Origin of the sequence: Luteimonas sp. 3794 (assembly GCF_031456825.1) — a bacterium.
Classification (GTDB): domain Bacteria; phylum Pseudomonadota; class Gammaproteobacteria; order Xanthomonadales; family Xanthomonadaceae; genus Luteimonas.
This window is the reverse complement of the sequence record NZ_JAVDVJ010000001.1, coordinates 397,927-838,474: the sequence shown is the minus strand read 5'-3', so window position 1 is coordinate 838,474 and position 440,548 is coordinate 397,927. Positions and strand designations below refer to the sequence as shown.

General features: G+C 68.0%; 365 protein-coding genes, 2 pseudogenes and 1 riboswitch. Of the genes and pseudogenes, 180 read left to right on the top strand and 187 right to left on the bottom strand.

Going from position 1 to position 440,548, the window contains the following annotated elements; all coding sequences use genetic code 11:
* Positions 1–175: 175 nt before the first annotated feature.
* The 5 genes from J2X52_RS03635 to J2X52_RS03615 all read left to right on the top strand — a co-directional run bounded on the left by J2X52_RS03635 (position 176) and on the right by J2X52_RS03615 (position 5,281).
* Positions 176–457: a hypothetical protein gene (locus tag J2X52_RS03635; protein WP_310148752.1), complete on the top strand. Its 282-nt coding sequence runs from the start codon at positions 176–178 to the stop codon at positions 455–457.
* Positions 458–543: 86 nt separating this feature from the next.
* On the top strand, positions 544–1,542 hold the full coding sequence (locus J2X52_RS03630) for a hypothetical protein (protein ID WP_310148750.1): 999 nt from the start codon (positions 544–546) through the stop codon (positions 1,540–1,542).
* A gap of 1,202 nt (positions 1,543–2,744) precedes the next feature.
* The gene (locus J2X52_RS03625; protein WP_310148748.1) at positions 2,745–3,752 is read left to right on the top strand and encodes a dienelactone hydrolase family protein; all 1,008 of its coding nucleotides are present in this window, start codon (positions 2,745–2,747) and stop codon (positions 3,750–3,752) included.
* A 227-nt stretch (positions 3,753–3,979) separates the two neighbouring features.
* Positions 3,980–4,189 carry a hypothetical protein gene (locus J2X52_RS03620; protein WP_310148747.1) on the top strand — a complete coding sequence of 70 codons (210 nt, stop codon included), beginning with the start codon at positions 3,980–3,982 and terminating at the stop codon, positions 4,187–4,189.
* Between the two features lie 108 nt (positions 4,190–4,297).
* The gene (locus J2X52_RS03615) at positions 4,298–5,281 is read left to right on the top strand and encodes a hypothetical protein (protein ID WP_310148746.1); all 984 of its coding nucleotides are present in this window, start codon (positions 4,298–4,300) and stop codon (positions 5,279–5,281) included.
* A gap of 488 nt (positions 5,282–5,769) precedes the next feature.
* Here the strand turns inward: J2X52_RS03615 and J2X52_RS03610 are convergent, their stop codons facing one another.
* From J2X52_RS03610 to J2X52_RS03600, 3 genes are all read right to left on the bottom strand, one after another.
* Positions 5,770–6,183 (bottom strand): hypothetical protein, encoded by a 414-nt coding sequence (locus tag J2X52_RS03610; RefSeq protein ID WP_310148745.1) that lies wholly within the window; start codon positions 6,181–6,183, stop codon positions 5,770–5,772.
* A gap of 73 nt (positions 6,184–6,256) precedes the next feature.
* A complete protein-coding gene (locus J2X52_RS03605; protein WP_310148743.1) occupies positions 6,257–7,585 on the bottom strand; it encodes a hypothetical protein in 1,329 nt (442 codons plus the stop codon).
* Between the two features lie 166 nt (positions 7,586–7,751).
* Positions 7,752–9,236 carry a peptidoglycan-binding protein gene (locus J2X52_RS03600; RefSeq protein ID WP_310148740.1) on the bottom strand — a complete coding sequence of 495 codons (1,485 nt, stop codon included), beginning with the start codon at positions 9,234–9,236 and terminating at the stop codon, positions 7,752–7,754.
* Between the two features lie 420 nt (positions 9,237–9,656).
* On the opposite strand from J2X52_RS03600, the pseudogene J2X52_RS03595 reads away from it, so the two are divergent.
* Positions 9,657–10,019 (top strand): annotated as a pseudogene (locus J2X52_RS03595) (MATE family efflux transporter); the annotation flags it as partial.
* A 657-nt stretch (positions 10,020–10,676) separates the two neighbouring features.
* On the opposite strand, the gene J2X52_RS03590 reads toward J2X52_RS03595, so the two are convergent.
* The gene (locus tag J2X52_RS03590; protein WP_310148738.1) at positions 10,677–10,928 is read right to left on the bottom strand and encodes a hypothetical protein; all 252 of its coding nucleotides are present in this window, start codon (positions 10,926–10,928) and stop codon (positions 10,677–10,679) included.
* A gap of 225 nt (positions 10,929–11,153) precedes the next feature.
* On the opposite strand from J2X52_RS03590, the gene J2X52_RS03585 reads away from it, so the two are divergent.
* Both J2X52_RS03585 and J2X52_RS03580 read left to right on the top strand, forming a co-directional pair.
* Entirely contained in the window at positions 11,154–12,656 is a 1,503-nt protein-coding gene (locus J2X52_RS03585) for an MATE family efflux transporter (RefSeq protein ID WP_310148735.1), read from the top strand.
* A gap of 115 nt (positions 12,657–12,771) precedes the next feature.
* The gene (locus tag J2X52_RS03580; RefSeq protein ID WP_310148732.1) at positions 12,772–13,191 is read left to right on the top strand and encodes a hypothetical protein; all 420 of its coding nucleotides are present in this window, start codon (positions 12,772–12,774) and stop codon (positions 13,189–13,191) included.
* A gap of 1 nt (position 13,192) precedes the next feature.
* Here J2X52_RS03580 and J2X52_RS03575 read toward each other — a convergent pair whose 3' ends face one another.
* From J2X52_RS03575 to ubiE, 5 genes are all read right to left on the bottom strand, one after another.
* The gene (locus J2X52_RS03575; RefSeq protein WP_310148730.1) at positions 13,193–13,813 is read right to left on the bottom strand and encodes a DUF998 domain-containing protein; all 621 of its coding nucleotides are present in this window, start codon (positions 13,811–13,813) and stop codon (positions 13,193–13,195) included.
* Positions 13,814–14,180: 367 nt separating this feature from the next.
* On the bottom strand, positions 14,181–14,912 hold the full coding sequence (locus J2X52_RS03570) for a hypothetical protein (RefSeq protein ID WP_310148727.1): 732 nt from the start codon (positions 14,910–14,912) through the stop codon (positions 14,181–14,183).
* Positions 14,909–15,883, bottom strand: coding sequence for an alpha/beta hydrolase (locus J2X52_RS03565; protein ID WP_310148724.1), 975 nt, complete (start codon positions 15,881–15,883; stop codon positions 14,909–14,911). Before J2X52_RS03565 ends, J2X52_RS03570 begins: the two co-directional genes overlap by 4 nt.
* A gap of 13 nt (positions 15,884–15,896) precedes the next feature.
* Positions 15,897–17,876 (bottom strand): M1 family metallopeptidase, encoded by a 1,980-nt coding sequence (locus tag J2X52_RS03560; protein ID WP_310148721.1) that lies wholly within the window; start codon positions 17,874–17,876, stop codon positions 15,897–15,899.
* A gap of 94 nt (positions 17,877–17,970) precedes the next feature.
* Positions 17,971–18,732: a bifunctional demethylmenaquinone methyltransferase/2-methoxy-6-polyprenyl-1,4-benzoquinol methylase UbiE gene (ubiE, locus tag J2X52_RS03555; RefSeq protein WP_310148719.1), complete on the bottom strand. Its 762-nt coding sequence runs from the start codon at positions 18,730–18,732 to the stop codon at positions 17,971–17,973.
* 103 nt (positions 18,733–18,835) lie between these two features.
* Here ubiE and J2X52_RS03550 point away from each other — a divergent pair, with 103 nt between their 5' ends.
* The 3 genes from J2X52_RS03550 to J2X52_RS03540 all read left to right on the top strand — a co-directional run bounded on the left by J2X52_RS03550 (position 18,836) and on the right by J2X52_RS03540 (position 22,016).
* On the top strand, positions 18,836–19,291 hold the full coding sequence (locus tag J2X52_RS03550; protein WP_310148716.1) for a nucleoside deaminase: 456 nt from the start codon (positions 18,836–18,838) through the stop codon (positions 19,289–19,291).
* Between the two features lie 211 nt (positions 19,292–19,502).
* Entirely contained in the window at positions 19,503–21,125 is a 1,623-nt protein-coding gene (locus tag J2X52_RS03545) for a SulP family inorganic anion transporter (RefSeq protein ID WP_310148867.1), read from the top strand.
* A 12-nt stretch (positions 21,126–21,137) separates the two neighbouring features.
* Positions 21,138–22,016: a universal stress protein gene (locus J2X52_RS03540; RefSeq protein ID WP_310148713.1), complete on the top strand. Its 879-nt coding sequence runs from the start codon at positions 21,138–21,140 to the stop codon at positions 22,014–22,016.
* A gap of 42 nt (positions 22,017–22,058) precedes the next feature.
* On the opposite strand, the gene J2X52_RS03535 is transcribed toward J2X52_RS03540, so the two are convergent.
* The 10 genes from J2X52_RS03535 to J2X52_RS03490 all read right to left on the bottom strand — a co-directional run bounded on the left by J2X52_RS03535 (position 22,059) and on the right by J2X52_RS03490 (position 30,236).
* Positions 22,059–22,691, bottom strand: coding sequence for an AAA family ATPase (locus J2X52_RS03535; protein WP_310148709.1), 633 nt, complete (start codon positions 22,689–22,691; stop codon positions 22,059–22,061).
* 2 nt (positions 22,692–22,693) lie between these two features.
* On the bottom strand, positions 22,694–23,050 hold the full coding sequence (locus tag J2X52_RS03530; RefSeq protein WP_310148705.1) for a type II toxin-antitoxin system prevent-host-death family antitoxin: 357 nt from the start codon (positions 23,048–23,050) through the stop codon (positions 22,694–22,696).
* Positions 23,051–23,136: 86 nt separating this feature from the next.
* Positions 23,137–23,571, bottom strand: coding sequence for a hypothetical protein (locus J2X52_RS03525; RefSeq protein ID WP_310148702.1), 435 nt, complete (start codon positions 23,569–23,571; stop codon positions 23,137–23,139).
* Positions 23,572–23,753: 182 nt separating this feature from the next.
* On the bottom strand, positions 23,754–25,139 hold the full coding sequence (gene hslU / locus J2X52_RS03520; protein ID WP_310148699.1) for an ATP-dependent protease ATPase subunit HslU: 1,386 nt from the start codon (positions 25,137–25,139) through the stop codon (positions 23,754–23,756).
* 123 nt (positions 25,140–25,262) lie between these two features.
* Entirely contained in the window at positions 25,263–25,817 is a 555-nt protein-coding gene (gene hslV / locus J2X52_RS03515) for an ATP-dependent protease subunit HslV (RefSeq protein ID WP_310148696.1), read from the bottom strand.
* A gap of 496 nt (positions 25,818–26,313) precedes the next feature.
* Entirely contained in the window at positions 26,314–27,465 is a 1,152-nt protein-coding gene (locus tag J2X52_RS03510; RefSeq protein ID WP_310148692.1) for a hypothetical protein, read from the bottom strand.
* Between the two features lie 28 nt (positions 27,466–27,493).
* Entirely contained in the window at positions 27,494–28,378 is an 885-nt protein-coding gene (xerC, locus tag J2X52_RS03505) for a tyrosine recombinase XerC (protein WP_310148689.1), read from the bottom strand.
* Between the two features lie 10 nt (positions 28,379–28,388).
* Positions 28,389–29,066, bottom strand: a complete 678-nt coding sequence (locus tag J2X52_RS03500) for a DUF484 family protein (protein ID WP_310148687.1) — start codon at positions 29,064–29,066, stop codon at positions 28,389–28,391.
* Positions 29,066–29,905 carry a diaminopimelate epimerase gene (dapF, locus tag J2X52_RS03495; protein ID WP_310148684.1) on the bottom strand — a complete coding sequence of 280 codons (840 nt, stop codon included), beginning with the start codon at positions 29,903–29,905 and terminating at the stop codon, positions 29,066–29,068. The genes J2X52_RS03500 and dapF overlap by 1 nt, the downstream gene beginning before the upstream one ends.
* Positions 29,906–29,942: 37 nt before the next feature.
* Complete coding sequence (locus J2X52_RS03490; RefSeq protein WP_310148681.1) at positions 29,943–30,236, bottom strand: hypothetical protein; 294 nt, start codon at positions 30,234–30,236, stop codon at positions 29,943–29,945.
* A gap of 154 nt (positions 30,237–30,390) precedes the next feature.
* Between J2X52_RS03490 and J2X52_RS03485 the strand changes: the two genes are divergently transcribed.
* Positions 30,391–31,488: a DNA/RNA non-specific endonuclease gene (locus J2X52_RS03485; RefSeq protein WP_310148676.1), complete on the top strand. Its 1,098-nt coding sequence runs from the start codon at positions 30,391–30,393 to the stop codon at positions 31,486–31,488.
* Positions 31,489–31,500: 12 nt separating this feature from the next.
* Positions 31,501–31,935, top strand: coding sequence for a hypothetical protein (locus J2X52_RS03480; protein ID WP_310148673.1), 435 nt, complete (start codon positions 31,501–31,503; stop codon positions 31,933–31,935).
* A gap of 80 nt (positions 31,936–32,015) precedes the next feature.
* Here J2X52_RS03480 and J2X52_RS03475 read toward each other — a convergent pair whose 3' ends face one another.
* The 9 genes from J2X52_RS03475 to J2X52_RS03435 form a co-directional block, all read right to left on the bottom strand.
* Positions 32,016–32,411, bottom strand: coding sequence for a YbaN family protein (locus J2X52_RS03475; protein WP_310148668.1), 396 nt, complete (start codon positions 32,409–32,411; stop codon positions 32,016–32,018).
* 57 nt (positions 32,412–32,468) lie between these two features.
* The gene (locus J2X52_RS03470) at positions 32,469–32,999 is read right to left on the bottom strand and encodes a lipocalin family protein (RefSeq protein ID WP_310148864.1); all 531 of its coding nucleotides are present in this window, start codon (positions 32,997–32,999) and stop codon (positions 32,469–32,471) included.
* Between the two features lie 98 nt (positions 33,000–33,097).
* On the bottom strand, positions 33,098–34,180 hold the full coding sequence (locus J2X52_RS03465; protein ID WP_310148665.1) for a cyclopropane-fatty-acyl-phospholipid synthase family protein: 1,083 nt from the start codon (positions 34,178–34,180) through the stop codon (positions 33,098–33,100).
* Complete coding sequence (locus J2X52_RS03460) at positions 34,177–34,932, bottom strand: DUF1295 domain-containing protein (protein WP_310148862.1); 756 nt, start codon at positions 34,930–34,932, stop codon at positions 34,177–34,179. Before J2X52_RS03460 ends, J2X52_RS03465 begins: the two co-directional genes overlap by 4 nt.
* A 47-nt stretch (positions 34,933–34,979) precedes the next feature.
* Positions 34,980–36,224, bottom strand: coding sequence for a cyclopropane-fatty-acyl-phospholipid synthase family protein (locus tag J2X52_RS03455; protein WP_310148662.1), 1,245 nt, complete (start codon positions 36,222–36,224; stop codon positions 34,980–34,982).
* Positions 36,221–37,036, bottom strand: a complete 816-nt coding sequence (locus J2X52_RS03450) for a DUF1365 domain-containing protein (protein ID WP_310148659.1) — start codon at positions 37,034–37,036, stop codon at positions 36,221–36,223. The genes J2X52_RS03455 and J2X52_RS03450 overlap by 4 nt, the downstream gene beginning before the upstream one ends.
* Positions 37,033–38,334: an FAD-dependent oxidoreductase gene (locus J2X52_RS03445; RefSeq protein ID WP_310148656.1), complete on the bottom strand. Its 1,302-nt coding sequence runs from the start codon at positions 38,332–38,334 to the stop codon at positions 37,033–37,035. The genes J2X52_RS03450 and J2X52_RS03445 overlap by 4 nt, the downstream gene beginning before the upstream one ends.
* The gene (locus J2X52_RS03440) at positions 38,331–39,284 is read right to left on the bottom strand and encodes a fatty acid desaturase (protein WP_310148653.1); all 954 of its coding nucleotides are present in this window, start codon (positions 39,282–39,284) and stop codon (positions 38,331–38,333) included. The genes J2X52_RS03445 and J2X52_RS03440 overlap by 4 nt, the downstream gene beginning before the upstream one ends.
* A 180-nt stretch (positions 39,285–39,464) precedes the next feature.
* A complete protein-coding gene (locus J2X52_RS03435) occupies positions 39,465–40,562 on the bottom strand; it encodes a glycerophosphodiester phosphodiesterase family protein (RefSeq protein ID WP_310148649.1) in 1,098 nt (365 codons plus the stop codon).
* A 99-nt stretch (positions 40,563–40,661) separates the two neighbouring features.
* On the opposite strand from J2X52_RS03435, the gene queD reads away from it, so the two are divergent.
* Positions 40,662–41,018 (top strand): 6-carboxytetrahydropterin synthase QueD, encoded by a 357-nt coding sequence (queD, locus tag J2X52_RS03430; protein WP_310148646.1) that lies wholly within the window; start codon positions 40,662–40,664, stop codon positions 41,016–41,018.
* A gap of 158 nt (positions 41,019–41,176) precedes the next feature.
* Positions 41,177–41,578, top strand: coding sequence for a phasin family protein (locus tag J2X52_RS03425; RefSeq protein ID WP_310148644.1), 402 nt, complete (start codon positions 41,177–41,179; stop codon positions 41,576–41,578).
* 94 nt (positions 41,579–41,672) lie between these two features.
* Here J2X52_RS03425 and J2X52_RS03420 read toward each other — a convergent pair whose 3' ends face one another.
* From J2X52_RS03420 to rhlB, 7 genes are all read right to left on the bottom strand, one after another.
* Positions 41,673–42,074, bottom strand: coding sequence for a DUF3037 domain-containing protein (locus tag J2X52_RS03420; protein ID WP_310148859.1), 402 nt, complete (start codon positions 42,072–42,074; stop codon positions 41,673–41,675).
* The gene (locus J2X52_RS03415; RefSeq protein WP_310148857.1) at positions 42,058–42,834 is read right to left on the bottom strand and encodes a HipA family kinase; all 777 of its coding nucleotides are present in this window, start codon (positions 42,832–42,834) and stop codon (positions 42,058–42,060) included. The genes J2X52_RS03420 and J2X52_RS03415 overlap by 17 nt, the downstream gene beginning before the upstream one ends.
* On the bottom strand, positions 42,834–43,532 hold the full coding sequence (ung, locus tag J2X52_RS03410) for a uracil-DNA glycosylase (protein WP_310148641.1): 699 nt from the start codon (positions 43,530–43,532) through the stop codon (positions 42,834–42,836). Before ung ends, J2X52_RS03415 begins: the two co-directional genes overlap by 1 nt.
* A 122-nt stretch (positions 43,533–43,654) precedes the next feature.
* Positions 43,655–44,488 (bottom strand): response regulator, encoded by an 834-nt coding sequence (locus J2X52_RS03405; RefSeq protein ID WP_310148637.1) that lies wholly within the window; start codon positions 44,486–44,488, stop codon positions 43,655–43,657.
* 3 nt (positions 44,489–44,491) lie between these two features.
* Positions 44,492–45,442 (bottom strand): permease-like cell division protein FtsX, encoded by a 951-nt coding sequence (gene ftsX / locus J2X52_RS03400; protein ID WP_310148634.1) that lies wholly within the window; start codon positions 45,440–45,442, stop codon positions 44,492–44,494.
* Positions 45,435–46,124, bottom strand: a complete 690-nt coding sequence (ftsE, locus tag J2X52_RS03395; protein ID WP_310148631.1) for a cell division ATP-binding protein FtsE — start codon at positions 46,122–46,124, stop codon at positions 45,435–45,437. Before ftsE ends, ftsX begins: the two co-directional genes overlap by 8 nt.
* A gap of 295 nt (positions 46,125–46,419) precedes the next feature.
* Complete coding sequence (gene rhlB, locus J2X52_RS03390; protein WP_310148628.1) at positions 46,420–48,180, bottom strand: ATP-dependent RNA helicase RhlB; 1,761 nt, start codon at positions 48,178–48,180, stop codon at positions 46,420–46,422.
* Positions 48,181–48,383: 203 nt separating this feature from the next.
* Between rhlB and trxA the strand changes: the two genes are divergently transcribed.
* Both trxA and rho read left to right on the top strand, forming a co-directional pair.
* A complete protein-coding gene (gene trxA / locus J2X52_RS03385) occupies positions 48,384–48,710 on the top strand; it encodes a thioredoxin (RefSeq protein WP_310148625.1) in 327 nt (108 codons plus the stop codon).
* A 213-nt stretch (positions 48,711–48,923) separates the two neighbouring features.
* The gene (gene rho / locus J2X52_RS03380) at positions 48,924–50,720 is read left to right on the top strand and encodes a transcription termination factor Rho (RefSeq protein WP_310148622.1); all 1,797 of its coding nucleotides are present in this window, start codon (positions 48,924–48,926) and stop codon (positions 50,718–50,720) included.
* 68 nt (positions 50,721–50,788) lie between these two features.
* Here the strand turns inward: rho and J2X52_RS03375 are convergent, their stop codons facing one another.
* The 5 genes from J2X52_RS03375 to J2X52_RS03355 all read right to left on the bottom strand — a co-directional run bounded on the left by J2X52_RS03375 (position 50,789) and on the right by J2X52_RS03355 (position 57,821).
* Positions 50,789–51,658, bottom strand: a complete 870-nt coding sequence (locus J2X52_RS03375; protein WP_310148620.1) for a protein tonB — start codon at positions 51,656–51,658, stop codon at positions 50,789–50,791.
* 80 nt (positions 51,659–51,738) lie between these two features.
* Complete coding sequence (locus tag J2X52_RS03370) at positions 51,739–55,041, bottom strand: ankyrin repeat domain-containing protein (protein ID WP_310148617.1); 3,303 nt, start codon at positions 55,039–55,041, stop codon at positions 51,739–51,741.
* Complete coding sequence (locus J2X52_RS03365; protein WP_310148614.1) at positions 55,034–55,306, bottom strand: YcgL domain-containing protein; 273 nt, start codon at positions 55,304–55,306, stop codon at positions 55,034–55,036. The genes J2X52_RS03370 and J2X52_RS03365 overlap by 8 nt, the downstream gene beginning before the upstream one ends.
* A gap of 98 nt (positions 55,307–55,404) precedes the next feature.
* Entirely contained in the window at positions 55,405–56,418 is a 1,014-nt protein-coding gene (cydB, locus tag J2X52_RS03360) for a cytochrome d ubiquinol oxidase subunit II (protein ID WP_310148854.1), read from the bottom strand.
* A 5-nt stretch (positions 56,419–56,423) separates the two neighbouring features.
* Complete coding sequence (locus J2X52_RS03355; protein ID WP_310148612.1) at positions 56,424–57,821, bottom strand: cytochrome ubiquinol oxidase subunit I; 1,398 nt, start codon at positions 57,819–57,821, stop codon at positions 56,424–56,426.
* Between the two features lie 173 nt (positions 57,822–57,994).
* On the opposite strand from J2X52_RS03355, the gene J2X52_RS03350 reads away from it, so the two are divergent.
* The 4 genes from J2X52_RS03350 (at position 57,995) to J2X52_RS03335 (ending at position 62,523) form a co-directional block, all read left to right on the top strand.
* Entirely contained in the window at positions 57,995–60,364 is a 2,370-nt protein-coding gene (locus J2X52_RS03350; RefSeq protein WP_310148609.1) for a S9 family peptidase, read from the top strand.
* Positions 60,361–60,837 carry a PH domain-containing protein gene (locus J2X52_RS03345; RefSeq protein WP_310148607.1) on the top strand — a complete coding sequence of 159 codons (477 nt, stop codon included), beginning with the start codon at positions 60,361–60,363 and terminating at the stop codon, positions 60,835–60,837. Before J2X52_RS03350 ends, J2X52_RS03345 begins: the two co-directional genes overlap by 4 nt.
* A 61-nt stretch (positions 60,838–60,898) precedes the next feature.
* Positions 60,899–61,810: an oxygen-dependent coproporphyrinogen oxidase gene (gene hemF / locus J2X52_RS03340; RefSeq protein WP_310148605.1), complete on the top strand. Its 912-nt coding sequence runs from the start codon at positions 60,899–60,901 to the stop codon at positions 61,808–61,810.
* A gap of 32 nt (positions 61,811–61,842) precedes the next feature.
* Positions 61,843–62,523, top strand: coding sequence for an RluA family pseudouridine synthase (locus tag J2X52_RS03335; protein WP_343226781.1), 681 nt, complete (start codon positions 61,843–61,845; stop codon positions 62,521–62,523).
* A gap of 371 nt (positions 62,524–62,894) precedes the next feature.
* Here the strand turns inward: J2X52_RS03335 and polA are convergent, their stop codons facing one another.
* Complete coding sequence (gene polA, locus J2X52_RS03330; RefSeq protein WP_310148602.1) at positions 62,895–65,633, bottom strand: DNA polymerase I; 2,739 nt, start codon at positions 65,631–65,633, stop codon at positions 62,895–62,897.
* A gap of 105 nt (positions 65,634–65,738) precedes the next feature.
* Between polA and J2X52_RS03325 the strand changes: the two genes are divergently transcribed.
* A complete protein-coding gene (locus J2X52_RS03325) occupies positions 65,739–66,035 on the top strand; it encodes a DUF2782 domain-containing protein (protein ID WP_310148599.1) in 297 nt (98 codons plus the stop codon).
* 4 nt (positions 66,036–66,039) lie between these two features.
* Positions 66,040–67,089: an oxidoreductase gene (locus J2X52_RS03320; protein ID WP_310148596.1), complete on the top strand. Its 1,050-nt coding sequence runs from the start codon at positions 66,040–66,042 to the stop codon at positions 67,087–67,089.
* Positions 67,090–67,367: 278 nt separating this feature from the next.
* On the opposite strand, the gene J2X52_RS03315 is transcribed toward J2X52_RS03320, so the two are convergent.
* Positions 67,368–69,470 (bottom strand): S46 family peptidase, encoded by a 2,103-nt coding sequence (locus J2X52_RS03315; RefSeq protein ID WP_310148593.1) that lies wholly within the window; start codon positions 69,468–69,470, stop codon positions 67,368–67,370.
* A 180-nt stretch (positions 69,471–69,650) separates the two neighbouring features.
* On the opposite strand from J2X52_RS03315, the gene J2X52_RS03310 reads away from it, so the two are divergent.
* Complete coding sequence (locus J2X52_RS03310) at positions 69,651–69,896, top strand: hypothetical protein (RefSeq protein WP_310148591.1); 246 nt, start codon at positions 69,651–69,653, stop codon at positions 69,894–69,896.
* A 98-nt stretch (positions 69,897–69,994) separates the two neighbouring features.
* A complete protein-coding gene (locus J2X52_RS03305) occupies positions 69,995–70,174 on the top strand; it encodes a hypothetical protein (RefSeq protein ID WP_310148588.1) in 180 nt (59 codons plus the stop codon).
* A gap of 19 nt (positions 70,175–70,193) precedes the next feature.
* Here the strand turns inward: J2X52_RS03305 and uvrD are convergent, their stop codons facing one another.
* The 3 genes from uvrD to J2X52_RS03290 form a co-directional block, all read right to left on the bottom strand.
* Positions 70,194–72,371, bottom strand: a complete 2,178-nt coding sequence (gene uvrD / locus J2X52_RS03300; protein ID WP_310148585.1) for a DNA helicase II — start codon at positions 72,369–72,371, stop codon at positions 70,194–70,196.
* Positions 72,372–72,413: 42 nt separating this feature from the next.
* Positions 72,414–75,725 carry an EAL domain-containing protein gene (locus J2X52_RS03295; RefSeq protein WP_310148582.1) on the bottom strand — a complete coding sequence of 1,104 codons (3,312 nt, stop codon included), beginning with the start codon at positions 75,723–75,725 and terminating at the stop codon, positions 72,414–72,416.
* Between the two features lie 165 nt (positions 75,726–75,890).
* On the bottom strand, positions 75,891–76,172 hold the full coding sequence (locus J2X52_RS03290; RefSeq protein ID WP_310148579.1) for a hypothetical protein: 282 nt from the start codon (positions 76,170–76,172) through the stop codon (positions 75,891–75,893).
* Between the two features lie 461 nt (positions 76,173–76,633).
* On the opposite strand from J2X52_RS03290, the gene J2X52_RS03285 reads away from it, so the two are divergent.
* From J2X52_RS03285 to J2X52_RS03260, 6 genes are all read left to right on the top strand, one after another.
* The gene (locus tag J2X52_RS03285; RefSeq protein WP_310148576.1) at positions 76,634–77,944 is read left to right on the top strand and encodes a sugar MFS transporter; all 1,311 of its coding nucleotides are present in this window, start codon (positions 76,634–76,636) and stop codon (positions 77,942–77,944) included.
* A gap of 349 nt (positions 77,945–78,293) precedes the next feature.
* Positions 78,294–81,341, top strand: a complete 3,048-nt coding sequence (locus J2X52_RS03280) for a TonB-dependent receptor (protein WP_310148573.1) — start codon at positions 78,294–78,296, stop codon at positions 81,339–81,341.
* Between the two features lie 79 nt (positions 81,342–81,420).
* Positions 81,421–82,977 carry a tryptophan 7-halogenase gene (locus J2X52_RS03275; protein WP_310148569.1) on the top strand — a complete coding sequence of 519 codons (1,557 nt, stop codon included), beginning with the start codon at positions 81,421–81,423 and terminating at the stop codon, positions 82,975–82,977.
* 9 nt (positions 82,978–82,986) lie between these two features.
* Positions 82,987–83,694, top strand: coding sequence for a SapC family protein (locus tag J2X52_RS03270; protein WP_310148567.1), 708 nt, complete (start codon positions 82,987–82,989; stop codon positions 83,692–83,694).
* Positions 83,681–84,700: a cupin-like domain-containing protein gene (locus J2X52_RS03265; protein ID WP_310148847.1), complete on the top strand. Its 1,020-nt coding sequence runs from the start codon at positions 83,681–83,683 to the stop codon at positions 84,698–84,700. The genes J2X52_RS03270 and J2X52_RS03265 overlap by 14 nt, the downstream gene beginning before the upstream one ends.
* A 10-nt stretch (positions 84,701–84,710) precedes the next feature.
* On the top strand, positions 84,711–86,219 hold the full coding sequence (locus J2X52_RS03260) for a tryptophan 7-halogenase (protein ID WP_310148563.1): 1,509 nt from the start codon (positions 84,711–84,713) through the stop codon (positions 86,217–86,219).
* A gap of 42 nt (positions 86,220–86,261) precedes the next feature.
* Here the strand turns inward: J2X52_RS03260 and J2X52_RS03255 are convergent, their stop codons facing one another.
* The gene (locus J2X52_RS03255) at positions 86,262–87,287 is read right to left on the bottom strand and encodes a LacI family DNA-binding transcriptional regulator (RefSeq protein ID WP_310148560.1); all 1,026 of its coding nucleotides are present in this window, start codon (positions 87,285–87,287) and stop codon (positions 86,262–86,264) included.
* Positions 87,288–87,484: 197 nt separating this feature from the next.
* On the opposite strand from J2X52_RS03255, the gene J2X52_RS03250 reads away from it, so the two are divergent.
* The 8 genes from J2X52_RS03250 (at position 87,485) to J2X52_RS03215 (ending at position 98,574) form a co-directional block, all read left to right on the top strand.
* Entirely contained in the window at positions 87,485–90,082 is a 2,598-nt protein-coding gene (locus tag J2X52_RS03250; RefSeq protein WP_310148557.1) for an exo 1,3/1,4-beta-D-glucan glucohydrolase, read from the top strand.
* A 346-nt stretch (positions 90,083–90,428) separates the two neighbouring features.
* On the top strand, positions 90,429–91,124 hold the full coding sequence (locus tag J2X52_RS03245) for a glutathione binding-like protein (RefSeq protein ID WP_310148554.1): 696 nt from the start codon (positions 90,429–90,431) through the stop codon (positions 91,122–91,124).
* A gap of 82 nt (positions 91,125–91,206) precedes the next feature.
* Positions 91,207–91,554, top strand: a complete 348-nt coding sequence (locus J2X52_RS03240; RefSeq protein ID WP_310148550.1) for a hypothetical protein — start codon at positions 91,207–91,209, stop codon at positions 91,552–91,554.
* Between the two features lie 363 nt (positions 91,555–91,917).
* Entirely contained in the window at positions 91,918–93,045 is a 1,128-nt protein-coding gene (locus tag J2X52_RS03235) for a Cache 3/Cache 2 fusion domain-containing protein (RefSeq protein ID WP_310148844.1), read from the top strand.
* Positions 93,046–93,090: 45 nt separating this feature from the next.
* On the top strand, positions 93,091–93,678 hold the full coding sequence (locus J2X52_RS03230) for a hypothetical protein (RefSeq protein ID WP_310148547.1): 588 nt from the start codon (positions 93,091–93,093) through the stop codon (positions 93,676–93,678).
* A gap of 239 nt (positions 93,679–93,917) precedes the next feature.
* Entirely contained in the window at positions 93,918–96,188 is a 2,271-nt protein-coding gene (locus J2X52_RS03225) for a S9 family peptidase (RefSeq protein ID WP_310148544.1), read from the top strand.
* A 23-nt stretch (positions 96,189–96,211) separates the two neighbouring features.
* On the top strand, positions 96,212–96,709 hold the full coding sequence (locus J2X52_RS03220; RefSeq protein ID WP_310148541.1) for a cytochrome c oxidase assembly factor Coa1 family protein: 498 nt from the start codon (positions 96,212–96,214) through the stop codon (positions 96,707–96,709).
* Between the two features lie 68 nt (positions 96,710–96,777).
* Positions 96,778–98,574 (top strand): DUF885 domain-containing protein, encoded by a 1,797-nt coding sequence (locus J2X52_RS03215; RefSeq protein ID WP_310148538.1) that lies wholly within the window; start codon positions 96,778–96,780, stop codon positions 98,572–98,574.
* Positions 98,575–98,592: 18 nt separating this feature from the next.
* Here J2X52_RS03215 and J2X52_RS03210 read toward each other — a convergent pair whose 3' ends face one another.
* Together J2X52_RS03210 and J2X52_RS03205 are read right to left on the bottom strand one after the other, a co-directional pair.
* A complete protein-coding gene (locus J2X52_RS03210; protein WP_310148535.1) occupies positions 98,593–104,325 on the bottom strand; it encodes an alpha-2-macroglobulin family protein in 5,733 nt (1,910 codons plus the stop codon).
* Positions 104,326–104,395: 70 nt separating this feature from the next.
* Positions 104,396–105,100, bottom strand: a complete 705-nt coding sequence (locus J2X52_RS03205) for a YdcF family protein (RefSeq protein WP_310148532.1) — start codon at positions 105,098–105,100, stop codon at positions 104,396–104,398.
* A gap of 132 nt (positions 105,101–105,232) precedes the next feature.
* Here J2X52_RS03205 and J2X52_RS03200 point away from each other — a divergent pair, with 132 nt between their 5' ends.
* Genes J2X52_RS03200 through J2X52_RS03185 form a run of 4 tightly spaced genes read left to right on the top strand, consistent with a single transcriptional unit; the run spans position 105,233 to position 109,722 of the window.
* Positions 105,233–106,432, top strand: a complete 1,200-nt coding sequence (locus J2X52_RS03200) for a beta-ketoacyl-[acyl-carrier-protein] synthase family protein (RefSeq protein WP_310148841.1) — start codon at positions 105,233–105,235, stop codon at positions 106,430–106,432.
* Positions 106,429–107,247 carry a beta-ketoacyl synthase chain length factor gene (locus J2X52_RS03195; protein WP_310148529.1) on the top strand — a complete coding sequence of 273 codons (819 nt, stop codon included), beginning with the start codon at positions 106,429–106,431 and terminating at the stop codon, positions 107,245–107,247. Before J2X52_RS03200 ends, J2X52_RS03195 begins: the two co-directional genes overlap by 4 nt.
* Complete coding sequence (locus J2X52_RS03190; protein ID WP_310148526.1) at positions 107,240–108,067, top strand: glycosyltransferase family 2 protein; 828 nt, start codon at positions 107,240–107,242, stop codon at positions 108,065–108,067. The genes J2X52_RS03195 and J2X52_RS03190 overlap by 8 nt, the downstream gene beginning before the upstream one ends.
* A complete protein-coding gene (locus J2X52_RS03185; RefSeq protein ID WP_310148523.1) occupies positions 108,067–109,722 on the top strand; it encodes a tryptophan 7-halogenase in 1,656 nt (551 codons plus the stop codon). The genes J2X52_RS03190 and J2X52_RS03185 overlap by 1 nt, the downstream gene beginning before the upstream one ends.
* A gap of 118 nt (positions 109,723–109,840) precedes the next feature.
* Here J2X52_RS03185 and J2X52_RS03180 read toward each other — a convergent pair whose 3' ends face one another.
* The 10 genes from J2X52_RS03180 to J2X52_RS03135 all read right to left on the bottom strand — a co-directional run bounded on the left by J2X52_RS03180 (position 109,841) and on the right by J2X52_RS03135 (position 117,911).
* Positions 109,841–110,317 (bottom strand): hypothetical protein, encoded by a 477-nt coding sequence (locus tag J2X52_RS03180; protein ID WP_310148520.1) that lies wholly within the window; start codon positions 110,315–110,317, stop codon positions 109,841–109,843.
* Between the two features lie 96 nt (positions 110,318–110,413).
* Entirely contained in the window at positions 110,414–111,160 is a 747-nt protein-coding gene (gene fabG / locus J2X52_RS03175) for a 3-oxoacyl-ACP reductase FabG (RefSeq protein WP_310148517.1), read from the bottom strand.
* Positions 111,161–111,332: 172 nt separating this feature from the next.
* Positions 111,333–111,782 (bottom strand): phosphotransferase, encoded by a 450-nt coding sequence (locus tag J2X52_RS03170; RefSeq protein WP_310148514.1) that lies wholly within the window; start codon positions 111,780–111,782, stop codon positions 111,333–111,335.
* Positions 111,779–114,184, bottom strand: a complete 2,406-nt coding sequence (locus J2X52_RS03165) for an MMPL family transporter (RefSeq protein ID WP_310148511.1) — start codon at positions 114,182–114,184, stop codon at positions 111,779–111,781. Before J2X52_RS03165 ends, J2X52_RS03170 begins: the two co-directional genes overlap by 4 nt.
* Positions 114,181–114,912 (bottom strand): LolA-related protein, encoded by a 732-nt coding sequence (locus tag J2X52_RS03160; protein ID WP_310148508.1) that lies wholly within the window; start codon positions 114,910–114,912, stop codon positions 114,181–114,183. The genes J2X52_RS03165 and J2X52_RS03160 overlap by 4 nt, the downstream gene beginning before the upstream one ends.
* Positions 114,815–115,810: an acyltransferase gene (locus J2X52_RS03155; RefSeq protein ID WP_310148507.1), complete on the bottom strand. Its 996-nt coding sequence runs from the start codon at positions 115,808–115,810 to the stop codon at positions 114,815–114,817. The genes J2X52_RS03160 and J2X52_RS03155 overlap by 98 nt, the downstream gene beginning before the upstream one ends.
* Positions 115,807–116,121, bottom strand: coding sequence for a hypothetical protein (locus J2X52_RS03150; protein WP_310148504.1), 315 nt, complete (start codon positions 116,119–116,121; stop codon positions 115,807–115,809). The genes J2X52_RS03155 and J2X52_RS03150 overlap by 4 nt, the downstream gene beginning before the upstream one ends.
* A 2-nt stretch (positions 116,122–116,123) precedes the next feature.
* On the bottom strand, positions 116,124–116,894 hold the full coding sequence (locus J2X52_RS03145) for a lysophospholipid acyltransferase family protein (RefSeq protein ID WP_310148501.1): 771 nt from the start codon (positions 116,892–116,894) through the stop codon (positions 116,124–116,126).
* 64 nt (positions 116,895–116,958) lie between these two features.
* Positions 116,959–117,642 carry a ketosynthase gene (locus tag J2X52_RS03140; RefSeq protein ID WP_310148839.1) on the bottom strand — a complete coding sequence of 228 codons (684 nt, stop codon included), beginning with the start codon at positions 117,640–117,642 and terminating at the stop codon, positions 116,959–116,961.
* Entirely contained in the window at positions 117,642–117,911 is a 270-nt protein-coding gene (locus J2X52_RS03135; RefSeq protein WP_159680767.1) for a phosphopantetheine-binding protein, read from the bottom strand. Before J2X52_RS03135 ends, J2X52_RS03140 begins: the two co-directional genes overlap by 1 nt.
* A 124-nt stretch (positions 117,912–118,035) precedes the next feature.
* Here J2X52_RS03135 and J2X52_RS03130 point away from each other — a divergent pair, with 124 nt between their 5' ends.
* From J2X52_RS03130 to hemB, 3 genes are all read left to right on the top strand, one after another.
* Positions 118,036–119,418, top strand: coding sequence for an NAD(P)/FAD-dependent oxidoreductase (locus J2X52_RS03130; protein WP_310148497.1), 1,383 nt, complete (start codon positions 118,036–118,038; stop codon positions 119,416–119,418).
* A complete protein-coding gene (locus J2X52_RS03125) occupies positions 119,415–120,446 on the top strand; it encodes a pteridine-dependent deoxygenase (protein ID WP_310148494.1) in 1,032 nt (343 codons plus the stop codon). The genes J2X52_RS03130 and J2X52_RS03125 overlap by 4 nt, the downstream gene beginning before the upstream one ends.
* Before the next feature lie 189 nt (positions 120,447–120,635).
* The gene (hemB, locus tag J2X52_RS03120; RefSeq protein ID WP_310148491.1) at positions 120,636–121,625 is read left to right on the top strand and encodes a porphobilinogen synthase; all 990 of its coding nucleotides are present in this window, start codon (positions 120,636–120,638) and stop codon (positions 121,623–121,625) included.
* 196 nt (positions 121,626–121,821) lie between these two features.
* Here hemB and J2X52_RS03115 read toward each other — a convergent pair whose 3' ends face one another.
* The gene (locus J2X52_RS03115) at positions 121,822–125,181 is read right to left on the bottom strand and encodes a S8 family serine peptidase (RefSeq protein ID WP_310148488.1); all 3,360 of its coding nucleotides are present in this window, start codon (positions 125,179–125,181) and stop codon (positions 121,822–121,824) included.
* A 268-nt stretch (positions 125,182–125,449) separates the two neighbouring features.
* Here J2X52_RS03115 and aroE point away from each other — a divergent pair, with 268 nt between their 5' ends.
* The 3 genes from aroE to J2X52_RS03100 are packed head-to-tail and all read left to right on the top strand — an operon-like array spanning position 125,450 to position 126,901.
* Positions 125,450–126,295, top strand: a complete 846-nt coding sequence (aroE, locus tag J2X52_RS03110; RefSeq protein WP_310148486.1) for a shikimate dehydrogenase — start codon at positions 125,450–125,452, stop codon at positions 126,293–126,295.
* A gap of 9 nt (positions 126,296–126,304) precedes the next feature.
* Positions 126,305–126,640 (top strand): hypothetical protein, encoded by a 336-nt coding sequence (locus J2X52_RS03105; RefSeq protein WP_310148483.1) that lies wholly within the window; start codon positions 126,305–126,307, stop codon positions 126,638–126,640.
* A gap of 6 nt (positions 126,641–126,646) precedes the next feature.
* Positions 126,647–126,901, top strand: coding sequence for a YkgJ family cysteine cluster protein (locus J2X52_RS03100; protein ID WP_310148481.1), 255 nt, complete (start codon positions 126,647–126,649; stop codon positions 126,899–126,901).
* Between the two features lie 114 nt (positions 126,902–127,015).
* Here J2X52_RS03100 and J2X52_RS03095 read toward each other — a convergent pair whose 3' ends face one another.
* Together J2X52_RS03095 and J2X52_RS03090 are read right to left on the bottom strand one after the other, a co-directional pair.
* On the bottom strand, positions 127,016–127,192 hold the full coding sequence (locus J2X52_RS03095) for a CsbD family protein (RefSeq protein ID WP_310148479.1): 177 nt from the start codon (positions 127,190–127,192) through the stop codon (positions 127,016–127,018).
* Positions 127,193–127,306: 114 nt separating this feature from the next.
* Positions 127,307–128,146: an SDR family oxidoreductase gene (locus J2X52_RS03090; protein WP_310148477.1), complete on the bottom strand. Its 840-nt coding sequence runs from the start codon at positions 128,144–128,146 to the stop codon at positions 127,307–127,309.
* A gap of 350 nt (positions 128,147–128,496) precedes the next feature.
* On the opposite strand from J2X52_RS03090, the gene J2X52_RS03085 reads away from it, so the two are divergent.
* Positions 128,497–131,211, top strand: a complete 2,715-nt coding sequence (locus J2X52_RS03085; RefSeq protein ID WP_310148474.1) for a TonB-dependent receptor — start codon at positions 128,497–128,499, stop codon at positions 131,209–131,211.
* A 48-nt stretch (positions 131,212–131,259) separates the two neighbouring features.
* Here the strand turns inward: J2X52_RS03085 and J2X52_RS03080 are convergent, their stop codons facing one another.
* Positions 131,260–132,480 carry a GAF domain-containing protein gene (locus tag J2X52_RS03080; RefSeq protein ID WP_310148470.1) on the bottom strand — a complete coding sequence of 407 codons (1,221 nt, stop codon included), beginning with the start codon at positions 132,478–132,480 and terminating at the stop codon, positions 131,260–131,262.
* A gap of 117 nt (positions 132,481–132,597) precedes the next feature.
* Between J2X52_RS03080 and J2X52_RS03075 the strand changes: the two genes are divergently transcribed.
* Together J2X52_RS03075 and J2X52_RS03070 are read left to right on the top strand one after the other, a co-directional pair.
* Positions 132,598–133,380, top strand: a complete 783-nt coding sequence (locus tag J2X52_RS03075; protein WP_310148467.1) for a transglutaminase family protein — start codon at positions 132,598–132,600, stop codon at positions 133,378–133,380.
* A 165-nt stretch (positions 133,381–133,545) separates the two neighbouring features.
* A complete protein-coding gene (locus J2X52_RS03070) occupies positions 133,546–134,265 on the top strand; it encodes an alpha/beta fold hydrolase (protein ID WP_310148466.1) in 720 nt (239 codons plus the stop codon).
* 43 nt (positions 134,266–134,308) lie between these two features.
* On the opposite strand, the gene J2X52_RS03065 is transcribed toward J2X52_RS03070, so the two are convergent.
* A complete protein-coding gene (locus tag J2X52_RS03065) occupies positions 134,309–135,403 on the bottom strand; it encodes a crosslink repair DNA glycosylase YcaQ family protein (RefSeq protein WP_310148463.1) in 1,095 nt (364 codons plus the stop codon).
* A gap of 153 nt (positions 135,404–135,556) precedes the next feature.
* Between J2X52_RS03065 and J2X52_RS03060 the strand changes: the two genes are divergently transcribed.
* Positions 135,557–135,910 carry an RcnB family protein gene (locus J2X52_RS03060; RefSeq protein WP_310148459.1) on the top strand — a complete coding sequence of 118 codons (354 nt, stop codon included), beginning with the start codon at positions 135,557–135,559 and terminating at the stop codon, positions 135,908–135,910.
* Positions 135,911–136,320: 410 nt separating this feature from the next.
* Here the strand turns inward: J2X52_RS03060 and J2X52_RS03055 are convergent, their stop codons facing one another.
* Both J2X52_RS03055 and J2X52_RS03050 read right to left on the bottom strand, forming a co-directional pair.
* Positions 136,321–137,031 (bottom strand): outer membrane beta-barrel protein, encoded by a 711-nt coding sequence (locus J2X52_RS03055; RefSeq protein WP_310148457.1) that lies wholly within the window; start codon positions 137,029–137,031, stop codon positions 136,321–136,323.
* Between the two features lie 264 nt (positions 137,032–137,295).
* Positions 137,296–138,390: an ABC transporter substrate-binding protein gene (locus tag J2X52_RS03050; RefSeq protein WP_310148455.1), complete on the bottom strand. Its 1,095-nt coding sequence runs from the start codon at positions 138,388–138,390 to the stop codon at positions 137,296–137,298.
* A gap of 125 nt (positions 138,391–138,515) precedes the next feature.
* Between J2X52_RS03050 and J2X52_RS03045 the strand changes: the two genes are divergently transcribed.
* Positions 138,516–139,358 carry an SAM-dependent methyltransferase gene (locus tag J2X52_RS03045; RefSeq protein ID WP_310148452.1) on the top strand — a complete coding sequence of 281 codons (843 nt, stop codon included), beginning with the start codon at positions 138,516–138,518 and terminating at the stop codon, positions 139,356–139,358.
* Between the two features lie 123 nt (positions 139,359–139,481).
* Here the strand turns inward: J2X52_RS03045 and J2X52_RS03040 are convergent, their stop codons facing one another.
* The 3 genes from J2X52_RS03040 to J2X52_RS03030 form a co-directional block, all read right to left on the bottom strand.
* The gene (locus J2X52_RS03040; protein ID WP_310148449.1) at positions 139,482–142,148 is read right to left on the bottom strand and encodes a TonB-dependent receptor; all 2,667 of its coding nucleotides are present in this window, start codon (positions 142,146–142,148) and stop codon (positions 139,482–139,484) included.
* Positions 142,149–142,346: 198 nt separating this feature from the next.
* Positions 142,347–142,670 carry a DUF3817 domain-containing protein gene (locus J2X52_RS03035; RefSeq protein WP_310148448.1) on the bottom strand — a complete coding sequence of 108 codons (324 nt, stop codon included), beginning with the start codon at positions 142,668–142,670 and terminating at the stop codon, positions 142,347–142,349.
* A gap of 79 nt (positions 142,671–142,749) precedes the next feature.
* Positions 142,750–143,859, bottom strand: a complete 1,110-nt coding sequence (locus J2X52_RS03030) for an aldo/keto reductase (protein WP_310148444.1) — start codon at positions 143,857–143,859, stop codon at positions 142,750–142,752.
* 111 nt (positions 143,860–143,970) lie between these two features.
* Here J2X52_RS03030 and J2X52_RS03025 point away from each other — a divergent pair, with 111 nt between their 5' ends.
* Positions 143,971–144,864, top strand: a complete 894-nt coding sequence (locus J2X52_RS03025) for a LysR family transcriptional regulator (RefSeq protein WP_310148441.1) — start codon at positions 143,971–143,973, stop codon at positions 144,862–144,864.
* A gap of 137 nt (positions 144,865–145,001) precedes the next feature.
* Positions 145,002–145,232, top strand: a complete 231-nt coding sequence (locus J2X52_RS03020) for a hypothetical protein (RefSeq protein WP_310148438.1) — start codon at positions 145,002–145,004, stop codon at positions 145,230–145,232.
* A gap of 25 nt (positions 145,233–145,257) precedes the next feature.
* Here J2X52_RS03020 and J2X52_RS03015 read toward each other — a convergent pair whose 3' ends face one another.
* The 4 genes from J2X52_RS03015 to J2X52_RS03000 all read right to left on the bottom strand — a co-directional run bounded on the left by J2X52_RS03015 (position 145,258) and on the right by J2X52_RS03000 (position 148,843).
* Positions 145,258–145,758: a hypothetical protein gene (locus J2X52_RS03015; protein WP_310148437.1), complete on the bottom strand. Its 501-nt coding sequence runs from the start codon at positions 145,756–145,758 to the stop codon at positions 145,258–145,260.
* Between the two features lie 140 nt (positions 145,759–145,898).
* Positions 145,899–146,996 (bottom strand): peptidoglycan-binding protein, encoded by a 1,098-nt coding sequence (locus J2X52_RS03010; RefSeq protein ID WP_310148435.1) that lies wholly within the window; start codon positions 146,994–146,996, stop codon positions 145,899–145,901.
* A 62-nt stretch (positions 146,997–147,058) separates the two neighbouring features.
* Positions 147,059–147,559, bottom strand: a complete 501-nt coding sequence (locus J2X52_RS03005; protein WP_310148433.1) for a hypothetical protein — start codon at positions 147,557–147,559, stop codon at positions 147,059–147,061.
* Between the two features lie 135 nt (positions 147,560–147,694).
* Positions 147,695–148,843 (bottom strand): MBL fold metallo-hydrolase, encoded by a 1,149-nt coding sequence (locus J2X52_RS03000; protein WP_310148431.1) that lies wholly within the window; start codon positions 148,841–148,843, stop codon positions 147,695–147,697.
* Positions 148,844–148,925: 82 nt separating this feature from the next.
* On the opposite strand from J2X52_RS03000, the gene J2X52_RS02995 reads away from it, so the two are divergent.
* Positions 148,926–149,543 (top strand): TetR/AcrR family transcriptional regulator, encoded by a 618-nt coding sequence (locus J2X52_RS02995; protein WP_310148426.1) that lies wholly within the window; start codon positions 148,926–148,928, stop codon positions 149,541–149,543.
* Between the two features lie 45 nt (positions 149,544–149,588).
* On the opposite strand, the gene J2X52_RS02990 is transcribed toward J2X52_RS02995, so the two are convergent.
* Together J2X52_RS02990 and J2X52_RS02985 are read right to left on the bottom strand one after the other, a co-directional pair.
* Positions 149,589–150,032: a hypothetical protein gene (locus J2X52_RS02990; protein WP_310148423.1), complete on the bottom strand. Its 444-nt coding sequence runs from the start codon at positions 150,030–150,032 to the stop codon at positions 149,589–149,591.
* A gap of 246 nt (positions 150,033–150,278) precedes the next feature.
* Positions 150,279–152,183 (bottom strand): prolyl oligopeptidase family serine peptidase, encoded by a 1,905-nt coding sequence (locus tag J2X52_RS02985; protein ID WP_310148836.1) that lies wholly within the window; start codon positions 152,181–152,183, stop codon positions 150,279–150,281.
* 311 nt (positions 152,184–152,494) lie between these two features.
* On the opposite strand from J2X52_RS02985, the gene J2X52_RS02980 reads away from it, so the two are divergent.
* From J2X52_RS02980 to J2X52_RS02970, 3 genes are all read left to right on the top strand, one after another.
* On the top strand, positions 152,495–152,695 hold the full coding sequence (locus tag J2X52_RS02980) for a hypothetical protein (RefSeq protein ID WP_310148420.1): 201 nt from the start codon (positions 152,495–152,497) through the stop codon (positions 152,693–152,695).
* A 62-nt stretch (positions 152,696–152,757) separates the two neighbouring features.
* Entirely contained in the window at positions 152,758–153,297 is a 540-nt protein-coding gene (locus J2X52_RS02975) for a pyridoxamine 5'-phosphate oxidase family protein (protein ID WP_310148418.1), read from the top strand.
* A gap of 156 nt (positions 153,298–153,453) precedes the next feature.
* Entirely contained in the window at positions 153,454–154,650 is a 1,197-nt protein-coding gene (locus tag J2X52_RS02970; RefSeq protein ID WP_310148416.1) for a PHB depolymerase family esterase, read from the top strand.
* 58 nt (positions 154,651–154,708) lie between these two features.
* Here J2X52_RS02970 and J2X52_RS02965 read toward each other — a convergent pair whose 3' ends face one another.
* On the bottom strand, positions 154,709–155,317 hold the full coding sequence (locus tag J2X52_RS02965; RefSeq protein ID WP_310148413.1) for a hypothetical protein: 609 nt from the start codon (positions 155,315–155,317) through the stop codon (positions 154,709–154,711).
* A gap of 166 nt (positions 155,318–155,483) precedes the next feature.
* On the opposite strand from J2X52_RS02965, the gene J2X52_RS02960 reads away from it, so the two are divergent.
* On the top strand, positions 155,484–155,819 hold the full coding sequence (locus tag J2X52_RS02960; protein ID WP_310148411.1) for a hypothetical protein: 336 nt from the start codon (positions 155,484–155,486) through the stop codon (positions 155,817–155,819).
* A 25-nt stretch (positions 155,820–155,844) separates the two neighbouring features.
* On the opposite strand, the gene J2X52_RS02955 is transcribed toward J2X52_RS02960, so the two are convergent.
* The 3 genes from J2X52_RS02955 to J2X52_RS02945 form a co-directional block, all read right to left on the bottom strand.
* On the bottom strand, positions 155,845–157,047 hold the full coding sequence (locus J2X52_RS02955) for a serine hydrolase domain-containing protein (protein WP_310148408.1): 1,203 nt from the start codon (positions 157,045–157,047) through the stop codon (positions 155,845–155,847).
* Positions 157,048–157,258: 211 nt separating this feature from the next.
* A complete protein-coding gene (locus J2X52_RS02950) occupies positions 157,259–157,771 on the bottom strand; it encodes a CIA30 family protein (protein ID WP_310148406.1) in 513 nt (170 codons plus the stop codon).
* 346 nt (positions 157,772–158,117) lie between these two features.
* Positions 158,118–159,116: an ATP-binding protein gene (locus tag J2X52_RS02945; RefSeq protein WP_310148404.1), complete on the bottom strand. Its 999-nt coding sequence runs from the start codon at positions 159,114–159,116 to the stop codon at positions 158,118–158,120.
* Positions 159,117–159,137: 21 nt separating this feature from the next.
* Between J2X52_RS02945 and J2X52_RS02940 the strand changes: the two genes are divergently transcribed.
* The gene (locus tag J2X52_RS02940) at positions 159,138–161,477 is read left to right on the top strand and encodes a diguanylate cyclase (RefSeq protein ID WP_310148401.1); all 2,340 of its coding nucleotides are present in this window, start codon (positions 159,138–159,140) and stop codon (positions 161,475–161,477) included.
* A gap of 166 nt (positions 161,478–161,643) precedes the next feature.
* On the opposite strand, the gene J2X52_RS02935 is transcribed toward J2X52_RS02940, so the two are convergent.
* Entirely contained in the window at positions 161,644–162,624 is a 981-nt protein-coding gene (locus tag J2X52_RS02935; RefSeq protein WP_310148398.1) for an NAD(P)H-quinone oxidoreductase, read from the bottom strand.
* A 244-nt stretch (positions 162,625–162,868) separates the two neighbouring features.
* On the opposite strand from J2X52_RS02935, the gene J2X52_RS02930 reads away from it, so the two are divergent.
* On the top strand, positions 162,869–163,987 hold the full coding sequence (locus J2X52_RS02930; protein WP_310148395.1) for a sensor histidine kinase: 1,119 nt from the start codon (positions 162,869–162,871) through the stop codon (positions 163,985–163,987).
* 63 nt (positions 163,988–164,050) lie between these two features.
* Here J2X52_RS02930 and J2X52_RS02925 read toward each other — a convergent pair whose 3' ends face one another.
* The 8 genes from J2X52_RS02925 to J2X52_RS02890 all read right to left on the bottom strand — a co-directional run bounded on the left by J2X52_RS02925 (position 164,051) and on the right by J2X52_RS02890 (position 181,984).
* Entirely contained in the window at positions 164,051–165,973 is a 1,923-nt protein-coding gene (locus J2X52_RS02925) for a sensor domain-containing phosphodiesterase (RefSeq protein WP_310148392.1), read from the bottom strand.
* A 289-nt stretch (positions 165,974–166,262) separates the two neighbouring features.
* The gene (locus J2X52_RS02920; RefSeq protein WP_310148390.1) at positions 166,263–166,610 is read right to left on the bottom strand and encodes a hypothetical protein; all 348 of its coding nucleotides are present in this window, start codon (positions 166,608–166,610) and stop codon (positions 166,263–166,265) included.
* Positions 166,611–166,873: 263 nt separating this feature from the next.
* Positions 166,874–170,551 (bottom strand): hypothetical protein, encoded by a 3,678-nt coding sequence (locus J2X52_RS02915; RefSeq protein ID WP_310148387.1) that lies wholly within the window; start codon positions 170,549–170,551, stop codon positions 166,874–166,876.
* Positions 170,552–170,565: 14 nt separating this feature from the next.
* Entirely contained in the window at positions 170,566–177,963 is a 7,398-nt protein-coding gene (locus tag J2X52_RS02910) for an Ig-like domain-containing protein (RefSeq protein ID WP_310148833.1), read from the bottom strand.
* 413 nt (positions 177,964–178,376) lie between these two features.
* Positions 178,377–179,039 carry a response regulator transcription factor gene (locus tag J2X52_RS02905; RefSeq protein WP_310148384.1) on the bottom strand — a complete coding sequence of 221 codons (663 nt, stop codon included), beginning with the start codon at positions 179,037–179,039 and terminating at the stop codon, positions 178,377–178,379.
* Positions 179,040–179,280: 241 nt separating this feature from the next.
* Positions 179,281–180,669, bottom strand: coding sequence for a serine hydrolase domain-containing protein (locus J2X52_RS02900; protein WP_310148381.1), 1,389 nt, complete (start codon positions 180,667–180,669; stop codon positions 179,281–179,283).
* Positions 180,670–180,723: 54 nt separating this feature from the next.
* Positions 180,724–180,858, bottom strand: coding sequence for a hypothetical protein (locus J2X52_RS02895; RefSeq protein ID WP_310148379.1), 135 nt, complete (start codon positions 180,856–180,858; stop codon positions 180,724–180,726).
* Between the two features lie 19 nt (positions 180,859–180,877).
* Positions 180,878–181,984 (bottom strand): hypothetical protein, encoded by a 1,107-nt coding sequence (locus tag J2X52_RS02890; RefSeq protein WP_310148376.1) that lies wholly within the window; start codon positions 181,982–181,984, stop codon positions 180,878–180,880.
* A 236-nt stretch (positions 181,985–182,220) separates the two neighbouring features.
* Here J2X52_RS02890 and gntA point away from each other — a divergent pair, with 236 nt between their 5' ends.
* Together gntA and J2X52_RS02880 are read left to right on the top strand one after the other, a co-directional pair.
* Complete coding sequence (gene gntA / locus J2X52_RS02885) at positions 182,221–182,952, top strand: guanitoxin biosynthesis heme-dependent pre-guanitoxin N-hydroxylase GntA (protein WP_310148374.1); 732 nt, start codon at positions 182,221–182,223, stop codon at positions 182,950–182,952.
* The gene (locus J2X52_RS02880; protein WP_310148372.1) at positions 182,949–183,581 is read left to right on the top strand and encodes an urea carboxylase-associated family protein; all 633 of its coding nucleotides are present in this window, start codon (positions 182,949–182,951) and stop codon (positions 183,579–183,581) included. Before gntA ends, J2X52_RS02880 begins: the two co-directional genes overlap by 4 nt.
* A 323-nt stretch (positions 183,582–183,904) precedes the next feature.
* On the opposite strand, the gene J2X52_RS02875 is transcribed toward J2X52_RS02880, so the two are convergent.
* Complete coding sequence (locus tag J2X52_RS02875) at positions 183,905–184,066, bottom strand: hypothetical protein (RefSeq protein WP_310148369.1); 162 nt, start codon at positions 184,064–184,066, stop codon at positions 183,905–183,907.
* Between the two features lie 339 nt (positions 184,067–184,405).
* Entirely contained in the window at positions 184,406–184,816 is a 411-nt protein-coding gene (locus tag J2X52_RS02870; protein ID WP_310148366.1) for a hypothetical protein, read from the bottom strand.
* Positions 184,817–185,614: 798 nt separating this feature from the next.
* Between J2X52_RS02870 and J2X52_RS02865 the strand changes: the two genes are divergently transcribed.
* The gene (locus J2X52_RS02865) at positions 185,615–186,922 is read left to right on the top strand and encodes an EAL domain-containing protein (protein ID WP_310148363.1); all 1,308 of its coding nucleotides are present in this window, start codon (positions 185,615–185,617) and stop codon (positions 186,920–186,922) included.
* A gap of 144 nt (positions 186,923–187,066) precedes the next feature.
* Here J2X52_RS02865 and J2X52_RS02860 read toward each other — a convergent pair whose 3' ends face one another.
* Entirely contained in the window at positions 187,067–187,717 is a 651-nt protein-coding gene (locus tag J2X52_RS02860) for a glutathione S-transferase family protein (RefSeq protein ID WP_310148359.1), read from the bottom strand.
* Positions 187,718–187,792: 75 nt separating this feature from the next.
* Here J2X52_RS02860 and J2X52_RS02855 point away from each other — a divergent pair, with 75 nt between their 5' ends.
* Positions 187,793–188,845, top strand: coding sequence for a WYL domain-containing protein (locus J2X52_RS02855; RefSeq protein WP_310148356.1), 1,053 nt, complete (start codon positions 187,793–187,795; stop codon positions 188,843–188,845).
* 666 nt (positions 188,846–189,511) lie between these two features.
* Here the strand turns inward: J2X52_RS02855 and J2X52_RS02850 are convergent.
* Positions 189,512–190,249 carry a PIN domain-containing protein gene (locus J2X52_RS02850; protein ID WP_310148353.1) on the bottom strand — a complete coding sequence of 246 codons (738 nt, stop codon included), beginning with the start codon at positions 190,247–190,249 and terminating at the stop codon, positions 189,512–189,514.
* A 13-nt stretch (positions 190,250–190,262) separates the two neighbouring features.
* Here J2X52_RS02850 and J2X52_RS02845 point away from each other — a divergent pair, with 13 nt between their 5' ends.
* On the top strand, positions 190,263–191,252 hold the full coding sequence (locus tag J2X52_RS02845) for a DUF3883 domain-containing protein (RefSeq protein WP_310148350.1): 990 nt from the start codon (positions 190,263–190,265) through the stop codon (positions 191,250–191,252).
* 36 nt (positions 191,253–191,288) lie between these two features.
* Positions 191,289–191,912, top strand: coding sequence for a hypothetical protein (locus J2X52_RS02840; RefSeq protein WP_310148347.1), 624 nt, complete (start codon positions 191,289–191,291; stop codon positions 191,910–191,912).
* A gap of 167 nt (positions 191,913–192,079) precedes the next feature.
* Here J2X52_RS02840 and J2X52_RS02835 read toward each other — a convergent pair whose 3' ends face one another.
* The 3 genes from J2X52_RS02835 to aceE are packed head-to-tail and all read right to left on the bottom strand — an operon-like array spanning position 192,080 to position 199,373.
* On the bottom strand, positions 192,080–195,553 hold the full coding sequence (locus J2X52_RS02835) for a DUF4062 domain-containing protein (RefSeq protein WP_310148344.1): 3,474 nt from the start codon (positions 195,551–195,553) through the stop codon (positions 192,080–192,082).
* The gene (locus J2X52_RS02830) at positions 195,546–196,637 is read right to left on the bottom strand and encodes a hypothetical protein (RefSeq protein WP_310148342.1); all 1,092 of its coding nucleotides are present in this window, start codon (positions 196,635–196,637) and stop codon (positions 195,546–195,548) included. The genes J2X52_RS02835 and J2X52_RS02830 overlap by 8 nt, the downstream gene beginning before the upstream one ends.
* Positions 196,638–196,682: 45 nt before the next feature.
* On the bottom strand, positions 196,683–199,373 hold the full coding sequence (aceE, locus tag J2X52_RS02825; RefSeq protein WP_310148340.1) for a pyruvate dehydrogenase (acetyl-transferring), homodimeric type: 2,691 nt from the start codon (positions 199,371–199,373) through the stop codon (positions 196,683–196,685).
* A gap of 201 nt (positions 199,374–199,574) precedes the next feature.
* On the opposite strand from aceE, the gene J2X52_RS02820 reads away from it, so the two are divergent.
* From J2X52_RS02820 to J2X52_RS02810, 3 genes are read left to right on the top strand one after another with little or no spacing between them, the layout of a single operon-like run.
* Positions 199,575–201,398: an ATP-binding protein gene (locus J2X52_RS02820; protein WP_310148337.1), complete on the top strand. Its 1,824-nt coding sequence runs from the start codon at positions 199,575–199,577 to the stop codon at positions 201,396–201,398.
* Entirely contained in the window at positions 201,395–201,835 is a 441-nt protein-coding gene (locus J2X52_RS02815) for a response regulator (RefSeq protein ID WP_310148335.1), read from the top strand. The genes J2X52_RS02820 and J2X52_RS02815 overlap by 4 nt, the downstream gene beginning before the upstream one ends.
* Positions 201,835–202,206 (top strand): response regulator, encoded by a 372-nt coding sequence (locus J2X52_RS02810; RefSeq protein ID WP_310148332.1) that lies wholly within the window; start codon positions 201,835–201,837, stop codon positions 202,204–202,206. The genes J2X52_RS02815 and J2X52_RS02810 overlap by 1 nt, the downstream gene beginning before the upstream one ends.
* A 365-nt stretch (positions 202,207–202,571) precedes the next feature.
* Here the strand turns inward: J2X52_RS02810 and J2X52_RS02805 are convergent, their stop codons facing one another.
* Both J2X52_RS02805 and J2X52_RS02800 read right to left on the bottom strand, forming a co-directional pair.
* Positions 202,572–204,863, bottom strand: a complete 2,292-nt coding sequence (locus J2X52_RS02805; RefSeq protein ID WP_310148329.1) for an NADP-dependent malic enzyme — start codon at positions 204,861–204,863, stop codon at positions 202,572–202,574.
* Positions 204,864–204,963: 100 nt separating this feature from the next.
* Entirely contained in the window at positions 204,964–206,319 is a 1,356-nt protein-coding gene (locus tag J2X52_RS02800; protein ID WP_310148326.1) for a dicarboxylate/amino acid:cation symporter, read from the bottom strand.
* A 235-nt stretch (positions 206,320–206,554) separates the two neighbouring features.
* On the opposite strand from J2X52_RS02800, the gene J2X52_RS02795 reads away from it, so the two are divergent.
* From J2X52_RS02795 to J2X52_RS02775, 5 genes are all read left to right on the top strand, one after another.
* The gene (locus J2X52_RS02795) at positions 206,555–207,727 is read left to right on the top strand and encodes a porin (protein WP_310148322.1); all 1,173 of its coding nucleotides are present in this window, start codon (positions 206,555–206,557) and stop codon (positions 207,725–207,727) included.
* Positions 207,728–207,948: 221 nt separating this feature from the next.
* A complete protein-coding gene (locus J2X52_RS02790; RefSeq protein WP_310148320.1) occupies positions 207,949–210,087 on the top strand; it encodes a methyl-accepting chemotaxis protein in 2,139 nt (712 codons plus the stop codon).
* A gap of 32 nt (positions 210,088–210,119) precedes the next feature.
* The gene (locus J2X52_RS02785; protein WP_310148317.1) at positions 210,120–211,283 is read left to right on the top strand and encodes a porin; all 1,164 of its coding nucleotides are present in this window, start codon (positions 210,120–210,122) and stop codon (positions 211,281–211,283) included.
* Between the two features lie 34 nt (positions 211,284–211,317).
* Positions 211,318–213,951, top strand: a complete 2,634-nt coding sequence (locus J2X52_RS02780) for a PAS-domain containing protein (RefSeq protein ID WP_310148313.1) — start codon at positions 211,318–211,320, stop codon at positions 213,949–213,951.
* A gap of 126 nt (positions 213,952–214,077) precedes the next feature.
* Positions 214,078–214,962, top strand: a complete 885-nt coding sequence (locus tag J2X52_RS02775) for a hypothetical protein (protein WP_310148311.1) — start codon at positions 214,078–214,080, stop codon at positions 214,960–214,962.
* A 128-nt stretch (positions 214,963–215,090) separates the two neighbouring features.
* Here the strand turns inward: J2X52_RS02775 and J2X52_RS02770 are convergent, their stop codons facing one another.
* Entirely contained in the window at positions 215,091–215,732 is a 642-nt protein-coding gene (locus tag J2X52_RS02770; protein WP_310148308.1) for a response regulator transcription factor, read from the bottom strand.
* 86 nt (positions 215,733–215,818) lie between these two features.
* On the opposite strand from J2X52_RS02770, the gene J2X52_RS02765 reads away from it, so the two are divergent.
* Positions 215,819–219,004 (top strand): diguanylate cyclase, encoded by a 3,186-nt coding sequence (locus tag J2X52_RS02765; RefSeq protein WP_310148305.1) that lies wholly within the window; start codon positions 215,819–215,821, stop codon positions 219,002–219,004.
* A 134-nt stretch (positions 219,005–219,138) separates the two neighbouring features.
* Here J2X52_RS02765 and J2X52_RS02760 read toward each other — a convergent pair whose 3' ends face one another.
* Complete coding sequence (locus tag J2X52_RS02760; RefSeq protein ID WP_310148303.1) at positions 219,139–220,365, bottom strand: flavohemoglobin expression-modulating QEGLA motif protein; 1,227 nt, start codon at positions 220,363–220,365, stop codon at positions 219,139–219,141.
* A 273-nt stretch (positions 220,366–220,638) separates the two neighbouring features.
* Entirely contained in the window at positions 220,639–221,793 is a 1,155-nt protein-coding gene (gene rsgA / locus J2X52_RS02755) for a ribosome small subunit-dependent GTPase A (RefSeq protein ID WP_310148301.1), read from the bottom strand.
* A gap of 150 nt (positions 221,794–221,943) precedes the next feature.
* Between rsgA and J2X52_RS02750 the strand changes: the two genes are divergently transcribed.
* Genes J2X52_RS02750 through J2X52_RS02735 form a run of 4 tightly spaced genes read left to right on the top strand, consistent with a single transcriptional unit; the run spans position 221,944 to position 225,075 of the window.
* On the top strand, positions 221,944–223,212 hold the full coding sequence (locus J2X52_RS02750) for an aminotransferase class I/II-fold pyridoxal phosphate-dependent enzyme (RefSeq protein WP_310148299.1): 1,269 nt from the start codon (positions 221,944–221,946) through the stop codon (positions 223,210–223,212).
* Positions 223,209–223,829: an SGNH/GDSL hydrolase family protein gene (locus tag J2X52_RS02745; protein WP_310148296.1), complete on the top strand. Its 621-nt coding sequence runs from the start codon at positions 223,209–223,211 to the stop codon at positions 223,827–223,829. Before J2X52_RS02750 ends, J2X52_RS02745 begins: the two co-directional genes overlap by 4 nt.
* The gene (locus J2X52_RS02740; RefSeq protein WP_310148294.1) at positions 223,826–224,542 is read left to right on the top strand and encodes a class I SAM-dependent methyltransferase; all 717 of its coding nucleotides are present in this window, start codon (positions 223,826–223,828) and stop codon (positions 224,540–224,542) included. Before J2X52_RS02745 ends, J2X52_RS02740 begins: the two co-directional genes overlap by 4 nt.
* Positions 224,539–225,075, top strand: coding sequence for a hypothetical protein (locus J2X52_RS02735; protein ID WP_310148290.1), 537 nt, complete (start codon positions 224,539–224,541; stop codon positions 225,073–225,075). The genes J2X52_RS02740 and J2X52_RS02735 overlap by 4 nt, the downstream gene beginning before the upstream one ends.
* Positions 225,076–225,313: 238 nt before the next feature.
* On the opposite strand, the gene J2X52_RS02730 is transcribed toward J2X52_RS02735, so the two are convergent.
* Positions 225,314–226,090, bottom strand: a complete 777-nt coding sequence (locus tag J2X52_RS02730; protein WP_310148287.1) for a polysaccharide deacetylase family protein — start codon at positions 226,088–226,090, stop codon at positions 225,314–225,316.
* A 117-nt stretch (positions 226,091–226,207) separates the two neighbouring features.
* Here J2X52_RS02730 and grxD point away from each other — a divergent pair, with 117 nt between their 5' ends.
* From grxD to J2X52_RS02695, 7 genes are all read left to right on the top strand, one after another.
* Positions 226,208–227,137, top strand: a complete 930-nt coding sequence (grxD, locus tag J2X52_RS02725) for a Grx4 family monothiol glutaredoxin (protein WP_310148284.1) — start codon at positions 226,208–226,210, stop codon at positions 227,135–227,137.
* 148 nt (positions 227,138–227,285) lie between these two features.
* Entirely contained in the window at positions 227,286–228,755 is a 1,470-nt protein-coding gene (locus J2X52_RS02720) for a GGDEF domain-containing protein (RefSeq protein ID WP_310148281.1), read from the top strand.
* Between the two features lie 85 nt (positions 228,756–228,840).
* A complete protein-coding gene (locus tag J2X52_RS02715; protein WP_310148278.1) occupies positions 228,841–232,299 on the top strand; it encodes a PAS domain-containing hybrid sensor histidine kinase/response regulator in 3,459 nt (1,152 codons plus the stop codon).
* 156 nt (positions 232,300–232,455) lie between these two features.
* Positions 232,456–233,394 carry a DegV family protein gene (locus tag J2X52_RS02710; protein WP_310148275.1) on the top strand — a complete coding sequence of 313 codons (939 nt, stop codon included), beginning with the start codon at positions 232,456–232,458 and terminating at the stop codon, positions 233,392–233,394.
* Between the two features lie 59 nt (positions 233,395–233,453).
* Positions 233,454–233,795: a hypothetical protein gene (locus J2X52_RS02705; protein WP_310148272.1), complete on the top strand. Its 342-nt coding sequence runs from the start codon at positions 233,454–233,456 to the stop codon at positions 233,793–233,795.
* Positions 233,796–233,802: 7 nt separating this feature from the next.
* A complete protein-coding gene (locus J2X52_RS02700) occupies positions 233,803–234,528 on the top strand; it encodes an ATP-binding protein (protein WP_310148269.1) in 726 nt (241 codons plus the stop codon).
* A gap of 12 nt (positions 234,529–234,540) precedes the next feature.
* Positions 234,541–235,338 (top strand): endonuclease NucS domain-containing protein, encoded by a 798-nt coding sequence (locus J2X52_RS02695; RefSeq protein ID WP_310148267.1) that lies wholly within the window; start codon positions 234,541–234,543, stop codon positions 235,336–235,338.
* 221 nt (positions 235,339–235,559) lie between these two features.
* Here the strand turns inward: J2X52_RS02695 and fghA are convergent, their stop codons facing one another.
* The 9 genes from fghA to ppc form a co-directional block, all read right to left on the bottom strand.
* Complete coding sequence (gene fghA, locus J2X52_RS02690; RefSeq protein WP_310148265.1) at positions 235,560–236,396, bottom strand: S-formylglutathione hydrolase; 837 nt, start codon at positions 236,394–236,396, stop codon at positions 235,560–235,562.
* A gap of 1 nt (position 236,397) precedes the next feature.
* Positions 236,398–236,724, bottom strand: coding sequence for a DUF3658 domain-containing protein (locus J2X52_RS02685; protein ID WP_310148261.1), 327 nt, complete (start codon positions 236,722–236,724; stop codon positions 236,398–236,400).
* An 11-nt stretch (positions 236,725–236,735) separates the two neighbouring features.
* Positions 236,736–237,845: an S-(hydroxymethyl)glutathione dehydrogenase/class III alcohol dehydrogenase gene (locus J2X52_RS02680; RefSeq protein WP_310148258.1), complete on the bottom strand. Its 1,110-nt coding sequence runs from the start codon at positions 237,843–237,845 to the stop codon at positions 236,736–236,738.
* A gap of 22 nt (positions 237,846–237,867) precedes the next feature.
* Complete coding sequence (gene frmR / locus J2X52_RS02675; protein WP_159680884.1) at positions 237,868–238,143, bottom strand: formaldehyde-responsive transcriptional repressor FrmR; 276 nt, start codon at positions 238,141–238,143, stop codon at positions 237,868–237,870.
* A gap of 68 nt (positions 238,144–238,211) precedes the next feature.
* On the bottom strand, positions 238,212–238,436 hold the full coding sequence (locus tag J2X52_RS02670; protein ID WP_310148250.1) for a hypothetical protein: 225 nt from the start codon (positions 238,434–238,436) through the stop codon (positions 238,212–238,214).
* 86 nt (positions 238,437–238,522) lie between these two features.
* Positions 238,523–240,295, bottom strand: a complete 1,773-nt coding sequence (locus J2X52_RS02665; RefSeq protein WP_310148248.1) for a GGDEF domain-containing protein — start codon at positions 240,293–240,295, stop codon at positions 238,523–238,525.
* A 140-nt stretch (positions 240,296–240,435) separates the two neighbouring features.
* Positions 240,436–241,068 (bottom strand): glutathione S-transferase family protein, encoded by a 633-nt coding sequence (locus J2X52_RS02660; RefSeq protein WP_310148245.1) that lies wholly within the window; start codon positions 241,066–241,068, stop codon positions 240,436–240,438.
* Between the two features lie 59 nt (positions 241,069–241,127).
* Entirely contained in the window at positions 241,128–241,676 is a 549-nt protein-coding gene (locus J2X52_RS02655; RefSeq protein ID WP_310148243.1) for an NUDIX domain-containing protein, read from the bottom strand.
* Positions 241,677–241,755: 79 nt separating this feature from the next.
* Positions 241,756–244,476: a phosphoenolpyruvate carboxylase gene (ppc, locus tag J2X52_RS02650; RefSeq protein WP_310148240.1), complete on the bottom strand. Its 2,721-nt coding sequence runs from the start codon at positions 244,474–244,476 to the stop codon at positions 241,756–241,758.
* A 168-nt stretch (positions 244,477–244,644) separates the two neighbouring features.
* On the opposite strand from ppc, the gene J2X52_RS02645 reads away from it, so the two are divergent.
* Positions 244,645–245,100, top strand: a complete 456-nt coding sequence (locus J2X52_RS02645) for a hypothetical protein (protein WP_310148238.1) — start codon at positions 244,645–244,647, stop codon at positions 245,098–245,100.
* Between the two features lie 45 nt (positions 245,101–245,145).
* On the opposite strand, the gene J2X52_RS02640 is transcribed toward J2X52_RS02645, so the two are convergent.
* Both J2X52_RS02640 and yihA read right to left on the bottom strand, forming a co-directional pair.
* Positions 245,146–246,510: a glutamate--cysteine ligase gene (locus J2X52_RS02640; protein ID WP_310148235.1), complete on the bottom strand. Its 1,365-nt coding sequence runs from the start codon at positions 246,508–246,510 to the stop codon at positions 245,146–245,148.
* A 129-nt stretch (positions 246,511–246,639) separates the two neighbouring features.
* Entirely contained in the window at positions 246,640–247,272 is a 633-nt protein-coding gene (gene yihA / locus J2X52_RS02635; protein ID WP_310148233.1) for a ribosome biogenesis GTP-binding protein YihA/YsxC, read from the bottom strand.
* A gap of 131 nt (positions 247,273–247,403) precedes the next feature.
* Between yihA and J2X52_RS02630 the strand changes: the two genes are divergently transcribed.
* The 4 genes from J2X52_RS02630 (at position 247,404) to J2X52_RS02615 (ending at position 250,767) form a co-directional block, all read left to right on the top strand.
* Complete coding sequence (locus J2X52_RS02630; protein WP_310148231.1) at positions 247,404–248,336, top strand: c-type cytochrome; 933 nt, start codon at positions 247,404–247,406, stop codon at positions 248,334–248,336.
* Positions 248,337–248,479: 143 nt separating this feature from the next.
* Positions 248,480–249,133: a thiol:disulfide interchange protein DsbA/DsbL gene (locus J2X52_RS02625; RefSeq protein WP_310148228.1), complete on the top strand. Its 654-nt coding sequence runs from the start codon at positions 248,480–248,482 to the stop codon at positions 249,131–249,133.
* A 41-nt stretch (positions 249,134–249,174) separates the two neighbouring features.
* A complete protein-coding gene (locus J2X52_RS02620; RefSeq protein WP_310148223.1) occupies positions 249,175–249,969 on the top strand; it encodes a thiol:disulfide interchange protein DsbA/DsbL in 795 nt (264 codons plus the stop codon).
* Positions 249,970–249,981: 12 nt separating this feature from the next.
* Entirely contained in the window at positions 249,982–250,767 is a 786-nt protein-coding gene (locus tag J2X52_RS02615) for an endonuclease/exonuclease/phosphatase family protein (RefSeq protein WP_310148220.1), read from the top strand.
* A 347-nt stretch (positions 250,768–251,114) separates the two neighbouring features.
* Here J2X52_RS02615 and J2X52_RS02610 read toward each other — a convergent pair whose 3' ends face one another.
* From J2X52_RS02610 to purT, 5 genes are all read right to left on the bottom strand, one after another.
* Positions 251,115–253,991 carry a TonB-dependent receptor gene (locus J2X52_RS02610; RefSeq protein ID WP_310148217.1) on the bottom strand — a complete coding sequence of 959 codons (2,877 nt, stop codon included), beginning with the start codon at positions 253,989–253,991 and terminating at the stop codon, positions 251,115–251,117.
* 116 nt (positions 253,992–254,107) lie between these two features.
* Positions 254,108–255,223 carry a PLP-dependent cysteine synthase family protein gene (locus tag J2X52_RS02605; protein WP_310148213.1) on the bottom strand — a complete coding sequence of 372 codons (1,116 nt, stop codon included), beginning with the start codon at positions 255,221–255,223 and terminating at the stop codon, positions 254,108–254,110.
* Between the two features lie 345 nt (positions 255,224–255,568).
* Complete coding sequence (locus J2X52_RS02600) at positions 255,569–256,747, bottom strand: amidohydrolase (protein WP_310148210.1); 1,179 nt, start codon at positions 256,745–256,747, stop codon at positions 255,569–255,571.
* Between the two features lie 28 nt (positions 256,748–256,775).
* Positions 256,776–257,573: a sulfite exporter TauE/SafE family protein gene (locus J2X52_RS02595; protein ID WP_310148207.1), complete on the bottom strand. Its 798-nt coding sequence runs from the start codon at positions 257,571–257,573 to the stop codon at positions 256,776–256,778.
* A gap of 331 nt (positions 257,574–257,904) precedes the next feature.
* Positions 257,905–259,098: a formate-dependent phosphoribosylglycinamide formyltransferase gene (gene purT / locus J2X52_RS02590; protein ID WP_310148204.1), complete on the bottom strand. Its 1,194-nt coding sequence runs from the start codon at positions 259,096–259,098 to the stop codon at positions 257,905–257,907.
* Between the two features lie 222 nt (positions 259,099–259,320).
* Here purT and J2X52_RS02585 point away from each other — a divergent pair, with 222 nt between their 5' ends.
* Together J2X52_RS02585 and J2X52_RS02580 are read left to right on the top strand one after the other, a co-directional pair.
* Positions 259,321–261,252: a transglycosylase SLT domain-containing protein gene (locus J2X52_RS02585; protein ID WP_310148830.1), complete on the top strand. Its 1,932-nt coding sequence runs from the start codon at positions 259,321–259,323 to the stop codon at positions 261,250–261,252.
* An 80-nt stretch (positions 261,253–261,332) separates the two neighbouring features.
* Positions 261,333–262,916 carry a hypothetical protein gene (locus tag J2X52_RS02580; protein WP_310148200.1) on the top strand — a complete coding sequence of 528 codons (1,584 nt, stop codon included), beginning with the start codon at positions 261,333–261,335 and terminating at the stop codon, positions 262,914–262,916.
* 21 nt (positions 262,917–262,937) lie between these two features.
* On the opposite strand, the gene J2X52_RS02575 is transcribed toward J2X52_RS02580, so the two are convergent.
* Positions 262,938–264,128 (bottom strand): hemolysin family protein, encoded by a 1,191-nt coding sequence (locus J2X52_RS02575; protein WP_310148198.1) that lies wholly within the window; start codon positions 264,126–264,128, stop codon positions 262,938–262,940.
* Between the two features lie 215 nt (positions 264,129–264,343).
* Between J2X52_RS02575 and J2X52_RS02570 the strand changes: the two genes are divergently transcribed.
* Complete coding sequence (locus tag J2X52_RS02570) at positions 264,344–266,041, top strand: hypothetical protein (protein ID WP_310148195.1); 1,698 nt, start codon at positions 264,344–264,346, stop codon at positions 266,039–266,041.
* Between the two features lie 48 nt (positions 266,042–266,089).
* The gene (locus J2X52_RS02565; RefSeq protein ID WP_310148827.1) at positions 266,090–267,313 is read left to right on the top strand and encodes a multifunctional CCA addition/repair protein; all 1,224 of its coding nucleotides are present in this window, start codon (positions 266,090–266,092) and stop codon (positions 267,311–267,313) included.
* Positions 267,314–267,344: 31 nt separating this feature from the next.
* Here J2X52_RS02565 and J2X52_RS02560 read toward each other — a convergent pair whose 3' ends face one another.
* From J2X52_RS02560 to J2X52_RS02535, 6 genes are read right to left on the bottom strand one after another with little or no spacing between them, the layout of a single operon-like run.
* Positions 267,345–268,181 (bottom strand): DUF72 domain-containing protein, encoded by an 837-nt coding sequence (locus tag J2X52_RS02560; RefSeq protein WP_310148192.1) that lies wholly within the window; start codon positions 268,179–268,181, stop codon positions 267,345–267,347.
* A 26-nt stretch (positions 268,182–268,207) separates the two neighbouring features.
* Positions 268,208–268,561: a VOC family protein gene (locus J2X52_RS02555; RefSeq protein WP_310148189.1), complete on the bottom strand. Its 354-nt coding sequence runs from the start codon at positions 268,559–268,561 to the stop codon at positions 268,208–268,210.
* An 18-nt stretch (positions 268,562–268,579) separates the two neighbouring features.
* Complete coding sequence (locus J2X52_RS02550; RefSeq protein WP_310148187.1) at positions 268,580–269,608, bottom strand: phosphotransferase; 1,029 nt, start codon at positions 269,606–269,608, stop codon at positions 268,580–268,582.
* Between the two features lie 44 nt (positions 269,609–269,652).
* Entirely contained in the window at positions 269,653–270,075 is a 423-nt protein-coding gene (locus tag J2X52_RS02545; RefSeq protein ID WP_310148184.1) for a VanZ family protein, read from the bottom strand.
* A complete protein-coding gene (locus J2X52_RS02540) occupies positions 270,072–271,256 on the bottom strand; it encodes an SAM-dependent methyltransferase (RefSeq protein WP_310148182.1) in 1,185 nt (394 codons plus the stop codon). The genes J2X52_RS02545 and J2X52_RS02540 overlap by 4 nt, the downstream gene beginning before the upstream one ends.
* A gap of 58 nt (positions 271,257–271,314) precedes the next feature.
* Positions 271,315–271,521, bottom strand: coding sequence for a hypothetical protein (locus J2X52_RS02535; RefSeq protein ID WP_310148179.1), 207 nt, complete (start codon positions 271,519–271,521; stop codon positions 271,315–271,317).
* A gap of 205 nt (positions 271,522–271,726) precedes the next feature.
* On the opposite strand from J2X52_RS02535, the gene J2X52_RS02530 reads away from it, so the two are divergent.
* Positions 271,727–272,464, top strand: coding sequence for a pteridine reductase (locus tag J2X52_RS02530; protein ID WP_310148176.1), 738 nt, complete (start codon positions 271,727–271,729; stop codon positions 272,462–272,464).
* Between the two features lie 117 nt (positions 272,465–272,581).
* Here the strand turns inward: J2X52_RS02530 and J2X52_RS02525 are convergent, their stop codons facing one another.
* The 11 genes from J2X52_RS02525 to tsaD all read right to left on the bottom strand — a co-directional run bounded on the left by J2X52_RS02525 (position 272,582) and on the right by tsaD (position 282,725).
* Positions 272,582–273,415 (bottom strand): DUF6159 family protein, encoded by an 834-nt coding sequence (locus tag J2X52_RS02525; protein ID WP_310148172.1) that lies wholly within the window; start codon positions 273,413–273,415, stop codon positions 272,582–272,584.
* Positions 273,416–273,523: 108 nt separating this feature from the next.
* Positions 273,524–274,786 carry a glycosyltransferase gene (locus J2X52_RS02520; RefSeq protein WP_310148170.1) on the bottom strand — a complete coding sequence of 421 codons (1,263 nt, stop codon included), beginning with the start codon at positions 274,784–274,786 and terminating at the stop codon, positions 273,524–273,526.
* Complete coding sequence (locus tag J2X52_RS02515) at positions 274,771–275,352, bottom strand: hypothetical protein (RefSeq protein ID WP_310148168.1); 582 nt, start codon at positions 275,350–275,352, stop codon at positions 274,771–274,773. The genes J2X52_RS02520 and J2X52_RS02515 overlap by 16 nt, the downstream gene beginning before the upstream one ends.
* Positions 275,342–276,520: a glycosyltransferase gene (locus J2X52_RS02510; protein ID WP_310148166.1), complete on the bottom strand. Its 1,179-nt coding sequence runs from the start codon at positions 276,518–276,520 to the stop codon at positions 275,342–275,344. The genes J2X52_RS02515 and J2X52_RS02510 overlap by 11 nt, the downstream gene beginning before the upstream one ends.
* Positions 276,493–277,449 (bottom strand): NAD(P)-dependent oxidoreductase, encoded by a 957-nt coding sequence (locus J2X52_RS02505; RefSeq protein ID WP_310148163.1) that lies wholly within the window; start codon positions 277,447–277,449, stop codon positions 276,493–276,495. Before J2X52_RS02505 ends, J2X52_RS02510 begins: the two co-directional genes overlap by 28 nt.
* Positions 277,434–278,300 (bottom strand): MBL fold metallo-hydrolase, encoded by an 867-nt coding sequence (locus J2X52_RS02500; RefSeq protein WP_310148160.1) that lies wholly within the window; start codon positions 278,298–278,300, stop codon positions 277,434–277,436. Before J2X52_RS02500 ends, J2X52_RS02505 begins: the two co-directional genes overlap by 16 nt.
* 1 nt (position 278,301) lies before the next feature.
* Positions 278,302–279,306 (bottom strand): 3-oxoacyl-[acyl-carrier-protein] synthase III C-terminal domain-containing protein, encoded by a 1,005-nt coding sequence (locus J2X52_RS02495; protein ID WP_310148157.1) that lies wholly within the window; start codon positions 279,304–279,306, stop codon positions 278,302–278,304.
* On the bottom strand, positions 279,306–279,833 hold the full coding sequence (gene folK / locus J2X52_RS02490) for a 2-amino-4-hydroxy-6-hydroxymethyldihydropteridine diphosphokinase (protein WP_310148154.1): 528 nt from the start codon (positions 279,831–279,833) through the stop codon (positions 279,306–279,308). The genes J2X52_RS02495 and folK overlap by 1 nt, the downstream gene beginning before the upstream one ends.
* Before the next feature lie 67 nt (positions 279,834–279,900).
* Positions 279,901–281,223, bottom strand: a complete 1,323-nt coding sequence (locus J2X52_RS02485; protein ID WP_310148151.1) for a mechanosensitive ion channel family protein — start codon at positions 281,221–281,223, stop codon at positions 279,901–279,903.
* Between the two features lie 42 nt (positions 281,224–281,265).
* A complete protein-coding gene (gene folB, locus J2X52_RS02480; protein WP_310148148.1) occupies positions 281,266–281,622 on the bottom strand; it encodes a dihydroneopterin aldolase in 357 nt (118 codons plus the stop codon).
* 68 nt (positions 281,623–281,690) lie between these two features.
* Positions 281,691–282,725, bottom strand: a complete 1,035-nt coding sequence (gene tsaD / locus J2X52_RS02475) for a tRNA (adenosine(37)-N6)-threonylcarbamoyltransferase complex transferase subunit TsaD (protein ID WP_310148145.1) — start codon at positions 282,723–282,725, stop codon at positions 281,691–281,693.
* A 182-nt stretch (positions 282,726–282,907) separates the two neighbouring features.
* On the opposite strand from tsaD, the gene rpsU reads away from it, so the two are divergent.
* The 6 genes from rpsU to J2X52_RS02445 all read left to right on the top strand — a co-directional run bounded on the left by rpsU (position 282,908) and on the right by J2X52_RS02445 (position 288,024).
* Positions 282,908–283,123 carry a 30S ribosomal protein S21 gene (gene rpsU, locus J2X52_RS02470; protein WP_101926061.1) on the top strand — a complete coding sequence of 72 codons (216 nt, stop codon included), beginning with the start codon at positions 282,908–282,910 and terminating at the stop codon, positions 283,121–283,123.
* A 144-nt stretch (positions 283,124–283,267) separates the two neighbouring features.
* Positions 283,268–283,714: a GatB/YqeY domain-containing protein gene (locus J2X52_RS02465; RefSeq protein WP_310148139.1), complete on the top strand. Its 447-nt coding sequence runs from the start codon at positions 283,268–283,270 to the stop codon at positions 283,712–283,714.
* Positions 283,714–284,214 carry a GNAT family N-acetyltransferase gene (locus J2X52_RS02460; protein WP_310148137.1) on the top strand — a complete coding sequence of 167 codons (501 nt, stop codon included), beginning with the start codon at positions 283,714–283,716 and terminating at the stop codon, positions 284,212–284,214. Before J2X52_RS02465 ends, J2X52_RS02460 begins: the two co-directional genes overlap by 1 nt.
* Before the next feature lie 105 nt (positions 284,215–284,319).
* The gene (locus J2X52_RS02455) at positions 284,320–285,303 is read left to right on the top strand and encodes a YihY/virulence factor BrkB family protein (RefSeq protein WP_310148134.1); all 984 of its coding nucleotides are present in this window, start codon (positions 284,320–284,322) and stop codon (positions 285,301–285,303) included.
* A 134-nt stretch (positions 285,304–285,437) separates the two neighbouring features.
* The gene (dnaG, locus tag J2X52_RS02450) at positions 285,438–287,171 is read left to right on the top strand and encodes a DNA primase (RefSeq protein WP_310148824.1); all 1,734 of its coding nucleotides are present in this window, start codon (positions 285,438–285,440) and stop codon (positions 287,169–287,171) included.
* A gap of 217 nt (positions 287,172–287,388) precedes the next feature.
* On the top strand, positions 287,389–288,024 hold the full coding sequence (locus tag J2X52_RS02445) for a hypothetical protein (protein WP_310148132.1): 636 nt from the start codon (positions 287,389–287,391) through the stop codon (positions 288,022–288,024).
* A gap of 131 nt (positions 288,025–288,155) precedes the next feature.
* Here J2X52_RS02445 and J2X52_RS02440 read toward each other — a convergent pair whose 3' ends face one another.
* The 5 genes from J2X52_RS02440 to J2X52_RS02420 form a co-directional block, all read right to left on the bottom strand.
* Positions 288,156–288,974: a hypothetical protein gene (locus J2X52_RS02440; RefSeq protein ID WP_310148129.1), complete on the bottom strand. Its 819-nt coding sequence runs from the start codon at positions 288,972–288,974 to the stop codon at positions 288,156–288,158.
* Between the two features lie 463 nt (positions 288,975–289,437).
* On the bottom strand, positions 289,438–290,370 hold the full coding sequence (gene cyoE, locus J2X52_RS02435; RefSeq protein WP_310148127.1) for a heme o synthase: 933 nt from the start codon (positions 290,368–290,370) through the stop codon (positions 289,438–289,440).
* Between the two features lies 1 nt (position 290,371).
* Positions 290,372–291,571 carry a COX15/CtaA family protein gene (locus tag J2X52_RS02430; protein WP_310148124.1) on the bottom strand — a complete coding sequence of 400 codons (1,200 nt, stop codon included), beginning with the start codon at positions 291,569–291,571 and terminating at the stop codon, positions 290,372–290,374.
* Entirely contained in the window at positions 291,571–292,167 is a 597-nt protein-coding gene (locus J2X52_RS02425) for a hypothetical protein (RefSeq protein WP_310148122.1), read from the bottom strand. The genes J2X52_RS02430 and J2X52_RS02425 overlap by 1 nt, the downstream gene beginning before the upstream one ends.
* Positions 292,164–292,898: an SURF1 family protein gene (locus J2X52_RS02420; RefSeq protein WP_310148119.1), complete on the bottom strand. Its 735-nt coding sequence runs from the start codon at positions 292,896–292,898 to the stop codon at positions 292,164–292,166. Before J2X52_RS02420 ends, J2X52_RS02425 begins: the two co-directional genes overlap by 4 nt.
* Before the next feature lie 65 nt (positions 292,899–292,963).
* On the opposite strand from J2X52_RS02420, the gene J2X52_RS02415 reads away from it, so the two are divergent.
* On the top strand, positions 292,964–293,182 hold the full coding sequence (locus tag J2X52_RS02415; protein ID WP_232136828.1) for a twin transmembrane helix small protein: 219 nt from the start codon (positions 292,964–292,966) through the stop codon (positions 293,180–293,182).
* Between the two features lie 133 nt (positions 293,183–293,315).
* On the opposite strand, the gene J2X52_RS02410 is transcribed toward J2X52_RS02415, so the two are convergent.
* The 5 genes from J2X52_RS02410 to coxB are packed head-to-tail and all read right to left on the bottom strand — an operon-like array spanning position 293,316 to position 297,589.
* Positions 293,316–294,197: a cytochrome c oxidase subunit 3 gene (locus tag J2X52_RS02410; protein ID WP_310148117.1), complete on the bottom strand. Its 882-nt coding sequence runs from the start codon at positions 294,195–294,197 to the stop codon at positions 293,316–293,318.
* Between the two features lie 50 nt (positions 294,198–294,247).
* Positions 294,248–294,874 (bottom strand): cytochrome c oxidase assembly protein, encoded by a 627-nt coding sequence (locus J2X52_RS02405; protein WP_310148114.1) that lies wholly within the window; start codon positions 294,872–294,874, stop codon positions 294,248–294,250.
* Positions 294,871–295,014 carry a hypothetical protein gene (locus J2X52_RS02400; RefSeq protein ID WP_310148870.1) on the bottom strand — a complete coding sequence of 48 codons (144 nt, stop codon included), beginning with the start codon at positions 295,012–295,014 and terminating at the stop codon, positions 294,871–294,873. The genes J2X52_RS02405 and J2X52_RS02400 overlap by 4 nt, the downstream gene beginning before the upstream one ends.
* On the bottom strand, positions 295,014–296,636 hold the full coding sequence (gene ctaD, locus J2X52_RS02395) for a cytochrome c oxidase subunit I (RefSeq protein ID WP_310148111.1): 1,623 nt from the start codon (positions 296,634–296,636) through the stop codon (positions 295,014–295,016). The genes J2X52_RS02400 and ctaD overlap by 1 nt, the downstream gene beginning before the upstream one ends.
* A gap of 20 nt (positions 296,637–296,656) precedes the next feature.
* Complete coding sequence (coxB, locus tag J2X52_RS02390; protein WP_310148108.1) at positions 296,657–297,589, bottom strand: cytochrome c oxidase subunit II; 933 nt, start codon at positions 297,587–297,589, stop codon at positions 296,657–296,659.
* A gap of 428 nt (positions 297,590–298,017) precedes the next feature.
* Between coxB and putA the strand changes: the two genes are divergently transcribed.
* From putA to J2X52_RS02365, 5 genes are all read left to right on the top strand, one after another.
* A complete protein-coding gene (gene putA / locus J2X52_RS02385; protein ID WP_310148105.1) occupies positions 298,018–301,197 on the top strand; it encodes a bifunctional proline dehydrogenase/L-glutamate gamma-semialdehyde dehydrogenase PutA in 3,180 nt (1,059 codons plus the stop codon).
* A gap of 119 nt (positions 301,198–301,316) precedes the next feature.
* Positions 301,317–302,237: an AEC family transporter gene (locus J2X52_RS02380; protein ID WP_310148102.1), complete on the top strand. Its 921-nt coding sequence runs from the start codon at positions 301,317–301,319 to the stop codon at positions 302,235–302,237.
* 157 nt (positions 302,238–302,394) lie between these two features.
* Positions 302,395–304,335, top strand: coding sequence for a TonB-dependent receptor (locus J2X52_RS02375; RefSeq protein WP_310148100.1), 1,941 nt, complete (start codon positions 302,395–302,397; stop codon positions 304,333–304,335).
* Positions 304,335–304,853, top strand: coding sequence for a YfiR family protein (locus J2X52_RS02370; RefSeq protein WP_310148097.1), 519 nt, complete (start codon positions 304,335–304,337; stop codon positions 304,851–304,853). The genes J2X52_RS02375 and J2X52_RS02370 overlap by 1 nt, the downstream gene beginning before the upstream one ends.
* A complete protein-coding gene (locus J2X52_RS02365) occupies positions 304,850–306,703 on the top strand; it encodes an EAL domain-containing protein (RefSeq protein WP_310148093.1) in 1,854 nt (617 codons plus the stop codon). Before J2X52_RS02370 ends, J2X52_RS02365 begins: the two co-directional genes overlap by 4 nt.
* Before the next feature lie 66 nt (positions 306,704–306,769).
* On the opposite strand, the gene J2X52_RS02360 is transcribed toward J2X52_RS02365, so the two are convergent.
* On the bottom strand, positions 306,770–308,098 hold the full coding sequence (locus tag J2X52_RS02360; RefSeq protein ID WP_310148090.1) for an outer membrane protein transport protein: 1,329 nt from the start codon (positions 308,096–308,098) through the stop codon (positions 306,770–306,772).
* A gap of 213 nt (positions 308,099–308,311) precedes the next feature.
* Between J2X52_RS02360 and J2X52_RS02355 the strand changes: the two genes are divergently transcribed.
* The 11 genes from J2X52_RS02355 (at position 308,312) to J2X52_RS02305 (ending at position 325,685) form a co-directional block, all read left to right on the top strand.
* On the top strand, positions 308,312–309,010 hold the full coding sequence (locus J2X52_RS02355) for a rhomboid family intramembrane serine protease (protein ID WP_310148087.1): 699 nt from the start codon (positions 308,312–308,314) through the stop codon (positions 309,008–309,010).
* Positions 309,011–309,107: 97 nt separating this feature from the next.
* Entirely contained in the window at positions 309,108–309,431 is a 324-nt protein-coding gene (locus tag J2X52_RS02350) for a DUF1820 family protein (protein ID WP_310148084.1), read from the top strand.
* Between the two features lie 158 nt (positions 309,432–309,589).
* Entirely contained in the window at positions 309,590–311,275 is a 1,686-nt protein-coding gene (locus tag J2X52_RS02345) for an electron transfer flavoprotein-ubiquinone oxidoreductase (RefSeq protein WP_310148082.1), read from the top strand.
* Positions 311,276–311,375: 100 nt separating this feature from the next.
* Positions 311,376–311,891, top strand: a complete 516-nt coding sequence (locus J2X52_RS02340; RefSeq protein ID WP_310148079.1) for a c-type cytochrome — start codon at positions 311,376–311,378, stop codon at positions 311,889–311,891.
* 87 nt (positions 311,892–311,978) lie between these two features.
* Positions 311,979–313,721 carry an ExeM/NucH family extracellular endonuclease gene (locus J2X52_RS02335; protein ID WP_310148076.1) on the top strand — a complete coding sequence of 581 codons (1,743 nt, stop codon included), beginning with the start codon at positions 311,979–311,981 and terminating at the stop codon, positions 313,719–313,721.
* 230 nt (positions 313,722–313,951) lie between these two features.
* Positions 313,952–314,620, top strand: a complete 669-nt coding sequence (locus tag J2X52_RS02330) for an alpha/beta fold hydrolase (RefSeq protein ID WP_310148074.1) — start codon at positions 313,952–313,954, stop codon at positions 314,618–314,620.
* 67 nt (positions 314,621–314,687) lie between these two features.
* Complete coding sequence (gene zapE / locus J2X52_RS02325) at positions 314,688–315,971, top strand: cell division protein ZapE (RefSeq protein WP_310148071.1); 1,284 nt, start codon at positions 314,688–314,690, stop codon at positions 315,969–315,971.
* Between the two features lie 289 nt (positions 315,972–316,260).
* Entirely contained in the window at positions 316,261–318,891 is a 2,631-nt protein-coding gene (locus J2X52_RS02320) for a TonB-dependent receptor (RefSeq protein WP_310148068.1), read from the top strand.
* 268 nt (positions 318,892–319,159) lie between these two features.
* A complete protein-coding gene (locus J2X52_RS02315) occupies positions 319,160–321,739 on the top strand; it encodes a M14 family zinc carboxypeptidase (RefSeq protein ID WP_310148065.1) in 2,580 nt (859 codons plus the stop codon).
* 378 nt (positions 321,740–322,117) lie between these two features.
* Positions 322,118–323,137: a LysR substrate-binding domain-containing protein gene (locus J2X52_RS02310; RefSeq protein ID WP_310148062.1), complete on the top strand. Its 1,020-nt coding sequence runs from the start codon at positions 322,118–322,120 to the stop codon at positions 323,135–323,137.
* Positions 323,138–323,204: 67 nt separating this feature from the next.
* Complete coding sequence (locus J2X52_RS02305; RefSeq protein ID WP_310148059.1) at positions 323,205–325,685, top strand: mechanosensitive ion channel domain-containing protein; 2,481 nt, start codon at positions 323,205–323,207, stop codon at positions 325,683–325,685.
* A gap of 13 nt (positions 325,686–325,698) precedes the next feature.
* Here the strand turns inward: J2X52_RS02305 and J2X52_RS02300 are convergent, their stop codons facing one another.
* Positions 325,699–326,490 carry a hypothetical protein gene (locus tag J2X52_RS02300; protein ID WP_310148056.1) on the bottom strand — a complete coding sequence of 264 codons (792 nt, stop codon included), beginning with the start codon at positions 326,488–326,490 and terminating at the stop codon, positions 325,699–325,701.
* Between the two features lie 606 nt (positions 326,491–327,096).
* A riboswitch (cobalamin riboswitch) is annotated at positions 327,097–327,312 on the top strand.
* Positions 327,313–327,499: 187 nt separating this feature from the next.
* Between J2X52_RS02300 and J2X52_RS02295 the strand changes: the two genes are divergently transcribed.
* The 7 genes from J2X52_RS02295 (at position 327,500) to J2X52_RS02265 (ending at position 334,533) form a co-directional block, all read left to right on the top strand.
* Positions 327,500–330,004 carry a ribonucleoside-diphosphate reductase subunit alpha gene (locus tag J2X52_RS02295; RefSeq protein WP_310148054.1) on the top strand — a complete coding sequence of 835 codons (2,505 nt, stop codon included), beginning with the start codon at positions 327,500–327,502 and terminating at the stop codon, positions 330,002–330,004.
* Positions 330,005–330,190: 186 nt separating this feature from the next.
* Entirely contained in the window at positions 330,191–331,240 is a 1,050-nt protein-coding gene (locus tag J2X52_RS02290) for a ribonucleotide-diphosphate reductase subunit beta (protein ID WP_310148052.1), read from the top strand.
* Positions 331,241–332,103: 863 nt separating this feature from the next.
* Entirely contained in the window at positions 332,104–332,598 is a 495-nt protein-coding gene (locus tag J2X52_RS02285; protein ID WP_310148049.1) for a flavodoxin, read from the top strand.
* Complete coding sequence (locus J2X52_RS02280; RefSeq protein WP_310148045.1) at positions 332,570–332,914, top strand: thioredoxin family protein; 345 nt, start codon at positions 332,570–332,572, stop codon at positions 332,912–332,914. Before J2X52_RS02285 ends, J2X52_RS02280 begins: the two co-directional genes overlap by 29 nt.
* Entirely contained in the window at positions 332,914–333,333 is a 420-nt protein-coding gene (locus tag J2X52_RS02275; RefSeq protein WP_310148042.1) for an acyl-CoA thioesterase, read from the top strand. The genes J2X52_RS02280 and J2X52_RS02275 overlap by 1 nt, the downstream gene beginning before the upstream one ends.
* A gap of 213 nt (positions 333,334–333,546) precedes the next feature.
* Positions 333,547–334,029 carry a manganese-binding transcriptional regulator MntR gene (mntR, locus tag J2X52_RS02270; RefSeq protein ID WP_310148039.1) on the top strand — a complete coding sequence of 161 codons (483 nt, stop codon included), beginning with the start codon at positions 333,547–333,549 and terminating at the stop codon, positions 334,027–334,029.
* Positions 334,030–334,137: 108 nt separating this feature from the next.
* A complete protein-coding gene (locus J2X52_RS02265) occupies positions 334,138–334,533 on the top strand; it encodes a hypothetical protein (protein ID WP_310148036.1) in 396 nt (131 codons plus the stop codon).
* A gap of 754 nt (positions 334,534–335,287) precedes the next feature.
* Here the strand turns inward: J2X52_RS02265 and J2X52_RS02260 are convergent.
* The 4 genes from J2X52_RS02260 to J2X52_RS02245 form a co-directional block, all read right to left on the bottom strand.
* Positions 335,288–335,464: a hypothetical protein gene (locus J2X52_RS02260; protein ID WP_310148034.1), complete on the bottom strand. Its 177-nt coding sequence runs from the start codon at positions 335,462–335,464 to the stop codon at positions 335,288–335,290.
* A 425-nt stretch (positions 335,465–335,889) separates the two neighbouring features.
* Complete coding sequence (locus tag J2X52_RS02255; protein WP_310148032.1) at positions 335,890–336,783, bottom strand: fructose bisphosphate aldolase; 894 nt, start codon at positions 336,781–336,783, stop codon at positions 335,890–335,892.
* 83 nt (positions 336,784–336,866) lie between these two features.
* Complete coding sequence (locus J2X52_RS02250) at positions 336,867–337,577, bottom strand: superoxide dismutase (RefSeq protein WP_310148029.1); 711 nt, start codon at positions 337,575–337,577, stop codon at positions 336,867–336,869.
* Positions 337,578–337,857: 280 nt separating this feature from the next.
* A complete protein-coding gene (locus J2X52_RS02245) occupies positions 337,858–338,838 on the bottom strand; it encodes a pepsin/retropepsin-like aspartic protease family protein (RefSeq protein ID WP_310148026.1) in 981 nt (326 codons plus the stop codon).
* A 124-nt stretch (positions 338,839–338,962) separates the two neighbouring features.
* Here J2X52_RS02245 and J2X52_RS02240 point away from each other — a divergent pair, with 124 nt between their 5' ends.
* The gene (locus J2X52_RS02240) at positions 338,963–339,682 is read left to right on the top strand and encodes a response regulator (protein WP_310148023.1); all 720 of its coding nucleotides are present in this window, start codon (positions 338,963–338,965) and stop codon (positions 339,680–339,682) included.
* Positions 339,679–341,019, top strand: coding sequence for an ATP-binding protein (locus J2X52_RS02235; protein WP_310148020.1), 1,341 nt, complete (start codon positions 339,679–339,681; stop codon positions 341,017–341,019). The genes J2X52_RS02240 and J2X52_RS02235 overlap by 4 nt, the downstream gene beginning before the upstream one ends.
* Positions 341,020–341,196: 177 nt before the next feature.
* Here the strand turns inward: J2X52_RS02235 and J2X52_RS02230 are convergent, their stop codons facing one another.
* Genes J2X52_RS02230 through J2X52_RS02215 form a run of 4 tightly spaced genes read right to left on the bottom strand, consistent with a single transcriptional unit; the run spans position 341,197 to position 343,395 of the window.
* Positions 341,197–341,370, bottom strand: a complete 174-nt coding sequence (locus J2X52_RS02230; protein WP_310148017.1) for an oxidoreductase-like domain-containing protein — start codon at positions 341,368–341,370, stop codon at positions 341,197–341,199.
* Between the two features lies 1 nt (position 341,371).
* Entirely contained in the window at positions 341,372–342,214 is an 843-nt protein-coding gene (locus J2X52_RS02225; protein WP_310148014.1) for a phosphatase PAP2 family protein, read from the bottom strand.
* 25 nt (positions 342,215–342,239) lie between these two features.
* Positions 342,240–343,214 (bottom strand): transaldolase, encoded by a 975-nt coding sequence (locus J2X52_RS02220; RefSeq protein WP_310148011.1) that lies wholly within the window; start codon positions 343,212–343,214, stop codon positions 342,240–342,242.
* A gap of 31 nt (positions 343,215–343,245) precedes the next feature.
* Positions 343,246–343,395, bottom strand: a complete 150-nt coding sequence (locus tag J2X52_RS02215; RefSeq protein WP_310148009.1) for a hypothetical protein — start codon at positions 343,393–343,395, stop codon at positions 343,246–343,248.
* 197 nt (positions 343,396–343,592) lie between these two features.
* On the opposite strand from J2X52_RS02215, the gene J2X52_RS02210 reads away from it, so the two are divergent.
* Positions 343,593–344,609 (top strand): 3-oxoacyl-ACP synthase III, encoded by a 1,017-nt coding sequence (locus tag J2X52_RS02210; RefSeq protein WP_310148006.1) that lies wholly within the window; start codon positions 343,593–343,595, stop codon positions 344,607–344,609.
* A gap of 581 nt (positions 344,610–345,190) precedes the next feature.
* On the opposite strand, the gene J2X52_RS02205 is transcribed toward J2X52_RS02210, so the two are convergent.
* Together J2X52_RS02205 and J2X52_RS02200 are read right to left on the bottom strand one after the other, a co-directional pair.
* Positions 345,191–346,915: a GAF domain-containing protein gene (locus tag J2X52_RS02205; protein ID WP_310148003.1), complete on the bottom strand. Its 1,725-nt coding sequence runs from the start codon at positions 346,913–346,915 to the stop codon at positions 345,191–345,193.
* Positions 346,912–347,499, bottom strand: a complete 588-nt coding sequence (locus J2X52_RS02200) for a biliverdin-producing heme oxygenase (protein WP_310148000.1) — start codon at positions 347,497–347,499, stop codon at positions 346,912–346,914. The genes J2X52_RS02205 and J2X52_RS02200 overlap by 4 nt, the downstream gene beginning before the upstream one ends.
* Positions 347,500–347,658: 159 nt before the next feature.
* Here J2X52_RS02200 and J2X52_RS02195 point away from each other — a divergent pair, with 159 nt between their 5' ends.
* Positions 347,659–348,561, top strand: coding sequence for an alpha/beta fold hydrolase (locus J2X52_RS02195; protein ID WP_310147997.1), 903 nt, complete (start codon positions 347,659–347,661; stop codon positions 348,559–348,561).
* A gap of 111 nt (positions 348,562–348,672) precedes the next feature.
* On the opposite strand, the gene J2X52_RS02190 is transcribed toward J2X52_RS02195, so the two are convergent.
* Together J2X52_RS02190 and J2X52_RS02185 are read right to left on the bottom strand one after the other, a co-directional pair.
* Positions 348,673–349,101: a YkgJ family cysteine cluster protein gene (locus J2X52_RS02190; protein WP_310147994.1), complete on the bottom strand. Its 429-nt coding sequence runs from the start codon at positions 349,099–349,101 to the stop codon at positions 348,673–348,675.
* A 258-nt stretch (positions 349,102–349,359) separates the two neighbouring features.
* A complete protein-coding gene (locus J2X52_RS02185; protein ID WP_310147991.1) occupies positions 349,360–349,833 on the bottom strand; it encodes a YiiD C-terminal domain-containing protein in 474 nt (157 codons plus the stop codon).
* A 66-nt stretch (positions 349,834–349,899) separates the two neighbouring features.
* Here J2X52_RS02185 and J2X52_RS02180 point away from each other — a divergent pair, with 66 nt between their 5' ends.
* Both J2X52_RS02180 and J2X52_RS02175 read left to right on the top strand, forming a co-directional pair.
* Entirely contained in the window at positions 349,900–350,676 is a 777-nt protein-coding gene (locus J2X52_RS02180) for a uroporphyrinogen-III synthase (RefSeq protein ID WP_310147986.1), read from the top strand.
* Positions 350,677–350,760: 84 nt separating this feature from the next.
* Complete coding sequence (locus tag J2X52_RS02175; protein ID WP_310147983.1) at positions 350,761–352,044, top strand: heme biosynthesis HemY N-terminal domain-containing protein; 1,284 nt, start codon at positions 350,761–350,763, stop codon at positions 352,042–352,044.
* Positions 352,045–352,278: 234 nt separating this feature from the next.
* Here the strand turns inward: J2X52_RS02175 and J2X52_RS02170 are convergent, their stop codons facing one another.
* Together J2X52_RS02170 and J2X52_RS02165 are read right to left on the bottom strand one after the other, a co-directional pair.
* Entirely contained in the window at positions 352,279–352,854 is a 576-nt protein-coding gene (locus J2X52_RS02170; protein WP_310147981.1) for a hypothetical protein, read from the bottom strand.
* A 17-nt stretch (positions 352,855–352,871) separates the two neighbouring features.
* Positions 352,872–354,149 (bottom strand): acetyl-CoA C-acetyltransferase, encoded by a 1,278-nt coding sequence (locus J2X52_RS02165; protein ID WP_310147978.1) that lies wholly within the window; start codon positions 354,147–354,149, stop codon positions 352,872–352,874.
* A gap of 92 nt (positions 354,150–354,241) precedes the next feature.
* Here J2X52_RS02165 and J2X52_RS02160 point away from each other — a divergent pair, with 92 nt between their 5' ends.
* A complete protein-coding gene (locus tag J2X52_RS02160) occupies positions 354,242–355,141 on the top strand; it encodes a hypothetical protein (protein WP_310147975.1) in 900 nt (299 codons plus the stop codon).
* A 449-nt stretch (positions 355,142–355,590) separates the two neighbouring features.
* Here J2X52_RS02160 and J2X52_RS02155 read toward each other — a convergent pair whose 3' ends face one another.
* From J2X52_RS02155 to J2X52_RS02135, 5 genes are all read right to left on the bottom strand, one after another.
* A complete protein-coding gene (locus tag J2X52_RS02155) occupies positions 355,591–356,214 on the bottom strand; it encodes a superoxide dismutase family protein (RefSeq protein ID WP_310147972.1) in 624 nt (207 codons plus the stop codon).
* Positions 356,215–356,314: 100 nt separating this feature from the next.
* Entirely contained in the window at positions 356,315–356,869 is a 555-nt protein-coding gene (locus J2X52_RS02150; protein WP_310147969.1) for a superoxide dismutase family protein, read from the bottom strand.
* 45 nt (positions 356,870–356,914) lie between these two features.
* The gene (ntrC, locus tag J2X52_RS02145; protein WP_310147966.1) at positions 356,915–358,336 is read right to left on the bottom strand and encodes a nitrogen regulation protein NR(I); all 1,422 of its coding nucleotides are present in this window, start codon (positions 358,334–358,336) and stop codon (positions 356,915–356,917) included.
* The gene (locus J2X52_RS02140) at positions 358,333–359,406 is read right to left on the bottom strand and encodes an ATP-binding protein (RefSeq protein WP_310148818.1); all 1,074 of its coding nucleotides are present in this window, start codon (positions 359,404–359,406) and stop codon (positions 358,333–358,335) included. Before J2X52_RS02140 ends, ntrC begins: the two co-directional genes overlap by 4 nt.
* Positions 359,407–359,518: 112 nt before the next feature.
* The gene (locus J2X52_RS02135; RefSeq protein WP_310147964.1) at positions 359,519–360,316 is read right to left on the bottom strand and encodes a rhomboid family intramembrane serine protease; all 798 of its coding nucleotides are present in this window, start codon (positions 360,314–360,316) and stop codon (positions 359,519–359,521) included.
* A gap of 154 nt (positions 360,317–360,470) precedes the next feature.
* Here J2X52_RS02135 and J2X52_RS02130 point away from each other — a divergent pair, with 154 nt between their 5' ends.
* Positions 360,471–361,667: a GGDEF domain-containing protein gene (locus J2X52_RS02130; RefSeq protein ID WP_310147961.1), complete on the top strand. Its 1,197-nt coding sequence runs from the start codon at positions 360,471–360,473 to the stop codon at positions 361,665–361,667.
* Between the two features lie 6 nt (positions 361,668–361,673).
* Here J2X52_RS02130 and J2X52_RS02125 read toward each other — a convergent pair whose 3' ends face one another.
* Positions 361,674–362,633 carry a TerC family protein gene (locus tag J2X52_RS02125; RefSeq protein ID WP_310147958.1) on the bottom strand — a complete coding sequence of 320 codons (960 nt, stop codon included), beginning with the start codon at positions 362,631–362,633 and terminating at the stop codon, positions 361,674–361,676.
* Between the two features lie 241 nt (positions 362,634–362,874).
* Here J2X52_RS02125 and J2X52_RS02120 point away from each other — a divergent pair, with 241 nt between their 5' ends.
* The 3 genes from J2X52_RS02120 (at position 362,875) to J2X52_RS02110 (ending at position 368,255) form a co-directional block, all read left to right on the top strand.
* Positions 362,875–364,044, top strand: a complete 1,170-nt coding sequence (locus J2X52_RS02120; RefSeq protein ID WP_310147957.1) for a class I SAM-dependent rRNA methyltransferase — start codon at positions 362,875–362,877, stop codon at positions 364,042–364,044.
* Positions 364,045–364,162: 118 nt separating this feature from the next.
* On the top strand, positions 364,163–366,082 hold the full coding sequence (locus tag J2X52_RS02115; RefSeq protein ID WP_310147954.1) for an ATP-binding protein: 1,920 nt from the start codon (positions 364,163–364,165) through the stop codon (positions 366,080–366,082).
* 70 nt (positions 366,083–366,152) lie between these two features.
* Positions 366,153–368,255 carry a gluconolaconase gene (locus J2X52_RS02110; protein ID WP_310147952.1) on the top strand — a complete coding sequence of 701 codons (2,103 nt, stop codon included), beginning with the start codon at positions 366,153–366,155 and terminating at the stop codon, positions 368,253–368,255.
* Positions 368,256–368,277: 22 nt separating this feature from the next.
* Here the strand turns inward: J2X52_RS02110 and J2X52_RS02105 are convergent, their stop codons facing one another.
* Positions 368,278–368,754, bottom strand: a complete 477-nt coding sequence (locus J2X52_RS02105; protein ID WP_310147949.1) for an Lrp/AsnC family transcriptional regulator — start codon at positions 368,752–368,754, stop codon at positions 368,278–368,280.
* Positions 368,755–369,057: 303 nt separating this feature from the next.
* Between J2X52_RS02105 and J2X52_RS02100 the strand changes: the two genes are divergently transcribed.
* The 5 genes from J2X52_RS02100 to J2X52_RS02080 all read left to right on the top strand — a co-directional run bounded on the left by J2X52_RS02100 (position 369,058) and on the right by J2X52_RS02080 (position 376,429).
* On the top strand, positions 369,058–371,310 hold the full coding sequence (locus tag J2X52_RS02100; RefSeq protein ID WP_310147947.1) for a TonB-dependent receptor: 2,253 nt from the start codon (positions 369,058–369,060) through the stop codon (positions 371,308–371,310).
* A 76-nt stretch (positions 371,311–371,386) separates the two neighbouring features.
* On the top strand, positions 371,387–372,847 hold the full coding sequence (locus tag J2X52_RS02095) for an amidase family protein (RefSeq protein ID WP_310147944.1): 1,461 nt from the start codon (positions 371,387–371,389) through the stop codon (positions 372,845–372,847).
* Positions 372,847–373,479 (top strand): FMN-binding negative transcriptional regulator, encoded by a 633-nt coding sequence (locus J2X52_RS02090; RefSeq protein WP_310147942.1) that lies wholly within the window; start codon positions 372,847–372,849, stop codon positions 373,477–373,479. Before J2X52_RS02095 ends, J2X52_RS02090 begins: the two co-directional genes overlap by 1 nt.
* On the top strand, positions 373,476–374,459 hold the full coding sequence (locus J2X52_RS02085; protein WP_310147940.1) for an alpha/beta hydrolase: 984 nt from the start codon (positions 373,476–373,478) through the stop codon (positions 374,457–374,459). Before J2X52_RS02090 ends, J2X52_RS02085 begins: the two co-directional genes overlap by 4 nt.
* Entirely contained in the window at positions 374,456–376,429 is a 1,974-nt protein-coding gene (locus tag J2X52_RS02080; protein WP_310147938.1) for a S9 family peptidase, read from the top strand. The genes J2X52_RS02085 and J2X52_RS02080 overlap by 4 nt, the downstream gene beginning before the upstream one ends.
* Before the next feature lie 203 nt (positions 376,430–376,632).
* Here the strand turns inward: J2X52_RS02080 and J2X52_RS02075 are convergent, their stop codons facing one another.
* Positions 376,633–377,310: a LysE family transporter gene (locus J2X52_RS02075; protein WP_310147936.1), complete on the bottom strand. Its 678-nt coding sequence runs from the start codon at positions 377,308–377,310 to the stop codon at positions 376,633–376,635.
* 133 nt (positions 377,311–377,443) lie between these two features.
* Between J2X52_RS02075 and J2X52_RS02070 the strand changes: the two genes are divergently transcribed.
* Both J2X52_RS02070 and J2X52_RS02065 read left to right on the top strand, forming a co-directional pair.
* Positions 377,444–378,592: an aldo/keto reductase gene (locus J2X52_RS02070; RefSeq protein WP_310147933.1), complete on the top strand. Its 1,149-nt coding sequence runs from the start codon at positions 377,444–377,446 to the stop codon at positions 378,590–378,592.
* A gap of 366 nt (positions 378,593–378,958) precedes the next feature.
* Positions 378,959–379,741 (top strand): autotransporter outer membrane beta-barrel domain-containing protein, encoded by a 783-nt coding sequence (locus J2X52_RS02065; RefSeq protein ID WP_310147930.1) that lies wholly within the window; start codon positions 378,959–378,961, stop codon positions 379,739–379,741.
* Between the two features lie 619 nt (positions 379,742–380,360).
* Here the strand turns inward: J2X52_RS02065 and J2X52_RS02060 are convergent.
* Positions 380,361–380,609: a DUF1653 domain-containing protein gene (locus J2X52_RS02060; protein ID WP_310147928.1), complete on the bottom strand. Its 249-nt coding sequence runs from the start codon at positions 380,607–380,609 to the stop codon at positions 380,361–380,363.
* A gap of 24 nt (positions 380,610–380,633) precedes the next feature.
* On the bottom strand, positions 380,634–380,900 hold the full coding sequence (locus J2X52_RS02055; RefSeq protein WP_310147926.1) for a hypothetical protein: 267 nt from the start codon (positions 380,898–380,900) through the stop codon (positions 380,634–380,636).
* Positions 380,901–380,961: 61 nt separating this feature from the next.
* Here J2X52_RS02055 and rmuC point away from each other — a divergent pair, with 61 nt between their 5' ends.
* Together rmuC and J2X52_RS02045 are read left to right on the top strand one after the other, a co-directional pair.
* Positions 380,962–382,413, top strand: coding sequence for a DNA recombination protein RmuC (gene rmuC / locus J2X52_RS02050; RefSeq protein ID WP_310147924.1), 1,452 nt, complete (start codon positions 380,962–380,964; stop codon positions 382,411–382,413).
* A gap of 156 nt (positions 382,414–382,569) precedes the next feature.
* Positions 382,570–383,115 carry a glutathione peroxidase gene (locus J2X52_RS02045; protein WP_310147921.1) on the top strand — a complete coding sequence of 182 codons (546 nt, stop codon included), beginning with the start codon at positions 382,570–382,572 and terminating at the stop codon, positions 383,113–383,115.
* Between the two features lie 368 nt (positions 383,116–383,483).
* Here the strand turns inward: J2X52_RS02045 and J2X52_RS02040 are convergent, their stop codons facing one another.
* The 6 genes from J2X52_RS02040 to J2X52_RS02015 all read right to left on the bottom strand — a co-directional run bounded on the left by J2X52_RS02040 (position 383,484) and on the right by J2X52_RS02015 (position 387,722).
* Positions 383,484–384,566: a VacJ family lipoprotein gene (locus J2X52_RS02040; RefSeq protein ID WP_310147918.1), complete on the bottom strand. Its 1,083-nt coding sequence runs from the start codon at positions 384,564–384,566 to the stop codon at positions 383,484–383,486.
* A gap of 38 nt (positions 384,567–384,604) precedes the next feature.
* Positions 384,605–384,892 (bottom strand): STAS domain-containing protein, encoded by a 288-nt coding sequence (locus J2X52_RS02035; RefSeq protein ID WP_310147916.1) that lies wholly within the window; start codon positions 384,890–384,892, stop codon positions 384,605–384,607.
* On the bottom strand, positions 384,892–385,554 hold the full coding sequence (locus J2X52_RS02030; protein ID WP_310148815.1) for an ABC transporter substrate-binding protein: 663 nt from the start codon (positions 385,552–385,554) through the stop codon (positions 384,892–384,894). Before J2X52_RS02030 ends, J2X52_RS02035 begins: the two co-directional genes overlap by 1 nt.
* 5 nt (positions 385,555–385,559) lie before the next feature.
* Positions 385,560–386,114: an outer membrane lipid asymmetry maintenance protein MlaD gene (mlaD, locus tag J2X52_RS02025; RefSeq protein ID WP_310147913.1), complete on the bottom strand. Its 555-nt coding sequence runs from the start codon at positions 386,112–386,114 to the stop codon at positions 385,560–385,562.
* Between the two features lie 70 nt (positions 386,115–386,184).
* On the bottom strand, positions 386,185–386,928 hold the full coding sequence (locus tag J2X52_RS02020) for an MlaE family lipid ABC transporter permease subunit (RefSeq protein ID WP_310147910.1): 744 nt from the start codon (positions 386,926–386,928) through the stop codon (positions 386,185–386,187).
* Entirely contained in the window at positions 386,925–387,722 is a 798-nt protein-coding gene (locus J2X52_RS02015) for an ATP-binding cassette domain-containing protein (protein WP_310147907.1), read from the bottom strand. The genes J2X52_RS02020 and J2X52_RS02015 overlap by 4 nt, the downstream gene beginning before the upstream one ends.
* 512 nt (positions 387,723–388,234) lie before the next feature.
* Between J2X52_RS02015 and J2X52_RS02010 the strand changes: the two genes are divergently transcribed.
* The 13 genes and pseudogenes from J2X52_RS02010 to J2X52_RS01950 all read left to right on the top strand — a co-directional run bounded on the left by J2X52_RS02010 (position 388,235) and on the right by J2X52_RS01950 (position 408,118).
* Positions 388,235–390,988, top strand: a complete 2,754-nt coding sequence (locus tag J2X52_RS02010; RefSeq protein ID WP_310147905.1) for an HAD-IC family P-type ATPase — start codon at positions 388,235–388,237, stop codon at positions 390,986–390,988.
* Positions 390,989–391,017: 29 nt separating this feature from the next.
* Positions 391,018–391,869, top strand: a complete 852-nt coding sequence (locus J2X52_RS02005; protein ID WP_310147902.1) for a universal stress protein — start codon at positions 391,018–391,020, stop codon at positions 391,867–391,869.
* A gap of 14 nt (positions 391,870–391,883) precedes the next feature.
* Positions 391,884–392,813, top strand: a pseudogene (locus J2X52_RS02000) (bifunctional enoyl-CoA hydratase/phosphate acetyltransferase); the annotation flags it as partial.
* Positions 392,810–394,057 (top strand): acetate/propionate family kinase, encoded by a 1,248-nt coding sequence (locus J2X52_RS01995; protein WP_310147899.1) that lies wholly within the window; start codon positions 392,810–392,812, stop codon positions 394,055–394,057. The pseudogene J2X52_RS02000 and the gene J2X52_RS01995, both read left to right, overlap by 4 nt.
* A gap of 65 nt (positions 394,058–394,122) precedes the next feature.
* The gene (locus J2X52_RS01990) at positions 394,123–396,510 is read left to right on the top strand and encodes a xylulose 5-phosphate 3-epimerase (protein WP_310147896.1); all 2,388 of its coding nucleotides are present in this window, start codon (positions 394,123–394,125) and stop codon (positions 396,508–396,510) included.
* An 83-nt stretch (positions 396,511–396,593) separates the two neighbouring features.
* Positions 396,594–400,013 carry an exodeoxyribonuclease V subunit gamma gene (gene recC / locus J2X52_RS01985; RefSeq protein WP_310147893.1) on the top strand — a complete coding sequence of 1,140 codons (3,420 nt, stop codon included), beginning with the start codon at positions 396,594–396,596 and terminating at the stop codon, positions 400,011–400,013.
* A complete protein-coding gene (locus J2X52_RS01980; RefSeq protein ID WP_310148812.1) occupies positions 400,004–403,627 on the top strand; it encodes an exodeoxyribonuclease V subunit beta in 3,624 nt (1,207 codons plus the stop codon). Before recC ends, J2X52_RS01980 begins: the two co-directional genes overlap by 10 nt.
* A gap of 238 nt (positions 403,628–403,865) precedes the next feature.
* Positions 403,866–405,959 carry an exodeoxyribonuclease V subunit alpha gene (gene recD, locus J2X52_RS01975; RefSeq protein WP_310147890.1) on the top strand — a complete coding sequence of 698 codons (2,094 nt, stop codon included), beginning with the start codon at positions 403,866–403,868 and terminating at the stop codon, positions 405,957–405,959.
* 35 nt (positions 405,960–405,994) lie between these two features.
* Entirely contained in the window at positions 405,995–406,246 is a 252-nt protein-coding gene (locus J2X52_RS01970; RefSeq protein ID WP_310147887.1) for a hypothetical protein, read from the top strand.
* Between the two features lie 76 nt (positions 406,247–406,322).
* Positions 406,323–406,535, top strand: coding sequence for a hypothetical protein (locus J2X52_RS01965; protein WP_310147884.1), 213 nt, complete (start codon positions 406,323–406,325; stop codon positions 406,533–406,535).
* Entirely contained in the window at positions 406,532–406,861 is a 330-nt protein-coding gene (locus tag J2X52_RS01960; RefSeq protein ID WP_310147879.1) for a hypothetical protein, read from the top strand. Before J2X52_RS01965 ends, J2X52_RS01960 begins: the two co-directional genes overlap by 4 nt.
* 134 nt (positions 406,862–406,995) lie before the next feature.
* Entirely contained in the window at positions 406,996–407,712 is a 717-nt protein-coding gene (locus J2X52_RS01955) for a DUF4329 domain-containing protein (RefSeq protein WP_310147876.1), read from the top strand.
* Between the two features lie 76 nt (positions 407,713–407,788).
* Positions 407,789–408,118 carry a hypothetical protein gene (locus J2X52_RS01950; protein WP_310147873.1) on the top strand — a complete coding sequence of 110 codons (330 nt, stop codon included), beginning with the start codon at positions 407,789–407,791 and terminating at the stop codon, positions 408,116–408,118.
* A 322-nt stretch (positions 408,119–408,440) separates the two neighbouring features.
* Here the strand turns inward: J2X52_RS01950 and J2X52_RS01945 are convergent, their stop codons facing one another.
* Complete coding sequence (locus tag J2X52_RS01945; protein ID WP_310147870.1) at positions 408,441–408,695, bottom strand: hypothetical protein; 255 nt, start codon at positions 408,693–408,695, stop codon at positions 408,441–408,443.
* Between the two features lie 318 nt (positions 408,696–409,013).
* Between J2X52_RS01945 and J2X52_RS01940 the strand changes: the two genes are divergently transcribed.
* From J2X52_RS01940 to J2X52_RS01890, 11 genes are all read left to right on the top strand, one after another.
* Complete coding sequence (locus tag J2X52_RS01940; protein ID WP_310147867.1) at positions 409,014–409,652, top strand: hypothetical protein; 639 nt, start codon at positions 409,014–409,016, stop codon at positions 409,650–409,652.
* 90 nt (positions 409,653–409,742) lie between these two features.
* The gene (locus tag J2X52_RS01935) at positions 409,743–410,576 is read left to right on the top strand and encodes a restriction endonuclease (RefSeq protein WP_310147864.1); all 834 of its coding nucleotides are present in this window, start codon (positions 409,743–409,745) and stop codon (positions 410,574–410,576) included.
* A gap of 52 nt (positions 410,577–410,628) precedes the next feature.
* Positions 410,629–410,913, top strand: a complete 285-nt coding sequence (locus J2X52_RS01930) for an excalibur calcium-binding domain-containing protein (RefSeq protein WP_310147863.1) — start codon at positions 410,629–410,631, stop codon at positions 410,911–410,913.
* 82 nt (positions 410,914–410,995) lie between these two features.
* A complete protein-coding gene (locus J2X52_RS01925; RefSeq protein WP_310147860.1) occupies positions 410,996–413,275 on the top strand; it encodes an ATP-dependent endonuclease in 2,280 nt (759 codons plus the stop codon).
* Positions 413,272–415,188, top strand: coding sequence for a UvrD-helicase domain-containing protein (locus J2X52_RS01920; RefSeq protein ID WP_310147857.1), 1,917 nt, complete (start codon positions 413,272–413,274; stop codon positions 415,186–415,188). The genes J2X52_RS01925 and J2X52_RS01920 overlap by 4 nt, the downstream gene beginning before the upstream one ends.
* Positions 415,189–415,874: 686 nt before the next feature.
* Positions 415,875–416,513 (top strand): hypothetical protein, encoded by a 639-nt coding sequence (locus J2X52_RS01915; RefSeq protein WP_310147854.1) that lies wholly within the window; start codon positions 415,875–415,877, stop codon positions 416,511–416,513.
* 187 nt (positions 416,514–416,700) lie between these two features.
* Positions 416,701–417,075: a hypothetical protein gene (locus J2X52_RS01910; protein WP_310147851.1), complete on the top strand. Its 375-nt coding sequence runs from the start codon at positions 416,701–416,703 to the stop codon at positions 417,073–417,075.
* A 235-nt stretch (positions 417,076–417,310) separates the two neighbouring features.
* Positions 417,311–418,144: an isocitrate lyase/phosphoenolpyruvate mutase family protein gene (locus tag J2X52_RS01905; protein WP_310147849.1), complete on the top strand. Its 834-nt coding sequence runs from the start codon at positions 417,311–417,313 to the stop codon at positions 418,142–418,144.
* Between the two features lie 133 nt (positions 418,145–418,277).
* Positions 418,278–420,860 carry a TonB-dependent receptor gene (locus J2X52_RS01900; protein WP_310147846.1) on the top strand — a complete coding sequence of 861 codons (2,583 nt, stop codon included), beginning with the start codon at positions 418,278–418,280 and terminating at the stop codon, positions 420,858–420,860.
* A 42-nt stretch (positions 420,861–420,902) separates the two neighbouring features.
* Entirely contained in the window at positions 420,903–421,580 is a 678-nt protein-coding gene (locus J2X52_RS01895; protein WP_310148808.1) for a response regulator transcription factor, read from the top strand.
* A 116-nt stretch (positions 421,581–421,696) separates the two neighbouring features.
* Entirely contained in the window at positions 421,697–422,812 is a 1,116-nt protein-coding gene (locus J2X52_RS01890; protein WP_310147843.1) for a HAMP domain-containing sensor histidine kinase, read from the top strand.
* Between the two features lie 561 nt (positions 422,813–423,373).
* Here the strand turns inward: J2X52_RS01890 and J2X52_RS01885 are convergent.
* A complete protein-coding gene (locus J2X52_RS01885; protein WP_310147840.1) occupies positions 423,374–423,820 on the bottom strand; it encodes a hypothetical protein in 447 nt (148 codons plus the stop codon).
* Entirely contained in the window at positions 423,817–424,305 is a 489-nt protein-coding gene (locus J2X52_RS01880) for a MarR family winged helix-turn-helix transcriptional regulator (RefSeq protein WP_310147837.1), read from the bottom strand. The genes J2X52_RS01885 and J2X52_RS01880 overlap by 4 nt, the downstream gene beginning before the upstream one ends.
* An 81-nt stretch (positions 424,306–424,386) precedes the next feature.
* Between J2X52_RS01880 and J2X52_RS01875 the strand changes: the two genes are divergently transcribed.
* The 3 genes from J2X52_RS01875 (at position 424,387) to J2X52_RS01865 (ending at position 426,456) form a co-directional block, all read left to right on the top strand.
* Positions 424,387–424,755, top strand: a complete 369-nt coding sequence (locus tag J2X52_RS01875) for an antibiotic biosynthesis monooxygenase family protein (RefSeq protein ID WP_310147835.1) — start codon at positions 424,387–424,389, stop codon at positions 424,753–424,755.
* 87 nt (positions 424,756–424,842) lie between these two features.
* Entirely contained in the window at positions 424,843–425,475 is a 633-nt protein-coding gene (locus J2X52_RS01870) for a hypothetical protein (RefSeq protein ID WP_310147832.1), read from the top strand.
* Positions 425,476–425,700: 225 nt separating this feature from the next.
* Positions 425,701–426,456, top strand: coding sequence for a hypothetical protein (locus J2X52_RS01865; RefSeq protein WP_310147830.1), 756 nt, complete (start codon positions 425,701–425,703; stop codon positions 426,454–426,456).
* A gap of 493 nt (positions 426,457–426,949) precedes the next feature.
* Here the strand turns inward: J2X52_RS01865 and J2X52_RS01860 are convergent, their stop codons facing one another.
* From J2X52_RS01860 to J2X52_RS01850, 3 genes are all read right to left on the bottom strand, one after another.
* The gene (locus J2X52_RS01860) at positions 426,950–427,663 is read right to left on the bottom strand and encodes a hypothetical protein (RefSeq protein WP_310147827.1); all 714 of its coding nucleotides are present in this window, start codon (positions 427,661–427,663) and stop codon (positions 426,950–426,952) included.
* 39 nt (positions 427,664–427,702) lie between these two features.
* Positions 427,703–428,008, bottom strand: coding sequence for a hypothetical protein (locus tag J2X52_RS01855; protein WP_310147824.1), 306 nt, complete (start codon positions 428,006–428,008; stop codon positions 427,703–427,705).
* Between the two features lie 315 nt (positions 428,009–428,323).
* A complete protein-coding gene (locus J2X52_RS01850) occupies positions 428,324–429,244 on the bottom strand; it encodes an AraC family transcriptional regulator (protein ID WP_310147822.1) in 921 nt (306 codons plus the stop codon).
* 96 nt (positions 429,245–429,340) lie between these two features.
* On the opposite strand from J2X52_RS01850, the gene J2X52_RS01845 reads away from it, so the two are divergent.
* Positions 429,341–430,078 carry an SDR family oxidoreductase gene (locus J2X52_RS01845; RefSeq protein WP_310147818.1) on the top strand — a complete coding sequence of 246 codons (738 nt, stop codon included), beginning with the start codon at positions 429,341–429,343 and terminating at the stop codon, positions 430,076–430,078.
* Positions 430,079–430,272: 194 nt separating this feature from the next.
* Here J2X52_RS01845 and J2X52_RS01840 read toward each other — a convergent pair whose 3' ends face one another.
* The 4 genes from J2X52_RS01840 to J2X52_RS01825 all read right to left on the bottom strand — a co-directional run bounded on the left by J2X52_RS01840 (position 430,273) and on the right by J2X52_RS01825 (position 435,593).
* Positions 430,273–430,779: a gluconokinase, GntK/IdnK-type gene (locus tag J2X52_RS01840; protein WP_310147816.1), complete on the bottom strand. Its 507-nt coding sequence runs from the start codon at positions 430,777–430,779 to the stop codon at positions 430,273–430,275.
* Positions 430,776–433,082, bottom strand: coding sequence for an NdvB protein (locus J2X52_RS01835; RefSeq protein WP_310148805.1), 2,307 nt, complete (start codon positions 433,080–433,082; stop codon positions 430,776–430,778). Before J2X52_RS01835 ends, J2X52_RS01840 begins: the two co-directional genes overlap by 4 nt.
* 62 nt (positions 433,083–433,144) lie before the next feature.
* The gene (locus J2X52_RS01830; RefSeq protein ID WP_310147813.1) at positions 433,145–434,521 is read right to left on the bottom strand and encodes an MFS transporter; all 1,377 of its coding nucleotides are present in this window, start codon (positions 434,519–434,521) and stop codon (positions 433,145–433,147) included.
* Positions 434,522–434,966: 445 nt separating this feature from the next.
* Positions 434,967–435,593 (bottom strand): TetR/AcrR family transcriptional regulator, encoded by a 627-nt coding sequence (locus tag J2X52_RS01825; protein WP_310147811.1) that lies wholly within the window; start codon positions 435,591–435,593, stop codon positions 434,967–434,969.
* Between the two features lie 120 nt (positions 435,594–435,713).
* On the opposite strand from J2X52_RS01825, the gene J2X52_RS01820 reads away from it, so the two are divergent.
* The 3 genes from J2X52_RS01820 (at position 435,714) to J2X52_RS01810 (ending at position 438,190) form a co-directional block, all read left to right on the top strand.
* Positions 435,714–436,646: an NmrA family NAD(P)-binding protein gene (locus tag J2X52_RS01820; RefSeq protein ID WP_310147808.1), complete on the top strand. Its 933-nt coding sequence runs from the start codon at positions 435,714–435,716 to the stop codon at positions 436,644–436,646.
* Entirely contained in the window at positions 436,643–437,797 is a 1,155-nt protein-coding gene (locus tag J2X52_RS01815) for an epoxide hydrolase (RefSeq protein WP_310147805.1), read from the top strand. The genes J2X52_RS01820 and J2X52_RS01815 overlap by 4 nt, the downstream gene beginning before the upstream one ends.
* A 201-nt stretch (positions 437,798–437,998) precedes the next feature.
* Positions 437,999–438,190, top strand: coding sequence for a hypothetical protein (locus J2X52_RS01810; RefSeq protein WP_310147801.1), 192 nt, complete (start codon positions 437,999–438,001; stop codon positions 438,188–438,190).
* On the opposite strand, the gene J2X52_RS01805 is transcribed toward J2X52_RS01810, so the two are convergent.
* Entirely contained in the window at positions 438,171–440,480 is a 2,310-nt protein-coding gene (locus tag J2X52_RS01805; RefSeq protein ID WP_310148802.1) for a TonB-dependent receptor, read from the bottom strand. The genes J2X52_RS01810 and J2X52_RS01805 overlap by 20 nt on opposite strands.
* Between the last annotated feature and the right edge of the window lie 68 nt (positions 440,481–440,548).

The window sequence follows — 440,548 nt, the reverse complement described above, 5'->3', positions numbered from 1 at the left end:
ATTTGATTGTTCGTCGAAACACAATCATGGCACTCGATGCCGAGCGGCTTGCCGCTGAAGTGGGAAGTCTCCTTTTTACTCATTCAAGCCGATGCCGCTTCGCGGCACGGCTTAACTCAGGTGTTAGCAGGCGCTATCAGCATTGTGAGAGCCGACAAAATTTCCAGAGGCCACCATGTCCCATAATTTCAATGAGCTAGACAACCTCACGCTTGAGCAAAAACAGCAGTTGTTAACGCTTATCGCGGCGCTCGTAGAATCCGCGGAGACTAAGCAAAGTCAAGCATATGATTCTGGAGATAAGGCTCAGAAGCTTGCAGTCATGCAGGACGCGCTTGGCCTCGTCAAACTGCGCCACGAGATCAAGGACATGCGAGATGCGCTGCAGAAGTCTCCATCAATTCGTACAACCTCGTTGATTGATCCGGTTCTCCGCTACATCGAGAACGCGGCATAGAGGCGCCTGCTAACAATTCATTCAAGCCGAACCCGCTTCGCGGGTCGGCTTAATTCAGGTGTTAGCACCTACTTGAAGTACTGGCGATGGCCAAAAAGAAGCATTACCTATCAGAGTTCTCGGTAAATCTGTTCACCAGCAACTGGCTTCTCATCCCCGCCGATCAGGTCACATCGGGCGGAGAGATGAGACCAGAAGAGAAGGTTATCGCGGACAACTCACACATCTATCTCATCTGTCGTCGTCCGGCACTCCGGATGGACGCAGGAACGTTCGAATACCAAGATGGTATCGCCAGCGGTGACCTTGTCTACTCCATCAACGGCGCAGAGCACAGAGCTCCATTCCACATTCGGTTCCCGCTCCTTGATGACGCAAAGCGCGCTGCGCTTTCACCTTATCCGCACCGAGAGATAAGGTCGTACAACGCGGACGACCAGATCGTGCGGTACTTGCCAGCAAGTGCACTGAGTATCAGCGAAGGCATGCACATCAGCCGGCCCGAGCTTGCGAATCTGGAGGTCCTATATGTCGGACAGGCATTCGCGGGAGGCAATCGATCGGCATTCGAAAGGCTCCAGAGCCATTCAACGCTACAGAAAATCTTGGCCGAGGTGGCTTATGAGAGTCCCGAGTCGGAGATATTCGTAGCGACCTTCCAGTACGAACCGTATCGTGTAATGACCATGTTTGACGGCAGGGCCAAGGAGGTCATTGCTGATGAGCGTGATATGGGTCGCTTCTACAGCATCCTGGATAAGCCCTTGAAGAAGTCGCAGCAAGTGTCCCTTGCTGAGGCAGCTTTAATTAGATACTTCGAGCCGCGATACAACACGATCTACAAAACAAAGTTTCCGTCCAACAAGCACAAGGTGCTGGCGTCCTGCTACGAGCTTGACTTCTCTGGCCTGACAGTTGAGATCAACACGGATGAGCTTGCATTCCGGCTGCACTCAGAGCGTGTCAAACCTTCGATGCACCACATCAGCAATATCGAACTTCTCGGAAAGTCGGACCGAGCCGGATTCTTCTTTTTCACCGACAACGCAGGCGGCGTGCGTCAGTCGGTGCCTACCATCGGGTAGGTGCTAACAATTCATTCAAGCCGATGCCGCTTCGCGGCACGGCTTAATTCTGGCGTTAGGCCCTGGAAAAGCACTATGGCATCTCCTGACAGCGAATACTTCCACGAGCTTCCCCCACTCACGTCAGACATCGTTGCCGAGCTTGGCGCTGGCCAAGAACTTACGCTGCTCCTCTTGGAGTACGTTCCTTCAGGCGGCGGTGTCATCTTCCAGTTCAGTACATTCACCGGGAGCTTGTGTACCGCACTCCCGGTCAGAAAGATGCAGTCGCACTTGGTACTGCAAGGCTCATTGACGGCGGAGAATTCCGGGACGCACGTATTCTGTTCTCCCGCCCGAACCAGACTGCAACTCTCCGCGGTCTTACTCTAGAGGGGCAGGTCAAGGTTGCTCGGCCGGGGGGTGAATTAACACGCGAAGTGCACCGCGCCGAGTAGTTCTCATCTTCGTTAGATCGGTGATTTGAACCAGAGACATCACGTGGAAGGCCCAACCAACAAACTCCTTGTGGTGGGTGGCGCACTGAGTGGCCTTGCCGCTCTGATGCATCTGGCGTGCCTAGTAGTGGGAGCGCCGCTCTTCCGCCTTTTGGGCGCCGGAGAGCAGATGGCGCAGCTTCACTCTGCAGGCCACTGGTACCCCACAGTAGTCACGCTCGCGATCGCCACCGTTCTCGCTGTCTGCGGTGCGTATGCACTCTCGGCCGCTGGCGTACTCCGGCCGCTTCCGCTGCGTCGAACGGTTCTTACTGCGGTCACAGCTGTTTACATCGTTCGCGGTGTGGCGTTCGTCCCGGTCATGGCCTACTTCCCCGGCAACAGCATCACGTTCTGGGTGGTGAGCTCGTCGATCTGTCTCGCCATTGGTCTGGTGCACCTCGTGGGGCTTCGCCAGTCGTGGAGCAGACTCCGACGGCATGCGGCCTGACAATTCGCTCAAGCCGACGCCGCCTCGCGGCGCGCTCAATTCAGCAGATTCTCTGGCTTCTCGTGCTTCTCGGGCACACAAAGGCGCCTTTGGATCCGGGACGACTCGGCCACCACTTCTCCCGCTCCACGCGTCTTGCTCCTGGCCACGCGTCGACTGGCGAACGCAATGCACAGCGTGCTGGCAGGGGCATATGCGCCGCCGTGACTGACGGCAGGTTCCGTGCGTAGCCAGCGAGGGCATGCTGTCCTGACCTGGAGACCTGGAGATCTGGCGTGCGGCGATGCATACAGAACGTCACGCTGCTGGTGACGTGCGGGCTGGCGAGCGTGGCGGGGGCGCAAATGCCCGTGGGCCTGATGGCGGTGAACACCCGTGAGCCGGTCACCGATACCGCAGTGCCGGCCGCGGTGTTCTATCCCGCGCTCGCTTCAGGCGAGCAGGCGGGATCCGTGATGGCAGGCCCGTATCGGGTGGAGGCCACACCGGGCGCTGCGCCGGCGCCTGGCCGACACCCCTTGCTGGTGTTGTCGCATGGCAATGGCGGCACTCGTTACGGACATCATGATCTGGCGGTCGCGCTGGCCCGCCAAGGCTATGTCGTGGTCGCGCCCGAACATGCCGGCAACCACCACGGCGACCAGAGCGGATTCGGGACCGATCGGGTATTGCTGGGTCGCGCATGGCAGGCCAGTCGTGCGCTCGACGCGGTGCTGTCCGACGACCGACTGGGCCCGCACGTCGACGCAGCTCGCATCGGTGCCGTGGGCTTCTCTGCCGGCGGTTACACCACGTTGCTGCTCGCCGGCGCGGTACCCGACTTCGCGCGCTTCGACCGATTCTGCGAGGCGCATCCGGGTACACCGGAACTGTGCGACCCGCCGCCTGCAGGCGGCATGCACACGCTGTCGAACCCGCCGCCAACCGCGGACCGTCGCGTGCGCGCGGCCTTCGTCATGGCGCCGCTGGCGCTGGTGTTCGACAGCGCCGGCGTGTCCGATATGCACGCGCCGGTCTTTCTGCTGACCGCCGAACACGACGAGGTGCTGATGCCATCTGCCAACGGCGATCACCTGCGGTCGTTGTTGCCCGATCTTGCAGGGTCGCGCGAGATCGCCGGCGCCGGCCATTTCGTGTTCCTCGCGCCATGCCCGCCACCACTTGTAGACGCGCTCCCCCAGCTGTGCGTGGATCCCCACGGGATCGATCGCGAGGCCGAGCACGCCCGGATCGCAGCCGATGCGTTGGCGTTCTTCGACCGCTATTTGCCGGGGGAAGGGTAAATTGATGGGCCTGCGGTGCCGGATCCGCTCACGGCAATACGAATGCGAGCAAGACATTGGTGGGCGGCTATTGAAGACGCGTCCCGTCTGACAAGCGCGTGCCCACCTGCCTTCAGGCCGCTCATCGCTTGGTGGCCCGGGATGCGGCAAGCATCAGGTGGTGAATGTTCCATCGAAACAGAACCCGAAAGAAAGGCTTGAGTGCCGCGTGGGCAGCTGGATATGTCTTGCTCGCTGCGCTCGGCGTCTATTCGCTCTACATTGGCGGCGCTGCCATCGCATCGCTTGAGGTCGCGACTTTCACGCGCTTCAACCGGGACGTCATCGTGTACGCCGTGCAGCCCGTCACGTTCTGCCTGAACGTCATGCTTTGGTTGGCCGGCGGGCTTTTCCTGATCGGGCTTGCCGTGTTTGGCTGGCGTACGGCGAGCACCTGAAGATGTTTCCAAGCGGTGCCATCGCGCAGCGCAGGAACCGCCGCCGTTTGCAGGGCGCGCAGGTTTCGGCGCCCCAGGCTGTGACGGCGCCACGCTTACACTAGCGGCATGCAGTGCATCTCCAGCCCTCTTGACGACACGGATCGGGCAACGCTTCACGTCGTTCTCAGGCGCGAGCGCCATTACGCTTTCATGCACCTGCTCGGTGCCTTCGGCGCAGCGGCGCCGGCGATCGTGGTGGCATTTCTGGATACCGGTCTGCCTTTGGCGCTTACCGTCGCTGCGGTTGCGACCGGCGTGTGCGCGTGGCAGCTGCGGCGTTTTTTTCATTGGCGCACGACGTCGGCGCGCTTGCGTCGCGCCTTGGCGATGGGCATGAAATCCACCACGCAAGGCGCGCTGTCTGGCGTCGAGGTCGTGCAGCCCGGGCACCTGCGGTATCGCGTCGACGGCGATGTCCTGATCCTGCGGCCGCTCGCCGCCCCGCTCGAGCAGGCCGACACCGCGGCGCATATGCATGTCACCCGCTTCGAGCATGTACCGGCCACCGACGTGGTGCTGCACTGGGTGCCGCTGACTGCCAGACGCGGCGCGCTGCTGGGTGTCGAGTATTCCGCGCTTCCGGCGCCGGAGCGCGTCGAGGTGACGATGGACGCCGCCGCCGTCGAGCGCAGTGGCTGGCAAGTGCGTCAGCTGGCCATCCTGCTGAGCGTGGGATTGCTGGTCGTGATCCTGATCAGCATCACGAACTATGGCTTCGGCTTGCACCAGCTCTTGCAGACCCTCGGGATTGCCGCGGGCGCTGGCGCCGTGATCTTCGCGTGCAATCGCGTGCGCGTCCGACGTCTGCTTCGGGGCGGCACGCAGATGACCGTTGTGCGCGGGGTGGTCAGCGAAGTCCTCAGTGCCCGCGTCCGGGCGGGGAGGCGAACGCTGCACCACACCTGGTATCGCGTCGGCAACATGCTGGTGTGCCCTCCAACCTCCATGCGTGGCGCGATCGGTGTCGGCAGCCCGGTCACGCTGGAATACATCGCCAGCGACGCCCCAGGACTTGCAGGCACGCTGGTCTCACTGTCGGCACGTGCCTGACGGAGAACGGCGGCCAGCGGCGCCAGACTCACTTTCGACTTCTATTAACCAGTCCAAAGAGTGATTTCCGGAAGGCGATTACGACCCCCTGCCTCCGTCCTTCTCTCCTGCTATGTTTGTTGCCCATCGAGTTTTTATTCGCTTGGACGTGATTCCACTTGATCGCGAAGAACATGCCCACGCCCAGCATGACGACCTTGAGAACGATGACGATGATGCGGAACCAGACCTTTGGATTATTTCCCGGCCTTTAACCGATGCGACCTGTCATAAAGCCCGCTTGTTGCCTCACAGCGCGGCGGGGCCCGCGACGAGCAGCAAGACTGGCAGAAAGAGCGCCATTCCCTCCTCAAGGCTGGGCACCTCATTGACAGCCGCCGCCGTCTCCAATCTTCAGCTAGGCAGCGATACGGTTCGTGATCTGCGCAGATGCAGACAGGGCGCCTTTCGACGCCCTCTCTGCTTGGGCAATGCCGGATACCCCCGACTCAGAAACCGGACAGAAACACCGTCAGCACGGGCTGGCTATCGGGCGGGATCGGCGCCTGCCAAGCGATCGCGACGATGCGGTCGCCTTCCCGCCATGCTGCGCTTCGGTAGCCGGCAGCGGCGCCGTCGTACTCGACCTGGACTTCCCAAACGGTGCCCAGTGTGTCGGCGTAGTGTTGCCGGACCTGCTCCCAGGCCATGGAAGCCTCCGCGCTGTAACGCGAAATGTCCCACTTGCGGTCCGGATAGGAGGCTTTGAGGCGCAGGCGCAAATCGGTCATTGCTAACTGAGCGGCAGTCGTCGACGCATCACCCCGATAGGCTGATGCACCGGCGGGCGGCGTCGGCGGCGTAGCCGACTGGCCTGAATCGCATCCAGAGATGGTCAAAGCAGCCATCGCGACGATCAGCATCCAAGTCCTCATTCGTGGTCCACGGGCGAGCGCATCACTCAGGGCCGCACGATGGCCCGCTCCTCAGCCCAGGTCAATCATTGACCTGAGCGATCGCCGCATAGGAGGCATTAAAGGCGTCGTAGCCCGTACCGCTCATGTTCACGCTGCCACCCGCGTCCCGAGGGATCGCCAGTTCGTAGAGCGCCTGTTTAAGATCCTTGTTCCCATCGCTCACCCGGTCGACGATGCCGTCGATGACAGTCGAGGTGATGCCGTTGCCGACCGAGGCGATCACGCCGGCAGCAGGATTCGCTGCGCCACTTACACCGAAGGCGGTACCGAAGATGTTCTTGAGCATGTTGCCCTGCGCTTCTGCGTCATCGGTGGTCGAGTTGATGGCCGCCGCGATCGAGCCGCTCAGGAAGCCGAGATTGCGTGCGAAGGCGGGATCACTGAAGTTCTCGAAGGCGTTGCCTGCACCATCGTTGCCCTGCTGCATCTGTACGACCAGATTACGCAGATCCTCCTCCCGTCCGGATTCGAGCATCTCCTTGGTGTAGGCGGTCAGCGATTCACCGGTGAGGTCTGTTCGCGCCTGCAGCTCGTTCACCAGACCACTGGGGTCGCTCTCCACCAGGCCGCTGATCGCATCCAGATAGCTGCTGTCGAGCGCCTGACCATCCACGGTGTTGAAGTGTGCGGTGGCTGCCTCGAAGACCGCCCCCTTCACCTGCAGATCAGTGCTGTTGGTCGCTGCACTCAAAATGCCGAGGGACGCGGAGGGATCGAAGGAGTAGAAACCGGTATTGCCTGCCGGATAGTAGTTCCGCCCCAAGCCGACTGCCAGCACGTCTTCGAGCTGGCCTTCGGACAATGACTTGATGGCGGTATCAAAGGCGGCCTGGTCGCCGGACAGGCTTGCCAGGACCTTGGCGATAGCGAGCGTTTCAGGATTGCCGTCCTGTCCCTGCATCGCGCTGTAGGCGCCGTCGATTGAGCCCTTGGTTGCTTCGATAAACGCGAGTTTGGCTTCCGGCGTGGCATGCGACGCGACTGCATCGGCGAAGTCAACGCGTCCGATACGGTCACTGCCGCCAAAGGTCGTGGCCAGACGCGCGATCTGCGCACCATCCAAACCATCGACCAGATTCTCATAAACGTCCTGGCGCTCGTTCGCGCTCAGCTCCTCTGCATTCCCCGTCAGGCGCTCCAGTGCCTTGTCGTCGAGTTGGGAGACGACTTCGTTGCGCTCCGAGGGCGTCAGCTCGGCCAGCGCGGCCATGCTGTCACGCACGTCCTGGTCGCTGATGACCCAGTCGGTGAATCCATAGGACATGCGATCCTGGATCGTATCGACGGCGCCGCTGACATCTCCCATTGGGATGCTCCTGAAGTCGAGAATGCGGTAGAAGAATTTCACCCAACGGTATGGGGCTGCCTAAACACCGACAAGCCAGGGCTTTACGCACCTAGGGATTTCCATAGGGTCGCGATCCTTTGCGCATGTCAGGCACACCAGCGCCCGCCCGCCCGTTTGATCGGAACGATTAAGGCGCCGTATCCGTGTGCAAGTTCAGAGCAGTGCATCAACGCAGATTGACGAACCCGTCCGCGTCGACGTTGCCGGCCGCGACGCGATTCCGCATATCCGCGGTGCTCAGGCCGCTGTCGAGCTGGAAGTGCGGGCGGTCGACGAAGGTGGTCCAGTTGCCGCCCCACTCCAGACCCATGTCGGTGCCGACGCGGCCGATGGCCTGCCAGTCGGGGCTCCAGTTGATGCTGCCGTCCGGGCGCACTTCGACCACGTCGAAGGCGGTGCCGAAGTTGTGGTTGCTGTAGCCCGCGGGCACCTGGGTGACGATGCCGCCAGGTGCGGTACGGCCCTGGGCGTAAAGCGCGTCCTGCTCGGCATAGGTACGCATGCCCGACGTCACGCGCAGGGTAATGCCGAGTTCCTGTTCGACGCGGTTGACGAACTCGGCCGCCTGGCCGCGCAGTTCGGGATGCAGGGTGGCGATGCGGGCGTTGCTCGGGCCGTCGGTGACCTGGGCGACTTCACCCGGCGCGACCGGTTCGGCTGCCGGCGGCGTTTCGACCGCAGGCGCGCCGTTGAGCTGTGCCCAGGTGTTCGGGCCGACCACGCCGTCGACCTCGATACCGCGGCTGGCCTGGTAACTGCGCACGGCGCTCTCGGTACGGGCGCCGAAGATGCCGTCGGCCGTGCCCGGACTGAAACCCGCGGCCGCCAGGCGGGTCTGCAGATCGGCCACGGCCGGGCCGCGATCGTCGCGTTCCAGCGTCGGTGTGGCCGATGCCGGCGCGCTTTGCTGCACCGGCGCCGCGCCCTCGGTTCGGGCGCCGCCATTGAACGGCGTGCCCAGCAGGCCCTGCGCCTGCGCGTCGGCCACGGCAGCGCGCGCTGCCGGCACATCGGTGTTGTAGGTATTCGCCAGCCCCCTGTACGCGCCCCACGGCGAGAGGTCGGTGCCGTTATTGGACAGTTCGAAGGCGACGCGCGCATTGGTCTGCGGGTCGAACAGCTGCTCGTTCGAGGTCAGGCCGAAGGCTTCGCGGCGCTCGGGGCCCATGCCGCCGAGCATGTTGATCTGGGTCAGGCCGTAGGACTGGTCACCGGTGGCGCGGTTGCCGTTGAACGCGGCCGGATCGCCGGTGGATTCGCGCATCGCGATGGCGACCATGCTCACCAGGTTCTCGCCGCGGAAGCCGGCTTCGTGGAACAGCTGGGCCAGCTGGGTACGATCCAGCGAGCCGCCGGTGTAAGTGCCCTGGGTCGCGTTCGCCGGCGCGGCGCCATTGACCGGCGCCGCGTCACCGCCGAGCGCCCTGGTGCCTGCGGGCAGTGCGATGGACTGGTCGGGATAGATGACATCGGGATTGTTCACCTGCGGATTCGCGGCCAGCAGGCCTTCCAGGCTGACGCCGTGGGCCTTGGCGATCTCCGACAACGTGTCGCCGCGCTGCGCGATGTAGGACTCCTTCGCGTCGCTCGGCGGCGGCAGGTCCTGTAGACGGCTGCTGGTTTCGGATGACGAGACGGCGTTGAGGCTCACGGCAGGCTCCTGGATCGGTCGGGCACGAACTTCCCGGACAGCTTCAGTCTCCCGACCCAGGCGCCAGCGCGACAGATGGGGGGTGCCCCAGCGTGCAAGGGTCACAGTTTGGCTTTCGATGCCCGCGTCCTACGCGCGGAGGCCTGGGTGGAGACAACCGTCGGCCGCGCCTGCGCTGATCTTTCACCCTCCGTGAGATGCTCGCGGGCGGCAGCGGGCGCTTCTGGCAATGGGGCTTCGATGCCCAACCCTCACCCGAAGCGCTGCGCGCTTCGACCCCGGATCAAGTCCGGGGCAGGCTCTCTCCCTGAGGGAGAGGTGTTCAAAAACCTTGCGCGCCCGCTCTGCAGGGTCCGCTTCGAAACACGTCCAACCCACACCCTCACCGCACCGCGATCCGCTTCCCGATTGAATGCGCGGATGCCGAAACGCCGATCTGCCGCCACCCCTGCCCGCCCGCGCGATCTGACCCGCGGCGCGATCGGTGCCACGTTGTTCGCATTCGCACTGCCGATCCTCGGTGGCAACGTCATGCAGTCGCTCAACGGCTCGGTCAACGCGGTCTGGATCGGGCGCTTCCTCGGCGAGGGCGCACTGGCGGCGATCGCAAACGCCAACAACATCCTGTTCCTGCTGCTGGACGCGGTGTTCGGTGTGGGCATGGCGGCGACGATCCTGGTCGCGCAGGCGATTGGCCGCGACGATCTGCCGGGCGCCAAGCGCGTGATCGGCACCAGCGCGACGTTCTTTCTGACCGCCTCGGTGCTGGTCGCGCGCGCGGGCCATCGCACGCGCCGGGCGATAAACTTCAACGCGTATGTTGATCCTCGACGCCTTCATGGTGGGTGCCGGCCTCGGGCTGTTTCTCCAAGCCACTCTGCTGGCCCTGCTGGGGTTCGTGCCCGCGCTCCCGGGGACGCCGGGGCATTGGCGCATGCGCGTGGGCCTGGCGGTCCTGAGCCTGTTCGCGGCATGTGTGGCATGGGGGCATGGGCACAGGGTCATCTACGCCGCTGAGGCGACGACGGACGTGCTCGCGCGCTTCCTCGCGATAGCGATACCGACGGGCCTGATCGCGTTCGTCGTGCCGCCCGCCCTGTTCTTCTGGCGCCGGGCTCGAGGCCGGCGTCGCCTCGCCCGCGAGGCGCAGCTCCAGCGCGACACCTGGGCCCGTCAACGTGCGGACGCGGGCGTACGTGCGCGCGCCCATCGCGAGAACCTGCCGCGCCCCAAACGGCGCCGGAATGGCCGTCGTCGCCATCGTCGATAGCGCGGATTCGAGGTCGGCGACGCGGCGACGAATCGTCGAGTGGAGACATTCTTCTTCAGGTCGCCGCGGTCATGTTCCAGCCGCGGCGCCCACCGTGTCGTGCTGCCACGACGCCTCCGATCGGGGCCCGCCCGCCTGGGCTCCATCGACGTGCGACGCTGCGGGGTCGACTAAGCGTGGTCCACCTCGGCCAGCGGAATGCGGATGCCGCGCGGCCCTTCGGAATACGGCGCCGAGGACCCGCAGACATGGCGAGCATGCGCCAGGCGCTTCGCGTCATGGGCTTGCTCCTGCAGCGCGTGGACGCCGCCGCTGACCGACAAACGGCACCGAGACTCGTCGCACGCGCCGCCCGGCGTCGGCAGCGCACGCGGGCTCGGCGCGATGCACGCCCGGGGCCGTGTCACGATCGTGACGGCCACGACCGCTCCTTCCAGCGTGCGCCCTGCGTCGGAATCGCGACGATCGGAAGCGCATGTGCGCAACGTGGTGCCGACAGCGCCGTGGCGCGATCGAGCCGCAAAGCGTTCCCCGCCGCAGCGAACCGTCGCGCGGTGCAACGGCACCACGAGCCCGCCAGGGCGGTTGCGCGGCCTGCACGGCCCGCCCTCACCGTGCCGCGATCCGCCTCCCGATTGAATGCGCTGATGCCGAAACGCCGATCTTCCACCAAGCCCGCCCGTCCACGCGACCTGACCCGCGGCGCGATCGGTCCCACGTTGTTCGCGTTCGCGCTGCCGATCCTGGGTGGCAACGTCATGCAGTCGCTCAACGGCTCGGTCAACGCGGTCTGGATCGGGCGCTTCCTCGGCGAGGGCGCGCTGGCGGCGATCGCCAATGCCAACAACATTCTGTTCCTGCTGCTGGGCGCAGTGTTCGGCGTGGGCATGGCGGCGACGATCCTGGTGGCGCAGGCGATCGGCCGCGACGATCTGCCGGGCGCCAAGCGCGTGATCGGCACCAGCGCGACGTTCTTTCTGACCGCCTCGGTACTCGTCGCGCTGGTTGGTCTGCCGCTGTCGCGCCACGTGCTGCTGTGGATGGGCACGCCGGCCGATGCGCTGCCGCATGCGGATGCCTATCTGAAACTGATCTTCCTCGCGGTGCCGTTCCTGTACGCGTTCGCGTTCCTGTCGGCGATCCTGCGCGGCGCGGGCGACGCGCGCACGCCGTTCCTGTTCCTGCTGCTGGTGGTCGCGCTCGACATCGTGCTGGTGCCGATGCTGATGCTCGGCGTCGGGCCGCTGCCGGCGATGGGCATGGCCGGCGCGGCACTGGCGAGCCTGATCGCGAATGCGCTTGGGCTGACCGCCCTGCTCGCCTGGCTGCGGCATCGTCGGCACCGCTTGTGGATCCACCGCACCGAGCGGCATCTCTACAGGCCCGACTGGACCATCGTGCGTGCGCTGCTGGCCAAGGGGCTGCCGATGGGCCTGCAGATGGTGATGCTGTCGGCGGCAATGATCGCAATGATCTCGATGGTCAACGCACACGGCGTCGACACCACCGCGGGTTATGGCGCCGCACTGCAGCTGTGGACCTATGTGCAGATGCCGGCGATGGCGATCGGCGCGGCGTGTTCGACGATGGCGGCGCAGAACGTCGGCGCCGGCCACTGGGACCGCGTGTCACGGATCGCCGCCACCGGCGTGGGTTTCAACGTGCTGATGACGGGCGCGCTGATCGGCCTGTTGCTGCTGCTCGACCGCGCCGCGCTGTCGCTGTTCCTCGGCGATGCCGGCGTCGCGCTGGAAACCGCGCGCCATCTCAACCGCATCGCGATCTGGTCGTTCCTGTTCTTCGGCGTGACTTTCGTGCTGTTCGGCGTGGTGCGCTCGACCGGCGCGGTCATGCCGCCGCTGGTGATTCTCGCGGTCACGCTGTGGGGCGTACGCGTGCCGTTCGCGACGCTGCTGCAGCCGACGCTCGGCGTGGATGCAATCTGGTGGAGTTTCCCGGCCAGTGCGCTGCTGGCGATGCTGCTGTCGATCGGCTACTACCGCTGGGGAGGCTGGCGGCGTGCACGCATGCTCGATGGGGCGTCGCGCGAACCGGTGGCGATGCCTGCCGAAGTGCCCGCACAACCGCCGGCGCCGCTGGCGAGTCTCGATCCGAATGACACACAGGACCGACGTCACCGCGCGCATTGATGGTGTGGCAGCCGGCCGGCGCCTGAACCCGTGGACCGCGCTGCATTGACCTGCCTGCATGGCGACGGCATCTAGGACGTTCGAACGCGAAACCCGCGTGCATCCGGACCGTTCCATGCGCACTCCACTTCTGCTGACGCTGCTGATTGCCACCGCGATTGCGCCCGCGTTCGCGCAGCAGCTGCGCAATCCGGCCGATCCGCCGCCGCGTGCCGCCCCGGCGCTGCGTCAGGTGGAGCCCTCGCCGCGTCTGCCCACGCATGTCGGCGCGAATGCCGCACGAGATGCCGCGCATGACCGCTGCGTGCAGGCCGCGTCGCGCACGATCCAGCCGACCAGTGATGCACGCGTCGCCAGTGCGCAGCGCCGCGCCGCGGCCATCGAAACCCAGCGCGCCGCGCGCGGCGGTGATGCGCGCGATCCGACCGATCAAAGTGGCCTGCGCGCGCAGCGCGATGCGCAACAACGTGCTGCGACGCGCGAGCGCAATGCGGCGAGCCAGCGACTGGCCATCGCGCAGGCCAACTGCCGCTGAGTCAGCGGCGCGGCAGTGCGCGCCACGCGAGCGTCAACAGCGTGCTGTAGAGCATCGCTTCGCCCGTTCGCTGCAACACACCGCGTATGGGTTCGAACGGCGGCAGGACCATCGCGAAGAACAGCAGCAGCCACAGCATCGCCACAACCAGCAGCACAGCGCGCGTGCTCGATCGCAGCCCGGTGCCGCAAGCCAGCAGCACGACGCCCACGCATGTTCCGAGATACGTCAGCAGGCCGAGCAGGTTGTGCAGCTGCTGGCTCAGTGATCCGTCCGCTGGACAGCCGGCATCGCAGGGTGCGAATGCCGACCCGATGTAGGCGACGGCTTCGAGCAACAGGATCCAGTAGCCCACGCGGGCGATGCCGCGGATCGGCAGCAGCGGCGCCGCGACAATCAGCACGGCCGCCAGCATCAGTCCGAACGGCACAAAGCCCAGCAGCCCGATCTGCCAGGCGTGGGGCGTGCCGATGGCGTTGAGTTCGCTGATGTACTGGGAGACGTGCGAGTAGCCGGGTTTGAAGGCACTGCTGCCAAACAGCATCAGCAGCCAGGCTGGCACGACGGCGAGGATGGCGATGCGGGTCAGGCGGATGCGGGTTGCGCTGTACGTTGCGGGCATCGGTGGCGGGTGCATGCGTGCCTTCCGGGATGGCTTGGGGTGAGGCTAGGCTTCCTTCGAACCTGCGGCGTGTGCCATTGGGCATGTGGGAATGGGGGCTCGATCGGCGCCCTTCCATCGTCATAGCTACCCCTCTGCCCGTCAACCCGGCGGCTTTCAACAGCCGAATGGCTGATCAGACCGGGCCCCAGTGCATTTGCTTCATGTCGAAGTGCGCGCCGAATCCGCTCATGCGGTACTGCGCGAAGAATCAAGGCGCTGGATTCCGGCATTCGCCGGAATGACGGGGATTGGATTTCCGGCGACTTGTCAGGTCGACTTTCTGATCAGCCTCGCCGACGTCGCGCCTATGCAGTCAGGTTCAGCCTCAGCCCCACTTCGGCAGCTTCGCCCGGTCCAGCCCCGCCACCTCGAAAACCGCGGTCCGCGTACCACCCGCCTTCACCGGGAATTCGATCGACACCGTCTTCGCGCCGTCGAGCAGACGCCACAGCGCGCGCTCGTCGTCGATGAACATGGCGATGGCTTCGTCGGTCTGCGGACGGTTGGCGGCCATGCGGCGTGGTGCACCGTCGTCGACGCGCACGTTCACGCGGCAGCTGGGATAGCAGTCGAAATCGCCGGCCTGCAGCACGAGGTAACTGCTGCGGCCCCAGGACGGGTGGTCGCGAAAGATCAGTTGCACGCGCTTCGCGCCGGTGCCGTCAACGTCGATGGTGTCCTTGGCGTAGATCGCCGCCGACAGTTGCTCGCCGCCCTCGACGTTGGCGGTGTTGTAGCTCCACAGCGCCTGCGTGCGCGCGTCCTCGCGCACGGCGTCGCCCTTGGCCGCAACGTCATCGAACTTCGCGCGGACGCGCTCCGCGGCCTCGGTGTCGGGATAGCGCGCGAGCAGCACGTCGGCCTGCGCTTTCGCCAGTGCCCAGTTCTCGCTTGCGACGGCGGCTTCGAAATCGCGCTCGCCGGCTTCGGCCTGCGCTTCGGCCGCGGCGGCCTGGGCCTGCGCCTGGGCGGCGGCCTGGGCCTCGCGGTCCTGGCAGGCAGTCAACGGCAGCAGCGCGGCGAGCAAAGCGGTGGCGAGCAGGTGTCGGGATGTCATGCGGGCGTTCCTCGTTCGATCAGCCAGTGCACCGCGTCGGCGACCTCGCGCGGTTGCTCCATCAAAGTCATGTGGCCGCTGCGGTCGAGCAGGACCTGACGCGCCTGCGGCATGCGCGCAGCGTACAGGGCCATCGCGCTCGGATCGATCACCGCATCGTGTGCGCCCCAGATGAGGACGACGGGCTGGCGGATGTCACCCGCCGCGTCACCGGGTGCGAACCGCTCATCGCTGCGACCGATGCGGTCGAGCACGGCCTGTTCGAACGCGGCCTCGTTGCGGCGATGGCGTACGAACGCGATCGCGCCGGGCCATGGCAACGGCGGCCGCGCACTGCGCTCGTGGAACAGCACGGACATGTACTGCTCCATCGACGCGGTGTTCTCGATACCGAAGGGATTGCGACCGTCGAGCACGGCGAGACCGAAGGCGTTGTCCTCGAAGTGCACGCCGGCCGCATCGAGCAGACCGACGCGCGCGACGAGCTCCGGATGTTTCGCCGCGACCAGCGCGGCAATGCCACCACCCATCGAATGTCCCAGCAGGACGACCGGGCCTGCATCGAGATGGCGCAGGAACGCGGCGACGTGCGCGGCTTCGGCGACGAAGCCGTGGTCGGCATCGGCAATGCGTTCGCTGTCGCCCCAGCCCGGCAGGTCCGGCATGACCAGGCGATAGCGTGCATCGAGTTCGGGCACCAGCCTGTACCAGTTCTCCTTGCTGCCGGTGTAGCCGTGCAGCATCACGAGCGTTGGCGCGGATGCGTCTGTGCCCGTGCGTTCGGTCCAGCACCAGCGCAGACCGTCGATGCGCGCGCGGTGCACGGCCAGCCGCAAGCTTCGACGCTGGCGTCCGTACTCGGCGCGGATCAGTTGCCGCGGCTGGCGCAGCAACACCCACACGAATACGGCGACACCGATGACCACAACGCACGCGGCCGCCACGTGGGCGGCCGCGAACGGTTGGCTCAATGCCTGCATCGCCTCAGTTGGCGGGTGCAGGCGCCGCCGCATCGGCCGCCGGCGTTTCAGCCGGTGCCGGAGCGGGTGCCGGCTTGGCCTCGTTGATCAGCGTCTCCACCGAGCCGGTCGTGATCGGGTGATACCCCGGACGCGCGGTTTCGAAGATCTGCTTGGCCAGCGCGAGGCCGGCTTCCGTCTGCACCAGTGCGGTGTAGATCGGCATGATCAGCTTGCGACGACCGACGCGCGTGGTGAACTCGGCCAGTGCCTCGTTCGCCTGCGTGTATCCGCTGCGCACGGCCAGCGGATACCAGCGCATCGCGATCTCGCCGTTGTCGGTGCCGGTGAAGGTGTAGGCCTCATCGAGCTGGGCCAGCTGTTCGACGGTCAGCGTCGGCGGCAGGCTTTCGAGGAAGTGCAGCCACTCCTGCGTCGACCACGCGTCGGTGATCTGACGCGGCGGCAGCTGCGCGCTGCCCAGCCACGCCAGACGCGCGGAATCGACGATGCCGAAGTTGCGCGACATCACCTGCGGCGCGTAACCCGGAATGCCCGGCGCATAGACCCATTCCTGGATCTCGGCATCGGTCACGGTGTCGGGGAACTTGTCGAACAGGTTTTCTTTCGCGTAGGCGAGGAACTGCTCGGTGGTGATGCTCTGGAACGCGAAGTGGTCGAAGTAGCCACGCAGGAACGTATCGAAATTCTCGCGGCCGAACCGCTGCTCGAGGAACTGCAGGAACCACGCGCCCTTGTCGTAGGACACCGCGCTCAGCGCGTCGTCGGCATCCAGCGCGACGTCGGGCTTCACTGCCAGCGCCTGCGTGCCTTCGGGCATGGACGCGATGTTCTCGCGCAGCGAATTGCGCGCGATCACGTACTCCATGTCGCTGACTTCCTTGCCGTACAGCGATTCGACGATGCGGTTCTCGACGTAACTGGTGAAGCCCTCGTTGAGCCAGCCGTGCTTGGCGCTGGAGAAGGTCACCAGGTTGCCCGACCAGCTGTGCGCAAGCTCGTGCGCGATCAGCGAGACCAGCGACTTGTCGCCGACGATGACGGTCGGGGTGATGAATGACAGGCGCGGATTCTCCATGCCGCCATACGGGAACGACGGCGGCAGGATCAGCAGGTCGTAACGCTCCCAGCGGTAGGGGCCGTAGAGCTGCTCGGTGACCTCGATCATCTTCTCGGTGTCGGCGAACTCCGCCACCGCGCGATCGATCATCGCCGGCTCGGCCCACACGCCGGCGCGGCCCGAGATCTCCTGGAAGACCAGGTCGCCGGCGGCGATCGCCATCAGGTACGACGGGATCTTCTGCGGCATCTTGAAGCTGTAGTCACCGTCACGCTGGGCGGCCGGATCGTTGTCGGCGCTCATCAGCACCATCACGTCCGGACGCGCGGTGACATGCGCGGTGTAGGTGTAGCGGATCGCCGGCGTGTCCTGCAGCGGCACCCACGAACGCGCATGGATCTGCTGCGATTGGCTGAACATGAAGGGCAGTTGCTTGCCTTCGGTCATCTCCGGCGTGAGCCACTGCAGGCCCGAGGCGTCCGGCGAGGTCACGTAGGTCACGCGGACCTTGGCGTTGCGCTCGGGCGTTTCGATGGTGAGCTTGCTGCCGAGCGTCGCGTCGGCATCGGCCAGCGCGTACTGCAGCGGCTGCCACTGGCCGCCGGCGGCTTCGCCTTCGACTTTCGAGATCGTCAGGTCGCGCGTGTCGAGCACCAGCTGCGTCGCCGCCTGGTCTGTCCACTGCAGCGTGTAGGTCGCGGTACCGGCGATGGTCTTCGCATCGAAGTCGAGCGCGATATCGAGCGCCAGGTCTTCGGTGACCACCTTGTCGGGCTCGGCGTAGGAATGCTCGTCGCGGTCGACGGCGGCAGCCTGGGCAGGCGGCGCGGCCGGCTCGGCGGCAGGCGCTGCATCGCGGTTACATGCGGTCAGCGCAAGGACGGCCAGTGCCAGCAGGCCGGCGGCGGAACGGAGTGGGCGCATCAGGAAATCCACGCGGGGGACAAGCCGCCGATTCTACCGTGCGCCCTGCCCTGCCCTGCCGTCGCAGCGCCGCGTCAGCGACGCGAGGTCGTATTCAGGCCTTGTACCCGTCGTGGATCGCGACGATGCCGCCGCTGAGATTGCGGTACTTGCAACGCGCGAAACCGGCCGCTTCCATCATGCCCTTGAGCGCGTCCTGCGGCGGATGCTTGCGGATCGATTCCGACAGGTACTGGTAGCTGTCGCTGTCGCGCGCGAACAGCTTGCCCAGCCGCGGCATGATCTGGAAGGAATGAAAGTCGTAGATCGGCTTGAACCACTCGGCCTTCACTTCCGAGAATTCCAGCACGCGCGCCTGACCACCGACTTTCAGCACGCGCAGCATTTCGCGCAGCGCGGCGTCCTTGTCGGTCACGTTGCGCAGGCCGAAGGCGATCGTCACCAGGTCGAAGCTGGCGTCCGGGAACGGCAGCGTCTCGGCGTTGCATTGCACGTACTCGAAGCCGCGCACGTTGCCGCGATCGGTCATGCGGTCGCGGCCGACGCGCAGCATCGAGGCGTTGATGTCGCCGAGCACCAGTTCACCGGACTCGCCGACGCGGGATTTGAGCAGCGCGGCGATGTCGCCGGTGCCGCCAGCCAGATCGAGTACACGGTCGCCGGTGCGCACCTGCGCGGTCGCGGCGAAGTAGCGCTTCCACACCCGGTGGATGCCCAGGCTCATCAGATCGTTCATCAGGTCGTAGCTGCCTGCGACCGAGGAGAACACCTCGCCGACCAGCTTCTGCTTCTCGCCGGTGGGCACGTCGCGGAAACCGAAGTGGGTGGTGCCGGGCTTGCTGGAGTCGTCGTTCATACGTTGATTATCCCTCATCCGCCGGCGCGCGCCCGTGTATGCCGGCTCGACCCCGCGGGCCGCTGCGGTCAGACTCATGCGCCATTCGCCGACGATGTGCCCGATGATCGCCACACCCGACTACCGCGCCCTGCTCGACACCGCCATCGCCGAAGCCCGCCAGGGCCTGGCCGAAGGCGGCATCCCGATCGGCGCCGCGCTGTATCACCAGGACGGCCGACTGCTCGGCTGCGGCCACAACCGCCGCGTGCAGGAAAGCGACCCGTCGATCCACGGCGAGACCGACGCCTTCCGCAAGGCCGGACGCCAGCGCTCGTATCGCGACACGATCATGGTCACGACGCTCGCGCCGTGCTGGTACTGCAGCGGCCTGGTGCGCCAGTTCGGTATCGGCACCGTGGTCGTCGGCGAATCGGTGACCTTCCAGGGCGGGATCGACTGGCTGCGCGAGAACGGTGTCGAGGTCATCGACCTACAGAGCCAGGAATGCGTGGACCTGCTCGGCGGTTTCATCGCCGCGCATCCCGAGGTCTGGAACGAGGACATCGGCGAGGACTGAGCGCCCGCCGCGCGACGACGCGCGGGCCTTCGATTACACTGCGCGCCTCGACGATGCCTGCGTGGCATCGGCCCGCCGCTCCGAATCCCTGCCTTGATGACGATCACGCCGCCATAGCACCCGACGCCTGCCGCTGACGCGGCCGTCTCCTGCTGGCTGCATTTCGATCTCACATCCCGGACCCGTGTCCGGGCGTTACCAGGGCATTCCATTGAATTTTTCCCCCACGCTGCGCCAGGAATGGTTCGGCAACGTCCGCGGCGATCTGCTCTCCGGACTCGTCGTCGCGCTCGCGCTGATTCCCGAAGCCATCGCGTTCTCGATCATCGCCGGCGTCGATCCCAGCGTCGGCCTGTACGCCTCGTTCTGCATCGCGGTGGTGATCGCCTTCACCGGTGGCCGGCCGGGCATGATCTCGGCCGCGACCGGCGCGATGGCGCTGGTGATGGTCACGCTGGTGCGCGACCACGGCCTGCAGTACCTGCTGGCGGCCACACTGCTGACCGGTGTGCTGCAGATCGTCGCCGGCGCACTGAAGCTGGGCGCGCTGATGCGCTTCGTCTCACGCTCGGTGATCACCGGCTTCGTCAATGCGCTGGCGATCCTGATCTTCATGGCGCAGATCCCCGAACTCATCGGTGTGCCGGCGCTGGTGTATCCGATGGTCGCGCTGGGCCTGGCGATCATCTACGGCCTGCCATGGCTGGGACGGCTGACGTTCCCCGGCGTGGGGTTGTTGCTGCTGGTGATCGGTTTCGCGCTGACCTTCGGCAGCATGGAGCCGCGGCTTCTGTACGTCGTCGCGGTGCTCGGCCTCGCCGCCGTGGCGCTGCTGTTCCGCTGGACCCGCAACCTCGTGGTGCCCGCGCCGCTGGTGGCGATCGTGCTGCTGACCGGGCTGGCGCTGTACTTCGGACTGGTGGTGCCGACCGTCGGTGACAAGGGCGCGCTGCCCGACAGCCTGCCGGTGTTCCTGTTCCCCGATGTACCGCTGACCCTCGAAACGCTGTGGATCATCCTGCCGGTCTCGCTGACGCTGACCGTCGTCGGGCTGCTGGAATCATTGCTGACGGCGCAGATCGTCGACGATCTCACCGACACGCCCAGCAACAAGAACCGCGAGTGCGCCGGTCAGGGCGTGGCCAACATCGCGGCGGGCTTTCTCGGCGGCATGGCCGGCTGCGCGATGATCGGCCAGTCGGTGATCAACGTGAAATCCGGTGGCCGCGGACGGCTGTCGTGCCTGGTCGCCGGCGTGGTGCTGCTGATGCTGGTGGTGTTCGCCGGGCCGTGGGTCGCGACGATTCCGATGGCGGCGCTGGTCGCGGTGATGGTCATGGTGTCGATCGGCACCTTCAGCTGGAGCTCGATCAAACAGCTGCGCACGCATCCGGGCACGTCGAGCATCGTGATGCTCGGCACCGTGATCGTCACCGTGGCCACCCACGACCTGGCCAAGGGCGTGCTGACCGGGGTGCTGCTGTCGGCGCTGTTCTTCGCGCGCAAGGTCAGCCGGGTGCTGCACATCGGCTCCACCGCCGACGGCGCGGCGCGCACCTATGTCGTCACCGGCCAGGTGTTCTTCGCCTCGTCCGAGCGTTTCGTATCGGCCTTCGATTTCCGCGAAGTGCTCGAGCGTGTGACCATCGATGTCTCCGCCGCGCACTTCTGGGACCTCAGCGCGGTCGGCGCGCTGGACAAGGTGGTGCTGAAGTTCCGCCGCGAAGGCACGCACGTGGACATCGTCGGCCTCGACGCGGCCAGCGCCACCATCGTCGACCGCCTCGGCGTGCACGACAAACCCGACGCCGAACGCCTGATGGGCGGCCACTGAGGACCGATGCAGATGACCGACACACCGTTGATCCCCACCGGCGGCCGCGTGCTGGCCGCCATCGACGCCTCCGCCCACGCACGCGGCGTCGCCGACCTCGCTGCCTGGGCCGCGCAGCGTCTCGACGTGCCGCTCGATCTGCTGCATGCGATCGAGCGTGATCCGGCATCGACCCCGCCGGCCGACTTCAGCGGCAGCCTGTCGCTGGGCAGCCAGGAAGCGCTGCTGGCCGAGCTGGCCGCGCACGACGAACAGCGGGGCCAGCTGGCGCAGCGCCACGGCCGCGCGCTGCTCGACCAGATCCGCGCCCACCTGCGCGACACGGCCGGACTGGAGGCCGAACCGCGCCTGCGTCACGGCGCGCTGGTGGACGCGTTGACGGATGTCGAAGCGGACGTGCGCCTGTTCGTGCTCGGGCGCCGCGGCGCCCATGCCGATGGCGCCAGCGGCCATCTCGGCCGCAACCTGGAGCGGGCAGTCCGTGCGGTGCATCGCCCGGTGCTGGTCGCCACGCGTGCGATGCAGCCGATCACGCGCTTCGCGATCGCCTTCGACGGCAGTGCCACCGCGCGCCGCTGCGTGGCGATGGTGGCCGCCAGTCCGCTGCTGCGTGGACTCGACTGCCACCTGATCACCGCAGGCCGCGAGGATGCCTACGCCGCCGAACGCGCGGACGCGGTGGCGGAACTGGCCGCGGCCGGTTTCCAGGCGCAGAACCATTGCGTCGATGGCGACGCCGAGTCGGTGCTGCCCGCGTTTCTCGACAGCCACGCGATCGACCTGCTGGTCATGGGCGCCTACGGGCATTCGCGCATCCGCAGCTTCATCGTCGGCAGCACCACGACGCGGGTGCTGCTGACGAGCGCAGTGCCGGTGCTGCTGCTGCGCTGACCGACTGTCCAGCGGGGCGGGCGAACATAGTCCGCGTTGAATTCAGGGCCCCAACGCCGCTTCAAGCACCGGCTTCGCCCACTCCGGCGTCGCCGCCAGCGCCTCCAGGTCACCCGCGTCCGGCACCACCAGCGCACCATCGATCATCTCCAGCAGCAGCACCGGATCCGGCACCGCTTTGCCGCGCGCGACGTCGACGCTGTTGTCGTAGACCTGCAGCTGCGCGAGCGCCGGCATCAGCGCGATCAGGTTTTCGCGGGCGCGGGTCCAGCGTGCGCGGATGCTGGCTTCGGGAATGTCGTGGCCGCCGACCGCGACCCGCGCCTGCACGCGCGCGATGTGCTGCTCGGCCGAGGACAGGCCACAGAACCACATCAGCACATCGTGCGTGCGTGCGGCCTCGGCGATGCGCGCCGGCACGGTGTTGCCGCCGAGCGTGGTTTCGAATGCATGGCTGTGGCCGTTCGCCAGCGCGACATCGAGCCGGCGCATGCCTTCCTGCCAGGCTTCCGCATTCGCTTCGGTCATCGTGCAGGTGGTCGCCGCGGCCAGTTCGCGCGCGAAGGTGTCCGGGTTGAACCACGTCATGCCGGCCCGTTCGAGCAGATGGCCGCCGACCGAGCTCTTGCCAGCGCCGTTGACGCCGGCCAGCACGTAGAGGACCGGACGCGCCACGCTCAGCAGGTCGCGCCGGCCTTGACCTTGCCGCGCAACCGCGCGGGGCCGCGCATCGCGCCACGTAGACGCTTACTGGCGTCATCGGCCTGCAGCGCCGAGAGGCGTGCGTCGAAACGTGTGCGCAGGGTGTCGAGCGCCGAACGCTGGCTTGCGCCGGCGGCGTCGAGCGCCTGCAGGATCGCGCCGTATTCCTCGGCAGAAAGAATCACCGCCTCGGGCGTGTTGTGATTGGTCACGACAACCTTGCCGCCGCGGGCGATGGTCTTCATCACGCCGCGCCAGCCGAGTTTCTTGACGTCGGATGCCGGCGTGCGCGGCAGCGCATCGAGGGCGTCGAGCTTGAGGGACATCGTCATGGCGGTCGCTCCTGCAGCGGGTATGGGAAATATACCCCAATTGGACCATTTGGCCCTTCATGTCATGCCAGGCGTTCCGGTCCAACTCAGCGGCGGGCGAAGCGCATCACCAGCCACAACCCCAGGGCGAGCAGGTTCACACCCAGGATCGCGGTCGACGGACCGGCGAGCGCCAGCCGGAACGCTTCCGAGGGCACCGACCAGTCGAGGTCGAGCACCACGTGGCGCCCGAACCGGAACTGCAGCGGCACGGTCGCGCCGGCGTGCCAGGCGTAGCTCAGCCACGGCGTGGCGATGACCGGAATCTGCAGCGCCAGCGCGATCCGCGACAGGCGTTCGCCGAGCGCGTCGCCTTCGAGCAGCAGCACACCCGCAATCATCGCGAACGTCGACAGCAGCAGGCCGATCACCAGCACCAGTACCGCGCCGCCACCGGCGCCGCCGGAAGCCAGCGTGCTGGCGAGGCCGTAGAAACCACCGGCGATCTGCAGGATCGCGACGAGTCGAAGCAAAACGGACATGGGCGGCGCACCGGACAGGGCGGGCGATTGTGGCAACGTCGCCCGACGGGCTCAAGGCACGTCGGCAGGTTTGGCCACGCGCCACAGCATCCTGCGCGCCGTGTCCGGACTCACGGCGGTTCCAAACGAAAGGGCCCGCAATGATGCGGGCCCAATGGTCGAACGTGATGAATCCCGCCGCGTCAAAGGATGTAGCGGCTCAGGTCTTGGTCCTGCACCAAATCGCCCAACTGCTGGTCGACATACGCGCGGTCGATGCGCACCGTGCCGCCCTTGTCGGGCGCCTCGAAGCTCAGCGAATCGAGCAGGCGCTCGAGCACGGTGTGCAGACGGCGCGCACCGATGTTCTCCTGGCGCTCGTTGACGTGCGCGGCGATCTCGGCGAGTCGCTCCACCGCGTCCGGCGCGAACGTCAGTCCGACGCCCTCGGTCTTGAGCAGCTCCACGTACTGCGTGGTCAGCGCGGCCTTGGGCTCGGTGAGGATGCGGACGAAATCGTCTTTGGTCAGCGCGGTCAGTTCGACCCGGATCGGGAAGCGGCCCTGCATTTCCGGAATCAGGTCGCTAGGCTTGGCGAGGTGGAACGCGCCCGACGCGATGAACAGGATGTGGTCGGTCTTCACCGAGCCGTACTTGGTGCTGACCGTGCTGCCTTCGACCAGCGGCAGCAGATCGCGCTGCACGCCTTCGCGGCTGACATCCGCGCCGCTCGCCCCGCCTTCGCTGCGCTTGGCGACCTTGTCGATCTCGTCGATGAACACGATGCCGTGCTGCTCGCAGGCTTCGATCGCGGCCTCGCGCACGTCGTCCTCGTTGACCAGCTTGCCGGCCTCGTCCTCGATCAGCTGCGGACGCGCGGCGCGGATCGTCAGCTTGCGCTTGTGGGTCTTGCCGCCGCCGAGGTTGGCGAACATCTGCCGCAGCTGCTGGCCCATTTCTTCCATGCCCGGCGGGGTCATGATGTCCATGCCCTGCCCCGCGCTGAGTTCGAGTTCGATCTCGCGATCGTCGAGCTCACCTGCGCGCAGCTGGCGGCGCAGCTTCTGCCGCGTCTCGGATTCCTTCGACGACGGTTCGGCGCCGATGTCGACGGTCGCGCTTTGCGCGCCGAAACCGAACGCCGGCTGCGGCGTCTCGCGCTTCGGCAACAGCGCATCGAGAATGCGGTCTTCGGCGCGCTCCTCGGCCTGCGTGCGCACGCGCACCTTGGCCTGTTCGCGGTAGAGCTTGACCGCGGTGTCGGCGAGGTCGCGGATGATCTGCTCGACGTCCTTGCCGACGTAGCCCACTTCCGTGAAGCGCGTCGCCTCGACCTTGACGAATGGTGCGTTGGCGAGCGTCGCCAGACGGCGCGCGATCTCGGTCTTGCCGACGCCGGTCGGGCCGATCATCAGGATGTTCTTGGGCATGACCTCGTTGCGCAGATCGTCGTCGAGCTGCGCGCGGCGCCAGCGGTTGCGCAGCGCGATCGCGACCGCACGCTTGGCGGCGTTCTGGCCGACGATGTGGCGGTCGAGTTCCTGCACGATCTCGCGCGGGGTCATGGAGGAAGAGCTGGAATTGAACATAAGGATTCTGGTTTCGTAAGGGCGGAGGGTCGCGCGACTCGGGATCCGCGGACGGGATCGGCGGTTGCGAATCCCCGCTCCCGGTTTTTAACGGACGAATGTCCGGTAATCCCCAATCCCGCCTCAGAGTTCTTCGACCACCACGTTGCGATTGGTGTAGATGCAGATGTCGCCGGCGATGTTGAGCGACTCGATGGCGACGGTGCGGGCATCGAGTTCGGTATGCGCGAGCAGCGCGCGCGCGGCCGACAGCGCGTACGAGCCGCCGGAACCGATCGCGATGATGCCGTCGTCGGGTTCGATGATGTCGCCGTTGCCGCTGATGATCAGCGAGGTCTCGGCGTCGGCGACCGCGAGCAGCGCCTCGAGCTTTCCGTAGCGGCGGTCGGTGCGCCAGTCCTTGACCAGCTCGACCGCGGCGCGCACCAGTTGGCCGCCGTGCTGCTGCAACTTGCCTTCGAACAGTTCGAACAGGGTGAACGCATCGGCCGCGGCGCCAGCGAATCCGGCGAGCACCTTGCCGCCCTCGCCCAGCCGACGCACCTTGCGTGCGTTGCCTTTCATGATGGTGTGGCCGAGCGTGACCTGGCCGTCGCCGGCGACGACCACCTTGCCGCCCTTGCGGATCGACACGATCGTCGTGGCGTGGAATACGTTGGGATTCTGGCTGGGGTCCATGCGGCCTCCAAGGGTCGAATCCACTGGATGGGGCCGCAGCTGCGCGGATCAAGGCATCCGGGGCTGCGTCATTGCGTCGCGTCGGCCGCTGGCCCGCATACGCGGCGGTCGCGCCGGGGCCCCGCGCACGCCCAGCACGGTTGTGATGCCTGGAATGACGATCGCCATCGCGTTCGCACTCGTAGGTGAACTTGCCCGCCAACGAGGCGCTGCACCACGAGCACGCTCGACACCCCGCGCATCACCCACCGCGCCAGCGCCGCTTGCATGAACCGCTGCCCCGCGGCAAACACACCACACGTTCCACACCCGCAATGCGGTCACCCCCGCTTGCAGCGCGGTCGACACCGGCGCCACACCGGAGGGCAGCGGCGGAAGACGCGGCCAGCATGCCGAGCATGCTTCTAGAAACAGACCGACACCGCGAGGCCCATCACAATGCGCAGGTTCATGGGACGGCTCAGATAGATGTACAGGCGGCGTACCCCACGCCGAATCAGCCGCCGACGGGAGACAGACAGGATTGAGCGGCGCCCCCGGGCACTACCGTGTAGCCGAGTGTCTGTCGACCGTCGAGGTGCTCACGTTCGATGCGATAGCGGCCGGGCGTCAGCCACAGCAACGCCGCGCGGGCCCCCTTCGGAACGCGCACCTGGTCGCGCGCGATCGCAAGTGCTGGATCGCCCGGCGAGAACGCGCGCAACAGAGTTTCAGTCTTCGTCGGCGCGATGCAGATCGGCGTCGGCGCGCCCAGTACCGACTTCGCGTCGTCGACTGCTGCGGGTGGATGCAAGACCATCAGATCGGCATGTCCCGAACCGCGCATCGGCACGCCAGCGCGGAACGCAACTAGAGCAGATGCCGACTGGACAGGCCATTCGCCCGCAGTCTCCGGACAGGCCGTCGCGGACTGCTGGATCGTCAGCGGGTCGATGCCCGTGTCCGCGATGAAGCGCGCGGCCATCCAGCCGTCGTCGGCCACTTTGGAGATGTGGGAGCCACCGGCGTACACCAGCAGGCGGCGTCCGGGATTGCGTGTGAGCCAGTCGGCGAGATTGCGCGCCTGCCCCGCCTCGCGCGCGGCGCGACCGTTGCCGTGCATGGCCTCGTAGTGGACGAAGTCCCAGCCCAGCCCCTGGGCGCGACGCAGTGCAGCGGCGAACACGGGGTCCGGCGTGTAGAAGCCGGTGTCCACATCCACCGGGCCGTTCCGGAGTTGCGAAGGCGCCCCGCTGTTCAAGGTCTCGGCGGCCAGCGCATCGAAACCCAGCGCATGCAGGCGCTCGATCACACGCAGCAGAAAAGCGCGATGCACCGTGCGGAAATGCGATTCGTTGAGCATCACCACCCGGCGCCCGGATGCGGCCTCCGTGATGGTGTCGAGTGCATCGCGATACTCGGCGTCTTCGGGAAGCGCAAGCCCGCCGAACAGGGTGCAGCCCCCTGTCTCGTCACCGACGAACACGCCGAGCTGCGCCGCCACCTGATCCATCTCCGGCATCTGCCGCACGCCGTGCATCGCGGCAAGCGGGCGATTCTCCTGCAGACGCTTGTACCAGTCGGACGGCGGTTCGGCTGCTGTCGCAGTTGCGCATGCGACGATCATCAAAAACGCGACCAGCAGCGCTGCGGTTGGGGATATCGGCATTTCGGCTTCCTCCGTGAAGCGTGAGCGATCAGGCCTTGCGTCGTTTCGCCCGCGGATGCGCGGCGTCGTAGACCTTGGCCAGATGCTGGAAATCGAGATGGGTATAGATCTGCGTGGTTGCGATGTCGGCGTGGCCCAGCAGTTCCTGCACGCCGCGCAGATCGCCGGACGATTCCAGCACATGGCTCGCGAACGAATGCCGCAGCAGATGCGGATGCACGCGCTTGAACAGGCCCTGGCGCTGCGCGAGCAGGCGCAGGCGCAGCTGCACCGCTCGCGGGGTGATCGGCGCGCCGCCGCGGCCGGGGAACACCGGTGTCGCCGACGTGCCGCCACTCTCGGTGCGCCACTCGGTCAACGCGCGCAGCGCATGACTGCCGACCGGCACGCTGCGCTGGCGGCTGCCCTTGCCGAGCACGGTCACCAGGCCGCTGTCGAAATCCAGATCGCGCCAGCGCAAGCCGACCAGTTCCGACAGGCGCAGACCCGAGGAATAAAAGAGTTCCAGCAACGCACGATCACGCAGGCCCAGCGGCGCGTCGACCGGCACCTCGACCAGCTGCGTGGCTTCGTCGACATCCAATACCTGCGGCAGCTTCCGCGGCGCCTTGGGGCCACGCACGCCGGCAGCAGGATTGGCGCTGACGTGACCGTGCTTGAGCAGCCATTGATAGAAGCTCCGGCAGGCCGACAAGCGCCGCTGCAGACTCTTGGGCGACAGCCCGCCGCGATGGCCGGCAGCGACAAAGGCGCGGATGTCCTCGCCCTGCAGGCCGCGCAGATCGCCGCGCGCCTGCGCGCCGGTCCAGTCGACAAGCGCGGTCAGATCGCGGCGATAGGCGTCGAGCGTGTGTACCGACATCCGCCGTTCGATCTGCAGATGGTCGAGGAACGCGTCGACGTCGGCGTGCATGCGGGTGCGCTCAGGCGGCGGTGTCGAACCGGCGCATCGCGGTGGCGAACGCCTCGCCCATCATGCGCAGGAACAGCGTGCCCATGCCGGGATAGAAGCGGTTGGCGTCGCGGCTGCCGACCGCGACCAGGCCGATGTCGGCCAGCGGCAGCAGCGCGCTAGACTGCACTTCGTCGACGCGCGGGCCATACAGCAGCGACTGCTTGTCCGGATGGAGGCGGCCGCACAGCGGCTCTTCGTCCTTCAGGCAATCGGCGAAGGGCTGCAGCGCACGGTCATCGCGCGCGACGACCTGCACCCAGTCTTCCTCCAGTCCCGGCACCGGCGCGAACAGCACGATTCGCACCAGATCGCCGTTGAAGTCCTCGGCCAGCGTCGCGGCGAGCGCGCGCACCGTGGATGCCGGATCGGACTGGCGCATCAACGCCAGCGTGAGCTGGTGCGTGCGCACGGCGAGGCGCTCGTTTTCCTGGGAGATCGCGAAGAGATCGCGCAGACGCTTGGACAATTCGCGGTTCTTGTCGCGCAGCACTTCGAGCTGGTAGCTCGCCAGCGATGCGGCCGGGCCGTCCTCGCGTGGCACCACAAGGGTGAGTGCCAGATCAGGGAACTGCTGCAGGAAGCTCGGGTGACGACGCAGCCACATGGCGACTTCGTGTGCGCCGAGTTTCTCGGTCGTTTCGCTCATCACAATTCCCCTTCAAAAACGAATGCGGCCGGCCCGGCCATCGACAGGGCGACGTCGTCGGCCGGCCAGTCGATATGCAGCGTGCCGCCGGGCAACGATACGGCGACGCTGCGCCCGGTGCGACCACGGCGCGCGAGCACCGCGACCGCCGCGCAGGCACCACTGCCGCAGGCCAGCGTTTCGCCGACGCCGCGCTCGAACACGCGCAGGCGGATGCGGTCATCGGCGACGACCTGGGCGAAGCCGACATTGACCGACTCGGGAAACCACGGCGACGCCTGCAGCGCGCGCCCGATGCGCGCCACATCCGCGGCGTCGACATCGTCGACTTCGATCACCGCGTGCGGATTGCCCATCGACGCCGCGCCCAACGTGAGCGTGCCGACGCCGTCGACCGGCAGCGTATACAGCGGTTGCGCTGCATCGACACCGGCCATCGGAATGCGCGCCGGCAGAAACTCGGGAACGCCCATCGCGATCCGATAGCCATCGCCTTCGCGGGTCACCCGATGCAGACCGGCCGGACTTTCGAGCACGAAGTCGTCTCCGCCCACGCCGTCGCGCACCAACCACGCCGCCACGCAGCGCGCGCCGTTGCCGCATTGCTGCGAGGCCGAGCCGTCGGCGTTCCAGATGCGGTAACGCGCGAGCACGCCGGCAACGCGCGGGGTCTCGACGGTGAGGATCTGGTCGCAGCCGACGCCGGTGTGGCGATCGGCCAGCGCGCGGCACAGGGCGGCATCGGGCGGCGGCACCTCGCCGCGCAAGTCCAGCACGACGAAGTCGTTGCCGGCGCCATGCATCTTGGTGAAGCGCAGCGGGGGGGCGGTCCGGGACATCAGATAAGACAGCGGTGCAAACGGATGTCGCGACGGATCACGGCGTTCCGGTGGCCGGCGGGACGTCGAGGATCAGCGGCACCGGCTGCGCAGGCGGCGTGTCGGTCGCATCGTCGCTCATGCCGTCGTCCGAGGTCTCGTCGTCGGCGTCGTCTTCCCACGCGGCGTCCTCCGCGGCGTCGAGCTGCTCCTGGGTCGGAATCGACGACTTGAAGATGTAGCGGCCACGGTCTTCCGGCGGCACCTGGCGGGGCGACAGGAGGTCGGCCTTGTTGCCGCAGGCGGACAACAACAGCGTGGCGGCGAGGATCGGCAGGAGACGGATGTGCATGCGCGGAAGTGTAGCCCGCCGCGTGGCGGGCGACATCACCGGCGTTGTCGTTCAGATGACAGCACGATGACCGCGCACCAAGGGTCGGCCCCAGATTGTCCGGGCCCGCCGGCCCGCCCAGACTTTGCCCAATCCGCGCCGACAGGACCGCACGATGAGCATTCTCGATGGGCTGGGCAACGCCGCATCCCAGGTGGGCGGCGTCTTCAAGGGCGCCGGCGAAGTGCTTTGGGAAACCGGTGAAGGCGTGGTTACCCTCGGCGGCAACGCACTGAAGGCCAGCTACGACCTGAGCCCCGCCGGTCTGGCCGTGGACGGCGTCACCGGCCTGTACGAACACGCCACGGGCGACACCCTTGACGCGCCGGACTGGCTGCCGTCGGCCGCACGCGGCGGCGAGCGCATGGAAGCCGCTGCCGAGGTCGTGTCCACCCTCGCCCGCAATCCGGGACTGCTGGTCGACGCGGTGGTCGATCCGATCCAGGCCGACTGGCAGGCCGGCAACTACGGCGAAGCGATCGGCCGCGGTGCAACCGAACTGGCGCTGGCCGTGGTCGGCACCAAGGGCGCCGACAAGGCGGCCAAGGGCGCGAAGGCGGCCGATGCTGCCGACACGGTGGCCGATGCCGCGCGCGTCGCCGAGCGCACGGATGATCTGGGCGACGCGGGCCGCACCACCGCAGCGCGTGCCGACCAGGCGGATCTGGCCGACATCCTCGCCGACGCCGAGACCGGCCGCACCATCGGCGGGCGTCCGGTGCTGGCCTTCGAGTCGATGGACGACTTCAACCTCGCCGCCAACGCCGCGCGTCCCGACGCTGTCTACGAATTCGGCAACTACCGCTGGACCACCGACGACCAGGCGCGCGTGATCCGCGCCGAAGGCCGCGTGGATCTGGAACCCGTCGGCCGCAACGATGCCGGTCTGCAGCGCGACATCGGCAATGAAGGCCGGGACACCGACGTCGGCTTCCACATCATCGCCGACCGTCTCGCCGGGCCGACCAACCGGCTGAACGTTGTGCCGGGGAACGGCAAGCCGATCGGCGATGGCCTGCCCAACCTCAACAACGGCGAATACAAGCGATTCGAGAACGAGCTCGCGCGGCTCGCTGGCGACGGGCACGAGGTGGATATGCGGGTATCGCCCCAATACAATCCGGGCAACACCAGCAACCGTCCCGACACCTTCGTTGCGGAATACCGCGTGGATGGCGGCGACTGGATCGACCAGACCTTCCCCAACAAGTGATGCGACCACGCCATGGATGATCTCAATGCCGCCTATGCCGACACCGTGCGTGCCGTCGCGGCGAGCGTCCGGGATGTGAACGACGGCGAATGGGGCGCGCGCGACTGGCTGCGCCTCGTGGTCGATTTCGAATCGCTGTCCGAAGACGGCGGCGCGCCGCGTACCAGCAGCATCTCGTTCGCGATCGCACGCGAGGGCGACGGTCCGCTGGAAAAGGTCGGGTTCCGACTGTCGCCCGAAGCCAAGGCCGGCTTCGCGCAGATCGGCAGGATCATGCACGCGCAGAAGGGCCAGGACTGGACCACGAGCACGCTGGTGGTCGAACGCGACGGTCAGTACGACTTCCAGTTCGCCTACACCGCGCCGTATCGCCTGTCGGGCAACCTCAACGACACGCGCTACCGCGATTATCTCGAGCGTTACAAGGCCGAGACCGGCACGCCGTAGAGCCGTGTAGGAGCGCGCTTGCGCGCGATGGGGCGTTGCCGCGAGGGGCACATCGCGCGCAAGCGCGCTCCTACCGCAGTTCAGGCCGCCGGCGGCTCCGGCCGCAGCCACAGCCAGGTCGCGACCGCAGCCATGCATGCGATCGGCAAGGCGGTCATCCACCAGCGGTGCGCCGGAATCCACAGCATCAGCGCGAGCAGGATCACCGCGCAGACGGTCATGGTGCCGGTCGCCAGCCATTTCGCGCGGCGGCTGACCGCGCCGTGTGCCTGCCAGTCGCGGATCGACGGGCCGAAGCGCGGATGCGCTAGCAGCCAGCGGTGCAGACGCTCGGATCCGCGCGACGCGGCCCAGGCTGCGATCAGCACGAACACCGTCGTCGGCAGGCCGGGTACGAACACGCCCACGATGCCGAGGCCGAGACTGGCGTAAGCCAGCAGCCACCAGGCCCAGCGAAAGCGCGTGCGTCGTTGCATGACGCGCATTCTATGCGCAGCGCCTGTGATCGCCGGGCGCCGCTCGGTTTGCGCCGGTTATTCGAGGCGGCTTGCGTCGGGCACGCGCGCCGGATCGGCGGCCGACTGGGGCACGCGGCGAATCTTCGAGATGTCGTACCCCAGCGCGGTGATGCGCTCCATGTGCGCCGCATAGTCGGATTCCGAGATCGCCGGCGTACGCGCCATCAGCCACACGTAGTCACGCTTGCTGCGCCCGACGATGGTCTGCTGGTAGTCGTCGTCGACATAGACGATCACGTACTCAGCCTTGATCGGCCAGACGAACTGCATGCCCCAGATCGCATTGCCGGTCCCTTCGCGCACGGTGCCGGTGGGGTGCAGCGTTTTGATCTTCTCGTCGAAGCCGCCATCGCGATACCGGAACGTCGTATCGACCTTGCCGTCCTCACGCAGCGTATAGGTCTCGACCGAATCGAAGGCCTCTCGCTCCAGACGCGTCGGGATCTGCGCGATCACGTACCAGTCGCCCATGAAGCGGGGGACGTCGACATGCGCGACCGGGGGAATCTGTTCCTTCACGTTGTCGCCTCCACAGGCCGCGAGCATGCCGGTGGCGATGCCCGCGAAGATCAGGCCGGCGGCAAACCGCCGGTTCGTAGTCGTCATGAAAAGCTCTCCTGCCGCGAGTACGGCCTCGGACGCGGTCAGCCCGCGCGTGCAAACCGGTAATGCGCGACCAGCCACTGCTGGCCATGTTCGTAGCCGAACAGCTCGGCGCAGGACATCCAGAACATGCGCCAGCGCTGGAACCACAGCTTCGCGCCCTCGTGGCCGTAGGCCTGCTCCAGCACAGCCATCACTGCCTCGCGGTTGCGGTCCTGGTTGGCGAGCCAGTGGTTGGACGTCTTCTCGTAATGCGTGCCGTCGAGCAGCCAGCGCTGCTCGATGCCGAGATCCCCCTGCTGGAAATGCAGCAGCGTGTCCGCCGCCGGCATCAGGCCGCCAGTGAAGAAATGCCGACCCATCCAGTTGTCTTCGCCCGCGGTCTCGTAGGGATACATCAGCGTGCGGTGGGCGAAGATGTGCACGAATAGCTTGCCGCCCGGCCGCAGCCACGTGCCGATGCGCGTCATCAGGATCTGGTAGTTGCGCATGTGCTCGAACATCTCGATCGACACCACGCGGTCGAATGCTTCGGCGTCGAGCTCCAGCTGGTTCACATCGCAGGTGATCACCCGCACGTTGCCCAGCCCGCGCGCCGCGCACTGCGCTTCGATGTGCTCGCGCTGCGGGCGCGAGTTCGACACCGCGGTGATGCGCGCGCCGGGGAAGTGCTCGGCCATCCACAGGGTCAGCGAGCCCCACCCGCAGCCGAGCTCCAGGATGTCCTGGCCGTCGGCGAGTTCGGCGCGCGCGCCGTACAACGCCAGCATCGCGTCCTCAGCCTCGTCGAGCGTCTCCTTGCCGGTCGGGTAGTAGCAGCTGCTGTACTTGAAACGACGCCCGAGGCACAGCGCGAAAAATTCCGGCGGCAGCTCGTAGTGCTGGGTGTTCGCCGCATCGGTATGGATGGCGACCGGGCTGGTGCGCAGCGCCTGCAGCAAGGTATCGAAGCGCGTCGACTGCGCCTCCATGCTGCCTTCGGTCTCCTCGGCCAGGCGCTGTGCACACAAACGACGGATGCCGAGGCGCAGCGCGGCGTCCGGCACCAGCCCCCGTTCGGCCATGCCGATCAGGCCGGGCGCAGCGGTGTCGCGTTCGAGTTCGGGGCGGGCCACGGCATTCATGCGGAAGGTCCTTCGGAATCGGAGCGGGCGGGTTCGGATCGGGGAAACCACGGAAACAGCATCGGCGTGGTGCGCTGGTAGTCGCGGTAGTCATCGCCGCGCGAGCGCAGTGCCTGCTGCTCGGTGTAGGGAATGCCGCTGACATACCGCAGGAACAGGTACATCAGCACCGGCCCCACCAGCGCCAGCCACCACAGCGGCGAGCCTGCTGCGAGCACCACGTAGGTCAGCCAGTGGAGCCACTCGAAGAAATAGTTCGGATGCCGCGAGTAACGCCACAGCCCATCGCGACAGGTCTTGCCGCGGTTGGTCGGATCGGCGCGGAAATCGGCGAGCTGCCGGTCGGCGACCGCTTCGCCGCCGACGCTGATCAACCACACCGCGATTGCGGCCAGCAGACCGAGCGAGGACACCGGATTCGTGGCCACCGCGAGGAACGGCAGCGCGAACAGCACGATCAGCAGCGCCTGCGCCTGGAAGAACAGGAAGAACTTGCGCTGGTCGCCATGCCAGTGCTTGCGTAGATAGGCGTAGCGACCGTCTTCATCCTCCCTGCGGACGCGCTTCCACAGATGCGCGGCCAGCCGCAGGCCCCACAGTCCACCGAGCACCGCGAGCAGGATCCGCGGCAGCGGCGCGCCGTCGCCGAGCAGCGCGACAACGACCGCCGCGCCGCCGACCCCACTGGCCCAGACGACGTCGACGATGCCGGCGTTGTCGCGTGCTTTCTGCCAGCGCCAGGCGGCGGTCATCGCGATCGCCGCAAGTACCCAGACCAGCAGCAACGTCCATGGCGGGCTCACGACGCGAACCTCCGGATGTGGTCAGGCTTGCCGAACAGCAGATGCGAGACGCCGATCGATCGTTCGCGGAAGCCGCCCTCGCAGTAGGCGAGATAGAACGTCCACATGCGCTCGAAACGGGTGTCGAAGCCCAGCTTGCGCACATCGGGCAGGCGCGACAGGAAGCGCTCGCGCCAGAGCTGCAGCGTGCGCGCGTACGAGGGACCGAAGTCGTCCTGCTGCAGCAGCTGCAGATCACTGGCGGCAGTCTTGGCCTGCAGCATCGCCGAGATCGACGGGATGAAGCTGCCGGGAAAGATGAAGCGCTTGATGAAGTCCACCGAGTCGCGCGCCTGCACGTAGCGGTGGTCCTCGATGGTGATCGCCTGCACCAGCGCCGCGCCGTGGGGCTTGAGCAGGCTGCCGAGCCTGCCGAAGTAGGTCTCCAGGTACTGGGCGCCGATCGCTTCGATCATTTCGATCGAGACCAGCCTGTCGTAGCTGCCCTCGAGGTCCCGATAGTCCTGCAACAACAGCGTGACCCGGCCCTGCAATCCGGCTTCGGCAATACGCGCGCTGGCCAACGCGTGCTGCTCGCGCGAGATCGTGGTCGTGGTGACGTGGCAGCCGTAGCGTTGCGCGGCGTGCAGGGCGAAGCCGCCCCAGCCGGTACCGATCTCGAGCACCCGGTCACCCGGGCGCAACGCCAGCCGCTCGCAGATGCGATCGAGCTTGCGCGTGGATGCGACTTCGAGTGTGTCGTCTTCGCGCTCGAACAGCGCGGACGAATACATCAGGTCGGACGAGAGGAACAGCGAGAAGAAATCGTTGCCGAGATCGTAATGCGCGGCGATGTTGCGCCGGCTGCCGTCGCGTGTGTTCCGACGCAATGCATTCCAGCCGCGCATCGCCAGTCCACCCAGACGCGCGATACCGGTTTCCATGCCGTCGAGCAGATCGCGGTTGCGCACCAGCAGGCGCACCAGGCCGACGAGATCGTCGCAGTCCCAATGCCCGTCCATATAGGATTCGCCCGCACCGACGCTGCCGGTGGCGGCGACCAGACGGTAGAACGCGGGGTCGTGCACGCGCACCTGCACCGGGCGCAGCTGCGTGTCGCCGAAGGTCTCGCTGCCGAGGGCGTCGTCGAGTTGCAGCGCCCCGCCCTGCAGTTGCGCGAACTGCGCGACAAGCCGCGCACGCAGCGCACGTTCGAGCGCGCCGAACGCACGCGGCGTCACATGGGCGGCGATCTGGTTCATCGAAAAGGCTCCTGTTCGGCGCCCGGCAGGCGCGGATGGTCGTGCACCGGGTTGCGCTTGAGCCATAACCGCAGCGCCTGCCAGTGGATCGCGGCGACGACCTGCACGGTCATCAGCGGGTAGCGCCACAGCACGCGCGCCAGCGCGGACGCATCCAAAGGTCGCCGCTGCAGCGTCATGGTGGCGTCGAATTCGCGCACGTCGTCGCGCAATACATCCATGTGGATGTGCAGATCCTCCACCGGCGGCGTCAGGCGCCAGCGATACCCGTGGTCCATCGCCATGAACGGCGAGACGTGGAACGCCTTGGCGAAGTCCCACTGCAATGCGCGACCATGACGTTCGGCGTCAGCAGCTGGCAGCACGTAGGCGTGACGCTCCTTCCACGGCGTATTGGTGATCTCGGCGACGATACAGTCCAGCGTCGTGCCGTCGGCGCGATAGCAGTAGTAGAAGCTGACCGGATTGAAGACGAATCCGAAGTAGCGCAAGTGCGTCAGCAGGCGGATCGGCCCGTCAGGCCTGCGCCCCAGCGTGGCTTCGACGCGCATGCGCACGGCTTCGGCGAGCGGCACGTCGGTCGGGCCGAGGTAATCGGCGCGGCGGAACCTGGCCAGCGCCGGGCGCCGGGTCGACCACAGCCAACGGCTGTCGAACACGCGATCGAGCTCGTCGAGATCCAGCCACAGCTGCGCGACGCGATACGAGAATGCGTGCGGCACCGGACGGTAGCGGCGATGCCGCACCACGCCTTCGTACACCGCGCTCTGCAGCGGTGCGACGCAGGGCGTGCGAGCGCCGTCGCCACTCATGCGACAGCGCTCACCGGCATCGGCATCGCTTGCGCGCGACCGGCGGCGGCCAGCGGGCCGAGTCCGAACGCGCGCGCGACCTGCGCCGCGCTGCGGATGCCGTCTTCGTGGAAGCCCCAGCCCCAGTACGCACCGGCGTACCAGGTGCGTCGCTGGCCCTGGATCTCGTCGCGCCTGCCCTGCGCGGCCACCATCGCCGCGTCATAGACCGGGTGGGCGTAGCGCATGCGCGCGATGACCTTCGCCGGATCGATCGCATCACTGCGGTTGAGCGTGACCACCAGCGGTTCTGGCGTGTCGAGGGACTGCAACTGATGCATGCAATAGCTCACCGTGCACGCGGCGTCGGGCGTTGCCGGCACGTGCGCGTTCCACGCGGCCCAGGCCTTGCGGTCGCGCGGCAACAGCCGCGCATCGGTGTGAAGCACGGTCTCGTTGGTCTGGTAGCGGATCGCGCCGAGGATGTCGCGCTCGGCCGCGTCGGCATCGTCGAGCAGCGCCAGCGCCTGGTCGCTGTGGCAGGTCAGCACGATCTGATCGAAACGCTCGCTGCCCGCCGCGGACGCCACATGCACGCCCGCCGCATCCCGGCGCACCGCATCAACCGGGCAGCCGACGCGCGCGGTCACCGACCAGCGTGCGCGCAAGGCATCGATGTAACGCGACGAACCGCCGCGCACCACGCGCCATTCCGGTCGCCCGGTCAGCTGCAGCATGTGGTGGTTGGCCATGAACTGCACGAGATACCGCGCCGGAAATTCGAGAATGCTCGCGCTCGGCGACGACCACAGCGCCGACGCCATCGGCACCAGATGCAGATCGCGGAACGCGGCGCCGTAGCGGTTGGCCTGCAGGTAAGCGCCGAGCGTCGGCCCGGCATCGTCGCCGTCCAGCAGCGCAGGCGCTTCGCGATAGAAGCGCTTGAGGTCGCGCAACATGCCCCAGAACCGCGGCGACAGCAGATTGCGGCGCTGGCAGAACAAGGTGTCGAGTGAGGTCGCGTTGTATTCAAGACCGTCGACCTCGTTGTGCACCGAGAAGCTCATCGTCGTCGGCTGCGAGGCCACGTCCAGCGATTCGAACAGACCGCTCAGCAGCGGGTAGTGCTGCGGATTGAACACGATGAAACCGGTGTCGACCGCGTACTCGCGGCCGCCCATCTGCACGGCATGCGTGTGCGTGTGACCGCCCAGGCGCGTATCGGCTTCGAACAGCGTCACCGCGTGGCGCTGCGACAGCCACCACGCAGTGGCGAGCCCGGCGATGCCCGAACCGACGACGGCGATGCGCTGACTCATCCGCGCGCCTTTCCATGCACCCAGGCGGGCACCGGCTTGAGATCGCGCACCAGCCCCAACCAGGACATGAGCTTGAGCCCGTACCAGGTCAGATCGATCTCCCACCAGCGGAAGCCCTGACGCACGGTGCCGGGGAAGAAGTGGTGGTTGTTGTGCCAGCCTTCGCCAAAGGTCAGCAGCGCCAGCCAGAGGTTGTTGCGGCTGTCGTCGCCGGTCTCGAACCGCTGGCTGCCGAAGCGGTGCGACAGCGAGTTGATCGTCACCGTGGCGTGGAACAGCACGGTGGTCGAGATGAAGAACCCCCACACCAGCATCTGTCCGCCGCTCGTGCCCAGGCCCGGCGCGACGCGTTCAAGCAGCGCACCCAGGCCGAACAGCGCGGCCGCGAGCAGCACCGGGACCAGCGTGTCGAACCGGTCCAGCCAGCGCAGTTCCGGGAACTTCGCCAGATCCGGAATCCGCGACCAGTCGGTGCGGAAGCCTTCCCGGGTCAGGAACCAGCCCATGTGGCTCCACCAGAAGCCGTGCACGCGCGGCGAATGCGGGTCGAGTGCGGTCTCGGTGTGGCGATGGTGATTGCGGTGATGCGCCGCCCACCACAGCGGGCCGCGCTGCACGCAGGACGCCCCGATCAGCGCGAACACGAACTGCACCACGCGCGAGGTGCGGAAGGTGCGGTGCGAGAAATAGCGGTGATAGAAACCGGTCAACGCGAACATGCGGATCGCGTACAGCGCAACCGCCACGCCCACCGCGATCGGCGACACGCCCACCCAGAACGCCAGCAGGCAGGCCAGATGCATGGCGACGAACGGCGCCGCGCGCAGCCAGTCGATCCGGTCGTCACCCTCGCGCAGTTCGTGCGTCTGCGCGCCGGTATCGAACCAGCGGCTCAGACTGGCGCGCAAACTGCGGGGACCGGTCGCATTGCGGCCGGGGGCGCTCGACATGGAAACTCCTGCGGTTGTGGCCTACCCGGGGCATACGCGCAGGCGTAAAGAACGGATGCATGGCGCGCGCGTGCGTTCACGTGCGGACGCGCAACGCAGCAGCGTACAGCGAGGGCCGCCGCCAGGGCGCGAACCACCTCGCGAGGCGGCGCCCGGCACGGCGTCAGGCGGCAGTCGCGATCAGCGCGCGTCCACGGCCCGGCGCGCGAGCGCGGGGTCGTCGGCGAACAAGCCATCGACGCCGGCATCGAGATACATGCGCATCTCCGCGATGGCGCCCGTCTCGTTGCGCGCATGGCCGCCGCCGCTGCGCAGCGCGCTGGGCAGATACGGATTCTCCGGCCGGAACGTGTACGGCATCACCTGCAGACCGGCGGCGTGCGCATCGGCGATCAGCGTGGTGGCTTCGAAGCGGCCGCCGCGCCCGACCTCGCCGACTTGCGACTTGTGTGGCCCCAGCATCGACGCGTATTCGGCGATCGCGCGCAGGCCATCCGCGGTGAGCATGTCGCGATAGCGCAGATCGCCGCCTGCGGCATCCACGTCCGCCGGGCGCGCGCGCGGGTCGCCGATCAGCTGCAACAGGCGCAGGTCGGGCAGCACCGGCGCTGTAAGGCCGCCCAAGGTGCGCAGGCTGGTCGGCTCGAACGACTGCACGACCAGCGGCACGCGCGTGGCGATCTCGTGCGTCGCGAGCACGTCGAGCAGCGCCTGCTCCATCGGCAAGCCGATCTCGCGGAAGTACGTCGGATGCTTGATCTCCGGGATCAGTCCGACCGGGCGGCCGGACTCGCGCACCAGATCGTCGAGCAGCACCATGATCTCGTGCAGGGTGGGCACCGCGAACTGGCGATCGAACCAGATGCCGCGCAGGGCAGGCAGCGGTTCGCGCGCGCGCAGCGTCTTGAGCTCGGCGAGCGTGAAGTCCTCGGTGAACCAGCCGGTGACGTCGACACCGTCGATCCGCTGGGTGCGCTTGCGGTCGGCGAACTGCGGATACAACGCGACATCGGTGGTGCCGCCGATCTCGTTCTCGTGGCGCGCGACCAGCACGCCGTCGCGGGTCATCACGAGGTCAGGCTCGATGAAGTCCGCGCCGTCCTCGACCGCGCGGCGATAGGCCGCCAGCGTGTGCTCGGGCATGCGCGCACTGGCGCCGCGATGCGCGATCACGCGCGGCGCGTCAGCAGTGGGCGCGGCAGCGGAGGCAACGCGATCGGGCAGGGTCATGGCGGCAGTGGCGAGCAGCAGCGGGATCAGGAAAGACGTTCGGGACATCGGAGATCGACCTGGGAGCGAAGGCCGGCGAGCGTGGCAGCCGTACATGTCAGCGCCGCGACGATTGCCGCGCGGGCAGGCACCCCCGAGAATGCACGCATGGACATCTTCAAGGTTTTCACCCTCGAGGCCGCGCACCGGCTGCCGAACGTGCCGCCGGGCCACAAATGCGCGCGTCTGCATGGACATTCGTTCCAGGTCGAGGTGCACGTGTCCGGCGAGCCCGGCCCGGAAACCGGCTGGATCATGGACTTCGGCGATCTGAAGGCCGCATTCGCCCCGCTCTACGCCCAGCTCGACCACCACTATCTCAACGACATCCCCGGGCTCGAGAACCCGACCAGCGAACGTCTGGCGATCTGGATCTGGGAACGCCTCAAGCCGACGCTGCCGGCGCTGAGTGCGATCGTGATCCGCGAAACCTGCACCTCGGGCTGCCGCTACACCGGCCCCTGAATCGCCCTCGCCCGCTGGAACCGGTTTCAAGTCATTGATCCATATACGAAACTGAATGCGTGACGACCGCCTGTCGGGATTTTGTTGCAATGCAACATAGCTGCGATATGCTGCATCGCACAAACCCGGCAGACCGCCGGCTCACGCAGGTAACCGCCATGTCTTATCAGTTCAACGAGCAGTTCACCGCCGCGTCGCGCCAGTTCGCCGATGCAGCCGCCCAGTTCAACCGTCTGACCCTCGAGAACGCCGAGACCCTGTTCGGTCTCCACCTCTCGACGTTCAACGACAACACCCATGCCACGTTCGCGTTCATCAACGAAGCGATCGAAGTGCGTGACATGGATGGCTTCAAGGCCCTGCTGCCGAAAGGCGCGCAGGTTGCCCGCGAGAACGTCGAGCGTCTCGTCAGTGCCGGCCAGGAAACCCTGGGCCGCACGGTGAAGACCAACGAAGCCATCGCAGGCCTGGCCAAGTCGCACGTCGAATCGGCCACCGCCGATGTCCGCGCCGAAGCCGAGAAGGTCGCCAAGGCGACCGCGAAGGCCACCAAGCGCTGAGACGCGCTGCGGCGCCCTGGCGCCACGACCTGAACTCCGGGCGATCCCTCCCTCGCCCGTAGCCGACCCGGCAGCCCCCACGCTGCCGGGTTTTTTATGCGCCGCGCACCGGGCCGGCTGGCAGCACCATGCGCGCCAGCAGGCGGGCGCACAGCCCGTCGGGATCATCGGTACGGCCGGTGTGCACCGGCGAGACCTGGATCACCGAGCTGCGCCGCGCAGTGAGCCAGTGAAACCGCGCGCGCGCGGGCAACGCGGCGATCGGCCCGCCATCGGCATCGCCGCGACAGATGCGCACGATCGCATCGAGATGCCGCTGCAGCGTGGCGACATCGGCATGCGGATCGAGCGCGTGCAGCCGTGCCGGATCCAGCGCGACCGCTGCGGCCAGCGTGCGCGCGCCCTGGCAGGACACGATCACGCCCACGTTGATGAACTCTTCGCGTTCGACCCGGGGCACGACCCGGATCACCGCGTAGTCATAGACCCGCTGCATACGCACGCTGCGCCTCCCCGACGAACGCCGACCGGTGCGCCAGGCGCGTGCAGAAGAACTCGACGTAGGCTGCGCGCTGCACGTCCGCATCGGCGAACCGCGAGTCGCCGGCCAGCCACGCGTCGGGCACCAGCGACACGATGCGGCGGATTTCGGCCTCGGTGATGCGTGCCGACAGGGCCGCATCGGCGGCGTCGAGGGCAGTCGCAAACGGCAGCAGCACGTGATCGGCGATCCGCGCGAACGGGCCGGTCGCGATGCGCGCAGCGCTGTCCCAGTCGTGGTGGAAGTACAGCGCCGCGCCGTGATCGATCAAAGTCAGCCGGCGGTGCCAGACCAGCAGATTGGTATTGCGCGCGGTGCGGTCGACATTGCAGACGAAGGCATCGAACCAGACGATCCGCGATGCGAGATCGGCATCGGGCGGCTCGACCGCGGGATCGAAGTTGATCGCACCGGGCAGGTAGTCCAGCGCGAGGTTGCAACCCGCGCTGGCGCGGATCAGATGCTGGATCTCGGAATCCGGTTCGGTCGCGGCCAGGTCCGGATCGAGATCGATGAACACGATCTCCGGCATCGGCAGGCCCAGCAGGCGCGCGAATTCACCGCCGATCAGCTCGGCGACCAGCGCCTTCGGTCCCTGCCCCGCGCCGCGGAACTTCATGACGTACATGCCGTCGTCGTCGGCTTCCACGACGGCCGGCAGCGAGCCACCTTCACGCAACGGCGTGACATAGCGCGTGGCCTCGACGCTGCGGATCATGCGTCGAGCGCCGAGCGCATCGGCAGCGACCAGTCGATCTGGGCGATGCCGCGTTTGCGCAGGAAATTGTTGGTCTTGGAGAAATGCCCGCTGCCGAGAAATCCGCGATAGGCAGACAGCGGCGACGGGTGGGTGGTGCGCAGCACGCAATGGCGCTGGGTGTCGATGACCTTGCCCTTGGCCTGGGCGTAGCTGCCCCACAGCAGGAAGACCAGATCCTCGCGCTCGCGGTTGAGCACGTCGACAACATGATCGGTGAAGCCTTCCCAGCCCTTGCCCTGGTGCGCGCCGGCCTTGCCCTCTTCCACGGTCAGCACCGCATTGAGCAGCAGCACGCCGCGCTTGGCCCAGGGCATCAGCCAGCCGTGGTCGGGCCGCGGCAGGCCGAGATCGCGTTCGAGTTCCTTGTACATGTTGTCCAGCGACGGCGGCACCCGCTGGTCCGGACGTACCGAGAAACACAGGCCATGCGCCTGACAGGGCCCGTGATACGGGTCCTGGCCGAGGATGACCACTTTCACCGCGTCGAATGGCGTGGCATCGAACGCCGCGAAGATCTCGGGGCCAGGCGGATAGATCCGCGCACCGGCGGCTTTCCGCTGACGCAGGAATGCGGAGAGCGCCTGCATATCGTCGCGACGCAGCCAGTCGCCGACGTGGGCTTTCCAGGAAGGTTCGAGGCGGATATCGGACATGGGTCAACCGTGGATGGACACCCCTGCCAGCGTAGCGGCACAGCGGTGCGTGAGGTTGTGGGAGTGCACATGCGGCGCGAGACGGCTGCATCGGCAACGCCGCATCGCGCGTAAGCGCGCGCCTACAGAGTGATGTGCGGCTGCATCGCGGACAGGCGCAACTGGAACAGCGCCTTGGTCGCCAGCACCCGTTCCTCGGCCGGCTTGACGACCAGATCGTTGGCACCGGCGCGCAGCAGCGCGATCTGGTTGTCGTGGTTGCCGTCGCCGGTCATCACCAGCACCGGCAGGCGCCGCTTGCCGTAACCGAAATCGCGACGGACCGCGCGCAGCAGGTCGTGCCCGCTGAGCTCGCCCTTCAGATACACGTCGGTAAGCAGCAGGTCGGCGCCGGGAGCCCCCGGGCCGTCGCGATAGGCGTCGAGATAGGCCAACGCGTCCTCCGCGCTGAGCACATGGGTCACGCGCATCTGCTGCGCTTCGAGGATGCGCCTGGTCGCGAGCGCGACCGTGCGGCTGTCCTCGACGTAGAGCACGTGCGCGTCTGGAATCGCTTTCGGCTGCACGTAGCCGCGGATGAATTCCGCCAGCGCGCGGTGTCCGAGCGCCTTGTCGAAATGGTCGGTGACGTCTTCGGTGAAGCGACGGGCCTCCAGATGCGACTGCGCATCGCCCGAGACCACGATCACCGGCACGTAGCGCTGGCCCGTGGCTTCACGGACGCGGCGTGCGAGCTGTAGGCCGTCGCCATCGGGGAGTGACAGCGCGGTGCTGACCAGATCGACCGGCGCCGCATCGAGGGCGACCGCCGCATCCACCAGACCCGTGCATTCGATCACTTCGACATCGGCGAGCGCCTGCCGCAGCACGTCACCGATCAGCCGGCGCACCAGCTTCGAGCCGTCGACGACCATCACCCGGGGCGCGTCGCCGGCCAAATGGCGAAGGTCGTGCATGGATCAGGTGTCGGTGGGCCGCGTCTGGCGCAGGAAGTGCCCGGTGACGATGCCGCCGCCACACCAGCCCAGCGCAGTCGCGCCGGCCAGTACCGCCAGCACACCCATCGGGCCGAACCCGCGCAACGCGAACGCCGCGCCATAACTCGCCGCGAGTTCCGCCAGCGGCGGCTGCAGGGCGAGACCGGCCAGAGCAAGCAGACCGAGCGCGACCGCGCCGGCAGCCAGCCCGTACCAGGCGCCCAGATACAGGAACGGCCGGCGGATGAAGCCGTCGGTCGCGCCGAGCAGTTGCAGCACGCCGAGTTCGTCGCGGCGCGACTGGATGTCGAGGCGCACCGTATTGCCGACCACCAGCAGCGCGCCGATGCCGAGCAGCGCCGCGAGCACCCAGACCACGCGGCCGCCGAAACGCAGCCAGCCATCGAGGCGCTCGCGCCATTGCGCATCGTGCTGGACGAGTTCCGATTCCGGCAGCGTGCGCAGCGATTCGGCCAGCAGCATCTCGTCGCCGCCGGGCGTCACGATCAGCACATGCGGGAGCGGGTTCTCGCCGAGCACGTCGATCGCATCGCCGAATTCGCCGCGCTCGCGCAATTCGGCCAGACCTTCATCCGGCGAGCGATGCACCACGCTGCCGACGTCACTGCGACCACGCAGTTCGCCGGCCAGCGCTTCGGCGCGCGGACCGTCGACGTCCTGCTTGAGGAACACGCTGATCTCGCGCGAGGCGTCGATGCTGCCGCCCAGACGGCCGACGTTGTCGAGCACCAGCCACAGGCCGAGCGGCAGCGCGAGTGCGACTGCCATGACGCCGATCGTCAGCGCCGCCGACCACGGCTTCTTGAACAGCCGGCCGAGGCTGGCGAGCACGCTGTAGACATGGTGATCGACCCAGGTGCCGACCGGCGACGTGCCGCGGCGCGCGGGCTGGTTGCGGGGCGCCTCAGGCATCGGCGAGATCCTCCGGCGCAATATCGTCGGCCAGCGTGCCGTGGTCGAGCACCAGCGTGCGCTTCTTCATGCGCTTGACCAGACCGAGGTCGTGACTGGCGATCAGCACACTGGTGCCGCGCTCGGGCAGCTCGGCGAACAGCGCCATGATTTCGGCCGACAGCGTGGGGTCGAGGTTGCCGGTGGGCTCGTCGGCGACCAGCAGCATCGGCTCACCGACGATTGCGCGGGCGATGCCGATGCGCTGCTGTTCGCCGGCCGAGAGCTGCGTGGGCAACGCACGTTCGCGCGCGCCCAGCGCCAAACGCTCCAGCACGCTGCGCACGCGCTTGCCGATCTCCGGCCGGCGCATGCCGCGCAGGATCAGCGGCAACGCGATGTTGTCGAACACGGTGCGGTCGGGCAGCAGGCGGTGATCCTGGAACACGACGCCGATGTCGCGACGGTGCATCGCGACCCTGCGACCGCGCACCTTGAGCAGATTGCGCTCGCCGAACACCACCGCGCCGCGGCTCGGCCGCTCGGCCAGATGGATGAGTTTCAGCAGCGTGCTCTTGCCCGCGCCGGAGTGGCCGGTGACGAACAGCATCTCGCCGGCCGCCACATCGAAACTCACTTCCGACAGCGCCACATGGCCGCCCGGATACTGCTTGCTGACGTTGTCGAATCGCAGAACACTCATGCGCGGCAGTATCGCAGGGAATGTGCACAACAGCGTCATAAGGAAGTGGAAGGTTGGGGATGGGGGCGAAGGATCAGGGTCGGTCACCATGGAGATCGGAAGGGCTTACAGCGCTTGGCTTTGTGTTCGTAGCGGCGTCAGATGTGGAAGCGCTTTAGGGCCGCCCCCACCCAACCCTCCACCCGTAAAGGGCGCAATGCCCCGCGAGCGGGGAAGGCTCAAGCGCCAGAGGCGCACCCACAAAAAAACCCAGCCGAAGCTGGGCTTTTTTGCGCTCGCGCACTGAAGCGTGCGATCAGCGCTTGTCGTCACCCGACACGAGGCGACGCAGGCCCCGACCGATGCGGCTCAGCAGCGAAGGCGCATTGTCCGACTTGGCGGCCGGCGCCGGACGCTGGGTCGGGCGCACTTCGCGCGGCCCCTTGCCACCGTTGCCCTGCGGCTTCTTCGACGCATCGGCTGCCGTCGTCTCGCCGGCCTGCGGCGCCGCGCCTTCGGCACCTTCGATCTTCTTGCCTGCGCGACGGCGACGACGCTTGCGCGGCGGACGCGACTCGTCCGGCATCGCCTGCGCGACCGTGCCGGCGGCATCGATCACCGACTGCGGCGCGGCAGCGACCGGCGCAACCGCAGCTTCTTCGCCTTCGACACGCGGCGGACGCGGCTTGCGCGGTCCACGCTCGCCACGGGCTTCGCCGCTGCCCGCCGGACGCGGACCGCGCGAACCGGGCGCACCCCGACCACCGGCACCCGCACCACGGCCGCCGCCACGCTTGGCGTCTTCGACCGCGCGTGCTTCGCGCACTTCCTTGAAGATCTCGTGGATGCTCTCGCCGTCCTCGTCATCGAGCTCCACGCCTTCGCGCGGCTTGCGCGGCAGCGCGGTCAGCAGCTCGGACGTCACCGGCTCCACCGGGATCTTCTGCTCGATGTAGGCCTCGATCTCCGGCAGGCTCTGCGCGTAGCGCTCGCAGGCGAAGCTGATCGCATCGCCCTCGGCGCCGAGGCGCGCGGTGCGGCCGATGCGGTGGACGTAGTCCTCGGCATCGAACGGGAGATCGTAGTTGTAGACATGGCTGACGCCGTCGATGTGCAGGCCGCGCGCGGCCACGTCGGTCGCCACCAGCAGTTCGAGCTGGCCGGCCTGGAACTTCTTCAGCAGGCTCTCGCGCTTCTTCTGCGGGACGTCGCCCGACAGCACGCCGACCCGGTAGCCGGCCTTCTCGAGCGCACGTGCCACCCGCTCGATGAACGCCTTGGTGTTGACGAACACCATCGTGCGCGCGCCTTCGCTGCGCGACAGCAGGCCCAGCAGCAGCTGCAGCTTTTCGTCATCGGCCGGGAAGTACATCACCTGCCGGACCTTGGCGTTGGTGATGAACTCGGTCTCGACGACCAGCTTCTCCGGCTCGTTCATGTGCTCGTAGGCGAGCTCGAGCACGCGATGGCTCAGCGTCGCCGAGAACAGCAGCGTCTGGCGCTCGGTGCGGATCGGCATGCGCCGCAGCAGGAAGCGGATGTCCTTGATGAAGCCCAGGTCGAACATGCGGTCGGCTTCGTCGAGCACGCACATCTCGCAGGCGTGCAGGCTGACGACCTTGTGCTGCTTGACGTAGTCGATCAGGCGGCCGGGGGTCGCGATGATCACGTCCGCGCCCTCGGTGAGGATCTGCCGCTGCTTGTCGTAGTCGACGCCGCCGTAGACCAGGGCGAACTTCAGCCCCAGTTGGCTGCCGAACTTCACCGCATCCTTGTGGATCTGGATCGCGAGTTCGCGGGTCGGCGCGAGGATCAGCGCGCGCGGATCCTCCGGCTTGCGGTCGGCCAGCGCCGGCTTCGAGAGCAGACGGTTGATCACCGCCACCAGGAAGGCCAGGGTCTTGCCGGTGCCGGTCTGGGCCTGGCCGGCGACGTCGCGGCCTGCGAGGGCCAGCGGCAGCGTCAGCGCCTGGATCGGCGTGCAGCGGGTGAACCCGGCCTCTTCCAGCCCGGCGAGCAACGCCGGATGCAGGTCGAAGGACGAGAAGGTGATGTCGGTAAGAGGCTTGTCGCTCATGCGTAGGAAGGTGTCCGGGCGTCGCCGACTTGGAGGGCGCCGCGTGCTTGCGTGGGAGGCAGTCGCGACGGCAGACTGCCTGGGCGCAGGACGCGTGGGTCGTCCCGCAGGAGCGCCACCTTGATTCCGGGCGGCGATTCCCCATTTTACATCCATCCCGGCGCCGCTGCTTCGAAGCGCGCCCCAGCCCCCCGGAGCCCCCCGTGACCGATGCCGTCATCCATGCCAGCGATTCCGATTTCGACTCCACCGTGCTGCAGTCCGATGTCCCGGTGCTGGTCGACTTCTGGGCCCCCTGGTGCGGCCCCTGCAAGATGATCGCCCCGGCGCTCGACGAACTGGCGGGCGACTACTCCGGCCGCGCCAAGATCGTGAAGATCGACGTCGACCAGAACCAGGCCACGGCGCTGAAGTACCACGTGCGATCGATCCCGATGCTGCTGCTGTTCAAGGACGGTCAGGTGCAGGGCACCCAGATCGGTGCCGTGGGCAAGCCGCAGTTGGCCCAGCTGATCGACAAGGCCCTCTGAGGCCCCGTCCAGCACCGCGACAGTGCGCCGCTGGGCGCCCTGTCGCCTGAACCGACCGCGCGGGTAACGCTTGCCGCCGGTCGGACGCAGTGCTAGGTTTGCGCTGCTCCGGCGTGTTTTCAGCGCGCCGCACCCATCTGGCGTCACTCCCGACTGTCCGTTTCCCTGCCGCCGCCCGTCCCGGGCGCTCGCAACCGAGCGAGGATTTTCCGCTTGTCCGACAACACATCCGATCCCGGCACGCCCGAGGGCGACACCGCCGTGAAGCGCGTGCGCAAGCCGCGCGTGGCCAAGAAAGCCACCGACTCCGCGCCTCCCGATTCCCAGTCCCAGTTGCCGTTGGCGACCCAGGACACCGCCGCGCCAAAGGCCCCGCCCGCCAGCGCACCGCCGCCGCAGGCGTCTGCACCGCAGTCCGATCCGCAGCGTGCGCCCAGCGAGTCGGGCCAGGGCGATGCCCAGCGCGGCAACCAGGGCAACCAGGGCGGCAACAACGGGCAGCCGAATGGCGGCCAGCACCACCCCCAGCAGGGCGGCGAGCCGCGCCAGCACGGTGGCGGGCAGCCGAACCAGAACCGCGGCAACCCCGGCAACAACAACAATGACCAGGGCGGCAACAACCGCCGCGACCGGTTCAAGAACCGGCGTGATCGTCCGCGTGGCGGTGGCCGCGACGACGGCCTGCCGCAGGACGGCGGCAACGACCACGTCCAGCGTCTGCCCCCGCCGAACATCCCCGAGGGCTTCCCGCAGTACACGCTGAGCGACCTCAAGCGGATGCCGGCGCACAAGCTGCTCGACATCGCCGACCAGCTGGCGATCGAAGGCGTGGCCCGCGCGCGCAAGCAGGACGTGATCTTCGGCCTGCTCAAAGTGCTGACCCGCCACGGCGAGGGCGTCGTCGCCGACGGCGTGCTCGAGATCCTGCCCGACGGCTACGGCTTCCTGCGCGCGGCCGAGGCGAGCTATCTCGCCGGCCCGGACGATGTCTACATCTCGCCCAGCCAGATCCGCCGCTTCAACCTGCGCACCGGCGACCACCTGCTCGGCCGCATCCGCTGGCCCAAGGATGGCGAACGCTACTTCGCGCTGTCGGTCGTCGACACGATCAACGGCGAACCGCCGGAAGCCAGCAAGGGCAAGGTGCTGTTCGAGAACCTCACCCCGCTGTTCCCGCGCAAGCGCTTCAAGCTCGAGCGCGGCGACGGTTCCAGCGAAGACATCGCCGGCCGCATCCTCGATCTGATGGCGCCGCAGGGCAAGGGTCAGCGCGCCCTGATCGTCTCGCCGCCGAAGGCCGGCAAGACGATGATGATGCAGCAGATCGCCAGCGCGATTACCTACAACCATCCCGACGTGCACATGATCGTGCTGCTGATCGACGAGCGTCCGGAAGAAGTGACCGAGATGCAGCGCACCGTGCGCGGCGAAGTCATCTCCTCGACGTTCGACGAGCCGGCCGCCCGCCACGTGCAGGTGGCCGAAATGGTCATCGAGCGCGCCAAGCGCCTGGTCGAGCACAAGAAGGATGTCGTCATCCTGCTCGACTCGATCACCCGCCTCGCCCGCGCCTACAACAACGTCGTGCCGAGCTCGGGCAAGGTGCTGACCGGTGGTGTCGATGCCAACGCCATGCATCGCCCGAAGCGCTTCTTCGGCGCGGCGCGCAACGTCGAGGAAGGCGGTTCGCTGACCATCATCGCCACCGCCCTCGTCGACACCGGCAGCGCGATGGACAAGGTGATCTACGAAGAGTTCAAGGGCACTGGTAACTCCGAAGTGCACCTGGATCGCCGCATCACCGAGAAGCGCGTCTACCCGGCGATCAACGTCAACCAGTCGGGCACCCGCCGCGAGGACTACCTCATCGAGCCGGACCTGCTGCAGCGCATCTGGATCCTGCGCAAGCTGCTCCACCCGATGGACGAGATCGCCGCGATGGAGTTCCTGCTCGACAAGATGAAGAGCACGAAGTCCAACGACGAGTTCTTCTCGTCGATGAAGCGCTGATCCAAAGGGTCTCGCTCACGAAAAAGCCCCGCTTCCGCGGGGCTTTTTTTGGCTTCGATCCAGCTGTGTCAGCCTTCGAGCGGCGTGAGCAGGCGGAAGCGTGACTGTCCCTGATGCAGCGCGCCGGCGACCTGCGCGTCGGGGCTGAAGCCGGGCGGGTCCGGCATCGCCCAGGTCGGACGGGTCTGCGCGCCGGGCACGTATCCGAGCCATTGTCCGTAGGCCGGACCTTGCGGAGGCCGGGGGCCATCGTAGAGCGAGAAGTCCACCGGCACACGAACGACCCAATGCTCGCTGGAAACGGCGTCTCCCGTGGTCGGTGGCGAGAACGTCCACTCCCGGGCCTTGTCGGTCGCCGCTTTCTCCAGACCGCGGCGGATCATTTCCATCTGTCGCGCTGTGCCCAGCGCCGCCAGATTGGTCTGCTCGGCTGCGACGTCTTCCACACGACCATCGCGGCCGACCTTGACCAGCAAGTAGACCGTGCCCTTGCCGCCCATCTGCGCAATGTTCATCGGATACCGCGGCGGCGTCATCTCGATCGAGCGGACGCTTCCGGTGTCGTCCGGATCGTATTCCTCGCCGAAACTCGCGCTCTTGATCGCGATGTCCATATTGCCGTCGCTCGCCGGCGTCGCGACGAGTCGGATGCTCATCTTCGCGCGGGCCAACACAGGCGCACCGTCGAGGAGCACCGGCTCGAAACGCAGCGCAGGGACCGCGCGTTCGATCAGACGCACGACGTAGTCAGGGAGCTTGTCCGGTTGATCCAGCGTGTGCGCGCTGACGCTGCCATCGCGCTCGATGTCGACATGGCCGGTCACCAGCATGCTGGCCTCCACCTGTCGGCGCATTTCGCGCGCACTCTGCGCTGCCGTCACCGACGGGACGAGACACGCCAGCGCGAGCAGCACACCCAGCAGTCTTTGAAGTGTCATCACGGCTCCATCCTTGAGTGAAGACCCCGACGTTACTCTCGGGCCCCGGCGTGGACAAGCGGGACTAAACCCTCGCGCCGTCAGCGCTGCTCGCGCAGAAACCTGGCCATCGACACGCCGTCGCCGCTCTGCACGGGCGCAAACTCCGCGGCGACGTCGATGAAGCCGCGCATGATGGCGATCTCGCGCGGGGTCCGGTTGAGCGTGTCGCGCAGGTCGGGGTCAGCGCCGGCGCGCAGCAGGCGTCGGGCCAGACGCAGTTGGCCGTGCAGGCCTGACAGGTGCAGCGGGCCGAAGCCGCGCTGGTCCTGCGCATCGAGCGAGACACCCTCGTCGAGCAGATGTTCCATCGCCGCCAGCACCACGTCCTCGTCGCATGCCGTGCCGGGCTCGGCGCGCGCGCCCAGCAACAGCAGCAACGGCGTCACGCCGCCAGCGGCGGGCGCATCGACCTCGGCCCCAGCCAACAGCAGGGTGTCGAACAACGCGAGCAGTCGCGGTCGCTCGCGCGAGGTGAAGCCGTAGAGCGCGGCGCAGTGCAGCGGCGTCAGGCCCTGGGCGTCGGTCGCGTGGATGTCGGCCCCGGCGGTCAGCAGGCGCGCGGCGAGGTCCGGCAGGCCCAGGGCCGCGGCGAGCATCAGCACGCTGACCTCGCCCGGCAGGCGCTGGTCGAGCGACACACCGGCGGCGAGCAGGCGATCGACCACGCCCGCGTGCCGCATGCTCACTGCCGCCGACAACGGCGTCGCGCCCGACTGGGCTGCAAGCGCCGCATCGGCGCCGCGTGCGAGCAGCAGCTCGACGACATCGCGATGGCCCCCACCGGCGGCGCGGAGCAAGGCGGTGCAGCCCTGCGCGTCCACGGCATCGACGGAAAACCCGAGATCCAGCAGGCGACGCACGGCCTCGGCATCGCCTGCGCTCGCGGCGGCCGGCAAGTCGGTGGCCTCCAGCGCGCGCCCCGGCAGCGCCCAGCCGCGCCAGTCGAGCCAGTCGGCGAGATCGCGCCGGCCGGCCGACAGGGCGACGCCCAGCGGTGTCTGCCCGTCCGCCGCGCACGCCGCAGGTGAGGCGCCGTGACGCACGAGCACCTTCAGCGCGCCCTCGCGGCCGAGCGCGGCGGCGAGATGCAGCGCGGTCATGCCGCGGGTATCACGCGCATCGAGATCGACGCCGTGACCGACCAGGCGTTCGATCAGCCGCAGCCAGCCCAGCCGGACCGCGAGCGACAACGGCGGATCTCCGCCGGGCGCGGCAGCGAACGGATCGGCGCCGCGCGCCAGCAGATCGAGCGCGAAGGTTTCGAACGCGCGCGCCGCCTGGTCGTCGCCGTTACAGGCCGCGAGATACCGCGCCAGCGTGCCGGCGCCGCCGGGCGACGCACCATGGCGCAGCAGGGCCTGCAGGATCGGCAGGTGTTGTGGCGCCGAGGCCAACAACGCGCACAGCGGCGGCGCGCCGGCGGCGTCGGCCACTTCGACATCCGCGCCCTGCGCGAGCAGCCACTCGATGCGCTCCAGCGACGGCGGCATTTCGGGATCGAGCAGCAGGCCGCCGAGATCGCGTGCACCGAGCAGGCGCAACAGCGGCCCTTGGTTATCGAAGCGGCCCTCGCGCAGGCTGGCGCGTAGCAGCAGGACGGGGGTGCGGTCCGCGGACGGGGCGCCGTCCTCGTCGTCATCGATGCCGAGATTGACCGGCAGCGGGTAGTCGGGATCGAGCAGGCGCACCAGCGTCCAGCGCCCGGTTTCAGCGGCGCGGTCGACCGGCTTGCGGCCGTCTGCGTCGGCGATATCGGCGGGTACACCAAGTTCGAGCAGGCGCTGCAGCAGCGCGGCCGACGGCAGTTCCGCGCCACAGGCCAGCATCACCGCATTGCGACCGGCGACATCGACCGCGGCGACATCGGCATTCGCCGCCAGCAGCGCTTCGAGTGCGGACAGACGTCCGCCGCGCGCGGCTTCGAGCAGGGGCGTACGGCCGTCGTTGTCGCGGCCGCGCACGTCGGCGCCAGCGCCGAGCAGCGCGGCGAGGATCTCGTCGTGGCCCTGGAACGCGGCGACATGCAATGCGCTTCGACGCAAAGCATCGCGCGCATCGACGCGCGCCTTGTGTTTGAGCAGCAACTGCACGCCGGCGGCGTCGTCCTCGTCGCCGCCTGCCGCGGCCAGCAGCGCCGGCGTGCCACCGTCGACCTCGGCGCGGGCGCCACGTTCAAGCAGGAACTTCGCCAGACGCCAGTTGCCGACAGCGCAGGCCATGCCCAGCGGCGTCAGGCCATCGTGGTTGCGCGCTTCGAGTTCGGCGGCGGCATCGCGCAGCAACGCGGCGACGCCGGGGTCGGAACTGCGCGCGGCCAGATGCAGCGGCGTATTGCCTTCGTGGTCGGTGATCCGCGGATCGGCGCCGTTGGCCAGCAACGTCATCACCGCATCGGGACGACCGTGCCAGCTGTCGCGGGTCGCGGCCAGCAGCGGGGTCATGCCCGCGTGCGCAGCATTGACGTCCACGCCCCGGGCGATCAGTTCGCGCAGTAGGCGCAGGTCCGGCAGCACCGCAGCCAAGACCGGCAGGCTGCGCTGATCACGGTCTTCGGCGGCGGGCAGTGCGCGCACGTCGGCCCCGCCTTCGATCAGCGCGAGGGCGCGATCGACACGACCGACGCGCGCAGCGGTGTACAGGGCAACGTCCGGCGCCGCGTCGAGCGGCTCTTCCGAGAGCGCAATTGCCGGATCACCCCGCATCTCGACGATCTGGATCGGCAATGCGGCAGGGGGCGCAATACGCTGCAGGACCCCATGCAGGCCGAGCGAAGCGAGCACGGCCAGGAGGGCGAGCCCAGTGCGCGGGCCGATGCCGCCGGGCGGCAGCCAGGCCGGCAGCAGCACCAGCGCGACGATCGCAGCCACGCACAACGCGGCGCCCACACCGCGCCAGTTACCGGTTTCGCGCTCCGACAGCGCGCGCCAGTGCGTGCGCAGATCGCCGCCGTCGCGCTCGAGCGCATGCCACAGCGGCCACGTGCGCCAGAAGCCGATGACCGCAAGACCAATGGCGACGCTCAGCGCCAGTGCTGCGCCAAGCTCACCGCCCTGCCGCAACGCCGACAGCGGCCAGGCGACGAGCACGGCGGTCGCGACCGTGGCACCACTCCAGGCGCCGGCCAGAGACAGCAGATCGGTCCGCAGCGTGGCCCCCGCGGGCACGGTGCGCGTGCGCCAGCCGCGGATGACCAGCGCGAACACGGGCTGCGCGAGCGCGCCGGCAATCGCGGCGAGCGGGCCGCCGACGAGCGTCAGCGCCGCCAGCGCGATGCCGGCCAGGAGCACGAAGATCAGGGATCGGGCGAACGCGGACGACGGCCGCTGCGCGGACTCAGGCATCGGTGCCCCAGTCCTCCGTCAGGGGATCGTGGACCAGGCGCGGCGGCATCTGCAGATGGAACTTCTGCGTGCGCAGCTTCTCGCGGACGGTCGCGACATCCTCGCGTGCGAGCTTTCTGTCGGGCGTCAGCGCTACGTCCAGCACGAAGATCAATTCGCCCAGCTGCGCACGCACCGGATCGGGCAGGACGTCGAACGCGTCGCGCTCGGCGAGGTACACATAAGTGTCCGCCTTGCGCTGGCTTTTGTAGACGTAGGCGTGCATGGCCGAAGAACCGCGGAAACACGCTCGATTGTGCGGCAAAAGCCCCGGCTTGGGTATCGCGCGCGGCCATGCATCGAGTGTGCGCGTCGACACCGCGTTCAGTGATAGCCGGCGTCGACGGCCACCTTGCCGCGGAACACACGGTACGACCAGGCGGTGTAACCGAGGATCAGTGGCAACAGCACCACCAGCCCGGCGAGCACGAAGCCCTGCGACGACGGTGGCGACGCAGCCTCCCAGATACTCAGCGAAGGCGGCACGATATTCGGCCACATCCCCAGTACCAGACCGAGAAATCCGAGCCCGAAGAAACTCAGCGTCAGCAGGAACGGACGCGCATCGCGCCCCTCGCGCATCGCCGCGCGCCACAGCCAGATCGCGTTGATCAGGGCCAGCACCGGCACCGGCGACAGCCACCAGAAATTCCCGTCCTCGAACCAGCGCGCCATGATCTGCGAATCGAGGAACGGTAGCCACGCGCTGACCACACCCATGCACGCGGCGACCACCAGCACCAGCGGCCGGGTCGCCTTGCGCGCCAGCTGCTGCAGCCGGCCCTCGGTCTTGAGAATCAGCCAGCCGCTGCCGAGCAGCGCGTAACCGGCCACCACCGCTGCGCCGGTCAGCATCGAGAACGGGCTGAACCAGTCCAGCGCGCCGCCGGCGTACTTGCCTTCCTGGAGCGGCATGCCCTCGACCAGTGCACCCAGAATCACACCTTGGGAGAACGCCGCCAGCAGCGAGCCCACCGCGAAGGCCGCGCCCCAGAAGCGCTTGCCGCGCTGCGCCTTGAAGCGGAATTCGAACGCCACACCGCGGAACACCAGCGCGATCAGCATCAACAGCACCGGCAGATACAGCGCCGACAGCACGATCGCGTAGGCGCGCGGAAACGCGGCCAGCAGGCCGGCGCCGCCGAGCACCAGCCAGGTCTCGTTGCCGTCCCAGATCGGCGCGGCGGTGGTCATCATGTGGTCGAGCTGCTCGCCGTCTTCGGCGAACGGCGCCAGCACGCCCAGGCCCAGCACGAAGCCGTCGAGCAGCACGTACATCAGCACGCCGAAGCCGATGACGCCGAACCAGATCACCGGCAGCGCGGTCTGCAGGTCGATGTCCATCAGTCGTCTCCCACCGGGCCGTCCGCCGCGGAGATCGGCCGCATCGGCGTGCGTTCGCCCTCGTCGTGGTCGGGGCCGTCGTCGAAGGGTTGCGGGCCTTTGCGGATCATCTTGAGGATGTAGCCGCCGCCGGCGCCGAACACCACCGCATAGGCGATGACGAACGCGGTCAGCGAGATGATCACGCTGGTGCGGTCGATGTCGCTGACTGCGTCCGCGGTGCGCAGCAGCCCCTGGATCGCCCACGGCTGGCGGCCGATCTCGACGACGAACCAGCCCGCCAGCACCGCGATGAAGCCGCTCGGCGCCATCAACCGCCAGGTGTTGAGCAGCCAGGTCGATTCAAACAGCCAGCGACGCCGCCATGCCCACAGCGAGACCACCGTGAGCAGCAGCATCGCCATGCCGATGCCGACCATGACCCGGAACGCATAGAACACCGGCGCGACCGGTGGCCGTTCGTCGCGCGGCACCGCGGTCAACGGCGCGATCGTGCCGTCCCAGCTGTGGGTCAGGATCACGCTGCCGAGCCGCGGAATCGCGATCTCGTAGTCATTGCGCTCTGCGTCCACGTTCGGCACCGCGAACAGCACCAGCGGCACGCCCTCACCCGGCTCGCTTTCGTGCCAGTGCGCTTCCATCGCCGCGAGCTTCACCGGCTGCATCTCGCCGGTCTTCAGACCATGCAGATCGCCGACGAAGATCTGCACGGGCACGGTGATCGCCGCGAATGCGACCGAGAGCTTGAGCATCCGCGTCGCCGCATCCACGTGCACGCCGCGGCGCAGATACCACGCCGCCACGCCGCCGATGACGAAACATGTGGTGATGAACGCCGCCAGCACCATGTGCCCCAGCCGGTACGGGAACGAGGGATTGAAGATGATCGCCATCCAGTCGGCAGGGTGGAACACGCCGTCGATCAACTCATAGCCGGCCGGCGTATGCAGCCAGCTGTTGGCCGACAGGATCCAGAACGTCGAGATCAGCGTGCCCACCGCGACCAGGCAGGTGGACAGGAAATGCAGCTTCTCCGATACCCGCCCCCAGCCGAACAGCATTACGCCGAGGAAACTCGCCTCGAGGAAGAACGCGGTCAGCACCTCGTAGCTCAATAGCGGCCCGAGAATATTGCCGGCCGCGATGCTCAGCGCCGACCAGTTGGTGCCGAACTGGAAACTCATGACGATACCCGACACCACGCCCATGCCGAACGACACGGCGAAGATCCGCATCCAGAAGAAGTACAGCTCGCGCCACACCGGATCGCGCGTGCGCAGCCAGCGGAACTCCAGAAACGCCAGCCAGCTCGACAGGCCGATCGTGAAGGCGGGAAACAGCACGTGGAAGGAGATCACGAATCCGAACTGGATCCGCGACAGCAGCAGGGCGTCCAAGCGGAGCTCCATTGGGGCGGCGCACGGTGAGTCTGCGGGCGGCGACGTGAAAGCACGATGCGGCAGGACGTCGCACGACCGGGCGCCGTAGCCCGACCATGACCTTCGCCAGAGCGGCCCGGGCGGCCTTGCCCGTTACACTTCGGCCTCCTTTCGTGTCATGGAACCGTCGAATGCGTCGACTGCCGTTGAGCTGGGTGCTCGCCTGCGCCCTCGTGTCTCCCGCCGCTCTGGCGCAACCGGCACAGCCGCTGACGATGGAGCGGATCATGGCCGATCCGGACTGGATCGGCGCCCCGGTCGAAGGCGCGTGGTGGCGCTGGGACGGCCAGGCCGCGTACTACACGCTCAAGCGCGAAGGCAGCAGTGTCCGCGAGACCTGGAGCCAACCGCTGGCCGGCGGGGCGTCGACGCGCGTGGAAGACGGCGCGCGTGCCGATCTCGATGCGCAGAACCCGATCACCGATGCCACCGGCACGCGCATGGCATTCCTGCGCAATGGCGATCTGTTCGTGCGGGATCTGCGTACCGGCGCGCTGACCCAGGTCACCCGCACCGAAGCCCAGGAAGCGCAGCCACAGTGGTCGACAACCGGCGGTCTGGTCTGGCGCGCGGGCAACGACTGGTTCGGCTGGGACACCCAGCGCGGCACCACGCAGCTGGCGAGCCTCAAGGCCGAAGACGATCCTGCCAAGCCGCCGAAGGACGATGACCTGCGCGACCGCCAGCTGCGCATGATCGAAACCCTGCGCGTCGAGCGCGAACGCCGCGACGGCCTGCGCACGCAGAACGAGACCTGGCGCCGCAGCGATGCCACGCGCGCGCCGGGCCCGGTGTTCCTGGGCAAGGACGTCACGATCGCCGGCAGCGCGTTGTCGCCGGCCGGCGATCGCCTGATCGTCGCCACCACCGCCAAGAGCGGCGATGCGGGACAGGCCGGCAAGATGCCGCGCTACGTGACCGAATCGGGCTACGAGGAATTCGAGGACGTGCGCACGCGCGTCGGCCGCAACGATCCGCTGCCACACACGCTGTGGCTGGTGGACGTGGCCAGCGGCCAGGCGCGTGAACTCAAGACCGACACCCTGCCCGGCATCGGCACCGATCCGCTGGCCGATCTGCGTCGCGCGGCCGGCAAGGACGCGCTCAAGGGCAACCGTCCGGTGCGTCTGGAACTCGACGGACGCGGCGGTGGCGGCGGTGCGATCCGCTGGAGCGACGATGGGCGCAGCGTCGCGCTGTCGATCCATTCGGTCGACAACAAGGATCGCTGGCTCGCCACGGTCGATCTGGCCGGCGCCACGCTGCAGAGCCGCGACCGCCTGACCGACAACGCCTGGATCAACTGGGATTTCAACGAGTTCGGCTGGCTGCCCGACAACCGCACGCTGTGGTTCCTGTCGGAGACCTCCGGCTACTCGCATCTGTATCTCAACGACGGCGGCCGCTCGCGTGCGCTGACTTCGGGCAACTGGGAAGTCTCCGCGCCGGTGATGTCGCGCGATGGCGGCCGCTTCTTCTTCCTGTGCAACCAGCAGTGGCCGGGACGTTACGAGGTCTGCAGCGCGAATGGCGGCCCGGTCAGCGAACTCACGAAGACCGGCGGCATCGAGGACTTCGCGCTGTCGCCCGACGAGACCCGCCTGCTGCTGCGCACCTCCAGCAGCTATACGCCGCCGCAGCTCGCGGTCGCCGATGTCGCCGGCGGCGAGGTGCGCGTGCTCACCGACACCCGCACCGCCGAGTTCAAGGCGCACGACTGGCTGCAGCCCGAGTACGTGCAGATTCCGTCCAAGCACGGCGCCGGCACGGTCTGGGGCAAGTTCTACGCGCCTGAGAACTATGAGCCGGGCCGCAAGTATCCCGTCGTGCTGTTCGTGCACGGCGCCGGCTACCTGCAGAACGTCAGCGACCGCTATCCGAACTACTTCCGCGAGCAGATGTTCCACAACCTGCTGGTGCAGCAGGGCTACATCGTGCTGGACCTCGATTTCCGCGCCTCCGCCGGCTACGGCCGCGACTGGCGCACGGCGATCTACCGGCAGATGGGCCACCCGGAACTCGAGGATTACCTCGACGGCATCGACTGGCTGGTCGACAACCACCAGGCCGATCGCGACCGCGTCGGCATCTATGGCGGCAGCTACGGCGGCTTCATGACCTTCATGGCGCTGTTCCGCGAGCCCGGCGTGTTCAAGGCCGGCGCCGCACTGCGCCCGGTCACCGACTGGTCGCAGTACAACCACGCCTACACCGCCAACATCCTCAACACGCCGGACATCGATCCCGAGGCGTATCTGAAGTCCTCGCCGATGGAATACGCCGACCGCCTGCAGGACAACCTGCTGATCGCGCACGGCATGATCGACGACAACGTGTTCTACAAGGACTCGGTGATGATGGCCCAGCGCCTGATCGAACTGCGCAAGGACAAGTGGGAACTGGCGAGCTATCCGCTTGAGCGCCACGCCTACCAGCACCCGGCCTCATGGTACGACCAGTACCGCCGCATCTACGAGCTCTTCGAGCGCACGCTGAAATGACCGCGCCCGGCCCGTTGCCGGTGAGCGAGCTGCTGCGGCCTTCGCCGTGGAAGATGCTCGCGCTGCTGGCGATCTCGGCCGGGTTCGTGTGGATGGCGCTCGTCATCGGCGAACGCCATCTGCTGATCGCATGGCTGTGCGGTGGATTCTTCGGCCTCTGCGCGCTGGTCGCGCTGGTGTCGCTGCTGCCCGGCGCGAACCATCTGCGCCTCGATGCCGATGGCATCGAGCTGCGCTCGCTGTTCCGGGTCACCCGCTGGGGCTGGCGTGATGTCGTGCGTTTCGGCCCCACACGCGTGGGCCTGCACACGATGGTCGGCATCGACTTCGCCGATCACGTGGAGGCCGCGGCGCGCCTGCGCCGCGTCAACCGCGGCCTGACCGGCTTCGATGGCGCCCTGCCCGACACCTACGGACACAGGGCCGCCGCACTCGCGGCAAAGCTGGAAATCTGGCGCCAGGCGCACGCCTGAGCACCTCGCGGCATTGACCAGAATCAATGTCGCCACACGGGCGCCGCCTACAATGCGGGCCATGAACGATTTCGACACCGTCCGCGACTATCTGACCGGCCTGCAGGACCGGATCTGCCATGCGATCGAAGGCGCCGATGGCCAAGCCCGCTTCGTCGAAGACCTGTGGCAACGCCCTGAAGGCGGCGGCGGCCGCACCCGCGTACTGCGTGACGGCGCGGTGTTCGAGCAGGCCGGCATCGGCTTCTCCGATGTGTCCGGCACCGCCCTGCCGCCCTCGGCCAGCGCCAACCGGCCCGAACTCACCGGCGCCTCGTGGCGCGCCTGCGGCGTGTCGCTGGTGTTCCATCCGCACAATCCGCACCTGCCGACCACGCATGCCAACGTGCGCCACTTCCGCGCGATGCGCGACGGCGAGACCGTGGCCTGGTGGTTCGGCGGCGGGTTCGACCTGACGCCGTTCTACCCGGTCGACGAAGACGTGCTGCACTGGCACCGAACAGCGCGCGCGCTGTGCGAACCCTTCGGCGGGCAGGCGCGCTACGACGCCCACAAGCAATGGTGCGACGAGTATTTCTTCCTCAAGCACCGCAACGAGACGCGCGGCGTCGGCGGCCTGTTCTTCGACGATCTGCACGGCGATTTCGATGCAGACTTCGCCTATATGCGCGCGGTCGGCGACGGCTTTCTCGATGCCTACCTGCCGATCGTCGAACGCCGCAAAGACACGCCCTGCAGCGAGCGCGAGCGCGAGTTCCAGTTGTATCGTCGCGGGCGCTACGTCGAGTTCAACCTGGTCTACGACCGCGGCACGCTGTTCGGCCTGCAATCGGGCGGCCGCGCCGAATCGATCCTGATGAGCCTGCCGCCGCGCGTGCGCTGGGAGTACGGCTTCACCCCGGAGGCCGGCAGCGAGGAGTCGCGACTGGCCGCATACCTGCATCCGCGCGACTGGCTCGGCGAGCTGGTCTGAGCGAACTGGCCTGGACGCGTAGGACTGAAGCGGTGATCGCATCCGAGGACGCCACCCATCCGGATGTCGCGCCGGACTGCCTGCGCGTGCTGCACGAAGACGCGCATGTGCTTGCCTTCGACAAGCCCAGCGGCCTACTGTCGGTGCCCGGCCGTGGCGCCGACAAACAGGACTGCATCGCGACCCGTGCCCTGGCGCAGTGGCCGGACGCACGCGTGGTGCATCGACTGGACCAGCCGACCTCGGGAGTGATCGTGCTGGCCCGGGGAGCCAGGATGCAGCGCGCACTGGGCGACGCCTTCGCCGAACGCAGGGTCGACAAGCGTTATGTCGCCATCGTCGACGGCTGGCCCGACACGGATGACGGCGTGATCGACCTGCCGCTGCAGGCGGACTGGCCCAACCGGCCGCGTCAGCAGGTCGACCCTGCCAGCGGCAAGTCCGCACTGACCCGCTGGCAGGCCCTGTCGCGCACGCAGACGGCCGATGGCGCGCCGTGCGCCCGGCTGGCCCTGATACCTGAGACCGGTCGTACGCACCAGTTGCGCGTGCACCTGCAGGCGATCGGTCATCCGATCCTCGGTGATGCGCTTTACGCCCCGTCCGAGGTGCAAGCGCGCGCGCCACGGCTGCTGCTGCATGCGGAATTGCTGACGTTCGAGCACCCTGCAACCGGTGCACGGCTACAAATCGAGTGTCCGGTGCCGTTCTAGACGCCTCTGTAGGAGCGCGCTTGCGCGCGAACGCCCTGGCCGGTAAAGCACCATCGCGCGCAAGCGCGCTCCTACAGCACACACGGATTGGCAAATTCCGGACATAAAAAAGCCCCGCAGGCAGGGGGGGCCTACGGGGCTCAGGGAACCGGGCGCGGGGAGACGCCTGATGGTTCCGGTCGATCACTCCAGGGGAAGGAAGCGATCTGCGACAGACCTTGCATCTGTCGAGGGACATAAGACCATTCTGCGGATGGATGGATCGTGAAGATTATGGTTAATTTTCTGTTGGATTCAGGCCGCATTTACCCATAATCCGCGCATTACCCCGAGGCGCCAGAAGCGGCACATTCAGGGGTGGTGGGCAGCCCTCAATGAGCCTCGTCCCAGTTGTCGCCCACGCCACTGTCGACGACCAACGGCACCCGCAATTCGGCGGCGCTGGTCATGCGGGTCACGACCTCGGGCAGCAGCGTGTCGACAAAATCCAGATCCGCTTCGAACACCAGTTCATCGTGCACCTGCAGGATCATCTTGGCGAGGTCCGCGTGGTCGGCGATCCAGCCGTCGATCGTGATCATCGCGCGCTTGATGATATCGGCCGCGGTGCCCTGCATCGGCGCGTTGATTGCTGCGCGCTCGGCGCCGGCGCGTTGCGAGGCGTTGCCCTTCTGGATGAAGTCCAGGGTCAGGCGTCGGCCGAAGACCGTCTCGACATGGCCCGTCGCCCTCGCCTGCTCGCGCGTGCGATCCATGAAGTCGCGCACGCCTGGATACCGCGAGAAGTACAGCGCGATGTAGTCCTGCGCTTCGCCGCGACCGATGCCGAGGTTGCGTGCCAGGCCGAAGGCGCTCATGCCGTACATCAGGCCGAAGTTGATTGCCTTGGCCGCCCGGCGCTCGTTGCCGGTGACCTCGTCCAGCGGCCGACCGAAGACTTCGGCGGCGGTCGCCCGGTGGATGTCGACGCCGGATTCGAACGCGCGTACCAGGCCCGGATCCTCGGACAGGTGGGCCATGATCCGCAACTCGATCTGCGAGTAGTCGCAGGCGATCAGCTTGCGGCCCGGCGGCGCGACGAAGGCGCGGCGGATGCGGCGGCCATCGTCGGTGCGGATCGGAATGTTCTGCAGGTTGGGATCCGACGACGACAGGCGCCCGGTCGCCGCGCCCGCCTGGTGGTAGCTGGTGTGCACCCGGCCGGTGTCGGCGTTGATCATCTCCGGCAGCTTGTCGGTGTAGGTGCTACGCAGCTTGTTCAGCCCGCGGTATTCGAGGATCACGCGCGGCAGCTCGTGCTGGTCGGCGATCGCCTCCAGCGCCTCCTCGTTGGTGCTGGGCTGGCCCTTTGGCGTCTTGACCAGCGCCGGCAACTTCAATTCGTCGAACAGCAGCGCGCACAACTGCTTGGGCGAATCGAGATTGAACGTGCGTCCGGCGAGCTCGGTCGCTTTCTGCTGCGCGGCGAGCATGCGCTTGGACAGGTCCGCGCTCTGCCGGCGCAGTTCCTCAGCGTCGACACGCACGCCATTGGCCTCGATCCGCGCAAGCACTGGCACCAGCGGCATCTCGATGTCGGTGTAGACCCGCGCCAGCCCCGCATCGGCCTCGATGCGCGGCTTCATGACCCGGTGCAGCCGCAGGGTGATGTCGGCATCTTCAGCCGCGTACTTCGACGCATCGTCGATCGCGACCTGCGAGAACGAGATCTGCTTGGCGCCCTTGCCGGCGACATCCTCGAACTTGATCGTGTCCATGCCCAGATGGCGCTTGGCCAGCGAGTCGAGATCGTGGCGGGCGATGCCGGCGTCGAGCACGAAACTCTCCAGCAGCGTGTCGTCGGCGTAGCCGCGGACCTCGACGCCGTGCCGGCGCAACACGTGAATATCGTACTTGCCGTGCTGGCCGAGCTTGCGCTTCGCGGGATCTTCCAGCACGCCGCGCAGCGCATCGAGCACCAGTGCGCGGTCGAGCTGCGGCGGTGCGCCGGGATAGTCGTGACCGACGGGAATGTAGGCCGCGCGGCCAGGCTCGATCGCGAAGCTCAGGCCGACCAGGCCCGAACGCATCGAGTCCAGCGCATCGGTCTCGGTGTCGAACGCGAACTCGTCTGCGGCCTGCAACTGCGCGACCCACGCATCGAGCTGCTCGCGCGTCATCACCGTCTCGTACTCGCCCGGCACCGACAGCGCGGGGTCGAGTGTCGACGGCGCTGCGGGTATCGCGATCGCAGCCGCTCCTGCCGGTGCAGCGCGCGTATCGCCGGCGGCGTCGAGATCCTTCAGCGCCTGGCCAAAGCCGTAACGCGCGTACAGCACGCGCAGGGCATCGACCGCACGCGGTCGCAGGATCAGCGTTTCCGGCCCGCCATCGAGCACGACGTCGGTCTTGATCGTCGCCAGCTCGCGGCTGAGCGGCAGCTGGTGCAGCGCCTCGCGCAGGTTCTCGCCGATCTTGCCCTTGATGTTGCCGGCATTCGCGATCACGCCATCGAGCGATTCGTATTCCGTCAGCCACTTGGCCGCGGTCTTCGGCCCGCACTTGGGCACACCGGGAATGTTGTCGATGCTGTCGCCCATCAGCGCGAGCAGGTCGACGATCTGGTCGGCGCGCACGCCGAACTTGTCGCGCACGGCGTCGTCGCTGTCCATGCGGCTGCCGCTCATGGTGTTGACGAGGGTGACGCGGGGGCGCACCAGCTGGGCGAAATCCTTGTCGCCGGTGGAGATCGTCACCTCGATACCGGCGTCGGCCGCCTGCAGCGCCAGCGTGCCGATGACGTCGTCGGCCTCGACTCCGGCCACGCGCAGGATCGGGAAACCCAGCGCCTCGACGATTCCGCACATCGGCTCGACCTGCGCCCGCAGTTCGTCGGGCATCGGCGGGCGGTTGGCCTTGTACTGGTCGTAGAGATCGTCGCGGAAAGTCCTGCCGGGCGCATCGACGACGAACGCTGCGAAATCCGGCGCTTCCTTCAGTGTCGCGCGCAGCATGTTGACGATGCCGAACAGCGCGCCGGTGGGTTCACCGTCGGCATTGGTCAGCGGGGGAAGCGCGTGGAACGCGCGATACAGGTACGAGGACCCGTCGATCAGGATGAGGCGTTTCATCCTGCGATTCTACCGCCGCGCCTCGCGCGGCCCGTGAGACGCGTCACCCCGGCGCGATGCCCGCCGACGCATACTGGCGCTCCTTGGCCCGCGCCGGAGAACACCATGCACAGGTTCCGCACCGCTCTGCTCGCCACCGCCCTGCTGGGCCTGTCCGCCTGCGCGACCACCGGCGGCAACGGCATGCCGGACGGCATCCCCGCCGATGCCGAGCAGGTGACCCGCACCGAATCCAACGGCGACCAGATCACCGAGTACCGCGTCGCCGGCCAGCTGCGCGCGGTGCAGGTGGTGCCCTCGCGCGGTCCGGCGTATTTCCTCTATGACCGCGACGGCGACGGCAGCATCGATGGCGACCGCGACAACGTGCCGCAGACCTACTTCAAGCTGTTCAGCTGGTAAGTCCGTGGGTGAGGGCTTGCGGGTCGCGCTGGTCGGCTACGGTCTCGCCGGCCGCGTATTCCACGCGCCACTGATCAAAGCGACGCCGGGGCTGACGCTGCACACGGTGGTGTCGAGCGATGCGGGCAAGGTCCATGCGGATCTGCCCGAAGTCCGCGTTGTCGGTGATCCGCAAGCCGCGTTCGACGATCCGGCCGTCGATCTGATCGTCATTGCCTCGCCCAACGCCACGCATGCGCCGCTGGCGATCGCGGCGCTGCAGGCCGGCAAGCATGTGATCGTGGACAAGCCCTTCGCGCTCGATCTCGCCGAGACGCGGACCGTCGCTGCGGCGGCAGCTGACAGCGGGCGCATGCTCAGCGTGTTCCACAACCGTCGCTGGGATGCCGATTTCCTGGCGCTGCGTGCGTTGATCGAGGCCGGCACGCTTGGCGAGATCACCGAGGTCCATTCGCATTTCGACCGGTTCCGTCCGCGCGTGCCCGACCGCTGGCGCGAACGCGCGGGTCCAGGCGCCGGGCTGTGGCTGGACCTGGGTCCGCATCTGGTCGACCAGGCACTGCAGTTGTTCGGGCTGCCGGATGCGGTGCAGGCCGATATCGCGATCCAGCGCGCAGGCGCCGAGGTCAACGATTTCTTCCACGTCGTGTTGCGCTATCCGCGGCTGCGCGTCGTGCTGCATGCCGGCGCGCTGGTGCCGGGCGCGGATTTGCGGTTCGCCGTGCACGGCGCGCGTGGCAGCTGGTTCAAGCATGGCCTGGATCCGCAAGAGGCAGCGTTGCGCGCGGGCGGCATTCCGGGGGCGACAGGTTGGGGCGTGGATCCCGCGCCCGGCCAGCTGCTGCGTGTGGCGGCAGACGGCATGGTGCGTGAAGCGCCCTCACCGTCGCCGGCCGGCGATTACCGCACGTTCTACGCTGGCATCCGCGATGCGATCCGCGACGGTGCGCCGCTGCCCGTCACGGCCGATGAGGCACTCGATGTGATGCGCGTGCTGCAGGCCGGGATCGACAGCGCCGCGAGTGGCAGCCTCGTGGTGCCGGAACGTTTGTAAGCGGCTGGCTGCGCAGCCGAACAAGGCTGGTTGCGCGCGACTCCTGATCGCTCCGTTCGGCAGCAATAGGCTGCGCTCGGCCAGTATCAGGCGGGGGCCCACGGTTGATCGATCGACGACGCAAAACCAACTGCGTAGGAGCGCACTTGCGCGCGATCGGATCTAGTCGGTAGCGCTACTTCGCGCGCAAGCGCGCTCCTACAGAAGTCACTGGCGGCAGACACGAACGGCGCACCGAATCCGGGGCGCCGTTCGTGTGACGCATCCACCAAACGCGTTTACTTCTGCAGCAATTCACCCACCAGCGCATCGGCGCCGTAGACCGACTTCAACGATTCGATGATCGCCGCGCTGTGCACCGACACCGTGCGATTGAGCGTCGGGTCGTACCAGAAGCTGCCGCCCAGCGAGTGGATGTTGCCGTCGAACGCGAGGCCGATCACCTGCGCGTCGCGGTTGATCACCGGGCTGCCGGAATTGCCGCCGATGATGTCGTTGGTGCTGACGAAGTTGAAGCGCGTGTCCTGTGCGATGCGGCCTTGCGCATCAAGCCAGCGCTTCGGCAAGTCATACGGTTCGGCGCCGGTATTGCGTGCGAACACGCCGCCCATCGTCGTGAACGGTTCGATCGCCTTGCCGTTTTCCTCCCAGCCGGCGACATCGCCGTAGGACAGGCGCAGGGTGAACGTCGCATCCGGGTAGACCGTGGTGCCGAGCTTTTCGAAGCGCACCCTGGCGATCTGCGTGGCTGCGCGCGACTCGATCGACGCGACCTCCGATTCCTGCCGCTGACGTACCGCGCGCGCCGGTGCATCCACCGCACGGGCCAGACGGATGAAGGGATCGTCCGAGGCCTCAATGGCCGCTGCGCCGCCGTTCCACAAACGCTCACGCTCGGCGACATCGGCAAGCGCCGAGCCTTCGACCAGCGACTTGGCGACCTGCGCCGGCGACTGGGTGCCAAGCACCGACTTCACCAGCGGATCGTCGGTGCCCAGCAGCTCGCGGAACTTGGTCAGCGACCAGGTCAGCTTGGCGATCTCGTACTCCGGGTACACCGGCGCGCTGCTGAGCAGGGTCTGGCGCAGGCGGCCCTGGCCGGCGTCCTGGAACTCCGGCAGGCGGGCGTCGTTGGGCTTCGCGCGTTCGGCGCCGCCACGCACCAGCGTGCGGGCGATGCCGAACAGGCGTGAGTCGAAGCCACGCCCCTGCTCGAGCAGCATGTAGGGCACGGCCAGCTGGCGCGCGGTGACCTGCGCCGCTTCGACCTCGTTCCACGGCGCGGCGTCCACGCCGTCGCGCAGACGGGCTTCCTCGGCGCGCTTGCCGGCAAACACCTGCGGGTCGAGCAGCGCCTGCAACTGTCCGCGGAACACCTTGTAGCTATTGTCGGTGAACGTGAGATCCGACTGCGCCTGACGCGCGGCTTCCTCGTTGCTGCGGCCGTACTGGCCGAGCATCGCGCGGCGCTCGGCCAGCCACAGCAGGCCGTTGATCAGGCTGACGTCACGCACGGTTTCCAGCTGCGCGACCGTGAGCTGGCGCTGGGTGCGGCCGGGATGTCCGGTGACCATGACCAGTTCGCCAGCCTCCGCCCCTTCGGGCTTCAGCGTGAAGTGGTGTTCGACGTTCGCCGGCCTGCCGTCCTCGTAAGCGCGCAGCAGCGCGGCGTCGAGGTTGTAGCGCGGGAAATTGAAATTGTCGGGATCGCCGCCGAAGAAGCCGACCGAATATTCGGGCGTGAACACCAGGCGCACATCGGAGTAGCGGTGGTAGCGGTACAGATGCTGCTGGCCGCCGTTGTAGAGCTCGACGACATCACAACGTGTCTTCGCCTCGTCGTCACCGACGCATTCGGATTCGATGCGGCTCTTCTCGGCATTGCGCGCATCCACATAGGCCTGACCCTGCTTGCCATCAGCCGCACTGGCCAGTCGGCCACTGACATCGGTGATCTCCCGCAGCACGTTGAGTTCTTCGGCCGGGCACTGCAGCTCTTCACCGCGCGCATCAGCGACGAAGCCGTCGTTCTGCAGGTCGCGCTGCGGTGAGGACAGGCCCTGCACGCAACCCACCACGCAATGCGCATTGGTCAGCACCAGGCCATCGGGGGAGACGAACGAACCCGAGCAGCCGCCGGCGAGGCGCACCGAGGACTGCATCGCGTGGTCCACCCAGGCCTGGTCCGGCGAGAACTGGTACTGCGACTGCAGCTGGGCCTTGGGCAGATTGTCGAGCGTCCACATGCCTTCGGCGGCGAACGCGGCCGGCGCAAGTGAAACGACCAGCAGCCCGCCCACGCACGTGGCGAGGCGGGTATGGGCACCGGCCACAGAGCGCGCGGCAGGCGGTAACACGAACATGGGAGCGGCGGCGGCCATGGAATCTCCAGTCGAGCGGCCGGGTCCCGGCCGAAGGCCGCCCAGCGTACGCCGCCCGGCCGGCGAAGGCGTGGCCGGAAGGTCATGGTCGCGGCGCCTGGTTTGGCCCGCACCATCCCTTCACGTACGATTGTGCGGTGTGCGACACAGGACAGTCTGTCGCCAGGCTTCGAGACACCGATGGACCCCAACGACCGCCGCAGGCCCGATCATCCGGATGCCGTCGCCCTCCGCGCCGGGCTGACACCGGCACAGATCAACGCGATCACCACGCTGGAGCAGTTCGGCTGGACGCTGCGTTTCGTCCGCCGCCCTCTGTTCCGCGATCCGGTGCCGGTGCTGTTCGAGAAGAACGGCCCCCGCTGGATCGTCGTCGATGGCGATGGTGCCCTCGACGAAAATCCGGGCTTCAACATCCGCGATTGAATCTGTACCCGGGGCGATGCCAACGGTTCAGCTGAATGCGGATGATCGTCACGGGCACACCGCTAGCATCCGGCCGTCTTCAATGCCAGGAGCAGCCGATGTCTTCGTTCTCCATCTATCTTGTGGGCATGGTGGTGCTGATCGGCGGTCTCGCCTACGGCGCCCATCTCGCCGGTCTTGCGCCGCAGTGGATCGCGGTCGGTGTCGTGGTGCTGCTTGGCCTGGGCATCGTGAAAGCGGTCTCGCGCACGCGTCGTCCGGATCCGCCCTCGGCCTGATCACCTCGACGGGCGGGCGCTAGGCCGGCTGCAGGTTGGCGTAGGCCAGCACCAGCCATTTGCTGCCGGCCTCGTCGAAATTGACCTGCACCCGCGCGTGGGCGCCGTCGCCTTCGATGTCGGTCACCGTGCCGGTGCCGAATTTCACGTGGCTCACGTTCTGGCCCAGACGCACACCGACTGAAGGCGCCAGACTCGCGTGGCCGAAATCACGCTGGCGCTGCGGGAATGAGGCGCGCGCGACCTGCGCTTTCGGACGCACTTCGTGCAGCAGCGCCGGCGGAATCTCGCGCAAAAAGCGCGAGGGCACACCGAACATGTCCTGCCCGTGCAGGCGCCGCGCTTCGGCGTAGGTCAGCACCAGCTTCTGCCGCGCGCGGGTGATGCCCACGTACGCAAGCCGGCGCTCCTCTTCCAGGCGCCCGCTTTCTTCGGCGGTACGCGCGCTCGGGAACAGGCCTTCTTCCAGACCGACCAGGAACACCAGCGGAAATTCGAGCCCCTTGGCGCTGTGCAGGGTCATCAGCTGCACACCGTCTTCGCCGGCCTGGGCCTGGCTTTCGCCGGCTTCCAGCGAGGCGTAGGCGAGGAAGGCGACCATCTCGGTCAGCTGCGCGCTTTCTTCGTCGTCACCGCGCACGAAGCGCGAGGCCACCGACACCAGTTCGTCCAGATTCTCGACCCGCGAGTCCGCGCTGCCCTTCGATTCGTTGGCGTAGTGCACGCGCAGGTTCGAGCGCGCCAGCACGTGGTCGATCTTGTCCTTCAATGACAGCTCGGCCAGTTCGGCCGACAGCTGGTCGATCAACTGCGCGAAACCGGCCAGCGCATTGCGCGCGCGACCGGCCAGCACGTTGCCCTGGGCGCAGCGCAGCGCGGATTCCCACAACGGAATGCCCTGCATGCGCGCCTGCTGGCGCACTTCATCGAGCGTGCGCTCACCGATGCCACGCGGCGGCGTGTTGACCGCACGTTCGAACGCCGCGTCGTCGTCGCGGTTGGCGACCAGGCGCAGATAGGCCAGCGTGTCCTTGATCTCGGCACGTTCGAAGAAGCGCACGCCGCCGTAGACGCGGTAAGGCACCTGCTCGGCGACGAGCTGCTCTTCCATCGCGCGCGATTGCGCATTGCTGCGGTAGAGGATCGCGATGTCGCCGTGCGAGCCGCCATCGCGGACCCACTGCAGCGCGCGCTCGACGACGTAACGCGCTTCGTCGATCTCGTTGTAGGCCGAGTACAGGTCGATCGGGTCGCCCTCGCCGCTGTCGGTCCACAACTGCTTGCCGAGGCGCTCTGGGTTGTGCGCGATCACCGCATTGGCGGCGCCCAGGATGTTCGCGCTCGAGCGGTAGTTCTGCTCGAGCCGGATCGTCTCCGCGCCCGGATAGTCGCGCAGGAAGCGCTGCACGTTCTCGACCTGCGCGCCGCGCCAGCCGTAGATGGCCTGGTCGTCGTCGCCGACCACGAACACCTTGCCGGTCTCACCCGCCAGCACGCGCACGAAGGCGTACTGGATCGCGTTGGTGTCCTGGAATTCGTCGACCAGCAGATGGCCGAAACGCTGGCGGTAATGCGCGAGCAGCGCCGGCGTGTCGCGCAGCAGTTCGTGCGCGCGCAGCAGGATTTCGGCGAAGTCGACCAAGCCCGCGCGGTCGCAGCGCTCCTGATACAGCGCGTAGGCCTTGCGCATGACGTCCGACCATTCGTCTGCGCCATCCTGTATATGCTGCGGGCGCCGGCCTTCGTCCTTCTGCGCGTTGATCCACCAGGCGATCTGCCGCGGCGGGAAACGCGCATCGTCGAGCTCGAGCTGCTGCACCACGCGCTTGACCAGCCGCAGCTGGTCGTCGCTGTCGAGGATCTGGAAACTCTCGGGCAGCTTCGCGTCCTGCCAGTGCAGGCGCAGCAGTCGATGGGCCAAGCCGTGGAAGGTGCCGATCCACATGCCGCGTGCGCCGCTGCGCAGCTGCGCGTCGACGCGGTGGCGCATCTCGGCCGCGGCCTTGTTGGTGAAGGTGACGGCGAAGATCCCGTGCGCAGGCACGCCGACGACCTCGTTCAGCCACGCGATGCGGTGCGTGAGCACGCGGGTCTTGCCGCTGCCGGCGCCGGCGAGGACCAGATAATGGGCATCGGGCGCGGAAACCGCCTGACGCTGGGCGGCATTGAGGCCGTCGATAAGGTGTGACACATCCATCGCGGCATTCTACGCGGTCGCCGTCGCTCGCCCTGCGACGGGTCAGGGCGTCTCGGGTCGGCCGAGCAGCGCCAGCACATCCTCAAAGGGCGCCGGGCGCGCAAACAGATAGCCCTGCAGTTCCTCGCAGCCGTGCGCGGCAAGCCATTGCCATTGCAGGTCGGTTTCCACGCCTTCTGCCGTCGTGCCCAGTCCGAGGCGCTGCGCCATGCGGATGATCGCATCGCAGATCGCCTCGTCGTCGGGGTCGCGGCCCAGCTCCTGCACGAACGAGCGGTCCAGCTTCACCCGATGCAGGGGCAACCGCTTGAGGTAGGCGAGGCTGGAGTAACCGGTGCCGAAGTCGTCGATCGCGATGCACACACCGGCGTCGCGCAGCGCGACCATGTCGCGGATCACGTTGTCGGGGCTCGCCATGACCACGCTTTCGGTGAGCTCGAGCTCGAGGATGTCGGCCGGCAGCGCGAAGGCCTGCATCACCGACAGCACGTCTTCGACCAGGCCCTGCTGGAACTGCGCGGCCGACACGTTGACGGCGAGCCGCAGATGGCCCCAGCCGTGCGCGGCGAGGATCTGGTGGTGGCGCGCGGCCTCGCGCAGGACCCAGCGCCCGATCGGCACGATCAGCCCGCTGTCTTCGCATACGCCGATAAAGGCATCCGGCGCCAGCAGGCCCCGTTCGGGATGCTGCCAGCGCAGCAGCGCCTCCATGCCGACCGGGCGGCGCTGTTGATCGAACTGCAGCTGGAATACCAGCGCGAACTGTCCGGCCTGCAAGGCCTCGCGCAGTTGCGAGACCAGGGCGAGACGTGCGCTGGCCTGGGCACCGAACTCGGCCCGATAGGCCACGACGCAGTTTCGCCCCTGCTGCTTGGCCTGGTACATCGCCTGGTCCGCATGCCGCAGCAGCATCGCGGGATCGTCGCCGTCGCCCGGGTGGCAGCAGTAGCCGATGCTGGGGGTGATCTGCAGCGATGCCGCGCCGACCCCCATCGGCTGCGACAGCGCGTCGAACACCGCACTGGTCGCGCGCGCCACCGCGTCGCGGTCGGCCGCGTTCACCACCAGCACGAACTCGTCGCCGCCGAAACGGCCGACCGTGTCGCCCGGCTGCAGCGCCGCCGGCAGGCGTCCAGCGACGGTCCGCAGCACGGCGTCGCCGCTGGCGTGGCCGAGGCTGTCGTTGATGAGCTTGAAGTCGTCGAGATCGACGAACACCAGGCCGACGCAGGTGTTGTGCGCATCGGCGCGGGCCACGGCCTCGGCCAGACGGTCCATCACCAGTTCGCGGTTGGGCAGCCCGGTGAGTTCATCGTGCGTCGCGCGGTGCGCGAGCGCGTCCTCGGCGCGCCGGCGCTCGGTGACGTCGTTGAGAATGCCGACGAAATGCGTGAGCTCACCGTTCTGGTCGCGCACCGGCGCCATGCGCAATTCATTCCAGAACGGCGAGCCGTCGCGCCGGTAATTACGCAGTTGCACGCGGACCTCTCGCGCCTGGGCAATCGCATCGCGGATCGCCGGCAACGCAGGCTGGTCACGCTCCGTTGCCTGCAGAAAACGGCAGTTGCGGCCGAGGCTTTCTTCGACCGAATACCCGGTGATGCGCGAGAACGCCGGATTCACGTAGACGATCGGCTGATCGGCCCCGCAGGCCTCGGTGATGACGACGCCGTTCTCGGTGGCCTCCACCGCCCGGCGCAGCAGGCGCAGATCGGCTTCATCGCGGCGGCGGCGGGTCACGTCGAGCATGCCGCCGACCGCGCGCACGCCCTTGCCCTCGGCATCGCGCAGGATCATGCCGCGATCCTCGACAGATGCGTAATGCCCGTCGCTGCATCGCAGGCGGTATTGTGCATACCACTCGCTTGCGCCCCCCGCGATTGCTTCAAGCAGATGCCCCGCGACACGCGCCTCGTCATCGGGGTGCAGCAGCGCCGACCATTGTTCGATCGTGGAGGCGTGCGTGCGCCAGTCCCAGCCGTACTGCACGGTGAACTCCTCGCTCCACCACAGGCGCCCGGCGACGATGTCCCAGTCCCATATCGCATCGCTGGTGGCACGCGCCACCATCTGGAACCGCGCCTCGCTGCGCTCCCGCTCTGCCTCGATGCGCTCGCGGTCGCTCATGTCCAGCACCAGCACCAGCCGCGCGGGACGACCGAAGAAATCGAGATTGCTCGAGTACACCGTCACCGCGAACGTGCTGCCATCGCGGCGCCGGTGGCGGAAGCGCCGCCCGATGTGCGGTGGAGGCTGGCGGGCGATCTCCTGCCGGACTTCGTCACCATCCATGTCGACGACGAGCGCATCGGCATCGAGCGCCAGAAAGGCCTCGCGCGGATGGCCGTACTCGGCGATGGCGGCGTCGTTGACGGCGAGAATCCGCAGCGAATCGCGGTCGTAGACGATCGCCGGCAGCGGGTGGCCTTCGTAGAGATACCGGTAATGCGCTTCGACGTCGCGGACCCGGGTCGTCAGATCGACAATGGTCTCCACCGAACGTGCGATGTCCGCGCTCAAGGCGCGTTCGCGGCGCGCACCGACCACCAGCATGCGCACGCCCGCGAGCCAGGCGGCCAGCAACAGCAGTCCGCCGGTCGACAGGGCGGCGACGAATACCCACCAGCCCGCCAGCAGATCGTCCCGGCCAATACCGAATGTCGCAATCAGCGGGTAGTGCTCCAGCGCCTGGAATCCCGTCAGCCGCCGCGTGCGGTCGAGATCGCTCGCACCTTCCACCAGTCCGGCCTCCGCCTGCAGCAGCCCGTCGGTGAACAACACCGACTGGCTGATGTCGACGCCGGCATAGCGATCGTCTGCGTCGGCGCGCGTGATGACGCGCCCGTCCCGGTGGACGAAACTCGCAGTGCCGTGGCGGCCGAAATCGAGATCCCGCAGCAGCGCACGCAGCGATGCCACATGCAGATGCCCCACCAGCCAGCGCGGCGGGTGGCCCGATACCGTGGGAACCGCCATCGCCAGCGGTAGAACCCAGCCCGCCTGTCCCGCCGCAGGCTGTGGACTACCCGCCTGCATTCGGGCGCTCGCCGGCCCGGTCGCCGTCACGAAGTCCGGGCGTACGTCCGTGAGAGCCAGATCCTGCAGATCCCGGTGGCGGGACAGCACACCTTCGGCCGCCTCGTCGGCGAACAGGTCGGCGGCGCCGGGGGCGCGTTGTTCGATCGCCACCAGATCCGCCACCAGGCCGGTGAACGTGCGCTCGAGATTGGCCAGACTCAGTTCGAGATTGCGCGCGAGCCCCGCCGAGACCTCGCGGACGTAGCGCTCGCCGGCGTCCTGCCGCACTCGCAGATCGTTCCAGGCGACCACCGCGGCTGCCGCGCACAGGCTCACGACCAGCAGCCCGCCGATCAGCAGCGCCCGGTTGCGCCGGCGACGCGCGGGCGCACCATGGGATCGCTCTCTCTCGCGTGCCGCCCCGTCCCCCATCGCAGCCCGACTCCCCTGTCACCGCGCGTCGATGCTGCCACATTTGGCCGCCTCGGGGCGGGACGAGGCTCAGTGCGCGGCCTGCGCGCGCTTGGCAGTGCTGCTGGTCATCAACCGGTCGGTGTAGGCGATGCCGATCGCCGAGAGAATGAACCGCCGGGGATGATGGTCTGCCACATCACCCCGGCTCGGGTGAACCGGCGCGGCCAGCGACACACCGGCGGAAAGCGCCTGCGCGTGGGCGGTAACCGCAGTGATGCAGTCAGCGGTGCCGCAAACCGGCAGGCTCACTTCGCCGGCGGCGACGAACGTCTTGAGCAGGTGGATCGACGAGATGCCGATGATCGCCATAGTCAGCTTGACCTAGAGCACGCTCGCATTCACGTGGCTCAGCCATTCCGGCTGATCGGGCGTGAATCTGCAGGCCCAGCCGCGAGACCAAGGTTTCGTGGCCGCTAACGGGACGCCGGCTTCGCCGCCCCTGATTGACAGCGTTGTCAGCCAGTCTGTACAAACGCAGCCGCGGGCTGTCCGGGTCCGTGTCCGAGATTTGGGAGGGTCACGGATGCTGTCGATGCGCACTGCGCCTGGCAAGCCCTGCGGTGGCGGGGCCTGCCCGGCACGACGTCGCGATGCGCGGGGCCACGTCCACTGCGGCATCCACCGCATCGCTTGCCTGCCGACACCGCCTCCCTGTGATTCGCGCGCGCGCCGTTGATCCGGCCTGCGCAGTCCGCATGCGCGTCCGGACGTTTTCGCCAGACGCATGTGCATTCCACTCCATCGCCCGTTCGGGCTCGAGGTAGCGCCGCATGAATCCGTCCCGTCGCACGATGTCCAACCCCGCCGCGATCGCGGTGGTCAGCCTGATCTTCTTCACCTGGGGCGGCCTGACCAGTCTCAACGACGTACTGATCCCGCATCTCAAAGCCGTGTTCTCGATGAACTACACGCAGACGATGCTGATCCAGTTCACGTTCTTCGGCGCGTACTTCCTGATGTCGATGCCGGCCGGCGCCGTCGTCGCCCGCGTGGGCTACAAGGCGGGCATCGTGATCGGCCTGGTGATCGCGGCGATTGGCGCGGCGTTGTTCTATCCGGCCGCGCGCCTGCCCTCGTATCCGGTGTTCCTGACCGCGTTGTTCGTGCTCGCCAGCGGCATCACGCTGCTGCAGGTCGCGGCCAATCCGTACATCAGCCTGCTCGGACGACCGGAAACCTCGCACAGCCGCCTCAATCTGGCGCAGGCGCTTAACTCGCTGGGCACCACGGTCTTTCCGCTGCTGATCGGCCCGCTGATCCTGGTCGGCGCGGTGCTCGGCGCCGACGAGATCGCAGCGATGGGCGCGGCCGAACAGATCGCCTATCGCGCCGCTGAGGCACGTTCGGTCGAAATGCCCTATCTCCTGCTCGCGGGCGCGCTGCTGCTGTTGGCGGTCTTCGTGCTGCTGATGCGCATTCCGTCGCTGCGCGATTCGACCGAGGCCAGCCCGGCCGTGCACCACACCTACCTCGAAGCCCTGCGCACGCCGCACCTGCGCTGGGGCGTGCTCGGCATCTTCTGCTACGTGGGCGCGGAGGTCGCGATCGGCAGCTTCCTGATCAACTACATGGCCGAACCCGAAATCGGCGGCCTGACCGAAGCACGGGCCTCGCAGTTCCTCGCGTTCTACTGGGGTGGTGCGATGGTCGGCCGTTTCCTCGGCGCGGCGCTGATGACCTTCATCGACGCGCGCAAGCTGCTCGGCTTCGCCGCTGGCATGGTCTGCGTGCTGCTGGTGGTGACGATGAGCACCACCGGTCACGTGGCGATGTGGAGCGCATTGGCGATCGGCCTGTTCAACTCCATCATGTTCCCGACCATCTTCACCACCGCGATCGAGCGCCTCGGCACCCTGACCAGCAAGGCCTCGAGCCTGCTGGTGATGGCGATCGTCGGCGGCGCGCTGATTCCGCTCGCGCAAGGTGTACTGGCGGATCGCATCGGCATCCAGCACGCATTCGTCGTTCCGCTCGTCTGCTACGTCTACATCATCTGGTACGGGCTGCGGGGCTCACGCCTGACGGGCGCGGCAGCAGCAGCGGCCGGCACACCGGCGCCACGTCCGGGCGCGATGCACTGACCGGGACACGCGCATCTGAGGGGCTTCGGATGGCACATGCAGACACGTGCGGCCGCGGGTTCGAGATCTCCGGCGCACCGTTGCGATCGCGTGCCTGCGTGATCGCGACGCGCGCGTTCGACTCGGCAGGGGGCTAAGCAGGCACGCCTCGTGCAGCGCAGAAAACTGTTGCGCCGCAGCACGAAGCGCTGCCTTTTCCTGCCTGTGCAATCCGATTTCGCAATTCGCATGTCAGTCCGTTGACAACGCTGTCAGCCTGACATCCAATTCGCGCGACGCACATCGCCCGCATCCTAAGAGGCGCGGGCACACAACCAGACCGCATGCGAATCCTTGGGAGGGGAGACACATGAAGCGATTGCACGCCGCGCCAAAGAAGCGACTGCTCACGTCCGCACTGTTGTTGGCACTTGCGCCGCCGCTGGCCGCCCAGGTGGCGGACCAGTCCACGCCGCAGACGCCCTACACCACCTCAACCACCGGTGACGACGCCACCGAGCTCGACCGGGTCACCGTGACCGGTATCCGTGGCAGCCTCGAATCGTCGATGAACCTCAAGCGCGATGCCCGCGGCATCGTCGACGGCATCATCGCCGAGGACATCGGCAAGTTCCCCGACACCAATCTGGCCGAGTCGCTGCAGCGCATCTCCGGCGTGTCGATCGACCGGAGCGCGATCGGCGAAGGCTCGCGCGTGACCGTGCGCGGCGTCGGCCCGGACTTCAACCTGGTGCTGCTCAACGGCCGACAGATGCCCGCGTCGAGCAACGGCGACGGCAGCACCGTCTCCAACTCGCGCGCATACGACTTCGCCAACATCGCCTCCGAAGCGATCTCCGCGGTCGAGGTTTACAAGAGCGGCCGGGCGGAGACCCCGACCGGCGGCATCGGCGCGACGATCAACATCAAGACCGCGCGTCCGCTCGACAATCCGGGCTTCCGGGCCAATGTCGGCCTCAAGGGCGTGCACGACACCTCGCTCGACAACCTGCCCGACCAGTTCAAGGGCAGCTCGGTCACGCCGGAAGTCTCCGGCATCTTCAGCACCACCAGCGCCGACGGTCGCTTCGGTATCGCGGTGACCGGCAGCTACCAGGAGCGTGACCTCGGCTACAACCAGGTTTCGGTGCCCGGCGGCTGGCGCGGCTTCCGCGGCGACGAGGAAAACTGGGGCGCGATCCCGCAGCCCGGCGCGCCCGGTTCGGAGAACATCGTCAACCGGCCCGGTCCGGACGACGTGTATTCGGTGCCGCAGAACCTCAACTACGCCGTCACCGGCGTGCAGCGCCAGCGCACCAATGGCCAGGTCGTGCTGCAGTGGGCGCCGACCGACACCATCACCACGACGCTCGACTACACCTACTCCGAGAACAAGATCCAGCAGCAGCGCAACGACATGTCGGTCTGGTTCAACTACGGGCCGTCGAGTTCGTCGTGGACCGATGGCCCGGTGGCCGCGCCGCTGCTCTACACCGAAATCCTGCCCTTCACCTGCGACGCCGACAGCGTGTGCCGCGGCGCGGACCTCGCCATGGGCGGCGCGGACATCGCCAACCGCAACGAGAACAAGTCGATCGGCTTCAACGTCGAGTGGGAAGCCACGGACAATCTCGGGTTCGAGCTCGACGTGCACAAGTCGACCGCCGAAACCAGCCCGGACAGCCCCTACGGCTCCGGCGGCACGCTCGGCACGGCCGCTTTCATCCGCGGCAACACCACGGCCGATTTCAGCGGCGACTTCCCGATCCTGACCGTGCAGTACCCGCCGGGTTACACCGGCCCGCGCGCGTCCGACATGCTGGTCACCGGCTCGGTGTTCCACCGCAGCTACATGAAGTCGGAAATCGAGCAGGTCCAGGCGCGTGGGCACTTCAAGTTCGGCGACTACTCGCGCCTCGACTTCGGCGTGGCAGCGACCGAAGCCAACAACCGCACCGCCTACGGCAACGTGCAGCGCGACAACACATGGGGCGGCGCGGAAGGCAGCGCCGAGGACTATCCGGACAACATCTGGATCCCCGGCAACATGGCGGACTACTTCGATGCGTTCGCGGGCAGCGGCAATCCGGCGTTCACCGATGGCTTCTACATGTTCGACTTCAGGACCGTGCGCGATCTCGCGGCGCAATTCGCCGGCGACGAATCGCTGTATCTGGCGCCTGCGACCTACAACACCGACCGCCGCGTCACCGAGAAGTCGAAGAGCGCGTATTTCCAGATCAGTTCGACCTGGGACATCGGCATCCAGTTGAACGCCGCAGCAGGCGTGCGCTACGAGAAGACCGATGTCACCTCCTCGGCGCTTGTGCCGGTCGCCACCGCGCTGTTGTGGGAATCCAACAACGAGATCGGCATCCAGCGCGAGGGGTCCGACTTCACCACGCTCTATGGCGACTACGCGCACTGGCTGCCCAGCATCGACCTCAGCGCGGAACTGACCGACGGGCTGGTCCTGCGCAGCAGCTACAGCCGCACGATCGGCCGTCCGGGCTGGGGCGACATCCAGGGCGGGCAGACACTCAACGAACCTGTCCGCGTCGACGGCGGTACCGGCCAGCAGGGCAATCCCGGCCTGGAACCGCTCAAGGCCGACAACTTCGACCTGTCGCTGGAGTGGTACTACGCAGAGGCGAGCTACCTGTCGGTCGGCTATTTCCAGAAGAACATCGACAACTACATCGGCACGACGATCATCCAGGCGACCCCGTTCGACCTGACGACGCCGATCGGCGGCGCGTACTGGAACGCAGCGGTCGCCAATGCGTGCCCGACGACCGACCTGACCTGCATCCGCAACTACATCTTCACCAATTTCGACGGCCAGCCGGGCGTGACCCGGACCGGATCGGACGCGGGCGGCAATGCGATCGGCACGATCACCGGCCAGCCCGGCGATCCGATTGCGAACTTCCGCATCACGACCCCCGCGAACACCGGATCGTCAAAACTCGATGGTCTCGAGCTCAACCTGCAGCATGTCTTCGGCGACAGCGGCTTCGGTATCGCGGCGAACTACACCTACGTCGACAGTCCCAACCTCAACTACGACAACTACAACCTCGGCGGCCAGTTCGCGCTGCTTGGGCTGAGCGACTCCGCCAACCTGGTGGCGTTCTATGACAAGGGCGCCTGGCAGGCGCGCGCGGCCTACAACTGGCGCGACAAGTTCTTGTCCAGCGGCTTCGACAGCGAACGGCCCAACCCGGTGTATGTCGAAGAGTACGGCCAGCTCGACGTCAGCGTGGGCTACAAGGTCACCGACAACCTCACGGTGCAGGCCGAGGCGATCAACGTGACCGACGAAACCCAGCGCACGCACGGCCGCAACGCACGCCAGCTGCTGTACGGCACCCAGACCGGTCCGCGCTACATGTTCGGCGTCAGGTACACGTTCTGATCTCCGTCTCCACCCCGGCGCCGCGGCTCAATGCCGCGGCGCCTTCTGTTCATGGGCATGCCGCTGGTAGGGACACGCCGTGTTGAACCGTCCGCTGCGCCACGTGGTCATCCTGGGCGGCGGGTCCGCCGGCTGGCTGACCGCGGCATTGCTGGCCGCCGATCACGACAGCGCATCGCCCACCGGCCTGCGCGTGACCCTGATCGAATCGCCGGACGTGCCGACCATCGGCGTCGGCGAAGGCACTTGGCCGACCATGCGCGATACCTTGCGCCGCATCGGCGTGTCGGAAACCGCATTCGTACGGGCCTGCGACGCGACCTTCAAGCAGGGCTCGAAGTTCGTGCGCTGGACCCGGGACCACGCGGACGACCACTACCACCATCCGTTCGTGCTGCCGCAGGGTTATCACGATGCGGATCTCGTCGCCGGCTGGCTGCGCCGCGGTGACACGCCCTTCGACCGGCTGGTGAGCTTCCAGCCGCAGTTGTGCGATGCCGGGCGCGCACCCAAGCAGTTCGGCACACCCGAGTACGCCGCGGTCGCCAACTACGCATACCACATGGACGCGGCGAAGCTCGGCCTGTTCCTGCGCGCGCATTGCACGGAGCGGCTCGGGGTCCGGCTGGTCTCCGACCATGTCGACGGCATCGACGTCCATGACAACGGCGACATCGCCGCCCTGCGCACGCGCGCGCATGGCGCGATCGACGGCGATCTGTTCGTCGACTGCACCGGCATGCGTGCGCTGCTGATCGGCCAGCACTACGGCATCGACAAGACGCCCTGCGGCGACGTGCTGTTCAACGACCGCGCGCTGGCGCTGCAGGTCCGCTATCCGGATGCCGACACGCCGATCGCCTGCCAGACCGTGTCGATTGCGCAGGCCAACGGCTGGATCTGGGACATCGGTCTGTCGGCGCGACGCGGCGTGGGCCATGTCTATTCCAGCGCGCATACCGATGCCGACGCGGTCGAGGCCACGCTGCAGCGCTACATCGGTGAGACCGGCGGCGCGGACTGCGAGGTCATCGCCCGCCAGTCGCTGTCGTTCGAGCCCGGCTACCGGCGGCGCAGCTGGCACCGCAACTGCGTGGCGATCGGCCTGTCGAGCGGCTTCGTCGAACCGCTGGAGGCCTCCTCGCTGGTGCTGGTGGAACTGGCCGCGACGATGCTCAGCGACCAGCTGCCGGCCACGCGCGAGACGATGGACGTCGTGGCCGCACGCTTCAACGACACGTTCGCCTATCGCTGGGAACGCGTGATCGAATTCCTCAAGCTGCATTACGTGCTGTCCCACCGCGACGACAGCGCGTACTGGCGCGACCATCGCGATGCCGCGTCCATGCCCGCCCGACTCGGCGAGCTGCTGGCGCTGTGGCGCCACCAGTCGCCGTCGCGCTACGACCTGCCCCGGGTGGACGAGGTGTTTCCCTCGGCCAGCTGGCAGTACATTCTCTACGGCATGGGATTCCGACCGGACACACGCGCCACCACGCGGCGCGCATCTGATGCGGGTCGCGCCGAAGCGGCATTCCGCGAAGCATCCGATCTCGCGCGCAGGATGATTCCGGCGCTGCCCAGCCACCGCGAACTGATCGACCACATCCACACCCGGGGCCTGTCCCCCGTCTAGGCGAGCCCGATGTCCAGGACTGTGCAACTCAACAACGTCGACCACAGGGATCTGCGCGTCGACACCCGCCGCAGTGCGGCGCTCGGCGACGACGTGATGTGGGCGATCACGTTTCCCGCCGAGTTCCGCAACGTGCAGGCGCACTATCCGATCGTCTTCGGAAAATCGGCCGACGGCGAGTTCCAGCCGCTGGCGCTGTTCGGCTTCACCGACAGGCAGAACCTGTTCCTCGACGGCGAGCGCTGGGACGCGACCTATATTCCGCTGACGATCGAGCGCCAGCCGTTCCTGATCGGCCGGTCCGCCGACGAGATGCTGATGCACATCGATCTCGATCATCCGCGCGTCGGCACCACGCACGGTGAGGCCCTGTTTCTGCCGCACGGCGGCACGAGCGCGTATGTCGAACACGCGAGCTCACTGCTCAACACCATCCACCAGGGCCTGCAGGGCACCGCGCCGTTCGTGGCCGCGTTGCTGCAGCACGACCTGCTCGAACCCTTCGTGCTCGACATCCGGCTCGACGACGGTTCCGACAATCGCCTGTCCGGCTATTACACAATCAACGAGGACCGCCTGCGCCAACTCGACGGCGACGCCTTCGCGGCATTGGGCCGCGCCGGCCATCTGGAAGCCATCTACATGATGCTGGCGTCCGTCGTGCGATTCCGCGACCTCATCGAGCGGGTGAACCGTGCCGGCGCTGCAGGTCGATAAGCGCATTCCGGAATTGACGGGGATCGATCCCCGGGCGATTCCGGAGACCGTGCTGCGCTCGGAGACCCCGCTGGTGCTGCGCGGGCTGCTGTCCGGGTGGCCCGTGGTGCAGGCGGCGCGGATCTCGTCCGACGCGGCCGCGCAGTATCTGCAGCGTTTCGAGCGCGTGGATGGCCCGCCCGTGGTCGCGACGGTCGGCCCGCCGGAGATCGACGGCCGCTTCTTCTACGACGACACCCTGCAGGGCTTCAACTTCCGCCGCGAACACGTGCCGCTCGGTGTCGCGCTGAAGACGCTGCTCAAGTACGCACCTGATCCCGCGCCGCCGGCGATCTACATCGGCTCGACCACCATCGACACCTGGCTGCCGGGCTTCCGCGCCGAGAACGATCTGCCGCTCGGCAGGCGCGATGCATTGGCCAGCATCTGGATCGGCAACCGCACGCGGATCGCCGCGCACCAGGATCTGCCCGACAACCTCGCCTGCGTGGTCGCGGGCACGCGGCGCGCGACGCTGTTTCCGCCGCAGCAGCTCGAGAACCTCTACATCGGCCCGCTCGATGTCACCCCGGCCGGCCAGGCCGTGAGCCTGGTCGATTTCGCCGACGTCGACCATGCGCGCTTTCCGCGTTTCGCACAGGCGCAGGCGCAGGCCCAGTGCGCCGATCTCGAAGCAGGGGACGCGCTGTTCATTCCCAGCATGTGGTGGCACCACATGGAAGCGCAGACGCCGTTCAACGTGCTGGTGAACTACTGGTGGCGGCAGGCGCCCGCGTGGGCGACCACACCGATGGACGCGTTGATGCACGCGATCGTGAGCATCCGCGACCTGCCGGACGCCGAGCGCGCGATCTGGCACGACGTGTTCCGCCATTACGTCTTCGACTATGACGAGGACACCGTCGCCGGCCACGTGCCGGCCCCGGCGCGCGGCGCATTGGCCCCGCTCGACGAGGCGCGCGCAAGCGCCATCCGCGCCCGCCTGCGCAAGCGCCTGGACCGCTAGGAGACACGCCATGCACGTTGCATCGACCGATCAGGGCCAAGCGCCCATCCGCCGCGTCGTCATCGCCGGCGGCGGCACCGCGGGCTGGATGGCCGCGGCCGCCCTGTCGCGCACGCTGGGCAAGGTACTCGAGATCACGCTGGTCGAATCGGACGAAATCGGCACGATCGGTGTCGGTGAAGCGACGATTCCGACGTTGATGACGTTCCATCGCCTGCTCGGCATCGGCGAGCAGGAGTTCATGGCGCAGACCCAGGCCACGATCAAACTCGGCATCAACTTCGAGAACTGGCGCGACGTCGGTCAGGACTACTTCCACTCCTTCGGCCTGACCGGCACCGACCACTGGACCGCCGGCTTCCAGCATTTCTGGATGCGCGGCCGCGAGCGTGGCCTGGCGAGCGCCTACGACGACTACTGCCTGGAACTGAAGGCGGCGCTCGACGGAAGATTCGCCCATCTGCCCAAGCGCAAGCTCAACTACGCCTACCACCTCGACGCGACGCTGTATGCGCGTTACTTGCGGCGCTTCAGTGAGGCCAACGGCGCGCGTCGCGTCGAGGGCAAAATCTCGGACGTGGCCACCGATCCCGATTCGGGCTGCATCACCGCGCTGCAGCTCGAGAACGGCACGCGCGTCGAAGGCGATTTCTTCATCGACTGCACTGGCTTTCGTGCGCTGCTGATCGAGAAGACGCTCGGCGTCGGGTTCGACGACTGGTCGCACTGGCTGTTCAACGACCGCGCGTTCGCGGTGCCCACGGCCACCGTGCGCGACGCGGTGCCCTACACGCGTGCCATCGCCGGTCCCGCGGGCTGGCAGTGGCGCATTCCGCTGCAGCATCGCGTCGGCAACGGCATCGTCTATTCGAGCCGCTACATGGACGACGACCAGGCCCGCGACACGCTGCTGTCGAGCATCGACGGCGCGCCACTGCGCGATCCGTTCCCGGTGCGCTTCCGCCCCGGCCAGCGCATGCGCTGCTGGGAGAAGAACTGCGTGGCGCTGGGCCTGTCGGCCAGCTTCATCGAACCGCTGGAATCCACGACGATCCACCTGATCCAGCGCGGCATCATCCACCTGATGCAGACCTTCCCGCGCACGCTGTGCCAGCCGGACATCGACCAGTACAACATGCGCATGGCCGACGAGCTGCAGCATGCGCGCGACTTCGTGATCCTGCACTTCAACATCACCGACCGTCAGGACACGCCGTACTGGCGTGACTGTAAGGCGATGCCGATCCCCGATTCGCTTCGGCACCGCATCGAACTGTTCCGCGAAACCGGACGGGTGTTCCACGTTCCGACCGAGCTGTTTGCGGAGAACTCGTGGATTCAGGTGATGATGGGCCAGGGCATCTATCCCAGGGAATACCACCGGTCTGCGGACCTGATGGGCGATGCCGAACTCAAGGGGTTTCTCGACGGCATCCGCCAGGACGTCGAGCGCACGCTACGCCAGCTGCCGCCACACATGGAGTACGTGCGCAGTTACGCGCCTGCCACACCGGCCTGATCCATCACAGGGAAGGTCGTAGACGCGTCAGCGGCGCAACGCTCAGACGGGCGCAGGCCCCGTCGACTTGCGCACCTGCAGCGCATACGGGAGCTCCAGTGTTTCGCCGGCACTGCTGTCGCGGATCGCCTTGAGCAGTTCGAGTCCGGCCAGACGCCCCATCTCGCGACTGGGTTGGCGCACCGTGGTCAGTGAGGGATAGATATGGCGCGCGATCGGCATGTCGTCGAAGCCGCAGACGGATACATCCCGCGGCACGGCCATGCCGCGCTCGCAGATCGCGCAGATCGCGCCGGCCGCCATGTCGTCGTTGGCGGCGAAGACCGCCGTCGGCGGGTCCGGCAGATCGAGCAGGGTATTGGTCGCATCGAAGCCGGATTCGTAGAAGAACTTGCCGGCCACGACCAGCGAGGCGTCGTAGGCCAGTCCAGCCTGCTTGAGACCATCTCGATAGCCGGCCAGGCGCCAGCGGCTCGCGCCGTGCGCGGGATGGCCCTTGATGTGGGCGATGCGACGGTGGCCGAGGCCTGCCAGATGCAAGACGACATCGCGCGCGGCGCTGCGTTCATCGACGACCGCGCCGATGCGCCGGTTCTGTTCCTGCGCCGAGACGCTCGCGAACGGGATGCCCATCTCGTCGAGCCGGGCGATCAGTTTCGCGTCGTCGGTGATCGGCGGCGTCAGCACCACGCCATCGAGCTGCGACTGCACGATCATCGATTCGACCTTGGCGACGATGTCCTTGGCGGTGTAGTCGACCGGCGCCAGCATGAGGTTGTAATGCTGCGACTGGCAGGCGTCGAGCACACCGAGCTCGACCTCCATGAGGTAATTGCTCGACGGATTGTCATAGAGCATCGCCACCAGATACGAGCGGCGGCCGGCGAGCAGGCGCGCCGAGGCCAGCGGCCGATACTGCAGCTTCTCCACGGCGGCTTCCACCGCCAGACGCGTGCGCTCCGACACGTTCGGCTCGTGGTTGAGCACGCGCGAAACGGTCTTCATCGACACGCCCGCCGCTTCCGCGACATCCTCGATCCGCACACGCATGTTGTTCAATCCGACCATGGCCGTCCCGGTGGCGCATTCTGCCAGACCCACAATGCACGACGCGGCGCGCATGTCGATGATGCTGTGCAGCAAGCCTGCGCGCCTGCTGGCGGCTATGCTATCGGCCGTCTGACAACGCTGTCATCGCTGTTTCGCAGCATGGCGTCCGTCCCATCCGCGACCCAGGTCGCACTCTCCTGCTCCGGAGCCCTTCGATGATCCAGTCGCATCGCCCCGCACACCGCCCCTTCCGCCGCGCACTGCTGCCCGCAATGCTCGCCGTACTCGTCCTCGGTGCCTGCGCGCGCGACGACGCGCCCGCCGCTGCCGCCACGCCAGAAGCTGCGGCAACGAGCGCAGCCGACGCCGGTGCGATCGATGCCGCCAATTGGCCCGAGACGGCGTGGCCCCTTGCCGAGGACCCCGCGCTCGAGCAGCGCATCACCGACCTGATGGCCACCATGACCGTCGAGGAAAAGGTCGGCCAGATCGTGCAGGGCGACATTGCCGACATCACCCCCGAGGACGTGCGCAAGTACCGCCTGGGCTCGATCCTCGCCGGCGGCAATTCCGATCCGGGTGGTCGTTACGACGCGACGCCCGCCGAATGGCTGGCACTGTCGGATGCCTACTGGGAAGCGTCGATGGACACCGCCGGCGGCGGCAAGGCGATCCCGGTGATCTTCGGCATCGACGCCGTGCACGGCCAGAGCAACATCGTCGGCGCGACCTTGTTCCCGCACAACATCGGCCTGGGCGCCACGCGTAACGCCGAGCTGATGCGTGAGATCGGCCGCGTCACCGCGATCGAAACCCGCACCACCGGCATGGAATGGGCGTTCGCGCCGACCGTCGCCGTGCCGCAGGACGATCGCTGGGGCCGCACCTACGAGGGCTATTCCGAATCGCCCGACATCGTCGCCGCGTTCGCACCGGCCGTGGTCGAGGGCATGCAGGGCAAGGCCGGCTCGCCGGACTTCCTCGACGACCACCACGTGATGGTCTCGGTCAAGCACTACCTCGGCGACGGCGGCACCGCCGGCGGCAAGGACCAGGGCGAAACCGCAGTGACCGAAGCGCAGCTGCGCGACATCCATGGCGCGGGCTACCCGCCGGCGATCGCGGCCGGTGCGCAGGCGGTCATGGCCTCGTTCAACAGCGTGCACGGCCAGCGCATGCACGGGCACAAGGCGCTGCTGACCGACGTGCTCAAGGACCGCATGAACTTCGGCGGCTTCGTCGTCGGCGACTGGAACGGCCACGGCCAGCTGCCGGGCTGCACCACCACCGACTGCGCGGCGACGTTCAACGCCGGCCTCGACATGGCGATGGCGCCGGACAGCTGGCGCGGCCTGTACGAGAGCACGGTCAAGCACGTGCAGTCGGGTGAGCTTCCGATGGCGCGCCTCGACGATGCGGTGCGCCGCATCCTGCGGGTCAAGTTCCGCATGGGCCTGTTCGACGCACCCAAGCCGTCCGAGCGTGCGCTCGGCGGCAAGTTCGAACTGCTCGGCGCGCCGGAACACCGTGAGGTCGCGCGCCGCGCGGTGCGCGAATCGCTGGTGCTGCTGAAGAACCAGGACGGCATCCTGCCGCTGGCGGCGAATCAGAACGTGCTGGTGGCCGGCGACGGCGCCGACGATATGGGCAAGCAGTCCGGCGGCTGGACGCTGAACTGGCAGGGCACGGGCACCAAGCGCGCGGACTATCCCAACGGCGACACCATCTGGGACGGCATCCGCACGCAGGTCACCGCCGCCGGCGGCAGCGCGCAGCTCGCGGTCGACGGCGCGTACCGGCAGAAGCCGGACGTGGCGATCGTCGTGTTCGGCGAGGATCCGTATGCCGAATTCCTCGGCGACCTGCCGAACCTGCTGTACAAGCCCGGCGACGATGCCGACCTGGCACTCGTCAAGCGCCTGCGCGCCGACGGCATTCCGGTGATCTCGGTCTTCATCAGCGGCCGTCCGCTGTGGATGAACCGCGAGATCAACGCGTCCAACGCCTTCGTCGCCGCCTGGCTGCCGGGCTCGGAAGGTGCGGGCATCGCCGACGTGCTGCTGCGCGGCGCCGATGGCCAGCCGCAGCACGACTTCAAGGGCAAGCTCAGCTTCTCGTGGCCGCGCCGCGCTGACCAGTACGTCAACAACGTCGGCATGGAAGGCTATGACCCGCTGTTCGCCTTCGGTCACGGCCTGACCTACGCCGATGCCGGCAACCTCGACGCTTTGCCGGAAGACGCCGGCGTCAGTGCCGAAGACGGCAAGGACGCAGGCTACTTCGCCAAGGGCGTGCCCGGCCCCGGCATCCGTCTGGTGGTCACCGGCGCGGACGGCCGCGGCGCCGATGTCCTGCACCCGCGCGTCGCCACGCCGGATGGCACGCTCACCCTCGCCGCGGTCGATTACCAGACCCAGGAAGGCGCGCGCCTGCTGACATGGACCGGCAATGCGACCGCCGAGCTGCTGTCCCACTCGCCATTCGACCTGAGCCGCGAGACCAATGGCGATTCCCTGCTGCTGGTGACGATGCGCGTCGATGCCCTGCCGGCCTCTGGCGATACCGTGCTGTACGCGAGCTGCGGCGACGACTGCAAGGCCGAACTGCCGATCGGTCCGTGGCTTGGCACCGTGCCGCGCGGCGAATGGATCACCGCCGGCGTGCCGCTCAAGTGCCTGACCACGGCCGGCCTCGACGCCGCCCGCGTCAGCACGCCGTTCGCAATCCGCGCACCCGCTGGACTGACGCTGGGCCTGGCCGACATCCGCGTCGGCACCGAAGCGACGCACAGGCTCGACTGCAAAACGCAGTAAGCGCTGGAGCCCTCCCCCGCAGGCGGGGGAGGGTTGGGTGGGGGCGAACTCGACACTCGCGAGATGTCAGCCTCCCGTCGCCTGGGGCATCCACGGATGGATTTCGCTTCGCGCTACCCATCCTCCGCATGCTCCGCTTGCAGTCCCTCTCTCCCAGGTAGAAGAGAGGCTGGGGTGCATGCAGATGCCCGCAGATCAGACGACCGACGCCGCCCCTCCAGGCGGCGTCGTCATATCCGCGTCCCAAGCCCCATCACCGCAACGCAACGCAGCGTGCGCCCCGTATCCACGCCGCTCTACGAACGCGCGCCTAGACTCGGCGCACCTGTCACGCGGAGCGCCCCCCATGATCGACCTGTACTACTGGCCCACCCCCAACGGCCACAAGGTCACCCTGTTCCTCGAAGAAGCCGGCCTGGACTACACGATCCACCCGGTCAACATCGGCAAGGGCGACCAGTTCAAGCCGGAGTTCCTCGCGTTCTCGCCGAACAACAAGATGCCAGCGATCGTCGACCGCTCGCCGGCCGATGGCGGCGAGCCGCAGACCGTGTTCGAGTCCGGCGCGATCCTGCTGTATCTGGCGGAGAAGTCAGGCCAGTTCCTGTCGACCGACCCGCGCGTTCGCATCGGAACGCTGGAATGGCTGTTCTGGCAGATGGCCGGCCTCGGCCCGATGACCGGCCAGTACGGCCACTTCAACGTCTACGCGCCCGAGAAGATCCCCTACGCGATCGAGCGCTACACCAACGAGGCCAACCGTCTGCTGCAGGTGCTCGACACGCACCTCAAGGGCCGCGATTTCATCGCCGGCGATGCGTATTCGATCGCAGACATGGCGACGTATCCGTGGATCGGCGTCTACGACAAGGCGCCGATCGACATGACGCCCTACCCGGAAGTCCAGCGCTGGCATGCCGCGATCCAGGCACGCCCCGCCACCGCGCGTGCGTATGCGAAGGCAAAAGAGGTCAATCCCGATGCGGGCAAGACCATGAGCGACGAGGAAAAGAAGCTGCTGTTCGGGCAGGGGCGTCGCTGACGGCTCATCGCGCGTGGCGGTCTGCACCGCCACGCGTGGTTACGTAGGATCGGAGGCCTCCCGGACTCAAGGACGACCTCGGATGCAAAAGTTCGCCACACTGACCGCCGCCTGCCTGCTCACCGCCTGCGCGTCGCTCCCTGCACCCATGACTGCCGATCCCGACCGCTGCGATGCACTGGCCGGTGAAGACTGGCGACGCACCGCAGCACCTGACGTGGCTGCGGAACTGCTCACGCTGGCCCACGTCGAAACGCCGCCAGATCGCGCGGTGTGGTACATCGCCGCCGACGGGGCGCAGGCCGCGTGCCTGCCTTCAACGCCGCGTGAAGCCTGCGAACATGTGCTGCATATCTTCCAGCCGCAGATCCATCGCATGTGGAGCTGGTCCGAAGGTGCAGTTCGGCGCGAGGCGTGTGACGTCGATTGATCCTCCGCCGCCGCTCCACCCCGAACGCAGATCGGACGCTCTGCCCCCCCCCAACGGCCTTGAGCACGACTGAAGCGGCTGCCGGTACATCGCCGATGCGTACGCGGTCACGCATGCGGTCGCCGCATCGGGCCAGGACTCGGCCTGCCCTGCTTGCCAGTCTGGAGCCGTCTTCGCAAGCTGGCACCACGGCGCGCTGACAGACGGCGCACGCCTGCGGCCGGACGCCGGCCCGAGGCCGCCTGAGTTCAAAATCCTAAAGCCTGGGCGCCAGCGGCCGCTACCGGCTGCAGGGCTGGTGCACTCCCCATGGAGGCGCCTTGCGGTTCTCTCTTCATCTCATGCCTCACCGGGAGTGATGCAATGCTTCGACACTCGTTACGGGTGCGCCTGCTGCTGCCGGTGCTGGGCCTCGTGGTCGTCATCGTGGTCGCGCTGACGCTGGCCTTGGCCAGTGTCGAAGCGGACCGGGTGCAGGCCGAGGCCGATGAGGCTATCCGGCAGCAGTCGACCGCGGTGCAGAGCCTGTTCTCGGTCACGCGTTCGGTCATGCTGGAACGCGTGCACGGCGCCATGAACCTGCTCCGCCAGGAGAGTGATGCGCTGGGCCGGGCCTCGAGTGGCGCCCCGGTCGGCATTGGCGGGCGCACTGCCACCGACCTGCTGTTCGGCGCCGAGTCACAGAGCGGCAACTATGCGCTCGTCGACGGCGTGACTTCAGTCCTGGACGGCACCGCAACCGTGTTCTCGCGCACGGGCGATGAGTTCGTGCGCGTGGCGACCAATGTCAGAAGCGCCGACGGCAATCGCGCGGTGGGTACGGTGCTGAACCCGGACGGACAGGTCATCGAGCAGATCCGCAAGTCGCAGGGCTTCTACGGCGTGGTGGACATTCTCGGTACGCCGTACGTCACCGGCTACGAGCCGATCGTGGCGGGCGACGCCATCGCCCCGATCGGCATCTGGTACGTGGGCTACCGGACGGATCTGGACGCGCTCGAGGCGGTCATCACCCAGGCGCGTGTCCTGGAATCTGGATTCGTCGCGATCTTCGACAGTACCGGCCAGCTGCGCTTCCAATCCCGCACCGGCAATACCACCGACCCTGTGCAGATCGAGCAGATCGCCCGCGAACGGCCGGACACCTGGGTGGTGACCAGCGAGGAGATTCCGGATTGGGGCTTCACCCTGGTATCGGCCTTCCCGAAACGCGACATCAATCGCGTGATCCTGGCGCAGTCGCTCTGGATCGGCGGCATCGGCCTGTTCGTCTGCATCCTGCTGTTCGGCCTGCTGTCGATGCTGATCTTCCGCCGCGTGCTGCGCCCGATTCAGCGCCTCACCGCCGTCGCTGAAGAGCTGAGCGTGGGCAAATGGAACCACACCATCGGGGAGGTGGAGCTCAAGGACGAGATCGGTAGCCTGGCACGTGCCATTTCGCGGCTGTCCAACAGCGTGCGCCTGGCCATGGAGCGTCTGAGCAAGCGATGAGGCGGATAATGCCCGCCTGCCAGACACCACCCGGGAGATCCCAGCATGGCCAATGAATTCAGTCCGCTGATCGACGTGCTGCGCGAGCTGAAGGCGCTGGTCGCAAAGAAATCGTCCGGGCTCTTCTTCGTGGTGACCGAGGACAACCACTCCTGCATCGTCCGCCTCCATGGCGGCCAGATCGAGGATGTCGCCTTCCGCATGTCACGCGGGGACGAAGCCGTCCAGCGGCTGTCCATGGTGACCGCCGCGCGGGCCCGGTTTCAGGTCAATCCCGCGAGCCGGCTGGGCAGCAACCCGCTGAGCGAGGACTCGCTGCAGTGGCTGCTCGGCGGTTTCGAGCAGGCCCTGGCCCAGCCACCGCGCGCGCCGGTCGATCGCGGAGCCGCGTCGCCCGTCTCCAACCCGCAAGCGGCGGGAGGCGAGCTTACGGCCGCGCACCACACTGCAATCCGTGACGTCGCCCTGCAGCACTTCGGCCCCATCGCCGGCATGCTCTGCGATGAAGCGTTCGACCCGCCGGCGTCGCTCCAGGCCACCTTGGAGAAGCTGGCCGGCAATGCCGCCTCGCCCGAGGAAGGCCAGCGCTTCCTGCGCGATGTGCGCGCCGCGCTCGCCCGACTGCCAAGCTGATCGATACGCCCCGACTGCAGGCGGAGGCCTGACGTGCCCGCACGCCTGCGCCATCGACCCGGCGCCAGAAACATGCTCTCAAGGCCCACAAGGGCCAGGGCGGATGCACGCCGCGTGCTCGCCTGGGCATGCACCCGATGCGCCGCATCGGCGCCCCCGCGTCGCTGACGGTCCGACAGGCACCCGCGGCAGACGCGCCACGCCCGATACACTGGCGCCCTCGCTCCACTGGACCCGCCATGCGCTCCGTACTTGCCGCTGCCGCCCTGATGATCGCCACCACGTCCACCCTCGCCGCCACGCCGCCGACCACCGGCCGCCTCACGCTCGAAGCCATCACCGGCGATGCGCCGCTGTCGGGGCCGACGCTGATGAAACCGCAGGTCGCGCCGGATGGTTCGCGTGTGACCTTCCTGCGCGGCAAGGACGAGAACCGCAACCAGCTCGACCTCTGGGAATACGACATCGCCAGCGGGCAGACCCGGATGCTGGTCGATTCCAAGGTCGTACTGCCGGGCGAGGAGACGCTCAGCGACGCGGAGAAGGCGCGCCGCGAACGCCAGCGCATCGCCGGGCAGTCGGGCATCGTCAACTACCAGTGGGCACCGGACGCGCAGCGGCTGCTGTTTCCGCTCGGCGGCGAGCTGTATCTCTACGACCTGTCGAAGTCCGGTTCCGAGGCGGTGCGCCAGCTCACCGACGGCGGCGGCTTCGCGACCGATCCGAAAGTCTCGCCGCGTGGCGGCTTCGTCAGCTTCGTGCGCGCGCGCAACCTGTGGGTCATCGATCTCGCCAGCGGCGCCGAGCGCCAGCTGACGAATGACGGCAGCGACGTGATCGGCAACGGCGTCGCCGAATTCGTCGCCGACGAGGAAATGAACCGCCACACCGGTTACTGGTGGGCGCCCGACGACAGCGGCATCGCCTACGCGCGTATCGACGAATCGCCGGTACCGGTGCAGAAGCGCTACGAGGTCTATCCCGATCGCACCGAGGTCGTCGAGCAGCGCTATCCCGCTGCCGGCGACGACAACGTGCGCGTGACCCTGCATGTCGTCGCGCCCCAAGGCGGCGCGGTGACCGATGTCGATCTGGGCGCCAACCCCGATATCTACCTCGCCCGCGTGCACTGGCGCGACCCGCAGCGCCTGACCTTCCAGCGCCAGTCGCGCGACCAGCAGACGCTCGAACTGATCGAAACCACGCTCGCCACCGACGCGCAGCGCACATTGGTCACCGAGCGCGGCCGCACCTGGGTGCCGCTGCACGACAGCCTGCGCTTCCTCGATGACGGCCGCTTCGTGTGGTCGTCGGAGCGCGACGGCTTCCAGCATCTGTATCTCGCGTCCGAAGACGGCCGTCGTCTGACCCAGCTCACGCAGGGCGACTGGCCGGTCGACGAGCTGCTGGCAGTCGATGCCACCGCGGGCCTAGCCTACTTCCGCGCCGGCATGGCGCTCGAAGACGGCAAGGCGCTGCCGCGCGCGACCGAATCGCGGATCTACAGCGTCGGCCTCGACGGCACGCGCGCCTACACCGCGCTGTCGACCGAACCCGGCATGCATGGCGCCAGCTTCGCGCGCAACGCCTCGGTCTACGTCGACAGCTGGTCGAACACCACCACGCCGCCCCAGATCGCGCTGCACCGCGCCGACGGCACGCGGCTCGCGACGCTGGTCGAGAACGATCTCGCCGCCGCCGACCATCCCTATGCGCCGTTCCTCGCCGCGCACCGCCCGACCGAGTTCGGCACGCTCACCGCCGCCGACGGCCGCACGCCGCTGCACTACTCGCTGATCAAGCCGGCGGATTTCGATGACACCAAGCCGCATCCGGTCGTGGTCTTCGTCTACGGCGGCCCGGCCGCACAGACCGTGCTCAATGCCTGGCCCGGCCGCGCCGATGCGAGCTTCCACCAGTACCTCGCGCAGCAGGGCTATGTGGTGTTCTCGCTCGACAACCGCGGCACGCCGCGCCGCGGCCGCGATTTCGTCGGCACGCTGTACGAGCGTCAGGGCACGGTCGAGGTCGAGGACCAGCTGCGCGGCGTCGAATGGCTGAAATCACAGCCTTGGGTCGACGGCAAGCGCATCGCGGTCAACGGCTGGTCCAACGGCGGCTACATGACGCTGATGCTGCTGGCCAAAGCGCCGGACGCCTACGCCTGCGGTATCGCCGGCGCGCCCGTCGCCGACTGGGCGCTCTACGACACGCACTACACCGAGCGCTACATGAACCTGCCGAAGGCCAATGTCGACGGCTACCGCGAGGCCAGCGTGTTCACCCACGCGGACAACATCCGGCCGAACGCGCTGCTGCTGATCCACGGCATGGCTGACGACAACGTGCTGTTCACCAATGCCACGCAGCTGATGAGCCAGCTGCAGCAGGCCGGCACGCCGTTCGAGCTGATGACCTATCCCGGCGCCAAGCATGGCCTGCGTGGCAAGGACGCACTGCATCGCTACCGCACCAGCGAGGCGTTCCTCGCGCGTTGCCTGGCCCCCTGACCGCACACAACGACACCACGCGCATGTCCACGATCCCGCCACCGCTGCCGCCGCGCCCCGCATCCGTGCCACCACCGCCGCGTGGCTGGTGGCAACGCAACTGGAAATGGGCGCTACCAGTCACCGGGCTGACTTTCGTCGCGCTGGTCGTGGCGTGCATCGCGATCGTGCTGTTCGCGGTCCGCGGTTCGATAACTCACTCGGACGTCTACGCCGATGCGCTGGCGCGTGCCCGCACGCATCCGCAGCTCGTAGCGACCCTCGGTACGCCGATCGAACCCGGCTTGATGCCGATGGGATCGATCAGCACATCGAGCGACAACGGCGGCGAAGGCCGGGCGGACCTGGTGATCGGCATCGAAGGTCCACTCGGCGAAGGTCGCCTCATCGCCGCTGCCGACCGCCGGCTGGGCGCCTGGACCTGGGAATCGCTGCTGTACGTGCCCGGGGACAACGACCCCGAGCACATCATCACCCTCGCCGAGGCGGACACGCCGGTCGAACACCACGCAGCGCCGTGACCTCCGACCATTGCCGGCAACGGCGCGAGCGCCTACGGTCGGCGTTCGTCCTTGCCGCTGGTGCTGCCATGAAACCGCTTGTCCTCGCGATTGCTCTATCCCTTGCTGCGCCGCTCTCGGCATTTGCCCACACCGATGACGCCAAGGCCGTCGTCGGCGCATCGCAGACCGCATCGCCAGCCTGGGTCACGCGCAGCAACGAACTGTCGCAGATCCTCATCGATGCGCAGGCGCCGTTCCAGCCCGAATCCGCAGGCTTTTTCGGCGTGCCCGGCTACGACGACCAGGTTGCGGACTTCGGCCCCGACAACGCTCGGCGCTACCGCGACGCGATGACCGCAGCGCGTGCCAGGCTGCAGACGCAGCTCGAACTCGAGCGCGACGCCAATGTCCGTCAGGACCTGCAGATTCTGCTGACCAGCATCGACCAGAGCATCGAGGGCAGCACGCTCGGCGAGCGCTACCTGCTGCCGTGGACCGACGCACCGCAGTTGATCTTCGGCGGCATCAACGGCCTGCTGTCGGCGCAGACCCCACCCGAGCGCCGCGTGCATGCACTCGCCCGCCTGCAGCGTTACGCCGGCCTCGCCGAAGGCAGCACACCCATCACCACCCTCGCCCGCCAGCGCTATGAAGAGCGCCTGTCGAATCCGGACCTGCTGCAGCCGACGAAACTCGAGGTGCAGCGCGCACTCGACAGCGCCGACACCTACATCGCCGGCATCCGCAAACTGTTCGAGGAATACGAAGTCGAGAACGCGGAGCCCGCGCTCGAGGCGATCGCGAAGGAGATCACCGCCTACGCCGACTGGACCCGCAGCACCGTGCTGCCACAGGCGCGCGACGACACGCGGCTGCCGCCCGAGCTGTATGCGTTCGGGCTCAAGCAGTACGGCACCGATGTCGATCCGCAGTTGCTGATGCAGCGCGCGCAGCTGGCCTTCATGGAAATCCGCGCGCAGATGCAGCAGCTCGCGCCCTTGGTCGCGAAGGAAAAGGGCATCGCGGCGACCGACTATCGCGGCGTGATCGCCGCGCTCAAGCGCAACACGATTCCCAACGACCGCCTCGAAGCAAGCTATCGCGACGTCCTCGACGCGATCGATCCGATCATCGAACGCGAAAACATCGTCGACGTGCCGCAGCGGCAGATGCAGATGCGCCTGGGCTCGGAGGCCGAATCCGCTGCTTCGCCCGCGCCGCACTTCCGCCCTGCGCCGTTGGTCGGCAACACCGGTCAGCAGGGCACGTTCGTGCTGCCGGTCGGCAATCCGGGCGGTGGCGGCGAAGACGACGCCTACGACGACTTCAACTTCGACGCCGTGCGCTGGACACTGTCCGCCCACGAAGGCCGGCCCGGCCACGAGCTGCAATTCACCGCGATGGTCGAGCGCGGCGTGTCGCTGGCGCGCTCGATGTTCGCGTTCAATTCGGTCAACGTCGAAGGCTGGGCGCTGTACGCCGAAGCCGAGCTCGTGCCGTACGAACCCCTCGACGGCCAGCTGATCGCGCTGCAGTTCCGCCTGCTGCGCGCCGCCCGCGCGATGCTCGACCCGATGCTCAATCTCGGCATGATCGACCGCGAACGCGCCGGCCGCGTGCTGACCGAGGAGGTGATGCTCTCACCGGCGATGGCGCGCCAGGAACTCGACCGCTACACCTTCAACGCACCGGGCCAGGCGACGAGCTACTTCTACGGCTACACGCGGATCCTCGAACTGCGCATGCGCACCGAGCTCGCACTGGGCGCCAAGTTCGACCGGCGCGCGTTCAACAACTTCCTGCTCGACCAGGGCCTGCTGCCGCCCGACCAACTAGCCGAAGCGGTGGAAACGACGTTCATCCCGGCGCAGCAACGCCGCTGAGTGGGCGCGGCGCGGGGCTCAAGGCCCCGCGTCGACGACCACGCGCTGCGCCGCAGTGCGTGCGTTGCTGGCGCCGCCGTACATCAGTTCGGCAGTGGCCGGCGCGGCGAGGTAGTCGCCACCGTTGCCGGCGCGCAGGAAGTAGTGCAGTGCATGCGTCCCCGCCGGCAGACGCTCGGCATAGAAGCGGGGCGACCGCGGATCGAGCCGGCGCGTGGCAAACCAGCTGCTGCCCTCGTCCGATACCTGCTCCAGATCCAGGCCCGCGATCGCGCCCAGCGCCAGATCGGTGGGCCGCAGTCCGCCCGGCACCGCATCGGTGACCGCGACGAACCAACGCGTCGCACTCGTGCGCACGGTCAGCGTGACGCGCAACCAGTCGCCTTCGCGCACCTGCGCGCCATCGATCGGTGCCCACGCCCCGTCGCGCAGCACCGCGTACGTACGCTCGATCGAGAAGCCGACCGCCGATGCACGCGCCTGCCGGGCGTCTTCGTCGAACGCGATCTCGGCGATATAGCCGGCCGGCGCATCGCCCGAGGAGCGGTTGGCGATCGCAAGCCGTCCATCGGTGGGCAGCGCCTGCTGGTGCTCGATCTGCACGTCACCGGGCGTGACGGTCAGCACGCGCTCGGCCAAGGTGCCGGGCTGCAGTGCAGCGGACACCGTGCCGCTGCCCGCGCGCGCAACGTCGCGCAAGGCCAGCAGGCACATCGCCCCGCTCTGCGTATCGACCGACGGCGTACCGCCGGCATACAGATCGCCGAGGCCGGCGATCAGTGCCCGACGTTCGCCGGCATGCGCCGCATCGCCATGCAGCAGATCGATCAGCGCGCACTGTTCACGCAGCGGCGAGCCCATCCAGCGTGTGGCATCGCCGGCTGCACGCAAGGTCCGCACCGCGCCCTGCGCCGGCGCCTGCTGCAGCAGGCGTGCAAGCGCCTCATCGGCCGACGGGTGGCGCGCATGCCGCAGGCCCGTTGCCAGTGCGATGCGCGCAGGCATTGCCAGCTGCTCCCAGCGCGCGAACGTGTCGTCGAGCAGATCCGCTGGCGTGTCATGGAATGTGCCGACTGCGAATGCACGTTCGTTGGCGGCGACGGCGTCGGCATGCGTGGGCAGTGGCATACGCGCGCGGCCGGCCAGGAAATCACGGGCACGCTGGTCGATGCCGGCGTCGACCGGATGACCCAGCCGGCGCAGTGCGCCGAACGCGCGAACGGTCCACGCGGTCAGTGCGATCTGGGCGCGTGCGCCGTCGTACATCGCGCCTTCGCTATCGGCGAAGAAGCGGAAATCGCCGCTCTCGTTCTGGAACACGGCGGCATTGTCCAGCGCTTCGCGCACGGCCGCGTCGGCATCGGGCCAATCGCCGGTGCCGCCGCGTTCGATCGCGAGTGCTGCGGCGACGGCGCGGCTGAGGATCTGCTCCCAGCAGCGATGACGGTAGTCGCGCATGTCGTCGGTCCAGCGCGAAACGAGACCGGCGACGCCATGCTGCAGGGTGACGTGCAGATGCGCGTTGCTGGCGCTGTCAGGCAACTGCGGCATGGCCAGCGACACGGGCGTCTCGCCGAGCCATCCGGCCTGCAGGCGACGACCGCGGATCGTCGGCGGTGCGACTTCGATCGTCGCGGCGACGGCGTCGCGACCGGCGTCGGCGTCTGCCATCGCGAGCACCTGCAGCGCGCCGGGCGCGACAGGTTCGATGGAGGTCGCGATGCTCGCCTGACCGCGCGCAGCCAGAGTGACCGCCTGCGTGTCGCGCACCGGCGGATCTAGGCCTTCGACCTGCAGGCTGCCCCGCACCGCCGTTGGCACGTCGCCGGTCTGGCGCAGGTTTGCAGCCAGACGTGAGCGGTCGCCGGGATACAGGCGCACCGGTGTCTGCAGACGCACCTCGATCGGCAGCCCCGTTTCCAGCGTCGCTTCGGCAACTTGAAAGTCGTCGTCGGCATCGCTGCTCCATGCGATCGCGCGCCAGCGGGTCAGGTTGTCGGGCAGCGTCAGTGCCACCTCGCGGGTTTCCCCTGGCGCGAGCCGCACGCGCGGCAGCCACAGCGCCGTATCGGCGAAATGCGAACGGACGCGCGCGCTTGCCTGCAGTGCGCGGTCCATGTCGCTGCCCCGCGGCTCGTCGATATCGAGTTCGCGCCGGCCGTTGCCGGCGTCGTCAACCAGATCGGACAGGCGGCTGCCGGTGACCTCGATCCGGTCGAGACTGCTTGAAAACGAATCGACGCTGGCGCCGATGTCGGCAGCAGGGGCTGGGGCGGGCGGGCTGGGCGGTGCCGGCGGTGGCGCCGGCGCGTCCATCGGGCTCGGATCGTCGAAGACCACCGGCGGTGACTCGGGTGGCGCGGGCATACCGGCTACCGCACCTGTCCCACTCACGTCCGTAGCCCACGGCAGGCGCATCGCCCAAGGCCCGGCGCGCCGCCACTGCGAGAAGCCCGCCGTTGCCGGCATCGCGTTGTACTGGCGAGCCCCCAGCCATGCATGGCCCGCGGGATCCGAATAGGCAAGGAACGGAGCCGCGAGCGCGCGGAGTGCATCGTCGACGACAGTCAGCGTGACCTCGCGGAAACCAGCGCTGGCGTTGTGCAGTCGCAAAACGTGCCGCCCACCAGGCGCGGCCTGGCTGGCGTCGAATGCGACCGTGACCGGCACCTCCGGCTCCGCCGTCGACGGCATCGGTACCTCGGCGCGCAGCGAGGTCACCGCCGGCGCGTTGCGGATGCCGCCGACGACATCCGGCGGCGACGCATCACGCACGAACGCATGCAGTACCGGCGTGCCCCGCCAGCCGCGCGACGTCGGCAGGCTGAGCTGCGCGCTGGTGCCGTCGAGCGTCTCGACCCGATGGGCGAGCAGGGTGTCGTCGCCGGTGGTGAACACCAGCAGGGCGCGGGCACGTGCATACGGCTGGCGGAGTACGAATCGGGCCGCACCGCCGGCGGTGTTCACTGGCTCCAGGAGTTCCAGCGCGGACCGTTGCCGCGTCGCCGAGGCGGTCCAGCCGCTCCAGACATGGCGCACCAGCGTCGCCGGCGCGGCGTCGCCACTGCGCGCGATGAACCGGTAGCGACCTGCCGCCGTGCGCGGCACGTCGCAGGTCACCGCTTCGCGCGTCGGCACGCTGCAGCGCGCGACCACGTTGGACGCCGCATCCGCCGCGACATCATGCGGCTGGTACTCCACCACCACATCCACCGGCGCGTCGACCACGTCGCCTTCGGCATCAATGACCAGCCCCCGCAATGTCACCGGCGTGCGGCCATCGAAGGCGCGCGGCTCGACCTGCAGGCCGACGAAACGGGCGTAGCGGCTGTAACGCGCGGTGGCCGCATTGCTCGCGGTCGCCTCGCGATCGCCCGGCCGCAGCTCGGCGACAACCCGCACATCACCGAACGGCACAGGATTCGCGTCCCGCGCGCGCATCGTGACCGGCTGGGCGATACGCGCGCCGCCATCGGCGTCCGTCACCGGCGCGGGATCGACGGCGTCGACCAGCCGCACCGGTCCACGACCGGCGAAGGATTCGATGAAGGTGTAGGCCGCGTGCTGCGGGTATGCCGATGCGATGCCGCGCGGCGTCACCGTCGCGGTCACGCCCGACAGCGCGATGCCTGCCGCCGGCCCGCCCGAGTAGTAGCCGGCCGAGACGTCGACATCGAAGCGTTCGCCGTCGCGCAAGACACGCGGCGCCTCGCCCTTGGCTTCGACCCAGAGATCCTGCGCGCGGTGGGTACCGACGAAGAAACAGGTCCCGCGCACGTCGTGGTCATCGCCGATGCCGATGCAGTAGGTGCCATCGGTCAGATGCACCGGCAGCGCGAGTTCCCCTTCGATGCCGCCAGCGGCATCGGGCGTCGCATCCCAGCGCAGGATTGTCCGTTGCTGTTCCTTGTCGAACAGCTGCAGCGCCTGCGCGGGTGGCGTGTCGATGCGCAGCAATCTGCCGCCGCTGCGCTGGCGCTGCCACAGCCGGTAGCGCACGGTGTCGCCACTGCGATACATCGGCCGGTCGGATACGCCCCAGGTCTGCAGCGGCGCGGCCTGGCCGAGGTGCAGGTTGTAGGCGGCCGGCTGCCAGGCCGGCAGCACCGCGCGACGCGCGCGATCACCGCGGCCCTGGCTCGCGCGCAGCAGCCACATCGGAAAGCCGTTGGCGGCTTGCGCGCTGTCGGCGATGGCGTCGGGTACCCGCAGGCGTGCGACGCCGTCCCGATCGGTCTTGGCAGTGGCGACCACGCGCGGCGTCGCGTCGGCGCGGTCCATCCACAGCAGTTCGACCTGCGCCCCTGTCACCGGCGCATCCACGTCCCAGGCGTTGGCCCAGGCCAGCACTTCGCGACGTCCGGCGACCGCGAACAGGTCGAAATCCGGCGCGGCGAATTCCAGCGTTGAAGGATTCGCGCCGACCTCCGGCCGCCAGCGCGCCCAGCCGCCTTCTGCCAGCACACGCGTGGTGACATCGGAGTCGACCGGCTGCGGCTGGGCGAGCGCAGGCGCCTCCGCGACGACGCGGCCGGTATGCAGCGTGCGCCCGATGCCGGTCACGTCGATGTCGACGCCCGCGGTGTTGACCGCTTCGGCCAGCACGGCCGGCATCCGGTCGCCGTCCGCGATCAGGCGGCGTTGCCCGGGCGCGCGCAGCCCCGGGCGGAACGGCCCGATCCGCAGATCGATCCGCGCCGGTTCGATCGGCGTTGATGTGCCGGACGCACGCAAGCCGGCATCCACGTTGATCGTCACGGCGTCGCCGGGCGACTCGAAGACCATGCGCGCCGAGCGGCCCGGTGCCGCTGCGATCGATCGGCCATCGTCGGCGTACACGCCGGACTGGTCGGACCAGTTGAGCACGCGCACCCCTGCCGGCAGTGCGGCGACCCAGCGCGCCTCGTCGGCGGGTTCGAGCGGACGCGAGAACCAGATCTCGACCGGTTCGCCGGCCAGGCAGGTCAGGGCGACCACGCCATTGCGATTGCGCGCATGGGCCGGCCGCGCTGGCGCCGCGCAGTGGCCGCCGCGAATGCGGAACGACTCCCGCGCGAGCACACGCACCAGCGACGCGTCCTGGGTGCCGGGCAGTGGGCCGGCGGTGCTGCGCAGGCCGGGCGCGACGGACAGCTCGACGATGCGGTCCGGCCCGTCCGGCAGGCCCAGCGCGGCGGTGTCGAGATCGAAGGAGACAGCGTTGTTCCGGCCCGGGCTGGAAACGGGCGTCAGCGCCGCCACCGGCAGAGTCACCGCACTGCCATCGACACGTACGCGCAGGGCCGCAGCAACGGCCTCGCGCGCCGCCGGCAGCGACGACGTGATGCGGATCATCGGCAGGCCATCGCGCCAGCGGCCGGCGAACGCCGAGAGCGTGGGGCGTTGCGTTTCCGCATGCAGCATGCGCGGCGCCACGGTGACGCCCTGCTGGGTGGTCAGGCCTGCGTTGACCTGGATGCGATAGCGCGTGGCGGGCGCCGGCTGCAGATCGCCGAAATCGCAGTGCAACAGCAGGTCGCTGCTCCAGCTGCAAGTTGCGGGCAGTTCGGGCTGCAGACGCACAAGACCATCATTGCGCGGGTTGTCCCAGACCTGCATCGGCTCGGAGAAGCGCAACTGCAACCAGCGCCCCTCAAAGCCGGCGTCGATGCGTGTGGCGTGCGCCGCCGCGGGGGCGCACCCGCAGGCCAGAGCCAGTGCCAACCCGCCCAGACGGCGCATCCACGCGCCTGCCACGTCCGCTGTCTGCATCGTCCTGCCGCTCCCTGCCGAAGACCGGCCCAGCCTACACGTCGCGCAGTCGCGCGCATGCCGGCATGTCTCAACTGATGCGTTCGATCAGCCGTCGATGTCCGATCAACCGCGCCCAGCGCACGCCGATGTCGAGCCAGCAGACGTAGGCGGCCTCGCCTGCGATCCGCCACAGCGTGCCGGGGTGCCAGGACAGCGCGGGTTCGGCCGCGCACAGTTCCCAATGCAGGCCGAGACCGCGGGCGAACAGCGCGCAGCGGGCGAGGTGGTAGCGGCTGCTGAGCAGGGTGACGCGGCGCGATGGCGCCTGGGGATCGACGATCGTGGCGGCGAGCAGGCTGCGCGCATTGCGCAGGTTCTGCAGGGTGTCGCGCGACGCATCTTCGAGCACCAGCGGGGCGTCTTCGGGCACGCCGAGAGCATAGAGGGCGTCGCGCGCCAGTGCGGCTTCCGTGGGGCCGCCCACCGGGCCTCCGCCCAGCAACAGCACGCTGCCCGGCGCATGCGAGGTCCACAGGATCGCCGCGCGTGACAGCCGCGCTTGGAAATCAGCGTCCAGCCGGCCCTGCGGCGCGTGCTTGCCGAAGACCAGCACGCATTCGCCGCGCACCGGCACGCACGGCGCGTTGCGCGCGACCCGCCACACGTGCACCACATACCCCACGTACACCAGCCCCAGACTCAGCACACAGGCCGCCGCGGCGACCACGAGCGTGTGCAGTGCATCGCGGTCGGCCAGGCGGTTCAGACGGTGCAGCAGGCGGGTTCGGGCCATCGTGGAGCAGGTACTCGAAGCCTGCGGAACTGGGGCTGACCCGGAAGTCTAGCCTCACGATGCGCTCGCTATACTCGGCCGTTCGCTCGTCCCCGGATTCACTGCGTGCCTGAATCGCTGTCCCCGCCGCCGATGCCGGCGCTCGCCATCCGCGCGTATACCGCGACCACCGCGCTTGGACGTGGCACTGCCGCGCAGGCTTCGGCCCTGCGCGAACGCCGCGGCGGACTGCGCCGCAACGATTTCGGGCCGACGCCGTTGCCGACCTGGATCGGCCGCGTCGAGGGCGTGGAAGACGCACCGTTGCCGTCCGCGCTGTCGCGCTGGGAATGCCGCAACAACCGGCTTGCCTGGCTGGCGCTGCAGCAGGACGGCGTGCTGGCCGCGCTCGAGGGCCTGGTTGCGACCTACGGCGCGGAGCGCATCGCACTGGTCGTCGGCACCTCAACGTCGAGCATCGGCGCGAGCGAGGAAGCCTATGCGCGCGCAGGCACCGACGCCGACGGCGCGCGCCAGATGCCCGACGACCTCGCCCGCCCGATCGTCCACACGCCCCATTCGCTGGGCGATTTCCTGCAGCACGCCACCGGCCTGCGCGGCCCCTGCATCACCGTGGCCACCGCCTGCTCGTCGAGCGCCAAGGTCTTCGCGCAGGCGGCGCGGATGATCGAGGCGGGCCTGGTCGACGCGGCCCTGGTCGGCGGCGTCGACACGCTGTGCGGCAGCGTGCTGTTCGGCTTCAATGCGCTGGGCCTGGTCTCGACCGAGCGCTGCCGTCCGTTCGACGCGACGCGCGACGGCCTGTCGCTGGGCGAAGCCGGCGGATTCGCAGTGCTCGAACGCGCCGCCGCCGGCGAGGCCGGCCTGCAGCTGCGCGGCTATGGCGAATCCAGCGACGCCCACCACATGTCGGCGCCGCATCCCGAAGGGCTCGGCGCGACGCTGGCGATGCGCGGCGCGCTGAACCGCGCCGGGCTCGATCCCGCCGACATCGGCTATCTCAACCTGCATGGCACCTCCACGCCGGCCAACGACTCGGTCGAGGCGCGGGCGGTGGATGCGCTGTTTCCGGCCACGCTGCACGCCAGTTCGACCAAGGGCTGGACCGGCCACACGCTGGGCGCGGCCGGCATTGTCGAGTCGGTGTTCGCCCTGCTCGCGCTGGAGTCCGGCCTGATGCCCGGCATTCTCGACAGCAGCGTGCGCGATCCCGCCTGCGGCCCGCAGATCCGCTTCGACAATGCCGAGGCCGACATCCGCTTTGCGATGAACAATTCCTTCGGGTTCGGTGGCAACAACTGCTCGCTGGTGTTCGGCAAGGTGGCGGCATGAGCGCCCCGCACGCGTTGACCGCGACGATCGCCGGCGTCGGATTCTGGGCCGACGGCCTGCCGGACTGGGACGCTGCACGTGCGTTCGCGCGCGATGGCGTGCGTCCGGAGGCCGCACCGTCGCGTCCGTCGCCGCAACTGCTGGCGCCGAACGAACGCCGGCGCGCGCCGGGCTCGGTCGCGGTCGCACTCGAAGTCGCGATGGCGGCGTGTCGCGATGCCGGCATCACGCCGGAGACATTGCCTTCGGTGTTCGCGTCCACGCACGGCGACCTCGGCATCACCGACTACATGTGCGACACGCTGGCGACCGACCCGACCGCGATCTCGCCGACGAAGTTCCACAACTCCGTGCACAACGCGGCCGCGGGCTACTGGACGATCGGCGCCGGCTGCACCGAAGCCACGACGGCGATCAGCGCCTACGACGCCACCTTCGCCCAGGGCCTGCTGGAAGCGATGATGCAGCTCGCAACGGGCAGCCCCGCCGTGCTGCTGGTCGCCTACGACACCGCATCCACCGGCCTGCTCGGCACGGTGACCCACAGCGAGGGCCTGCTCGGCGCCGCCCTGGTGCTGGTGCGCGATGGCGATGGCCCGCACGTGCGGGCGACGCTGCGTGACGGCGCGGACCTCGAATCGCCCGGCCCGCTCGGCATCCACGCGGAACGCAACGCGATGTCACAGATGCTGCCGCTGTTCGACGCCCTCGCCACGGGCGGCGTACGCGCACTGCTGCGCGCCGGCCCGCACCGCGCACTGGCACTGGAGATCACCCACGGCCCGCAGGCACAGGGAGCGTCGGCGCATGGCTGAGCATCCACATCTGCACCGCGGCAATGTCGCCGTGCTGATTCCGGCCCTCAACGAAGCCCTGCGCATCGAGGGCGTGGTCAGCGACGCGCTGTCCTACTGCGAACACGTGATCGTCGTCGACGACGGTTCCGACGACGCGACGCCCGACATCGTTGCCGCGCTGCCGGTCACGCTGCTGCGGCATTCGCGGCGCATGGGCAAGGGCCAGGCCCTGCGCGAAGGCTTCGCCGAAGCGCGCCGACGCGGCTTCGCCGCCGTGGTCACCATGGACGGCGACGGCCAGCACTGCGCGAGCGACATCCCGCGCATGATCGAAGCGGCAAACCGCTACCCGGACTGCATCGTCAACGGCGCCCGGCTGAAGAAGCGCGGCACCCAGCCTTGGTACCGGCGGATCGGCAACGATTTCGGTGATTGGGGTATCGCCTGGGGCTGCGGCTTCCGCATGGTCGATACGCAAAGCGGGCAGCGGCTCTACCCCGCTGCGGTGCTCGCGCTCGACGACGTGCCGGGCGAGGGCTTCGTGTTCGAAGCGCAGATCCTGATCAGTGCCGCGCGCCGGCTCGGCTGCGGCGTGGTGTCGGTGCCGGTGGAGACGCGCTATCACTGCGCCGATTCCGACGAACAGTTCCGCAAGAGCCATTTCCGCCTCTACCGCGACCTGAAGCTCATCACCCTGCACGTGCTGCGGCAGGTGTTGGCGCGCGGGAACCTGCTGCGCACCTGGCGCGAAACCCGCGCGCATCCGCCGGTGATCTTCGACCCGGGCACCGCGCCTGACGCGATGCTCGCCAACGAACCCATGCAAGGCGCCCGATGATGTCCGAGCAGGCCCTACCCCAGGCACCCACGACCGCCGCCCACACCGATGTCGCGATTCTCGGCGGCGGTCTCGCCGGGCTCACGCTCGCATTGCAGCTGCGCCAGCGCGATCCCGCATGCGCGGTCACGGTCATCGAACGCCGCGCGCATCCGGTGCGCGAAGCCGCGCACAAGGTCGGCGAATCCACGGTGGAGATCGGCGCGCACTACCTCGCCGATGTGTTGGGGCTGCAGGACCATCTCGATGCCGAACAGATCCGCAAGTTCGGCTTCCGCTTCTTCTTCTCCGATCGGCGCCCGGACATCGACCAGTGCACCGAGCTCGGCGTCAGCCAGTTGTTGCCGACGCCGTCCTGGCAGATCGACCGCGGCCGCTTCGAGAACTTCCTCGGCCAGCGTGCGCGCGAACTGGGCGTGCGCTTCGAGGACGCCGCGGTGGTACGTGCGCTGGACATGGCCGGCGCCACCGACGGCGACCACGTCGTCGCCTTCGAGCGCGATGGCGCGACGCACACGCTGCGCAGCCGCTGGCTGATCGATGCCAGCGGGCGCGCCGGCCTGCTCAAGCGCAAGCTCGACCTCGCCCAGCCCAACGACCACGACGCCAACGCGGTGTGGTGGCGGGTCGACGGGATCGTCGACCCCAACGTCTGGTCACAGGATGCCGGCTGGCTGCAGCGCTGCGATCCGCCCGATCGCTGGCGCTCGACCAACCACATGTGCGGCCCTGGCTACTGGTTCTGGCTGATTCCACTGTCGTCAGGCGCGCATTCGCTGGGCATCGTCTGCGACGCGAAGATGCATCCGCTCGAGACGATGAACACCCACGCCAAGGCGATGGACTGGTTGCGCACGCACCAGCCGCAGGTCGCCGCGACGCTCGACCGCAGCGAGCACACGCTGCAGGACTTCATGTTCCTGCGGCACTTCTCCTACGGCTGCAAACAGGTGTTCTCGCGCGAGCGCTGGGCGCTGACCGGCGAGGCGGGCCTGTTCCTGGACCCGTTCTATTCGCCGGGCACCGATTTCATTGCGATCGCCAACACCTATATCTGCGACTTGATCGGCAAGGACCGCGCGGCCACGGATTTCCGCCCCTATGTCGCCATGTACCAGCAGCTGTACTTCTCGTTCTACGAGAACACGCTGACCCTCTACCAGGACCAGTACCCGCTGTTCGGCGACGAGCAGGTCATGCCGGTCAAGGTGATCTGGGACTACACGTATTACTGGTCGCTGCTGGCGCCGCTGTTCTTCGCCGATCGCCTGACCAGCCTGCCGGTGCTCGGTCGCCTGCGCCCGATGTTCACCCAGGCCGGCGCCCTGAACCTCGCGATACAGGCGCTGCTGGGCGAATGGGGTCGCCTCAACCAGGCGGGCGCCGCGCAGGACGCGCGGATGCTGGACCAGTCCGGGATCGAGTGGTTCCGCGAGATGAACGGCGCGCTCAACGACACGCTCGACGACGACGCGCTGGTGGCGAGGATCGGCGACAACGTCGCGCGGATGCAGTGGCTGGCCGCCGAGATCCTGCAGCACGCGCGGGCCACGCATCCGGCCATCGCCGAGTTCGGCCTGGAAGCGCTGTTGGCCGGGTCCGGTCCGCAGCCGCAGGCATCCCTGTCGAGCACCTGGTATGCCGACGCCGCCTGACCCCGGCGGCGGGAGACGGGCGCAGAGACGAACCCGCCGCATGCAGTCCGCGACTGCCGCCACATACGACAACGCCGGCCGCATCTGCGACCGGCGTCCTCATGGTCGGACCGCCCGCTCAGCGCGCCGGCGGCGCCTCGGGCGCAGCGGCTGGTTCGACGGGCGGCGGATTCGCCACCCAGATCGCGACGCCACTGGCGTACTTCTGCTGCGGACTGATGTCGACGCCCACGCCGGCCGAGGAGAACGAGCGGCCACCGCCGCGTCCCAGCCCGCCACCGACGCTGACGCCGCCACTGCGCTGGCCATCCGCAGTGCCCTGGAACAGCACGCCATTGGCGCCGAGCTTCGCCGCCTCGTTGCGCAGCTTCTGCAGCACCGAGTCGACCTTGTTCTGCTCGCCGTAAGTCAGCGCACCGCTGCTGGTGTTGAGGATGGCGATCTCCTCGTACTGGCCCGGCGGCGGGCCGTGGTAGATGCGCACCTGCGCCGGATCGATGGGCGCACGCGGCGTGCCGGTCAGGACATGGGAACTGGCGCAGCCAGCCAGCAGGCCGACGCCGAGCAACAACGGGAGCAGACGGGAAACGCGCATCGGGGCATCCTCGTGGCGGGTGCGGCCATCATGCGACGGCCGGCGTGAATCGGGATTCATGGCGCTGAAGGACGGCGTTCCGCAGTCCGCGACCGCTCAGCCCATGCCGCCATTGATGCCGATGACCTGGCCGTTGATGTAGCCGGCCGACTCCGAACACAGGAACGCGACCAGGGCCGCCACTTCATCTGGCGTGCCCGCGCGCGCAGCCGGCACGATCTGCTTGATCATCTCGTCCGGAAACGCGTCGTCGGCCATGCTGCCGGCGATCACGCCGGGCGCCACCACGTTGACGCTGATGCCGCGGCTCGCCATCTCGCGCGCCAGCGATTTCGACGCCCCGTGCAGCGCGGCCTTCGCCGCTGCGTAATTGGTCTGGCCGCGATTTCCGGTCACGGCAGCCACCGACGACACGCTGACGATGCGGCCCCAGCGTTTGCGCGCCATCGGCAGCAGCAGCGGCTGGGTCACATGGAAGAAGCCGTGCAGCGACACATCGATGACGCGTTTCCACTGCGCCTCCGACATGCCGGCCATCGGCGCGTCGTCATGGATGCCGGCGTTGTTGACGATGACCTGGATCGGCCCGGCTTCGAGCAGTGCATCGAGCGCGCGGCGCGTGACCGCACCGTCGGCGACATCGAACGCCACCGCCTCGGCGTTGCCGCCCTTGGCCACGATGTCGGCAACCACGGCTTCGGCACGCGCAAGGTTGCCGTTGGCGTGGACGATCACATGCAGACCGTCAGCCGCGAGACGGCGACAGATCGCGCCGCCGATGTCGCCGCTACCGCCGGTGACGAGCGCGCGACGCGCGGGTGTGCTGGATACGGGATGTGTCATGTGGAGATTGTAGCGGGGCACGCGCGGCGGTCACGCCGGGAGCGGGTCCACGGATTTCGCTGCGCGCTCACCATCCTGCGGCCAGGTGCGGGATGCGCAGCGCTTTGCAGACGGGCGAGCGCGCAGCGAAACCCGTCGCGGTCCACCCACGCACAGGACAGACAGCGTCAGCTCACGCGGCGTCCCGCGCCGGGCCCAGCATCACCGCCGCGCGCCCTTCCGCGAGCAGCACGCCGTCGCTTGTGATCCGGAAGGCGTACTGCTGGCTGTCTTCCGATTCGACCAGTACCTCGGCGACACATTCGAGCTCACCGGCGAGATCGTCGATGCGCGCGACATGCAGCTGCACGCCGCGCAGCGCGACCAGCATGCCGGGCCGCACAGGTGCGCCGCTGTCGCGGGCACGCAGGCCCCCATGCACTGCCATCGCCTGCGCCCCGTACTCGCACAGATGCAGCGCGCGCAGCTGGCCGTCGCTGCGCAGCGGACTGGCCGGATCACGATGGCTCGTGCTGCGCAGGGTCACGCGCGCGTCGTCCCAGGCGGTGACCGCATCCCACAGGCACATCGCGCCCTGGTGCGGAATCATCGAGAGGATCGTGTCGCGATCGACGTGGCTCATACGAGAGGTTCCGGTTCGGCGCGTGCCGCCTCGATCGCCGCACGTTGGCGCGCGACCAGCAGCGACAGCACGAAATTGAACACCACGCCGAGCGCCACCGTGCTGCCGATCGCGCGCAGCACCGGAATCGACGACAGCGCGAGCAGGCTGAACACCAGCAACGTCATCAGGCTGCAGACGAGGATCGCGTGCAGGGTGCGGATCTGGTCCTGGCGGCTGTCGCCGGCGTGTTCGAAGAACAGCGCGTAATCGAGCCCGAGACCGGCGGCGAGGATCAGCGCGACCAGATGGAACAGCGTCAATTCGACGCCCATCAGACGCAGCACCGCGACGACGACCAGCAAGGTCAGCAGCGTCGGCAGCAGCACGCGCCAGACCCGGCGTGGACTACGCAGCGCGATCCACACCGTGGCGATCAGCAGTACCAGCGCAACCGCCATCGCCGCGAGCACGCGGCCGCGGTACTCGATGACCAGCGATTCGGACGCGTCCTTCATGTCGAGCAGGCGCACGTCGACATCGGGCGTGCTGGCCTGCGACGCGAGCGCGACGACATCGGCCGGATCGTCGAGACCGCTGAGCGACACGAGTGCGGTTGATCGGGCCTCGCTTTCGAGCAGCAGGCCGGCCACCGCGGTCGCCAGCGGCGAGCCTTCGAGATCGGCGCGCGTCAAAGGCGCAGCGGCCTTGGCGCGTGCGACGTCCTCGACGAAGGGCTCGAACACGTCGTCGTTGAACGCGGAGTCCGTCAACGCATCGGCGAGCATCGCGCGCAGCGCCACGCTGTCGGGCAGCGCGGCCTGACGCGCACGTTGCGTGTCGGCGCCGGGCAGATAGCGCGCCGCCATGTCGTAGCCGTCGAGCCGGCCATCGGCGACCAGCGCGTCGAGCGCCGGCCGCAACGCGGCGGTCGCGCCGAGCGCGGCGTCGCTGTCGGCAGACTGCGCGACCAGCACGTAGCGCACGTCGGGCGCGCCGAGTTCTGCGCGCAGTTCGGTGTCGCGCTGCATCGAGTCGGGATCGACCGGCGTCAGCTTCGACAGATCGTTCTGCCAGAACGCGCCGGGACTGAAGGCGATTGCGGCGACCGCGCCAACGGCCAGCACCGCCAGTGTCCACTTCGGCCGCGGCAGCGCTTCGATCCGGTGCCACAGACGCTGCAGGCGCGGTGATTCGGCGAGATCCGGCGGTGACGGATCGACCAGCCCCGGCAGCAGATAACGCGTGGTCAGCGCGGCGACACCGAGCGCGAAAATCGTGAACACCGCGAGCTGGCGCAGACCGTCGACGCCCGAGAACAGGAAGGTCGCATAGGCGATGCAGGTTGCGACGACGCCGGTCGACAGCGCCGGCCACAGCCCGCGCACGTTCTTCCACGGCGACAGGCCGGCGCGCTGGTGGCTGAAGAAGTGGATCGGATAGTCCTGCACCACGCCGATCAGGGTGAAGCCGAACGCGATCGTGATGCCGTGCACGCCGCCGGGGAACAGCAGCGCGACCGCCGTGAGCCCGGCGATACCGGCGCTCGCGAGCGGCAGCACGCCGAGCAGCGGCATCTTCCAGCTGCGGTAGGCGACGAGCAGCAGCAGGATCAGGCCGATGGTGTCGACCAGGCCGATGCGCTGCGCTTCGGCCTGCGTGCGGCCGCCGATGTCGACCGAGAACGCGCCGGGGCCGACGACTTCAAGCGTCGCATCACCCTCGCCCGCCTGCTGCGCGAAGGTGTCGCGGATCGTGCCCACCGCATCGAGCTGGCCGGTCGGATCGAAGCCCGCGGCGCGGGTCTCGACCAGCAGCAGCGCCTGCGCGCCGGCCTGGTCGAACCACACGTCATGCAGCCGCTGCGGCGCGCCGGCGGGCTGCCAGGCTTCGGCGAGCGCGAGCACTTCCAGCGTCGGATCGGACGGAATCAGCGGCTCGACCAGCCCGGCGGCCGGCGAGCCGAGATCCTGCAGGCGCGCATCGAGCGCATCGCGCAGGGTGTCGGCATCGAGCGGCGCATCATCGAACGTCGACGTCAGCAGATAGCGATAGGGCAGCAGCTCCTGCGGAAACGCCTCGAGCCCGGCTTCGCCACCATTGGCGACGAGGGTGTAGCGCGGATCGCCGACGAGTGCGTCGTGCAGCGCACGCGAACGTTCGGCGAGCGCTTCTGGCGCGTCACCGGAGATCGCCAGCATCAGCAGGCGCGACCCCGGGCCGTCGCCGAGCTCCTCCATCAGCAGACGCTGTTCGGGCGTGCGCGCGTCCGGCAAAAAGCGCCGCAGGTCGCCGCTGAATTCCAGTTTCGCCGCGGCGATCCAGCCCAGTGCGAGCAGCGCCAGCAACCACGCGACCGCCAGCGTCAGCCGCAGGCCGGGACGCTGCAGCAGTGAATCGCGGAATCCGGTGCGCCCGCTCAACGCGGAACGTCGTGGCACAGCCGCTGCGCGGCTTCGAGCGAATCCACGGTGGCCGCGGCGGTGGCGGCGCTGCCGAGCAGGGTCGGCTGCGCATCCCCCTGCTTCGGCCGCGTCTCGATGCAGCGCAGTTCGGCGTCGCGGCCGCGCAGCACGATGCCGCTCACACGTGTGGCAGTGCGCGGATCGCGCGGGGTCAGGGTCAGCGTCCAGTCGGCCGGCACACCGTCGGCTTCGAGCGCATAGACCGCTTCCAGCGCCTTGCGGTCACCGGCGAGCAGTGCGCCGAAGCTGCCCTGCAGCGCGGCGAGTTCGGGCACGCGAGACAGCGAGAACGTACGCGGGCTGCGGCCTTCGCGGGCGATCGTCGCCTCACCGGCGCGGATGGTCGTGGTTTCCGCATACGGCACACGCACTTCGCGCACCAGCGTGTCGCTGTCCGGCCGGCGGTACTCGCCCGACAGCTGCAGCGGGCGCTTGAGCATCGAGGAGACGCGCAGTTCGACGAACGGCGTGGCAGTGGCGCCGTGCTGGGTCAGGCGCTGCAGGATCCAGTCGGCATCCACGGTGCGACCGGTGGGGATCACCGGCGCGGGCACGCGGTCACGCGACTGGTTCGCGCGCGGCGCGGGATCAGCGGTCTGCGCCGCCGCCCATGTCGGCAGTGCGAGCAGCATCGCCAGCAGCAGGCAGGGCGCCGGCCACGGGCGCAGGGACGTCGCGCTTGTCATCGGCACCTGTCCAGAAGTCATAGAAGTTGAACCAGTTGTAGGGGGCACTGCGTGCGTGATGTTCCAGACGCGCGGCGTAACGGTGGATGAGCGCGGCCACGCCGGCCTGGCGTTCGCGGCGCGGCAGGTCGATGCCTTCGCTGAAAGGTTCGAAGACCAGGTCGTAGCGATTGCCACCACGGTACAGGCCGAAGGCCAGCATCACCGGCACCTTCAGCACCGACGCCAGCAACCACGGCGCGACCGGGAACGGCGCGGGTGCACCCAGGAACGGCACCGGCATCGTCACGCCGCCCTCCTGGCTGCGATCGACCAGCAGCGCGACCATCGCACCCTGCGCCAGCCCTTCCTGGATCGCCAGCGCGACCGCCGGGCCGCTCTCGCCGGCATCGATCACCGTCGCGGCGACTTCGGGATTCAGCGCTTCCAGCAATTCGGTCATCGCCCGGCCGTGCGCGCGGTCGAGCACGACCCGGATCTTGTAATCGGGACGCTGGCTGGCGAGCACGCGCAACACTTCGAAGCTGCCCAGGTGCGAGCCGAACAGCAGCACGCCGCGACCGGTGTCGAGATGTCGATGCAGGACATCGAGTCCCTGCGGATGCACGTCGAAACGACGCGTGTTCTCGCTGAGCAGGAACAGCCGGTCGAGGATGGTCGCAGCGAAGGTACGGAAATGCCGGGCGACCTCGCCCAGCGTCGCCGGCCGGCCGAACATGCGCGTCAGATACTTCCGCGAATCGCGACGCTCGGGCCCGCGGCGGAGCATGAAATACAGCGCGATCGGATGCAGCAGGGCGCGCGCCGGCGCGCGTCCGCAACGCGAAGCGAAGACCAGCAACGTGCGCAGCGCGAGCCGCCCGCCGCCTTCGCGGCGCGCCTTCCACGCAGCACTCATGCCAGCGCGGGACCGTCGCCGACGAGCTCGCCGCTCGCGAGCAGCACCCCGTCGCGTTCCACCCGGAAACGCCAGCGCGACACGCCGTCACGGTGGGCGTCGTCGAGGACGATCTCCGCCTGTTCGCCCGGCAGTAGCGGCTGCACGAACTTGACCTGCGGCAGGCGCAACGCGCCCTGCGGGCCGTGCGCAGCCTCGACCGCAGCGACCACGCGATCGAGGATCACCACACCCGGCACCAGCGGCTGGCCCGGGAAATGCCCCGGCAGGCAGGGATGCGAGGCGTCGATGACGAACGTATGCGACGCCATCGTCAGCGCCTGCCGAGCATCGCGGCCACGGCGTCCTGCGCCTCGCGCGCAACCGCTTGACGGCCGGCAGCGCCGATGCGGCCTTCGACGCGGATCGGCGGTCCCACCGTTGCCCGCATCGGACCCCGGCAGGTGCGGAAGAATCCGGTCGGCGGCAGCACCCGGCCGGTGCCGTGCAGGGCGATCGGCAGCACATCGACGCCGGCATCGATCGCGGCCTGGAACGAACCCGACTTGAACTCGCCCATGCGGCCGTCACGCGAACGCGTGCCTTCGGGAAACAGGCACAGCGACTGGCCCGCGCCCAGCAGGCCGGCGACCTGGCGCCGCAGCAGCGGCCCGGCCCGGCGGTCCTCGCGGCTGATGAAGAGCATGCCCGTGGCGCGCGCATACCCGGCGAGGAATGGCACGCGGCGCATTTCCTCCTTCAGCAGGAAGCGCAGCGGCACCGGGACGCTCATGAACAGCACGCAGATGTCGAGCAGCGATTCGTGGTTGGCCACCACCATGTAGGGGCGGTTCCAGTCGATGGCATCCGCGCCTTCGACCGTCAATCCGCCGGCCGGCCCGACCAGGCCCGGCGCCCAGTGGGTGCGCGCCATCTCCAGCGCCAGGTCAGGCCGGCCCGTCAGCGCCTGGCGGACCAGCGACACGCTGATCCAGCCCGCCGTCCATAGCAGGGTGTACAGGCATTCGAGGACGTTGCGCGTGCGTGCGGACAGGGCCGCGAACGCCGCCGCCCCGTTTGCGGCACGGGTCTGTCGGTATTCCATGTGCGGATAGGATATCCCGTGTGACCGCCGTACATCGCGCCGGATGCGTTCAGCAAATGCCGCGTCAGCGCAGCAGATCGCGCCAGAACACCGGGCCCAGCCCGGCGAGCTTGCGCAGGAAATCCAGAAATCCGGCGTAGCGGCCCGGGAAGCGGCGCTTGCGGAACGCGAACTCGACAACGAAGAACCCGCCGATCACGCTGTAATTGAGCAGGTTGGCCCACAGCGACCACTGCTCCTGGGTGATCGGCAGCGGCGATGCCACACCCACGCTCTCCAGCAACCCCGCCGGACTTGCGATCAACGCGAGCATCAGGTTGGCGCCGGCCATCAGCAGCAGCACCCCGGCCCAGGCCGCGGTCAGATTGCGGGTGTAGCGGCGCAGATCAGGCTCGAGTGCCTCGGGGCCGTTGCCGCCTTCGATACCCAGCACGATGCGCGTGATCAGCGGCACCGAGCCTGCGCGCAGGGTGCGTGCGAACAGCCAGGCGATCGCGACCACGAACACCACCGGCACCAGCAGCAGCGGCAGCGCGGCGTGCCCGGCGGCATACAGCGCCCACGCGCCCCAGGCCAGCAGCGGCGTGGCGACGAACGCCCACGGGCGACGGGCCAGCAGCGGTTCGATGACCACCATCGCGATCAGCAACGCCAGCGCGCCCAGCGCGAGGCCGTCGTGGTGCCAGCGACTGGCCAGATGCGCCAGGGCCGTGTAACCGAGCCCCAGCAGCAATTGCAGCAGCAGGATCAAGTGGTGCGGTGCTGCTCGATGTGCGCAGACAGCGCGCGCAGCGAGGCGAAGATCTGCCGGTTCTCGTCGTTGTCCGAACGCAGCTGAAAGCCGTAGCGCTTGCTGACGGCCAGCGCGAGTTCCAGCGCGTCGATCGAATCCAGGCCCAGGCCGGCGTTGAACAGCGGCGCCTCGGGATCGATGTCGGCCGCCTGCACGTCCTCCAGGTTCAGGCTCTCGACCAGCAGGTCGGCGAGCGCGCGTTCGGCTTCGGTTTGGGCGGACATCGGGACTTCCGTGGAATGACAGGGGTGCCACGATCCGGCATCGGAACCCCGCGCGCAAGCACTCCCGGCCGGGATGGAGGCTTGCCGTTATGATGCGCGCCTGCCCGCCGCCCATTTCAACCGGATGACACCCACGCCGCAGGCGCCTGCGCCTCCCAATGCCGATGGACCCGACCGCGATGTCGACGTGGTGGTGATCGGCGGTGGCCCGGCCGGCAGCACCGCGGCCACCCTGCTCGCCCGGGCCGGCCATTCGGTCGTGCTGCTCGAGAAGGACGCGCATCCGCGGTTCCATATCGGCGAATCGCTGCTGCCGATGAACATGCCGATCCTGGCCGAGTTGGGCGTGCTCGACCAGGTCCGCGCGATCGGCGTGCACAAGGCCGGCGCCGACTTTCCGATGCCCGACGACGCGACGCGCAGCCACGTGTTCCATTTCACCCGCGCGCTCGAGCCCAAGTCCGACTATGCCGTGCACGTACGCCGCGACCAGTTCGACCAGCTGTTGTTCGCGCATGCACAGGCCCATGGCGTGGAAACGCACGAGCGCACGCGCGTGGTTGACATCGCATTCGGCACCGACGGTCGCCCGTCGCGCGTCGAAGCGGACGGCCCGGACGGCGCGCGCCTGCGCCTGCGGCCGCGCTACGTCATCGATGCCAGCGGCCGCGACACCTTCCTGTCGTCGAAGCTCGGCACCAAGCGCAAGAGCCGCACACACCAGTCGGCCGCACTGTTCAGTCATTTCCGCGGCGTGCGCCGGCATCCGGGCGCGGACGCCGGCAACATCACCATCGCGCGGTTTCCGCAGGGATGGTTCTGGCTGATCCCGCTGCCCGACGATGTGATGAGTGTCGGTGCGGTGTGCTTTCCCGAGTACCTCAAGCAGCGCAGCACCGACAACGGCCGGCTCGACAACGAGGCCCTGCTGATGCGCACCCTGCAGGGCAATCCCGCGGTGTGGGCGCGCATGGAAGGCGCCGAGCGCATCGCGCCCGTGCACGCGACCGGCAACTATTCCTACGGTGCCACGCGCATGTCCGGCCCCGGCTGGCTGCTGGTCGGCGACGCCTACACCTTCGTCGATCCGATTTTCTCCTCCGGCGTGTTCCTCGCTATGGACAGCGCGCGCCGGGGTGCGGCGGTGGTCGATGCGGCGCTGCGCGTGCCCGAGCGCGAAGCGTCGTTGCAACGCGCGATGCAGGCGCGGCTCAAGCGTGGCCTGCGCCACTTCACCTGGTTCATCCACCGCTTCAACACCCCGGTCATGCAGCGCCTGTTCGCCGCGCCACGCAACGACCTGCAGGTGGAACAGGCGGTGATCTCCATGCTCGCCGGGGACGTCTTCGACAATGCCGCCGTGCGCTGGCGGCTCTACGTCTTCCGTTTGATCTACGCCATCAACGCCGTCGCGATCGCGCCGCAGGCACTGCGCGGCTGGTTGACCCGGCGCCGTCAGGCCGCCACCGGCTTCCGCGGCGACACCCTGCACGAAGGCAACCCATGAGCCGACCGGCACCGCTCCATCCTGAAGTCCTCCCGCGCCTGCGCGTCGACTATGTCGACGACACCGCGCCGGCCGACCTGCTCGCGCAGCCCGACGTGCTCGCCGTGTTCGGCTTCGGCGACGCCGCGCCCGTGCTCGACGATCCGCGCTGGCTGCGCGTACCGCTGCAGCCCTATGGCCCCGCGCCGCTCGAGGTCTGGCGGGGACAGGCCCCGGTCCATCACGGCCGCGATGGCGACATCGCGTGGTCCACCGACGGCCACCTGTTGTTCGGCGCGATCGAGGTCGACGAGCCCGAAGGCCATACCGGCCAAGGCGACCACAGCGGCATCCTGCTCGCTGCCGAGCACGCCTATCGCGAGCTGACCCGCTTCATCGGAGGCGGCGAATTTCCGCACCTGCTGCGGATCTGGAACTACCTCGACGCGATCACCCACGGCGACGGCGATACCGAACGTTATCGCCAGTTCTGCGTGGGTCGCGCGCGCGGCCTGGGCACCTTCGACACCTCCCAGCTCCCGGCCGCCACCGCGATCGGCCGCTGCGACGATGCACGCACCATCCAGGTCTACTGGCTGGCCGCGCGTCTGCCGGGCATTCCGGTCGAGAATCCGCGCCAGGTCAGCGCCTACCAGTACCCGCGCCAGTACGGTCCGCAGCCGCCGAGCTTCGCCCGCGCGATGCTGCCGCCGGCCGGCAGCGCCATGCCACTGATGCTATCGGGCACGGCGAGTGTGGTCGGCCACGCCTCGCAGCACGAGGGCGAACTGCTGGCCCAGCTCGACGAGACCTTCGTGAACTTCGATGCGCTGATCGCCTCCGCGCGCCGCCACCGCCCGGATCTGCCGGCCGAATTCGGTCCCGGCTCGCGGCTGAAGATCTATGTGCGCGATGCCGCCGATCTGCCCACCGTGGCCGAGGCCTTCGACGCACGCTTCGGGGATCGCCTGCCGCGCGTGGTGCTGCATGCGGCGATCTGTCGTCGCGAGCTGGCGCTGGAGATCGACGGCGTCCACGACATCGGCTGAAAGCCGCGTTGCACGCCATGTGGGATCGCGCTTGCGCGCGATACTCGGGGAAGGCGTTGCCTGATCGACGTGATCGACGCCGACGCTGTATCGCGTTCGCGACCAAGGTCGCGCCTACAACGACGTTCATTCCCGCATGCGACGCGGCGTCGCAGCCCGTCCCAGAGGCGCGCGCGTAGAATCCGCGCCATGACCCGACTCGATACCCGCATGCGGCGGATGCGCCGCGACGACTTCTCGCGCCGGCTGATGCGCGAATCCACGCTGACCGCCGACGATCTGATCTATCCGGTGTTCGTGCACGAGGCCGACGGCCGCGTCGCGATTCCGTCGATGCCCGGCGTCGAGCGCCTCTCGATCGACGACCTGCTGCGCGTCGCCGAAACCGCGAGCGCACTGCGGATTCCCGCACTCGCGCTGTTCCCGGTCACCGCACCGGAGGCCAAGTCGCTCGACGCAGTGGCCGCGTGGGATGACGACGGCCTGTGCCAGCGTGCGATCCGGGCGCTGAAGTCGCGCTTCCCGGAGCTGGGCGTGATCACCGACGTCGCGCTCGATCCCTACACCTCGCACGGCCAGGACGGCATCACCGACGCCAGTGGCTATGTCGTCAACGACATCACCGTCGATGCCCTCGTGCAGCAGGCGCTGAGCCACGCCCGCGCCGGCGCCGACGTGGTCGCGCCCAGCGACATGATGGATGGACGCATCGGCGCGATCCGCGACGCGCTCGAAGCCGACGGCCACGTGCACACGCGCATCCTCGCCTACGCCGCCAAGTACGCCAGCGCGTTCTACGGCCCGTTCCGCGACGCGGTGGGCTCGTCCGGCGCGCTCGGCAAGGCCGACAAGTCGACCTACCAGATGGACCCGGGCAACTCGGACGAGGCGATGCGCGAGATCGCGCAGGATCTCGATGAAGGCGCGGACATGGTCATGGTCAAGCCTGGCATGCCCTACCTCGACATCGTGCGCCGCGCCAAGGACGAGTTCGGCGTGCCGGTGTTCGCCTACCAGGTCAGCGGCGAGTACGCGATGTTGAAAGCCGCCGCCGCCAACGGCTGGCTGGACGAGCGCAAATGTGCGCTCGAAGCCCTGCTGGGCTTCAAACGCGCAGGCGCGAACGGCGTACTGACCTATTTCGCACTCGACGCCGCACGCTGGCTGCGCGAGGGCTGAGGACGGCGGCCGCCGCGTTCTAGTTCGACGGCAACGCCCGGCACCTGCCGGGCGTTCTGCTTGAGGCACACCGGATACCGCGACGGCTCCCATCGACGAGGCAAGGCGCATCGCGGCCACCGCCGTTTAGCCTCCGCCCCACCAAAGAAAACGCCCGGGCAAGCCCGGGCGTTTTCTTACGACTTGAAGCGAGGGATCAGTTGACCGTCAGCACCACCGGAGCGGCCGCCTTCGGCGTTGCGGGATCGTTGCTGGTCACGCACAGGTGGCCGACGTGGCGACCCGCGCCCAGACCGGCCGCGCTCACCGCCAGACGATTGGCCTGGCTCGCGCCCCCCTGCACCGTGCCCGAGGCAGGCGTCACTGCACCAAGCCACGGCGCACCGCAGGTCACTTCACCCAGGATGCGCAGGGAGAGGCCGCCGAACGAGGTGTTCGGCGTCCAGGCAGTGGCAGTGGTGGCATTGGTGGCGGACAGGGTCATGAAGCGGCTGTCGCCCGCTGCCGTTGCGAACCACGCCCAGCCGGTTGCATACGGACCACGTGCGTAGGTCACCAGCCAGTAGCGTCCAGCCGGCAGCACCACGTTCTGACCGGCCGCGGCCAGGTTCAGGCCGTAGTTGGTCCCCGACACGCTGACGCCGGCACCGTTGAGGGCACTGGTGTACTGCCACGCGGCCGCGCCGGGCGCCGTGATCGGATTGCCTGCAGGCAGACCGTTGACGTCCGGGTAGATCGCCCAGCCGAGGCTTGTGCTCGTCGAGGTGCCACCCACCGCGAAGCCTTCGTTGAACAGCGCGGTGATGCGGGTCTCTGACTGCAGCACGAAGTCGTCTGCCGCGAACTGGGCGAGCGGCGTACCCGCATCGGTGCGGTGCACGCTGCGGAAGCCGTTGCCGATCGCGCCGCGCAGACGCTCGTCGACCTTCAGCGCACCGCTGCCGGTGTTGGCCACCGCGTAGGTCAGCGGCGAGCCGCCCGTGTTGGCAACCGAGCCCACCGCGGTTCCACTGCGGCCTGCCGCGAGTGCCAGCGTGATCGCATCGGGCAGCTTGACCACCGGCGCCTGGATCGCGATCGCGATCGGCAGCGTCAGCGGTGTGCGCTGCACGCCCAGGATCGGGCCGCTCGACTCCAATCGCATCTCGCCGAAGCTGAAGCTGCCGTTGGCGGCCATGCCGCGGGTATTGACCGTGATGCGGACCGAGGCGCTGCCGCCCGCCGGCACCTTCAACATTGAAGGCACAGCCGTGGCGTTGACGCCCGTGAAGCTCACGCGCCAGCTCGATGCACTGCCGTGCGGATTGCGGAACGTGCGTACGAAGCTGCAGCTGGCGTAGCAGTTGCGGCTCGCCATGCTCGGCTGGTTGAGGGCGGACACATCACCACCCAGCGCCGGATCGGCCGCCAGGTAGTTCGCCTTCGTTTCGTGCATCACCAGCCCGGCATTGATCGCACGGTCGACCTGGATGCGACCACTGCCCTTGTCGAACGGCGTGCCCAGGGTGACCTGGTCTTCCTTGAACACTTCGGTCTTGGCGGTCAGCGCGAGTGCGGACTTGATCTCGGGCACCGTCCAGGTGGGACGCGCTTGACGGATCAGGCCTGCAGCGCCCGCCTGGTGCGGCGATGCCATCGAGGTGCCGTTGTACAGATCGACCGCATTCTCGAAACCGGTGATCGTGGTGCCCGCGATAACGGCGAGGATGCTCACGCCGGGCGCGGTGACGTCGGGCTTGACCAGATCGAACGCGCCCGCCGGACCGCGCGAGCTGAAGGCACCGAGCGCGTCGGCGACATTCGGCAGCACCAGCGGCGGGTACTGCACGCCGGCGGTCGCAGCCGGATTGGCGGCCACGAAATCACGCAGCGTGTTGGCATCGGCCTGCGGCATGCCGAACACCGGAACCGTGGCACCGGGCGCCGACGGAATGATGGCGCCGGCGGCGTTGTTGGCGATGACGACCGCGACTGCGCCTGCGTTCGCAGCGTTGATCGCCTTGTCCGAAAACGGGCAGGTGCCGCGGCGGACCACGGCGATCGCGCCCTGGAACGTGTTGGCCGGGTACGCCACACAACCGTCGTTCGGGCCGTCAATACCGCTGCTGACGCGCAAGGCAGTCGTGCCGGGAATCGTTGCGTTGAAGGCGACGCCGCCGGTGCCTTCTTCCACCAGCACCGGACGCAGCGACTCGGGCACATTGCCCGGGCCGGTCACGTCGAGTGCGAGCGCGAACGAACCGCGACCATGCTGGGCGGCTGCCGTCGACGACACCCATGGCTCCAGGTGACCCATGGTGTTCGGACCCGGACCGCTGTTGCCGGCCGACGACGCCACGAAGATGCCCGCATCGGTCGCATTGAGGAACGCCAGCGACACGGCTTCGGTCCACGGCTGCGCGCCGCCACCGACCGAGTAGTTCAGGACATCGACGATGCCATCGGCGATGGCCTGGTTGACGGCTGCGACGGCCGAGTTGTTCGGGCACAGGCCCTGGCCGGTCGCGGTATTGGTGTAGCAGATGTCGTAAGCGACGATGTTGCCGCGCGGCGCGACGCCGGAGATCCGGCGCGTATTGCCGCGGAACAGCACATCGCGGCGGTTGCCGGCAACGGTCGAGGCCACATGGCTGCCGTGTCCGTTGGTGTCGCCGAAGCCGGGTTCTTCGCGCACGTTCGGCAGGCCGCACTGGTTGCCGGGCGCACCGCAGACGAAGTTGTAGCCGCCGATCAGCTTGTCGTTGCAACGCCCCGCATCGACTTCACCTGGACGGCACGTGCCGAGATAGGTGCCGGCGCCCAGGGGGTTGATGTGCTGATAGCCGTCGATCGGATCGACCGCCGCGAACGACGGCGCGCCGAAGTTGATACCCGAATCGAGGATGCCGTAGACGATGCCCTCGCCCTGGAACTGGCCGGTCGCGCCTGTCCAGGTGCCGTCCCAGACGGCCTCGGAACCGATCAGCTTCGGGCCGGTGTCGGTGTCGAGCACGTACTCGCGGTACGCCTCAACCAGTTGCACGTCGGGCAACTGCGCGATGCGCGTGGCTTCGGCCGTCGTGAGTTCGACGACCACGCCGTTGAGCGCGTGCTGCATGCGGTATTCCACATCGATCGGGCGGCCCACGCGCAGCGCCATCGCGCCGACGAGATCGGACTGGCGACCCTGCAGATAATCGACGTAATGGCGCGCACTCGCGCTCTTGACGTCGAGACGCGACTTGCCGCGTGCATCCGTGCGACGCGGGGGCGCGGCGAGGCCCGTGATCCCGCCCTTGTAGCCGGCCAGGGCAGGCTCCTCAAACACCACGATGTAACGCTCGGGCGTACCGGACGACAGCGCCGGCGCCGCAGGCGTGGAGACGCGACCACCGGCTGCGGTCGCGACGGACGCGTCGGCGGCGGTGGCACCGAACAGCGAGCCGACGCCGGCCTTGGCGGAATCGACCGCACTCCCGATAGCGGGAACGCGGGACGGGAGCGCGGTACTCGCGACCGCGACGATGGCGAGGCCGAGCAGGGCCGAAGCCACTCCGACCTTTCGAATGCGTGACATGGATGTATCCCCTCGTGATGGACCTGCCAGACATGGAACGACGATGCCGCCCAACTGCCGACTGCATCGACACCCTTCCCTCCGATGGCGGGCGAGCCCCCCTGCCAGACCACCCATCAGCATGTGACGTTGTATACGACTTTCTGACGCAGCAGGGCATGCCCGCGCCAAATTCCTGCGCCCGAGGTGCCGTGCTGCGACGCTGGCGTCGCGCGGCGCAGCTAGACTGCGCCGACGCCAGCCCGGCGCGCCGCATTCAGAGATTTCCATGTCACCTGCCCGCCTCGCCGTATTCGGCCACCCGGTTGCGCATTCACTGTCGCCTCGCATCCATGCCGCGTTCGCTGCGCAGACCGGGATCGCGATCGCCTACGAGGCCATCGATGCAGCGCCCGACGCATTCGCCGATGCCCTGGCGGCCTTCGCTACTGCGGGCGGGACCGGGGCGAACGTCACGCTGCCGCTCAAGGAACTCGCGCACGGCCTGGCCTCGACGCGCAGCGCGCGGGCCGACCGCGCCGGCGCGGTCAACACGCTGGTGCGGCAGGGCGATGCCTGGCATGGCGACAACACCGATGGCGCGGGCCTTGTCCGGGATCTCACCGAGCGGCATGGCCTCGATCTGCGAGGCCGCCGCAGCTTGCTGGTCGGCGCTGGCGGCGCGGCGCGCGGTGTCGCACCGGCGTTGCTGGAGGCCGGCATCAGCGAACTCTATGTGGTCAACCGCACCGCATCGCGCACGGACGCATTGTCCGACGCGCTGGGCGAGCCCGGGCGCGTACATCCGCGCTATCTCGAACAGCTTGGCGAGCTGGGCGAGTTCGAGCTGATCGTCAACGCGACCTCGGCCGGTCGGGGCGGCGCCATGCTGTCCTTGCCGCGCTCGCTGGTCGGCGTGCGCACGGCGGCGGTGGATCTCAGCTATGGCGAAGCGTCGGTGCCCTTTCTGGCCTGGGCACGCGCGCACGGTTGCCGCGATGCGATCGACGGCCTCGGCATGCTGGTCGAGCAGGCCGCCGAGAGTTTCGCGCTATGGCACGGCGTGCGCCCGGAGACCCAGGCGGTGTTCGAGGCGCTGCAGTCACAGAGCGCTCTGCTGGTTAATGCAGACTGAGGGGCGATGATGCGCATCCAAGACATTCTGCTGGTGGTCGCCGGCGATCTGCCGGTTCGGCTGCCGGTGTTGATCGCACTGGTCGTCGGTCTGGCGCTGGTGGCACAGCGCCGCACCTTGCCCAAAGCGTCACGCACTCTGGGACTGATCGGCTTCGGCGTGCTGCTGCTCATGCAGCTGCTGAGCATGTTCGCCTTTCCCATGCTGCAGATGTACATCGTCAGCGCGGCGATGCCGACCGAGCAGATGCAGATGATGTTCACGCTGCTGACGGTGCCACTGGCGCTGCTGCATGCGACCGGGCTGGTGTTGCTGGCCCTGGCGATCGTGCGCAGCGCGCGTTGAGCCATCGTGCAGTGCCGCGACGGTTGCGCGGCCTGCTGCATCGCGCCTTCGATCACGTCACCGATTCCCGGCATGCCGCACGGCAAGCCCGCCGGCGTGGCGTGCGTGCAGCTCGATGCACAGTTGCGCTGCCGCTTGTTCGGGCGACCGGAACGGCCTGCAGTCTGTAGATCACTGCGGCCCGCGATGGACATGTGCGGAGATTCGCGCGAGGCAGCATTCGCGACGCTCGAAGAACTCGAGCGGATCACGACGCCCTGAAGCGCATCGGCGTATCGCCTGCGTCTGCGCTGCGGGTCTTCGAATGATGCAGGGTGTGTCCGCACACACGAAAAGGGCGGCCTGAGCCGCCCGTCCGTGACACTTGGCGATATCTCAACGGCCCTTGCGGACGTCGTCGCTGGCCTTGCCGACCGCGCTCTGGACCTTGCCGGCGGTCTTCTGCGCCTTGCCGGCCACTTCCTTGGAGGTGTTGCCCGTGACCTTGCCGGCGACTTCCTTCGCGGTGCCCTTGACCTGGTTCTTGATGCCTTCGCTGCGGTTCTTGTCCACGTTGCGGTCTCCGACCTGCTGGATTGCAGGGTGCGAACGATATGCGCCGCGCTTCGCCATGCCGAAGTGAAGAACCCGCGTGCAGGTGCACGCGGTGGTGGAAACGTTCAGTCGTTACAGGATCGGCGCGCCGCCGGTGATCGCATAGCGGCCGCCGCTCATGTAGCTCGCTTCGTCCGAGGCCAGCAGCACGAAGATCGGCGCGCATTCGGCGGGCTGCCCCGGCCGCTTGAGCGGGACCTGTGAACCGAATGAAGCCACTTCATCGGGCGGCATCGTCGAGGGAATCAGCGGCGTCCAGATCGGTCCGGGTGCCACCGAGTTCACGCGGATGCCCTTCTCAGCGAGCAACTGCGCCAGGCCTGCGCTGAAATTCGCGATCGCACCCTTCGTCGCCGCATACGGCAGCAGCGTCGCCTTGGGCTTGTCGGCGTTGATCGAACTGGTGTTGATGATCGATGCCCCGGGCTTCATGTGCGGCACCGCGGCCTTGCACAGGTGGAACATTGCGCTGACGTTGACCTGGAACGTGTAGTCCCACTTGTCGTCGGGAATCTCCTCGAGCGATTCGTAGCTCATCTGGTAGGCGGCATTGTTGACGAGGATGTCGATGCGTCCGAAGGCATCGACGGTCTTCTGCACGATCGCACGGCAATGCGCCGGCTCGGCAATGTCGCCGGGAACGAGTTCGCAGCGCCGCCCGGCGCTTTCGACCAGGCGCTGCGTCTCGCGCGCGTCTTCGTCTTCGTTGAGATAACTCACCAGCACGTCGGCACCTTCGCGTGCATACGCAAGCGCAACCGCGCGACCGATACCGCTGTCGCCGCCGGTGATGATGGCGACCTTGCCCTCGAGCCGGCCGCTGCCGCGGTAGCTGTCCTCGCCGTGGTCGGCGGGCGGATCGAGTTTCCTCTCGACGCCGGGGACGTCCTGTTGCTGGGCAGGCTGGTTCATGGCTGATGCTCCTGGGTGCGGGCCTGCCACGCTCGCCCCGATGTCGTCGAACGACCGTGAAAGCACGTGCATTGATCGCGACCTCGCGTCTGCAATGCGCACGCGCGCGCACCGCACGCGACTGATACGTCACGGACACGTGACCGAATCCTTACATCCCCGAAACACAACGCTAAGGTTCGCGTTGCTCTAATCCGCGACCGCGCCTGAACAGGCGCGATCAAGGGCGAGGTGGCATGGCTGCCGGTGGTGTCCGGCGGCGCGTGTTCCGCGCGCGGTTCGACGTCTCCTGCACGCGAATGTGTCCAGCCCGTCTCGACATTCCGCACCACAGAGGCTCCTTCCGCACGATGACGTCCGCTCCCGATCCCCACGCCCGCACCAGCCACCGCATGGCGATGGCCACACTCGCCGCTGCGATTCTCGCCACGCCTGTGTTTGCACAGACTTCGCCTGCACCTGTCTGTGATCCCGATGCGCCGATCCCCGGTTGCACACCGGCCGACGCTGACACGCCATCCAACGCGCCTGCAACCGAAGACGCCAGCGTCGACACACTCGATGCCGTGCAGGTCCGCGGCGTCCGTGCCAGCGTCGCCGGCGCGCTCGATGCCAAACGCGCCTCGCCGCAGATCACCGATTCCATCGTCGCCGAAGACATCGGCAAGCTGCCCGACAACAGCGTCGCCGCAGCGATGCAGCGCATCACCGGCGTGCAGGTCGCACGCGGCGGCGCCGAGGTCGGCACGGTCCTGGTGCGCGGCCTGCCGAACGTGGTGACCACGCTCAACGGCCGCAACATCTTCACCACGACCGGGCGCGGCGTCGCGCTGGCCGACATTCCCGCCGACCAGCTGCAGCAGGTCGACGTCTACAAGACCAGCGGCGCCGAGCAGATCGAAGGCGGCATCGCCGGCGCGGTCGACATCCGCCTGCGCCGTCCGTTCGATTTCGAGGACGACAGCACCGTCGCCGGCAGCGTGTCGTCGCTGTATGCCGACCAGGCGCGCGAAACCGCGACCAACGGCAGCCTGACCGGCAGCACGCAGTGGGACACGGGTGTCGGCCGCATGGGCGTGCTGGGCGCGGTGTCGTACCAGGAAACACCGTATCTCGAATCCAATACCTTCCACGGCACCTACGACCGTGTCGAGAATCCACTCGACCCGTCGCGGCAGATCCTGGTGCCCTACAACGCCGGCAATCTGCAGGCGCAGGGCCTGCGTCGACGCAAGGCGGCCAATGTCGCATTCCAGTGGCAGCCGAGCGAACGCACCGAACTCTGGGCCGACGGTTTCTACACCGGCTACCGCAACCGTCCGCGCGTGAATTACTGGATGCCCTTCCCGGGATCGCTGTCGCCGCAGAACACCGAAGCGCTGTCCACCCGTCCCGGCACCGACATCCTGCAACGGATCGAACTGCGCGACAGCGACGTGCTGTCGAGCACGCAGGCGCACGAGAACAGCTCCGACACCTGGCAGGCCGCGCTGGGCGGCAGCTGGAAAGGCGAGCGGCTGAAGCTGTCGACAGAACTGGCCTACACCTACAGCGAATCCGACAACCGTTCGATGGTGCTCGACGCCATCACGACCGTGCCGCGCCTGATTGTCGACAGCAGCGACGGTGTGCCGTTCACGTCGGCGACCAACGCCGACGGCAGTGCCATTGATGTCACCGATCCTTCCGCGTATCTGCTCAGCCAGTACTACGACAGCTGGAGCCGCCAGGAGGGCGACGAATGGGCATGGCGCGGCGATGCCAACTTCGCGTTCGACAGCGGCATCGTCAGTTCGATCGATGCCGGCGTTCGGCTCGCACGACGCCAGGCCTCCAACATCGGGGGCGACCCGGGTGCCCAGGACAACCTCAGCGGCGCGGCGATCCGGATGTCCGATATCCCGGGCCTGTCGCAACTCTCGCCGGGCAACATCCTCGATGGCGATCGTGATGTCGGCATCCATCGCTGGGTGGGCGCGAACCGCGACTTCCTGCTCGGCAACACCGCGCTGATCCGCCAGGCGATGGGCCAGTCGCCGGAACGTCCTGGTGCGAACCCGGCGATGTACTTCGACAACCGCGAAGACAACGACGCTGCCTATGTGCAGGCGAACTACGGTTTCACGCTGGGCTCGATTCCCGTCGATGGCCGCCTGGGCGTACGCCATGTACGGCTGGAGCGCGCGCTCAACGGCACCTCGCTGGTGGACGGCGTGGAGACGCCGGTGCAGAACACCAGCGTACGCACCGATTGGCTGCCGAGCTTCAGCGCAAACCTCTCGCTGCGCGAAGACCTGATGCTGCGTGTGTCGCACAGCCAGTCGGTGTCCCTGCCGCAGTTCGCCGACCTCAATCCGCAGCTGGCACTGTTTGAATCCACCGACACCCTGCCCGCACGTGGCAGCGGCGGCAATCCGGATCTGGCGCCGGTGGAATCGAAGAACTTCGATGCATCGCTGGAGTGGTATTTCCAGGACAACGCGCTGCTGTCGCTGGCGGCCTTCCATCGCGATGTCGACGGCTACGTACAGATCTACGCCGAAGACGAACGCATCGACGGCACCACGTACCAGATCACGCGTCCGCGCAATACCGGCAGCGGCACGCTGCGCGGCGTCGAGGTCGGTTACACGCAGTTCTACGATTTCCTGCCCGGCGCGCTCTCGGGTCTTGGCACGCAGTTGAACGCGACGTGGATCGATGCGGAAGCCGAATCGCCAGAAGGGGTGATGCAGCCGCTGGCGAACGTGTCACGGCGCGCCTGGAACGCGGTGCTGATGTACGAGTACGAGGCCTTCTCCGCGCGGCTGGCCTACAACTGGCGCGACGACTACGCGGTGAGCTTCAGCGCATCGGGCGATCAGCCATCCGAGGTGTTTCACGGGCCGGAGAAGTTCGTCGACCTCGCGTTGAACTACGCGATGGACGACAACATCACGGTGTTCATGGAAGCGACCAATCTGCTCGGCAGCAAGACCCACAACTACTTCGGCAGCCCGGAGTTCCTGCGCGACCGCGCGTCGCCGGAGCGCACGTACATGCTGGGTGTCCGCTTCCGGCTGTGACGGACGTGGCGCCGTGTCGCGGCATTGATCGATGCCGCGACACGAGCGTCAGGCGCTGGCGAGCGTGGCGCGTGCGGTGGGGTGCATGGCCTGCAGCGGCATCGCGAACGCCAGCCGGCTACCACCGGGCGTCGGCGTGACCGCAAGCCGGCCCGCATGGGCACAGGCGATCTCGCCGGCGATGAAGAAATCCCAGGCGCGCGGCCCGCGAGTCGGGCCGCCCGGGGCCGCGGACGTGTCGGCCACGCGGCCGAGGTCCTCGTCCGACAACACCAGCCCGGGCGCTTCAACGGCAAGTATCAGGCTGCCGGCCGTGGTCGTCGCCTCGATCGACACGGCCGCGTCCGCAACGACGTGCCGGAGCACGTTGAGCGCCAGATTCACCAGCAGCTGACCCAGACGCGCGGGGTCGCAATCGACATCAGCATCGATCCGCACGGCCGTCACCAGGACGCGCTGCGGATAGGCGCTCACGACCTGCGACAGCACACGTTGCAACTCAGCGGCCAGCGTCGCCGCTGGGGTCCGCACCAGGGGCGCGACCGGGACCAGCTTGTCGTGCGCGAAATCGGCGATGCCGCCCACCAGCGCCGCCATCCGCCAGAGATTGGCCTCCATCGCCGCGACGCGCTCGCGGGTATCGGCATCGAGTCCCGGCGTGGTCTTGATCAGATAGGCGTCCATGACCAGCGCCTGGATCGGTTCCTTGAGATCGTCGCTGACCTCGTTAATGAAGCGCTCGCGCAGCTTTGCCACGTCCAGCGCGGTATGCAACGCGGCCTGGCTGAGCGCATAGCGCTCGTCGCTCTCGAGCTGTTCGCCGATGAGTTCGGCGAACAGCTCCATCATCTGCAGGGTTTCCGGCGCTTCCACCCGGGACGGCAGGGGATCGATCGCGCACAGCGTGCCGAAGAACGCGCCGCTGGCCCGATGGATCGGCACCGAAATGTAGCTTTCCAGACCGTAGAGGCGTGGCGTGTGGTGCTCGGCGAACTCCGGATTCGTGCTGGCATGGCCGAACACCACCGGCTGGCGATGCTGGCGGATCTCGTCGCAGATGGTCGTCCGCAGTTCCAGCTCGCCGCCAGCCTGCAGGCCGAACGCCACCTCGTCGCGCACCGCGCAGGCAATCCAGCGGCTATCGGTCACCCGCGCAACCGCGGCGAAGCGCAGGCCGGTGGTGCGGGTGATGACTTCGAGGATTTTCGGCACAGCGGCAATGCGGGTGATTGCATCGATATCACGCTGCACCTGGTTCGGAACGTCCATAAGACCGGCAGCCGACAGGGATGCGCCAGCCTACGCTGGCGGGTCCGGTGCCGCCACCGCGACATCCGCTACACGCGTCAGCGCCCACGCTGCGCCTTTCCCCTTCCTGGATGCACGATGCGCCTGCTGGCCGGTTGCGAACTCGTCGTCGAAGCGGAGGTCGATTGCGCCGTCGTGGCGATGCTCCGTCCCCGCAGTGGCGATGCCCAGTGGCTGGTCAGCGAGCACTACGCCTTCGATCCCGACGTGCGCCCCACCGAGTTCGTCGATTCCTTCGGCAACCTGTGCCAGCGTTTCGTCGTCCACAGCGGGCGTATGCGCATCCGCACCGAACTCGAAGTCGAGACCGAACGCGACATCGCGGTCGCGCCCTGGAGCGCGCCGATGGCGCCGGCCTCGCTGCCGGATCACGCCCTGCAGTACCTGCTGCCCAGCCGCTACTGCCCGAGCGACCGTGCCTTCGAGCGCGCCCAGCAGATTGTCGACGAGGCTGGCCCGCGCGCCGGCCAGGTCGGCGCGATCGTCGCCTGGATCCGCCGCCACATCGAATACCGCTACGGCGTCAGCGACGCCACCACCGATGCCTTCGACACGATGGCGCACGGCGCCGGCGTGTGCCGCGACTATGCGCACGTCGGCATCACCCTGTGCCGCAGCCTGCGCATTCCCGCGCGCATGGTGGTCGGCTATCTCCACGGCCTGGAGCCGATGGACCTGCATGCCTGGTTCGAGGCCTACCTCGATGGCCGCTGGTACACGTTCGACGCGACCCAGTCGGCGCCCCGCGGCGGGCGCATCGTCGTCGCCTACGGACGCGATGCGGCAGACGTGGCGTTTCTGACCAACTACGGCCTGCTGCAGACGGTCGAAATGCAGGTCTGGGTCGGCGAGAAGCCCTGACCGCCCAAACACGCAGGGCGTCACGACTGGCCGAAGGTCCAATGCCGCGCGCGGCGCGCACGTGCTGACATCCGGCCACTGGCCATCTCCCCACGCGGCCGGATCGCGACTGACGCCGTCGGCCGCGCCACCTGTGTGCGGCCCGCGGGCCGTGGGAGATGTCCGATGTTCCGAGTGTCCGATCGCCGCAGTGCGCGGCTGCTGCGACTGCTGCTGATCCTGTTCGTTGTCACATGCGCCTCGGCCGCGCAGGCCGCCTGCCGCGATGCGGTGGTGCTGGTGCACGGCAATGCCGGCACGCCCGCGCAGTTCGACAATACCTACGTGGAACTGCGCGCCCGCGGCTGGACCGATTTCGAGATCCTGCGGCCGAACTGGGGCAGCAAGACCTGCGCGGCGTGCAACGATCACAGCGGCAGCGAGGAGACGCCCGTACTCGACGCGCTGGTCGAGGCGATCGCGCGTTCGTGCACCGGCAGGATCGACGTCATCGGACACTCGATGGGCGTGACGCTTGCGGCCAAGCAGATCGTCAACTACCGCCTCGCCAACGAGGTCGCCAGCTTCGTGGGCATCGCCGGTGCGCATCGCGGCCTCTGGAGTTGCGGGACGTATCCCTGGAATGTCGTCACGTCGACCCTTGGCGCGCAGGGCCTGTCGGTCAACAGCCCGTTGCTGGCATCACTGGCCGGCAAACCGCTCGGCATGAAGACCTACTCGATCAAATCATGGATCGACCAGATCGTCTGCTACGGCGGGCTGTGCACGGTCGGCGGCGTGCACAGCTCCACGTTGCCCGGCGAGAACGCGAGTCACACGATCGCCACCGGACACTTCGGCCTGCTGACCGACACCGCGGTGCTGCAGGTCAATCTGATCCAGTAGCGCGATGCATGCGTGCGACGCGGCGCACGCTGCGTCACACGCGTCACGACAAACCGAGAAACACCCGCATGCGCGCGAGTTCGGCATCGAGTCCATCGCGGAACGCCGCATCGCGCGGTGCCTTGCCTTCGACGTAACCCAAGTGCGCGTCCAACGCGCCGCCGACGACCGACACATTGCCCCAGCCGATCACACGATCGCCCCACAACAGCGGCAGCGCGTAATAACCGAGTGTGCGTTTCGGCGCAGGCGTATAGGCCTCGAAGCGATAGCGCCAGTCCCACAGCAGTTCGAAGCGACGCCGGTCCCAGACCACGGGGTCGAACGGTGTCAGCAGGCGGACCTCGGCATCGGGGCGCCAGCGGCGACTCCGCGGCGACTCGTCTGCCGGCCAGATCCAGTCGACACCCTCGATGCGTGAGCCATCCAGCCGCGCGCGCGAACGTGCAAGTGTCGCGGCGCGCGCGGCGTGCCATTGCGGCACCCCGCGTCCGAGATACGACATCAGCTGGCGCAGGCTGGCTGCAGGCAGCGGCGCGTACTTGCGCACCAGCAGATCGAGCATGAGATCCAGGCGCCGGTCGATCTCGTCCGCGTCCAGCCCCGTCGCGTCCTGCTCGCGCAGTGCATAGACCCGCGTGCCGCCGTCACGCCGCGCAACGCGCAGCAGACCGCGGTAGTGCATGCCGTCGAGCAGTTGCGTGCTGGCATTCGAGGAGCCGCCGAACCAGTTGCTGACCTTGCCGTGGGCGAAGTGCGCGTCGACCTCGCGCGGATGCACCGCGCCACGTTCGGCGATGAAGTCGCGGACCGCATGCGCCTGTCGCCAACGCGCCGGCGTCCAGTCCTCGCGCGCGACGCGCGGATGCATCAGTGCCTGGGTGGCGCGCGGCAGGAAGCCGTAGTTGACGAAGAAATCCTCTTCCAGCGCCAGCCGTGGGTAGCGCCGTTCCAGGTCGCCGGCGCGATAGTCGACGACCCGATGGCGCAACGTCAGATCCTGCGCACGCGCCGGCGCGCGAATCGGATCGGCCTGCACGAAGCCCAGCTTCGTGACCGCGCGCATCAGCGTGGTCGGCTTGAACAGCGAGCGCGTCACTGCGTGGCGGCGCAGATGATCGAGGGTCAGCGGCGGCATGGCCGCATGATGCCAGTCGCCGTGTCGGTAAGCCCGCACACGCTGCCATGCCCCCGCCGCACGGCTTCGACCGGTATGCCCGGGATACGTGCTCTGGCGTTCACGAATCGGGGCCTAGTGTCTTCGCATCACCCCCCTCCAGGAGTCCCACGCATGCGCTACCCAATCGCATTTGCAGCCACCCTGTCCGCATTGGTGCTTATCAGCACCAACGCGTTCGCCGATCCCCCGCGCCACGCCCAGGGCAAAGGCCCGCCCGCGCATGCCGGGACGCCGCATGGGCGCCAGGGCCATGACCGCACGCCCCCGGGCTGGGAGAAGCAGGCATGGCGTCGCGGTGATCGCCTGCCCTTGGCGGAACTCGATCGCCGTTATTACGTCGACGATTACCGGGCGCAGCGCCTGCATGCGCCGCGCGACGGGCAGCGATGGGTGCGCCAGAACGACGACCAATACCTGCTGATCGAGGCCGCCACCGGCATGATCCTCGAGGCGCTTTCGCGCTGACAATCCGGCGAGCGTCGGCCTGACCCGGCCGGCGCGCGTTCTGGTCACGGGCCGGGCGGGCGCCATGGCTGGAGCGCCCGGAGACAGCGCCGCTCGTCATCTCTCGGCGACGAAGCCTGTGGAGCCGGCTGCACACGGTGCCATGACCGGTCGATCCCGCCGTGCGTCGTCTAGCACCGCGCCACTCGATAGCGCGAGGCATGCCGTGGACGTGCGAGATGGGCTTCCAGTGCATCGGGGAGGCCGGCGGAGAGAGCATTCCTGCCGCGGCGTATGCGTGAAACATGCAACGTCCATGACGCTTGCCGTGTGCAGCACCCGCATTGTGATTCGTCTGCATGACGACGGAATCCGACAAAAAAAAACGGGCGCCCTGAGGCGCCCGTTTTGTTACGCATGTGTCGAGTGGATCAGAACGCGTATTCGGCCGTCAGACCGAGCAGCGCGGTCGAGCGCTTTGGGCCTTCGAAGCGCACACCGGAGACCGGATCACGCACGTCGCCGGACTTCGCACGGTAGTAGTCGTAGTGCACACCGATGCTGAAGTTCTCGGTGGCGTTCCAGCCGGTGCCGACGCCGGCGTACCAGCTGTTGCGGCCATCGCTGCCGCCGCTCTCGAGGCCGAGATCCTGGCCGACCGAGTTGTAGTAATCGACGTTGTTATCGGACGCGCGGAAGAAACCGCCACGGCCGCTGACGTACCACGCCGGCGCCACGTTCCAACGCGCGTTACCACCGACCTGCCAGCCACGCAGGGCATTGCGGTCGGCGCGCTGGTTCACGTCGTCGCTGTTGTTGACGTTGCGGACCTCGATGTTGCCCAGGTCCGTGTAACCGCCCTCGACGCCAAGGCCGAAGCTCGGCGCGAGCTTCCAGCGGTAACCGCCGACCAGGCCATAGCCGGTCTTGCGGCCTTCGCGGCTTTCGAACACGTTGAAGTCGCCGGTACCGAAACGACCGGCCGTGCCGCCGTCGGTGCGGCCGACGTTGCCGGCAATGAAAGCGTTGCCTTCACCGACCTGCAGGTCGGGACGATAGGTATCGCCGCCCATGCTCTGGGCGAAGGCGGTGGGTGCGCACAGCGCAGCCGCGATCGCGGCGGGAATCAGGAGCTTCTTCATCGGGGCCTTCCTTTTCTTGGTCTTGGACGCCACGGTCCGGTGGACAGATCGCGCGTCTGCGGGGGAAATTCCGCGACGCCAAGTGGACGTCGCGGGCCGCAGTAGAGACCTCCGAGGCTGAAGCGCACACAAACCTTCACGCGCGATGCACGTAATCAAGGCCGATGCATTCAAGCTGCGTTTACGGCGACGAGGAACCGCGCGCGATCACGGCGGTCAGAACGCACGGTCACGCGTGGCGCGCACGCGAATGTCTCCGACGGTTCAGGGCGCAGTCACAGCGCCAGCACCTGGTGCATCCACGCCGTCGATACGCGCCTCGACCTCGAACATCCCCGGTCGGCTGCCCAGACTCTCGACACGCACGATGTAGCGGCCGGCCGCGAGCTGCGTCGACAGACGCGAGTTGGTCCCTGTTCCACCGTCGTCATCCTCGAACGTGCCACCCGGGCCGTCGACATGGAGCACGGTGTCGAACTCGTCGGAGCGCGCTTCGACGCTCACCCGGGCCGCATCCGGCACGTCGAGCACGAAGCGGCGACCGCCGCCGCCCTCGACCCGCGAGATCGCCACCTGTCCCGACACCAGCGCAGTGCCGTCCTGCATGACCATCCCGCCCGGCACCGGCGCATAGCGGACGGCCAGGGTGAAGTCGCCGCGGCCTGCATCTTCGAGGGCGGCGGCATTCAAGGTATAGGCACCCGGTTCGAGGAACAGGCGCAGCATCGCATCGGTGCCGCCGCCACTGTCGTCGTTCTCCGCTTCGACATTCGGCCCACGCACGCGCAGCATCGCGTCGAACGCGCCCGATGCCAGCGTGATCGTATACAGACCCGGCCGCTCGACCTGCAGCGTGTAGTCCTTCGCACTGCCCGTGAGCCAGTCCACGATCTCGCCCTCGCCCACCAGCGGCTTGCCGTCGTAGGCCTCGATGGCGTTCGCGGCCAGGCGGAAGGGGCCGTAGGCATCCGCGCCGCGACCGTTGACCGCCACCACATAGTCGCCCGCCGCTTTCGCGCGGAACGCCAGGCCCGGACCGTCGCCGCGCGCGATGAGCTGGTCACCGTCGAATACCGCCAGCGTGCCGGCGAGTGGGCCTTCCAGCGACAGCGACACCGCCTGGTCTTCGGCCAGCGGCAGCGAGAAGCGCTGGTACCGGCTGCCGTCGCTGTAGTTGACGCCGCTCGATGAGGTGATCTCGCCGGCCACTTCGCCGTCGATCGCCAGTGCGCCGGTGTCCGGTTCCCTCTGCCCAGTCGTCGCGGCGCGGTCGCCATCGCCGGATCCCGACACGTTGAAGCCACAACCCGACACCAGCAATCCGGCCGAGACGGCCAGGCTCAAAGCGGCAATGCGCATGCGACGACTTCCGAAGCGTGGACGGAATCCGTCCGGAGCCGCGATTCTCGTCGAAGCGGAAGCAATCGGACAGCGGTCCGACGCGGACCGGTTACGATGCCCGCCCGAATCGTCCCCGACCCGTGATGCCCCACGCCACCGGCCCCCTGCTGACCTGCGACACCGCCGAGGCGATGCGCGCCGCCTTCCGCGCCGGCGCGCGCGAATGGACCGGCTCGCTCGATCTGGGACACAGCGTCGACAGCGTGACCCTCGCTGAAGACCACTGGTCGTGGCGCGGCCATGCGTATCCGTGGCCGGAGCCGCTGAAGGATCGCACCGTCTATGTACTGGACGGCGACGCGTGGACCGCGATCTCGCGCTACGGGCGCTCGCTGATCAAGCTGGTGCCCACACACTGGGGGCCACCGACGTTCGAGATCGACGGCATCAAGATGCTGGTCTCGGCGCGGATCTCCCCGATCGAGGACGCGCGCCAGAAGGTCGCGCTGGTCGCCCCGCGCGGCAAGACGGTACTCGACACCTGCGGCGGCCTCGGCTATTTCGCCGCCTGCTGTCTCGAATCGGGCGTCGCACAGATCCGCTCGTTCGAGAAGAACGAGGACGTGCTGTGGCTGCGCACGCTCAATCCGTGGTCACCGGATCCGGATGCTGCCGAAATCGGCGGCCGCCTGCAGCTCACACACGCCGACATCTCGCAGGCGATCGTCGACATCGCCGATGCCAGCGTCGACGCGGTGCTGCACGACCCGCCGCGTTTCGGCATTGCCGGCGAGCTGTATTCGCAGGTCTTCTACGATCATCTGACCCGCGTGCTGCGCCGCGGTGGCCGGCTGTTCCACTACACCGGCGCGCCGAACCGCCTGACCAGCGGACGCGACGTACCGCGCGAAGTCGCGCGGCGGCTGGAGAAAGCCGGACTGAAGACCGAGCTCGCGCTCGATGGCGTGCTGGCGGTCAAGCGCTGACGCGAAGCGCGACGGGGTCGCACTCGCGCACCCGCATGCCCAAAAAAAACCACCGGATGCGCGGGCACCCGGTGGCCTGTTCGTGCTGCATGTCCGGCGGGCCTTCAGGGCCCGCCGTTTTGATCAGAACTGGTAGCGCACCCGCATGCCGTAGGCGCGCGCATCGTTGAGGAAACGTATGTTGAGCCGCGAGCCCACCAGCGCCTTTTGCGAGACATCATTGTCGAGCAGGTTGCTGCCATAGAGTTCGTAGCGCCAGCGACCGTCGAGCGAGGTGATGCCGATGCCCGCGTTGAGCGTGACCTCGCCGCGCTGGCGATCCGGGAAGCCGGCAACGGCCGCGGTTTCCTGGCGCACGAAAGCCCCGCCCTCACCCACGTACACCACATCCCGGTTGTTGTACTGGGTGAGGTAGTAGGCCGAGCGGTAGGACGCCAGCAGCTGCCAGTCGAGAGAGCCGAACGGCAGCTCGCTGAAGTGCTGCAGGCGCACGTTGCCGGTGAATCGCGACGCCAGCGGCAGCTCGTTGCCGCTGAGGTCGATCCGTGAGGTCACACCGCCGAAAGCGTAGTTCTGGCTGCGTGCGTCGCCGACAACGCCTTCCTTGATCTCGCTGTCGAGCGCCAGCGCATTGATATGCAGCATGAAGCCGGCGCCAAAGCGCGTCACGCTCTCGGCCTCGATGCCGTAGATCGCCGAACGGCCGATATTGCGGTTGACCAGCGAGTAACCGGCCGGCTCGTTGTCCTGATTGAGCGAGATCACTGCCAGGTCCTGGAACACCTGGTCGGTGTAGTCGTAGTAGAACGCGCTGACGTTGAATGTGCCCGGGCGTCCGAACCAGCGATGACTCATCTTGCTGCCGATCTCGTAGGCCTTGATCGACTCCGGGCTGAAGGTCTCGGGGATCACGTCGACGTCGAAGGTGTCATTGAAGCCACCGGACTTGTGACCGGTGGACACCGTGGCGTAGAGCATGTGGTCGTCGGTCAGGTCGAACTCGAGGCCGGTGCGCCAGTCGTTGAACTGGAAACGGCTTTCGCCGAACTGCTGGGACGGGATCGAGTTGACCTGCACCCACTCCTGGTACGGGCAGTCGATCGTGTCGCCGCCGATGTCGGGCCGGTCGACACAGCCGAAGTCGCCTCCGGCGGCCACGCCGCCGATCTGGTCGGCGATCGTGTCGCGCTGGCCATGGCGCAGGATGCCCTCCAGCAGGAAGCGCGCCTTGTCCGCGTCCGAGGTCAGGCCGGTCACGTCGAAGTTCGGGCGCTTCATGAAGGCGGGTGCGAAGCCTTCGGTGCCCAGACGCGTCGAGAAGTCGCCACCCACGCCCGGCAGGCCCAGCGCCCAGTTGCCGCCGATGCCGTAGCGCGACTTGGCTTCGCGGGTGCGGCGCACGCCGGCCTTCAGGCGGGTGCGGTCGTTGACCTCGAAGGTGCCGTCGGCGAACAGCGCAGTGGAGCGACCATTGACCTTCGGCATCGTGAACTCGGTGCCGGAGAACCAGGTGCCCTTGTCGGTCAGCGAGAGGTAACCGACCTGCTGGTCCTCGTTGAAGTGGAAGGCGCCGCCGGTCCACTGGAAGCGACCGTCACCGGCCGAGGACAGCCGCAGCTCGTGGGTCGTGGACTGCGACAGCGTCTCCCAGTACTGGGTGGAGAAATTGTCGTAATCGAAACCGTCGGGGTTGCCCGGCCCACGCGGACTGACGTCGCGGCCCGGCCACATAACGCCTTCGCTGGCGGCATTGGTCTGGCGGTAGTCCACATCGCGGTAGCTGGTGTTGTATTCGGCGACGATCGGGCCGAAGTCGTAGCTCACGTTGGCCAGCGCACCCCAGTTGGTGCTGTCGAGCGTGCCCTGCGTGCCGCGATAGACGACATTGCGCAAATCGAGATCGTCGGGCGAAAGGCCGGGGCTGTTGGGGCAGGTCTCGGGATCGGGGCTGCCGCAGGCCGCGCTCCAGATGTTCGCGCCCGGATAGCCGGTGCCACCCTCCTTGCCCATGTCCGCCATCGCGAACACGCTGAGCTTGTCGTCGGGCTGGTAGAGGAACGACACGCGCCCGCCCTTCTCGTCCTGGATACCGGCCGGATCGAGGCGTGGATCGCCCGCGTTGCGGAAGGAGCTGTCCTTCTCGACGCTGTAACCGGCCAGGCGCAGCGCCGCCCAGCCGCCGAGCGGCAGGTTGATCGCGAACTCGCCCGCCTGGTGATCGCGGTTGCCGGCTTCGAGCTGCACGTAGCCGCCGAACTGTTCGAGGTCCGGCCGCTTGGTCACGATGTTGAGCGAGCCGGCAAGCGCATTGCGCCCGCGCAGCGTGCCCTGCGGCCCTTTGTTGATCTCGACACGTTCGATGTCGTAGAACATGCCGCCCAGACCGCGCGGACGCGCGATGTAGGCGCCGTTGATGTGCGGCGCCGCGCCAGGATCGCCCAGTTCGGTGTTGTTGGCCGAGCCCACGCCACGGATGAAGATCTCCAGGTTGCCTTCCTGGTTGGACATGCTCAGGCCCGGCACCACCGCCTGGATGTTGCGCAGCTCGTTGTTGATGCCGAGTGCGCGGGCGTCGTCCCCGGAGATCGCCTGCGCGGTGCCCGCGTACTTCTGCAGATCCTGCTCGCGGCGCTCGACCGTCACGATCACCGCGTCGAGCGTCGACGCCTCATCGTTCGCGGGCGGTGCGGTCTGGGTGGCGGTGTCCTGCGCAGCAGCGCTGAAGGCCATCGTGGCAAAGGCGAGCGGCGTGAGCGCGAGGCGCAGCCGCGACCGGCGAAGTCGATCCATGTGTTCCCTCCCCAGGGAGTTTCGAAGCGTTTGGATGCATGCGGGTACACGCGAGGGCTGCGACTTTCGGTGCGCATGACAACGCTGTCAAGTTGCAGGGCAGCATGTGGCGCTCCGCTAGACCGGGAGAGAAAGCCATTCGCATGCGTGGTCGATTCCCGCATCAGGTCAGGCGACCTGGTTGCGGACGGAGGAGAGTTACCCGCGCGACGCGGATAGCAGCCCGCGCCGCCGGAACCAGATTTCGACCGGCACCGTCGCCAGCGGTGGAATGGCGGCGAGCAGGGCGACAAGCACCGCCCACCACGGCCAGCGCAGGCGGATCCACGCAAACAGGCTGACCGCGAGATACAGCAGGAACGCGACGCCGTGCAGGCGGCCGAAGAGCCACACACCCAGATCAGTGGTCTGCGTGCCGTATTTGAGCAGCATGCCGATCAGCAGACCGGCCCAGGTCAGCGCTTCGAGGAACGCCGCAGCGGCGAAGATACGGCCGGTGGGAGACAGCGGACGGGGCGACATGCGACGTTCCGTGGACAAGGCGGCGCAGTGTAAGGGCGCCGCTCCCGTGGCGCCTTCGATCGCCCCGGGCACGCAGGTGTCAGCGCGCGGACCAGCCGGCCGCGTGCGCGACGCCGAAGATCATCCGCGGCGGCAACTGGAAGATGAAATAGGGATTGGGCAACGGCGGCGCGCTCGCGGCGTCGAGTTGCGCCTGCTGCGCCGCGCTGAACGCGATGTCGAGCGACGCGATGTTCTGCTGCAACTGCGCGACGCGGCTCGCGCCGACCAGCACCGAGGACACGCCGTGCCGGCGCGCGACCCACGCCAGCGCGACCTCGGCCATCGAGCGTCCGAGGTCTTCGGCCACAGCGCGCACCGCATCGACGATGTCGAAATTGCGCTCGGTGAACAGCATGCCGCCGAAGGGGTTGTCGCCGTCGAGGCGTCCCCGGTCGCTGCCGCGTGCGGCGCCGTCGCCGCTCGCATCGCCGGGCAGGCGCGACACCCGCGCTGCATCGGCAAGCTTGTCGCGACCGTACTTGCCGGTCAGCAGCCCGGCACCGAGCGGGCTCCACGGCACCAGGCCCAGACCGAGCGCATCGCCGGCCGGCAGGATCTCCAGCTCCACGCCGCGGTCGAGCAGCGAGTACTGGTACTGCAGGCCGATCGGCGCCGGCAGGCCATGCGCCTGGGCCAGCGTCGCCACGCGCGCGACGTACCAGGCAGGGGTGTTGGAGAAACCGTAGTGCAGGATGCGGCCGGCGCGCACGGCGTCGGCCATCGTCTGCAGGACCTCTTCGGGCGGCGTCAGCCGGTCCCAGACGTGCATCCAGTACAGATCGACGTAATCGGTGCGCAGACGTGCCAGCGAGCCTTCGAGCGCGGTACGGATGTTCTTCGCGCCGTTGCCGCCGCCATGCGGGTTGTCCTGCGTGCGCGGGAAGCCGGACTTGGTGGCCAGCACGATGCGCTCGCGCAGGCCGCCGTCTGCGAGGAAGCCGCCCAGCATCTCCTCGCTGCGTCCGGCCGAATACAGATCGGCGGTGTCGACGAAATTGCCGCCCGCATCGACATAGGCGTCGAACACGGCGCGCGACGCAACGATGTCGGTGCCCCAGCGTTCGGCGCCGAAGGTCATCGCGCCGAGCGCGAGCGGGCTCACCAGCAGGCCGGACCGTCCGAGACTGCGGTAGTGGGTCAGATCCATGCGTATCTCCAGCCGTGTCGCCGGGGCCGGCGACCTGGACACAGGCTATGGCGGATCGCCGCGCTGGATTAGCCGTTGCCGGCCGCATGGGCCTGTGAGCACACTGCAGCAATGCAAAGGGGCGAACTCAACGATCTGCTGGCCTTCGCGGCCGTGGCCCGCGCGCGCAGCTTCACCAAGGCGGCCGGCACGCTGGGCATGTCGCCGTCGGCACTGAGCCACGCGATGCGCGGGCTCGAAGCGCGGCTGGGCGTGCGCCTGCTCGCGCGCACCACGCGCAGCGTCGCGCCGACCGAGGCAGGCGAGCGCCTGCTGTGCTCGCTGCGCCCGGCGTTCGCCGAGATCGAGCACGGCCTGCTGGCGCTGGGCGACTGGCGCAATGCGCCATCGGGCACGGTCCGCATTACGACGTTCGCGTATGCCGCGCAGATGGTGCTGGAGCCGAAACTCCCGGCGTTCCTGCTGGCCAACCCCGACGTGCGCGTGGAAGTGAGCATCGACAACGGACTCACCGACCTCGTCGGCGAAGGCTTCGATGCCGGCATCCGCTTCGGCGAACACGTCGATCGCGACATGATCGCGGTACGCGTCGGCCCCGACCTGCGCACGATCGTCGTCGGCACCCCGGACTATTTCGCACGCCACCCGCCGCCGGTCTCGCCGGGCGATCTCGATCGCCACGCCTGCATCGGCTACCGACTGAAGAGCACGGGCGGCGTGCTGCCGTGGGAGTTCGAGCGCGACGGCCGCGAATACAACGTGCGCACCCAGGGCCCTCTGGTGGTCGACGAAGTACCGCTGACGCTGGCCGCGGTGCGCGCCGGCGTCGGCCTGGGCTACCTGATGGAACACGAAGTTGCCGAGGACCTCGCCGCCGGTCGCCTGCTGCAGGTGCTCGATGCCTGGTGCCCGACGTTCCCCGGCTATCACCTCTACCATCCGAGCCGCCGCCAGACACCGCCGGCGTTGCGCGCCCTGATCGACGCCCTGCGGCACGTCGACTGAATCCGGTCGTGTGCCAGCGCGCGTCCCGATCGCATTCGCATGGTGGGCGCGAATTTTCAGGGTCCCGCGCAAAGGTCACATGCGGCTCACCGCGCCCTCGCCACCCTGTCGGTCCCCCACCGATCGATGGAGCCGTCATGAAGATGTTGAGGATTGTTGCCGCTGGTGCCCTGAGCTATTTCGCGTTCCGTGCGTGGCAGCGCAATCGCGGCGAACAGGCTGTGCCGCCGCGCCAGGATCTGCGCTCGCTCCCTGACGATGGTGCACGCACCGCCCCGCATGGAGATCCGCTGATCGCTGAAGAAGATCTCGATACGTCGGTGCCGCGCAGCACCTCGCATTCGAGCCCAGGCTTCGGCGCGCCCTGAGGTCAATACACAGGGTGCCGTGTGATCAGGGAATGTAGATCCAGTTCTGCGCTTCGCCGCCGTGATCGCGAACCTGCCAGTACGCACGAGACAACTGTCCTTTCGCACGTGTGCGTGAGAGCAGCCGACCACCGATTTTGGCGGTCGACGTCGCCTCGACCAACGCACGGCGGCCACCCGGTGACAGTTCGATCCGGGTGATCTCGTAGGTGACATCTACTGCCAGCAGCCCGCCCGTCTGACCCGACAACGCCTGCAGGGCCGTCAGGCCTTCACGTGCATCGCGACAGGTCTCGTCGCGCCGGGTATCCCTGCGCTCGTGGGTGCCGGCGACATAGTAAATGCCCTGCAAACGGTAATCCTTGGCCATGGAGGCGCACAGGGCGTCGCTGTCGAAACGGCGCGTCGCCTCCAACTGCGATTGCATGTGCGCACGCACGTCCGATTCCGAAATGCGGTGCCCGTGCTCGTACGCCACCACGCCGCCGACGACCAGGGCCATGCCCAGCAACAGGATTCTGATCACGTTCGCGTCCTTTCGATGATCCGGTGCGCGCGCCCCGCGGGACGCCGTTTGAGCCGACGTGTTCCGTGTCGGGCCTGGCCCGGATCTTAGATCCTGGATGCGGCGTTTTCCATAGGCCGCACGCCGGGATCGACGTTCTCTCACGGCCCGCGGGCGTCGCCCTCTGGTGCCTGCGCAGGACCGCATTGCAGCTGCTCTGCCTGCCGATGGGACGCTGCATCCATCTGCCGCTGCCACTGCTGACCCGCCTGCGATTGCTGCAGGCGCTCCATTGCCTCGCGGATTGCATCGCCGCCGTTGCGCAGCGAATCCAGTAGACCGTCGACCGGCGAGCGCGGACCCTCGACGACACGCGCCTCAAGTTGCAGGGCGATGGAGGCCAGCGTCTTCGGTCCAGCGATACCGTCGACATCGAGTCCTACATCGCGCTGGTACACGCGCACCGCGTATGCGGTATTCGGTCCGAAGCTGCCGTCGGTCGCGAGCGCTCGACCGTCCTGCCCGACATAGTCGAGGCGCGCGAGATCCGCCTGCAGTGCGCGAACGGCGTCCCCTTCTGCGTCCTCGCGCAGCAACCTGTTCGCGCCCGGGTTTTCGCCGCCTGTTCGCGCAGCAGCCGCCGTGATGTGCGTCCGGGCGTCGGGATCGATCGCCGTCGCCGCACGCCAGGCCGCCTCGCGCGACAAGCCCTGCGCGTCCGCCCGTGCGTAGGCCTCACGCATCCGGTCGAGCGCATCGGCACTCTGTTCGAGTGTGATGTGCGCCCGGTTGGCGCCGCCGTAGTGGCTACGTCCGTCTTTGAACGGATCGCCGAAGCTGGCCCACTCGCGTGCCAGGCCGAGTTGCGCCTGCTCACGCGTCACATTCGCGACCCCCACGACGTAATCGCGCACTGCCGGCTGCTTCTCGCGCAACAAGTAGTCGGTGAAGATGCGGTCCTGCAGTTCGGGCGTGAACGGCGTGTCGCGCGTAATGCCGAGGCGGGCCACTGCTGCATCCATCGTCGAGGGAATGATCTGGTACTTGCCTACCGCGAACACGCGGTCCGGATCGTGTCGTGGCAGATGCTGCAGGTCCTGCAGTTCGCCGACGGTGAGCCTGGAGAAGTCGGTCGGTGGTTCGCCGGGGCGGATGCGCTCCCGCCCGTCGCCATCGACATAGGTACCGCGGTTGAAGGCGTTGTAACCGGCGGCGCCAGATTCGCCGCGATACATCAGCGCATGGAGCGGATTGCCCATCGTCGTACTCCCATCCGTGGAAACTCTCGGCCGTCCTGGCCTTCGCGTGATCGCGCGCCACGTTATTGCGTGGATGCAGGCACGAACTCCCATGCCGTGATCTGCAGTCCGGCGTCGTCGCCTGCATCCTGCCAGGCGTCGACCTCGCCGAAAACGCGCACTTCAAGATTCTGCGCGTTAGCGGCGTGGCCGAATCGCACCAGACAGCGCGCATCGCTGCTGCACGACTGCAGCTCCGGGAGTGCATCGCAGATGTGACACGCGGTGAGCTGCGGGCTCCGCGCGCACACGGCGGCGGCATCGTCGCCGACCATGTCCGCCCGGCACGTCGGGCTGGCGCGGGGCGTCCAGCCGTGCGCGAGTACGCGTTCGCGGAATGCGGCATAGCCCATGCCGGTGTGCAGATCGGCGACGACCGCCTCGACGTGCGTCTTCGAAGACGACGAGGCCTCCACAGCTGCAACCGTCGATGGCGCGACCGGTGCGTCTGCGTTGCCGCATGCAGCCAGCAACGCAACGACCGCGAAGGCGATGACGCGAAACGCCCAGATGGGTCGATGCATCCCTGCGGCTCCCGTGGGCGGATCGCCCGGTCCATGTGCTCGATCCTCTACCCCGCGCGCGCGCCGCTCAAGCCGATAAATCCGAAATCGGTGTAGGTGGCGTCAGCCGGCTGCTGTGCAGCCCCTGATGCCACGTCACTCGCGCCGCATCTCCCGCCACCACGCGCTGCCCGGCTGCGGCGCCGTCAGGTCGACGCGTTCACCCATGCGCGGTGTCGCAAGGCGCACGCCCTGGTCGGCGGCGATCGCGCTGACGCGTTCGAAGGGGTCGTCCCAGGCGTGCATCGCCAGATCGAAGGTGCCGTTGTGCACCGGCAGCAGCACGCGTGCCTGCAGGTCGAGGTGCGCCTGCACCGTCTGCTCGGGCTGCATGTGCACGAACGCCCAGCGGCGGTCGTAGGCGCCGGTTTCCAGGGCTGCAATATCGAACGGTCCGAAGCGGCGACCGATTTCGGCGAAGCCGTCGAAATAGCCGGTGTCGCCGCTGAAGAACAGTTTCAGACCGGCGTCGTCCGCCGTGCTCGGTGGATCCTCGATCACCCACGACGCCCACAGCGTGCGATCGGAATCGAGCAGGCCGCGACCGGAAAAATGCTGCGCCGGCGTCGCGGTGAAACGCAGGCCGTCGATCTCGGTCGACTGCCACCAGTCGAACTGGCGCACGTTTGCCTCCGGCACGCCCCACGCGACGAGGCGATCGCCGACGCCTAGGGGTGCGAGGAACACGGCGGTACGCTGGGCCAGTGCGACGACGGTGTCGCGATCGAGATGGTCGTAGTGATCGTGCGACAGCACCACGCCACGTAGGGGCGGCAGATCCTCCAGCGCGATCGGCGGTGCGTGCCAGCGCTTCGGCCCTGCGAACGAGACCGGCGATGCGCGTTCGGCAAACACCGGATCGGTGATCCAGAAGCCGCCGCGCAGCTTGATCAGCAACGTCGAATGGCCAAGGCGGTAGAGGCTGCGGTCCGGGGCGGCGTCGAGCGCGGCGCGGGTCATCGGCAGCACCGGCGTGGGCAGCGGCGGCGTGGTGTCGCGCGGCTTGTTGAACATGAAGTCCCACCACAGCTTCGCGCCGTTGGCGAACCCCATCGGCGGACGCGGCTGCGGATTGCGGAAGCGCCCCTCGGCGGATTGCGGGGATGCCGGGTGATCGGCGACGGGTTGGCTGGTGCGGACGAAGGATAAGGTGCAGGCACTCACGGTGAGGACTCCGAGGACGAACAGGATCGACAGGCACAGACGCCGAAGGATCCGGCGGCGCGGTTTGACGGGGAAGGACATCGCGGATCCAGAAGACAGGAACTACACGGTGCAGTGTAATTATTGAGGCCGGAAAGTAAACCCCTCGGTGTAAACTTGCGGCATGACCACCGCTGCCGATACGCCGACCCGCCTGACCGACCGCAAACATGCGGCGATCCTCGATGCAGCCGTGGCCGAATTCCGTGCCGCCGGCTTCGAGGCGACGACGATGGACCGCATTGCCGCGGCGGCCGGTGTGTCCAAACGCACCGTCTACAACCATTTCCCCAGCAAGGACGCGCTATTCCTGCGCATCCTCGAGGAGATGTTCACGCGTGGCGTGGGCGGGCCCGATCTCGCCTATCGCGCCGACCGGCCACTGCGCGCGCAGCTGATGGAACTGGTCGAGCAGAAGCTGCGACTGCTCGACGACCCGCATTTCGTCGACCTCGCCCGCGTCGCCATTGCCGCGGGCCTGCATTCGCCCGAACTTGCCCGACAGATGCTCGAACGCCTCGGCGACCGCGAGGAAGGCATCACGACCTGGGTGCGCGCCGCGGCCGCGGACGGCCGGTTGAAGACGCCTGATCCGCTGTTCGCTTCGCACCAGTTGCAGTCGCTGGTCAAAGGCTTCGCGTTCTGGCCGCAGATGTCGATGGGCCAGCCTGCGCTCGATGCCGCCCAGCAGCGCCAGGTGGCCGAAGGCGCGGTCGACATGTTCATCGCGCGCTACGGCTGACGCAGTGACAGCAGCGACGGGCAGGGCGCGCGCAACGCTGTGCGCTCAGTCCTCGACAGGTCCGTAGCGCAGCCACAGGCTGGCCATGCGCGCATCGTCGAACACGCGCGCATCCAGCCCCTCGCCCATCGCCGACAGCACGCAGTACTCGACCGTGTCGAGCCCGTGCGGTTTCACGTGGGCGATCCGCAGGCGTCCGAGTCGCGGGCCGACGTCGTGCACCACGCGCACCCATTCCGCCTTGGTCAACGCCGATCCGGCCAGTTCGTCCACCAGCAACAGCAACTGCGCCGGCTGCGCTTCGACGGCCTCGGCGATCGCATGCCAGTACCGGAGGGTGTTGGCGAACGTGCCCACGCCGCGGACATGCGCGTGCAGGAGTCTGCCCGGCTCTCGACGCAGCTCGATCTGCAGGTCGTGCATCGTCGCCTCCTCGTCGACCGTCGGAACGCTGGCCGCATGACGCTCGAACAGCGGCTCTCGGACCATTAACGCGCCGGCCCGCGAAAATCATATGAAACCCTGGATAGCAGCGCTTGGGGTCCCGGATCGCATAACCGAAGGCCGCGCCGCGATCCGCAGGTCCGGTTTTCTGAATGACGGACTTTCCGGCGGCGCCCGGCCAGTGATGCGGCCGCTCGCCCTGCCCGGCCGACCGGCGCACTGCATGGATCCTGGCGTGCCGCCCTCTCCGCCGCTCGTCCGCCGTCGCGCGCATGGTGTCCTCCGGCCCGGCTATTGCGCGACCGCGCCGCCCAGATGCGTCGACAGGAACGCGAGCAGCCGCGTATAGAACTCGCGCCGATGCGGTTCGGTGTAGAAACCGTGGCCTTCGTTGGGGTAGTACAGGGTTTCCACCGCCGCGCCACTGCGCTCGAGCGCGCGCTCCATGCGCTGGCTGTGGACCAGCGGCGCGCGCAGGTCCTGTCCGCCCGCCGCGAGGAACACCGGAATCCGGATCCGCTCGGCAAGCGTGATCGGCGAGCGCGCCGCGAGTGTGTTGCGCGCGCCCATCCATTCGCCCGCCCAGGTGCGGCCCGAACGGCTCCCCGCGGACTGGTCGCGGTGCAGCCGCTCCAGGTCATAGACGCCGACATAGCCGACCGCGCACCTGTAGAGGTCCGGCTCGCGCGCCGCGCCCATCAGCGCCGCATAGGCGCCGTAACTCGCGCCGTAGATGCAGATGCGGTTCTCCTGCGCGACGCCCGTCTCCACCGCCCAGCGCGTTGCATCGGTGAGGTCGTCCTGCATCGCGCCGCCCCATTCCTGCGCGCCGGCGTCGAGATGCGCGCGGCCGTAGTTGCCCGAGCCGCGGTAGTTCACGCGCAGCACCGCGTAACCGGCAGCCGCGAGCAGTTGGCTGTCATCGTCGAAGGCCCAGTGGTCGAACACGCCGAACGGCCCGCCATGCGGCACCACCACGAGCGGCACCGGTCCGGTGGCGTCGCGTGGCTGCGTCAGGTAGCCGTGGATCTGCCGGCCATCGCGCGCAGTGAACGCCACCTCGCGGCTGCCGAGCATGTCGGCAGGATGGAACCACTCACGCTGCGCGAAGATCCGGCTGCCGGTTTTGGCCACGGTGTCGAACAAAATGTAGTCACCGCTGTTGCGATCGCTCCACAGCAGCACCAGTGCCTGGCGCCCGTCGGCACTGGTCGAGGTGATGTGGATCGCATCGCCGTTGAACGCCGGTTCGAGGCTGCGGTACAGGCGCGCGGTGGGATGGGCTTCGTCGAAGAAGCGGTTGTGCACCCGGTCACGCATGAAGGAGGCGCCGATTGGCGTGCGCCCATCGAGTGCGTAGAGGATCCGGTACGGGTCCACTGTGGTGTCGCGCAGCAGCTCGGTATAGCGGTCGGTGGCGGGATCCCACGCAACGATCGCGTCGGGGCCGTCGGGTTGCTCCACCTGCAGGTAAGCCAGCCTGCCGTCTTCCGAGAATCCCAATGCGTACGCGTTGCGGGTCTGCGAAGCGGTCGCGTCCACCAGTCGCCACGGGCTCGCATCGTCCTCGCGGTAGAACAGCTTCTGCACGTTGTCGGCATTCGCGCCGGACGCGAAGCGCACCCGGCCTTGCGCATCGGCAAGGAACTGCGCGCGCCGCACCGGCACTGTCGCCACCGGGTCCCGGCGCCCGGTGTAGATGTCGAGTCGTTCCACGCGCACGTTGGGATCGCTGGTCTGCGGCACCGCCGACACCAGCACCTTGCGGCGGTCGCCCGGCAAGGTGTCGAACAGATAGACCGACGGTTCGAGCAGCAGCTGGATCGAGGTATCCAGAGGTCCTCGCGCGCCGTATGGGCTTGCGAGCAGGCGCGGATGACGACCGTCCGCATTCACCGCGTGCAATTCGCCGATCGACGTCGGCTCGTCACGTGATCCACGCTTGCTGGCGAGCGCGACCAGGATGCGCTCGTCGTTCGCCCACCAGAAATCCTCGACCACCGAATCGCGCTTGCCCACCACCTTGGCGGTCGGCGTGTGATCCGATGCGCGCACGACCGCAAGCGCGGTGCGGTCTTCAAGCGCGGTGATCACCGCGTAGTACGCGCCGTCCGGCGAAATCTTGACCCGCTGGAATTGCGGCTGCCGCAGATACGGCGCGAGATCCACAGCAGGCGGTTGCGCCCCGACGACCATCGGCACCACGCACAGCAGCCCCACGCACACGCGACGCATCCAAAGCGCCATGAGCTTCCCCTGTCCTGAATGTCCCCGCCCGCATCTTGCAGACGCATCGGCGTCCCGTCCATGCCCTAACCATTCGGTCCCCCACCACGCGGCTCGCCATCGGTCGAGGGGGTCACATGAAGCCTGCCTGTCGGAACGTGCGACGCAAGCAGATGAATGCTGCGACCTCGCTCCAGATTCACGGCGGGGCGTGCAGCGTCCCGGTTCCACGCGCCGCCATCGACGCGGCGCACCTTCCAGACAGCTACAGGACATCGCATATGGGACTTCTCAGAATCGCCGCCGCGGGTGCACTCGGCTACTTCGCGTATCAGGCCTGGCAGCGCCGGTCGCCCGCCACGCCCGCCATCGACGACGATGCGCCCGCGGACCGCCCGCTGGTGACCAATGTCTCCGATCCGACCAGCCCCACGTCCCACCAGGACAGCACCCCGGCCGCGCAGGGCGGCAACGGCCACTGACACAGCCGTCTTCCGCACATGCACTGCGGACGCGATGGCTTCAACACCTGACGGAGACACCAATGGATTCGATCAACCGCAACCAGCCCGAGCACAACCGGGAAGACCTCGCCGGCACTGATGCCGCAGCCCGTATCCGGGAGATGACCAAGGATGCCGAGTCGTGCTTCTTCTGCACCACGCCGCTACCCGGCAGCGACACCGGCGGCACCCGCCCGATGTCGGTCGAGGAGGCGGACGAGGCCGGCGCCATGTGGTTTCTCAGTGCGTCCGACAGCCACAAGAACGCCGAGATCGAAGCCGATCCTGCCGTGCGCCTGTTCTTCCAGGCGTCCAAGCATTCGGGATTTCTCGCCCTCGACGGCCACGCGACGATCAGCCGTGACCGCCAGCGGATCGAGGACCTGTGGAATCCGATCATGAAAACGTGGTTCACCGAGGGCAAGGACGATCCGCGCATCACCGTCATCCAGGTCCGCCCCACCGGTGGGTATTACTGGGACAACAAGCACGGCGATTTCGTCGCCGCATCGAAGATGGTGGTCGGCGCCGCGATCGGCAAGACACTCGACGATTCCATCGAAGGCCGCGTCTCGCCCTGATCGGCTGCCTGCGGGGCGGCATCGTGCAGCCGCCCCGCACCGCCCTGCCAAACGCGGCATGAGCGGTTCAGGCGTGTCGCCGCTATGCGCCGTGGCGCTCACACCGCCGCACGTAGGCTGCACTTGCGGACTCCCCCGCTCCGCCTGGCCCCTGTCGTGAAATCACTCAATGCACTGCTTCGCCGTCATGCACCGGCGCTCACCGCCCTGGTGCCCCCTTCCCTGCTGAGCCGCGGATCCGCGGGTGTACAGCAGATCCAGACCACGATCCAGGACGCATTGTCGTCCGCGGGTATCCGCGCCGATCGCGACGCCAGCGGCGTGCAGAAAACCATCCAGGACGCGCTCCAGCAGGCTGGACTGCTGGCGCCCGACCCGCCCGCGCAGACGCCGGCGGCCGATGACGCAAGCCGGGCACACGCTGCATCCGCAGACGGGACGACCCCGCGCCTCCATGGCGCCGAGCCGACCACGCGTGTCGCCCGCGGCGCGGTCGCCGAGCACAGTTACAGCAACCATGCCGGCGCGCGCGCCTACACCTTGTACGTGCCGCCGGGGCTCGACACGCCCGAGGCGCCGCCTGCCCCGCTGATGATGATGCTGCACGGCTGCACGCAGACGCCTGCGGATTTCGCAGCCGGCACGCGCATGAACGCGCTGGCCGATGCGCATGGCGTCATCGTCGTCTACCCGGCGCAGACCGCGCGCGACAACGGGCAGAAGTGCTGGAACTGGTTCCGCAGCGAGGACCAGTCGCGCGGTGCTGGCGAGCCCGCGGTCCTGGCTGGCATCGTCGAGGACATCGTCAGCGGTCACCGCGTGGACAGCCGCCGCATCTATGTGGCCGGCCTGTCTGCAGGCGCAGCGATGGCGGTGATCCTGGGCCGGACCTATCCCGACCTGTTCGCCGCGGTCGGTGCGCATTCGGGACTGCCATTCGGCGCGGCGACCGACGTGCCCGGCGCATTCGCCGCGATGCAGGGCCGCAGCAAACGCGCAGCGACCCCGTCGCCCACCGCTGCGTCACGGGTGCCGACGATCGTGATCCATGGCACCGCCGACCACACCGTACGCGCCGACAACGGCAATGCGATCGTGGCCGATGCGACGGCAGGCAACGCTTCGACCGCGCCGCTGCGCGCCGAAGCGCCTGAGACCACCAAGGTCAACGGCCGCGACTGCATCCACACCGCATACGTTGATGCCGAGGGACACATCCACGTCGAGCACGTTGTCGTGGCGGGCGCCGGCCACGCCTGGAGCGGCGGTGATCCGTCAGGCAGTCACACCGATGCCAAGGGGCCGGATGCGTCCGCGTTGATCCTGGCGTTCTGCCTGCGCCACGCGCACTGAAACCCTCAGGGCAGCCGAAGCTGCCCTGAAGTGTCGAACGGTTCTGCGACTGCGTGCCTCAGGGGCCGCACTGCCAGCGACCCTCGAAGGTGCGGCTCGCGCCATCGGCGCGCTGGTAGGTCAGCGTGGCCGGCCGCGGCGGCGATTCGCCACCGCCGATCGCCGCGCCCGTCTCTTCGATGCGGATGGTCTTGCCCTGTCCGGTGAAGGTCGGGTTCTGCGTCATGCCATCGAAGCCGCCCGGCGCGCGCACGGGTTCGACATAACCGGCGACCTTCACGATGCCCTGCGCAGGGTCCTGGGAACCGACGACGCCCATGGCATACAGCAATGGCGGCTGGTCGTCTTCGGAGAAGCTGCAGGCGAGTTCGCCGGCCAGATCCGCGCTGCCCAGGTCGGTTTCGCCCAGCGTGTCGAGCACGATCTGTGAGCCGTCGCCGCCGACAGTTCCACTCGCAGCGTCCGACACAGGTGCAGCAGGTTCGGTCGCCACATCGTCGGCGGCCGTTGATGTCGGCGCGATTGCGGGTACTTCGGCATCGGCAGCAGGTGATGCAGCGTCATTCGCCGGCGCGCACGCCGCGAGCAAGGCGGTGGCGCATACCGCGATGGCCAGAGCTTTGGCGATGGGCGTGGGTTGAGCGGCGACGGATAGCGTCTGGGACATGCGAACCTCCTGCGTTGCGGCCGCGACGACACCGGCGGCCCGGAGCGTCGATCGTCGCCGCGCACGCCTTCGCATTCCGTGAAGCGCGCATCGACGCGCACATGCCGTCCGCACACAACACGACCCCTACACTCGGCGCATCGTCACAGCACGCTGCGCACATCGCATGCCGCAACTCACAACGCCCGATGGCCGCTATCTGATCGTACGCGGCCGCCTATGGCGCACCAGCAATCCGACCCTTCCCAAAGCGGAACGCCAGCGTCTGGTCGACGCGCTGATGGATGCGCGCCGCGCGGTCAAACACGCGAAGCAATCGAACGAGGTCGAGGCCTTGGCAGATGCGCGCCGCGACGTCGACGCCGCCAAGCACGCACTCGGCGAACGCGGGCCGGTGTGGTGGACCGACGGCGCGCAGGACTACACCCGGCCTCTGGTCAAGAACTCGCCGTATGCGGAGTGGTACGCGAAACGCGATGCGTCGCCATGCGCATCTTCATGATGCGCGCGGTGTTTCACGCTCGGGATCACGGCGCTTCGATTACTTCCGCGAGCCGCAACACGTCGATGACGAAATCCGCGTAGTCATCGTCTGGAAAGGCGTGGGTCTCGCGGCGGTGGATCTGCCGCACCGCCACGATGTCCTGCGTCGGCACGATGACCAGATACTGGCCCAGATAGCCGTTGGCGGAATACGCCTGCGTCGGCCCACGTTCCTGGGCGAACAGATCGGTGAGCCGGATCCCGCGCCCGGTGATCTCGGCGCCGTAACGGTCGCCCCAGGCCGGACCGAGCCTCTGCGACAGAAAGTCGATCAGCTCGCCCTTGCTGGTGAACGTACGGCCCGTCGCGGCGACCACCGCCTCGCGCACATCCGCAGCCACGTCTTTGTCCACGAGGAACGCGTCCGCATCGTCTTTGAGCGTGTAGCGCTCCCACGCCGCGTTGCGCCACCACAGCAGGCCGACATCGGCCGAACGCGCGCTTTCCGCCGTGAGCATGTCGACAAAAGCCTCGCCGAGGATGCGTTCGCCGCCGGGCGCGACGCCCTTGTCCAGCAGCAGGCGCCCCACTTTCGCGAGATCGCGCGCGGACATGGCTAGGCCGGCCATGCCCATCGGCGTGCCGGCTTCGTCGCGCATCCACGTGGACTGCGTGATGCCCAGCGGCGCGAAAATGCGTGTGGCGACATAGGTATCGATCGGCTCGCCGGCGAGTCTGCCGACGATTCCCGTCAGCAGGTTGGTCGCCTTGTTGTTGTAGGCGAAGCTGCTGCCGGGATCGCTGGCCAGTTCCGCCGCAAGTGCGAGTTGCACCAGGTCCGGCGCGCCTTCGAGTTCGACGCCCGCGTTGGGTACGTTCTGCAGACCCGAGGTGTGGTCGAGCAACATGCGGATGGTGATGTCGCGCTTCCGGCCCTGTGCCCATTCCGGGAATACATCGCTGACCGGCTGGTCGATCGAATCGAGTTTGCCGTCCTCGAGCAACAGCCCGATCGCCAGCGCGACGATCGACTTCGTCGCCGACATCAACGCGACCGGTTCGGGACTGGGGGACGTGGACATCTCAAGCAGCGTTTCATTGCCCCGCTGGATGAGCAGCGCATCCGAGTGCGTCGCGGTTGCCTTCGCCTCGATGGTCGTCAGGGCGTCCGAGACCTGCAGCGGATTCGCCGCAAGGCCGGCCGGAAAAGCGAACACGAGACAGGCGGAGACCCACATGGCGCGCATTGAAAAACTCCTGGGCGAACGTCAGCACATATGTTGACTACACGTGTAGTCAACGCCGCGTGCCGAAAGTCATTGCTTGCCGCGGACAGCCTGCTGTCCCGGGCAGGCCCCGCACGCATGTCACGTGCAGATCGACATGCAGATCAAGTCGTCATGCGACGCACGCCGACCCGCGCTTGCATCCGGTTCGGCAGTGCGTGTGCGGTCTGCGTCAGGTGTCGCGCGCAGACGCGAGCGGCCTGATCCAGGCCACATCCAGTGCGAAATCGCCGGCACGCCCGTCGCCGATCAGCAGGCCGATCTCCTCGACCCTGGACAGATCGAGCGTGCGCCCCTCGAGCACCGTGCCGCGATACGTCGGCTGCATCTGCGCGAAGTCGACGCTGACCTCGGTCCATTCGCCCGCGCGGGTAGTGAAATCGCCCCGCCACGACACGTTCGAGCCACGGTGTCGCGCATCGGTCGCGACACGCAACTGGTAGGCGCGGCCATCGCCGCGGACCCGCAGGCACATGGCCGCGGCGGCGCTGAAATCGAACGCGCCGCGTGCGCGGATCGACGCGAAGCCGCCGTTGTCTTCCAGCGATGTCGTGCCGGCGAATGTCAGCACGCCGTCACGCACGTCGACGCGGCTGCACGAGTGCCCACCCATCACATCGTCGTCGAGGGTGATCCAGCGCGCGTCGTGCAGACCGGCCGGGAACACTGCAGGTGGTCTGCTCATGCGACCGCCGCCCAGGGGGCGTCGACGTGTGCTTCGCTTGTAACGGCTGCCTGCGCAACGCATCCGTTTGCGGATGCCCGCGCCTTGCGCCGCGCGCGCTCCAGGTTCCGGTACGCGTCGCCGCGGTTTGCTCGGGCCGCGCTGAGACGCATCGAATGTGCATGCGCCAACTTGCGCATCTGATGTCCTGTCGCACCTGCGCTCGCAGCCGGGTTCAGCGGCAGGCGCGATGCGCGCGCGTGTTCGCTCTTCGGCACGCGCGGATCGCGTCCGGACCGAATCACCTTCCAACATGGATTGGATAACGGCCCGGCGCGCGCGCCACAACGCGCGACCTGGCAGACGCTCACGCCTGGGTCTCCGCGATGACCGGCAAGGTGATCAAAAACGTGCTTCCAGCCGGCGAGGTGTTTTCCAGGGAGAGCGTCCCACCTTGATCACGGAGGAGGTCCGCGGACACGGCCAGACCCAGGCCGGTGCCCAGCTCCTTCGGCCGGGTGGTGAAGAAGGGTTCGAAGATACGCGCGCGCACCGCCTCCGGCACGCCATGGCCGGAATCGGTGAAGCGCAACTCGAACTGGCCTCCTGCGCCCACGCATCCCGACAGGGAGAACCTGCCGCCATCGGGCATCGCATGGTCGGCGTTGGCGGCGAGGTTGAGCACCACGAGTTCCAGCTGGGCACGGTCGAACCGGATGCGAACCGCGTGCTCGGGCAGCGTGAGGTGCACCCGGGCGCGGTGGTTGAACAATTGCTTGAGCACCGGCTCCATCTCGCGCAGCGCCAGCACCGCGTCGAATTCCTCCACATGGGCGACATCCTGGCGGCTGAACCCCAATAGCTTCTTGCTGGTGGCCGTGGCCCGGCGTCCTGCCGCCTCCACACCCGCCAGCGCCCGGTGGGTTTCGGCCACGGTGGTGGCGTGCAGGCCCCGGTCCGCGTATCCCAGGATCAGCGCCAGCAGGTGGTTGAAGTCATGCGCCAGCCCACTGGCCAGGCGGCCTACAGCCTCCATCTTCTGGGCGTGCACCAGTTGCGCCTGGGATCGAATCTTTTCGGCGATCTCCAGTTCCAGTCGGTCGCGACTGCGCCCCAGTTCGTTCGCGCGGCGCACCGCCATCTCCAGGCTGTCGCGCAATGCGCTGACGGCGCGGTCAAGAAAGATCGCAATGACCAGGAAAGCGAATGCACTTGCCAACGCGCCGCTGATTGCGAAATACAACGCTTCGGGATGGAACAGGGCACGGGCGGCATCCTGCCACGCGCCCGCACACACGATCAGAATGAGCCAACCGGCCGTTAGCCAGAGGGCCCGGCGGTGCAGCAGCAGGCCGCAGACCAGCACCGGGACGATCTGGGTGGCCTGATGGGCCAGCTGCAGGCGCAGCCCCCAGCGCAGATATGCAACCGTCAGCAGGGCCAGCGTGCCCGCAACGAACAGCGACGCTGCCAGACGGGTGCGGCCCCGCAGGACCACCAGGTAGCAGGTCCATACGAAGCCCGTATTGATAATCGCCAGCCAGACCGCAACCGGATCAAGCGACGCCGCCTGCGGGCCGACGAATGCATAGCCCAGCATCAGCGGCTGGAAGACGCCAGTCAGCACCAGAACGAGCTTGAGCATCGGCGCATTGCGCTCGCGCAAGACCCGGCTCGCTGCGTCCACAGCGGTGCTCATCGTGGCGCCCCAGGATGCACGCGTTCAAACGGAACCGGCGATCCCGACCACTGCGCCGTGTCTGGATCACTCATGCGGTCTTCACAGGGTCGTTCGGGCGCGTTGCACAAGGGTATCCTAGCCCGCCCACCAACCACCGGGTTCACGATGGACCGTGCGCTGCTGCTGTTCTGCTTGCTGGGGATCGGATCCCTCGTCCAGGCACAGACGATTCCTTCGATCAACCCGGACGAGGCACGACTGGCACGCTGCTTCGAGATGTTGCGAAGCAACCCGAAGCAGAGCGTAGAGATCGCGCTGGAAATGCTCGATCGACCGGCGCTGTCACCGCGCGTGGAAACACGTGCGCAAGCCTGTCTCGCGTTTTCTCGGCAGTTGCTTGGAGATCACGCGGGTACCGCGGAAGCGGTCGACCGGGTGCTGGCGATCGCCGACTCCGGAAACCTGGACGAGACCGAGCGGCTGCAGGCGATTGTGAGCATCGCCCCGTTGCTGCAGTTTCTGGGACGCGTCACCGAGGCCCTCGAGCGCCTGACGGAAGCCCAGACGCTGGCCATCCAGCTCGACGATCGCTCTTCGCAGACGATCGCGTTGTTCGGGATAGGCAACGTCCATGCGATCGAACTGGGCAACAACGAACGCGCACTTGAGTACTTTCAGCAGGTGCGTGACCTGGCGCCGCCGGGAACTCGGCTCCAGCTCGACGGCGCCTATGCCCATGCGTATACCCTGATGTTGATGGGTCGACATCAACAGGCGCGCCCCGAGCTCGAACGCCTGCTGTCAGATGCGAACCGCCAGGCACATGGGATAACGGTGCTGAGGGTGCGCAGCCATCTGGCCGAAGTGCAGCGCCTCGACGGCGACATCGCGGGGGCGAGTGCCGTGTTCGAGACGCTGCACGCCGAGCAGCACGCCGTCGGCGATTCTGCAGGCGAAGCCATTACACGCTTGCGTCTGGCCCGCGTGCATCTGCAGACAGGCGAGCTGGACCGGGCGCGCACGCATGCCGAAGCTGCGCTGTCGCTGATGGAGTCAGGCCGGTTCGAGATGGAAACCATGGAGGCGCTGTTGCTGCTTGCGGAAGTCCATGAGGCGGCGGGCGCCCCGGCCGCCGCCCTCCCACTGCTGCGCCGCGAACGCGAGATGGCGGCGGCGCGGACGCAGCGGCAGAACATGGCGCAACTGGCGGTACTTCAGGACAGCATCGACGACATCACCAGTGCGCACCGCAGCGAACGGCAGCGCATCGAACTGGGCCAGGCGAACCGCCGCCGTGATCTGGCACTGGTGGCGTTAGCGATGGTGATCCTGCTGGTCGGCGTGGTCGGTGTCCACCAGCGCAGGACGCATACACGTCTGCGCCACCTCAGCGCGACCGACCCGCTCACCGGCCTGCTCAACCGCCGCGAGATGCTCCGACGCCTCGCCGCCCTGCCGGCGCCGGCTGACGGGCAGCGGATGTTGCTGCTGCTGATCGACGTGGATCATTTCAAGTCGATCAACACCCGGCACGGCCACGCCGAGGGCGATACGGTCCTGGCTGCGATCTCGACGTGGCTCACCGAGGCCTGCGATGCCGGCGATCTGGTGGCGCGCTGGGGCGGCGAAGAGTTCCTGGTGGCGCGGCCGGCCACCGACCTCGACGGTGCGGCCCGCTTTGCGGAACACGTACGCGCGGGTGTGCGGGATGGCAGCGTCGTTCTGGACGACGGGCAGCGCGTGTCGGTCACGGTCTCCATCGGCGCCGCGCCGGTGCCGTTCTTTCCGGGCGATCCGCCGCACCTGCCGGCCGGCATCCGCATTGCCGACAGCGCCCTGCGGGCGGTCAAGGGCAGCGGTCGCGACGGCTGGGCAGTGCTGTGGGGGCATGCGGCCGGGGTCAGCGATGCCACGCTGGCATCGGTTGAACACGACCCGATGCGTGCGGCCGACAACGGCTGGTTGCGCATCCAGTCGAGCCGTGCGCTGCAGTGGCCGCCGCGCGCCCTGGCAGCCGCCGCACTCGGCGACGCGGCGCCCGAATAGAAGAAGCACCGAGTGACGGCGGCCCCGCATGCGACGCGAACCACGGGCCGCATGAGAACAGATCGGCAGGCACTGCCCGGTCGCGGGTGGTGCCGGTTCCCGCGGTGCCGAACAGGTGCCGCGTGGCGCGCCCGCGGTGCCCGGCAGGCGGCGACCGCGGCTGCGCTCACGCGACCTCCAGCACCACCTTGCCGAAATGCTCGCCGCCTTCGAGATACGCATGCGCGGCCGCGGCTTCGGCCAGGGGAAACGTCCGGTCGATGATCGCATTGACGCGGCCTTCGGCGATCCACGGCCAGACCACACGCTCGACCGCCACCGCCAGACGTGCTTTCTCGTCGGCGCTGCGCGGGCGCAGCGTGGAACCGGTGATCACGGCCTGTTTCTGCATCAACTTCATGACGGGCACGTCCAGCGTTGGGCCGCCGAGCGTGGCGATATAGACGATGCGGCCCTTCGGGTTCAACGCATCCAGCGTGGCTGCAAACGTGGGCGCACCGACCATATCCAACGCCACGTCGATGCCGCCGTGTTCCTGGGCGATCGCGCCGAAATCCATCGTCGTGGTGTCGACCGACACATCCGCGCCGAGCGCGTGCGTACGCGCCGCCTTGTCCGCGCCGCGGCTGCTTGCCAGCACGTGGGCGCCGGCGGCCCTCGCCATCTGGATCGCGGCCACGCCGATGCCCGAGGTCGCGCCGTGCACCAGCAACCATTCGCCCGGCTGCAGTGCACCGTGTTCGAACACGTTGGCGTAGACAGTGAACACGGTTTCCGGAAGCGCCGCCGCGTGCGCCCAGTCGAGGCCGTCCGGGATCGGCAGCACATGGCGCGCATCTGCAACCGCGTACTGGGCATAACCGCCACCGCCCAGCAACGCGCAGACGCGGTCGCCTTCTTTCCAGCGCCCGGCGCCCCGCACGATCTCGCCGGCGACTTCGAGACCCAAGGTCTCGGGCGCACCTGGCGGCGGCGGGTACTTGCCGCCGCGCTGGGCAATGTCGGGCCGGTTGACGCCGGCCGTACGCACGCGTATCAGCACTTTGCCATCCCCGGGCACGGGCCGCGGCAGCTGCACCGGATGCAAGGCAGCGGCATCGCCTGTGCCGCCTCGGATGGCGATGGCGGTCATGGTCGGCTCTGGCATGGCAAAAAATCCTTCAGGCGCGAGCGGGGCTCGCAGAAGGCGGCAGCGTAGGGGCGTACGCGTCGCGACCGGGTGTGGCCGTCCGCGGTCGCCACCGCGCGCATACGGCGCGCTAACGCCTGCCCCGCAATCATCACAGCAGCCCATTCATCATCCCTGGCGGCTCCCAGCCTGCTGCCGTGGTGGATGGAACGGGCGCAGGCCCCCTGTAATCTAGCCCTCTACAAGGACGCCAGAATTTCACATGCGACTCGCGGATTTCATTGAAGAAAACGCCGGGGAGATCCTGGAAACCGCCCAGGCGTTCGCCAGAACGCAGGCGCCCGCAGGCATGGAGCTGAGCACGAAGGAACTGCGCAATCATCTGCCGCAGATCCTCAAGGCGATCGTGACCGATTTGCGCAGCGGGCCGCAGAGCAGCAGCGCGCAACAGGCCAAGGCCGAGGGCCGCGCCCTGCCCCAGACGGGTCCGGAGTCGGCTGCGAGCTATCACGGTCGCACGCGTGCGATTGCCGGTTTCGGCGTGAACCAGATGGTGGCCGAGTACCGGGCCCTGCGCGCCTCCGTGCTGCGCCTGTGGTCTGCCGACGAGACGCTTTCGCGGGACTCGATCGAGGACATGGTGCGATTCAACGAGGCGATCGACCAGGCCGTGGCCGAATCGCTGGCCGAGTACTCGACGGAAGTTGAATCGTGGCGGCAGATCTTCCTCGGTGCACTGGGGCATGACCTGCGCGGTCCGCTGACGGCGGTTGTGTTCACCGCGGACGTGCTGGCGGAGAAGACACGCGACACCCCGTACGCCCGTCATGCCGAGCGCATCCGGGCCGGCGCCGAACGGATGTCGAAATTGCTCAGCGACCTACTGGCCTACAGCAAGAGCAAACTCGGCGCCGGCATGGTGCTGGACCGGCAGCTGTGCGACCTCGGCGATGCGCTGGTGGACGAGATCGAACTGCTGCGCGCCGCGCTCCCCGGTACCGCGATCCGGTTTGGCGCCTCGGGCACCACCCAGGGCCGGTTCGATGCCTCGCGCCTGCGCGAAGCGCTGCACAACCTGGTGACCAATGCCGCCAAATACGGCGATGCAGGCTCGGACGTGTGGGTCGACGTCGAGGGCGATGCGGATCACGTGCGCCTGTCGGTGCGCAATGCCGGCGCCACGCTCACCGGCGACGACCTGCATGCGATGTTCGACCCCCTGCGACGCGGCGCGAAGAACGCCTCGACCGGCGAGCACATGAGTCTGGGTCTGGGTTTGTTCCTGGTGCGCGAGATCGTGACCGCGCACGGCGGCAAGGTCAGCGCTGCGTCGGCGGAGGGTTTCACCACGTTCCTGATCGCATTGCCGCGCGACGCATAAGGCGTCGCCGCTCGGCGCCTGACTCCCGCTCCCGCCAGCCATGCCGACAGGAACGCGGCCCCGTCAGTCCGGCGAAGCGTCCGTTGCGCCGAGCTGCACGCCGAGCACGCGGCACAGCTCGCTGTTGGGCATCGCCTTGCCATACAGCCAGCCCTGCATGCGATGCACGCCGGCCGCATTCAAGGCCTCAGCCTGCGCGGGAGTTTCCACACCCTCGGCAATGACCTCGATCGCGAACGCCTCGGCCAGACCGATGACCGCCCGCACGATCGCCAGATCCGCCGCGCTGTCGGGCATGCCCTGGACGAACTCGCGATCGATCTTCAGCGCATCGACCGGCAGCCGCTTGAGGTAGACCAGGGAGGCATAGCCGGTGCCGAAGTCGTCGATCGCCACCTGCACACCGAGCGCGCGCAGCGGCCGGAGGATCTCGAGCGCATGGTCGATGTCGCGCATGAGCGTGGTTTCGGTGAGCTCCAGCGTCAGGCGCGCGGGATCGAGCCCCGATGCCTCCAGCGACGCCTGGACGTCTTCGACCAGACCGGTCTCGTCGAACTGCCGCGCCGACACGTTAACCCGTACGCCCGGCGCCGGCTCGCCCGCGCGCGCCGGCCAGGCCGCGGCGTCCTGGCAGGCCTGACGCAGCACCCAGCGTCCGACGGCCGGCATCAGTCGCGACGGCTCCAGCACGCCGATGAACTCGGCCGCAGTCCGCAGCGCACCGTCGACGCGCCAGCGCAGCAGGGCTTCGGCTGCGACCCACTGCCCGAGGGCCGTGTCGTACTCGGGCTGGTAGTGCACCTCGAATTCGCCCCTGGCGAAACCATCACGCATCGCGCGTTCGAAGCGCAGCGCCTCCAGCAACGCCGCGTGGTGTTCGGTGTCGTAGACGGCGTGGCCGAACCGCCCGGCGGCGCGCGCCTGCGCAGCCGCTTCCTCGCCCTGCTGCAACAGCAGCAAGGGATTCCGGGCGCCGGCCTGCTCGGCGACCGCGATGCCGATGCTCGCACCGGGCTCGAGATCGGCATGTGGCCAGTCCATGGATTCGAGCATGCCGAGGATGGCTTCCGCCAGGCGGATCACCGTGCGGTTCGAGGCATGGGTGCTGACCAGAAAGCTGAAACCATCGACGCCGGTCCGGGCGAGTTCGGTGTCGACGCCCATCATCGGCCGCAGCACCTGGGCGATGCGTCCCATCACCGTATCCGCGCTCGGTGCGCCGGCCGAACAGCCGCGTCCGCTGCTCACGTCAACCTGCACGTGGACGACCGCCAGCAGTTCGTGCCGGCGGGACGGGCCGTCGAGAAAGCGCTGCCGGATCAGTTCGATCATGTAGGCGCGGTTGGGCAGGCCGGTGGCGACATCGTGCAGGCGCAGATGCTCCACTTCGGCCTCGGCCCGCCGCCGCCGGGCGATCTCGAATGCCATCGCCACGTAATCGCCCATGCTGGCCGCGAATGTGGTTTCGGCCCGCGACCAGATGCGCGCACCGGCCAGGTTTTCGTGGCAGACAATGCCCTGCAGTGCGCCGCCAACGAACGCCGGCGCATCGAGCACGCCATGGATGCGATGCCGCTGCAGATAATCGCGCAGGGCCAGATGCGACCGGGCCATCCACGCGTCGCGTTCCAGCGCCGCAACTTCCAGCGTGCGCACGTCGTCGAACGAGGCGATGTAGTCGTCCTCGTCCAGTGGCAGCGTCTCCAGTGCGTCAGGGGCAATGTCCTGCCCGGCAATGGCGTCGTAGGCATGCAGGCACCGCAGGGCGCGTGCAGGGGCGTCGTAGCGCCACACGCTGACGCGCTCGATCTGCAACGCGCTGGCGGCGGTCTTGCAGATGGCCGCAATGGCCGTCTCGAACGTGCAGTCGGGACTCCAGACCGTACGCGTCAGCGCGACCAGCGCGCGGGTGAAGCGTTCGCCCGCATCGGCGTCATCCGACTGCGCGGCCGACGCCCGGGCAGGCCTGAACATCTGCAGCGTCACTGGCCCCCCCTCGCTTGCCTCGATGCGTGATGGAGACATCCCGTGGATGTGCCGAACACGCGTTCCGCACAGTACGCCCAAAAGAGACCCGTCGTGGCAATCGGCAGACACCTCCACACGAAGGCTGCAGCCCTCCCGCCGACCGCCGCACAGGCGTGCGCAGCCACGCATTGCAGCCTGCCGATGCCCGCCCTGTGCGCGTGACTGCGACTGCCATGTCACAGGAGACGGCGCAGCGGCAGCCGTCGCGATTTCGCGGTGGGCGGAGGGGCATCCGGGTCCCGCCGGGTCAGGCGTCCTGCGCCTCGTATTCGCGCAGGAATGTCTCCAGCGGCACGAGCGCCTTCGGTGGCAGGTCCGCATCCAGCACCGGCGCGGCATCGCGCCGCGCGCGGAGCCAGCGCGTCATGAACCGCCTGGCCTGCAACGACGAGGCCGCCGTGCCGGCATGGGTCCGCCGCCGCCACGTCAGCCAGTAGCGCCCGCCCGGATACACCGCGCCGACCGTCTTGCCGCGCCAGGTCAGCATGACGACGCCGGCACACGCGGACCATGCATAGAGCGCCGGCATCGGCCGCAGCGGCCGACGGCGCACCGTGATTTCTTCCCGCAGCAGGGGATTGCACTGCCAGTCCATGCAGGCAGCATGTCGCGCGGCGCGCTCAGCGGATGAGACGCGCGACGCGGCCAGCTGCAGATGACCTGGAACAAGTGCCTGTGAGGGCCGGCGACCGCGTGGTGTGCCGGGTTCCCCTGTGCCACCGCAGGCATATTCCCGCTACCGGATGCGCGCGCGACCCTGCGCCCACGGCTTCCCGCGAACGCGGATGATGCCCGGCGTTTGCCGGACATCACCCGCGACGGCCTCGAAGACGCCGCGTGTACGCGAAGGCAGCCGGATCAGTAACTGCCGACGAAGTTGATGTAGAACCCGCGATGGTCGTAGTCGAAATCGGTGAGGTCGTCACTGAAGTCGGTGAAGTTGTAGCCCACGCCGACGCGGAAGTTGCGGCCGATGTCGCGATCGACGCCCGCCATCCAGCCCTGGCGGGTGCCGCCGTTGTCGACGTCGAGCCAGCGGTATTCGGCCAGCGCGTGCCACTTGTACAGCAGCTCGTAGCGCAGCTGGCCGGCGGCGAACGTTGTCGCCGAGTCGAACCACTCGCCCGTGCCTCGACCAAAGCGCGCCTCGCCTTCGCGGCGTGCGAGCTTGCCGGCCACTTCCCAGCGATCGTCGATTCGGTAGACGCCTTCGAGCGACAGCACCTGCGACCGCTGGTCGTAGTCGGCGCCACCAATCTGGCCCAGCGTGGCCAGGTCGTACAGATAGGTGTAGCGGCCGAACAGCCCCCAGCGCGAGCCGTCCCACGGCCGGTAGGCGAAGCCGAGGTTGCTCTCGATGAACTTCGCACTCGCGGCCGGATTCAGATCGTCCTGGGTATCGGCGTAGTTGAAGCGCGCGGCGACGCGCCAGCTTTCGTTGAGGCGATGCTGCACGCGGTTGGTGGTGATCCACTGCGTGCGGCGTTCCGCGCCGGTGTCCTCGCGCCACTCGATCTTGCTCTGCCAGTCGGTCGCGCCCGAGGTGCGACCGCCCGAGAGACTGACCGCGCGCCGGTCCACCTGCCCGCCGTCGCGATTGGTCAGTTCGCCGTCCGACAGCGTCAGGCCGAGGTTCCAGCCCACCGCCGGATAGAAGTCCATGCCGTAGGTGTGGGCCAGGCCGGACTCGTTGCGCGACTTGAGGAACTGGCTCTCGTTGAACACGTTGACCTGGTTCGACAGGCGCCAGCGCTGTCCCAGCGTCCAGCCGTTCTGCTGCGCGCGGTTGAACAGCGGGTCGTACTCGGTGGCGTCGGTCGAATAGGTATAGGCGCCATAGAAGCTGTGCTGCGCGGTCAGGCGGTACTCGCCATTGACCTGCGCGGCGTCACCGCGGTCGCCGGTTGTGACCTCGGCGCCGACGTTCGACAGGTTGGCGAAGTTGTAGCGGCCACCGAGGGTGTAGGCGTCGTTGTCGACATAGCCGCCGTCGTCGTCGAGCGTCCACTGCGCGGTGCCGTAGACATCCAGCGCAGTCCCAAAGCGCTGCGTGTAACGCAGCGCGCCGAGCGTGCCGGTGGCATCGCCGCCGATGCGGCCTTCTTCCACGCGCCGCAGCTCCGCCGCGAGCGTGCTGACATCAGACAGCCGCCATTCGGTGGTCGCCTGGGTCTGGGTCAGCGTCTCGGCGCCGCGCTCGGCGCGGCTGTGACGTGCGTAGACGCCGACATCGCGACCGAACTCGCCGAGCACCTCGACGCCGTACTCCTCGACATCGGCACCGATGTCGAAGCGCGCGACCGAGAAGCCGCCGTCGACGCGGCGCCACCAGGCCCCGGTGCTCCAGTCGCTGGTCGTCCAACCCAGCTCGCGAAAGTTCGCCCGGGCTTCCACCGCACTGGCTTCGCCGTCGCGCGGGCCGACCGGATTGAGCTGGGTGAAGGTGAAGCCGCCATTGTCGGAGAAGAACACCGGTGCACTGGTGGCTTCGGTGCGGCTGTGCTCGAGCTTGAGATAGGTGCCCTTGCCGGCCTGCAAGGTGATGTCGGCCGACATCAGCGTGTAGTCCTCGCCGGCGCGGCTTTCGTCGACCCACGTGGCGCCGACGCCGACATGGTCACCGAACCAGTGCTTGCCGCGCACGCCGGCGGTGATCTCGTCGGGGTCGAATCCGTTCGGCACCCACTCGTAGTCGACGATCAGGCGCTGCTCGAAACCGTCGAGCGGCGCGTCGCGGGTAATCGTCGGCAGGTTCTCGCGCGTGATCTGGGTCAATGCACGCGACAGGGTGATGCGGCCCTGCAGTTCGTTGATCTCGTAGTCGGCGCCGCGCAGCAGCACGGTGCGCGCCTCGACGCGACCGGTGGTCGGATCACGGACTTCCACCACGACCTGCTCCGAGCCGGGCAGCACATCGGTGTGACGCAGGTAGTACAGGCTGGTGCCGGTGCCGACGAACTCGCTGTGGCCCGGCGCGGTCTGCGCCTCGGACACGAATGCGCGCAGCTCGGTGCCCGGGTCGCCCCAGACATTGGACTGGCGCGAGCGCCATGCCAGCGCCGCGCCGTAGAGCGCACGCTGGTACTGACCGTACTCGGTACCGGTGAGGCCGGTCGAGAAGTTGCCCCACAGCGCCTGGTTCTTGTCCCAGTCCATGCGCAGGTAGAACCGGCCCATGGTGTCGACATCCCGATAGGTCGTGGAGTCGTCGCCGTAGGTCGGGTAGTACAGGTCCGGATCGACGCGGCGGAAGATGTCCTGCGGGTCGGCCGAGGTGAAGCCGTCGAACAGATCGCTGAGCGGCCGGTTCTGGGTGTCCGCCTGCGCGGTGATCAGGTACTTGCCGGCGATCTTGCCCTTGCCGTAGAACGCCAGGCGGCCATCACTGAGGATGTCGTTCTCGCGGCCGGCCAGTGCCATCTCGCGGCCGGGGCCGCTGGCCTTGTTCTGGAACACGGTGACATCGGCGATGCCGACGCCGAAGAAGTAGCGTCCGCTGACATCGACATCGAGTGCGTGCGTGGCGACTTCGCCGCCACGGCCGCGCAGGCCGATATCGAAGCGGTGCTGACCGACCGGCATCAGGTACTCGGCGACGAACTTGCGCTCCAGGTCGACCGGGTACGGCTCGCCATTGATCAGCAGCGACTGTCCCTCCGGCAGATTGCGGCCGGTGATGCGCACGCGCGAGCCGTAGACGGGAATGTTCTGCTGGCGCAGCCCGCTGCCCGAGAACACGTTGTCGACCAGTGCCTGCGTTTCCGCCTGCTCAGCGCCCAGGGCCAGGCCCAGTCCACGCTCGGTGCTCTGGCGCAGCGTCTGCGCGCCGCGCTCGGCTTCGGCCGGCGTCACCAGCTGCAGGCGCTGGACGAAGGTCTCGTCGAAGTTGCCGGCCGCGTCGTAGGCACGCAGCACGTACACCAGTTCGTCGCCCGCGCGGTATTGCCGCCCGGCAGGCAGCGCGCCGTCCCATTCCGCAACGGCCACCGCGGTACGCGGCAGCGCGAACTGCGCGATCGGTTCGATCAGGTCCGCGTCGGCGGCGCGATAGAGCGTCACCTCGAACCGGTCGACGAAATCGATGTAATTGCTGCGCGCGAAGAAGCGCACCGGCCGGGTGATGCGTCCGTCCTCGAACGGCACCATGGTCGGCGCCGAGACCGAGAGCTCCGGCAGGCCGAGATTGGGATCTTCGGTCGCCCAGATCGCGCCGCCGCCCGGCAGCTGCACGGAGAACCGGCCCATTGCGGTCGCCCGGCCCGGCTGCTCCAGCGCCAGGCTGACGCGGCGATCGGGCTGCAGCGCCTGCGAGGACGAGGCCTCGCTGGTGCCCTGCGTGACCGGCTGGTCGTAGCTGCGTGTCCGCAGCCGGAACAGCAGGTCACCTTCGCTGCGGCAGCCGTCGGCGTCGCAGTCCATGGCAGCGGCGCCCTCATCCGCCGCTGCACCCGTAGCAGCGTCCTGCGCCACCACGGTGGTGGATGCCGCGCCGGCCAGAATCGCCAGCAGCGCTGCGTCGAGCAGCTTCCTCTTCATAATCCGGTCCCCTTTCACTTCCGCGCCTCCCCGACAGAAGCCGCCGGATCCCTGCTTGTTTCCACCCGGGTCCTGGCCCGGACTTGTGGGCTCAATCGCCCCGACAGTGCGTTGAACACCGACTGCGCACGGCGCAGACCGAGCTCGACGTTGTAGGCATGCGAGCCGCGCACATCGGTGTGGCCCACGATGCCGACCATCCCGCCGCCCAGTGCTTCGAGGCGACGCGCGACTGCATCGAGCAGCGCCTCGAACTCGGGCCGGATGTCCGACTTGTCCGTGTCGAAGAGCACCGTGCCCAGCAGCACGCCACTGTTGTCGACGCCGGCCACCAGCGCGTGCGGATCGTCGACCTGCGTGCGCAGTTCGACGCGCAGCGCCTCAGCCGCCGCCGGGGTGATCCGCGCCTGCAACGCATCGCGCACAGCAGCGGCGCGGGCGAATGCGAGCGCTTCGTGCTCGCCCTCGCCGGTGACCACCACTTGGCCGCCGCGGTAACGCTCGATCTGCCCGGCCATCGCCTCGATCGCCGGCAGATAGGCCTCGCGCAGTGCACTGCTGTGCGGGGCGAAGAACACCTCGCCCAGCTCCAGCTCGACCACCTCGCTGCCGCCCTGCAGTTCGACCACCGGCAGTCGCACGCCGAAGTCGAAACGCACCGGCAGGCCCGGGGTGACGCGACGCACCAGCGGATTGGCCGTGGTGAACTCGGTACCCGGCGGCAGCGTGGACGGATCCACCTTCAGGATGAAGTTGCGCCCGTGCATCGCATTCCCACCCGGCACGTCGACCAGGTGATAGCGGCCGTACTGGTCGGTCTCGATCAGCAGACCTTCCACCGACGCGATGCGCACGCCGGGAATGCCGCGCTCGTCGATACCGGCATTGCCGATCACGTATTCGACCAGCACGCCCTCGCCGTCCTGCGACACGCGGCGGGTGACGACCGGCTCGGCGGCCGACAGTCCCTTGGCCACATCGCCGCTGCGCTCGAGGCGCGTGCTGCCGTCGGCGGCCATGTACAGCGTGGCGCCATCACCACTGGTCAGCGCGAAATCGTCGGTGAATGCCGCGTTGCGCAGACGCTGACGGATCACGACCTGGTGCGTTTCGACCGGATCGGCCACCGACTGGCGGCCGGGAATCGTGTCGAGCGCCACACCATGCAGCAGCGGTGCGCTGGCATCGGCGAGCGGCTGCGGGCCGTCGCCACGGTCGATCGTGGTCGAACCGGCGATGTAGGCACCCGGTGCGAAACCGCCCTGCACACGCACGCCGCGCAGTGCCGCGCTCGCCTGCCAGCCGTCGCCGTTGCGGTCGTCGAACACGGTGCCGAACACCAGGCTGTCGTCGAGCAGCGGATCGAACGCGGTCTGGACCTGGGCGGTGGCGATGTTGGACAGCGTCATGCCGCCCTCGGTCTGCGCCACCGCCTGATTGACGTGGCTGCCGGCACGGATGCCTGCGCCCACACGCAACAGATAGCTGATGGACGCGGTATCGCCTGGTGCGAGATCGAGGCTGGCGATGCGGATCGGGTTGTACCCCGAGACCGCCAGCGCCCGGCCGTCGCTGCTCGCGATGGAGCCATCGACGTAGCTGAAGCCCTGCGGCGGCGTGTCGAGCACGGTCGCCCCGGTGACCATCGCATTGCCCACGTTTTCCACCGTAAGCGTGTAGCGGACCAGATCACCGACCTTGACCTCGCGCACTGCCACCGACTTGGCGATGCGCAGCGGCGCGGCGCCTTCGACCCGGATCGTGACGGTGGCGGTGTCGCACATCGCGGTCGGGTAGGAGGTGTCGCAGACGCGGTAGACGAAGCTGTCCTCGCCGCTGAAACCGAACGCCGGCGTGTAGGTGCAGATGCCGTTCGCGCAGTTGACGATGCCATGGGCCGGCGGCGTTACCACCGTGACCGAACCCGGATCCAGGGGCGCGCCCGTGCTGCTGTCGTTGTCGACCACCACCACCGGTGTCGGCACGCCCGGCTCGGCGGTGCCTGCATCGTCGTCGATGGCCTCGACCACGTTCGGCAGCACGGTGATCGTCACCGTGGCCGTGGCGCAGTTGGTCGGATTGTTGATCTCGCAGATCTGGTATTCGAAGCTGTCCTCACCCGAGAAGCCGGGGTCGGGTGTGTAGACCACCGTGCCGTCGGGCAGGATCACGATGCGGCCGTTGGACGGCGGCGTCACCTCGACGATGGTGATGTCCTCGACATCCACCGGTACGCCGTTGAGCGTGTCGTCGTCGAGCACTGGAATCGTGACCGGCGTGTTCTGCTCGGTGACCGCACTGTCGTCGACCGCAACGATCTCAGGCGCTTCGACCACAACCGTCACCGTCGCGGTGTCGCAGTTCGACGGATTGAGGATTTCGCAGATCGTGTATTCGAACGTGTAGCTGCCCGCCGGGGTGCCCGGCTCGACGCCCACCACGCCGGTGGTCGTGTCGATGACGATGCCCGGCGGCAGCGTGCCGACCGTGATCGTCACCGTGTCAGGCGTCGCCGGCACACCATTGAGCGTGTCGTTGTCGAGCACGTTACCGACCGACGGATCACCCTCGGCGCCGTTGACCGGGCCGTAACTGTCGTCGTTGGCGACGATCTCCGCCGCTTCGACCACGACGGTCACCGTCGCGGTGTCGCAGTTCGACGGATTGAGGATTTCGCAGATCGTGTACTCGAATGTATAGCTGCCTGCCGGGGTGCCGGGCTCGACGCCCACCACGCCCGTCGTCGTGTCGATGACGATGCCCGGCGGCAGGGTGCCGACCGTGATCGTCACCGTCTCCGGCGTCGCCGGCACACCATTGAGCGTGTCGTTGTCGAGCACGTTGCCCACCGACGGATCGCCCTCGGCGCCGTTGACCGGGCCGTAGCTGTCGTCGTTGGCGACGATCTCCGCCGCTTCGACCACAACGGTTACCGTCGCGGTGTCGCAGTTCGACGGATTGAGGATTTCGCAGATCGTGTATTCGAACGTGTAGCTGCCTGCCGGGGTACCCGGCTCGACGCCCACCACGCCCGTGGCCGGGTCGGCCACGATGCCTGGCGGCAGTGTGCCCACGGTGATCGTCACGGCATCCGGGGTTGCCGGCACACCGTTGAGCGTGTCGTTGTCGAGCATGTTGCCCACCGACGGATCACCTTCGGCGCCGTTGACCGGGCCGTAGTTGTCGTCGTTGGCTTCGATTTCGTAGGGGGTCACGCCCGTGGTGACCGTCGGCTGGCACGCCGCGGACGTATTCCCGGCCGGGCACACCGCCGGATCATCGGTGCTGATCGTCGCGGTGTTGATGATCTGGCCGGCATTCACGTCGGCCTGGACCACCACATAGGTCCCGGTCAGCACACAGCTCGCACCCGGCGCCAGGCTGGCGCAGACGATGCTCGCTGGGGTGATGCGGTCGTCGCGCACTTCGACGTTCGGCAGGGTCACGGTGCCGGTATTGGTCGCGGTGACCGTGTAGGAAAGGGTGTCGCCGAGGGTGACGGTGCCGCTGCCATCCTCGTCCGCATTGCCGGCCAGCACCTTGTTGGTCGCCAGGCTGGGATTGCGCTCCAGCGTCACGTCCTCGTCGTCCGGCGGGCTCGTCGTGGTGCCGCCACCCGGCGGGGTGCCGGTCGCGGTTGCGGTGTTGCGCACTTCGCCGGCGTCGACTTCAGCCTGCGTGATCGTGTGGACACCGGTGCAGGTGGTGCTGGCGCCGGGCGCGAGCGTCGTCGCCGGACACACGGCCGCCGCATCGAGCTGGCTGTCGTCGATCGCGATGTTCGTGATCGTGACGTTGCCGGTGTTGGTCACCAGGAAGCTGTAGCCGATCGTGCTGCCCGCGATGTTGCCGCTCGGCGTGCCGGCGGTCTTGACGATGGTCAGCGACGGCTCGATGTCGAGGGTCACGTCTTCTTCGTCCGGCGGGCTCGTCGTCGTGCCACCACCCGGCGGGGTGCCGGTCGCGGTTGCGGTGTTGAGCACCTCACCCGCATCGACTTCCGCTTGGGTGATCGTGTGCGTACCGGTGCAGGTCGTGCTTGCACCCGGGGCCAGGGTCGTCACCGGGCACACGGCCGCGCCGTCGAGCTGGCTGTCGTCGATCGCGATGTTCGTGATTGTGACGTTGCCAGTGTTGGTCACCAGGAAGCTGTAGCCGATCGTGCTGCCCGCGATGTTGCCGCTTGGCGTGCCGGCGGTCTTGACAACCGTCAGCGCAGGTGCCGCCGTCTGCGTCGGGATCTCGACAGTCGGACGGCAGATCGCCGAGGTCGAACCCGCCGGACAGAGCTCGGGCGTATCGGGCGTCGTGATGACCGCGGTATTGGCGATGGTGCCGGCATCGACGTCGGCCTGGGTCACCGTGTAGGTGCCGACCAGGGTGCAGCTTGCGCCTGCCGCCAGCGGCGCACAGGTGATCGCGTCCGGCGTGATGCGTGTATCGGTGACGGTCACCGTGGGCAGGGCGACGTTGCCAGTGTTGGCGGCCACCACCGTGTAGGTGAGCACGTCGCCGAGCGCGACCGCGCCTGCGGGGGCGGCGCCGTTAACCGCGGTCAGCACCTTGGAGGAACTGAGCGCAGGCTCACCCTCGACCGGGGTCGTCTCTTCGCAATCGTTGCCGGCCGCGGCGCAATCAATGCCGTTGACTGCGACCGTATTGACGATCTGGCTGACCGTCGCGGGCAGCGTGGCGTCGATCTGCACGACGAACGAGAACGCAGTGCTTTCGCCGGGCCGGATGTTGCGGGCCTCGGTGTTCGTGCAGGTGCCGCCGGCGCAGGTGAAATCATCCGCGACTGCGCCGTGGGTGGTGTTGACCGGCGTGGTTTCCACGACGTTACCGGCGAACACCGTGGCCGCCTGGCTGCCGCCGACGTGGCGGATCTCGATGCTGTAGGCGAGCAGATCCCCAGGCGCGGCGGGCGCGCCGGCCGGGACGGTGGCACCGTCGCGGATGATCGACGCGAGAGTCTTGGAGACCCGCAGCTGCGCCGGCGTGATCGCCGGGAAGCTGCACGAGGCCAGATCGCGGCCCGCGCCACTGGTCGAGGTGCCGACGGCGACCATCGTGCCCTGCGCCAGATCCATCGCGTAGTAGGTGCCACCACTGTTGTTGACCACGTACAGACGGCCATCACCGCCGAAGGCCGCGCCGGCGTAGTTCACGCCCACCGGCGCACCGGTGAAGTTCTGCTGGCGGGTGGCGGTGCCCGCGTCGACGTCGACCCGGTACAGATCGCTGCCGGCGACAAGCCAGCCCGTACCGGTACTGTCGAACGCGATGTCGCCGGAATTGAAGTCGCTCGGGGCCACATCGTAGGTCAGCGTGCTTTGACCGTCGACGCGATAGCCGTAGTCGCCATCACGCACCAGTCGATACATCTGCGCGGTCGCGCCGGTGCCGGCCGCCGTCGCCGACGTGATGAGATAACCCACGCCGTCGGCCGTCATGCCGGCACGCGGCAGGTTCGGTGCATTGATCGTCGCGCCCGTTCGATACCAGCCGGGGCTGGTCGGGTGCGTTGGATCGTAGGCCCACACGTCGCCGCCAGTGGCGTTGTGGAACAGCAGGCGGGTCCGACCGGTCGGGTCCACCATCAGGCCGTTGAGGTTGCCGCCAATCGCAGCGTCCAGACCGGTGACGCGGCTGTCCGTCGCCGAGGCCGGCGCGTACTGGTAGATGCCCACGCCATTGACGATGTTGAAGAAACCACCGTCGACAGGGCAGAAATTGACGTCTGCTACTGCAGGCGCGGTGACGCTGACCGTCGCAGACGATGCGTTGTTGGTTTCGTCCTGTTCGCCCACGGTGAGATCCGTGGCCGCGCGATCCACCCGCGCCGAGTTGACGAGATCCGTGCCGACCGCGCTTGCCAGAGGTGTGGCGCGGACCATGATGACGACGCTCGCGCCCGGAGGCAGCGATTCGATGGCGCCGGTAATGACGTACCCGGCGGCGTCGCTTCCGCTGACCGAGGCGGCGATATCGCCGCAGATTGCGCCAGCCTGCTCGTCACTGCAGGTCACGCCCGCCGTCGACACGCCACCCAGGCCGACTGGCAGGGTGTCGGTGAAGGTCGCCGCGGTAGCGGTGTGGGTGCCGTCGTTGCGGATCGCGAGCTGGTACTCGATTTCGGTTCCAGCCGACGCCGTTGCAGGCGCGGTCTTGACGAGCACGAGATCGATGATTCTCGGAATGTTCGAGAACGTGCATTCGATGGCGTCGCCCAGTTCCAGGACATCGACAACCGGTGGCGCGTCCGGATCGTAAGGGCCGTCCGGCAACACCGTGCTGGATCCGGGATTGCCTGGATTGGCGCAGCTGATGGAGCGATCGTATTGCTGCAGGGTCGACACGCTCCCCAACGTCATCCGCTCCGTCAGTGTCAGCGTATTGCCCGGCATCGTCGCCTGGGCGCTGATGTAATCCGAGATGGCGGAAGCGCCCGCCGTTTCAGCGGAAATGACGCTTTGATCCAGCACATTCGTCACTTCGTAGACGAACTGGTCCGCCGCGTTCAGACGACCCTGCGGCAGGGCCTTGCGCAGACGGACACCACCCCAGCGCACGCCAACCGCGAACGCCTGGCCCGCGCCCGAATGCACCTGCGTGATGACCGTGAACGGTGTGGCGGCGTTGCTGATGTCACGGCGGCTTGCGAGCACGGCTGCGTTCGCATTGGAGCTCGGTGTTTCGCCGCGGATGCGCAGGCAATCGATGAATGTGGCCGGATTACACGCAATCGAGCCGGCCGGATTGCCGGTTTCAAACGGGAAACCAAGGTTCTGGTAGGTGCCGCCGCCCGGCGCGGAGAAGGAAGCATTACTGCTCGATCCGATCGCAATCGCCGAAGCTGGGGCAGTACCGAGCCACTCCACGAGTTCCCAGGGCGATCCGCCCGACACGACACCGAAATCGATGAACTCGGGGTTCTGGTTAAGGCGCTCGGCGTCCGCGACGATCAGTTCGAAGGGGACATTGGTGACCTCGGTCCCGTTGGGACGAAACAGCTTGACGTCACGCAGGGTCAGCACCGTGCCGTTGCCGGCTCCGTTCACGCTGTGCAGCACCGCTCCGTTCGGCGTGAGCAGGCGGTAATAGCCGCTGTTACCGCTGAAATTCGAGCCTGTGGGGAAGACAGGCGCCTGGTCAATCCGGTAGACACCATTGCCGCCGTTGACGCCACCCGCCAGCTCCACCGTCATCTGGATCGTGGAGCCGTCCGGCAAACTGAAGGTCCGCTGCTGGCTGTACGGCGTCGCGAGCGATGTGCCCGTCGCGCCGAACTGCAACCAGCAGATCTCGTCGACATGCTCACCGTTCGAATTCGGATTCGACAGGATGCAATCCGCCGTGCGCGCGGTTTGTGCCTGCGCCGGCAGCAGCAGCGCGAGCATGAAGATCAGCACAAGCAATCTGATGAGATCGCGCCCGGCTCCCGGCAGCGCACCCGTGTGGTCCGCTGCAACGCGGCGTGTTCTCTGACTGTTCTGCTGGCGCATGCCCATTCCTTCGTCCCCGATCTGACCGACGCACGCTTGATCCACGCGCGCAGACGCCTACACGCCTCACGGAAGGCCCATGACCTTCCGCCCGAGGCGGTATGCGAGTTCTTGGCTGGCGCCGACCGAGCGGCGCACCCCTAACAACGGGCGGAATTAGACCCAAGACATCGCGGTGAGGCACGCACGCTTCCTCACCGAATCTTGCAAATGGCGCTTCAGGCGGTGGTGGCGCTCAGCGGCTGTGCGGGCCGGTGTGGATGCCACGCGGCTGCGACGTCCGGCGCAGGCGCGCAGGACACGATCGGGGAATCAGGCGTTCAACACGCCAGGACGTAGCCGATGCCACGGACCGTGCGGACGGGCAGCTCCTGTCCCGAGGCCTGCAGACATTTCTTGCGGAGGCGATGGATCAGCATCTCGAGCCGGTGGGGATCGAAATCGTCGACGTCCTCGGCGAGTGCAGCCATCAGCGCTTCGCGCGTCACCGGCTCACGCGGCGTGGCCGCCAGCTCTGCCAGCAGGCGACGTTCCGGCAGGCTCAGTTCCACGGCGCGGCCGTCGGGCAGCAGCAGTTGCCAGCCCTGCGCGTCGAGCGTCCATCCCGGGCGCGCTGGACCGGACTCTCCGAACTCCAGTCGGCGTTCGAGATTCCGCAACGTGATCACCAGCTCGGCGGAGTCGATCGGCTTGGTCAGATAGGCGTCCACGCCGGCCTCCAGCCCTCTCAGGCGGCTGGACGGAGACGCATGGCCGGTGAGCATGACCAGGCCGACCTTCGGCGCCGCCTTGCGCAGATGACGCGCTATCGCAAAGCCGTCGTCGTCGGGCAATCCGACATCGAGCAGGATCAGATCGAACGGCGTCGCCACCAGATCGCGGTAGAGGGCCAGGGCATTCGCCATGCCCACCGCTTCGAACCCCTCGCGATGCAGCAGCGGCAACAACACCTCTTCCCGCAACTCGTCATCGTCTTCGACCACTGCGACCCGGGTCCGAACCACCTCAGCGCTTTTCACACGTGTGAGCCTCTACAGATCTGCCGGTGCGGCCGCACCATACCAAAGGACGGAAGCGCGCATCGAGGGCACACCGGTCGCGGGCATCGCATACACATCGCGGTTTCCGGATGGCATCCGCACGAACGCAGCGATCTACTCGAGCCATGACGCACCTTGCGCGTGTCGATGCATCGCAGCCGGCGCGCCGCCGGACTGCCCCCTCTCATCGTCCCGCCATCTCTGTGGACTCAGGCGGCGGCGACAGATGCCAGTGCAACCGCGTCAGCAGTCGATCGCAGACCGGCGGATCGCGGTTGCTGAGGCACACGATGGTCATGTCGTTGGTCGGGTAGATCGACAGCGCCGCGCTGGTACCGGGCGCGCTACCGCCGTGGCCCCAATGCGGAAATTCCGGCGGACCCGATGAGATGAAACCGTAGCCGTACCAGTCGGTCTGTTGCCTGATCGCCTCTTCCAGCATCGGCAGCGGAATCAGCGTGCCGGCCTTGAGCGCAGTGACAAAACGCACTTCGTCATCGGCGGTGGTGACACCACCGCCCGCAGGCGTGCCACGCCAGGGCAGCTGATCGAAGCTCGGCACCAGCGCGCCGGTGTCGTTCTGCGTGTAGCCCCGGGCGACCTCGCCCATCTGCGCCAGGGTCGGAAAACGCGTTGTCGTCATGCCGGCCGGCGCAAAGATGTGTTCGGCCACGTAGTCGTAATAGCTCTGCCCGCTGACCGCCTCGACCACGGCGCCGAGCAGCAGAAAGCCGTAATTCGAATACTCGAATTCCGACCCCGGCGGAAACGCCGGCGCGCGGTCGCCGTTGAGCTTGATCAGATCGGCGATGGAACGCACCCAGGCACGGTTGGCACCCTCGTCCGGCTGCAGCACACCGATATCGCCCGCCCCGCCCTGATGCGAGAGCAACTGCCGGATCGTGACGGCCGCCATCTTCGGATTGGGGTAGTCGGCCAGATACCTGCCCACGGGCGCATCGAGCCCCAGCTTCCCGGCGTGGACCAGCTGCAACACCGCCACGGCGGTGAACATCTTGCCCTGCGACGCGAAAAGAAACGGCGTATCCAACTGCACTGGCGTGTCGTCCTGGCGATTGGCGAGTCCGAACGGCTTGGCATACAGCCGCTGTCCGTTCTGCTCGATCACCAGCACACCCGAAAAGCGATCCGCTTCAGCCAGCTGCGTGGCGAATGCATCGAACGCGTCCAGTGCCTTCGCCTGCGGAATCTGCAGCGGCTCCTGCGTGATGTGCTCGAGCCGCGAAGCGTCCGCTTGATCGACTTGTACCGTCACCCGCCGCTGTACCGGGAAATTACGTTCGCGCGTCAGCGCGACAAACGCCGCTGGCGCGCTGTGTTCGACCTGGACCACCTCGAGGCCGCCGGTCTCTTCATGACTGTCGAGCAGATACGCGAGGTTGTGGTCGGGATCGCCGAACCAGCGGGTATTGAACGCGCGCAATGCCTCACGGTCGTTGCGATTGAACGCGTCCAGCCACGCGTCGAACGCCTGTTCGGCCGGCGGCTTTGCCGCGGCCGACGCCATGAGACCAAACATCATCGCTGTTGCCAGCACGATACGTCCGAGCATCGGAACCTCCCTGATTGATGGCCTGCGTCAGAGCCGATTGTGGCGGCAAACCGGTCAGGCGCGGCGCCCGGCGGCGTCGGCCCGCAGACAATCTGCGTCGGTGCTCGCTTCCAGCACTTCGGCGGGCAGCAGGGAGTCCCCCTGCATCAGCGGCAACGCCAGCGAGGAGACGTTTGGAATCCGCTTCACGCCAGGTCGCGATCAGGACTCACTCGGGCACGCAGCGGCCTTCGGCGATGCGCCGCTGCGCGGTCTGCAATGCGTCACCGAGCGATGCATCGCATGCGGCATGGGCGGCTTCGAGCACATGGCGCTGCCGTCGGCAGCTGCGACCGCGCAAGGCGGTGGTGGTGGTCATGAGTGTCAGCACGGCCTGCCGCGTGCGGACGTCGGCGCTGGCGAGACGCGTGCGGACATCTGTCCATTCGGGGATGCGCGCTTCGAGGCCGAGCGCCTCGCACAGGCGCGCGAGCAGCAGGTCGTAGTTCGGATGCGCGTCCTGGGCCGCGACGACGAGTTCTGCGACAGCATCCAGGGCCAGGCGCTTGCCGTCGTCGTCCAGCCCCGCCCGCTCCAGCGCCGCAACGGCCTCGCGCACCGCCAACGGGCCCGCGGCGCGCACGCGCGCTTCGCGGATCACCCACCAAGCGATCAATGCGTTCCAGATCGCGAATACAGGCACCGCCGCGAACGGCAACAGCACGCGCAACCCGCTGCGTGCCAGGACGCGCCGGGCGAGAACGCGCACGACGAAGCTGGTCGCGCCCACCTTGATGCGGTACAGCGCGGTATAGGCCAGTAGCTTCAGGCGCGACGCGCGTGCGTAGGGATCGATGCCGTGCAGGGCACGACGGGGGTTTGGGATGTCGAGGGCCGCGCGCGACAGGCCGGTGACCAATACATCTGTGGCATCCCCTTGCGAGAACGACAGGCCGGCGGCCTCGGCGATCCCCGCGACGCTGCGCAACAACACCCAGTACATCGCCAGCAGTTCCAGCAGGCTCACCAGCAAGGCGATACCGGCGTACCACGCCCAGTAGGACGCGTCGCTGCCCGGCGAGAACAGCGAGGGCTCGGAGCCGGTGACCAGCACGTCGCGGAGCCAGATGTCCGCCGCCCCGATCAGCGTGGCCGAGACGGCGCCGGCCAGCCCACACAGACTGATGGCCCACGCCTGCAACCGGCGGATGCGCGCACGGTCCGCGTCGCGCCACGGGCGGATCTCGCCGTCGTCGCTCGCGCAGCCGCGGCGCAGAAAGGCCAGGCCGGCACGCTCCACGGCGCTGAGCCGTTCGACGTCTGCTTCGGTGTCCACGGTGCTCCAGCGTGATCGGGGTGCCCGAGTCTAGCGAGCATGCGTGCAAGTCCGGATGCACGGGCGGGATGCGGAGGCGGCCGGAACGTGCGCTCGCGCGAGACCTGCGATTTCGCCCGCTGCACACAAGTCCATCTCCCTGCTAAACGCGCCCGCCAGAAGAATGGGGCAGCTACACGGCGGCGTTCCAAGAGTCTGCTTAGCCTGCGACCTCTCCAACGTCACCCGGCATCCCGATGACTCTCCCGTCAGCACGCTGTCCCCATCCGCTGCCTCTCGCCACGCCCCCCGGCGCGGATGCAAGCGATCTTCCGGAACAGCTCTTCGACAAGATCCGCGCAGCGGACTGGCCGTGCGTGGGCTCGAAGGCGGCGCTGGCAAAAGGTGCCATCGAGCCGCACGTGTTTGGACGAATGGGCGATCGCGCCAATGACGCGCCACTTCTGAACGCGCTGGGTCGCTTTGCGCGGATGGTCGAGCGGCAGGCGGCGAACGATACGACCGTGCATTCATTTGCGGCCCTGTTCCAGGATCCGCGGGACACAAGCGAATCCAGATTCGAGGCGATGCTGTGGTCGCAGTTGCAGCGCCTGCACGATCTGGATGTGAAGCGCGGCACACGCTGGGCGCCCGACATCAGCCGCGATCCCGACGATCCGCATTTCAGTCTGAGCATCGCCGGTCACGCATTCTTCGTCATCGGCCTGCATCCGGGTGCCTCACGCATCGCCCGCCGGTTCGTCGCACCCGCCCTGGTGTTCAATTCCCATCAGCAGTTCGAACAGCTGCGCGCCGACGGCCGTTACCAAAAGATGCAGGCCGCCACGCGCGAGCGCGATATCGCGCTGCAGGGATCGATCAATCCCAATCTCGCCGACTTCGGCGCAGCCGCCGAGACGCGCCAGTACAGCGGCCGCAAGGCCGAGCCCGACTGGTCGTGCCCCTTCCACGTCAGGAGCCCGAAGTGACCTCGAACGTCCCAAGTGCAGCACGCGTCCCACCCTGCTCCGGCCGCGCGGTGGTGCTCGAAGAGGGGGACGAGCTGATCATCATCGATCCGATGGGCGAGCAGGTCAGCGACCTGACCGCATTTTCCCGGGACGATACCGCCGAATACCTGTCCTCGGGCAGATCGATCGACTACGCATCGAAGCTCTTTCTCAGCACCGGCGACACGCTGTACTCCAACCGCAGCACGCCCATGTTCACCATCGTGGAGGACACCTGCGGGCGCCACGATTTCACCCTGACGCCCTGCTCGAAGAAGATGTTCGAAAAGCTCTATGGCGAACAGGTCGGTCGACCGGGCTGCGAGGGCAACCTGGCCGCCGCGCTCGAGCCCTACGGCATCGGCATCGACCGGATCCCCACCGCGTTCAACGTCTTCATGCACGTCGCATTCGACGACGCCGGCAACGTGTCGGTCCTGCCGCCATTGAGCAAGCCGGGGGACTACGTGCGCTTTCGGGCGGAAATGCCGCTCATCGCGGCACTGACAGCGTGCTCCGCCGGACAGTCCAACAATTTCTCGTACAAGCCCATCGACTTCAGGGTGCTGCGCGCAGGCGCAGATATCACTACGGATGCAGCGCGCTGAAGTAACGGCATCTGGCGCCTGAAGCGTGTCCTCCTCCCGTTCGCGTCGACGGCCGCCCGGCACGCGAAAAACCCACTGGTTGCACGCGTTGTCGATGACACCGGGATGCGTCACTGCGTCCGAAAGCTTGGCGCCTGACTGTCCACAGCAACCTGGGCGAGCTGCACGGCGCTTACTCGAACATCCCATGGCGCCTGCCGGATCAATTCGGCGTCGTCCCGCATTCGCATGGCGGCGGCCCGCCTTGGCTCCTCGGCTTGTCTCGCGGATCGGCCCGACACGCACCGGCACGGCCCCGCCGCTCAATCACTCGCGGTTCCCAGTCAAGGCCCGCTGGCTTCGTTGTCGTCCGTCTTCTCTTGCTCGGCCTTCTCTTGCGCGTCTTTCCTGGCCTGGTCGTGATGCCATTTGATGGCGAAGAACATGCCCGTGCCCAGCACGACCACCTTGAACACGATGAAGACGATGGGGAACCAGTCGTACATTGGGTTTGCTTCCAGGCGGACACTCGGGACCGCCGCACGTGAGGACATTGGCGCTACCCGCCACGCTGCCTCGGCAGCTTGAGGTCGGCTCACGTCGTCGTATGCGCGACATCTTAGACCCGGCGCCAAGCGGGCCGGCGCGACATGTTGTCGCACCTGCCGCCATGGCGTGCCCCAGCGCAGGCAAGCGGAGGCGGGCTGGAAGGACATGCGCTGCAACCGCCTCCCCTTGGCGGAGACAGCGCTGATGCCATGACATCTAAGGCGCCGTAAAGCCTGATCCCGGGCAGTACGGGCCTCAGCGCCCACACTGCCACGCACCGGCGAATGTCCGCAGGTCTACCGCATGCGCGTCCATGGCACACCACTGGTGCCCCGCCGGCGTCCGTCGCAGGCATCGTCGATCACCGTCGCCGTCAGTACGTCGGCTTGCAGCGTCCAGTTGTAACGGCCTGCGATGCCGATGCAGTCCTTGCCCATCTGTTGGCGCAGCATGTCGCTCTCCCAAGTGTCCCGCATGACGACCTCGTTCCCGGTCACCTGGTAAGTGCCGCGCACCCACTCATTACCCGAGGTCGTCGTACCGACGAACGTGCCATCGGTGTTGAAGATCGCGACCGTCTCTCCATTCTGGTATTTGCCTGGCTGGAACGCGGATGCGGTGCTGGCTCCACCGGTGCTCGCGCAGCCTGCGGTCAGCAGGGCGCAAGCGATTGCCACGACGGCGGTGACTCGGTTGACGTGCTTCATGCGGGGACTCCCTGAAATGCGGAACCGGCGTCCATTCGCCGCTCCTCGGGAAATCAACGCGCATGGCGCGGCAAACCGGCCGTCGGATCTCAGCTGCCGCACCCCGCCCTGGCACCGTCACCGCGTAGGTGCCGAAGGCGGTCGACGCCCCTTGGCGATGCGATCCAGCCACTTTCCGCGCGGCGCTCCTGGTGCGCTGATTTGCAGCCACTGCCCCCCGCGCGGCGCGACACAGGCGCAACCCGCTGCATCGGATCCCAAGTCGTTCACCGGCGTCGCCATGATGCAACTGGCCCAGGCAGGTCCTCTATGCCTCGCCGCTGGCCGAACGCAGTGGGCAGGATGGCTTGCTGTTGTCGACCGAAGAATTCGGGCTGTCCTTAAGGCGCCGCGATTGAGGCGGCTCTGTCCACGCTCGACCACCACGTCTTCGAACGTGAACCTCGCGCCGCTGCCGGACTGATTCTCGCGATTGGCCGTCCCCACTCGGCGGCGACATGCAGGGACGTGACGGGATGCGCTGCGCACGCGGCAGCGCATCGTTGCCAAACGCTGTGACAGCGTTCGCACTTGGTGATGTCGGTCGCACCTTGCGGCCCAAAGATGAACACGGAGCCGGCATCATCCGGACCGGATCGGCGCTGCCTCGAAACCGCATCCGCTGTGACAACACCCCCCCCAATTGACCTTGCCTAGTCAGCCTTCTTACGGGAAGACGAACTGACGTCGCCACTTCGCGCGGGCGCTCAAAGAACGATCAACAGAATGATGGACATGGACGGACACGATCAGCATCGAATGCTGAAGTTCGAGAGCACGGCGCGGCGCGAGAAAGTCACCGCCATCCTGACGTTGACGGGCGTGGCCTCCATCACACTCGGGCTGGCGTGGACGGTGTGCTACTGGTACTTCGATCGCGCGGAACTGGCGGGGCTGTTCTTCGCCGTAGCGGTGGTCGGTGTGCTGGCACTGGTCCGCAGAAGGCGAGGGGACGGCCAGTCGGTCCTGCTGGTCGCACACGGCATCCTGGTCGCGGTGTGCGGCATCGCGTTGATCGACGCGCCCATTGCATGGGTGCCACGATCGGCGCACATGTTCCTGCTTCCGCTGGCGGCCGCCGCGGCCTTCATCTTCGACGCACGTGAGCGCTACGGCTCCCTGGTCTTCCCCATGCTTTGCCTGGCCGCGTTCGCTGCGTTCGCAACCGGCGCGCTGGACCCGTTGGCGCCGGGGATTTCGCCGCCTGTCGAGGTGCGGGAATGGGGCGCACGCTCCAACATCACTTTCGCCATCGCGCTACTGGCCATCATCTTCAAGATCCATCGGGCCGATGTCGGCAAGCGCCTGCAACTCGAACGCGAACTGGGACGGGCCGTGCGCAACGGCCAGATCGAACTGCACTATCAGCCGCAGGTGCGGGGTGACGGCACGGTCACGGGCGTGGAAGCGCTGGCGCGCTGGCGGCACCCGTCAGGCACGCTGCTGTCACCGGATGTGTTCATCCCGTTGGCCGAAGAAAGCACGCTGATCAACGAGATCGGTCTAGAGGTGTTGCGCCAGGCCTGCGAGACGCTCAAGCGATGGTCGCAAGGCACGAAGACCCGTCATCTCCGCATCGCCGTCAACGTCAGTCCGATGCAGCTGATGGACGGGGACTTCACACCATCCTTGACCACCGTCATCCGCCAGGCGGGCATCGACCCGGCTTTGCTGGAACTGGAGCTCACGGAATCGGCGTTGTCCACCAACGCTTCGGCGATCGTCGACAAGATGCGGGCGATCGAGGCACTGGGGATCAGCTGGGCGCTTGATGACTTCGGAACGGGCTATTCGTCCTTGGCCACGCTGCGCCAGTTGCCGGTACGCAAGCTGAAGATCGACCGCCAATTCGTGCAGGAGGCCGCCGGCCACGACAGCGCACAGCGCCTGCTGGGCAAGATCATCGAAATCTCCCAGATCATGCAGATGAGCGCGCTGGCCGAAGGCGTCGAGTCCGTCGCCCAACGCGATCTTCTGATCGGCATGGGCTGCGATCATTTCCAGGGCTATCTGTTCGCGCGCCCCATGCCCGAATCGATGCTGGAGGATTGGCTCGACGCACAGTGAAGACGCGGCCGGGGCATCAGCCTGCAAAGTAATTGAACCTGGCACCGTTATCCGGGCCAGCCACGTCGACTTTCCGGGCGATGTGGCCGTCGTCGAGTTCTAACGCGCGACACGTCTACGTCCCTGGACGCGATGACCGACGCATCAGGCCGCAGGCGGCGCCGGTGTCGCCGCCATGCTGCCCATGAGCGCGGCGTCGAGTTCGCGCGCGCGCACGCAGCCGGGGTGCGCATCGACCCGCTCGATATATTCCATGAACACCGGCAGCTTGGGCACGATACCGAAGCCGGTGACCCACTTCAGCGCGTTGCCCCAGTGCAGGTCGGCGGCGGTGAGGGTATCGCCCAGCAGATAGTCGGCCCGTGCCAGCTGCGCTGCCAGCGTCTCGATGACGGTGTCGTAGTCGCGGTAAGGCGAGGCCGAGGCCTCGATGGCCTCGCGCTTGTAGGCGCGGTCGAGGACGGCCGGTTCGAAGCAGCCGGCGTAGAAGACCAGCCAGCGCAGGTAGGGGCCGCGCAGGGGATCGTCGATCGCGGGCGCCAGGCCGGCCTTCGGGAAGCGGTCGGCCAGGTAGATCACGATGGCGATCTGCTCGGTGAGCACCGCCTCACCGTGCACGAGCGTGGGCAGCTTGCCGAGCGGATTGATGGCCAGGAATCCCGGCGCACGGTTCTGGCCGCTGGCGAAATCGACCAGTTCGACCGTGTAATCGGCGCCCACCGCTTCCAGCAGCATGCGCGTGCCGGCCGAACGGGACTGGGGGTTGTGGTACAGGGTGATGGCGGACGTTGTCATGGCGACTCCTGATGGATGGACGGAGCAAGCCTAGACCGCATTGCGGACAGTTCCTGTCCTCGATACGCTGCCGGCGTGTTGTCCACCTCCGCCCGCCTGTTGCGACTGGCCAGCCTGCTGCAATCGCGGCGGCACTGGGCCGGCGCGGCGCTGGCCGAAGAACTGGGCGTGGATGCCCGCACCGTGCGCCGGGATGTCGACCGCCTGCGCGAGCTCGGCTATCCGGTGGAGGCCTCCTCGGGTGTTGGCGGCGGGTATGCCCTGGGCCGCGGCGCCGAGTTGCCACCGCTGGTGCTGGACGACGACGAAGCGGTGACCCTGGCCCTCGCACTGCGCGCCGCCAGCGCCAACGTGGGTGGCCTCGAAGACGCGGTCCTGGCGCTGCTGGCCAAGCTGGACCAACTGATGCCCGCGCGCCTGCGCCGACGCAGCACTGCGCTGCATGCGGTCACGCTGTCGCTGCGCACAGGCCCGCCGCTGGTGGACGCCAGCCTGCTGCATACGCTGGCAACTGCATGCCGCGACTGCCGCACGCTCACCTTCGACTACAGCAACCATGCGGGCGAGCCGAGCCAGCGCCGGATCGAGCCGCTGCGCCTGGCCAACTTCGGCCGCCGCTGGTACCTGATTGCCTGGGACAAGGATCGCCAGGACTGGCGCAGCTTCCGCGTCGACCGGGTACACGGCGTGCCACGCCCGGGCCCGAGCTTCCCGCCCCGCGCCTTGCCGGCCGATGCGGCCGAGCGGCTGGAGCGCGGCATCGCCTACGCGCCCTTTGCGTGCCGCGTGACGCTGCGCGTGCCAGGCGCGGTACCCGAACTGGAAGCAGCGCTCCCGCTCTGGTGCGGCATTCTGGAGTCCGAGTCGGACACCCACAGCATGCTGCGCGTTGGCGCCGAGAGCCCCGAAGCACTCGTTGCCCAGATCCTGATGATCGGGCGACCGGTCGAGCTGGTGGAGTGCAGCGAACCGCTCGCAGAAGTGCGGCAACTGCTGGCGCGGACGGCGGAGATGTTTCAGACGGCGGCGTCTCCATTCCCCAGCGACGAGATGCCGGGCGCGTCGACGGGCAACCTGGGCCGCCCCTGCGAACGCTCGCCTCATGCACCACCCGACGGCGAGGCTTAAGTGGGCCTGGCACTGCGAGGTTCAACCTCGCGCCGTCAGCTTGCAGCCCGCAACTTTGTTACCTCCGCCGCTTTGACCCGGACCCCGATACGCCTCATATCAAAAAGGACTCCCGGTGTTGCCGAGGAGCCCTCTTGATCACAGCATCCAACTGATCGCAACGCCTGGCGTTTAGAAGATCAACATCAACAAGCCGATCACAACGATCAGGCCGATCAGGAAAATGACGCCAGCCGTAGAGGCAAGAAATTTAAGCATGTCGCTCACCTTTTCATTTCGAAGAGTTGATGGACAAACTACGTGCCGTCGAGCCTGCATGCCGTGAAACCGCCATCGCTCCCAGGCTTATCCGTCAGGTTTCTGTTTGCGTCTTGATGCCTTCGCACGAAGCATTCCTGCGCTTCCAGCACCCCCGCCGTAGTGGATGTCTCCACGCTTGCCCGCTGCAGACAGCTGGCACGGGACGCCGCGACACCAGCAGACACCGAACCCATTCGACTCCACTTGCAGTGCCTCATCTCAACGGTCCCGACCGCTTCAGTCGTGCCATGGAAGCCCAGCTCGGCCGCGTGTTCGGACCTGGCAAGCTGGCACGCCCGAGAACGGTGCGGGCGAGCGCATCGGCGCCAACGGCGCAGAACTAGATCGCACTCCGATCCCAGCTCTTCAGCGCGATGGATATCTCACCTTCGTTCCCTCGATCACGATGCGCTGCGTGTCCTTGAGGCTTTGCAGCACTGCATCGATGGCCTTCTCGTCGAGCGCGGGCCCAAGCCACGATTTGATCGAAGCACGCAGACCGGACACTTTGCCCGGCTTGGTGGACTTGGCCAGGAGCGCGAGTACGGACTTGGCATGCGCGGCACTGGAGCGCGTTTCCACTTTGGTCGCAGACGCGGAAGCCGGTGGACTGACGACGATCTTGATGCTCGCGGTCTTTGCGGACTTCGTGACGGCTGGCTTGGCTGCAGCGGATGCGGGCGCGACAGGCGCGCCTTTCGCCGCGTTTGTCTTCTGGGCGCCTGTCGCCGCCTTGGCAGGTTTAGAGACAGGACCGAACTCCGGAATTCGCTTGCAATCGACACCCTTTGCCACGAGGTGGCGCACCAGTGGATCGAAGCCCGTGTCCTTCGAGACGATCCGGAAACTGGCGTTCGGCTCCCGCGCGGACAGGCACCCGATGTAATAGGCGATGTGGAAATCCACGGCATCCGGACCGCTGCCGGTGATCTGGATGTACTCCGCGTCCGTGCCGAAGAGCTGCAGTGCCCGCGCCAGATCCAGCATCACCTTGGTCTGCTGCGCGCCCACAAAGACCTTGATGCACGACGTGCCCGGCTTGAGGCAGTCGAGCGCCTTGGGCTGCACGTTCTCGAAATCGATCAGGTAATACGGCTTGTCCATGTGCCCTCCCCCGTTGGCCCGATTCTGCCGCGTCGCTGAGGCAGCGGGAAGCTCAGCGTCGCATCCTCGGCGAGCCATGCGACGAAACGTCCCGCTATCCTGGTACGACCCCGCAGGAGTGCGCGCATTGGATATCGTGGAAGGCGAAGCCGGAGCCCCTTGGACCGACGTGGAGATCGAAGCGACGGTCGCCACCTATTTCCAGATGTTGAGGACGCAGGAGCTGGGTCAGGCGCTCAACAAGGCGGAACACAACCGCCGCCTGCAAGCGCGCATTCCCGCACGCAGCCGCGGTGCCATCGAGTTCAAGCACGCCAATATCAGCGCGGTGCTCATGGAGGTCTACGACGCGCCGCAGCTGCGCGGTTACCTGCCCCGCTTCAACTACCAGAGCGATCTCGTGATCCCGGTCGGCCACGCACTCGCAGCCGACCGCGTACTGGACGAAGCGGCATTGCGCAACGTGCAGAGCGAAATGGAGATGCCTCTGCTCGACAGCTACGACACGTTCGTGGTCGACGTCCCCGCGCGGGCAAGCCGCAAACTCCGCGAGCCACGAAAGGACTGGTCAACCATCGTGCCGGTCAAGCGCGACTACTTGCACCGCGAGGCGCTCAATCGCTCCCTCGGACTCGCCGGCGAACAGCTCGTCATGGAATACGAAGCCCGACGCTTGCACAGTTTGGGCGCCCGAACACTGGCCGAGCGCGTCGAGCACGTGTCGCAGACGCGCGGCGATGGCCTGGGCCACGATGTGCTGTCCTTCGAAACGGATGGCCGCGAGCGCTTCATCGAGGTCAAGACCACGGCATACCTGGCCGAAACCCCGTTCTTCATCTCACCGAACGAGGCGGCGTTCTCGGATGCGCACGCCGAACAGTTCCATCTCTACCGCCTGTTCGACTTCAGGCAGTCGCCGCGCATGTTCATGCTCCCGGGCGCGGTCGGCACGCATTGCCGCCTCGATCCGGTCAGCTTTCGTGCGACGCTTTTGTCCCACTGATTCATTTCCACGCGATCGCCCAAGGAGGGCATGCACTTGATCAAGGACGTCATTGGCGCCGGCGGTCCCGGCCTGCTCATTCCTGTCGTGCTGTTCGGGCTCGTGCTCTACGCCGCGCGCGGCTTGTTCGGCCTGCACGGCAGACGCAATCAAAGCCGGAGCGAGTTCTTGGAGCGATGGGATCCGAAGCGAATTGACGACGATCTATGGCTGGAGGTGACGATCCGCCACCTGTACGGCACGAATCTTCCCGCGCATGTCATTCGCGCCGCGCTTGCACATCCGCACGCAAGCCAGGCGTTGAGTGATCTGTCCGATATCTGGGCATTTCTCAGGTACGACGCTGACACGCAAACGGTCAGCTGGCAGTACTCAATACATCGCAACCAGACCACCCGCGGGCTTCTACGCCACTGGCCGCTCATTCGATACTTCTTGTTCGCCTTCAGTGGCGCCGGCGCCGCGTACTACGCGGCGCACATCAGCGGCCTCAGCCAGTGGGTCATTTCAATCTTTGCCGCCGTCATGATTTCGTGCGCCATTATCAGCCTGTGGCACGGAGAGGCTGAGAAGGCGGCGGCAAAGGTTGGCGAAGCATGGATCAAAAGGATCAACGAAGGCCGAGAGATCACGTCGCCTGCCGACGCCACTCATAAGTGAACCTGGCACCGTTAGCAGGCGTAGCCGCGCCTAAGCGTCACAAGGCACAGCAGCAGAGACACCACGTTCCACGAAATCCGCATAAGCACTGCTTCCTTGCAGGTCACCGAAACAGCAAGTGTGGTCGTGATTGAGCGGATAACCTAGCGGCGTGAACTGCGTGATCCTCATTGTGGAGGTAAGGTCCGCTGGACAATTGCGAGTACTTTCGGGCGAAGCGACCCCTCATCAACCTCGCCTTGCAGCATCTGATGGGCCAACTCGACGAGGAAGAGGGCAAACATGTATCTAAGCCCGAACCGATCCTTGTCGATTTTCTCAAAGAAATTTCTGCCCAACACCACATTCGTTGGGACTTTGAAATCAAACTCTGTCGGACGCGATATCGCGCAAGGTTGTGCTTCGAGTGCTGATCTAATTTCAGCAAGCGAGTCCGCCATATTATCTGAAAAGCCCGCTTCCAAGGCGTCAAAGCGACAGACCAAAACTTCGACCTCGCTAGCAACAGAAATCGCCTCAAGAATTCCTTCGCGTATTTCCCCTTCAAAAAGCTTTATCAGGCAAGCCAGAGCCAAGCAGGCAACGTCCGCTTCAACGGTCCCATCTAGAGACTCAAATGTCACCAGGACTGGCGCTTTGAGTTTTAAAGACACAGTCCATGTGCTGCCGTCTGGACGCCACCTTGCGTCCACACCTTCGACGGATGACGCGAAGTTCATGAGCTGCTGCCTCGCATGGGCGCCCGATGCTCGATGCACCTTGGACAATCCAATGCTCAAGGATAATAATGCGTCGTCGGTTAATTTGTCTCTGATTTCGCCGGCGCGTTCGATCATCCTTTCTACGAAAGCCGAATGCGCCCCTCGAGGTATCAACTCAAGAAGAGACTCAATGTGCACTTCCAAAAGCGGAAGCAACGCCGTACGCGGTGCGCATTGAAGAACTGCGGTTGCAACGGAAAAGTACGCTTCAATTATATTGTCACCCAGAACGCCCGCGTGAAGCGCCTCCGACATTACTTGCAGATAGCGCTCTCTACTTTCTTTCAGCGCGACGCGGCCGGCGCTGAGTAGCGACTGGCCAGCACCCGACGCATCGCCAAGCTCAGTAGCAGACTCCGCACTGCTGACGTATGCATCCGCCGCCCCAGACCAGTCGCCGAGTCCTTCGAGTGCGTCCGCGAGTTCCAGTTGAGCGCTTCTGAGCGCGCTGCCATATGCCAGATCTCGCAGAAGTCCAACAGCAGAAAGAGCATATGCTTTGGCACGCTCGAAGCGATCCGCGCCCACCCCAGTCTCGGGAAAGTCATTGTAGATCCCTGCCGTCAGCCTAAGGGCGTTACCCTCAATGTCCCGACGTCCACAGTTCAATCCGGCGTTAGCGGCTTGGCCGTACGTCTCTAAAGCGCGACTGGAGTTCTTTGCGTCACGATAGACGTTACCGAGGTTGACGAGATTGAGCGCGCGAAGGGCCTCGTCTCCGAGTTCTTCAGCAATTCTGATCGCTTCCATCGCGGCTTCTTCCGCCCCCGGAATATCGCCCGAGGCTCTGCGCCTACGCGTGAGGATGTTGCAATACCACGCTCGATGTCGGCGCGAACTCGCTTCTCGATCGAAATCGTTCTCGAGGTCTCTGAGAAGCTCCCTAGCTTCGTCATCGCCACCGTCGGTCTCGCTCAAGCAAACGATAAGATTCCTGAGCCCGCAGTCAACACCAAAGTCGTCGCCACAATCGCGAAATGCATCAACGGCTGGACGCAGGAGTTCGATAGCGCGCGAATAGTTTTTTGTAGCGATGTAACTTGCTGACAACTCCACCGCGAGCTGGGCCGCCCCCCAAGAGTCGCCAGACACAAGCCTCTCACTCTGCAGTGCTTCGAGCTCTTGGATCCCCGATGGGATCAAGCGCCTTGCGTCACGAAGGACTTCGCCTTCTCGCACCAACCTTTGAGCGTCATTACCCAGCTCACTAGCTAGCGACGCTGCCTGATCAAAAAGCTCGCCAGCCCTCCCACGCTGCCCACTTACTTCCAGCGGGGCTACGAGCGCGAGCATTAGCCTGAGTATCTCGACTTTTCCTTCGCGGTCTAATGCATATTTGATGGCTTGTTCTGCGAGAGGAATTCCTCGACGCCAATCTCCCAACCGCGAGGCCTCGATGGCAGCCTCTAGCGCGATCGGGAGCTCGGAACCATCACCGAGCTTGGACCGCACCATATAGGCGTCGATCGGCTCATCGTTCGAATAATAGAAGTCACTCAGCTTCGCGATGTAGTAGGCCAAGCGCTGCGGCGATGCTCGCAACTGCTCAGCGATAGCGTCAGCGACAGTGCTATGAACTATCGACAGACCGCGCGCCTGGTCGTCGACCAGGCGATTAATTTTCTGAAGCTCTTCCGTTAGCTCTGCAAGCGAATGCCGTGGACCAAATACGAGTTCGTTCAGCTCGCCAATTAAAAGCGGCCGACTGGCGAGGGCAAGCACCACGAGAATTTCACCGGCTATGCCTGGGGCGTTTGCAAGGCGATCTCGAGAGGTACCCAGGTCGTGCGCTGTCAACATCATCTGCAAGTCAAGCGGAGTATGGGAACCGGTCTCCAACTCACGCGCGACATCGGGGGGAACTTTATATTGCATTTGACGCGCGTCTAGGGGCGGAACGTCGATCGCATGGAACTTTGGCCATGCGTCGCGCGCGATGAAGAACGCTTTTTTTGATGCCGAGAAGCCCCCCGCCTCTTCTACAGCAGCGAGAAGGTCAGCCGGGTCCCCAATGTCGTCGACGGCAAGCTGCGCGCACCCCACCAATGCCCACGCTGTCACAAATCTCGCTCGCGCGGCCTCGTAGGTTGGCGCAGGCGAGTCGAAGCCTCGCGATGTAGCAGGTGCAACAGCGCGTGCTGCGACTTCAAAGAGCTCTTTCGGCGAAATACCGGCCGCAACAATGAATGGGATCTCATGGGCGACGGCGAACTGTGAGGCAAGCGTCGTTTTCCCAGAACCTGCCAACCCATGAAGCATGAACGGAGTGGATTCGCGCCACGCGTCCTCCATCTTTGTCAACTCGGGGATTCGCAGAATGAGCGAGCCATTACGATTCTCGATCTTCGTCAGCTGAGCCTTGAGTGCGTCAGGTGTAAGTGCATCGTATGCACGAGCCAGAAGAACGAGTTCTGTAACCGTGGCCGTCACATCGTCTCGCACGCGCTGAACTAACTGTTCTTGATTCGTGTAGAACGAAAGCGTCAGCCGCTTTCCCGCTTCATTGACCAGCTCTTGGAGCCGTTGTTCGCGCTCGCCGGGGCCACGATAGACGTACGCGAGAATCCGAATTTGCTCTTTCGACGCAAAGCGGTACTCATCTTCTAGCCCAGATATCGACATGCCGTTGGCGTCATCGATGTACCCGTAGCCTAGCTTGTAGATTGCCACCATGATCTGCGACTCACGGAGTCGCGAAAGGTACATGTCTCTAGCGGGATAGGAGCGCGCTCCGACATGTTCGAAGAGTATCGGCTGGTGGTTCAAAGCAGAAATCGCTGCGCGCACAGCTGTACGCTCATCTGCGCACTCTCCGATCCGAGAGCTGACAAACACATGCAGCTTGTCTTGAGTTTGGCGCAGCGTGAAGTCATCAGTCATGGCCGAACCCCTTACGCGCGTAGAGGCGGAAGAGTTTTCTTAGAGATTCACCCTTCGTGGGTATGCCGACAGCTCTGAGCGACGCGCGAATGTCTAGATCAACCTGCTGGGCCAGCGCTTCCGCGGTGACGTACGCAGGAAGCAGCGAACCGTCCGCGCGCTCGATTCGCCCCCAGACGTGATTCCAAAACAACTGGGCGTCGACCTCATCGTTGGGGAAGTGAAGCCGTCCTGCACACATTTCGTACGAAATCTGTAAATTGCATGCAGCTTGCATCACGTCAACCTGTCCGAGATGGTCTAGTCGCGTAAGACTCCTCACAGCGTCCACGAGACCGGAATAGAGGACGCGATGCTTAGTGACGGGAAAAGCGACGTCGACAACCCTCCTCCGTTGCTTGGCCACTGATTCTGCGGAGTCCTCTACCCGAGAGTCTGGCGACGAGTTCCGAAGAAGCGGGTGCGATGGGTTTTCCCACTCGGCAATGATTTCCAAATGGAACTTGAGAAAAGGGTGAACGCCGGCAGGCCGAATCTCAGATGGGCCAGATTGTGCGTTGCCTATTGCGGCGTCGATGAGCACTGGCACCAAGCCGCCCTCAAGATATTCCTTCAGCTCTAGCAAGAAAGAGCTGGTCGAGTCGAGCCGTTTAATCCAGTACGCCCCAGTCGTGATCGGGGAGCATAAATGGGGATACGGGAGAAGACGGGCGGCGGCCCGTTCCGCGTTCGGCCCCATCCAAAGTTCGTATGACCCGTTCGCTCGAAGAAGCATATGGACGTCGACAGCATCCCCGTCTTCGTCGGCGCCCCATCGTTGAAATCTATCGAACGCAAGCCGGAGATTTTCCGGATTTTCAGTGATTAGGGTCACTGTAGGCACCGAACGTCCCAGTCGTTCGGAATGGGACCATCCGTATGCGCAACCGGCCACCTGCGCGTCGACGAGATATTTGTTGAAATCCATATCCGTGACTGCCATAACGCGTTGCAACGCGCCAAGGTCGAAACCCTGTCCCGACGGAACATTCGGTGCGCCTTGCTGTCCACGTGCCTTGCGCCTTTTCCGACTTCCTTTCGGCATACCCTTGTCCCGTAAAAAAAAGGGCGACTACGTCGCCCTTCGGAGTCACACCAGCAGCGGGTTTGGCTTATCCACATCCAACTTGTACAGCTTGATCGCCCGGGCCACATCCTTGCCGGTCATCTTGCCGTCCTTCATCAGGCCCTCGATGGCGGCCTGGGCGATGTAGTAGCGGTCCACCTCGAAGTGACGGCGCAGGTTGGCGCGGGTATCCGAGCGGCCGAAGCCATCGGTGCCGAGCACGGTGTACGTGGCCGGGACGAAGGCGCGGATCTGGTCGGCGAACGCGCGCACGTAGTCCGTCGCGGCGATGACCGGGCCCTGGCGGCCTTCGAGCAGCTGGGTGACGTAGGCCTTGCGCGGGGTCTTGGCTTCGGGGTTGAAGCGGTTCCAGCGCTCGACATCCCAGCCGTCGCGGCGCAGCTCGGTGAAGCTGGGGCAGGACCAGATGTCGGCGGTGACGCCGAAGTCCTTGTCCAGCAGCTCGGCGGCGGCGATGGCCTCGCGCAGGATGGTGCCCGAGCCCAGCAGCTGCACGCGCAGCTCGCCCTTCTTGGGCTTGCCGGCGTCTTTCAGCAGATACATGCCCTTGATGACGCCTTCGGCCGCGCCTTCGGGCAGCGCCGGGTGGCTGTAGTTCTCGTTCATCAGGGTGAGATAGAAGAACTCGTCTTCCTGCTGGTCGAGCATGCGCTGCATGCCGTAGTGCAGGATCACGGCCACTTCGCCGGCGAATGTCGGGTCATACGCGCGACAGTTCGGGATGGCGCCGGCCAGCAGATGGCTGTGACCGTCTTCGTGCTGCAGGCCTTCACCGTTGAGCGTGGTGCGGCCGGCGGTGGCGCCGAGCAGGAAGCCACGGGCGCGCATGTCGGCGGCCTGCCAGGCCGAATCGCCGATGCGCTGGAAGCCGAACATCGAGTAGTAGATGTAGAACGGCAGCATCGGCACGTCGTTGGTGCTATAGCTGGTGGCCGCGGCCATCCAGCTGGAGAACGCGCCGGCTTCGGTGATGCCTTCTTCCAGCACCTGGCCGGCCGCGTCTTCGCGGTAGTACGAGAGCTGGTCACGGTCGACCGGCTTGTACTTCTGGCCCTGCGGGGCGTAGATGCCCAGCTGGCGGAACAGGCCTTCCATGCCGAAGGTGCGCGCCTCGTCGGCGACGATCGGCACCACGCGCGGGCCCACCTGCTTGTCGCGCAGGATGATGGACAGCGACTGCACGAACGCCATGGTGGTGCTGATGGAACGCTCGCCGGTGTCCTGCATCAGGCGGTCGAACACCTTGAGCTCTGGAGCTTTCAGCGATTCGGTGCTCTTGCGGCGACGCTGCGGCAGGAAGCCGCCCAGCGCCTGGCGGCGCTCGAGCATGTACTGCACTTCCTCGGAATCCTTGCCCGGGTGATAGAACGGAATGTCGCCGTCCTTGAGCGCGGCATCGGAGACCGGAATCTTGAAGCGGTCGCGGAAGGTGCGCACGGCTTCGTCGTCGAGCTTCTTGGTGTTGTGGGTGGGGTTGAGCGCTTCACCCGCGCTGCCCAGGCCGTAGCCCTTGACCGTCTTGGCGAGGATGACCGTGGGCTGGCCCTTGGTGTCCATCGCGTTCTGGTAGGCGGCGAAGACCTTGTGCGGATCGTGGCCGCCGCGGTTGAGGCGCCAGATGTCGTCGTCGCTGAGGTTGGCGACGAGGTTCGCGGTTTCCGGGTACTTGCCGAAGAAGTTCTCGCGCGTGTACGCGCCGCCGAACGCCTTGCAGTTCTGGTACTCGCCGTCGACGGTCTCCATCATCAGCTTCTTGAGCATGCCGTCCTTGTCCTTGGCCAGCAGCGGATCCCAGTAGCTGCCCCAGATGGTCTTGACGACGTTCCAGCCGGCGCCGCGGAAGCCGCCTTCGAGTTCCTGGATGATCTTGCCGTTGCCGCGCACCGGGCCGTCGAGGCGCTGCAGGTTGCAGTTGATGACGAAGACCAGGTTGTCCAGGCCTTCGCGGCCGGCCACCGAGATCGCGCCGAGGCTTTCCGGCTCGTCGGTCTCGCCATCGCCCATGAAGCACCACACCTTGCGGTCGGACTTGGGCATCAGGCCGCGGGCTTCGAGGTACTTCCAGTAGCGCGCCTGGTAGATGGCGGCGATGGGCCCGAGGCCCATCGAGACCGTGGGCACCTGCCAGTAATCGGGCATCAGCCAGGGGTGCGGATAGGACGAGATGCCCTGGCCGTCGACTTCCATGCGGAAGTGGTCGAGCTGGTCGGCAGTGAAGCGGCCTTCGAGGAACGAGCGCGCGTAGATGCCCGGCGAGCTGTGGCCCTGCGTGGCGATGACGTCGCCCGGGTGATCGGCCGACGGCGCGCGGAAGAAGTGGTTGAAGCCCACGTCGTACAGCGTGGCGCTGGAGGCGAAGCTGGCGATGTGGCCGCCGAGGTCGCCCGGCTTGCGGTTGGCGCGCACCACCATGGCCATCGCGTTCCAGCGGATGATCGAGCGGATACGCCATTCCAGCTCGGCATTGCCGGGCATCTTCGGCTCAAGGTGGGCCGGGATGGTGTTGACGTATTCGGTGGTGGGCGCGAACGGCAGATGCGCACCGGCGCGGCGCGTCAGCTCGACCATGTTCTCCAGCAACTGGTGGGCACGCTCCGGGCCGCCGACGTCGATGACCGCTTTGAGCGACTCGACCCACTCGCGGGTCTCGGTCGGATCGGGGTCGTTCTGCAGGACGTCGTTCAGCCAGTTCATTCTGTGCTCCAGCGCGGCGCGCATGCCCGCGTCTCATGGGGGTCGTTCGGACCCTGAATTCTAGCAGGGGGCCGCGATTGACACCGGACGCCAGCGGACGGTCCGCGTTGCCACGCGTGCGGCCCTCGGCGATGATCCCGGGTTCAGGGGTGGATGCGGCATCATGCGCGACCGCTCCGCCCGCGCGAGACCCCCGCCCCGATGCCGCACACCGCCTCCCCACCCTCTTTATTGAGCCGCTGGCGCCTGCCCGTTCTGGGCGTGGCGATCGTGGCAATCGTGGTGGGGCCGTTCCTGATCATGCGCTCGGCCATCGGCGAGGCGCACTCGGCCACCGAGAAGGTGATGCACACCCGCGAGGTGGAATCGCTGATGCAGACGGTGGCGGCCGATGCGCGCAGCCTGGAAGCGGCCGCGATGACCCGCGCCCGCGGCATCGACAGCCCCGTGCTGCGCCAGCGCATCGACGAAGCCAATGCGCGCATCCTGCCCAATCTGGAAGCGGTGCTGGCGCTGACCCGCGACAACCCCGAGCAGCAGGCCCGTCTGGGCGCGCTGCGCAGCAATCTGGAACAGCGGCTGGCGCGGATCGACGCGGTGACCCGCGCGGCCGAGGCGGCCACTGACGACCAGATCGACAACATGGTGGTGCTCAACCCCATCCAGCGGCTGATCACCGACATCGTCGAGGAAGAACAGCAGCTGCTCGACGCTCGCGTGGAGAGCGCCGAGCGCGCCAACCGCAATGCCGACATCGCCCGCTGGACCTCGATGCTGGTGCAGTTGGCCCTGCTGCTGGGCGCGAGCTACTTCGCGCTGCGCGAGCAGAGCGGGCGCCGGCAGGCCGAAGGACTCGCGGCGCGCGCCAGCAACCGCTCGGCGCTGGTGCTCGACAGTGTGCGTGAGCCGATCGTGCTGATCGACCGCGACCAGCGCGTGGTGATGTACAACGCCGCGTTCGCGGAACTCTATGCCGCGGACGACGTGGAGATCCGCGGCGAGCGGCTGGCGGCGGTGGGCGAAGGCGCCTGGGATCACGCCGAGACGCTGCGCCGCCTGCACGACGTGCTGGCCCGCAACCGCGAGCTGTGGGACCACCGGATCAACCAGAGCACGACGGACGGCATCGAGCGCACCATGCTGGTCAACGCCCGACGCATGCCGCTGCCCGACCGCGACGATCCCGTGGTGCTGGTGACCGCATCCGACGTGACCGCGCAGACCATCAGCGAGCGCCAGATCCGCGAGCTCAACCAGCAGCTCGAAGGCAAGGTGGAACAGGTCTCGGACGTCAACCGCGAGCTGGAGGCCTTCAGTTATTCGGTCTCCCACGATCTGCGCGCGCCGCTGCGCCACATCGCCGGTTTCGCCGACAAGCTGGGCCGACACCTGGGCACCGAGGTCGACGAGAAGACCACGCATTACCTCGGCGTGATCGGCGGCTCGGCGCGGCGCATGTCGGCGCTGATCGACGACCTGCTGGTGTATTCGCGTCTGGGCCGCAGCGCACTGCGCCTGCAGAGCGTGGACCTGCAGTCGATGGTGGCCGACACCCGCGCGATGCTGGATTCGAACTCGGCCGCCGAACACCCCGGCCACCGCATCGAATGGAAGGTCACGCCGCTGCCGATCGTCGTCGGCGACGAGAACATGCTGCGCCAGGTGTGGCTCAACCTGCTGGGCAACGCGGTCAAGTACAGCACCGGCAGCGAGCCGGCGCAGATCGAGGTCGACTGCCGCCGCGGCGACGATGGCGGCTATCAGTTCAGCGTGCGCGACAACGGCGCCGGCTTCGACATGCAATACGCGGGCAAGCTGTTCGGCGTGTTCCAGCGCCTGCACTCGGCTACTGAATTCCCGGGCACCGGCGTGGGCCTGGCCAGCGTGCGCCGCGTGCTGGGCCGCCACGGCGGCCGCATCTGGGCCGAAGCCGAGCCCGGCAAGGGCGCGACATTCCACTTCACCCTGCCTGCGTCGGTCGTCGATGCAGGTCCGTCTTCTTCACCAGGACATTCCCTGACATGAGCGAAATCCGCACGATCCTCCTCGCCGAGGACAGCCCGCACGACGCCGAGATGGCCATCGATGCGCTGCGCGAAGCCCACCTCGCCAATCCCATCGTGCATGTGGAAGACGGCGTCGAAACGCTGGACTACCTGCTGCAGCGTGGCAAGTACGCAGACCGCGCCCCCGGTGACCCGGCGGTGCTGCTGCTCGACATCAAGATGCCGCGCATGGACGGCCTGGAAGTGCTCAAGCAGTTGCGCGAGCATGAAACGCTCAAGCGCATGCCGGTGGTGATCCTGTCGTCGTCGCGCGAGGAAAGCGATCTGGCGCGCAGCTGGGACCTGGGCGTGAACGCCTATGTGGTCAAGCCGGTGGACGTGGACCAGTTCTTCGAAGCGGTGCGCACGCTCGGCAAGTTCTGGGCCGTGCTCAACGAAACGCCCGACGAAGAGTGATGGCGGACGCCGCACCGCTGCGGGTGTTGATCGTCGACGACTCCCGCGATGACGCCGAGCTCACCGAGCTGGCACTGCGCGATGCGGGTATCGAGGTCGACTGCCGCCGCGCCTACGGCGAGGCGGGGTTGACCGATCTGCTGCGTGATTTCAAACCGCAGATGGTGTTGTCGGATGTGAACCTGCCCGGCTACTCCGGCGCGCAGGCCATGCAGCTGTCGCGCGCGACGCTGCCCGGCGTGCCGGTGGTGTTTCTGACGGGTTCGGACATCGGCGCGCCTGGGGAGGAATTGCCGGTGGGCGACGGCCTGGTGTTCAAGGACGCGCTGGAACTGCTGCCGGGCGTGGTGCGGGGGCTGGTGGCGGTGTAAGCGGTGCGGCGGGGTTGCTGCGCCGTGTTGGGCGTTTGAAGTGGGGGGCGTTGCTGGCTGTTCGCGGCGCTGATGGTTTCGCTTCGCTCTACCCATCCTAAGGACTCTGTGACGCGCGACTGCGGTGTGTGCCGCGGGTGGGATGGCGGCGGGCGTTTGCCCTCACCCCAACCCCTCTCCCGGAGGGAGAGGGGCTCGATCATGCGAGCGTGCTGCCTTTAGCCCCTCTCCCTCCGGGAGAGGGGTTGGGGTGAGGGCGGCCGAAGCGGCAGCGCTTCAATCGAAGTGGAACGTGTCGAATCCAGCGCGCGATGCACTTGCAAATCTACGCGTCATCGCCGAAGCAATGACGCGTCGCCGATGACTTACGCGTCCGCTTCCGCCTCCTGCGCCTTGCGGATCTGCGCATCCACCGCCGCGATCGCGGTCATGTTGATCACGCGGCGCGGGGTGGCCGACGGGGTGAGGATGTGCGCGGGCTTGTTGACGCCCATCAGGATCGGGCCGAGTGCGGCGCCGCCGGTCATCACGCGGATCATGTTGTAGGTGATGTTGGCGGCGTCGATGTTCGGGAACACGAACAGGTTGGCGCGGCCGCTGAGCGTGGTGTCGGGCAGCATGCGGCGGCGCAGGGATTCGTCCCATGCGGTGTCGCCCATCATCTCGCCGTCGAACTCCAGCTTGGGCGCGCGACGCACCAGGATCTCGCGCACCTCGCGCATCTTGCGGGCGCTCGGGTCGTCGTGGCTGCCGAAGTTGGAATGCGACAGCAGCGCGATCTTCGGCTCGATTCCGAACAGCTTCAGGCGGTAGGCGCCCTGGATGGTGCTCTCGGCGATCTGCTCGGCGGTCGGGTCGGGCTGCACGTGGGTGTCGACGAAGAACCACAGGCCCTGGTCATTGACCACGCCGGTCATCGCCGAGGTGCTCTGCAGGCCCGGATCGAGACCCAGCACGCTGCGCACGTAGCCCAGCTTCTTGTGGAAGCGGCCGACGATGCCGGTGATCATCGCGTCGGCTTCGCCGCGGTCGACCATGATCGCGGCGATCAGCGTGGGCCGCGAACGCAGCAGGTTCTTCGCCGAGTCCGGGGTCACGCCGCGCCGCGCCGTCAGCGCGTGGTAGTGCTGCCAGTATTCGTTGAAGCGGGGATCGTCGTTGATGTTGGTCAGTTCGAAATCGCGACCGGCGACCAGGCGCAGGCCCAGGCGCTTGATGCGCATGTCGATGACGTCGGGCCGGCCGATCAGGATCGGGAACGCGAGCCCTTCGTCGACCACCGTCTGCACGGCGCGCAGCACCACTTCCTCTTCGCCCTCGGCGTAGACGATGCGCTGGCGGTCGGCGCGTGCGCGATCGTAGGCGGGCTTCATCGCCAGGCCCGTGCGGTGGATGAACTGGCCGAGCTTCTCGCGGTAGGCGCGCATGTCCTCCATCGGACGCAGCGCGACGCCGGAGTCCATCGCGGCCTGGGCGACGGCCGGGGCGACGATGGTCAGCAGGCGCGGGTCGAACGGGCGCGGAATGATGTATTCGCGGCCGAAGCTCGGAATCTCTTCGCCGTAGGCGCTGCCCAGATCGCTCGCTTCTTCCTTGGCCAGTTGGGCGATGGCCTTCACGCAGGCCAGCTTCATCGCCTCGTTGATGCCGGTCGCGCCGACATCGAGCGCGCCGCGGAAGATGTAGGGGAAGCAGACGGCGTTGTTGACCTGGTTGGGGAAGTCGGAGCGGCCGGTGGCGATGATCGCGTCCGGACGCACGCGCCGGGCTTCCTCCGGCATGATTTCCGGGTAGGGATTGGCCAGCGCCAGGATCACCGGGTTCGGCGCCATGGTGGCGACCATTTCCGGCTTGAGGATGCCGCCGGCCGACAGGCCCAGAAACACGTCCGCGCCGGCGACGATCTCGGCCAGCGTGCGCGCGGGCGTGTCACGTGCGTAGCGCGCCTTGTCCGGGTCGAGATTGTCGCGGCCGGTGTGGATCACGCCGTCGCGGTCGAAGGCGAGGATGTTCTCCGGCTTGAGGCCCAGCGCGACCAGCATGTCCAGACATGCGATGCCCGCGGCGCCCGCGCCGGTGGTGGCGAACTTGACGTCCTCGATGCGCTTGCCGGCGATCTCGAGCGCGTTGACGATCGCCGCGCCGACGATGATCGCGGTGCCGTGCTGGTCGTCGTGGAACACCGGGATCTTCAGCCGCTCGCGCAGCTTGCGCTCGACGATGAAGCACTCCGGCGCCTTGATGTCTTCGAGATTGATGCCGCCGAAGGTCGGCTCGAGGCTGGCGATGATCTCGACGAGCTTGTCGGGATCGCGCTCGTCGACCTCGATGTCGAACACGTCGATACCGGCGAACTTCTTGAACAGCACACCCTTGCCTTCCATGACCGGCTTGCCGGCCAGCGCGCCGATGTCGCCCAGGCCCAGCACCGCGGTGCCGTTGGAGATCACCGCCACCAGATTGCCGCGCGCGGTGAGCTCGCTGGCCATGTTGGGGTCGCGGACGATCTCCTCGCAGGCGTAGGCCACGCCCGGCGAATACGCCAGGGCGAGATCGCGCTGGGTCAGCATCGGCTTGGTCGCGCTGACGGTGATCTTGCCCGGCGGCGACATGCGGTGATAGTCGAGGGCGGCCTGGCGGAATTCGTCGTTGGACATCGTCGGGGAGTCTGCTCTGGAAAAATGGCGCGGGACAGGATTCTAACCCTGCGCCCGCGCCGGGGCCGGACGCGGGCGGATGGTGGGTGCCGGGACTGGCTCAGTCGAGCGCGAGCACGCCGCGGTCGCCAGGGCCGGCGGCCGGGTCGGGCGCGGCCAGCACCGGCGCAGGCTTGCCGTCGAGTGCGGCGGCGAGCGCATCGCGATCAAGGGCCCCTTCCCAGCGGGCGACCACGACAGTCGCCACGGCATTGCCGATGAAGTTGGTGATCGAGCGGCATTCGCTCATGAAACGGTCGATGCCGAGGATCAGCGCCATGCCCGCGACCGGCACCGTCGGCACGACCGACAGCGTGGCGGCGAGCGTGATGAAGCCGGCACCGGTGACGCCGGCCGCGCCCTTGGAGCTGAGCATCGCGACCAGCAGCAGGGTGATCTGCTGCCACAGCGTGAGTTCGGTGTTCGTGGCCTGGGCGATGAACAGCGCGGCCAGCGTCATGTAGAGATTGGTGCCGTCGAGATTGAACGAATACCCCGTCGGCACGACCAGGCCGACGACCGACTTCTGGCAGCCGGCCTTTTCCATCTTCTCCATCAGCGACGGCAGCGCGGATTCCGACGACGACGTGCCCAGCACCAGCAACAGCTCGGCCTTGAGATAGCGGATCAGCTTGAAGATCGAAAAGCCGCAGGCGCGCGACACCGCGCCCAGGATCACGAGCACGAATAGCGCGGCGCTGACGTAGAACGTGCCGACCAGCCAGGCCAGGTTCGCCAGCGACGACAGGCCGTACTTGCCGATGGTGAAGGCGATCGCCCCGAATGCGCCGATCGGCGCGGCCTTCATCAGGATGTGCACCAGCTTGAACACCGGCACGGTCAGCGTTTCGAGGAACGAGAGGATGGGCTTGCCCTTCTCGCCCACCAGCGCCAGCGCGATGCCGAACAGCACGGCGATGAAGAGCACCTGCAGGATGTTGCCGTCGACGAAGGCGCCGAGCAGCGTGCCGGGGATGATGTCGAGCAGGAAGCCGGTCAACGTCATCTCGTGCGACTTCTGCACGTAGCCTTCGACCGCGGCGGTATCGAGCGAGGCAGGATCGATGTTCATGCCCACGCCCGGCTGCACGATGTGCGCGACCAGCATGCCGATCACCAGCGCCAGCGTGGAGAAGAACAGGAAATAGGCCATCGACTTGGCGAACACGCGGCCCACCGTGCGCAGCTGGGTCATGCCGGCGATGCCGGTGACGATGGTCAAAAAGATCACCGGCGCGATGATCATCTTCACCAGCTTGATGAAGGCATCGCCGAGCGGCTTGAGCTGTTCGGCGAACGCCGGTTCGAAATGACCCAGCAGCGCGCCGAGTGCGATGGCGATCAGCACCTGCGCATAGAGCTGGCGATACCACGGCAGCCGCGGGGCGGCCGGAACATTGGACGGAATGGCGTGCATGGGTGCGTACCGGGTGTGCGCATCCAGCGAATGCGGATGCAGGCGATGCGTTGTACGCCGCGACGGGGGCGCTGCCGATAGCGCATTGGTGTTAGCCCGCGTTGTTACTCATTTCGGGTTACCCGAACGATCACGAGACGCCAACGCCCTAGAATTCGCGCTGTCGCGTGCGTGTCCAGCGACCGCCCCTCACACCGCAGCCGGTCGCCCCCGCTGCCGCTGCCCCAAGGAACCCATGCGCTCCGTCCTTCCTCCGATCCTGGCGCTGTGCGCCTGTGCCGCCGCCCCCGCCCTCGCCGCCGAAGGCGCGCAGGCCTGGCCGCCGAAATTCACGTTCTCCGACGAAACCGAAGTCGCGCTGACCGGCAACTTCGCCTGGGATCACAGCGATTTCAGCGGTGATGCCCGCCTCGGCAGCGACAACGGCATGCGTCGCCGCGAGTTCGGCGCGACGGTCAAGAAGGCCGGCGTGTGGGACGCGATGGTCTATTTCGACTTCGAATCCAAGGCCTGGCTCGACGTCTTCGTGCGTTTCGACAGCAAGCACTTCTTCGACCGCGACCTCGGCAAGATGCGCGTGGGCTACATGAAGGTGCCGGTCGGCCTGGAAGGCGTGACCAGTTCGCGTGCGGGCACGTTCATGGAACTGGCGGCGCCGATCCAGGCGATCTACCAGGGCCGGCGCACCGGCGTGGAATGGACGCTGGAGCAGGACCAGGCGCTGTTCCAGCTCGGCGGGTACGGCGGCCAGGACCTGCAGGGCGACAACCCCGGCCAGACCTATGCCGCGCGCGCCGCGTGGACGCCGCGCAAGGCGGCCGGCGACGTGCTGCATCTGGGTATCGCCGCCTCGCGCGAGAACCCGCAGGGCTGGACCGACGGCCGCGGCGCGGCGTTCGATCCGACCGCGCGCCTGCGGGCGCGTCCGGGTGCAGGCCTGACCGATGTGCGCCTGATCGACTCGGGCAGCCTCGCGCCGGTCGGCCACATCCGCCGCACGGGCCTGGAGGGCATCTGGATCCAGGGGCCGGTCTCGCTGCAGTCCGAACTGCTGCGCGCCGACATCGCCCGCGACGACGGCCTGGGCGATTACCGCGCCGATGGCGGCTATCTGTCCGCGAGCTGGCTGCTGACCGGTGAAAGCCGTCCGTACTCGGCAGGCAATGTCGCCAATCCGAAGCCGGCGAACGCCTACGGCGCGGTCGAGCTCGCCGCGCGCTACAGCACGCTCGATCTCGACGACGGCCCGGTGGGCGGCGGTCGCCAACACGACTGGACCTTCGGTGCGAACTGGTACCTGACGCCCTTCGTGAAGCTGCAGGCCAACTACGTGCGCCTCAACGCCACCCGCAACGGCGTGACCACCCGCCCGGACGCGGTGGAAGTGCGCGCGCAGGTGCATTTCTGATCGACCCATGCGCCCGTGAATGCGGGCGCATGCAGTACGGCAGCCGGTCGCGGTGCAGACCGGCTGCCGATCCGGCGACCGCCAGGCGCAGTCAGGCTTCAAAACCGAATGCCGCTGTCTACGCGGGGTGTCGCTGAATACCCGCGGCGCATCGCGTCCATGTGCTTCAGCGCGCGACAGGGCGGCCGATATCTGGGATTCGTCATCCTGGTCCAGCTGCCATGTCCCTGTTCGCTCCGCTCCAGCGTCGTCTCGCCGACCTCCCGGTCGCCCGCAAGTTCATCCTGCTGTGTGCGGTGATCGCACTGGGCATCCTGGCGCTCGCGGTCTCTGCCGCCCGGCTGCAGTACCTGGAGCTGGTGGATGCGCGCAAACAGAGCGTGCAGATCCAGATCGACACCGCGCTGAGCGTGGCCGAGCACTACGCCAGCCAGGCCCGCAGCGGCGAGATCACCTCCGAACAGGCGCAGGCACTGGCCATGGGTGCGCTGGGTGCGATCCGCACCAACGAAGGCACCGACTACTACTTCATCGTCGATCCGCAGATGCGCATCCTCATGCATCCCAGTCGCGAGACCGGGACCGACATGAGCGATTACCAGAGCAACTCGGGCGAGTACGTCTACCGCGACATCCTCGAAACCGTGACACGGGGCGATGGCTTCTCGTATTACAGCGCGCCGAAGCCCGGCAACGAAGGCCAGTTCGAGAAGATCAGCTATGCACAGGCCTTCGACGAGTGGGGCTGGATCGTGGTCATGGGCGTTTACGCCGACGATATCCAGCACCAGGCGATGGCGTTCACCCGCCTGATGGCGCTGATCGGCGGCCTGGTGATCCTGGCGGCAATCGGCCTGTCGTGGCTGATCGGCCGCGCCATCGTGACGCCGCTGCGCGCCGCGACGCACGCTGCCGAAGCCATTGCGTCAGGCCGCTTCGACAACCCGATCGCCATCACCTCGCGCGACGAGACCGGCCAGCTGATGGCGAGCATGCGCCAGATGCAGGATCAGCTGCAGCGCTTCAACGGTGAGATGAACACGATGATCCGCCTGCAGCAGGGTGAGGACATCGCCCATCGCATTCCGGAGGATTTCCCCGGCGATTACGGTGCGCTGGCCCGCGGCGTCAACACGGTGGTGTTCGAGCACCTCGACGCCATCAACGATGCGATGGCGGTCATGGACGAATACGGCCAGGGCGACCTGAGCCGCGACATGCGCCGCCTGCCCGGCCAGCGTGCGCGGCTGCACGAGGCGCTGGACACCGTCAAGCGCAACATGGGCGCGGTCAACAGCGAGATCGCCACGCTGGCCGAAGCCGCCGCGCGCGGCGACTTCAGCGCGCGCGGTGACGAGTCCCGCTACAGCTTCGCGTTCGCCGAGATGGTGGAGGCGCTGAACCGCCTGATGCAGCAGGCCGATGCCGGCCTCACCGACGTCGGCAGGATCATGGCCGCGATCGCCGACGGCGATCTGTCGCAGCGCGTCGATGCGCGCTACCAGGGCGCGTTCGGCCGTCTGGCCGACGATGCCAACCGCACCGCGGCGCAGTTGGCCGACGTGGTGCGCGGCATTCAGCAGTCGGCGGTCTCCATCGACGGCGCCGCCGGCGAGATCGCGGCCGGCAACGACGACCTGTCGCGCCGCACCGAAAGCCAGGCCGCGAACCTCGAGGAAACCGCGGCGTCGATGGAAGAGCTGACCTCCACCGTGCGCCAGAACGCCGACCATGCGCGCCAGGCCAACGAGCTGGCACGCAGCGCGGCCGACGTCGCCGGCCAGGGCGGCCGCGCGGTCGAGGAGGTCGTCGCGACGATGGCCTCGATCGATGCCTCGTCGGCGCGTATCGGCGCGATCATCGGCGTCATCGACGGCATCGCGTTCCAGACCAACATCCTTGCGCTCAATGCGGCGGTCGAAGCTGCACGCGCCGGTGAGCAGGGCCGCGGCTTTGCGGTCGTGGCCAGCGAAGTACGTACGCTGGCCCAGCGCTCGGCCGACGCCGCGCGCGAGATCAAGCAGCTGATCGGAGAATCGGTCACCCGCGTGCGCGAAGGCTCCAGCCAGGTCGCCGTGGCGGGTTCGACGATGTCGCAGGTCCTGACGTCGGTGGGCCGGGTGACGGAAATCATGGCCGAGATCAGCGCAGCCTCGCAGGAGCAGTCCTCGGGCATCGACCAGGTGAACCAGACGGTGATCCAGCTCGACGAGACCACGCAGCAGAACGCTGCCCTGGTGGAGGAAGCCACCGCCGCGGCGCGCAGCCTCGCCGACCAGGCCCAGCAGCTCACCCGCGCCGTCGCCACTTTCCGCCTGGCGCCCGCCACGGCGGCCCAAGCCTTCGCCGTGCCGGCATGACCGCGCGCCGCTCCACCCAGGATTCCAGCCCCATGCGTCTGATCACCGGTTGTTTCGCACTCTTCGCCGCGGCGTCGCCCGCCCTGGCCTACGACATCGAACAGTGGCCCACCAAGACCACGCTGTCCGACGGCACCGAGCTGGCACTCACCGGCAACTTCGCCTGGGACACCGTGGATTTCAGCGGCGATCCACGTCTGGTCGACGACGAGGGCATGCGCCGCCGCGAATTCGGCGCCACGGTGAAGAAGGCCGGCATCTGGGACGCGATGGTCTATTTCGACTTCGAGTCCAAGGCCTGGCTGGACGTCTTCGTGCGCTTGGACAGCAAGCATTTTCTCGGCACCGATGTCGGCAAGCTGCGCGTGGGCTACATCAAGGTGCCGGTCGGTCTGGAAGGCGTGACCAGCTCGCGCGCCGGCACGTTCATGGAACTGGCCGCGCCGATCCAGGCGATCTACCAGGGCCGCCGTACCGGTGCGGAATGGACGCTGGAGCGACCGCGCGGTCTGGTCCAGGTGGGCGGCTACGGTGGCCAGGACCTGCAGGGTGACAACCCCGGCCAGACCTGGGCCGCGCGTGGCGTGTGGACGCCGCGCAAGGCTGCAGGCGACGTGCTGCACCTGGGCCTGGCGCTGTCGCAGGAACACCCGCAGGGCTGGACCGATGGCCGCGGCGTCGACTTCGCGCCGACCGCGCGCCTGCGTGCGCGTCCCGGCGCCGGACTCACGCCCGTGCGTCTGATCGATTCCGGCAGCCTGGCACCGGTCGACCACATCCGCCGCACGGGTCTGGAAGGCATCTGGATCCAGGGCCCGGTGTCGTTGCAGGGCGAACTGCTGCGCGCCGACATCGCCCGCGAGGGCGGCCGCCCCGACTACAGCGCCGACGGCGGTTATCTCGCCGCCAGCTGGCTGCTGACGGGCGAAAGCCGACCGTACTCGGCCGGCAACGTCGCCAACCCGAAACCGGCGAACGGCTACGGTGCGGTGGAAGTGGCGGCGCGCTACAGCACGCTCGATCTCGACGACGGCCCGGTGCGCGGCGGCCGCCAGCACGACTGGACCTTCGGCGCCAACTGGTACCTGACCTCGCACTTCAAGCTGCAGGCCAACTACGTCCGCGTGAACGCGACCCGCAACGGCGCGACCACGCGCCCGGACGCGGTCGAACTGCGGGCGCAGGTCCAGTTCTGATCCACCCGGACGCATCGCGCCTACACTCGGCGCGATGCGTTCCACCCCGCGCCGCCGCTGGCTGCTGACCCTGCTGATCGCCTGCGGCGGGCTCGTGCTCGTTGCGGCGCTGGGCTATTGCGAAGGCGGGCGGCGTGCGCTCGACGCGCAGTCGGCGCAGGCCGCGCAACAACTCGACCTGCAGGCGCAGGCGCTCAACCAGCGCATCGAACGCTACCGGGCCCTGCCGCAGGTGCTGGCGCTGGATCCCGACCTGCGCGCCGCCGTGGCCGCACCGGTCGACGCCGCCACCCAGGCGCGCCTCAACCACCGGATGGAAGAAGCCAACCGCACCACGCGGGCGTCGACACTGACCCTGATCGATGCGCGCGGCGTCGCGATCGCGGCAAGCAACTGGCGCGATGCCGGCAGCAATGTCGGTGAGGACTACGCGTTCCGTCCCTACGTGCAGCAGGCGCTGCGCGACGGGCGCGGGCGTTTCTACGGCATCGGTGTGACCACGTCGGTGCCCGGTTATTTCCTGTCCGAAGCCCTGCGCGATGACGCCGGCCGCGCGGTCGGCGTCATCGTGATCAAGATCGAACTGGCGGCGATCGAACGCACCTGGCCCGACGACGGCGATCTGGTCCTGGCCAGCGATGCGCACGACGTGGTGTTCCTCGCCAGCAGGCCGGCGTGGCGCTATCGCGTGCTCGCGCCGCTGGACGCCGACGCACGTCGCGAGCTGGCCGCCACGCGCCAGTACGAGGGCGAGCAACTGCGCGCCTATGCCGGCCAGGTGCTGCGCAACGCCGGCCCGCACGGCGCGGTGGTGCGGGTCGACATGCCGGCGATGCCGGGCACCTGGCTGTGGCAGCGCGCGCCGGTGGCCGATACCGACTGGACCCTGCATCTGCTGCACGACGCGGCGCCGATCGCATCCGCGAGCCGCGAATGGGCGACGATCGCCGGTGCGTCGTGGGCGGCGCTGGTATTTCTCGCGCTGTTTCTGCAGCAACGCGTGCGCCTGGGCGCACTGCGCCGGCGCAGCCGCGACGAACTCGAAACCCTGGTGCGCCACCACGCCGAGGAACTGCGCAGCGCGCGCGACGGACTGATCGACGCGGCGCAGGAGGCCGATACCGGTCTGAGCCGGCGACTGGCGCATCTGCCGCAGGGCGTGGTGATCATCGATGCGGATCTGCGCATCGTCGCGTGGAATGCGCGCTACATCGAACTGTTCCGCTTCCCGCCGGACCTGGTGCGTGTGGGCACACCCATCGAAGAGGTGTTCCGCTACAACGCGCGCCGCGGCCTGCTCGGCCCGGGACCGGTGGAAGACGCGATCGAACGCCGGCTCGAACACCTGCGCAGCGGCAAGCCGCACATGCGCGAGAGCGAGAAGACCGACGGCACGGTGCTGGAAATCCGCGGCAACCCGCTGCCTGACGGTGGCTTCGTGACCAGCTACGCCGACATCACCACCTACAAGACCACCGCGCGCGAATTGCGCACGCTGGCCGACGCGCTGGAACGGCGTATCGCCGAACGCACCGCCGACCTCGAACAGGCGCGCGCGGAGGCCGAAGCCGCGAACCGCTACAAGGGGCGGTTCGCCGCCGCCGCGGTGCACGACCTGCTGCAGCCGCTCAACGCCGCGCGCATGTTCGCCGCCGGCCTGCGCGCGCGCCTGCGTGACGAGGAGACGCAGCGCATTGCCGATCACATCGAGGGCGCGCTGGCGGCGCAGGACGGCATCCTCGCCAGCCTGCTCGACATCTCCCGGCTGGAGACGGGCACGCTGCGCACCGATGTGCGCGCAGTCGCGCTGGGCCCGTTGCTCGCCGGACTGGCGCGCGAGACCGGCGTGCTGGCGCAGGCACGTGGCCTGCGCTTCGACCACGTGCCCACGCGTGCCTGGGTGCGCAGCGATGCCACGCTGCTGCGCCGGCTGGTGCAGAACTTCCTGTCGAACGCGGTGCGCTACACCGCGCGTGGCCGCATCGTGCTGGGCGTGCGCCGCGTCGGCGATGCGTTGCGCATCGAGGTCCACGACACCGGCCCGGGGATTCCGCCGAACCGGCAACGGGAGATCTTCGAGGAGTTCCGCAGGCTCGACGACGGCATCGACAGCGAACGCGGCGCAGGCCTGGGCCTGGCGATCGTCGACCGCACCGCGCGCCTGCTCGGCCATCGCATCAGCCTGCGCTCCCGGCCCGGCGTCGGCAGCGTGTTCGCGGTGACGGTGCCGCTGGCGCCGCCCGGCGCGCATCAGGCGCCGGCGCCGGCCCGTGACCCCGGCGACGATTCGCCCCTGCACGGCTGCCGGGTCTGGTACGTCGATCCCGATGCCGGGGCCTGCGAGGCGATGCGCGGCCGGCTGGCGCAGTGGCAGTGCACGGTCGCGTTCGCCGGGGCACCCGCGGACGCCGCCACGACCGCCGACACCGCGACCGCACCGGACGTGCTGCTGCTCTGCATGCGGCGCGATGCCGCGGACGTCGCCGCGCTGTGGCACCACCTGCAGGCGCGCTGGGCGACCACGCCGCTGGTGATCCTGCTGACCGAGCGCGAGGACGCCGAGTTGCGCGCGCTGGCCGAGGCCGGCGACTGGAGCGTGCTGCCGCTGCCGGTGCGTCCACCGGCGCTGCGCGCGTTGCTGAGCCAGCGTCTGCTGCGCCGCGGTTGAGCGCCGGCCCTGCACGCGCCCGGCGCCCCGGCCGATCCGTGCACGCGCTTGCCGTCGAGGCGCTGTGGCCTGATCCTCGCCGCCCGCACCCACCACGACACCGCCGTTCGGAGCCCCACCCACGCCATGCCCCTGCACATGCCCTCACGCGACCTTCCTCGCCTTGCCGCCGCGGCGCTGTGCGCCTGCCTGCTCGGATTGACCAGCTGCGCCGTCACGGCGCCGGCCCGGGCCGATGCCGACGCGCAGGTTCTGCTGGAGGCCGGCCAGGTGCACGCCCGGCAACAGGACTGGAAAAAAGCCCTGCGCCTGTACCGGCAAGCCGCCGCGCAGCGTCCGGTCGACGACGCGGTCATGGGCGCGCAGGCGCGGCTGGGCCGGGCGCTGTCGACCGGCAGCCTGGCGCCGTACGGCGAGCGCGACACCGGCGGCACGCTGCGGCGGCCACGGCCGGAACAGGGCCACCCGTGGCTGCTGCTCGCGGCGCGGCATGGCTCGACAGCGGCCATGCGCGACCTGCAGGCGGACGCCCGCCGCCGCGGCGATGCCGCGCAGGAGGCGCGCTGGCGCATGCGCTTTGCGATGACCACGCAGAGCCTGTTCGACCGCGGCGCCCTGCGTCCGACCCAACTGGGTGGCCTGCCCGACCCCCGATCACCGCCGACCGCCGCGTCGCAGGCGCGGCTCGACGCCATCGTCGCGTCGATTCGCGATCAGGCCGCGCACGGGGACGTCGAGGCCTGGATCGACCTCGGCCTTCTGCTGAACTTCGGCATCGGCATGCCGCGCGACCCGCAGGCCGCACTGGCCCAGTTCCAGCGCGCCGGCGATGCGGGCAGCGCCATCGGCCTGTATTTCTGCGGACTTCTGGCGATGGAGGACGCCGTGACCGGCATCGAGCGGGCGCAGATCGAGGCCTGGTTCGCGCAGGCCCATGCAGCGGGTTTCCCCCTCGCCCGGGACGGACTCTGGCAGGCGCTGCGGGCGCCTGTCTTCAACTTCAGCAGCTGACGCGCGGGCTGCACGCCGGACGGCCGTGACCGCATCGGCAGCGTCGTGCGCGCGCCGTTGACGCACGCCGGACGGTCTCCGGACGCACGGCACTCCGCGAGCGCGGCGCCGGACGCGGCGCCGCGGTCTCAGACCTCGTCGTCGCGCTCCAGCGCCTTGACCAGCACCGCCGCCTGCGTGCGGCTGTGGCATTCGAGCTTCTTGAGAATCGCGGTCACGTGCACCTTGACGGTGTTCTCCGCCAGCCCGAGCTGGTGCGCGATCTGCTTGTTGAGCAGGCCGTCGGCAATGCCCAGCAGCACGCGGAACTGCTGCGGCGTGAGCTGGGCCAGACGCGCGGCGAGTTGCGCATCTTCTTCCGAGCGTTCGGCGGTCAGCGGCGGGAACCAGCTGCCGCCGTCGAGCACCTGCCGCACCGCCTGACCGATGGACTCGGCCGGTGCCGATTTCGAAATGAAACCGGCGGCGCCGAACTGCTGCACGCGGCGCACGATGCGCGGGTGGTCGTTGGACGAGATCACCACGACCGGCAGTTCGGGGCGTTCGCCGCGCAACCAGACCAGCGAGGAGAGCCCGCGGGCGCCGGGCATCGTCAGGTCCAGCAGCACCAGTTCGATCTCCGGGTGCGCATCGAGCGCGGGCGCCAGGGCCGACGCCGTCGCCGCCTCGATCACCCGGATCTGGCCCAGGCTGTCGCGCAGCGCATGCAGCACGGCCGCGCGCAGCAGCGGGTGGTCGTCGGCAACGAGGATGGTCGGCATGGACTCCATGGCGACAGTCTGGCACGGACGGGAAACGTGACGCCCATCGCATTGGCATGGGATTCGCAGCACACTATGCAAAGGGAGAACACCCATTGCGTACAAGAGCGATCGCCAGCGCGCACCTCGCCTGCCAGCCGGTGCACGCCGATGCCGGCGGCATGGGCGTGCGTGCTCGTGCGCGGCGGGTGGCACGCCTGCTCGCAGCGGCGCTGCTGGCGGTGGCCGCGTGCACCGCGTTCGCGCAGGACAACGGAGCGGTCGATGTTCCGCCATTGAGTCTGGAGGTCTACGGGCTCGACGAGGGCCTGTCCCAGCTGACGGTCTCGTCGATGAGTGGCGACGACCAGGGCTTTCTGTGGGTGGCCACGCAGGATGGCCTCAACCGCTTCGACGGCCACCGGTTCCGCGCCTACCGCAACACGCCGGGCCTGCCGATCGGTGGCCCCAACCTGGTCAGCAGCAGTATCGACAGCCTCCGCTTCGAGCCGGGGCGCAAGCGCCTGTGGCTGGGCACCAACGACGCCGGTCTGGAGGTGGTGGACCTGCCGACATGGACACAGCGCCGTCTCGGCGTGGCCGACGGTCTGTCGCACGCCCGGGTGACGCGCATCCTGCTCGATCCCGCCGGCGGCGCCTGGGTGGGCACCGAGGCCGGCGTGGACCACGTCGACGCCGACATCCGCGCCGTGCGCAATCTCGGCGCGACCGGGGAGATCGTCGGCCTGGTCTGGTCGGCCGCGCGCGGCACACCGATCGCCCTGGATGCTGCCTGCGGCCTCTGGTCGGTCGAGGCGAGCGGCCTGGTGGCGCTGCCCGCAGTCCCCGGTGGCGCCCGGCGCTGCGTGGCATTGCAGGTCGGGCACGAAGGCCTGTGGGTCCTGGCCGCCGATGCCGGTCTGTTCCGCCTGGACAATGCGTGGCTCCTCCAGCGGCACTGGACGCCTGCCGATCTGGGCGTGGCCGCCGGCGACGCGACGGCGATGATCCGGCTCGAAGACGGGCGTCTATTGACCGGCTACAGCAACGGCGGGGTGGTGCAGCTGGCGCCCGGCAGCGACCGCCCCCGGCGCCTGCGCTTCGACAAACCGCCAGGCAGTGCGATCACAAGCTTCCACCAGGGCGCGTCGGGCGCGTGGTGGATCGGCACCTATACCTCGGGCCTGTATCGGGTGCGGCCGCTGGCGTCGGTGATCCGCCATGACGGCGCAGGCGTCGGCACGATGGCGGGCTGGGCCAGCCACAGCGTCCGCGCGATCCGCCGCGACGGCGCACGGATGCTGATCGGCACCGACGGTGGCCTGCACATGCGCGACCGGCCGGGCGCCGCCTGGCGGGCGATCGCCGGGCTGGCGGACATGTCGGTCCGCGCGATCGAGCCGGCACGCGGCGGTGGCTGGTGGATCGGCACCCAGGTGGGCCTCTACCGGCTGCATGCCGACGGGGGTGTCGAGCCCCGTGACGGTCTGCGCGATGCGCGCGTCGATGCGCTGCTGGCCGAAGACGACACGCTGTGGGTCGGCACCCGCAGTGGCGTGCAACGCCTGCGCGGCGGCCGCTTCGAACCCGACCCGCGTTTCGCGCCGCTGGCCGGTGACATGGTCACCACGTTCTACCGCGATACCGACGGCAGCCTGTGGATCGGCACCAACACGCGCGGGCTGTGGCGCCTGCACGCAGGTGTGCTCGCGCGGGTCGAGCCGTCGGGCGCCGGCATGCACCGCTCGGTGTGGGCGATCCACGGCAGCGCCGATGCGATCTGGGTCGGCGCATTCGCCGCCGGCCTGTACCGCATCGATCGCGCGACCGGCGAGTCGTCAGTGCTGACCGAACGCGACGGCCTGACCAACAACGTGGTCTACCGCATCCTGTCCGACATCGGCGGGCGCCTGTGGCTCAGCACCAATCTCGGCCTGAGCGTCTACGACCCCGACAGCGGCATCGTGCAGAACCTGGGCCGTCGCGATGGCCTGCGCAACCAGGAATTCAACAGCGGCTCGGCCTTCCAGGGCCGCGACGGCCTGCTGTACTTCGGCGGCACGATGGGCGTGGACGTCATTGCGCCCCAGCAACTGCCGCGCCGCAGTGCACCCGCGCACCCGGTCCTGACCAGCCTGCAGTTGCTCAGCCGCCAGTCCGATACCGACGCGCGCAGCACGGACGCGATCGACATCGTCTATACGCCCGAAATCGTGCTCGACGACGAGGACAATGTGTTCACCATCGGCATGACGGCGATCGACTTCCTCGCGCCGTCAGCGGCGCAGCTGCGCTACCGCGTCGACGGCCTGCATTCGGGCTGGATCTACCCGCACCTGGCGCGGACCGAGTTCTCGCTCAACCATCTGCCGGCAGGCCGCTACCGACTGGAAGTGCAGGCCGCCGGGCGCGACGGCCAGTTCGGCGAATCACGCGTACTGACGATCGTGATGCCACCTCCGCCGTGGCGGCATCCGCTGGCCTATGTGCTGTATGCGCTGCTGGCGACGCTGCTGGTCGCGCTGTACCTGCGGCGCCTGCGACGGGCGGTGGTGCGCGAACGCGAGCGCGTGGACCTGCTCAACCGCACCGTCGCCGAGCGTACCGCGCAGCTGGAACATGCCAACCGCCAGCTGCAGCAGAGCAATGCGCAGCTGGATGCGGCCACACGCCTCGATCCGCTGACCCAGGTGCCCAACCGCCGCGAGCTGCAGGAATGGCTGGCCCGCGAAGCGGTGCGTGCACCCGGCCGGCGCGGCTCGGACGCGCTGTTCTTCTTCATGCTCGACATCGATGCCTTCAAACGCATCAACGACGGGCATGGCCATCAGGCCGGCGACGAAGCGCTGGTGCAGTTCGCCGGACGCATGCGGGCGCTGACCCGCGACGGCGATCTGCTGCTGCGCTGGGGCGGCGAGGAATTCATGCTGGTCGCGCGCCTCGACGATGCCGACGCCGCGGCCGGCCTGGCCGAGCGCATGCGCAGCACCATCGCCGATACGCCGATCGCGCTCGCCCATGGCGCCACCCTGCGCATGACCTGTTCGATCGGGTTCGCGCCCTGGCCGCTGTCGATCGCGTGGCCGACGCTCGGCGACTGGCAGCAGACCATCGCGCTCGCCGACCGCTGCCTCTACGCGGCCAAGGACGCCGGCCGCGATGCGTGGGTGGGGCTGGTACCCGGTCCGGATGCGGATCGTCCGCGACTGCAGGCGCTGCTCTCGGGGGCGGATCCGGCGACGCTCGGCGATGCGGTGCGTCTGCTGTATTCGACCGCCATGCCGCCGCGTTTCGAACGGTGATGCAAACGCCTTGATGGGTTGCGCGTTGCGTTATCCGATTGCCCATGTCGGAGCGCGCTTGCGCGCGATGGGCGTCTGCGGGAACGCCTCTTCGCGCGCAAGCGCGCTCCTACATGGGATGCGCCGCCTGACCCCTACAGCTGATCGATCCGGATGCGGTTGGCAAATAACGAGAACGCCAGCATCCCGGCGAGCCCGCCGGTGCGCTCCATCCACGGCGGCAACCAGCGCGGGGCGGCGAGCGTGCCGTCGTCGAACAGCGGCGCCAGACGCCGCGCATCGTCGAGCGTCATCTTGCCGGCGAACAGATGCCGGCACAGCGGCAGGCGTTGCGCGGCCAGGGCCTGGCGGAAGAAGGTGTGTACGTCGATCAGCCCGCGCAGGTACACCGCGTCCTTGGTGAACGCATGGCCGCCACTGAGCGGCACGCCACGGAACACGCGCTGCGCGGAGGCGAAGCTTTCCGCGGCCGGTTGTCCGGCGTCGTGGAAGTAGTCGAAGACCTGCAGAAAATCCGCCCCATCCAGCGCACGCGCGATTGCTTCGATGCGCAGGCTCACGCGTTTCATCCGGCCGATGTCGATGCTGCCGGTGATCTGTTCGGCGAACACCGCCAGCCCTTCCTGGGTGCAGGTGGTGCGCGGCGACGACATCGCCAGACTCGGCAGCACCGCTTGCTCGCGGCCGTTGAGCGCGGTCAGCGAATGCACGAAGGCTTCGTGCTGCAGCAGTTGCTCGCGGTCGTGGATCGAGTACCGCGCATCGCTGCGCAGCCGCACCCGGTACGCGCCGGCCGCAGCCTTGGCGATCATGCCCGGATCGAGTTCGACCGCGACCACGCGCGTGCCGAAGTAGGCATCCAGATCGTCCTGCAACTGCGCCTGCAGCGTGGGCGCATCGATCGTCGGATGCTCGACATCGGCGAGCAGCCCCGGATCGAGTTCGTCGGCGATGTGGATGAAGTGACGCGCGGCGTCGCAGGTGGTCAGCGCGCCACCGGGCAGGACCGCATCCGGCCGGCCGTAGAGCGTGATCGCGTGTTCGCTCGCCGCCGCGGTCCCGAGCGATTCGAGCAACTGCGCGGTCGCATCCCAGGCGCGGGTGGATTCGATGAGGTAGACGCCGAGCGGATGGTCGCGATCGGCATCGCGGGCGATGGCGGCGAGCGCGCGGCGAGTTTCGGCGAAGTCCAGAACGGGATACGTGATCTCCGGCATCTCGCGGCGCCCGGCGGCAAACGCCGACAGGAACCGGTGCTGCGACTCGGGTGGCCAGCTCGCGAGACTCAGCACACGGAGCCCGCGGGCGGCGGTGACCATGCGCGCATCGAGCGCAGCGTGATGGGCGATGGCGTCGGGCATCGATTGCTCCGGCGGGCGGTGCGGTCACGCTAGCGGATTGGTGTGGGGACTCAAAGTGTCACCGGGTAGAACCGCTGATCGCTCGGGCCTCCGATATGTTTTACGCGACCGTTCGCCCTCACCCCAACCCCTCTCCCAAAGGGAGAGGGGCTCGGAGTACGCGAGCGCCTGCTTCTTGAGCCCCTCTCCCCCTGGGAGAGGGGTTGGGGTGAGGGATGACGGTCGCAGCGATGTTTAAAAGAGCGAGACCCCAAGACGCTCCTGATTGAGCCCCTACTCCTCCCGCGTCCAATCCGACCCGCGCTTCGCCGGCTTTACCCCCGGACGTCCCCCCGTCTTCGGCGCAGGCTTGCCCGACGGCCGACTCTCCACCTTCTGCGCCATACGCGTCGCGAGCTGACCCGCCGCGCCGGCGAGTTCGTCGCGCAGCTTCAGGTAGCTGCCCAGGCGCCCCGGATCGAGCGTGCCCGCATCGACCGCCTCCCACACCGCGCAGCCCGGCTCGTCGCCGTGCGTGCAGTCGCGGAACCGGCATTGCGCGGCGATGGCTTCGACATCGGCGAATCCGCCGCCCGACAGATCCTCCTCGCCGGTCGGTTTGAGTTCGCGCATGCCGGGCGTGTCGATCAGGCAGGCGCCCGATGGCAGTGGAATCAGCGCGCGATGCGTGGTGGTGTGGCGGCCGCGGTCGTCGGTCTCGCGCACCGCGGCGGTCTTCATGCGCTCGGTACCGAGCAGGCTGTTGGTCAGCGTGGATTTGCCCGCGCCCGAACTGCCCACCAGCACCGCGGTCATGCCCGGCCCGAGCCAGCGGTGCAGCACCGCGGCACTGCCCGGGTCACGCGCGTTCACCGGCACCACGGCGACGCCGAGCCCGGCGATCTCGGTCAGCGCGGCCACGGCGGCGGCGATGTCGGCCTCGGGCTTGTCGGCCTTGGTCAGCACGATCACCGGCGTGCCACCGCCCTGCACCAGCAGCAGGTAGCGCTCGATGCGGCGCGGATTGAAGTCGGCGTCGAGGCCGCAGACCACCAGCACGGTGTCGATGTTCGCCGCGATCAGCTGCTGCTTGTAATGCTCGCCGGCTGCGGCGCGCTTGATCGCACTGCGCCGGGGCAGCATCGCGACGATGCGCTTGCCGTCCTCGACCAGTACCCAGTCGCCGACCGCGGCGCGGTCCTCCGGCGCGATCGTGCCCTTGCGGTAGCCGCTGCGGCGCAGCCAGTCGGGCAGCGATTCGACCGCGATCGCCTCGCCCGGCGCGCTGGCGACGAGATACCCGGAGCGGTGCTGCTCGACCACCCGCATCGGCAACGCCTGCGGATGTTCGGCCATCGTGTCGCCCCAGAGGCCCGAAGGGGCGCCGTCGAAGGGCCAGCCGATCGCGCGCAGGGCGAGGTCGGCGGCGGTCGGGTCGGCGGGGTTCAAGCGCGGCGTCGGGCGGTCGTCATGCGGCGGATTCTACGGGCGCCGGCCCTGCGCGCGTGAGCCGGACACTTTTGCCACTCGTCGGCCCTGGCCGCATTCACCCGTCGTTTCCGCTAGCATCGGGCGACATTCCCGCGCCGAGCGCCGCTGATGTCAGCCCCACTGAAGACCCGTGAACGCCTGACCGAAGTCCGGTACGAAATCCGTGGTGAGCTCGCGCGGCGCGCGCGGGAGCTCGAAGGCCAGGGCCGCACGCTGATCAAGCTCAACATTGGCAACCCCGGCGCGTTCGGGTTCCGCGCGCCGGATCATCTGCAGCGCGCGATCGCCGAGCGCATCCACGACACCGATCCCTATACCCACCAGCAGGGCCTGCCGGCTGCGCGCGAGACGATCGCCGCCTTCCATGCCGCGCGCGGCACGCCGGACGTGTCGGCCGACCGCGTGTTCGTCGGCAACGGGGTCAGCGAACTGATCGACATCGCACTGCGCGCGCTGCTCAATCCCGGCGACGAAGTGCTGGTGCCCTCGCCCGACTATCCGCTGTGGTCGGCGGCGACGATCCTCAATGACGGTCGCCCGGTGTTCTACCAGTGCAAGGCGGGCAACGGCTTCCTGCCCGATCCCGACGAACTCGAAGCGCTGGTCTCGCCGCGCACGCGCGCGATCGTGCTGATCAATCCGAACAATCCGACCGGCGCGGTGTATCCGCGAGCGCTGCTCGAGCGCATCGTCGCGATCGCCGCCAAGCACGACCTGCTGCTGCTGTGCGACGAGATCTACGACGGCATCACCTACGACGATGCGCCGTTCGAACCGATCGCGCCGATCGCAGGCCCCGTGCCCTGCGTGTCCTTCGGCGGCCTGTCCAAGGTGCACCGCGCCTGCGGCTGGCGCGTGGGCTGGGCGGTGCTGTCGGGAGACGAGGCGCGCAGCCGCGATTTCCGCAACGCGATGGATCTGCTTGGTGCGCTGCGTCTGTGCGCGAACGTGCCGGGGCAGTTCGCGATCGAGGCCGCCCTGACCGGCGTTGACACGATCAGCGCCCTGTGCGCGCCCGGCGGCCGTCTGCACGAGGCACGCCGCGCGGTGATCGAGGCTTGCGACGCGAGCCCTTACCTGCAACTCGTCGCGCCGGCCGGTGCGCTGTACGCGTTCCCCGGCATCGCGGAAGAATTCACCCAGGGCTTCGACGACCACGCATTCGCGCTGGAACTGATGGAAGCCGAAGGCGTGCTGGTGGTGCCGGGCAACAGCTTCAACGTGCCCTACCGCAACCATTTCCGCGTGACCCTGCTGCCCGAACCCGCGCAGCTGCGCGAGGTGTTCGCGCGCATCCATCGGGTGCTGGAGCGGCAGATCACCGACGTCCGCAAGGTCGTGCCGCTGGCCAGGCGCCAGATGCGCGTGGCCGGATGACCGCGCCGCGCCGCTATCTCGCGCTGGGCGACAGCTACACGATCGGCGAAGGTATCTCCGCCGAGGACCGCTGGCCGGTGCAACTGGCCGATGCCCTGCGCAGCGAAGGCATCGCGCTCGACGCGCCCGAGATCATCGCGACCACCGGCTGGACGACCGACGAACTCGACGCGGCGATCGACGCCGCGGCGCCGGTCGGCCCCTTCGATCTGGTGAGCCTGCTGATCGGCGTCAACGACCAGTACCGCGGCCGCGTCGTGTCGGAGTACACGCCCGCGTTCGAGGCCTTGCTGCAGCGCGCGATCGGCTTCGCCGGCGGCGATGCAGCGCGCGTCTTCGTACTCGCGATTCCCGATTGGGGCGTGACCCCGTTCGGTGCGCATTCCGGCCGCGACGTGGCCGCGATCGCGCGCGCGCTCGATGCCTACAACGCCGCGTCCGCAGCGATCTGCACCGCACGCGGCGTCGCGTTCGTCGATATCGCACCGGTCAGCCGCGCACACGGTGGCGAAGCGGAGATGCTCGCCGACGACGGCCTGCATCCGTCGGCTGCGCTGCATGCCGAATGGATGCAGCTGGCGTTGCCGGTCGCGCGCGGCTTATTGTCGCGGGCATGACTGCGACCACTTCCGACACCACGCCGCTCTCCACTGCCCCGTATCCGCGCGAGGACGCCCGCAACATCGCGCGCGCCTTCCTGCCCAAGCACGTGCTGGGCAACCGCTACGACTACTACTACACGCTGACCAAGCTGCGCACCGATCCGCTGTATCCGGGCGTGCTGCAGGCGCTGCGTCCGACCTCCGCACCGGTGCTCGATCTGGGCTGCGGCCTCGGCCTGCTCGCGCATGCGCTGCGTGCAGACGGGCAGGCGCTGCCGTTCACCGGCGTCGACATCGACGCGGCCAAGATCCGCCGCGGCCGCGAAGTCGCCGCGCGCGCAGGGCTGGCCGACGTGCAGCTCGACGTGCTCGATCTCGGCGTTGGCCTGCCCGCGCACCAAGGCAGCGTCGCGATCCTCGACGTGCTTCAGTACCTGTCACCCGACCGCCAGCGCGAGTTGCTCGACAACGTGATCGCGATGCTGGTGCCCGGCGCGCGTCTGGTGATCCGCAGCGGTCTCAGTGATGACACGCCGCGCAGCCGCACCACGCGCATCACCGATCGCCTCGCGAATTTCGCCGGCTGGATGCAGGAGCGCGCGAAGAGTTACCCGACCGCCGACGGCCTGCGCGGCCAGCTCGAGGGCGCGGGCCTGCAGACGATGCTGCGCCCGCTCTACGGCGACACGCCGTTCAACAACTGGTTGATCGTCGGCACCCGCACATGATCGCCCGCGACGGCCTGCCGCACGCGCCGATGCTGGCGCTCGACGATCCGTCGTGGACCACGCTGCGATGCGCCTACGGCGATGCGCGCGGCATCCCGGCGCTGCTGGCCCAGCTCGACGGCGCGCACGAGGACGGCTGGCAGAGCGAACCCTGGAATGCGCTGTGGTCGGCGCTGTGTCATCAGGGCACGGTGTACAGCGCCTCGTTCGCCGCGGTGCCGCACATCGTGGCACTGCTCGCCGAGGCGCCGGAACGCGCGACGTCGAGCCACTTCGTGCTGCCGGCCAGCATCGAACTGGCGCGCGCCGCGCACGACGCGGAGATTCCCGAACACCTGATCGACGGCTACGTCACCGCGCTGGCGCGACTGCCGCTGCTGGCCGGCCTCGTCGCCGCGCCCGACTGGAGCGAGCTGATGTGCATCGCCGCACTGGCCGCGACCGCGGCCGCCACCGGGCAGCACGCGGTCGCGGAGCTGTTGCTGGAGGCCGACGATATCGACGCGACGCTGGCGTGGTTGCGCGAAGAGTGACGCCGGTTTCGGGTTGATCGATCGCGTGCGATGGCAGCACCCCATGTTCGGCTGTGTGCTGCCCATCCAACGCAAGTGCGCCGCTGCGAGCGCCCGATCCGACATTTCTTGCGCGCACCGCCCCTCACCCCAACCCCTCTCCCTGAGGGAGAGGGGCGCAAGCCGCCCACCGACACGTTTCGGAGGATGAGCAGAGCGCCATGAAACCCGTCGCCTGTCGCAACCCGCAACTGATGCGTCACACCGCCTGATCCGGCAACACCGCCCGCAATCCCTTCGCCCGCATCCGCGCGAGCACACCCTCGATCATCGCGACATTGCGGCCGTGTTTCGCACCTTCGTGCAGCAGGACGATCGCGCCGGGTGCGAGGTCGGCGTCGATCCGCGCGACCACGTCATCGACATCCGCCTTCACCGCATCGAACCCGCGCGCGTTCCAGCCGACGCGCGCCAGACCCGCATCGTGCAGCGGCGCATGCACGAACGGATTGGTATGCCCGACGACCGAGCGGAACCACACCGGTGCATGCCCGGTGATGTCAGTCAGCGTGCGCTGGCAATCCAGAATCTCGCGCCGCATCCGCGCCGGGCCCAGGGCCCAGAACATCGCCTGCGGATGGGTCTGGCTGTGGTTGCCGATGCCGTGGCCGCGGGCAGCGATTTCGCGCACGAGCTCCGGTCGCGCGGCGGCGCGTTCGCCGACCAGGAAGAACGTCGCCTTCGCATCGTGCGCGTCGAGCAGATCGAGCAGCGCGCGGGTGTCATCAGAGGGCCCGTCGTCGATCGTCAGCCACACGCCGTCGCCCGGCAGCCGCGTCAGCACCGGGCCGTAGAGCCGCGATGCCGGCGCCAGCACGCCCCACAGGCACAGCGCATGGCTGAAGAGCAGCAGCGGCAGGCCGAAGCGCCAGCCCAGCTGCCACCAGACCAACGCGATCAGCACCTGGGAGGCGATCAGCAGGGGCAGCCACAGCTGCGGATGACTGGGCGGACGATGCACGGACATGGCGCGCATGATGCCACCGGCACCGCTGCGCACCCCTGCGCTGCGGACGCGGACAACACGGTTCGAGACTTGCATCGCAGGCCGCGCGGTACCATGTGGATCGTTCCCGCACCCCGGATTCCTGCCATGTCCCTCGACCCCGCCCTCCGCACCCGCATCGACACCCTGCTGCAGGGCAACCGGGCCGTGCTGTTCATGAAGGGCTCGCCGACGACCCCGCAATGCGGCTTCTCCGCCAAGGCGATCTCCGCGCTGGAAGCGGTGGGCATCGAGTACGCGACCGTCAACGTGCTCGAGGACGGCGAGATCCGCGAAGGCATCAAGGTCTACGGCGACTGGCCGACGATTCCGCAGCTCTACGTCGACGGCGAACTCGTCGGCGGCAGCGACATCATCGAGCAGATGGTAGGCAGCGGTGAACTGCACGGCCTGTTCGGCGTCGCCCCGCCCGACCGCACCCCGCCGTCGATCTCGATCACCCCGGCCGCGCGCGAGATGATCGCCAAGGCGGTGGGTGATGCCGGTGGCGACTACGTGCTGCAGGTCGACATCGACGGCAACTTCCGCACCCGCCTGCAGCTCGCCCCGCGCAGCGCGTCGGGCATCATTGCCCAGGCCGACGGCATCGACGTGCAGTTCGACCTCGCCGGCGCACGCCGCGCGGACGGCATGACGATCGACTTCGCCGACGACATCCGCGGCCGCGGTCTGGTCATCGACAACCCGAACGCGCCCAAGCCCGTGCAGGACATCAGCCCGGCCGATGCCAACGACCGCCTCGCCGCCGGCACGCTGACCCTCGTCGACGTGCGTCCGCCGGACGAGCGCGCCACCGCCAGCGTCGCGCGCCCGTTCGAAGTGCTCGACGGCGACGCGATCACCCGCCTGCAGCAGCTGCCCAAGGACACGCCGCTGGCGTTCCTGTGCCACCACGGTGGCCGCAGCCAGCAGGCAGCCGAGCATTTCCGCAATCAGGGTTTCACGCAGGTCTACAACGTCGTCGGCGGCATCGATGCCTGGAGCGACAGCGTGGACGGCGGCGTGCCGAAGTACTGAGTCCGGCCCGCGCGGTCCGTCTTCAGCATGCCGGGCTCAAGTCGCGCGTGGGGCGGCCGATATGACAATGTCCGCATCCGGGCGTATGCCGCGCCCATGCCCGTGAACCCAAATGCCCCCATCGTCGTCTCCTTCAAAAACCGCACGCATGCGTGAGACGCCGGGCGGTGCCGAGGGGGCGATCGGTTCCGAGGCGCTGGTGGCGTTGTTCTCCGGCGCGCACGATCCACTGCGACTGCTCACCGCCTTCGCCGACGGCGTGGCCGGTCTGCATGACGAGCTGGGTGGACTCGGCCGCTACCTGCAGTCGGCACGCCGCGCGGAGGACTGGCCGGCGTATGGGCGGGCGATGCGCCAGCTCATCGACAAGTACATCCGCACCGTCGAGCTGAACGCCGCGCCACCTTCCGCCGATGCCCGGCTGCTGCGGCTGCGCGGCCTGCTGCAGCACGCAGTCGGCAGCGGACTCACCGCGTTGCTGCGCAACGAGCCCGCGCTGGCGAATGAAGCGACCGCGCTGGCGGCGGCCCTGGGCGAATGGACGCCCGACCAGGACCTCGGCCCGCTCTCCTGGACGCTGACCGACCTGTGCACCCGCATCGGCGAACACGCCGAGGATGCCGAAGAGCAGGTCTCGCTGCTGCTCGGCCTGTTCGATCTGCTGCTGGAGAACGTCGGCGAGCTGCTGGACGAGAAGAGCTGGCTGCACGGTCAGATCGGACAGATCCGCAGCCTGCTCTCCGGGCCGATGAGCCGCTCGGCGATCGAGGATGCGCGCAACGAACTGCGTCAGATGCTCTACCGGCAGACGCTGCTCAAGAACGGCATCGACGAGTCGCGCACCGCGTTGCGCACCATGATGGGCAGCTTCGTCGAGAAGCTCGACGGCATGGCCGCCCAGACCGGCGAGTACCAGGATCGCCTGGCCGGCCACGCCGCCCGCATCCGCGAAGCGCGCAGCATCGGAGAACTCAACGGACTGCTCGATACCGTGCTCGAGGACACCGGCCGCATCCAGGCACGCGCGCTCCGCGCACGCGATGACCTGGTGGCGGCGCGACGCGAGCTCGAGGAAAGCGAGCGACGTCTCGCCCAGATGGAGCAGAAGCTCAGCGATGCCGCCGGGCTCGCGCGCGAGGACGAACTGACCGGCTGCCTGAATCGCCGCGGCTTCGACGAGGCCTTCGAACGCGAGGCCGCGCGCGCGCGGGTGGACCGGCCCTTGTGCGTGACCCTCGTGGACCTCGACGATTTCCGTCGCCTCAATGCGGTCCACGGCCATCTGGGCGGGGACGCAGCGCTGCGCCACTTCGTGGACGTCACCCGCCTGACCCTGCGCGACGACGACATCATCGGGCGCTTCGGCGGCGAGGAGTTCGTGATCCTGATGCCGGCCACGACCCTGCCGCATGCCGTGGCTGCGATGGTGCGCCTGCGCGCCGTGCTCTCGCACCGCCCACTCGTCTACGAAACCACCCGGATCGCGGTCTCGTTCAGTGCCGGTGTCGCCCTGCGGGGGGCCGGCGAATCCTTCGAATCGCTGCTCAAGCGCGCCGACCAGGCCATGTACCGGGCCAAGCGCGCAGGCAAGGATCGCACCATGGCGGCGATGACCTAGGCAGGCGTGCTTCGGTCCGCCGGCGGCCGGATCGTGCCGTGCGCGCGACCCGCTACACTCCGGCGTCCGCAACGAAGGGAACCGCATGCTGCCGGGCTGGGTACTGCTGCTGGTGTCGCTGGGCTATGCCGCATTGCTGTTCGCGGTGGCCTGGTACGGCGACCGGCGTCCGCTGTCCCCGGACCGGCCCTGGCTGCGCACGGCGGTCTACAGCCTGGGCATGGCGGTGTACTGCTCGTCGTGGACGTTCTACGGCGCGGTCGGCAGCGCGGCCCGGCAGGGCCTGGGCTATCTGCCGATCTATCTCGGACCGCTGCTGTTGCTGCTGTTCGGCTGGCGCATCCTCGAGCGGCTGGCGCTGATCGCGCAGTCGCAGAACACGGTGTCCATCGCCGACTTCATCGCCTCGCGTTACGGCCGCTCACAGCGGCTGGCGGCGATGGTCGCGCTGATCGCACTGGTCGCGGCGGTCCCGTATCTGGCGCTGCAGTACAAGGCGGTGGCGATCAGTCTCGGTGTGCTCGGCGGGCCGGACGATCCGGTCACCCCATTCGGCGATCCGGCGTTCTACGTCGCCGCGCTGATGGCGCTGTTCGCGATCCTGTTCGGCACGCGCCAGGTCGATGCCACCGAGCATCGCCCCGGCATGATGCTGGCGGTCGCGCTGGAATCGCTGGTCAAGCTGGTCGCGCTGGTCGCGGTGGGTGTGTTCGCGATCGCGTGGTTCGACGGCACCGACTTGAAACTGGTCGAGGCGACGCAGGCGCTGGTCAAGGATGCGCCGCCCAGCAGCTTCGTCGCCCAGTGCCTGCTCGCCTTCGCGGCATTGATCTGCCTGCCGCGCCAGTTCCACGTGGCGATCGTCGAGTGCGGCGACGTGCGCGACATCCGCCGCGCGCGCTGGCTGTTCGGCGGGTACCTGGTGATCATCTGCGTGATGGTGCTGCCGATCGCCAGCGCGGGCGTCGCGCTGTTCGGCCGCGACGGGCCGGTGGCACCGGACAGCTTCGTGCTGGCGCTGCCGATGGCGATGAACGCCGATTCGCTGGCGCTGTTCGCCTACATCGGTGGCTTCTCGGCAGCGACCGGCATGGTCATCGTGTCCTCGGTCGCGCTGGCGACGATGGTCAGCAACGATCTGGTGATGCCGATGCTGCTGCGCCGCGGCTACGCGGAGCGCCACGGCGGCAACGTCGCACGCACGGTGCTGTGGATCCGCCGGATCGCGATTGTCTGCCTGGCTGCGCTCGCCTACGGCTACTACCGCGTCAGCGGCACCGACACCACGCTCGCGTCGTTCGGGCTGATGGCCTTCGTCGCGGTCGCGCAGTTCGCGCCTGCGTTGATCGGTGGCCTGTACTGGCGCGGCGCGAGCCGGCGCGGCGTCGAGGTGGGCCTGCTGATCGGCTTCGGCATGTGGACCTACACCCTGCTGCTGCCGACGCTCACCCAGTCGGGCTGGCTCGATCCACAGTGGCTGACGACCGGACCGTTCGGCATCGACTGGCTGCGTCCGCACGCACTGTTCGGCCTCGCCGGCTGGGACCCGCTGACCCACGGCACGTTCTGGTCGCTGCTGCTCAACGTCGGCGCGCTGCTGCTGGTGTCCGCGCGCTGGCGCCCCACCCTCGACGAGCGCCTGCGCGCAGCGCCCTTCCTCGATCCCTATGCCGAACGCCGCACGTTCGCGTCCGAGGACTGGAGCGGCACCGTCGGCATTCCCGATCTGCTGACATTGACCGGCCGCATCGTCGGCGAGCGCACCGCCCGCGCGGCGTTCGACGAACACGCGCAGGTGCAGGGCAAGCCGCTCGCGCTCAATGCGCCTGCCGACCGCACCTGGCTGCAGTTCACCGAACGCCAGCTCGCGGCCGCGGTCGGTGCATCGTCGGCGCGCCTGCTGATGACCAGTGCGCTCAAAGGCTCGGGCATGGAGGTCGACGAGGTCGTCGCGATGCTCGACGAGGCCGGCCAGGAGCTGCGCTTCAACCGCGAGGTGTTGTCGTCCACGCTGGAGAACATCGACCACGGCGTCAGCGTGGTCGACCGGACGATGCGGCTGGTCGCGTGGAACCGCAGTTACCAGCGGCTGTTCGGCTATCCCGACAACATGCTCTACGTCGGCCGTCCGGTCGCCGACCTGATCCGCTACAACGCCGAACGCGGCGAACTCGGCCCGCGCGATGTGATCGACATCGATACCGAGATCGACAAGCGCATCGCCTACATGCGCGCCGGCTCGCCGCATGTGTCGGAGCGCGTGCTCGGCAACGGTCAGGTCATCGAGCTGCGCGGCCAGCCGCTGCCCGGCGGCGGTTATGCGACCAGCTACAGCGACGTCACCGACTACAAGCGCGTGGAACGCGAACTGCGCGACATCAACGAAACGCTGGAGCAGCGCGTCGCCGATCGCACGCGCGAGGCCGAGGCCGCGCAGGAGTCGCGTTCGCGCTTCCTCACCGCGGTCAGCCACGACGTGCTGCAGCCGCTCAACGCCGCGCGACTGTTCACCTCGGCGTTGCGGGAAACCCAGGACGGCGCGGAACAGAAACATCTCGCCGAGCGCGTCGACACCTCGCTGCGCGCAGCCGAGGAACTGCTCGACGGCCTGCTCGACGTCTCGCGCCTCGATGCCGGCGCGCTGAAACCCGAGATCGTCGATCTCGACGTGTCCGAACTGATGCGCCAGCTCGCCGGCCAGTACGCGCCGATGGCCAAGGCGCGCAAGCTCGACATCCGCCTGCACGCATTGCCGATCGCGGTGCGCAGTGATCGCCGGCTGCTGCGCCGCGTGCTGCAGAACTTCCTCGCCAACGCGCTGCGCTACACCCGCAGCGGGCGCATCGTGCTGTCGGCGCGCCGCCGCGGCGACCAGGTCGCACTGCAGGTCTGGGACACGGGGCCGGGCATTCCCGAGCACCACATGAGCCAGATCTACGACGAGTTCCACCGCTACGAACAGAACTTCGACTGGGACGGCCGCGGCCTGGGCCTGGGCCTGTCGATCTGCCAGCGCATCTCGCGCCTGCTCGGCCACACGCTCGACGCGCGCTCGAGCGTCGGCCGCGGCAGCATGTTCTCGATCACCGTGCCGCGCAGCGTCATGGCGACGTTGCCGCCCACCGCGACGCCCGCGCCGCTGCACGATGAATCGCTGCAGGGCCTGCGCGTGCTGTGTGTCGACAACGACGACGACATCCTCGCCGGCATGCGCGCCCTGCTGCGCCGCTGGGGCGTGGAGCCGCTGTGCGCGAAGACCATCGACGAGGCGATCGCGTGCATGGACGAATCGCCCGACGTGATGCTGGTCGACTATCACCTGCACGACCGCCTCGACGGGCTCGACACACTCGATGCACTGCGCGGCATCTCGCCCGACGTCCCCGGCGCGCTGCTGACTGCCGACGGCAGCGACACGCTCAAGCAGACCGCGCGCATCCGCGGCTATCGCGTGCTGACCAAGCCGGTGAAGCCAGCCTCGATGCGCGCCTTCCTCGGCGCCCAGCGCATGGCCGCCACCGCGCGCCGCGCCCGCGGCGACTGACGACCTTGCCAGTTCGCCGCGGCCCGGATCGGCCATCGGGGCGCCTGGGCGGTTCGCCGAGGATCCGGCTTGGCGTAGAGTGGGGCCGGGCGCCAGGCGCCTGCTCCGCGACCCGTCAACACAGACGGGCGCCGGCCACGCGCAACGGGAGGGTGCATGCGTATCGGAATCGTCGTCGACTCGGCCTGTGACCTGCCGGCCGACTGGTTGACCGCCCACGAGGTGAAACTGCTGCCGGTGACGGTGAAGATCGGCCAGTCGCAGTTCGTGGACATGCGCGACGAGGGTGCAACGCTGGATTTCGTCGAGAGCCACGTCGCCGGCCGGCACACCGCCGAGACCGCCGCGTTTCCGGCCGACAAGATCAAGGCGCTGTTCCTCGACGAGCTGGTGATCGACTACGACTACGTGTTCTGCCTGACCGTCACCCGGCACCGCAGCCAGATCCACGACAACGCGACCCACGCCAGCTTCGCGATCCTCAACGAGTACCGGCCGATCCGCGCGCAGGCCGGCTGCACCACGCCGTTCGCCTTGCGTATCGTCGATTCCCAGCAGGTCTTCGCCGGCCAGGGCATTCTGCCGGTCGAGGCGGTTCGCCTGCGCGATGCGGGCGCGAGCGCGCCCGAGATCCGCACCCGGCTCGAGTTCCTCGCCGAGCGCAGCTATGCCTACATGGTGCCGCGCGATCTGGCCTATCTGCGCGCGCGCATCAAGCATCGCGGCGACCGCAGCGTCAGCATGCTGGCGGCGCTGATCGGCAGCGCGCTCGACATCAAGCCGGTGCTGCATTGCCACCGCGGCGACACCGGCCCGGTCGGCAAGATCCGCGGGTTCGAGCCGGCCGCCGAACGACTCTTCGCCTTCGCCGTCGAACGCGTTCGCGCGGGACTGCTCACGCCGACGCTGTGCCTGAGCTACGGCGGCGATCTGGCGCAGATGCGCGCACTGCCGGGCTATGCCGAGTTGGTGACCGCGTGCGAGACCCATCACGTCGAGCGGTTTGAAACGGTGATGAGCCTGACCGGCATCGTCAATGTGGGCGTGGGTTCGCTCACCATTGGATTCGCAGCGCCGCCGCACGCCTTCTCATGACGGATTTCTAACGGCGCGGGTTGCTACGCTCCGGCTTCCATCTGCCCTCAAGGCCGCGCATGAGCACCCGCTTCCTGATCCGACTGCCCGATCCCGAGAAGACCCGCGCCTCCGGCGAGTACGCACTGCGTTCGCAGGGTGCCGATGGTGTCGCTGCCGAAGTGCAGGCTGCGTTGCAGGGCGAGGCGCTGTTCGCGCGCTGGCGCGACCAGCAGCCCGATCCCGACGAAGTCGATCCTGCCCTGGGTATCACGGATCCGTCAGCGCAGGTCACCGGCGAGGATCGCGATCTGGGCATCGATCTGGTGGTGACCACGTCCATTTCCAGCACTGTGCTCAAGCATCGTCTCTCGCTGCTGGCAGGCAGCAGCTGGGAATTGCGCGACGTCCGCGCAGGCTGAGGCCGACGTGCCGGAGCCCGTCCTGCTGTCGTGGAGCGGCGGCAAGGATGCGGCCTGGACGCTGCATGTCCTGCGGCAGCGCGCCGACGTGGTCGTCGTGGGACTGATCACAACAATCACCGAGGAATTCCAGCGCATCTCGATGCAGGGCATCCGCGTCGAGGTGCTGCATGCGCAGGCGGCGGCCGCCGGCCTGCCGGTTATCGAGGCGCGCATCCCGCAACAGGCGACGAACGCGATCTACGAGGCGCGCTTCGCAGCCGCGCTGGAACGCGCGCGCGCACGCTGGCCGACGCTGTCGACGATCGCATTCGGCGACCTGTTTCTCGCCGATATCCGGACGTGGCGCGAGGCCTTCTGCGCGCGTCACGGGTGGGCGCCGCTGTTTCCGTTGTTTGGCAGCAACACGTCCGCGCTGGCGGCGACGATGCTCGCGGGCGGGCTGCGTGCGGATCTGTGCTGCGTCGATACCGGTCAGCTCGACGCGGCGTTCGCCGGCCGCGCATTTGACCAAGCCCTGTGCGACGCCCTGCCCGACGGCGTGGATCCCTGCGGCGAACACGGCGAATTCCACACCTGCGTATCTGCGGGACCGATGTTCACCGCGCCGCTTGAACTCGAGGCGGGCGAGACCGTGCTGCGTGACGGGCGTTTCGCCTATACCGACTTCAAGCTTGCGCACGTACAGCGAATGCAGGCCGGCTCGCGCGATGGCAAGATGCAGCCCCGATAACGAGCCAGGCGCATGGCGCGGACAATCTACGACAAACCGACGCGGGCTCTTCTAAAGGACATGTTGATCGATCTGGGCCTGATGCCCGGACAGGTCCTGACGACATCGCGCGCGCTCGACTGGTTTGGGCAGAGATATCCCAGGCTGCAGCCAAACAGCATCCGCGCGCATCTGGTGCAGGCCGCGACCAACGATCCCAGCCGACTGCACCACGCGTCGACGAAAGCCTCCGACGACTTGCTGTTCAAGGTGGCACCCGGCCAGTTCAGGCTGTACGAACCTGGCAAGGATCCGGCACCGATCCACGAGCTGGTCGATGGCGATGTCGCAATCGAGTCAGCACTTCATTCCGAGTCCGACGCGCCAGTCGTCGAAGCGTCAGCTGGCTCAACGGAGTTCCTGCTCGAACGCGATCTTCAGCTCTATCTCGCGCGGCACTTGGAATGCATCGAGCCCGGCCTTCGCTTGTATGACCAAGACGATGTGTCGCCCCTGGAGTTCGATGCGGGTGGACGTCGCATCGACATCCTCGCGACTGATCGTGACGGCGGGCTGGTTGCGATCGAGCTGAAAGTGTCGCGTGGCTACGATCGCGTGATCGGACAGCTGTTGCGCTATGTGAACTGGGTGCGCCACCACCTCGCCGCTCCTGGACAGAACGTGCGGGGCATCATCGTTTGCCGCACGATCACTGAAGATCTGAGACTCGCATGCGCCAGCTTGCGTGAGATCGAACTGTTCGAGTATCAGCTATCGGTGCAAGTCGCCCGTGTACCAGCCCTTATGCTCCGCAACGGCACTGAGATCTGAAGCATGCGGCCATCCCCGCCCGGCGGGGGATACATGGACGTCAGGCCGTTGATCGGTAATACCCCGGGAGGATCAACGCGATGTGCCGCCGAAACGCAGCCTCTGCCTACGCGACGGTGACCGGATCGAGTTGATCAGAGGCTCCTTGCCCGGAGACCGCTGCCCATCGGCCGACCGAGCGGTTGTGCAGACGGCGGGGCCACATACGCCACCCCATGCACTCAGCCGTGCAACGCCTTCGCGTGGTGCGCGATGTGGTCGCCGATGAAGCTCTGGATGAAGTAATAGCTGTGGTCGTAACCGGGCTGCATTCGCAGTTCGATCGGATGGCCGACCGCCTCGCACGCGGCCTGCAGCAGCTGCGGCTTGAGTTGGACGTCGAGGAACTCGTCGGCGTCGCCCTGGTCGATCAGCAGCGGCAGGCGCTCGGCCGCGTGTGCAACCAGCGCGGTCGCATCAAAGGCACGCCACGCCGCGCGCTCGTCACCGAGATAGGCGCCTAGCGCCTTCTCGCCCCAAGGCACCTGACTCGGCGCGACGATCGGCGAGAAGGCGGACACGCTGCGATAGCGGCCGGGATTCTTCAACGCGATCACCAGCGCGCCGTGGCCGCCCATCGAATGACCACTGATTGCGCGCGCACCATTGGCCGGCAACTCGGCCTCGACCAGTGCCGGCAACTCGTGCACGACGTAGTCGTACATGCGGTAGTGCGTGGACCACGGCGCCTGCGTCGCGTCGACGTAGAAGCCGGCGCCCTTGCCGAGATCGTAGCCCTCGGCATCGGGCACGTCGTCGCCGCGCGGGCTGGTGTCGGGCGCGACGAGCATCACGCCGTGCTCGGCCGCGTACCGCTGCGCGCCGGCCTTGGTGATGAAGTTCTGCTCGTTGCAGGTCAGTCCCGAGAGCCAGTACAGCACCGGCAGCTTCGCGGTGTCGGCCTGCGGCGGGAGGTAGATCGCGAAGCGCATCGTGCAGCCGAGCGTCTTCGATGCGTGTTCGTAGACGTCCTGCCAGCCGCCGAAGCAGGCGCGGTGTTCGATGCGCTCGAGGGTCATGTCAGTGGACCTGCTGATTGTCGGAGAGACGGATCTCGTAGGTCTTGAGCACCTGCGGATCGCCCTTGCCTTCGATGCGACCCGCCTGCGCGAGCGCGCGGATCCGCAGCACGTAGACCTCTTCGGGCAGATCCTCGTAGGCGTCGGGCGCGGCGATCATGACCCCCGAGGCGATGAACCCGGCCTTCTTCCAGCTGCGGTCCAGCGCGGACAGGATCGCTTGGTCGATCTGCATCAGATCGCCATCGTCGAGGCTCGCGATCGCGTCACGTGCGTCCTCGTCGAGATCGAGATGCGCGACCGCGGCTTCGAGTGCGGACTTGTCCATGAAGGCGGCCATCAGAAGTGCACCACGGTGCGGATCGACTTGCCGGCATGCATCAGCTCGAAGGCCTCGTTGATGTCGTCCAGTCCCATCGTGTGGGTGACGAAGGGCTCCAGATCGATGCGCCCCGCCATCGCGTCCTCCACCATGCCCGGCAATTGGGTACGGCCCTTGACGCCGCCGAAGGCCGAGCCGCGCCACACGCGCCCAGTCACCAGCTGGAACGGCCGCGTGCTGATCTCCTGGCCGGCGCCGGCAACGCCAATGATGACGCTCTCGCCCCAGCCCTTGTGACAACACTCGAGCGCGGCGCGCATCACGTTGACGTTGCCGATGCACTCGAACGAGAAATCGACGCCGCCATCGGTCAGCTCGACGATGACGTCCTGGATCGGCTTGTCATGGTCCTTGGGGTTGATGCAGTCGGTCGCGCCCATCGAGGTCGCGAGTTCGAACTTGCCGGCATTGGTGTCGATCGCGAGGATCCGGCTGGCGCCGGCCTGCACCGCGCCCTGGATCACCGCGAGGCCAATGCCGCCGAGCCCGAACACCGCGACCGTGTCGCCGGCCTTGACCTTGGCCGTGTTGTGCACCGCGCCGATGCCGGTGGTGACGCCGCAGCCGAGCAGGCACACCTGCTCCGGGTTCGCCTCGGGGTTGATCTTCGCCAGCGAGATCTCGTTGACCACCGTGTATTCGCTGAAGGTGCTGCAGCCCATGTAGTGGTAGATCGGTTCGCCGTTGTAGGAGAAGCGCGTGGTGCCGTCCGGCATCAGGCCCTTGCCCTGGGTGGCGCGCACCTTCTGGCACAGGTTGGTCTTGCCCGACAGGCAGAACTTGCACTCGCGGCATTCGGCCGTGTACAGCGGAATGACATGGTCGCCGGGCGCGAGCGAGGTCACGCCCTCGCCCACTTCGACGACGATGCCCGCGCCCTCGTGGCCGAGCACGCTCGGGAAGATGCCTTCCGGATCGTCGCCCGACAGCGTGAACGCATCGGTGTGACAGACGCCGGTGTGGGTGATCTTGACCAGCACTTCGCCGGCTTGCGGCGGCGCGACGTCGATCTCGACGATCTTCAGCGGTTCGCCAGCGGCGAACGCGACGGCGGCACGTGACTTCATAGGAAACTCCCGGAAACGATGGTTACTTGAGATAGGTGCGCACCAGCGCGACGGCATCGTCGACGCTGGCGCGGCGGTGTTCGGGCGAGTCGCTCGGCTGGCCGAGTTCCTCGCGCAGGTGACTTTCGAGCACGCCGGACATCAGGCCGTTGACTGCGCCGCGCAACGCGGCGAGCTGCTGCAGCACGGGACCGCAGTCGGCGCCGGCTTCGAGTGCACGCTCCAACGCGTCAAGCTGCCCGCGCATGCGGCGCACACGCAGCAGGACACGCTTTTTTTCCTCGGGCGAATGCGGCATGTGGGTGGCGCCTCGATACTCTGGGGGAGTATACCCGAGCGCTCACACGGCGTCGCGGGCGCGGAGGATCAGCTGCCGCCCGGATCTTCCTGGATCAGCCCGGCGTCGGTCAGCAGGGTGTTCACCCGGCCCTGCACATACGCGTCGAGTTCGGCCGGGACTTGCCCGGTCAGCGGGCGCGCCGCCTCGCCGAACGCTTCGAGTACTTCGTCCTGCGGCAGGGTGCGGCGCAGTTCGGCGAGCGTGGCCGCCAGACGTTCGAGCCCGGCATCGATATCGGCTTTGCTGTTCATGCGGCCAGCCTGCACCCGCGTCCGTGTGCGGAATGTGGATCCGCTGCGGAAATCGACCTGCTGTCGGCGTGGTGACGCCGGGCGCGTCAGTGCCCGAGCACGTGGACCGACAGGCCGCGGCGCTTGGCTTCGCGCTTGGCACGCGCTGCGCTGGATGCGATGTCCTCGGCGCCGCTGCGTTCGCCCGCGGCAATCTGTACGACGCCGATCGTCAGCGTGGTCAGCGGAAACGTGGCATAGCTGCCGTTGCGGTCTTCGCCTTCCAGCACGCCGCGCACGCGATCTCCGGGTTCGAACAGCGCCAGTGCGGCGGCATTGAACTCGCTGACCACGCCTTCGCAGCGCAGCGCCCAGTCGTCGCTCTGCATCAGCATCACGAAATCGTCTCCGCCGACGTGACCGACGAAATCCCAGCGCGGGTCCGCATGGCGCAACAAGGTGGACGCCAGCAGCTGGAGCATGCGGTCGCCGAGAAAATAGCCGTACTGGTCGTTGTAGGGCTTGAAGTGGTTGAGGTCGCAGTAGCAGGCGACGAAGCCCTGCCCGGTCTCGACCAGCCGCCGCACATGTTCGGTGATCGGGATATTGCCGGGCAGCTGGGTCAACGGATTGGCATAGCGCGCCGCATCGATGCGCAGCTCGGTCACGCGCCGCACCAGCGCCTCGCCGGTGCCGACACCGCGATAGCGGCCGTTGTCGGTGATCACGAAGCCGTCGTAGAGATAGCGCTGGTCTTCGCCGAGCAGGATCTGCGACATCTCGTCGACGCTCTGGCGGATGTCGCACAGCACCGGCGAGGCGTTCATGTGGGTGGTGCACGGCTTGCGGCCGAGCAGTTCGCGCGCGAACGGCATCGCCATGTGTTCGTTGAACGCGCGGCGGTTGATCAGCCCGAGCGGCACGTCGTCGCGATCGACCACCGGAATCGCGCTGAGCTGCGGGTTCTGCCGGAACAGCGCTTCCGCATCCTGGTTGGTCGCGGTGTCGCGGATGCTCGGTGCCTCGATCAGCATGTGCTCGGCGAGGATGCGACGGAACGCGCTGGGCCGGTCGTCGCGCGGCCAGACCTGGATCTTGTCGTCCGCGGTCGCGCGCACGTCATCGGAGACGGTGCGCGAGATCGTCGCCGAGGGCCGGCCGAGCAGATAGCCCTGCACCAGCGGGATGCCGAGATCGCGCAGCACCCGCAGGTCCTCGATGCGCTCGACGCCTTCGGCGATCAGCTCGGTGCCGAAGCCGTCGGCCACCTGCACCAGCGCCTTGAGGATGTTGAGCCGCCCGGCGCTGTCGGCCAGGCCGTGCACGAGGAACCGATCGATCTTGACGAACTCCGGCGACAACTCGTGCCACAGCTCGAAGTTGGAATGACCGTTGCCGAAGTCATCGAGCGCGATGCGCACGCCGGCCGCCCGCAGATAGCCGATCGCATGTGCCAGCTGCCCGCAGTCCTCGACGATGTCGCGCTCGGTGAGTTCGACCACGTAGTTGCGCAGATCGCGCCCCCCGGCCTGCAGGGCTTCGAGTACCTGCTGCGGGCGGGCGCTGCCGCCGAGGATGGCATGCACGCTGAGGTTGAGCAGCAACAGGCCGCCGCCTGCGAAGTCGTAGCGCGCGACCGCACTGCGCACCGCGCGCGTTTCCAGATCGCCCAGCGTGCCTGCCTTGCGCGCGCGTCCGAGCAGCTGCAGCGGGGAGCTGCCGTCGTCAGGCCGCATCAGTGCCTCGTGCGCCACCACGCGGTGGTCCCGGAGTCGCACGATCGGCTGGTAGACCATGCTGAAACGTTCACTCACCGCAGCGGTGGCGTCGGCAGTTGCGGCGTCGACGCTCAGCGGGGGTGGAGACAGCTGCAACAGCATGGGCGTTCCGGGTCGAGGTGCGGCAGATGCTGACTGACCGGGGACGACAGCGCAGGAACGGGCGGATGCCCGCGCCATCCATGGCGGAAGGCATTGCAACGGGGAAATGTGACAGCAGCATTTCGGCGCCCGACGACGCCTCAGCTCTGCTTCGGCATCGCCGCATCGTCGAGCGCACTGGCGCGCTGCCACGCGGGCCGCGCCTGCAGCCGCTCGACGTATTCGACGAATGCTGGATGCGCCGGTAGCGACTTGAACATCAGGCCCCATGCGATCTGGCTGCCGACATAGACATCGGCCGCGGTGAAGCGTGCGCCGGCAATCCACGGGGCAGCGTCGGAGACGGCGCCCACCAGCGTTTCGACCGTCTGATCGAAGTTGCCGTAGCCGACCATCTGGGCCCGCTCGGCCGGTGCCAGCAGGCCGAGCGACTTCGCGGTCACGGCCGCTTCCAGCGGGCCCGCGGCGAAGAACAGCCAGCGGTGATAGGCCGCGCGTGCACGTGGCGTGTCTTCCGGCAGCAGTCCCGCGCCCGGGAAGGTCTGCGCCAGATACGCGCAGATCGCCGCGGCCTCGGTCACCACCGCGTCGCCGTGCACCAGGGCGGGCACCTTGCCCATCGGATTGATCGCCAGGAACGCGGGCGCCTTCATCCCGTCGCCGTAGTCCAACAGCTCGGTGCGATAGGGCTGCCCGCTTTCCTCCAACATCCAGCGCGCGATGCGTCCGCGCGACATCGGGTTGGTGTAGAGCACGAGATCGTCAGTGGTCATGGCGCACGCCGGGCTTGGGGACGATGCGAGTGTGCACGCCTGCCACCGCTGGCGGCACCCTAGGCGCCGGCTGCGTCTTGCAAAACCGTCGATCCGGCATCGGCCGCCACGTGTTCGAGCATGAACGTCTCGCGATGGATCGACAGACCCATGCGCAGATCCGCGCGCTGCAGCACCGCCCGGTTGTGGGCAATCGCGGCCTGCAGGTCCACCCAGACCGGGCGCATGCCGTTGGCCTGCTCGTAGGATTCCATCCGCGCATCGCCAAGCGTCGCATCGATGGCGCAGACGTAGAAATGCGAGGTCATGTGCATGAGGTCGTGGTCCGGCGAGCGGTCCGGTCGATATTCTTCGACGATCCCGTACGCATCCAGCACGCGGATGCGCGTGGCCCCCGTCTCCTCCGCCAGCTCCCGATGCAGCGCGGCCACCGGCGCCTCGCCCTCGGCGACGCCGCCACCGGGAAAGCTGAAATCGTCGTAGCGCTCGGTATACAGCAGCAGGATCGCCCCCTCGCGCTGCACGATGCCGCGGGCGGCGTGGCGGCGCAGCACTCGCCCCTCGCGCGTGGTGAGCGCGGGATGGACGAGCTCGGCAATCAGGCGCATCGGCAACCCCCCCAGAAACGGCGCGCAGTGTGACGCAGCGCCGGCAGCAGCGCCGTCGGCATCGACAGGGGCGCGTGCCTCAGCCGGTGTTCTGGATGCCCGCCGCGATGCCGTTGACGGTCGACACCAATGCGTTGAGCAAGGTCTCGTCCTCGCGCCCGCTCGCACGCCAGCGGCGCAGCAGCTCGACCTGCAACAGGCTGATCGGATCGACATAGGGATTGCGCAGGCGGATCGACAGCTGCAGGCGGTAGTCGTCGGCCAGCAGAACGTCCTGCTCCTTGAGCAGCAGGATCGCATCGCGCGTGCGCAGGCATTCGTCGAGGATGCCGGGGAAGAACGCGTCGTGCGCATCGCCGGCAAGGCGCGAGTAGCGCTCGAAGATCGCGATGTCGGTCTTGGCCAGCAGCATTTCCACGTCGTCGAGCGCGGCGCTGAAGAACGGCCAGTCGCGCGCCAGTTCGGTCATCGCCTGCTGGCCGTAGGTCCGGATGCCGTGCTGCAGGGCGGTACCGAGGCCGTACCAGCCGGTCAGGCCGGAGCGGTTCTGCGCCCAGGCGAACACCCACGGAATCGCGCGCAGGTTGGAGATGCCGCCATCGCGCCGGCGCGACGGGCGGGAGCCGATCTGCAGGCGCTCGATGACGTCGATGGGCGTGGCTGCGCGGAAGTAGTCGGGGAAGTCGGCGCGTTCGTGCACCAGCGCGCGATAGTGCGCACGCGAGACCTCGGCCAGATCGGTCGCGATCGCGCGCCAGGTGTCCTCGCGCGGATCCGCCGGGCGCGGACGCAGCGTCGCCTGCAGCACGGCGGCGGTCGACTGTTCGAGATTGCGCAGCGCCAGCGCACGGATGCCGTACTTGCGATGGATCACTTCGCCCTGCTCGGTCACCCGCAGACTGCCGTCGACCGAACCGCGCGGGGCGGCATTGATCGCGCGCCCGGTCTTGCCGCCACCGCGGCTCACCGAACCGCCGCGGCCGTGGAAGAACACGATGCGCACGCCGGCGTCGCGGGCCAGCGCGGTGAGTTCGACCTGGGTGCGCTGCAGCGCCCAGCGCGAGGCCAGCAGGCCGCCGTCTTTCGCGCTGTCGGAATAGCCGAGCATCACCGTCTGCCGTTCCCCACGCGCGGCCAGGTGCGCGCGGTAACGCGGATCGTCGAACAGCGCGCGCATCACCGCAGGCGCGGCCTCCAGGTCGTCGACGGTCTCGAACAGCGGCGCCACGTCGAGCGGCACCTGGCCATCCTCGACGCAGCCGGCGATACGCGCCAGCGCGAGCACCGCGAGCGCATCGGCAGCGCTGCGCGCCATCGAAATGATGTACAGCCCGGTGGCGGAGGCGCCATGACTGCGGCGCAGATCGGTCACCGCATCGAACACACCGAGGGTCGAGGCGACACTGTCATTCGACAGCGCGCCGTTGGCTTTCGGCGGCGCATCGAGCATCGCGTGCAGCCGCTCGACACGCGCCTCGACATCGAGGCCCGCCCAGTCGCTGCCGTCGATCTGGCCGAGCACTTCGTCATGCACGGCCGAATCCTGGCGCAGGTCCAGCGCGGCGAGATGGAAGCCGAACGTGCGCGCGCGCCACAGCAGACGATCGAGCGCGAACTGGCCGGCATGCGCGCCGCGGTTGTCGCGCAGGCTCGTGTCCATCAGATCGAGGTCGGCGAGGAACGCGTCGGCGTCCGCGTAGCCCGCGCGATGGTCGGCATCGGTCAGGCGCAGGCGCAGCTGCATCAGATCGAGCAGGCGCCGGTACGGCATGTCGGCATGGCGCGGGTTGAGCGCCGCATCGGCGTCGGGGAGACGGCGCCGGTAATCGTCGACGCGCGCGGTGATCGCCTCGTCGATCGTCGCGCGGCCCCGGGTCTGGGTCAGCACATTGCCCAGCCCGCGCAGATCGCGGCGGTACTGCGCCAGCGCCTGGCTGCGTTGCGCGCCGAGGGCGGCGCGCATGGTGTCGCCATTGACGTTCGGATTGCCGTCCATGTCGCCGCCGACCCAGGTGCCGAAGCGCAGCACCTGCGGCAGCACCGGGCGCGTGCCGTACACCGATTCGATGGCATCACCCAGTGCTTCGTAGAACACCGGCAGCACGCGATACAGCACGTTCGACAGGTAGTAGCCGACGTGTTCGACCTCGTCGGCGACGGTGGGCTTGCGCGCGGGGGATTCGGAGGTCTGCCACGCCGAAGTCAACGCCAGCACGATGCGCGCATCGTCGGCGCGGCGTTCGGTCGGCGTGCGCTCGCGGTCGATGTCGGCGATCAAGCGCTCGACGATCGTGCGTTCCTTCTCCAGCAGCACGCGGCGGATGGCCTCGGTGGGATGCGCGGTAAACACCGGCTCGATGTGCAGCCGGGCGAGGCAGCCCTGCAGCGCGTCGAGCGTCACCCCGTCGTCCTTGAGCGTGCGCAACACCGCTTCCAGGCCGCCGGGCTGCGGGGCATCGCCGGTGCGCTGGTAGTCACGCCGGCGGCGGATGCGGTGCACGCGCTCGGCGAGGTTGATCGCACCGAAGTAGGCGGCGAACGCGCGCACCACGGCTTCGGCGTCGTCGGTGGGAATGGCCGCCAGGGTGTCGGCCAGGGCATCGACCGGACGGCCCGCCTCGCGCCGCTCGATCGAGGCGCGGCGCACCGCTTCCACTTCATCGAGCAGCTGCTGGGAGCCCTGTTCGGCAAGCATCTGTCCGACCATCGCGCCGAGCCGACGGACATCGTCGCGCAGCAGGACATCGGTATCGGCGAATTCGAGGTGGTCGCGCAGCGGCGTGTCGGCGGTCGGCTTCATCGACTCAGGGTAGCGCAGCGCCCGGCGGGATCGCGTCGACCCCGTCTCGCGCGTGGCTCGCGAGGACCGCCTTCAGCGGACCGGCCGCTTGTCGGTGAATGCGCCGTGCGCCATGCTCCGCTGCGCCGGCACGGCCGGCCTCCTCCCAACAGGCGCAAGGACACGGACATGCGGAATCGACGCGGGACTTCGTTCATCGGATGCACGCTCGCGGCGATGGCGCTCGCGACGGGCCTGGCAGCCTGCTCGGGCCAGGGCGCGGCCACGCCTGCCGGCGCGACACCGCAGGCCGCGGCCGCGTCGACGCTCGACCCCGTGCTCGCCGAGCCGCGGGTGGGCGATGTCTACGCTGCGGAACTGACCCACTTTTCCGGCGTGGATTTTACCGGCACCGGCAATCGGGAGGCCGCGTTCGGCCTGATGCGCGTGATTGCGGTCGACGATGAGCGGCTCACGCTCAATACCGAGGACAGCGGGTGGCCGAAGGCGCGGGGCGCGATCAACGAACTGCGCGGCGACCAGGCGGACATCACCTGGGACGAGGTCGAGAAGATCGAGATCTACCGCCGCGAACTGCCGCAGCTGGTGGCCGACGGCCACATCCTCGAAGCGCGCCGCATGTAAGCCGACCGGCAGGTGTGCGCAGGCGCACCTGCCGGCGCAGCGGGTTCAGTAGGCGAACTCGCGGAACACCCGGTCGATGTCGCCCTGCCAGGCGCCGTGGAACAGTTCGAGCTTGCGCTCGGCCGGCGTCTGCCCCGATTCGGCGATCTCGATCAACGCGTCGAGAAACACCCGCTCGTCCTGGTCACGGGGGTTGAGGCGGGCGCGCCGCTGCAGACCGGCCGCGGCGATCTTCAGGGCCTCGATCGCCAGATCGCGCAGGGTGCCGCCGCGGAACGGGGTCTTGAGCGCATGCCGCGGCACCTCGTCGCGCAGTGCGTTGCGCTCGACCATCGTGAAGTCGCGGACCAGATCCCACGCGGCATCGAGCGCGGCGTCGTCGTACAGCAGCCCGGTCCAGAAAGCGGGCAGTGCGCACAGCCGGTTCCACGGACCGCCATCGGCGCCGCGCATTTCCAGATACTTCTTCAGCCGCACTTCGGGGAAGGCGGTGGTCATGTGATCGTTCCAGTCGCGCAGCGTGGGCAGCTGGCCCGGCAGCACCGGCAGCTCGCCGCGCATGAAATCGCGGAAGCTCATGCCGGCGGCATCGTGGTAGATGCCGTCGCGATAGGAGAAGTACATCGGCACATCGAGCAGGTAGTCGACGTAACGCTCGTAGCCGAAGCCGTCCTCGAACACGAAGTCGAGCATGCCGGTGCGGTCGGCGTCGGTGTCGGTCCAGATGTGCGAGCGGTAGCTCAGATACCCGTTGGGCTTGCCTTCGGTGAACGGCGAATCGGCGAACAGCGCGGTCGCGATCGGCTGCAGCGCCAGCGACACACGGAACTTCTTCACCATGTCGGCTTCGGTCGCGTAGTCGAGGTTGACCTGGACCGTGCAGGTGCGCGTCATCATGTCGAGGCCGAGGTCGCCGACCTTGGGCATGTAGTCGCGCATGATCTTGTACCGACCCTTGGGCATCCACGGCATGTCGCCCCGGCGCCACTTGGGCTGGAAGCCCATGCCGAGGAAGCCGAGGCGAAGTTCATCGGCGACGCTCTTGACCTCGAACAGATGCGAACCGACTTCGCTGCAGGTGTCGTGGATGGTCTCCAATGGCGCGCCCGAGAGCTCCAGCTGACCCGCCGGCTCCAGCGTCACCGAGGCCCCGTCCTTGAGCAGGGCGATCGTGTGGCCGCCTTCGTTGACCGGCTCCCAGCCGAAGCGGGTCAAGCCGCGCAGCAGGGCTTCGATACCGCGCTCGCCTTCGAAGGTGGGCGGGTGCAGGTCGTCGAGCCGGAAGCCGAACTTCTCGTGCTCGGTACCGATGCGCCAGGCCTCGATCGGCTTCTCGCCCGAGGCCAGGACCTCGACCAGGGTGTTGCGGTCGGTGATGGGGGTGTCGCTGACGTGGCTGGGGCTGGACATGCGGGCCGCTCGATCGGAAAGGGCGAGATGCGGGCCGGACCCGGAATCGCAAGGCGGCACTATAAAGGGGCCGCCCCGGCAGCGGCGTCGTACCGGTGCGTCGCCAGTGTTCCAGCGACGATGCGCGCGTCAGGACGCGGGCTTGGGCGCCGGACGCCCGATCTCCAGCCAGCGCGCGATCACGCCACGGGCTTCGTCGATGCCGATGTTGGTCTCGCCGGAGAACGTCTGCACGCTGACCTTGTCGCCATGCAGTGCCAGCAGTTCCTTGCGCACCGCCTGCAGGGTGTTGCCGGCCGCGCCGCGGCCGAGCTTGTCGGCCTTGGTCAGCAGTGCGTGCGCCGGCATGCCGTGTTCGACCGCGAAGGCGATCATCTGCCGGTCGTATTCCTTCAGTGGGTGACGGATGTCCATCACCACCACCAGGCCCTTGAGCGCCTCGCGTTCGCGGAAGTACTGGGCGAGGAACGCCTGCCAGTGGGCCTTGAGGTCGCGCGGCACCTTGGCGTAGCCGTAGCCCGGCAGATCGACCAGGAAGCGGTTGTCGTGCGGCGGGAAGTCGAAGAACACTAGCTGCTGGGTGCGGCCCGGGGTCTTGGACACGCGCGCGAGCGCGTTCTGCTGGCACAGCGCATTGAGCGCGCTGGACTTACCGGCGTTGGAGCGACCCGCGAATGCAACCTCGAATCCGCCGTCGGGCGGGAGCTGCTGCGGGGTGTGGGCAGCCAACAGGTATTTGGCGCGTGCGAAGGGATTGGACATCGCAATAGCTTGGCACGACCGGCGCCGGCTTGCCCGCGCGGTTTGACCCGCCCGGTGCGGGCCAACATAATCGGACGGACTTGCGACCGGCACCTGTCGGACGCGGCATCGAAAGATCTCGGAGCCCAGCAATGCGCCACGCTCGCGCCATTGGTATCGCCGGCCTTGTAGTCGTTGCCGTGGGCGCCGTCGCCTTCGCGCAGTCCACCGTGCAGCCGTTGCCGGACGCGCCGGCAGTGGAAGTCCGCGACATCGACGACAACGCCGTCGCCGAACTCGCCAATGCGACGCACGGGGATCCGGTCAGGGGCGCCCAGCTCGCAGGCACCTGTGCCGCGTGTCACGGCCTCGACGGTAATGCTGACGCCGATCCCAGCCTGTATCCGCGCATCGCCGGCCAGAGCGAGCGCTACATGGCCCGCCAGCTGGCGCTGTTCAAGAGCGGCGAGCGCGTCAACGCGATCATGCAGCCCTTCGCGATGCCGCTCAGTGCGCAGGACATGCGCGACCTCGGCGCGCACTACGCGCAGCAGACCAGCGGCGCCGGCATCGCCGACGACGCCGTGGTCGAGGCCGGTCCCTACAAGGGCATGAGATTCTTCGAGGTGGGCCAGAAGCTGTTCCGCAGCGGCGACACCGAGCGCGGCATCCCGTCCTGCATGGCCTGCCACGGTCCGGCGGGCAGCGGCAATCCGGGCCCGGCCTATCCGCATGTCGGCGGCCAGCAGGCCTGGTACAGCTCCGGGCGGCTCTACGCCTACCGCGAAGGCCAGACCAGCGAGGACGACAAGCACCTGTTCAACGTCATGGCCGAGGTCGCCAAGTCACTGACCGACGAAGAGATCGAAGCGGTGTCGAGCTACATGCAGGGCCTGCATGCGCGCCCCGACCCGACGATGCTGGCGGCCATCGAAGCGCAGGCCGCGTCGATGCCGGCGCCGGCGGTGCCGGCAGACGCACAGGCCGTGCCGGCGACCGATGCGACCGCCGACGAGGCGCTCGACGCCGCAGAGCCCGCGCCTGCTGCGGAATCCGCGCCCGCCCCGGCGCCCGAAACGCCGTGACCCGCTCCACGGTGCCGACGTCCGGCACCCTGTCGACTTGAATCTGTACATCCATGTTCTTCGCCGTGCCAATGGCGGCCCTCGCGCGTTCTCGCGCAGTGGCCGACGCGTGCGCGGCGTCCGCACTCCGGAGTGACCTGACAATGCCCCCACATCCCCGCGCCTGGCGCTGCCTGCTCGCAATCGTCGCGCTCGCTGCTTCCGCCTGGCTGCCCGCAGCCGCGCAGACGGCCGCGCCGGTCGAGGGTGTCGACTATGCGGTGATCGCCGACGGCCAGCCATGGCGGCCGCTGGACGGGAAGATCGAGGTCGTCGAAGTCTTCTCCTACGGCTGCGTGCACTGCTTCCACTTCCAGAAGCTGGTCGACGCCTGGCGCGCGAAGGCGCCACGCGATGTGCGCTTCACCTACTTGCCGGCGGCGTTCTCGGCTGGCGACAACTTCGCCCGCGGCTTCTTCGTCGCCCAGGACCAGCGGATCGACTCGCGCAGCCATCACGCGCTGTTCTCGGCCGTGCACGAAAAATCCCTCCTGCCGCGCAGTGGGGCGAGCATCGAGGCGATCGCGGCGTTCTATGCCACCCAGGGCGCGCGATCGCAGACGCGGTTCGCCAAGGCGATGGCGAGTCCGGAGATCGATGAAAAGCTGAACGCCGCGCGGGCGTTCGCAGCGCGCAGTGGCGTGGAAGGCACGCCCACGCTCATCATCAACGGTCGTTATCGGGTGATGGGACGGCGGCTGGAGGACCTCCTCGTGGTGGCCGACCAACTGATCGAACGCGAACGCACCCAGCGCTGAGGCGCGCCGCCCGTCGAACGATTTCTTTCGAGAGAGTGACCATGAAGATCCGCCACACCCTGCTCCTGATGCTCGCGCCCGTCCTGCTCATGGCCTGCAACCAGCAGCCCGATCATGCGGCCGCACCCGACGCCGCCACGTCCGCGACGCCGGCGCAGACCGCGCCTGCAGCGCCTGCCGATGCCGCGCCGTTCGGCGACGCTGCTGCGCCGACCGACCCGCAGGCCGAGTCGCCCGCCGCCAACAGCAACCCCGTCGTCGCCCCGCAGGGCCCGGCGCCGGTCGCCGGCACCGACTACGTCGAGATCCAGGGCGGCCAGCCGTTCGCCAACGCTTCGGGGCAGATCGAAGTCGCCGAGGTGTTCGCCTACTGGTGCGGCCACTGCGCCTCGTTCGAGCCGCTGATCAATGCATGGAAGGCGCGCCTGCCGGGCGACGTGAACTTCGTCGCGCTGCCGGCCGTGTTCGACGAGCGGGACAACTTCCCGCGCGCGTTCTTCGCGTCCGAGACGATGGGCACGCTGGCCCGGACCCACGACGCCACGTTCAACGCCATCCACATCGAGAAGAAGCTGCGCCCGAACGCCGATGCCGCCGCGATCGCCGCCTTCTACGGCACGCTGGGCATCGACCAGCAGCGCTTCACCAGCACGATGCAGAGCTTCGCGGTCAACGCCAACCTCGGCCGCGCCCGCCAGTTCGCGACCCGCAGCGGCGTCGACGCCACCCCGACGATCATCGTCAACGGCAAGTACCGCGTGGTCAGCGGCCGTTCGCTTGAGGACATCCTGCGCGTCACCGATCACCTGGTCGCGATGGAGCGCGCGGCGCAGTAAGCGCCCGACGTTGTGAAACATTCCGATCCGCAGGCCGCCGAGGCGTCGCGCACGCTCAAGCTGCTGAGCGCGAACATCCAGGCCGGCTCCAGCACGCGTCGCTACAGCGACTACGCGACGCGCAGCTGGTCCCACGTGCTGCCGGCCGGCAAGCGCACGGCGCTCGACGCCATCGCCATGCTCGCCGGCACGCACGACATCGTCGGGCTGCAGGAAGCCGACCCCGGCAGCTGGCGCTCCGGCTTCACCAACCAGACGCATTACCTCGCCGAACGCGGTGGCTTCGAGTACTGGACCCACCAGCCGAACCGGCGCGTGGGCGCGGTCGCGTCCAGCGCCAACGGCCTGCTGAGCCGGCTGGAGCCGATCGAAGTCGTCAACCACGCCCTGCCCGGCCGTATTTCCGGGCGCGGCGTGCTGCTGAGCCGTTTCGGCGAGGGCGACGAGGGCCTGGTGGTCGCGGTCGCGCATCTGTCCCTGGGCGCGCAGTCGCGGCTGTCGCAACTGTCGTTCATCGCCGAGGTACTGGCCGATCACCCGCATGCGGTGCTGATGGGCGACTTCAACTGCACCTCGGACCGGCCGGAGATGTCGGTGCTCTACCGCCAGACCGGCCTGCAGCCGCCGGCCTGCGCGGTGCACACCTTCCCCAGCTGGCGCCCGCAGCGCGCGATCGACCACATCCTGGTCACCGGCAATCTGAAATGCGCCGACATGAAGGCGCTGCCGGCCGCGTTCTCGGACCATCTGGCGCTGTCGACCGAGCTGGCCGTGCCTGAGGCGGCGCTGCGGCGTTGAGCGTCCGGGCGGCTGCGTCGCGTTCCGCAGAATGGGTAGGGTGCAGCGAAACCCATCATTGCCATCTCGCCGCGCTGGGTGACAGCGAGCGGGATCAAGATCGCGATGATCGAAAACCGCGCGACCTGCTGCCCTCACCCCAACCCCTCTCCCAAGGGGAGAGGGGCTTTGATCCCTTGCCCTCTCAGATGCAGGCCGCGGTGATGACGACGATGGGTTTCGCTGCGCTCTACCCATCCTTTGAATGCAAAAAAGCCCTCCCCGGTTGAACCGGGAGAGGGCTTGATGGCGCAATCCGGAAGAGCGCTTCGCGCAGATCTGCCGGCTTCAGCGACGTTCGAAACCGATCAGAAATCGATGCCCAGCCGCGCGTAGATGAAGCGCCCCGGCAGGTCGTAGGTCGAAGCGTCGTAGCCGTTGAGGCTGCAGCTCAGGCACACCGGCGGTTCCTTGCCGGTGACGTTGTTGACGCCCAGCGCCAGACGCGTGCCCTTGAGCCAGGCGGTGTTGCGCCAGGACAACTGCAGGTCGTGGTAGGTGGTCGAGCCCAGGCCGTTGAGATCATTGTCGCTGTCGTCGCAGATCGGGAAGCCGTTGGCGCCGCCGCAGGATTCGACGAGGCTGTCGATGTAGCGGACCGTCCACGCCAGCGACCACGGGCCGCGGGTCCAGTCGGTGACCAGGGTGCCGCTCCACTCTGGAATCGCGCTGTTATTGACCTCGATGCCCGGGCGACGCGGCTCGAGTTCGCCGGTCTCGTTCGCCAGTTCGTAGCGCGTGACCCAGGTGGTCTTGGCATCGAAACGCAGCCGACCCCAGTCGCGTTCGGGCAGCGTCCAGGCTGCGGTGAAATCCCAGCCGTCGGTCTTGATCGTGCCGAGATTGGCGAGGATGTCGTCGAAGCGGATGATCTGGCCGCGGTCGCTGCGGTCGTAGGAATCGCAGGCGAACGGATCGCGCGTGGCGATGCAGCGCTCGAGAATCGCCTGCGCATCCGGCGCTTGGATCGCGTCGTCGATGTGGTGGCGGTAGAAGGTCACGCCGAGATCGACGCGGTCCGACCACCACACTTCGTCGGCGAACGAGGGACTCCACACCGAACCGATCATCAGGCTGCGGCTGCGCTCGGGTTCGAGTTCGGCGTTACCCGAGGTCACCACCGAGATCTGCGAATTGGTCTGCTCGTACCCGGCCGGCACGCCATCGGCGGCGCAGGCCGGCGACGGCACCGCGGCGCCCGAACAGGGATCGACCAGGGTCGCGTCGAACCGGCTCAACGTGCCGTAGAGCTCGCCGATCGACGGCGCGCGGAAGCCTTCGGCGTAACTCATGCGGAACAGCAGCTCATCCACCGGCTGCCAGCGCAGGCCGACCTTGCCGGTGGTCTCGCCGCCGAACGTCGAATAGTCGGAATACCGGCCGGCGATGCTGAGATCCAGCGTCTCGCCGAACACGGTGTCGCGCATCAACGGCACGCTGAACTCCGCGTAGGCCTCATTGACGTCGTAGTCGCCGCGGGTGATGCCCGAGGGCACGCCGTTGTACTCGCCGGCGACGGTGATCGGATCCGGCGTATAGCTGCCCTCGTATTTGCGGTATTCCACGCCGGCCGCGAATGCCAGCGGGCCGGCCCACATCTCGAACAGGTCGCCGGTGACGTTGGCCGAGGCCAGGGTCAGCGTGTTGCTGCTTTCGTCGCGGACCACCGGCTGGATGAAGGCGAGCATCTGCGGCGTGATCGTGCCGGGGCCACCGAACAGATTGAGCGGTGTGCAGCCGGCGATTGCCGCGCACGCGGCCGGATCGCCCAGGGCTTCGTTGATGCGGCGGATGTTGTAGCTGCCGGTGTTGGTCTGCTCGGCGCGGCTCTGGCTGCGCACCAGATTCACGTCCCAGTTCCAGGTGCGCACGCCGACGCCGAAGGTGCCTTCGAGGCCACCGGCTGCGTACCAGGTCTTGACGTCCTGCTGGTAGCGACGCGGGCCGCCTTCAACCGGACGGCGCGCCAGCAGGAACAGGTTCGGATTGTCGCCCTCGGTGGTGAGGTCGAACCCGAACGGATTGAACGGATTGAGCGCGGAGATCGTGAGCGTGCTTTCGGCGTAGGGGTTGTACACGCCGGCATCGGTGCCGAGGAAGATCGGCTCGGGCGCGGCCTGGTTGGCCGACGTGCGCTCGTTGTAGAGCACGCGCGCATAGGCCGAGACCTGCGGGGTGAACTCGAAGCGCACCTGGCCGAACACCGACTTGCGCTCCGACGGCGTCAGCAGCAGGTTGTTCGGCGCGAAGTTGTAGCGGTCCGCGGTGGTGAAACAGTGGAAATCGTCGGTTCGGGTGCAGCTGGTCTGCGCCGGGTCGTAGAACGGCGACGTGGCACCGTCGTTGGGCGTCAGATTGAACGACTCGCCGGTGTTCGGATCCTGGAAGACGAAGCGGCCCTGCGGGGTGGCCGAGCTGCCGTTCGCCAGCCCGGTGCCGGGCACCGGCACGCTGGCGTTGGCCACCTTCGACGAGGCGATTTCGCGCTGCTTGTAGTACGAGGCGCCGAGGAACCACTGCGCGCGTTCACGACTGCCGCCCCAGCCGAGGTCCGCGCCCCAGGTCGCACCGCCCAGATCGTCGTACTCACCGTAGTGCAGATCGAGCGTGCCGCCTTCGGCATCGCGTTTGGTGATGATGTTGACCACGCCGGCGATCGCGTCGGAGCCGTAGATCGACGAGGCGCCGTCTTCCAGCACTTCGATGCGGTCGATCAGCGCGAGCGGGATCGTATTGAGATCGACCGCCGAGCCCACGCCCGAAGCCGAGGATTCGTTGACCCAGCGGATGCCGTCGACCAGCACCAGCACGCGCTTGGCGCCCAGATGCCGCAGATCCACCGTCGCCGCGCCCGCGCCCACGCCGCCGCCATCGGGCGGAAAGCCGAAATTGCCGCTCGAGTTGAACTTGGTGTTGAGCGCCGCGCCGCTGGCGGTGAGGTTCTGCACGATGTCGGCGACCGAGGTGAAGCCGCTGCGATCGATGTCCTCGCGCGTGAGCACCTGCACCGGCACCGCGGTTTCCAGTTCCGCCTTGCGGATGCGCGAGCCGGTGACCTGGACCGTATCGAGCGTGCGCGCTTCGGGCTGCGGGTCCGGCGTCTGGGCGCTGGCGGCAGCGGGCAGGACCAAGAGCAGAGACAGCTGGACCGCGGCGGCCAGCCGGTGGCGGGGGATCGACGTCATGTAGGAGCTCCAGTGATGCGGATGGTCTGTCGGCGCCCCCGTGCCGCCGACGCTTCCTTGTAACGAATCGTTAACCTGGCCGCACCTGGGGTCAACCCCAGCTTGACCGATACCTCTCAGCCTGTCGGGTCGCCGGCGGTCTGCAGATCGGGCAACGGTGTGGCCTGCTCGGCGACGGCACGGACCAGCGTGTCCGCGGCATCCATGTCGAACCCTTGGGCCGCGTACCAGTCCGGGTTGTAGTAACTGTGCGCGTAGCGCTCGCCGCCATCGCACAGGATGCTGACGATCGAACCGCTGCGCCCCGCAGCGCGCATCGCGTGGGCGACATGCAGCACGCCGATGACATTGGTCCCGGTGGACCCGCCGACGCGCCGGCCCAGGCGCGTATTGGTCCAGCGCATCGCCGCGAGGCTCAACGCGTCGGGCACCTTGAGCATCGCGTCGACGCAGCCGGGAATGAAGCTGGCTTCCGCGCGCGGTCGACCGATGCCCTCGATGCGCGACGACGGCGCGACGGCGCCGGCATCGCCGGAGGTGTCACCGTCGATGCAGCGCGCGTAATGGGCGAAAAACGCCGAGTGCTCGGGATCGGCGCACAGCACACGCGTGTCATAGCCGCGATAGCTGGCGTAGCGGCCGATCGTCGCGCTGGTGCCGCCGGTGCCGGCGCTGCAGACGATCCAGCGCGGGACCGGATGCGCTTCCTGCGCCATCTGCTTGAAGATCGATTCGGCGATGTTGTTGTTCGCCCGCCAGTCGGTGGCGCGCTCGGCGTAGGTGAACTGGTCCATGAAGTGACCACCGGTCTCGCGCGCCAGCTGCACCGAGGCCTCGCCGATGCCGCAGGCGCTGGGCACCAGGTGGCAGCGGCCCCGGTGGAATTCGATCGCGGCGATTTTCTCCGGCGACGTCGACGCCGGCATCACCGCGACGAAGGGCAGCCCCAGCAGACGCGCGAAGTACGCTTCCGAGACCGCGGTCGAACCGCTCGACGCCTCGACCACCGTGCTGCCCGCATGCAGCCAGCCGTTGGCCAGCGCGTAGAGGAACAGCGAGCGCGCGAGCCGGTGCTTGAGGCTGCCGGTCGGATGGCTGGATTCGTCCTTGAGATAGACGTCGATGCCGGGAAAGCCCGGCAGCGCCAGCGGAATCAGATGGGTGTCGGCCGAGCGGTTGAAATCGGCTTCAATCTTGCGGATGGCCTGGGCCACCCAGTCGCGCTGGGACATGGGGCACTCGCGGAAGACGTCGACGCGCCGTGGTGGGCGGCGCACAGCTTACGACGCCCTGTAGGAGCGCGCTTGCGCGCGATGGGGCTTCACCGGGAAGGCGTCTCGCGCGAGCGCACTCTTACAACAACGCGATGACTCGACCGTCGCCGGCCGCCGCACGATACGGTCGAACACCGGCGGTGGTGACACATCGCGCTGTCGATACCAACGCACTACGCGCGGGGCCCATGCTCGAAGGAGCGCATCGAACACTGTAGGAGCGCGCTTCCGCGCGATGGGGCCGGGCCGGGACAGCCCGATCGCGCGCAAGCGCGCTCCTACAAGAATGCGAAAGATCGCCCGTCAGCCCAGACGGCGACGCACGATGCGGTCGAACACGGCGGCGGCGACCGGCAGCAGGCCGTCGTCGAAGCGGAACGTCGGGTGGTGGCACATCGCGCTGTCCATGCCGAGGAACAGGTAGGCGCCGGGCCACTGTTCGAGCATGTAGGAGAAGTCGTCGGAGAACGGATATGCGCGCAGATCGGTCTTCACGTGGTCGGCGCCGAGCACGTCGGCGATCGCGTCGGCAGCAAGCGCCGCCTGTTCCGGCGCATTGACGCAGGGTGGGCAGGAATGCGGAATCTCGAGCGCGATGTTGCAGCCGGAGATCTGCGCATGGCCCTCGCACAGCGCGCGCAGTCGCTTGAGCAGTTCGTCGTGCACGTCTTTCGACAGCGAGCGGATCGTGCCGCTGAGCGACGCCGTCGAAGGAATGATGTTGTGCGTGGTGCCGGCCTGCAGCGAACCGACGTTGATCAGCGCCGCTTCCATGGGGTCGATGTGGCGGCCGACGATCGCACCGATGTCCACGGCCAGGCGGGCCGCGACCTGCAGCGGATCGTTCGCGCGGTGCGGCGCGGCGGCATGTCCGCCGACGCCCTCGATCGCGATCTCGAACACCGCCAGCGACTGCAGCGTGGCGCCGCTGCGCACGCTGGCCTCGCCGGTCGGCAGCGCGGGCATGTTGTGGAAGGCGTAGACCTCGTCACAGGGCCAGCGCGCGAACAGGCCGTCCTCGATCATCCTGATCGCGCCGCGACCGCCTTCTTCGGCCGGTTGGAAGATCAGCACCACGCGGCCGCTGGCCGGCGGATGCGCGACCAGGTGCCGCGCGGTGCCGAGCAGTGCGGACGTGTGGCCGTCATGCCCGCAGGTATGCGCCACGCCCGGCCGCTGCGAGCGATACGGCAGTTCGCCCCGCTCGTCGGCAACCTCGTCCATCGGCAGCGCGTCCATGTCGGCGCGCAGGCCGATCGACAGGCCCGGTTTGCCGCTGTCGATCACCGCGATCACGCCCGTACCGCCGAGGCCCGTGTGCACCTCGAGACCGAGCGCGCGCAGCTCGCGGATGACCAGTGCCGAGGTCCTTTCTTCCTCGAAGCCGAGTTCGGGCCACGCATGGATCTCGTGGCGCCACGCGGTCATCTGCGGCGCCAATGCGGCGATGGAATCGGGAATGGCGGGGGCGGCAGTGGTCATGGAGGGTCCAACGAAAAAAGGGAAAGAATCACAGCAACAACAGGCTCGCACCGACGCAGTAGAGGAACACCGCGAACACGCGCTTGAGCGCGGCGCCGCTGATCGCATGCGCCAGCCGCGTGCCGTACGGTGCGGCGATCACCGAGGCGAGCGCAATGCCGATCGCGCCCGGTAGATACACATACCCCCAGGACACGCCCGGCAGCACATCCGCCGGCGCCTGCAGCGCGTAACCCGCAGCAGCGGCGAAGGCGATGAAGACGCCGCAGGCCGACGAGGTGCCGACCGCGCGCACCGGCGACACGCCCCGCCACACCAGCAAGGGCACGGTCATGCTGCCACCTCCGATGCCGACGATCGAAGACAGCGCGCCGATGCCGACACCTGCGCCCGACAGCCCGAGGCCGGCCGGGGCCACCGCATCGCCACCGGGCGGCGGCGTGCGCGACAGCAGCAACTGGGTACCGACGACGGCGCAATACGCCACCACGCAGTAGCGCAGCACGTCGCCGTCGAGCCGCACGGCGAGCCAGCTGCCGATCCAACCACCGAGCAATACGCCCGGCACCATCCACGCGACCGTGCGCCACAGCACGCTGCCGCGGCGGTGATGCGCGCGCGCCGACGACAGCCCGGTCAGGATGATGCTCGCCAGCGCAGTCGCGAGCGCGGTGTGCATCGCCGCGTCCTGCGGGACGCCGTAGAGCGGCAGCAACCAGACCAGCGCGGTCACCAGCACCAGCCCACCGCCGATGCCGAGCAGACCGGCGAGCACGCCGGCGACCGCACCGAGCAGCGGGAAGCAGAGCATCGACCAGGTCAGCATCTTTCGAAGACGCCTTGTGCAGCGGAGCGCCGTGTGCGACGCACGCAGCGAACTGAAGCCCACCCCCGCGCGCGCGGGGTGAGCGCGATCCGCTTGCGCGGCACTGCCGCGCGGATCGAGCGAGCGACCGGCGCGCTGCGCCGGGCCGGACGGGTTGGGTGGGGGCAAACCATCAGGTCGAATGGAACGTTCGACTTGAGCGGAATGACGCTCCGGGAATCACGCATCTCTGCACACAGACCGTTCGCCCCCATCCCAACCTTCCCCGTATACGGGGGAAGGCACTGAGCTTCGCTCGGTCGTAGTGGTGAATAAAACGCCACGAATCCGATCAGGTCCACTCGATCTTGATCGCAGCCGCCGCCTCACGCGCCGTCGCCCGCGCCGACTCCACATCGGCGCCACGCGCAAGCGTCACGCCGACCCGGCGCTGGCCTTCGACGCGCGGCTTGCCGAACAGGCGCAGCGCGCTGTCCGGCGATTGCAGCCCGCCATCGATGTTCGAGAACACCGGCACGCCCGTGCCTTGCGCCAGCAGCGCGCAGGATGCGGCGATGCCGTGCTGTACGACATCGTCCGCGTCGACCGGAATCGGCAGGCCGAGGATCGCGCGCGCATGCAGCGCGAACTCGCTCAGGTCCTGCGAGGCCAGCGTCACCAGACCGGTGTCGTGCGGACGCGGCGAGACTTCGCTGAACCAGACTTCGTCGCCTTTGACGAACAGTTCGACGCCGAACACGCCACGCCCGCCGAGATCGTCGGTGACCGCACGCGCCACGTCGCGCGCACGTTGCAGCGCGGCCGGCGACATCGGCTGCGGCTGCCAGCTCTCGCGATAGTCGCCCGCGATCTGCACATGGCCGATCGGCGCGCAGAACGCAGTGCCACCGGCGTGACGCACGGTCAGCAGGGTGATCTCGTAATCGAAGTCGATGAAGCCCTCGACGATGCAGCGGCCCGCGCCGGCGCGGCCGCCGGTCTGCGCATAATCCCACGCGGCATCGATGTCGGCATCAGAGCGCACCGTGCTCTGGCCCTTGCCCGACGACGACATCACCGGCTTGACCACGCAAGGCAGGCCCACGGCGATGATCGCGGCGCGGTACGCCTCGCGCGTGTCGACGAAGCGGTACGGCGACGTCGGCAGGCCCAGCGTCTCGGCGGCGAGCCGGCGGATGCCTTCTCGGTCCATGGTCAGGCGCGTGGCGCGCGCGGTCGGCACGACCTTGAGGCCTTCCTGTTCGAGCGCGACCAGGGTGTCGGTGTGGATCGCCTCGATCTCGGGCACGACCAGATGCGGCTGCTCCTGCGCGATCAGCGCGCGCAGCGCGGCCGGATCGAGCATGTCGAGCACGTGACTGCGATGGGCGACCTGCATCGCCGGCGCATCGGCATAGCGGTCGGCGGCGATGACTTCCACGCCGAAGCGCTGCAACTCGATCGCCACTTCCTTGCCCAGTTCGCCCGAGCCGAGCAGCAGCACGCGGGTGGCGGAGGGAGACAGCGGCGTGCCGAGAGTGATCATGTGCGCGGACCGGGAACGATGGGGACGCCAATTCTAAAGCGTCGGCGCCGACGCCTCCGGCGCGCCATGCCGGCGCAGGCCGGGATGACGGCGGTCAGTGGCCCGGCGCAGCACACCTGCGAAGGGCGCTTCAGCCCGCCTCCGTTATAGTCGACCGCCGCTCTCGACATGCCCATGCCGATGCCGCAGACCTGCCGCGACACCCCGCCCGCCCGCCGTCCGATGCGCGCCCGCGCACTGCGCGCCCTGCTGCCCGCGCTCGCTTTGGCACTGCCGGGTGTGGCCTGCGCACAGGCTGTCGACGACTCTGCATTCCGCTTGGCGATGCAGGCCGCCGAACGCGGCCAGCCGGTCGCACCGGCGATGCAGTCGCATCCCGCGAGCGCGTGGCTGGAACTGGCCGCGCTGCGCCGCAATCTGGACACGTTGCCGGTGACGCAGGGTCGCGACTTCATCAGCCGTCACCAGGGCCAGCCGGTCGCCGAGGTGTTCCGCGAAGGCTGGCTGCGCGCACTGGCCAAACGCCAGGAGTGGGCGGCGGTGCGCGAGGCCTGGGCGCCGGGCACCACCAACGCGACGCTGCGCTGCATCGAACTCGACGCGCGCGCCCGTACCGGCGCGACCGATGCGCAGTGGACCCGCGACGCGCAGGCACTGTGGCGCAGCAGCGGCAGCTCGTTGCCGAACGAATGCGATGCGCCGTTCGCCACACTGGCCGCGCGCGGCGGCCTCGGCGACGACCTGCGCTGGGAACGTTTCGATCTCGCGGTCGCCGAGCAGGACGTCGGCGTGATGCGCACCATCGCGCGCGGTCTGTCGGCCGGCCAGCAAGCGCTCGCCGAAGACTACGCCGCCTACATGACCGCGCCGCATGCGCGCGCGCTGCAATGGCCGAAGACCGCGCGCAGCCGCCTCGTCGCTTCGCATGGCCTGGCGAAGTTCGCCAAGGCCGATCCGCTGGCCGCCGAACGCCAGTTGCCGGCGCTGGCCGATGCGCTCGGCTTCGGCGAAACCGAAAACGGTCGGGTGCTGTACCAGGCTGCGCTGTGGACGGTGGCGTCGTACCTGCCCGATTCGGCCCGCCTGCTCAACCGCGTGCCCGAGAGCGCCTACGACGAACGCCTGCACGAATGGCGCGTGCGCGAGGCACTCGCGCGCAAGGACTGGACCGCCGCATTGACCGCGATCCGCAAGATGGGCGCCAGCCAGCGCGGCCAGTCGCGCTGGACCTGGTTCCAGGCGCGCACGACCGAACTCACCGGCGACCGCGCGGCCGCGCAGCCGCTGTTCCGCGAAGCGGCAAAGAATCCCGACTTCCACGGCTTTCTCGCCGCCGACCGCGTCGACCAGCCCTACGCGCTATGCCCGCTCGATTTCTCGCCGTCGACCGATGCACGCGCAAAGGTCGCCGCCGATCCGGGCTTGACGCGCGCACTGGCGCTGTACCGCATCGACCGCCCCGGCTGGGCCACGCGCGAATGGACCGCCGCGCTGCGCAACTTCGACGACACCCAGCGCCGCATCGCGGTGCAGGTCGCCCAGGAGAACGGCTGGTACGACCGCGGCGTGTTCGGCCTCGGCCGCCAGCCGGAAGAAACGCGGCTGTACACGTTGCGCTTCCCGCTGACCCAGCAGGCGCTGATCGAGCGCGAATCGCAGCGGCACGGACTGGACCCGGCCTGGGTTGCGGCCGAGATCCGCGCCGAGAGCACGTTCAACCCGAATGCACGTTCGCCGGCCGATGCGCGCGGCCTGATGCAGGTGATGCCGGCCACCGGCGCCGCCGTCGCGCGGCGTCTGGGCCTGGGCTGGAGCGGCCCAGACAGCCTGTTCGATCCGGCGACCAACGTCGCCATCGGCACCGCGTACCTGCGCGAGAAGAAGGACATGTACACGCTGCCCTACGTGGCGATCGCGGCGTACAACGCCGGCCCGACGCCGACCGGTCGCTGGCTCGCGCAGCGTCCGGATCTGGATCCCGACATCTGGATCGAAACGATCAGCTATCGCGAAACGCGCGAGTACGTCGCACGCGTGCTCGCCTTCAGCGTGCTCTACGACTGGCGCATGTATGGCCAGGCTGCGCCGCTGGAACCCCGGATGCGCGGCGCGCCCGCCCAGCGCAACAAACGCTTCGCCTGCCCGACCGGCTGAGCCCGGTCCCTCGCCCTGCAGCCGCGCCGCGCCGACAGCGCGCGTCGTGCACTCGCGTCCCAACTGCCATGGAGGCTGCCATGCGCGCACTGCGCACCTTGATGCTCGCTCTGGGCCTGTCGCTCTGTACGGGCGTACAGGCCGAACCGGCCGTGTACTTCGTCGACCACACGATCCGCGCCCCCGGCCATGCCGGCACGATGCGCACCTTGGGCTTCAACCGGCTCACGCTCGAGGCCGGTTCGGCCGGCGAGCAACGGCTGCACACGCAGCCCCTGTGGTCGCAACTGCGCGGCGGCGGGCAGTGGCGATCCACTGACGATCTCGATCCCGACGACGCCATCGACGCGGCCCTGATCCAGGTGCTGCATGCCGGATTCGAGGTGCGGATTTCGGCCGACGGCACGCCCGGTCCGATGCGCGCCGTCGACGGCGCCGCCTGGGCCCGGTTGTTGAAGCAGCGCCCGCGCGCGGCGCAGGCACTGGTGGATGCGCCGCAGACGCTCGGTCTGCAGGTCCGCGCGCTGCCCGACGGGCTGCGCATGGGCCAGGTCATCCGCCAGCGCGCACCGTCGCCGGCGGGCGACATCGACACGCGCCTCGAGGTGCTGGCCGTCGACGACGGCGTCGCCGTGCTGGCGATGCACATCGAGGGCGACACCCTGACCGGCAGCGGCCGGCAGGCGGTGCGCCTGGCCGACGGCATGCCGCTCGATGTGTCCCTGCGTCTGGACATGGACGCCGCCGACGGGCTGCCGGCCACCGAGCAGCGCCTGCGCATGGTCGCGCTCGACACGATTCCCACGCTCGACCTGTCCGACTCGAATACGGCCAGGGCCGATTACGAAGCCGAGCGGCTGGCGGCGCCGCCGTTCTCCGAGCCATCGGACGATCCGACGCTATATCGCAACGATCCGCCGCCACGCGGCGTGCCGCTGCAGGACATGCTCGCGCCGGAACGCCTGGACACGATCGCGGCGCAGCTGGCGTTCGGCCTGAAGCCGCGCAGCATGGGACGTGCGCGCCTGGTGATGGGTGCCGAGATCAAGTCCGACGCCAGCGGCACAGACGACGGCCCGCCGCCGCTGTTCGGGCGTCTGCGCTCGGTCACGCTGCGCGATGCCGCCTACCGGCCGCTGCCCGGCCTGGAGGCGGTGCCCGTGCGGCCGATGCTCGCGCTGGTGGGCCAGTGGCACAGCGACGAAGGCGAGGCCGACTTCCCGTTCCGTCTGCCGCCGGGCGTGCGCGACGAGGCCCTCGCCGCGCTGGCGACGATCGACCTCGAGATGGAGGCCGAAACCTACGCCTGGGACGGCGTGGAGACCGTCGCCTATGGCGAACAGCCGCAATCGCAGCCCGGTGCGCGCTTCGACTGGCGCTCACCGCGTCACATCGGCTTCGAGCAGGCACGCGCCCGCCCCGACGAAACGGACGCGCTGTGGAGCATCGCGGTGCCGCTGGACGCCGACGGCCGTCCGCTGCCGCAGGCCTCGCTGATGCACCGGGGACGCGACGCCGATGCACTCGACTGGGAATGGCGGCACACGCCGCAGCGCACCGAGATCGCCACGCCGGCGCCGATCGCGGCCGTGGAGCTGCGACGCTACCGCTGGCGCATGCTGCCGCACGTCCTGTCGTTCAAACGGGTCGAATCCATCGAGTGACCGCGCGCGCCGGCGCTCGATTCAGCGGTCGGCTGGCCCGCCGCGCTCGTCGCGCGCATCGACCGGTAGACCGTGCGCCGCTGCGCGTTCTTTCCAGCGCCGGCGCGCCAGCCGCTGCATGTCGGAGACGCGGTCGCTCTCGTCGATGATCTCCTGGCCCAGCAGCGTCTCGACAACGTCTTCCATCGTCACCACGCCGCTGGTCGAGCCGTACTCGTCGACCACCAGCGCGATCTGCTGGCGGCGGTCGAGCAGGAACTCCAGCAGGCCGGTCAGCGGCATGCTTTCGGGCACGCTGCGCATCGGGCGGGCCAGCGTGCGCAGCGCCACGTCACCGTCGCCGCGGGCTTCGGCCTGCAGCATTTCCGAGCGCAGTACGAACGTCGTCGCGTCGTCGATGTCGTCGGTATAGATCGGCACCCGCGAGAACGGTGCCGTGCGCGCGTCCTGCAGCGCCTGGGACACCGGTGTGGTATCCCGCAGCGCGGCGACCACGGTGCGCGGCGTCATCACGTCGTGCGCGCGCAGCTCCGACATGCGGAACAGGTTGCGCAAGATGTGCGACTCGCGCGGCAGGATGCCGCCACTTTCCTCGCCGACGCTGGCCATCGCGATGAATTCCTCGCGGTTGAACACGTGCGCCTGCTTGCCGCCCGAGATCAGCCTGGTCAGCATTTCGGACACACGGATCAGCGGATAGAGCACGACGATCAACATGCGCACGAAGACCGCGGTCGGCGCGGCCAGCTGGCGCCAGTACTGCGCGCCCAGCGTCTTAGGCACGATCTCCGACAGGAACAGGATCAGCAGCGTCGCCACTGCCGAGAACACTCCGACCCAGGCGCTGCCGAATGCATCGGAGGCCTTCGCGCCTGCGCCGACTGCACCGGCGGTATGGGCGATCGTGTTGAGCGTGAGGATGCCGGCGAGCGACTGGTCGATGCGCTCGTGGCGCAGCCGCTGCAGCCGCGCGGCGAGCCCGGGACGCTCAGCCTTCAGACCGGCGATGAACGAGGGCGTGATGCTCAGCAACACCGATTCGGCGACCGAGCACAGGAACGACAGCACGATCGCCAGCCCGAGGTAGACCAGCATCAGCGTGATGTCCCCGGCATCCCCGCTGCCGGGCATCGCCACCGGTGCGGCGAACGCGATGACAGGCAGGCCTGCCAGCAGCGCAAGACCGATGCGCGGGATCGTAGAACGTGGCACAGCGGCGCTCCGAGGGCGGGCCAGTCTAATGCGTGCGCCGTACAGACCGTGCGCAATCGGGTTCGCTGCGATCTCCCGACGCGTGACGCGCGCACATAGGCGACAGACGGTGCGCGCTGTTCGGCAATGGAGGCGTCTGGAACAATGTGCGGCTGCCCGTGACGAACCGCGCACCCCGCGCCGGTCGACGGCGCTTACAGGAAAGGAATCGATCGATGATGTGGTGGCGTGGTGTGATGACAGGCGCGTGCCTGTGGATGTTGGCCGGCCTGGCGCAGGCAGCGGCTGCTGCCGACGCCCGGGTGGTCTTCATCGCCCATGCGGTCACACGCGACGCATCGACCGCACCGCCCCTGCGGCAGTGGACCTATGCCACCGTCTCCCCCGCCATGGACACCGGAGACGGCCTGCAGCTGCGTCTGCGCCCGGTGTGGACGCGCGCGCCCGACATGCCCGGTATCGACTCGCTCTCGCTCGACGATCGGCACGCCGAGGACCGGGCCATGCGGACAGTGCTCGCCAGCGGCTTTGATGTGCAGGCGCGGCCCGATGGCACTGTGGTGCGGCCGGTCGACGCCAAGGCCTGGCAAACGCTGGCCGCGTCTCAACCGGACGAGCGCCTGCTGGTCTCCACCCGCCTGGCGGCGCTCGCACTGCGCGCGGTCATGCTGCCGACCGCGCCGCAGGTCGGGCAAGACATCATCCGCCATGACCGCACCGGCGACTTCGCGTCCCTCGAGACCCGCATGCAGGTGCGCACGATCGACGACGCGATCGCGGTGCTGGATCTCGAATTCAGCGGCGCCGGCCTGCGGGGCCACGGCCGCCAGGCGGTCCGCATCCACGACGGTCAGCCGCTCGAAGTGCGCCTCTATCTCGAGCGCACCCCCGCGGGCGCCGATGCGCCACAAGTGCATCGGCTGCACGTGGTGGACATGGCGACCGAGCCCACGCTCGATCTCGAACTCGACCCAGGGCAGGCGCAGGCGTATGTCGAATCCATCGAGGCCACGCTGGGCAATCCGCCGTTCTCTGCCCGGACCGACGATCCCGCGCTTTTCAGACTGCACCCCACGCCCGAGGGCGCACTCGAGCCCTGGATGCCAGCCGGGCAGGTGCCCGCAACCGACGCGATGCTGGTCTTCGGCCTCAAACGCCAGCCGCACGGTCCCCGTCTCATCATCACCATGGGGGCCGATGGACGTGCGATCGGCAAGGCCGGACCGGCGCTGTCCGAATTCTCCACCCTGCGCGTGCGCGACGTCGCGTTGCTCGACCACGCCGGGCGTCCGCTGACCGGCGCCGAGGCCACGCTGGTGCAGCCGACCGTGTCGATGCAGGACCGCCAGCGCGTCGACGAGACCCAACTGATGTTCCCGTTCCACCTGCCGCACGATGTGGCGGCAGAGACCCTCGTGGCGGCGCACACGATCCGGATGACGGGCGACGCGAACGTCTACCGTTGGGACCGCGCGGAAACCGTCGCCCGAGCGGCGCAGACCGAGCACCCCGGCGACGCGCATATCGAATGGACATCACCCTACCGGGCGGCGCTCATCCAGCCCTATTCGCAACCGGCGGATCGACAGGGCCGCTGGACGACGGCGGTGCCGGTCGACGCGGCCGGCCGCGAGATCCCGTCCGCGCTGGTCATGGTCTGGCGTTCGCTCGACATCCCCGGCGACTGGCGCACGCCCGCTGCGTTACCTGCGCTTGTCCTTGAAGCCGGCCGCGTGCCGCATCGGCTGGAAATCGCGACGGCCGAGCCGATTGCAGGGCTGCGCCTGCGCCATTACCGCTGGCACACCGAACCCCGGACCTGGACCTTCCACGACGTCCGCTCGCGAATGAACGATGCCGATCGCGCGACATACGAACGCGAGTTCGGCCCGTCCGGGGCCGCAGCCCGTTAGGCTACAGCGGCGTCGTTTCCCTCGTTATCAGGCCTCGGTCCCATGTCCATGCGCATCTATCTCGTCGGCGGCGCGGTCCGCGACCGGCTGCTGGGCCTGACGCCCGGCGACCGCGATTACGTCGTTGTCGGTGAGACCCAGGCTTCGATGGAAGCGGCCGGTTTCCGTGCGATCGGCCTGGATTTCCCGGTGTTCCTGCATCCCGAAACGCAGGACGAGCACGCGCTCGCGCGGACCGAGCGCAAGTCCGGGCGCGGCTATCGTGGCTTCGTCGTCGACGCCGATCCGTCGGTGACGCTGGAGCAGGACCTCGGTCGCCGCGACTTCACGATCAACGCGATTGCCGAAGCGCCCGACGGCACCCTCATCGATCCCTACGGCGGCGTGCGCGACATCGAGGCGCGCGTGCTGCGTCATGTCGGTGACGCATTCTCCGAAGACCCGCTACGGGTGCTGCGCGCCGCGCGCTTCATGGCCCGCTTCGCCCCGCTCGGTTTCACCGTCGCCGACGCGACGATGGCGCTGATGCGCGGCATGGTCGCGGCCGGCGAACTCGAGGCGCTGACGCCCGAACGGGTGTGGCAGGAACTGTCGCGTGCGCTGGCATCGAAGCAGCCGTCGGCGTTCCTGCGCACGCTGCACGACTGCGGTGCGCTGGCGGTCGTGCTGCCCGAGGTCGACGCGCTCTACGGCGTGCCGCAGCGGGCCGAATACCATCCCGAGGTCGACACCGGCGTGCACCAGGAACTGGTCAGCGACATGGCGGCGCGGCTCGCGCCGGGCGATGCGCTGATCGGCTTCGCCGCGCTGACCCATGATCTCGGCAAGGCGCTGACGCCGAAGGACACGCTGCCGCGCCACATCGGCCACGAACATGCCGGCCTGAAACCACTGGAGGGGCTGTGCGCGCGGCTGAAGGTGCCGGCGGCGCATCGCGAACTCGCGATCGTCGCCTGCCGCGAACATCTCAACGTGCACCGCATCGCCGAACTGCGCGACGACACCCTGCACGACCTGATCGCGCGTTGCGACGGGTTCCGCAAGCCCGAACGCATCGCCCAGCTGGCGCTGGTGTGCGAGTGCGACAAGCGCGGCCGCCTGGGCAGCGCCGAGGACGCCTATCCGCAGGGCGACACCCTGCGCCGCACGCATGCCGCCGCGCTCGCGGTCAACGCTCGCGACATTGCCGCCGCGGGAATCACCGGGCCGGCCGTCGGCGAGGCGCTGCGCAAGGCGCGGATCGCGGCGATTGCGCAGTCCCGGACGGGCTGAGCGTTGGCAGGCCCGGACATCGCGCCCGGATCTACGCGATGTCCTCCAATCGCTGCTGCAACGCCATCGCCGCGGCAGGATTGCGTGCTTTCGCGGCCGAGATGAAGAACACGAAGGTATCGCGCGGGGTGACCGGTGCGGCATCGCGGGCACCTGCATACGGCAGGTCGGTCGGCGCTTCGCCCGCTGCCCATTGCAGGGCGCGCTTGACCCAGGCGTCGAGCTGCAGGCCGGGATAGCCGGTGATACTGGTCTCACGACTGGCCATCAGCCTGGCGTAGACGAAACCGCCGGTGATGTCGGCGAAGGACGGGTAGTCGGTGGAATCGGTGAACACCGTCGCCACGCCGCGCGCACGCGCGAGGCGCAGCCACGCCTCGCTCTGGAACGAGGGGTGCCGCACTTCGATGGCGTGGCGCAACGGCAGGCCATCGACGGCATCGGGCAGCAGGTCGAGGAATGCTTCGACATCGTCGGCATCGAAACGCCGCTGCGGCGCGAACTGCCACAGCAACGGACCGAGGTGATCGCCGAGTTCGGCGATGCCACCGTCGACGAATCCGGCGATCTGTTTTGCAGTGCCGGCCAGCGCGCGTGCGCCGACGATGTGACGCGGCGCCTTCAGCGAGAACACGAAGCCCGCTGGCGTCTCGCTGCCCCACTTCGCATAGGTCGCCGGCTTCTGCGCGCCGTAGAAAGTGCCGTTGATCTCGATCGCGGTCAGACGGCGACTCGCGTACTCGAGCTCCCGCTTCTGCACCAGGCCCTTGGGATAGAAGTTGTCGCGCCACTCCGGATACGTCCAGCCGCCGATGCCGGTGCGGATGCCGTGGACGGGCACGGGTACGTCTGCGAACAGGTCGTCCATCGGAGTCTCCTCGCGCCGCGGCGCGATCAGTCAGGGTGCTGCGCGAATCGCAGACGATTGTGGTCGGGATCGACGAGCACCAGTTCGCGCGTGCCCCAGTCCGTATCCCAAGGCGCCTGCACGATCGGCACGCCGGCAGCCGTGAATGCGCGCGCGCAGGCATCTACGTCGCGCACCTTGAAATACACCGCGCCGCCCGGCGCACAGTCGCCGGCGTGGGCGATCAGGAACAGCGTCTGCCCGTCGCGGGTGAGCTGCGCGAACAGCGGCATGCCGGTATCGAAACGATGCTCCCAGTCGACGGTGAAACCGAGCGCGGCGTAGAACGCCAGGCTGCGTTCGGCGTCGGTCATGCGCAGCTGCGGGATCACGGCCTGCATGGCGATGCGTCCTTCGGATCAGTCCGCGGCGAACCGCGGGCGCACATGGCGGTCGAGCAGCACGCCCAGCGGCGCGAGCGCGGGATCGAGCGGCACGACCGCATCGAGATAGGCAAGGAACCGCGGCGCGTCGGCGAGATACTTGGGCTTGCCGTCGCGATGATGCAGGCGCGCGAAGATGCCCATGACCTTGAGGTGCCGCTGCGCGCCGGTCAGCGCGACGTCGCGCATGAACTGCGCGAGCGCCGGCACCGGCAGGCCGACCGCCTGCGCACGGGTGTGGTACTGCGCCAGCCAGGCGTCGGCCTGCGCGGCGGGCCAGCTGTGGAAGGCATCACGCAGCAGGCAGGCCACGTCGTAGGCGATCGGCCCGGTGACAGCGTCCTGGAAGTCCAGCACCGCGACGCCGCCTTCGACCGGCATCAGATTGCGCAGCATGTAGTCGCGGTGCACCAGCACCTGCGGCTGCGCCAGCATCGCGTCGATCAGATGCGCCTGCACCGATTCCCAACCGGCGCGCTCATCAAACGACAGCGTGACGCCGAGGTGGCGGTTAAGGAACCAGTCGTCGAACAGGGCGAGTTCGCGCCGCAGCATGTCGCTATCGAAGGCAGGCAGATCGTCCGGTGGCGCGATCGCCTGCAGACGCAGCAGCTGTTCGAAGGCCGCGTCCATCAGCGCGTCGGCATCGAGCGTTTCCAAGGTCTGCAGGCAGGTCGCGCCACCGAGATCCTCGAGCAGCAGGAAGCCCGATTCGACATCGCGCGCCCGCACGTGCGGCACGCGCACGCCGTGCATTTCCAGCAGATCGCGGATGCGCAGCCACGGGCGCACGTCCTCCAGGTCCGGCGGCGAATCCATGACGATGCGCGACAGGCCATGCGCCTCGCCGCGCCAGTAGCTGCGAAAGCCCGCATCCATCGACGCGCGCACGAGCGTCAGCGTGGCATCGCCGCTCGCTTCGCGGGCCCAGGCCAGGCGCGCGTCGGCGCGAACGGCATCGTCGGCAGGTGCGGTGGACGTGTGAGAAGGCGGGACGGCGGACATGCGGTGGACCGAGTTGGGAACGGAAGGAGTATCGGGCAAGCGGCTCAGCGCCGGGGTCGATCGGACCGCGTGTCGAACCACAGCAGCAGATCGCGGAAGGGCGTGAGCCGCGTCGACAGGCCCACGATCACGCCCAGCGTGTTCGCGAGCGCGTCGGCGGGATCTTGCGTGCGGGTGTCGGTCAACGCGCCCTGTGCGTACTCGAGGCCGATGCCCAGCAGCACCAGGCCGATCCCCGCGCCCAGCAGTGCGGGCCAGCGCGCGTAGAGCTGCACTGCGGCGGCGGCCAGCGCGAAGTAGGCGAGAAAGTGGTGCAGCTTGTCGCTGTTGGGGACGTCCGGCACAGGCACCGACGGCGCCAGCGACAGCACGACGACGATTGCGATCGCCGCGATCCAAAGCCCGCCCCACAACACCGGGCGGCGCAGCGGCTTGAACGCGCGGCCGAAACGCGGGCGTCGGCTCACAGACGGTGGCTCATGTCGCCGATCAGGAAGGCGTGGTCGAAGTCGACGTCCTTCGCGAAGCCGATCGCCTGGAAGGCCTCGCCCATCTCGCCCGGCAATGTGAGCCGTTTGGCCTGCTGGCGCAGCGCGTAGCGCGCAGCCTCGTCAGGCGCCAATGCCTCGTGCGCGGCCAATCGCTGCTCCAGGCGGTTGCCGAGCAGCAGCGAGGTCTGGTTGCAGTAACCGGCGAACTCGAACCCGGCATGCGTGCCGGCCTCGGCCAGTGCGGTGAAATCGACCGACGCGGTCAGATCCTGCAGGCCCGGCAGCGCGAACACGTCGCCGGTGACCTGGTGGCGATGGAACGCGCGCAGCGTGCCGGCATCGCGATCGTCGCGGTAGAACTCGCGCCGCGCGTAGCCGTAGTCGACGAACAGCATCGCGCCGCGGGTCAGACCACCGGCAACCGCCTGCACCCAGTACGGCAGCTGCGGCAGCAGCTCGGAACGGTAGCCATCCGGCAACGGCCCACCACGTTGACGCTCGACATGGCGTACCGCCGAACCAAGCAACGCATCAGCCGGATGCACCGTTCGGCCGAAGCCGTCGCCGTCGCGGGTCACGTACTCCTCGAACACCTCGCCTTCACCGATCACGAAACGCGGTGTGGGCAACGCATCGACGACTTCGTTGGCGAACAGCACGCCCTGCCAGTCGCCGGGCATCGGGCCGTCGACCCAGTCGACGCGCGCGAACAGATCCGTCGGCAGACGCTGCTGCAGATGCTGGCGCTGACGCTCGCGCAGATCCGCGCTGGGTTCGAGGATCGCGTAGCGCGCCGGCGTCGCATCGAGCGCCGCCAGATGCGCCAGCGCATCGCCTGCGAACGCACCGCTCCCGCCGCCGATCTCGAAGAACTGCGCTTCCGCGCCGAGCTCGCGCAGCACCGGCGCGAACGCCTCGGCCACGCACTCGGCGAACAGCGGCCCCAGCTCGGGCGCAGTGACGAAATCCCCGGCCGCACCGAACTTCGCCGCGCCCGCGCTGTAGTAGCCCAGGCCCGGCGCATACAGCGCCAGCTCCATGAACTTCCAGAACGGAATCGCCCCGCCGGCCTCTGCAATCTGGGCGTGGATCACGGCGCGCAGGCGCTTGCTGTGGGCGAGCGCATCGTCGCTCGGTGTAGGGATCTGGCTCGACATATGGGGGTTCCGGAACAGGCGTGTATCAGGATACGCGAGCCCACCTGACGGCCTGCCGTCACACGCGTGCTTTCAGCTCCACGACGTTGCCTTCGACATCGGTGAAACACAGTGAATCGCCATCGCCCTGCGCGCCCAAGTTGGATTCGACCGGTTCATGCGGCGCGACGCCGTGTGCGGTGAGATGGGCGACCAGCGCGGCCTCGTCGAGCGGGCGATAAGCAGGCAGACGTGGTCCACGTGGGAGTGGCGTGGAAGACTTCATGCGGCGCCGTGGATGCGCGATGACGATGGGTCGCGGACGGCCTGCCCTCACCCCTCTCCCTTGAGGAGAGGGGCTCACCTGCTCGGACCGCTGCACGCGTGGTCTACGACCCGGCCGCACTGATGAGGCGCCGGTCTGGCCATCCGCACGACGGTTCCTGGCAGGTGGCGTAAGGTGGCGTCCCACCGCCACATCACGTTACGGCATGTCCGCGTCCGCACCCGCTCCCGTTGTCTTGGTCACCGGCGCTGCCCGTCGCATCGGCGCGGGGATCGTGCGTCGCCTGCATGCCGATGGGTTCGCGGTCGCGTTGCATTGCCATCGCTCGCGCGACGACGCCGATGCACTGGCCGCCGAACTCGATGCACAGCGACCGGGCAGCGTGCACGTGCTGCAAGGCGATCTGGCCGATGCGGCCGTGCTGCCAAAGCTGGTCGAGGACAGCGTCGCGCGTTTCGGCCGGCTCGACGCGCTGGTCAACAACGCCGCGGCATTCGCACCGACCGCGTTTGACGCCACCGGTGCCGCCGCCTTCGATGCGCTGATGGCGACCAATGCACGTGCGCCGTTCCTGCTGGCGCAGGCCGCGGCGCCGCATCTGCGCGCGGCGCGCGGGGCGATCGTCAACATCGGCGATCTGTACGCCGAACGCCCACGCGCGGATCTGGTCGCCTACGCGGCGTCGAAGGCCGCCCTGCTCGGCCTGACCCGTGGCCTTGCGGTCGCCCTGGCACCGGAGGTGCGGGTCAATGCGGTCTCGCCCGGCGCGATCCTGTGGCCGGAAGACGGCGCGGATACTGCGCAGCAGACGCGCATTCTCGATGCGACGCCGCTTGGCCGGCTCGGCAGTGCAGAGGAGATCGCTGATGCCGTCGCCTGGTTGCTGCGTGGTGGCTTCACGACTGGCGAAGTGCTGCGGCTCGACGGCGGGCGTTCGCTCTAGCCATCCGAATCTGCGGCAAGAAAGCCCCCCGTAGGAGCGCGCTTGCGCGCGAACGGGCTTTCCAGCGAACGGCCATCGCGCGCAAGCGCGCTCCTACAGGTCGGCTGCGGCATGCGTCTAGCGCTTCGGCTCGAACGCATGCGCGAGCTGCGCACCGGAGAATCCGTCCGGCACATCGTGCGACACCGCGTAGCGGTACAGCGCCGCCGAGTAGATGCCGGTCAACGCGGCCTGGTAGACCGCGAGCAACAGCACGCCCAGCGCGCAGACCACGCCGACGGCGATGCCCAGCACGACCGAGCTCTGCAGCGCGATGAACGTCAGACCGACGCCGATCATCGCGACCAGCGTCGTCAGCAGACCGAAGGCCGCGCCGATGCCGACATTGCCGATCGCGTTCTCGCCCCAGGTGCGCTTGAGCAGGGTCACGCTCTGCTTGAGGGCGTCGATCGGGCCGATGTCGCGGCTGACCAGCACCGGCACCACGAGGAAGGTCGCCAGCGTCCAGGCTGCACCGAGACCGCTGCCGAGCAGCCGCACCAGGAAATTGTTCTCCTTGTGCTTGAGCGACTGCAGCAGCACGCCGACGGTCGCGGCGATGGCCGCGTAACCCAGGATCGCCGGCAATCTGCGCTTCGCCGCGGCCAGTCCGTCGGACAGCGTCGGATCGCCGCCGCCCAGGCGGATCATCGCCGCGCCGACCAGCGCGCAGTTGAAGAACACGATCACCGTGTACTGACAGAAGTAGAAGACGAAGGCGAGCAGCAGGCCGGCCAGGCCGATGCCGTGCTCGAAGACGCGCAGCGCGAACAGCGGCAGCACGAAGGTCGCCAGCACTGCGAGCGTGGCCAGGCCCGACAGCACCGGGAACAGCATCAGTTCCTTGTCCGAGCGCAGCACGGCCGCACTCGCCTTCACCAGACCCCAGCTCCGCGACAGCTTGTCGAACATGATCTTCTCCCCTTTCGATACGCGACCCCGGCACACGGGCGTCGACTGGATGGTGTCGCCCGGCGGGCGCGTTGCCCAGTGACAGACGTCATCTTCGGCCGTCGGGCACTACCACGACGTATCGTCGGCGACCAACGTGACCAGCGGACGCGCGTCTGTCGTCGCGCGCACCGCCGCCTGCAGTGCCGGCAGCCCGTCGAACAGTCCGGGATCCGCGAATGCGCGCCGCACCGCAGCCTCCAGTCCGGCGGGATCGCGCAGCCACAGCGCGGCGCGTGCGTGCTGCAGGCGCGCGGCGTGGTCGAATTGGTCGTAATCCTGCGGGCAGACGATCGCCGGACGCCCGGCCGCCAGACACTGGTAGAGGATGCCGGCGCCGCCGTGGTGCACGACGAGGTCGTAGCGGCCGATCCAGCGCGCGTAGTCGACATAGGCCAGGCGCTGGTAATTGCCCATGTGGTCGTGGTGATCGGCGGCGGCATCGCCATCGGTGAAATGGAATTCCACCTCGGGCATCGCCGCGGCCAACGCGCGCAGGCGCGCGTCGAACGCATTCTTGGCCCAGCGCAGATGCGTTCCCAGCGTCACCAGCACGTGGCGGCGACCTTCGACGAAACGCGGCTCCCGACGCGGTACCGACCACGGCGTATCGGTGCCAGGCGTCGGCAACTGCGGCCCGATGAAACGCAGCGCGGCCGGCCAGGTGCGCGGAAATTCCAGCGCGTCGATGCCGAGCGCGAGAATACGTTCGGGCGAGTACACCGCTTCGCTGCCGTCGTGGCGATACAGCCGCGGCAGGCCCAGCGCGGTCATGCGGTGTCGATACGCGCGATGCACGCCACGCTTGAAGCCGCGCACTGCCCGCCGCGCCAGTGCGTGCTGGAGACGCTGGCCCGCATGCTTGGCCGGCGACAGGCCGCCCATATAGGCCGGCGGTCCATCCGGCGCTTCGAGCACGCTTGGCGACGGCAGGCTGGTCCACCAGCGGATGCCGAGCGACTGCGCGACCGCGCCTGCAGCCGGCACGGTGAAGTCGGCGATGACGAGCCCAGGTCGCGTTGCCGCATCCGCATAGATCTCGCGCAAGGCCTGCGCGAAGCGGGCCATGACCTCGAGCGCGGCGCGCAGTTGCCGGTGCATGCGCAGCGGATGGTTGCGCACGGCATGGCGCGGATCGGAGATCGCATCGAGCACGCGCTCGGCGTCGGCATCGAGCAGCGGCACGCCGACCAGACCGGCGCGGGCGACCTGCGCCATCGCCGACGGGGTCGACAGCACCCGCACCTGGTGCCGCGCGGTGAGTTCGCAGGCCATCGCGAGCACCGGATGCAGGTGGCCGCTGTAGGGCGGTGCGATCAGGTCGATGCGCATGGCGTTGCCGCGATGAAGTCTTCGCACAGGGCGTGCACGTCGCGCCGGCGCAGGTAGTCCATGTGTCCGCCGTCGACAACGTGGACCGGGCCGCGCCAGCCGACGCGCGATATCCAGTCGCTGCGTCCACGCACGCACAGCAGGCGAGCGACGTCCGGCGCATGTCGCGCGACCGGGCCGTAGGCGAAGACGTGCAGCCGCGCACGCAGGTCAGCGGGCAGGCACAGATTCGCCAGCAGTTCCAGCCCGCAGCTGCCGGCCAGCAGCACGACGTTGTCGACTCCTTCGAACGTGGCCGCCACCGCTGCGCGGTGCTGCCTGGCAAACGCGGGGCGGCGCGCACCGATGTAGTCGCCGAGGTTGCGCCACGCCGCCAGTGGCAAGGGGACAGCGATGTGTCCAGTGTTTGGCGCGGCATACGGAAAGTTGCAGTCGACGAGTTCGCGGCCGGGTGCTTGCAGCGCATCGAGAAACGCCTGTTGCTCCGGACTCAGACCGCAGCGCGACGGATCGCTGCGCCCGGTCAGGAAGGCGATGCGGATCGGCGCGGTGGTCTCAGACGACATGGAAGCCACCGTCGGCATGCACGCGATAGCGCCGACTGCGCCAGCGCACCGTGCGCACGCAGCTCGCATGCAACAGATGCAGCGGCTGCAGCAGCTCGGCCAGCAGCGACAGTAGCGGGCGCTGTGGCGCGGATACGCCGAGCCTGCGCTGCAGCCATGCGGGCACGGCAGCACGCAGCACGAGCACGCCGATCACGCAGAGGGCACCCGTCATCGTGGGCTGCACCGCCAGCGCGATGCCCGTCGCCCACAACAGCAGCGGCGGCAGACCATGCAGCAGCGTGATCAGGACGCGCATCCGCAGCGGCTGACGCCGCAGCAGCAGCGTCGCGAACAGCATCCAGCGATGCATCTGGCGCAGGTAATGCGCCGGGCCGTCGATGCTGGTGCGCACGCGCACCGGGGCGATGGTCTGGGCGATGCGGCCGCCGTGCGCGCGCACCTGGTCGGCCATCGCCAGATCGTCGGCCAGCGCGCGCAGCAGCGGCGCGAATCCGCCGATTGCGCGCAGATGTGCAGTGCGCAGCGCGTAGCACATGCCGCTGATCGACACCGGCGGCGCCCAGGCCAGCGGCGCGAGATAGGTCAGCGCCGCGTTGTCGTTGACGAACTGCGCCAGCAGCCGCCCAGCCATTGGCTCGCCGTCGTCGACGTAGCCCGGCAATGCGGTCGCGATGTCGGCGCTTTCGAGCGCTGCAACCAGACGCGCGAGTGCATTGGCGGTCAGCGTCGCGTCGTCGTCGAGCACCAGGCACACCGGCGCCTCGACCGTGGCCAGCGCGCGGTCGAGCTTGAAGCTCTTGGGGTTTATCCCGTCGGGCGCGGGCGGGTTGACGTGCACGGCGATGACGGCGTGCGGATGCGTGGCCCGCAGCGATGCGATGACCGACTCAGCGTGCATGTCGCCAGCATCGACGAGCCAGTGGAAGCGCGCGTCAGGCAGTGCATCGAGCGTTTCGCACAGCACGTCGATCAGCCGCGGGTCACCACCGAGGATCGGCTGCAGCACCGCGACCTCGTGCAAGGCGAATGCGGCATCCGGCGTTGGCTGCGCTGCCTGCCCGCGGATCTCGCGCCCTGCGCAGACCGCGCGCAACGCCAGCAACGCGCCATACGCGCCGGCGAGCAACACCGCGACGCTCAGGCCGCCCACTGCGCCCGCTGCCAAGCGATGAAGTCGTCGATGCCGGTTTCGATCGACACACTCGGCGGGCCGAGATCGGCGAGCATCCGCGCCGGATCGAAGGTCTTCGAATACGCGAACACACCGACGCCGAAACGCGTCAGTGGCGGCTCGCCGCGCAGGCGCAGGCCGCGCCACAGCCATTCGGCGACAGTCGCCATGCGCAGCGCAGCCCCGATGGGAACGCGCCGCGTCGGTGGTGGCAGATCCAGCCGCGCCAGCACGTCGAGCAGCAAGGCCTGGATGTCGACCGGCTGCGCGTTGGTCAGATTGTAGCTGTCGGCCGGGCGGTCCATCGTCGCGACGCGCAGCAGGTAATCCGACAGCGTGTCGATCTGGATCAGGTCGCCGACCACCGGCCGGTCCTGTCCGGTGAACAGCGGCAAGGCGCCGCGGCGCGCGGCTTCGAGAATGCGCGGGAACAGCACGGTGTCGCCGACGCCGAACACCGCGCGCGGCCGCACGATGACGTGTTCGCCGGGATAGTCGCGTAGCAGCCGTTCGCCGGCGTACTTGGTCTCGGCGTAGGTGTTGACGAACTGCGGGCCCACCGGACTGTCTTCGCGCAGGTCGTATTGATGCGCTTCGCGGTAGAACACCGAACTCGACGACAGATAGACCAGCCGCGGGCTGCCGTTGCGACGGCAGAAGTCGATGACGTGCCGGGTCGCATCGACGTTCTGCGCAATGTACTCGGCGCGCGTGCCCCAGGGCGACGAACGCGCGGCGGCATGGATCACCACGTCGGGCCGCACCGGCAGGTCGAAGGGCTGGCTGAGATCGCAACGGATGTAATCCGGCAGATCGGTCGCGCGGCGGCCGGTGCCGACGAGTTGCAGATCGGCGCGCCCGGCATGATGCCGCAGAAAAGCGCCGCCGACGAAGCCGGACGCGCCGGTCACGAGGATGCGCATGCGGGACCTCCGCGCGTCGCCGCGCGATACGTGTCGAGACTGGCCTGGCAATGCGACGGCAGGATCGCGACGTCGGGCGCGCTGACCGCGAGCGTGTGCAGGCGCTCGACGGTACGCAGGTAGGCCGCCCAGTCGTGCGTCACCAGGCGCGCCGGCCAGGTCGGCAGGCGCCGTTCGCGGAATGTCAGATGCGACCAGCAGGCGTCGGCGCACAGCAGGACCGCGCGGTCGTCCGTATCCCGCAGACACAGGCCCATCTGCCGCGGCGCGTGGCCGGGCATCGGGACTGCGAGCAGGCGGCCGTCGCCGAACAGGTCGAAGCCTTCGCCCAGGCTGTCCCAGGGCGCCGGCAATCGACGCGCGACGCCATCGCCCGCATAACGCACGCGCGCATCGAAATCTGTCGGCAGCAGCGCCGGCAGCCAGCCGTTGCGCAGACCGCGCACGCGTGACATCGCGCGCATCGCATCCAGGTCCTCGCGCATGCACAAGAAGCGCGCGTTCGGCAGGTCGCGCAGGCCGGCGATGTGGTCGGCGTGGAAATGCGAGACCAGGCACCAGCGGATGTCGGCCGGCCGCAGGCCGTGCGCGGCGAGCTGCACTTCCAATCGCTGCGTCTGCGGCAGTTCGACCGGCGTGGCCCAACGGTACAGGCGCTCGGGGAATCCCGCGGTCGCGTCCATGAAGTGCGCCGCGTAACCGGTGTCGTAGAGGATCGGCCCCTCGGTCGGATGCACGATCAGCGCGACCATCGACGGAAACGTCACGTTGCCCCAGCGCCCGCCGGCCAGCGTGACGCGCTCGCAGTGGCGGCACTGGCCGACATCGAACAGGCTCAGCTCGACACGCATGTCAGTACCGCAGCACGGCGCCGCCGACCGACAGGCCGGCGCCGGTGCCCAGCAGCAGGCAGGCCTGACCACGCTGCAGGCGACCGGCATCGATCGCATGATGCAAGGCATGCGGCAGCGAGGCGGCGACCTGGTTGCCGTGTTCGCCGAGGATGCGCATCGTGCGCGCCTCGGGCAGACGCAGCGCCTGCACGATGCGGTCGAGGCCGCCACCCGAGGCCTGGTGCGGCACGATGCAGTCGAGTTCTTCGAGCGTCAGGCCCGCCGCTTCGAGCAACCGCGCGAGCAGACGCGGCAGACGACGGCCGGCCATGCGGAACGTCGCCGGCCCGTCCATTTCGAAACGGTAGGCATCGCGATCGTCGTTACGCGGATCGCCCGGCGCGATGCGTGTGCCGCCGCCACGGATGCGGCAGGCGTCGGCGCCTTCGGCGAAGGTTTCCATGCGCCACGCCAGCAGTGCCGAATCATCGCCAGGCGCGGCGGCGCCGAGCACGACCGCGGCGGCGCCATCGCCGAACAGCGGTGCGGTGATCGGATCGCCCGCGCGCAGACCGCGCGACGGGACTTCACTGGCGACGACCAGCACGCGTCGGTACCGGCCGGCGGCGATCGAGGCCGCGACAAGATCCAGCGCGACCAGGAATCCCAGGCAGGTCGCGTTGATGTCGAACGCCGGAATGCCGGAACCGCCGAGCCCCAGCGCGCGTTGCACCAGGGCGGCCTGACAGGGAATCGGCTGCTCCATGACCGCGCAGGTCGAGACGATCGCATCGAGCGCACTGCCATCGATGCCCGCGGCCTGCAGTGCGCGCTCGGCGGCGCGCGCCGCCATCCAGGATGCGGTCTCGTCGTCACCGGCGATGCCGCGCATCGCCACGCCGGTGGCGGCTTCGCTGCTGCCCGGCGCCAGCCCGAGACGCGCATCGAACACCGTCGATGCCACGCGCTGCGCCGGGTGATGGCAGCCCGTGCCGAGGATGCGCAGGCGCGCCGGCGCATCCATCAGCCGGAAGCGCCCGCGTCGAATTCCTCCACACGCTCGAACGCCGTGTCGCGATCCGGATGTGCATCCCACAACTGCGCAAGCGATCGGCCGTCGACAGGATGCGGCCAGTCGGGCGCGATCTCCGCCGCAGGCCGCAGCACGAAGGCATGGCGCAGTTCATCGCGCGGAATGTGGAGACCCTGCCCCGGGCCCGACCCGGGGTTGCCGGCGCCACTGAGCACCGCGTCGTCGAACAGCACGATGTCGATGTCGAGCGTGCGGTCGCTGTAACGCGGGCCGCTGCGGTCGCGCCCATGCGTGTCCTCGAGCGCATGCAGCCAGTCGTTCAAGGCCGCGGGCGTGAGATCGGTACGCACCGTCGCCGCGGCATTGAGGAAATCCGGGCCCGTATAGCCGACCGCCGGAAAACGGTAGACCGCCGAGACCACAACGTCCTCGAAGCGCTTCCGCAACACCGCGATCGCCGCGCGCAGGTGGCGCTCGGGGTCGACGTTGCTGCCGAGGCTGAGCAGGGCGATGGGCATGGCACGCTCCGGTGGGGGCGCCATGATCGCCGATTGCCCCGCGTCCATGCGAGACGCGGGGTGCGGCTCAGCCTGCGTCGGGTGCCGACAACGGCGGCGCGGCACGCGGAGGTCGCGCATCGGCGGCCGGGGCCGGATCGGTGTCGTCCAGCCGCCGCAGATTGACGTCCACTGGCGCATCGCTGTGCGCCTGGAACACGCGCAGGTCGAACTCCGGCAGGATCGCCAGCAGGTGGTCGAAGATGTCCGACTGGATGCCTTCGTAGACACCCCACGCGGTGCTGGAGGTGAATGCCCAGACCTCGAGCGGCAGACCGGTTTCCGTCGGTTGCAGCTGGCGGACCAGCATCGTCAGGTCCTGGTTGATGTCCGGATGGTTGCGCAGGTAATGCTCGATGTAGGCGCGGAACGTACCGAGGTTGGTCACCCTGCGATGGTTGACCGGCTCGGCGCCGCGCTCGGCCAGCGTCGCGTTCCAGGCGCGCAGCTCCGCGTCCTTTCGGTCGAGATAGCCGTCGAGCACGGTGAAACGGCGGAACCTCGCGATCTCCTCCGGCTCCAGGAACCGCACGCTGCGCTGGTCGAGCAGCAGCGCGCGCTTGATCCGGCGGCCACCGCCCTCGGACATGTGACGCCAGTTCTTGAACGAATCGCTGACCAGCTTCTTGGTCGGCACCGTGGTCACGGTGCGGTCGAAATTGCGCACGGTGACGGTGTGCAGGGCGATGTCGATGACGTCGCCGTCGGCGTTCTGGCCCGGCATCTCGATCCAGTCACCCACGCGCACACGGCCGTCGTTGCTGATCTGCACGCTGGCGACCAGCGACAGGAGGGTGTCCTGAAAGATCAGCAGCAGCACCGCGGTCATCGCGCCCAGACCGGTGACGATGTGCAGGAACTCCGCGCCGATCAACGTCGCCACCGCCGAGATCGCGACCAGCGCGAACATGACGATCTTGGCGACCTGCAGGTAACCCTTGATCGGCTTGTTCCGCGCATCGGGACGCTGCTCGTAACTGCGGTTGATCGTATCGAGCGCCTTCGACACCGCCAGCGCGATCGTTACCACCACGAATACCTGGCACAAGGCCTCGACCACGGTCACCAGCTGCGACGGCAGGTCGGGCACCAGCGAGACACCGGCCGAGATCACCAGCGCCGGCACCACGTTCGCGAGCCGCGGAATGACCTGCAGCCGGACCTCGTGGTCGTGCTGCGCGCCCCCAAGCGGCGACTTCAGTAACAACTGCCGCAGCCCGCGCAGCAGCACGCGCTTGGTCAGAAAGTTGGCCAGCCATGCCACCAGTAGGACCGCGCACAGCACCGTGACGGTGTAGGCCCAGGGATACGGTGCGAGGGTGGTCTGGAGTTGCTCGAGCTGGGGGTGCATCGGATGGAACGCTCCTGCGCGCAACGCCGCGCAGGCTTTCGATCAGGCCTGACGCGTACGTTCGATATGGACGCCGACCGCGCGTGCACCACGCACCGCGCCCGGCTTGCTGAGCTTCAATCGTACCCAGTCGACCTTGAACTCCTCGATCACGATCGCCGCGCAGCGCTCGGCGAGCGTCTCGACGAGACCGAACTCGGACGCGGAGACGTAATCGATCAGACGCTTGCTGACCGCCTTGTAGTTCAGCGTGTCATGGATGTCGTCGCTGGCCGCTGGCACGCGGTTGTCGAACGCCATCTCGACATCGAACACCAGTGGCTGGCGGATCCTTCGCTCCCAGTCGTAGATGCCGATCAGCGCCTCGATCTCGAGGCCTTCGATGAAGACTTTGTCCATGGCGGCGATTGCATGCGGCGGAAAGTCCGCAGCTTAGCGGCAGCGATGCGACGGCGTCGCGTGACGGGTCACGCCGCCGTGAGCGGCGGCAACGACGCCATATCCCAACGCGGCACCACATGCACCGCCGCATCGCCGTGCTGGCCGGCTTCGAGGCGCAGCGCGCCGGCGAAGGCGATCATCGCGCCGTTGTCGGTGCACAGCGCCGGGCGCGGGAAGCACACCCGACCCCCGCGACGCTGCGCGTCGGCGCGCAGCTTCTCGCGCAGCCGCGTGTTCGCGCCGACGCCGCCGGCGACGATCAGCGTGTCGAAACCCGTGGCATCCAGCGCGCGCGCGCACTTGATCGCCAGCGTGTCGACCACTGCATCCTCGAAGCCGCGCGCGATGTCGGCCTTGGTCGCATCGGTCTGGTCGCTGCCCTGCCAGGCCAGCAGCACCTGGGTCTTGAGCCCGCTGAAACTGAAATCCAGGCCCGGGCGCGTGGTCATCGGACGGGGGAACTTGAACACGCCGGGCGTGCCGTGTTCCGCCAGGGCCGCCAGCTGCGGGCCACCGGGATACGGCAGGCCCATCATCTTCGCGGTCTTGTCGAAGGCCTCGCCCGCCGCGTCGTCGAGGGTCTCGCCGAGCAGGCGATAGCTGCCGATCGCGTCGACCGCCACCAATTGGGTATGCCCGCCCGACACCAGCAGCGCGACGAATGGCGCCGCCGGCGGATCGTCTTCCATCAACGGCGCCAGCAGGTGGCCTTCCATGTGATGCACGCCGATCGCGGGCACGTCGAGGCCCCAGGCCAGCGCGCGGGCGACGCCGGCGCCGACCAGCAGCGCGCCGACCAGCCCGGGGCCGGCGGTGTAGGCCACGCCGTCGATATCGCCGGTCGACAGGCCGGCCTCGTCCAGCGTCTGCCGCACCAGCGGCAGCAATTTGCGCACGTGGTCGCGGCTGGCGAGCTCGGGCACCACGCCGCCGTATTCGGCGTGCAGCGCGATCTGGCTGTAGACCGCATGCGCACGCAGGCCGGCCGCGCCGCCGATCGCGGTGTCGTAGACGGCCACGCCGGTTTCGTCGCAGGAGGTTTCGATGCCGAGGACTTTCATCGGGGGACTGCCTTCGAAGCGGAACGGAAGGCCGCGTCGGGCGCGGCGGCCCCACGGCTTGCACACCGCTGCGGGGGACGGCTATGATACGCGGCTCGCCGGGGCTGAGCCCGGTGGTATCGCATTCGAAATTCGATTCGAGCCGGCCACAAGGACCGGACGATCAGATCCCCGGAGATTCCATGCCAAGCGTCAAAGTCCGCGAAAACGAGCCCTTCGAGTTTGCGCTGCGTCGATTCAAGCGCACCTGCGAGAAGGCCGGTGTGCTCGCCGAAACCCGCAAGCGCGAGTTTTACGAGAAGCCGACCCAGGAACGCAAGCGCAAGGCTGCTGCTGCAGTGAAGCGTCAGTCGCGTCGCGTTTCGCGCGACGTCACCAAGCGCCAGCGCCTGTATTGATCGGCCCGGGCCGGGGCTTCCCCGGTTCGACCGTTCGATGACGCGAAAAGCCGGCAGCGCATTGCGCCGCCGGCTTTTTGTCGTTTCCGCCGCGGACCGGTCCGGTCCCGGCGCCTCCCGCACCCGTTGCACCCGGAGCCCAACATGACCCTGAAGCAGCAACTCACCGAAGACATGAAGGCCGCGATGAAGGGCGGCGACAAGCACGCCCTGGGCGTGATCCGCCTGATGCTGGCCGCGGTCAAGCAGCGTGAAGTCGACGAGCGCATCGAACTCGACGATGCCGCCGTGCTGGCCGCGCTCGAGAAGATGGTCAAGCAGCGCCGTGATTCGGTGAGCCAGTTCGAGGCAGCCAGCCGCGAGGACCTGGCCCAGGTCGAGCGCGAGGAGATCGTCATCATCGAGCGCTATCTGCCGGAGAAGCTCGGCGAAGACGAGATCCTGGCCGCGATCGCCAGCGCCAAGGCCGAAACCGGCGCCGCCGGCCCGGCCGACATCGGCAAGCTGATGGGCGTGCTGAAGCCGATGCTGGCCGGCAAGGCCGACATGGGCCTGGTGTCGCGCCTGGTGAAGCAGTCGCTGTCGAACTGATGACGCGCGCCGACGACGGCATCGTCCTGCGTCCCGCACGTCCGGACGACATGCCGCTGGTGCTCGCGCTGATTCGCGAACTGGCGGATTTCGAGCGCCTGTCCGATGCCGTCGTTGCCGACGAGGCACTGCTCGCCGACGCCCTGTTCGGCGGCGCGCCCGCGGCGGAAGTCGTGATCGCCGAGGTCGACGGTGCGCCCGCCGGCTTCGCGCTGTTCTTCCACACGTTCTCGACCTTCCTCGGCCGCCGCGGTCTGTATCTGGAAAATCTGTTCGTGCGTCCGGCATATCGCGGCCGCGGCGTCGGCGCGCGCTTGATGCGCCATCTGGCCGCGCTCGCTGTCGAACGCGGCTGTGGCCGGTTCGAATGGACGGTGCTGGACTGGAACGCGCCCGCGCTCGGCTTCTATCGCGCGCTCGGCGCACTGCCGCAGGATGGCTGGACGGTGCAGCGCCTCGAAGGAAACGCCCTGCGTGCACTCGCCGATGCACGCGGCTGATGCGGCGCAGCGCTTCACGCGCCGATACGACGCGGTGCATAAGGTGACGGCACCGCCACAGTGGCTGCAGGCGTACCACGCACCAGCCCCCTCGACTCGCCCCGCATGAGCCCATCGCCGCAAGACAACGACGAAGCCGACGCACCCGTCCGCCATACGCGCTGGGGTCGACTCCGCACGCGTATCGACAAGCGTGTGTCCCGGCTCGAAGACAGTCTGCCTGCGGCACTGGTCAAGCGCTTCGTCGACGCCGACCTGCTGAGCCAGGCCGCGTCGCTGTCGTTCTACACGCTGATCTCGCTGGCGCCGCTGCTGATCCTGGTGCTGTGGATCACCGCGTCGCTGTATCCGGCGGCGCAGGAAGCGCTGCTCGAGCAGATCGGCGAACTGGCCGGCGAAGGCGCGATGACGGTTGCCAATACGGTGATCCAGAATGCCAACGCCGAGCCCGATGTCGGCTCGTTGGCGGGACTGTGGAGCACGCTCCTGCTCTTCGTCGGTGCCACCGTGGTGTTCGCGCAGCTGCAGGGCACGTTGAACCTGATCTTCCGCACCGACGGCGACCGCATTCCAGGCGGGCTGCTGGCCTTTCTGCGCAAGCGTGTGTTTTCGGCCGGCGTGGTGTTCGCGCTGGGCTTCCTGGTGCTGGTGTCGACGCTGATGACGACCGCGGTGGAGGTGATCTTCGCCAATGTGCCGTCGATCCTGCCCTTCGTTGGCAACACGCTGATGCTGGTGATCTATTCGCTGGCCTTCGCCCTGCTCTACCACTACCTGCCCGACCGCCGCGTGCGCTGGCGGCAGGCGCTGTTCGGCGGTGCCGTGACGTCCATGCTGTTCGTGGTGGGCCGCTGGGGCATCGGCCTGTATCTCACCCATGCCGCGCCGGGCAGCGCCTACGGCTCGTTCGGTACGCTGGTCATCCTGCTGATCTGGATGTATTACGCGGCGACGATCTTCTTCGTCGGCGCGCTGATCACGGCGGTCATCGACGAGCGTCTGCGGCGGGCCTCGGTCGACCGCGCGCTGCGCAAGCGCGCCGAGCGGCAGGCCGCCGCGCTGGCGAACGGTCCGTCGCCCGACCGCTGAGCGTTGCACCGACGCGGCAGCGCGTGCGCGTGGCATCCTAGCGCCCGCATGATCCGCGTCGCGCTCCCTGCCCTTCCCTCGTTCCGCGTCGGCCCCGCTGCCGCGGCCGGCGCATGCCTGCGGGCCGAACGCTGATGGCGCGCATCCCCGACGCCTTCATCGACGACTTGTTGGCGCGCACCGACATCGTCGAAGTGATCAACGCGCGCGTGCCGCTGAAACGTCAGGGCAAGGAGTATTCGTCGCGCTGCCCGTTCCATGACGAACGCTCGGCGAGCTTCACCGTGTCGCCGACCAAGCAGTTCTATCACTGCTTCGGCTGCGGCGCGCACGGCACTGCGATCAGCTTCCTGATGAATTACGACCGCCTCGAATTTCTCGATGCGGTCGATGAGCTGGCCAAGCGCGCCGGCATGGAAATTCCGCGCGACACGCAGCAGCGTGAGGCGCGCCCCGACAGCGCGCCGATGTACGACGCGCTCGATGCCGCGTCGCGTTTCTTCGTCCGCGAGCTCGCCGGCAACGACACGGCGCGCAGCTATCTCGATGGACGTGGTGTCGACGCCACAATCCGCGACCAGTTCGCGATCGGCTACGCGCCCGACGGCTTCTCCGCGCTGAAAGACGCGCTGGGCAAGGACGACGCACGCCGCATCGCGGTGCTGGAGAAGGTGGGCCTGCTGTCGAAGAACGACCGCGGCCACAGCTACGACAAGTTCCGCGACCGGGTGATCTTCCCGATCCACGACCGCCGCGGCCGCGTGATCGCGTTCGGCGGCCGTGTACTCAAGCCGGAAGACTCGCCCAAATACCTCAACTCGCCCGAGACGCCGCTGTTCCACAAGGGCCGCGAACTCTACGGCCTGTGGCAGGTGCGCCAGGCCAACCAGAAGATCGAGCGGCTGGTGGTGGTCGAGGGCTACATGGACGTGGTGTCGCTGTTCCAGTTCGGCGTGCCGCAGGCGGTCGCCACGCTGGGCACGGCGACCACACCCGATCACGCCGAGCTGCTGTTCCGCAACGCACCCGACGTGTTCTTCTGCTTCGACGGTGATGCCGCCGGCCGCCGCGCCGCGACGCGTGCGATGGAATCGGTGCTGCCGCGCATGCGCGACGGCCGCCAGGCGTTCTTCCTGTTCCTGCCCGATGGCGAGGATCCCGACACCATCGTCCGCAGCGAAGGCGCGCCCGGCTTCGAGGCACGCCTGGCCCAGGCGACTCCGCTGTCGACGTTCTTCTTCGACACCCTGGGCGAGGGCATCAACCTGTCGACGCTGGACGGCAAGGCCCGTCTGGCCGAACGCGCCAAGCCGATGCTGGCGCAGATTCCAGACGGTGCCTTCGCCGACCTGATGCGCCAGCGCCTGGGCGAGCTCACCGGGCTCGGCGGCGCGAGCGCGCAGGCGCAGCCGCAGGCCGCGCCACGACGCATGCTGCGCGGCGGACGCGGCGCGCCACCGCCCAAGCGCAGCGTGGTGCGGCACGCCATCGCCCTGCTGCTGCAGAAGCCCGGCCTTGCAGCGGAACTGCCGCCGCCCTATCCCTTCGTCGCCCTGCGCCAGCCCGGTATCGAACTGCTGACCGAGCTGATCGCCATCGGCAGCGTGCGGCCTGATATCACCACCGGCGGATTGCTGTCGCAGTTCGAGGACCGCGACGAAGGCCCGGCCTTGCGCAAGCTCGCGACCCATGATCTCGCCGGTGACGAGGCCTCCTGGGGCCAGGAGTTGCGGGACGCGATCGAGCAGCTCGACCGGCAGGTGCTGCAGCAGCGGATCGACGATCTGCTGGGGCAGCAGCGGGCGGGCACCCTGGACGCGTCCGGCAAGCAGGCCCTTCGGGACCTGTTGCTGCAGCGGGCACGCTGAGGCCGCAATGTGCGCGTTTCAGACGGACTGCTTACGTGGCGATGACGACTTCTTAACTATCGCGCTGGTCTGATTCCCGCAGGGGGATCGACCGGTACGAGATGACGCGATTGCGTCGGTCCGTCCTGTCCGTCCAGCACCATGTGTCCGCCGAATCTCCGCATAGACGGGGTCGGCGCGGTGCCCCGTCCTTTTCCCTCCCCGAAAGGTCGTCACCATGATCCGATCCACCCGCCTTCCGTCCGGCCGCCTCGGCGCCGGTCTTGTCCTCGCCACCGCGCTGTTGCTGGGCGCCTGCGCCAGGATCGACACCGCGCCGCCGCTGGCCAAGCCGCTGCATATCGATCTCGCCGCGCCGGTCGCCGAACAGGTCGACCTGGGCTGGCCGCAGAAGAATGGCACCCTGGTCGCCGAGCACACGATCACGCAGGCGCGCGATGTGACCCTGCGCCTGCCCAACGGCCAGCAGATCGTCGTGCCGGCCGACCGGGTCGCCTTCAAGCAGCACGGCGGCCTGCTGGTCGGCGTGCACATCCAGCCCGGCGGTGGCACGCTCGACCATCCCGAGGCGCTGGCGCAAACCCGCCAGCTGCTCGAAGCCAATCGTCTGCTCGACCCCACGCTCGCCCATACGCTCGATGGCTGGGCCATGCGCGGCGACGCGCAGCAGACCACGCGGGTGACGATCCGCGATGTCGACGTGCAGGTCGCATTGACCCCTGGCACCCGGACGGGCTGGCAGGCCACGCTCGATTTCGAGCCGCGCGCTTGCGAGATGCCGGCCGGCCTCGACGGCGATCCCGACGCCTGCCTGCAGCCTGCGCCGACGGCCCTTGTCGTGGCTGGCGGCTGAGACGCGGTGCCGTCGACCCAGACACCCGTGTTGTCTGCGCTGGTGGCCTCCGCGATGCGGACGCAGACCTTTGCGGGCCGGGGTGCGTCCGGATGAACCCATCCGGACGCTGACCACAGGTCACCTGTCGGTCAGGCCGTCGCCACCGGCACAGCGTTGAGGACGGCGAATGCCGCTTCGCGCTCGGTTTCGGTCAGATCGATGCGCCGCAATCCGGCATCGAGCAGAAGCGGCTTGCCGCCCTTGACCGGACGCAGGGCAAGGGCGCGCATTTCGCCGTCGGCAGCGTCCACCAGCAGGGGCTCCTCCCGCTTGCCGAAGCGCGAATTCTCCTTGGGCGCGCGACGTCCGGTTTCCGGCCCATAGGCGTACGTCACCAGCGTGCCGCCGAACGAGGACTGCGCCGCCTTGATGTCGACCAGTTCCGGGATCCAGCGCTGCGGCTGCTGCGCGGCGCGGTTGACGCCGTTGTTGCGGGCCGTCGCCACCAGGCTGTAGATGCCGCCGAGGGCGAGCACTCCGAACACCACCAGGAAGAACGCCACGCGGTTCCAGTACCGCTCCAGGCCGATGCTCAGGGCGGCCTTGGACGGATCGTCTGCGGCGACCACCAGGCTGGCTTCGTAGTCGCCGCGCGAGACCGACAGGAACATCAGCGTGATCTGCTTCTCGTAGTGGACGCCGTCGACCTCATAGGCGACATCGGCCTCGCAGTCCGTCAGGACCGCCTTGCGCGTGGTGCAGCGACCGTCGCGCAGGAGGTAGTCCTCGAGCTCAAGCGGGTTGCTGCGGATCTGCTGGTCTTCGATCAGACCCGGGGCCTGCCACCAGGCCATGCCGCCCGCCGCGATCAACAGCAGCAGACCCAGCAGATAACCGCCGCCCATGCCGAGGACGCGACGGGTGAAACGCAGATCGCGCTGCGGCAGCAGCGCATGAAGATGTGTCATCGAAGTGTCCTGATCGGGACGCGGACGCGTGTCGCGCAGGCGTCGTCTATGGAGGTGCGCTGGCGACCGGCAGGCGCTGGATGGCTGGCCGGCGCGATTTTAACGTATTCATGTTCTGCCGGCGCTAGAACGCCCCGCCTGCGGCCGCGCTGCAGACATGGCGCGTGTCGTGCCGTTTCGCCCCGCGTCACGCGCAGCGATGGGCGTCCAGCGGGTTCCGGCGTAGCATGCGCGGTGATCCGGCCCAGCGCGGGATCACATCCGGCGCGGAACCTGCGTTCCTCGCCGCCCCAACGGATCCCAGCGGAGCGCGACGATGGCCAAGAGCCTCGACAAGAAGAAAGAGACCAAGAAGAAGCCGGTCAAGACCCTGAAGGAAAAGCGGGCCGAGAAGGCCGCGAAGAAGTCCTGAGGTCCACTGCGCCGGCGGGCCCTGCGCCCGCCGGAGCGGATGCGGCGATCATCAGCCGACGCGCTGGAAATCCAGTCCACCGGCCGCGGCGCCGGCGCCCGGCAACCACGGCAGCAGCCAGTGGTCGACGAGCAGGAACGCGAACAGCGCCATCAGGTACACGACCGAATAGTTGAACATCCGCATCGCGAAGAACTCGTCCGGCGGATCCAGCAGCCGCCACGCGTACCAGAGGAACACCAGGCCGAGCACCACGGCGCCGCCGAGATAGAACACCCCGCTCATGCCGATCGCGACCGGCAGCAAGGTGATCACCACCAGCAGCACCGTGTAGATCAGGATCTGCCAGCGCGTGTACGCCACGCCGTGGGTCACCGGCAGCATCGGCACCAGCGCGCGCGCGTAATCCTCGCGGCGGAAGATCGCCAGTGCCCAGAAATGCGGCGGCGTCCACACGAAGATGATCAGCACCAGCAGCAGCGCATGCGCCCAGTCCCACTGGCCCTGCATATTGGTCACCGCCGCCCAGCCCAGCAGCGGCGGCGCTGCGCCGGCCACGCCGCCGATGACGATGTTCTGCGGCGTCGCGCGCTTCAGCCACCCGGTATAGATCACCGCGTAGCCGATCAGCGAGGCGAACGTCAGCGCGGCGGTCAGCACGTTGACCAGCAGGACCAGGATCGCCATCGACAGCGCGCCCAGCGCCAGCGCGAACACCAGCACCTGCACCGGGCGCAACGCCCCCGTGGCAAGTGGGCGATGCGCGGTCCGCGCCATGACCTTGTCGATGCGCTGGTCGATCAGATGGTTGATCGCCGCCGCAGACGCCGCCGCCAGCCAGATGCCGAGCAGGCCGAACACCGTCTCCTGCCACGGCGGCAGGCCGGGTACGGCCAGAAACATGCCGACCAGCGCGGTGAACACAATCAGCGCCACCACGCGTGGCTTGGTCAGCGTCCAGTAGTCGCGTGCCTGGATCGCCATGTCAGTCCGGGCGCTTGAGGCGCGCGAGCAGCGACACCAGCACGAACAGCAGCAACGCGGCGCCGCCGTTGTGCAAGACCGCGACCGGCAACGGCAGCGCGAGCTTGACGTTGAGCACGCCCAACGCGACCTGCGCGCAGGTCAGCAGCGCGAGCGCGACCGCCCAGCCGCGCAGGCCCGGCGTGCGCAGCAGGCGCGCGACGAATGCGATCAGATACGCGAACACCGCGATCGCCATGACCCGGTGCGCGAGCTGGATCGCCACGCGCGCCGCGCCGTCGAGCACGCCGCCCTCGTAATCCACGCCCACCCCGCGCCACAGCACGAAGCCTTCGCGGAAGTCGGCCTGCGGCCACCATTCGCCCACGCACTTCGGGAAATCCACGTAATGGTGCGCATCGGTGACCCAGCCGCCGGCGCCGCAGGCGAGCGCGGCGTAGTTCGCGCTGACCCAGCCGCCGAGCGCGATCTGCACGCCGACCAGAGCGATTGCGCCGAGTGTCCAGCGACGCAGCGTCGGCGCATCGACCAGCACGATCGGCTGCACCGTCGCTCGCCACGCCATCCACAGCAGCAGCGAGAACGTCAGCATGCCGCCGAGCAGATGACCCATGACGATCACCGGCTTGAGCAGCATGGTGACCGTCCACTTGCCGAGCAGCGCCTGGAAGATCACCACCGCCAGCGTCAGCGCGGCCGCGCGGGCGAGATCGACATTTGACCAGCGCAAGGCGGCGATCAGCAGCAGCGCTTCGCCGAGCGCGGCGATGCCGAGCGCGGCCATGACGTGGCCCTGCATGTACAGCGGAATCGCGAGCGCGACCAGCGCCGACGCACCGATGATCTGCAGCATGCCGAAGCGGCGACGGCGCGCGGCCAGCAGCGCGAGACCCAGCACCAGCACGCCCAGCGTCGCCGCCAGATGGCGGTGGACCTGCTCACGCCAGGCCTTGTGCCATTCGAACTCGCGGATCGCGCTCGCCGTGTGGTCGACGACTTCCGACGCGGCCTGCGGCCACGCCGCGCGGCCGTAGCACGTGGGCCAGTCGGGACAGCTGAGTCCCGCATCGGACAGCCGCACGAAAGCGCCGAACACGATCACGCACAGCGTCAGCGCGGTGGCGAGCCAGGCGATGCGGTGGAAATGCTTGTGGGTCGCCGGACGGAACGATGTCGCGCGCGTGGGAGGTGTGTGGGTCATCACTTGAGTTTCAGCAGCTTGGCCATGTCGCTGCGCAGATCGCCCGGATCGAAGCCGGGGGCGTAGCGCAGGATCACGAACCCGTTCGGGTCCACAACGTAGGCCGGGACGCCATTGTCCGCCTCGCCGGGTCCGCCGTCGACGCGCGGTAATGTCGCACGCAGCGCCGGGTCAGCTTCGACGAGCCGCCACGCCGGATTGCGCACCGCGCCCTCGGGCACCGCGCCCGCCCACAGGATGTCGACGTGATCGGCATTGCGCCCGAACAGCTGCCACACCAGATCGAGCTGCTGCGACAGCTCGACGCAGGCCTGCGCGCAATCGCGCGGCGGCGCGACAAGGATGCGCCAGCGCCGCTCGGCCGGACGCCATTCGTAACTGCCGCCGTCAATCAGGTGCAGCGGATGCGTGCGCAGATCCCCGGGCGGGTCGAGCAGCTCGCCCTTGTTCTGCATGCCCTCCGGGCGCCAGCCCGAGAACCGCAACGCGCCGGCGACCACGGCGCTGCCGAGAAACAGCACCACGATCAGCACGAACAGCATGCGGTTACGGTTGCGCTGCGCGGGCGGCAGTGTCGGCGCGGGAGACGGATTCATCGGCGGCGGGTCCGGAACGTGAGCACGAGGGCGATGACGAGCACCGCGAGGGCCAGCCCGAACCACTGCACCGCGTACCCCAGATGCTTGTCGGGCGTGAGCGTGTTGGGCAGCACATCGAGATCGCGGAGATAGCCGACATCGAGCGCGGGGTCGAGCCGCAATACCCGCGGCGGCAACGTCGGCAGCCCGGTTTCAGCCGCAATCGCCGGGATGTCGATCCGGGTCATCAGGACCGCGCCGCCGGGCGTGAGCGCCGGGCCGAGCGCAAGACCCGGCGATGGCGGCGGCGCGAGCAGGCCGCGCAGTTCGAGATCGCGGCCGAGCAGACCGTCGCCGCGCACGATGGCGGCATCGGGCAGGCGCGTGCTGCGCTCGACGAGCGCGGTCCAGCCCAGATCGACCAGCAACGGCGGCGCATCGTCGGGCGCGAACAGGCGATACACGCGCAGGCCCGGCACGCCGGCCTGGATCTGGTTGTCGAGCACAAAGGCCGGACGGTCGACGAAGCGGCCGCGACCGCCGCTCCAGTCGTAGTCACGGGCGCGGGCGGCGTCGCCGGCGGCGGACAGGGAGACGGGCGTGCGGGCATCGAGCGTCACGGCCACCGCATCGAGCGTCGCCTGCTTCTGGCTCATCCGTGACAGCTGCCACTGACCCAGTGATACGAAGGCCGCGATCGTCAACACGGCCAGCGTCCAGCCGATGATGCGGGTACTACGCAGACTCACGCGCGGCGCTCTATAGGCTGCAATAATCGCCGCATACACCCCGTGTCCCGGAGCCTGCGATGGTGATGAACGACTCGCTGAAGTTGCTGCTGATCATCGCCTTCGTGCTGCTGATCCTGTGGAACCTGGGCAGCGCGCTGTTCTACATGATGACCGACAAGGGCACGACCGACCGCACGGTGAAGGCGCTCACGCGCCGCATCGGCCTGTCGGTCGGACTGATCCTGCTGGTGCTGCTGGCGATCTGGATGGGGTGGATCAAGCCACACGGGGTTTACGGCTGACGCGGTCAACCCCGTGTGGCGGGATTGGGGCGCGGGGATTGGGGATTCGGGAAGGCAATGATCCGCACGCCGTTTCGAATCCCGAATCCCAGCTTTAAACGGACGAATGTCCGGTAATCCCCAATTCCTGTTCTCAAACCACATAGACGAACAGGAACAGGATCAGCCACACCACGTCCACGAAGTGCCAGTACCAGGCGACCGCTTCGAACGCGAAGTGGTTTTCCTTGGTGAAGTGACCGCGGTAGCAGCGCAGCCAGATCACGATCAGCATGATCGTGCCCAGCGTCACGTGCGCGCCGTGGAAGCCGGTGAGCATGAAGAACGTCGAGCCGTAGATGCCCGAGCCCATCGTGAGGTTCAGATCACGGTAGGCGTGCACGTATTCCTCGGCCTGGAAGAACAGGAACACGCAGGCGAGCAGGATCGTCGCGCCCAGGAACACCAGCAGTTGGGTGCGGTGCGCGGCGCGCAGTGCGTGGTGCGCGATGGTGATCGTGATACCCGAGGCCAGCAGGATCAGCGTATTGAGCAGCGGCAGGCCCCAGGCCGGAATCGTCTGGAACGCGCCACCGACGTCGCCCGGACCGGCCGACGGCCACGCGGCGCTGTAGCCGTCCCACAACACCGCATTGGTCATCGCGCCCGAGCCTTCGCCGCCCAGCCACGGCAGCGACAGCGTGCGCGCGTAGAACAGCGCACCGAAGAATGCGGCGAAGAACATGATCTCCGAGAAGATGAACCACACCATCCCCATGCGGAAGGACAGGTCGACCTGCTTGTTGTAATAGCCCGACACCGATTCGAGCACGACGTCGGCGAACCACTTGAACAGGATCAGCGCCAGCACCGCGATGCCGACGAAGAACATCGGCCGGCCCCAGCTGGCTTCGTTGAACCAGCTGGCCAGGCCCAGCATCGTGACGAACAGCGCCACCGATGCGAACACCGGCCACTTGCTGTCGTGGGGCACGAAATAGAGGTCGGGGTCCTGCTCGGGCTTGGCGTGGGCCATGGCGGTGTCCGGATCGTCGATGCGTGGTGGTCGGAAGGCGTGGTGCGGGCTCAGGGCGCCGCGACCACACCGGGAATGCCGCGTGCCGGCGCCGCATGGGCGGCCAGACGCGAAGTGAGGACATCGTTCTTGAAGAAGGTGTAGCTCAACGTGACCGTGTTGACGTCGGGCGGCAACGACGGATCGATGATGAAGCGCACCGGCATGTCGCGGGTCTCGCCCGCCTCCAGCGTCTGCGCGGTGAAACAGAAGCATTCGGTCTTCTGGAAGAAGCCCGACGCGCGCGCCGGCGCCACCGACGGCGTGGCGCTGCCGACGACCGGCGCGGTGCTGTCGTTGTGCGCGTAGTACGTGGTTTCGTACTGCTCGCCCACGCGCACCCGCATGCGGGTTTCGTTGGGCCGGAACGACCACGGCAGCCGCGAGTTCACCGTCGCATCGAACTCCACCGTCACCCAGCGCTCGGCCGGCGTCGCACTGGTCGCCGGCGCGGTGACCGCGCTGTTCTCCAAGCGAATGCCGAACACCTTCTCGCAGGCGATGCGGTACAGCGGCACCAGCGAAAAGGTGAAGGCGAACGCGACGACCGAGATGCCGACCAGCTTGCCGATGCCGACGGTCTTCGACGTCGGCCGCGTGTCGGTCCGCGCGTCCGCCGGGCGCAGGTCGTCACTCACGACAGCAGCACCCCGCGCGCGATGAAACCGATGTACACCAGCGCCGCGATCACCGCCACGGTCACCGCGGTCCGACGCGCACGACGGCGGCGGGCGGCGAGATCGGAACCGGGATCAGGCGTGGTCATCGCGATCGGCATCAGTGGCTGATGTCGTCGTGGGCCAGATCGCCGGGCTTGAGTACCGGCGGCTTGGTGAAGGTGTGGTGCGGGGCCGGCGACGGCACCGTCCATTCCAGGCCCTTCGCCGCTTCCCAGGCGCGCGCCGCAGCAGGCGCGCCGCGCAGCTTCGAATGCAGCAGGATCGCGAACATCATGAAGGGCGTGGCGAACATGCCGAATGCGCCGATCGAGCTGATCAGGTTCCAGTCGGCGAACACGACGTTGTAGTCGGGAATGCGGCGCGGCATGCCGGCCAGACCGAGGAAGTGCTGCGGGAAGAACAGCAGGTTGACGAAGATGATCGTCCACCAGAAATGCACCTTCGCCCAGAACTCGCTGTACATGCGCCCGGTCCACTTCGGCCACCAGTAGTAGGTGGCCGCGATGATCGAGAACAGCGCGCCGGTCACCAGCACGTAGTGGAAGTGCGCGACGACGAAATAGGTGTCGTGGTACTGGAAGTCGGCCGGCACGATCGCGAGCATCAGGCCCGAGAATCCGCCGATGGTGAACAGGATCACGAACGCGATCGCCCACAGCATCGGCGCCTCGAACGTCATCGCGCCGCGCCACATCGTCGACACCCAGTTGAACACCTTCACACCGGTCGGAATCGCGATCAGCATCGTGGCGAACATGAAGTAGATCTCGCCGCCGAGCGGCATGCCGACGGTGAACATGTGGTGCGCCCACACGATGAAGCTCAGGAACGCGATCGACGCGGTCGCGTAGACCATCGCCTGGTAACCGAACAGCGGCTTGCGGCTGAAGGTTGGGATGATTTCCGAGACAATGCCGAACGCCGGCAGGATCATGATGTAGACCTCGGGATGCCCGAAGAACCAGAAGATGTGCTGGTACATCACCGGGTCGCCGCCGCCGGCGGCGTTGAAGAACGAGGTCATGAAGAACTTGTCGGTCAGCAGCATCGTGACCGCGCCGGCCAGCACCGGCATCACCGCGATCAGCAGGAACGCGGTGATCAGCCAGGTCCAGCAGAAGATCGGCATCTTCAACAGGTCCACGCCCGGGGCGCGCATGTTGAGGATGGTCGCGATGACGTTGATCGCGCCCATGATCGAGCTGATGCCCATCATGTGGATGGCGAAGATCGTCAGTGAGACGTTGCTGCCGCCCTGCAGCGACAGCGGCGGGTACAGCGTCCAGCCACCGGCCGGGCCACCGCCGGGCAGGAACAGCGTCAGCAGCAGCATCGTGAACGCGAACGGCAGGATCCAGAACGACCAGTTGTTCATGCGCGGCAGCGCCATGTCCGGCGCGCCGATCTGCAGCGGGATCATCCAGTTGGCCAGGCCGACGAAGGCCGGCATCACGCCGCCGAAGATCATCACCAGCGCATGCATGGTGGTCATCTGGTTGAAGAACATCGGGCTGACGTGCTGCAGGCCCGGCGCGGCGAGTTCGGTGCGGATGATCACGCTCATCGCCGCGCCGATGATGAACATCACGAAGGAGAACAGCAGATACAGCGTGCCGATGTCCTTGTGGTTCGTGGAGAAGAACCAGCGCTGCACGAAACCCTGCGTGTGGCCGTGGTCGTCGTGGTGCGCGTCAGCGGTGGCGGGGTGCGTCGTCGACATGTGCGGTGTGCCTCGATCGATCAGCCGGCCGCGGGCGCGGCAGGGGCGGACGGGGACTGCGTGGCGGAGGCGGCAGTCTCGGCCGGCGCGACGTCAGACGGCGCGGGTGCGGCGTCGGCGGGTCCGGGCTCGCCCGGTACGGGAATGGCCGGCGCGTTCCTGGCCTTCTCGGCGGCGAGCCAGGTCTGGAACTCTTCCGGCGGCACGGCGCGCACGACGATCGGCATGAAGCCGTGGTCCTTGCCGCACAGTTCCGCGCACTGGCCGCGATACACGCCCGGCTCGAGGATTTCGGTCCAGGCCTCGTTGACCAGGCCCGGAATCGCGTCCTGCTTCCAGCCGAAGGCCGGCACCCACCAGGAATGGATCACGTCGTCGGCGGTCACGACGAAGCGGATCTTGGTGTTGGTGGGCAGCACCAGCTGGTTGTCGACGTCGAGCAGATAGTGGCCGTGGGCATCGAGCTCGGCGCGCGTGGTGTCGCGGCTCTGGCGCAGGCGGTCGCTCTCGCGGTCGAGACGGCTGGTCAGGACCACGTCCTCGCCCATGTACTCGTACTTCCACATCCACTGCACGCCGGTGACCTTGACGGTCATCTCCGAGTCGCGGGTGTCGTACATCGCGATCAGCTTCTGCGTCGCCGGCACCGCCATCAGCACCAGGATGACGATCGGGACGACCGTCCAGATGATCTCGGCCGTGGTGTTGTGGCTGAACTGCGCAGCCGTGACCCCGCGCGACTTGCGGAAGCGGAACATCGCCACCGCCATCGCGCCGAACACCAGCACGCCGATCACCACGCAGACCCACAGCGCGAGCATGTGCGCGTCGTAAGCGTGCTGGGCGGAGGTGGTGACCCCGCGGCCCATGTTCAGCTGCCACGGTTTGGGATCGGCTGACTGCGCCAAGACATTGGTGGAAGCGAGCAGCGCGGTTGCGCCACTGAGCCACATCCTGGACGCACACCGTTTAAAACAAGCGCCTTGCTTCACATCGGACCCCATACCTGAGCTGGCCTTGGTGCTGGCGGGAACGCGTCCGTCCTCGCCCGGCAATGGAAGCCGGGCGATATACGCAGGAGCGGCGGCGTACTGCGAATAACGCATGAATGGTAGCTGTCGGCGTTCGACAGGGGCAAGCCGCGGTGCCGCAACCGCCTGTTACCGAATGCACCCGGTCCAGGCGACGCAGCAGCGACAGGACGCTGACGCACGCGGCCGAGGATACCCCCTCCGGCCCCCGTTCTCCGGTTTCCCGTCCGGGCTACCACCGGGCGACCCACACCCGAGGCCCGTGCCCGCGCTTCGGACGGGTTGCGCACAGTGGTCGCGGCGGTCGGCGAGCTAGAATTCCGCTTCTGTCCTATGCCGGTCGTCCCGCCTTGAACGCCAGTCCGTCGTCCGCCGCTCCTGCGACCTCCCTTCTGCCGCAGCGCGCCGCGATCACCGCCGCCTGGACCGGCGATGAAACAGCGTGCGTCCGCGCGCTGCTCGAACAGGCCCGGCAGCCCGATGCCGACCGCGCCGCGATCCAGGCCACGGCCGCCGATCTGGTGCGCCGGGTACGCGCGCGCGCCCAGGACCAGGGCGCTATCGAAGCCTTCATGCAGCAGTACGACCTCGGCAGCGAGGAAGGCGTGCTGCTGATGTGCGTGGCCGAAGCGCTGCTGCGCATTCCGGACCAGGACACGGCCGATGCGCTGATCCGCGACAAGCTGGGCGAGGCCAACTGGAAGAAGCACATGGGCCAGTCGGACTCGGTGCTGGTCAACGCCTCGACCTGGGGTCTGATGCTGACCGGGCACCTGGTCGACTTGGCCGACGACACCAAGCGCAACGTCCACAACGCCTTCCAGCGCCTGATCGGCCGCGTCGGCGAGCCGGTGATCCGGCTCGCGGTGCGCCAGGCGATGCGGATCATGGGCCACCAGTTCGTCATGGGCCGCACGATCGGCGAGGCGCTGTCGCGCTCGCGCAAGGGCGACAACGCCGCCTACCGCTACTCGTTCGACATGCTGGGCGAGGCCGCGCTGACCCAGGCCGATGCCGACCGCTATCTGAAGGCCTACCGCGATGCGATCGACGCGATCGGGCGCACGGGGCCGTTTGACGACGCAATCACCGCGCCGTCGATCTCGGTCAAGCTGTCGGCGCTGCACCCGCGCTATGAACATGCCAAGCGCGAGCGCGTGTTGGCTGAGCTCGCGCCGCGCGTGCTCGACCTCGCCCAGCGCGCGAAGGGCTATCGCATCGGCCTGACCGTCGATGCCGAGGAAGCGGACCGGCTGGAGCTGTCGCTCGACGTCATCGAGGCTGCCTGGTCCGATGCCTCGCTGGCCGGCTGGGACGGCTTCGGCATCGTCGTGCAGGCCTACCAGAAGCGCGCGCCGTTCGTCATCGACTGGATCGCCGCTCTGTCCCGCGCGCATGGCCGCCGCATTCCGGTGCGCCTGGTCAAGGGCGCGTACTGGGACAGCGAGGTCAAGCGCGCCCAGGTCGACGGCCATCCGGGCTACCCGGTGTTCACCCGCAAGCCCAACACCGACGTCAGCTATCTGGCCAACGCGCGCCGCCTGCTGTCGGCGACCGATGCGATCTATCCGATGTTCGCGACCCACAACGCGCACACCATCGCCGCCGTGCACCGCATGGCGACGACGCTGCTGCCGGCCGCCGGCGGCACCAAGCCCTACGAGTTCCAGAAGCTGCACGGCATGGGAGACGATCTCTACGCCGAGGTCATCCCGGCCAATCGCCTCGACGTGGCCTGCCGCGTCTATGCGCCGGTCGGCTCGCACGAGGACCTGTTGCCGTACCTGGTGCGGCGCCTGCTCGAGAACGGCGCCAACTCCAGCTTCGTCAACCGGATCAGCGACGAGGACGTCGCGATCGACGACCTGATCCGCGATCCGGTCGAGGTCGTGTCCGGCTTCGAATCCATTCCCCACCCCCGCATTCCGCTGCCGGTCGACCTCTACCGCAGCCAGTCGCACGACAGGAGCAATTCCATGGGCGTCAATCTCGCCAACGACGCGCAGCTCGCCACACTCGCCGAGCAGATCCAGGCCCAGACCGGCCCGTGGACCGCGGGTCCATTGGTGCCGGGTGCGACCAGCAGTGGCGAGACGATCGAGGTCACCAGCCCCGCCGACCGCCGCGTGCGCGTGGGCCAGTGGCAGGCCGCCGACACCGCGACCGTCGAGCAGGCGCTGCGCAATGCGACCGACGCACACGCCGACTGGAACGCGATGCCGGCCGCCTCGCGCGCGGCGATCCTCGAGCACGCCGCCGACCTGCTGGAAGCGCGTATGCCCGCGTACATCGCCATGTGCACGCGCGAAGCCGGCAAGACGATTCCCGACGGCGTCGCCGAAGTGCGCGAGGCGGTGGACTTCCTGCGCTACTACGCCGGCGAGGCGCGCCGTCTGTTCATCGTGGAGGCGCTGCCCGGCCCGACCGGCGAATCCAACAGCCTGCAGCTCTCGGGCCGCGGCGTGTTCGTGTGCATCAGCCCGTGGAACTTCCCGCTGGCGATCTTCGCCGGCCAGATCGCCGCCGCGCTCGCCGCGGGCAACACGGTGATCGCCAAGGCCGCCGAGCAGACCACGCTGATCGGCCATGCCGCGGTCAAACTGCTGCACGAGGCCGGCGTGCCGGAAGCCGTGCTGCAGTACGTGCCGGGTGATGGTGCCAGCGTCGGCGCCGCGCTGACGTCGGATGCACGCGTGGCCGGCGTGGTGTTCACCGGCTCGAACGCGACTGCGCTGGCGATCAACCGTGCACTGGCCGCACGCGACGGCGCGATCGGCACGCTGATCGCCGAGACCGGCGGCCAGAACGCGCTGATCGCCGACTCCTCCGCGCTGCCCGAACAGTTGGTCAAGGACGCGCTGGGTTCGGCCTTCACCTCGGCCGGCCAGCGCTGCTCGGCCGCGCGCGTGCTGTTCGTGCAGGACGACATCGCCGACAAGGTGCTCGAGATGCTGGCCGGCGCAATGCAGGAGCTCAGCGTCGGCGATCCTGCGCTGCTGTCGACCGACGTCGGCCCGGTGATCGACGCCGACGCGCTGCGCATGCTCGACGTGCATGCCGAGCGCATGGCCAGCGAAGCGCGCCTGATCGCAACCACGCCCGTCGGCGAGGTCACCACGCACGGCACGTTCTTTGCGCCGCGCGCCTGGGAACTGCAATCGCTGTCGCAGCTGCAGCGCGAGAACTTCGGCCCGGCGCTGCACGTGATCCGCTGGAAGGCCAATGAGCTCGATGCGGTGATCGAGGCGATCAACAACACCGGCTACGGCCTGACGCTGGGCATCCACTCGCGCATCGACGAAACGGTGGACAAGATCACCGCGCGCGCACGGGTCGGCAACGTCTACGTCAACCGCAACCAGATCGGCGCCGTGGTCGGCGTGCAGCCTTTCGGCGGCCAGCGCCTGTCGGGCACCGGTCCGAAGGCCGGCGGCTCGCACTACCTGCCGCGCTTCACCACCGAGAAGACCGTGACCATCAACACCACGGCCTCGGGCGGCAATGCCTCGCTGCTGACGCTCGGCGAGTAAGGTCTGGCGATGCGGCCGGCACGCGCCGGCCGCATCCGACGCAGTGTTCTTCCCGCGTCGCCGCGGACGCCACACGCGTCCGCTAGGATCACGCGCTCCCCTCGTGACGTCCGGCCCCGATGGCCTTCGATGCCTTTGCCCTGATCCTGGCGATGCTCGCGCTGGGCATGCTGTTCGCCCGCCTGCGGGTGATGCCGGCCAATGCCGCCGAGGTGCTCAACCTCGTCGTGCTGTATGTGTGCCTGCCGGCCGCAGTGCTGGTGCACGTGCCGAAGCTGCAGTTCGACGCCTCGCTGATCGGCGTTGCCGCCACCCCGTGGCTGCTGGCAGTCGCGACGGTCGCCCTGGTGCTGCCGCTGGCGCGCTGGTTGAAGTTCCGGCGCGACGAGACCGCGGTGCTGCTGCTGTGCGTGGGCCTGTGCAACAGCAGCTTCATCGGCTATCCGATGATCGCGGCGCTGCTGGGGCCGGGCGCGGTGGCGTATGCGGTGGTCTACGACCAGTTCGGCACCTTCGTGCTGCTGTCGACCTTCGGCCTGACGATCCTCGCCCGCTACAGCGGCGACACCCCGCCGGGCTGGCGCGACATCGCGCGGCGCATGCTGCGCTTTCCGCCGTTGTGGGCGCTGGCGGTCGGGCTGACGGTGATGCCGGCGGCGCCCCCGGCCTGGATCGCCGCCGCGCTGGAGAATCTGGCCGCGGCCATGCTGCCGCTGGTGATGCTGGCAGTGGGCCTGTCGATCCAGCTGCGCATGCCGCGCGACGAGATCCGCCCCCTGGCCACCGGACTCGTCCTGAAGCTGCTGGTGATGCCGGCCATCGCCCTGCCCCTGTCGTGGGCATTCGGCATGGACGGCACGATGCTGAAGGCCAATGTCCTGGAATCGGCGATGCCGACGATGATCACCGCCGCGGCCTTGGCGATCGCCGCGGGTCTTGCGCCGCGACTGGCCGCGGCGCTGGTCGGCTACGGCATCCTGCTGTCGCTGGGCACGCTGCCGGCCCTGGCCTGGCTGCTGGCGCGCTTCGTCACTGGCTGAACAGGGCAGTGTGGCTGGGCCCCGTCAAGTAGGCCGCTGGCAGGCCGATAGCGGTATGCGCAGGGCCGCAGGCGCCCGCTGAGCCTCGTGATCCATGACGTCCGCCACGCCGGGTTCCGCACCCGCCCCCGCACCGCAATGCCGCCTCCCGGTCCGCATGTGCCTCGCAGCGCTCGCGCTGGCCAGCCCCTGGGCGTCCGCGGACCCCGGCCCACAGGACCTCACCGGCCTTCCGCTCGAGCAGTTGCTCGACATGGATGTGCGCACAGCCTCGCGCTTCGACCAGAAGGCCAGCCAGGCGCCGTCGGCCGTGCGCGTGATCACCGCCGACGACATCCGCCGCCATGGCTGGCGCACCCTGGCGCAGGCACTGGAAAGCCTGCCCGGACTGCATGTCGGCGACGATCGCGGCTACAGCTACCTGGGCGCGCGCGGCATCCTGCGGCCGGGTGATTACGACACCCGGTTCCTGGTGCTGATCGACGGACACCGGCTCAACGATCCGGTCTACAGCCAGGGCGCGATCGGAAGCGACTTTCCCCTCGACGTGGCGCTGATCGAGCGGATCGAATACGTCCCCGGCCCAGGCTCCGCCCTGTACGGCTCGAATGCGTTCTTCGGCGTCGTCAACGTGATGACCCGCGACGCCGCGTCGTTCGGCCGCGGCGAACTGGACATGGGGGTCGGCACCCGGAATGTGCGCGCGCTGCGCAGTGCCGTGGTGGCGCGCGGCGCCCTCGGCGAGACGGTGCTGTCGGCCAGCGCGAGCCACGATGACGGCGAAGACCTGTCGCTCCCGATCTTCGCCGGCGTCGACGGCGACGGCATCGCGCGCGGCCTCGATGCGACCCGCACGCGACGGCTGTTCGTCCGACACCGCAGCGGCGATCTCGGTCTGGTGCTGGTCGCCAGCAGGCGGGGCAAGGAAATCCCCACGGCCAACTACGGCCAGGTGTTCGGCATCCCCGGCGCCGATACCGAGGATCGCTGGGCGATGGTCGGAGTCGACTACCGGCGCGCGCTGGACGCGTCGACCGACTGGTTCATGCAGGGACGCGTGCTCGACTTTCGCTACGTGGGCAACTACGTGTATCCGGCGATCAACCGCGACGTGTCCCGCGGCCGCTCGCTCGCGCTGGAATCGGGCGTGGTCACCCGCGCGCTGCCGGGGCATGTGATCGCCGCGGGCGTCGAGGTGAACATCAAGCGCGGTGTTGACCAGTCCAACTACGACGTCGAACCGCGCGAGGTGCTGTTCCAGTCACGCGATGCCGGCGAGCGCGCGGGCATCTACGTCAACGACGAGTGGACGTGGAACCCACGCTGGGCGCTGTCCACCGGGCTGCGCCTCGACAGCGAGGCGGGCGACAGCCTGCGCCTGAGCCCGCGTGTGGCCCTGGTCGGCGCCCTGCGCCCCGGCACCACGCTCAAGGCCATTGCCGGCCATGCCTACCGCAGCCCCAACAGCTACGAGCGCGAGTACGCGGTGGAGGGGCCGGGCGGCCAGCGCGCGAACCCGGATCTCGGCGCGGAGCACATCTACACCACCGAACTGCTGCTGAGCCAGGAACTGGGCACCACCAGCCAGATTGATCTGGGCGTCTACCGCTATCGCCTGCGCGGCCTGATCACCTTGATCGAGGATGCCGACGGCATGCTGACCCTGGAGAACGCCGCCTCCGCCCGCAGCTCCGGCGTCGAGGCCAGCCTGTTGCACCGCTGGGCCGGTGGGGTGCAGGCGCGCGCCAGTTATGCCTATGCCGATGTCGAAGGCTGGAACGAGGCCGGACAGCCGATCAATTCGCCCCGCCACCTCGGCAAGCTTTACGTCACCGCGCCGCTGGGCGAGGCGGTCTCCCTGGCGCTCGGCAGCCGCTATACCGCGTCCAGAGCCACCCGCGAGGGCCGGGTCGGCGGCGTGACCGTCGTCGATACGAACCTGCTGTGGGCGGTGCCCGGTACGCGCGTCGACGTCTCGCTCGGCGTCGCCAACCTGCTCGACCGGACCTACGCCGATCCGGCCGGGCCCGAGTTCCTCCCTGATGCGATCCCGCGGCGCGGCCGCACGGCGACACTCGACGTACTCTGGCGCTTCTGATGCCGGCGCGTGCTGCCCCTGGAACCTGGCGTTTCACCTGCACCGCGGGCGCGGTGCTTGGGCTGTACGTGGCGCTGTGTCCCGGCGCGTTCGCCCAGGTCGAGGAGCGCGCGCTGAAGGCCGCCTTCGTCTACAACATCATTGCCTTCACGGAATGGGAGACTGGTCTGCAGCCGGACACCCTGCGGGTGTGCACCGCCGTGGATCCCGGCTTCACCGAGGCGCTTGCGACGCTGGAAGGCAAACAGATCGGCACACGGCAGCTGCGCGTGCGGCCGGTTCTGGCGCCGGCCGCCGGATGCGACGTGCTGGTACGCGCGCCCACGGTGCCGCCCGGGCCCGAGGTGGCCGGACGTCTGGTGGTCTGCGACGGCTGCGTGCTGCCGGATGCGGTGACCGCCGCGACGCTGGTCCGCGACGGCACCCGGGTGCGCTTCGAAGTGGATACGACATCGGGTGGCCGCGTCGGCCTGAGCTTCAGCAGCCGGCTGTTGCGGCTGGCGAGACGCGTGCTGTGATCTGGCACCCCGTCGAGCGCCTCGGGCCCAGGCTCGCGCGTTCCAACCTGCCCGCGGTCATCCTGGTGCTGGCCTTGGCGGGCGCGGTGCTGGCGCTGCTGCAGTACTTCGGCCTGCGCAGCGAACTGCTCGAGAACGCCAATGCACAGGCGCGCATCGTCGCGCTCAACAGCACCGCCGCGTTGATGTTCGACGACCGCGCGGTCGCCCAGGAAACACTCGACGCCTTCAGTGCCTCGGCCGCCGTGCACAGCGCGCGGCTGGAGGATGCGGCCGGCCGCGTGCTGGCGACCTATACGAGCCCGGCCGCCGACGCACACACCATCGGGGACATCTGCGAACTGCACTGCGTGCGGGTGACGGCACCGATCGAGTACGGCGACGAGCGCCTGGGCGCGGTGGTGCTGCACGTCTCGCTGGAACGCGTCTACAGGCGGCTGCTCGGGTTCGGCGGCGCCTTCCTGCTGGCGGCCCTGGTCGCCCTCGGCCTGAGCCTGCCGTTGCTCGCACGCATGCGCGCCCGCATACGCTCGGCCGAGGCGCGACTGGAATACCTGGCGCACCACGATGCGGTCACCGGGCAGCGCAACCGCAACGCCTTCAACGCCGCGCTGCAGGCCGTGCATTCGAGCGGGACGCAGGAGTCCTACGCACTGCTGCAACTGGACATGGACCGGTTCAAGGAAATCAACGACACGCTCGGCCATTTCGGCGGCGACGAACTGCTGCGCCAGGTCGGCACGCGGCTGCACGCGGCGATCCGCGCGAGCGATACGCTGTTCCGGCTCGGCGGCGATGAGTTCGCGGTACTGATGCGGCCCGTCGTGTCGCCGACGAGCGCCGGCGCGGTCGCCGAACGCATCCTGACCCAGTTGGCCGCGCCCTTCCACCTGCAGGGGCAGGAGTTCCACGTCACCGCGAGTCTCGGCATCAGTGTGTATCCCCAGGATTCGGCCGATTTCCACGACCTGCCGGGCAACGCCGATGCCGCGATGTACGAAGCCAAGCGCCATGGCCGCAATCGTGTCGCGTTCTTCGACCCGCGGTTGCGCGAGGCGATGGCCGAGCGCCTGCGGCTGCAGAGCGACCTGCGTCGCGCGCTCGAGCACGACGAACTCTCCCTGCATTACCAGGCGCAGGTGGACACCCGCACCGGCGCGCTGACCGGCATCGAGGCCCTGCTGCGCTGGGCGCATCCGACCCTGGGACCGATATCGCCGGCCACCTTCGTGCCGGTCGCCGAGGAGTCCGGCCTGATCGTGCCGATCGGCCGATGGGTGATCGACGAGGCCTGCCGGCAGTTCGCGGCCTGGCGACAGGCCGGCTTCGATGGGGTCTGCATGGCGGTCAACGTGTCGGTGCGGCAGACCCGGGACGAGCAGTTGCCTGCAGTCATCGATGCCGCGCTCGCCACCCATGGGATGGCGGCGCATTGCCTGGAACTCGAGATCACCGAAAGCGTGCTGATGGAGCAGACCGACCTGGCCATCGCACTGCTGGCGCGGCTGCGCGCGCGCGGCCTGCGCCTGGCGATCGACGATTTCGGCACCGGCTATTCGTCCATGGCCTACCTGCAGCGCCTGCCGATCGACACGCTCAAGATCGACATGGCCTTCGTCCGGGAGATTCCCGGCGACGGCGAGGCGATCACCACCGCGATCCTTGCGATGGCGCATCAGCTGGGCCTGTGCGTGGTCGCCGAAGGCGTCGAGACCGAGGCCCAGCACGACTTCCTGCGCGAGGCGGGCTGCAACCAGATCCAGGGCTACCGGATCGCACGTCCGCTGCCGCCAGAGGCGTTCCTGCAGCGCTGGGACCCACGGGTGGAGACTTCGCGCGCGCCGCCCTGACACGCCGGTCGCGCACAAAAAAGCCCCGCCGAAGCGGGGCTTTTTCTTGTCACGATGCCGCGAGGATCAGAAGCGGTACTGCGCCGACACGCCGAACAGGTTGGCGTCGCCGTCGAAGCCACCGGCCACGCGGCTGCCGCCGCTGGTGGTGTCGATCTTCGGATCGCGCGGTGCGATGTGCGTGTACGCGAAGTTGACGTCGAACGCGTCGCTCATCGCCCAGGTCGCGCCGATCGAGTAGAAGATGCGGTTCGCATCGGGCAGGCGCGGGGTGCGGTGCGCGAGGCTGGTCGGGGTTTCGTCGTACGCGACGCCGCCGCGCAGCTTCCAGCTGTCGTTGAGCTTGAACTCGGCGCCGAGGGCGGCGAAGTACGTGTCCTTCCACTCGAAGGGCTCGACCGAATCCGGATCCGGGTTCTCGAACTGGATACGCACTTCGCGCAGCGACGACCAGCCGGTCTCGGCGTAGGTGGCCGACAGCATCAGCGCATCGGTGACCTGCCAGGTCGCGCCGATGTTGAGGATCGACGGGGTGGTCAGGTCGGCGCCGCCGGGGCCATCGAGGAACAGGCCCGGACGTGCGACGTTCAGTACCGCTGCGGCATTGCCCGGCACGGTCCAGTTGGCGGTACCGCGCAGTTCGTAGTCGATCTCGGAGCGGTAGCTCACGCCGACCGACACGGTATCGGTCGGGCGGAAATGCGCGCCGACCAGCCAGCCGAAGCCATTGTCGTCACCCTGGATCTCGGCCAGGCCGTCGGCGTTCTGCGGCAGGAAGCCAGGCGCGCCGGACTGCGCCAGCAGCGCGCCGAAATCGACCGCGCGCGACAGGGTCACGTCGGCGCGCGAGGCGATGACGCCCAGGCCGACCGAGAACCGATCGGTGATGTCGATCGCGCCCGACAGGGTCAGGTCGACGATCTTCACGTCCGAGGTCTGCGCGGCGTAACGGCCGACCCAGCCGGCGTCGTATTCGGTCTTCAGGCCGAACGGCGCGCTGACCATGGCACCGAGCGCGACGCCGTTGTCGAGCTTGTGCACGACCGACAGCGCCGGCACCGGGGTGACGTCACCCGCGTTGCCACCATTGCTGCCAGTCAGCGGACGGCCGAGTGCGTCACGGCCGCTGCCCTGGAACTCGTAGTTGAGGTCGATGACGGTCAGGTCGGCCTGCACCGTGGTGCCCTCGAACTGGGTCATCACCGCCGGGTTGTTGGTCACGACCGAGCTGTCGCCGGTCTTGGCGGCGGTGCCGGCGAAGGCGCTGCCCATCGACTTGACGCTGTTTTCCTTGAGCTGGAAGCCGGCCGCATTGGCCTGGCCTGCGAACGCCAGCGCGGCGGCGATGCCGACAGCGAGGACGGTGCTCTGCATGTAGCGGGGGTTGGTAGCCATGTGTCGCGTTCTCTCCCAAACAGGTGTTGTTGTGATGCTGCGCCTGGTGCGGACGAGGCCCCCTCCGTCCGCCACCACCTGTCGGAATTCCCCTCCCGAACGCGCGTAGCGGGGCGCACTATACCGTACGATTGCGTGTGGAAAACTTGCTGCGATGCGGTATTTCCGGCGCGCTTTACCGGCCCTGCGACGGCCCTCGACAATGGTCGCCCGATGTTCGTCTCGATCCCCAACCGCCGCGCCCGTTCACCGTTCCGCTGGGCGGTGCCGATGCTGTGCGCGCTGCTGTGGCTGGCGTTCCTGTGGGCGAGCACACGCTCCGCCAACGAGCACTACACGCTGTTGCTCGACTGGGGCGCGCTGTACGGTGGCCCGGTCGGCACCGACGGCACCCTGGTGAACTGGCTCGATGCCGGCCCATGGCTGCGCCTGGTGACCGCGCTGTTCCTGCATGCGGACTGGGCGCATCTGCTCGGCAACCTGGTATTCCTGCTGATCTTCGGGCTGCCGGCCGAGCGGCTGATGGGGGCGTGGCGGCTGCTGGTGCTCTTCATCGTCGGCGGCGCGCTGGCGAACCTGTCGGCGGTGCTGGCGATCGGCGCCCCTGACCGTCTGATCATCGGCGCCAGCGGCGCGGTGTCGGCACTGATCGGCGCGTATCTGGCGCTGTTCCCGCGCGCGCGCCTGGGCGTGGTGGTGCCGCTGGGGCTGTTCCTCGAATTCGTCCGCGCCCCGGCCTCGCTGCTGATCGGCGTGTGGGCGGTGCTGCAGGTGATCTTCGCCTACATCGGCCCGGCGTTCGGCGCCGTGGCGTGGACGGCGCACGTGGCCGGCTTCCTGTTCGGCGTGGTGTTCGCGCTCGTGTCGCGGCACGCGATCGGCCAGCGGTTGCGGCGGCTGAAGGGGTATTGAGGCGCCAGGATTCGGCATTGGGAATTTGGAAACGTGGGGCGCCGCATGGGGTCTTGCCAATCCCGAATCCCGAATCCCGCTCTTACAATCCCTCCCCATGACACCCAAGACGCTCTACAAGGTCACCTTCCTCAACCACGGCAAGGTCTACGCGCTGTATGCGCGGCAGGTCGAAAGCGGCCGGCTGTGGGGCTTCGTCGAAGTCTCCGATCTCGTGTTCGATGTCCACGACGGCCTCGTCGTCGACCCGACCGAGGAACGCCTGCGCGACGAGTTCGCCGGCACCCGCACCCTGCACCTGCCGATGCAGAGCGTGCTGCGGGTGGAGGAAGTCGAGAAGAAAGGCCAGTCCGCGATCCGCGACGCGGCCACCGGCGAGACCGTGGTGACGCCGTTTCCATTGCCCGCGCGGCCACGCTGAGCTGAGCCGCCCCGCGCGCAGGCGCCGACGCGCATGACCCGTTGACGCGCAGGCCGGTTGAAGCACCGCGTTACACTCGCCGGCCCACGCGGCCATCGCGCACCGGCTGCGATGCTGGCCGCACTTTCCGTGACCCGGGCGCAGCGCCCAAGGCAACGATGACGACTCCCCAGACCCTGCTCGACACCCACGGCCCACGCGAATCGATGGAGTACGACGTCGTCGTCGTGGGCGCAGGCCCCGGTGGCCTGGCGACCGCCATCCGTCTGAAACAGCTGGCAGCCGAAGCGGGCCGCGAGGTGTCGGTCTGCGTGCTGGAGAAGGGATCCGAGCCGGGCGCGCACATCCTGTCGGGCGCGATCATCGACCCGCGTGCGCTGACCGAACTGATCCCGGACTGGAAGGAAAAAGGCGCGCCGCTGAAGCAGGCGGTCACCCGCGACGAATTCCTGTTCCTCGACGAGACGGGCCAGAAGTCCACGCCGGATTTCTTCCTGCCCGACTGCTTCAAGAACCACGGCAACTACATCATCAGCCTCGGCGCCCTGGTGCGCTGGCTGGCCACGCAGGCCGAAGCGCTGGGCGTGGAGATCTTCCCCGGTTTCGCGGCGGCCGAAGTGCTGTATGCCGACGACGGACATGTGCGCGGTGTCGCCACCGGCAACCTCGGCATCGGCAAGGACGGACAGCCGACCGGCGAGTTCCAGCTCGGCATGGAGCTGCTGGCCAAGTACACGATCTTCGCCGAAGGCTCGCGCGGCCAGCTGGGCCGCGAGCTGATCGCGAAGTTCGCGCTCGACGCAGGCCGCGACCCGCAGAGCTATGGCCTCGGCATCAAGGAGCTGTGGCAGGTCGACCCGGCGAAACACGAACCGGGCCTGGTCGTGCACACCGCCGGCTGGCCGCTGACCGACGACACCTACGGCGGCTCGTTCCTCTATCACGCCGAGGACGGCAAGGTCGCGATCGGCCTCGTCGTCGGCCTCGACTATCGCAATCCCTGGCTGAGCCCGTTCGAGGAATTCCAGCGCTTCAAGACGCATCCGGCGATCCGCAAATACCTCGAAGGCGGCAAGCGCATCGGCTACGGCGCGCGCTCGATCACCGCCGGCGGCCTGCTGTCGATCCCCAAGCTCGTGTTCCCGGGCGGCGCCTTCGTCGGCTGCGAGGCCGGCACGCTCAACGCCAGCCGCATCAAGGGCAGCCACGCCGCGATCAAGACCGGCATGCTCGCCGCCGAGGCCGCGTTCGCCGCGCTCGGCGAGGGCCGCAGTGCCGACGAACTGTCCGCGTATCCGACGGCGTTCGAGGCCAGCTGGCTGCATGCCGAGCTGTCGCAATCGAAGAACTTCAAGCAGTGGTTCAAGAAGGGTCGCACCACCGCGACGCTGATGACCGGCATCGAGCAGTGGCTGCTGCCGAAGCTCGGCATGCGCGTGCCGCCGTGGACGATCCATCGCGACAAGCCCGACCACGCGTGTCTGGAGCCCGCCGCGCAGCACACGAAGATCGACTACCCGAAGCCCGACGGCGCGCTGACCTTCGACCGCCTGAGCTCGGTGTACCTGTCGAGCACCAATCACGACGAGGACCAGCCGGCGCATCTGACGCTGAAGGATGCGTCCGTCCCGGTCGACGTGAACCTGGCGACCTACGCCGGCCCCGAAGCGCGCTATTGCCCGGCGGCGGTCTACGAGTTCCTCGACGGACCGGACGGTCCGTTCCTGCGGATCAATGCGCAGAACTGCGTGCACTGCAAGACCTGCGACATCAAGGATCCGACCCAGAACATCGTCTGGGTCGCGCCGCAGGGCGGCGGCGGACCGAACTACGCGGGGATGTGAGGCCGGGCCGGGCCTGTCCCGGCCGACGCAGCATTCTTGAAAACCTGCCCGTATACTCGGGCGCAGCTGTGGCCACACGCCATGTCGCCAAGGGTGTTTCGTGCGTAATTACGATCTCGAATTCCTCAAGCGCTTCTCGATGGTCCTGGGTTTCCTGACCATCGTGACGCTGGGCCTGATGCTGGGCGCCTGGTATCTGCACAAGTCGTTGCCGACGGATGTGCCGCCGAACGTGGCCAAACGCACCGAGGCGCGTATCGCGCCGGTGGGCGCGGTCTACGCCGGCGCCACCGGTGCCGCGTCGCAGGCGGCTGCGACAGCCGCTGCCGCAGCCGCCGCCGCGGCGCAGGTTGCCTACGGCGGCACGCTCGACGGCTCGGTGATCTACCAGAACCTGTGCGCGGGCTGCCACACCTCGGGCGCCGGTGGCGCACCGACGCTCGACCACCAGCACTGGGATGCGCGCCTCGCCCAGGGCACCGAGACGCTGTACCGCCACTCGATCGAAGGCTTCACCGGCGCAGCCGGCGTGATGCCCGCGCGCGGTGGCAACCCGGCGCTCAACGACGAGCAGATGCACGCCGCGGTCGACTGGATGGTCGACAACCTCAAGTAACGTTCGCCGGGTACATTGCCCGCCCCAGACGCCGCCTCCGGGCGGCGTCGTCGCGTCAGGCCGCCGAGGCCGATGGAGATCCACCCGATGTCCCCACCGATCCACCTCACCCGCCTGCTGCCAGGCCTGCTCGTCTGCACCTTGCTCGCCGCGTGTCGCGCGACGGCGCCCGGGCCGGCCGCGGCGGCGGTCGATGACACATCGCCGATTATCTTTGCACCCAGCGCGGACACCACGGTGCGCGAGGTGACCGTGGACGGCCAGGTGACAGGCGCCTTCGCCGAGGGACTGGGCGGCTGGTTCCTGGAGACCGCGGCGCCGGCGCGTGACATGCCCCCCGCGGTGTTCGTCGAAGCCGTCGACGGCATGCCGGCGCCGGTCGCCGGCGCGCATATGCGCGTGAACGGCCTGCTGCACTGGGTCGGACCTCTGCCGACCCTGCGCCCGGCACGCCTCGAACAGTTGCCGACGCCGGCGTCGACCCTGGCGCCGCTGCGTCTGTCAGATTCGCCGTACCGCTGGTCAGAACATATCGGGCGCCTGGTGCGCATCGAGGTCCCGCTGACGGTCACCGGCCAGCACGAGCTTGGGCGTCGCGGCACCCTGATCGCCAGCGTCGATGGTCGCCTGTACGCACCCAGCGAAATGGGCTGGGCGGGCAACGAGGCCCTCTTTCTCAAGTCCGACAACGACCGTCGCCGCATCCTGCTCGACGACGGCCGCGACGACGCGCCGGAGGACGGCGTGCCCTGGTATCTGCCCGACACGGCCCACGCGCTGCGCACCGGCAGCGTGCTGACCGGCGTGGAAGGCATCGTCGATTTCCGTCACGGCGCCTGGCGGCTGCAACTCACCGCACCCGTGGAGGTGCAACTGGCGCCACGTCCGGCGCCGCCGGTCGTCGAAGGTGACGTACGCATCGCCGCGTTCAACCTCGAAAACCTGTTCAACGGCGACGGCCGCGGCGGCGGTTTCCCCACGCCGCGCGGTGCGGAGACGCCGGCCGCCTACGCGCGCCAACTCGAAGGGCTGGTGGCGACGATCACCGCGCTCGATGTCGACGTGGCCGCGCTGATGGAGCTGGAGAACGACGGCTATGGCCCGGACTCGAGCATCGCCCATCTGGTCGACGCCCTCAACGCCGCCGGCCCGGCGCGCGACTGGCGCTTCGTCGGCACCGGTGAGGGCCCAGGCACCGATGCGATCCGCGTCGGCCTGATCTACCGCGCCACGCGCGTGCGCCCGCAGGGGGCGCCGGCCACGCTGGACGGCGGCCCCTTCGACAGCCTGAGCCGCGTGCCGCTGGCCCAGGCCTTCGTGCCGGTGCAGGACGACCGCCCCGACGGCGCGGACTTCACCGTGGTCGCCGTGCACTTCAAGTCCAAGGGCTGCGGCACGGCCGACGGCGCAGACCGCGACCGCGGCGACGGTCAGGCCTGCTGGAACGCCGCGCGCACCGAATCCGCGCATCGCTTGCTGACGTGGCTGGAGACGGCGCCGACAGGCTCGAACGAGCGCGTGGCAGTGGTCGGCGACTTCAACGCCTATGCCCGCGAAGACCCGCTGCGGCTGTTCTACAACACCGGCTGGCGCGACCCGTTCGCCAGCGGCGCTGACGAGCCGCCGCACAGCTTCGTCTTCGACGGCCAGGCCGGGCGCCTGGACCACGCGCTGCTGAGCCCGGCGCTCGCCGAGCGCGTGGCCGGCGCGGCGAAATGGCATATCAATGCCGACGAGCCGGACGATATGCGCGAGCGCGAAGCCAGCGGACCTTGGCGCAGTTCGGATCACGATCCACTGGTGGTGGGGTTGAAGCTGCGCGGGCGCTGACGTCTCGAGCCCTCCCCCGTGTACGGGGGAGGGTTGGATGGGGGTGAACCGTCAGACGTGGACGTTGCCGAGTCGCGCGAAGGCGTTCGGCTTCCTGTGCATGATCGTTGCCCCGTGCGCGTCATGCCCGCCCCCTCCCGGCCTCCTCCGCAGGCGGGGAGGGGTTGAACGTCACGCAAGGCCGCCCCTCGGCCACAGCCCCGTCGCGGCCGGCCCGGTATCATGCGTGCATGACGTCCCCCACGTTCCCCACACAATCCGGGCCGCTGGTGTTGCCCGGTCCCGCCGGCGACCTCGAGGCCGCGATCGATGTGCCCGACGCCGATGTCGCGGCGCTGCCATTCGTCGCCGTGGTCTGTCATCCGCTGCCCACCGAGGGCGGCACGATGCACAACAAAGTCGTCACGATGGTCGCGCGCACGCTGCGCGAGCTTGGCGCGGCCACGGTGCGCTTCAACTTCCGCGGCACCGGTGCGTCTGCCGGCAGCTACGACAACGGCATCGGCGAGACCGAGGATCTGACCGCCGTGGTCGAGTGGGTCCGCCGCGAGCGGCCCGGCCACGCGCTGTGGCTCGCCGGTTTCAGTTTCGGCGCCTACGTGTCGCTGCGCGCGGCCGCTGCATTGCAGCCCGACGTGCTGATCTCGGTCGCACCGCCGGCCGGCCGCTGGGATTTCGAATCGATCGTACTGCCGACCTGCCCGTGGTTGGTGATCCAGGGCGAGGCCGACGAGATCGTCGATCCCGAAGCGGTCTACCAGTGGCTCGAAGACCGCAAGGCGCAGGCCGAGCTGGTGCGCATGCCCGACACCGGCCATTTCTTCCATCGCAAGATGATCGACCTGCGCGGCGTGGTGAAACACGGGGTCAAGGCCTACCTGCCGCAGGCACCGGGCTGATGCACAAGGCGTCAACCCGAACGGCGCCACGCGCCGGCCGTCGCGCTGTGCCCGCGGCGGGTCGTCAATGACTCCCGGGCCGACACCGTCCGAACGCTACGCCGCCGGTGTCGCACGCGGCGACTGGCAGGCCGATCCCGCGCAGCAGCCGGCGCTGGTCGAACTCGATCGCCTGCATGCCGCGCTGGTCCAGCCGCCTGCGCGACGCGGCATGCTCGGTCGCCTGTTCGGCGGTGGCAATGCACCCGACGCGCCTGCGGGCCTGTACCTGTGGGGCGGCGTGGGTCGCGGCAAGACCTTCATGATCGATCTGTTTCACGACGGGTTGCCCCTCCAGATACTTCGGGCCGAAGGCCCGACCGATGCCCCTCTCCCCACCGGGAGAGGGGGGGACCGTTCGCAGAGCGGACGGTGGGGTGAGGGCGAAGCGCCAGTAGAGCCCGCTTCTTCGGGCGCATCCGTGACACCGTCGTCTCGGCACGCAACGCGTCAAGCCGTCCCCGATCCGAAACTCGGCCGCAAGCGCCGCACCCACTTCCACCGCTTCATGCGCGAAGTCCACGAGTCGCTGCGGGTGCATGCCGGCGAACGCGATCCGCTGGCGGTGATCGTGCGCGGCTGGCGCGATGCCGGGCTGCGCGTGCTGGTGCTCGACGAATTCTTCGTCAGCGACATCGGCGACGCGATGCTGCTCGCGCGCCTGCTCGACCGGATGTTCGCTGACGGCATCGTGCTGGTGACCAGCTCCAACGTCGACCCGAAGGATCTGTACAAGGACGGCCTGCAGCGCGTGCGCTTCCTGCCGGCGATCGCACTGATCCAGCAGCATTGCCGGGTCGTCCATCTCGAAAGCGACACCGACTACCGCATGCGGGCATTGACCCGCTCGCCGGTGTACCGCACGCCGCTCGATGCGGACGCCGACGGCTGGCTGGACACGCGCTGGCACGAGCTCGGCGGCGACGACGAACACCGCGACGCCGGTGTCGAGATCGACGGCCGTCGCATCGCCGTGCGTGCGCGCACGCCGGGCATGGCGTGGTTCGATTTCGACGCGCTGTGCGAAGGCCCGCGCGGCGCCAGCGACTACATCCAGGTCGCGACCGAATTCCACACCGTGCTGCTCGGCGGCATCCCGCACATGGACGCCACCCGCGACGATGCCGCGCGCCGCTTCGTCACCCTGATCGACGAGCTCTACGACCGCCACGTCAATCTGGTCTGCACCGCCGCCGCCGAGCCGCCGGCGCTGTACTCGGGCGAGCGCCTGACCGGCGCGTTCGAGCGCACCGCCTCGCGCCTGATCGAAATGCGCAGCGCCGAGTATCTGGCGCGCGAACACCGCGGCTGAGCGGCGCACGCCCGTTTGCGCGGATCGTGCACGGCGCGCGTCCCGCCGACGGGCGACATGCAGCCATCCGTCCATCCGGATTGAACGATCCGGACATGCCGAACCGTCCGCAGGCGCTCGGCGCAAGCATGCGCAAACGCACTCGCAGCGCGGCTTCCCCGCCTTCGGCTTCAGCGGTTTCGCGCCGTGGACAGTCCGGAACGGACTGACGCCAGTCCACATCACCATTTTTTGACACGCCGCGACCGTGGCTCACTGCCTGCCCCACGGACTTACTGCGGTGCAGCAAATGCTTCGATCTTCGCGTCTCGCCGTCGCCGTTCTGGCGGCCCTCGTTGTCCCCGCCGCGGTATCGGCGCAAACGCCGGCGGCCGGTGAGGCGCGCACGCTCAACACGGTGACGGTGACCGGTTCCAATATCCGCCGCGCCGAGGCCGAGGGCAGCAATCCGGTGCAGGTCATCGACGCGGAGGAACTGGCGACCTCGGGCAAGGTCACCGTCGCCGACGTGCTGCGGTCGATCTCGGCCAATACCGGCAACGCGACCAATGAGACCAGCAACAGCGGGTGGGCGTCGGGCTCGGCGGGCATCGGCCTGCGCGGCCTGTCGCAGAAGAACACGCTGGTGCTGCTCAACGGCCGGCGCCTCGCGAACTACGGCTTCCCGGCCGGCGGCCTGTCGGACACCTTCGTCAATCTCAATGCGCTGCCGCTGGTTGCGGTCGAGCGCATCGAGGTGCTCAAGGACGGCGCGTCGGCGGTTTACGGCTCGGACGCCGTCGCGGGTGTGGTCAACATCATCACCCGGCAGAATTTCCAGGGTCTGGAAGTCGGCGGCAGTTATGGCACGTCGGACGAGGGCGGCCTCGACACGCGCCGCGCGCGGCTGGTCGGCGGCATCGGCGATCTCGATACCGACGGCTACAACCTGCTGGTCAGCGTCGAGGCCTACGACCGCGACCGGCTCGACCAGAACCAGCGCGACCTCACCGCGTCGGGCATCTACAGCGACCTGCCCGGCGGGCGCTGGAACGGCTGGTCGGCCAAGGGCGCGCGCTTCCTCGTTGGCGGCGCCTCGGTGCCGTTGCTCGACGCCGCCGGCAACTGCCCCGAGGGCATGACGCTGACGCCGAGCGCGCCGATCGACGGCCTCACTGGCGACACCTGCGCGATCAACCTGGCGCCCTACACCACGCTGATTCCGTCGACCGAGCGGTATCAGGCCTTCGTCAACGGCACCGTGCGCCTGAGCGACAACGTCGACCTGTTCGGCGAGGCGCTGGTCAGCCAGATCCGCGGCGCGTCGATCTTCGGTTCCAGTCCCTACTTCACCCTCGAAGGCGGCCGCTTCGCGCTCAACGCGCAGACCGGCCTTGCCGAGCCGGTGTCGAACCTGCTGCCGGCCGACAGTCCCTACAACCCCTACGGCGTGCCGACACAGATCGAATACACGTTCTTCGATCTCGGCCAGTCGCTGAAGACCAACCGCTCCGATGCCTTCCGCATCCTCGGCGGCGCACGCGGCCGCGGCGAACGTTTCGACTGGGAGTTCACCGGCTTCTTCGCCAAGAGCACCGAAGAGGAAACCGTCGCCGGCGGTTTCGCCAATCGCTGGCCGCTGGCGCAGTCGCTCGCCGACGGGTCCTTGAACCTGCATGCGCCGGGCGCGACACCGTCTGCGGTGCTCGACGCGATCCGACTGTCGACGGTGCGCGAGGCACAGTCGTCGCTGCACGGCTTCGATTTCAAATTCAACGGCGACCTGTTCCAGCTGCCGGCCGGGCCGGTCGGCTTCGCCGCCGGCATCGAGGCGCGCACCGAATCGCTGACCTCGCGCAATCCCTGGCAGATCGATGCGGGCCTGCAGGTGCGCCCGGCGATCGCTGCGGTCGATGGCGAGCGCGACGTCGCCGCGCTCTATGCGGAATTCAACGTGCCGATCGTCCAGGGCCTGGACCTGCAGCTCGCCGGCCGCGGCGACGACTACAGCGATTTCGGCAGCGCGTTCTCGCCCAAGGCCGGACTTCGCTGGCAGGCGCTCGACACCTTGCTGGTCCGCGCCTCGGCGTCGCGCGGCTTCCGCGCGCCGTCGCTGTCCGAGAACTCGGCCTCCACCAACATTTCCTACGGCACCGTCGTCGATCCGTACGACCCCGACATCGCGGGTTCGCGGCAAAGCCCGACCTTCTTCACCGTCGGCAATATCGAACTCGATCCGGAACGTACGAAGTCCTACAACGTCGGCTTCGTCGTGTCGCCCCGGGCCGACACGAGTATCTCGCTCGACTGGTACCGGATCGAACTCGACAACCTGATCGGCACCAACAACTCGACGACGATCGTGCAGAACAACGATCCCAGCGATGTGATCCGCGACAGCCGCGGCAAGCTGGTCGCGGTCTACAACCGCTACCAGAACCTCACCGCGCTGAAGACCTCGGGCCTGGACGCGGAGCTCAACCAGACCTTCCGCACCACCGCGGGCGATTTCAGCATCGCCAGCGTCTACACCCACGTGCTCGACTACAGCCGACCGCAGGTCGTCGGTGGCCCGCTGGTCGACTACGCGGGCAGCAACCTCGGCCCGTCGCTGCCGCGCAACAAGCTGACCTCGCGCTTCGGCTGGTCGATCGGCGATGTCGAGACTGCGTTGACCTGGTACCGCACCGGCGGTTACGACCAGAAGGCGAGCGTCGCGGCGACCGCAGTGCAGTCGCGTGTCGATGCCTATGACCAGCTCGATCTCTACGCGGGCTGGTCGGGCATCGACGGCCTGACGCTGTATGCCAAGGTCGACAACATCCTGGATGAAGAACCTCCGCACGACGCGTCGTTCCCTGGTATCCGCACGCCGTATGACTTCAGCCAGTACGACCTGCGAGGGCGGTATTTCCAGGTGGGGTTTGATTACCGGTTCTGAGGTTCGCGTACGCAGGTCTGCGCTTCGGTGGGGCTGCGTCGTCAGTTCGCAGTGCACCCACCACCGTCATTCCCGCGCAGGCGGGGCTTTCAATGGACGCACGTCCTGTCATCCAGGGACTTTGCTTTCTCCGGCCTGACGTCCTTGGATTCCCGCCTACGCGGGAATGACGGAGCTGGACATAGCTGCGGCTGAAAGATGCGCGTAACCGCGAGCCACTGTTTCAGCACTCGACGTGCGATACCTCTCTTTGCAGGACATACCACCGATGCTTCTATCTCTGTTCGCGCGCCGCCTGTTGCTGACCACCTTGCTCCTGCTGCCCTTCACCGCACTCGCGCAGACCGCCTACTACCTCCCCGACGCCGCGCCGGATGCGCACGACCCGGCCATCCCCACGCCGGAACAGTTCCTCGGCTATCCGATCGGCAGCCACTACACGCGCCACGACCGCATCGTCGATTACCTGCGCGAGCTCGATCGGCTGTCGGACCGCGTGCATGTCGAAGAGATCGGCCGCAGCTACGAGGAACGTCCCCTGCTCGCGGTGCTGGTGACGTCGCCCGCGAACCACGCACGCCGGGAACAGCTGCGCGCCGCGCACGCGACGCTGGCCGATCCCGATGCGCCCGCCATCGATGCCACGCAGGTGCCGGTCGTCGTCGGCCTGTACTACAGCGTGCACGGCAACGAGACCTCGAGCGGCGAGGCGATGCTGCTGACCGCCTGGCATCTGGCCGCGAGTCGTGACCCCGAGGTCAAGCGCTGGCTCGACAGCGCGATCGTGCTGATCGATCCGGCGCAGAACCCCGACGGCCGCGACCGCGCGGCCAACTGGCACAACGCCTGGAAGTCGAACCCGGCGGTCGCCGATCCGCTCGACAAGGAACACGTCGAGCCGTTTCCGAACGGCCGCAGCAACCACTACTTCACCGATCTCAACCGCGACTGGTTGGCCGTGAGCCAGCGCGAGACGCGGGCCAAGCTCGACGTGTTCCACCAGTGGCTGCCGAACATCCAGATCGATTTCCACGAAATGGGCTCGAACAGCACGTATTACTTCGAACCCTCGCCGAGCAGCATGCACAGCCCGCTGCTGCCGCAGGCCTCGTACGACTGGAACGTCACACTCGCCCGCTACCACGCACAGGCGCTCGACAGCCTGGGTTCGCTCTATTACACCAAGGAAAACTTCGACAACTTCTCGCCGGTCTACGGCTCGACCTACCCGGATTTCCACGGTGGCGTCGGCGTCACTGTCGAGCAGGCCAGCTCGCGCGGGCTGGTGCAGGACACCGCGAACGGGCCGCTGGAATTCCGCTTCACGATTCGCAACCAGTTCGCCGTGGGCCTGGCGACGATCCGCGGCGCGGTGGAAGAGCGCGCGGGGCTGTTCGAGCTGCAGAAGGATTTCTTCCGCTCGGCGCGCGACCAGGGACGACGCAATACGCATGCGGCGTATGTGTTCGGCGATCCGGCCGATGCGACCACGTCGCGGCGTCTGCTCGACCTGCTGCTGACCCATCGCATCGCAGTGCACGCGCTCGACGCGCCACTGACCGTCGACGGCCGCACGTACGCGCCCGGCAGCGCCTGGGTGGTGCCGGCCGCGCAGCCGCAGTTCCGGCTGGTGCATTCGATCTTCGAGGAAACGCCCGACACCGGCGGCGGTGTCTACGGCAGCACCTCGTATGCAATCGCGCATGCGTACGGTCTGCGCAACGACCGCCTGCGCCGTTCGCCACGACTGGGCGCGGCGGTGACCGAAGTACCGGCACTCGACAGCGGCGCGCGCGGCGAGACCGCCTATGCCTGGGCGATCGACTGGCGTGATCTCGGCGCGCAGCGTGCACTGGCCGAACTGCTCACCCGGAACGTGCGCGTGCGCACCGCGTTCTCGCCGTTCACCACGCGCACCGCTGCGGGCGACACCGCATTCGGCGAAGGCACGCTGGTGGTTCCGGTGGCCGGCCAGACGCTGGATGCCGCGGCCTTGCGCGTAGCCGTCGACAGCGCAGCGCGCGATGCGGGCGTGGTCACGCATGGTCTCGCCAGCGGACAGAGCGTGTCCGGCATCGACCTGGGCAGCGACGGCATCCGCGCGGTGCGCAAGCCTTCAATCGCGCTGGTGATGGGCGAAGGCGTCAACGCGACCGAGATCGGTTCGACCTGGTTCGCACTCAGCGAACGCCTGCACTATCCGGCGACGCGGCTCGACCCCACACAGCTCAGCCGCGTGCCGCTTGGCGCCTACACCAGCATCGTGCTGGCCGGCGGCCGTTTCGACGATCTTCCCGACGCCACCGTGGCCGCGCTCAAGCACTGGATCGAAGCCGGCGGCTCCCTGGTGACCTTCGGCAGCGCCGCACGCTGGGCCCAGGCCAAGGGCTTGACCGGCGCCGCGCCCGCACCGGCCGCCAAGGACGCGGACAAGCCGGCGGAACGCCTCGACTTCGCCGCGCGCCGCGACACGCTGGCCGAACAGCGCAGCGCCGGCAACCTGGTCTCGGTGGACATCGACACCACGCATCCGCTGGCCTTCGGCGTGCCGCAGCGCGCGGGCTTCGTGCACAAGGAAACCGGCGTCACCCTGGCGCCCCTGCCCGATGCGTTTTCCAACGTGGTGCGCATCGACGACGACCCGCTGATCAACGGTTATCTCGGCGCCGAACTGCGCGCCGCGCTCGCCGGCACCGTCTGGGCGCAGGTCGCGCGCGTGGGCAGTGGCAACGTGGTGCTGTTCGCCGACGATCCGGCGCACCGTAAGTACTGGCTCGGCACCGAACGCATGCTGGTCAATGCGCTGTTCTTCGCCGATCAGCTGGCGCCCGCACCGCCGCGGCGTTGACTCCGAAAGCCCTCCCCCGCCTGCGGGGGAGGGTTGGGTGGAGGCAAACCTCCCGGCTGCGGCATCGTCAGCGTCGTGCGGATTCGACGTTGAGGTCTCACTCGGGGCACTGCTATCGGCAGGTAGGGTTCGCCCCCATCCCAACCGTCCACCCATGACGGCGCAATGCCCCGCTCTCGGGCAAAGGAGCTGATTCCTGCACGTCCACACTCAGCTGGGAACACGCCCCTGACCAGCCCCAGGCAAGCGCCTGAAGATGTCGTCCCATACGGGCCCACACAGTGTGGTCGCGCATGGAACATGTCGCCGCTGCATCCGGGCGAGGATCGGACGTATGCACACGCGTCCGCTCCCACACGCCCTCGCCGGTCCGCCGACATGACCCTGACCCAGTTGCGCAGCTTCATCGCGATCGTCGACTGCGGCCACAACGTCACGCTCGCCGCGCAACGGCTGCACGCCACGCAGTCGGGCGTCTCCAAGCAATTGGCGCAGCTGGAGGCCGCGCTGGGCATGAGCCTGTTCGTGCGCCGCGCGCGGGCGCTGACCGGCCTGACCGAGGCCGGCGCGCAGGTGTTGGTGCATGCGCGCCGGCTGCTGGCGGAGTCGGCCAACATCCAGGCGCTGTCGGACAATCTGCGCCGCGAGCGCCACGGCGTGCTGCGCATCGCCACCACCCACACCCAGGCCCTGCACGCCTTGCCGCCGGCGCTGCAGGCGCTGGAACGCGCGTGGCCCGAGGTCGCGGTGCACGTGCTGCCCGGCGACGACGCCGATGGCCTGCAGGCGCTGATCGACGGCCATGTCGATCTCGCTCTGCTCAGTGGCACCGGCGCACCGCCCGGCGACTGCATCGCAGTGCCCCTATATCGCTGGCGGCGCCGCGTGGTGGTGCCGGCCGGGCATCCACTGGCGGGGCTGCAACGTCCGTTGCGGCTCGACGATCTGGCCGGCCGGCGGCTGGTGAGCTACGCATCGAGCCAGTTGGCGGGCTCGTCATTGCAGCGCGCGTTCGCCCAGCGCGGGCTGCGCGCCGATGTCGCGGTGACCGCACGCGATGGCGATCTGATCCAGACCTATACCCGCGCCGGTCTCGGCGTCGGCATCGTCGCGGAGATGGCGCTCGACCCGCGCGACGATCTGGTGGCGCCGCCGATCGCCGACGATCTGCTGCCGCCGTGCACCACCTGGCTGCTGCTGCACCCGGCGCGCGTGCTGCGCGACTTCGGCTTTGCCCTGCTCGCCGCGCTCGCCCCGCACCAGGCGGTGGTCGACCTGCGACGCCTGATCGCCGACGGCCAGCCGCTGCCGGAACCCGCGCCCGACTGGCAGGCCTGGCGCGTCGCCACCCGCATCGCGCGACCGGTCGCGTCGAAAGCCACCGCCGCCGCACGCTGACGCAGCGCGCAGTCGACACCGCGGCAGGTAGCATCCGGACATCCGCCGGCTGCTTTCCGGGTGTGTCATGAGTCTCGTCGTCCGCTTCGCATGTGTGCTGCTGGCGAGCCTCGCGCTGGCGCAGCCGCTGGCCGCGCGCGCGCCGCTGCTGGCCGGCGCTGCCGCAATGACCACCGCACCCGATCCTGCACCGGCCGATCCGCCTGCCGCGCCTGCTGTGCCTGCCGCGGCCGCCGTCGATGTCGCTGACATCCCTGCGCAGGCGGATGTCGACCAACGTCTGGCCGAGCGCATCCAGGCCGCGACCGCCGAAGCCGGCACCACGACGCCCGCGGCCGCCTATGCACGACGACTGGCGACGATCGAAGCCTCGGTCGAGGATCCGTTCTGGCGCTTCACCTCCGCGGAAATGCGCACCCTGCCGATCCCGCGCCTCGAAAGCCTGTCGCGGCACTGGACCTTCCAGGCGCGCCGGCTCGCCCAGTGGCAGGCGGATCTGCGCCAGACCACCACACACCAGGCCGGCGACGCCGCCGGGCTGGCCGCGCGCCGCCAAGCCTGGGAAACCACCGCGGCTGCGGGTCAGGAATTACCGACCGCTTTGCGCCAGCGCGTGGACGAGGTGGTCCGCGAACTCGCGCAGGCCGAAGCCGCGCTGTCGGATCCGCTGGCGCGGCTGATCGCACTGGGCCGACGCGGCAATGCGGTGGACGCAAGCATCCAGAACGCGCAAGGACGGGTCGCCGATGCGGTTGCCGCCTACGACGTCCGCCTGACGCGCGTCGACGCGCCGCCGCTGTGGCGTCTGGACGCCGCGAGCGTGACGCCCACTGCCGACACCGGCGATGTGATCCGCAGTGGCCTGGAGATCGAATCCCGCTTCGCCACCGAGTACACCCAGGGCGACGCGATCAGCGGTCTGCGCGCATTGCAGACGCTGCTGGTCTGCTCGCTGCCGCTGTTGGTGTGGCTGGCCTGGCGCAGCCGCGCGCCGATCCGCGCCGGACAGGTCAGCCGCACCGAGGCCGCCGTGTTGTCGCGTCCGCTCTCGTGCTGGCTGCTGCTGGTGGTGATCGGCGTGTTCGCGTTCCAGCCCGACGCGCCGATGCTGACCCATCAGCTCGCATTGCTGGCCGCGGTGGTGCCGGTCCTGCGCCTGCTGCCTGCGTCGCGTCGACGCCTGCTGGGCATGGCGCCGTACGTCGCCAGCGCGCTGTTCCTGCTGCTGCGACTGGGCTTCGTGTTCCTGTCCAGCGCCGCCGCCTACCGCCTCTACATCCTGGCGCTGACCCTGCTCGGCCTGGCCGCGGCCGGCTGGCTGCTGTGGCGTGCGCGCCGGCATGACCATGCGGCCCATACCGGCCGCCTCGGCCAGGCGCTGCGGGTAGCGGTGCACGTGGGCGCAGCGCTGCTGACGGTGGCGCTGGCCGCCAATACGCTCGGCAATGTGTCGCTGGCCGAAACCCTGACTGGCGGCGTCATCGACAGCCTGTATTTCGCGCTGCTGCTGGCTGCGGGGCTGACCGTCGTCGCCACCTGGATCCAGTTGCTGCTCAAGCGGCCGGGCGTTTCGCGCTTCCGGCTCGCGCGTGACCACGCCGGACCGGCCGTGCAGATGCTGCTCAACCTGATGGCGGTCGCCGCGGTAGTCGGCTGGATTGTCTACGCGCTCGACCGCTTCCGCGTGCTGGCGCCGGTGCATGCCTCGCTGTCGGCGCTGCTGGGCTACAGCTGGGCACTCGGCGACCTGCGGCTGAGCCTGGGCCATGTGCTGCTGTTCGTGCTGACGGTGGTCATCGCGTTCTGGCTGGCGAAGACCGTACGGCTGGTGCTCGACGGTGAGGTGCTGTCGCGGATGTCGCTGCCGCACGGCGTCGCCAACAGTGTGGCGTCGCTGAGCTACTACACGGTGCTGATGCTGGGCCTGGTGGGCGCGCTGTCGGCGGCCGGCTTCAAGGCCAGCCAGCTGACCTTCGTGCTCGGCGCACTGGGCGTCGGCGTCGGCCTCGGGCTGCAGAACGTGGTCAACAACTTCGTCTCCGGCCTGGTGTTGATCTTCGAGCGGCCGTTCCAGCCGGGCGACGTGGTCGAGGTGGGCGGCACCACGGGCCGCGTGGTCGACATCGGCATGCGGGCAACGCGCGTGTCGACCTTCGACGGTGCCAACGTGGTGGTGCCCAATGGTCAGCTGATCTCGCAGCAGTTGGTCAACTGGACCCTGCGCGACCGCAGCCGGCGGCTGGAAGTGCGCGTCGGCGTGGCTTACGGCAGCGCACCGGCCGAAGTGGAGGTAGTGCTGGCGGAGGTCGCCGCCGCCACCCCCGGCGTCGCGACCACGCCGGCGCCGGCGGTGCTGTTCGACGGCCTGGGCAGTGTGGCGATGGAATTCGTCGTGCGCGCCTGGACCCACGAGTACGAGGACGCTGGCGCGATCCGCAGCGCCCTTGTCGCCCGCGTGTACGACGCCCTGCTCGCGCGTGGCATCGGTCTGGCGCACGGCGCGGCGACGGTCTATCCGCCCCCGCCGCCGGCGCCCGCAGGCATCTGACCGCAGCGCCGCGTCAGCGGCAGTTGGACGCATCCACCGCCCGGATCGATTCGATGCGGCCGTTGCCGGTCGCCACGTGCACGCACTCGCGTGAGCGCGCGTTCCACCAGGTCACGACCGAGCGACCATCGCGCTGCTGCGCATCGCGATCGACAAAGCCGCGGGCCTGCAGTTCGGTCTCCGCGCCGGCCGCACGCGCACCGACCAGATCGTCCAGCCGACCCGTGCCCGAGCCGCCAGTGCTGCCTGACTGCCACGGCACCTGCGCGGAGCGTTCGCGCATGCCCGCGCCGTAGCCGTCGCTGTAGGCGCCACTGTCGGCGTCGGCGCGGTAGCCGTGCAGCGCGTCGCGATAGCCACGTTCGTAATCGGCCTCGTGACGCGGATCGTCGGCGTGGTCGCCGTCGTCGTGGTGGTGCGAGCGGTGGGCGAGCGCGGCGATGCCCAGGATCGCCGCGGCCGCGACGGCCGCCTTGGCGCCGTCGCTCATGCCGTCCCGGCCACCGCCGTCCTGTTGCCCGCAGTCGGGTGCCGGCGCGGTCACCGTTGACGCCACGCGCCCGCGATCGCTGCGCACCATCACGCAGCGCCGGTCGCGCGCGTTCCACCAGCTGCCGTAATCGCCCGAGCCCGATTGCCGCACATATCCGCGCGCACCCAGCGTGCGCGACGCGGCGCGGTCGTCGAGGCCCTGCAGATCGCCGAGCCCCGGCGCGGGATCCTGGGCGGACACCAGCGGCGTCGCGAACAGGGCGGACAGCGAAAGCGTGGCAGCGGCCAACGCGCTGCGGCGGATGACGCACATGAGGCACCTCCGGTTGTGCCGGCCGGACCGGCCGCGCTCGGCGCAGATTGCGCCGGAAATTGTGCAGGGCATGTGGCGGCGTTCGGGGTTTTGACGGCGGCCTCCTGTTCGGCCCCACGCGCGGCTTGAAGCCCTCCCCCGTGTACGGGGGAGGGTTGGGTGGGGGCAATCCGTCAGACCGTACGGAAATCGATCTCCAAGAACCAAGCCCCCTGGATCGCCAGCCGGACCACGACCGGACGCTTCGCCCCCTCCCCACCCTCCCCCGCGTGCGGGGGAGGGCTTGAAGCGCGCTCCGGCCAGAGGTTTGCGGGCAGAGCCCTCCGCATGGACGGGTGGGGGCCGGGCTCCACAGTGACGTCCAGGAGCACCCCCATCCGCCCCGCCAGACCAGCCGTCCGGCTGTTGAAAGCCGCGGAGCAGGCGCTCCGCGCACCTTCCTCACGAGGAGGGAGAATCAAGAAAAATCATCCCGAAGGCCTTGCCCTTCGCACCCCGATCTGCATCCACCGGCCCGCACGAAGGGCTTGACGAACGGCGATTCCCGTCATGAAGCCGCCTGCCGCGCGTTCACTACATTTAGCGTTGACGCTGCCGAGGTACCCCACTATCTTGGGCCCGGTCGGTTCCGCGTCCCCCCAAGGGCTGTGGATTAAAACGGGAAGCCGGTGACGCCTCGCGCCACTCCGGCACTGCCCCGCAGCGGTAATTGGGAACAAACCCGCCACCAGCACTGGAGCAATCCGGGAAGCGGCGGGGGAGGAGAAGGCGCTGCCTTCGTGCCCATGAGTCCGAAGACCTGCCGACAGCCGCGTGGAGCACAACGCGCGGTGCCGGCTGCGGACGTCCCGTGGGGGGCGGGTTGCGTAAGTGGGGGGCGATGGCGCTGTGCGCCCGATCGCGATTCCTGCGACGCCGCCCATCCACCCTTGGATCGCCCAGCAGCCGCCGGACCCGACGCGGGGTGGGCCGGTCGTGTGCGCGAATGCACTGGATACAGAGAGGACGCATGACCAGCCACGAGACCCTCGCGACCGACACCCCGGCCGCCGCCGCAAACGCCACGCCAGACACCGTCACCGCGCCTGCCACACCCACCATTTCCGTTGCGCCGCCCGCCGTCGAACCCGACGACGTGGTGCCGCCACCCCCGAGTGCCGCCATGAACACCGCAATTGCAGAAGTCTTCGACGCCGACGCCGGCGTTTCCAACTGGATCACCAAGGAAGCCGGCAACCGCCGCATTCCGTACGACCGTGCGCGCCTGGAGCGCAGCATCGATCGCACCCATGCCGAGTTCCCTCAGCTCGACATCGCCGACTACAAGCGCAGCGTGTTCGGCTTCGTCGAGCGCAAGGAGGCCGTCAACGCCGACGATCTGGTCGACCATCTGATCCGCGAGGCCGAGGCCCGCGTCGATGTCACCGCGCCGGAGTGGGAATTCTTCGCCGCCCGCCTGTACCTGCACCGCCTGTACAAGCGCGCCAGCCGCAACCGCTTCTACGACGCCGAGCAGAAGTACGGCTCCTACGTCGGCCTGCAGGAGTCGCTGGCCGACCGCAACATCTATTCCAACGACATCCTGCGCGCCTATTCCAAGGAAGAGCTGCAGGAAGCCGGCCGCATGATCGAGCCCGAGCGCGACAGGCTGTTCGCCTACAACGGCCTGTACCTGCTGGCCACGCGCTACCTCGCCACCGACACCTCGCGCGCCGTGTTCGAGCTGCCGCAGGAACGCTGGCTGACCATCGCCCTGTACCTGATGCAGAACGAGACCAAGGGTGGCCGCGAGCGCCGCATGCAGCTCGTCGGCGAGGCCTACTGGGCGCTGTCGAACCTGTACATGACCGTGGCCACGCCGACGCTGCAGAACGCCGGCAAGGTCGGCGGCCAGCTGTCGTCGTGCTTCATCGACACTGTCGACGACAGCCTGCAGGGCATCTACGACTCCAACACCGACATCGCCCGCGTCTCCAAGGGCGGCGGCGGCGTGGGCGCGTACATGGGTTACGTGCGCTCCAGCGGCTCGGCCATCCGCGGCGTGCCCAACTCCTCCGGCGGCGTGGTGCCGTGGATCAAGCAGCTCAACAACACCGCCGTGTCGGTGGACCAGCTGGGCCAGCGCAAGGGCGCGGTCGCGGTCTACCTCGACATCTGGCACCGCGACATCGAGAACTTCCTCGACCTGCGGCTCAACAACGGCGACCAGCGCCTGCGCGCGCACGACGTGTTCACCTCGATCTGCATCCCCGACATCTTCATGGAAGCGGTCGACCGTCGCGGCGACTGGTACCTGTTCGACCCGCACGAGGTCCACAAGATCAAGGGCTTCTACCTGCAGGATTTCTTCGACGAGAAGAAGGGCGACCCGAACGGCAGCTTCCGCCGCAAGTACGAGGAAGTCGTGGCCGACGAGCGCATCAGCCGCAAGACCGTCAAGGCGATCGACATCTTCAAGCGCGTGATGGTGAGCCAGCTCGAAACCGGCAACCCCTTCATGTTCTACCGCGACGAAGTGAACCGGAAGAACCCGAACAAGCACGTCGGCCGCGTGTACTCGTCGAATCTCTGCACCGAGATCCTGCAGAACATGAGCCCGACGAAAATGATGCAGGAGATCATCTCCGGCAACCAGATCGTCACCACCAAGCAGGCCGGCGACTTCGTCGTCTGCAACCTGTCGTCGGTGAACCTGGGCCGCGCGATCGTGCCGCAGGCCGGCCAGAGCGATCTGATCACCGACGTGCTCGAGCGGCTGATCCCGATCCAGGTGCGCATGCTCGACAACGTGATCGATCTCAACATGCTGCCCGTGCCGCAGGCCACGATCACCAACCAGAAGTACCGCGCCATCGGCCTCGGCACCTTCGGCTGGCACCACCTGCTGGCGCAGAAGGGCATCCAGTGGAACGACGCGCAGGCCGAGGATTTCAGTGATTCGCTGTACGAGCGCATCAACTTCCTCACCGTGCAGGCCAGCATGGAACTCGCGAAGGAAAAGGGCGCCTACCCGGTGTTCGCCGGCAGCGACTGGCACACCGGCGCCTACTTCAGCGACCGCAGCTACAACTCGCCCGAGTGGCTGGATCTGGCCGCGCAGGTCGGCGTCAACGGCATGCGCAACGGCTGGCTGATGGCGGTCGCCCCGAACATGTCCACCGCACAGATCGCCGGCTCCACCGCGTCGATCGATCCGATCTACTCCGCGTTCTATTACGAAGAGAAGAAGGACTACCGTCGCCCGGTCGCCGCCCCCGGCCTGTCGCTCGAGACCTGGCCCTACTACGAGAAGGGCGCCTACAAGGTCGACCAGTTCGCGTCCGTGCGCCAGAACGCGCGTCGCCAGCGCCACGTCGACCAGGCGATCAGCTTCAACTTCTACGTGCCCAGCACCATCCCCGCCCGCACCCTGCTCGACCTGCACATGACCGCGTGGAACCTCGGCATGAAGACCACGTACTACGTGCGCTCGAACGATATCGATATCGCCGAGTGCGAATGGTGCAGCAGCTGATCGCAGCGCGATTGCTTTGATTGAACCCTTCCCCCTTTGGGGGAAGAGCCTGCCCCGTACTTGATACGGGGTGGCCCGAAAGGCCGGATGAGGGCGCTCTTACGCACCACGCAAAGAGCCCCGCCCTCACCCCAACCCCTTTCCCACAGGAGAGGGGCTCAAGACCGAATTCCGAGACAGACATCCATGGCCGCGACTGCTACCCCGCTCGACCGCATCAAGATCCTCGAGCCGCGTCACCCCAACCGCTCCACCGGCATCATCAACGGCCAGACCAGCGGCATCCTCAACTGGAACGACATTCCGTATCCGTCGTTCTACCGCGCCTACAAAGAACTCACGACCAACTTCTGGATTCCGGACGAGGTCGACATGAAGAGCGACGCCAAGCAGTACGGCGAACTCTCGGCGCGCGAGAAGAACGCCTACGATTCCATCATCGGCCTGCTGGCCACGCTGGATTCGCCGCAGACGCGCTACATCTACAACGTCGCCGAATACATCACCGACCCGGCCGCGCACGCCAACGCCGCGATCATCGGCCAGCAGGAAGTGATCCACAACGAGAGCTACAGCTACGTGCTGGCCTCGATCACCGGCCTCGCCGACCAGAACCGCGTGTTCGAACTCGCGCGCACGCATCCCACGATCATCGCGCGCAACCAGCCCATCATGGAGTCCTACAACGACTTCATGCGCGAGCGCTCGGCCGAAACGCTGATCCGCTCGCTGGTGCAGTCGTCGATCCTCGAAGGCATCAACTTCTATTCCGGTTTCGCGTACTTCTACAACCTGGTCCGCCAGAACCGGATGACCGGCACCGGCAAGATCATCAGTTTCATCAACCGCGACGAACTGGCGCACAGCAAGTTCATCAGCGAGCTGATCCGCGCCATCGTCGGCGAGAACCAGTCGCTGCAGGGCGATCAGCTCACCCAGTACGTGCACGACGCCTTCGAACACGCGATCCAGCTCGAGACGCGCTGGACGAGTGAAGTGCTCGACGGCATCGACGGCATCGACGTCGACGAAATGGTCCGCTACGTGAAGTACCGCGCCAACAAGATGGCCGGCATGCTGGGCATCGAGAAGCTGTACTCCGACACCACCGACAACGTGATGCCGTGGATCAAGGCCTACGCCGACAACTTCACCGAGACCAAGACCGACTTCTTCGAGATGCGGAATGCGTCGTACAAGAAGACGAATTCGGATAACGGGTTTGATGATTTGTAAGGGAATAGCGGCTCTGATGTAGGGCCAAGTTTCTGCAGCGCTCGGAGGTCAGATTGGACATCTTGGATGCGGGAAAGCTTGCCTTCTTCGTCGCCTTCGTAATCCCAGGATTCATTAGCCTGAAGTGCTATCAGCTCGTGTTTCCTGGAACGTCACGACCCGCGTCCGATCAGCTTGTAGATGCGATTTCTTACAGCTGCATCAACTATGCACTTCTTTCCGTTCCCCTCTTACTGATCTGGAAATTTGAGCTCGCGGATCGCGCACCGTACCTGTATTACCCGCTCCTGTTTTTCGCACTATTCATTTCTCCAATACTTTTGGTTCTTCTGTGGAAGTACATAAGAACTCGCGACCTTCTTCAACGTAGTGCTCCGCACCCAACCACTAAGCCTTGGGACTTCGTCTTTCAGCAGAGGAAGTGCCACTGGGTGAAGGTCACTCTGGGAAATGGTGAAGTTATCGCGGGTCGCTATGGACCAAGATCATTCACTTCAAGCGCACCGGCCGAGGAACAGATCTATCTAGAAGAGCGTTGGGTGCTTGGTGAAGACGGCGAGTTCCTTCGCAAAGTGAGTAGGACAGATGGCGTTCTTGTTACCTCGAAAGACATATCCCTTATCGAGTTCAAGGAGTAAGCAATGAAAACTGGCCCGCACCCCGTTCACGACGGGTATCAGCCCAAAATTGTCGAACGAGGCTATCAACCAAGCCAGCCCGCACAGCCGACGCTGCCTGCTTATGAACCTAAGCCCCAAGGGGGCTATCAACCCACCAACCAGCAAGATCATCCAACTACGCCCCCGGGAAAAGACTGATCTCTGACCACAAAGGTTCTTAAGCCACTTAGTCGCCAGAAAGTAATGCGCATCCTCCTCGCCCACACATCGCTGAGCGGCAACACCCGCGATGTCGCGCGGGCGATTCATGCGCGGTGCGAAGCACTGGCCCATGCCGTCACCTGGATCGATGCCGACATCCAGACGCTGGCCAAGGCCTGTCCCAACGGCGCCGAACACGATCTCTACGTGCTCGGCAGCTGGAGCATCAACGCCGGGCGCACACCGCCGGAGATGAAGCGCTTCATCGCCGAGCTGGTCGAGGCGGTCGGCAAGCCGGAGCGCGTCGCGGTGTTCGGCACCGGCGAGACGCAATGGGGCGAGGAGAACTACTGCGGCGCGGCGCGGCGCATCGCCGCGTTCTTCGGCACGCCCTACCCGCGGCTGGAGATCGAACAGATGCCGCACGGCGAGCGCGACGCCACCAAGATCCAACGCTGGACCGACCAAATTCTTGCCATCACTGAAACACCGTTCGAGAACATCCCCCATGCAGACGCTCCACGCCTCCACGCCTGACGACTACGCCGCCGCCCTTGCCGCGCATCCGCGCCTGCTGGTGGATTACTACAAGGACGATTGCCCGGGCTGCAAGATGCTCGACATGTCGCTGGCGAAGTTCGCCGCAAGCGCGGATGCCGAAGGCGTCGCGCTGCTCAAGGTGAAGATGGAAACGATCGGCGAGGACTTCTTCCGCGGCTTGCACCTGCGCCAGACGCCGACGCTGTCGCTGTTCAAGGACGGCGCCGAGGCTGCGCGTCTGCCGGGCTTCCAGGCGCCGCCGCAGATCGCACAGGCGGTGGCGGCGCACTTCGCCACGGCGGACGCGGGTTGATGGCACCGCTCGACGACACGCCCAAGACCGAGGCGCGGATGCTGGAGATCGTGTTTCCCGATCACACCAACCATCTGGGCACGCTGTTCGGCGGCACCGCGCTGGCGTGGATGGACAAGGCTGCCTTCATCGCCGCCTCGCGTTATGCGCGTCGCACGGTAGTGACCGCGCGTTCGGAGCAGGTGGATTTCAAGCTGCCGATCAAGCAGGGCCAGCTGGTGGAGACGATCGCGCGCGTGGTGGAAGTGGGCCGCACGTCGATGCAGGTGGAAGTGGAACTGATCGCCGAGGACCTGCTCAGCGGCGACCGCGAGCTGTGCACGCGCGGGCGCTTCGTGATGATCGCGCTGGATGCACGCGGCCGCCCGGCGCAGGTCGCGCAGCTGCCGAAGGCCGGCGAGGCCGGGGCCGCGCCATGAACGAGCTGTCCATCCTGGAGTGGATCGCGCTGGGGCTTTTCATCGGCCTCATCTGCGGCGCCGTGCTGACGTTCTTCAAGCGCAAGCGCTGAGACATCGCCGCCTCGCGCGCCGAATCGCCTGCGTGCGTTGTGCGATCGGCTGCACGCATCGAATGAACGCGCGTGGGGACGATCGGCGACAATCGCCGCGTCACCCGCTCGATCCGCCGCCATGTCCGCCCGCAAGACCCCGCCTGCCGAGGCTGCACCCGCAAGCGCCGCGTCGAACGCGGGCCTGCCCGAGGCCAGCGTGCACGTGGAGAATTTCCGCCAGGTACGCGAGGCGCGGCGCTCGGAACTGGTGGAGGACTACGTCGAACTGATTTCCGACCTGCTCGCCACCACCGGCCGCGCACGGCAGGTGGACATTGCGCGGCGCCTCGGCGTGGCCCAGCCCACCGTCGCCCGCACATTGCAACGCCTGGTGCGCGACGGGCTGGTGCTGCAGAAGCCCTATCGCGGCGCGTTCCTGACCGAGGCCGGCGAAACCCTCGCCCGCGCCAGTCGCGTGCGGCATCAGACGGTCGAATCCTTCCTCGTCGCATTGGGCGTACCGCCCGACATCGCACGTCGCGATGCCGAAGGCATCGAACATCACGTCAGCCCGGAAACGCTGGCGGTGTTCGAGGCGTTCGTCATGAAGTCACGCGGCTGAAGCGCCATGCGCGGTGACGATCAGAGGCGCCGGTGCCCACTCCGGGTTACTAGACAGTGCGCGCGTCGACATGGCGCCGCCGGACGCCGAGGCGGGTCGGCCAGGGCCTTGAGACCGTTTACCGTGCTCGCGGCTGCGACGGCCTGTCTGCTCGGCGGCTGCTTTTTCGAACCTTCTGCAAGCGGCGCCTTCTCCATGCAGCCAGGGACACCTGCCGATGTCGTCTTCAGGTGTGTCGAAGCCACGATCCGGGCACAGACACATGCCACCTGGGAGGACGTGACGCTCAGGGACGGGCCGGCGGGCGTTCTCGAGACTGGCGATTTCGCCAGCATCAACCGTGTCGGTTTCCGCGTGCGGGTTCGCTATGAAGCAGCCGTAGGCAAGGGCAACATCCAGTTGAAGGCAAGCGGCCCTTACTTCACAGACCTGGGCGCTGACACCGCGCTCGCGACATTGCTGTCCGCACCCTGCCTGACATCGGGCTCACGCCGGGCGCACTGATCGCGGGATCAACCCACCGCATACCTCAACTCAGCCCACGAGATGCTGGCCCGGTGCAGGAAAGCACTCCTCCTGCATCTCTCTCGGTTGCCAGACATGGGCGGGCGCAGGGGGTGGCGGTGCCCGCAATTCATCGCGAAGACCGGACGTCTTCGTTGCAAGTGTTTGCTCGTTCACGACCGGCTTCCTGTGTGCATTGCAGTCAATGCGCGCGACCGTAATCGCCACGCCGTGAAGTGGGCGCGTGGGCCGAGCATTCATGCATGCAGACCTGACGCGCGGCGAATCGCGTCACCCAGTCAGGGGGCGGACCGGCTGCTATCGGCGCGTACCCGCGCAGTCCGGACGTGTCACGCCATGCCCGGTACGCGCGCTCAAATCTTCCGTACGCAGCGCCCTGCGAACCTGGATCGGAATCGGCCGCTCGCGCTACCGAACACGCAAGGGACGCCGTGCGGCGGGCCATTCCGCGTCTTCAAGCGATTGAATCAGAAGACACTGGATTCCCGCCTGACCGGACAGGCGTCCGTTGAAAGCCGCGGGAATGAAGGCCGTGTTCGAAGGGTCTGTAGCAGCGGTCTGCTCGACGCAGCAATCTGCCGGAAGGTGCCGGGAAAGTCCGTCGATGGTCGAGAAACCGCCAGTGGAGTTCCAGCGCTGGCCGAGTGACCGCATCGCCCGACGCCGGCCGACGGTAAACGACCGATGCGCCGGACGTGTCGCTGGCTTCCGCATGCAGCGCAGCGAAGCCGTATCAGCCCGCCCGCTGCGCCAAAGCGGTATAGCGGGTCTGTACCGGAGCCGTTGCACGCGGATCATTGGCAGCCAGCGCACGGTTGCCGATACGGGTTTTGAAGGAACGCGAAGCGTCCTGATTCCCCGCCTTTGGGCGGCGCACCATGTAGTGGGTAACGAACGTCGGCTGTGACATCTGCTGATCCTCCAGGCCTGTGCCTTGATGGATCAGACCCTAGGAGCGCAGCGCGCAAGCCGGGGTGTAATCAGCGCGTTGAGGCCGATCATGTTCATGCCTGCGTCGGGGTTGTCGCGAACGACTCCACTCGAACAAACGGCTTGCTAACACGATGGCCCGATTCGTTCACGCGTTCGCGCCGCGGGCATCACATCTCGCTGATCCGGACCTTTCGAAGACGCGGCGAGGCCCGTCCAGCATCGGCGGCGGCACGATCGCGGTGATGGACCGCGCAAGCGCTTGGCCCTCGCGCGATGCAGGGCCTGTTTTGAATCGATGCCGCCGTTTCGGACAGGAGGCAATCCTCGCGACGCGGCGTTTCACTTACACAAAAAGGCCGGCGCATCAGCGCCGGCCTTGGATGACATTCCCGCTGCGGCGCGTCAGGCCACCGATGCCCGATAGATCGATTCGATCGCCGTGTCGAGCGATGCGTTGAAGTCGTCATCGCTCTGCTTGGCGCTCAGGCCCTCGGTCAGCGCGCGGCTGAAGCTGGCGACGACGCCCGGGTTCTTCGCCAGACGCGCGTTGGCGTTCTCGCGGCTGTAGCCGCCCGACAGCGCGACGACCTTCAGCACCGCCGGGTGCTCGACCAGTTCGCGGAAGAAACCGTCGACCTCGGGCAGGGTGAGCTTGAGGATGACCGGCTTTGACGGAGACAGCGTGTCCAGGCGCTCGAGCAGGCCCTGCTTCAGCGTGGTTTCGATGTCGGCCTTGTCGGCGGCGTTGATGTCGACTTCCGGCTCGATGATCGGCACCAGGCCGGCGCCCAGCACCTGCTGGCCGAGTTCGAACTGCTGGTCGAGCACCGCGGCGATACCGGCGGCATTGTTCTGCTTGATGACCGAACGTTCCTTGGTGCCGAACACACCCTTGGCCTTGGCGCGTGCGAGCAATTCCGGCAGGCCCGGAATCGGCTTGAGCAGCTGCACGCCGTTGGCCTCGTCTTCCAGGCCCTTGTCGATCTTCAGGAACGGCACGACGCCCTTGACCTGCCACAGGTACTCGGCGGCGCCCTGGCCTTCGAATGCGTCGTCGAGCGTGCGTTCGAACAGGATGGCGCCGAACACGCGCTCGCCACTGAAGGCCGGGCTGGTGACGATGCGTGTGCGCATCTGGTGCACGAGCGCGAACATTTCGGCGTCATCCGCGTATTCGCTTTCCTCGATGCCGTAGAGCTTGAGGGCCTTGGGCGTGCTGCCGCCGCTCTGGTCGAGTGCGGCAATGAAACCCTGCCCCGACTTGATCCTGTTCAACTGTTCCTGATTCACGGGCATTGGGCGAAGTCCTGTGCGAGTGGTCGAAGACCAGGGGCGGCGATGATACCGCCCCGGCCGGGAGTCGCGGGTGCGCGGGCGCCTCAGCGCTTCGCGGCGGTGGCCGCTTCGAAGCGGCGATTGACCTCGTTCCAGTTGACGACATCCCACCAGGCGCCGACGTAGTCGGGCCGCTTGTTCTGGTACTTGAGGTAATAGGCGTGTTCCCAGACGTCGAGGCCCAACACCGGCGTGCCTCGCGTGTCGACGACATCCATCAGCGGATTGTCCTGGTTGGGCGTGCCGGTCACGGCCAGGCTGCCATCGGACTTGACGATCAGCCACGCCCAGCCGGAGCCGAACTGGGACTTGGCGGCTTGGTTGAAGGCCTCACGAAACGCGGCGTCGGAGCCGAAATCCCGGTCGATGCGTGCGCGCAATGCGGGCGACGGCGTACCGCCCGTGCCCGGCGCCGCCATGACGGTCCAGAACAGGCTGTGGTTGTAGTGACCACCGCCGTTGTTGCGCACGGCGGTGTCGTAGTCGGAGATGTTGTCCATCACCGCCTCGATGGAGGTGTTGGCGAGCGCGGGGAACTCCGCCACCTTGCCGTTGAGGTTGTCCACGTAGGCCTTGTGGTGACGGCCGTGATGGATCTCCATCGTCTGCGCGTCGATCGCAGGCTCCAGCGCATTCGCCGCATACGGCAGATCAGGCAGCGAGAACGGCGCGGCGGTCTCGGCCGCGCGGGCGGTCCACGGCGAGACGGCCAGCGCGACGGCGCAAGCCGCGGTGAGCAGGGTGACAGCACGCATGGAAGAACTCCTACGCAAGCCCAAAGGCGGGACGGGGATCGCCGGACGACCCACGATGCAGGCCGGAACCTCCCGATCCTTGCACGACCTGTTGTGTAACGACTGTCGTGACCACCCGCCGCAACCGCGCCGCCCCCCAGCCAACGACACAGGCTTCGCGGTGCGCTGTCCGCGGCCACCGGCTGGGCTCTATGGATTGCATCGCTGCGCGGAAACGCCGGGCACCGCCTCGGCCTGGGCCGCAATCGACACGCCCGTCGGCGCGGCCGTGGCAAAGCCGCTAGGGAGTGCGCGCACGTGCGGTGTCGACCAGCTCGCCTGCACGCAGGCAGATCCCGGCGCCATTGGCGAGCACGTCCATGCGGCGATGCCGCAGGGCGTCGATGCCCAGGATCAGTGCAGGCTGTTCCCCCAGACCGAGCGTGGCGAACACCGGCAGGTCGCTCACCCGGACCTCGGCCGGGGCCATCTGCATCGCGTCGATCTGCAAGGACGGCAGCGCGTACAGCCAGGTGTCGGTGACCTGTTCGGAGATGCCCCGCGTGCCGCCCTCGCGCGGGCGCAGCCGCGCGGGGTCGTCGTACACGCCGAGCGCGCGGGCCGCGGACGGGTTGAGTACCGTCTGCGCCGCGCCCGTGTCGACGACCGCGATGGCCGGTACCTGGTGGGCGCCATCCTCCAGTTGCGCCGGCGCGAAGGCGAAGCGCTGCAGCGCAGGATTTCGTTGTGGCAGTGCGTTGTCGAGACAGCCGAGGCGCGGCACGGTGCCGGGCGACGCGAGTGTCAGCCGCTCGGCCGGCAGATCGAAGCCCACGTCGAACCGGGCCATCAGATCGTTGCCGAGGATGCCCTCGATCGCCGGCGCGCCGTCGACGGCGATGGCGGACAGATCCATCGCCAGCAGCTGCGCTTTCCAGCGAAAGCCATCGGCCGCCAGGTCGAGGGTGTGGGTAACCCCCATCGGCGCGGCGCTGCCGCCAGCACCCTGCACCTGCATCTGACGCGGCGCTGCCTGCAGTAGATCGAGCGCGTCTGCCAGCGTGCTGTCGAGCACGCTGACGCTGGCGGCGGTATCCACCACGAAGCTCAACGGACGGTCGACGCCGTCGATGCGGACCTGCACGCGGGGATGCTTGCCCACCATCTGCATCGCGATCAGGTGCGGGGCAGCGTGCTGCGTGTCGGGCGACGGGGTGGACGCCACTGCGGCGGGCAGGCCCAGCCACAACAGGCATGCGGTGAGTACGAGACGCTGCGACATGATGGAATCCCATCGGAAGGAGCGCGTCATTCGGCACGTGCCCGGTATCGGGGTGATGTCGGCCACGCCGCGCTATGCGTCGAGGCCGATACACGCGTGATACAGACGCGGGCGACAATGCCGCATGGCAGCGCAGACACCCCGGATCGTCGTGGTCGACGACGACGCGAGCATTCGCGATGCACTCAGCGATTACCTGTCGCGTCACGGATTCGACGTGCGCGCCGCAGACGGCGCGACCGCACTGGACCGGTTGCTGGCACAGGCACCGGCCGACCTGGTGGTGCTGGACTGGATGATGCCGGGCGAGGACGGCCTCTCGGTCTGCCGGCGCCTCGCCGGTTCCGACATGGCGGTGCTGATGCTGAGCGCGCTCGACACGCCGCCGGATCGCGTGATCGGTCTCGAAGTGGGCGCCGACGATTACCTCGCCAAACCCTTCGACCCGCGCGAACTGCTGGCGCGGGTGCGGGCCCTGCTCCGGCGCGGCCATCAGTTGCGGCAACAAGCCTGTGCGCCTGCCGTCGGCTACATCTTCCAGGGTTGGACGCTGCGCATCGACCTGCGAACGCTCGCGGCGCCAGACGGCAGCGACATCAGCCTGACCGCAGGTGAGTTCGGGTTGTTGGCCGCATTCGTCGAACGCGCCGGCCGCGTGCTGGCGCGCGAGCGTCTGATGGCGCTGACCCACGGTGACGCGGCCGAGCCTTTCGATCGCGCGATCGATCTGGCGATCAGCCGGCTGCGCCGCAAGCTCGCCCAGGCCCACGCCGACGGGCGGACCTTGATCCAGACCCTGCGCGGCGAGGGCTACCGCTTCACCGCACACGTGCACCGCCTGTGAGCCGGCCATACGGCATCTTCGCCCGCGTCGCCGGCCTCGCATTGGCGACCCTCGTGCTGGCGCAGGGCGTGGGCTTCGCGGTGGTCGGGTGGTGGCCGGCGCCGCCCGCGCCGACGATGAACCCGGCCCAGGCGATCGCCGCATTGTCCGGCGATGCCGGCGTCACGCCGGACCTGCGCGTGCGGACCCAGGCGGACGCGCCGGTCGGCGAGTCGGTGCCCTGGCTGGTGGAGCTGGCTGCGCACAGTCTGCAGCGACCTGCTTCGCAGATCCGGGCGGTGTGGGGGCAGGCACCGGCGGTGTCCCTGCAGATCGTGGAGTCAGGCCGCCTCTCCCCGGCCGGACCCAGCGCCCGGCATCAGAACCACGTCCACGCGGCGTTGCTGGTGGCGGGACTGCGTTTGCCGGCGTTCGAACTGGCGGCCGCCCAGCCCGATGGCACGTGGCGCATCGTCGGCAGCTCGGATCCGGGGCGCGGGCAGTGGCGCCGCCAGGTATTGCTCGCCCTAGCGCTGGGCGCGTTGCTGATCGCACCGATCACGTGGTGGATGGCCCGCCGCCTCACCTTGCCGCTGCGGCGCCTGGCCGACGCCAGCCGACGCATGGATCTGGCCGCACCCGCGCAGGCGCTGCCGATCGAAGGCGCGCGGGAAGTGCGCATGCTCGGCCAGGCGATTGCCGAGGCACACCAGCGCCTGCGCGCCCAGGCCGAGGATGTGACCGTGGCGCTTGCCGCCGTCGCGCACGACCTGCGTACGCCCCTGACCGGCTTGCGACTGCGCGCGGAGAGTGCCCCTTCCCCCGATCGCGAACGCATGATCGCCGACATCGAGCGGATGCAGGCCATGATCGTGCAGGTGCTGGCCTACGCCCAGGGAGAGGTCGCGCCGCTGCAACGCGAACCGGTGGATGTCGCGTCGCTGGTACGCGAGCTCGCTGCTTCCGCCACAGCGGCCGGCCAGCAGGTGCAGACACGGATCGACGCCGCCGCCACGGTGCCGGGGGATGCGCTGGCGCTCCGCCGCGCCGTGTCCAACCTCATCGACAATGGCGTCCGCTACGCCGGCGCGGTCGAAATCCTGCTCCACGTTGTGGACGCGCGACTGTGCATCGACGTGGCGGACCGGGGACCTGGGATTCCGGCTGCGGCCCGCGCGCGCTTGCTGCAGCCGTTCCAGCGCCTCGAACACTCGCGTAACCGGGACACCGGCGGCGCGGGCCTGGGCCTGGCGGTGGCGCATACGGTCGCCCGGCGGCATGGCGGCGTGCTGGAACTGCACGACCGCGAAGATGGCGGCTTGATCGCGCGTCTGGCGTTGCCACTGGCCGAACCCTGAGCAGGCCGCGGCTGGCTGAAGATCAGGACGTCACGGGTGCACGACCGGCCTGCTGGCGCCCATGATCGCAATCGAGGCATGCGCCGGAATGCGCGGCGATGACGACAGCTGCGCCTTCAGCCGCAGCTGACCGTCCCGTTCGAGCGGGCTCGCCCTGCCTCACCGGCGCCGCCCACATCATGTTTCATCGGGATGCCGCGCCCGCCACGCGGCGAGTTGTTCGCGGTAGTACTGCAGGTCTTCGGCATAGCTGTCGTGCACGCAGACCGCGCAGCCGCTGTCGCAGCAATCGCTGGGCAACGGCGCTTCCGGCGGCAACGGGCGCGGGTCGTGGACGGGCGGGGTCGACACGTCAGTCGCGCGCGTCCGCCGTCGGGATCGGCGACTGCCGCAGGCCGATGGTTTCGGTATCGCAATGCGTGGGTGTAGCGCCGACGGCGCGCTGCGCGGCGATCTCGCGGCGTGCGGCGTCCAGATCCGCGCGGAACTCGGGCGCGGCCTGCAGTCGCGCATAGGTCGCCGCGCCGACACGTTCGCCCCCGACGATGTCGCTGTGCCAGTGCAGGTTGCAGACCAGCCGGCTCTCGCCGAAGGCGCGGCCGCGCTGCAGCAAGGTGTCGGCCCGCGCGGGTGCGAGTTCGACCAGGGCCAGCGTCCAGGTCCAGCCGATGGCGGCGTGGCCCGAGGGATACGAGGCACTGGTCGCGAGCTTCCCGGCGTCCTGCGGCGTGCACATCGGCGCGGCATTGCGCACGAAGGGACGGTCGCGTTGCCAGTGGTCCTTCGCGGCGCGGCCTGCATTGGAGGCATCGGCGAGGCTGCGACGCAGCAGGCGTACGAGATGCGGGGTGCGCGCTGCACTGATCTCGACCCCGAGCGCGCAAGCGAACAGCGGTTCGGCCGCCGGGAACGTCAGGTCGGCATCCACCGCCGACTGCTGCCAGCGTGCTGTGTCGTAGAGGGCGAGACTGCGCACGGCGATGGCATCGTCGTGCGCCTGGCCAGCAGAGCCAGGCGCGGGCGGCGCTGGCAGCAGCGCGCGGCTGTCGAAAGCAGGCGCGTCGAGATACCCGATCGTCACACCGGGCCGGCTTTCCGGCACGACCACGTCCACGCGAAGCGCGGACGCTTCGCGTGCGGGCAGCGCGCAGGCGGCCAGCAGCGACAGCAGTGCGCCGCACGCGGCGATGCGCATGCCCCCGGGCACACGCCTACGCAAGTCAGCGCGCCTGGAGACGCTGGGTGATGGTCGCCCGCAGTGCGTCCAGATCCTTCGTGAAGCCGGCGATGCCATCGCGCAGTTTTTCGGTCGCCATCGGATCGGCGGCAAGGTCGGCGGCATAGCGCGCGGCGTCGACCGGCAACGCGGTTGCGCCGTCGCTGTCGCCCGCCTGCATCTTGCGCGGCAGTTCGCCATGCTCGGCGGCCAGCTTCTCCAGCAGGTCCGGCGCGATGGTCAGGCGGTCGCAGCCGGCCAGCGCCTCGATCTGCGCGGTCGAACGGAACGAGGCGCCCATGACCACGGTCGGCGAGCCTCGACGCTTGAACTCCGCATAGACGTCGCGCACGAAACGCACGCCCGGATCGTCGTCGATGGTCACCGGCGTTTCGCCGCGGGCGACGTGCCAGTCGAGGATGCGGCCGACGAACGGCGAGATCAGGAACACGCCCGCTTCGGCGCAGGCGATCGCCTGGGTGCGGTTGAAGATCAGCGTGAGATTGCAGTCGATGTCCTCGCGCTGCAGTTCCTTCGCCGCGCGGATGCCTTCCCAGGTGGCTGCGATCTTGATCAGCACGCGCTCGCGCGACACGCCGGCGTCCTGGTACATCTCGATGAACTGGCGCCCCTTGGCGATCGTCGCCTCGGTGTCGAAGGACAGATCGGCATCGACCTCGGTCGACACGCGGCCCGGCACCAGGCCGGCAAGCCGGCGACCGACGCCGACCGTCAGGCGATCGACGACCGTGCGCGCGATGGTGTCGATGTCGCCATCCAGATCCGCGGCGCGCTCGAGCTCGCGATCGACGAGATCGGCATAGATCGGCAGGTCCAGCGCCTTGCGCACCAGCGTCGGGTTGGTCGTGCAGTCGACCGGCTTCAGGCGCGCGATGGCATCGGCATCGCCGGTGTCGGCGACGACCACCGACAGATCGCGCAGCTGTTCGAGTTTGGACGCGGAAGTTGCAGCGGACATGGACACCTCTGGGTTCGGGACGCGCCGCGCTTCAGGCGGGGCCGTCATTGTCGCGCCCGGCGTCGTCGAGGGCCACCCGGACGTGACCGCCGCCAAATCCCGCGCGTCGAGCCGGCAAAAGCAGGTCGTCGCCTGCCTGCGGCGCAACCGGCCTCCACACGATGGCGCTGGCGATCGACATACGCGCAATGCGACCGTCCAGGCTGGGTCTGCCGAGCCGTCGGACCGACGCCGGAGGCGCTTTTCCGGGCCCGTGGCGCTTGTGCCGCACTGGCGTCAGGCCCGTGGCGCCCGGGTTTTGCGTGACCCCCCGTCATGCGTCCCCCCGCTGAAGCGGTTACCCTATGCGGCTCCTTTGCCAGATCCGGCGGCCAGCCCATGCTCTTCAAGAACGTCGCCATCGCCGGCCTCGCCCATGTCGATGCGCCGAACCGCGTGACCAGCGACGCCATCAACGAAAGGCTGAAGCCGACCATCGACCGCCTCGGCATCAAGACCGATGTGCTCAAGGACATCGCCGGCATCCACGCCCGCCGTCTGTGGGACGACGAGGTGCAGGCGTCGGACGCGGCGACGATGGCCGGCCGCAAGGCGCTGGAAGACGCCGGCATCGACGTCGGCAAGCTGGGCCTGCTGGTCAACACCTCGGTCAGCCGTGACTACCTCGAGCCGTCCACCGCCAGCATCGTCGGCGGCAACCTCGGGATTCCGGACACCTGCCAGAACTACGATCTGGCGAATGCGTGCCTGGCCTTCGTCAACGGCATGGATGTCGCCAGCCGCATGATCGAGCTGGGCGAGATCGATTACGCACTGATCGTCGACGGTGAGACCGCAAATCTCGCCTACGAGAAGACCATCGAGCGTCTGCTGCGCCCGGAGACGACCGAAGAGGATTTCCGCAACGAGCTGGCCACGCTGACCCTGGGCTGCGGCTCGGCGGCGATGGTGCTCGCACGCGCCGATCTGCTGCCCGACGCCCCGCGCTACAAGGGCGGCGTGACGCGCTCGGCGACCGAGTGGAACACCCTGTGCCGCGGCAACCTCGACCGCATGGTCACCGACACCCGCATGCTGCTGATGGAAGGCATGAAGCTGGCGCAGAAGACCTTCGTCGCCGCGCGCGAGGCAATGGGCTGGGTGGTCGACGAGCTGGACCAGTTCGTGATCCACCAGGTCAGCAAGGTGCACACCGGCGCCTTCATCCAGTCCTTCGGCATCGACCCGGCCAAGGTCCACACGATCTTCGGCGAGCACGGCAACATCGGCCCGGCCTCGGTGCCGATCGTGCTGAGCAAGCTCAAGGAACTGGGTCGGCTGAAGAAGGGCGACCGCATCGCGCTGCTGGGCATCGGGTCGGGCCTGAACTGCACGATGGCCGAGGTGGAGTGGTAAGGCATCTGCGCACGTCCTGAGCGATGAAAAAAGGCCGGGTTTTCCCGGCCTTTTTCCTGCCTGAAGGCAAGCGCGCAACGACATTCGCACGCGGCCTGTCCGTTGAGGCGGGACGCTTCCAGCAATGCGTTCGTGTCGAACACACCGCTGTTCTTCGACATGTTGCCGGGCACCTGTCGATGCCGTCGACATGAACGTTCCGAAAGATGCTGACGCCGCTGGACCGCGTGCGGGCGGCCGGTCGCGCAGGGACCCGCGGCGGTCTGTATGCACATAGAGCCGCGCGGTGTGGTGGACGGCAACATGCGAACGGAGGATTCACGTACGTTGCGGGCGACGCCTCCGCAGGCGGGAAGTGCAAGATCGCGCGCTCGATGTCCGTTTGCTCAAATGCTTGGTCCATGGAATCGAAACGACAGTCGATGGTCCAGCGATGCGGGCACGCTGCATGGCGCAGATGGTCACAGGTGCTCCTGCGACGTCCCTGGGGCTGACACATGCTGGAAATAGCGACGCCGTCAGATCGTGGCGATCGAAGCGCCCGAAGGCGCCTTTTCCCGTCAGTGTGGCAGACGCCGCGCCTAGTTGGCGTTCGCCGCGCTCGCCGTGCCGATCATCGATTGCAGATCGCTTTCGAGCTTGTTGATGCGGTCCGACAGCTGCGTGGCCTCCTGCGGGCTGACGTGCACCAGCCCTTCGAGCAGCTCCGAGAGTTGCAGTAGACGTGTCCTCTGTTCGCTAACATCCAGGCGGACACGCCGCGCGCCCATGTCGCCGAGCTCGGCATGCAGTGCGCCGCGACGATAACGCTCCCGCAACATCGCGTACAGGCGACCGGCGATGCGCCGATCGGCATCGCTCCACGGCGAGCTGCTGCCGCGCACGGTTTCGTGCCAGGCGGAAAAACTCGCGCGCGGGCCGATCTTGTTGCCGTCGTGATCGATCAGGAACGGTGTATCCGGACGCCCCGCCCAACGCACTTCCTCGACCTGTTCGCAGCGGAAGAAGAACAGCCACTCTTCACGGGCGAGATCCAGCGGCAGCGCGAGCACACCGGCGATGCCATCGGCATCCTCCGGGCTGCTGGGGTTCCAGTCGCTTGTCTGCTCGGTGCTGACCGCGCCGGTACCGGTGTTGGACCGGCGCAGCCAGTCGAGCAGCACGGGCAGGCGCGTTTCATCCGGCGCGCGGCCAGCGCTGTACCAATGACCGGCCTGCACGAGGCCGACGCCGTCGCTCTCGACCGCGCGGTTGAGCAGGCCCAGTTCGCTCTGCAACGCAAACCGCGGATCGGCGGCGTTCTCCAGGCGCAGAGCGAGCGTGTCGCGGGCGGCGCGCGCGCGCTCCTCGAGCAGCACGGCATCCTGCTGCTCACGCGAGGCGATGCGCATCGACACGAACAGACCGAACATGTCGGCCGCCGCGCGCACGCCGGGCGGCACGCGCCGGGGTGTGCGGTGGTGACACGCGATCAGCCCCCACAACCGGCCGCCCGAGACGATCGAGATCGACATCGAGGCCACCACGCCCATGTTGGCCAGATATTCCAGATGCACCGGCGACACGCTGCGCAGCGCCATCTGTGCAAGGTCGAGCGCGCCGCCGTGGCTGTCGCGATCGGGGAGGATCGGCACCGGCACATACGTGGCGTCGGGAATCACCCGGATGCGGTTGCGCAGGTAGAGCATGCGCGCCTGCACCGGGATATCGGACTGCGGATAGCGCAGGCCCAGATACGCCGGCAAGGCGGCATCGCGGGATTCGGCCACCACTTCGCCGGAATCATCGTGGCGGAAGCGGTACACCATGACCCGATCGTAGCCGGTCAGCAGGCGCACCTGCTCGGCCACGCGCTGGTTGAAATCGTCGATGTCGTCGCTGCCGGCGACACGGGCGATCATCGTCTGCGCGACGACCGTCGGTGAGCGCTCACCGGCGCTGCGCGGCTGCGGCTCGACTTCGATATGCACCAGACCGTCGGCGACGTGCACGCTGATATCGCACAGATTGGCCATCGGGCCGATATTGCCGACCGCGGCGCGTTGCGGCGGCGCGCCGGGCTCACCGAAGCCGATCGTCTCGGCGATCGCCTGGATCAGATCGTCGGTCAGAAACTCGCGCAAGGAATGCCGCAGCATGTCCTCGGGCGTGGCGCCGGTCAGTGTTTCGACGTTCGCCGAGACGTGGCGGATGGTCCAGTCGGGCAACTGGCAGCTGATCAGATAGCCGTGCGGCTGGATCGCGCCCGACAGGTGGATCGGTTCGTTGGCGCAATCCTGGAGTGCGCGTTCAAGCGCTGGATTCATGCAGCGGGCTCCTCTCGGGGGGCGGGCATTGCGGCGAAGGCCCGCTCGAAACATGACTGGACCAGCAGGAAGGCATCGCGTGCGCCCTGCAGGAGATGGGTGCGTGGCAGAGCGGTGTGTGTGGAACGCGCACTCAGGCGATCGAGCACGTTGCGCCAGGTGTCGCCACCGGCATGCCGGGCGAGAAACCGTGCGCCCGCGTGTTCGTGATGGCCGAGTGTCTGCACACCCCGCACCAAGTGACGCGCACCCACACTGCTGCCTGCCATCACGTATTCCCAGCCCAGGCGCTCGTCGGCCTCGGTGACGAAACCGCGCACACCGGTGGGCGGCAACGGCGCCAGTGCCAGATCGTGCAGATCACTGGCTAGCCAATATGATGCGCGCGGCACCGCGCCGATCACGCTCTCGAAATCGGCGGCGAACCGGTGCATGCCGACCAGATAGCGTCCATAAGCGAGCGGCGTGCCGAGACCATCGACGAAAGAGGCATCGACGCGCGCATGCAGATCCGAGGTTTCCGCGCGCAGAAAATGGCGCAGGTCATGACGCTCAACATCCAGTTTGCTTAGGGCCGTATTCATGTTTCCAGCATACGCCGATGCATTTTCGCGCACCGTCTTTCGCCGAACATAGGCAGTGAATCTTCAGCACTGTGAAGACCGGCCTTTACGTTTGCGCCGTCGCCCGCGCGTACGACGCTTACAATGCAACGCATTCATCGCAGCCCCGGCCGTGTAACCGTGCAGCTTCCCGACTATCCATTCGAAGGCCACCGTTTCGAAGCGCGCCCCGGCGTGCACATGCATTACCTCGACGAAGGTCCGCGCGACGGTGAGATCGTGCTGATGCTGCACGGCAATCCGTCGTGGAGTTACTACTGGCGCCACCTCGTACTCGGCCTGCGTGATCGCTACCGCTGCATCGTGCCCGACCATATCGGCATGGGGTTCTCCGACAAGCCCGACGATGCGCGCGGCGCAGTGCCGCGTTACGACTACACGCTGGCCTCGCGCGTCGAAGACATCGGCGCCCTGCTCGCGCACCTGGGCATCGACGGGCCCGTGACACTGGCGGTCCACGACTGGGGCGGCATGATCGGTTTCGGCTGGGCGCTCGAACACATGCCGCAGGTCAAGCGGTTGGTGATCACCAACACCGCTGCCTTTCCCCTGCCCTCCGACAAGCCGATGCCTTGGCAGATCGCGCTCGGCCGTGACTACACGGTGGGCGAGTGGATCATCCGCGGCTTCAATGCGTTCTCTGCAGGTGCCTCCTGGCAAGGCGTCGAGACGCGCATGCCGGCCGACGTGCGCCGCGCCTATGTCGCGCCCTATGACACCTGGGCCAACCGCATCAGCACCGTGCGTTTCATGCAGGACATTCCGCTCGGCCCGAAGGATCGCGCCTGGCCGCTGCTCGAAGCGGCCGGTCAGCGTCTGCCCGAGTACGCCGACCGCCCGGCTTTCATCGGCTGGGGCCTGAAGGACTTCGTGTTCGACCACCATTTCCTTGCCGGCTTCCGGGCGGCGCTGCCGCAGGCCGAGGTCATGGCGTTCGAGGATGCCGGGCATTACGTGCTCGAAGACAAGCACGCGGTGCTGGTGCCGGCGATCCGGACATTCCTGGATTCGAATCCGCTGTGAGCGTCGCACCAGGTGCTGCACGCAGCGCCGCCGGGTGGTGAAGCACAGGCAAGCGAAAGCCGCCGCACTTGCTGATGCCGTATATCCGGCAATCGTAGCTCCGCGCGGCGATCAGCCGATGGGCGCAGCGCCCGCAGGTGACAGCCCAGCGGACGATGCTGCCGGCGCGTTCGTATCGAGCAGCACGAGGTCGATCGCAGACGTCCAGTCCGCCGCGCCGAGCACCGGCAAACCGTGCGCAAGGCGCGCCCGATCGCACTGCGGGCTCGCCTCGCCGGTTTCCCAGGACGCCTGCACGTCGCGGCAGGCCTGCGGTCGCACCGCATGGATCGTGCATCGGGAGAACGTGCCGATCTCGGCCTCGAGCGCGATGCAACGTGGCTGCGTTTCCCAGGTGCCGCGCATCACCACCTGATGCGGACCGAAACCCTCGGTCAGCGCCTGCGGCACGACACCGCCGGACGCGTCGGTCTCCATCCAGTGCATGGACACCCGGTAATGGCTGCAGCAGGCCCCACAGGTCATACACGGATGGCGCATGGGACGACCCCGTGGATCGCAGGCATGGAAGGAGCGCGGATTCTTCGCAACGGCGGCGGCGCGCGCAAGTGCCATCGAATGGCGGCTCCAGCCGTATCTCCCGCGCGGTCTGCGGGCGGAATGGAAATCCGGGTCATCCGGGTTGCGCCGGTCGAGGACCGTCGCCTTCGACTTCTCGGCGCGCACGCCAATGCACGCCTGCATGCCGCCGGCAGCAATGAAGCGCACGCATGCCGGCGGTGACGCGGCCATCGAGCATCAGGCCTCGGCGGTGGGCCGCCGGATCGCCACGTAGCGCGCCTGCATTTCAGTCGCGGTGCCACCATCGGGCAAAGCGATGCGCGCGGTGAGGGCGACACGCGCGCGTCCCCGTTCGCGCAGCGTGCGAGCGAACATGGCCCAGTCGCCGCTGGCGCCGTCGAGCGTGGCTTCGGCTTCCAGGTCGGCCAGTAGCGGGGCGCGATAGCGGACCGTGGAATCGGCCACATAGACCTCGGCGTCCAGACCGGCCTGTTCGACCCGAAGGGTGACCAGTCCCCAGGCGGCGAGCGTCATCACCGAGACCAGGCTGCCGCCGAACGCGGAGCCCTTGTCGTTGACGTGCGAGGACAGCGGCGCATGCAGGCGTAGGCAATCGCCGTCGTAGCCGGCGACGGACACATCCATCGCCGCGACAGGCGGCATCGAACCGTAATACGCCTCGAGGGCGCGGAGCGAATCGTCGAGCGTCATGCGGAATCCTGTGGGGGTGCGGTCGTCCGGCTTGCGCCGCACCACCGCAGCCACCAAGCTTGGCGCATGCATGCCGCGCCGGCTTTCCCGCATCTGGCGGGATACTACGTCATCTCGCTACGACCGGCCGGTGCACATTCAGGCCTGCGCCGGGAGGCCGCACGCCTCGGTGCGCGAACATTTGCGCTCTCGCCCTGGCGCATCGCGCATCGCGATGACGCCGACACCCGCGCCGCTCTGCGGGATGCACTCGCCGCCGATGCCGTGATCTTCACCAGTCCGCCGGCGGTGACTGCTGCCAAGGCACTCCAGCCACTCCTCGCGCGGGACGGACAGCCGTGGCTGGCCGTCGGCGCGGGCACGGCCGGCACCCTCGAACGCGCCGGCATCGTCGGCGTTCGCGCGCCTGCGCGCATGGACAGCGAAGGTGTGCTGGCATTGCCGGAGCTGGCTGAAACCCGAGGCCGGCGCATCGGCCTGATCACCGCGCCGGGCGGGCGAGGCGTGATCGCACAGGCATTGCGCGACGCGGGCGCGGACCTGCGCCGCGCCGATGTCTACGCGCGCGTGCCGACGCCGCCCTCGCCGTCGCGCATCGCCCGCCTGCTGGCCCTGCCCGGGCCGTGGCTGCTGCCGCTGAGCAGCGGCGAGGCCTTGCAGCGCACGCTGGCAGCGCTGCCCGCCGATGCGGCCGGACGGCTGCGCCAAGCCCATGTGGTGGCTGCAAGCGCACGACTGGCGGATCTGGCCCGGGACAGCGGTTTCGAATGGATCGCCCTGGCGGCGGATGCCCGCCCTGTCTCGCTGCTGGCAGCGGCAGGACCGGAGCGTCCCACCAGCTGAATGGACGGCCCGTCCCGCGACGGCTCCGTCACGACGGCCTCTGGCACCGTACCATCCTGTTCCCGCGCCATCCGGAATTCCGCCATGTCCCTGCTCCGTGCCCTGCTGGTCTGGATCGTCATCGCCCTCCTCGGCGCGCTGGCTGCGCAAGTCCTGATGTCGGGCGATCCCGGCCATGTGCTGGTGCGCCATGGTGGCGTCGATTACACGACGACGGTCAGCAATGCGATCGCGATGCTGCTCGGGGCGATGGTCGTGGTCTGGCTGCTGGTCACGCTGCTGCTGCTGCCGTTCCGCAGTTGGGGCCGCTACCGCGAAACCAAGGCGCAGAGCCGGATCGGCGAGGGCCTCGATGCGCTGCATCAGGGCCATTACGCCCGCGCCGAGAAGCTGCTGGTGCAATCCGCCGACGAGAATCCCCATTACGAGCCGGCCGCGCGCATTGCCGCGACCCAGGCTGCGATCGGTCGAGCCGATGCGACCGCTGCACGCGCGCATCTCGAGCGCTTCGACGAGCGGCATCCGGCGACGCGCGCCATTGCATTGGCCGAACTCGCACTGCTCGACGAACGCCCCATCGACGCGTTGACCGCCCTCGACATTCCGAGCGCGCAGCCGCTGCCGCCGCGTGGTCTGGCGCTGCGTGCCGATGCCTGGGCGATGACCGGTCACGCCGCCGAAGCGTATGGCCTGCTCGGCGCGCTGCGCCGACAGAACGCATTGCCCGACGCGCAACTCGAACTTCGCGAGATCCGCTGGGCCGCGGCATCGCTGCACGAGGCGGCCGATGCCAACGTGCTCGCCGAGCGCTGGGAAGCATTGCCCAAGCACATCCGCACCGAAACGCCGGTGGTGCTGGCCTACGCCGAGCGCGCCGTCGCGCTGGGCTGGCACGACGCCGCGCTCAAGAGTCTGGAAACGTCACTCGATGCGCGTTGGGACGAGCGCGTCGCTGCACGCTACGCATCGCTCGAGGTTGGTGACCCGGCGCACCGCCAGTCGCGCATGGAGCGCTGGCTCAACGCGCATCCGTCGAGCCCCGGCGTGATGCTTGGCCTTGCACGCCTGCACCACATGCAGCGCGACTGGCCGAATGCCCGCGATTACCTGCAGCGCGCGATCGACCAGGGCGCCGGCAGCGATGCCTGGGTGCAGCTGGGCGACGGTTACGCCGCGGACGGCGACGATCGCAATGCGCGTCTGTGCTACGCGAACGCCCTGCGCGCCGCGCGCAATGAACCCGTGGTCGCGCTCGCGCCAACTCCGGTCGTGCAGCACGGCGATGTGATCGAGGCCGAGATGCGCGATGCACAGGGCCTACCTGACGTGCACGGCGATGCGCCGCCGCGTTCGACGGACCGGTTCTAACCACGAAGCGGGATTTGAGCCCTCTACTGTGCACCCGTTACGGGCGGAGGGTTGGGTGAAGATTTACCGTCAGGTCCCGGGATGATTTAACGAACCGTCCAGTGGGTGCGGGTCTCGACACGGCCACGGTCTGTCGTTTCGCCCCATCCCACCTTCCCCCGCACGCGGGGGAAGGAGATTGGCTTCACAACGCCGCTGAGCCGCCGCGATCTGCGTCATGCCGCGACGCAGCCCTCAACGCATCGAGCGATGTACCGCCACCGCGCCATCAACCGCCTGGTCGAGCGTGAGTTCCGCTGCACGCCCGCGCCCGTTGCTGGCCAGCGTGACCGTCACCGGGCCGACGATGACCTGCGGACCGACGGGACCCAGCGGCGCATTGCCGTCGAGCAGCGCATCGGGAATCGCGACGAAACCGCCGAGCGCCGTCACCCGCGGGTCCTCGACATACATGGCGGCGCGCTGCATGTCATTCGCAGTCAGCGGTTCGTTGTCGACGATGACGATCGCGCCGACCGCCGCGCCGTCCGCCTGCGAACGCCATGCGCAGCTGAGGCCGTAGCTCTCTGGCGTGTCCTGCCGGGTGCCGGCGTCGTCGACGGCATCGAGACCGGCAACCATGTCGCCGAGTGCAGATGCCAGGCGCGAGCAGTCGGGCAACGCCTCTCGTGGCGGCGGCGCCGAGACCAACTGCGGGCCGGACGCGGTCGGCTGCTGGCTTGCATCCGAATCGTCCTTGCCGCACGCGGCGAACGCGCACACGGCGACAGCGAGCAGGCCAAGACGGGCCGGAATGCGGAACACGGACATGACGACGCTCCCCGCGATCAGCGTTCGAGGATCGCGACGACGCCCATGCCACCGGCGGTGCAGATCGAGATCAGTGCGCGGCCACCGCCGCGTTCCTTCAACTGCTTCGCGGCCGTGGCGACGACGCGCGCGCCGGTCGCCGCGAACGGATGACCCGCGGCCAACGACGAGCCGACCGGATTGAGCTTCACCGGATCGATGCGGCCGAGCGGCGCGTCCAGGCCAAGACGCGTGCGGCAGTAGTCCTCGCTCTCCCACGCGCGCAGCGTGCACAGCACCTGCGCGGCGAACGCCTCGTGGATCTCGTAGAAGTCGAAATCCTGCAACGTCAGTTTGTTGCGGGCGAGCATCTCGGCCACGGCCACCGTCGGCGCCATCAGCAGGCCTTCGCCGTGCACGAAATCGACCGCCGACACATGCGCGTCGCGGATGTGGCACAGCACTTCATGTCCGTGGGTGGCTGCCCATTCGTCGCTGGCCAGCAGACACGCGGACGCGCCATCGGTCAGCGGGGTGGAGTTCGCAGCGGTCAGCGTGCCGCGACCGGACACCTTGTCGAACGCCGGCTTGAGCGTCGCGAGTTTCGCCAGCGAGGTATCGGGACGCAGGATGTTGTCGCGCGAGACGCCGCGGAAGCTCACCACCAAATCGTCGAAAAAGCCGCGCTCGTAGGCGGCGGCCAGCTTGTGATGCGAGGCGACGGCGAGTTCGTCCTGCGAATCGCGCGCGATGTTCCATTCCTTGGCCATGTCCTCGCAGTGCTCGCCCATCGACTTGCCGGTGCGGGGTTCGGCGACACCCGGAAAATCCGGCTTGAGTTCGCGCAGGCGGAAGCCCTTGAACGCAGCCAGCTTGTCCCTGGGCGTCTTCGCTGCATTCGCCGCGAGCAGACGATGGCGCAGCGTGCGGCCGTAGACGATCGGCACATCGGACGTGGTGTCCGAACCGCCGCCGATGCCCGACTCGATCTGGCCCGCGGCGATCTTGTTGCCGATCGTGATGATCGAATCGAGCGACGTGCCGCAGGCGCGCTGCAGGGTGATGCCCGGCGTCAGCGCCGACAGACCCGATGACAACGCCGCCTCGCGGCCCAGATTCCAGTCGCTGGAATGCTTGATCACTGCGCCCATCGCGACTTCGCCGAGCTGCTGGCCATGCAGGCCGAATTTCTCCACCAGTGCCCCGAGCGTGCGCACCGACATGCCGAGATTCCCGACGTCCGCGTAGGCGGTGTTCTGGCGGCAGAACGGAATACGAACACCACCGAGCACGGCGACGGGACGACCTAGCAGCATCGGAATGACCTCGGGATGAGTGGCTTGGGAATGTCCCGGAGCCGGGACGGGCATAATGTGAATGAGTCTATCGCTGACGATGTGCACGGCCAATGACCGCAGATCCCGACATTTCCCGACAAATTCCCGCCCCGCAGGTGCTCGGCGTGCTCGCGCTCGAACTGAGCGACGATTCCACGCCCGCGCGCGACGCGCTGGGCCAGCAGGCCGCTGGCGAGCTCGCCAAGCTGCTCGGGCGCGACCTCGGCGCGCTGGTGCCGGGTGTGCGCGAGCTCGACCTGTCGTTCGCCGCCGCCCACTTCGATCCCGCCGAATTGCTGCGGCCGGGCTGGCCGGTCCATCGCCGGCTCGACGAACTGCGCGTGCGGGCGCCGCAGGCCGGACAGGGCCCGCGCATCATCGCCTTCGGCGCCGATGCCAGCGGCGCGGTGCCCCTGCCTTTCCAGTCCGACCCGCAGCTCGCCGGCGGCCGCCTGCGCGTGCTGCCCTACCTGTTCGTCGGCGAACCGGCGGCCACCGAATCCGTCGCGGCGCACATGGAATCGACGCTGTTCGACCTCGGCATGGTCCAGGCCGACACCGCGCTGTGCGCGCAGGACGCGTTCGGCGCACGCATCGAACACGCGCGGTACCTGACCCTGCACGACCTGCTGGCGATGACCGCGATGCAGTACCGCAACCAGGGCCTGGACCCGTTGTGGGACGTGCTGGAAACCGCGCTGCTCGCGCCCGAGTCAGAAGCCTGGCTCGACGCGCCGCCGGAGCCGTTGCTGCGGCATGTGGATGGCGAAGTGCGCATTGCGATGCTGGCGCCCGATGACTGGCGTCGGCGGTGTGCGGCGGACGAATCGGACGATGGCCGGTTGGCGAAAGGTTTCGCGATGTATGAGGCGCGGCAGCGGCAATTGTCCGCGGTGCTGCAGGCGCACGGCGTGCCGGTGGTGTTCGTGCATGTGGCGCCGGGGCAGGATCCTGTGGCGGCATTGCGCTGACTCGCCACGGGCGCGGGCTGTGCTTGTTGAGTAGAAGCGCGAGACGCACCCTCACCCCAACCCCTCTCCCGGAGGGAGAGGGGCTCCAAGCAGCGGACTCACGGGTCAACGCGAACTTGGCGCTCGCCATCCAAGCCACGCTCCCGCCGGGATCTAAACCCCTCTCCCCTTGGGAGAGGGTTTGGGGTGAGGGCTGACGACGTCAGCGAATTCAACATCACGGCGATGGGTTCCGGCGCGCTTGACCCTTCCTAGGAACCAGATGCGAAGGCAAAACCCCGTCCTCACCCGACGCGCAACGCGCGTCAGCCTCCCCCACAGGGAGAGGCGTTGCGTCACGCCGGCTGATGCGCCAGCGTCCAACACCAGCACACGGCGCAAAAGAAAACGCCCGCCTCCTCAAGGAGACGGGCGCCAGCGCAATTCTTAAGACGCGATAGCGCGAGCGCTTATCCCGCCTGGATCACGCCACACGCCAGACGATCACCGGCGTTACCGGTCGGCTGCGTCTCGTAGTCGTCGGCGTCCTTGTGGACGATCACGCCCTTGCCGACGATGTCGTCCGCGCCACCGCCGCCGATGGTCGCGCCTTCGAGCCAGCCGCTGACCTCGGCGGTGCCGTCGGTACCGGCCACGATGTTGTCGCTGTCGCCGGCGTGGTGAGCGCCCTGTCCGACGCGACCGTGATCAGTGCTGCCTGGATTGAAGTGGCCACCCGCGCTGCTGGCGTCAGGCGCGCTGCAGTCGCCAGTTTCATGCACGTGGAAGCCGTGGGTGCCACCGGCCGGCAGGCCGGTCACGGTGCCGGTAACTTCGATGCGACCGTTGACGACCGCGAAGCGCAGTTCGCCCGCAGTCTCGTTGCCGGCAGTCGGCTGCAAGGTGGCCATGGCGCTGGCCGCGGCCATCGTCTGCGCTGCATCAGGCGAAGTGGCGGCCGTGGTTTCGGCGGCGCGGTCGGCCTCGGCGGCTGCGTTGTCACCGGTGTTGGCGGTTTCGGCACTGCCGCCGCAGGCGGCCAGCGCGAGGGCCAGCGCAGCGGGGATCGGCATCAGGAATCGGGAATGGCGCATGGAGCTCTCCTCGGATCGGATGGGGCGCGTCTGACGCGCGTATTGCGGCGGCCAGCATCCCTGCGGCCGGGTCTCCACCGCGTGAGCAAGCCGCGGCCGGCTACGGGACCTGGACGGTGCCGCAGGCAACGCGGGCACTGATCGCGCCGGGCGTCGCGCCCAGGATCAGCAGCCCACGCCCGACGATGTCATTGGCCGCGCCGCCGCCGAGCACCGCCCCGGGCAGCAGCAGATCCAGCGTGGCGACGCCGTTGCCGTTGGCCACGATGCGGCCGCGCTCGCCGGAATCCGGCTGCGTCGAAGGGATGCCCTGCTGTGCATCGAACTCGGGGCCGGCGCTGATCGCATCGACCGCGCTGCAGTCGCCGCGGGTGTGCAGGCGCAAGTTGTGGGTGCCGTTGCGGACCAGGCCGCCGATCTCGCCGCGCACGCGCACGCCACCGACATCGGGCGACAGCACGAGGCGGCCGCTGACCAGCGAGCCGGACGCGGAGGCGAGGTTGGCGATCGCGCCCTGCGCGGTGCCGGTACTGGCCACCGCGACGACGGGGACCGGCGCGGGCGTCTGCGCTGCGGGGCGGGGAGCGCTGGCGCAGCCGGCGAGCAGGGTCGCGGCAGCGGCCGCGAGGATCGGGAGTCGGGTCATAGGGTTCATGGCGGCCACTCTAGTTCGCGCACGCAGCGCGTCGATGAAGGGGATTCAACTGCGACGCCGGCGCGCGCCGAGTTTGCGGGTCAGCGTGTTGCGGCCGACGCCCAGCCGGGTGGCGGCCTCGGCGCGGCGCCCGCCGGTGTGCACCAGCGCGGTTTCCAGCAGCGCGCGGTCCAGGCGTTCGCGGGCCTGCGCGTGGATGTCGTCGTCACCGGCGCGCAGCCGCGTATCGGCCCAGGCGCGCAGCGCGTCGTCCCACGCGCTCGCGGCGAGCGCGGCATCGCCCGGGTCCGGCGCGGCGCGCGCGGTCAGCAGACCGTCGAGATCCTGCGGCGTGACCAGATCGGCCGGCGCCAGGGCGGCCAGGCGCCAGCACAGGTTCTGCAGTTCGCGCACGTTGCCCGGCCAGGCGTGTTCGCGCAGACGCTGCAACGCGGCGCGCCCAAGCCGCTTGGGCGGCGCATCGAGTTTCTCGGCCGCGGCCTGCAGGAAACGTTCGGCGAGCTGGCCGACGTCCTCGCGCCGGTCGCGCAGCGGCGGCAGGCGCAGGCGCACGACATCCAGGCGATGCAGCAGGTCGGCGCGGAACCGGCCTTCGGCGACCAGGCGCTCGAGATCCTGATGGGTCGCGGCGATCACGCGCACGTCGACGCGGATCAGTTCGCGTCCGCCGACACGGAAGAACTCGTCCTCCGCCAGCACACGCAGCAGGCGCGTCTGCAGCGAGGCCGGCATGTCGCCGATCTCGTCGAGAAACAGCGTCCCGCCGTCGGCCTGTTCGAAGCGACCGATGTAGCGCCGCGACGCGCCGGTGAACGCGCCGGCCTCGTGGCCGAACAGTTCGCTCTCCAGCAGCTCGGCCGGAATCGCCGCGGTGTTGAGCGCGACGAAGGGTTTGCGCGCGCGCGGCGATTCACGGTGCAGCGCGCGTGCGACGAGTTCCTTGCCGGTGCCGGTCTCGCCGGTGACCAGCACCGACACCGGCGCCTGCGCCAGGCGACCGATCGCGCGGAACAGCTGGCGCATCTCGGCGGTGTCGCCGACCAGCGCGTCGCTGTCGCCGGTCGGCTGCGGTACGTCGTCGGGCGCGGTGTCGTGGTCGCCGAGCACACGCGCGGCCAAGGCGACCGCCTCGTCGAGATCGAAGGGCTTGGACAGGAATTCGTGCGCGCCGCCGCGGAACGCCCCGGCGGTGCTGGCGACATCGGTATAGGCCGACATCACCACGACCGGCAGCTGCGGATGTTTCTGCTTCAGGCCGTCGAGCAGTTGCAGGCCCGAATCGCCGGGCATGCGCACGTCGGTGAACAGCATGTCCGGCGGCGGGCGTTTGGCCAGCGCATCGCGCACGGCCTGCGCGCTGTCGAAACCGGACACGTCGTAGCCGGCTTCGCTCAGCGCGGTGGCCAGCACGAACCGGACGGAGCGGTCGTCGTCGACGACCCAGATGCGCGGGGGGGGCGTACTCATGCGGCGGGCGCCTCCGACGCGTTGGCGACTGCGTCGTCTTCGACCGGGAACGGGAGCTGCAGGGTGAACACGGTGTGCCCGGTGCGTGAGCGGTAGACCAGCGCGCCGCGATGTTCGCGGGCGACCTGCTGCGCCATCGCCAGGCCCAGGCCGCTGCCGTCGGGACGCCCCGACACCAGCGGCAGGAAGATCTGTTCGACCATGTCCTCAGGCACGCCGCGGCCGTCGTCGACGACTTCCAGCCGCAGCACCATGGCGTGGACCGCGTCGCCGATGCGTACGCCGAGCGCGGCGCGGGTGCGCAGGGTGATGTTGGCGGCGCCAGCCTGGATCGCGTTGCGGACCAGGTTCCAGATCGTCTGGGTGAGGCGATCGGGATCGCCGGAGAGTTCCGGCAGGCTGGGGTCGTAGTCGCGGATCAGACGCACCGCCCAGCCGGCGTCGGCTTCGGCCAGGCGCAGCACCTGTTCCAGCACGCTGTGGATGTTGAGCGCGCGATGCGGCGTGGGCGCACGCGGCGACAGCAGCTGGTCGACCAGCGTGCCCAGCCGCGCCACTTCGGTGTCGACCAGGGCGACCAGTTCACGCGATTCGCCATCGCTGACGCGCCGGGCCAGCAGTTGCGCCGCGCCCTTGAGGCCGGCCAGCGGATTGCGCAGTTCGTGGGCCAGGCCGCGCAGCGCCGCCGACAGCGCGAGCGGCATCGCGAGCGTTGGATCGGCGCCGGGGAACTCGTCGACCGGGTGCGCTTCGAGCAGCAGCCCGCCGTCGGCCTCGCGCGAGAGCCAGGCATCGGCGAAGCGCGGCTCGCCACCCAGGAAGGCCAGCACCAGCCTGCGCACGCGCATCGGGCCGTCGGCGGGATCGCCGGGCGTGCGCAGAGCCAGCCGCAGGACGTCGCCGTCCACTTCCAGCGCGGCCAGCGGCTGGTCGATCAGGCGCTTGCGCCCCACCCCGAGCCAGCGCGCGAAGGCCACGTTGCAGGTACGGATACGCCCGTCGGCATCGGCCCAGACCAGCGGCGTGGTCAGCGAATCAAAGGGTTGCGGCGGGGGTGTTTCGTCGGCCATTGCACCAATGTAGTGCATTGGGGAAGGTGTCGACAGGAATGGGGTGGGCTTGGCTTGAGCCCTCCCCCGCACGCGGGGGAGGGCGTATGCGGCGAACCGGACCCTGCGGAGATCAGCTTTCCTCGCTACGCCCGCCGCGCCGATCCGGAAACCGCAGCACCACCCCGCGCGGCGCTTCCTCCGTCGGGCGTTCCCACAACACCGGCACGTCATGCGGCGCGGGCGGCTCGTACGTGTCGCGGCGTTCGAGTTCGGCGCGGGCGGCTTCTTCCTCTTCGATCTCCCAGCTGTAGCGACGGCGCGGCGGGATCGGGTCGGCGTAGCGGAACCAGAACGCGGCCAGCACGCCGCCGATCGCGCCGCCCATGTGCGACTGCCAGGACACGCCCGGCTCCTGCGGCAGAACGGTCAGCAGCATGCCGCCGTAGAACAGGAACGCGATCATGCCTGCGGCGATCGACGGCCGGTCGCGGCGCAGCAGACCGAGCACGAACACCAGGAACATCAGGCCATGGGTCACGCCGCTGGCGCCCAGATGATGCGAGCCGGGATTGCCCATCAGCCACGCGCCCAGGCCCGAGCCCAGCCACATCAGCGGCAGGCCGCGCAGCGTGGCGCGCGGGTAGACCACCAGCGCCAGCGAGCCGAGCAGCAGCAGCGCGCTGGCGTTCGCGATCAGGTGTTCGGGCGAGCCGTGCAGCAGCGGCGCGGTCAGCAGGCCGAGCAGACCGCTCCATTCGCCGGGCTTCACGGCGAGGAAGCGCCAGTCGATCGCCGCCTGCACGCCGAACACGATGCACAGCAACAGCACGAACAGCACGCTCGCCTGCAGGGCGCGGGACAACCGGCGCTTGTCGCGGGCGCGCTGGTGCTCGGAATCGGGGGTGTCGTCGGGACTGTCGAGATGCATGCATCCAGCATGGCGGCGGATTACGCGGTTGCAAGCCGGGGTGACCGGCGTCGCGTTTCGCGGCGCACACAACGCACGCGAAACACATGCGCACGCGTCACACGCTACCGTGTCGCCCCGCCCGATTGGGGCGAAGACCGAGCGTGCGTCAACAGTGGATGCCTGGGGAATCACATTACTGGCGATGTTCGTGTTGCTGGCGGTGTCACTGGCCGCGATGACGTGGATGGTGCTGCGCGAGCAGCGCATTCGCGAGCGCGCCGGGCTGCGCGAATGGACGACCGGCCTGGCGCTGCAGACGCTGGCCTGGCCGCTGTTCGCAGTGCCGACGCACGTGCTCGGCGGCGCGGTGCAGGCGATTGCCTGCGCGATGCTCGTGGCCGGCTACGCGGCGATGCTGCGCGCGCTGCTGCGCAGCCTGCCTGCGACCCGCGCGCGCACGCCGCTGTCGTGGGCCGTGCTCTATCTGCCGGCGCTGGTGTTGCTGCTGGTCTTGCTGCTGCCGGCCCAAGCGCCCCAGGCGCGTATTGCGATGTTCTGGAGCGCCGCCCTGCTGACGGTGCTGCTGGCGGCGCGTGCCCCGCTGCGCCGTCGCGGTCGACGGCCGGCTCCGGAACGCGCCCTCGTCGTGCTGTTCGCGGTCGCGGCGCTGGTCTGCATCTATCGGCTCGCCGAACAGGCCTGGAACCCGCAGGCCGGACCGGCTTTCGATGCCGGCATGACGCCAGGACAGCAATTGGCGCTTGCCTACTTCCTGGTCGCACCGGTGTTCGCGACGTTCGCATTCCTGCTGCTGCAGCTCGAACGCCAGCAGCGCTGGCTCGAAGACCTCGCAGCCGAGGATGCGCTCACCGGCATCCACAACCGGCGCGCGTTCGTCGAGCTCGCCCGGAAACGCCTCGCGCGTGCACGCGGCGATGGCCTGGCGGCGTTGCTGATGATCGACGTCGACGGCTTCAAGGCCGTCAACGATGTCCACGGCCATGCGGCCGGTGACCGCGTGCTGGCGAATATCGCCGCGCGGCTGCGCGCCGCGGCCCGCGATGGTGATGTCGTCGGGCGTTTCGGCGGTGACGAGTTCTGCATGCTGCTCACCGGCGCAGGCATCGACGATGCGACCGAGCGCGCCGAACGCGTGCGCGCGCAGATTGCCGCATCTCCACCGACCCTCGATGGCGCGACCACGGCGGTCACCTTGTCGATCGGCATCGCTCATGTGCGCGAGGGCCGCGAGGCGGATCTCGACGCGCTGCTGGCGACCGCCGATCGACGTCTGTACCTGGCCAAGCGGGCGGGCCGCAACCGCGTCATCGACCGCGATGTCGAGGTCGCCCTGCCCGCTCCTGCCTGACCGGCGTTATGCGCCGGGCAGGGGCTTCGGCGGACGCGCCAGACTCAGCGCCACCGTCACCGCGAGGATCGCCACCACGACGCCCAGCGACCACAGCACCGGAATCTTGTAGACGTCGATCAGCAGCATCTTGCTGCCGATGAAGACCAGCACGATCGCCAGGCCGTAGGGCAGCAGGTGGAAACGCTCGGCCATGCCGGCGAGCAGGAAGAACATCGCGCGCAGGCCCAGCACCGCGAACACGTTCGATGTCAGCACGATGAAGGGATCGGTGGTGATCGCGAAGATCGCCGGAATCGAATCGACGGCGAAAATCACATCGGTGATGCCGATCATCACCAGCACGATGAACAACGGGGTGAACTTGCGCCGCCCGGGCCGGCCGAGCCACAGCGCACTGCCGTGGTAGCGCCGCACGAAGGGCACGTGCGCGGTCATCCAGCGCAGCAGCGGGTTGTGCTCGAGATCGGGCGCCTTGCCGGCGGCGAACCACATCTTGGCGCCGGTCAGCAGCAGGAACGCGCCGAGGACGTAGAGCAGCCAGTGGAAGTGCGCCAGCAGCGCCGCGCCGGCAAAGATGAGGATGGCGCGCAACGCGATCGCCAGCAGGATGCCGATGATCAGCACGCGCTGGCGCTGTTCCTCGGGCACCGCGAAGTAGGTCATCAACATCAGGAACACGAAGATGTTGTCGACCGCGAGCGCCTTCTCGACCAGATAGCCGGTCAGGAATTCCAGACCCACGCGGTTCGCGATCGCAGCCCCTGCGGTCTCGTGCAGGTACCACCACAGACCGCCGTTGAAGATCAGAGCCAGGGCCACCCAGCCCAGGCTCCACCACAACGCTTCCTTGAAGGTGACCTTATGCGCGCCGCCGTGGCGCATCAGCACCAGGTCGACCAGCAGCGCGACCACGACCAGGCCGCCGAAGCCGGCCCATAACCAGATGTTGCCAATCGTTTCCATGGAAGTTCCCGAAAAGGTGGAGGACGACCGCAGGCGCGGACGTCTCGGGAACCGTGGAATCGGAACCGGGGACACGCCTTCGCCATTGCGGCGAAGGTCTTGCTCACAGCCCGGTGGGCTGCCGTGCGACCGGAGCATTGCTGCTCGAAATGACGGCCGGCACGTTGGGAGCTACTCCCCTTCGGGGACGGATTGTGCGCATGACGCGCGGCACAATCAAGCGGGCGGTTAAAATGCGGCGATGAACGCACCTTACCCGACCGTACACCTGAAGAACGCCTGGCGTTCCAGCCACCCGTGGATCTTCCAGCGCCTGGTCGAAAAGCCGGCACAGCGCCCCAAGCCCGGCAGCATCGTCGATGTCATCGGCGTCGAAGGCGAGTGGATCGGCCGCGGCTTCTACAACGGCCATTCGCGCATCGCCGTGCGCATCCTCGAAACGCATCCGGACGTGCCGGTCGATGCCGGCTGGTTCTCGCGCAAGATCGCCGAGGCCGTGTCGCTACGCCGCGAGGTGCTGAAACTCGACGAGGTGTCCAACGCCTGGCGCGTCGTGCACAGCGAAGGTGACGGCCTGTCGGGCCTGGTCGTCGACCGCTACGGCGACCTGCTGGTGGTCGAGTTCTTCAGCGCCGGCATGTTCCGCCATCGCGAATGGATCTACGAGGCGCTGACCGAGCAGTTCCCCGGCTGCCGCTTCCACAGCTTTGCCGACGAACACGTGCAGAAGCAGGAGAGCTTCGATTATCGCGGCAGCGTGCCGGCCGATCCGTCGATCATCACCGAATACGGCGTGCGCTTCCGCGCCGATCCGGCCGGCGCGCACAAGACCGGCTTCTTCGCCGACCAGCGCGAGAACCGCGAATGGCTGAGCCGCCAGGTCGCCGGCAAGCGCGTGCTCGATCTGTGCTGCAACACCGGCGGTTTCGGTGTGTACGCGGCGGTGCGTGGCGCCAGTGAGGTCGTCGGCATCGACATCGACGAGGACGTCATCGAGATCGCCAAGGGCAACGCCAAGCTCAACGATGCGCGGATCAAGTTCGTGCAGGCCGACATCTTCCCGTGGCTGCGCGATGCGTCGAACGCGGGTGATCGCTATGACGTCGTCGTGCTCGATCCGGCCAAGATGACCCGCGACCGTGAACAGGTGATTCCGGCGCTGAAGAAGTACCTCGACATGAACAAGCTGGCGCTCGGCGTGGTCAAGCCGGGTGGCCTGCTGGCGACGTTCTCGTGCACGGGCCTCGTCAGCGAGGAACAGTTCCTCGACATGCTGCGGCGCGCGGCGTTCTACGCCAACCGCACGATCCAGATCCTCAAGGTGTCGGGCGCGGGCGCGGATCATCCGTTCATGGCGCACGTGCAGGAATCGCGGTATCTGAAGGCGGTGTTCTGCCGCGTCGTGGACTGAAGGTTCGCGCTCGGCTCGTAGCCCCGTCTACCCGGAGAACTTTTGGGATATCTCCGATGAAGCAAAGTCCCGACCTCCTTAAGGGCGAAGCAATGCGACTTTTGTGTGAGATCGCAACGTGACCGCCGTCGAGCTGCTCGACAGCCTCAACCTACTCGATGAGCACGAGCGGGTTGAAGCCAAGCGCGCAACCGAGGCCGGCAAATCGCTACTGGAAACCGTCTGCGCGTTTGCCAACGAGCCCGGGCTCGGCGGCGGATGGATCGTGCTCGGTGTGGTGCGCGAGGAGCTGGCATTGTTTCCTGCCTACGAGGTAGAAGGCATCAGCCATCCAGACAAGCTGTCGTCCGACATCGCCAGCCAGTGCAGCGGCAGCTTCAGCACCCCGCTTCGGGTGGACATCACCACCGAAAATCTCGACGGCAAGAATGTGGTGGTTGTGTTCGTGCCCGAGGCACAACCGCAGGACAAGCCCGTTTACTTCAAATCGCAAGGGCTGCCTCGCGGCGCCTACCGACGCATTGGCAGCACCGACCAGCGCTGCACCGAAGACGACATGGCTGTGTTCTATCAGGGCCGTCAGCTCGAGAGCTTCGACGCCGGCATCGTCGCCGACGCCGCCATCGACGATCTGGCCGAGGAGGCCATCGCCGACTACCGCAAATCCCGCGCCGAAGCCAACCCGGATGCCGAGGAGTTGCGCTGGTCCGACGAAGAACTGTTGCTGTCCGTCGGCGCGATCCGTCGCGATGCCAACAAGGAACTCAGGCCCACCGTCACCGGGCTGATGCTGTTCGGAAAGCCGACCGCACTGCGTCGCTGCTCTCCGATGACGCGGGTGGACTACATCCGAGTACCCGGACGCGATTGGGTACCGAATCCGGATCGTCGCTTCGACACCATCGACCTGCGCGACCCGCTACTGCGACTGATCCGGCGTGCGCAGGCGGCGGTGCTGGATGATTTGCCCAAAGGGTTTGCACTCGCCGAAGGAGACCTGCAGCGTCAGGACCGTCCCGCGATACCGCTACGGGTGATCCGAGAGGCTCTGGTCAACGCACTGATGCATCGAAGTTACCGCAGTCACAGTCCTGTGCAGATCATCCGTTATGCCAATCGGCTGGAGATCCGCAATCCGGGATTCTCGTTGAAGTCGCAGGACCACCTCGGCGAACCGGGCTCGCATCTGCGCAACCCGCGCATTGCGGCAGCGCTGTACGACACGCGCATGGCCGAAACCAAGGGCAGCGGCATCCGGGTCATGCGCGAGAACATGGAGCAGGCCGGCCTGACGCCCCCACTGTTCGAGTCCGACCGGGGCAACGATCAGTTCATTGCGCGCTTCTTCTTCCACCATTTCCTGGGCGAAGACGACGTTGTCTGGCTCGCCCGCTTCCGCGAACTCCACCTGTCGAGTGAAGAAGCACGCGCCCTGATCGTGGTGCGCGAAGCGGGCGTCATCAGCAATGCCGACTATCGAGCCCTGAACAAAGTGGACACGCTAGCCGCCAGTCAAGCGTTGCGGCGCCTGCGGGATGCGGACTTGCTGGCCCAGCGGGGCCGCGGCTCGGCGACCTATTACCTACCCACCTCGCGGTTGCTGGGAGGGCAAGCTGGTGACTTGGCTGACAACCCTCAGGACGCGGCAGACGGCATGCCTGACAACTCGAGCGGCTTATCTACCAACCAGGCACCGTTGTCTACCAACCCCGATCGCTTGTTGCCTACCAAGCTCTCCGAAGATGAAGACGACACCCGACGCCGGTTATTGGCGCAATTGCCCGGCGACCTAGCTGCCCGGGTGGGTGCTCTTGGCCGACGCAGCCCGCCGCATGAGGTGCAGAACGTCGTCGTGGAACTCTGCCGTCTCCAGCCACGCAGCGCGGAAGAACTTGCCCTCCTGCTGGCCCGGAATTCGCGGCACGTGCGCAATAGCTACTTGCGGCCGCTCACCCGCAACGACAGGCTGGTCATGACCAACCCTGACGAGCCAAATGATCCACAGCAGGCTTACCGCGTGAAGGTCATGCAGGAATGACTGAAACCGGTGCTCCGGCCCGACTTCAAGCCGGGATACATGTCCTGCGATGCTGTCGCGTGACAAGGTGATGCGGCCGCTCCGCACCGGTGTGCGCGGCGCGATGTGGGGCGTCGCCGCGCTGACGATCGGCGCGCTCGCGGCGAGCTTCTTCTGGGACTGGCGAACGGCCGAGCGTCCTGACCTCGGCCCGCCGCCCGCGGGACTGCCGGCGCGCATCGAACACGTGGCCGGTGACGGCCATCGCGGCGTGCGCGATGGCGTGCGGTCCGAAGCACGGTTCGATGATCCGTTCGGCATCGCCGTCGCAGCCGACGGCACTGCGTTCGTCGCCGATGGCGGCGCGTCGAACCGCATCCGCCGCGTGCAGCCCGATGGCCGCGTCGACACGTTCGCGGGCAGTCTCGAGGGCTTCGTCGATGGCCGCGGCGCCGAAGCGCGCTTCCACACACCATCCGGTCTCGCGATCGATACGAGCGGCGCGTTGTACGTCGCCGACACCGGCAACCACGCGATCCGTCGCATCGCGTCCGATGGCGCGGTGACCACGCTGGCCGGCACGGGCGATGCCGGCTTCGTCGACGGCCCCGCCGCGCAGGCGCGCTTCCATGCGCCGACCGGCGTGGCGGTCGATGCGATGGGCCGCGTGTTCGTCGCCGACGGGTTCAACGACCGCATCCGCGTGATCGAGGCGGGCACTGTGCGCACGCTGGCCGGCGATGGACGGCCGGGATTCGTCGATGGCATCGGCGTGCAGGCGCGCTTCGATACGCCGGGCGGACTCGTGCTCGGCGACGATGGCGCGCTGTGGATCGCCGACACCGGTAACCATGCACTGCGTCGCGTGGCGCCCGACGGCACGACGACGACGCTGGCCCTGCATGGCGACGAACCCGACGCGGCGCCCGTCTCGCCGGTGTCCATCGCCATCGATGCGCAGCAGCGCCTCTACGTCGGCGAACTCGCGCAGGGGCGCGTGCTGCAGATCGAAACCGACGGGCGTGCGCGCGTGCTGACCGGTCGCGACATGGCGCAGCGCCTCGCGCGTCCGGCTGGAGTGGCGTTCGACCGCTTCGGGCGGTTGTGGGTCGCCGATGCCGCGGCGTATCGCGTGCATCGCATCGCGCAGGTGCGTCGCGCCGGTGCGAAGCAGAATCTTTCGAACGTCTCGGTCGGCCCCGCGCCCGATGCTGCCCTGCCGGAGACGCGCGGCCGCTGGCCGCTGGCCCCGCAGGACGGCTGGCATGAGGTCGTCGGCACGCTCGGCGAGGTGCGCGGCAACTTCCGCGGCGAATCGCGCAGCCATCTGCACGCCGGCTTCGATGTGCGCGGGGATGTCGGCACGCCGGTGCTGGCGATCGCCGACGCCAAGGTCGCCAGCCTGTATGCCGCGAGCGCATTCGGCGACCAGGCCGAGCATCTGACGATCGACGACCTGACCTACATGCACATGCGTGTCGGCCGCACGCCGCGCGGCGAGGCGCTCGATCCGCGCTTCCAGTTGATCGCTGGCGACGACGGCGGGCCGATGCGCGTGCGCATCCCGCGCGGCACGCATGTCCGAGCGGGCGATGCGATCGGCACGATCAACGCGCAGGCCCATGTGCATCTGGTCGTCGGCCCGTCCGGCTATCAGCGCAATGCGGTCGCGCTCGGCTTCCGCAATTTCGTCGACACCGTCGCGCCGCGCATCGATGATCTCGCGCTGCTCGATGCGCTCGACGCGCCGATGACCACGCGCGAAGGCGGCCGCGTGATCCTGCCGCGCGCCGGCGGCGGCCTGCAGATCGTCGTCGAGGCCTGGGACCAGGTGGACGGCAATCTGCCGCGCCGACGCCTTGGCCTGCACACGCTGGGCTGGCAACTGCTGACCGCCGAAGGCCGACCGATGCCAGGCTTCGAAGTGCCGCGCTTCACGATCGATTTCGACCGAATGCCGCCGCATCGCGACGCGGTGCGCGTCGCCTATTCCGCCGACAGCGGCATCACCGTGCACGGCGCCTCGCGCACGCGCTTCCGTTACGCGGTCAACAATCTGGTGCGCGACGGGCGCCTGGAGCCGGCGCTGTGGGACCCGGCGGAGCTGCCGGTCGGCGACTACGTACTGCGTGCGGTCGTGCGCGACGCCAGCGGCAATGCCGCCTCGCGCGAGTTGCCGATCCGGCTGTACTGAGTGCCGCGCCGCCGCGCGCAGGCTACTCGTCGGTCAGGGGATAACCCGCGAACGATTTGACCTCGTCCATCAGGAAGTGGGAGACGATCTTCTCCACGCCGTAGTCGCCGCTGAGCAGTTCGCGGGCGATGTCCTTCCAGTGGTGCACGTCGCGCACGATGACCCGCAGCATGTAGTCATAAGCGCCAGAGACGCGGCTCGCTTCGACGACCTCCGGCAGCGCCAGGATGCAGCGGTCGAACGCGGTGAATGCGTCGAGCGCGTGCTTCTGGAAACTGATCTGCGCCATGACGATGGTCGCCGAGCGGATCCGGTCGACGGCGACGTTCGCGCGGTAGCTGCGGATGAGGCCGCGCTCCTCCAGCGCACGGACCCGCGCGAGACACGCACTCGGGGAAAGCGCGACCCGCTGGGCGAGGGCGTGATTGGTGATGCGTGCATCCTGCTGCAGCACCTCCAGGATCTTCAGGTCGGTGCGGTCGGGCGGACGAACGGACATTTGGCGCTGCTCCGTGAGGAAGACGGCCGTGCCGGCCGACGCGGCGCCACAACGTATCGAATTTCAGGCGCGTGGGTGCAGATGCTGCGTTATTTCCGTGCCGTTTCCGTGAAATATGCGGTCATAGCCGATGAAAAATCTTTTCTAATCAAGAGCTTGCATCCTTTCTCATGGCCGTGGATTCTGCTGGACGCGGTGGCGCGGGTCTTCTATTACTCGAACGTCAGCGCTGCGGTCCGGGAAGGGAGGCCCCGACACCGCATCGGTCTGGTCCGCATCCAGCCACCGCCACCGGGGATCTCCATGCAACCGCTCACCACCGCACGACTGGCCCACGCCATCCGCCTCGTCTGCCTGTGCACGCCGCTGATCGCAGCGCCGGCGCTGGCCCAGGACATCACGCCCGGCGCGTCGGCCTCGCCGATTTCGACCACCGATCTCGACGCGATCGTCGTCACCGCCGGCAAGCGCAACGAATCGTTACGCGAGATCGCCGGCTCGGTGTCGGCCGTCACCGGCCAGCAGCTTGAGGATCTCGGCGCGCAGTCGCTGGCCGACTACATCCAGCGCACGCCGGGCGTGGTGTTCAACAGCTATCAGCCGGGCGTCTCGCACGTGGTCATGCGCGGCATCGCGACCAGCTCGGGCAACGTGCAGGGCCAGACCACGACCGGCTACTTCCTCAACGAAGTGCCGCTGACCGAACCGGGTTTCAGCATCGTCATCCCGGATATCGACGCCTTCGACATCAACCGCGTCGAAGTACTGCGCGGCCCGCAGGGCACGCTGTTCGGCTCGGCGTCGATGGGCGGCGCGATCAACTACGTGGCCAATGTCGCCGACCCGTCCGGCTTCGACGCGGCCGTGGAAGCGACTGCCAGCCAGACCCGCAACGCCGACATCGGCTTCGGCGGCAAGGCGATGGTCAACCTGCCGATCGCCGAGGACATCCTCGCCGTGCGCGTGGTCGGGCAGTACCGCGACGACCCCGGCTATCTCGACAACATCGGCCTGGGACGCGAAGGCAGCAACGACAGCCGCACCGCAGGCGGCCGCCTGTCGGTGACCCTGACGCCGTCGGAGGCAACCACGCTAAGCTGGTTAAGCCTGTGGCAGGACACCGATGCCGACGACAACAGCTATCGCATTGCCGGCCTCGGCGAGTTCGAACGCGACACCGCGATACCCGAATTCACCGATACCAAGGTCGCCGTGCATAGCCTGCGGCTCGATCAGGATCTGGGCTTCGCCACGCTGACTGCGCTGCTGTCGCAGCAGCACAAGCAGCAGGACTGGCAGTTCGATTTCACCCCGATCCGCGTGTTCTACAACGCCGATCTCGACCTCGATCTCGACACGCCCCTGTTCATCGCCTCCGGCGGCGAAAGCACCGGCCGCAGTCTCGAACTGCGCCTGGCCTCGCCCGGGGACCAGCGCCTGGAATGGCTGGTCGGCGGCATGGTGTTCCAGACCGACAAGGATCTCTACGAAACCATCGGCGCCGCCGGCGCAGCCGGTGCGTTCGACCGCTCGTCGCTGTTCGGCCCGGGCAGCGGTTCGGTCATCGCACCCGATGGCTCCACGTTCAACGCGTTCTACAGCCATCTCGACGGTTCCGAACTCGCGGTGTTCGGCGAAGGCACCTTCCACTTCAACGACCAGTGGAAGGCCACGCTCGGCGGCCGCTTCTTCCGCACGAGCGTCGATGCGCAGACCACGCAGGTCGGCTTCTCGACGTATCCCGGCGATCCCATCGTCACCCGCTCGCGTACCGACGAGGAGGGCTTCAATCCCAAGGCCTCGCTGACGTGGACGCCGTCGGATGACCTGATGCTCTACGCGCTGGTGTCGGAAGGCTTCCGCTTCGGTGAACCCAACACGCCCGGGCTCAGCGCGTTCCCGATTCCCGCCGGCTCCACCAGCGACAGCCTGATCAACTACGAACTCGGCACGCGCACCAGCTGGGCCGACGGCCGCTGGCTGCTCGACGCGACGCTGTTCTACGTCGACTGGAGCGACATCCAGCTGCGCCTGCAGACACCGGATTTCTTCAACTACGCCAGCAACGGCGGCAAGGCCTACAGCCGCGGCGTCGAACTGGCGACCACGTGGCGCCCGGTCGAGGCCTTCGACTGGACGCTGGCCGCCACCTGGCAGCAGGCGCGCCTCGACGAAGATCTCGACATCCTGTTCGCCGGCACCGCGCCGGCTGGTTCGCAGTTGCCGGGCTCGGCCGACTGGACCGTCAGCAACGTGCTGCGCTACCGCTTCGACACCCGCTTCGCGCCGACGTTGACGCTGGCCCACCAGTACATCGGCAGCGGCATCAGCGATCTCAACTCCGCGGTGCCGGGCGCGGTGCGCAACGAGCAGGGCAACTACAACACCGTCGACCTGCGCTACCGCATGACGTTCGGCAACACCGATCTGACCCTGTTCGGCAGCAATCTCGGCGACGTGCGCGGCATCACCCGCAGCGTGTCCGAGGTCAACGGCATCGGACAGGGCGTCGTGCGACCGCGCACCGTCGGCATGACCGTGCACTGGCGCTACTGACGATGCGAGTACACGACGCCGGCCTGCGCCGGTTGCCTGACCGTGACCGTCCCTGCGGCCGGAGATCTGTCGTCCCATGACGTTGTTCGATTCCCCCGCCGGCCACGCCGATGCGCTGGCGCTCGGCCGGCTGGACGCCCATGCCCAGGCCGCGCTGCGAGCGCGCGGCGCGCTGAGCGCGCTGGACCTCACCGATGCGGCGATCGTCCGCGCCCGCCATTTCGATCCTGTGCTCGGGGTGCTGAGCCACACCGCGTTCGATGCGGCCCGGCAGCACGCCCGCGCACTCGACGCCGCCGGTGTCGACACCGCCACGCCGCTGGCCGGCGTGCCGTGGCTGCCGAAGGATTCGCTGCGGGTGCCGGGCATGCCGACGCGTGGCGGTTCGCGCAGCCGCAGCAGCGCGCCGGCGACCGCGGACGAGGCCTCGCCCTTCGTGCGGCGCTTCGAAGCCACTGGCCTCGTCGCGATCGGCAAGAGTGCGATGCCCGAGTTCGGCCTGATGGGGTCAACCGAGCCCCTGCTCGGCCCGGTCACCGCCAATCCGTGGTCACTAGCGCATTCGCCCGGCGGCTCCAGCGGCGGCGCCGGCGCGGCGCTCGCGGCGGGCATCGTGCCGCTGGCGCATGGGAGTGATGGTGCGGGTTCGATCCGGATTCCCGCATCGGCCTGCGGCGTCGTCGGCCTCAAGCCCGGGCGCGGCGCCTGCGTGCCGGTGCGCGGGCGCCATGCGATCGAAGACCTGATCGTCGCCGACAGTCTGATGTCGCGCAGCGTGCGCGATACCGCGTGGGCGTTCGCCGCCGCGCATCCAGCTGCGCCGGCCGTGGTGACTGGACCGGATGCGCGCCGCCTGCGGATCGGTCTGGTCGTCGATGCGCTGCCGGGCCTGGCGCCGGATCCCGAGGTCGCCGCCGCGCTCGATGCCGCGGCGCGTCTGTGCGAATCGCTCGGCCACCACGTGGAGCCGGTCGCCTGGCCGCTGCCGGGCGACGCGGTGTGGGCTGCGCTGTACGCGCTGTGGTCGCGGCTCGGCGCGGACGCGGTCGAGCTCGCCGTCGCGCAGGGCGGCGCGGCCTTCGCCGAACGTGCGCTGGAACCCTGGACGCGCGGCCTCGCGCACTGGCACGAGACGCATTGCGGCGTGCCCGAACTCGAACACGCCTGGGCCACGGTCGCCGCCCTGCCTGCAGCGTTCGCCAACTTTCACGCGCGCCACGACGTGCTGCTGTGCCCGACGCTGCGCACGCCACCGCCGACGCTCGGCACACTCGCGCCGGATCGCGACTTCGAGACGCTGATGCCGGCGATGTTCGACTGGATCTCCTATACGCCGCTGCAGAATCTGGCCGGCACGCCGGCGATCTCGCTGCCGCTCGCGCACAGCCGCGACGGCCTGCCGATCGGCCTGCAGTTCGCCGCCGATCGCGGACACGAAGCCACGCTGCTCGCACTCGCCTTCGAGCTGGAATCGGCCGCGCCGTGGTGCGACCGTTGGCCGCCGGTCTCGGTGGCCGCCACACAGGACACACGCTGATGGGCCACGCCCGCGATTCCCGATACGCCCCCCGCCACGACGGTGATGTACTACGCCTGCTGGACGCGCAGCCGTTCGCATGGCTGGTCTCCGCCGGTGGCGACGATGCCGCGTTCACGCCGCTGCCGCTGCGCACCGAGATCGATGCCGAGGGCCGCCTGGTCGCGCTGCGCGGACACGTCGCGCGTCGCAATCCGCACGTCGCGCGGCTGCGCCGTGATCCGATTGCCTACGCGCTGGTGATCGGGCCGCATGCCTATGTGTCGCCGAGCTGGCTCGACGATCGCACCCAGGCGCCGAGCTGGAATTACGCGGCCGCCGCGTTCACGTTGCACGTCGAATGCAGCGAAGCCGAAGCCGATATCGCCGACGAACTCGATGCACTGGTCACGTCGATGGAAGCCGGGCGTCCGAATGCGTGGGCGCTGCCGGAAATGGGCGAACGCTATGCGAGGCTCGCGCGGGGCGTCACCGCCTTGCGGGGACGGATCATCGAAACCCGCGCCACGTTCAAGCTGGGACAGGACGAAGCGCCGCACGACTTCGCGCAGTTGATCGCAGGCCTGGTCAGCGGCGGCGAACACGCGCTGGTCGACTGGATGCGCGCTTTCGACGCGGGCCGCACCGCATGAGCGCGAGTCTCGACGCGCTGGATCCGGCGCTGCGCGCGTTCGTGCATGCGGTCTGCAGCGAAGGCGCGCGCCTCGCCGACGGCCGCACCCTCGACTGGCCGCAGCAGCGCGCGATCGCAGAGGCTGTTCGCACAAGGTGGCGCGCGGGTGGTCCGGTGATGGCGGACACCACGACGCTTCGCATCGCCCACGGCATCGACGGTTTCGACGTGTGTGTCCATCGGCCGCAGGGCATCGCCGCGCGCGCGCCGGCGCTGATGTATCTGCACGGTGGCGGCTGGTGTCTCTTCAGCCTCGACACGCACGACCGCCTGATGCGCGAACTCGCCGAACGCGCTGGCGTGGTCGTGATCGGCGTGGAGTATGCGCTGGCACCGGAACATCCGTATCCGGTTGCGCTGGAGCAGTGCATCGCCGCCATTCGCGCACTGCGTGAGCAGCCTGAAGCCTTCGGCATCGACACGTCGCGCCTGGCCCTGGGCGGCGATTCTGCCGGCGCGAATCTCGCGCTCGCGACCGCACTGCGACTGCGCGATGTCGGCGCGCACGCGGGTATCGAAGCGCTGTTGCTGCTTTACGGCGCCTTCGATACCGCGCTCGATGCGGACGCGGTGCGCACGCTCGGCACTGCCGAGGACATGCTCAGCGCCGACGAGATGGCGGCCTACTGGACCGCGTATCTCGGACCCGACGCCGCCGCGTGCAGAGATGGCTACGCTGTGCCCGCCCATGCCGATCTGCACGAGCTGCCCCCGACCCTCCTGCTGTGGGGCGAGCGCGATGTGCTCGCGGCGCAGAACGCGACCATGGCGTCACGCTTGCGCGCGGCCGGCGTCCACGTCGATGCGCATGCATATCCACGCACGCCGCACAGCTTCATCGAGGCGATGTCGACTTCTGAGATCGCGCGCGACGCACTCGCGCGTGGCGCAGACTGGCTGCGCTCCCATCTCGCCGTCACGCATGACGCTTGCGCATGATCCGACGCCTGCTGCTGGCGCTCGCCCTGCTGTCGCTGGCGCCGCTCGCCTCCGCGCAGGCGCCTGCGGCGCGCATGCATGTGCCGACGCCGCAGGACATCGCTGCGCTGGCCGCCGTCGACGATCCACAGATCAGTCCCGATGGCCGCCGGATCGCCTACACCGTCGGCACCCCGCGCCCGGATGGCAAGCCGCCGCGCACGCAGCTGTGGCGCGTCGCGTTCGACGGCGACGATGCGCCGCGCGCACTCCCCGCGCCTGCCGAAGCCAGCGATCGGCAACCGCGCTGGTCGCGAGATGGCCGCCAGCTGCTGTTCCTGTCGGACCGGCCGGTACCCGGCGGAAAAACACTCGGCGCGCCCCAGGTCTGGCGCGTTGACGCCGACAGCGATGCGGTCACGCTGCTGACTCGCGCCGCGACCGATGTCGCCAGCTTCGATCTATCCGCCGACGGTCGCCGTATCGCCTGGCTCGCGACCGATGCACCGTCGCCCGAGGACACTGCGCGGCTCGCGGCCAAGGACGATGCCGTCGTCGTCGAACAGCCGACGCGGTTCTCGCGCGTCTGGGTGCAGGACCTCGCGACCGGCGCCGCGCGCGTGCTGACGCCGACCGGGATGCAGATCCACGATCTCGCCTGGTCACCCGACGGCCGCACGCTGGCGCTGCGTCGCTCCTCGGGCACCACGCTCAACGACTTCTGGTACGACTCGGCCGTCGTGCTGCTGGATGTCGACAGCGGACGCATCGGCGATGTGCTCGAACCGCACGCGTCCGCGCATCCACTGCAGTGGTCGCCGCACGGCACGCGCCTGCTCTACGGCCGGCTCGGCACCTACGGCATGGTCGCGACGCCGATCGTCCACGACATCGCGCGCGGCACGCAGGTCGCACTCGGCGAGGCCTGGGCCGGCACGTTGTGGCTCGCCCGCTGGAAGACCGACGCAACGCTGCTCGGCCAAGGCCAGCGCGGCATGCGGGGTGCGCTGTTGCGGCTCGATGCGGCCACCGGCGCAGCCACCGAACTCGCGCGACCGCAGATTCCGTATCGCAGCTTCACCGCGTCTGCGGATGGACGCATCGCCTACCTTGGCCTGCGTGACGACAGCCCGGGCAATGTCTGGACCTGGGACGGCACGCGCCTCGTGCAGCGCAGCGATCACCAACCACAGGTCGCGAACTGGGCGCTCGGCCGCGTGCGCGAACTCGAATGGCGGTCTTCGCGCGATGGACGCGCGATCAGCGGCCTGCTGGTCGCGCCGCCCGACTGGGACGGCACGACGCCGCTGCCGACGCTGGTGCAGATCCACGGCGGTCCGGCGTGGGCCTGGTGGTCAGGCTGGCAGGGCTCGTGGCACGAATGGGCGCAACTGCTCGCCACGCGCGGCTACGCCGTGCTGCTGCCGAATCCGCGCGGCTCCGAAGGCCACGGCACCGCCTTCGCCGAACTCGCCCGCGGCGACTGGGGCGACGGCCCGCTGCAGGATGTGCTCGACGGGCTCGATGTGCTGGAAGCGGAAGGCGTGGTCGATCCGAAGCGCATCGCGATCGGTGGCTGGAGCTATGGCGGCTATCTGTCCGCCTGGGCGGTCGCGCGCAGCGACCGGTTCCGCACCGCGATCGTCGGCGCCGGCGTGCTCGATCTCGCCAGCGCGGCGTTGACCAACGACGTGCCGGACTACCTGCCCGGCTACTTCGGCGATCCACTGCGCGAGCGCAGGACTTACGACGCGCAGTCGCCGGTGCATCACGCAGCCGACGTGCGCGTCCCGGTGCTGCTGCTGCACGGCGAAGCCGACGCACGCGTACCGCTGTCGCAGGCGCAGATGTTCCATCGCGCATTGCGCTTCAACGGCACGCCGGTCCAGCTTGTCACCTATCCACGCGGTCCGCACTGGTTCCACGAACAGGCGCATGAGGTCGATCTGCAGCAGCGGGTCGTCGATTGGCTGGAGCGGGAATTACGTTGAGGCGCCTGGCGACGCAGACGGGTGTCTGGCTCCATCACGTCTGCCGGGAATGGGCATGCAGGTGAAGTTGCGCCGGCGCTCGGTGCATTCGCGCGCGAGCGCGCTCCTACAGGTTTCGCCCGCGCGATTCTCCGGCGTCTGTAGGAGCGCGCTCGCGAGCGAAGCCGCACCGCGAATCGATACCCCGATGCATTGCGCATGCCTCAATTGAACGCGAGTCGCACCCCGAACCCGATCAGGCACGCACCGGCCATCCGCCGCAGCCATGTCGCAATCCGTGGATCGCGTGCCACCCGCGCACGCAGCGCGTGGCCGGCGAGGATCAGCAGCGAGCAGTACAGCAATCCGAGCACGAAAATCAGCACCGACATCGCCGCGAACGTCGCGAGTCCCCGGTGCCGCGCCGGGTCGATGAAGAGCGGAAAGAACGCCATGTAGAACAGCACGGCCTTCGGATTGAGCAGGGTGATCAGCACGCCCTGGCGGAACCAGTGGCCGTTGCCCAGCGACACCATGCCCGCGCCGTCGCCGCGGTTGCGCAGCAGCTGCACGCCGATCCACACCAGATACGCCGCGCCGAGCCACTGCACGCCGCGGAACAGCATCGGATTGGCGGCGAGCAATGCCGCCACGCCGCCCGCCGCCAGCCACAGCAGCACCTGGTCGCCGAGCGCCAGGCCGAAGCACGCCGCGTAGCCGGCGCGCACGCCGCTCCGCGCGGTTGCCGTCAACAGCGCGACCGTGCCCGGCCCCGGAATCGCGAGGAACACGAGCACCGCCACCACGAAGGTCGGCAGATCGGAAATGCCCATCCAGCCCATGTCGTCACTGCCGAGGATCGAGCGCAAATGATACGCAGGCGCCCAACGCACGCCGCGCATTCCCGCGTCGGTGTGGATGCCGGTTCACAACGCCTCGTCGCCGCGACTGGCACGGTGTGCATTCGCGGGCATCGACGCAGGGCGGCCACACGGCCGGGAAGCGATGGTCGCAACCCTGCCGCCGGAGATCCCCATGCATTCACGTCGCACTTTCCTGTCCGCCGCCGCGCTCGGCGCCGCCACCCTCGCCGCCGCGCCATTGATCGCCAGCGCGCAGACCACGCCCGGTGACGTCCTGCCGACGCAGGGCCGTCGCGCCGCCAGCCCGTTGCCGACCAATCCCGCAGGGGGCCGCAAGTACCGGCCGACCGCGCGTGTCGGCCTCGGCGGCGCGCCGCTCGGCAACAACTGGGCGGTGGTCACCGAGGACGACGCGCAGGCCACGCTGGAAGCGGCCTGGGACGGCGGCATGCGCCTGTTCGACACCTCGCCGTGGTACGGCCTCGGCCGCTCCGAGCGTCGCTTCGGCCACGTGTTGGGGCAGAAACCACGCGAGGAGTACGTCATCTCCAGCAAGGTCGGCCGCCTGCTGACCGCGACGAAAGAAACACCGAAAGTCAGCTGGAAGGATCCGCCGCCGTTCGCCTACCGCTACGACTACAGCGCGGCGGGCACGCGCCGTTCGGTCGAGGACAGCCTGCAGCGCCTCGGCATCGATTCGCTCGACATCGTGCTCGTGCACGACCTGTCGCCCGACAACGGCGACATGGGCGAGCGCTGGCTCGAATACTTCGAGCAAGCGCGCACCGGTGCGTTCCCGGAACTGACCAAGATGCGCGAGGAAGGCCTGATCAAGGCCTGGGGCATGGGCGTCAACACGCCGGACCCGGCGATGCGCGCGATCGAGGTCAGTGATCCGGACATCTTCCTGCTCGCTTGCCAGTACTCCCTGCTCGACCACGCGCAGGCGCTCGAACACACCTTCCCGAACCTCGCCACACGCGGCATCTCGGTGATCGTCGGCTCACCGCTGCTGGCTGGCTTCCTCGCCGGTCGCGATCGTTATCTGTACGGCTCGCAGCCGGTGCCGCCGGACGCGCAAGAGAAGCGTGCGAAGGCCGAAGAAATCGTGCGCGCGCACGGCGTCGACCTGCGCACCGTCGCGCTGCAGTTCGCCAATGCACCCGAAGTGGTCTCGGCGATCGTGCCGGGCTCGCGTAATGCCGAGCAGGTGGCCGCGAATATCGAATCGATGTCGGTCGCGATTCCGGCGGCAGTGTGGTCGGACCTGCGCGATGCGAAGATCATCACCGCGAACGCGCCGGTGCCGACCGCGGGCTGATTCCAGACGCCTGATGCGTCCGGCAACGCAGCGCCGGACGCTTGCGTCGCGAGCCGCCGCAGGCGGCGCCCGCACATTGCGCGGACCTCCCGGCGCCTTAGATGCCCGCCGCCGGCCCGGAACACAGCCCGATGGTGATGGTGCCGGCGGCAGATGGCACGAAACGCGGAACGCGTATCCGCTGATGTCATGAATAGGGGCTCCACGCAGATCGCCGCCAGCTGCTCTGCTTCCGAGCCGCGCGCCGACGGACACCGCACCGGTGCGGCGGCATCGCCAGGGAATCCGAACGTCTCGCTGTGGCGTAGGAATCGGCACCACATGTCGAGTGGCGTGTGGCCACCCTTTCCTGATCCGGAGATTCCCATGCGCATCTGGCTCACTGCACCTCTCGCGGCTCTCATGGCAACCACAGCGCACGCCGCCGGCCCTGAAGCCGGTCGCTTCTCGATGTCGCTGGTCGGCGGCGTGGACGTGCCGGTCAACGGCGAAGTCCACGACGGCGCAGTCGCCGCCGTGCCAGACCTCGGCCCCCTGAATCCGGCACTGGCCGGCGTCAACGCCGAACTGCGCATCGGCGCGCGCGCGCATGACCGCGTCTACGACATGGCCCAAACGGTGGGCGTGGAATTCGCCTACGCGTTCGACGACCGCTCCGAGCTGTTCGGACAGGTGCGCCGGACCGAGGCCGACGACGGGACGGTGCGGGTGGGCGGGGCCTTCGTGCCGGCGCTGGCCACCGAGCTGCCGGTCTTCGGCACCTTCAGCGACTACAAGGCGGTGTCGGCCGAGATCGGGTACCGCTACTACTTCGGCACGCCAGGCTACGCACGCCCGTTCGTCGGCGCGCGCGCAGGTGCCGTCCGCGTCGACGAGATCCGCGCGACGTTCTCGATCCCGGATGCGGGCATCACCATCGCCGATGCCCCGTTCTACGATTCGGGCTGGATCGCCACCGGCGGGCTGGATGCGGGCGTGATCATGCCGCTCAGCGAGCGCTTCAGCGTCACCCTGGCCAGCGGCGTGCGCTACATCGCCGATCTCAAGGATGACGACAGCGCGATCGGTGGCCTCGGCCTGGCCTCGATCAACGACACCGGCAGCCGGTTCTCCGTTCCTGTGACCCTGTCGGCGCGCTGGGACTTCTGATGTCGACGCCCTGCCAGCGCGCAGCGCGCGCTGGCAGCTCTGGGCCGCTCGGCGCGCCCATCGGCAAACAACACGCAGATGGCCGCATTGCCACAGTTCGGCGGGAGCCCTGCGGCGGGCCCCGCCCGATGCGAGCGCATCGTTTGAATATCCGCGGTTGTCCCCGCCGCCTTTTGCATGTGCCAGATGCGATGGTCTGCAACGTCGTATGACGTCGGGGCGCGGCCAGCTGTTGGCCGGCACGCCTCCAGCACTTCTTCCATCGCTCCGACCAGGTTGCCGCCGGGATCACGCAGGACGCCGATCCCCAACAATGGGCGCCTGCACCGCGAGCGCGGCACGCGGTCCGCAGTCGCACGCCGGGTCACGCAATCCTCGCACCTGACGACGATGTTGCGCATGCAGACGTACAGCACCGAGTTGCGCCCGGGTTCGCCCCCGCGGTGCGCTGCGCATTACGCCGGCGCTTGCGGATCGACAATCGACGCGCGCGACTCCGGGCCCAGCGCGGAACAGGACTACCAGTCCACGCACATCCCGACAGGAGCCGTGCCCCGTGTCGACGTAGGACACGTGCACGACGCGACCTGGGGTCGCCCGATCGAAGGCGTGGGATGCATCAGATGCGCTCCGTAGGGGTGTCGACCGGCGCGAAGCGCGGCACCTCGACGCCATCGACATCGACCGTCTCGACGAACATCGCGTGCGGCCGCACCCACAGCGCACCCTCTCCATACAGCGGCCGGTACACCACGACCGGCTCCAGCGTTTCGCTGTGTCGCGCCACGCCGATGACGTCGTAGTCGCGCCCCTTGTAGTGCCGGTAGCGGCCCGGCGCGAGTGCCGGCAAGTCAGGCAGGTCAGACATCGAAGTCTCCGGTGATCGGGCGAATCAGCGGCGTTCGCGCGGCGCGCGATTGTTCGTCGATACCAGCAGGCCGAAGCCGTAGACGAGCAGACCGACCACCACCACGGCGCCACCAATCATCCGGCCGAGATCGCGCGCCTCGCTGTCGGTGGCGAACAGATGGATGGCGACCAGCACGCCCGCGCCGATCAGCAACAGGCAGCGCCCGACCATCACCACCGGCCGGGTGAATCGCCGTTTCGCTTCTTCGATCGACCGGTTGCGCTGCATCGTCGTTGCCTCGTGCTCCATCAGGCATGCGAGTTTCGCATGCAGGCGCAGCCGCTGAGACGGCGCCCGCTAGAATCACCGGATGAATCCCACGCTCGTCTTGCTCTCGCTGATCCTCCTGCTCGTCGCCATCGCGACCGGGCTGCTCGTCGTCCTGCTGCTGCGCCGGCCCGCTCAAGGCGGCGACGCGCTGGAGCGCGTGCTGCGCGAGGAACAGCGCGATGGTCGCGGCGAACTGCGCCAGCAACTCGATGCGTCGGCTGCATCGCAGGCCCAGCGCATCGACGCATTCGGCGCGCAGCTGCAGGCCGTCGCCGCGCGCACCGACCAGCGCCTGGACGAGTTCACCACGCGCACCGACGCCCGGCTCGACGCGTTCACCCGTACCACCGACGAGCGCCTCGGCGTGCTGCGCGCGGCGCTGACCGAAGATGCGCGCAAGACGCGCACCGAAGGCGCCGAGCAGCAGCAGCGTTTCGCCGACGCACTTGGCGCACGCCTCAACGAACTCACCCAGCGCAACGAACAACGCATCGGCGAGATGCGCACGACGCTGGAGCAGCAGCTGCAGCGCCTGCAGGCCGACAACGCCAGCAAGCTCGACCAGATGCGTGCGACCGTCGACGAGAAGCTGCAGACCACGCTCAACACGCGTCTCGATGCCTCGTTCAAGATCGTGTCCGAGCGCCTGGAACAGGTGCAGCGCGGCCTCGGCGAGATGCAGCAGCTGGCAACCGGCGTGGGCGATCTCAAGCGCGTGCTGACCAACGTCAAGGACCGCGGCGGCTGGGGCGAAGTGCAGCTGGAGAACATCCTCGAGCAGACGCTCACCATGGAGCAGTACGCACGCAGCGTGCGGGTGAAGCCCGACAGCGCGGAGGCCGTGGATTTCGCGATCCGCCTGCCCGGGCGCGGGGGCGACACCGTGGTGTGGCTGCCGGTCGATGCGAAGTTCCCGCGCGAGGATTACGAGCGCCTGATCGATGCGCAGGAGAACGGCGACCTCGATGCGATCAAGACCTCGACCGCGCAGCTCGAACGCGCGATCCGCGTGCAGGCGAAATCGATCAGCGACAAGTACGTGTGCCCGCCGCATACCACCGATTTCGCGGTGATGTTCCTGCCGACCGAAGGCCTGTACGCCGAGGTCATCCGCCGCGCCGGGCTCGTCGATCTGCTGCAGCGCGAACATCGCGTGGTGCTGGCCGGTCCGACCACGTTCACCGCATTGCTCAACAGCCTGCAGATGGGCTTCCGCACACTGGCGATCGAGAAGCGCTCCAGCGAGGTCTGGCAGGTGCTGGGCGCGGTGAAGAGCGAATTCGGCAAGTTTGCCGGCATCCTCGAGCGCGCCGAGAAGCAGATCACCACCGTCGGCAAGAGCCTCGGCGAAGCCAGCCGCAAGACACGCACGATCGAGCGCCGCCTGCGCGGTGTGGAATCGCTGCCCGGTCCCGATGCGCAGGCGCTGCTGGGCGAGGCGCTCGACGATGTGGCGGGTGACGAGGACAACGAGGACGCGCAGACGCCGTAAGTCATCGCGCGCCGTGTAGGAGCGCGCTCGCGCGCGAAGACACGTCCAACGCCTGCACGCTCGACGGGTTTCGTTGCGCTCTATCCACTCGACGAGCGCCGAAACGTCAATGTGCGGCGCTAACATCGGGGCTCTTTCCACCCACGAGCCACCGCCATGACCGCACCGCTGACCGACATCCCGCTCAAGACCATCGAAGGCGCCACCACCACGCTCGGCGCGTATGCCGGCAAGGTGCTGCTGGTGGTCAACGTCGCGTCCAAGTGCGGGCTGACGCCGCAGTACGCAGGCCTTGAAGCGCTGTACCGGGAGAAGCGCGATGCAGGCCTGGAAGTGCTCGGCTTTCCGGCCAACGATTTCGCCGGCCAGGAGCCGGGCAGCGAGGCCGAGATCCAGCAGTTCTGCAGCCTCAGCTACGACGTCAGCTTTCCGCTGTTCTCGAAGATCGCGGTGACAGGCGACGCGATCCACCCCCTGTATGCAGCGCTGACGACCGCGCAGCCCGAAGCGACCGGCGAAGGCCCGATGCGCGAGAAGCTGCGCGCCTTTGCGCCGCCGAATCCGGCGCCGGGCGTGCTATGGAATTTCGAGAAGTTCCTGATCGACCGGCATGGGCATGTGGTGGACCGGTTCGCGCCCGACGTGGCGGCGGATGATCCGCGCGTGCGCGCGGCGGTGGAGGCGGCGCTGGCAGGGAATTGATTTGCTGCGGACGCTGTCTGCGGTGTTGTAGATCCGGGTCGGGGCATGTGTTCTGCCTTGAGCTCTTGCTAAGAGCACCCTCACCCCAACCCCTCTCCCAGAGGGAGAGGGGCTCGTTTCATGCACGGCCAAGCGGTCCTGAGCCCCTCTCCCTCTGGGAGAGGGGTTGGGGTGAGGGCCGCTTTTCGCAGTAGTGCGTGTATGCGCTCGGTTCGGCGGACGTGTGCAAACGGGTGATGCGTCCGCGTGTCACCGTATTTCCCGACAGCTGATGCTTCGCCCCCGCCCCCCGTGAACAAGGGGAGGGCTACAAGCAAAAGCCCCGCATTCGCGGGGCTTTTTTTCAAGACTTCAGCGCACCCAACGCATCAATTCGACGGCGACAGCGGAATGATCGGCATCACGTCGACCGGCACGGTCGGCATCGCGTCGTCGTCGTAGAGATAGTCCGGCAGGCCGGCTTCGTGGTCGTCACGGTCGGTGCGGCGGACCGATTCGATCTGGTAGGCGCGGCGCTGCATCCATGCGTCGCGGATCAGTGCGTATTCGTCGGTCGCGCCCTCGCGCATGCTGTCGACGGCGAACAGGCGCGTGCGGAGGTCGACCAGCTGCAAGCCCTGCAGGCCGTAGCGCCATGGATCGTCACCGACCTGGCGCAGCGGCGACAGCGGCGCGTCGCCGACCAGGCCGAAGCCGTCGCGCAGGGTGCGCGGGCCGAACAGCGGCAGTTCGAGGTAGCGCGAATCGCGCCAGCCCCACACGCCCATCGTCTGGCCGAAGTCGGCGCTCTGGTTCGGAATCTCCGCATCCGTCGCCGGATCGAAGATGCCGCCGATGCCCAGCGTGCTGTTGACGACGAAGCGGCCCAGCGACTGGCCCGCGGCCAATGGCCGACCCTGCAGCAACGCATTGAGCGCGCTGACCGGCTGGCCGAGATTGCTGAAGAAGTTGGTCACGCCCAGACGCACCGGGCGCGGCACGACCTTGGCGTAAACCTTCGCCAGCGGCTTGGCGAAACCGCGGTCGACCGCGCTGTTGAAGGCGAACACCTTGCGGTTGAGCGGCTCCCACGGATCGTAGCTGCGCGGCATCTGCGCGGCTTCGGGCAGCGTCGGATCGTAGATCGGGTCGTAGACCGGCTCGCCATACAGCGCGGCGTAGTCGAGTTCGGCATCAGTCGGCGTGCCGTTGGCGGGCGCGGCGTCGCCGGCCACACGCGCGGCATCGTCGAGCGCGTCGATGACTTCGCCAGTATCCGGCGGGGCCGGCACATCGGCGGCGTCGGCATCCGCAGCAGTGGGCACGTCGGCGATCGCAGGCGCTGGCGCAGTGACCGTTTCGGCCACCGGCGACGGCACGCGATCCTTGGGCGCGCCGGTACCGGCGCAGGCGACGAGGACCACTGATGCGATCAGCGGCAGCAGGACACGGAAGGGAGCAAGGCTCGACATTGTCGGAATCCCGAGGGGGGCCGGGTGGGACGGCAGATTCACGCGGACACGTAGGTCAGCGTCGGTGTCAGACGGTAAGCGCGGCACAGTTCGGCCAGACCCGGCGGCGTGCCGTCGACCCTGAGCGCGCCGTCACCGGCGAGTTCGGCCAGCAGGGCGAGACCCGCGCTGTCGAGCGTGGTGACGGCGGACAGGTCCAGCCGCGCGGCGCCCGCGCGACCGGCCTGCGCCTGCGGCCACAGCGACGGGACCGACGCAGCGACGACATCACCGGCGAACGCCAGCGCATCGCCATCGCGCCTGACCGAAGCGGCGGCCGTGCCCATCACTCGACGACCGCCTCGATCTGGCCGCTGCGCAGTTCGCGCGCGACCTCCGGGATCGACTTGCGCTGCAGCGGGGTGTCGAACTGCTCGCGGAAGGTGCGCACGAACGACACGCCTTCCACCATCACGTCGAAGACTTTCCAGGTGCCGCCGCTCTGGCGCATCAGGTAGTCGACCGGAATCGGCTCGCCGCCACTGCGCAGCAGTTCGCTCGACACGCGCACGCCCAGACCACGCGGCAGCGGGGCTTCGGACTTGATGCGCACACGCAGCTGAGAGTTGAAGTCCAGCAGCGACGAGCCGTACTTGCGCATCAGGTTCTCGGCCAGCGCATCACCGAACAGCTTGACGTCGGCATCCGACGCGCCGCGACCGTGACGGCCCAGCACCTGCCGCGCAGCGTAGTCGCGGTCGAACATGGTGTTGAATTCGCTGTCGATGAAGCGCTGCAGCGCGCCGCGGTCACGGGTGAATTCGGCGCGGCGCGATTCCAGTGTCTTGAGCACGCGCTCGGTGTTGCCCAGCACCAGTTGGCTGGGCGAGCCGGCCTGCGCGGTGCTGGCAGCGGGGGCTGCAGCCGGACGGGCCTGCGCGAACGCGGCGGCGGGCAGTACCAGGGCCGCGGCGAGTGCGAGCGGCAGGGCGCGACGGATCAGGGGCATGCGGATCATGGAAGAACTCCTTCGTCACTGTGGGGTGCGTCGGGCGACGCGGTGCCGCCTTCGGGCGCGGCTGGCGAGGCAGCGTCGGCACCGTCGCCGCCACCACCGAACATGTATTTGCCGACCATCTGCATCAGATCCACCGCCGGCGAGGTGAACGCGATTTCCTCGCCCGGCTGCAGCACATCGACATCGCCGCCGATCGACAGGCCGAGGTAGCTCTCGCCGAGCAGGCCGCCGGTGAGAATCGCCGCGGAGGTGTCGGCCGGGATCTCGTTGAAACGGTCCTCGATCTTCATTGTCACGACGGAATCGAAACGCACCGGATCCAGATCGATGCCGGTCACGCGGCCGATCGTCACGCCACCGACCTTGACCGGCGCGTTGGGGCGCAGCTGGCCGAGATTGCTGAAGCGCGCATTGAGTTCGTACGTGCCGCCGCGACTGAAGCCGAACTGGCCGTTGGTCGAAGCGATCGCCAGCACCAGCAGCGACGCGAGCGCGAGCAGCAGGAATGCACCGACGGCGAATTCGAGACGGGGACCACGGGTGCTTGTCATGGGTGTCACCTTTGCAGCGGACCGCCGGACGCGGCGGTGAAAGAAGGAATCAGCGTTCAGGCCGCCGACATCAGCGGAACAGGAAGGCGGACATCACGAAATTGAACATCAGCACCAGCAGCGAGGCGTTGACCACCGCGCGCGTCGTCGCGACCGAGGTGCCTTCGATCGTCGGCTCGGCGTGGAAACCGACATACGAGGCGACCAGCGCAGCCGTGCCGCCGAATACCGCGGACTTCATGAACGCGGTCAGGAAGTCGCCGCGGAAATCGACCGCGTCCTGCATCGACTGCCAGAACATGCCGTTGTCGATGCCGAGCACCTGCACCGCCTGGAACCAGCTGGCCGACAACGCGAGGCTGCAGAAGAGGCCGGTCAGCAACGGCACGCAGATCACCGCGGCCCAGAACCGCGGCGCGACGACCTTGGCCACCGGATCGATCGCCATCAGACCCAGCGCGGTGATCTGGTCGGTGGCGCGCATCAGGCCCAGTTCGGCGGCGATCGAGCTGCCGGCGCGGCCGACGAACAGCAGCGCGGTCAGCACCGGCGCGAGTTCGCGGTACAGGCCCAGGCCGATCAGCACGCTGACCTGGTTGCTGGCGCCGTAGGTTTCCAGCGCGCGGTAGCCCAGAAGGGTGAGCGACAGGCCGACGAAGGCGCCACCGACCGCAATGATCGGCAAGGACCGGCCGCCGATCTTGTAGATCTCGCGGACCAGCTCGGAGAAGAAATCGGCGGTCGGCTTCGATGCACGCAGCACCGACAGCGAGAACAGCCCGGCGCGGCCGAGCGAGCGGATCGCAGCGGTCATCGTGCGGCCTCCGTGGGGGCGAGATCGCCGCGGTCGAATGCGATGGGGCCGTCCGGCTCACCGTGCAGGAACTGGCGCACCAGCGGATCGGTGCTGGCCTCGAGCTCGGCAGGCGTGCCCTGGAAGACGATGCGGCCATTGGCGATCACGATGGCGTGGTCGGCGACGGGCAGGGTCTCGTGGACGTGGTGGGTGACGATGATGCTGGTCAGCCCGAGCGAGGCATTGAGCCGCGCGATCAGACTCATGATCACGCCCGAGGCGATCGGGTCCAGCCCGGTCAGCGGCTCGTCGTAGATCATCAGCGGCGGGTCCAGCGCCAGCGCGCGGGCCAGCGCGACGCGGCGCGCCATACCGCCCGACAGCTCGCGCGGATACAGATCACCGGCCGTGCGCAGGCCCACGGCCTGCAGCTTCATCGCCACCAGGCGCGCGATCACCGGCTTCGGCAACTTGGTGTGCAGGCGCAGCGGCAGGGCGATGTTCTCGCCTGCGGTCAGGTCGGTCAGCAGGCCGTTGCCCTGCAGCAGCACGCCGATGCCCTTGCGCAGTTCCAGCAACTCGCGCATGCGGGTCGGCACGGGCTGGTCGAAGACCTCGACCGTGCCCGCAGCCGGCACCAGCTCACCGGTCAGCGCCGAGAGCAGCGTCGACTTGCCGCTGCCCGACGGGCCGAGCACCGCGGTCACGCTGCCGCGCGGCACCGACAGGTCGATGCCGGACAGCACGGTGCGCCCGCCCCGGTCGAGGCGGACATCGCGCAGCAGCACGGCGGGGGCGTTGGCGTCGGGCATTCGGCTCGTGGGGATCGCGTCAGGGGGGCCGCGCAGCGGTCGCACGGAAGCGCACAGGATGGCGCAAACACACTGAATCTTAACCTAGTCAGTGTACTGACGAGTACAGAAATTATCCCGGACGCGGGGCGCAGTGTCCCGCGTGGCCACGGCGCCTGGCGTCCCAGCCGCTCGACTGCGGTCACTGCCCGCTTCGCTGATGCAGCCATCCACTGCGTCGCTGCATCGCAGACATCGCCCTGCACCGCATCAGGCGTGGCCGCAAACTGGCGAAGGTTGCACCGCAGCTCGAAGATGTGACGGCTGAACGCAGCGCGCGGCGTTCATCGGCTGTCAGACGCCTATCGACCCGGTCCGGGCGACCTGTCATGGTGGGTCTCCCGGGCCCGCTGCTGCTGCCGCGGCGGATTGGTGCGATGCCGCCGATCTCCTGCAGACCCGGACATGCGAGACCGCAGCGATGGCGTGTTGGAGTGCATCCACGCCGTCTGCCTGCACAGGAGCAGACCCCCATGCGTCCGAACGACCACCGCGAGGTGCAGGTCGACTGGCACGCGCAACCCCACGAAGACGTGCTGCAGGCGTTGTCGGCGACAGCGGATGGCCTGAGCGGCGACGAGGCCCGGCGCCGGCTCTCCGAATACGGGCGCAACGAATTGCCGGCGCCGCGCGCTACACCCGCGTGGCGACGGCTGCTGCGGCATTTCCAGGATCCGCTGATCCTGTTCCTGCTGGCGGCGGCGATCACCGCGCTCGCGCTCGGGCATGTCGTCGATGCCGTGGTGATCGCGGCGGTGGTGGCGATCAACGCCCTGGTCGGCTTCGTGCAGGAAGGGCGCGCGGAACAGGCAATGTCGGCGCTGCGCTCGATGCTGGCCGCGACTGCGCGGGTCTCGCGCGACGGCGCGCGCACCACGATTCCGGTCGCCGAGCTGGTGCCCGGCGACGTCGTGCTGCTCGAGGCCGGCGACCGCGTGCCCGCGGATGCGCGCGTGCTGCGCTGCCGCGGCATGCGCATCGACGAAGCCGTGCTGACCGGCGAATCGGTGCCGGTCGACAAGCGCGCCGAGCCGGTCGCCGTGGAGGCCGATCTGGGCGACCGCGCGTCGATGCTGTATTCGGGCACGCTGGTCGCATCCGGCCAGGCCAGCGCGGTGGTCGTGGCCACCGGCCCCGACACCGAGGTCGGCCGCATCGGCACGCTGCTGGGCGGCGTCGACAGTCTGACCACCCCGCTGCTGGCGCAGATGTCGCAGTTCGGACGCCGGTTCACCCTGTTGGCGCTGGTGCTGGCAGCACTGCTGTTCCTGTTCGCGATCGGATTCCGCGATTACGCCTGGCTCGACGCGCTGATGATCGTGGTCGCGCTGGCGGTCGGGCTGGTGCCCGAGGGCCTGCCGGCGGTGATCACCATCACCCTGGCGCTCGGCGTGCGGCGCATGGCCGCGCGCCACGCGATCATCCGGCGCCTGGCGGCGGTGGAGACCCTGGGCGCGACCACGGTCATCTGCACCGACAAGACCGGCACGCTCACGCGCAACGAGATGACCGTGCGTCTGCTGGTGACGTCCGCCGGCGACGTGCGGGTGGAGGGCGGTGGCTATGCCCCCGTCGGCGCGCTCACGCCCGACGGCGGTGGCGGGGCGATCACTGCTGCGATCGAGGTCGCGCGCATCGGCCTGCTGTGCAACGACGCACGCCTGCATCACGAGGGCGAACGCTGGTGGATCGATGGCGATCCCATGGAAGGTGCGCTGCTGGCGCTGGCGGGCAAGGCCAGGCTGGACCCGGCCGCGATCGAAGACCGGCATCCGCGGATCGACGAAGTGCCGTTCGATGCCGACTACCGCTTCATGGCCACGCTGCACCGCGATGGCGACGGGGCGCTGGTCTGCGTCAAGGGCGCACCGGAACAGGTGCTCGCGCTCAGCGGCGCGCAGCTCGATGCCGCCGGCAACAGCGCGCCGCTGCAGGCCGGACACTGGCAGCAGGCGGTCGACGCCGCCGGCGCCGAGGGACAGCGGGTGCTCGGCTTCGCGTTCGCGCGCCTGGCGCAGGTGCCCGAGCGCTTCGCCTTCGCCGATGTCCGAGATTTGACGTTCGCCGGCATCGCCGGATTCATCGATCCGCCGCGCGAGGAGGCGATCCGCGCGGTCGCCGACTCCCGCAGCGCCGGCATCGCAGTGAAGATGATCACCGGCGACCACGCCGCGACCGCCAGCGCCATCGCGCGCCAGCTGCAGCTGGCCGACGATCCTCAGGTGGTCACCGGACGCGCACTCGACGACATCGACGATGCCGACCTGCCGGCGCTGGTCGAACGCGCCCACGTATTCGCGCGCAGCAGTCCGGCGCACAAGCTGCGCATCGTGCGCGCGCTGCAGTCGCGCGGGCACACCGTGGCGATGACCGGCGACGGGGTCAACGACGCGCCGGCGCTGAAGCAGGCCGACATCGGCATCGCGATGGGCCACAAGGGCACCGAGGCCGCGAAGGAAGCCAGCGAGATGGTGCTGGCCGACGACAACTTCGCGTCGATCGCCGCCGCCGTGCACGAAGGCCGCGCGGTCTACGACAACATCCGCAAGGTGGTCGCGTGGACACTGCCGACCAATGGCGGCGAAGCGCTGACCGTGGCGCTGGCGATCGTGTTCGGCTGGGTGCTGCCGATGACCGCGCCGCAGATCCTATGGGTCAACATGGTGCTGTCGATCACCCTCGGCCTGGCACTGGCGTTCGAGCCGCCGGAACCCGGGGTGATGCGGCGACCGCCGCGCCAGCGCAGCGCGTCGCTGATCTCACCCTTCATGCTGTGGCGGATCGTGCTGGTGTCGCTGCTGTTCACCGCCGGCGCGTTCGGCATCTTCGCCTGGGCCCAGCGCCGCGGGCTGGATATCGCGACCGCGCGGACGATGGTGGTCAACGTGTTCTGTGTGATGGAGATCTTCTATCTCTTCAGCGTGCGCTACCTGCACGGCGGCTCGCTGTCGCTGCGCGGCCTGCGCGGCACGCCGGCGGTGCTGTGGGCGGTGGCCGCGGTGGTGGTCGCGCAACTCGCCTTCACCTACCTGCCGTGGATGAATACCCTGTTCGGCAGCAGCCCGGTACCGCTGCTGGAGGGCGTCGTCATCGTGCTGGTGGGCGTGGCGATGCTGCTGGTGCTGGAAGTCGAGAAGCGGCTGCTGCGCCGGCTGGGTGTGCTCGACGAACTGAAGCCTGCCAGCGCGGTGCTGCCGATTCCGGCGCAGGCGGGGGGCGTGGCATGAGTGTCGGCCGGAACACGGACCGCGTGCGCATGGACGAAGTTGCTGGCGTGCTGGTGGCGACCGACCTCGCCCCACGCTGCGACCGCGCCATCGGTCGCGCACGGCTGCTGGCGCGTGCACTCGGCGGCACCGCGACCGCCGCCACGGTGCTCGATCCGGCGCACGCGCGAGCCCGCGGCCTGCGCGCCCGTGGCGGGGCGCACTGGTATCGGCCACCGCCGCCACGGGTCCACGCGCAGCAGTGGCTGCAGCGGGAGTTCGAGGACGCGGTGGTGGCCTGGGACACGCACGTCGACGAGGGTGACCCCGGCGAGTGCCTGTCCCGGCTGCTCGATACGCGCGACGACCCGCTGGTGGTGACGGGATCACTCCGCAGCGGCCCGTTCGGCCCGGCGATGCTGGGCTCGACCGTCGATCGCCTGCTGCGCCGTGACCGCGCGTCGCTGCTGGTGGTGCGCGAGCGTGCGCACGCGCCCTATCGCCACCTGCTGGTGGCCAGCGACTTCTCCGCGCCATCGCGCGCCGCGTTGCGGCACGCGCATGCCCTGTTCCCGGAAGCGCGGATCACGCTGCTGCATGCGGTCGACCCGCCGATGCTCGGGGTCGCCGTGGATGCGCAGGTCGCAACGCCGCGCGCGCATCCCGATGCGCAGGGAAACGCATTCCTGCGCGAGGCCGTGCCCGACGCCGGGCGTTTCGAGTTGCGCGTCGAGCACGGCGATGCCGCGCGCCTGGTGCAGCAGTACGTCGACACCTTCGCGCCAGACCTCGTCGTCGTCGGCAGCCACGGCCGCAGCGCTGCCTACGAGGTCGTCATCGGCAGCGTGGCCAGGCGCATCGCCGCGACCTCGATGGCCGACACCCTGGTGGTGCGCGGATGACCGTGTTCAGCACCGATGCCGCGGGCAACGACGGGCTCGGCCGCCTGCTCGCGCACGTCGCCGGGCTGTCGCCGGTACGGGTCGCAGTGGTGCATCCCTGTGACACCGCCAGCCTGTCGGCCGCGCTCGATGCACGCGACGCCGGCTTGATCGTGCCGGTGCTGGTGGCGCCGCGCGAGCGGCTCGAAGCCGTGGCGGCGGACGCGGGCCTGGACCTGACGGGCATCGCCATCGAGCACGTCGCCCACAGCCATGCCGCGGCAGCGCGCGCGGTGGCCCTGGCGCGCGCCGGCGAGGTCGAGGCGCTGATGAAGGGCAGCCTGCACACCGACGAGCTGATGGCGGCGGTGGTCGCTTCCGCGACCGGGCTGCGCACCAAACGCCGGGTCAGCCACTGCTTCGTGCTGCAGACGCCGCACTACCCGCGGCCGTTCATCGTCACCGACGCGGCGATCAACCTCGCCCCGGATCTGGCGCAGAAGGCCGACATCGTGCGCAACGCCATCCACCTGGCGCACGTGCTCGGCATCGCCGTGCCGCGGGTCGCGATCCTCGCCGCGGTGGAGACGGTGTCGCCGACGATGCCGGCCACGCTCGACGCCGCGGCGCTGTGCAAGATGGCTGATCGCGGCCAGATCACCGGCGGCATCCTCGACGGGCCGCTGGCACTCGACAACGCGGTGTCGATCGATGCCGCGCGCAGCAAGGGCATCGTGTCCGACGTCGCCGGCCGCGCCGACATCCTGGTGGTGCCGGACCTCGAAAGCGGCAATCTGCTGGCCAAGCAACTCATCTTCATGGGCAACGCCGCCAGCGCCGGCATCGTGCTCGGCGCCCGCGTGCCGGTGGTGCTGACCAGTCGCGCCGACGCACGCGAATCGCGGCTGGCCTCGTGCGCGATCGCGCTGATGCTGGCCCACCACTACCGCAGCGCGCCGCCGTGACCGCGTCCGCCACCGCCACCGCCACCGCCGACCGCTACCCCAGCCGCGGCGATCTGCTGCTGGTGCTCAACTGCGGTTCGTCGAGCATCAAGTTCGCGTTGTTCGATGTCGGCCAGACGCCGCTGCCGCGGGCGCCGGTGTGGAACGGCAAGGTCCAGGGCATTGGCGGCGATGCGCCGACCCTTGGCGAGACCGGGCGTGAACCCGAGCGCGTGACGCTGGATGTGGACCAGCCCTACCACGCAGCGCTGACGCGCATTCTCGACCGCGTTGCCGCGCGTCGGGGCGGACGCCGGCTGCACGCGGTGGCGCATCGGGTGGTGCATGGCGGCGGCCGGTACGAAGCGCCGGTGCGCATGGATGCCGCGGTGCTCGCCGACCTCAAGAGCTACGTGCCGCTGGCGCCGTTGCACCAGCCGTTCGCGCTCGAGGCGATCGAGATGCTGCTCGAGGCCGAGCCGGCGCTGCCGCAGGTCGCGTGCTTCGACACCGCCTTCCACCACACCCTGCCGCAGGTCGAGCGGATGCTGCCGCTGCCCTACGACGCCTGGACCCGCGGCCTGCGCCGCTACGGCTTCCACGGCCTGTCCTACGCCTACATGGCCGAGGTGTTGCCCGAGCGCCACGGCGCTGTCGCGCGCGGCCGCTGCATCGTCGCCCACCTCGGCAGCGGCGCCAGCCTGTGCGCGATGCAGAACCTCGAAAGCATCGCCACCACGATGGGCTTCTCGGCGCTCGACGGGCTGATGATGGGCACGCGCACCGGCGCCCTCGACCCCGGCGCGGTGCTGTACCTGATGGAGATCGAGAAGCTGAGCCTGGCCGACGTGGGGCATCTGCTCTACCACCGCTCCGGCCTGCTCGGCGTGTCCGGCAGCTCGTCGGAGCCGCGCGTGCTGCTGCCGCTGGAGGCCGAGGCCGGCGAGACCGGCGAGCGTGCGCGCATCGCGCTCGCGCTCTACGTGCGCCGCATCGTGCGCGAGATCGGCGCCCTCGTCGCGGTGCTCGGCGGGCTCGACCTGCTGGTGTTCACCGCCGGCATCGGCGAACACATCGCGGAGATCCGTGCGCGCGTCTGCGCCGGCCTGGGCTTTCTGGGCGTGGCGCTGGACGCCGACGCCAATGCTTCCGATGCAGCGGTGATTTCGGCGCCGGCCAGCCCGGTGGTCGTCGGCGTCGAGCCGACCAATGAAGAGTGGATCGCCGCGCGCCAGACCCTGGCGCTGCTTGCCGGCGCGCACTGACACGACGCCATGACGACGATGCCGCGCTTCCGCGGCGTCGCCGGCGCGGCAGCAGGAGAACAGCCATGCACCAGTCCAACCAGGCGCCGCTCGCCCATTGGCGCGCCGGCCACGGCCCCATCGCCCACAGCGCCGAAACCGCGGCGCGCGTCGACGCGCTGTTCGGCACCCTCGTCGACACCGGTCGGCTCGCCGATCGCGACACCGGCTACGCATTGCTGGCCGCCGCTGACCGCCTCGCCTGCGCGGCGATGAATGTCGTCGCGCACATGACCTACGCGCGGCGCATCGACCTCGAGGGTCGGGCGCTTGAAGCCGACGACTTCAAGCCCGTGCCCGAAGGCCACACCGGCGGCGCGCTGAACATGGTGCCGGCGTTCGTCGGCTACCTGCTCGCCAATGCGCTCAGCGGCCATACGCGCTCGTGGCTGATGGGGCAGGGCCACTGCGCCGCCGCGATCGAGGCGACCAACGCGCTGACCGGCGACGTCTCGCCGGCGCAGGCGGGTCGTTACGACCGCAGCGCGGATGGTCTGGCGCGGCTGATCACCGACTTCTATTCCTACGCCATCGGCGCCGACGGCCGTCCGGCCGTGCCGCTCGGCAGCCATGCCGGCCCGAATACCGCCGGCGCAATTTCCGAAGGCGGCTATCTCGGCTTTGCCGGCCTGCAGTACGTGCACATGCCGCTGCCGGGCGAGCGCCTGGTCGCGTTTCTCAGCGACGGCGCGTTCGAAGAGCAGCGCGGCTCGGACTGGACGCCACGCTGGTGGCGCGCCGAGGACTGCGGCTTCGCAGTGCCGGTGATGATCCTCAACGGCCGCCGCATCGAGCAGCGCACCCAGATCGGGCAGGCCGGCGGCGCGGGCTGGCTGGCCGAGGACGTGCGCAACAACGGCTTCGCGCCGCTGATCGTCGACGGCCGCGATCCTGCCGCGATCGCCTGGGGCATCCTGACCGCCGATGCGATGCTGGAAGCCTTTGCGGCCGACCCGGCGCATCGTTACCCCGCCGCCCTGCCCTATGTCATCGCCGAGACCGACAAGGGCTTCGGCTTCCCCGGCGCCGGCACCAATGCCGCGCACAACCTGCCGCTCGGCGGCAATCCGCATCGCGACGCCGCAGTGCGCGCTGTCTTCAATGAAGGCGCCCAGGCGCTGTTCGTGCCGCCCGCGGAACTGGACGACGCGCTGCACACGCTGGCCAATCACGACAGCCAGCAGCGTGTGCGCGAGAGCCTGCATCCGCTCGCCCATCGCCATCCCGAAGCGCCGGTGCTGCCCGAGCCGGCATGGGAGACGGCGCAGGCGCATGGCTGCGCGATGCACGCACTCGACGCCTGGTTCATCACCCTGGTCGACGCCAACCCCGACCTGCGCGTGCGCGTCGGCAATCCCGACGAGCTGGCCAGCAACCAGATGGGCGACACGCTGCTGCGGCTCAAGCACCGGGTCAACGTGCCCGAGGCCGGCGTGGCCGAGTCGCTGCACGGCGCGGTCATCACCGCGCTCAACGAGGAAGCCGTGGCCGCGGCCGCCACCGGCAACAAGGGCGGGCTCAACCTGATCGTCAGCTACGAGGCCTTCGCGGTGAAGATGCTCGGCATGCTGCGCCAGGAGATCATCTTCGCCCGCCGCCAGAAGGAGTTGGGGCAGGTGCCGGGCTGGCTGTCGGTGCCGCTGGTGGTGACCTCGCACACCTGGGAGAACGCCAAGAACGAGCAGTCGCACCAGGACCCGACGATCGGCGAGGCGCTACTCGGCGAGATGTCCGACACCTCGCGCGTGCTGTTCCCGGTCGATGGCAACACCGCCGTCACCGCACTGCGCGCGGTCTACGGCGGACGCGGCGAGATCGCCTGCCTGGTGATCTCGAAGCGCGAGCTGCCGAACCGCTTCGACGCCGCTGGCGCGCAGGCGCTGATGGCCAAGGGCGCGGGCCATGTCGCCGGTGATCCGGCCACGGCCGCCGTGCAGTTCGTCGCCATCGGCGCCTATCAGCTGGAAGAGGCGATGCAGGCGCACCAGCATCTCGCTCGCGCCGGTCACGCCTCGTGCGTCACCGCGATCATCGAGCCGGGCCGGCTGCGCATCCCGCGCGACGCCATCGAAGCCGCCTTCGTGCTCGACGATGCGGCGCTGACCGCGCTGTTCCCCCCCGGGCTGCCGCGCGTGCTGATCAGCCATACCCGCCCGGAACCGATGCTCGGCGTGCTGCGTCGCCTCGACGATGGCCCGGCGAAGACCCGTGCACTGGGCTACATCAGCCGCGGCGGCACCTTCGCGGTGCCCGGCATGCTGTTCGCCAATCGCTGCACCTGGGCGCATGCGGTCGATGCCGCCGCCGCGGTAGCCGGGTGGTCGCGTGATGCGGTGCTCGACGCCGACGCACGTCGCGCACTCGATGGCACCGGCACGCCAGCCGACCTGATGGTGCCCGTGGCCGGCACCTGACGCAGGCCCGTGGCAGCGCCGCGCAGCCGCTTGTGGCCGCGCGCGTCGCTGCCGATGCGACCGGTGTCCGGCATCATGGCGGAATGCCCGACGCCGTCCCCGACTTCCGCCTCTACCACTCCAATGCATTGGAGGTGCTGGCGGGCCTGATGGCGCACGCGCTTCGCACGCCGGCGCCGGGGCAGTCGCTGCTGGCGCCGGATGTGGTGCTGATTCCGCAGGTCGCGATGCGGCGCTGGCTGCAGGCGACGCTCGCCGCCGAGCACGGCGTCGCGGCCAATCTGGAATTCGTGACGCCGGGCGAATTCGTCGGCAAGGCGCTGTCGGCGAATCTCGGCCCGCCGACCGACGAACCCGATGCCGCCGCGCTGCGCTGGCATCTCTACGCCGCGCTGACCGATCCGGCCTTTCTCGCCCAGCCCGCGCTGGCCGCGTTGCGCGCGCATGTCGACAGCGTGGATCCACTGCGGCCGTGGGCGCTGGCCGGCGAACTCGCCTCGGTGTTCGAGAAATACCAGGCCTGGCGCCGCGACTGGCTGCTGCGCTGGGAAGCGGGCGCGGATGCCGACGATCCGCAGGCAATTCTGTGGCGGCGCATCGCGCGCGGCCGCCAGCATCGCGCTCGCCGCATCCAGCAATACCTCGACCGTTTCGAAGGCCATGACGCGCCGCTGCCGGTCGGCCTGCCGCCGCGACTGTTCGCGTTCGCCACGCTCAACGTCTCGCCCGACGTGCTGCGCGTGCTCGCCACGCAGGCGCGCGTGGGCACGCTGCATTTCTACGTGCCCTCGCCGAGCCGCGATTACTGGGGCGATCTGCAGCGCGTGCGCGCCGGCGGCGCCGAGGCCGCGCGCACCGAAAATCCGCTGCTGCAGGCCTGGGGCCACGCCGGCCGCGATTTCATGGCGGTGCTCGGCAGTTACGAAGTCGTGCATCCGGATATCGAACTGCGCAGCGATGCCGATCCCGGCGAAGGCGGCGGCGCGCTGCACGGCAGCCTGCTGCGGCGGCTGCAGTCGGACCTGTTCCAGCGCCTGCCGTCGCCGCCGCTGACGCCGACCGCGATGGATCCGCGCACGCGTCTGCCAGCATTGCGACGCGACGACCCAAGCCTGCAGGTGCACGCCTGCCACACCCGCCTGCGCGAACTGCAGGTGCTGCACGACCAGCTGCGCGCGTTGTTCGAGGATCCTCGCTTCGATCCGCCGCTGCAGCCGCGCGAGGTCGCGGTGCTGGCGCCGGACATCGATCCCTACATCCCGTATCTGGATGCGGTATTCGGCGGTCGCGGGCGTGAGGACTCCGGCTTCAATCAGGCCATTCCGTATGCGCTGGCCGATGCCAGCCCGCTCGCCGGTGAGCCGCTGGCCGATGTGTTCCTGCGCCTGCTCGCGCTGCCGGTCGCGCGCTTCGGGCTGGAGGAGACGCTCGACCTGCTGGCGAGTCCGCCGCTGGCCGACTCCGCCGGGCTCGATGCCGGCGCGTTCGCGCGGTTGCATGCCTGGCTGTTCGCGGCCGGTGCGCGCTGGGGCATCGACGCCGCGCATCGCGCGCGCCTCGACGCGCCGGCCGACGATGCCTACACCTGGGCGTTCGCGCTCGACCGCCTGCTGCTCGGCCACGCCAGCGGCAGCGACGCACCGATCGCGACGGGGTCCGGTCAACTCATCGCACCATTGCCCGAACTCGAAGGCAGCGCGCTCGATGCGCTCGACACCCTGGTCCGCCTGCTGCGCGTGCTTGCGCGCCATGCCGACCTGCTCGGCGAGGCGATGCCGCCCGAGGCCTGGCGCGACCGCCTGCTGCGTCTGCTCGATGCGCTGCTGCCGAAACCCCCGTCGACGCCCGCCACCCAGCGCGCGCTCGATCGTCTGCGCAGCCTGATCGATGCCTTTGCCGCCGATGCCAAGCGCGCCGGTTTCGATGCGCCGGTGCCGTCGGAGGCCGTACGCGCGCATTTCGCTGGTGTGCTCGGCGAGGCCGACACCCGCGCGCCGCTGCTGACCGGCGGCGTCAGCGTCGGCCGCATGGTGCCGATGCGCCTGCTGCCGTTCCGCGCGATCTGCCTGCTCGGCATGGACGATGGCGACTTCCCGCGTCGCGATTCCGCAGCGGGGCTCAACCGCCTGACCGCCGAACTCGGCACCGATCGCCGCCAGGTCGGCGACCGCAGCACGCGCGACGACGACCGCTTCCTGTTTCTGCAACTGTTCGCCGCCGCGCAGGACGTGTTCTACGTGAGCTACCAGGGCGCGGACCCGCGCGACGGCAGCGTGCGCGAGCCTTCGGTGCTGGTGACCGAACTGCTGGCCGCCGCCGATGCGCAGCACGTGCCGGACGCGCACGCGGCGGACGACCTCGTCGTGCATCACCCGCTGCAGCCGTTCGCACCGGCCGCGTTCGGCGCCGGCGACGAGCCGCGCCGGTTCTCGTATCGCCAGCAATGGTGGCAGGCCGCAGCGCAACCCGCGCAACGCCGCATCGCGCTGCCGGCATGGTTCGACGGCGCCCCGCTGCCGCCGCCCGAAGATGCCGACGACGCGCTGTCGCTCGATGCGCTGCGGCGTTTCCTGCAGGCACCGGCCGAGACCTTCCTGCGCCAGCGGCTGGGCATGCGGCTGGCCGAAGTCGAGACGCTGGAAGGCGATGTCGAACCGCTGCTCGCACCGGGCCGTGGTCTGGCGAAACAGCAGCTGCAGCGGGCGGTGTTCGAGGCGCGTCTGCGCGGCGACGACGATGCGACCACGCAGGCCCTGCTGCGCGCACGCGGCCTGCTGCCGTCCGGGCCGCTGGGGCGTCGCACGCTCGATGCGGTGCGACGCGAGGTCGACGGCTATGCCGAGGCTTTTCGCGCGTGGCGCGGCGATTCGGTTGCCGATGCGCCGCGGATCGAGGTCGACATCGATGGCCCCGGATCAGGTCCGGGGCAGGCTGTGCGCCTGCACGGGCGGCTCGGTGATGTGTATCCACACGGCATCGCACGCATCCGCTTCGACGCGCCGAACGGCAATTCCTCGATCCGTGACGGCCTCGACTGGCTGCTCGCCAGCGCCGCCGGACTCGAGACGCCGCTGGTGCAGTTCCACGACGGCGGCGATGCCGGCGCCGGTCCACACACGCGCGCCACCCTGGCACCACACGAGGCCCGCGCGCTGCTCGCGCATCTGATCGCGCTGCGCGCACAGGGCCTGCGCACGCCATTGCCGTTCGCGCCCTACAGCGGCTGGGAACTGTTCAATGCGCCGAATCTCGAGCGCGGTCTCCAGAACGCCGCGAAGAAGTGGCACGGCAGCGACCGCAGCTGGGGTGAGGGCAATACCGAAGCGCTGCGCCTCGCGCTGCGCGGGCGCGATCCGTTCACCGATCAGGCCACCCAGATTGCGTTCGTCGACCAGGCGATGACCGTGTTCGGCGCGGTGGTGAAGGGTCTGGTCTACGGCGGCACCGATCTGGATGCGCTGCGCGCGATCGCCGCGGAACTCGACGTGGAGGAATCGGAATGAGCAGCACCGATCCCTACCTGCTGCTGCCGCTCGACGGCGTGCGCGCCATCGAGGCCTCGGCCGGCACCGGCAAGACGTTCACGCTGGCGACGCTGGTCGTGCGGCTCGTCGTCGAAGGCGGCCTGCGCGTCGGCGAGATTCTCGCGGTGACCTTCACCGAAGCCGCGACCCAGGAACTGCGCAGCCGCATCCACAAGCGCCTGAAGATGGCCGAGGCACTGGTAGACGCCGACATCGGCGACGACGCCTCGCCCGAAGCCGCATTGACCAGCGCCGTGCTCGCGCAGCATCTCGCGCGCGGCGAAGAGAGCGCCGAGGGCTTGCGACGCCGCCTGCGCACGGCGGCCGACGAGATCGACCTCGCCGCGATCTTCACCATCCACGGTTTCTGCGCGCGCGTGTTGCGCGAACATGCACTGGAAGCCGGGCAGGGCTTCGATGCGCCCGAGCTGATGACCAGCGACACGGCCTTGCGCGAAGCCATTGCCGCCGATCTATGGCGTTCGCACGGCGTCGAGCCCGATGCCGCCGACGATCTGCTGAGCCTGTGGTCCGGCGGTCCGCTCGCCCTCGCCGGCGATCTGTCGCCGCTGGTGCGCGAACGCGTGCTACGGCCGGCACTCACTGAGCTGCCCGACGATCCTGCGCCGCGCCTGCGCGCTGCGGGGGCTGCGCTTGCGGCGGCGTTCCATGCGCATGGCGAGGATTTCCACGCCGCGCTTGTCAACGCTGTCGAAGACAAGGTGCTCAACAACGCCAGCTACAAAGCCGACTGGATCGACGCGCTCTTCGGAGCGCTGGGGCAATGGTGCGCGCGCGAAGACTTTGACATGCCCTTCGAGCATCCCAAGCTCGAGAACCTGACGCGCGACATGCTGCAGAAGCGGACCAGCGTGAAAGCAGTCGGCCGTACACCCGACTCGCCGGTCTGCGATGCGATTCCCGCGTATCTCGCCGCGCTCGACGAGATCGCCGAATGGCAGGACGCCCGCCGCGTCGAGCTGCTGCACCGCCTGCGCGACGACGCCCGCGCCCGCGTCGACCGCTTCAAGCAGCAGCAGCGCGTGCAGACCTATGACGACCTGATCGACCGCGTCGCCGATGCCGTCGACGGACCCCAGGCCGACGCGCTGGTCACGCAACTGCGCGCGCAGTACCGGGTCGCGCTGGTCGACGAATTCCAGGACACCGATCCCCGCCAATGGCGGATCTTCGAGCGCGTGTTCGGCGCCGCCAGTGGCGCGCCGGCGCTGTTCGTCATCGGCGATCCCAAGCAGGCGATCTACGGCTTCCGCGGCGGCGATGTGGAAACCTATCTCGCCGCGCAGGCATCGGCCGAACGCGCGCCGCCGCTCGCCCTGAACTTCCGCTCGCGCCCCGGCGTGCTGCGCGCGGTCGCGGCGCTGTACGCGCAGGCGGACGCGTCAGGCCATCCGCCGTTCGTCGACGACCGCATCCGCTTCCGCGAAGTCGAACCCGGCGGCGTGCGGCGCGACGACGACTATCTGCGTGATGGCGCACCCGCGCCTGCGCTCACCTTGTGGCAGGCACCCGATCCGCCGCCGGACCACAAGGGCAAGCTCAAACCCTGGAGCGCCGGCCGCTCGCGCGAACTCGCGACCCAGGCCTGCGTCGCCGAGATCCATCGCGTGCTCAGCGACGCGCGCGCAGGCACCGCGCTGATCGAAGGCCGCCCGGTGCAGCCCGGCGACATCGCGGTGCTGGTGCGCTCGCACAGTGAGGCCACGCGCATCCGCGCCGCGCTGGCAATGGTCGGCATTCCCGCGGTCGCCGCCGGCAAGCAGAGCCTGTTCGCGACCGCCGAAGCGCGCGACGTGCACGCCTTGCTGCTCGCGCTGCTGCACGGCGCCGATGACGGCCGCCTGCGCATGGCGCTGTCGACGGTGCTGATCGGCGAGGACGCAAGTCACGTCGCCGCACTCGACGAGGACGGCGACGCGCTGCGCACCTGGCAACTCGCCGCGCTCGGCTGGCGCGATCGCCTGCAGCGCGGCGGCCCGCTCGCGCTGATCACCGATCTCTGCGCCGCACACGCCGGCCGCCTGCTCGGCCTGCTCGATGGCGAGCGTCGCCTGACCAACTACCTGCAACTCGCCGAACTGCTGCAGGAAGCGCAGGCGCATGCGCTGGGCCTGCACGGCCTCGTCGACTGGCTGTCGCGCGCGATCGCGTCCGCCAGCAGTGACGACGACAGCCAGCTGCTGCGCCTGGAGTCGGACGCGCGCCGGGTGCAGGTGGTCACGCTGCACAAGAGCAAGGGCCTGGAATATCCGCTGGTGTTCCTGCCGTTCGCCGGCATCGGCGGGAAACCGCGCGACGCCGGACGCCACGTCACCGTCGCCGACGATGATGGCCGCGCCCTGCACTGGAAACTGCTGCCGTCGCGGTCCGGCTGGGACGCCGCAAAGCAGACCTGGCAGGACGGACAACGCGCCGAGGATGCGCGCTTGCTCTACGTCGGCCTGACCCGCGCACGGCATGCGCTGTGGATCGCGGGTGGCAAGTTCTACGACTACAACAAGGCCGCGATCGCGCACATGATCGCCGCGCCGGACGCACTCGCTGATGCGCTCGGCAGCGCCATCCGCATCGACACGCAGACGCCGCCGGCATCACTGCCGTGGCTGCCGCCCGAATCCGAAGACGCCGTGCCGGCCGCGCGCGTCGCGACGCGCTCGCTGCTCAGCGACTGGTGGGTCTACAGCTTCACCCAGCTGGCGAATGCCGAGTCCGGCCACGACGCATCGAGCGCGTCCACGCAGGCGGCGCCCGGTGGCCAGGACGAACCCTCTGTCGATCCCGACGCAGCGCCGGACACGACGGCCGATACCGATGTCTACGATCCGCGCTTCGCCGGCGCCCGTTTCGGCGTGGTGCTGCACGACGTGCTCGAACGCAGCGACTTCGCGCAGTGGTCCGCGTGGACGCCGGGTGCGCCCGCGCCCGACACTGATGCGGACGTGATCGTCGAGCGCCTGCGCGCCGCCGGTTACGCGGACGCGGATCTCGAAGACGGGATCAACGTGCTGACCCCGCTGGTCGGCCAGACATTGACCGTCACCCTGCCCGAAGGCATGCGCCTCGCCGACGTGCCGCCCGATGCACGCCGTCCGGAGATCGAATTCCAGTTCGCCCTCGCGCCCACGCGCATCGATGCCCTGCTCGCATTGCTGCACCGCCACGGCGTGCTGACCGCGCGCAGCGGCTTCGGCACGCGCCGCCAGCTCGAAGGCCTGATGACCGGCCTGATCGATCTGACGTATGTGCATGACTGGCGCTGGTACGTGCTGGACTACAAGACCAACCGCCTGCCCGGCTACGGCCCTGCGCAACTGGAGGCCGCGATGGCGCACAGCGAATACGACCTGCAGGCGCTGATCTACACCGTCGCGTTGCATCGCTGGCTTCGGTTCCGTCTGGGCGATGGTTACGACTACGCGCGCGATTTCGGCGGCGTGCGGTATCTGTTCTGCCGCGGACTGGATGCCACGCGCGAGGATGCGCCGGGCGTGCAGGCATGGCGGTTTGCGCCTGAGCTGGTGGATGCGCTGGACGGGTTGTTCGCGGGGCGGGATGTGGGGGTGGCGGCGTGATGTGTGCAGACAACGACGCTCTGTTCTTCGGACTGGATAGGGCAGTGGCATCAGGAGCCGGGTTTATCGCGAGCGTCTGCCCTCACCCCAACCCCTCTCCCAAAGGGAGAGGGGCTCTGGCTGATCGCGCGCGAGATCACATCTCGCACGATTGGCTCGCGCCTGCAGGAATTGAGCCCCTCTCCCTCCGGGAGAGGGGTTGGGGTGAGGGCCAACGCTCGCTGGAACCCCCAACACCATGAGCACCCCCGCCCTCCTCCAAAGCCTCCGCGACGCCGGCGCCCTGCGCACGCTCGACAACGCGCTCGCGCAGTCGCTGCGGCGCCTCGACCCCGCCACGCCCGACACCGTGCTCGCCGCCGCTGCACTCGCATCGCTCGCCGTCGCCAACGGCCACGCCGGTTTCGATCCCGCAGCGCCGCAGCGTCTCGTCGACGCCGATATCCGCTGGCCCGCACCCGACAGCTGGCGCGCTGATCTCGACGCCTCACCGTGGATTTCGCAACCCGCGGACGGCGACGCCGAATCCATCGCCAACGCACCGCTCGTCTTCGAGCACGGCCTGCTCTACCTGCGCCGCTATCGCGAGTACGAACGCCACCTCGCACTCGGTCTGCGGCGCATCGGCGCGCACACCCCGGAACGGGGCGACCTGGATGCGCTGGCATCCCTGTTCCTGCAGCTGTTTCCCGACGCCCGCACCGGCGTCGATCTGCAGGCCCTCGCCGCGGCGGTCGCGCTCCGCCACAACCTGGTGCTGGTGACCGGCGGGCCCGGCACCGGCAAGACCACGACGATCACGCGCTTGCTGGCCTTGCTCGCCGCGCAGGCGCTGCACGCCGGGCGCCCCGCACCACGCATCGCCCTCGCCGCGCCCACCGGACGCGCCGCCGAGCGCATGGCCGAGAGCGTGCGCAAGGCCGTGCAGGCGCTGGCCGCCGCCAATGTGGATTCCGCATTGCTCGATGGGCTGCCCACCGCCGGCACCACGCTGCACCGCCTGCTTGGCACGATTCCCGACAGCCCGCGCTTCCGCCACCACACCGACAACCCGCTGCCGTTCGATGTCGTCGTCGTCGACGAAGCCTCGATGATCGATCTGCCGCTGATGGCCAAGCTGGTCGACGCCGTCGCCGATGGCGCACGCCTCGTGCTGCTGGGCGATCCCGACCAGCTGCCGTCGGTCGAAGCCGGCGATGTGCTCAGCGGCATCCTGCGTGCGGCCGGTGATGGCAAGGAGATCGCCAATGACGACGCCGAGATCATCGACCTCCTGATGCACCCCCCTGTAGGAGCGCGCTCGCGCGCGACGCCAGCCGCTGCAGACGCAGCGGCTGGCGTGTCGCACGACGATCGTCGTCCCCGCACTGGCGGGACTCGCTCTTCAACAGCGGACAGGGCTGGTCATCCAGAGACGTTCGACCGAGTACAAGAAACGTCCATGGATTCCCGCCTACGCGGGAATGACGGTCATCATTTCCAAGGGGCGACGCGTTTCCCCGGCCGTCGCATCCACCTGCAACGCGGCTACCGCCAGAGTGCCGCCCTCGATCTCGCCCAGCTCGCCACCGCCGTGCGCGAAGGCGATGCCGACACCGCACTGTCGCTGCTGCGCACCGGCGACCTCGCCGGCGTGCATTTCCACGAAGGCCAGACCGATCCGCTCGCCGCACACCGCGAGCAGTTGCTTGCGCACTGGACCGCGCTCGCCGACACCACCGATCCCGTCGAAGCCCTCGCCCTTGCCGGTCGCCAGCGCATCCTCACCGCCGTACGTGAAGGGCCGAAGGGCGCGCGTGGGCTCAATGCGCGCATTGAAGAACTGCTCGGCGGCAGCACGCGGCGCGGCGCCGGTCCCGGTTATTTCCATGGGCGTCTGCTGCTGATCACCGAGAACAGCTACCGCCATCGCCTGTTCAACGGCGACATCGGTATCTGCCTGCGTGACGACGACGGCGCGCTCGTGGCCTGGTTCCCCGGCGACGATCCGCAGCACCCGCGCCCGTTCCACCCCGCCGCGCTGCCCGCGCACGACAGCGCGTTCGCGATGACAGTGCACAAGGCGCAGGGCAGCGAGTTCGATGCGGTGTGGCTGGTACTGCCCGAGCGCTTCAATCGTGTGCTGTCGCGCGAACTCGTCTACACCGGCATGACCCGCGCCCGCAGCGCGCTGCATGTCGTCGCGAGCGCGCCGATCCTGCGCGAGGCGCTCGATCGCCATGCAGGCCGCTGGTCCGGTTTGGGGTGGCGGCTGGGTGCGGTGGAGACACCGTCTTCTGCGCCCGTAGAGCACGCGCCCGAATCACCCCCGAGCCAAGGGGCGCTGTTCTGACGTACCGTCCGGTCGACCGGACCAAGGAGAGTTAAATGAAGAAGGAACTGATTCATCGCCTGCACGGCAGTTTCGAGGACTGTGCCCACAGTGAGAACGGTGTGGAGTTCTGGCTGGCGCGGGAGCTCCAGGAACTTCTTGGCTATGCCGAATGGCGCAACTTTTCTTTGGTGATCGACAAGGCACGGATTGCCTGCGAAAACGCTGGCCAATCGATCAAGGATCATTTTGTTGACGTCAACAAGATGATCGAGACAGGAAAGGGGCGCCATCAGGGAAATCGATGATTGGGCGCTCACTCGGTACGCCTGCTATCTCATCGCCCAGAACGGCAATCCCCAGAAGGACGAGATTGCATTTGCGATGACCTACTTCGCAGTCCAGACCCGGAAGCAGGAAGTCATCGAGCAGCGGATCTCTGAACTCGAGCGGCTGCAGGCGCGCGAAAAATTGACGCTCTCTCAGAAGGCGCTGTCCGGCGTGCTGTACGAACGCGGCATCGATGGCCAAGGTTTCGCCCGAATATTGAGCAAGGCGACTCAGCGTTGTTCGGCAGCTTCACCACTGGCGACATGAAGAAGAAGCTGGCCGTGCCGGTAAGTCGTCCGCTGGCGGATTTCCTCCCGGCCATCACGATCAAGGCCAAGGACTTCGCGAACGAGGTCACCAACCTGCAGGTCAAGCAGCAGGATTTGCGCGACGAACCCGGAATCACCCGCGAGCACGTCAAGAACAACGAGGACGTTCGCAAGATCCTGACAGACCGCAATATTCGCCCGGAAGCCCTGCCACCTGCCGAAGATCTGAAAAAAGTCGAGCGACGGGTCAAAGCTGAAGAGAAGAAGCTTCCGAAGCAGGTCACTGGGCGCAAGGCGACGAAGCCTCCGCAGAAGCCATCATGAGCGTCCGTGTGTAGAAATGCCGCCTGGCTCGCTTGCGCAGGATCCGACGCGCCACCCAAGGGTCCGCCCCAGCTTGTGGGGCCACCGGCGCGTCGACACCCTGACACTCGATCTTCCGCACAGGGCGCGCCCGCATGAGCATCGGTTCCCTCCAGGCCAGTTCGTCGCCGATCCAGGACATCACCGCCATCCAGGCGCTGGCCGCGCGCGACAATCCGCGCTATCAGCAGGTCGTCGATACGCTGGTGGCGCCCGCCGCCACGCAAGCGCAGCAGGACCACGCCTACGACCTCGTCGCCGGCATCGAGACCGCCGATGGCGGCACGCTGACCGACGAGGTGCTCACCGAGCGCGCGGCCGTGGCGATTGCCGACGATCGCACCGTGCCGGTCAACGTGTCCGAAGTGGCGCCCCTGGTGCCGGCGGGCACTGCGCTGGGGCCGTTCGCCTCCAGCGATGCCGCCGCCGTCGCGATGATGGAATATTCGAACCCGCTTTCGATCCAGGCCAACCTCGAGAACGGTGGACTCGTCTTCCGCGACACCGACAGCGGGCAGTTCTTCGTGTCCACGCCGATGGGCGGCACGCTCGACGGCTTCGATCCGAGCCAGGTGCCACAGCCCGACGGCATGGAACTGGCCGCCTGCTACCACGGCCACGCGGATTATTCGAAGAGTGACGGCACCCGCACCGACAAGGCCGGCGACGAGTTCAACAGCGACCAGTTCTCCTCGCAGGACAAGCGCGTCGCCGATGGCGGCTACTGGGGGCCGGTGATCTACGTCTCCACGCCGGGTGGCGACTTCCGCAAGTATGATTCGGCCACGCGCCAGGACACGCTGATCAACTGACGGCGCACCGCGGGTCTGCAGGCACCGCACCCCAATTGCCGGAGGTCACTCCATGGTCTTCCACAGGATCCTGCTCATGAGCACGCTCGCTTTTTCAGCCTTGGCCGCGCAGTCGGCCCAGGGCACCAACACGCCGCAAACGCCGATCGAACTCGACGGCGCGCGCGCCGCTGCACTCGTCGCTGCCGTTCCGGTGTTCAAGGACAAGCAGCCCGAGGCGGATCTCGCCCATTTCCACGTGCATGTGCATCCCGTTGCCGACGGCACGTTCCAGGTGGTGTTCGAACCGCGTCAGGAGAACGACGCCGCGCCGACGCTCGGCGGCCGCACTGCGCACGGGCGCGAACTCAACGTGTGGATCAAGGCGGCCGACAACACGCTCGACCGGATCGCGTTCGCACGCTGACCAGTCCCGGGCGGCACACGCCGCACCTGATGCCACCCTCGAAGCCCCGGCCCCGGTCGGGGCTTTGACGTTTCCGCAGGGCGCGCATCGAAACCCGCGCGTACGCAGGCGGCGACGACGCCCTGGTACCCCACCGCAGCGTTCAAGGACCAGACTGGCGCCGCAGGCACCAACCCTCGACACGCGCAACCGGTCTCGCCAGCCTCGCCACCATCGACTGGCGCAATGGAACACGCCCGTCGGCGACGCCGTCCGCAGAAAAGCGCCCAGGCATCAAGGAACAGAACCAGCCAGGGCACCGGCATCCGCACCGGCGCTCCGCCTAACTCCGCCAGGCCTGCCGTTCCGCATCCTTCTGCGCGAGTTCCTTGATCTTGAGTTCGCGCTGGTGCTCGGCCTTGCGCAGGCCGTCGCGCGCTTCCTTGATCACTTCCTGCGCCAGGTTCTGGTTGGTGTGGTGCCGCTTCATGTCGATCGCGGATGCCAGGCGTTCCTGCGCTTTCCGGATGCCCTGGTCGACGCGGTAGAGCGGCGCATTCTGGTTCGTGGTCAACGGCGGGTCGTAGCTCTTCTTCATGGGCACGTCTTCGTCAGCAGGCCGGCACGATAGCCCGGCGGCCGCGTGCCCGCACGCGTCGTGTCGATGCCGGCGCTGCGGCGAAGACCAGTGCAGCTCAAGTCTGCAGTGGCGCGAACGCGTCTGGACCGTCCGGGTTCGCGGTCACCGCAGGCGACAGCCATCCCAGGGTTCGTGGCAGCATCGACGCCCGCCGGGCCCGGCCCTGTGGCTTCCAGCCAAGGAGACGTCACGCGACGCACCAGGCCAGGCCACTGCGTCCGCTGGTTGCCGGAACCGCGCGGTCGCCACACGCGCGCCACAACCAGGAGTTCGAACATGCCCGCTCTCGACGCCCCCGCGTTTCTCGCGCATTACCTCACCGTGCTGCAGCACCACGGCTCGCCCACGCCAAGGGTGCTCGCGCCGCTGGTCGATGCCGTCGCGCTCGACCGGCTTGCCGCATTGCCCGGCGTATCACCGCCGCCGGCGCTGCTGGCCTATTTCCGCGCCGTCGATGGCACGGATCCCGACGCCTGCGATGCGCTCGGCCTGTTCGAGCCGCACCTGGCCTGGCGCATGACCGCCCTGTCACTGGCGGAGGCCCTCCAGACCCACCACGACCTGGCGTCCCACGAGGACGACGAGAACCCCGACTACTGGCCCCGTGGCTTCATCCCGCTACTCGCGGACGGCGCCGGCTCGTATCTCGTCGTGAACGCCATCGCCGGCTCGCCCACCTGGGGCGCGGTCTACGACATGGGGCAGGGCGTCGGCTGCAACCGCCTTGCGCATTCGCTGCCGGCGTTCTTCGACGCCAGCGCCCGGCAAATCGAAGCGGGCCTGCTGCGGTTCGAGGGTGGCGCGTCCCGGCCCGCCGTCGAGCCGCGCGAGTACGTGCGCAGGACGGCCGAGCTGTTCGGGCACCCACCGTGTTTCGCCAGTCCCGGCAGCCAGATCGTCGACTGGACACCCTAGCCGAGCCGACAACTGCAGCGGAACCACCCCCTCGCTGACGCCCCATGCGACTTCGCGCTATCGTCGGGCGCAGGGGACAGGGGAAGTCGCATGGGACGCGCACGCCGCAGCACGCTGGAGGATCTGGCCGCATCACCTTGGCCGGTGGGCATTGTCGTGGGCCTGGCCGGCTATGCCGGCATCCGCCACGGCATTCCGGCGCTGTTCGCACGCCAGGACGGGCCGTTCGCCCAGGCGCTGGCCGCGCAGGCCGATGCCCTCGCGCCGTTGGCATGGGCGGTGCTGGCCCTGTGCACCGTCGCCTCGCTGGTCTCGTTCGTGCGCGGGCGCAAGCGCCGCCGCCTGCTCGACACGCGCACCGGCCTCGACAGCCTCGCCACCATCGGCTGGCGCAACTTCGAATGCCTGGTCGGCGAAGCCTTCCGTCGACGGGGCTACCGCGTCGAGGAAACCGGCCTGGGCGGCGCCGACGGCGGTATCGATCTGATCCTGCGCAAGGACGGCCAACGCACGCTGGTGCAGTGCAAGCAATGGCGCCGCCAGCAGGTGCCGGTGAACGTGGTGCGCGAGATGTACGGCCTGCTCACCCACCACGGCGCACACGCCGTGCGCATCGTCACCGTCGGCGGATTCACCAGAGACGCCGCGCGCTTCGCGGCCGGCAAGCCGATCGAACTGATCGACGGCGCGACCCTGCTGGCGATGATCCGCGAGATACAGGAAGAAGCGCGCATTCCGGAGTCGAGACCGATGCCGACACCCGCGCCCCGCATCGCGCCCGCTTTCGGCGCCCCCGCCCCGACCCTCGCCGCGACACCCGGCTGCCCACGCTGCGGCAGCGCGATGGTCGAACGCAGCAACCGCCGCGCCAACACCACCTTCTGGGGCTGCAGCGCCTTCCCCAAGTGCCGCGGCACGCGATGAACCTTGCCGGCAGTCGCTGTCCTCCTTCGCCACCCATCAGGCAGACCCCGCCATGCGCTTTCTGATCGTGCTGCTGCTCATCGCCGCCGCGTGGGGCGGCTATCGCCACTTCAATCCGCCCTATGCCACGACGGCTGCAACTCTTGCCGCCACCTCGGCTCGTCAACCAGTGACGCCGGAACGGCTGCAGCCAAAGGCGGCCCAGAACCTTAGCTGTGATGGCAGCCAGCACTGCTCGCAGATGCGGTCATGTGAGGAAGCCACCTTCTTCATCCGGAATTGTCCGGATACCGGCCACAGCGATGGGGTGCCTTGTGAGTCCCAGTGGTACGGGTAGAAGTGAACCTTGCACCGTTAGTCCATTAGCCCGCAGGGCATCAGCGGGGGCCTCGCCCGCACTAAAACATCTGGTAAGGAAAATGCATCTAAAATCATATCGGCTTAAAAATTATAGGCGGCTGCGTGACGTCCATATCGAATTAGCCCCAGATATTTCAATTTTTGTAGGAGCTAACAACAGTGGCAAGACATCTGCCACGCAAGCCGTGCAGACCCTACTTTCGGGAAGGAAGGAAAAGCTCTCGCTGTTTGACTTTAGCTCCAACCTCTGGGAGCAGCTGAATGAGATCGGAGAAAAACCGCCCGCAAATGATGCGGCGGCAGTGCTTCCATCAATCACGCTAGACCTTTGGTTCGATGTCGCCGAGGACGATCTCTATCTGGTCTTGCCCATCCTGCCGAGCTCGGAATGGCTAGGCAAGGAGGTTGGTATTCGGATTGAGTTCGGCGCGGTTAATGCATCTGAAACGCTTAAACGCTTCAAAGAGGCAAAGCTGAAAGCAGTTGCGCAGATAGAGGCGCTTGGAGAGCGTGCGGGTGCGTACGCACCCTGGCCCAAAAACCTGACGCACTTTCTTGAGCAGGAGCTAAAAGCAGAGTTTGAATTCCGCTACTTCGTTCTCGATCGCACACACTTTGACGCCGCTTACACTGAGCTGGACGCCAGCTACCATCCTCAGTCGATTCCAACGGATCCGGGAGGCGCAACGATCCTGCGATCATTGATCCGGGTGGATTGCTTGCACGCGCAACGCCATCTTGCTGACCCGGACTCAAATAGCCCCGGAGGAATGGGACGCGCGGAAGATCTGTCACGTCGCCTAAGTCGCTTCTACGAGCGCAATCTTGCTCAAATGCCTGATGACCATGCTGTGTTAAAGGCACTTTTTGATTCTGAGGAGAGTCTCAACAAGCACCTTATGGATGTGTTTAAGCCGACGCTGGAGCGGCTAGCTAAGCTCGGCTATCCCGGCATGCACAATCCGCGCCTTGAGATCGCGTCGGGCCTGAATCCGGCCAGCGTAATGAGCCAGGACGCTAAAGTTCACTACATCCTCGGCGAAAGAATTCCTGTACGTCTTCCTGACAGCTACAACGGACTGGGACTCAAGAATCTCATTTACATGGTTGTCGAGATTCTAGACATTCAGGAAAAGTGGAGGATCGAAGAGAACCGCCCCCCATTGCATTTAGTTTTCGTGGAAGAGCCGGAAGCGCATCTGCACGCGCAGTTGCAGCAGGTGTTCATCCGCAATGTGCTTGAGCTCTTGAAGGTAGAGGGAGAAGAGGTAAGCGCATTCCGATCCCAACTTATCGTGACGACACATTCGCCGCACATACTCTATGAGAGGGGATTCACGCCGATCCGATATTTCCGCAGGCACATCACCGATGGCGAGCAGGCCACGCAGGTTCTCAATCTGTCGACTTTCCAAGCAGGCGACGCTCCGAAAGACCGCGACTTCCTTCAACGCTACTTGAAGCTCACTCACTGCGACCTGTTCTTCGCCGATGCTGCGATCTTGGTAGAGGGGAATGTCGAGCGACTATTGCTCCCCCTAATGATAGAGAAGGTGGCGAGAGGGCTTAGCGCCGCTTCTCTGGCAGTGCTCGAAGTTGGAGGAGCATTCGGGCACCGATTTCGAGAGCTCATCCGATTTCTTGGAATCAGCACGCTAGTCATCACCGATTTGGACAGCGTGGCTCTGGTCGAAGCTCCTGCCGAGGACGAAGAGGAGGACGAGAAGGAATTCGACGTTCCTGCGGAGGAAGAGGGTGGCGAGCCCGTAAAGAAATACGGAAAAACCTGCGAGCCACTTGAAGCGAATTCAGCTACAGCTAATCAGACGCTGATTCAGTGGCTCCCAAAGAAGAAGACCGTCGCAGATCTTCTCGCAGCAGCGGATGATGAGAAAACCGAAGATATTCCAGGAACCGAGAATTCCAAGGTACGTGTCGCCTACCAATGTGCCGTCGACGTTACTTGGGGGGGAGTAATCACGTCAGTCTGTGGCCGCACCTTGGAAGTCAGCTTTGGCCTACAGAACGCGGAGTGGTGCCAAGATGCAGATCGGAAACAACTGGGACTGAAATTGCGCGGAGAGATCGCGACGCCGGCGGCCTTGGCCACCGGGCTGCATAAGCGCGTCATCGGTCAATATTTTGACAAAACGAAGTTCGCGCTGGGTGTCCTTGCTCGCAAAGAAGAGCAGTGGACGGTGCCGCTCTATATCGAGCAGGGCCTTCAGTGGCTGGAGAAGGTCGTTAACCTCGAGGCGAAGGAAGAGGCGGAGGCAGCCGCTGAAGCGATCGCGCCTGAGATAGTAGAGGCGGCGCACATCCCGGGCCACGATCAATGAGCCGGCGACTAGACAAGCCGGACACCCCGGCTGACATTGAACTGAAGGAATGCTTATCTGCTGCGGAGCGTCGTTCATTCGTGATGGTCGCGGGCGCTGGCTCTGGCAAGACTACCTCGCTTATTAAAGCGCTCTCAGCGATCATTGATGTTCATTTCGCGTCTTTAAAGTGCCGTCGCCAGCGTGTCGCCTGCATCACCTACACCGAGATTGCTGCTCAGGAGGTTTGGGCTGATGTCGGCAATAATCCACTTGTCCATGTCTCGACGATACATAGCTTCATGTGGACGTTGGTTCGCCCGTTTCAGAGCGACATTCGGAATTGGGTAGCATCGCGGATCCAAGAGAAAATCGGAGAGCTCGAGGGGAAGACCTACGGCCCACGCGTCCATCAGAGAACGAAGGAAAAGGATCAACGCGACCTCGCCCGCTTCCGCCAATCCTTGCGGCGTATCGACCGGGTTCGATCCTTCGCATACGGAACCGGCAGCGACTATACGAAAGGCATCTTGGGTCACGACGACGTGCTGCGGTGCGCGACTCAGTTCCTGAATCAGCGCCCTCTTTTTAGGACGCTGTTAGCGCAGCAGTTCCCTTTTGTATTCGTTGACGAAAGTCAAGATACGAGTGAGGGTTTGGTGGCCGGGCTGAAGGCGGTTGCGAGTCAGTCTCAGGGGAAGTTCTGCGTCGGATTTTTTGGAGATCCCATGCAACGAATCTACATGACGGGCGTCGGACCGATCAGAGCCGAGGACGGATGGGCGACGATCACCAAGCAAGAGAACTTTCGATGCCCGACTGCCGTTTTGAGCGTCGCGAACGCAATTCGTCGCGGCGATGACGGGCTAGTGCAGACAAGAGGACGAACGATCACCACTGCCGAAGGCGAAGAGATTTCTGTCGAGGGCACGGCTCGCATGTTCATCTTGCCGGCCGATGAGCAGCGCGACCAAAATATTGCAAAAGTCCGGGCTTGGGTCGGGGAGCAGAATAAAGACCAAGCATGGCGAGACGGTGCGATAAAGCTTCTTGTCATCGTGCATCGCATGGCAGCTAGGCGACTTGGCTTTGACGACCTTTATGTGGTGATGAATTCCAACGCACCGAGTTCGTTCAAAGATGGCTTTCTTGATGCCACGGCATGGCCGCTTCGACCTATTATGTCTCTGGCGCTTCCACTCGCCTCCGCGACTGTCGAAGGCCGCGAATTTGAAGCGATGTCGCTTCTGCGGAAATTCTCTCCGAAGCTCGCAAAAGAAAATATACCTAGAGTAGGGATTTCGGCTCTTCTTGCGGGGCTACGGCAAGCTGCTGCGAAGTTGGCGGAGTTGATGCAGCCGGACTCACGAGCTACAACTCGTGAGGTGCTTGAGCACATGCGTGACACGGGACTGATTACTCTCGACCCGCGAATTCTGAGCTACTTGGAAGCTGTGGCGCCCCCGCCTCCGGATCAGCATGACGACCAAGCGGCCCAGGATGAAGGCGAAGACAATCGGCTCGAGATGAGCGCGATGGATGGATTTCTCGCTAGCAAGGCATCGGGTTTCATAGGCTACAAAGAGTATGTCGACGAGCTTTCGCCGTTTTCCACGCAGCAGGGCATCAAGGGTGCTGAGTTCGACAGAGTGCTCGTGATTGCCGACGATGGCGAAAGCTCACACTCCCAGTTTTCGTACGACAAGTATTTTGGAGTTAAGGAACTTTCGCTCAATGACAAAAAGAGCTTAGAGGAGGGAAGGGAGACACAGATCGAGAGGACTCGCCGCCTCTTCTATGTCTGCTGTACACGCGCAATGAAAGATCTCGTTGTCATTCTATTTTCGGATGATGTCGGAGCCGCGGAGAGATCCGTCCGCGCGATGAATCTATTTCCCGCAGATATGATATTCACGCGGACGGAATTTAGTTAATTAATTTAGAAGAAAAATTCAGTACAGAATGAATAGAGCTAATTATCTTTCCTGCCATCTGGGCCGGCCTCAAGGTGCGGGGTCAACAGCGCCAGGTTCACGCCTCCGGTCTTGGATATAACGGTGCCAGGGATGAGAGGTTCACTTACGACACCACAACCACCAGGGCAATGGTATCTGGGCCGGGCAGCGTCGGTCCGCTATAGCCCGCTCTCGCGTCGCAGCAACTTCGGGGGAGTTGCCCTGCTCGGGCTGTACCGCATTACGTGCGGCGGCAACAAACGATATCGATAGCGCGAGCGTTCAAAGACCGAGCCAGGCGCTCGGGGCCACGCTTCGCCGGAGGCAGAACGGCAGGGTCATCCGAAGCACAGCCCGCGGGAAATTCCGACGGCGAGATGGCTCAATCGCGCCAGCGTCAGGCTTGACCATCTCGCATTGCGCGTAGCAGACTCAGTCCCAAGGAGCCTAGAAACTCCTCAGACAGCGGTCCCCACCTCCGTCAAACCGGTGGGTTTTTTGTGCCTGCATGCTTGCAGGCATGGACCGACGCAATGCCTGCGTCGGGAGGGCGGCTAATACAACACCCTTCGGGGGAATACGCCCGCCGTCTGTCTGCGGTTTCTAGCCTCCCGACTTCCCGTCCACATCCGTGGACGGGCACTTCAGGGAATGAGGAGACGACGATGTCGAAGTCCGATACGAAAACGCGTGGCGCGCTGGGTTACCTGCTGCCCGAGGACAGCCATTTCCGGCTGCGCAAACTGCACCAGCACATTGTGTTCCTGTCACGCCTGGCGGAGCCACGCGTGGACGAGGAAGAAGACGGCCCCGAGATCGACCACCCCGCGTTGGCCGGGTGTCTGGAACTGCTGGCCGAACAGGTGCAGCAGGTGCTGGACACGTTGTCCTGGCCGGCGCGGCTGGAGGCCAAGGGCAAGCCTGTCGCTGCGGTGCACGAAGACGAGGATGCGGACGACGCGGACGAGGAAACGGAGTGCGAGGGGGGCGAGTCCGCCGGCCCGGCTGCGAAGGCCGACCAGGATTTCGCCTTCGGCATGACGCTGGATCAGTTGGACGAGTCCGACCGGCTGCTCGATCTGCTGCGCGCGCAGGGCGATCTGCTGATGGCGGCCGGGGGCACGGATGTCGCGGACGGCACGATCACCGTGATCGGTGCGGCGATCTTCGAAGGCGCGGACGAGATGAAGGACCTGATCCGGCAGGTCAATGCGCAGGTGCTCGACGAGCCCACCGCGGGCGGCCGGGTGCGGGAGATGCCGGCCGTGTACGGCACCGCGGGTAGCGCGACGCACGTGCATTGACCGATGGATGGTGGCAGCGCGGCTCAGGCCGCGCTGCCCACTTCCAGACGCGTGCAGTGGCAACAGGGGTAAGCGCAGTCACGGTGCCAGGTTCACTTACTGCAGGAAGGGTGCGGGGCCTGGAACTATCGGGGTCAGGTTCACTTACGGCGTGGCCTTCAAGGAGCCCGCCTGACATGGAGGTCGAATGCGTCATTTGTTCTTACTGATCGGGCTTCTCGCTCCCACGCTGGTATGCGCGCAGTCCGGCCGCTATGGCGATGTCAGCTACAGCCAGCCGCAGGACTGCAGCGTCATCACTCGCGACCAGCGCGCCAATCCTTACGCGCATCTGTTCCGCAACATGTGCGAGCAGAGCGACGCGCGGACGAAGCAGAGCGTGGCGCGGATCATGGGCAGGCCGCAGCCGTCGACCCGCGTGTTGAGCGTGCCGGCGCATGGTACGGATGACGCGAAGCGCTACGGTGTTGCGTGCATGGGCGGTCTGGTGATGCTGCGCCTGCCGAACGGCTGGCAGCAGGCGCTCGATGCGGAGCATCGCTACTACACCTGTAGAAGTTGATAGGGCGAACCAGGCTAACGATGCCAGCTTCTAAGGTTTTGCCGGGCTAACGGTTCCGAGCGCACGGTTCCAGGTGCACTGTGCCGGAGGCTGACGGTTCCAGTTTACACAGCGCCCATCGTGCAACGCGGCGTCGCCGGATCTGCTCTCGCTGAAGTGAATCTGGCGCCTTGAGTACGTTTTGTATGAATGTCGGTCATTTATAGTTCGTTCGACAGTATTTTAAGGAGGTTTCATGGCGCCCAGTGTTTCCCAAAAACGTGCCACCTTTCGTGCGCTTCATCAATCAGGCTGCTTCGTGATTCCGAATCCATGGGATGCCGGCAGCGCCAGCTTGCTGGCCGGGCTTGGATTCAAGGCGCTGGCAACCACCAGTTCGGGCTATGCCTGGTCTTGCGCGCGCGCCGACGGACAGCTTTCGCGTGCCGAAACCCTGACGCACATGCGCTACATGGTCGAGGCTACCGACTTGCCTATCAACGCAGATTTCGAGAGCGGATTCGCCGACACGCCAGAAGGTGTGGCGGAGAGCGTGGGAATGGCGGTCGAAACTGGCGTGGCGGGCATCTCTATCGAGGATTCGACAGGTGACTCGCGTACTCCGTTACGGGGGGTGGCAGAATCGGTTGAGAGGATGCGTGCGGCACGCGCCGCTATCGATGCTGCGGGCGGCGACGTCTTGCTGATCGGACGTGCAGAGAACTTCTTCGTCGGGCGCCCCGACATTGACGATGCCATCCTGCGGCTTAAGGCTTACGCGGATGCCGGAGCAGATTGCGTGTACGCGCCGGGCATCAGGACGCGAGAACATATCAGCGCGGTGGTGGCTGCGGTTGCACCAACGCCTGTGAATGTACTTATCGGATGGGAAAGCGATCTCACCTTGCAAGACCTTGCCAACCTCGGCGTTAGGCGTGTCAGCGTCGGCGGCACGTTGGCGCGTGCAGCCTGGAGCGGCTTCCTGAGCGCGGCCCGTTTGCTTGCGGAGCAAGGGCGATTCGACGGATTCTCTGGCCTACCTTCTAGCGCCGAGCTCAACACACTACTCAGCGGGCAAGCGAAGCCGTAGCGCGCGAGGTTCCCGCACGGCGACTACGGCGATAGTCGATTCATCTTGGCGGGGTCTCGAACGATGCCAGAACCCTGCAGGACCCTTTCCCGCTCGCGCGGCATTCGTTGACACGTCATGGCGTCACGCTCACTTGCCGCAGGACGGGTGCCGGCCCGGGCATGTCGGGTCGGCAGGTAACCGCAGGGTCGCGCTGACTGGCGCTGCCCAGGGAGCAGTCGCCGAACGCCACCAGCCAAGGCGCTGGGCTGGCGACCTTTCGGCGACATTTTCGCCTCTAGGCTCGTATCGCGTTCAAGGCGGAACGTCCCTTTCCTGGAGGCAGAGCGATATGAGTAGGCATGCGCGACGGGCACTGTGCCTGGCTGTTTCGATGCACCTGATCGGCCTTCCACTGGCCGCGTATGCAGCGGAGGCGCCCGGCGCCCTGACCATCATCGTCAGGGATCAACTCACCGACCGGCCACTTGCAAACGCGCAGGTGACGCTCACCGAGCGTGACACCGAGCGCGCGCGATCCCTGGAGACCGATGCACAAGGTCGCATCCTCGTCGAAGCGCTGGACCCGGGGCTTTACACGGTCAACATCACCCGGGATGGGTTCGCGCCGGTCTACGAGCCCAGCGTCCGCGTAATCACGCGCAAGACCTCCAGGCTCGAATTCCAGCTGGGCGTACCGCTGATGCAACGCGTGGTGGTCCAGGGGCGCCGGATCGATGGACTCGCCTCGCCGTCGAGCACCTATCTCGATCGGGAAGCCTTGCAAAGTGCCGTGGGTGGCGGCGCGGATCCGCTGCTCTCGCTCGACGGCCTGCCCGGCCTGGCATCGGCGAGCGAGTTCGCGAGTTTCAGCGTACGCGGCCGCGGACCGCGGGATAACCTGATCTTCGTCGACGAGTTCCCGTTCGACAAAGCGGTGCACTTCGACGCGACGCTGGGGGAAGACGAGGATGTCGGCGGTGGCGGCCGGTTCTCGATCTTCGCGCCCAACGTCATCAGCGGCGCCGAGTTCTCACCTGGCGGCTGGGGGCCGGCATATGGCGGCCGGGCGGCCTCGCTGCTCAAGCTCGACGTGGCCGATGGCAGCCCGAGTCCGTCGGCCAGCCTGCGCCTGGACCTCGCCGGCACCGAAGTGGGCTACGACGGGCCACTCGGCATCACCGAAGATGCCACCGTGCTGGTGTCCGCCCGGAAGCTGGATTTTGGATCCTTCTTCGAAGACATCGAAGAGCTGGACATCGGCAATCCCGTGCTGCGTGACGTCATCGTCAAGGCTGCGGTGCCGATCACGCCGTCCCACGCGATGGAAGTGCTGCTGATCGATACGCGCGAGACCTACACGCGCGACGTGACGCACGTCTTCGAGTCGCCGAACTTCGAAGATGCATCGCTCCTGGATTTCAAACAGGACAGCGACCTGTACGGGCTGACCCTGCGGTCACTGATCGGCGAGAACGCGGTCTGGACCAACAAGGTGTATCACCGGGCCAGCAACAAGGTCAGTTCGGAGGGCGAGGCCTATCCCGATCTCGTGCCGCCCGGCTCGCCCGCGTCCAGCTTCCCGGTGCGGGACGACATCATCACCGTGACCGAAGACGAGACCGAAGTGGGCTGGCGTAGCGACTTCGCGGCGGTCAATCGATGGGGCACGTTCAATGCGGGTGTCCAGCTGACGCAGCTCGACCTCGACTACGGCACGGTGCTGGATGGCGACTGGATCCGGTATGTCTACGACACCGGTGACTTCCGACCCGACCCCCAGCAGCGCTACATCGTGCTGACGCCGGAGAACATCGATGCGTCCTTGCGCTTGAAAGCAACGAGCTACGCGGGCTACGTGGACCAGGGCTTCCAGCGTGGCGCATGGGATGTGCGCAGGGGGGTACGCCTGGAGCGGGACGGCCTGACGGACGAAAGCCTCGTATCGCCCCGGTTCCGGGTGAACTGGCGGCCGAACCGGAGCTTTCGCTACTTCGCGACCGCCGGGCTCTTCCACCAGTCACCGCGGTTTCTGGACCTGGCGGCCAACGCAGCGAACCGGCTTGAGAACGAGAAGGTCACGCACGCGAGTCTCGGCTTCGAATACTTCCCGAACGAACGCTGGTCGGTGCTGACGGAGGCCTATTACCAGGATCTCGCCAATCTGGTGGTCGATCTGGACCGGGCGCGCGGGACGTTCGCCAACATCGGTGACGGCACGTCCTACGGCGTCGACGTGGTGGCCAAGGGCAGGATCCGCGACGGGCTCTACGCGACCGCGACCTACTCCTACAACGATGCGGAAGTAGACCGGAAGGACGGGCGTGGCGCCGTGGCCGACGAGTTCAGCCGCGCGCATGTGGCCACGCTGGGGATGACCTGGGAAATCACCAGCCGCTGGAAGGTGGCTGCCCGCTACAAGTACCTCTCCGGCAGGCCGGCGGATGCCTACATCATCCACGAGGACGTGCTAGGGCCCGGCCAACCGCTGCGTTATTCGCGGGAGACGATCGCACGCGGCGTCGGCCGCAATTCCGGCTACGGCGTGCTCAACGCCCGTGTCGACTATCGGCGCGCCTTCGGCCCCATCGATGTCACGGCCTTTCTCGATGTCATCAATGTCACGTCGGCATCGTCGACCGACGACACCGAGTTCGATTACCGCAGGGGCGTCAACGTGAAGGACGACAGCGAAGCTGAGCCGCTGATCGGGCTTCGACTAGACTACGCCTGGTAAACGGGGAGGCGGCAGATGGCACTCGTTCTGGAGGCGGCGCCGATCCGGGCGTTGATCGTCGAGGACAACCGTGACATCTGCGCCAACATCGCCGCCTACCTCGAGAAGCTCGGTTATCTCCTGGATTTCGCCCATGACGGCGTCACCGCGATGAACCTGGCGCTGGCGCATCCGTTCGATGTCATCGTGCTGGACCTGATGATGCCGAGGATGGACGGCCTCGTGCTCTGCCGGAAGCTGCGGACCGAGGCCGGCATCGAAACGCCCGTTCTCATGCTGACAGCGCGCGATACGCTCGACGACAGGCTCAAGGGGTTCGATGCCGGCGCCGACGACTACCTGGTCAAGCCGTTCGCCCTGCAGGAACTGCATGCGCGCATCCGCGCCCTGTACCGACGCAGCCATCGCAGCGCCGCCAACCTGCTGACCGTTGGCGAACTGACCTTGAACCGGTCCACGCTGCAGGTGCACCGGGCGGGGCGACGTGTCGACATCAATCCGGCCGGCATGAAGCTGCTCAGGCGATTGATGGAAGCGTCGCCGTCGGTCGTGAACCGCGACGAGCTGGAAATGCTGCTGTGGGCCGACGAGCGGCCGGATGGCGATGCGCTCCGCTCGCACATGTACAAGCTGCGGCAGGCCATCGACCGGCCGTTCGATCGACCGCTGATCCACACAGTGCATCGCATCGGATACCGGATCGCGGAGGACGACCAGTAGTGTCGCGGCGCAGCCTGCGCAAGCGTGTCGAGTATGCGTTCGCGCTGTGTGTGGTCGGGCTGAGCGTGTCCTGGGGGCTCGCGTTCTACGCGGCCATCCGCTTCAGCGAGGATCGCGTGCTCACCACCCAGCTGCAGCACGCCGCCGAGACCTACCCCGATCTCACGACGAACCTGCGCGGCTACGCGGATGCCGGCAGCGTGCCCGAACCCATCAGGGCATGGGCACAGGCGGGGCCCGACGAGGGTCTGTACGAATTCGTCGCCGAAGAACTGCATGTGGCGGTCATCCCTGCCGACACTGCGCAGGGGCGTGCATTCGTGGTGTTCGATGTCGCCGGGATCGAGGCCGCGTCCGCGGAAGACTGGTGGTTGCTGCTCGTCATCACCACGGTCGTGGGTGTACTCGGGGCCCTGGGTTTCGGGCTGGGCGTGCTGGTGATGCGCCGGGCGGTCGCCCCGGTGGTGCAGCTGGCCGATGTGGTCGCGGGGATCGACCTGGAACACCTTTCAGCCGCGGACCACACGCTCATCGAGTCCGGGCGGTTCGGCCGCGACGAGGTGGGTGTGCTCGCCGGCGCCATCGAGAAAACGCTGCAGCGTATCAGTGCATTCGTCGTGCGCGAGCGGGACTTCACGGGATCCGCCAGCCACGAGCTGCGGACGCCGATCACCGTGATCACGGGCGCACTCGAACTGTTGGAACAGAGTGACCTCTCGGGCGAAGACGCGAAGTCGGTGGACCGCATCCGGCGCGCGACGCTCGAGATGAAGTCCACGATCGAGATGTTCCTGTGCATCGCCCGCGAAGCCGACGACGGGCTCTACGACGAACACTTCCCGGTGGCGCCCCTGGTGACCCGGGCGATCGAGCAGCAGCGTTACCTGCTGGACGGCAAATGCGTCGTCGTCGATGTCGAAACTCTGGCCGCCCCCGTCGTCCGGGGGCATCCACAGGCGTTTCTCATCGCGGTCACCAATCTGGTTCGAAATGCCTTCGAACAGACGCCCGGCGGGCAGGGACCGATCACGGTGCGCCTCACGACGCGTGAGCTGCTGGTCACCAACCGCTCGGGCGGTGACGACGCATGCCGGCCCACGCCGGCCGGAGCCTCGTCTGCCAATGGACACGGCCTGGGGCTCGGCATCGTTCAGCGGCTGTGTGAGCGCAATGGCTGGGCGTTTTCGCTGCAGACGGACGAGGCGCGAGTGACTGCCTGTCTGTCCTGGTGAGGGCGGCGGACTGCTCCGTCATAGAAAAACTGACGACTCGCGAAGATACGGTGCCGGGTTTACGTCTGGTCGGGGTCTCCTTGGTCGGAGGTCTTTTCGCCGGTCATCGCTGCGTTCCGCATCCGGATCAACGGCTCAATAGCATGCTGATCAGCGAGCCATTCTTCACGCCGCCGTGGAACTGGGCATCGGCGCATCCCAGGCGATCATGGCGATGCGGGAGCTGGACTTTGGTTAGCGATGACGGGCATCGATCGCTCGAAATCTCTGGTGCTATCGGTCGCATTTAACTATAGCCGTGGCGCTGACGCTCGATCTGAGCTATGCCCACTACCCTAAACCCGGACATGGCGCGGGCCTGTTGCTCGGTATTTGATCGCCTTGCTGCCCCGAAAGACCGCGTGAGACCGACACCACCAAGCGCCGGCTCCCGCATGAAGGTCCGCTTCCCGCCGAAAGTCCACACAGATTGCAAGTGGATGATGGCTGTCTGCCCTCGGCCAGAAGCGGACATGCCGCTATCCGCCGCAGCGTGGTGCGCTTCCCCGTCAAGTCCCCGATCTATCGAGCGCGCTTGGATAGACGCCCGGTGAGGCGAAAGCCATCCCTCATGTTCAGTCCTAGAAGGGTGAGGTTCGCCGCGCCGGCGATCAGCTCCAGAGCTTGGATGGAGTAAAAAAGTGCGTCCGTGCGCCCCGCTTCCACGAGACGTGCCAAAACGATCGCGCACGGAAGAAGCACAAGCAGCCCATTGGCCGCAGCAATTCGGGTTCTACGTTTCTTCGAGTCGACCAAGCGCCCGGGACGCCCGCTAGCGAGGGAAAATCCGCTGGCAGCAGTGATGATCATGCAGGGAATCAGAATCCACATGCCGCGGAGGATGGTGACCTTCACGACCACTATTTCCTGATAACTGGTGAATAGCTCCGCCATCACTGTCGACAACCAGAAAGTCGCGATGCAAAGCAGCGCCACGGCACCGAATGCTGCATGAAAGGCCGATTTCATCGGGTGGCCTCCGTACTAGGTGGTTCGATGAGCTCCAGCATCCGTGTCAGGGTTTCGATGGCTGCCTTCGCATCCCGGGCGTTGAAGTGGGCGGCCATCTGGTCCGCACATTGCGTCCACAGGCCATCGGCTTGGCAGTAGAGGCGCTGGCCTCGAGCCGTCAGGCGATAGAGCGGTGACCGCTTGTGCGCTGGGTTCGACACGGCTTCCACCAGGCATAGGTCTGCCAGCACGTTTAACTGCTTCTGCGCACCCTGTCGGGAAACCCCCATGGCGTCGCCCACCTGAGGCGCCGAGAGCGGTTGGCCAGCCAAGGCGATCGCGCCGAGCATCTGCCAACGCGCGCTCGTCAAACCCAGTGGCCCCACGAGCCGATCGCCCCATTGAATAAGAGCGCCATTGGCGCGGAAGACGGCGAGCGCGAGTTGCGTAACGGCAGCGGCATCACAGCGGGCAGTCGACGGTATGCGTTCTGACTTCTTCATGGAAACCAGTTTCCACTTGTGTAAACTGGTTGTCAACCAGGTAGCTATGCTCGCCTGCCCCACCCCAACCCAGGACTCGCCATGACTATCCTCAAGCCGCTAGACCCGTCGTTTCCAATTGATCGGCAGCTCGGCCTCGACGCTTCACCAGTCGTCCTCGTCAACCTGTTCTTTGTGGATGGCCCGGACGAGCAGGCGCTCATCGACACCTGGGCGGAGGATGCCGCCTTCATGAAGCGGCAGCCGGGGTTCATCTCAACCCAACTTCACCGCGCAATCGGCGACAACCCCACCTACTTCAACTACGCCGTTTGGGAATCCACAGACGCCTTCCGGGCTGCGTTCTCGCACCCCGAGTTCCGCGCCAAGCTTTCCTCCTATCCGGCATCTACTGTCGCTAGCCCACACCTGTTTCAGAAGGTGGGGGTATCGGGAATCTGCACCGCATGACAGTGGGCGGGGGCACCCGAGCGAATAAGCATCTCGCCCTTGATCGCGTACACATCGGGTAGGTGACAGCCCTCAGAGATAAGCCCGATGACGCTATTGCAGTCGCGGGGTATCTTCCGAGGCGAGCAACTGCCCGGTGCGACAGCTGGACCCGGAGACACCGGCCATGACGGCCACCCGAAGATCAAGGAGCGATCGATGAACTGTTTGAAACACCCGCTTCGCAGCGCGATGTGCGTCCTGGCGATGGCGGCGCTTGTCGCCTGCGGCGGCGGCCCGTCGAAAGAGGCGGAGGCGCAGTACCTGACGCTGGAGATCAATGGGACGCCGATGGCGTTCAACGTCGACGTGAGCGCGAACGATCCGCCGTCCGAGCCGACTGTGCACTTCGTGACGGTCGGCGGCAGCCAGACGCCTGACTGGAGCGGGTCGAGCTTTTCCTTCCAGCTTGTCTCGCCCGGTGTCGAGCTGGGCACCTATGACGGCGATCGCGATGAGCTGCACGGCACGTATTACGCCAGCAACGGGCGCGGGCAGACGACCACCTACATGGCGGCCGGCGCCCCAGGCACGCGCTTCGTGATGACGCTGACCCGGCTGGATGCGGACGGCGTGGCGGGGACATTCGCCGGGGTGCTCAAGGAGCACGGCGCCGCTGATGATGCGCCGCGCCTGCATGTGACCAACGGTCGGTTCTCGGCCCGCTACAACGGTCGCTGACCTGGATGGGCGCTTCAGCCTGCAGGCTGCCCATGCACCTGCATGCAGCGGTGCCGGGCGCATCCGGGTCGTGACCTCGGCCGCGGGATGATGGTGCCGGATTCACTGATGGCACCGTCTTGAAGGCGCCCGCGGAACAAATGTGACAGGGACAGATTCGCCTATCCAAGTCCGGCGACAATTTCGGATCATGGCGACCCGCATCGCCACGCAATGAAACGACACATGCAGATCCCCGCCGCCTCATTCCTGCTCCTCATCGCATGCTGCGCGGTGGTGGGTCCTGCGCACGCTTTCGAGCTGCCGGCGGTGGTCTATCCCCGCATCGCCGAACGCGCCGCGACACCCGAGGCGTTCGTACCTGCCGGCTGGCGGCTGGAGCACCGCGCGCGTGGTCGCTTGAACGACGACGATCGCGAGGATGCGCTGCTGGTGCTGCGCATGGACGCAGCCGCCAATGTGGTGGACAACGCTGGCCTCGGTCCGGATCGCTTCGACACCAATCCGCGGATGCTGGTGGCGGTGGTTGCCGAGGCGGATGGCAGCTGGCGTCGGGTGATGGTGGATCAGGCGTTGGTGCCGCGGCCGGCGGCGCCGGTGATGGATGACTTTCTGGGCGGCGACGCGGTCAGCGCGATTTCCATCCGGCCGAACCGCACCTGGTCCGTCGGCCTGCACAGCTGGGCGAGCGCCGGCACCTGGAGCACGCGCGAGGTCGCGTACACGTTCCGGCTGGAAGGCGACTGCATGCGGCTCATCGGTTACGACGACATGCACCTGCATCGCGCGTCAGGCGAGATCACCACGACCAGCGTGAACTACCTCAACGGCCGCGCGTGGGTGCAACCGGGTTCCATCGAGGACGACACGCCAGGTCCGAAACAGTGGACCCGGCTGGCATCGAAGGCGCGTGTCTGCATCGGCGATATCGGCGACGGTTTGTCGTTCAACCCGCAGCTTATGGAGATGCGCACGCCGTAGCCGTTGTGACCATTCCCGATTCAGTGGCATCTCCAGCGCGCGCCTCACCGCCGCATGCATCGCTCCCCTCGCTGCCGCACGCGTTGGGCGAACCAGGCGATCGTCAGCGTGGGGGAGATCCGCGGGCTGACGCGGCGTACGGTGGTCGCACCAGTTCGCCCACGGCGGAGCGGCGCCCTCCTCCAGCCACGACTACGCGGCTGCACCCGGGGCCGCGAGCGCATCGCGCAACCCTGCAAGGTTCTCGTTTGTACCGAGGCCATGGAGCAGCGGCATCGCCAGAGACGCGTGCGGCCCCCGCTATACCCCGGGGACATGCGCCGCGCCGCCATCCGATCGGCCTGGGGTCGAAGGGGGGTCGCCGCGATTCTGGTGATCGCCGGTATTGAGGTTGCACGGCCCGGCAAACGAACGGCTAATGCCGGTCTTGCGTAGGGTGAAGATGGACAGACAGAGCAGACCATCTTCAGGAACTGGCGGCTCCGTCACGCCGTCAGGCGCGCCCGACGCCCTCTGCCTGCGCGTCCCGCACCGATGCCTGCTGCGCCTCCTGCGCCGCGAACTGCGCGCGATGTGCTTCCACCTGCGCGTTCCACGCAGACTGCCGCTGCGGAACGTTGATCAGGCGGGCCAATTGCGCCTCCACACTGTCATCCATTGGCTGCGCAGGCTGCGGCGCGACGGCACCGAGCGAGCTGGAGCCTGCCCTCGCATCAGCGGGCAGGGGCGCATCCGGGGCCGTGCGTTGGGTGCGTTCCAGCGCGCGGATGCTCTCGATCAACTGTCGCGGCGTCTCCAGTCCCAGGGTGTCGTCGGCATTGACACGCTGCCCGGTGACCGACCGGACGGTCTCGCTGGCCCACGACGCGCAGGTGTTCGTGTAGCGCCACGAGACGTTTTCGCTGAGTGCGGTTTCGAGCTTCCTCGCCTGCTCGGGATTCAACTCGAAATAGCGACTCGCGGATGACGGGAAGCCCGTTTCCATGCCCCGACGGATGTCGGTGCCCCCGCCGTTGTCCACCACGTCCGGATGGTCATCGGGCCAGAGTCCGTAGGTTTCCGTTCGCCCGTTGCGGGTCACGCTGATCCAGGCGTGTCCGTCGACAAACTGGTTGAACGAGCCTTCGGTGTTCGGGTCCACATGGCTGTGAATGCCGAGGACGACCTTGTCGCCAGTCGGCTTCCCGGGAGCTGTGGTCTCGTTCATTGCGCTGCCTCCTGGCGGTGCAAAGGGATGGACGGCGCCCTAGGGGAAAATCTGCTGCTCGCCATCTGCGTGCAACAAGACGATGCGGTCGCCGCCGAACGGCACGCGCACCTGCTTGGTCCGTCCTTCTCCCAGCCCGGCGTCGCTCTTGATCATCGTGCTGCACTCGCCTCGAATCGGGCAACGGTCGATGACGACCCGCATCTCGCCGTTACGCATCTCGTAGCTCACGCCCGCTATATAGAACATGCTCTCCGGGGGCGCGACGAACCGGATGACGACGGCATCGCCCGATCGCTCGACAACGACCGGTTGCACGCTCGCCTGTGAGTAGCTTCCTTTCATGGATCCTCCTGCGCATGCGATCGTGGACATTGCCAGCAATAGCGCCAGGATGCATATGGAGCGCCGAGACGTCCTGCGCGCAATGCTCGTATGGTGACTGTGCGCTTTGGCGGTCATGCATCCTCCCGGCTGACAGCCGCGATGCGGTCGTCGCGACGATACTTCCCGGCCGCGGACCAGACAACCCTACCCCGGTTGCGCGCACCCGGCAGGGCCGAATCGGCGACGCTCATGTGCTGTGCCGGCAGCGGTACCTGTGCCAGCTTCACTTCATCCGGAGTGCCGGCGAGGCGCGCTGAAACCTCAGAGTCCGGTTCACTTACGGCTGCGTTCCAGCTCCGCGGCCTGCATCCGCGGATGTCGGCGCGGTGACGCACCCACGTGCCGCCGGAACGCCGCCCCGAACGCACTTGCCGCTCCATAGCCGACGCGCTCGGCGATCGCCGCCACCGACAGATCGCCCTGGCGCAGCAGGTGCTTCGCGACCTCCATGCGCCACGCCAGCAGATAGGCCATTGGCGCGACGCCCACGGTTCGGGTGAAGCGCTCGAAGAACACCGAGCGTGACAGTGCGGCGGCATCGGCCAGGGCGGCGACGGTCCACGGCCGCTCGATCTGCGTGTGCATCACGGTGAGTGCCCGTGCGAGGCGTTCGTCGCCGAGGCCTTTGAGCAGGCCGGGCGGAGCGTTGTGGGTAGTGCTGCGCATGGCTTCGATCAACAGCAGTTCCACCAGGCGTGCCAACGCGGATTCGCGCCCCGGCCGCAGTACGCGGGTTTCTTCCGCCACCATCGCGACCAGTTGCGAGAGCCGTGACGAGCCGCGCACATGCACAACCGCAGGCAATAGCGAGACCAGCAGCGCGGGATCGTCGCGGTCGAACAGAAAGGCGCCGCCCAGCGCGCGCATGTCGGCTGCGCCGTCGGCGTCGCCGTAGCGGATCTCGCTGCCGTCGCTGGGCAGGGCGTCGGGATCACGCAGCACGGGGGGCACTGTCTCGTCGCTGCACAGGGTAAAGGCCGGCGTGGCCGGCAGCAGGACGAAATCGCCAGCGGCGATGTCGAACGGGGCTTGGCCGTCGACGGCCAGCCGGCAGCCTCCGTCGAGCACGATGCAGTAGCTCGGCCGGCCGTAGCGCGGATAGCGCACCGCCCAGGCGCCGCGCCCGCTGATGACGTTGGCGAACGCCGCGCGCGGGTGCAGCAGGTGGATGACCTCCGACAGCGGATCGCGCATCCGGACGACCACGACAGAAAAGCGGACGTTCGAGTATCGATCATCCGGCCCGCGGGTTCCACGATGGCCCCTCATCCACGCAACGAGGGTTTCACCATGAAGACCGCACTGATCACCGGCTGCTCCTCGGGCTACGGCCTGGCCACGGCCCGTCATTTCCAGGCGGAGGGCTGGCAGGTCATCGCGACGATGCGCCAGCCGCGCGCCGATCTGTTCGACGGCGCCAGCGGCATCCGCGTGTTGCCACTCGACGTGACCGATGCCGCCAGCATCGCCGCAGCGTTCGAAGCGGCCGGGCCGATCGACCTGCTGGTCAACAACGCGGGCCTGGGCCTGTTCGGCGCGTTCGAGGCGACGCCGATGGCGACGGTGCGGGAGGTGTTCGAGACCAACACCTTCGGCACGATGGCGATGTGCCAGGCGGCGATTCCGCACTTCCGCGCCCGCGGCGCCGGCACGATCGTCAACGTCACCTCCAGCGCCACGCTGGCGCCGTTCCCGCTGGTGGCGGCGTACACGGCCAGCAAGGCAGCGATCGCCGGCTTCACCTCGTCGCTGGCGCTGGAACTGGCGCAGGTGGGTGTGCGGGTGAAGCTGGTGGCGCCCGGCTATTGCCCGGACACGCGCTTCGCCGACAACGGCGCCGCGCGCATGGCGGGCTTGGTGACCGAGCCCTATGCGGCCTTTGCGCAGCACGTGTTCGCTGGCTTCGCGCAGCTCACCGCTGTCACCCAGCCGGAGGACGTCGCCGACGCGGTGTGGCAGGCGGCGCACGATGCATCGGCGCGGTTGCAGTTCGCGGCCGGTGCGGATGCGGTGGCGCTGGCGGCGTGATCGGGCACGGCGGTGCCAGGTTCGGTTACGTCGACGAAAACGGGACTCAGCCGTTATCTGACCGCGCGCGTGTTTCTTGGCTTCTGCCACATGATCTCAGACTGAAACGGGACAACAAGCGGCTAAGGTTTCGAGACCATCAGCTTGACCGCTCGCCCACGGCGGTCCGGTGCCTTCTTCCTGCAGTTGGACGGTCAAGTGCAAGCCGCGAGCGCATCGCGCAGCATCTCGGCCGGCGGTCGATCGATCGCCAGCGTCACGACATCCGCTTCGCCGGCCGGCATCTCCAGCGTCTCGAACTGGCTGTCGAGCAGCGACGCGGGCATGTAGTGCCCGCTGCGGGCCTGCATGCGCGCGGCGATCAAAGTCTTGTCGCCGTGCAGGAACAGGAACCGCAGTGGCAGGCCGGTCTCGCGCAGGCGGTCGCGATGGCGGCGGCGCAGGCCGGAGAATGCGAGCACGACGCGTTCGCCGTTCGCGACGCGACGTGTGAGTTCGTCCGCGATGCGTGCGACCCACGGGTCGCGCATGGCGTCGGTGAGCGGCAAGCCCGCGGCCATGCGGGCGCGGGCGGCATCGTCGTGGATGTCGTCGGCATCGAGGAATGTTGCCTGCCAGGCCTCCGCCAGCAGGCGGGCCAGCGTGGTCTTGCCGCTGCCCGAGACGCCCATCGCGATCACCGCCTGTGGCGCCGGCGTCATTGCGGCAGTTCCACGTCGACGCGATACCGCGCACCGGCGACGATGCCGCGCAGCAGTGGTGCGTCGAGCCCTTGTCCGTCGACGCACACGCGTGCAGTCGACACGCCCGCGACACGCCGGGCGTGCAGCTCGATTTCGGCGCCGCGGAAGCGGCGCACCACGGAGGCCTCGGACCAGTGCGACGGCAGCTGCGGCGCGATGCGCAGCGCGTCGCCTTCGCCGCGCAGCCCGAACAGGCCTTCGATCAGGCAGCGGTACAGCCACGCCGCGGTGCCGGTGTTGAACAGCTGGCTGGAGCGCCCGGCGGTGCGCGGATGGCCGCGCCAGTCGCCGCGGTAGTAGTTGGGCACGAATACCGGCAGCTGCCCACGCTGCAGCAGGTCGTCGGCATCGGGGCCGGGCAGCATGGCGCGTAGCACGCGCCAGGCGCGGTCGGCATCGCCCACTTCATACAAGGCGTGCAGGTAGAACGCGGCGGCGTGGTTGTAGACCGAACCGTTCTCGGCCGAGCCGGGGAATTTCTGGGTGAGCCGGCCGACGTCGTCGCGCATGCCGGTGTAGGGCGGGTCGAGCATGGCCACGCCGTACGGCGAGACCAGCTGCGATTCCACCGCGGTGAACAGCTGCTCGCGGCGCCCGGCATCGGCGGCGCCCGAGAGCATCGCCCAGCTTTGCGGGTTGAGGTAGATGCGGCCCTCGGTGTCGCGTTGCACGCCGAAGACGACGCCGTCGTCGGTGATGCCGCGCGCGTACCAGTCGCCATCCCACAGGTGGGCGTTGGCGGCGTCGTTGCAGTCGCGCGCGCCCTGCACGAAGACATCGGCTGCGGCGTCGCCGGCATGGCGCGCACGCATGTCCGCCCACAGCCGCAAGGCATGCGCGGTGGCCAGGGTCAGCCAGCCGGAGACGCCGCGGCCCTTGTAGCCGACCATGTTCATCGGGTCGCACCAGTCGCCCTGGGCGATGTAGCTCAAGCCCCGCGCATCGCGCGCCGACAGCAGCCAGTGCATGGCGCGGTCCACTCGCTCGGCCACGCTTGCGGTGTGGCCTTCGGCGTCAGTGACCGGCACATCGAGCAGGGCATCGTCGCCGGTCTCGTCGAGGTAGGCCTGCAGGAACACCGGCAGCCAGACGCAATGGTCGGTGTGCGGCACCTGGTTGATGTATTTCAGCTGCGCGCCGTCGACCAGCAGGATGCCGTCGGGCATCGCCCCGCCGGGCGCCTGTTGCGACAGCGCGCGCAGGAACGCGACGCGCGCGGTCGCCGGCTGCAGATAGGCCATGCCCATGTGGTCCTGCAGCAGGTTGCGCGTCTGCGGGTCGGTGGTCAGGCGATTGACGTCGCCGTGGTAGTACACCTGCCGCGGCAGCCAGTGGTTGGCGAAGGCGTCCAGCCACGCATCGGGGGTGCGGATGTCGACGCAGCCGCGTCCGGCGGCCAGGTACTGCGCATACGCCGCCGCCGCGGCTTCGAAACCGCCGGGCACGAGATACGTCGCGCGCAGGGCGTGGATCTGCGCGTCATCGCGCGCAGGCCCGAACACGAAGCGCTCCTCGTGCGCATCGCCATCGGCCAGCACCACGCGGTACTGCAGCGCCGCGGTGGGCATTTCGTAGTCGGCGTCGCGGCGGCCCAGCAGTTCCGCGTCCGTGATCGCCGTGGGTGCATGCAGGCCGCCCTCGCCTTCGAACGCGGCCTGGCGTGCGTCCCAGGCATCGGGCGCATTGGCATGCAACAGCACGGTGCGGTCCATGAAGTCGCGCTGGACGAAATAGTCCTCCACCTTCTGGTAGGGCGTGATGCTGCTGCAGACGATGCCGCCCAGGTCCTCGCGCCAGGTCGCGGACTGGTTCATCCACGACATGTAGCCGACCGGGAAGTAGGGGTAGAGGCTGAGCCGCCGCGTGCGGCCCGACGCGTTGCGCACGCGCAGCGTCCACAGCTCGGCGACATCGTCGACCGGCAGCGTCAACCGCCACTCGAAGGCCAGGCCGTCGCGCTCGACGCGCCAGGTAAGCGTGTCGGGCTGCGCGACGAACGCGAAGCCGTCGGCCGATGCGCGGACCGGCTCGTGCGGCAGCGAGAACAGCGTGCCGTCGTCCTCGTCCTTGACGTAACAGAAGCGCCCCGGATGGTGCGCGTACACCGGCTGCTCGGGCTGCATGAAACTGCGCGCCTCGAGCGTGGGCGCGTGCGTGTACTTCGCGGGCTCGGGCTGCATGAACTGCGCGCTGGCGAAGCCGCGGCAGGTGGCCTGCACCATCATCCGCCGGTTCCAGAGGAAGCCCGATGCGTGGGGCATTGCGGTCGGACTGTCGATCGTGAACGTGCGGCCGTCGTCGGTGAAGCCGTACTGCAGTGTGCTCACGCCCGCTCCGCCCTGCGCGCATCCAGCGCGTCCTGCACCTCGGCCATCGTCGAGGCATCGAGCGGGTAGGCGCGCATCACCAGCGCCGCGCAGAACGCGATCATCCCCGGGATCACGGTCAGCAGCAGCGCGATGCCCAGCTGCGAAGCATCGGATTGCGCCTCGTTGGCGACGTAGCCCATCGCCGCCAGCACCCAGCCGATCACCGCCGCCGCGATCGCGCCGCCGAGCTTCTGCGAAAACGTGGCGGCCGAGAACGTCATCGCGGTGGCGCGGCGCCCGGTCTTCCACTCGGTGTAGTCGGCGCAATCCGCATACATCGAGAACGCCAGCGGCGATTTCGGCCCCAGCGCCAGGCCGACCAGGGTATTGAGCAGGAACAGCAGCCAGATCGCATCACGCGGCACCAGGAACATCGCGCAGCTGAGCACGCCCACGGCGGCCATCAGCCACACCATCAGGCGTTTCTTGTCGACGAAGCGCGTCATCACCGGCGTGAGCGCCGCGCCCGCCGCCAGGGCGATCGAGTAGCCGCCGAGGAACCAGCCGGTCAGTTCGGGGCGTTCGAGGTAGTACTTGAGGTAGTACACGGTGGCGCCGCTGCGCATGACGATGGTGACCATGATCACCAGCGCCAGCACGAACAGCACCATCCACGGGCGGTTGTCGAGCAGGTCGCGCAGATCCTGACGCACATCGCTGCGCTGCTGCGGGGGCGGTGTGATGCGCTCGCGCGTGCTGAAGAACACGGTCGCGAACAGCAGCGATGCCACCACGCCGTACAGCCCCAGCGTGAGCTGCCAGCCCAGGGCCTCGTTGCCGCCGCCGAGCCAGCGCACCAGGTCGAGCGTGAACGCATTGACGACCGTGGTGCCGGCGAACGCGGCGATGAAGCGGAAGCTGATCAGCGTGGTGCGCTGCTGGCTGTCGTTGGTCATCACCGCCGACAGCGCCGAGTACGGCGTGCTGAGCACGGTGTAGGCCAGCATCATCACGCTGAAGGTCACGTAGGCCCAGACGAGCCGGCCGGTGTCGCCGAGATCGGGCACGGTCCAGGTCAGCACGCCGGCGCAGGCCAGCGGCAGTGCGCCCCACAGCAGATACGGCCGGAAGCGGCCGAAGCGCGTGCGGGTGCGATCGGCGATGGCGCCCATCAGCGGATCGGTGACCGCGTCGAACACCCGCGTGACGAGGATCATCGTGCCCACCGCGACGGCGGCCAGGCCCATCACGTCGGTGTAGAAGATCAGCAGGAACGCGGAGATGTTGGCCCAGTAGAGATTGAAGCCGAAATCGCCGATGCCGTAGCCCACCTTCTCGCGCAGGCGCACGCGTGTCCGCGGCCCGCCGCCGCCGGGATGTTCAATCTGCATGCGCCCTCCGCGTGCTGTGGCGAGGCCAATGCGTGCATCCGCGACTGGCGGGACATGCGCTGACAACGCTGTCAACTATCCCGCAAAGGTGGCGCTTCGACAACCGCGGAACATGAGCTGCTTGCGGCGTTGGAATTGCTGGAACGGGTGCCGGCTGGAAGGCGATTGCATGCGGCGCATAGGACGACGACATGCACCTGCAGCGCGCATCGCGGTTGGCGTGGAATGCGCGTCTGTGCATCGCATCGACAGTGTCGGTGACGGCCTGTCGTTCGGCCGCACCGTGTCGAGATCCGTGCGCGGGCACGGTTGTGACCGGTGCAGCGACGCGCCGGCGCATCCGCGGGATTGCACGCGCGCGTCCGGATCACAGTGCCTATTCCACTTGCGGCGCATGGAGCACTGGCCGGGCATGAAGCCCTGTAGAGCGGAGCGCGACGTCGCCTCAGCCCAGCAGGCCAGCGGCCCGGATCACCTTCAATGCCTGGTCGACGCGTTCGGGCGCCGAGCGGCGCAAGCCGTCGATGTCCTCGCCCAGCAAGGCCCGCAGCTGGTGGGGCGCGAACACCAGGTCGACGAAGGTATGGGCCAACGGATCGGGGTTGGAGGGCGCGTCATTACCGGCGAGGATCGCGCGACGCACGCGCGCCACCCCGCCTTCCCAGCCGATCCGGTTGACCTCGGCCGCCAGCGCCGGGGCGCGGGTGGCGGTGGCGATCACCAGGCGCATCATGGCCACCGTGGTGTCGCGCAGCGCGTGTTCGAGAATCTCCAGGCCGACGCGGCGCAGGCGAGCGTCCAGCGAGGACGGCAGGTTGACGTCTTCGGGCACCAGCAGGGTCTGCACATTGCGCCGCACGACCGCTTCGAAAATGGCGTCCTTGTTGGCATAGCGCGCGTAGAGACTGGCCTTCCCCGCACCGGCCAGGCGCGCGATTTCCTCGCAGGTGGCGCCGTCGAATCCACGCGCCAGGAACAGGTCGAGGCCGGCGTCCAGCAGTCGAACGTCGACATCACCGGCCTGGTCCTGGCGGGGACGTCCGCCCTTGGAATGACGCTTGGGAAGTTTCATCAGTTGCGGCAACGCTCTTGTGTTCTGAAGAACTGAACGCTATCGTTCAGTTCTATTCGAGGTTCGGTGGTCGTCATGATCACCGAGTTCTGGATGGTCCTGACACTATCGAGGCTTCGAATGCACACCACGGAACAGGATCCGCCGTCGGTCCGCGTGGTGCTGGCCGGCGCCACCGGCGACCTGGGCAGACGAATCGCCCATGCGCTCGCTGCACGCGGCGCGCAGGTGGTGGCGCTGGTGAGGCCGGGCAGCAACCCGCAGCATCTGGCCGGGCTGCGTGCCGAGGGCATCCAGATCCACGCGGTGTCGTTCGATGATGCCGAGGACTTGCGCGCGGCCATGACGGATGCGGTGTGCGTGGTGTCGGCGCTCAACGGGCTGGAGGCGGTGATCATCGGCCTGCAGGGAAGGCTGCTCGACGCGGCCGTGGCGGCAGGGGTTCCGCGTTTCATCCCGTCCGATTTTTCTCTCGACTACACCCGCACCCGCGTTGGCGACAACCGCAACCTGGACCTGCGTCGGCGCTTCATGGCGCAGCTGGATCAGGCCCCTATTGCGGCGACGTCGATCCTCAACGGCGGCTTCATCAAGCTTCTCGAGGGCGACGCCCGCCTCGTCGGCCCGGGCCACCGGGTGATGCATTTCGGCGATGCGGACCAGCCGCTGGATTTCACCGCTAAGGACGACGTGGCGACATTCACCGCCGCCGCTGCACTCGATGCCGATGCGCCGCGCTGGCTGCGTATCGCGGGCGACAGCGTGTCACCTGCGCAGATCGCGACGTGCATGCGCGACATCACGGGCCATCGATACCGCACTTTCCGCACCGGCGGCATCGGCACCATGTCCGCGATCATCGCCGCCGTGCGCGCGCTTACTCCCGACACCGACGCGCCGTTCCCGGCCTGGCAGGGCATGCAGTACCTGCGCGACATGATGAGTGGCCGCGGCAAGCTGCAGACACTCGACAACACACGCTACGGAGACCGCCGCTGGGTCTCCGCCCGCGACACCCTCGCACGTTGCACCCTGAAGGCTGAAACCCCATGACCGCACTGGTCGCGCCCTACCCGATTGCCGTGGCCCAGGCCGAGCTGGATGACCTGGCCCGCCGACTCGCCGATACACGCTGGCCCGACGCCGGCACGGTGGCCGACCACCGCCAGGGCCCGCAGCGCGAGCGCATCGCCGCGCTCGTGGCGCGATGGCAGACCGGTTACGACTGGCGCGCGACCGAAGCCCTGCTCAACGGGTGGAACAGCAGCCGCACCGAGATCGACGGACTGGGCATCCAGTTCCTGCACGTGCGATCACCGCAGGCCGATGCACTGCCGCTGCTGATGACCCACGGCTGGCCCGGATCGGTGCTCGAGTTCCGCGATGTCATCGGGCCGCTGACCGATCCGGTGGCGCACGGCGGCGACCCCGCCGATGCCTTCCACCTCGTGATCCCGGCGTTGCCGGGCTTCGGTTTCAGCGACAAGCCTGCGGCGCCGGGTTGGGGCGTGGGTCGCACTGCAAGCGCGTGGGCCAGTCTGATGTCGCGCCTGGGGTATGACGCCCGCTGGGCCGCGCAGGGCGGTGACTGGGGCGCGGCGATCACCACTGCCCTGGGCCACATGCGCCCACCGGGCCTGCTGGGCATCCATCTGAACATGGTGATGTTCCAGCCGACCGACGCGGAAATCGCCGACGCCACGCCGGATGAGCGGCGGATGCTGGCTGATGCGAAACGCTATGAGACGTCCTACGCCGGCTACATGAAGCTGCAGAGCACGCATCCGCAATCGGTTGCGTTCGGTCTGGCCGATTCTCCGGCGGGGCTGGCGGCGTGGATCTACGCCCTGTTCCAGGATGTCTCCGACAGCGGCGGCGCGCCGGAGGACGTGATCGCGCTCGACCATCTGATCGACGACATCATGTTGTACTGGCTGCCCAACGCAGGGCCGAGTTCGGCGCGCTTCTACTGGGAAGCGGCGCAGGAAATGTCGAAGCCGATGCCGACCGGCCCGATGACGCTGCCCACGGGCATCAGCATGTTTTCAGGGGAACAGGTGCGGCTGTCGCGGCGCTGGGCCGAAAGCCGATTCGAAGACCTGCGCTTCTTCGGTGAGGCCGATCGAGGCGGCCATTTCGCCGCGCTGGAAAACCCAAAGGTGTTCGTCGAACATCTGCGCGAGACGTTCCGACAGATGCGGTGACGGCGGGCAGCGAATCTCTGCGCGCAGCGCAGCGCGTGTTTACGCACGTGGCCCGTCGGCGTCAACGTCATCCGTCCCACGCCAACCAAATACGGACGTCCAACGCGCACGTCGCCTGCTCCATTGCACTTCCGTCACCAGCGCTGGTGACCGGCCAGTGCAGCGCGATGCAGGCGTCGCCCTCGCGCAGCACGCGACGGTGTGTCCGCCGTGTGCAGCGGCATCCGCGTCCTGCCGCTCGACGTGACCGCTGCGGCGAGCGCGGCGGTCTTCGAGACCGCCGGCCCAATCGACGTGCTGGTCAACAAGGTCGACATCGCAGGCAAGACCCGACAGACCGCCCGCTACGCAATCTGTCGGCTCGGCCGCTACGTCAATCCCAGCGCAGGTTGAGCGAGACGCCGACGATGCGGGGTTCGTTGTAGACCGCGGCCATGTAGTTCTCGATGGCGCCCTTGAGGTTCTTCTCGTTGGTGATGTTGCGTGCGAACGCCGCCACTTCCCATGCGCCGTAGCCGCCGGTGTAGCCGACTCGCAGGCCGCCTTCGAAGTTGCCGCTGGCGGTGAACTCGGTGGAGTCGTAGAGCACGAAGCTGGTCTCGCCCTGCTTGTTCCAGTCGGTGGCGACGAAGAACGCGCCGCTGTCGCTCACCGGCATGTCGTAGCGGGCCGCGAGGTTGACGTTGTAGCGCGGCGCATTGGGCAGCGGGTTGCCGTCGATCTGGGCGAAGGTGTTGGCGCCGACGCGGATGGTCGGGTCGTTGACCGTGCACACCACCACGCCGTTGAGCGCGCAGACCTGGGCGTAGACGCGTTCGTCCTCGATCTTGCTGCGCAGCAGGCTCAGGCCGGCGGTCAGCGCCAGGTTGGGGATCGGCCGCCAGTCGAGGTCCGCTTCCATGCCGTAGGCGGTGGCCTTGTCGGCATTGAACAGCACGCCGTTGCCGTTGGAATCATTGCCGTTGAGCTGGATGTCGTCGACGGTGTAGGTGAACCCCGCCAGGTTCAGGCGCATGCGGTTGTCGAGCAGGCTGGTCTTGATGCCGGCTTCCCACGACACGATGGTTTCCGAATCGGCGGTGGTGAAGTCGGCATTGAACGCCGCCGAGCGGCCCTGGATGGTCGGGCCACGGAAGCCACGCGCGACGCGGGTGTAGAGATTCACATCGTCGGTGAGTGCGTACATCGCGCTCAGGTCCCAGCTGGGCTGGGTATCGGACAGGCGTACATCGGTACGCCCGCGATAGGTGACGACGCCCGCGGCGGTGTCGGCGGTCTTGAGCAGCTGGGTTTCCTTGGCGTCACGGGTGTGGCGCACGCCGGCGGTGAGGGTCAGCGCGTCGGTGGCCTGCCAGGTGAGCTGGCCGAAACCGGCCCACGAGGTGTTGCTGTTGCGCAGGCGTACCCAGTTGTTCGGATTGCGCGCGCCGCCCTGCAGGAAATAGGCGCGCTGGTAGAAATCGGTGATGTCCTTGCCGTTGAAGTAGAACGCGCCGGCCTGCCATTGCAGCGGCGCGTCACCGGTACTCGCGAGGCGCAGTTCCTGGGTGTACTGGTCGAGATCGCGCACCTGGCCCATCGACTGGCCGTAGCCATTGGGCACGCCATTGACCGGATAGTCCGCGGCGGCGCCGCCATCGGTATCGCCGCGGCTGTAGCCCGACGTGGTCTGGTAGCCGCTGATAGACGTCAGTGCGACGCCGCCGAAGTCGTAGACCGCCTTGAGCGAGCCGCCATGGGTCTTGTAGGCCTGCGGATTGTCCTGCGCTTCGTCATAGGCCACCTGGTCGCGTGGCACATCGACACGGTTGCTGCCGCGTGTCACGGCGTTGCGCAGGAACAGCGTCGAGGTGCCGTCGTAGTCGCGCGTATGCGCCGAGGCCAGCAGCGAGAAGTTGTCGGTGGGCTCGAGCAGCAGCTGCAGACGGATATTGCGATCGTCGAAACCGCCCATCGCGTCGCGCTTCGGCGTGACCGTGCCATCGGCGCTGGGACCGGCGTAGACGTTGTCCACCCAGTCGTCGCGGTGCTGGTACAGCGTCGACACGCGGAACGACAGCGTGTCGCTGATCGGGCCGCCGAAGCCGCCGTCGAGCGAGACGGTGTTGAAGCTGCCGTAGCTCGCGGCGAGCCGGCCGTTGAAATCGTCGCTCGGTTTGATGCTGTCGAACTTGACGATGCCGGCGGTGGTGTTGCGGCCGAACAGCGAGCCTTGCGGGCCGCGCAGCACTTCCACCTGGTCGAGGTCGTAGACCGGGTTGGATTTGAGCACCACGTGTTCGAGCACCACGTCGTCCTGGATGATCGAGACCGGCTGCGAGGCGCCGAGATAGAAATCGATATTGCCCAGGCCGCGGATGTAGAAGCGCGGGAAGATGCGCCCGGTGGTGGTTTCGGCGTAGAAACCCGGCACGCGGCCCGACAGCGCCAGCAGCGTGTCGTCGCCGCCGGTGGTGAACTCGCGCATGGCATCGCCCTGCACCACGCCGACCGAGACCGGCACGTCCTGCAGGTTCTGCTCGCGACGCTCGGCGGTGACGATGACGGCGTCGAGGGCGGTGGCGGTGGCGGTGGGCGCGGCGTCCTGCGCGAATGCCATGCCGGACGAGGCCAGCAACAGGGTGGCGCAGGCCTGGGCCAATCGGGTCTGTGCAGGCATGCAGAACATCGCGCGCGCGGCCATGGGCTTCGCGCAGTCGTGGGCGTGACGCGGCATCGGTATTCCTTGGGCGCGTGGGGCGAATCCGTACG

What these genes read in the sequence shown, in the direction of transcription:
- J2X52_RS03635 (WP_310148752.1), top strand. Translation starts at nt 176, where the DNA reads ATGTCCCATAATTTCAATGAGCTAGACAACCTCACGCTTGAGCAAAAA.
- J2X52_RS03630 (WP_310148750.1), top strand. Translation starts at nt 544, where the DNA reads ATGGCCAAAAAGAAGCATTACCTATCAGAGTTCTCGGTAAATCTGTTC.
- J2X52_RS03615 (WP_310148746.1), top strand. Translation starts at nt 4,298, where the DNA reads ATGCAGTGCATCTCCAGCCCTCTTGACGACACGGATCGGGCAACGCTT.
- J2X52_RS03610 (WP_310148745.1), bottom strand. Translation starts at nt 6,183, where the DNA reads ATGCTGATCGTCGCGATGGCTGCTTTGACCATCTCTGGATGCGATTCA.
- J2X52_RS03585 (WP_310148735.1), top strand. Translation starts at nt 11,154, where the DNA reads ATGCCGAAACGCCGATCTTCCACCAAGCCCGCCCGTCCACGCGACCTG.
- J2X52_RS03580 (WP_310148732.1), top strand. Translation starts at nt 12,772, where the DNA reads ATGCGCACTCCACTTCTGCTGACGCTGCTGATTGCCACCGCGATTGCG.
- J2X52_RS03575 (WP_310148730.1), bottom strand. Translation starts at nt 13,813, where the DNA reads ATGCCCGCAACGTACAGCGCAACCCGCATCCGCCTGACCCGCATCGCC.
- J2X52_RS03570 (WP_310148727.1), bottom strand. Translation starts at nt 14,912, where the DNA reads ATGACATCCCGACACCTGCTCGCCACCGCTTTGCTCGCCGCGCTGCTG.
- J2X52_RS03560 (WP_310148721.1), bottom strand. Translation starts at nt 17,876, where the DNA reads ATGCGCCCACTCCGTTCCGCCGCCGGCCTGCTGGCACTGGCCGTCCTT.
- ubiE (WP_310148719.1), bottom strand. Translation starts at nt 18,732, where the DNA reads ATGAACGACGACTCCAGCAAGCCCGGCACCACCCACTTCGGTTTCCGC.
- J2X52_RS03550 (WP_310148716.1), top strand. Translation starts at nt 18,836, where the DNA reads ATGATCGCCACACCCGACTACCGCGCCCTGCTCGACACCGCCATCGCC.
- J2X52_RS03540 (WP_310148713.1), top strand. Translation starts at nt 21,138, where the DNA reads ATGACCGACACACCGTTGATCCCCACCGGCGGCCGCGTGCTGGCCGCC.
- J2X52_RS03530 (WP_310148705.1), bottom strand. Translation starts at nt 23,050, where the DNA reads ATGACGATGTCCCTCAAGCTCGACGCCCTCGATGCGCTGCCGCGCACG.
- J2X52_RS03525 (WP_310148702.1), bottom strand. Translation starts at nt 23,571, where the DNA reads ATGTCCGTTTTGCTTCGACTCGTCGCGATCCTGCAGATCGCCGGTGGT.
- hslU (WP_310148699.1), bottom strand. Translation starts at nt 25,139, where the DNA reads ATGTTCAATTCCAGCTCTTCCTCCATGACCCCGCGCGAGATCGTGCAG.
- hslV (WP_310148696.1), bottom strand. Translation starts at nt 25,817, where the DNA reads ATGGACCCCAGCCAGAATCCCAACGTATTCCACGCCACGACGATCGTG.
- J2X52_RS03510 (WP_310148692.1), bottom strand. Translation starts at nt 27,465, where the DNA reads ATGCCGATATCCCCAACCGCAGCGCTGCTGGTCGCGTTTTTGATGATC.
- xerC (WP_310148689.1), bottom strand. Translation starts at nt 28,378, where the DNA reads ATGCACGCCGACGTCGACGCGTTCCTCGACCATCTGCAGATCGAACGG.
- J2X52_RS03500 (WP_310148687.1), bottom strand. Translation starts at nt 29,066, where the DNA reads ATGAGCGAAACGACCGAGAAACTCGGCGCACACGAAGTCGCCATGTGG.
- dapF (WP_310148684.1), bottom strand. Translation starts at nt 29,905, where the DNA reads ATGTCCCGGACCGCCCCCCCGCTGCGCTTCACCAAGATGCATGGCGCC.
- J2X52_RS03490 (WP_310148681.1), bottom strand. Translation starts at nt 30,236, where the DNA reads ATGCACATCCGTCTCCTGCCGATCCTCGCCGCCACGCTGTTGTTGTCC.
- J2X52_RS03485 (WP_310148676.1), top strand. Translation starts at nt 30,391, where the DNA reads ATGAGCATTCTCGATGGGCTGGGCAACGCCGCATCCCAGGTGGGCGGC.
- J2X52_RS03480 (WP_310148673.1), top strand. Translation starts at nt 31,501, where the DNA reads ATGGATGATCTCAATGCCGCCTATGCCGACACCGTGCGTGCCGTCGCG.
- J2X52_RS03475 (WP_310148668.1), bottom strand. Translation starts at nt 32,411, where the DNA reads ATGCAACGACGCACGCGCTTTCGCTGGGCCTGGTGGCTGCTGGCTTAC.
- J2X52_RS03470 (WP_310148864.1), bottom strand. Translation starts at nt 32,999, where the DNA reads ATGCTCGCGGCCTGTGGAGGCGACAACGTGAAGGAACAGATTCCCCCG.
- J2X52_RS03465 (WP_310148665.1), bottom strand. Translation starts at nt 34,180, where the DNA reads ATGAATGCCGTGGCCCGCCCCGAACTCGAACGCGACACCGCTGCGCCC.
- J2X52_RS03460 (WP_310148862.1), bottom strand. Translation starts at nt 34,932, where the DNA reads ATGACCGCCGCCTGGCGCTGGCAGAAAGCACGCGACAACGCCGGCATC.
- J2X52_RS03455 (WP_310148662.1), bottom strand. Translation starts at nt 36,224, where the DNA reads ATGAACCAGATCGCCGCCCATGTGACGCCGCGTGCGTTCGGCGCGCTC.
- J2X52_RS03450 (WP_310148659.1), bottom strand. Translation starts at nt 37,036, where the DNA reads ATGAGTGGCGACGGCGCTCGCACGCCCTGCGTCGCACCGCTGCAGAGC.
- J2X52_RS03445 (WP_310148656.1), bottom strand. Translation starts at nt 38,334, where the DNA reads ATGAGTCAGCGCATCGCCGTCGTCGGTTCGGGCATCGCCGGGCTCGCC.
- J2X52_RS03440 (WP_310148653.1), bottom strand. Translation starts at nt 39,284, where the DNA reads ATGTCGAGCGCCCCCGGCCGCAATGCGACCGGTCCCCGCAGTTTGCGC.
- J2X52_RS03435 (WP_310148649.1), bottom strand. Translation starts at nt 40,562, where the DNA reads ATGTCCCGAACGTCTTTCCTGATCCCGCTGCTGCTCGCCACTGCCGCC.
- queD (WP_310148646.1), top strand. Translation starts at nt 40,662, where the DNA reads ATGGACATCTTCAAGGTTTTCACCCTCGAGGCCGCGCACCGGCTGCCG.
- J2X52_RS03425 (WP_310148644.1), top strand. Translation starts at nt 41,177, where the DNA reads ATGTCTTATCAGTTCAACGAGCAGTTCACCGCCGCGTCGCGCCAGTTC.
- J2X52_RS03420 (WP_310148859.1), bottom strand. Translation starts at nt 42,074, where the DNA reads ATGCAGCGGGTCTATGACTACGCGGTGATCCGGGTCGTGCCCCGGGTC.
- ung (WP_310148641.1), bottom strand. Translation starts at nt 43,532, where the DNA reads ATGTCCGATATCCGCCTCGAACCTTCCTGGAAAGCCCACGTCGGCGAC.
- J2X52_RS03405 (WP_310148637.1), bottom strand. Translation starts at nt 44,488, where the DNA reads ATGCACGACCTTCGCCATTTGGCCGGCGACGCGCCCCGGGTGATGGTC.
- ftsX (WP_310148634.1), bottom strand. Translation starts at nt 45,442, where the DNA reads ATGCCTGAGGCGCCCCGCAACCAGCCCGCGCGCCGCGGCACGTCGCCG.
- ftsE (WP_310148631.1), bottom strand. Translation starts at nt 46,124, where the DNA reads ATGAGTGTTCTGCGATTCGACAACGTCAGCAAGCAGTATCCGGGCGGC.
- rhlB (WP_310148628.1), bottom strand. Translation starts at nt 48,180, where the DNA reads ATGAGCGACAAGCCTCTTACCGACATCACCTTCTCGTCCTTCGACCTG.
- J2X52_RS03375 (WP_310148620.1), bottom strand. Translation starts at nt 51,658, where the DNA reads ATGACACTTCAAAGACTGCTGGGTGTGCTGCTCGCGCTGGCGTGTCTC.
- J2X52_RS03370 (WP_310148617.1), bottom strand. Translation starts at nt 55,041, where the DNA reads ATGCCTGAGTCCGCGCAGCGGCCGTCGTCCGCGTTCGCCCGATCCCTG.
- J2X52_RS03365 (WP_310148614.1), bottom strand. Translation starts at nt 55,306, where the DNA reads ATGCACGCCTACGTCTACAAAAGCCAGCGCAAGGCGGACACTTATGTG.
- J2X52_RS03350 (WP_310148609.1), top strand. Translation starts at nt 57,995, where the DNA reads ATGCGTCGACTGCCGTTGAGCTGGGTGCTCGCCTGCGCCCTCGTGTCT.
- J2X52_RS03345 (WP_310148607.1), top strand. Translation starts at nt 60,361, where the DNA reads ATGACCGCGCCCGGCCCGTTGCCGGTGAGCGAGCTGCTGCGGCCTTCG.
- hemF (WP_310148605.1), top strand. Translation starts at nt 60,899, where the DNA reads ATGAACGATTTCGACACCGTCCGCGACTATCTGACCGGCCTGCAGGAC.
- polA (WP_310148602.1), bottom strand. Translation starts at nt 65,633, where the DNA reads ATGAAACGCCTCATCCTGATCGACGGGTCCTCGTACCTGTATCGCGCG.
- J2X52_RS03325 (WP_310148599.1), top strand. Translation starts at nt 65,739, where the DNA reads ATGCACAGGTTCCGCACCGCTCTGCTCGCCACCGCCCTGCTGGGCCTG.
- J2X52_RS03315 (WP_310148593.1), bottom strand. Translation starts at nt 69,470, where the DNA reads ATGGCCGCCGCCGCTCCCATGTTCGTGTTACCGCCTGCCGCGCGCTCT.
- J2X52_RS03310 (WP_310148591.1), top strand. Translation starts at nt 69,651, where the DNA reads ATGGACCCCAACGACCGCCGCAGGCCCGATCATCCGGATGCCGTCGCC.
- J2X52_RS03305 (WP_310148588.1), top strand. Translation starts at nt 69,995, where the DNA reads ATGTCTTCGTTCTCCATCTATCTTGTGGGCATGGTGGTGCTGATCGGC.
- uvrD (WP_310148585.1), bottom strand. Translation starts at nt 72,371, where the DNA reads ATGGATGTGTCACACCTTATCGACGGCCTCAATGCCGCCCAGCGTCAG.
- J2X52_RS03290 (WP_310148579.1), bottom strand. Translation starts at nt 76,172, where the DNA reads ATGGCGATCATCGGCATCTCGTCGATCCACCTGCTCAAGACGTTCGTC.
- J2X52_RS03285 (WP_310148576.1), top strand. Translation starts at nt 76,634, where the DNA reads ATGAATCCGTCCCGTCGCACGATGTCCAACCCCGCCGCGATCGCGGTG.
- J2X52_RS03280 (WP_310148573.1), top strand. Translation starts at nt 78,294, where the DNA reads ATGAAGCGATTGCACGCCGCGCCAAAGAAGCGACTGCTCACGTCCGCA.
- J2X52_RS03270 (WP_310148567.1), top strand. Translation starts at nt 82,987, where the DNA reads ATGTCCAGGACTGTGCAACTCAACAACGTCGACCACAGGGATCTGCGC.
- J2X52_RS03260 (WP_310148563.1), top strand. Translation starts at nt 84,711, where the DNA reads ATGCACGTTGCATCGACCGATCAGGGCCAAGCGCCCATCCGCCGCGTC.
- J2X52_RS03255 (WP_310148560.1), bottom strand. Translation starts at nt 87,287, where the DNA reads ATGGTCGGATTGAACAACATGCGTGTGCGGATCGAGGATGTCGCGGAA.
- J2X52_RS03250 (WP_310148557.1), top strand. Translation starts at nt 87,485, where the DNA reads ATGATCCAGTCGCATCGCCCCGCACACCGCCCCTTCCGCCGCGCACTG.
- J2X52_RS03245 (WP_310148554.1), top strand. Translation starts at nt 90,429, where the DNA reads ATGATCGACCTGTACTACTGGCCCACCCCCAACGGCCACAAGGTCACC.
- J2X52_RS03240 (WP_310148550.1), top strand. Translation starts at nt 91,207, where the DNA reads ATGCAAAAGTTCGCCACACTGACCGCCGCCTGCCTGCTCACCGCCTGC.
- J2X52_RS03235 (WP_310148844.1), top strand. Translation starts at nt 91,918, where the DNA reads ATGCTTCGACACTCGTTACGGGTGCGCCTGCTGCTGCCGGTGCTGGGC.
- J2X52_RS03230 (WP_310148547.1), top strand. Translation starts at nt 93,091, where the DNA reads ATGGCCAATGAATTCAGTCCGCTGATCGACGTGCTGCGCGAGCTGAAG.
- J2X52_RS03225 (WP_310148544.1), top strand. Translation starts at nt 93,918, where the DNA reads ATGCGCTCCGTACTTGCCGCTGCCGCCCTGATGATCGCCACCACGTCC.
- J2X52_RS03220 (WP_310148541.1), top strand. Translation starts at nt 96,212, where the DNA reads ATGTCCACGATCCCGCCACCGCTGCCGCCGCGCCCCGCATCCGTGCCA.
- J2X52_RS03215 (WP_310148538.1), top strand. Translation starts at nt 96,778, where the DNA reads ATGAAACCGCTTGTCCTCGCGATTGCTCTATCCCTTGCTGCGCCGCTC.
- J2X52_RS03210 (WP_310148535.1), bottom strand. Translation starts at nt 104,325, where the DNA reads ATGCAGACAGCGGACGTGGCAGGCGCGTGGATGCGCCGTCTGGGCGGG.
- J2X52_RS03205 (WP_310148532.1), bottom strand. Translation starts at nt 105,100, where the DNA reads ATGGCCCGAACCCGCCTGCTGCACCGTCTGAACCGCCTGGCCGACCGC.
- J2X52_RS03200 (WP_310148841.1), top strand. Translation starts at nt 105,233, where the DNA reads ATGCCGGCGCTCGCCATCCGCGCGTATACCGCGACCACCGCGCTTGGA.
- J2X52_RS03195 (WP_310148529.1), top strand. Translation starts at nt 106,429, where the DNA reads ATGAGCGCCCCGCACGCGTTGACCGCGACGATCGCCGGCGTCGGATTC.
- J2X52_RS03190 (WP_310148526.1), top strand. Translation starts at nt 107,240, where the DNA reads ATGGCTGAGCATCCACATCTGCACCGCGGCAATGTCGCCGTGCTGATT.
- J2X52_RS03185 (WP_310148523.1), top strand. Translation starts at nt 108,067, where the DNA reads ATGTCCGAGCAGGCCCTACCCCAGGCACCCACGACCGCCGCCCACACC.
- J2X52_RS03180 (WP_310148520.1), bottom strand. Translation starts at nt 110,317, where the DNA reads ATGCGCGTTTCCCGTCTGCTCCCGTTGTTGCTCGGCGTCGGCCTGCTG.
- fabG (WP_310148517.1), bottom strand. Translation starts at nt 111,160, where the DNA reads ATGACACATCCCGTATCCAGCACACCCGCGCGTCGCGCGCTCGTCACC.
- J2X52_RS03170 (WP_310148514.1), bottom strand. Translation starts at nt 111,782, where the DNA reads ATGAGCCACGTCGATCGCGACACGATCCTCTCGATGATTCCGCACCAG.
- J2X52_RS03160 (WP_310148508.1), bottom strand. Translation starts at nt 114,912, where the DNA reads ATGACAAGCGCGACGTCCCTGCGCCCGTGGCCGGCGCCCTGCCTGCTG.
- J2X52_RS03155 (WP_310148507.1), bottom strand. Translation starts at nt 115,810, where the DNA reads ATGAGTGCTGCGTGGAAGGCGCGCCGCGAAGGCGGCGGGCGGCTCGCG.
- J2X52_RS03150 (WP_310148504.1), bottom strand. Translation starts at nt 116,121, where the DNA reads ATGGCGTCGCATACGTTCGTCATCGACGCCTCGCATCCCTGCCTGCCG.
- J2X52_RS03145 (WP_310148501.1), bottom strand. Translation starts at nt 116,894, where the DNA reads ATGGAATACCGACAGACCCGTGCCGCAAACGGGGCGGCGGCGTTCGCG.
- J2X52_RS03135 (WP_159680767.1), bottom strand. Translation starts at nt 117,911, where the DNA reads ATGTCCGCCCAAACCGAAGCCGAACGCGCGCTCGCCGACCTGCTGGTC.
- J2X52_RS03130 (WP_310148497.1), top strand. Translation starts at nt 118,036, where the DNA reads ATGACACCCACGCCGCAGGCGCCTGCGCCTCCCAATGCCGATGGACCC.
- J2X52_RS03125 (WP_310148494.1), top strand. Translation starts at nt 119,415, where the DNA reads ATGAGCCGACCGGCACCGCTCCATCCTGAAGTCCTCCCGCGCCTGCGC.
- hemB (WP_310148491.1), top strand. Translation starts at nt 120,636, where the DNA reads ATGACCCGACTCGATACCCGCATGCGGCGGATGCGCCGCGACGACTTC.
- J2X52_RS03115 (WP_310148488.1), bottom strand. Translation starts at nt 125,181, where the DNA reads ATGTCACGCATTCGAAAGGTCGGAGTGGCTTCGGCCCTGCTCGGCCTC.
- aroE (WP_310148486.1), top strand. Translation starts at nt 125,450, where the DNA reads ATGTCACCTGCCCGCCTCGCCGTATTCGGCCACCCGGTTGCGCATTCA.
- J2X52_RS03105 (WP_310148483.1), top strand. Translation starts at nt 126,305, where the DNA reads ATGCGCATCCAAGACATTCTGCTGGTGGTCGCCGGCGATCTGCCGGTT.
- J2X52_RS03090 (WP_310148477.1), bottom strand. Translation starts at nt 128,146, where the DNA reads ATGAACCAGCCTGCCCAGCAACAGGACGTCCCCGGCGTCGAGAGGAAA.
- J2X52_RS03085 (WP_310148474.1), top strand. Translation starts at nt 128,497, where the DNA reads ATGACGTCCGCTCCCGATCCCCACGCCCGCACCAGCCACCGCATGGCG.
- J2X52_RS03080 (WP_310148470.1), bottom strand. Translation starts at nt 132,480, where the DNA reads ATGGACGTTCCGAACCAGGTGCAGCGTGATATCGATGCAATCACCCGC.
- J2X52_RS03075 (WP_310148467.1), top strand. Translation starts at nt 132,598, where the DNA reads ATGCGCCTGCTGGCCGGTTGCGAACTCGTCGTCGAAGCGGAGGTCGAT.
- J2X52_RS03070 (WP_310148466.1), top strand. Translation starts at nt 133,546, where the DNA reads ATGTTCCGAGTGTCCGATCGCCGCAGTGCGCGGCTGCTGCGACTGCTG.
- J2X52_RS03065 (WP_310148463.1), bottom strand. Translation starts at nt 135,403, where the DNA reads ATGCCGCCGCTGACCCTCGATCATCTGCGCCGCCACGCAGTGACGCGC.
- J2X52_RS03060 (WP_310148459.1), top strand. Translation starts at nt 135,557, where the DNA reads ATGCGCTACCCAATCGCATTTGCAGCCACCCTGTCCGCATTGGTGCTT.
- J2X52_RS03055 (WP_310148457.1), bottom strand. Translation starts at nt 137,031, where the DNA reads ATGAAGAAGCTCCTGATTCCCGCCGCGATCGCGGCTGCGCTGTGCGCA.
- J2X52_RS03050 (WP_310148455.1), bottom strand. Translation starts at nt 138,390, where the DNA reads ATGCGCATTGCCGCTTTGAGCCTGGCCGTCTCGGCCGGATTGCTGGTG.
- J2X52_RS03045 (WP_310148452.1), top strand. Translation starts at nt 138,516, where the DNA reads ATGCCCCACGCCACCGGCCCCCTGCTGACCTGCGACACCGCCGAGGCG.
- J2X52_RS03040 (WP_310148449.1), bottom strand. Translation starts at nt 142,148, where the DNA reads ATGGATCGACTTCGCCGGTCGCGGCTGCGCCTCGCGCTCACGCCGCTC.
- J2X52_RS03035 (WP_310148448.1), bottom strand. Translation starts at nt 142,670, where the DNA reads ATGTCGCCCCGTCCGCTGTCTCCCACCGGCCGTATCTTCGCCGCTGCG.
- J2X52_RS03030 (WP_310148444.1), bottom strand. Translation starts at nt 143,859, where the DNA reads ATGGATCTGACCCACTACCGCAGTCTCGGACGGTCCGGCCTGCTGGTG.
- J2X52_RS03025 (WP_310148441.1), top strand. Translation starts at nt 143,971, where the DNA reads ATGCAAAGGGGCGAACTCAACGATCTGCTGGCCTTCGCGGCCGTGGCC.
- J2X52_RS03020 (WP_310148438.1), top strand. Translation starts at nt 145,002, where the DNA reads ATGAAGATGTTGAGGATTGTTGCCGCTGGTGCCCTGAGCTATTTCGCG.
- J2X52_RS03010 (WP_310148435.1), bottom strand. Translation starts at nt 146,996, where the DNA reads ATGGGCAATCCGCTCCATGCGCTGATGTATCGCGGCGAATCTGGCGCC.
- J2X52_RS03005 (WP_310148433.1), bottom strand. Translation starts at nt 147,559, where the DNA reads ATGCATCGACCCATCTGGGCGTTTCGCGTCATCGCCTTCGCGGTCGTT.
- J2X52_RS03000 (WP_310148431.1), bottom strand. Translation starts at nt 148,843, where the DNA reads ATGTCCTTCCCCGTCAAACCGCGCCGCCGGATCCTTCGGCGTCTGTGC.
- J2X52_RS02995 (WP_310148426.1), top strand. Translation starts at nt 148,926, where the DNA reads ATGACCACCGCTGCCGATACGCCGACCCGCCTGACCGACCGCAAACAT.
- J2X52_RS02990 (WP_310148423.1), bottom strand. Translation starts at nt 150,032, where the DNA reads ATGGTCCGAGAGCCGCTGTTCGAGCGTCATGCGGCCAGCGTTCCGACG.
- J2X52_RS02985 (WP_310148836.1), bottom strand. Translation starts at nt 152,183, where the DNA reads ATGGTCGTCGGGGCGCAACCGCCTGCTGTGGATCTCGCGCCGTATCTG.
- J2X52_RS02980 (WP_310148420.1), top strand. Translation starts at nt 152,495, where the DNA reads ATGGGACTTCTCAGAATCGCCGCCGCGGGTGCACTCGGCTACTTCGCG.
- J2X52_RS02975 (WP_310148418.1), top strand. Translation starts at nt 152,758, where the DNA reads ATGGATTCGATCAACCGCAACCAGCCCGAGCACAACCGGGAAGACCTC.
- J2X52_RS02965 (WP_310148413.1), bottom strand. Translation starts at nt 155,317, where the DNA reads ATGTCCCAGACGCTATCCGTCGCCGCTCAACCCACGCCCATCGCCAAA.
- J2X52_RS02960 (WP_310148411.1), top strand. Translation starts at nt 155,484, where the DNA reads ATGCCGCAACTCACAACGCCCGATGGCCGCTATCTGATCGTACGCGGC.
- J2X52_RS02955 (WP_310148408.1), bottom strand. Translation starts at nt 157,047, where the DNA reads ATGCGCGCCATGTGGGTCTCCGCCTGTCTCGTGTTCGCTTTTCCGGCC.
- J2X52_RS02950 (WP_310148406.1), bottom strand. Translation starts at nt 157,771, where the DNA reads ATGAGCAGACCACCTGCAGTGTTCCCGGCCGGTCTGCACGACGCGCGC.
- J2X52_RS02940 (WP_310148401.1), top strand. Translation starts at nt 159,138, where the DNA reads ATGGGCCAGCTGCAGGCGCAGCCCCCAGCGCAGATATGCAACCGTCAG.
- J2X52_RS02935 (WP_310148398.1), bottom strand. Translation starts at nt 162,624, where the DNA reads ATGCCAGAGCCGACCATGACCGCCATCGCCATCCGAGGCGGCACAGGC.
- J2X52_RS02930 (WP_310148395.1), top strand. Translation starts at nt 162,869, where the DNA reads ATGCGACTCGCGGATTTCATTGAAGAAAACGCCGGGGAGATCCTGGAA.
- J2X52_RS02920 (WP_310148390.1), bottom strand. Translation starts at nt 166,610, where the DNA reads ATGGACTGGCAGTGCAATCCCCTGCTGCGGGAAGAAATCACGGTGCGC.
- J2X52_RS02915 (WP_310148387.1), bottom strand. Translation starts at nt 170,551, where the DNA reads ATGAAGAGGAAGCTGCTCGACGCAGCGCTGCTGGCGATTCTGGCCGGC.
- J2X52_RS02900 (WP_310148381.1), bottom strand. Translation starts at nt 180,669, where the DNA reads ATGCTCGGACGTATCGTGCTGGCAACAGCGATGATGTTTGGTCTCATG.
- gntA (WP_310148374.1), top strand. Translation starts at nt 182,221, where the DNA reads ATGACTCTCCCGTCAGCACGCTGTCCCCATCCGCTGCCTCTCGCCACG.
- J2X52_RS02875 (WP_310148369.1), bottom strand. Translation starts at nt 184,066, where the DNA reads ATGTACGACTGGTTCCCCATCGTCTTCATCGTGTTCAAGGTGGTCGTG.
- J2X52_RS02870 (WP_310148366.1), bottom strand. Translation starts at nt 184,816, where the DNA reads ATGAAGCACGTCAACCGAGTCACCGCCGTCGTGGCAATCGCTTGCGCC.
- J2X52_RS02865 (WP_310148363.1), top strand. Translation starts at nt 185,615, where the DNA reads ATGCTGAAGTTCGAGAGCACGGCGCGGCGCGAGAAAGTCACCGCCATC.
- J2X52_RS02860 (WP_310148359.1), bottom strand. Translation starts at nt 187,717, where the DNA reads ATGACAACGTCCGCCATCACCCTGTACCACAACCCCCAGTCCCGTTCG.
- J2X52_RS02850 (WP_310148353.1), bottom strand. Translation starts at nt 190,249, where the DNA reads ATGGACAAGCCGTATTACCTGATCGATTTCGAGAACGTGCAGCCCAAG.
- J2X52_RS02835 (WP_310148344.1), bottom strand. Translation starts at nt 195,553, where the DNA reads ATGACTGATGACTTCACGCTGCGCCAAACTCAAGACAAGCTGCATGTG.
- J2X52_RS02830 (WP_310148342.1), bottom strand. Translation starts at nt 196,637, where the DNA reads ATGCCGAAAGGAAGTCGGAAAAGGCGCAAGGCACGTGGACAGCAAGGC.
- aceE (WP_310148340.1), bottom strand. Translation starts at nt 199,373, where the DNA reads ATGAACTGGCTGAACGACGTCCTGCAGAACGACCCCGATCCGACCGAG.
- J2X52_RS02820 (WP_310148337.1), top strand. Translation starts at nt 199,575, where the DNA reads ATGCCGCACACCGCCTCCCCACCCTCTTTATTGAGCCGCTGGCGCCTG.
- J2X52_RS02815 (WP_310148335.1), top strand. Translation starts at nt 201,395, where the DNA reads ATGAGCGAAATCCGCACGATCCTCCTCGCCGAGGACAGCCCGCACGAC.
- J2X52_RS02810 (WP_310148332.1), top strand. Translation starts at nt 201,835, where the DNA reads ATGGCGGACGCCGCACCGCTGCGGGTGTTGATCGTCGACGACTCCCGC.
- J2X52_RS02805 (WP_310148329.1), bottom strand. Translation starts at nt 204,863, where the DNA reads ATGTCCAACGACGAATTCCGCCAGGCCGCCCTCGACTATCACCGCATG.
- J2X52_RS02800 (WP_310148326.1), bottom strand. Translation starts at nt 206,319, where the DNA reads ATGCACGCCATTCCGTCCAATGTTCCGGCCGCCCCGCGGCTGCCGTGG.
- J2X52_RS02795 (WP_310148322.1), top strand. Translation starts at nt 206,555, where the DNA reads ATGCGCTCCGTCCTTCCTCCGATCCTGGCGCTGTGCGCCTGTGCCGCC.
- J2X52_RS02790 (WP_310148320.1), top strand. Translation starts at nt 207,949, where the DNA reads ATGTCCCTGTTCGCTCCGCTCCAGCGTCGTCTCGCCGACCTCCCGGTC.
- J2X52_RS02785 (WP_310148317.1), top strand. Translation starts at nt 210,120, where the DNA reads ATGCGTCTGATCACCGGTTGTTTCGCACTCTTCGCCGCGGCGTCGCCC.
- J2X52_RS02780 (WP_310148313.1), top strand. Translation starts at nt 211,318, where the DNA reads ATGCGTTCCACCCCGCGCCGCCGCTGGCTGCTGACCCTGCTGATCGCC.
- J2X52_RS02775 (WP_310148311.1), top strand. Translation starts at nt 214,078, where the DNA reads ATGCCCCTGCACATGCCCTCACGCGACCTTCCTCGCCTTGCCGCCGCG.
- J2X52_RS02770 (WP_310148308.1), bottom strand. Translation starts at nt 215,732, where the DNA reads ATGGAGTCCATGCCGACCATCCTCGTTGCCGACGACCACCCGCTGCTG.
- J2X52_RS02760 (WP_310148303.1), bottom strand. Translation starts at nt 220,365, where the DNA reads ATGCCCGACGCCATCGCCCATCACGCTGCGCTCGATGCGCGCATGGTC.
- J2X52_RS02750 (WP_310148299.1), top strand. Translation starts at nt 221,944, where the DNA reads ATGTCAGCCCCACTGAAGACCCGTGAACGCCTGACCGAAGTCCGGTAC.
- J2X52_RS02745 (WP_310148296.1), top strand. Translation starts at nt 223,209, where the DNA reads ATGACCGCGCCGCGCCGCTATCTCGCGCTGGGCGACAGCTACACGATC.
- J2X52_RS02740 (WP_310148294.1), top strand. Translation starts at nt 223,826, where the DNA reads ATGACTGCGACCACTTCCGACACCACGCCGCTCTCCACTGCCCCGTAT.
- J2X52_RS02735 (WP_310148290.1), top strand. Translation starts at nt 224,539, where the DNA reads ATGATCGCCCGCGACGGCCTGCCGCACGCGCCGATGCTGGCGCTCGAC.
- J2X52_RS02730 (WP_310148287.1), bottom strand. Translation starts at nt 226,090, where the DNA reads ATGCGCGCCATGTCCGTGCATCGTCCGCCCAGTCATCCGCAGCTGTGG.
- grxD (WP_310148284.1), top strand. Translation starts at nt 226,208, where the DNA reads ATGTCCCTCGACCCCGCCCTCCGCACCCGCATCGACACCCTGCTGCAG.
- J2X52_RS02720 (WP_310148281.1), top strand. Translation starts at nt 227,286, where the DNA reads ATGCGTGAGACGCCGGGCGGTGCCGAGGGGGCGATCGGTTCCGAGGCG.
- J2X52_RS02715 (WP_310148278.1), top strand. Translation starts at nt 228,841, where the DNA reads ATGCTGCCGGGCTGGGTACTGCTGCTGGTGTCGCTGGGCTATGCCGCA.
- J2X52_RS02710 (WP_310148275.1), top strand. Translation starts at nt 232,456, where the DNA reads ATGCGTATCGGAATCGTCGTCGACTCGGCCTGTGACCTGCCGGCCGAC.
- J2X52_RS02705 (WP_310148272.1), top strand. Translation starts at nt 233,454, where the DNA reads ATGAGCACCCGCTTCCTGATCCGACTGCCCGATCCCGAGAAGACCCGC.
- J2X52_RS02695 (WP_310148267.1), top strand. Translation starts at nt 234,541, where the DNA reads ATGGCGCGGACAATCTACGACAAACCGACGCGGGCTCTTCTAAAGGAC.
- fghA (WP_310148265.1), bottom strand. Translation starts at nt 236,396, where the DNA reads ATGACCCTCGAGCGCATCGAACACCGCGCCTGCTTCGGCGGCTGGCAG.
- J2X52_RS02685 (WP_310148261.1), bottom strand. Translation starts at nt 236,724, where the DNA reads ATGGACAAGTCCGCACTCGAAGCCGCGGTCGCGCATCTCGATCTCGAC.
- J2X52_RS02680 (WP_310148258.1), bottom strand. Translation starts at nt 237,845, where the DNA reads ATGAAGTCACGTGCCGCCGTCGCGTTCGCCGCTGGCGAACCGCTGAAG.
- frmR (WP_159680884.1), bottom strand. Translation starts at nt 238,143, where the DNA reads ATGCCGCATTCGCCCGAGGAAAAAAAGCGTGTCCTGCTGCGTGTGCGC.
- J2X52_RS02670 (WP_310148250.1), bottom strand. Translation starts at nt 238,436, where the DNA reads ATGAACAGCAAAGCCGATATCGATGCCGGGCTCGAACGTCTGGCGGCC.
- J2X52_RS02665 (WP_310148248.1), bottom strand. Translation starts at nt 240,295, where the DNA reads ATGCTGTTGCAGCTGTCTCCACCCCCGCTGAGCGTCGACGCCGCAACT.
- J2X52_RS02660 (WP_310148245.1), bottom strand. Translation starts at nt 241,068, where the DNA reads ATGACCACTGACGATCTCGTGCTCTACACCAACCCGATGTCGCGCGGA.
- J2X52_RS02655 (WP_310148243.1), bottom strand. Translation starts at nt 241,676, where the DNA reads ATGCGCCTGATTGCCGAGCTCGTCCATCCCGCGCTCACCACGCGCGAG.
- ppc (WP_310148240.1), bottom strand. Translation starts at nt 244,476, where the DNA reads ATGAAGCCGACCGCCGACACGCCGCTGCGCGACCACCTCGAATTCGCC.
- J2X52_RS02645 (WP_310148238.1), top strand. Translation starts at nt 244,645, where the DNA reads ATGCGGAATCGACGCGGGACTTCGTTCATCGGATGCACGCTCGCGGCG.
- J2X52_RS02640 (WP_310148235.1), bottom strand. Translation starts at nt 246,510, where the DNA reads ATGTCCAGCCCCAGCCACGTCAGCGACACCCCCATCACCGACCGCAAC.
- yihA (WP_310148233.1), bottom strand. Translation starts at nt 247,272, where the DNA reads ATGTCCAATCCCTTCGCACGCGCCAAATACCTGTTGGCTGCCCACACC.
- J2X52_RS02630 (WP_310148231.1), top strand. Translation starts at nt 247,404, where the DNA reads ATGCGCCACGCTCGCGCCATTGGTATCGCCGGCCTTGTAGTCGTTGCC.
- J2X52_RS02625 (WP_310148228.1), top strand. Translation starts at nt 248,480, where the DNA reads ATGCCCCCACATCCCCGCGCCTGGCGCTGCCTGCTCGCAATCGTCGCG.
- J2X52_RS02620 (WP_310148223.1), top strand. Translation starts at nt 249,175, where the DNA reads ATGAAGATCCGCCACACCCTGCTCCTGATGCTCGCGCCCGTCCTGCTC.
- J2X52_RS02610 (WP_310148217.1), bottom strand. Translation starts at nt 253,991, where the DNA reads ATGACGTCGATCCCCCGCCACCGGCTGGCCGCCGCGGTCCAGCTGTCT.
- J2X52_RS02605 (WP_310148213.1), bottom strand. Translation starts at nt 255,223, where the DNA reads ATGTCCCAGCGCGACTGGGTGGCCCAGGCCATCCGCAAGATTGAAGCC.
- J2X52_RS02600 (WP_310148210.1), bottom strand. Translation starts at nt 256,747, where the DNA reads ATGACCACTGCCGCCCCCGCCATTCCCGATTCCATCGCCGCATTGGCG.
- J2X52_RS02595 (WP_310148207.1), bottom strand. Translation starts at nt 257,573, where the DNA reads ATGCTGACCTGGTCGATGCTCTGCTTCCCGCTGCTCGGTGCGGTCGCC.
- purT (WP_310148204.1), bottom strand. Translation starts at nt 259,098, where the DNA reads ATGATCACTCTCGGCACGCCGCTGTCTCCCTCCGCCACCCGCGTGCTG.
- J2X52_RS02585 (WP_310148830.1), top strand. Translation starts at nt 259,321, where the DNA reads ATGCGCGCCCGCGCACTGCGCGCCCTGCTGCCCGCGCTCGCTTTGGCA.
- J2X52_RS02580 (WP_310148200.1), top strand. Translation starts at nt 261,333, where the DNA reads ATGCGCGCACTGCGCACCTTGATGCTCGCTCTGGGCCTGTCGCTCTGT.
- J2X52_RS02570 (WP_310148195.1), top strand. Translation starts at nt 264,344, where the DNA reads ATGATGTGGTGGCGTGGTGTGATGACAGGCGCGTGCCTGTGGATGTTG.
- J2X52_RS02565 (WP_310148827.1), top strand. Translation starts at nt 266,090, where the DNA reads ATGCGCATCTATCTCGTCGGCGGCGCGGTCCGCGACCGGCTGCTGGGC.
- J2X52_RS02560 (WP_310148192.1), bottom strand. Translation starts at nt 268,181, where the DNA reads ATGGACGACCTGTTCGCAGACGTACCCGTGCCCGTCCACGGCATCCGC.
- J2X52_RS02555 (WP_310148189.1), bottom strand. Translation starts at nt 268,561, where the DNA reads ATGCAGGCCGTGATCCCGCAGCTGCGCATGACCGACGCCGAACGCAGC.
- J2X52_RS02550 (WP_310148187.1), bottom strand. Translation starts at nt 269,608, where the DNA reads ATGTCCGCCGTCCCGCCTTCTCACACGTCCACCGCACCTGCCGACGAT.
- J2X52_RS02540 (WP_310148182.1), bottom strand. Translation starts at nt 271,256, where the DNA reads ATGTCGAGCCAGATCCCTACACCGAGCGACGATGCGCTCGCCCACAGC.
- J2X52_RS02535 (WP_310148179.1), bottom strand. Translation starts at nt 271,521, where the DNA reads ATGAAGTCTTCCACGCCACTCCCACGTGGACCACGTCTGCCTGCTTAT.
- J2X52_RS02530 (WP_310148176.1), top strand. Translation starts at nt 271,727, where the DNA reads ATGTCCGCGTCCGCACCCGCTCCCGTTGTCTTGGTCACCGGCGCTGCC.
- J2X52_RS02525 (WP_310148172.1), bottom strand. Translation starts at nt 273,415, where the DNA reads ATGTTCGACAAGCTGTCGCGGAGCTGGGGTCTGGTGAAGGCGAGTGCG.
- J2X52_RS02520 (WP_310148170.1), bottom strand. Translation starts at nt 274,786, where the DNA reads ATGCGCATCGACCTGATCGCACCGCCCTACAGCGGCCACCTGCATCCG.
- J2X52_RS02515 (WP_310148168.1), bottom strand. Translation starts at nt 275,352, where the DNA reads ATGTCGTCTGAGACCACCGCGCCGATCCGCATCGCCTTCCTGACCGGG.
- J2X52_RS02505 (WP_310148163.1), bottom strand. Translation starts at nt 277,449, where the DNA reads ATGCGCATCCTCGTGACCGGCGCGTCCGGCTTCGTCGGCGGCGCTTTT.
- J2X52_RS02500 (WP_310148160.1), bottom strand. Translation starts at nt 278,300, where the DNA reads ATGCGTGTCGAGCTGAGCCTGTTCGATGTCGGCCAGTGCCGCCACTGC.
- J2X52_RS02495 (WP_310148157.1), bottom strand. Translation starts at nt 279,306, where the DNA reads ATGGATGCGCCGGCGCGCCTGCGCATCCTCGGCACGGGCTGCCATCAC.
- folK (WP_310148154.1), bottom strand. Translation starts at nt 279,833, where the DNA reads ATGCCCATCGCCCTGCTCAGCCTCGGCAGCAACGTCGACCCCGAGCGC.
- J2X52_RS02485 (WP_310148151.1), bottom strand. Translation starts at nt 281,223, where the DNA reads ATGCACCCCCAGCTCGAGCAACTCCAGACCACCCTCGCACCGTATCCC.
- folB (WP_310148148.1), bottom strand. Translation starts at nt 281,622, where the DNA reads ATGGACAAAGTCTTCATCGAAGGCCTCGAGATCGAGGCGCTGATCGGC.
- tsaD (WP_310148145.1), bottom strand. Translation starts at nt 282,725, where the DNA reads ATGAAAGTCCTCGGCATCGAAACCTCCTGCGACGAAACCGGCGTGGCC.
- rpsU (WP_101926061.1), top strand. Translation starts at nt 282,908, where the DNA reads ATGCCAAGCGTCAAAGTCCGCGAAAACGAGCCCTTCGAGTTTGCGCTG.
- J2X52_RS02465 (WP_310148139.1), top strand. Translation starts at nt 283,268, where the DNA reads ATGACCCTGAAGCAGCAACTCACCGAAGACATGAAGGCCGCGATGAAG.
- J2X52_RS02460 (WP_310148137.1), top strand. Translation starts at nt 283,714, where the DNA reads ATGACGCGCGCCGACGACGGCATCGTCCTGCGTCCCGCACGTCCGGAC.
- J2X52_RS02455 (WP_310148134.1), top strand. Translation starts at nt 284,320, where the DNA reads ATGAGCCCATCGCCGCAAGACAACGACGAAGCCGACGCACCCGTCCGC.
- dnaG (WP_310148824.1), top strand. Translation starts at nt 285,438, where the DNA reads ATGGCGCGCATCCCCGACGCCTTCATCGACGACTTGTTGGCGCGCACC.
- J2X52_RS02445 (WP_310148132.1), top strand. Translation starts at nt 287,389, where the DNA reads ATGATCCGATCCACCCGCCTTCCGTCCGGCCGCCTCGGCGCCGGTCTT.
- J2X52_RS02440 (WP_310148129.1), bottom strand. Translation starts at nt 288,974, where the DNA reads ATGACACATCTTCATGCGCTGCTGCCGCAGCGCGATCTGCGTTTCACC.
- cyoE (WP_310148127.1), bottom strand. Translation starts at nt 290,370, where the DNA reads ATGGCGATCCAGGCACGCGACTACTGGACGCTGACCAAGCCACGCGTG.
- J2X52_RS02430 (WP_310148124.1), bottom strand. Translation starts at nt 291,571, where the DNA reads ATGACCCACACACCTCCCACGCGCGCGACATCGTTCCGTCCGGCGACC.
- J2X52_RS02425 (WP_310148122.1), bottom strand. Translation starts at nt 292,167, where the DNA reads ATGAATCCGTCTCCCGCGCCGACACTGCCGCCCGCGCAGCGCAACCGT.
- J2X52_RS02415 (WP_232136828.1), top strand. Translation starts at nt 292,964, where the DNA reads ATGAACGACTCGCTGAAGTTGCTGCTGATCATCGCCTTCGTGCTGCTG.
- J2X52_RS02410 (WP_310148117.1), bottom strand. Translation starts at nt 294,197, where the DNA reads ATGGCCCACGCCAAGCCCGAGCAGGACCCCGACCTCTATTTCGTGCCC.
- J2X52_RS02400 (WP_310148870.1), bottom strand. Translation starts at nt 295,014, where the DNA reads ATGCCGATCGCGATGACCACGCCTGATCCCGGTTCCGATCTCGCCGCC.
- ctaD (WP_310148111.1), bottom strand. Translation starts at nt 296,636, where the DNA reads ATGTCGACGACGCACCCCGCCACCGCTGACGCGCACCACGACGACCAC.
- coxB (WP_310148108.1), bottom strand. Translation starts at nt 297,589, where the DNA reads ATGTGGCTCAGTGGCGCAACCGCGCTGCTCGCTTCCACCAATGTCTTG.
- J2X52_RS02380 (WP_310148102.1), top strand. Translation starts at nt 301,317, where the DNA reads ATGGCCTTCGATGCCTTTGCCCTGATCCTGGCGATGCTCGCGCTGGGC.
- J2X52_RS02375 (WP_310148100.1), top strand. Translation starts at nt 302,395, where the DNA reads ATGTGCCTCGCAGCGCTCGCGCTGGCCAGCCCCTGGGCGTCCGCGGAC.
- J2X52_RS02370 (WP_310148097.1), top strand. Translation starts at nt 304,335, where the DNA reads ATGCCGGCGCGTGCTGCCCCTGGAACCTGGCGTTTCACCTGCACCGCG.
- J2X52_RS02360 (WP_310148090.1), bottom strand. Translation starts at nt 308,098, where the DNA reads ATGGCTACCAACCCCCGCTACATGCAGAGCACCGTCCTCGCTGTCGGC.
- J2X52_RS02355 (WP_310148087.1), top strand. Translation starts at nt 308,312, where the DNA reads ATGTTCGTCTCGATCCCCAACCGCCGCGCCCGTTCACCGTTCCGCTGG.
- J2X52_RS02350 (WP_310148084.1), top strand. Translation starts at nt 309,108, where the DNA reads ATGACACCCAAGACGCTCTACAAGGTCACCTTCCTCAACCACGGCAAG.
- J2X52_RS02345 (WP_310148082.1), top strand. Translation starts at nt 309,590, where the DNA reads ATGACGACTCCCCAGACCCTGCTCGACACCCACGGCCCACGCGAATCG.
- J2X52_RS02335 (WP_310148076.1), top strand. Translation starts at nt 311,979, where the DNA reads ATGTCCCCACCGATCCACCTCACCCGCCTGCTGCCAGGCCTGCTCGTC.
- J2X52_RS02330 (WP_310148074.1), top strand. Translation starts at nt 313,952, where the DNA reads ATGACGTCCCCCACGTTCCCCACACAATCCGGGCCGCTGGTGTTGCCC.
- zapE (WP_310148071.1), top strand. Translation starts at nt 314,688, where the DNA reads ATGACTCCCGGGCCGACACCGTCCGAACGCTACGCCGCCGGTGTCGCA.
- J2X52_RS02320 (WP_310148068.1), top strand. Translation starts at nt 316,261, where the DNA reads ATGCTTCGATCTTCGCGTCTCGCCGTCGCCGTTCTGGCGGCCCTCGTT.
- J2X52_RS02315 (WP_310148065.1), top strand. Translation starts at nt 319,160, where the DNA reads ATGCTTCTATCTCTGTTCGCGCGCCGCCTGTTGCTGACCACCTTGCTC.
- J2X52_RS02310 (WP_310148062.1), top strand. Translation starts at nt 322,118, where the DNA reads ATGACCCTGACCCAGTTGCGCAGCTTCATCGCGATCGTCGACTGCGGC.
- J2X52_RS02305 (WP_310148059.1), top strand. Translation starts at nt 323,205, where the DNA reads ATGAGTCTCGTCGTCCGCTTCGCATGTGTGCTGCTGGCGAGCCTCGCG.
- J2X52_RS02300 (WP_310148056.1), bottom strand. Translation starts at nt 326,490, where the DNA reads ATGTGCGTCATCCGCCGCAGCGCGTTGGCCGCTGCCACGCTTTCGCTG.
- J2X52_RS02295 (WP_310148054.1), top strand. Translation starts at nt 327,500, where the DNA reads ATGACCAGCCACGAGACCCTCGCGACCGACACCCCGGCCGCCGCCGCA.
- J2X52_RS02290 (WP_310148052.1), top strand. Translation starts at nt 330,191, where the DNA reads ATGGCCGCGACTGCTACCCCGCTCGACCGCATCAAGATCCTCGAGCCG.
- J2X52_RS02285 (WP_310148049.1), top strand. Translation starts at nt 332,104, where the DNA reads ATGCGCATCCTCCTCGCCCACACATCGCTGAGCGGCAACACCCGCGAT.
- J2X52_RS02280 (WP_310148045.1), top strand. Translation starts at nt 332,570, where the DNA reads ATGCAGACGCTCCACGCCTCCACGCCTGACGACTACGCCGCCGCCCTT.
- J2X52_RS02275 (WP_310148042.1), top strand. Translation starts at nt 332,914, where the DNA reads ATGGCACCGCTCGACGACACGCCCAAGACCGAGGCGCGGATGCTGGAG.
- mntR (WP_310148039.1), top strand. Translation starts at nt 333,547, where the DNA reads ATGTCCGCCCGCAAGACCCCGCCTGCCGAGGCTGCACCCGCAAGCGCC.
- J2X52_RS02260 (WP_310148034.1), bottom strand. Translation starts at nt 335,464, where the DNA reads ATGTCACAGCCGACGTTCGTTACCCACTACATGGTGCGCCGCCCAAAG.
- J2X52_RS02255 (WP_310148032.1), bottom strand. Translation starts at nt 336,783, where the DNA reads ATGCCCGTGAATCAGGAACAGTTGAACAGGATCAAGTCGGGGCAGGGT.
- J2X52_RS02250 (WP_310148029.1), bottom strand. Translation starts at nt 337,577, where the DNA reads ATGCGTGCTGTCACCCTGCTCACCGCGGCTTGCGCCGTCGCGCTGGCC.
- J2X52_RS02245 (WP_310148026.1), bottom strand. Translation starts at nt 338,838, where the DNA reads ATGTCGCAGCGTCTCGTACTCACCGCATGCCTGTTGTGGCTGGGCCTG.
- J2X52_RS02240 (WP_310148023.1), top strand. Translation starts at nt 338,963, where the DNA reads ATGGCAGCGCAGACACCCCGGATCGTCGTGGTCGACGACGACGCGAGC.
- J2X52_RS02225 (WP_310148014.1), bottom strand. Translation starts at nt 342,214, where the DNA reads ATGCGCATCGCCGCGTGCGGCGCACTGCTGTCGCTGCTGGCCGCCTGC.
- J2X52_RS02220 (WP_310148011.1), bottom strand. Translation starts at nt 343,214, where the DNA reads ATGTCCGCTGCAACTTCCGCGTCCAAACTCGAACAGCTGCGCGATCTG.
- J2X52_RS02215 (WP_310148009.1), bottom strand. Translation starts at nt 343,395, where the DNA reads ATGTCGATCGCCAGCGCCATCGTGTGGAGGCCGGTTGCGCCGCAGGCA.
- J2X52_RS02210 (WP_310148006.1), top strand. Translation starts at nt 343,593, where the DNA reads ATGCTCTTCAAGAACGTCGCCATCGCCGGCCTCGCCCATGTCGATGCG.
- J2X52_RS02205 (WP_310148003.1), bottom strand. Translation starts at nt 346,915, where the DNA reads ATGAATCCAGCGCTTGAACGCGCACTCCAGGATTGCGCCAACGAACCG.
- J2X52_RS02200 (WP_310148000.1), bottom strand. Translation starts at nt 347,499, where the DNA reads ATGAATACGGCCCTAAGCAAACTGGATGTTGAGCGTCATGACCTGCGC.
- J2X52_RS02190 (WP_310147994.1), bottom strand. Translation starts at nt 349,101, where the DNA reads ATGCGCCATCCGTGTATGACCTGTGGGGCCTGCTGCAGCCATTACCGG.
- J2X52_RS02185 (WP_310147991.1), bottom strand. Translation starts at nt 349,833, where the DNA reads ATGACGCTCGACGATTCGCTCCGCGCCCTCGAGGCGTATTACGGTTCG.
- J2X52_RS02180 (WP_310147986.1), top strand. Translation starts at nt 349,900, where the DNA reads ATGCATGCCGCGCCGGCTTTCCCGCATCTGGCGGGATACTACGTCATC.
- J2X52_RS02175 (WP_310147983.1), top strand. Translation starts at nt 350,761, where the DNA reads ATGTCCCTGCTCCGTGCCCTGCTGGTCTGGATCGTCATCGCCCTCCTC.
- J2X52_RS02170 (WP_310147981.1), bottom strand. Translation starts at nt 352,854, where the DNA reads ATGTCCGTGTTCCGCATTCCGGCCCGTCTTGGCCTGCTCGCTGTCGCC.
- J2X52_RS02165 (WP_310147978.1), bottom strand. Translation starts at nt 354,149, where the DNA reads ATGCTGCTAGGTCGTCCCGTCGCCGTGCTCGGTGGTGTTCGTATTCCG.
- J2X52_RS02160 (WP_310147975.1), top strand. Translation starts at nt 354,242, where the DNA reads ATGACCGCAGATCCCGACATTTCCCGACAAATTCCCGCCCCGCAGGTG.
- J2X52_RS02155 (WP_310147972.1), bottom strand. Translation starts at nt 356,214, where the DNA reads ATGCGCCATTCCCGATTCCTGATGCCGATCCCCGCTGCGCTGGCCCTC.
- J2X52_RS02150 (WP_310147969.1), bottom strand. Translation starts at nt 356,869, where the DNA reads ATGAACCCTATGACCCGACTCCCGATCCTCGCGGCCGCTGCCGCGACC.
- ntrC (WP_310147966.1), bottom strand. Translation starts at nt 358,336, where the DNA reads ATGAGTACGCCCCCCCCGCGCATCTGGGTCGTCGACGACGACCGCTCC.
- J2X52_RS02140 (WP_310148818.1), bottom strand. Translation starts at nt 359,406, where the DNA reads ATGGCCGACGAAACACCCCCGCCGCAACCCTTTGATTCGCTGACCACG.
- J2X52_RS02135 (WP_310147964.1), bottom strand. Translation starts at nt 360,316, where the DNA reads ATGCATCTCGACAGTCCCGACGACACCCCCGATTCCGAGCACCAGCGC.
- J2X52_RS02125 (WP_310147958.1), bottom strand. Translation starts at nt 362,633, where the DNA reads ATGGAAACGATTGGCAACATCTGGTTATGGGCCGGCTTCGGCGGCCTG.
- J2X52_RS02120 (WP_310147957.1), top strand. Translation starts at nt 362,875, where the DNA reads ATGAACGCACCTTACCCGACCGTACACCTGAAGAACGCCTGGCGTTCC.
- J2X52_RS02110 (WP_310147952.1), top strand. Translation starts at nt 366,153, where the DNA reads ATGCGGCCGCTCCGCACCGGTGTGCGCGGCGCGATGTGGGGCGTCGCC.
- J2X52_RS02105 (WP_310147949.1), bottom strand. Translation starts at nt 368,754, where the DNA reads ATGTCCGTTCGTCCGCCCGACCGCACCGACCTGAAGATCCTGGAGGTG.
- J2X52_RS02100 (WP_310147947.1), top strand. Translation starts at nt 369,058, where the DNA reads ATGCAACCGCTCACCACCGCACGACTGGCCCACGCCATCCGCCTCGTC.
- J2X52_RS02095 (WP_310147944.1), top strand. Translation starts at nt 371,387, where the DNA reads ATGACGTTGTTCGATTCCCCCGCCGGCCACGCCGATGCGCTGGCGCTC.
- J2X52_RS02090 (WP_310147942.1), top strand. Translation starts at nt 372,847, where the DNA reads ATGGGCCACGCCCGCGATTCCCGATACGCCCCCCGCCACGACGGTGAT.
- J2X52_RS02085 (WP_310147940.1), top strand. Translation starts at nt 373,476, where the DNA reads ATGAGCGCGAGTCTCGACGCGCTGGATCCGGCGCTGCGCGCGTTCGTG.
- J2X52_RS02080 (WP_310147938.1), top strand. Translation starts at nt 374,456, where the DNA reads ATGATCCGACGCCTGCTGCTGGCGCTCGCCCTGCTGTCGCTGGCGCCG.
- J2X52_RS02075 (WP_310147936.1), bottom strand. Translation starts at nt 377,310, where the DNA reads ATGCGCGGCGTGCGTTGGGCGCCTGCGTATCATTTGCGCTCGATCCTC.
- J2X52_RS02070 (WP_310147933.1), top strand. Translation starts at nt 377,444, where the DNA reads ATGCATTCACGTCGCACTTTCCTGTCCGCCGCCGCGCTCGGCGCCGCC.
- J2X52_RS02065 (WP_310147930.1), top strand. Translation starts at nt 378,959, where the DNA reads ATGCGCATCTGGCTCACTGCACCTCTCGCGGCTCTCATGGCAACCACA.
- J2X52_RS02060 (WP_310147928.1), bottom strand. Translation starts at nt 380,609, where the DNA reads ATGTCTGACCTGCCTGACTTGCCGGCACTCGCGCCGGGCCGCTACCGG.
- J2X52_RS02055 (WP_310147926.1), bottom strand. Translation starts at nt 380,900, where the DNA reads ATGGAGCACGAGGCAACGACGATGCAGCGCAACCGGTCGATCGAAGAA.
- rmuC (WP_310147924.1), top strand. Translation starts at nt 380,962, where the DNA reads ATGAATCCCACGCTCGTCTTGCTCTCGCTGATCCTCCTGCTCGTCGCC.
- J2X52_RS02045 (WP_310147921.1), top strand. Translation starts at nt 382,570, where the DNA reads ATGACCGCACCGCTGACCGACATCCCGCTCAAGACCATCGAAGGCGCC.
- J2X52_RS02040 (WP_310147918.1), bottom strand. Translation starts at nt 384,566, where the DNA reads ATGTCGAGCCTTGCTCCCTTCCGTGTCCTGCTGCCGCTGATCGCATCA.
- J2X52_RS02035 (WP_310147916.1), bottom strand. Translation starts at nt 384,892, where the DNA reads ATGGGCACGGCCGCCGCTTCGGTCAGGCGCGATGGCGATGCGCTGGCG.
- J2X52_RS02030 (WP_310148815.1), bottom strand. Translation starts at nt 385,554, where the DNA reads ATGCCCCTGATCCGTCGCGCCCTGCCGCTCGCACTCGCCGCGGCCCTG.
- mlaD (WP_310147913.1), bottom strand. Translation starts at nt 386,114, where the DNA reads ATGACAAGCACCCGTGGTCCCCGTCTCGAATTCGCCGTCGGTGCATTC.
- J2X52_RS02020 (WP_310147910.1), bottom strand. Translation starts at nt 386,928, where the DNA reads ATGACCGCTGCGATCCGCTCGCTCGGCCGCGCCGGGCTGTTCTCGCTG.
- J2X52_RS02015 (WP_310147907.1), bottom strand. Translation starts at nt 387,722, where the DNA reads ATGCCCGACGCCAACGCCCCCGCCGTGCTGCTGCGCGATGTCCGCCTC.
- J2X52_RS02010 (WP_310147905.1), top strand. Translation starts at nt 388,235, where the DNA reads ATGCGTCCGAACGACCACCGCGAGGTGCAGGTCGACTGGCACGCGCAA.
- J2X52_RS02005 (WP_310147902.1), top strand. Translation starts at nt 391,018, where the DNA reads ATGGACGAAGTTGCTGGCGTGCTGGTGGCGACCGACCTCGCCCCACGC.
- J2X52_RS01990 (WP_310147896.1), top strand. Translation starts at nt 394,123, where the DNA reads ATGCACCAGTCCAACCAGGCGCCGCTCGCCCATTGGCGCGCCGGCCAC.
- recC (WP_310147893.1), top strand. Translation starts at nt 396,594, where the DNA reads ATGCCCGACGCCGTCCCCGACTTCCGCCTCTACCACTCCAATGCATTG.
- recD (WP_310147890.1), top strand. Translation starts at nt 403,866, where the DNA reads ATGAGCACCCCCGCCCTCCTCCAAAGCCTCCGCGACGCCGGCGCCCTG.
- J2X52_RS01970 (WP_310147887.1), top strand. Translation starts at nt 405,995, where the DNA reads ATGAAGAAGGAACTGATTCATCGCCTGCACGGCAGTTTCGAGGACTGT.
- J2X52_RS01965 (WP_310147884.1), top strand. Translation starts at nt 406,323, where the DNA reads ATGACCTACTTCGCAGTCCAGACCCGGAAGCAGGAAGTCATCGAGCAG.
- J2X52_RS01960 (WP_310147879.1), top strand. Translation starts at nt 406,532, where the DNA reads ATGAAGAAGAAGCTGGCCGTGCCGGTAAGTCGTCCGCTGGCGGATTTC.
- J2X52_RS01955 (WP_310147876.1), top strand. Translation starts at nt 406,996, where the DNA reads ATGAGCATCGGTTCCCTCCAGGCCAGTTCGTCGCCGATCCAGGACATC.
- J2X52_RS01950 (WP_310147873.1), top strand. Translation starts at nt 407,789, where the DNA reads ATGAGCACGCTCGCTTTTTCAGCCTTGGCCGCGCAGTCGGCCCAGGGC.
- J2X52_RS01945 (WP_310147870.1), bottom strand. Translation starts at nt 408,695, where the DNA reads ATGAAGAAGAGCTACGACCCGCCGTTGACCACGAACCAGAATGCGCCG.
- J2X52_RS01940 (WP_310147867.1), top strand. Translation starts at nt 409,014, where the DNA reads ATGCCCGCTCTCGACGCCCCCGCGTTTCTCGCGCATTACCTCACCGTG.
- J2X52_RS01935 (WP_310147864.1), top strand. Translation starts at nt 409,743, where the DNA reads ATGGGACGCGCACGCCGCAGCACGCTGGAGGATCTGGCCGCATCACCT.
- J2X52_RS01930 (WP_310147863.1), top strand. Translation starts at nt 410,629, where the DNA reads ATGCGCTTTCTGATCGTGCTGCTGCTCATCGCCGCCGCGTGGGGCGGC.
- J2X52_RS01925 (WP_310147860.1), top strand. Translation starts at nt 410,996, where the DNA reads ATGCATCTAAAATCATATCGGCTTAAAAATTATAGGCGGCTGCGTGAC.
- J2X52_RS01920 (WP_310147857.1), top strand. Translation starts at nt 413,272, where the DNA reads ATGAGCCGGCGACTAGACAAGCCGGACACCCCGGCTGACATTGAACTG.
- J2X52_RS01915 (WP_310147854.1), top strand. Translation starts at nt 415,875, where the DNA reads ATGTCGAAGTCCGATACGAAAACGCGTGGCGCGCTGGGTTACCTGCTG.
- J2X52_RS01910 (WP_310147851.1), top strand. Translation starts at nt 416,701, where the DNA reads ATGCGTCATTTGTTCTTACTGATCGGGCTTCTCGCTCCCACGCTGGTA.
- J2X52_RS01905 (WP_310147849.1), top strand. Translation starts at nt 417,311, where the DNA reads ATGGCGCCCAGTGTTTCCCAAAAACGTGCCACCTTTCGTGCGCTTCAT.
- J2X52_RS01885 (WP_310147840.1), bottom strand. Translation starts at nt 423,820, where the DNA reads ATGAAATCGGCCTTTCATGCAGCATTCGGTGCCGTGGCGCTGCTTTGC.
- J2X52_RS01880 (WP_310147837.1), bottom strand. Translation starts at nt 424,305, where the DNA reads ATGAAGAAGTCAGAACGCATACCGTCGACTGCCCGCTGTGATGCCGCT.
- J2X52_RS01875 (WP_310147835.1), top strand. Translation starts at nt 424,387, where the DNA reads ATGACTATCCTCAAGCCGCTAGACCCGTCGTTTCCAATTGATCGGCAG.
- J2X52_RS01870 (WP_310147832.1), top strand. Translation starts at nt 424,843, where the DNA reads ATGACGCTATTGCAGTCGCGGGGTATCTTCCGAGGCGAGCAACTGCCC.
- J2X52_RS01865 (WP_310147830.1), top strand. Translation starts at nt 425,701, where the DNA reads ATGCAGATCCCCGCCGCCTCATTCCTGCTCCTCATCGCATGCTGCGCG.
- J2X52_RS01860 (WP_310147827.1), bottom strand. Translation starts at nt 427,663, where the DNA reads ATGAACGAGACCACAGCTCCCGGGAAGCCGACTGGCGACAAGGTCGTC.
- J2X52_RS01855 (WP_310147824.1), bottom strand. Translation starts at nt 428,008, where the DNA reads ATGAAAGGAAGCTACTCACAGGCGAGCGTGCAACCGGTCGTTGTCGAG.
- J2X52_RS01850 (WP_310147822.1), bottom strand. Translation starts at nt 429,244, where the DNA reads ATGCGCGATCCGCTGTCGGAGGTCATCCACCTGCTGCACCCGCGCGCG.
- J2X52_RS01845 (WP_310147818.1), top strand. Translation starts at nt 429,341, where the DNA reads ATGAAGACCGCACTGATCACCGGCTGCTCCTCGGGCTACGGCCTGGCC.
- J2X52_RS01840 (WP_310147816.1), bottom strand. Translation starts at nt 430,779, where the DNA reads ATGACGCCGGCGCCACAGGCGGTGATCGCGATGGGCGTCTCGGGCAGC.
- J2X52_RS01835 (WP_310148805.1), bottom strand. Translation starts at nt 433,082, where the DNA reads ATGCCCCACGCATCGGGCTTCCTCTGGAACCGGCGGATGATGGTGCAG.
- J2X52_RS01830 (WP_310147813.1), bottom strand. Translation starts at nt 434,521, where the DNA reads ATGCAGATTGAACATCCCGGCGGCGGCGGGCCGCGGACACGCGTGCGC.
- J2X52_RS01825 (WP_310147811.1), bottom strand. Translation starts at nt 435,593, where the DNA reads ATGAAACTTCCCAAGCGTCATTCCAAGGGCGGACGTCCCCGCCAGGAC.
- J2X52_RS01820 (WP_310147808.1), top strand. Translation starts at nt 435,714, where the DNA reads ATGCACACCACGGAACAGGATCCGCCGTCGGTCCGCGTGGTGCTGGCC.
- J2X52_RS01815 (WP_310147805.1), top strand. Translation starts at nt 436,643, where the DNA reads ATGACCGCACTGGTCGCGCCCTACCCGATTGCCGTGGCCCAGGCCGAG.
- J2X52_RS01805 (WP_310148802.1), bottom strand. Translation starts at nt 440,480, where the DNA reads ATGGCCGCGCGCGCGATGTTCTGCATGCCTGCACAGACCCGATTGGCC.